This is a genomic window from Kitasatospora sp. MAP12-44 (assembly GCF_029892095.1).
GTDB lineage: Bacteria > Actinomycetota > Actinomycetes > Streptomycetales > Streptomycetaceae > Kitasatospora.
In genome coordinates this window covers 2,574,999-3,036,371 of record NZ_JARZAE010000004.1, presented here as the reverse complement: position 1 = coordinate 3,036,371, position 461,373 = coordinate 2,574,999, and the positions used below count along the sequence as shown (strand labels likewise).

389 protein-coding genes, 12 tRNA genes, 3 rRNA genes, 1 other RNA gene and 12 pseudogenes (1 of these 417 cut by a window edge) are annotated in these 461,373 nt (G+C 71.3%); 225 read left to right on the top strand and 192 right to left on the bottom strand.

The genetic code is table 11. The annotated features are described in order from the left end of the window. From P3T34_RS14150 to P3T34_RS14135, 4 genes are all read right to left on the bottom strand, one after another. A protein-coding gene (locus tag P3T34_RS14150) for an MFS transporter (RefSeq protein WP_280666392.1) crosses the window boundary here: on the bottom strand, window positions 1-650 show its beginning. The gene continues 715 nt to the left of window position 1, outside the view; only the first 650 of its 1,365 coding nucleotides appear in the window; the start codon lies at window positions 648-650; its stop codon lies off the left edge, out of view. 127 nt (window positions 651-777) lie between these two features. Further along, a complete protein-coding gene (locus P3T34_RS14145) occupies window positions 778-1,920 on the bottom strand; it encodes an acyl-CoA desaturase (protein WP_280666391.1) in 1,143 nt (380 codons plus the stop codon). A gap of 250 nt (window positions 1,921-2,170) precedes the next feature. Then, window positions 2,171-2,347: a hypothetical protein gene (locus P3T34_RS14140; protein ID WP_280666390.1), complete on the bottom strand. Its 177-nt coding sequence runs from the start codon at window positions 2,345-2,347 to the stop codon at window positions 2,171-2,173. A gap of 48 nt (window positions 2,348-2,395) precedes the next feature. Then, a complete protein-coding gene (locus P3T34_RS14135) occupies window positions 2,396-3,400 on the bottom strand; it encodes a DUF2156 domain-containing protein (RefSeq protein WP_280666389.1) in 1,005 nt (334 codons plus the stop codon). 226 nt (window positions 3,401-3,626) lie between these two features. Between P3T34_RS14135 and P3T34_RS14130 the strand changes: the two genes are divergently transcribed. The 14 genes from P3T34_RS14130 to serS all read left to right on the top strand — a co-directional run bounded on the left by P3T34_RS14130 (window position 3,627) and on the right by serS (window position 18,716). Then, window positions 3,627-4,625 carry a diacylglycerol kinase family protein gene (locus P3T34_RS14130; RefSeq protein WP_280666388.1) on the top strand — a complete coding sequence of 333 codons (999 nt, stop codon included), beginning with the start codon at window positions 3,627-3,629 and terminating at the stop codon, window positions 4,623-4,625. Between the two features lie 67 nt (window positions 4,626-4,692). Beyond that, window positions 4,693-6,162: an MmgE/PrpD family protein gene (locus P3T34_RS14125; RefSeq protein ID WP_280666387.1), complete on the top strand. Its 1,470-nt coding sequence runs from the start codon at window positions 4,693-4,695 to the stop codon at window positions 6,160-6,162. Between the two features lie 146 nt (window positions 6,163-6,308). After that, a complete protein-coding gene (locus tag P3T34_RS14120) occupies window positions 6,309-7,931 on the top strand; it encodes an aldehyde dehydrogenase (protein WP_280666386.1) in 1,623 nt (540 codons plus the stop codon). Window positions 7,932-7,956: 25 nt separating this feature from the next. Then, window positions 7,957-9,096 (top strand): acyl-CoA dehydrogenase family protein, encoded by a 1,140-nt coding sequence (locus P3T34_RS14115; protein ID WP_280666385.1) that lies wholly within the window; start codon window positions 7,957-7,959, stop codon window positions 9,094-9,096. 46 nt (window positions 9,097-9,142) lie between these two features. Further along, window positions 9,143-10,441 (top strand): aminotransferase class III-fold pyridoxal phosphate-dependent enzyme, encoded by a 1,299-nt coding sequence (locus P3T34_RS14110; RefSeq protein ID WP_280666384.1) that lies wholly within the window; start codon window positions 9,143-9,145, stop codon window positions 10,439-10,441. 2 nt (window positions 10,442-10,443) lie between these two features. Beyond that, a complete protein-coding gene (locus P3T34_RS14105) occupies window positions 10,444-10,932 on the top strand; it encodes an SRPBCC family protein (protein ID WP_280666383.1) in 489 nt (162 codons plus the stop codon). Between the two features lie 89 nt (window positions 10,933-11,021). Continuing rightward, on the top strand, window positions 11,022-11,579 hold the full coding sequence (locus P3T34_RS14100) for a hypothetical protein (protein ID WP_280666382.1): 558 nt from the start codon (window positions 11,022-11,024) through the stop codon (window positions 11,577-11,579). Beyond that, entirely contained in the window at window positions 11,576-12,163 is a 588-nt protein-coding gene (locus P3T34_RS14095) for a flavin reductase family protein (RefSeq protein ID WP_280666381.1), read from the top strand. Before P3T34_RS14100 ends, P3T34_RS14095 begins: the two co-directional genes overlap by 4 nt. After that, window positions 12,160-13,146 (top strand): VlmB-like protein, encoded by a 987-nt coding sequence (locus P3T34_RS14090; RefSeq protein ID WP_280666380.1) that lies wholly within the window; start codon window positions 12,160-12,162, stop codon window positions 13,144-13,146. The genes P3T34_RS14095 and P3T34_RS14090 overlap by 4 nt, the downstream gene beginning before the upstream one ends. Next, complete coding sequence (locus tag P3T34_RS14085; RefSeq protein ID WP_280666379.1) at window positions 13,143-14,186, top strand: beta-ketoacyl-ACP synthase III; 1,044 nt, start codon at window positions 13,143-13,145, stop codon at window positions 14,184-14,186. The genes P3T34_RS14090 and P3T34_RS14085 overlap by 4 nt, the downstream gene beginning before the upstream one ends. Window positions 14,187-14,254: 68 nt before the next feature. Then, entirely contained in the window at window positions 14,255-14,485 is a 231-nt protein-coding gene (locus tag P3T34_RS14080) for a phosphopantetheine-binding protein (RefSeq protein ID WP_280666378.1), read from the top strand. Continuing rightward, a complete protein-coding gene (locus P3T34_RS14075; protein ID WP_280666377.1) occupies window positions 14,485-15,705 on the top strand; it encodes a beta-ketoacyl-ACP synthase II in 1,221 nt (406 codons plus the stop codon). Before P3T34_RS14080 ends, P3T34_RS14075 begins: the two co-directional genes overlap by 1 nt. 111 nt (window positions 15,706-15,816) lie before the next feature. Then, window positions 15,817-17,316 carry an APC family permease gene (locus P3T34_RS14070; protein WP_280666376.1) on the top strand — a complete coding sequence of 500 codons (1,500 nt, stop codon included), beginning with the start codon at window positions 15,817-15,819 and terminating at the stop codon, window positions 17,314-17,316. Window positions 17,317-17,429: 113 nt separating this feature from the next. Beyond that, complete coding sequence (gene serS, locus P3T34_RS14065) at window positions 17,430-18,716, top strand: serine--tRNA ligase (protein ID WP_280666375.1); 1,287 nt, start codon at window positions 17,430-17,432, stop codon at window positions 18,714-18,716. Window positions 18,717-18,770: 54 nt separating this feature from the next. Here serS and P3T34_RS14060 read toward each other — a convergent pair whose 3' ends face one another. From P3T34_RS14060 to P3T34_RS14015, 10 genes are all read right to left on the bottom strand, one after another. Then, a complete protein-coding gene (locus P3T34_RS14060; protein ID WP_280666374.1) occupies window positions 18,771-19,526 on the bottom strand; it encodes an AfsR/SARP family transcriptional regulator in 756 nt (251 codons plus the stop codon). Window positions 19,527-19,758: 232 nt separating this feature from the next. Further along, complete coding sequence (locus P3T34_RS14055) at window positions 19,759-20,952, bottom strand: cytochrome P450 (RefSeq protein WP_280666373.1); 1,194 nt, start codon at window positions 20,950-20,952, stop codon at window positions 19,759-19,761. A gap of 51 nt (window positions 20,953-21,003) precedes the next feature. After that, the gene (locus P3T34_RS14050) at window positions 21,004-22,026 is read right to left on the bottom strand and encodes a ketoacyl-ACP synthase III family protein (RefSeq protein ID WP_280666372.1); all 1,023 of its coding nucleotides are present in this window, start codon (window positions 22,024-22,026) and stop codon (window positions 21,004-21,006) included. Window positions 22,027-22,061: 35 nt separating this feature from the next. After that, window positions 22,062-23,084 (bottom strand): ketoacyl-ACP synthase III family protein, encoded by a 1,023-nt coding sequence (locus tag P3T34_RS14045; RefSeq protein WP_280666371.1) that lies wholly within the window; start codon window positions 23,082-23,084, stop codon window positions 22,062-22,064. Window positions 23,085-23,240: 156 nt separating this feature from the next. Continuing rightward, window positions 23,241-24,701 (bottom strand): DHA2 family efflux MFS transporter permease subunit, encoded by a 1,461-nt coding sequence (locus P3T34_RS14040; protein ID WP_280666370.1) that lies wholly within the window; start codon window positions 24,699-24,701, stop codon window positions 23,241-23,243. 225 nt (window positions 24,702-24,926) lie between these two features. Further along, window positions 24,927-25,709: a thioesterase domain-containing protein gene (locus P3T34_RS14035; RefSeq protein WP_280666369.1), complete on the bottom strand. Its 783-nt coding sequence runs from the start codon at window positions 25,707-25,709 to the stop codon at window positions 24,927-24,929. Next, window positions 25,706-26,731: an LLM class flavin-dependent oxidoreductase gene (locus P3T34_RS14030; RefSeq protein ID WP_280666368.1), complete on the bottom strand. Its 1,026-nt coding sequence runs from the start codon at window positions 26,729-26,731 to the stop codon at window positions 25,706-25,708. Before P3T34_RS14030 ends, P3T34_RS14035 begins: the two co-directional genes overlap by 4 nt. A 20-nt stretch (window positions 26,732-26,751) precedes the next feature. Further along, a complete protein-coding gene (locus P3T34_RS14025; protein ID WP_280666367.1) occupies window positions 26,752-28,326 on the bottom strand; it encodes a fatty acid--CoA ligase in 1,575 nt (524 codons plus the stop codon). A gap of 105 nt (window positions 28,327-28,431) precedes the next feature. After that, the gene (locus P3T34_RS14020) at window positions 28,432-32,925 is read right to left on the bottom strand and encodes a type I polyketide synthase (RefSeq protein ID WP_280666366.1); all 4,494 of its coding nucleotides are present in this window, start codon (window positions 32,923-32,925) and stop codon (window positions 28,432-28,434) included. Window positions 32,926-33,126: 201 nt separating this feature from the next. Then, window positions 33,127-33,528, bottom strand: a complete 402-nt coding sequence (locus P3T34_RS14015; RefSeq protein ID WP_280666365.1) for an acyl carrier protein — start codon at window positions 33,526-33,528, stop codon at window positions 33,127-33,129. A gap of 119 nt (window positions 33,529-33,647) precedes the next feature. Here P3T34_RS14015 and P3T34_RS14010 point away from each other — a divergent pair, with 119 nt between their 5' ends. Then, a complete protein-coding gene (locus P3T34_RS14010) occupies window positions 33,648-34,178 on the top strand; it encodes a nuclear transport factor 2 family protein (RefSeq protein WP_348534658.1) in 531 nt (176 codons plus the stop codon). A gap of 133 nt (window positions 34,179-34,311) precedes the next feature. Here the strand turns inward: P3T34_RS14010 and P3T34_RS14005 are convergent, their stop codons facing one another. Beyond that, entirely contained in the window at window positions 34,312-35,169 is an 858-nt protein-coding gene (locus tag P3T34_RS14005) for a maleylpyruvate isomerase N-terminal domain-containing protein (RefSeq protein WP_280666364.1), read from the bottom strand. 465 nt (window positions 35,170-35,634) lie between these two features. Between P3T34_RS14005 and P3T34_RS14000 the strand changes: the two genes are divergently transcribed. Continuing rightward, window positions 35,635-35,823 (top strand): RICIN domain-containing protein, encoded by a 189-nt coding sequence (locus P3T34_RS14000; protein ID WP_280666363.1) that lies wholly within the window; start codon window positions 35,635-35,637, stop codon window positions 35,821-35,823. Window positions 35,824-36,008: 185 nt separating this feature from the next. Here P3T34_RS14000 and P3T34_RS13995 read toward each other — a convergent pair. Beyond that, window positions 36,009-36,082, bottom strand: a tRNA-Lys gene (locus P3T34_RS13995). A 139-nt stretch (window positions 36,083-36,221) separates the two neighbouring features. On the opposite strand from P3T34_RS13995, the gene P3T34_RS13990 reads away from it, so the two are divergent. Continuing rightward, window positions 36,222-37,799 (top strand): Na+/H+ antiporter, encoded by a 1,578-nt coding sequence (locus P3T34_RS13990; RefSeq protein ID WP_280666362.1) that lies wholly within the window; start codon window positions 36,222-36,224, stop codon window positions 37,797-37,799. Window positions 37,800-37,958: 159 nt separating this feature from the next. Continuing rightward, a complete protein-coding gene (gene pgi / locus P3T34_RS13985; RefSeq protein WP_280666361.1) occupies window positions 37,959-39,620 on the top strand; it encodes a glucose-6-phosphate isomerase in 1,662 nt (553 codons plus the stop codon). Between the two features lie 98 nt (window positions 39,621-39,718). On the opposite strand, the gene P3T34_RS13980 is transcribed toward pgi, so the two are convergent. From P3T34_RS13980 to P3T34_RS13945, 8 genes are all read right to left on the bottom strand, one after another. Further along, window positions 39,719-39,792 (bottom strand) — tRNA-Lys (locus P3T34_RS13980). A 94-nt stretch (window positions 39,793-39,886) separates the two neighbouring features. Beyond that, a complete protein-coding gene (locus tag P3T34_RS13975) occupies window positions 39,887-40,546 on the bottom strand; it encodes a bifunctional DNA primase/polymerase (protein WP_280666360.1) in 660 nt (219 codons plus the stop codon). A 60-nt stretch (window positions 40,547-40,606) separates the two neighbouring features. After that, entirely contained in the window at window positions 40,607-40,954 is a 348-nt protein-coding gene (locus tag P3T34_RS13970) for a hypothetical protein (RefSeq protein WP_280666359.1), read from the bottom strand. A gap of 145 nt (window positions 40,955-41,099) precedes the next feature. Continuing rightward, window positions 41,100-42,095: a CHAP domain-containing protein gene (locus P3T34_RS13965; protein WP_280666358.1), complete on the bottom strand. Its 996-nt coding sequence runs from the start codon at window positions 42,093-42,095 to the stop codon at window positions 41,100-41,102. A 158-nt stretch (window positions 42,096-42,253) separates the two neighbouring features. Further along, entirely contained in the window at window positions 42,254-42,814 is a 561-nt protein-coding gene (locus P3T34_RS13960; protein ID WP_280666357.1) for an MgtC/SapB family protein, read from the bottom strand. A gap of 55 nt (window positions 42,815-42,869) precedes the next feature. After that, entirely contained in the window at window positions 42,870-44,246 is a 1,377-nt protein-coding gene (locus P3T34_RS13955) for an AAA family ATPase (protein ID WP_280666356.1), read from the bottom strand. After that, window positions 44,243-45,844: a hypothetical protein gene (locus P3T34_RS13950; RefSeq protein WP_280666355.1), complete on the bottom strand. Its 1,602-nt coding sequence runs from the start codon at window positions 45,842-45,844 to the stop codon at window positions 44,243-44,245. The genes P3T34_RS13955 and P3T34_RS13950 overlap by 4 nt, the downstream gene beginning before the upstream one ends. Continuing rightward, window positions 45,841-47,067: a hypothetical protein gene (locus P3T34_RS13945; RefSeq protein WP_280666354.1), complete on the bottom strand. Its 1,227-nt coding sequence runs from the start codon at window positions 47,065-47,067 to the stop codon at window positions 45,841-45,843. The genes P3T34_RS13950 and P3T34_RS13945 overlap by 4 nt, the downstream gene beginning before the upstream one ends. 128 nt (window positions 47,068-47,195) lie before the next feature. Between P3T34_RS13945 and P3T34_RS13940 the strand changes: the two genes are divergently transcribed. Further along, a complete protein-coding gene (locus tag P3T34_RS13940; protein WP_280666353.1) occupies window positions 47,196-47,843 on the top strand; it encodes a histidine phosphatase family protein in 648 nt (215 codons plus the stop codon). On the opposite strand, the gene P3T34_RS13935 is transcribed toward P3T34_RS13940, so the two are convergent. Then, the gene (locus P3T34_RS13935) at window positions 47,840-49,201 is read right to left on the bottom strand and encodes a tetratricopeptide repeat protein (RefSeq protein WP_280666352.1); all 1,362 of its coding nucleotides are present in this window, start codon (window positions 49,199-49,201) and stop codon (window positions 47,840-47,842) included. The two genes, P3T34_RS13940 and P3T34_RS13935, sit on opposite strands and share 4 nt — an antisense overlap. Window positions 49,202-49,568: 367 nt before the next feature. On the opposite strand from P3T34_RS13935, the gene P3T34_RS13930 reads away from it, so the two are divergent. Further along, complete coding sequence (locus P3T34_RS13930; RefSeq protein WP_280666351.1) at window positions 49,569-50,012, top strand: hypothetical protein; 444 nt, start codon at window positions 49,569-49,571, stop codon at window positions 50,010-50,012. 72 nt (window positions 50,013-50,084) lie between these two features. Further along, on the top strand, window positions 50,085-51,029 hold the full coding sequence (locus P3T34_RS13925; RefSeq protein WP_280666350.1) for a fused MFS/spermidine synthase: 945 nt from the start codon (window positions 50,085-50,087) through the stop codon (window positions 51,027-51,029). 36 nt (window positions 51,030-51,065) lie between these two features. Here the strand turns inward: P3T34_RS13925 and P3T34_RS13920 are convergent, their stop codons facing one another. From P3T34_RS13920 to P3T34_RS13895, 6 genes and pseudogenes are all read right to left on the bottom strand, one after another. Then, window positions 51,066-51,920 (bottom strand): hypothetical protein, encoded by an 855-nt coding sequence (locus P3T34_RS13920; protein ID WP_280666349.1) that lies wholly within the window; start codon window positions 51,918-51,920, stop codon window positions 51,066-51,068. A 240-nt stretch (window positions 51,921-52,160) separates the two neighbouring features. Beyond that, on the bottom strand, window positions 52,161-52,616 hold the full coding sequence (locus tag P3T34_RS13915) for a DUF4442 domain-containing protein (RefSeq protein ID WP_280666348.1): 456 nt from the start codon (window positions 52,614-52,616) through the stop codon (window positions 52,161-52,163). 127 nt (window positions 52,617-52,743) lie between these two features. Then, a tRNA-His gene (locus P3T34_RS13910) sits at window positions 52,744-52,819 on the bottom strand. A 147-nt stretch (window positions 52,820-52,966) separates the two neighbouring features. Continuing rightward, window positions 52,967-53,569 (bottom strand): oligoribonuclease, encoded by a 603-nt coding sequence (gene orn / locus P3T34_RS13905; protein ID WP_280666347.1) that lies wholly within the window; start codon window positions 53,567-53,569, stop codon window positions 52,967-52,969. A gap of 953 nt (window positions 53,570-54,522) precedes the next feature. After that, window positions 54,523-55,530: pseudogene (locus P3T34_RS13900) on the bottom strand (helix-turn-helix domain-containing protein); the annotation flags it as partial. A 1,009-nt stretch (window positions 55,531-56,539) separates the two neighbouring features. Further along, a complete protein-coding gene (locus P3T34_RS13895; RefSeq protein WP_280666346.1) occupies window positions 56,540-57,409 on the bottom strand; it encodes an HAD family hydrolase in 870 nt (289 codons plus the stop codon). Window positions 57,410-58,318: 909 nt separating this feature from the next. On the opposite strand from P3T34_RS13895, the pseudogene P3T34_RS13890 reads away from it, so the two are divergent. Further along, window positions 58,319-58,753 (top strand): annotated as a pseudogene (locus tag P3T34_RS13890) (universal stress protein); the annotation flags it as partial. A 179-nt stretch (window positions 58,754-58,932) separates the two neighbouring features. Here the strand turns inward: P3T34_RS13890 and P3T34_RS13885 are convergent. From P3T34_RS13885 to P3T34_RS13870, 4 genes and pseudogenes are all read right to left on the bottom strand, one after another. Further along, entirely contained in the window at window positions 58,933-60,114 is a 1,182-nt protein-coding gene (locus tag P3T34_RS13885) for an acyl-CoA dehydrogenase family protein (RefSeq protein WP_280672080.1), read from the bottom strand. A 177-nt stretch (window positions 60,115-60,291) separates the two neighbouring features. Continuing rightward, a pseudogene (locus tag P3T34_RS13880) lies at window positions 60,292-61,228 on the bottom strand (hydroxymethylglutaryl-CoA lyase). A 47-nt stretch (window positions 61,229-61,275) separates the two neighbouring features. Further along, the gene (locus tag P3T34_RS13875; RefSeq protein WP_280666344.1) at window positions 61,276-63,495 is read right to left on the bottom strand and encodes a biotin carboxylase N-terminal domain-containing protein; all 2,220 of its coding nucleotides are present in this window, start codon (window positions 63,493-63,495) and stop codon (window positions 61,276-61,278) included. A gap of 65 nt (window positions 63,496-63,560) precedes the next feature. Then, entirely contained in the window at window positions 63,561-65,261 is a 1,701-nt protein-coding gene (locus P3T34_RS13870) for a carboxyl transferase domain-containing protein (protein ID WP_280666343.1), read from the bottom strand. A 130-nt stretch (window positions 65,262-65,391) separates the two neighbouring features. Here P3T34_RS13870 and P3T34_RS13865 point away from each other — a divergent pair, with 130 nt between their 5' ends. Both P3T34_RS13865 and P3T34_RS13860 read left to right on the top strand, forming a co-directional pair. Further along, window positions 65,392-66,078: a TetR/AcrR family transcriptional regulator gene (locus P3T34_RS13865; protein ID WP_280666342.1), complete on the top strand. Its 687-nt coding sequence runs from the start codon at window positions 65,392-65,394 to the stop codon at window positions 66,076-66,078. A gap of 206 nt (window positions 66,079-66,284) precedes the next feature. Further along, window positions 66,285-70,121 (top strand): ABC transporter ATP-binding protein, encoded by a 3,837-nt coding sequence (locus P3T34_RS13860; protein WP_280666341.1) that lies wholly within the window; start codon window positions 66,285-66,287, stop codon window positions 70,119-70,121. Window positions 70,122-70,208: 87 nt separating this feature from the next. On the opposite strand, the gene P3T34_RS13855 is transcribed toward P3T34_RS13860, so the two are convergent. Continuing rightward, window positions 70,209-71,129 (bottom strand): hypothetical protein, encoded by a 921-nt coding sequence (locus P3T34_RS13855; protein WP_280666340.1) that lies wholly within the window; start codon window positions 71,127-71,129, stop codon window positions 70,209-70,211. A 202-nt stretch (window positions 71,130-71,331) separates the two neighbouring features. Between P3T34_RS13855 and P3T34_RS13850 the strand changes: the two genes are divergently transcribed. The 10 genes from P3T34_RS13850 to P3T34_RS13805 all read left to right on the top strand — a co-directional run bounded on the left by P3T34_RS13850 (window position 71,332) and on the right by P3T34_RS13805 (window position 84,368). After that, the gene (locus P3T34_RS13850) at window positions 71,332-72,318 is read left to right on the top strand and encodes an LD-carboxypeptidase (RefSeq protein ID WP_280666339.1); all 987 of its coding nucleotides are present in this window, start codon (window positions 71,332-71,334) and stop codon (window positions 72,316-72,318) included. 26 nt (window positions 72,319-72,344) lie between these two features. After that, entirely contained in the window at window positions 72,345-73,031 is a 687-nt protein-coding gene (locus P3T34_RS13845; protein WP_280666338.1) for a nucleoside/nucleotide kinase family protein, read from the top strand. Between the two features lie 621 nt (window positions 73,032-73,652). Beyond that, window positions 73,653-75,174 (top strand): 16S ribosomal RNA (locus P3T34_RS13840). A gap of 284 nt (window positions 75,175-75,458) precedes the next feature. Continuing rightward, window positions 75,459-78,579: ribosomal RNA gene (locus tag P3T34_RS13835) — 23S ribosomal RNA — on the top strand. 90 nt (window positions 78,580-78,669) lie between these two features. Further along, a 5S ribosomal RNA gene (rrf, locus tag P3T34_RS13830) occupies window positions 78,670-78,786 on the top strand. Together the 16S, 23S and 5S rRNA genes form the textbook arrangement of a ribosomal RNA operon. Before the next feature lie 166 nt (window positions 78,787-78,952). Next, a complete protein-coding gene (locus P3T34_RS13825) occupies window positions 78,953-79,657 on the top strand; it encodes an ABC transporter ATP-binding protein (protein ID WP_280666336.1) in 705 nt (234 codons plus the stop codon). Between the two features lie 222 nt (window positions 79,658-79,879). Further along, window positions 79,880-82,480, top strand: a complete 2,601-nt coding sequence (locus P3T34_RS13820) for a sensor histidine kinase KdpD (protein ID WP_280666335.1) — start codon at window positions 79,880-79,882, stop codon at window positions 82,478-82,480. Continuing rightward, on the top strand, window positions 82,477-83,157 hold the full coding sequence (locus P3T34_RS13815) for a response regulator (protein ID WP_035806260.1): 681 nt from the start codon (window positions 82,477-82,479) through the stop codon (window positions 83,155-83,157). The genes P3T34_RS13820 and P3T34_RS13815 overlap by 4 nt, the downstream gene beginning before the upstream one ends. 54 nt (window positions 83,158-83,211) lie before the next feature. After that, on the top strand, window positions 83,212-83,619 hold the full coding sequence (locus P3T34_RS13810; RefSeq protein ID WP_280666334.1) for an OB-fold nucleic acid binding domain-containing protein: 408 nt from the start codon (window positions 83,212-83,214) through the stop codon (window positions 83,617-83,619). Next, entirely contained in the window at window positions 83,616-84,368 is a 753-nt protein-coding gene (locus P3T34_RS13805) for a DUF3159 domain-containing protein (protein ID WP_280666333.1), read from the top strand. Before P3T34_RS13810 ends, P3T34_RS13805 begins: the two co-directional genes overlap by 4 nt. Window positions 84,369-84,423: 55 nt before the next feature. Here the strand turns inward: P3T34_RS13805 and P3T34_RS13800 are convergent, their stop codons facing one another. Beyond that, a complete protein-coding gene (locus P3T34_RS13800) occupies window positions 84,424-85,095 on the bottom strand; it encodes a TrkA family potassium uptake protein (RefSeq protein WP_280666332.1) in 672 nt (223 codons plus the stop codon). After that, window positions 85,095-85,760: a TrkA family potassium uptake protein gene (locus tag P3T34_RS13795; protein WP_280666331.1), complete on the bottom strand. Its 666-nt coding sequence runs from the start codon at window positions 85,758-85,760 to the stop codon at window positions 85,095-85,097. The genes P3T34_RS13800 and P3T34_RS13795 overlap by 1 nt, the downstream gene beginning before the upstream one ends. 646 nt (window positions 85,761-86,406) lie before the next feature. On the opposite strand from P3T34_RS13795, the gene P3T34_RS13790 reads away from it, so the two are divergent. The 7 genes and pseudogenes from P3T34_RS13790 to P3T34_RS13760 form a co-directional block, all read left to right on the top strand. Continuing rightward, window positions 86,407-87,705, top strand: coding sequence for a class I SAM-dependent RNA methyltransferase (locus tag P3T34_RS13790; RefSeq protein ID WP_280672068.1), 1,299 nt, complete (start codon window positions 86,407-86,409; stop codon window positions 87,703-87,705). Between the two features lie 101 nt (window positions 87,706-87,806). Continuing rightward, window positions 87,807-88,055 carry a toxin-antitoxin system HicB family antitoxin gene (locus tag P3T34_RS13785; RefSeq protein WP_280666330.1) on the top strand — a complete coding sequence of 83 codons (249 nt, stop codon included), beginning with the start codon at window positions 87,807-87,809 and terminating at the stop codon, window positions 88,053-88,055. Next, window positions 88,052-88,483 (top strand): fic family toxin-antitoxin system, toxin component, encoded by a 432-nt coding sequence (locus P3T34_RS13780; protein WP_280666329.1) that lies wholly within the window; start codon window positions 88,052-88,054, stop codon window positions 88,481-88,483. The genes P3T34_RS13785 and P3T34_RS13780 overlap by 4 nt, the downstream gene beginning before the upstream one ends. A gap of 14 nt (window positions 88,484-88,497) precedes the next feature. Then, complete coding sequence (locus tag P3T34_RS13775) at window positions 88,498-89,340, top strand: putative RNA methyltransferase (RefSeq protein WP_280666328.1); 843 nt, start codon at window positions 88,498-88,500, stop codon at window positions 89,338-89,340. A 145-nt stretch (window positions 89,341-89,485) separates the two neighbouring features. After that, window positions 89,486-90,811: an ATP-binding protein gene (locus tag P3T34_RS13770; protein ID WP_280666327.1), complete on the top strand. Its 1,326-nt coding sequence runs from the start codon at window positions 89,486-89,488 to the stop codon at window positions 90,809-90,811. A 170-nt stretch (window positions 90,812-90,981) separates the two neighbouring features. Then, complete coding sequence (locus P3T34_RS13765) at window positions 90,982-91,293, top strand: nucleotide pyrophosphohydrolase (RefSeq protein WP_280672057.1); 312 nt, start codon at window positions 90,982-90,984, stop codon at window positions 91,291-91,293. Window positions 91,294-91,463: 170 nt separating this feature from the next. Then, window positions 91,464-91,892: pseudogene (locus P3T34_RS13760) on the top strand (DUF6099 family protein); the annotation flags it as partial. 311 nt (window positions 91,893-92,203) lie between these two features. On the opposite strand, the gene dapD reads toward P3T34_RS13760, so the two are convergent. Next, complete coding sequence (dapD, locus tag P3T34_RS13755; RefSeq protein ID WP_280666326.1) at window positions 92,204-93,193, bottom strand: 2,3,4,5-tetrahydropyridine-2,6-dicarboxylate N-succinyltransferase; 990 nt, start codon at window positions 93,191-93,193, stop codon at window positions 92,204-92,206. Between the two features lie 114 nt (window positions 93,194-93,307). Here dapD and P3T34_RS13750 point away from each other — a divergent pair, with 114 nt between their 5' ends. From P3T34_RS13750 to P3T34_RS13720, 7 genes are all read left to right on the top strand, one after another. Further along, window positions 93,308-94,888, top strand: coding sequence for a 3' terminal RNA ribose 2'-O-methyltransferase Hen1 (locus tag P3T34_RS13750; RefSeq protein ID WP_280666325.1), 1,581 nt, complete (start codon window positions 93,308-93,310; stop codon window positions 94,886-94,888). Next, complete coding sequence (locus tag P3T34_RS13745; RefSeq protein WP_280666324.1) at window positions 94,885-97,575, top strand: polynucleotide kinase-phosphatase; 2,691 nt, start codon at window positions 94,885-94,887, stop codon at window positions 97,573-97,575. Before P3T34_RS13750 ends, P3T34_RS13745 begins: the two co-directional genes overlap by 4 nt. Window positions 97,576-97,765: 190 nt before the next feature. Next, on the top strand, window positions 97,766-98,767 hold the full coding sequence (argF, locus tag P3T34_RS13740) for an ornithine carbamoyltransferase (protein ID WP_280666323.1): 1,002 nt from the start codon (window positions 97,766-97,768) through the stop codon (window positions 98,765-98,767). 296 nt (window positions 98,768-99,063) lie between these two features. Beyond that, window positions 99,064-101,712, top strand: coding sequence for an aconitate hydratase AcnA (acnA, locus tag P3T34_RS13735; protein WP_280666322.1), 2,649 nt, complete (start codon window positions 99,064-99,066; stop codon window positions 101,710-101,712). A gap of 505 nt (window positions 101,713-102,217) precedes the next feature. After that, the gene (gene ngcE, locus P3T34_RS13730; RefSeq protein ID WP_280666321.1) at window positions 102,218-103,618 is read left to right on the top strand and encodes an N-acetylglucosamine/diacetylchitobiose ABC transporter substrate-binding protein; all 1,401 of its coding nucleotides are present in this window, start codon (window positions 102,218-102,220) and stop codon (window positions 103,616-103,618) included. A 100-nt stretch (window positions 103,619-103,718) separates the two neighbouring features. Then, entirely contained in the window at window positions 103,719-104,654 is a 936-nt protein-coding gene (locus P3T34_RS13725; protein ID WP_280666320.1) for a sugar ABC transporter permease, read from the top strand. A 13-nt stretch (window positions 104,655-104,667) separates the two neighbouring features. Further along, entirely contained in the window at window positions 104,668-105,621 is a 954-nt protein-coding gene (locus P3T34_RS13720; RefSeq protein ID WP_280666319.1) for a carbohydrate ABC transporter permease, read from the top strand. A gap of 74 nt (window positions 105,622-105,695) precedes the next feature. Here P3T34_RS13720 and pepN read toward each other — a convergent pair whose 3' ends face one another. Both pepN and P3T34_RS13710 read right to left on the bottom strand, forming a co-directional pair. Beyond that, window positions 105,696-108,278, bottom strand: a complete 2,583-nt coding sequence (gene pepN / locus P3T34_RS13715; protein WP_280666318.1) for an aminopeptidase N — start codon at window positions 108,276-108,278, stop codon at window positions 105,696-105,698. 102 nt (window positions 108,279-108,380) lie between these two features. Beyond that, entirely contained in the window at window positions 108,381-109,796 is a 1,416-nt protein-coding gene (locus P3T34_RS13710; protein ID WP_280666317.1) for an amino acid permease, read from the bottom strand. 264 nt (window positions 109,797-110,060) lie between these two features. Between P3T34_RS13710 and P3T34_RS13705 the strand changes: the two genes are divergently transcribed. Continuing rightward, entirely contained in the window at window positions 110,061-110,660 is a 600-nt protein-coding gene (locus tag P3T34_RS13705; protein ID WP_280666316.1) for a biotin transporter BioY, read from the top strand. Window positions 110,661-110,704: 44 nt separating this feature from the next. After that, a complete protein-coding gene (locus tag P3T34_RS13700) occupies window positions 110,705-111,190 on the top strand; it encodes a ribose-5-phosphate isomerase (protein ID WP_280666315.1) in 486 nt (161 codons plus the stop codon). 34 nt (window positions 111,191-111,224) lie between these two features. Here the strand turns inward: P3T34_RS13700 and P3T34_RS13695 are convergent, their stop codons facing one another. Next, the gene (locus P3T34_RS13695) at window positions 111,225-112,487 is read right to left on the bottom strand and encodes a GNAT family N-acetyltransferase (protein ID WP_280666314.1); all 1,263 of its coding nucleotides are present in this window, start codon (window positions 112,485-112,487) and stop codon (window positions 111,225-111,227) included. Between the two features lie 222 nt (window positions 112,488-112,709). On the opposite strand from P3T34_RS13695, the gene P3T34_RS13690 reads away from it, so the two are divergent. Beyond that, window positions 112,710-113,933 carry a PP2C family protein-serine/threonine phosphatase gene (locus tag P3T34_RS13690; RefSeq protein ID WP_280666313.1) on the top strand — a complete coding sequence of 408 codons (1,224 nt, stop codon included), beginning with the start codon at window positions 112,710-112,712 and terminating at the stop codon, window positions 113,931-113,933. Between the two features lie 409 nt (window positions 113,934-114,342). Beyond that, a complete protein-coding gene (locus tag P3T34_RS13685; protein WP_280666312.1) occupies window positions 114,343-114,537 on the top strand; it encodes a hypothetical protein in 195 nt (64 codons plus the stop codon). 24 nt (window positions 114,538-114,561) lie between these two features. Here P3T34_RS13685 and P3T34_RS13680 read toward each other — a convergent pair whose 3' ends face one another. Together P3T34_RS13680 and P3T34_RS13675 are read right to left on the bottom strand one after the other, a co-directional pair. Further along, on the bottom strand, window positions 114,562-115,362 hold the full coding sequence (locus tag P3T34_RS13680; RefSeq protein WP_280666311.1) for a DUF6348 family protein: 801 nt from the start codon (window positions 115,360-115,362) through the stop codon (window positions 114,562-114,564). Window positions 115,363-115,504: 142 nt separating this feature from the next. Further along, a tRNA-Gly gene (locus tag P3T34_RS13675) sits at window positions 115,505-115,575 on the bottom strand. A gap of 153 nt (window positions 115,576-115,728) precedes the next feature. On the opposite strand from P3T34_RS13675, the gene P3T34_RS13670 reads away from it, so the two are divergent. From P3T34_RS13670 to clpX, 5 genes are all read left to right on the top strand, one after another. Next, window positions 115,729-115,805: transfer RNA gene (locus P3T34_RS13670), tRNA-Pro, on the top strand. 357 nt (window positions 115,806-116,162) lie between these two features. Continuing rightward, window positions 116,163-117,581 carry a trigger factor gene (tig, locus tag P3T34_RS13665; protein ID WP_280666310.1) on the top strand — a complete coding sequence of 473 codons (1,419 nt, stop codon included), beginning with the start codon at window positions 116,163-116,165 and terminating at the stop codon, window positions 117,579-117,581. Between the two features lie 297 nt (window positions 117,582-117,878). Then, window positions 117,879-118,505, top strand: a complete 627-nt coding sequence (locus tag P3T34_RS13660; protein WP_280672051.1) for an ATP-dependent Clp protease proteolytic subunit — start codon at window positions 117,879-117,881, stop codon at window positions 118,503-118,505. A gap of 56 nt (window positions 118,506-118,561) precedes the next feature. Next, on the top strand, window positions 118,562-119,218 hold the full coding sequence (locus P3T34_RS13655) for an ATP-dependent Clp protease proteolytic subunit (protein WP_280666309.1): 657 nt from the start codon (window positions 118,562-118,564) through the stop codon (window positions 119,216-119,218). Window positions 119,219-119,488: 270 nt separating this feature from the next. Then, window positions 119,489-120,778, top strand: coding sequence for an ATP-dependent Clp protease ATP-binding subunit ClpX (clpX, locus tag P3T34_RS13650; protein WP_280666308.1), 1,290 nt, complete (start codon window positions 119,489-119,491; stop codon window positions 120,776-120,778). A gap of 72 nt (window positions 120,779-120,850) precedes the next feature. Here the strand turns inward: clpX and P3T34_RS13645 are convergent, their stop codons facing one another. Next, complete coding sequence (locus tag P3T34_RS13645) at window positions 120,851-121,759, bottom strand: hypothetical protein (RefSeq protein ID WP_280666307.1); 909 nt, start codon at window positions 121,757-121,759, stop codon at window positions 120,851-120,853. Window positions 121,760-121,943: 184 nt separating this feature from the next. Between P3T34_RS13645 and P3T34_RS13640 the strand changes: the two genes are divergently transcribed. Next, window positions 121,944-124,586: a valine--tRNA ligase gene (locus P3T34_RS13640; RefSeq protein ID WP_280666306.1), complete on the top strand. Its 2,643-nt coding sequence runs from the start codon at window positions 121,944-121,946 to the stop codon at window positions 124,584-124,586. Between the two features lie 31 nt (window positions 124,587-124,617). Here the strand turns inward: P3T34_RS13640 and P3T34_RS13635 are convergent, their stop codons facing one another. Genes P3T34_RS13635 through P3T34_RS13625 form a run of 3 tightly spaced genes read right to left on the bottom strand, consistent with a single transcriptional unit; the run spans window position 124,618 to window position 131,092 of the window. Continuing rightward, the gene (locus P3T34_RS13635; protein ID WP_280666305.1) at window positions 124,618-127,596 is read right to left on the bottom strand and encodes a LuxR family transcriptional regulator; all 2,979 of its coding nucleotides are present in this window, start codon (window positions 127,594-127,596) and stop codon (window positions 124,618-124,620) included. 54 nt (window positions 127,597-127,650) lie between these two features. Continuing rightward, window positions 127,651-127,857 carry a hypothetical protein gene (locus tag P3T34_RS13630; protein WP_280666304.1) on the bottom strand — a complete coding sequence of 69 codons (207 nt, stop codon included), beginning with the start codon at window positions 127,855-127,857 and terminating at the stop codon, window positions 127,651-127,653. Window positions 127,858-127,909: 52 nt separating this feature from the next. Beyond that, a complete protein-coding gene (locus tag P3T34_RS13625; RefSeq protein ID WP_280666303.1) occupies window positions 127,910-131,092 on the bottom strand; it encodes a type 2 lanthipeptide synthetase LanM family protein in 3,183 nt (1,060 codons plus the stop codon). Between the two features lie 122 nt (window positions 131,093-131,214). Between P3T34_RS13625 and P3T34_RS13620 the strand changes: the two genes are divergently transcribed. Further along, window positions 131,215-132,009 (top strand): AfsR/SARP family transcriptional regulator, encoded by a 795-nt coding sequence (locus P3T34_RS13620; RefSeq protein ID WP_280666302.1) that lies wholly within the window; start codon window positions 131,215-131,217, stop codon window positions 132,007-132,009. Between the two features lie 7 nt (window positions 132,010-132,016). Here P3T34_RS13620 and lanKC read toward each other — a convergent pair whose 3' ends face one another. Further along, a complete protein-coding gene (lanKC, locus tag P3T34_RS13615) occupies window positions 132,017-134,608 on the bottom strand; it encodes a class III lanthionine synthetase LanKC (protein WP_280666301.1) in 2,592 nt (863 codons plus the stop codon). Between the two features lie 275 nt (window positions 134,609-134,883). On the opposite strand from lanKC, the gene P3T34_RS13610 reads away from it, so the two are divergent. The 20 genes from P3T34_RS13610 (at window position 134,884) to P3T34_RS13515 (ending at window position 158,369) form a co-directional block, all read left to right on the top strand. Next, the gene (locus tag P3T34_RS13610; RefSeq protein ID WP_280666300.1) at window positions 134,884-135,402 is read left to right on the top strand and encodes a hypothetical protein; all 519 of its coding nucleotides are present in this window, start codon (window positions 134,884-134,886) and stop codon (window positions 135,400-135,402) included. A 96-nt stretch (window positions 135,403-135,498) separates the two neighbouring features. After that, window positions 135,499-136,962, top strand: coding sequence for a folylpolyglutamate synthase/dihydrofolate synthase family protein (locus P3T34_RS13605; RefSeq protein WP_280672049.1), 1,464 nt, complete (start codon window positions 135,499-135,501; stop codon window positions 136,960-136,962). Between the two features lie 3 nt (window positions 136,963-136,965). Next, a complete protein-coding gene (locus P3T34_RS13600; protein WP_280666299.1) occupies window positions 136,966-137,301 on the top strand; it encodes a DUF4233 domain-containing protein in 336 nt (111 codons plus the stop codon). Between the two features lie 53 nt (window positions 137,302-137,354). After that, window positions 137,355-137,768 (top strand): nucleoside-diphosphate kinase, encoded by a 414-nt coding sequence (gene ndk, locus P3T34_RS13595; RefSeq protein ID WP_280666298.1) that lies wholly within the window; start codon window positions 137,355-137,357, stop codon window positions 137,766-137,768. Window positions 137,769-138,031: 263 nt separating this feature from the next. After that, complete coding sequence (locus P3T34_RS13590) at window positions 138,032-139,057, top strand: rod shape-determining protein (protein WP_035807056.1); 1,026 nt, start codon at window positions 138,032-138,034, stop codon at window positions 139,055-139,057. A gap of 51 nt (window positions 139,058-139,108) precedes the next feature. After that, a complete protein-coding gene (mreC, locus tag P3T34_RS13585) occupies window positions 139,109-140,077 on the top strand; it encodes a rod shape-determining protein MreC (RefSeq protein ID WP_280666297.1) in 969 nt (322 codons plus the stop codon). 3 nt (window positions 140,078-140,080) lie between these two features. Then, window positions 140,081-140,701: a rod shape-determining protein MreD gene (mreD, locus tag P3T34_RS13580; protein WP_280666296.1), complete on the top strand. Its 621-nt coding sequence runs from the start codon at window positions 140,081-140,083 to the stop codon at window positions 140,699-140,701. Window positions 140,702-140,741: 40 nt separating this feature from the next. Continuing rightward, window positions 140,742-142,958, top strand: a complete 2,217-nt coding sequence (gene mrdA, locus P3T34_RS13575) for a penicillin-binding protein 2 (protein ID WP_280666295.1) — start codon at window positions 140,742-140,744, stop codon at window positions 142,956-142,958. Beyond that, a complete protein-coding gene (rodA, locus tag P3T34_RS13570; RefSeq protein ID WP_280666294.1) occupies window positions 142,955-144,157 on the top strand; it encodes a rod shape-determining protein RodA in 1,203 nt (400 codons plus the stop codon). Before mrdA ends, rodA begins: the two co-directional genes overlap by 4 nt. A gap of 124 nt (window positions 144,158-144,281) precedes the next feature. Continuing rightward, the gene (locus tag P3T34_RS13565) at window positions 144,282-146,207 is read left to right on the top strand and encodes a TIGR03960 family B12-binding radical SAM protein (protein WP_280666293.1); all 1,926 of its coding nucleotides are present in this window, start codon (window positions 144,282-144,284) and stop codon (window positions 146,205-146,207) included. 175 nt (window positions 146,208-146,382) lie between these two features. Next, window positions 146,383-147,183, top strand: coding sequence for a TIGR03936 family radical SAM-associated protein (locus P3T34_RS13560; RefSeq protein WP_280666292.1), 801 nt, complete (start codon window positions 146,383-146,385; stop codon window positions 147,181-147,183). A 426-nt stretch (window positions 147,184-147,609) separates the two neighbouring features. Further along, window positions 147,610-151,068: an Rne/Rng family ribonuclease gene (locus P3T34_RS13555; protein ID WP_280666291.1), complete on the top strand. Its 3,459-nt coding sequence runs from the start codon at window positions 147,610-147,612 to the stop codon at window positions 151,066-151,068. Between the two features lie 226 nt (window positions 151,069-151,294). Then, window positions 151,295-151,609: a 50S ribosomal protein L21 gene (gene rplU / locus P3T34_RS13550; protein ID WP_280666290.1), complete on the top strand. Its 315-nt coding sequence runs from the start codon at window positions 151,295-151,297 to the stop codon at window positions 151,607-151,609. Window positions 151,610-151,625: 16 nt separating this feature from the next. After that, the gene (gene rpmA, locus P3T34_RS13545) at window positions 151,626-151,883 is read left to right on the top strand and encodes a 50S ribosomal protein L27 (protein WP_280666289.1); all 258 of its coding nucleotides are present in this window, start codon (window positions 151,626-151,628) and stop codon (window positions 151,881-151,883) included. Window positions 151,884-152,000: 117 nt separating this feature from the next. After that, a complete protein-coding gene (gene obgE / locus P3T34_RS13540) occupies window positions 152,001-153,476 on the top strand; it encodes a GTPase ObgE (protein ID WP_280666288.1) in 1,476 nt (491 codons plus the stop codon). 101 nt (window positions 153,477-153,577) lie between these two features. After that, on the top strand, window positions 153,578-154,714 hold the full coding sequence (gene proB / locus P3T34_RS13535) for a glutamate 5-kinase (RefSeq protein WP_280666287.1): 1,137 nt from the start codon (window positions 153,578-153,580) through the stop codon (window positions 154,712-154,714). Window positions 154,715-154,815: 101 nt separating this feature from the next. Then, window positions 154,816-155,202 carry a hypothetical protein gene (locus P3T34_RS13530; RefSeq protein WP_280672046.1) on the top strand — a complete coding sequence of 129 codons (387 nt, stop codon included), beginning with the start codon at window positions 154,816-154,818 and terminating at the stop codon, window positions 155,200-155,202. 68 nt (window positions 155,203-155,270) lie between these two features. Continuing rightward, window positions 155,271-156,539: a glutamate-5-semialdehyde dehydrogenase gene (locus P3T34_RS13525; protein WP_280666286.1), complete on the top strand. Its 1,269-nt coding sequence runs from the start codon at window positions 155,271-155,273 to the stop codon at window positions 156,537-156,539. 78 nt (window positions 156,540-156,617) lie between these two features. Next, window positions 156,618-157,211, top strand: coding sequence for a hypothetical protein (locus tag P3T34_RS13520; RefSeq protein ID WP_280666285.1), 594 nt, complete (start codon window positions 156,618-156,620; stop codon window positions 157,209-157,211). An 81-nt stretch (window positions 157,212-157,292) separates the two neighbouring features. Beyond that, entirely contained in the window at window positions 157,293-158,369 is a 1,077-nt protein-coding gene (locus P3T34_RS13515; protein ID WP_280666284.1) for a hypothetical protein, read from the top strand. Here the strand turns inward: P3T34_RS13515 and P3T34_RS13510 are convergent. The 3 genes from P3T34_RS13510 to P3T34_RS13500 form a co-directional block, all read right to left on the bottom strand. Beyond that, the gene (locus P3T34_RS13510) at window positions 158,350-159,858 is read right to left on the bottom strand and encodes an ATP-binding protein (RefSeq protein ID WP_280666283.1); all 1,509 of its coding nucleotides are present in this window, start codon (window positions 159,856-159,858) and stop codon (window positions 158,350-158,352) included. The genes P3T34_RS13515 and P3T34_RS13510 overlap by 20 nt on opposite strands. Beyond that, complete coding sequence (locus tag P3T34_RS13505; protein WP_280666282.1) at window positions 159,848-160,525, bottom strand: response regulator transcription factor; 678 nt, start codon at window positions 160,523-160,525, stop codon at window positions 159,848-159,850. Before P3T34_RS13505 ends, P3T34_RS13510 begins: the two co-directional genes overlap by 11 nt. Before the next feature lie 260 nt (window positions 160,526-160,785). Next, on the bottom strand, window positions 160,786-161,841 hold the full coding sequence (locus P3T34_RS13500; RefSeq protein WP_280666281.1) for a M48 family metallopeptidase: 1,056 nt from the start codon (window positions 161,839-161,841) through the stop codon (window positions 160,786-160,788). A gap of 209 nt (window positions 161,842-162,050) precedes the next feature. On the opposite strand from P3T34_RS13500, the gene P3T34_RS13495 reads away from it, so the two are divergent. From P3T34_RS13495 to P3T34_RS13460, 8 genes are all read left to right on the top strand, one after another. Then, entirely contained in the window at window positions 162,051-162,194 is a 144-nt protein-coding gene (locus P3T34_RS13495) for a hypothetical protein (RefSeq protein ID WP_280666280.1), read from the top strand. 143 nt (window positions 162,195-162,337) lie between these two features. Then, window positions 162,338-162,484, top strand: coding sequence for a hypothetical protein (locus P3T34_RS13490; protein WP_280666279.1), 147 nt, complete (start codon window positions 162,338-162,340; stop codon window positions 162,482-162,484). 105 nt (window positions 162,485-162,589) lie between these two features. Next, window positions 162,590-163,213: a nicotinate-nucleotide adenylyltransferase gene (gene nadD, locus P3T34_RS13485; protein WP_280666278.1), complete on the top strand. Its 624-nt coding sequence runs from the start codon at window positions 162,590-162,592 to the stop codon at window positions 163,211-163,213. A 68-nt stretch (window positions 163,214-163,281) separates the two neighbouring features. Then, complete coding sequence (locus P3T34_RS13480) at window positions 163,282-165,165, top strand: LCP family protein (protein WP_280666277.1); 1,884 nt, start codon at window positions 163,282-163,284, stop codon at window positions 165,163-165,165. Between the two features lie 84 nt (window positions 165,166-165,249). Beyond that, the gene (gene rsfS, locus P3T34_RS13475; protein ID WP_280666276.1) at window positions 165,250-165,693 is read left to right on the top strand and encodes a ribosome silencing factor; all 444 of its coding nucleotides are present in this window, start codon (window positions 165,250-165,252) and stop codon (window positions 165,691-165,693) included. Beyond that, window positions 165,690-166,337, top strand: coding sequence for a histidine phosphatase family protein (locus P3T34_RS13470; protein WP_280672044.1), 648 nt, complete (start codon window positions 165,690-165,692; stop codon window positions 166,335-166,337). Before rsfS ends, P3T34_RS13470 begins: the two co-directional genes overlap by 4 nt. 113 nt (window positions 166,338-166,450) lie before the next feature. Next, a tRNA-Ala gene (locus P3T34_RS13465) sits at window positions 166,451-166,523 on the top strand. Between the two features lie 37 nt (window positions 166,524-166,560). Then, window positions 166,561-166,633 (top strand) — tRNA-Ala (locus tag P3T34_RS13460). Window positions 166,634-166,698: 65 nt separating this feature from the next. On the opposite strand, the gene P3T34_RS13455 is transcribed toward P3T34_RS13460, so the two are convergent. After that, window positions 166,699-167,631: a helix-turn-helix transcriptional regulator gene (locus P3T34_RS13455; RefSeq protein WP_280666275.1), complete on the bottom strand. Its 933-nt coding sequence runs from the start codon at window positions 167,629-167,631 to the stop codon at window positions 166,699-166,701. Between the two features lie 101 nt (window positions 167,632-167,732). On the opposite strand from P3T34_RS13455, the gene P3T34_RS13450 reads away from it, so the two are divergent. Then, window positions 167,733-169,178: an MFS transporter gene (locus tag P3T34_RS13450; protein WP_280666274.1), complete on the top strand. Its 1,446-nt coding sequence runs from the start codon at window positions 167,733-167,735 to the stop codon at window positions 169,176-169,178. Window positions 169,179-169,313: 135 nt separating this feature from the next. Further along, window positions 169,314-169,386 (top strand) — tRNA-Ala (locus tag P3T34_RS13445). A 54-nt stretch (window positions 169,387-169,440) separates the two neighbouring features. Here P3T34_RS13445 and P3T34_RS13440 read toward each other — a convergent pair. Beyond that, the gene (locus P3T34_RS13440; protein ID WP_280666273.1) at window positions 169,441-170,739 is read right to left on the bottom strand and encodes an MFS transporter; all 1,299 of its coding nucleotides are present in this window, start codon (window positions 170,737-170,739) and stop codon (window positions 169,441-169,443) included. A 194-nt stretch (window positions 170,740-170,933) separates the two neighbouring features. Between P3T34_RS13440 and P3T34_RS13435 the strand changes: the two genes are divergently transcribed. From P3T34_RS13435 to P3T34_RS13405, 7 genes and pseudogenes are all read left to right on the top strand, one after another. Continuing rightward, complete coding sequence (locus P3T34_RS13435; RefSeq protein ID WP_280666272.1) at window positions 170,934-172,244, top strand: tetratricopeptide repeat protein; 1,311 nt, start codon at window positions 170,934-170,936, stop codon at window positions 172,242-172,244. A 54-nt stretch (window positions 172,245-172,298) separates the two neighbouring features. Next, entirely contained in the window at window positions 172,299-173,306 is a 1,008-nt protein-coding gene (galE, locus tag P3T34_RS13430) for a UDP-glucose 4-epimerase GalE (RefSeq protein ID WP_280666271.1), read from the top strand. A gap of 279 nt (window positions 173,307-173,585) precedes the next feature. Next, window positions 173,586-176,468, top strand: coding sequence for a leucine--tRNA ligase (gene leuS / locus P3T34_RS13425; RefSeq protein WP_280666270.1), 2,883 nt, complete (start codon window positions 173,586-173,588; stop codon window positions 176,466-176,468). A 275-nt stretch (window positions 176,469-176,743) separates the two neighbouring features. Further along, window positions 176,744-177,463 (top strand): hypothetical protein, encoded by a 720-nt coding sequence (locus tag P3T34_RS13420; RefSeq protein WP_280666269.1) that lies wholly within the window; start codon window positions 176,744-176,746, stop codon window positions 177,461-177,463. Between the two features lie 87 nt (window positions 177,464-177,550). Beyond that, complete coding sequence (locus P3T34_RS13415; protein WP_280666268.1) at window positions 177,551-178,396, top strand: DegV family protein; 846 nt, start codon at window positions 177,551-177,553, stop codon at window positions 178,394-178,396. 97 nt (window positions 178,397-178,493) lie between these two features. Continuing rightward, on the top strand, window positions 178,494-179,642 hold the full coding sequence (locus tag P3T34_RS13410) for a ComEA family DNA-binding protein (protein ID WP_280666267.1): 1,149 nt from the start codon (window positions 178,494-178,496) through the stop codon (window positions 179,640-179,642). A 40-nt stretch (window positions 179,643-179,682) separates the two neighbouring features. Next, window positions 179,683-182,151: pseudogene (locus tag P3T34_RS13405) on the top strand (ComEC/Rec2 family competence protein); the annotation flags it as partial. A 367-nt stretch (window positions 182,152-182,518) separates the two neighbouring features. Here P3T34_RS13405 and P3T34_RS13400 read toward each other — a convergent pair. Beyond that, window positions 182,519-182,779 carry a hypothetical protein gene (locus tag P3T34_RS13400; RefSeq protein WP_280672042.1) on the bottom strand — a complete coding sequence of 87 codons (261 nt, stop codon included), beginning with the start codon at window positions 182,777-182,779 and terminating at the stop codon, window positions 182,519-182,521. A gap of 111 nt (window positions 182,780-182,890) precedes the next feature. Here P3T34_RS13400 and holA point away from each other — a divergent pair, with 111 nt between their 5' ends. Next, entirely contained in the window at window positions 182,891-183,886 is a 996-nt protein-coding gene (gene holA / locus P3T34_RS13395; protein WP_280666266.1) for a DNA polymerase III subunit delta, read from the top strand. Between the two features lie 50 nt (window positions 183,887-183,936). On the opposite strand, the gene P3T34_RS13390 is transcribed toward holA, so the two are convergent. From P3T34_RS13390 to P3T34_RS13380, 3 genes are all read right to left on the bottom strand, one after another. Then, complete coding sequence (locus P3T34_RS13390) at window positions 183,937-184,551, bottom strand: hypothetical protein (RefSeq protein ID WP_280666265.1); 615 nt, start codon at window positions 184,549-184,551, stop codon at window positions 183,937-183,939. 398 nt (window positions 184,552-184,949) lie between these two features. Beyond that, window positions 184,950-185,213 carry a 30S ribosomal protein S20 gene (rpsT, locus tag P3T34_RS13385; protein ID WP_280666264.1) on the bottom strand — a complete coding sequence of 88 codons (264 nt, stop codon included), beginning with the start codon at window positions 185,211-185,213 and terminating at the stop codon, window positions 184,950-184,952. A gap of 131 nt (window positions 185,214-185,344) precedes the next feature. Beyond that, window positions 185,345-185,650: an antibiotic biosynthesis monooxygenase gene (locus P3T34_RS13380; protein WP_280666263.1), complete on the bottom strand. Its 306-nt coding sequence runs from the start codon at window positions 185,648-185,650 to the stop codon at window positions 185,345-185,347. Between the two features lie 186 nt (window positions 185,651-185,836). Between P3T34_RS13380 and lepA the strand changes: the two genes are divergently transcribed. After that, window positions 185,837-187,708 carry a translation elongation factor 4 gene (gene lepA / locus P3T34_RS13375; protein WP_280666262.1) on the top strand — a complete coding sequence of 624 codons (1,872 nt, stop codon included), beginning with the start codon at window positions 185,837-185,839 and terminating at the stop codon, window positions 187,706-187,708. Between the two features lie 63 nt (window positions 187,709-187,771). Here lepA and P3T34_RS13370 read toward each other — a convergent pair whose 3' ends face one another. Both P3T34_RS13370 and P3T34_RS13365 read right to left on the bottom strand, forming a co-directional pair. Then, window positions 187,772-189,670, bottom strand: a complete 1,899-nt coding sequence (locus P3T34_RS13370) for an ABC transporter ATP-binding protein (protein WP_280672040.1) — start codon at window positions 189,668-189,670, stop codon at window positions 187,772-187,774. A gap of 98 nt (window positions 189,671-189,768) precedes the next feature. Further along, window positions 189,769-191,502, bottom strand: coding sequence for an ABC transporter ATP-binding protein (locus P3T34_RS13365; protein ID WP_280666261.1), 1,734 nt, complete (start codon window positions 191,500-191,502; stop codon window positions 189,769-189,771). A gap of 279 nt (window positions 191,503-191,781) precedes the next feature. Between P3T34_RS13365 and P3T34_RS13360 the strand changes: the two genes are divergently transcribed. Together P3T34_RS13360 and hemW are read left to right on the top strand one after the other, a co-directional pair. Then, window positions 191,782-193,695, top strand: coding sequence for a long-chain fatty acid--CoA ligase (locus tag P3T34_RS13360; RefSeq protein ID WP_280666260.1), 1,914 nt, complete (start codon window positions 191,782-191,784; stop codon window positions 193,693-193,695). 49 nt (window positions 193,696-193,744) lie between these two features. Next, window positions 193,745-194,974, top strand: a complete 1,230-nt coding sequence (gene hemW / locus P3T34_RS13355) for a radical SAM family heme chaperone HemW (RefSeq protein ID WP_280666259.1) — start codon at window positions 193,745-193,747, stop codon at window positions 194,972-194,974. Here the strand turns inward: hemW and P3T34_RS13350 are convergent, their stop codons facing one another. Genes P3T34_RS13350 through htpX form a run of 3 tightly spaced genes read right to left on the bottom strand, consistent with a single transcriptional unit; the run spans window position 194,975 to window position 197,388 of the window. After that, the gene (locus P3T34_RS13350; protein WP_280666258.1) at window positions 194,975-195,805 is read right to left on the bottom strand and encodes a DUF3097 domain-containing protein; all 831 of its coding nucleotides are present in this window, start codon (window positions 195,803-195,805) and stop codon (window positions 194,975-194,977) included. A gap of 22 nt (window positions 195,806-195,827) precedes the next feature. After that, entirely contained in the window at window positions 195,828-196,412 is a 585-nt protein-coding gene (locus tag P3T34_RS13345) for a hypothetical protein (RefSeq protein WP_280666257.1), read from the bottom strand. A gap of 49 nt (window positions 196,413-196,461) precedes the next feature. Next, on the bottom strand, window positions 196,462-197,388 hold the full coding sequence (gene htpX, locus P3T34_RS13340) for a zinc metalloprotease HtpX (protein WP_280666256.1): 927 nt from the start codon (window positions 197,386-197,388) through the stop codon (window positions 196,462-196,464). A gap of 243 nt (window positions 197,389-197,631) precedes the next feature. Here htpX and hrcA point away from each other — a divergent pair, with 243 nt between their 5' ends. The 12 genes from hrcA (at window position 197,632) to P3T34_RS13280 (ending at window position 207,957) form a co-directional block, all read left to right on the top strand. Then, on the top strand, window positions 197,632-198,792 hold the full coding sequence (gene hrcA, locus P3T34_RS13335; RefSeq protein WP_280666255.1) for a heat-inducible transcriptional repressor HrcA: 1,161 nt from the start codon (window positions 197,632-197,634) through the stop codon (window positions 198,790-198,792). 91 nt (window positions 198,793-198,883) lie between these two features. Then, window positions 198,884-200,020: a molecular chaperone DnaJ gene (gene dnaJ, locus P3T34_RS13330; RefSeq protein ID WP_280666254.1), complete on the top strand. Its 1,137-nt coding sequence runs from the start codon at window positions 198,884-198,886 to the stop codon at window positions 200,018-200,020. A gap of 91 nt (window positions 200,021-200,111) precedes the next feature. Next, window positions 200,112-200,861 carry a 16S rRNA (uracil(1498)-N(3))-methyltransferase gene (locus P3T34_RS13325; RefSeq protein ID WP_280666253.1) on the top strand — a complete coding sequence of 250 codons (750 nt, stop codon included), beginning with the start codon at window positions 200,112-200,114 and terminating at the stop codon, window positions 200,859-200,861. A 92-nt stretch (window positions 200,862-200,953) separates the two neighbouring features. Further along, complete coding sequence (locus P3T34_RS13320; RefSeq protein WP_280666252.1) at window positions 200,954-201,313, top strand: histidine triad nucleotide-binding protein; 360 nt, start codon at window positions 200,954-200,956, stop codon at window positions 201,311-201,313. Window positions 201,314-201,317: 4 nt separating this feature from the next. Further along, window positions 201,318-202,235: a ribonuclease Z gene (locus P3T34_RS13315; protein ID WP_280666251.1), complete on the top strand. Its 918-nt coding sequence runs from the start codon at window positions 201,318-201,320 to the stop codon at window positions 202,233-202,235. A 168-nt stretch (window positions 202,236-202,403) separates the two neighbouring features. Then, complete coding sequence (locus P3T34_RS13310; RefSeq protein ID WP_280666250.1) at window positions 202,404-203,513, top strand: PhoH family protein; 1,110 nt, start codon at window positions 202,404-202,406, stop codon at window positions 203,511-203,513. Window positions 203,514-203,527: 14 nt separating this feature from the next. Then, the gene (ybeY, locus tag P3T34_RS13305; protein ID WP_280666249.1) at window positions 203,528-204,022 is read left to right on the top strand and encodes an rRNA maturation RNase YbeY; all 495 of its coding nucleotides are present in this window, start codon (window positions 203,528-203,530) and stop codon (window positions 204,020-204,022) included. Between the two features lie 6 nt (window positions 204,023-204,028). Continuing rightward, a complete protein-coding gene (locus tag P3T34_RS13300) occupies window positions 204,029-205,351 on the top strand; it encodes a hemolysin family protein (protein WP_280666248.1) in 1,323 nt (440 codons plus the stop codon). 7 nt (window positions 205,352-205,358) lie between these two features. Beyond that, on the top strand, window positions 205,359-205,727 hold the full coding sequence (locus P3T34_RS13295; RefSeq protein WP_280666247.1) for a cytidine deaminase: 369 nt from the start codon (window positions 205,359-205,361) through the stop codon (window positions 205,725-205,727). Between the two features lie 56 nt (window positions 205,728-205,783). Further along, window positions 205,784-205,933, top strand: coding sequence for a hypothetical protein (locus tag P3T34_RS13290; RefSeq protein WP_280666246.1), 150 nt, complete (start codon window positions 205,784-205,786; stop codon window positions 205,931-205,933). 87 nt (window positions 205,934-206,020) lie between these two features. Then, a complete protein-coding gene (gene era, locus P3T34_RS13285; RefSeq protein WP_280666245.1) occupies window positions 206,021-206,962 on the top strand; it encodes a GTPase Era in 942 nt (313 codons plus the stop codon). 149 nt (window positions 206,963-207,111) lie between these two features. Next, window positions 207,112-207,957 (top strand): DUF1906 domain-containing protein, encoded by an 846-nt coding sequence (locus P3T34_RS13280; RefSeq protein WP_280666244.1) that lies wholly within the window; start codon window positions 207,112-207,114, stop codon window positions 207,955-207,957. A gap of 9 nt (window positions 207,958-207,966) precedes the next feature. Here P3T34_RS13280 and P3T34_RS13275 read toward each other — a convergent pair whose 3' ends face one another. Then, window positions 207,967-208,242, bottom strand: coding sequence for a protealysin inhibitor emfourin (locus P3T34_RS13275; RefSeq protein WP_280666243.1), 276 nt, complete (start codon window positions 208,240-208,242; stop codon window positions 207,967-207,969). A gap of 336 nt (window positions 208,243-208,578) precedes the next feature. Between P3T34_RS13275 and leuA the strand changes: the two genes are divergently transcribed. From leuA to P3T34_RS13255, 4 genes are all read left to right on the top strand, one after another. Beyond that, window positions 208,579-210,360, top strand: a complete 1,782-nt coding sequence (gene leuA, locus P3T34_RS13270; protein WP_280666242.1) for a 2-isopropylmalate synthase — start codon at window positions 208,579-208,581, stop codon at window positions 210,358-210,360. Between the two features lie 203 nt (window positions 210,361-210,563). Beyond that, window positions 210,564-211,229: a TerB family tellurite resistance protein gene (locus tag P3T34_RS13265; protein ID WP_280666241.1), complete on the top strand. Its 666-nt coding sequence runs from the start codon at window positions 210,564-210,566 to the stop codon at window positions 211,227-211,229. Between the two features lie 98 nt (window positions 211,230-211,327). Beyond that, window positions 211,328-212,074, top strand: coding sequence for a DNA repair protein RecO (gene recO, locus P3T34_RS13260; RefSeq protein WP_280666240.1), 747 nt, complete (start codon window positions 211,328-211,330; stop codon window positions 212,072-212,074). 2 nt (window positions 212,075-212,076) lie between these two features. Then, window positions 212,077-212,913 carry an isoprenyl transferase gene (locus tag P3T34_RS13255; RefSeq protein ID WP_280666239.1) on the top strand — a complete coding sequence of 279 codons (837 nt, stop codon included), beginning with the start codon at window positions 212,077-212,079 and terminating at the stop codon, window positions 212,911-212,913. Window positions 212,914-212,983: 70 nt separating this feature from the next. Here the strand turns inward: P3T34_RS13255 and P3T34_RS13250 are convergent, their stop codons facing one another. Next, window positions 212,984-213,403, bottom strand: a complete 420-nt coding sequence (locus P3T34_RS13250; protein ID WP_280666238.1) for a Fur family transcriptional regulator — start codon at window positions 213,401-213,403, stop codon at window positions 212,984-212,986. Window positions 213,404-213,755: 352 nt separating this feature from the next. Here P3T34_RS13250 and P3T34_RS13245 point away from each other — a divergent pair, with 352 nt between their 5' ends. After that, a complete protein-coding gene (locus tag P3T34_RS13245; protein WP_280666237.1) occupies window positions 213,756-215,138 on the top strand; it encodes a glycine--tRNA ligase in 1,383 nt (460 codons plus the stop codon). Window positions 215,139-215,194: 56 nt separating this feature from the next. Here the strand turns inward: P3T34_RS13245 and P3T34_RS13240 are convergent, their stop codons facing one another. Continuing rightward, on the bottom strand, window positions 215,195-215,773 hold the full coding sequence (locus P3T34_RS13240) for an NADAR family protein (protein WP_280666236.1): 579 nt from the start codon (window positions 215,771-215,773) through the stop codon (window positions 215,195-215,197). 42 nt (window positions 215,774-215,815) lie between these two features. Next, window positions 215,816-216,232, bottom strand: a complete 417-nt coding sequence (locus tag P3T34_RS13235) for a hypothetical protein (RefSeq protein ID WP_280666235.1) — start codon at window positions 216,230-216,232, stop codon at window positions 215,816-215,818. A 134-nt stretch (window positions 216,233-216,366) separates the two neighbouring features. Here P3T34_RS13235 and P3T34_RS13230 point away from each other — a divergent pair, with 134 nt between their 5' ends. The 5 genes from P3T34_RS13230 to ppdK all read left to right on the top strand — a co-directional run bounded on the left by P3T34_RS13230 (window position 216,367) and on the right by ppdK (window position 223,674). Then, on the top strand, window positions 216,367-217,644 hold the full coding sequence (locus tag P3T34_RS13230; protein ID WP_280666234.1) for a sensor histidine kinase: 1,278 nt from the start codon (window positions 216,367-216,369) through the stop codon (window positions 217,642-217,644). Further along, window positions 217,632-218,276, top strand: a complete 645-nt coding sequence (locus tag P3T34_RS13225; RefSeq protein WP_280666233.1) for a response regulator transcription factor — start codon at window positions 217,632-217,634, stop codon at window positions 218,274-218,276. Before P3T34_RS13230 ends, P3T34_RS13225 begins: the two co-directional genes overlap by 13 nt. A gap of 3 nt (window positions 218,277-218,279) precedes the next feature. Beyond that, window positions 218,280-219,092: a DUF4097 family beta strand repeat-containing protein gene (locus tag P3T34_RS13220; RefSeq protein WP_280666232.1), complete on the top strand. Its 813-nt coding sequence runs from the start codon at window positions 218,280-218,282 to the stop codon at window positions 219,090-219,092. Window positions 219,093-219,166: 74 nt separating this feature from the next. Continuing rightward, window positions 219,167-220,402 carry a tRNA dihydrouridine synthase DusB gene (gene dusB / locus P3T34_RS13215; protein ID WP_280666231.1) on the top strand — a complete coding sequence of 412 codons (1,236 nt, stop codon included), beginning with the start codon at window positions 219,167-219,169 and terminating at the stop codon, window positions 220,400-220,402. Between the two features lie 563 nt (window positions 220,403-220,965). Continuing rightward, on the top strand, window positions 220,966-223,674 hold the full coding sequence (gene ppdK, locus P3T34_RS13210; protein ID WP_280666230.1) for a pyruvate, phosphate dikinase: 2,709 nt from the start codon (window positions 220,966-220,968) through the stop codon (window positions 223,672-223,674). Between the two features lie 135 nt (window positions 223,675-223,809). On the opposite strand, the gene P3T34_RS13205 is transcribed toward ppdK, so the two are convergent. Then, window positions 223,810-224,796, bottom strand: a complete 987-nt coding sequence (locus tag P3T34_RS13205) for a hypothetical protein (protein WP_280666229.1) — start codon at window positions 224,794-224,796, stop codon at window positions 223,810-223,812. 116 nt (window positions 224,797-224,912) lie between these two features. Between P3T34_RS13205 and P3T34_RS13200 the strand changes: the two genes are divergently transcribed. Continuing rightward, window positions 224,913-225,062, top strand: coding sequence for a hypothetical protein (locus P3T34_RS13200; RefSeq protein ID WP_280666228.1), 150 nt, complete (start codon window positions 224,913-224,915; stop codon window positions 225,060-225,062). 3 nt (window positions 225,063-225,065) lie between these two features. On the opposite strand, the gene P3T34_RS13195 is transcribed toward P3T34_RS13200, so the two are convergent. Next, the gene (locus tag P3T34_RS13195; protein WP_280666227.1) at window positions 225,066-225,809 is read right to left on the bottom strand and encodes a GNAT family N-acetyltransferase; all 744 of its coding nucleotides are present in this window, start codon (window positions 225,807-225,809) and stop codon (window positions 225,066-225,068) included. A 652-nt stretch (window positions 225,810-226,461) separates the two neighbouring features. Between P3T34_RS13195 and P3T34_RS13190 the strand changes: the two genes are divergently transcribed. Beyond that, window positions 226,462-227,418: a PAC2 family protein gene (locus tag P3T34_RS13190; RefSeq protein ID WP_280666226.1), complete on the top strand. Its 957-nt coding sequence runs from the start codon at window positions 226,462-226,464 to the stop codon at window positions 227,416-227,418. 66 nt (window positions 227,419-227,484) lie between these two features. Here P3T34_RS13190 and P3T34_RS13185 read toward each other — a convergent pair whose 3' ends face one another. Then, window positions 227,485-228,786, bottom strand: a complete 1,302-nt coding sequence (locus P3T34_RS13185; protein ID WP_280666225.1) for an MFS transporter — start codon at window positions 228,784-228,786, stop codon at window positions 227,485-227,487. Further along, a complete protein-coding gene (locus P3T34_RS13180) occupies window positions 228,783-229,388 on the bottom strand; it encodes a helix-turn-helix domain-containing protein (RefSeq protein WP_280666224.1) in 606 nt (201 codons plus the stop codon). Before P3T34_RS13180 ends, P3T34_RS13185 begins: the two co-directional genes overlap by 4 nt. A 117-nt stretch (window positions 229,389-229,505) precedes the next feature. Here P3T34_RS13180 and P3T34_RS13175 point away from each other — a divergent pair, with 117 nt between their 5' ends. From P3T34_RS13175 to P3T34_RS13165, 3 genes are all read left to right on the top strand, one after another. Further along, window positions 229,506-230,813, top strand: a complete 1,308-nt coding sequence (locus P3T34_RS13175; protein ID WP_280666223.1) for a deoxyguanosinetriphosphate triphosphohydrolase — start codon at window positions 229,506-229,508, stop codon at window positions 230,811-230,813. A 9-nt stretch (window positions 230,814-230,822) separates the two neighbouring features. Then, complete coding sequence (dnaG, locus tag P3T34_RS13170) at window positions 230,823-232,727, top strand: DNA primase (RefSeq protein WP_280666222.1); 1,905 nt, start codon at window positions 230,823-230,825, stop codon at window positions 232,725-232,727. A gap of 197 nt (window positions 232,728-232,924) precedes the next feature. Then, window positions 232,925-233,941 (top strand): RNA polymerase sigma factor, encoded by a 1,017-nt coding sequence (locus tag P3T34_RS13165; protein WP_348534753.1) that lies wholly within the window; start codon window positions 232,925-232,927, stop codon window positions 233,939-233,941. A 3-nt stretch (window positions 233,942-233,944) separates the two neighbouring features. On the opposite strand, the gene P3T34_RS13160 is transcribed toward P3T34_RS13165, so the two are convergent. From P3T34_RS13160 to P3T34_RS13140, 5 genes are all read right to left on the bottom strand, one after another. Beyond that, window positions 233,945-234,580 carry a hypothetical protein gene (locus tag P3T34_RS13160; RefSeq protein WP_280666221.1) on the bottom strand — a complete coding sequence of 212 codons (636 nt, stop codon included), beginning with the start codon at window positions 234,578-234,580 and terminating at the stop codon, window positions 233,945-233,947. Then, window positions 234,577-235,179: a sigma-70 family RNA polymerase sigma factor gene (locus tag P3T34_RS13155; protein WP_280666220.1), complete on the bottom strand. Its 603-nt coding sequence runs from the start codon at window positions 235,177-235,179 to the stop codon at window positions 234,577-234,579. Before P3T34_RS13155 ends, P3T34_RS13160 begins: the two co-directional genes overlap by 4 nt. A gap of 179 nt (window positions 235,180-235,358) precedes the next feature. After that, window positions 235,359-236,765, bottom strand: a complete 1,407-nt coding sequence (locus P3T34_RS13150) for a glutamate decarboxylase (protein WP_280666219.1) — start codon at window positions 236,763-236,765, stop codon at window positions 235,359-235,361. A gap of 50 nt (window positions 236,766-236,815) precedes the next feature. Next, the gene (locus P3T34_RS13145) at window positions 236,816-238,252 is read right to left on the bottom strand and encodes an FGGY family carbohydrate kinase (RefSeq protein ID WP_280666218.1); all 1,437 of its coding nucleotides are present in this window, start codon (window positions 238,250-238,252) and stop codon (window positions 236,816-236,818) included. Window positions 238,253-238,333: 81 nt separating this feature from the next. Beyond that, a complete protein-coding gene (locus P3T34_RS13140; RefSeq protein ID WP_280666217.1) occupies window positions 238,334-238,627 on the bottom strand; it encodes a hypothetical protein in 294 nt (97 codons plus the stop codon). Between the two features lie 271 nt (window positions 238,628-238,898). Between P3T34_RS13140 and P3T34_RS13135 the strand changes: the two genes are divergently transcribed. Beyond that, window positions 238,899-238,971, top strand: a tRNA-Asn gene (locus P3T34_RS13135). Window positions 238,972-239,021: 50 nt separating this feature from the next. Then, window positions 239,022-239,097: transfer RNA gene (locus P3T34_RS13130), tRNA-Asn, on the top strand. 80 nt (window positions 239,098-239,177) lie between these two features. Here the strand turns inward: P3T34_RS13130 and P3T34_RS13125 are convergent. Both P3T34_RS13125 and P3T34_RS13120 read right to left on the bottom strand, forming a co-directional pair. Then, complete coding sequence (locus tag P3T34_RS13125) at window positions 239,178-239,957, bottom strand: trypsin-like peptidase domain-containing protein (protein WP_280666216.1); 780 nt, start codon at window positions 239,955-239,957, stop codon at window positions 239,178-239,180. 90 nt (window positions 239,958-240,047) lie between these two features. After that, window positions 240,048-240,962, bottom strand: coding sequence for a hypothetical protein (locus tag P3T34_RS13120; RefSeq protein ID WP_280666215.1), 915 nt, complete (start codon window positions 240,960-240,962; stop codon window positions 240,048-240,050). 254 nt (window positions 240,963-241,216) lie between these two features. On the opposite strand from P3T34_RS13120, the gene P3T34_RS13115 reads away from it, so the two are divergent. Then, window positions 241,217-241,290: transfer RNA gene (locus tag P3T34_RS13115), tRNA-Ile, on the top strand. Window positions 241,291-241,413: 123 nt separating this feature from the next. Here P3T34_RS13115 and crcB (P3T34_RS13110) read toward each other — a convergent pair. The 6 genes from crcB (P3T34_RS13110) to P3T34_RS13085 form a co-directional block, all read right to left on the bottom strand. After that, window positions 241,414-241,788: a fluoride efflux transporter CrcB gene (gene crcB / locus P3T34_RS13110; RefSeq protein ID WP_280666214.1), complete on the bottom strand. Its 375-nt coding sequence runs from the start codon at window positions 241,786-241,788 to the stop codon at window positions 241,414-241,416. Next, on the bottom strand, window positions 241,785-242,126 hold the full coding sequence (locus tag P3T34_RS13105; protein WP_280666213.1) for a DUF190 domain-containing protein: 342 nt from the start codon (window positions 242,124-242,126) through the stop codon (window positions 241,785-241,787). Before P3T34_RS13105 ends, crcB (P3T34_RS13110) begins: the two co-directional genes overlap by 4 nt. After that, entirely contained in the window at window positions 242,123-242,593 is a 471-nt protein-coding gene (gene crcB / locus P3T34_RS13100) for a fluoride efflux transporter CrcB (protein WP_280666212.1), read from the bottom strand. Before crcB (P3T34_RS13100) ends, P3T34_RS13105 begins: the two co-directional genes overlap by 4 nt. A 67-nt stretch (window positions 242,594-242,660) precedes the next feature. After that, complete coding sequence (locus P3T34_RS13095) at window positions 242,661-242,954, bottom strand: hypothetical protein (RefSeq protein ID WP_280666211.1); 294 nt, start codon at window positions 242,952-242,954, stop codon at window positions 242,661-242,663. A gap of 17 nt (window positions 242,955-242,971) precedes the next feature. After that, the gene (locus P3T34_RS13090) at window positions 242,972-244,540 is read right to left on the bottom strand and encodes an LCP family protein (protein ID WP_280666210.1); all 1,569 of its coding nucleotides are present in this window, start codon (window positions 244,538-244,540) and stop codon (window positions 242,972-242,974) included. A gap of 159 nt (window positions 244,541-244,699) precedes the next feature. Next, the gene (locus tag P3T34_RS13085) at window positions 244,700-246,109 is read right to left on the bottom strand and encodes an FtsW/RodA/SpoVE family cell cycle protein (RefSeq protein WP_280666209.1); all 1,410 of its coding nucleotides are present in this window, start codon (window positions 246,107-246,109) and stop codon (window positions 244,700-244,702) included. 210 nt (window positions 246,110-246,319) lie between these two features. Here P3T34_RS13085 and P3T34_RS13080 point away from each other — a divergent pair, with 210 nt between their 5' ends. Continuing rightward, the gene (locus P3T34_RS13080) at window positions 246,320-246,673 is read left to right on the top strand and encodes a metalloregulator ArsR/SmtB family transcription factor (RefSeq protein WP_280666208.1); all 354 of its coding nucleotides are present in this window, start codon (window positions 246,320-246,322) and stop codon (window positions 246,671-246,673) included. Further along, the gene (locus P3T34_RS13075; protein WP_280666207.1) at window positions 246,666-249,368 is read left to right on the top strand and encodes an HAD-IC family P-type ATPase; all 2,703 of its coding nucleotides are present in this window, start codon (window positions 246,666-246,668) and stop codon (window positions 249,366-249,368) included. Before P3T34_RS13080 ends, P3T34_RS13075 begins: the two co-directional genes overlap by 8 nt. A 7-nt stretch (window positions 249,369-249,375) precedes the next feature. Here P3T34_RS13075 and P3T34_RS13070 read toward each other — a convergent pair whose 3' ends face one another. Beyond that, window positions 249,376-249,825, bottom strand: coding sequence for a MarR family transcriptional regulator (locus P3T34_RS13070; RefSeq protein ID WP_280666206.1), 450 nt, complete (start codon window positions 249,823-249,825; stop codon window positions 249,376-249,378). A 117-nt stretch (window positions 249,826-249,942) separates the two neighbouring features. Between P3T34_RS13070 and P3T34_RS13065 the strand changes: the two genes are divergently transcribed. Beyond that, entirely contained in the window at window positions 249,943-250,968 is a 1,026-nt protein-coding gene (locus P3T34_RS13065) for an NADP-dependent oxidoreductase (RefSeq protein WP_280666205.1), read from the top strand. 365 nt (window positions 250,969-251,333) lie between these two features. Beyond that, a complete protein-coding gene (locus P3T34_RS13060) occupies window positions 251,334-251,828 on the top strand; it encodes a DUF3145 domain-containing protein (protein WP_280666204.1) in 495 nt (164 codons plus the stop codon). Window positions 251,829-251,891: 63 nt separating this feature from the next. On the opposite strand, the gene fabF is transcribed toward P3T34_RS13060, so the two are convergent. The 5 genes from fabF to P3T34_RS13035 all read right to left on the bottom strand — a co-directional run bounded on the left by fabF (window position 251,892) and on the right by P3T34_RS13035 (window position 256,804). After that, window positions 251,892-253,157, bottom strand: coding sequence for a beta-ketoacyl-ACP synthase II (gene fabF / locus P3T34_RS13055; protein WP_280666203.1), 1,266 nt, complete (start codon window positions 253,155-253,157; stop codon window positions 251,892-251,894). A gap of 90 nt (window positions 253,158-253,247) precedes the next feature. Then, complete coding sequence (locus P3T34_RS13050) at window positions 253,248-253,490, bottom strand: acyl carrier protein (RefSeq protein WP_280666202.1); 243 nt, start codon at window positions 253,488-253,490, stop codon at window positions 253,248-253,250. Between the two features lie 82 nt (window positions 253,491-253,572). Next, a complete protein-coding gene (locus tag P3T34_RS13045; protein ID WP_280666201.1) occupies window positions 253,573-254,604 on the bottom strand; it encodes a beta-ketoacyl-ACP synthase III in 1,032 nt (343 codons plus the stop codon). After that, window positions 254,601-255,539 (bottom strand): ACP S-malonyltransferase, encoded by a 939-nt coding sequence (locus P3T34_RS13040; protein ID WP_280666200.1) that lies wholly within the window; start codon window positions 255,537-255,539, stop codon window positions 254,601-254,603. The genes P3T34_RS13045 and P3T34_RS13040 overlap by 4 nt, the downstream gene beginning before the upstream one ends. Before the next feature lie 89 nt (window positions 255,540-255,628). Then, the gene (locus P3T34_RS13035; protein ID WP_280672036.1) at window positions 255,629-256,804 is read right to left on the bottom strand and encodes a helix-turn-helix domain-containing protein; all 1,176 of its coding nucleotides are present in this window, start codon (window positions 256,802-256,804) and stop codon (window positions 255,629-255,631) included. 196 nt (window positions 256,805-257,000) lie between these two features. Between P3T34_RS13035 and P3T34_RS13030 the strand changes: the two genes are divergently transcribed. Then, window positions 257,001-257,786, top strand: coding sequence for a pirin family protein (locus P3T34_RS13030; RefSeq protein ID WP_280666199.1), 786 nt, complete (start codon window positions 257,001-257,003; stop codon window positions 257,784-257,786). A 13-nt stretch (window positions 257,787-257,799) separates the two neighbouring features. On the opposite strand, the gene P3T34_RS13025 is transcribed toward P3T34_RS13030, so the two are convergent. Continuing rightward, window positions 257,800-258,633: a serine hydrolase domain-containing protein gene (locus P3T34_RS13025; RefSeq protein ID WP_280666198.1), complete on the bottom strand. Its 834-nt coding sequence runs from the start codon at window positions 258,631-258,633 to the stop codon at window positions 257,800-257,802. Between the two features lie 112 nt (window positions 258,634-258,745). Here P3T34_RS13025 and P3T34_RS13020 point away from each other — a divergent pair, with 112 nt between their 5' ends. Further along, window positions 258,746-259,144, top strand: a complete 399-nt coding sequence (locus P3T34_RS13020; RefSeq protein ID WP_280666197.1) for a MerR family transcriptional regulator — start codon at window positions 258,746-258,748, stop codon at window positions 259,142-259,144. Further along, a complete protein-coding gene (locus tag P3T34_RS13015; RefSeq protein WP_280666196.1) occupies window positions 259,141-260,157 on the top strand; it encodes an aldo/keto reductase in 1,017 nt (338 codons plus the stop codon). Before P3T34_RS13020 ends, P3T34_RS13015 begins: the two co-directional genes overlap by 4 nt. Before the next feature lie 15 nt (window positions 260,158-260,172). Here the strand turns inward: P3T34_RS13015 and P3T34_RS39915 are convergent, their stop codons facing one another. Then, window positions 260,173-260,841: an alpha/beta hydrolase gene (locus tag P3T34_RS39915; RefSeq protein ID WP_348534752.1), complete on the bottom strand. Its 669-nt coding sequence runs from the start codon at window positions 260,839-260,841 to the stop codon at window positions 260,173-260,175. A gap of 689 nt (window positions 260,842-261,530) precedes the next feature. Then, window positions 261,531-262,235 carry a TetR family transcriptional regulator gene (locus tag P3T34_RS13005; RefSeq protein WP_280666195.1) on the bottom strand — a complete coding sequence of 235 codons (705 nt, stop codon included), beginning with the start codon at window positions 262,233-262,235 and terminating at the stop codon, window positions 261,531-261,533. 121 nt (window positions 262,236-262,356) lie between these two features. Here P3T34_RS13005 and P3T34_RS13000 point away from each other — a divergent pair, with 121 nt between their 5' ends. After that, a complete protein-coding gene (locus P3T34_RS13000; RefSeq protein WP_280666194.1) occupies window positions 262,357-263,967 on the top strand; it encodes an MFS transporter in 1,611 nt (536 codons plus the stop codon). Between the two features lie 19 nt (window positions 263,968-263,986). Here P3T34_RS13000 and P3T34_RS12995 read toward each other — a convergent pair whose 3' ends face one another. After that, window positions 263,987-264,157 carry a hypothetical protein gene (locus P3T34_RS12995; protein WP_280666193.1) on the bottom strand — a complete coding sequence of 57 codons (171 nt, stop codon included), beginning with the start codon at window positions 264,155-264,157 and terminating at the stop codon, window positions 263,987-263,989. Window positions 264,158-264,288: 131 nt separating this feature from the next. Then, window positions 264,289-267,039: a pyruvate dehydrogenase (acetyl-transferring), homodimeric type gene (aceE, locus tag P3T34_RS12990; RefSeq protein WP_280666192.1), complete on the bottom strand. Its 2,751-nt coding sequence runs from the start codon at window positions 267,037-267,039 to the stop codon at window positions 264,289-264,291. Between the two features lie 573 nt (window positions 267,040-267,612). On the opposite strand from aceE, the gene P3T34_RS12985 reads away from it, so the two are divergent. The 3 genes from P3T34_RS12985 to P3T34_RS12975 all read left to right on the top strand — a co-directional run bounded on the left by P3T34_RS12985 (window position 267,613) and on the right by P3T34_RS12975 (window position 269,536). Further along, entirely contained in the window at window positions 267,613-268,050 is a 438-nt protein-coding gene (locus P3T34_RS12985; protein WP_280666191.1) for a DUF3052 domain-containing protein, read from the top strand. Window positions 268,051-268,302: 252 nt separating this feature from the next. Next, on the top strand, window positions 268,303-268,761 hold the full coding sequence (locus P3T34_RS12980; protein WP_280666190.1) for a peroxiredoxin: 459 nt from the start codon (window positions 268,303-268,305) through the stop codon (window positions 268,759-268,761). 199 nt (window positions 268,762-268,960) lie between these two features. After that, window positions 268,961-269,536, top strand: coding sequence for a TerD family protein (locus tag P3T34_RS12975; protein WP_280666189.1), 576 nt, complete (start codon window positions 268,961-268,963; stop codon window positions 269,534-269,536). A gap of 93 nt (window positions 269,537-269,629) precedes the next feature. Here the strand turns inward: P3T34_RS12975 and P3T34_RS12970 are convergent, their stop codons facing one another. Next, window positions 269,630-271,945, bottom strand: coding sequence for a serine/threonine-protein kinase (locus P3T34_RS12970; RefSeq protein WP_280666188.1), 2,316 nt, complete (start codon window positions 271,943-271,945; stop codon window positions 269,630-269,632). Between the two features lie 355 nt (window positions 271,946-272,300). Here P3T34_RS12970 and P3T34_RS12965 point away from each other — a divergent pair, with 355 nt between their 5' ends. Both P3T34_RS12965 and P3T34_RS12960 read left to right on the top strand, forming a co-directional pair. Further along, complete coding sequence (locus P3T34_RS12965; RefSeq protein ID WP_280666187.1) at window positions 272,301-272,885, top strand: TerD family protein; 585 nt, start codon at window positions 272,301-272,303, stop codon at window positions 272,883-272,885. A gap of 120 nt (window positions 272,886-273,005) precedes the next feature. After that, window positions 273,006-274,121, top strand: a complete 1,116-nt coding sequence (locus tag P3T34_RS12960; protein WP_280666186.1) for a DUF475 domain-containing protein — start codon at window positions 273,006-273,008, stop codon at window positions 274,119-274,121. Between the two features lie 77 nt (window positions 274,122-274,198). Here P3T34_RS12960 and P3T34_RS12955 read toward each other — a convergent pair whose 3' ends face one another. Then, the gene (locus tag P3T34_RS12955) at window positions 274,199-275,266 is read right to left on the bottom strand and encodes a DUF2637 domain-containing protein (RefSeq protein WP_280666185.1); all 1,068 of its coding nucleotides are present in this window, start codon (window positions 275,264-275,266) and stop codon (window positions 274,199-274,201) included. Between the two features lie 310 nt (window positions 275,267-275,576). Here P3T34_RS12955 and P3T34_RS12950 point away from each other — a divergent pair, with 310 nt between their 5' ends. Beyond that, window positions 275,577-276,335 carry a Tellurium resistance gene (locus P3T34_RS12950; protein ID WP_280666184.1) on the top strand — a complete coding sequence of 253 codons (759 nt, stop codon included), beginning with the start codon at window positions 275,577-275,579 and terminating at the stop codon, window positions 276,333-276,335. Window positions 276,336-276,379: 44 nt separating this feature from the next. Here the strand turns inward: P3T34_RS12950 and P3T34_RS12945 are convergent, their stop codons facing one another. Continuing rightward, a complete protein-coding gene (locus P3T34_RS12945) occupies window positions 276,380-277,378 on the bottom strand; it encodes a TerD family protein (RefSeq protein WP_280666183.1) in 999 nt (332 codons plus the stop codon). A gap of 257 nt (window positions 277,379-277,635) precedes the next feature. Here P3T34_RS12945 and P3T34_RS12940 point away from each other — a divergent pair, with 257 nt between their 5' ends. The 3 genes and pseudogenes from P3T34_RS12940 (at window position 277,636) to P3T34_RS12930 (ending at window position 282,200) form a co-directional block, all read left to right on the top strand. Continuing rightward, a complete protein-coding gene (locus tag P3T34_RS12940; protein WP_280666182.1) occupies window positions 277,636-278,754 on the top strand; it encodes an HpcH/HpaI aldolase/citrate lyase family protein in 1,119 nt (372 codons plus the stop codon). A gap of 46 nt (window positions 278,755-278,800) precedes the next feature. Then, window positions 278,801-281,343 (top strand): annotated as a pseudogene (locus P3T34_RS12935) (phosphoribosyltransferase). Next, a complete protein-coding gene (locus tag P3T34_RS12930; RefSeq protein WP_280666181.1) occupies window positions 281,343-282,200 on the top strand; it encodes an HAD family hydrolase in 858 nt (285 codons plus the stop codon). The pseudogene P3T34_RS12935 and the gene P3T34_RS12930 overlap by 1 nt, the downstream one beginning before the upstream one ends. Before the next feature lie 39 nt (window positions 282,201-282,239). Here P3T34_RS12930 and P3T34_RS12925 read toward each other — a convergent pair whose 3' ends face one another. Both P3T34_RS12925 and P3T34_RS12920 read right to left on the bottom strand, forming a co-directional pair. Further along, entirely contained in the window at window positions 282,240-282,455 is a 216-nt protein-coding gene (locus P3T34_RS12925; protein ID WP_280666180.1) for a zinc ribbon domain-containing protein, read from the bottom strand. Between the two features lie 36 nt (window positions 282,456-282,491). Next, the gene (locus tag P3T34_RS12920; protein WP_280666179.1) at window positions 282,492-283,988 is read right to left on the bottom strand and encodes a hypothetical protein; all 1,497 of its coding nucleotides are present in this window, start codon (window positions 283,986-283,988) and stop codon (window positions 282,492-282,494) included. 109 nt (window positions 283,989-284,097) lie between these two features. Between P3T34_RS12920 and P3T34_RS12915 the strand changes: the two genes are divergently transcribed. Together P3T34_RS12915 and P3T34_RS12910 are read left to right on the top strand one after the other, a co-directional pair. Next, window positions 284,098-284,172: transfer RNA gene (locus tag P3T34_RS12915), tRNA-Val, on the top strand. A 121-nt stretch (window positions 284,173-284,293) separates the two neighbouring features. Further along, entirely contained in the window at window positions 284,294-284,650 is a 357-nt protein-coding gene (locus tag P3T34_RS12910; RefSeq protein WP_280666178.1) for an NUDIX domain-containing protein, read from the top strand. On the opposite strand, the pseudogene P3T34_RS12905 reads toward P3T34_RS12910, so the two are convergent. The 4 genes and pseudogenes from P3T34_RS12905 to P3T34_RS12890 all read right to left on the bottom strand — a co-directional run bounded on the left by P3T34_RS12905 (window position 284,647) and on the right by P3T34_RS12890 (window position 285,993). Next, a pseudogene (locus P3T34_RS12905) lies at window positions 284,647-285,196 on the bottom strand (HD domain-containing protein). The gene P3T34_RS12910 and the pseudogene P3T34_RS12905 sit on opposite strands and share 4 nt — an antisense overlap. Before the next feature lie 12 nt (window positions 285,197-285,208). Further along, entirely contained in the window at window positions 285,209-285,430 is a 222-nt protein-coding gene (locus P3T34_RS12900) for a winged helix-turn-helix domain-containing protein (RefSeq protein WP_280666177.1), read from the bottom strand. A gap of 15 nt (window positions 285,431-285,445) precedes the next feature. Further along, a complete protein-coding gene (locus P3T34_RS12895) occupies window positions 285,446-285,664 on the bottom strand; it encodes a GntR family transcriptional regulator (protein ID WP_280666176.1) in 219 nt (72 codons plus the stop codon). A gap of 71 nt (window positions 285,665-285,735) precedes the next feature. Next, window positions 285,736-285,993 (bottom strand): hypothetical protein, encoded by a 258-nt coding sequence (locus P3T34_RS12890; RefSeq protein WP_280666175.1) that lies wholly within the window; start codon window positions 285,991-285,993, stop codon window positions 285,736-285,738. Window positions 285,994-286,227: 234 nt separating this feature from the next. On the opposite strand from P3T34_RS12890, the gene P3T34_RS12885 reads away from it, so the two are divergent. Continuing rightward, the gene (locus P3T34_RS12885) at window positions 286,228-287,367 is read left to right on the top strand and encodes a YaaC family protein (protein ID WP_280666174.1); all 1,140 of its coding nucleotides are present in this window, start codon (window positions 286,228-286,230) and stop codon (window positions 287,365-287,367) included. A gap of 330 nt (window positions 287,368-287,697) precedes the next feature. Here the strand turns inward: P3T34_RS12885 and P3T34_RS12880 are convergent, their stop codons facing one another. After that, the gene (locus P3T34_RS12880) at window positions 287,698-288,183 is read right to left on the bottom strand and encodes a hypothetical protein (protein ID WP_348534657.1); all 486 of its coding nucleotides are present in this window, start codon (window positions 288,181-288,183) and stop codon (window positions 287,698-287,700) included. A gap of 462 nt (window positions 288,184-288,645) precedes the next feature. Here P3T34_RS12880 and P3T34_RS12875 point away from each other — a divergent pair, with 462 nt between their 5' ends. The 4 genes from P3T34_RS12875 (at window position 288,646) to P3T34_RS12860 (ending at window position 294,701) form a co-directional block, all read left to right on the top strand. Continuing rightward, complete coding sequence (locus P3T34_RS12875) at window positions 288,646-290,325, top strand: histidine kinase (RefSeq protein WP_280666172.1); 1,680 nt, start codon at window positions 288,646-288,648, stop codon at window positions 290,323-290,325. Continuing rightward, window positions 290,322-291,074, top strand: coding sequence for a response regulator transcription factor (locus P3T34_RS12870; RefSeq protein ID WP_280666171.1), 753 nt, complete (start codon window positions 290,322-290,324; stop codon window positions 291,072-291,074). Before P3T34_RS12875 ends, P3T34_RS12870 begins: the two co-directional genes overlap by 4 nt. 198 nt (window positions 291,075-291,272) lie before the next feature. Further along, complete coding sequence (locus P3T34_RS12865; protein WP_280666170.1) at window positions 291,273-292,067, top strand: ABC transporter ATP-binding protein; 795 nt, start codon at window positions 291,273-291,275, stop codon at window positions 292,065-292,067. A gap of 54 nt (window positions 292,068-292,121) precedes the next feature. Then, window positions 292,122-294,701, top strand: coding sequence for an ABC transporter permease (locus P3T34_RS12860; protein ID WP_280666169.1), 2,580 nt, complete (start codon window positions 292,122-292,124; stop codon window positions 294,699-294,701). Between the two features lie 6 nt (window positions 294,702-294,707). Here P3T34_RS12860 and P3T34_RS12855 read toward each other — a convergent pair whose 3' ends face one another. After that, window positions 294,708-295,697, bottom strand: coding sequence for a DUF5937 family protein (locus tag P3T34_RS12855; RefSeq protein ID WP_280666168.1), 990 nt, complete (start codon window positions 295,695-295,697; stop codon window positions 294,708-294,710). A 122-nt stretch (window positions 295,698-295,819) separates the two neighbouring features. Here P3T34_RS12855 and P3T34_RS12850 point away from each other — a divergent pair, with 122 nt between their 5' ends. Next, on the top strand, window positions 295,820-297,124 hold the full coding sequence (locus P3T34_RS12850; protein WP_280666167.1) for an MFS transporter: 1,305 nt from the start codon (window positions 295,820-295,822) through the stop codon (window positions 297,122-297,124). A gap of 238 nt (window positions 297,125-297,362) precedes the next feature. On the opposite strand, the gene P3T34_RS12845 is transcribed toward P3T34_RS12850, so the two are convergent. Next, window positions 297,363-298,343, bottom strand: a complete 981-nt coding sequence (locus P3T34_RS12845) for a terpene synthase family protein (protein WP_280666166.1) — start codon at window positions 298,341-298,343, stop codon at window positions 297,363-297,365. Window positions 298,344-298,693: 350 nt separating this feature from the next. Here P3T34_RS12845 and P3T34_RS12840 point away from each other — a divergent pair, with 350 nt between their 5' ends. From P3T34_RS12840 to P3T34_RS12830, 3 genes are all read left to right on the top strand, one after another. Then, on the top strand, window positions 298,694-299,539 hold the full coding sequence (locus P3T34_RS12840) for a helix-turn-helix domain-containing protein (RefSeq protein WP_280666165.1): 846 nt from the start codon (window positions 298,694-298,696) through the stop codon (window positions 299,537-299,539). A 16-nt stretch (window positions 299,540-299,555) separates the two neighbouring features. Beyond that, window positions 299,556-300,113 carry a class IV adenylate cyclase gene (cyaB, locus tag P3T34_RS12835; RefSeq protein ID WP_280666164.1) on the top strand — a complete coding sequence of 186 codons (558 nt, stop codon included), beginning with the start codon at window positions 299,556-299,558 and terminating at the stop codon, window positions 300,111-300,113. Between the two features lie 215 nt (window positions 300,114-300,328). After that, window positions 300,329-300,793 (top strand): GNAT family N-acetyltransferase, encoded by a 465-nt coding sequence (locus tag P3T34_RS12830; protein ID WP_280666163.1) that lies wholly within the window; start codon window positions 300,329-300,331, stop codon window positions 300,791-300,793. Window positions 300,794-300,935: 142 nt separating this feature from the next. Here P3T34_RS12830 and P3T34_RS12825 read toward each other — a convergent pair whose 3' ends face one another. Both P3T34_RS12825 and P3T34_RS12820 read right to left on the bottom strand, forming a co-directional pair. After that, complete coding sequence (locus P3T34_RS12825) at window positions 300,936-301,466, bottom strand: NUDIX domain-containing protein (RefSeq protein ID WP_280666162.1); 531 nt, start codon at window positions 301,464-301,466, stop codon at window positions 300,936-300,938. 174 nt (window positions 301,467-301,640) lie between these two features. Continuing rightward, entirely contained in the window at window positions 301,641-302,420 is a 780-nt protein-coding gene (locus P3T34_RS12820; RefSeq protein WP_280666161.1) for an aminotransferase class IV family protein, read from the bottom strand. A gap of 222 nt (window positions 302,421-302,642) precedes the next feature. Between P3T34_RS12820 and P3T34_RS12815 the strand changes: the two genes are divergently transcribed. Beyond that, window positions 302,643-303,860 carry a transposase gene (locus P3T34_RS12815; RefSeq protein ID WP_280666160.1) on the top strand — a complete coding sequence of 406 codons (1,218 nt, stop codon included), beginning with the start codon at window positions 302,643-302,645 and terminating at the stop codon, window positions 303,858-303,860. 596 nt (window positions 303,861-304,456) lie between these two features. Next, a complete protein-coding gene (locus P3T34_RS12810; RefSeq protein WP_280663882.1) occupies window positions 304,457-305,287 on the top strand; it encodes an IS5 family transposase in 831 nt (276 codons plus the stop codon). Here P3T34_RS12810 and P3T34_RS12805 read toward each other — a convergent pair. From P3T34_RS12805 to P3T34_RS12700, 22 genes and pseudogenes are all read right to left on the bottom strand, one after another. Continuing rightward, window positions 305,205-305,786, bottom strand: a complete 582-nt coding sequence (locus tag P3T34_RS12805; protein ID WP_280663881.1) for a hypothetical protein — start codon at window positions 305,784-305,786, stop codon at window positions 305,205-305,207. The genes P3T34_RS12810 and P3T34_RS12805 overlap by 83 nt on opposite strands. 160 nt (window positions 305,787-305,946) lie before the next feature. Further along, window positions 305,947-306,342, bottom strand: coding sequence for a peptidase M23 (locus tag P3T34_RS12800; RefSeq protein ID WP_280666159.1), 396 nt, complete (start codon window positions 306,340-306,342; stop codon window positions 305,947-305,949). Window positions 306,343-306,400: 58 nt separating this feature from the next. Then, window positions 306,401-306,922 (bottom strand): hypothetical protein, encoded by a 522-nt coding sequence (locus P3T34_RS12795; protein WP_280666158.1) that lies wholly within the window; start codon window positions 306,920-306,922, stop codon window positions 306,401-306,403. Window positions 306,923-306,994: 72 nt separating this feature from the next. Next, window positions 306,995-307,702, bottom strand: coding sequence for a 4'-phosphopantetheinyl transferase superfamily protein (locus tag P3T34_RS12790; RefSeq protein WP_280666157.1), 708 nt, complete (start codon window positions 307,700-307,702; stop codon window positions 306,995-306,997). Then, entirely contained in the window at window positions 307,699-309,384 is a 1,686-nt protein-coding gene (locus P3T34_RS12785) for a C45 family autoproteolytic acyltransferase/hydolase (RefSeq protein WP_280666156.1), read from the bottom strand. The genes P3T34_RS12790 and P3T34_RS12785 overlap by 4 nt, the downstream gene beginning before the upstream one ends. 2 nt (window positions 309,385-309,386) lie before the next feature. Continuing rightward, window positions 309,387-309,662, bottom strand: a complete 276-nt coding sequence (locus P3T34_RS12780; protein WP_348534656.1) for an acyl carrier protein — start codon at window positions 309,660-309,662, stop codon at window positions 309,387-309,389. Next, window positions 309,640-311,172: an AMP-binding protein gene (locus tag P3T34_RS12775; protein ID WP_280666155.1), complete on the bottom strand. Its 1,533-nt coding sequence runs from the start codon at window positions 311,170-311,172 to the stop codon at window positions 309,640-309,642. The genes P3T34_RS12780 and P3T34_RS12775 overlap by 23 nt, the downstream gene beginning before the upstream one ends. Continuing rightward, a complete protein-coding gene (locus P3T34_RS12770) occupies window positions 311,169-314,516 on the bottom strand; it encodes an amino acid adenylation domain-containing protein (RefSeq protein ID WP_280666154.1) in 3,348 nt (1,115 codons plus the stop codon). The genes P3T34_RS12775 and P3T34_RS12770 overlap by 4 nt, the downstream gene beginning before the upstream one ends. Then, window positions 314,513-316,807 (bottom strand): class I tRNA ligase family protein, encoded by a 2,295-nt coding sequence (locus P3T34_RS12765; RefSeq protein WP_280666153.1) that lies wholly within the window; start codon window positions 316,805-316,807, stop codon window positions 314,513-314,515. Before P3T34_RS12765 ends, P3T34_RS12770 begins: the two co-directional genes overlap by 4 nt. After that, window positions 316,804-317,889 carry an FAD-dependent oxidoreductase gene (locus tag P3T34_RS12760; RefSeq protein ID WP_280666152.1) on the bottom strand — a complete coding sequence of 362 codons (1,086 nt, stop codon included), beginning with the start codon at window positions 317,887-317,889 and terminating at the stop codon, window positions 316,804-316,806. Before P3T34_RS12760 ends, P3T34_RS12765 begins: the two co-directional genes overlap by 4 nt. Next, a complete protein-coding gene (locus P3T34_RS12755; protein ID WP_280666151.1) occupies window positions 317,886-319,211 on the bottom strand; it encodes a SidA/IucD/PvdA family monooxygenase in 1,326 nt (441 codons plus the stop codon). Before P3T34_RS12755 ends, P3T34_RS12760 begins: the two co-directional genes overlap by 4 nt. A 117-nt stretch (window positions 319,212-319,328) precedes the next feature. Continuing rightward, entirely contained in the window at window positions 319,329-320,663 is a 1,335-nt protein-coding gene (locus P3T34_RS12750) for an MFS transporter (protein ID WP_280666150.1), read from the bottom strand. Continuing rightward, complete coding sequence (locus P3T34_RS12745; RefSeq protein WP_280666149.1) at window positions 320,653-322,053, bottom strand: ATP-grasp domain-containing protein; 1,401 nt, start codon at window positions 322,051-322,053, stop codon at window positions 320,653-320,655. The genes P3T34_RS12750 and P3T34_RS12745 overlap by 11 nt, the downstream gene beginning before the upstream one ends. Next, window positions 322,050-323,268 (bottom strand): annotated as a pseudogene (locus P3T34_RS12740) (saccharopine dehydrogenase family protein). The gene P3T34_RS12745 and the pseudogene P3T34_RS12740 overlap by 4 nt, the downstream one beginning before the upstream one ends. Beyond that, window positions 323,261-324,328, bottom strand: a complete 1,068-nt coding sequence (locus P3T34_RS12735; protein WP_280666148.1) for a saccharopine dehydrogenase — start codon at window positions 324,326-324,328, stop codon at window positions 323,261-323,263. The pseudogene P3T34_RS12740 and the gene P3T34_RS12735 overlap by 8 nt, the downstream one beginning before the upstream one ends. Window positions 324,329-324,371: 43 nt before the next feature. After that, the gene (locus P3T34_RS12730; RefSeq protein ID WP_280666147.1) at window positions 324,372-325,550 is read right to left on the bottom strand and encodes a cytochrome P450; all 1,179 of its coding nucleotides are present in this window, start codon (window positions 325,548-325,550) and stop codon (window positions 324,372-324,374) included. 17 nt (window positions 325,551-325,567) lie between these two features. Further along, a complete protein-coding gene (locus P3T34_RS12725; RefSeq protein ID WP_280666146.1) occupies window positions 325,568-326,764 on the bottom strand; it encodes an acyl-CoA dehydrogenase family protein in 1,197 nt (398 codons plus the stop codon). Between the two features lie 33 nt (window positions 326,765-326,797). After that, entirely contained in the window at window positions 326,798-329,026 is a 2,229-nt protein-coding gene (locus tag P3T34_RS12720; protein WP_280666145.1) for an iron-containing redox enzyme family protein, read from the bottom strand. A 72-nt stretch (window positions 329,027-329,098) separates the two neighbouring features. Then, window positions 329,099-330,049, bottom strand: a complete 951-nt coding sequence (locus P3T34_RS12715; RefSeq protein ID WP_280666144.1) for a 3-oxoacyl-ACP synthase — start codon at window positions 330,047-330,049, stop codon at window positions 329,099-329,101. Continuing rightward, a complete protein-coding gene (locus P3T34_RS12710; protein ID WP_280666143.1) occupies window positions 330,046-330,963 on the bottom strand; it encodes an isocitrate lyase/phosphoenolpyruvate mutase family protein in 918 nt (305 codons plus the stop codon). The genes P3T34_RS12715 and P3T34_RS12710 overlap by 4 nt, the downstream gene beginning before the upstream one ends. 56 nt (window positions 330,964-331,019) lie before the next feature. After that, complete coding sequence (locus P3T34_RS12705; RefSeq protein WP_280666142.1) at window positions 331,020-331,808, bottom strand: alpha/beta fold hydrolase; 789 nt, start codon at window positions 331,806-331,808, stop codon at window positions 331,020-331,022. A 66-nt stretch (window positions 331,809-331,874) separates the two neighbouring features. Continuing rightward, window positions 331,875-332,099: a hypothetical protein gene (locus P3T34_RS12700; RefSeq protein ID WP_280666141.1), complete on the bottom strand. Its 225-nt coding sequence runs from the start codon at window positions 332,097-332,099 to the stop codon at window positions 331,875-331,877. A 204-nt stretch (window positions 332,100-332,303) separates the two neighbouring features. Here P3T34_RS12700 and P3T34_RS12695 point away from each other — a divergent pair, with 204 nt between their 5' ends. Continuing rightward, complete coding sequence (locus tag P3T34_RS12695; RefSeq protein WP_280666140.1) at window positions 332,304-333,185, top strand: LuxR C-terminal-related transcriptional regulator; 882 nt, start codon at window positions 332,304-332,306, stop codon at window positions 333,183-333,185. A gap of 25 nt (window positions 333,186-333,210) precedes the next feature. Here P3T34_RS12695 and P3T34_RS12690 read toward each other — a convergent pair whose 3' ends face one another. Further along, window positions 333,211-334,050: a DMT family transporter gene (locus tag P3T34_RS12690; protein WP_280672032.1), complete on the bottom strand. Its 840-nt coding sequence runs from the start codon at window positions 334,048-334,050 to the stop codon at window positions 333,211-333,213. 255 nt (window positions 334,051-334,305) lie between these two features. On the opposite strand from P3T34_RS12690, the gene P3T34_RS12685 reads away from it, so the two are divergent. Together P3T34_RS12685 and P3T34_RS12680 are read left to right on the top strand one after the other, a co-directional pair. Beyond that, the gene (locus P3T34_RS12685) at window positions 334,306-334,743 is read left to right on the top strand and encodes a MarR family transcriptional regulator (RefSeq protein WP_280666139.1); all 438 of its coding nucleotides are present in this window, start codon (window positions 334,306-334,308) and stop codon (window positions 334,741-334,743) included. Window positions 334,744-334,855: 112 nt separating this feature from the next. After that, window positions 334,856-336,487, top strand: coding sequence for an MFS transporter (locus P3T34_RS12680; protein ID WP_348534751.1), 1,632 nt, complete (start codon window positions 334,856-334,858; stop codon window positions 336,485-336,487). 53 nt (window positions 336,488-336,540) lie between these two features. On the opposite strand, the gene P3T34_RS12675 is transcribed toward P3T34_RS12680, so the two are convergent. The 4 genes from P3T34_RS12675 to P3T34_RS12660 all read right to left on the bottom strand — a co-directional run bounded on the left by P3T34_RS12675 (window position 336,541) and on the right by P3T34_RS12660 (window position 340,072). After that, window positions 336,541-337,254, bottom strand: a complete 714-nt coding sequence (locus tag P3T34_RS12675) for a DUF899 family protein (RefSeq protein ID WP_280666138.1) — start codon at window positions 337,252-337,254, stop codon at window positions 336,541-336,543. A 77-nt stretch (window positions 337,255-337,331) separates the two neighbouring features. Further along, window positions 337,332-338,357, bottom strand: a complete 1,026-nt coding sequence (locus P3T34_RS12670; protein ID WP_280666137.1) for a TetR/AcrR family transcriptional regulator C-terminal domain-containing protein — start codon at window positions 338,355-338,357, stop codon at window positions 337,332-337,334. Between the two features lie 288 nt (window positions 338,358-338,645). Continuing rightward, window positions 338,646-339,761, bottom strand: coding sequence for a methyltransferase domain-containing protein (locus tag P3T34_RS12665; RefSeq protein WP_280666136.1), 1,116 nt, complete (start codon window positions 339,759-339,761; stop codon window positions 338,646-338,648). Further along, on the bottom strand, window positions 339,758-340,072 hold the full coding sequence (locus tag P3T34_RS12660) for a hypothetical protein (protein WP_280666135.1): 315 nt from the start codon (window positions 340,070-340,072) through the stop codon (window positions 339,758-339,760). Before P3T34_RS12660 ends, P3T34_RS12665 begins: the two co-directional genes overlap by 4 nt. 74 nt (window positions 340,073-340,146) lie before the next feature. On the opposite strand from P3T34_RS12660, the pseudogene P3T34_RS12655 reads away from it, so the two are divergent. Then, window positions 340,147-340,467 (top strand): annotated as a pseudogene (locus P3T34_RS12655) (tetratricopeptide repeat protein); the annotation flags it as partial. A gap of 28 nt (window positions 340,468-340,495) precedes the next feature. Then, window positions 340,496-340,993, top strand: coding sequence for an NUDIX domain-containing protein (locus tag P3T34_RS12650; protein ID WP_280666134.1), 498 nt, complete (start codon window positions 340,496-340,498; stop codon window positions 340,991-340,993). Window positions 340,994-341,068: 75 nt separating this feature from the next. Here P3T34_RS12650 and P3T34_RS12645 read toward each other — a convergent pair whose 3' ends face one another. Beyond that, window positions 341,069-343,813, bottom strand: coding sequence for a penicillin acylase family protein (locus P3T34_RS12645; RefSeq protein ID WP_280672029.1), 2,745 nt, complete (start codon window positions 343,811-343,813; stop codon window positions 341,069-341,071). 299 nt (window positions 343,814-344,112) lie between these two features. On the opposite strand from P3T34_RS12645, the gene P3T34_RS12640 reads away from it, so the two are divergent. From P3T34_RS12640 to P3T34_RS39910, 9 genes are all read left to right on the top strand, one after another. Then, window positions 344,113-345,435 (top strand): glycosyltransferase family 1 protein, encoded by a 1,323-nt coding sequence (locus tag P3T34_RS12640; protein ID WP_280666133.1) that lies wholly within the window; start codon window positions 344,113-344,115, stop codon window positions 345,433-345,435. After that, window positions 345,432-346,583, top strand: a complete 1,152-nt coding sequence (locus P3T34_RS12635) for a glycosyltransferase (RefSeq protein ID WP_280666132.1) — start codon at window positions 345,432-345,434, stop codon at window positions 346,581-346,583. Before P3T34_RS12640 ends, P3T34_RS12635 begins: the two co-directional genes overlap by 4 nt. Continuing rightward, on the top strand, window positions 346,580-347,515 hold the full coding sequence (locus tag P3T34_RS12630) for an SGNH/GDSL hydrolase family protein (RefSeq protein WP_280666131.1): 936 nt from the start codon (window positions 346,580-346,582) through the stop codon (window positions 347,513-347,515). The genes P3T34_RS12635 and P3T34_RS12630 overlap by 4 nt, the downstream gene beginning before the upstream one ends. A 61-nt stretch (window positions 347,516-347,576) precedes the next feature. Then, window positions 347,577-347,762, top strand: coding sequence for a hypothetical protein (locus P3T34_RS12625; protein WP_280666130.1), 186 nt, complete (start codon window positions 347,577-347,579; stop codon window positions 347,760-347,762). Next, on the top strand, window positions 347,759-348,106 hold the full coding sequence (locus tag P3T34_RS12620; RefSeq protein WP_280666129.1) for a zinc-binding dehydrogenase: 348 nt from the start codon (window positions 347,759-347,761) through the stop codon (window positions 348,104-348,106). The genes P3T34_RS12625 and P3T34_RS12620 overlap by 4 nt, the downstream gene beginning before the upstream one ends. Window positions 348,107-348,114: 8 nt before the next feature. Next, entirely contained in the window at window positions 348,115-348,750 is a 636-nt protein-coding gene (locus tag P3T34_RS12615) for a uridine kinase (protein ID WP_280666128.1), read from the top strand. Window positions 348,751-349,090: 340 nt separating this feature from the next. Next, window positions 349,091-349,294 (top strand): hypothetical protein, encoded by a 204-nt coding sequence (locus P3T34_RS12610; RefSeq protein WP_280666127.1) that lies wholly within the window; start codon window positions 349,091-349,093, stop codon window positions 349,292-349,294. Between the two features lie 80 nt (window positions 349,295-349,374). After that, window positions 349,375-350,616 (top strand): hypothetical protein, encoded by a 1,242-nt coding sequence (locus P3T34_RS12605; protein ID WP_280666126.1) that lies wholly within the window; start codon window positions 349,375-349,377, stop codon window positions 350,614-350,616. 556 nt (window positions 350,617-351,172) lie between these two features. Then, the gene (locus P3T34_RS39910) at window positions 351,173-351,331 is read left to right on the top strand and encodes a hypothetical protein (protein WP_348534655.1); all 159 of its coding nucleotides are present in this window, start codon (window positions 351,173-351,175) and stop codon (window positions 351,329-351,331) included. Here P3T34_RS39910 and P3T34_RS12595 read toward each other — a convergent pair whose 3' ends face one another. Then, window positions 351,332-352,132, bottom strand: a complete 801-nt coding sequence (locus P3T34_RS12595) for an inositol monophosphatase family protein (RefSeq protein WP_280666125.1) — start codon at window positions 352,130-352,132, stop codon at window positions 351,332-351,334. A 94-nt stretch (window positions 352,133-352,226) separates the two neighbouring features. Between P3T34_RS12595 and P3T34_RS12590 the strand changes: the two genes are divergently transcribed. After that, on the top strand, window positions 352,227-353,222 hold the full coding sequence (locus P3T34_RS12590; RefSeq protein WP_280666124.1) for an Lrp/AsnC family transcriptional regulator: 996 nt from the start codon (window positions 352,227-352,229) through the stop codon (window positions 353,220-353,222). 225 nt (window positions 353,223-353,447) lie between these two features. On the opposite strand, the gene P3T34_RS12585 is transcribed toward P3T34_RS12590, so the two are convergent. Together P3T34_RS12585 and kynU are read right to left on the bottom strand one after the other, a co-directional pair. Continuing rightward, window positions 353,448-353,921 (bottom strand): hypothetical protein, encoded by a 474-nt coding sequence (locus tag P3T34_RS12585; protein ID WP_280666123.1) that lies wholly within the window; start codon window positions 353,919-353,921, stop codon window positions 353,448-353,450. 245 nt (window positions 353,922-354,166) lie between these two features. Further along, window positions 354,167-355,393 carry a kynureninase gene (kynU, locus tag P3T34_RS12580; protein WP_348534654.1) on the bottom strand — a complete coding sequence of 409 codons (1,227 nt, stop codon included), beginning with the start codon at window positions 355,391-355,393 and terminating at the stop codon, window positions 354,167-354,169. A gap of 155 nt (window positions 355,394-355,548) precedes the next feature. Here kynU and P3T34_RS12575 point away from each other — a divergent pair, with 155 nt between their 5' ends. After that, on the top strand, window positions 355,549-356,826 hold the full coding sequence (locus tag P3T34_RS12575; RefSeq protein WP_348534653.1) for an RNA-guided endonuclease TnpB family protein: 1,278 nt from the start codon (window positions 355,549-355,551) through the stop codon (window positions 356,824-356,826). A gap of 32 nt (window positions 356,827-356,858) precedes the next feature. Here P3T34_RS12575 and P3T34_RS12570 read toward each other — a convergent pair whose 3' ends face one another. Then, entirely contained in the window at window positions 356,859-357,710 is an 852-nt protein-coding gene (locus tag P3T34_RS12570; protein WP_280666122.1) for a tryptophan 2,3-dioxygenase family protein, read from the bottom strand. A 195-nt stretch (window positions 357,711-357,905) separates the two neighbouring features. On the opposite strand from P3T34_RS12570, the gene P3T34_RS12565 reads away from it, so the two are divergent. Next, window positions 357,906-358,340, top strand: coding sequence for an Lrp/AsnC family transcriptional regulator (locus P3T34_RS12565; RefSeq protein ID WP_280666121.1), 435 nt, complete (start codon window positions 357,906-357,908; stop codon window positions 358,338-358,340). Between the two features lie 21 nt (window positions 358,341-358,361). Here P3T34_RS12565 and P3T34_RS12560 read toward each other — a convergent pair whose 3' ends face one another. Continuing rightward, entirely contained in the window at window positions 358,362-359,003 is a 642-nt protein-coding gene (locus P3T34_RS12560; protein WP_280666120.1) for a MarC family protein, read from the bottom strand. 160 nt (window positions 359,004-359,163) lie between these two features. On the opposite strand from P3T34_RS12560, the gene P3T34_RS12555 reads away from it, so the two are divergent. The 3 genes from P3T34_RS12555 (at window position 359,164) to P3T34_RS12545 (ending at window position 361,525) form a co-directional block, all read left to right on the top strand. Further along, window positions 359,164-359,718, top strand: a complete 555-nt coding sequence (locus P3T34_RS12555) for a DoxX family protein (protein WP_280666119.1) — start codon at window positions 359,164-359,166, stop codon at window positions 359,716-359,718. Between the two features lie 188 nt (window positions 359,719-359,906). After that, window positions 359,907-360,818 carry an undecaprenyl-diphosphate phosphatase gene (locus P3T34_RS12550; RefSeq protein ID WP_280666118.1) on the top strand — a complete coding sequence of 304 codons (912 nt, stop codon included), beginning with the start codon at window positions 359,907-359,909 and terminating at the stop codon, window positions 360,816-360,818. Between the two features lie 101 nt (window positions 360,819-360,919). Beyond that, entirely contained in the window at window positions 360,920-361,525 is a 606-nt protein-coding gene (locus tag P3T34_RS12545; protein ID WP_280666117.1) for a hypothetical protein, read from the top strand. Window positions 361,526-361,582: 57 nt separating this feature from the next. On the opposite strand, the gene P3T34_RS12540 is transcribed toward P3T34_RS12545, so the two are convergent. The 5 genes from P3T34_RS12540 to P3T34_RS12520 all read right to left on the bottom strand — a co-directional run bounded on the left by P3T34_RS12540 (window position 361,583) and on the right by P3T34_RS12520 (window position 366,548). Beyond that, on the bottom strand, window positions 361,583-362,692 hold the full coding sequence (locus P3T34_RS12540) for a beta-eliminating lyase-related protein (protein WP_280666116.1): 1,110 nt from the start codon (window positions 362,690-362,692) through the stop codon (window positions 361,583-361,585). 50 nt (window positions 362,693-362,742) lie between these two features. Continuing rightward, on the bottom strand, window positions 362,743-363,411 hold the full coding sequence (locus tag P3T34_RS12535) for a response regulator transcription factor (RefSeq protein ID WP_280666115.1): 669 nt from the start codon (window positions 363,409-363,411) through the stop codon (window positions 362,743-362,745). Next, window positions 363,408-364,718, bottom strand: coding sequence for a histidine kinase (locus tag P3T34_RS12530; RefSeq protein WP_280666114.1), 1,311 nt, complete (start codon window positions 364,716-364,718; stop codon window positions 363,408-363,410). Before P3T34_RS12530 ends, P3T34_RS12535 begins: the two co-directional genes overlap by 4 nt. A 61-nt stretch (window positions 364,719-364,779) precedes the next feature. After that, window positions 364,780-365,607 carry an ABC transporter permease subunit gene (locus tag P3T34_RS12525; RefSeq protein WP_280666113.1) on the bottom strand — a complete coding sequence of 276 codons (828 nt, stop codon included), beginning with the start codon at window positions 365,605-365,607 and terminating at the stop codon, window positions 364,780-364,782. Next, window positions 365,604-366,548 (bottom strand): ATP-binding cassette domain-containing protein, encoded by a 945-nt coding sequence (locus tag P3T34_RS12520; RefSeq protein WP_280666112.1) that lies wholly within the window; start codon window positions 366,546-366,548, stop codon window positions 365,604-365,606. Before P3T34_RS12520 ends, P3T34_RS12525 begins: the two co-directional genes overlap by 4 nt. A gap of 467 nt (window positions 366,549-367,015) precedes the next feature. On the opposite strand from P3T34_RS12520, the gene P3T34_RS12515 reads away from it, so the two are divergent. Further along, window positions 367,016-368,893, top strand: coding sequence for a glycosyl hydrolase family 18 protein (locus tag P3T34_RS12515; protein ID WP_280666111.1), 1,878 nt, complete (start codon window positions 367,016-367,018; stop codon window positions 368,891-368,893). 103 nt (window positions 368,894-368,996) lie between these two features. Here the strand turns inward: P3T34_RS12515 and P3T34_RS12510 are convergent, their stop codons facing one another. After that, entirely contained in the window at window positions 368,997-369,785 is a 789-nt protein-coding gene (locus tag P3T34_RS12510; RefSeq protein WP_280666110.1) for a VOC family protein, read from the bottom strand. 88 nt (window positions 369,786-369,873) lie between these two features. Beyond that, window positions 369,874-370,404, bottom strand: a complete 531-nt coding sequence (locus P3T34_RS12505) for a MarR family transcriptional regulator (RefSeq protein WP_280666109.1) — start codon at window positions 370,402-370,404, stop codon at window positions 369,874-369,876. Window positions 370,405-370,519: 115 nt separating this feature from the next. Between P3T34_RS12505 and P3T34_RS12500 the strand changes: the two genes are divergently transcribed. From P3T34_RS12500 to P3T34_RS12485, 4 genes are all read left to right on the top strand, one after another. Beyond that, window positions 370,520-371,872 (top strand): MFS transporter, encoded by a 1,353-nt coding sequence (locus tag P3T34_RS12500; protein ID WP_280666108.1) that lies wholly within the window; start codon window positions 370,520-370,522, stop codon window positions 371,870-371,872. Between the two features lie 71 nt (window positions 371,873-371,943). Next, on the top strand, window positions 371,944-373,533 hold the full coding sequence (locus P3T34_RS12495) for a phospholipid carrier-dependent glycosyltransferase (RefSeq protein WP_280666107.1): 1,590 nt from the start codon (window positions 371,944-371,946) through the stop codon (window positions 373,531-373,533). Window positions 373,534-373,607: 74 nt separating this feature from the next. After that, window positions 373,608-374,327 (top strand): ABC transporter permease, encoded by a 720-nt coding sequence (locus tag P3T34_RS12490; protein ID WP_280672024.1) that lies wholly within the window; start codon window positions 373,608-373,610, stop codon window positions 374,325-374,327. Window positions 374,328-374,522: 195 nt separating this feature from the next. Beyond that, window positions 374,523-375,104, top strand: a complete 582-nt coding sequence (locus P3T34_RS12485) for a TMEM165/GDT1 family protein (protein ID WP_280672022.1) — start codon at window positions 374,523-374,525, stop codon at window positions 375,102-375,104. An 8-nt stretch (window positions 375,105-375,112) separates the two neighbouring features. On the opposite strand, the gene P3T34_RS12480 is transcribed toward P3T34_RS12485, so the two are convergent. Beyond that, complete coding sequence (locus P3T34_RS12480; RefSeq protein WP_280666106.1) at window positions 375,113-376,042, bottom strand: peptidoglycan-binding domain-containing protein; 930 nt, start codon at window positions 376,040-376,042, stop codon at window positions 375,113-375,115. A gap of 225 nt (window positions 376,043-376,267) precedes the next feature. Between P3T34_RS12480 and P3T34_RS12475 the strand changes: the two genes are divergently transcribed. Beyond that, window positions 376,268-378,343 (top strand): MFS transporter, encoded by a 2,076-nt coding sequence (locus P3T34_RS12475; RefSeq protein WP_280666105.1) that lies wholly within the window; start codon window positions 376,268-376,270, stop codon window positions 378,341-378,343. A gap of 7 nt (window positions 378,344-378,350) precedes the next feature. Here the strand turns inward: P3T34_RS12475 and P3T34_RS12470 are convergent, their stop codons facing one another. Continuing rightward, complete coding sequence (locus P3T34_RS12470) at window positions 378,351-379,910, bottom strand: DUF2207 domain-containing protein (RefSeq protein ID WP_280666104.1); 1,560 nt, start codon at window positions 379,908-379,910, stop codon at window positions 378,351-378,353. Continuing rightward, complete coding sequence (locus tag P3T34_RS12465; RefSeq protein WP_280666103.1) at window positions 379,907-380,479, bottom strand: LemA family protein; 573 nt, start codon at window positions 380,477-380,479, stop codon at window positions 379,907-379,909. The genes P3T34_RS12470 and P3T34_RS12465 overlap by 4 nt, the downstream gene beginning before the upstream one ends. Before the next feature lie 229 nt (window positions 380,480-380,708). Here P3T34_RS12465 and sigJ point away from each other — a divergent pair, with 229 nt between their 5' ends. The 4 genes from sigJ to P3T34_RS12445 all read left to right on the top strand — a co-directional run bounded on the left by sigJ (window position 380,709) and on the right by P3T34_RS12445 (window position 384,040). Then, window positions 380,709-381,644, top strand: a complete 936-nt coding sequence (gene sigJ / locus P3T34_RS12460; protein ID WP_280672019.1) for an RNA polymerase sigma factor SigJ — start codon at window positions 380,709-380,711, stop codon at window positions 381,642-381,644. Between the two features lie 117 nt (window positions 381,645-381,761). Next, window positions 381,762-382,370 (top strand): RICIN domain-containing protein, encoded by a 609-nt coding sequence (locus tag P3T34_RS12455; protein ID WP_280666102.1) that lies wholly within the window; start codon window positions 381,762-381,764, stop codon window positions 382,368-382,370. A gap of 186 nt (window positions 382,371-382,556) precedes the next feature. Continuing rightward, window positions 382,557-383,417 (top strand): SURF1 family protein, encoded by an 861-nt coding sequence (locus P3T34_RS12450; protein WP_280666101.1) that lies wholly within the window; start codon window positions 382,557-382,559, stop codon window positions 383,415-383,417. 32 nt (window positions 383,418-383,449) lie between these two features. Beyond that, on the top strand, window positions 383,450-384,040 hold the full coding sequence (locus P3T34_RS12445) for a TlpA disulfide reductase family protein (protein WP_280666100.1): 591 nt from the start codon (window positions 383,450-383,452) through the stop codon (window positions 384,038-384,040). Between the two features lie 59 nt (window positions 384,041-384,099). Here the strand turns inward: P3T34_RS12445 and P3T34_RS12440 are convergent, their stop codons facing one another. Beyond that, window positions 384,100-384,582: a helix-turn-helix domain-containing protein gene (locus tag P3T34_RS12440; RefSeq protein WP_348534652.1), complete on the bottom strand. Its 483-nt coding sequence runs from the start codon at window positions 384,580-384,582 to the stop codon at window positions 384,100-384,102. Window positions 384,583-384,697: 115 nt separating this feature from the next. On the opposite strand from P3T34_RS12440, the gene P3T34_RS12435 reads away from it, so the two are divergent. After that, the gene (locus tag P3T34_RS12435) at window positions 384,698-386,029 is read left to right on the top strand and encodes an erythromycin esterase family protein (RefSeq protein ID WP_280666098.1); all 1,332 of its coding nucleotides are present in this window, start codon (window positions 384,698-384,700) and stop codon (window positions 386,027-386,029) included. Between the two features lie 72 nt (window positions 386,030-386,101). On the opposite strand, the gene P3T34_RS12430 is transcribed toward P3T34_RS12435, so the two are convergent. The 4 genes from P3T34_RS12430 to P3T34_RS12415 all read right to left on the bottom strand — a co-directional run bounded on the left by P3T34_RS12430 (window position 386,102) and on the right by P3T34_RS12415 (window position 387,448). Then, entirely contained in the window at window positions 386,102-386,536 is a 435-nt protein-coding gene (locus tag P3T34_RS12430; RefSeq protein WP_280666097.1) for a GNAT family N-acetyltransferase, read from the bottom strand. 135 nt (window positions 386,537-386,671) lie between these two features. Continuing rightward, window positions 386,672-386,911, bottom strand: a complete 240-nt coding sequence (locus tag P3T34_RS12425; RefSeq protein WP_280666096.1) for a hypothetical protein — start codon at window positions 386,909-386,911, stop codon at window positions 386,672-386,674. Then, a complete protein-coding gene (locus tag P3T34_RS12420; protein ID WP_280666095.1) occupies window positions 386,908-387,225 on the bottom strand; it encodes a hypothetical protein in 318 nt (105 codons plus the stop codon). The genes P3T34_RS12425 and P3T34_RS12420 overlap by 4 nt, the downstream gene beginning before the upstream one ends. Next, a complete protein-coding gene (locus tag P3T34_RS12415; protein WP_280666094.1) occupies window positions 387,209-387,448 on the bottom strand; it encodes a hypothetical protein in 240 nt (79 codons plus the stop codon). Before P3T34_RS12415 ends, P3T34_RS12420 begins: the two co-directional genes overlap by 17 nt. A gap of 138 nt (window positions 387,449-387,586) precedes the next feature. On the opposite strand from P3T34_RS12415, the gene P3T34_RS12410 reads away from it, so the two are divergent. The 3 genes from P3T34_RS12410 (at window position 387,587) to P3T34_RS12400 (ending at window position 389,105) form a co-directional block, all read left to right on the top strand. Further along, a complete protein-coding gene (locus tag P3T34_RS12410; protein ID WP_280666093.1) occupies window positions 387,587-388,414 on the top strand; it encodes a helix-turn-helix transcriptional regulator in 828 nt (275 codons plus the stop codon). Continuing rightward, entirely contained in the window at window positions 388,411-388,620 is a 210-nt protein-coding gene (locus P3T34_RS12405; RefSeq protein WP_280666092.1) for a DUF397 domain-containing protein, read from the top strand. Before P3T34_RS12410 ends, P3T34_RS12405 begins: the two co-directional genes overlap by 4 nt. A gap of 170 nt (window positions 388,621-388,790) precedes the next feature. Continuing rightward, entirely contained in the window at window positions 388,791-389,105 is a 315-nt protein-coding gene (locus P3T34_RS12400; protein WP_280666091.1) for a DUF397 domain-containing protein, read from the top strand. Window positions 389,106-389,389: 284 nt separating this feature from the next. On the opposite strand, the gene P3T34_RS12395 is transcribed toward P3T34_RS12400, so the two are convergent. The 8 genes and pseudogenes from P3T34_RS12395 to P3T34_RS12365 all read right to left on the bottom strand — a co-directional run bounded on the left by P3T34_RS12395 (window position 389,390) and on the right by P3T34_RS12365 (window position 395,323). Then, complete coding sequence (locus P3T34_RS12395; RefSeq protein WP_280666090.1) at window positions 389,390-390,337, bottom strand: helix-turn-helix domain-containing protein; 948 nt, start codon at window positions 390,335-390,337, stop codon at window positions 389,390-389,392. A 149-nt stretch (window positions 390,338-390,486) separates the two neighbouring features. Continuing rightward, window positions 390,487-391,029: a hypothetical protein gene (locus P3T34_RS12390; protein WP_280666089.1), complete on the bottom strand. Its 543-nt coding sequence runs from the start codon at window positions 391,027-391,029 to the stop codon at window positions 390,487-390,489. A 195-nt stretch (window positions 391,030-391,224) separates the two neighbouring features. Further along, window positions 391,225-392,226, bottom strand: a complete 1,002-nt coding sequence (locus P3T34_RS12385; protein WP_280666088.1) for a peptidase — start codon at window positions 392,224-392,226, stop codon at window positions 391,225-391,227. 19 nt (window positions 392,227-392,245) lie between these two features. Then, window positions 392,246-392,788, bottom strand: a complete 543-nt coding sequence (locus P3T34_RS12380) for a hypothetical protein (RefSeq protein ID WP_280666087.1) — start codon at window positions 392,786-392,788, stop codon at window positions 392,246-392,248. Between the two features lie 361 nt (window positions 392,789-393,149). Next, window positions 393,150-393,863 (bottom strand): hypothetical protein, encoded by a 714-nt coding sequence (locus P3T34_RS12375; RefSeq protein WP_280666086.1) that lies wholly within the window; start codon window positions 393,861-393,863, stop codon window positions 393,150-393,152. A 235-nt stretch (window positions 393,864-394,098) separates the two neighbouring features. Next, window positions 394,099-394,200: pseudogene (locus P3T34_RS12370) on the bottom strand (transcriptional regulator); the annotation flags it as partial. A gap of 32 nt (window positions 394,201-394,232) precedes the next feature. Continuing rightward, window positions 394,233-394,772 (bottom strand): annotated as a pseudogene (locus P3T34_RS39905) (DUF6879 family protein); the annotation flags it as partial. A gap of 323 nt (window positions 394,773-395,095) precedes the next feature. Beyond that, complete coding sequence (locus P3T34_RS12365; RefSeq protein ID WP_280666085.1) at window positions 395,096-395,323, bottom strand: hypothetical protein; 228 nt, start codon at window positions 395,321-395,323, stop codon at window positions 395,096-395,098. 488 nt (window positions 395,324-395,811) lie between these two features. Here P3T34_RS12365 and P3T34_RS12360 point away from each other — a divergent pair. Next, window positions 395,812-396,562 (top strand): annotated as a pseudogene (locus P3T34_RS12360) (XRE family transcriptional regulator). A gap of 100 nt (window positions 396,563-396,662) precedes the next feature. Then, window positions 396,663-396,983, top strand: coding sequence for an antibiotic biosynthesis monooxygenase (locus P3T34_RS12355; RefSeq protein ID WP_280666084.1), 321 nt, complete (start codon window positions 396,663-396,665; stop codon window positions 396,981-396,983). Between the two features lie 124 nt (window positions 396,984-397,107). On the opposite strand, the gene P3T34_RS12350 is transcribed toward P3T34_RS12355, so the two are convergent. Further along, window positions 397,108-399,150 (bottom strand): ice-binding family protein, encoded by a 2,043-nt coding sequence (locus P3T34_RS12350; RefSeq protein ID WP_280666083.1) that lies wholly within the window; start codon window positions 399,148-399,150, stop codon window positions 397,108-397,110. A 306-nt stretch (window positions 399,151-399,456) separates the two neighbouring features. Here P3T34_RS12350 and P3T34_RS12345 point away from each other — a divergent pair, with 306 nt between their 5' ends. Further along, window positions 399,457-399,930, top strand: coding sequence for a hypothetical protein (locus P3T34_RS12345; RefSeq protein WP_280666082.1), 474 nt, complete (start codon window positions 399,457-399,459; stop codon window positions 399,928-399,930). A 45-nt stretch (window positions 399,931-399,975) separates the two neighbouring features. On the opposite strand, the gene P3T34_RS12340 is transcribed toward P3T34_RS12345, so the two are convergent. From P3T34_RS12340 to P3T34_RS12300, 9 genes are all read right to left on the bottom strand, one after another. After that, window positions 399,976-400,815, bottom strand: a complete 840-nt coding sequence (locus P3T34_RS12340; protein ID WP_280666081.1) for an ECF transporter S component — start codon at window positions 400,813-400,815, stop codon at window positions 399,976-399,978. Then, window positions 400,812-402,503 (bottom strand): ABC transporter ATP-binding protein, encoded by a 1,692-nt coding sequence (locus tag P3T34_RS12335; RefSeq protein WP_280666080.1) that lies wholly within the window; start codon window positions 402,501-402,503, stop codon window positions 400,812-400,814. Before P3T34_RS12335 ends, P3T34_RS12340 begins: the two co-directional genes overlap by 4 nt. Then, the gene (locus P3T34_RS12330) at window positions 402,500-403,633 is read right to left on the bottom strand and encodes a CbiQ family ECF transporter T component (RefSeq protein ID WP_280666079.1); all 1,134 of its coding nucleotides are present in this window, start codon (window positions 403,631-403,633) and stop codon (window positions 402,500-402,502) included. The genes P3T34_RS12335 and P3T34_RS12330 overlap by 4 nt, the downstream gene beginning before the upstream one ends. Then, complete coding sequence (locus tag P3T34_RS12325) at window positions 403,630-404,301, bottom strand: SCO2322 family protein (protein WP_280666078.1); 672 nt, start codon at window positions 404,299-404,301, stop codon at window positions 403,630-403,632. Before P3T34_RS12325 ends, P3T34_RS12330 begins: the two co-directional genes overlap by 4 nt. After that, window positions 404,298-405,566 (bottom strand): terpene cyclase/mutase family protein, encoded by a 1,269-nt coding sequence (locus P3T34_RS12320; protein WP_280666077.1) that lies wholly within the window; start codon window positions 405,564-405,566, stop codon window positions 404,298-404,300. Before P3T34_RS12320 ends, P3T34_RS12325 begins: the two co-directional genes overlap by 4 nt. Before the next feature lie 54 nt (window positions 405,567-405,620). Then, window positions 405,621-406,013 carry a cytochrome c oxidase subunit 4 gene (locus P3T34_RS12315; RefSeq protein ID WP_280666076.1) on the bottom strand — a complete coding sequence of 131 codons (393 nt, stop codon included), beginning with the start codon at window positions 406,011-406,013 and terminating at the stop codon, window positions 405,621-405,623. Beyond that, on the bottom strand, window positions 406,010-407,563 hold the full coding sequence (gene ctaD, locus P3T34_RS12310; protein WP_280672014.1) for a cytochrome c oxidase subunit I: 1,554 nt from the start codon (window positions 407,561-407,563) through the stop codon (window positions 406,010-406,012). The genes P3T34_RS12315 and ctaD overlap by 4 nt, the downstream gene beginning before the upstream one ends. A gap of 92 nt (window positions 407,564-407,655) precedes the next feature. Beyond that, complete coding sequence (locus P3T34_RS12305) at window positions 407,656-409,275, bottom strand: ubiquinol-cytochrome c reductase cytochrome b subunit (RefSeq protein WP_280672012.1); 1,620 nt, start codon at window positions 409,273-409,275, stop codon at window positions 407,656-407,658. A gap of 186 nt (window positions 409,276-409,461) precedes the next feature. Beyond that, window positions 409,462-410,067 (bottom strand): TetR family transcriptional regulator, encoded by a 606-nt coding sequence (locus P3T34_RS12300; RefSeq protein WP_280666075.1) that lies wholly within the window; start codon window positions 410,065-410,067, stop codon window positions 409,462-409,464. Between the two features lie 219 nt (window positions 410,068-410,286). Here P3T34_RS12300 and P3T34_RS12295 point away from each other — a divergent pair, with 219 nt between their 5' ends. The 3 genes from P3T34_RS12295 (at window position 410,287) to P3T34_RS12285 (ending at window position 413,507) form a co-directional block, all read left to right on the top strand. Continuing rightward, on the top strand, window positions 410,287-411,618 hold the full coding sequence (locus P3T34_RS12295) for a glycosyltransferase family 4 protein (protein WP_280666074.1): 1,332 nt from the start codon (window positions 410,287-410,289) through the stop codon (window positions 411,616-411,618). A gap of 78 nt (window positions 411,619-411,696) precedes the next feature. After that, complete coding sequence (locus P3T34_RS12290; RefSeq protein WP_280666073.1) at window positions 411,697-412,431, top strand: class I SAM-dependent methyltransferase; 735 nt, start codon at window positions 411,697-411,699, stop codon at window positions 412,429-412,431. A gap of 14 nt (window positions 412,432-412,445) precedes the next feature. Further along, entirely contained in the window at window positions 412,446-413,507 is a 1,062-nt protein-coding gene (locus tag P3T34_RS12285) for a prenyltransferase/squalene oxidase repeat-containing protein (RefSeq protein WP_280672006.1), read from the top strand. Window positions 413,508-413,590: 83 nt separating this feature from the next. Here P3T34_RS12285 and P3T34_RS12280 read toward each other — a convergent pair whose 3' ends face one another. From P3T34_RS12280 to P3T34_RS12265, 4 genes are all read right to left on the bottom strand, one after another. Then, on the bottom strand, window positions 413,591-414,595 hold the full coding sequence (locus P3T34_RS12280; RefSeq protein WP_280666072.1) for a hypothetical protein: 1,005 nt from the start codon (window positions 414,593-414,595) through the stop codon (window positions 413,591-413,593). Between the two features lie 206 nt (window positions 414,596-414,801). Then, on the bottom strand, window positions 414,802-415,665 hold the full coding sequence (locus P3T34_RS12275; RefSeq protein ID WP_280666071.1) for an N-acetylmuramoyl-L-alanine amidase: 864 nt from the start codon (window positions 415,663-415,665) through the stop codon (window positions 414,802-414,804). A gap of 8 nt (window positions 415,666-415,673) precedes the next feature. Further along, window positions 415,674-416,690 carry a hypothetical protein gene (locus P3T34_RS12270; protein ID WP_280666070.1) on the bottom strand — a complete coding sequence of 339 codons (1,017 nt, stop codon included), beginning with the start codon at window positions 416,688-416,690 and terminating at the stop codon, window positions 415,674-415,676. 120 nt (window positions 416,691-416,810) lie between these two features. Then, complete coding sequence (locus tag P3T34_RS12265) at window positions 416,811-417,461, bottom strand: class I SAM-dependent methyltransferase (protein ID WP_280666069.1); 651 nt, start codon at window positions 417,459-417,461, stop codon at window positions 416,811-416,813. A gap of 195 nt (window positions 417,462-417,656) precedes the next feature. On the opposite strand from P3T34_RS12265, the gene P3T34_RS12260 reads away from it, so the two are divergent. Beyond that, the gene (locus P3T34_RS12260) at window positions 417,657-418,733 is read left to right on the top strand and encodes an alcohol dehydrogenase catalytic domain-containing protein (RefSeq protein WP_280666068.1); all 1,077 of its coding nucleotides are present in this window, start codon (window positions 417,657-417,659) and stop codon (window positions 418,731-418,733) included. A 57-nt stretch (window positions 418,734-418,790) separates the two neighbouring features. Here P3T34_RS12260 and P3T34_RS12255 read toward each other — a convergent pair whose 3' ends face one another. The 3 genes from P3T34_RS12255 to P3T34_RS12245 all read right to left on the bottom strand — a co-directional run bounded on the left by P3T34_RS12255 (window position 418,791) and on the right by P3T34_RS12245 (window position 422,719). After that, window positions 418,791-418,943 carry a hypothetical protein gene (locus tag P3T34_RS12255; RefSeq protein ID WP_280666067.1) on the bottom strand — a complete coding sequence of 51 codons (153 nt, stop codon included), beginning with the start codon at window positions 418,941-418,943 and terminating at the stop codon, window positions 418,791-418,793. Window positions 418,944-419,114: 171 nt separating this feature from the next. Beyond that, window positions 419,115-421,082: a prolyl oligopeptidase family serine peptidase gene (locus P3T34_RS12250; protein WP_280666066.1), complete on the bottom strand. Its 1,968-nt coding sequence runs from the start codon at window positions 421,080-421,082 to the stop codon at window positions 419,115-419,117. After that, window positions 421,079-422,719, bottom strand: a complete 1,641-nt coding sequence (locus P3T34_RS12245; RefSeq protein ID WP_280666065.1) for a lanthionine synthetase LanC family protein — start codon at window positions 422,717-422,719, stop codon at window positions 421,079-421,081. The genes P3T34_RS12250 and P3T34_RS12245 overlap by 4 nt, the downstream gene beginning before the upstream one ends. Window positions 422,720-423,268: 549 nt before the next feature. Between P3T34_RS12245 and P3T34_RS12240 the strand changes: the two genes are divergently transcribed. The 3 genes from P3T34_RS12240 (at window position 423,269) to P3T34_RS12230 (ending at window position 426,057) form a co-directional block, all read left to right on the top strand. After that, window positions 423,269-424,105: a Nif3-like dinuclear metal center hexameric protein gene (locus P3T34_RS12240; protein ID WP_280666064.1), complete on the top strand. Its 837-nt coding sequence runs from the start codon at window positions 423,269-423,271 to the stop codon at window positions 424,103-424,105. A 61-nt stretch (window positions 424,106-424,166) separates the two neighbouring features. Then, on the top strand, window positions 424,167-424,910 hold the full coding sequence (locus tag P3T34_RS12235) for a C4-type zinc ribbon domain-containing protein (protein WP_280666063.1): 744 nt from the start codon (window positions 424,167-424,169) through the stop codon (window positions 424,908-424,910). A gap of 4 nt (window positions 424,911-424,914) precedes the next feature. Continuing rightward, window positions 424,915-426,057 (top strand): bifunctional RNase H/acid phosphatase, encoded by a 1,143-nt coding sequence (locus P3T34_RS12230; protein WP_280666062.1) that lies wholly within the window; start codon window positions 424,915-424,917, stop codon window positions 426,055-426,057. Window positions 426,058-426,070: 13 nt separating this feature from the next. Here the strand turns inward: P3T34_RS12230 and yaaA are convergent, their stop codons facing one another. Beyond that, window positions 426,071-426,862 (bottom strand): peroxide stress protein YaaA, encoded by a 792-nt coding sequence (gene yaaA / locus P3T34_RS12225; protein ID WP_280666061.1) that lies wholly within the window; start codon window positions 426,860-426,862, stop codon window positions 426,071-426,073. 130 nt (window positions 426,863-426,992) lie between these two features. On the opposite strand from yaaA, the gene P3T34_RS12220 reads away from it, so the two are divergent. After that, the gene (locus P3T34_RS12220; protein ID WP_280666060.1) at window positions 426,993-428,471 is read left to right on the top strand and encodes an MFS transporter; all 1,479 of its coding nucleotides are present in this window, start codon (window positions 426,993-426,995) and stop codon (window positions 428,469-428,471) included. A gap of 13 nt (window positions 428,472-428,484) precedes the next feature. Continuing rightward, an RNA gene (gene rnpB / locus P3T34_RS12215) (RNase P RNA component class A) lies at window positions 428,485-428,885 on the top strand. A gap of 183 nt (window positions 428,886-429,068) precedes the next feature. Here rnpB and P3T34_RS12210 read toward each other — a convergent pair. Beyond that, the gene (locus P3T34_RS12210; RefSeq protein WP_280666059.1) at window positions 429,069-430,091 is read right to left on the bottom strand and encodes a site-specific integrase; all 1,023 of its coding nucleotides are present in this window, start codon (window positions 430,089-430,091) and stop codon (window positions 429,069-429,071) included. An 898-nt stretch (window positions 430,092-430,989) separates the two neighbouring features. On the opposite strand from P3T34_RS12210, the gene P3T34_RS12205 reads away from it, so the two are divergent. The 6 genes from P3T34_RS12205 to istB all read left to right on the top strand — a co-directional run bounded on the left by P3T34_RS12205 (window position 430,990) and on the right by istB (window position 436,043). Beyond that, the gene (locus P3T34_RS12205; protein ID WP_280666058.1) at window positions 430,990-432,075 is read left to right on the top strand and encodes a hypothetical protein; all 1,086 of its coding nucleotides are present in this window, start codon (window positions 430,990-430,992) and stop codon (window positions 432,073-432,075) included. Window positions 432,076-432,122: 47 nt separating this feature from the next. Then, complete coding sequence (locus P3T34_RS12200) at window positions 432,123-432,872, top strand: hypothetical protein (RefSeq protein ID WP_280666057.1); 750 nt, start codon at window positions 432,123-432,125, stop codon at window positions 432,870-432,872. Continuing rightward, the gene (locus tag P3T34_RS12195; RefSeq protein WP_280666056.1) at window positions 432,869-433,423 is read left to right on the top strand and encodes a hypothetical protein; all 555 of its coding nucleotides are present in this window, start codon (window positions 432,869-432,871) and stop codon (window positions 433,421-433,423) included. The genes P3T34_RS12200 and P3T34_RS12195 overlap by 4 nt, the downstream gene beginning before the upstream one ends. Beyond that, entirely contained in the window at window positions 433,420-433,671 is a 252-nt protein-coding gene (locus tag P3T34_RS12190) for a hypothetical protein (protein ID WP_280666055.1), read from the top strand. Before P3T34_RS12195 ends, P3T34_RS12190 begins: the two co-directional genes overlap by 4 nt. 258 nt (window positions 433,672-433,929) lie before the next feature. After that, window positions 433,930-435,198, top strand: coding sequence for an IS21 family transposase (gene istA / locus P3T34_RS12185; protein WP_280666054.1), 1,269 nt, complete (start codon window positions 433,930-433,932; stop codon window positions 435,196-435,198). Beyond that, entirely contained in the window at window positions 435,198-436,043 is an 846-nt protein-coding gene (istB, locus tag P3T34_RS12180; RefSeq protein WP_280666053.1) for an IS21-like element helper ATPase IstB, read from the top strand. Before istA ends, istB begins: the two co-directional genes overlap by 1 nt. A gap of 148 nt (window positions 436,044-436,191) precedes the next feature. On the opposite strand, the gene P3T34_RS12175 is transcribed toward istB, so the two are convergent. The 3 genes from P3T34_RS12175 to P3T34_RS12165 all read right to left on the bottom strand — a co-directional run bounded on the left by P3T34_RS12175 (window position 436,192) and on the right by P3T34_RS12165 (window position 440,229). Further along, window positions 436,192-437,124 (bottom strand): exonuclease domain-containing protein, encoded by a 933-nt coding sequence (locus tag P3T34_RS12175; RefSeq protein WP_280666052.1) that lies wholly within the window; start codon window positions 437,122-437,124, stop codon window positions 436,192-436,194. Window positions 437,125-437,519: 395 nt separating this feature from the next. Further along, complete coding sequence (locus P3T34_RS12170; RefSeq protein ID WP_280666051.1) at window positions 437,520-439,739, bottom strand: hypothetical protein; 2,220 nt, start codon at window positions 439,737-439,739, stop codon at window positions 437,520-437,522. 133 nt (window positions 439,740-439,872) lie between these two features. Then, a complete protein-coding gene (locus P3T34_RS12165; RefSeq protein ID WP_280666050.1) occupies window positions 439,873-440,229 on the bottom strand; it encodes a hypothetical protein in 357 nt (118 codons plus the stop codon). A gap of 991 nt (window positions 440,230-441,220) precedes the next feature. On the opposite strand from P3T34_RS12165, the gene P3T34_RS12160 reads away from it, so the two are divergent. The 7 genes from P3T34_RS12160 to P3T34_RS12130 all read left to right on the top strand — a co-directional run bounded on the left by P3T34_RS12160 (window position 441,221) and on the right by P3T34_RS12130 (window position 454,547). Continuing rightward, window positions 441,221-449,218, top strand: a complete 7,998-nt coding sequence (locus tag P3T34_RS12160; protein ID WP_280666049.1) for a hypothetical protein — start codon at window positions 441,221-441,223, stop codon at window positions 449,216-449,218. Between the two features lie 209 nt (window positions 449,219-449,427). Continuing rightward, complete coding sequence (locus P3T34_RS12155) at window positions 449,428-449,940, top strand: hypothetical protein (protein WP_280666048.1); 513 nt, start codon at window positions 449,428-449,430, stop codon at window positions 449,938-449,940. 13 nt (window positions 449,941-449,953) lie between these two features. Continuing rightward, window positions 449,954-450,274 (top strand): hypothetical protein, encoded by a 321-nt coding sequence (locus P3T34_RS12150; protein WP_280666047.1) that lies wholly within the window; start codon window positions 449,954-449,956, stop codon window positions 450,272-450,274. A 68-nt stretch (window positions 450,275-450,342) separates the two neighbouring features. Then, on the top strand, window positions 450,343-450,537 hold the full coding sequence (locus P3T34_RS12145) for a hypothetical protein (protein ID WP_280666046.1): 195 nt from the start codon (window positions 450,343-450,345) through the stop codon (window positions 450,535-450,537). A 227-nt stretch (window positions 450,538-450,764) separates the two neighbouring features. Next, window positions 450,765-451,820: a hypothetical protein gene (locus P3T34_RS12140; protein ID WP_280666045.1), complete on the top strand. Its 1,056-nt coding sequence runs from the start codon at window positions 450,765-450,767 to the stop codon at window positions 451,818-451,820. 453 nt (window positions 451,821-452,273) lie between these two features. After that, a complete protein-coding gene (locus P3T34_RS12135) occupies window positions 452,274-453,560 on the top strand; it encodes a hypothetical protein (protein WP_280666044.1) in 1,287 nt (428 codons plus the stop codon). A gap of 417 nt (window positions 453,561-453,977) precedes the next feature. Further along, window positions 453,978-454,547 carry a hypothetical protein gene (locus P3T34_RS12130; protein ID WP_280666043.1) on the top strand — a complete coding sequence of 190 codons (570 nt, stop codon included), beginning with the start codon at window positions 453,978-453,980 and terminating at the stop codon, window positions 454,545-454,547. 29 nt (window positions 454,548-454,576) lie between these two features. Here P3T34_RS12130 and P3T34_RS12125 read toward each other — a convergent pair whose 3' ends face one another. From P3T34_RS12125 to P3T34_RS12105, 5 genes are all read right to left on the bottom strand, one after another. After that, window positions 454,577-455,017 carry a hypothetical protein gene (locus tag P3T34_RS12125; protein ID WP_280666042.1) on the bottom strand — a complete coding sequence of 147 codons (441 nt, stop codon included), beginning with the start codon at window positions 455,015-455,017 and terminating at the stop codon, window positions 454,577-454,579. A gap of 14 nt (window positions 455,018-455,031) precedes the next feature. Continuing rightward, window positions 455,032-455,367 carry a hypothetical protein gene (locus tag P3T34_RS12120; protein ID WP_280666041.1) on the bottom strand — a complete coding sequence of 112 codons (336 nt, stop codon included), beginning with the start codon at window positions 455,365-455,367 and terminating at the stop codon, window positions 455,032-455,034. A gap of 295 nt (window positions 455,368-455,662) precedes the next feature. Continuing rightward, window positions 455,663-456,751: an AAA family ATPase gene (locus P3T34_RS12115; RefSeq protein ID WP_280666040.1), complete on the bottom strand. Its 1,089-nt coding sequence runs from the start codon at window positions 456,749-456,751 to the stop codon at window positions 455,663-455,665. An 8-nt stretch (window positions 456,752-456,759) separates the two neighbouring features. Beyond that, window positions 456,760-457,521, bottom strand: coding sequence for an ATP-binding protein (locus tag P3T34_RS12110; RefSeq protein ID WP_280666039.1), 762 nt, complete (start codon window positions 457,519-457,521; stop codon window positions 456,760-456,762). A 78-nt stretch (window positions 457,522-457,599) separates the two neighbouring features. Beyond that, the gene (locus P3T34_RS12105) at window positions 457,600-457,884 is read right to left on the bottom strand and encodes a helix-turn-helix transcriptional regulator (RefSeq protein WP_280666038.1); all 285 of its coding nucleotides are present in this window, start codon (window positions 457,882-457,884) and stop codon (window positions 457,600-457,602) included. Window positions 457,885-458,082: 198 nt separating this feature from the next. On the opposite strand from P3T34_RS12105, the gene P3T34_RS12100 reads away from it, so the two are divergent. The 6 genes from P3T34_RS12100 to P3T34_RS12075 are packed head-to-tail and all read left to right on the top strand — an operon-like array spanning window position 458,083 to window position 460,816. Further along, window positions 458,083-458,514: a helix-turn-helix transcriptional regulator gene (locus P3T34_RS12100; protein ID WP_280666037.1), complete on the top strand. Its 432-nt coding sequence runs from the start codon at window positions 458,083-458,085 to the stop codon at window positions 458,512-458,514. Next, window positions 458,511-458,912 (top strand): hypothetical protein, encoded by a 402-nt coding sequence (locus P3T34_RS12095; protein WP_280666036.1) that lies wholly within the window; start codon window positions 458,511-458,513, stop codon window positions 458,910-458,912. Before P3T34_RS12100 ends, P3T34_RS12095 begins: the two co-directional genes overlap by 4 nt. Before the next feature lie 2 nt (window positions 458,913-458,914). Next, entirely contained in the window at window positions 458,915-459,337 is a 423-nt protein-coding gene (locus P3T34_RS12090; RefSeq protein WP_280666035.1) for a hypothetical protein, read from the top strand. Then, the gene (locus P3T34_RS12085; RefSeq protein WP_280666034.1) at window positions 459,337-459,726 is read left to right on the top strand and encodes a hypothetical protein; all 390 of its coding nucleotides are present in this window, start codon (window positions 459,337-459,339) and stop codon (window positions 459,724-459,726) included. Before P3T34_RS12090 ends, P3T34_RS12085 begins: the two co-directional genes overlap by 1 nt. Window positions 459,727-459,735: 9 nt before the next feature. Next, complete coding sequence (locus P3T34_RS12080; RefSeq protein WP_280666033.1) at window positions 459,736-460,353, top strand: helix-turn-helix domain-containing protein; 618 nt, start codon at window positions 459,736-459,738, stop codon at window positions 460,351-460,353. After that, a complete protein-coding gene (locus tag P3T34_RS12075) occupies window positions 460,346-460,816 on the top strand; it encodes a hypothetical protein (RefSeq protein ID WP_280666032.1) in 471 nt (156 codons plus the stop codon). Before P3T34_RS12080 ends, P3T34_RS12075 begins: the two co-directional genes overlap by 8 nt. Window positions 460,817-461,373: the final 557 nt, after the last annotated feature.

Below are 461,373 nucleotides of genomic sequence, written 5' to 3'. Positions count from 1 at the left end.
CAGCGCGGCGACTCGATGAGCCGGCGGCGCACCACCCAGACCACGGCCGAGCCGAGCGCCCCGAGGACGAACAGCCAGCGCCAGCCGGCGATGCCCAGCGGGGTCAGCGGCACCAGCCAGAGTGCGGCGAAGCCCACCGCGGGCACGCCGCAGAAGGCGATCGTGTAGGCCCAGGCGGTGAACCGCCCGCGCTTGCCGGCCGGCAGCACATCGGCCAGGTAGGTGTCCGACAGCGCCTGCTCGGCGCCGATGCCGACGCCGGCCAGGAACCGGGTGGCGATCAGCCAGTCGGCGTTCGGGGAGAACGCCCCGAGCAGCGAGAAGAGCGAGTAGATGCCCAGGTTGATCAGGAAGGCGTTGCGCCGGCCGATCCGGTCGGCGACCCGGCCCAGCACCAGGGCGCCGATGAACTGCCCGACGAACGCCGAGGCCAGCACCAGCTTGAGGGTGTTGCCACCGAAGGCGAACTGGTGCTGGAGGACCTTGGAGATGGTCCCGGAGAGGTTGTTCTCGAAGGTGTCGAAGAGCAGGCCCACGCCGACGATGGCCGTGAGCCTGCGATGGACCGGGGTGATCGGAAGGCTGTCCAGCCTGGCCCCGATCGACGGGCGGGGCGCGGGTCTGGCGGTCCGCACGGATTGGTCGAGCATGACGTGCACCGGCTCCTCTGCTGGACCGCCCCGGCACCAGGCCGGGGCGGTGGGTGGCGATATGGGGTCAGCTGATGGTTCTGCTGGTTGTCCTGGTCCTGCTCGTTCTGCTGGGGGAGTTGAGCGCTCAGGCCGCCTGACGACCGGCGGCCAGCCGGGCGGCGGCCATGGCATCGCCCTCGCCCCGCCGGACCGGCGCGCTGACCTCGTGCAGGAAGCTGGCGACCTCGCGGTAGGAGGCCCAGAAGCCCACCTCGCGATACGGCACGCCGCGCTCCGCGCAGTACTCCATGGTCAGCTCCCGGGCGCGGGCGAGGTTCTTCTGGGCCATCGCCGGGAACAGGTGGTGCTCGACCTGGTAGTTGAGACCGCCGTAGAGGAAGTCGATCAGCGGCGAGGGGTTGATGTTGCGCGAGGTCAGCACCTGGCGCTCCAGCCAGTCGAGGGTCTCCTCCTCGCCGTCGCGGGTCTCCATGCCCTTGTGGTTGGGCGCGAAGAGCAGCCCGAAGTACACGCCGAGCACGGCCTGCTGGACGACGATGAAGGCGACGGCCTGCAGCGGCGACAGCAGCCAGAACACCGAGCCCAGGTAGAGCACGGCCCGGGCCAGGATCAGCGCGGACTCCAGGGCCGGGTGCTTGGTGTCGCCCTTCGCGATCGCCTTGACGGCGGTGCGCTGCATCTTGAAGCCCTCAAGCGTCAGCAGCACGAAGAAGAGCACGCTCTGGTAGCGCACGATGAAGCGCTGCACGCCGGACCGGGTGGCGTACTGCTTGATGTCGAAGATCGCGGTGCGTCGACCGATGTCGGGGTCGAGCTCCAGGTGGTTGGGGTGGCTGTGGTGCCGGTTGTGGTGGTTGACCCACCAGCCGTAGCTGACCCCGTTGACGAAGTTGGCGTGCAGGTAACCGACCACGGTGGCGGCGTTCTTGCTGCGGAACATCGCCTTGTGGCCGGCGTCATGCCACATGAACGAGCTCTGTGCACCGCACAGGCCCATCCAGGCGGCGACCAGCAACTGCCACCAGGAGGAGCCGAGTTCGAAGAAGGCGGCGAGTCCTGCCACAATCATCGTGGTGTTGAGAACGAGCCTGCCCACGTAGTAGCGCGGGTCGAAGTCCAGTAGGCCCTCGGACTTCACCCGCTTCAGGAGTTCGGAGAAGGTGGCCGAGGCTCCGACTTCCGCTGCCCCTGACCCCTTCGGGACACGGCGTGCGTCGAGAGTGTCGACGACGCCCGGTTCGGCCTGGCTGACGTGCGGAGACTGCATACCGTGAGCTCCTAGAAGCAGGGCGCCCGGTCCTGGCTGACGGCACGACGGCTGTCAGGCTCGGGGCGCGGCGGTGGTGGGTACGGTCCGCTGGCGGCGTCCGGAGGCGACCGATGGAACGGGTCGACCGGCGCTGGGAGCGCGGTGCCGGACGCCGGACACGGGCACAGCGTCCGACACCGCTCTGACGTGGTCCTGATCCCGGACTGACTGCCGGGCCGGGCCGCTCCCGCTGGGTGACCGCGGCCGATCAGACCGTGCTCAGCGGGTTCGCGGCCGCCTCGGCGATCAGCAGGGCGTCGAGGGTGCGAACCACCTGGTCGGCGTCGCGGGCGGTCTGCGCGTCGTCCGGCGCGCCGATGATGGCCATGAAGGACTCCACCATGGACTGCTTCAGCTCGTCGATGGTGGGTGCGGGCTGGGACATCGAGCTCTCCTCGGAGATCGGTGGTGACGAGATCGTGGTGATGGTGGGTCAGAAGGCGTTGCAGGCACGGAAGATGTGCGCGAAGGAGGCCAGCGAGGCGGGCCCGTCGAAGGCCACGTACTCGGGCAGCAGGGTGTCGGGGGCCCACTTGTCCTTGTAGGCGAGCTGCGTCTGGGCGGGGTAGACCGCCTCGCCCTCGGCCCACAGGAAGTGCATCAGCCACTGGAACGAGAGGCTGTAGCCGGGCAGTTCGGCCTCCTGGGAGAGGCCGGTGAACGGCGTGAAGCCGAAGTGCAGCCACTCCACGCCCTCGCTGCGGAAGACGTCGATGGCGGTGGAGTTGATGGCCTCCATCAGGCCGGGGGAGCCGCCCGGGATGCGCCGGCTCAGGTCGTGCATCCAGCCGGCCCGGCTGCCGTACACGGGGGAGTAGGAGATGTAGCTGACCGGCTGCCCGTCGATGGTGCCGACGAAGAGCCGGCGGTGCTCCTGGGCCGGTCCGCCGATCTGGCCGACCAGGAACTCCAACTGCCGGGCGTGGTCGCCCTTGGAGCCCAGCCAGGCGCCGTCGATCACGCTCAGCGCCTCCTCGACCTGGTCGGCCGGCACCTCGGCGACCTGCAGGCCGTTGCGGAACGCGCGGGAGATCTTGTTGCGCAGCTGCATGAAGCGGCTGCCCTTCAGGGTGAACTCCGGCAGGTGCACCGCCCAGGAGGCGCCGAGCTGGTTGACGGTGAAGTCGTGCCGGGCGTAGCGCTCGGCGTCGGCCCGCTGCAACTGCACGGCGACCAGCTGGAGCTGCTCCTCGCGCGCGAAGGTCACGAAGTGGTCGAGCAGGCTGTCGGACGCCTCGGGCGAGGCGAACGGGCCGCCAAACTGCACCAGGTGCCGGCCGGTGCGGCGGTAGACGATGACGCCCTCGGTGCCGGGCACGGTGAAGACGCTGTTGCCGCTGTTGAGGGCCAGGAACGAGCTGGGGTTCTCGGAGGCGGTGTGGTTGCGGATGGCCGCAAGGACCGGATTATCGGTGCCGGTCAGGGTGGTGGGTGACATCAGAATGCCATTCCCTTCTGCTCTCGGGCGAATAGGCGGTGGGGAAAGTAGAGCATCCGGAAATGGTGGTGGGATAGTGCCTCCGATACACCGTGCGGCGCCGTCAGTCCAGTGTCAGTCGGATGTCAGGACAGACTGACAGCGTGCTCCTTGTAGAACAGCCCGGGAGACCGGTCGCACGCATTGGGTCGTGGCTGTCGCACGCATCGTCTGGAGACTTCTGACCATGGCATCCGCAGCTGTTCAGCCCCCCCGAGGGGCCCTGATCATTGCCAACCCCACCGCGGGGACCACGCATGCGGCCCTGCTCGACGAGGTCGTCCGGCTGTGCACGGCACGGCTGGACGACGTGGTCCTGCACCGCACCGCCTTCCGCGGCGACGCCACCGCCACCGTCCGGGCCGCCCTGAGCGGCCACGGCGAGGGGGCGGTCCCCGACCTGGTGGTCGCGGTCGGCGGCGACGGCACGGTGCGCGAGGTGGTCGAGGGGCTGGCCGGCGAGGGCCGTCAGCCGTCGGCCGCCCTGGCGATCATCCCGGCCGGCACCGGCAACTCCGGCTACAAGATGCTCTGGGGCGAGCAGCCCTGGCAGCAGTCGCTGGCCGCGCTGCTGGCCGGCCCCGGGCCGCAGGCCCAGCTGCGCAGGCTGGACCTGGCCAGGCTCGCCGAGACCGACGAGCTGGTGCTGCTCGGCGCCTGCTCGGGCGTGATCGCCGAGGCGCTGGTCACCGCCCGCGCCATCCCGGTGGCCGGCCGCGAGCGCTACGCGCAGGCCTTCGCCGACACCGCCGCCGCCTTCACGCCGTACCCCGGCCGGGTCACCGTGGACGGCGTCGTGCTGCACGAGGGCGACACCGTGCTCGCCAACGTCGGCGGCGGCCGCTACCGCGGCGGCCAGTACCTGGTGCTGCCGCACTCCGAGCTGGACGACGGCCTGCTCGACGTCTGCGTCATCGGCGCCGAGGTGCACCCGGCCAATGTGCCCGAGCTGACCCGCGAGGCGCGCCACCTCAACCTGCCCGGCGTCGCCTACGGCCGCGGCCGGCGGATCGTCGTCGAGCGCCTGGACGGCCGGCCGCTCTGCTTCGAGCACGACGGCGAGCTGCAGGAGCCCCGCTGGGGCTCGATGACGCTCGAGGTGCTGCCCGGGGCGCTGCCGGTGTGGGGCGCCCCGGTCCGCGCGGCCCGCCCCGGCCAGCCGCTGCAAGCCCAGTTCTCGGCCTGACCACTACTCACGACACCGGCGGCCGGGCGCCGCCGCGTGCCGGGCCGCCCGAACCAGGGAGCCCGACATGGCCGTTCTCAAGGAACTCGCGAACTGGGCGGCGTGGCTGCGCCCCGAAGACATCCCCGACCGGGTCCGCGCGCTGGCGGCCAGCCAGGTGCTCTCCCAGATCGCCTCGATCCGGGCCGGCTCCGTGCACACGCTGGGCCGGCGGCTGACCGAGGCCTTCGGCCCGCCGCTGCAGCACGACGCCCGGCTCTCCGCCTGCGTGCTGGCCGGGCTCGGCTCGTTCCTCAACCTGGACGACACCGCCTACGCCGGCCACCTCTCCAACTCCACCGTCGCCGTCCCGCTCGCCTACGCCTACGACCGGCGGCTCGGCGGCGCGGACCTGCTCACCGCGGTGGTGGCGGCCAACGAGTGCGCGGCGCGGATCACCGCCGCGGCGACCCTGGGCCCGCTGCGCGGACACAGCGCGGTGCACACCCACCTGGCCGGCGCGGTGAGCGGCCGGCTGCACTGCGAGGGCGCCGACGACGCGGTGTGGACCAGTGCGCTCGGCCTGGCCTTCGCGATGCCCAACTGGCCGCTGATGCGGGCCTTCCTGGCCAGTGACGCGCGGATCTTCAACACCTTCACGCCGGTGCGCACCGCGATGGACGCGTGCGACGGCGCCCGGGTGGGCCTGCGCGGCGCGGTGGACATCATCGAGCACCCGGACGGCTTCCTGGACCGCTTCTCCGCCGTCCCGCTGCCGGACGCGGTCAACGCGGGCCTGGGCGAGCGCTGGCACACCGAGACGCTCTCCTTCAAGCTGCACCCCGGCGGCCCGGGGGTCGACGCGGCCGTGGACTGCGCCGCCGAGCTGCGCAAGGAGCTGGGCCCGCTGCACCCGGACGAGATCGCCGAGGTGGTCGTCGAAGCCTCGCTCTACACCCTCTTCGCCGGCCGTAAGGCCGCTGCCTACGTGACCGGTCCTGACTCACCGCTGGGCGCGCTGGTACTGCACACGCCGTACCCGGTGGCCACCGCGCTGCTCAACGGCGAGCTGACGGTCGACGACTTCACCGCGCCGATGATCAACGACCGGGGCCGCTGGCAGGTCGCCGACCGGGTCCGGCTGGTCCACGACCCCGAGCTGACCAGAGCGCTGTTCGCCTCCGAGGCGCCGTTCGGCGAGGCGCTGCGCCAGGCGGGTGACGCGGCCGAGCCCTGGCTGCGCGAGTTCGCCGGCGAGCACGAGGCCAAGCTCGCGGTCGACGCGGCCAACAGCCGGGTCCTGGGCGACTTCAGCGCCTCGACCAAGGCCACCGGCGCCCGGGTGACGGTCCGGCTCACCGACGGGCGCACGGTGACCCGGGAGCGGCTGGTCCCGCTGGCGGCGGCCGGCCCGCACACCCGGGCCCACCACGCCGAGCTGATGCGCGAGAAGTTCCTCGAATTCGGCGGCAGCCTGGCGGTGGCGGACGCCGCCGGGGAGCTGGACGGTATGTCGGCCGACGATCTCCAGAAGTGGATCAGCGCGGCGTTGGGTTGATCGTCCAATAGCGGATCAGCTCCGCGTCAGTGGGGAGTCAGACGGCTCTGTCACCATCATCGGGCTTCGGATGAAAATACGGTTTCGAATTCATCTGTCGGGATACCTGAGGCGCCCGGTCGGAATTCTGGGGAAAGGCCCTGAGCATGCTTCTTGACGATTCGGTGGACGGGCGGGAAAAGCCGCTCCGAAGCTATCCGCTGTATATCGCGGGAAAGGACATCGAAGGCGACGGCTGGGTCTACACGGTCAGTGCCAGGTCCTTGCTGGAGGACGTCTTCACCAGCGTCAGCCTGAAACGAGCACTGGAACAGGACCCGGATTCCGAGGCCAGCCAGCACCCGTACGTGGTGGGCCGGTGCGCCATCGCCGGCGACGCGGCCATCGACCTCGCCAGTGAGGCGGCGGCCGCCGCCGCCCCCGGCTGGGCAGCCGTCCCGCTGGAGCGCCGGATGCGCCTGGGCAGCCTGTTCCGCGAGGAACTGCTGCGCCGCAAGGACGAGTTCGTGGACATGCTGGTCTCCGAGGCGCACCCGGTGAAGCTGGCCCGCTGGGAGCTCAGCTGCCTGCTCCAGGTGTACAGCGAGGAGAGCATCCAGTGGTACCGCCAGCGGATGCACACCGAGTTCGAGCACAACGGCCGGCGCCTGATCGTCCGCCGCCAGCCGGACGGTGTGGTCGGCTTCAACCCGCCGCAGAACGCCCCGGCGCCCAGCGCGGCCCTCGCCGTGCTCGCCCTGATGGCCGGCAACGCGGTCGTGGTGCGCGCCCCGCGCAGCATCGCGCTGAGCACCCTGTGGGTGCTGCGTGACGTGGTGGCCCCGCTGCTCGACGAGGTCGGCGCGCCTCCCGGCGTGCTCAACGTGGTCTGCAGCAACCCCAAGCAGACCCTGGACCGCTGGGTGGAGAGCCCGCTGGTCAACGACATCTTCTACATCGGCGGCTCGCAGGAGGGCCTGCGCTTCCAGGAGCAGTGCGTCGCCAACGGCACCAAGCCGATCCTGGAGCTGGCCGGCAACGACGGGATCATCGTCTGGGAGGGCGCGAACATCAAGTACGCGGCCGAGGCGATCACCGAGTCCTTCTACGGCTCCGGCCAGATCTGCATGGTGCCCAACTACGTGCTGGTGCACCCCTCCATCGCCGAGGAGCTGATCGAGGAGGTCAAGCGCCAGGTGGCGACGGTCCGCCCGGGCTACCCGGAGGACGAGGACGTGCTGCTGTCGCCGGTGCGCCGCAGCGAGAAGTTCTTCGGCCTGCTGAAGGACGCGCTGGACCAGGGCGCCGAGCTGGTGACCGGCGGCAAGCGCACCGAGGTGGACGGCACCCCCTCGGAGACCGGCGTCTTCCTGCAGCCCACCGTGCTGCGGGTGAACGGCCTGGCGCAGGCCCGCGACTTCCACGTGGTGCGGCACGAGACCTTCTTCCCGCTGCTGCCGATCGTGGTCCCCGAGCCGGGCGACAACGACGAACTGCTCGACAGCTTCATCGAGTTCGTCAACTCCAACGAGTACGGCCTGCGCAACTCGCTGTGGGCGAGGTCCGCGAAGGTGATCAACGCCTTCGTCCAGCGGGTGACCAACGGCGGTCTGCTGAAGGTCAACGACTCGCACATCGGCTTCCTGCCCTACCTGCCCAGCCACGGCGGCACCGGGCTCACCGGCGGCGTCTACGGCGAGGCCAACTACCCGATGCTCAAGACCTCGCACATCCAGGGCGTCAGCATCGCCCACGACGTCAGCCCGCGCGAAGCGGTCTTCGGCTCCTGACCACACCTATCGGAGGTGTTCTTCCGTGCGCTCCCTCGACACCGCTCGCGATGCCTGCGAGCGGTACCATCCCGGGCTGGTCAAGGCCCTGTCCGACATCCCGTACGCCGAGCGTGAGGCCCCCGGCAGCCCGGTGATCGACCTGTTCCGGGCCAACGGCGGAGTCGCGCTGCTGGTCCCCGCCGAGTACGGCGGGCACGGGGCCGACCCGGTGGAGGCGGTGCGGGTGCAGCGGGCCGTCGGCGCGCTGTCGCCCTCGCTGGCCGCCGCGGTGACGATGCACCACTTCACCGCCGCGATGCTCTACTCGCTCGCCGACGGCACCGGCCGGCTGACCCAGGCCCAGCTCGACCTGCTGCACGGCGTGGTGCCCCAGCAGCGGGTGCTGGCCTCCGGCTGGGCCGAGGGCCGCACCCAGCAGAACATCCTCACCCCGGCGGTCACCGCCGTCCCGGTGGCGGGCGGCTACCGGCTCGGCGGCTCCAAGAAGCCCTGCAGCCTGGCCCGTTCGATGGACACGCTGACCGCCAGCATCGCCGTGCCCGGCGCCGACGGGAACCCGGAGATGGCGCTGGCGCTGGTCCCCGCGACCTCGCCCGGCCTGACCGTGCACCCCTTCTGGGGCAACGACGTGCTGGCAGCCGCGGAGAGCGACGAGGTCCAGCTGGCCGATGTCTTCGTCCCCGAGGACCTGGTCATCCGCACCTCCGAGGAGGACCCGCACCGGATCGACGACCTGCAGACCGCCGGCTTCGTCTGGTTCGAGATGCTGATCTCGGCCGGCTACGCGGGCGCCGCCTCGGCGCTGATCGAGCATGTGCTGGACCGCGGCCGGGGCAGCGCGAGCGAACGGGCCGCCGCGGCGATCCGGGTCGAGGCGTCCTTCGCCCTGCTGGAGGGCGCCGCCCGCGCGGTGCGCGACGGCGCGACCGGCGAGGAGGCGGTGGCGCAGGTGCTGGTCGCCCGCTTCGCCGCCCAGGAGTCGCTGGCCAGGGCGGCCGACCAGGCGCTCGAACTGCTCGGCGGCCTGGACTTCATCCGCTCCTCGGACCACGCCCGACTCGCCACCGCGGTACGGCCGTTGGCCTTCCACCCGCCGTCCCGGGGCAGCGCGGCCGAGCCGCTGCTGGCCTACTTCAACGGCGCCCCGCTCGAACTCTCCTAAGACCGCGCCTGCCGGTATCGATCCTCGTACCTGAAATGGAGTTTCCGTGACCGACCTGCAGACCGCCCCGCTGGGCACCGGCCCGGTGGACACCGAGGAGGAGATCCTCGGCCTCTACCGCGCCCACCTCAGCAAGGGCCGGGCCACCCTCGCCGAGCTGTTCGGCAGCCACATGGAGGTGGAGTCCACCGGCGCCTGGCTGACCACCAGTGACGGCGAGCGGTTCCTGAACGCCGGCGGCTACGGCGTCTTCATCATGGGCGCCCGCCACCCGATCGTCATGGAGGCGGTGCTCCGCCAGCTCAACACCCACCCGACCGCCACCCGCATCCTGCTGGAGCCGACGGTGGCCCGCGCCGCCGAGGCGCTGGTCTCGGTCACCCCCGAGGGCCTGGACCGGGTGCACTTCTCGCTCTCCGGCGCCGAGGCGGTGGAGACCGGCCTCAAGCTGGCCCGCGCCAACGGGTACAAGCGCACCGTCTCGATGCGCGGCGGCTACCACGGCAAGACCCTCGGTGCCCTGTCGGCCACCGCCAAGGAGGTCTACCAGGCGCCGTTCCGCCCGCTGCTGCCGGACTGCACGCACATCCCGTTCGGCGACGCCGACGTGCTGCGCGACGAGCTGAAGGCGCACCCGGGCGAGGTCTGCGTGATCCTGGAGCCGGTCCAGGGTGAGGGCGGCGTGATCATCCCGCCCAAGGGCTACCTCAAGCAGGTCGAGGAGCTGGTCCGCGAGTTCGACGGCTTCCTGATCCTCGACGAGGTGCAGACCGGCTTCGGCCGGCTCGGCGAGTGGTGGGGCCTGGACACCGAGGGCGTGCGCCCCGACGTGCTGCTGGCCGGCAAGGCGCTGGGCGGCGGCGTGGTGCCGGTCTCGGCCGCCATCGCCACCCGGAAGGCCTTCAAGCCCTTCGACAAGGACCCGTACGTGCACACCGCCACCTTCTCCGGGCAGCCGCTGCTGATGGCGGCCGTCCAGGGCGCCATCCAGGCGATCCAGGAGGAGCGGCTGGTCTCCAAGGCGATGGAGCTCGGCTCGCGCCTGCTCCCGCGGATCAAGGAGATCGCCTACCGCAACATCCCCGACCTGGTCGTCGACGTCCGCGGCCAGGGTCTGCTGATCGGCATCGAGCTGGTCGAGGCAGGCCTGGCCGGGGAGTTGCTGATCGAGCTCTTCAACCACGGTGTCGTGGCCAACCACTCGATGAACGGCAGCTCGGTGGTGCGGTTCACCCCGCCGGCGATCCTGACCGACACCGACGTGGAGTTCCTCCTCGACTCTTTCGACAAGGCCACCCGCGACCTGGTCTCGGGTTCGGCCAAGATGCCAGAAGGCGGTAACTGACCGTGCGACACGTTGAACTGAACGCCCTGGTGCGCTCCGACCGCGCGGAGGACGTCTTCGCGGCCGTCCTGCGCTGGGAGCGCTACCCCGAGCTGGCCCCGCACGTGCGGGCCACCACCGTGCACTCCACCCTGCCCGAGCCGGTGGGCAGTTCCAGCTGGGAGCTGCACTTCCGCAGCGGCCTGCTGCGCTGGACGGAGGCGGACCACTTCTTCACCGACCTGCTGCAGATCCGCTTCGAGCAGACCGACGGCGACTTCGACAGCTTCGTCGGTCGCTGGGAGGTGCGCCAGGACGGCGACGACGTCGAGGTGCACTTCGAGGCCGACTTCGACTTCGGCATCCCCAGCCTGGAGGGCATCCTCGACCCGATCGCCGAGCGCGTCATCCGGGAGACCGTGGCCTGGGCGGTGACCGGGCTCTTCGCCGACACCGCCATCCTCGGCGACGTCGAGATCGGTCCCAAGGACGTCGCGGCAGCAGCCCACTGACCGTCGGCCGCGCCGGGACCCCCTGCCCGGCGCGGCCGACTCCCCGCTCCCGAACCTTGAATCCGCCACGCCGCTCCAGGAGTTGAACCGTGGACCAGGCCAATCCCTTCGAGACCCCGAGAACCTACTCCCTGCATCGCGCCGAGTATTTGGTCGGCCTCGCGGTGACCACCGGGTTCATCATCGCGCACGTCGGCGACATCCGCTGGCTGCCGGCGATCGGGTTGTTCCTCTACATCGACCTGATCGGCTACATCCCGGGCGCGATCGCCTTCAAGAAGGCCGGCGGCCGACCGATCTCCAAGACGTACTACGTGATGTACAACGTGATGCACAGCCTGATCACCCAGGGCGCGGTGGCCGCACTCTGGTGCTGGCTGGTCAAGCCCGAGTGGGCGCTGCTGGTGCTGCCGTTCCATCTCTTCGGCGACCGCGGCCTGTTCGGCAACTTCATGAAGTCCTTCGCGCTGCCCTTCGAGCCGGTGCGCCAGCCCGGCTACCTGCGCCTGCTCGACGAGCTCGGCCTGCCGCACCCCAAGCCGGTCGGCCACGGCGGCGACCCGGTGCCGGTGGGCCACATCCCGGCCGTCCGGCCCGTGGCGGCCACGCCGAAGCGGGAGCCCGCCACGCACGGAGCGCGGCGATGAGCACCGCCGCCGCGCCGCGCACCGCAGCAGCCGGGCGGTACACCGCCGACGGGCCGCAGCGGCGCGAGGCGATGCAACAACTGGCCTGCCCCGTTTCCGTGCTGACTGTCAGTCATGGTGAGCGACTGCACGGCAGCACGATCAGCTCGGTGACCCTGATCTCCAACAGCCCGCTGATCCTCGGGGCCGCCCTGAAGGCCGGCTCGGTGATGGCGGAACTCGCCCTCGCCGAGGGCCGGTTCGCGATCAACGTGCTGGCCGGCGGGCAGGACTCCACCGCCCTCTGGTTCGCCAACAGCTCGCGCCCCGACGGCGCCCGCCAGTTCGACGGCCTCGGCTGGCAGCCCTCCCGCTACGCGGCCGCGCCGCTGCTCGACGGCGCGCTCGCCCACTACGACTGCCGGGTCACCGGCTGCTACCGGGTCGGGGACCACGAGGTGCTGCTCGGCACCGTCGTGTACGCCGACACGGTGGACGGCGCCCCGCTGCTCAGCTACGCCGGCGGCCTGTTCGCAGGTCCGCTCCCGGTCCCCGCGGCGGGGTCCGGGATCAGTCGCACCAGGAAGGAGAACGCGGAGCTATGACCAACCCCGTTGCACACGAGGCAGGGTGGGACACCGCCCCGGGGCTGTTGGACGGCGCCAAGGAGCTCACCCTCGGCCCCGAGGACTGCAATCTCGCCTACTGGTTCACCGAGGTCGCCCAGGGCACCCTGCGCGACCGCGGCGCCACCGGCCACCACAAGGACGCCGGGATCCCCGAGTTCCTGAAGCGCCCCGGTCCGCTGCGCGAGGCGCTGGTCCTGGAGTTCGGTTTCCGCGGGCTCTCCGAGGAGATCGCCACCCGGCTGCTGGCCCACTATGTCGCCGCCGCGCCCGGCATGCCCGAGCTGGAGTTCTACACCACCCAGCTGGTCGACGAGGCCCGGCACGCCCGGGTCTTCCGCAACCACCTGGTCGAGCTCGGCATGCCCGAGGCGACGCTGCTCAAGGACATCGACGCGATGGCCGCCGACTACCGGCGCCAGATCCTCCAGCCGGTGGAGGACTTCACCCTGGAGATCGTCCGCGACCAGGGCGACTTCGCGGGCGGCGTGGCGGTGTTCGCCATCGTCATCGAGGGCGTGCTCGCCCCGGCCGCCGAGCTCAGCGAGCGCAAGTGGACCCCGCTCTCGCCGGCCACCGGGGAGATCTCCCGCGGCACCGCGATCGACGAGATCCGCCACCTCACGGTGGCCAGCACGATCCTGCGCGACCACCTGGTGAAGCACCCGGAGTACCGCCCGCGGCTGATGGAGATCCTCAAGGCCGGCGTCAAGCTCTGGGACGAGCTGCCGGACCGGCAGTTCGTCATCCACCGCGAGGAGCTCTTCCAGCAGGGCATGGCCGAGCACGCCGACAAGATCGGCGACTACGAGGTCTGGCCCGGCGTCCGGCTCCTGGACACCACCCCGGACCAGCGCTACGACATGGCCGAGCAGTGGACCGACGAGATGGCCGAGAGCCGGATGGCCTACATGGGCCTGCCGGTGGAAGTTCTCAGCAGCAGCGGAGGCGACACGGTATGACCATCGGACTGCCGGACCCCTTGCGCCGCCCGGGCCCGCCGCCCGGACGCTCCGCCGTCATCGTCGGCGTCGGCGCGTACGTGCCGCCGGACCTGGTCACCAACGCCGACCTGGTCGAGCGCCTGGACACCTCCGACGAGTGGATCCGCACCCGCACCGGCATCGCCACCCGGCACTACGTCGCCCCCGGCGTCGCCACCTCCGACCTGGCGGTGGAGGCCGGCCGGCGCGCCCTCAAGTCCGCCGACGACTCGCAGGTCGACGCGGTGGTGCTGGCCACCACCACACCCGACCACCCCTGCCCGGCCACCGCACCCGCGGTGGCCTCCCGCCTCGGCCTCGGCGGGGTGGCGGCCTTCGACGTCTCGGCGGTCTGCACCGGCTTCCTCTACGGGCTGGCCACCGCGTCCGGCCTGATCGCCTCCGGGGTGGCTCAGCGGGTCCTGCTGATCGCCGCCGACGCCTTCACCTCGATCATCGACCCGGACGACCGCACCACCGCCGTGATCTTCGCGGACGGCGCCGGCGCGGTGGTGCTGCGGGCCGGCCAGGCGGACGAGCCCGGCGCGGTCGGCCCGATCGTGCTCGGCAGCGACGGTGAACTCAGCGAGCTGATCACCGTCCCGGCCGGCGGCTCGCGCCAGCGCTCGTCCACCGAGGCGCCCCAGCCGGGCGACCAGTACTTCAAGATGGCCGGCCGGGCCACCTACCGCCACGCGGTGGAGCGGATGACCGAGACCTCGCTCCAGGCGGTCGGCGCGGCCGGCTGGTTCCCCGGCCAGATCGACAAGTTCGCCGCGCACCAGGCCAACGGCCGGATCCTGGAGGCGGTCGCCGAGCGGCTGGGCATCGAGCCCGAGCGGCGGCTGTCCAACATCGAGCGGGTCGGCAACACCGGCGCCGCCTCCATCCCGCTGCTGCTCTCGCAGGCCGACGAGAACGGCGAACTCAAGGCCGGCGACCGGGTGCTGCTCACCGCCTTCGGCGGCGGGCTGGCCTGGGGCGCCGCCACGGTGACCTGGCCCGACCTGGCCGGCTGAGCCCACCCCGTACCTGAAACACCCCCGTACCTGAAACACCCGGTACCACCTTTCGGAAGGACTGCCCGATGTTCGAAACGCTCAAGGAAATCCTGGTCAACAAGCTCAAGGTGACGCCGGAGCAGGTCACTCCCGAGTCCACCAAGGAGGACATCGAACTGGACTCGCTGGCCGTCGTCGAGCTCTCGCTGGTCCTGGAGACCGAGCTCGGCATCACCATCTCGGACGACGAGCTGCTGGACGCCGAGACCATCGGTGACATGGCCCGCCTGATCGAGGAACGGAGCGCACGGGTCTGATGGCCGGCATCGACGTCGTCGTGACCGGGCTCGGCCTGGTCACCCCGGCCGGGATCGGGGTCGGGCCGAGCTGGGCGGGGGTCTGCGCAGGCCGGCCGACCGCCGCCCTGGACCCGGTCCTGGAGCAGAACCCGGTGCGGATCTCCTGCCGGGTCCCGGACTGGGATCCCGGCGCACTGCTGGGCGCCCGCCGGGCCCACCGGTTGGACCGCTTCACCCAGTTCGCCCTGGTCGCGGCCAGGGAGGCGATCGCCGATGCCGGGCTCGACCCGCTGACCTGGGACGGTGCCCGGGTCGGCGTGGTGCTCGGCTGCGCCGACGGCGGGCCGGGCACCGTGGAGGAGCAGCACCGGATCCTGGTCGAGCAGTCGCCGGCCCGGGTCTCCCCGCTGCTGCTGCCGATGCAGTTGCCCAATATGCTCGCCGGCCAGGCCGCCATCGAGTTCGGCGCCACCGGCCCCAACCTGGTGGTCGCCACCGCCTGCGCCTCCGGCGCCACCGCCATCGGGGTGGCCCGCGACCTGCTGCTGCTGGACCGCTGCGACCTGGTGGTGGCCGGCGGCAGCGAGGCGATGATCACCCCGCTGGTGATGGCCGGCTTCGCCAAGATGGGCGCGCTCTCCCAGCGGGAGGACGACCCGCTGGGCGCCTCCCGGCCCTTCGACATCGCCCGCGACGGCTTCGTGGCGGGCGAGGGGGCCGGGGTGGTGGTGCTGGAGCGGGCCGCCGACGCCCGCGCCCGCGGGGCCAGGATCCGCGCCCGGATCGCCGGGTACGGGGCCTCCGCCGATGCCCACCACATGACCTCCCCGCACCCCGACGGCCGCGGCGTCGAGAGCGCGGTACGCACCGCACTCGCCGACGCGGGCGCCGGCCCGGGCGACGTCCAGCACGTCAACGCCCACGGCACCTCCACCCCGCAGAACGACCTCTCCGAGGCACGGATGATCCGCCGGGTGCTCACCGGCGATCCGCTGGTGACCTCGACCAAGGGCGTCACCGGCCACCTGCTCGGCGCGGCCGGCGCGGTGGAGGCGGTGTTCAGCGTGCTCGCCGTGGAACAGGGACTGGTCCCGCCCACTGCCAACCTGCACACCCTCGACCCCGAGCTGGAGATCAAGGTCGCCGGCTCGGTGACCGAAACCCGGATCCACCTGGCACTGAGCAACTCGCTGGGTTTCGGCGGACAGAACGCGGTCCTCGCCATCGCCGCGGTCTAAGACCGACCTGCACACGCGACGGGCTCGCGCCCGGGGCCCCACACCCGGACGCGGGCCCGTCGGTCTTCCGCTTCCCACCGATCCTCCCCTCGCACCCGACTTGGAGCCACGATGTCCGTCAGCAGTCCCCCGGCGGAGGCCGGCAACCAGACCTCCAGACATCTGACCACCCGCCACATCGTCTTTCTGATCGTCGCCGCCGCCGCACCGCTCTCCGCGATGGTCGGCACCGTCCCGCTGGCCTTCGCCATCGGCAACGGCGCCGGCGTGCCCGCGGCGTTCGCCTTCGCGGGGGTGACCCTGCTCTGCTTCTCGGTCGGCTACGCGGTGAGCGCCCGCCGCACCGGCGGGTCCGGCGGGTTCTACGCCTCGATCGCCGACGGGCTCGGCCGCCCGCCGGCCGTCGGCGGCGGCTATGTCGCGATCGTCGCGTACAACACCGCCACGATCGGCCTGGCCGGCGCGCTCGGCTACTTCACCCAACTGGTGCTCGCCGACCACGGGGTGCACGTCTCCTGGGAGTTGTGCGCCGCCGTCGGGCTGGCGGCGGTCGCGGTGCTCGGCTACCGCGACATCGCGGTCAGCGCCCGGGTGCTCGCCGTCCTGATGACGGGCGAGATCGGCGTGCTGGCGGCGCTGGACCTCGCCGAGATCGGCCGGCACGGCGTGCACGCGCTGCCCGCCGCCTCCTTCTCGCCGCACATCGCCGCCGGGCCCGGGCTCGGGGTGTCGCTGATGTTCGCCTTCGTCTCGTTCATCGGCTTCGAGTCGGCGGCGCTGTACGGCAAGGAGGCCAAGGACCCGCAGCGCAGCGTCCCGCGCGCCACCTACCTGGCCGTGCTGCTGATCGCCGGCTTCTACGCGCTGAGCAGCTGGACGGCGGTCGGCGCGATCGGGGCCGACCACGTGCGGCAGACCGCGACCGACCAGATGGGCAACCTGTTCTTCTCGCTGGGCGACGACTACCTCGGCAAGGCCGGCGGCACGCTGCTCCAGGTGATGCTCTGCACCAGCCTGTTCGCCGCCACACTGGCCCTGCACAGCGCCTCCAACCGGTACGCCCAGGTGCTCGCCGACGACGGCCTGCTGCCGCGCGCGCTGGGCGCCGTGCACCCCAGGCACAACTCCCCGCACCGGGCCAGCGTGGTGCAGAGCGTGCTCAGCACCGTGGTGGTCGCCGCCTTCGCCATCGCGGGCCTCGACCCGTACGCGGACCTCACCACCAGCATGCTGGGCCTGGGCACGCTGGGCATCGTGGTGCTCCAGGCGCTCGCCGCGCTGTCGGTGCTCGGCCTGCGCCGCAAGGGGCTGCGGCTGGGCTGGTGGCAGGGCACGGTGGCGCCGCTGCTCGGCTTCGCCGGCCTGGTGGCCACCGTCTGCCTGGTGGTCGGCAACTTCGATCTGCTGACCGGCACCAAGAACCCCGTGGTGGCCGCCATGCCGTGGGTGATCCCGGTGGTGGCCGCGCTCGGCATGCTCTACGCCTGGCGGCTGCGGACCAGTGACCCGGCCCGCTACCAGCGGCTGGCGCAGTCCCACACCGCCGAAACGCCCGCCGCCGCCCCCGCGCCGACTGCCACTCCCCGTCAGGTGCCCACCCCGGTCGCCTGACACCCCCTGGGGGCCCGGCCCGCCTCCCCCCGGGCGGGGCCGGGCCCCCGCCCTCGTCTGCCACCCCGCCGGCCTCGGCTGCCCTGACGCCGGCCGCCTCGAAGGAGAACGCCGTGCACGACGTACGTGAGCTGATCGAGCTGGGCCCGGAGGCCGTCCGTCGGCTGGCCCGGCGCAAATACCAGCTGGACCTGACGGCCCTGTGGACCGCGCACCGGCGGCGGGCCGCGGCCCTGGACGCGGTGGCGCAGCTGCGCTCGGAGATCAAGCGCGCCTCGCGCGGCCCGCGCCCGGCCGAGGGGGCGGCCGAGCAGGCCCGCGAGGAGGCCCGGGTGCTGCGCGAGGGAGCGCAGCAGGCCGAGGCCGAACTCCGCTCTGCGGAAGCCGAATTGGAGGAGATCCTGCTGGCGGTGCCGAACCTCCCGCTGGACGAGGTACCGGACGGCGACAGTGAGAAGCAGGCGGTCGAGGTCCGCCGCGGCGGCCCCGCGCTGCGCCCGGCCGCCGGCCAGGCCCGCCACCACGCGGACATCGGCGAGTCGCTCGGCATCCTGGACAGCGCCCGGGCGGCCAAGCTCTCCGGCTCCCGGTTCGCCGTCAGCCGCGGCGCGGGCGCCCGGCTGGAGCGCGCGCTGACCTCGTTCCTGCTGGACCTGCACACCTCCGAGCACGGCTACACCGAGTACGCGGTGCCGCACCTGGTGAACCGCGAGACCATGACCGGCACCGGCCAACTCCCCAAGTTCGAGGAGGACTTGTTCGCCACCTCGGTGGGCGGCCGGGAGCTCTTCCTGATTCCGACGGCCGAGGTGCCGCTGACCAACATGGTGGCCCGCGAGCTGCTGGACGGCGGTTCGCTGCCGCTCGCGCTGACCGCGCGGACCCCCTGCTACCGGGCCGAGGCGGGCTCCTACGGCCGCGACACCCGCGGGATCCTGCGCCTGCACCAGTTCGAGAAGGTCGAGCTGGTGCGCATCTGCGCCCTCGAAGAGGCCCAGCAGCAGCTGATGCTGATGGTCGGTCAGGTCGAGGAGTGCCTGCGCAGGCTCGAACTCTCCTACCGGGTGGTGCTGCTGCCGGCCGGCGACATGGGCTTCTCGGCCCGGATGACCTACGACATCGAGGTCTGGCTGCCGGGTAGCGACTCCTACCGGGAGATCTCCTCGGTCTCCGACTGCGGCACCTTCCAGGGCCGCCGGGCCGGCATCCGCTACCGCTCCTCGGAGGGCCGCAAGCTGCCCGCCGCCACGCTGAACGGCTCGGCGCTGCCGGTCGGCCGGACCGTGGCCGCGCTGCTGGAGCAGGGCCTGCAGGCGGACGGTTCGGTGCTGCTGCCCGAGGCGCTGGTCCCGTACACCGGCTTCCGCCGGATCCTGCCCGGCGGCGGCACCAGCCGCTGAACGACACAGGAAAGCGCCGCACCCCGGGGAGGGGAGCGGCGCTTTCCTGTGTCCTCAGGCCGAGCGCAGCAGCTGCTGCGTGGGGCGGTACAGCCCGGGGGCCTGGTTGAGGACCTCCCGGAAGAGCCGCTTGAGCTGCGGGGACGGCTCCATGCCCAACTCGTCGATCAGCCGCCCGCGGGCGGTGTTGTAGACCGCGACGGCCTCAGCCTGCCGGCCGGAGCGGTAGAGCGCCAGCATCAGCATCTCGGTGATCCGCTCGCGCCACGGGTGGGCCACGCTCATCCGCTTCAACTCGCCGATCACCAGCGTTGGTTCGTCGCAAACGGTGCCGAGCCAGAGCTTGTCCTCCAGGGCCGCGAGGTACTCCTCCTCCAGCTGGAGGCTGACGCTCTGGCAGAGCGGCCCCGGTGCGACATCCTGCAGCGGCGACCCCTGCCAGAGCGCCAGGGCCTCCTCCAGCAGCGCGCCGGCGGCCTCCGGGGCGTCGGCCATGGCATTGCGGGAGAGGGCGATCCGCTCCCGGAAGAGCGTCAGGTCGACGTCCTCCGGGGCGATGTCCAGGACGTACCCGGAGGCGTGGGTGATCAGCGGCGGGACGTCGTGCGAGGGGCCGCCGAGCTTGCGCAGGGTGCGCCGCAGGCGGCAGACGTGGGCCTGCAGCGAGTTCTCGACGGTGGCGGGCGGACGGTCGCCCCACAGCTCGGTGTAGAGGTGCTCGGTCGGCACCAGGCGGCCGGCCCGGATCAGCAGCGTGGCCAGCAGAGTGCGCTGCCTGGCGCCGGGGATGCTACAGAACCTTCCGTCCACAACTGCCCCGACTGAACCCAGAATCCTGAACTGCATGGCTGCTTCTCCCTGTGGTGAGGAACTGAGGATCCGAACGGTCGCGCGATGGACCGCTCCCTTCTGGAGTGCGTGTTCGGATTGTCGAACCGCCACCTTGAGGGCAACTTGAAGCTTTTCGGACCCGGCCCGCACGCGCACGGCCTGCTGCCCCCGGACCCGTGTCGGATCCGGGGGCAGCAGGCCGTGCCGCGGGCTACCAGGTGACGAGCAGCTTGTGGGCGCCGTACAGCAGCATGTCGTCGCGGTAGGGGATGTCCTTCACCTCGGTGCTCAGCTGGAGGTCGGGGAACCGGTCCAGCAGCGCGCCGATCGCGGTCTCCAGCTCCAGGGTGGCCAGCGGTGCGCCGACGCACTTGTGGATGCCGTGCCCGAAGGCCATGTGGTGGTGGGCGTCGCGGGTGATGTCGAGTCGGCCGGGGTCGGGGAAGACCGTCTCGTCGTGGTTGGCGGAGGGCAGCGCGAAGATGATCCCCTCGCCCTTGGCGATGGTCACCCCGGCGATCTCCAGGTCCTCGGACGCGGTCCGGATGAAGTCGTGCTGCTTGATCGAGGCGATCCGCAGCAACTCCTCGACGGCGGACGGGATCAGGCTGCGGTCGCTGCGCAGCAGGGCCAGCTGGTCCGGGTTGTCCAGCAGGTAGAGCACGCTCATCGCGATCTGGTTGGCCGTGGTGTCGTGTCCGGCGAAGAGCAGGAAGCGGGCCATCGCGAGCAGGTCGTCGAAGCTGATCTCGCCGGGCTCCAGGTACTTGACGCAGAGTCGGCTGATCAGGTCGTCCTGCGGGTCCTTGCGCTTGGTCTCGATCAGCCGGCCCATGAACTCCGTCAGCACCACGAAGGCCTGGCCGGCCTCCTCGGGTGTGGCGTCGGGCGAGGTGACGATCCGGCCGTTCTCCTGGAAGAGCTCGTGGTCCTCGTACGGGACGCCGAGCAGCCGGGCGATCACCAGGGTGGGCAGCGGATCGGCGAAGGAGGCCATCAGGTCGGCCGGCTTGGGGCCGGCCACCAGCGCGTCCAGCAGCTCGTTGGTGATCCGCTCGACGTCGGGCTGCAGGGCGCGGGTGGCCCGGGCGGTGAACTCGGGGATCACCATCCTGCGCAGCGAGGCGTGGTCGGGGTTGTCCAGCCGGAACATCGACAGGGCGCGCGGTGTGGGCGGCAGCGGTATCAGGGCCGGGAAGTTCGGCGCCATGTCGTCCGAGCTCACCCGCGGGTCGGCGATCGCCGAGCGGACGTCCTCGTAGCGGCTGACCAGCCAGGCACGGCGGCCGCCGGCCAGCCGGACCAGGCGGGGCGGTCCGTTGCGCAGCTCGGTGTAGGCGGGCGGCGGGAGCAGCGGATCCACGCGCGGAAGCGGGTAGTCGAGCAGCGACTGGGTGTCGGTCATAACACTTCCTGGGTGAGGTGGAGGGCTTTGGGCCGGACGGGAGTGGGACACTCAGAGCTGCGGAGCGGTGATGCGCAGCACAGCCGCGCTGAAGGTGAAGCCGACCCCGACGGTGTAGAGCAGGACGTGGTCGCCGGGCTTCAGGGTGCCGTCGGCGAGCAGCTTGTCCAGACCCGCGAACGGGTCGCCGGCGCCGAGGTGTCCTACCTGGCTGCCGAGCTCCTGCCAGAGCGTCAGCTCCTCGGGGATCCCCAGCAGGTCGTGCAACTCGGCCTGGCCGCCGCCCCGGTGGACGAACGGCAGGACCGCCCGGGTGATCTCGTGCTGGCCGATGCCGGCCTCGGCGAGCACCAGGTCGCGGGTGCGCAGCACGCCGGCGGCCCACTGGTCGACCTCCGCGGCGACGTCCGGCGTGGCGGCGTGCTGCGCGAAACGCTTGTGGATGGCGGCCGGGCGCTCGAGCAGCGGACCGGCGGCGAACTCGGTGGCGCCGCGGTCCCAGCGCTCCAGGCTGTTGTCACTGACGATCACGCTGGAGAGCAGCTCGGCGAAGCCGCCCTGGGTGGAGAGCACCACCGCGGTGCCGCCGTCGCCCCAGATCGCCTGGACGTAGGAGTTGTAGCGGTCGATGGACTCGTCGGTGAACCGGTCGCCGGTGGTGACGAGGGCGTTGGCCACCGTGCCGGCGTCGAGGTACGCGGCGGCGAGGTGCATCGCGCCCATGCCGCCGGCGGACCGCTGGTCGATGCTGAAGGCGATCGCCTGCGCCCCGACCGTCGCGTTCGCCACGTAGGCCGCCGGCGCCCAGCAGTCCAGGCCCTGGAACCAGACGCTGGCGTGCAGGTGCAGGCCGAAGTCGGCCGGCTCGACACCGGATCTGCTGATCGCCTGCCGGGCGGCCGAGATCGCCATGTCGACCGGCGCGGTGCCGCTCTCATCGATGGCGATCGCCTGGTATCCGAGGTCGCGATGGTCCTCGCCGACCAGGCCGGCCTCGATGGCCTGGGCCATCGGCTGGGTGCCGGGCAGCCAGGTGCCGGTGCCCGCCAGGTAGATGTTCTTGGTGTAGCGCATGCGCGAACTCCGTCTTCAGTCGGCGAGGTGGGGTGTCACCAGGCGGGGGTGTCGGTGATCTCCAGCACGGCGGCGGCGAAGTTGAAGCCGACCCCGCAGCCGTAGACCAGGACGTGGTCGCCCGCGACGACCTGCTTGTTCTCCAGCAGGTAGTTGATGCCGGCGAACGGGTCGCCGGCGCCGATGTGGCCGGTGTACTGGCCGAGTTCGCGCCAGACGGTCTGCTCCTCGGTGAGGCCGAGCATGTCGTGCATCTCGGCCTGGCCGTCGCCGCGGTGCTGGAACGGCATGGCCGCGCGGGTGATGTCGCCGATCCCGATGCCCGCCTCGGCCAGCACCTCGTCCTTGAGCCGGACCATGCTGTCGGTCCACAGCTTCCAGTCGTTGGCGGCCTCCGGCTTGGTCATCCGGGACTCCGAACGGCGCCAGACCGGGACCGGGGTCTGCTGCCCGGGAGCCTCCCCGAACGGCTCGTCGCCGCGGGTCCAGGTCTCCATGTGGTTCACCCCGAACGCGGCGGTGGAGACCAGCTTGGCGACGCCGCCGCGGGTGGACAGCGCGGCGGCGGTGGCGCCGTCGCCGAAGATCAGCTGGCGCTGGATGTTCCACCGGTCGATCATCGGGGCGGCGAACCGGTCCGCGGTGGTGATCAGCGCGCTGGTGGCGGCGCCGGACGTCAGGTAGGCGGCGCCGAGGTGCAGGCCGCCGATCGCGGTGAGCGAGCGCTGGTCGATGGCGAAGGAGAAGGCCTGGGAGCCCGAGGTGCGAGCGGCGACGTAGTTGGCGGCCGACCACCAGTCCAGGCCCTGGTACCAGAGGTGGGCGTGCAGGTGCAGCCCGTACTCCTCGGTCGGGATGCCGGCCCGCTCGACGGCCTGCCGGCCGGCGTGGACGGCCATGTCGGGAGCGGCGGTTCCACTGCGGTCCACGAGGATGGACTCGTAGCCGAGATTCTGGTTGGCCTCGCCGATCAAGTCCTGCGCGATCGCCTCGGCGATCGGAAAGCGCTCCGGCAGAAATGTGCCGGTGCCCGCGATGTAGATGTCCTGCCAGCGCATCGGATCCTCCTTGCTCCTGCCCCTTCCCGGGGTGGGCCAAGTTTGGGACCGATGGGTGACGTGCGGCTGACGTTTGGCTGACGCATCGTCAGTCCGGACGGCACTGAGCGCCTGCGGCAGGTGTGCCGCAGGCGCTCAGGTGGCTTCGAAGCCGGATCAGGCCTTCTTGGCCGGCTTGGGAAGCAGCTGCACCGAAGCCGCCACGGCCAGCGCGAGCACCGCGAGCACCTCGGTGCTCAGGATGAAGGCGTGGGTGAAGGAGCTCCGCTGGATGTGCGTGCCGAGCGCGTTGTAGAACAGGTTGCCGATGATCGCGATGCCCAGGGCGGTGCCGACCTGGACGGCGGTGGACAGCACGCCGGAGGCGGCTGCGGCAAACTGCGGGGGAATGCCGGCCAGCACGGTGGCGGACAGCGGAGCCATCACCATGCCCATGCCGTAGCCGGCCACCAGCAGGGCCGGGGTGATCCAGCCGATCGCACCGTTGGTGCCCAGGTGGTTGACGATCAGCTCCAGGATGCCCAGGCCGACCGCGAGCACCACGGCGCCCACGGCCAGTGTCTGCCGCCCGAGCTTGGCACCGAGCTGCTTGGCCATCATCGAGGCGACGAAGAAGCCCGAGCCCAGCGGGATGAAGATCAGGCCCGAGTCGAGCGCGGACAGGCCGTGGCCCTGCTGGAGGTAGAGCGCGAAGATCAGGAAGAAGGTCGACATCACCGCGTAGAAGAGCAGCGTGGTGATCAGACCCACCGAGAAGGCGCGCTGCTTGAACAGCGACATGTTGACCAGCGGGGCACCGCCCTTGTTGCCGAGGCTGTTCTGGTAGACGGCGAAGATCGCGAGCAGCACGGCGGCGCCGGCCAGGCAGATCCAGGTCCAGGCGGGCCAGCCCTCCTCACGGCCCTTGATCAGCGGGTAGATGACGCCGACCAGGCCGACAGTCACCAGGGCGGTGCCGACCAGGTCCAGCTTGGCGCTGCCGGTGCCCTTGGACTCGGGCACATGGCGGGGCGTCAGCAGCAGGACGACGATCCCGATCGGAACGTTGATCAGGAAGATCGCGCGCCAGCCCAGACCGAAGACGTCGGCCTTGATCAGCACGCCGCCGATCAGCTGCCCGAACACGCCGGCGAAGCCCATGGCGATGCCGTACGCGTTGAAGGCCTTGAGCCGGTTGGCGCCGGTGAACGCGACGCTGAGGATGGCCAGTACCTGGGGCATCATCATGCCGGCCGAGATGCCCTGGGCCACCCGGCCCACGATCAGCTCGCCCACGTTCGGGGCCACCCCGCACAGTGCGGAGGCGGCGGTGAACAGGGCCAGACCGACGGTGAACATGCGGCGACGGCCGTAGATGTCGCCCAGCCGGCCCGCCATCACCAGGACGGCGGCGACGGCGAGGCTGATCCCGGCCACGACGAACTGGATCGCGCCCGAACCCGCGTGCAGCTTCGCCTGGATGGACGGGATGGCCACGTTAACGATGAACATGTCAAGCGTGACCATGAATGTGGGTGCAAGAACCACGGGAAGTGTGGACCACTTCGGTGAATCGGCCTCGGCCACGGGGGCCGAGGGTGCAGCTGTTCGGCTGCGGGCATCGGCTGTGTCGGTCATCGGTAGAAACTCCTTGTCACTTCTTCGGTGCCGTGCGCGGGAGAACGGGAGACGGCGCCGTGCTGAGCTGGGCCTTCCGGCGGCTGTTTCCGCACGTCCGCGCTCGGTCGGCGACGGTCTGTGATCGCCTGCGTACGACGCCGTTCTTGCATGGTCCCGGGGGCACCTAGAAGGCGGCTAGAGCCCCACTCGGCCCCGAAAAGCCCCGAAAACCTCGAACTCCGCTCACTCCGCGGCCTGCTGCGCCAGGCCCCGGCGCAGGTGGCGGATCAGGTCCGAGGTGACCGCGAGCGCGTTGTCGCGGTGGTCGATGTAGAAGTGGTCGCCGATGAACTCGCTGTTGCCGAGGTAGGCCGGCGAGCGGGTGTCCCAGGAGACCATCGCGCCCGGGTCCATCAGCGGGTCGGACTTGCCGCTGTACGCGACGATCGGGCAGTTGGTCGGGGCCGCGTCGTCGACGTAGGTGGAGACCACCGCGAGGTCGGCCCGCAGCGCCGGGATGATCATGCCCAGCAGGTCCTGGTTGCCGTAGACCTCCTCGGGGAACGAGCCGAGCGTCTTCATCCAGCGCACCAGCTCTGCCTCCGGCATCCGGCTCTGCTCGTAGGTCACCTGCGAGAAGCCCTCCGGCGCCCAGCCCGAGACGCCCAGCAGGATCGGCGCCGGCATCCCGTCGCGGGCCATCAGCAGCGAGACCCGGTAGGCGAGTTGGGCGCCCAGGCAGTGGCCGAAGAAGGCGTACGGACGGTCGTCCAGGTCGTCCGCGATGGCCTCGTACATGGCGTCGACCAGCGGCTCGATCTCGGTGAACGCGGTCTCCGCCAGGCGCTTCTCGCGGCCGGGGAGCTGGACGATCTGGTGCGAGAAGTCGCCGGGCAGGTACTCGTGCCAGTTGCGGTAGATGGTCCCGCCGCTGCCCGCGTGCGGGAAGAGGAAGAGCCGCAGCGCCGCGTCCGGGTGGACCTCGGCCGGCTGCAGCCACTGGCCGGTGGTGGTGGGGGTGGTCATGCTGTCTCCTTCGAGGAGTCGGTGTCCTGGGCGAGCCGGGCGCGCACCGCCGGCAGCACGTGCTCGGCGATCTCCTTGAGCTGCGGCCCCGCGTCCAGCGAGCCCAGCCGGAGCACCACGTGCCGCGCGCCGGCCCGGACGTAGCCCGAGAGCCAGTCGGCGCACTCCTGCGCGCTGCCGTAGCCGTACGCCTGGATGCCCGTCATGACGTCCAGCGGACGGCCGTAGTAGCCGCGGACGTACGCGTCCAGGTCCTGCTCGGCGCGGGCCCGGTCGGGGTTGACGTTGAGCGTCGCGTACAGCCCGGGGACCACCGCGTCGGCGGGCCGGCCGTTCTCGGCCAGCAGCTCGCCGATCCGGCGGTACGCGGCGTCGTACGCCTCGACGGTGGGCAGGAACGGCAGCCAGCCGTCGTACAGCCGGGCGACCCGGGCGAGCACCCGGGGCGTGTCGCTGCCGGCCAGCCAGACCCGCGGCCCGCCCGGGGTGGCCGGCGGCGGCAGGTGGTGCAGCAGGTCGGCGGACAGGTGCTTGCCGCGGAAGCTGCCGGCGGCCGGGTCCTGGTCGCTGCTCCACGCCTGCTTCCAGAGCCGGACCGTCTCGTCCAGCCGGCCCGCCCGGCCCTCGAAGGGCACGCCGACGGCGGCGAACTCCGCCTCGCTCTCCGGCATCGGGAAGCCGGCGCCGACGCCGAGCTCCAACCGTGAGCCGGAGGCCTGGTCCAGGCTCGCCACCATGTTGGCGCCGAGCAGCGGGTGGCGCAGCGCGGCGGTCAGCGCCGCGGTGCCCACCGAGATACGGGAGGTGGCGCCGGCCACCGTGGCCAGCACCACCAGCGGGTCCAGCCGCGGGCGGGCGGTCAGCGAGTCGCCGGTCCACACCGCGTCCAGGCCCAGATCCTCGGCCTCGCGGGCGAGGTCGAGCAGCGGGCCGATGTCGTAGCTCCCGGTCATCGCCATTTCCCTGGTGGGCAACAGCAGGCCGAACCGGAGCGGCTGGGTCGAAGTGGTCGGTGTGCTCATGCGGGGGCTCCTCGTGGGTGTCAGGCCTCGGCGCCGGCGGCGCGGACCGCCAGGTGGCGCTCGCGCAGCACCCGGCGCAGGATCTTGCCGGTGGGGTTGCGCGGGATGCTGTCGACGAACTCCCAGCGGCTGGGGGCCTTGTAGTCCGCGATCCGGCCGGACAGGAAGCCGCGCAGGTCGCGCGCCCGCAGCTGCTCGCCCGGGCGCAGCACCACGCAGGCGAGCACGGCGTCGCCCCACAGCTCGTCCGGCACGCCCAGCACCGCGACGTCGGCCACCGCCGGGTGGTCGCCGAGCGCCTTCTCGATCTCCACCGGGTAGATGTTCTGACCGGCCGCGATGATGGTGTCGTTGATCCGGTCGCAGAGGAAGAGATAGCCGTCCTCGGTGAGGTAGCCGGCGTCGCCCAGGTGCAGCCACTCGCCGACCAGGGTCTCGGCGGTGGCCTCCGGCAGGCCCCAGTAGCCCAGCATCCGGGCCGGGGTCAGCACGCAGACCTGGCCGATCTGCCCGACCGGCAGGGTCCGGCCCTCCGGGTCGACGATCTTCAACTCGTGCCCGGGGCAGGCCTTTCCGGCCGCCGTGAGCACCGGGCTGCCGGGGAAGTGGTCCTTCGGCGGCAGGCAGACCGCGACCGTGCCGGTCTCGGTGGCGGCGTAGATCTGCGCGAACTCGCAGCCCAGCATGGCCAGGCAGCGCTTGAGCAGGGACTCCGAGATGGGCGCGGCGCCGTACGCCACCTTGCGCAGCGAGCGGAAGGTCTCCGGGGTCACCCCGGGCTCCTCGATCATCATCTGCAGCATCGCGGGGGCCGCGAAGGTGGTGGTGACCCCGTGCGCCGCGATCAGCCGTACGGCCTCCTCGCTGACGAACATCCGCATCACCACATTGGTGCCGCCGGCCACGAAGCCGTGCATGAACCAGCCCATCCCGGCGATGCTGAAGCCCGGCAGGGAGATCAGGTTGCGGTCCTCGGGCAGCCAGTCGATCCAGTTCGCCCCGCTGTCGCGCATCGCCGCGGGCAGCGTGAAGAAGCTGCGGTGCGCCAGCACCACGCCCTTGGGCTTGCCGGTGGTGCCGCTGGTGTAGATCTGCAGGACGGCGTCGTCGGCGCCGGTGCCCGGGTTCAGGTCGGTGTCCGGCTGCCCGGCCTGCCAGGCCCGCTGCCCGCCGCCGATCGGCCCCGGCGGAGCCAGCGCCACCAGTGTGCGCAGCTGCGTCAGCTCCTCCTTGACCCGCTCGGCGAGTGGCCGGAACGCCTCCTCGACGAAGAGCAGTTCGGCTCCCGAGTCGCGCAGGATGTGCTCGGCCTCGCTCCCGGTCAGCCGCCAGTTGACCGGGACCAGGACGGTGCCGGCCTTGGCGCAGGCCAGCGCGATCTCGTAGTAGTGCTCGGACTCCTTGCCGAGGTAGCCGACCCGCGAGCCGGGCCGCAGGCCGGCGGCCAGCAGGCCGTGCGCGGTGCGGTTGCTCTCCTTGTGCAGCTGCGCGTACGTGGTGACCCGGTCCTCGCAGATCACCGCGGGGTGGTCGGGCCGCCGGTGGCTGTGCTGGGCACAGGCGGCGGTGAGCGTCTGTGGTGCGTCCTGGGTCATGGCCCTGTGTGGCCCTTTCGCTCGATGCGGGTCTCGATGCGGGTGGGGAACGACCTGCGCGGCCGGCCGGGGTGTCAGCTCCCCGGCCGGCCGCGGTCTGCCGGATCAGCTCGCGGCCACCAACTGGTCGGCGGGCGCCAGTTGCTGGTCGATGTGATCGGCGAGCAGCGCCGCACTCGGGAAGTCGAAGGCCATCGACGGCGGCAGCGGCACCCGGAACGCCGCCTCCAGCGCGTTCTTGAGGTCGATCGCCACCAGCGAGTCCAGTCCCACCTGGACGAACTCGGTGTACGGGCCCACGTCGTCGGCGTCCTCGATGTGCAGCACCGCCGCCACCCGGTGCCGGATGAAGTCGGTGATCGCGGTGGTCCGCTCGGCGGCCGGCAGGCCGCGCAGCTTCTCCACGTCGATGGTCTGCGCGCTCGCGCCGCTGCTGCGGACCAGCTCGGCGTAGAAGGCGTTCACCACCGGCTTGGCCGCCGAGAAGCGGTCCCAGTCGCACTCGCCGGCCACCAGCTGGACCGGCGCCACCGGGTCGGTGCAGCCCATCCGGGCCAGCAGGGTGTCCAGCGCGCGGGTCGGGGTGAAGAAGGTGATGCCCTCCCGCTCCAGCGCCTTGACGTGCTGGGCGCTGAGCCGGGCCGACATGCCGACCTCCGACCACGGACCCCAGTTGACGCCCAGCGCGGGCAGCCCCTGGCCGGCCCGCCAGTGCACCAGCTGGTCGAGGAAGGCGTTGGCCGCCGCGTAGTTGGACTGCGAGGCGCCGCCGACCACCGAGGCGGCCGAGGAGAAGGCGACGAAGAAGTCCAGCTCGGGGAAGTCGGCGGTGAGCTCGTGCAGCAGCCAACTCCCGTACACCTTGGCGCCGAAGAGACTGTCGATGCTCTCCCAGGTCTGCGCGGAGACCGGCGCGTCGGCCAGACCGCCGGCCGCGTGCATGATGCCGCCCAGCGGGTGCTCGGCCGACTTGAGCTGCTCGGCGACCCGGCGCAGGTCGGCGGCGTCGCCGACGTCGCCCCGCAGGAACAGCACCTCGGCGGCCGTGCCGAGCTGCTCGCGGATCCGGCCGGCCTCCTCCTCGCCCACCGCGCGGCGCCCGAGCAGGGCGATCCGCCGGGCGCCCTCGGCCACCAGCCGCTTGGCGGTGACCAGGCCGAGCGCGCCCAGACCGCCGGTGACCAGGTACGTACGGTCGGCCCGGACCGGCACCGGGCCGGTGGAGTCCGCGATGGACGCGGCGGGCCGCAGCCGGAGCACCTGGCGCACGCCGGCGCGGTAGCCGACCTGGAACTCCCCGGTGTCCTTGGCCTGCCACTCCTGCACCAGCTCGGCCAGTGAGCCGTCCGCCGCCAGGTCCACCAGGGTGGTGCGCAGCATCGGCCGCTCGTTCAGCAGCACCTTGCCGAAGCCCCACAGGGTGGCCGCCGCCAGCCGGGTCGGGTCGCCGGCCGGGTCGCCGGCCAGCTGCTGGGCCTGCCGGGTGACCAGCCAGACCCGCAGGCCCAGGCCCGAGCCCTGCTGCTCCAGGCCGTCCAACAGGCCCAGCAGCTCACGGTAGTTGGCCTCGCACTCGGCCCGCAGCCGCTCGACACCGGCCGGGCCCTGACCCGCTCGCCAGTGCCACGCCAGGTCGGTGGCGCCCTCGGTGCGCAGCAGGCGCAGCGCGTCCTCGGGGGAGTCGGCGAACGACACCCGCAGGGCGCCCGGCTCGGCCGGCAGCTCGGCGCCGTCCGCGTTCAGCACCACCACATGGCGCTCGACCGGCTCACCGGGCTCGGCGCTCTGCTCGACCCAGACCGGTACGTGCAGGAACTCCCGCTCGCCGGCCTCCTCCTCGGTGCCGGGGCCGCTGCCGTTGGGCAACCAGTACCGCTTGCGGTCGAAGGCGTAGAGCGGCAGCTCGATCCGCCGCGCCTCCTGGCCGCGGTGGAAGCCCTCCCAGGAGACCGGCTGGCCGGCCGCGTACATCTGCCCCAGCGAGCGGACGATGGTCAGCCCCTCGGTCTCCTTGGGGTGCAGGCTGCTGAGCCAGCGGTGGTCCTCGGCGGTCACGCACTTCTTGGCCAGCGTGGTCAGCGCGGTGGACGGCCCGATCTCGACGATCACGTGCTTGCCGCGCCGCTCGACCGCGTGCATCCCGGCCTCGAAGGCCACCGGCTCGCCGATGTGCCGCACCCAGTACTCGGGGGTGGAGATCTGGGCCGGCCGGGCGACCTTGCCGGTCAGGTTGGAGATCAGCGTCAACTTCGGCTGCTGGAAGGTGATTCCGGCCAGCGCCCGGCGGAACTCGTCGAACACCTCGGTCATCAGCGGGGAGTGGAAGGCGTGCGAGACCTGCAGCTGCTTGACCGACAGGCCGCGCTCGCGCAGCAGCGCGCTGACCTCGGCCAGCGAGTCGCTGCCGCCCGAAATGACGCACTGGTCGGGCGCGTTGACGGCGGCCAGCGCGAGATCCGGGTACGCCTCGAGCAGCGGGGCGATCTCGGCCGCCGGGGCCGGCACGGCGGCCATCCCGCCCGGCGCGGTCACCGACTGCATCAGCCGGGAGCGGGCCGCCACCAGGGTGACCGCGTCCTCCAGGCTGAACAGCCCGGCCACGGCCGCCGCGACCACCTCGCCGATGCTGTGCCCGATCAGCGCGCTCGGCTTGGCGCCCCAGGAGAGCCAGAGCTGGGCCAGCGCGAACTCCAGGGTGAACAGCGCCGGTTGGGTGAACCGGGTCTGGTGGATCGCCTCCTGGTCCTCGCCGAGACCGAGCAGCAGGTCGCGGATCGAGCGGCCGAGCATCGGGGCGAACAGCTGGTCGCAGGCGTCCACCTGCTCACGGAAGACCGGGTAGCGCTCGTACAGCGGCTTGCCCATTCCGGGGTACTGCGAGCCCTGCCCGGCGAACAGGAAGGCGGTCTTGCGCGCCTCCGGCGCCTCGATCGCGCGCCGCTCCAGCTGGGCCAGGCCCTTGGTCAACAGGCCCTGCAGATCGGCGAGTTCGGAGACCGGACCGGCGATCCGCAGCGGGTGGTGCGAGCGGCCGACGTTCGAGGTGTAGCAGAGGTCGGCGAGCGACACCCCGGGCTCGCGCTCCAACTGCTGCTGGTAGCGCTCGATCAGGGCGCGCAGCGAGCGACGGTTCTTGGCCGACAGCGTGAACACCTGCCGGTCGCCGGGCCGGCCGGTCTCCTTCGGTGCGAAGACCGGCGGCTGCTCCAGCACCACGGCGGCGATCGTGCCGCCGAAGCCGAAGCTGTTCACCACGGCCCGCTTCACGTCGGCCTTCCACGGCCGGTTCTCGGTCGGGATCGTCACCGGGTAGCGGTCCCACGGGATCCGGCCCGAGGGGGTGTGGAAGTTGAGGTGCGGGAAGACGGTGTCCTCGCGCATCTGCAGCAGCGTCTTGAGCACGCCCACCAGCCCGGCCACCGGCTCCATGTGGCCCAGGTTGGTCTTCACCGAGCCGACGGTCAGCGGGTTCTCGTGGGAGTGCGACTGCGCGAACACGTCGCTGATCGCACCCATCTCGATCGGGTCGCCCAGCGGGGTGCCGGTGCCGTGCGCCTCGACGTACTGGATGTCCTCGGGGCGCAGCGCGGCCCGCTTGATCGCGGCCTTCATCACCTGCTCCTGCGCGGGACCGTTGGGCACGGTCAGGCCCGCGCTGTCGCCGTCCTGGCCGACCGCGGTGCCGCGGATCAGGCCGAGGATCGCGTCGCCGTCCCGCTTGGCGTCCGAGAGCCGCTTCAGCACCACGACCGCGCAGCCCTCGGCCCGCACATAGCCGTCGGCCGACTCGTCGAAGGTCTTGCACTGGGCGTCGGGGGCGAGCATGTTCGCGTTGGAGAAGATCACCGGGATCCGCGGGTGGTGCAGCGCGTTGACCGCGCCGGCCAGCGCGATGTCGCACTCCCGGTGGCGCAGGCCCTCGACCGCGGTGTGCAGCGCGGTGAGCGAGGAGGCGCACGCGGCGTCCAGGCTCATGCACGGGCCGCGCCAACCCAGGAAGTAGGAGAGCCGGCCGGACAGCGGGAAGAAGGTGATGCCCGAGGCCAGGTGGCCGTCCAGCTCCTCGTACGGCAGCGAGTCCAGCTCCAGCGCGTAGTCGATCGAGCTGGCGCCGATGTAGACCCCGCCGTTGCCCCGGCGCAGCGGGGCCGGGTCGATGTTGGCCTGCTCCAGGGCCTCCCAGGCGGTCTCCAGCAGCAGCCGCTGCTGGGGGTCCATGTACTGGGCCTCCTTGGGCGAGATGTTGAAGAAGCCCGCGTCGAACAGGTCCACCCGGTCCAGGAACCCGCCGCCGGCGGCCTTGATCCGACCCTGCTGGTCCGCGTCCTGCTCCTGGGCGGGGTCGTCGTTCGCCGTGGTGAACCTGTCCACGTCGAAACGGTCCGCCGGGAACGGGCCGATCCCGGACCGGCCCTCGCGCAGGAAGCCGGCGAACTCGTCGAGGGTGTTGCTGCCGCCCGGGAAACGCAGCCCGGCGCCGACGATGGCGATGGGTTCGTACTTCTCCAACATCAGGTCCTTGATGGCCTGCTGCTGCTTGCGTACGGTTTCCAGGGCGGTGCGAAGCTGCTCTTCCACGGGCGCGGCAGAGTCCGGCATGGGTTCCCTTCCTTCGACGGCGGCAGAGGTCCGCCGGTACTCAGACCGACCGGCAATTGGTGGGCGGCGTCGCGACGCCCGGGCTGTCGCCTGGACGGCTTCTCCTCAGTCGCCAATGCTCCGCAGTGGCTCCCTCGTCGGCACCGCCCAGACTCGGCCCGGACGCCGCTCCTTCCTCCACCCACCAATTGCCGGTCGGTCTTAGGACTCGTAGAGGTCTTTGAGGATGTCGTCGACCAGTGCGCGGTCGTCGGCCTGGGCGGGGGCCGGCGCGGGCGCTGCCTCGGCTGCCGCGGCCGACTCGGCCGGGCCGAGCAGAGCCGCCCCGAGGTGGCCCACCAGCTGCTCCACGGTCGGCTCGTTGAACATGGTGTTGGCGCTGATCGCGACCGAGAGGCGCTGCTCGAGGCGCCGCTTGATCTCGGTCAGCCGCAGCGAGGTCAGGCCGAGGTCGAAGTAGCTGCGGTCCAGCGGCAGTTCCTCGTCCGAGTCGAGCAGCAGCGTGGTGCGGAACTCGGCCGCCACCAACTCCCGCAGGGCGTCCAGGCGTTCGGACTCGGGGAGGGCGAGCAGCGCTTGCGCCTGCGAGGCCGGCGCCGTCATCGCGCGACCCGCGCCGGGTGCGGTGGTCGGATGTTCATGGTGAGGGCCTCCTGGTGCTGTCAGACCTGCCTTCGCGCGTCGGGCATCATGCGAACACGCCCGGCTGACCCCGTCCTGACGTGCGGCTGATCCACCCGCGCGGGCCTGCGGCGGGGGCCCGCGAGTGGTTTCAAGTCGGCTTCGACCACGGGTCCACCGACAAGTCGCACGCTTACTGTGTCGCCGCCCGCCGGTGGGTGGCGGGGCTAGAGCTGTCGTATGACCAAGGGAGATCAGCTGTGAGTGACCTCAACGACGTGGTGGCGCGTTACCTCGACATCTGGAACGAGGCCGACGCGGGCAAGCGCACTGCCGCGATTGCCGACCTGTTCGCGCAGGGCGCCACTTACACCGACCCGCTGGCTGCCGTCGAGGGCCTCGAGGGCATCGCGGCCGTCATCACCGGTGCCCGCGAGCAGTTCCAGGGCTTCGCTTTCAACCAGTACGGCACGGTCGACGCGCACCACAACATCGTCCGCTTCGGCTGGGAGCTCGTGCCGGCCGCCGGTGGCGAGAACATCGTCATCGGTTTCGATGTCGCGGCTGTCGATGACAGCGGCAAGATCAAGAGCGTCAGCGGCTTCCTGGACAAGGTTCCCGCCGGCTTCTGAACCACCTGCACAACGGCTCCACCGCCCCGGTCCGACGTTCTCGGACCGGGGTTTCGTGCGTCCTGCGCAGCCCGCGCGTAAGGGGTGGTGCCCGATCCTGCGGCACCACCCCTCTGCTTTGTACGCGGGCCGGTCAGGTCAGCGCGTTCTCCACCCAGTGCCGCAGCAGCGCCGCCTCGCCCGTCACCGCGACCTCGCTGTCGTCGATCGGCGCCCGCCGCTTGAGCAGCAGGAGCAGCTGGGCGGCGGGGCCGGTCACCGTGACGTCGGCGGCCGTGCCGGCCGGCGGCGCGACCACGGTCTGCGGCCCGTCCGGGGTGCGGGTGATCAGCCAGCTGTCGGCGGTGTCCCGGACCGGGTCGGTCACCCGGAAGAGCAGCGTCTGGCCCGTTCCCGCCAGGTTGGCCACCCGCGGGTCGAAGAACGGCGCGGTCGCCGGGTCGGCCAGCGACCGCAGCCAGTAGTCGATGCTGTCCTGCGACAGCGCAGCGTCCAGCACGAAGTCACGCCCGGCCAGCAGCTCGGCGTCCGCCCGGTGCACCGCGGTCTCCATCACGGCCCAGCTGGCCCAGAAGTCGGCCAGGTGCGGCCCGAAGGGCGTCCAGACCGGGCCCTGCGGGCCGGCCGCGCGCAGGGCGGCGACCAGCCGATCGGCCTGGTCGAGCAGCCAGTCGTAGACCTGCTCGCCGTCCTCGTCCATTCTGCCGGGTGAATCCTTGGCCAGCTCGGCCACCGCCGCCGTCCAGTCGGTGGCGCCGGTGCCCGCGCCCTCGACCGCGCCGGCGGGCGGCCTGAAGGCCGGCGCCTGGGTCTCCACCAACTCGGCGGCCCAGCCCAGGGCCTGGTGCAGATGGACGATCAACTGGCCGGCGGTCCACTCCGGGCAGGTGGGAGACATCCGGTCGAGCTCGACGAAGCTCAGCGCCTTGGCGAACGCGCCGGCCTCGGCCGCGATGCCCTCGCAGAGACGCTCATGGTTGAGCAGAGACATAGGGGTGCCCTCTCGTGGGGGTGGTTGGATCTGCCGGCCCGCGCGACCCGGGGGTGCTTCGTGTGGTGTCGGTTCGTCGACGGTGCATTAGAGGGCTGATATCGCACCGATATTCGACTGACGCGGGCCGAAGGGCCTCTTGATCCCGATTCGCTAAGGTGGGCGCCTACGCGGCGGGGGCGATCATGCTCGCCGGCGACGCGCCCATTCATCCCCCCTCTACCGGGTGAGGATCACCTCCTTGGCCCTCAAGACCCGCATAGCCGCTGCCGCCCTCGGCGCCGGCCTCGCGATCACCCTCGGCGCGCCCAGCGCCAGCGCCGACGCCTACCACCCGTCCGGGATCCCGAGCGTCGTCACCCTGGGCAGCGCCATCAGCCCGCACTGCCTGGAGATCGGCGGCTGGCGCACCGACAACGGCGCCCCGGCCCAGCAGTGGGACTGCAACGGCGGCGCCAACCAGAAGTGGATCTGGACCCACATCCCGGCGGCGGCTACACCTTGCGCAACGCCTGGAGCGGCAAGTGCCTGGACGTCCCCGGCGGCCGCAACGCCAACGGCGTCCGCATCCAGCAGTGGGACCGCTGGAACGGCAACAACCAGATCTGGCTTCCCTTCGCGCCCGGTCAGGGCTGGCCCCCCGTCAACTACTAGCGCCGCACCCCACGCCGTCCGGCCGATACCCCGGACGGCCCGGGTCCCGCAGGCGGGCGGCAGACCGTGCCTGGGCGAGATCCACATGCCGGTGCCCGTGAAGCCGCAGTGGGGCTGTGCCCGGAAACGACACTGGGTCTCCCCGCCGAAGCGGGGAGACCCAGTGTCGTACAAACCATCTGCTGTGCGCCGCCAGGGACTCGAACCCCGGACCCGCTGATTAAGAGTCAGCTGCTCTAACCAACTGAGCTAGCGGCGCCTGCTGACCTGGAAGACATTACCTGGTCAGCGGCGGGAAACTCCAATCGGCCGACGGCCCGGGCGGTCCGGCGCGTCCGATCGGTGGCCGTTCTTGTCATGCCTATGCTGACGTCGAGCCCGACGGAGAGGAACCACGCGTGGGTCAGCTGTCGCTGTTCTTCCTGGTGCTGCTGGCCTCGGTGGTGACCATGCCGCTGGCCCGCCGGACCGGGGTCCCGCAACCGGTGCTGATGACCCTGCTGGGGCTGGCGATGGCGGTGGTCCCGTGGATCCCCGACATCTCGGTGGAGCCGGACCTGATCCTTCCGCTGGTGCTGCCGCCGTTGATCTTCGCGGTCGCCCGGCGTGCCTCCTTGCACTACTTCCGGGCGAATCTGCGCTCGATCCTGCTGCTCGCGGTGGCGCTGGTGGTCATCACCACCACGCTGGTCGCGGTGGCCTTCCACGCGATCGCGCCGGCCACCCCGATCGCGGCTGCTGTCGCGCTCGGCGCGCTGGTCTCGCCGCCCGATCCGGTGGCGGCCGTGGCGGTGGCGGGCAGCGTGGGGCTGCCCCGGCGGCTGGTCGCCGTGCTGGAGAGCGAGGGGCTCTTCAATGATGTGACGGCGATCGTGATCTACTCGCTGGCCGTCGACGCGGTGGTCAGCGGGGACTTCTCCATCCCGCACGCGCTGCTGCGCTTCGTGCTCTCCGCGGTGCTCGCGGTGGTGGTCGGCATCGCGCTGGGCTGGCTGAACGCCCGGCTCGCCGGGCTCCTGGAGGACCCGACCCAGCAGGTCGCCCTCAACCTGCTGGTCCCGTTCGCCGCCTACACGCTGGCCGAGGAGATCGAGGGCTCGGGCGTCCTGGCGGTGGTGGTCTGCGGGCTCTACCTGGCCGATCGCGCCGCGGACGCCGACGACGTCGGCTACCGGCTGGTCGGCGCCGCCTTCTGGGAGATCGTCGAGATCCTGATCACCGGGGTCGCCTTCGGCCTGATCGGCCTGGAACTGGCCACCGTGCTCAAGGACACCGGCGCGGGCTGGCGCGACATGATCGGGGACGCCGCCGTGGTGATCGCCGTCGTGGTGGTGGTCCGGCTGATCTGGCTGCTGCCGGCCGCCTGGATCTCCAAGCGGCTGAGCCGCGGCGAGGACGACATCCCGATCAGCTGGCGGGAGACCGTGGTGCTCTGGTGGTCGGGCATGCGCGGGGTGGCGACGGTCGCGCTGGCGCTGGCCGTCCCGCTCACCACGCACCGCGCCGCGGTCTTCCCCGGCCGCGGCCGGATCGTCTTCATCGCCTTCTGCGTCGTCCTGTTCACCCTGCTGGTGCAGGGGCTCTCGCTGCCCTGGCTGGTGAAGCAGCTCGGCATCGACGCCCGGCTCGACCTGCGCGAGCAGCAGGAGCGGCGGCTCTGGTGGCGGGCGGCCAGGGCCGGCCTGGACCGGCTCGCCGAACTGGAGGAGGAGGACCGGCTGCCGATCGAGGTGGTGGAGAAGCTGCGCGCGCGCCAGCACGACCGGCTGGCCAGGCTCTGCCCCGAGCAGTACGAGGAGGAGGAAGCTGCCGAGGCCCGCGAACGGGTCGCCCAGCTGCGCCGGCTGCGCGAGGTGGAGCAGGAGCTGCTGGCCGCCTCGCGCCGCGAGATGCTGGCGGTCCGGGCCGAGCCGGGCACCGACCCCGAGCTCGTCGACCAGGTGCTGCGCAGCCTGGACCTGCGCTCGCATCGGTAGCACCCGAACCGACATCGCGGCGTCAGCTCGGGTTGGCACGACGGGCCCTGACTGTTCCGTAGGCTGGGAGCGGTCGACCCCGCCAAAAGCGTCGGTGTCCACCTGGGTCCGTCCCTCCGGACCGAGCACTGAACCCCAGACCTGTCGAGGAGAGAACCGATGCCGGAGAACCCCGCCAACGGCCGTACCCCCCTGGACCGCAGCCCGCAGTGGGCCGCTCTCGGGAAGCACCGGGCGGAGCTCGGCGAGCTGCACCTGCGTGAGCTGTTCGCCGCCGATCCGCAGCGCGGCAGCCGCCTCACCCTGCAGGTCGGTGACCTGCACCTGGACTACTCCAAGCAGTTGGTCACCGACGAGACGCTGGAGCTGCTGCGTCTCCTGGCCCAGGCGCGCGGCGTGGCCGAGCTGCGGGACGCGATGTTCCGCGGCGAGAAGATCAACATCACCGAGGACCGCGCCGTCCTGCACACCGCCCTGCGCGCCCCGCGCGGTGCGGTGGTCGAGGTGGACGGCGAGAACGTGGTGCCGGCCGTCCACGCGGTGCTGGACAAGATGGCCGCCTTCGCCGACCGGGTGCGCAGCGGCGAGTGGAAGGGCCACACCGGCAAGCGGATCAAGACGGTCGTCAACATCGGCATCGGCGGCTCGGACCTCGGCCCCGCAATGGCCTACGAGGCTCTGCGCGCCTTCTCCGCCCGCGAGTTGGACTTCCGCTTCGTCTCCAACGTGGACGGCGCCGACCTGCACGAGGCGGTCCGCGGCCTGGACGCGGCCGAGACGCTGTTCATCGTCGCCTCCAAGACCTTCACCACCATCGAGACCATCACCAACGCCACCTCGGCGCGCGACTGGCTGCTCACCGAACTGCGCGCCGACAGCGCCGCGGTGGCCAAGCACTTCGTCGCGCTGTCGACCAACGCCGAGGGCGTCGCCGACTTCGGCATCGACGTGGCGAACATGTTCGAGTTCTGGGACTGGGTGGGCGGCCGCTACTCCTACGACTCGGCGATCGGCCTCTCGCTGATGATCGCGATCGGCCCGGAGCGCTTCCAGGAGATGCTGGCCGGCTTCCACCTGGTCGACGAGCACTTCCGGACGGCCCCGCCCGAGCAGAACGTGCCGCTGCTGCTCGGCCTGCTCGGCGTCTGGTACGGCGCGTTCTTCGACGCCCAGTCGCACGCGGTGCTGCCGTACTCGCACTACCTCTCGAAGTTCACCGCCTACCTGCAGCAGCTGGACATGGAGTCCAACGGCAAGTCGGTCCAGCGCGACGGCACCCCGGTCGACTGGCAGACCGGCCCGGTGGTCTGGGGCACCCCCGGCACCAACGGCCAGCACGCCTACTACCAGCTGCTGCACCAGGGCACCAAGGTCATCCCGGCGGACCTGATCGGCTTCGCCAAGCCGGTCGAGGACCTGCTGCCGGGCCTGAAGGTGCAGCACGACCTGCTGATGGCCAACTTCTTCGCCCAGGCGCAGGCCCTCGCGTTCGGCAAGACGGCCGAGGAGGTGCGGGCCGAGGGCGTGCCGGAGTTCCAGGTCCCGCACCGCACCTTCCGGGGCAACCACCCGACCTCGGTGATCCTGGCCTCCGAGCTGACGCCCTCGGTGCTCGGCCAGCTGATCGCGCTGTACGAGCACAAGGTGTTCGTGCAGGGGGCGATCTGGAACATCGACTCCTTCGACCAGTGGGGCGTCGAGCTGGGCAAGGTGCTGGCCAAGCGGATCGAGCCGGTGCTGCTGACCGGCGAGGGCGCGGACCACCTGGACAGCTCCAGTGCCGCGCTGGTGGCCCGCTACCGCGAGCTGCGCGGCCGCTGACCGTCAGGGGGGCGCTGCTCCGGCGGCGCCCCCGCTCTGCCGCTCTCTGTGGAAACGCCGAAGGCCCCTCGCTTGCGCGAGGGGCCTTCGGTTGTCTGTGCGCCGCCAGGGACTCGAACCCCGGACCCGCTGATTAAGAGTCAGCTGCTCTAACCAACTGAGCTAGCGGCGCCTGCTGACAGAGCAGACTCTAGCAGCGGGCCGATCCGGAGCCAAAATCGAATACCGCCAGGCGGGAGTCGACGGGGGAGCGGCCCGGGGCAGTCTCAGCTGCCGGGGCCGGGGAGCGGGCGCAGCCGGCTGGGCTCGTGCTGCCGCGGCCGGGCCGCGGGCGCCGGGTCGGACTCGGCGGCCCCGCCGCGGGCGGCGCGTACGCACGCCCAGAGCAGCACGGCCGCGCCGGGCAGCCACGGCTCCCGGGTGTCCGGCGCCACGATCCAGCGCCCGACCCCCGCGCCCGCCGGGTCGACGGGGTCAGCCGAGCGCTGCACGGGTGGTACGGTCACGGCGTCGCCGAGCCCGTGGCAGAGCAGCGGCGGCACGTCCCGGGCCCACTCCTCCCAGGCCAGCAGGGTGCGCAGCCGGGGCGCGGCCCCCGGCTGGACCAGCAGCAGGGTGCGACCCCGGTAGGAGGCCACCGGCCCGCAGCCCGGGCCCGAGGCCCACAGCTCGTCGAGCACCTTGCGGCCGAACAGCGCCGGCATGCTGATCACGTCGAAGACGCGGCCGCAGGGCAGCACGGTCGGGGCCCACGGGCGCGCCTCCCACAGGGCGCGCATGCTGCGCGGGTACTCGCTCGCCGAGGCCAGCCAGGTCTCGCCCGCCACCGTCAGGTACTCCACGGATTGAAATGTCCAGATGTCCACGCCCAGCAGCGTCCTCCGGTCGGACAGCTGGACGCAGCGGAAATGCTGTTCGCCGGACATGGCACGCCTGGGCGGCGTAGGCTTTCCGGCCGCATATGCCAACGGACCGCGAGCAGGTGCTCAGCTCTCGCCCGCGCGGCGCTGTCCCTGCAGGCTGCGGCCGTATTCGACCATCTTGGCCGCGTAGTCCGGCGTCCAGTCGACGCGGGCGGCGATCTCGGCGGGGGAGAGCGCGTCGAAGCGGTGCGGGTCGGCCAGCTGGGCCGCCGCTATCGCCTGGAAGTCGGTGGCCCGGTCGGCGGCGACCCGGAAGGCGAGTGCCAACTCCGTGGATCGGCGCAGCAGTTCCGCCGGGTCCTCGATGCTCTCCAGCTGGAAGAACCGTTCGGGTTCGGCCACCAGGGCATCGGGCTCGAAGAGCAGCGGAGCCGGACGCAGTCGGCGCGGCGGGTCTTGGCGATCGGGCATGCGGGAACACCTTCGGTACGAGGAGCGGAACTCGGCCGTCGTCCATTCTCTCAAGCGGGCACCCTCGGGGGGAACGGTGCACGGCGGCCAGTACCGGTGATCCCCGCCGGGGGCGTGCGCCCCCGCCGGGGATCACCGTGCGGGATCAGCCGCAATGGCTCCAGTCGCTGGTCCAGGACGTGCCCTGGTAGCTGCCGCCCCACTGGACGCAGGCGGTGGGCGCCGCCAGGGTCACCGGCCCCGCGTAGTAGGTGAAGCTCCCCGGATTGCTCGCCGAGGACCCGCCCTGGACGCTGAGCGTCGCGTTCAGGGACACCGGGCCGGTCGGGGCGTTCACCATGGTCGCCACGCAGTTCTGCTGGGTGGCGGCGTCGTAGAGCAGGTAGACCTCAGCGCCGCCACCCAGGCTGTGCGCGTCGATCACGCCGAAGCCGCTGCCGCAGACCGCGCCCGGGGTGTAGGGGTTGCTGCTCACGACCACCGGCGTGGTGTAGCCCACGATGTAGTAGCCGTCGGCCGGGTCGACCGTGCTGGGCGCGTCCCCGACGGCCTTCTCGCTCGCCGCGATGGTCAGCGAGACCACGCTGGAGCTCACCGCATAGGTCGCCATCGGGACGTTGTCACCCGGTGTGCCGTTCCAGTCGCCGTTGGCCGTCGTGATCGAGCCGTCCGGGTTCACCGCCGTGACCAGGCCCACGTGGTGGATCGCGGAGTCCTTGGTGCTGGCGTACTCGACCGCGTCACCGGGCTGCGGGCTGTACGAAGTCGCGGTGTGCTGGGTGCCGTTGCGCTGTCCGTAGGTCTGGAAGCTCGCGGAGTCGGCACTCAGTCCCGTGGTCGAGAACCCCGCGTTCTGCCACACCCACTGGGCGAAGTCCGCGCACCAGTACTCGGGCCCGCCCGAGTACCCGCCGCTGCAGCTGGTCTCGAACTGCGAGCCGCCCAGGCTGTTGGCGGTCGGGGTGTTGGCGCAGCTGCCGGCGGTCTTGGACACGTTGGCGGCGGCCAGGGCGGCCGCGGCGGCGCCGGTGGGGGCCGAAGCCGCCGCGGCGCTGGGAAGGTTGACGAAGGTCGGCAGGGCGAGGGCCAGCAGCATGGCCGCGGCGGCGGATATTCGGCGGACGAGCAGGGCTGGCTTCACGGGTCTCCTCGGTAGGTCGGGGCTGCACGGCAGCACGTCAATGACCTTGCCAGAAGAGGGAGGTGACGTCACTGCTGCACCTTCTGCAACAGGCTGCCTGGCAGCAAGCGGACAGCCCCGCCGACCCGGAGCCCGGCCGGCCCACCCCGTCGACCGGCTCAGACTCGCGACCGGTCCGCCTCCTCGCTGGACCTGGCGGCGTCCAGCAGGTCCTCGTCCGCGGGGTCGAGCCGGGTGGGGGAGCCGGGGGCGCTGGGGGTGGGCTCCCCTTCGCAGTGGTCGTCCTCGGCGAAGTCGCGCGCCCAGCGGCGGCCGTCGAGCAGCCGCAGCCCCGGGATGTGCCGGATCTCCAGGGTCAGCAGCGCCAGCCCCGTACCGATGGCGGCGAGCAGCAGCAGGCCCTGGCCGGCCGCGGCGCCGACGGCGGCGGCCGCGAAGATCGTGGCGGCCGTGGTGATGCCGCGCACCACGTCCCCGGTCGCCCGGGTCTCGCGGAACACCAGCCCGCCGCCGATGAAGCCGACGCCGGTGATCACCCCGGTCAGCACGTTGGGCGCGCCGTGCTGCGCCAGCGCCGCGACGACGGCCGCGCCCACCCCGATCAGCGAGAAGGTCCGATCGCCGGCGGCCGCGCCGCGCAGACTGCGCTCGAAGCCAAGGGCGTAGGTCAGCGCGAAGGCGACCAGCAGGTGTCCGGCCATCGGGAGCTCGTGGTTCATGTCGACATTGAACAGCAGCCGCACCGAGCCACCGACCGCGGGAGGCCGCCGGCGGCTACAACCGCACGCGGTGCTCGCCGAGGTGCTGCAGCACCGCGTGGTTCGCCTCCCAGCCGTCCGGGAACTTCACCGTCACCCCCAGCTGCACCGGTTCGGTGGACGGGTGCTCGTCCAGCAGGGCGGCGATGCCGGCCCGGGCGACCACGATGCAGGCGTGCCGGTGCCGGGAGGCCAGTACGCAGAGCCGGCCGGTCTCCAGGTGGAAGGCGGTCGCGTCCGGGCGGCCGGAGAGCGGGTGCAGCACCACCGTGACGTCGTACTCGCGCCCCTGCAAGCGGTTCGCGGTGTCGACGGTGACGGCGGGGCCCGCGGTGGTGTCCACCGGGATGCCCAGCGCGGCGAGCGCCGCGCGGACGGCGGCGGCCTGGTCCCGGTGGGCCGTGCCGACCGCGATCCGATCCGGGGTGAGCGGGCTGCCGCCCTGCTCGGAGCGGGTGTCCAGGCCGCGCTCCAGCAGCCGGCAGACCACCGCGGCGACGGCTGCCACCGCCTGCGGGTCGGTCCGCACGGTGTGCCGGGCGGGCAGCTCCAGCAGCGCCCAGCCATGCTCGGCGGCCTCGTCGATCGCCGCGTCCAGCGCGGAGCCGTCCGGCCGGCCGCGCGGGATCAGCAGCCGGTCACCCGGACCGGTGCCGGAGCGGAACGGCGTGTAGGGGTAGAACGCCGCCGAGATCAGCGGCGCGGCCGAGGCCGGCAGCCGCCAGGAGACCGGCAGCCGGTGCGGCACGATCGCCGGGTTGTGCGCCAGCAGGGTCACCACCGCGCTGCTCGACGGGTCGTAGCTGAGCCCCGCCCACTGCTCGGTGCCGACCACCGTGAACGGGTCCAACTGGCCCGGGTCGCCGACGAAGAGCGCCCGCTCGAAGAGCCGGGCGACGGCCAGCAGCGCGTCCGAGCGCATCTGGTACGCCTCGTCGACGATCGCGTGCCGCCACGGGTCGACGTCCTTGACCCACTGCCACTTGGCCGCGGTGGAGATCACCACATCCTGCTCCAGCAGGTCGGCGGCCTTGCTGGAGGCGGTCACGTTCGGGTGCCGCAGCGCCTGCGGGGCGGGCCGGGCGTCGCTGCTGTGCAGCCGGCCGATGCCCAGGTCGGGGGCCTTGGCCGCCAACCGGTCGACCAGGTCGTCGACCTGGCTGTTGGTCTGCGCGACGATCATCAACCGCTCGCCGGCGCCCACCAGTTCGCGTGCTGCCTTGACCACCAGGGTCGACTTCCCAGCGCCGGGCGGGGAGTCCACCACCACACCGCGCGGAGCGCGCGGCGACGGGCGCACGGTGGCGTCCAGGATCGCGGCCACCGCGGCATCGGCCGCCGCGCCGGGACCGAGGCCGTGCGGTGCTTGAAGAGGGCTCACAGTGCTGGTCATTCCCACTCTTCGGCAGAGGTAGGCGAATCCTGGACGTCGGTCGGGGGACCACCGTGCGTCCACGGGGTGTCGTCGGGCTCGGGCAGCGGGGCGGACTGACGGGCCGTCAACTCGAAGAGCGTGAAGGTGACCTGCTCTCCCACGGCGGGCAGCGAGCCGGGCTCGGGCTCCTTCTTGCGGCCCATCCCCGAGGTGATCCGGACGGTGATCAGGCCCGCCTCGGGCTCGACCGCCGTGATCACCGCCTTCTGGGCGGCCTGCCCGGTGGGCCGGTGCACCTCGCGGCCGAGGTCGGCGTGCGGGTGGTCGCCGGTGCGCACGGTCAGCAGCGGGCGGGGCTTGGGGGAGCGGCCCGAGGTGTCCCAGTCGGGCACCAGCTCGGTCACCACGCCGCTGAACGCCTCGCCGGACAGCCGCCGTTCGGCCATGGCGAGCGGGTCGTCCAGGGCCTCCTGGACGTCGGTGCGCACCTGCTCGCGCTCGCGCTGGGCGAGCTTGCGGGCGGCGGTGACGGCGTCGTCCCGGCGGGGCTGCGGCGGCTCGCCGGCGCTCACCCGGTCGCGGTGGCCGGTGAAGGACCAACGGTCGCTCTCCCAGCGCTCGGGCAGGTGCGCGGCCGGCGGCAGCGTGCGCAGCAGGTCAACGCCGCGCCACACGTCGTGCCAGGTGGGCAGCAGGACGCCGGTCAGCAGGGTGCGCAGCTGCGCCACCGCCCGGTCGATGGCGGCCTGCGCGCTCTGGGCGCGCGGGCTCTGCGGACCGTCCTCGTCCTGTGCGTGGCGCAGCGCGGCGAGGGCGGCGTCGTAGCGGGCGATCGCCGGGGCGAGCAGCTTCTCGTCGAAGCGCGGATCGGTGGTCGGCCCGGCGGGCGGGTGCAGCAGCTGCCCGCGCTCGTCCCTGGCGCTCTCCACCAGCCGGGCGGCCTCGGCGCCCGGCGGCCCGTCCGGCCCCCGGTGCCAGGCGAGTTGGGCACCCAGGTGCTGGTCCTCCAGGTGGCTCTGGCCGGTCGCCCAGTGCCGCGAGAGCAGACTGGTCATCGCCAGCAGCAGGCTGGAGCCCGGCACCGCGGCGCGGTCCGTGAGGTGGGTCAACCAGCGCCCGAGCAATGGCACTTGGGCCGGAGCCGGGTACTGCCCCGGGTCGGGGTCCTCGGCGGTGCGGCGGAACCTGGTGGCCCGGCCGAGCAGTGCCAGGTGCTGCACCGCTCCGGGGTTCGGCACGATCAGCTGCGGTGCGTCGGTGCACAGTTCGCGGACGGTCGGGGTCTTCTCGCCGGTCTGCGGGTCCTTCTCGGAGCCCTCGATCTGCTCCACCGCGGCGGCGTACGACTCCAGATAAGGGAGCAGGTCGGCCGCGACATCGGCCAGGAAGGCGTAGCGGCGGCCGCGGTTGAGCGGCTGCGGCACGATGTGCAGCTGCGGCGCCTGCCGGTCGGTGCCGAGCAGGACGGCCAGCGGCGCGCCGTCCTCGGCGGCGGCCGCGAGCGGGACCAGGACGAGCGGCCGCTCGGACAGGTGCCGGTGGCGGACGGTGGCCAGCGGCTCGGCGCGGCCGCTGCGCACCGCCTCCAGCCGGGCCAGGGTGGAGAGCAGGCTCATCCGGCCACCGTGCCGACCGCGCCCAGGGCTTCGGCTCGCAGCGCCGCGGCGTAGGCGAGCCGGGCCGCTGCCTCGTCGTGCGCCGCCTCGCCGTCTGTCGCCTCGTCCTCCGCCGCCTTGCCGGGTGCGGGCTCGCCGTCCGCCGCCTTGCTGCCGTGTGCCGCGGCCAGCGCCGCGCCGACCGTGCGGAGGCTGCCCAGCTCGCCGCGCACCCCGCGGCCCAGCTGCTCCACCGCGTCCGAGCAGCGCGCCTGCGAGCGGCAGTGGAAGCCCAACTCGCAGGCGGACAGGCACTCCGGGCTGTACGCCGCCGGAACCGACTCCACCGCTGCCGCCAACTCGCCGACCGGGCGCGTCGGTTGACCGGCCGGATCCGGCCCGAGGTCGAAGCTGGTGCCTGGCGGCAGTGCGTCGAGCAGCTCGTCGATCCGGGTCAGCCGGGCCAACTGCCGCCGAGTGGTCGCCAGTTCACGGCGGATGTCGATCAGCTGGGCGGTCGGGCGGTTGCCGAAGTCCTTCGGGCAGACCAGCAGCACGGTCAGCTCGGGACTGCCTGGCAACTGCGGGGCGGCGTAAGGGCCGTGCTCGGCCGAGTGGCCCGCGGCCTCCTGCAGCGCGAGCACGTACACCGCGGCCTGCCGGGCGGCCGCGCCGACCTTGGCCGGGTCGGCCGATCCGTCGAGCACCGGGAAGGACTTGATCTCGACCACCGTGCAGCGCCCGTCGCGCACCACCACCGCGTCCGGCTCCAGGTAGGCCGGACTGCCGGCCACGGTCAGCCGCAGCATCGGGTGGTCGAGCAGCGTCCAGGACGCCGGCTCGGCCACCGCCTCGGCGAGCGCCTGCGCGGTGCGGGCCGCGCGCACGGCGGGGCCCGAGCGCGGCAGCAGGTCGGGCACCAGCAGCGGGGAGTCCTCCTCGGCCGGCAGGCCGAGCCGCCGGCGCAGCGGCGCCAGGAGGGCTGCGCAGCCGTCGGCCTTCAGCCGGGCCTCGAAGGCGTTGCCGCGGGCGATCGCGAACGGCGAGCGGCCGAACGGTGCCGGCTGGCCGAGCCGGTCGGCCAGCGCGGTCTTGTCCACCCCGGCGGCGTCGAGCAGCGCTCGGCGGTGGCAGCCGGGGTTGGCCGCCAGAGCGGCCAGGGCACGGGCATCGAGGCCGCGCTGCTCGGCCCCGCCGCGCAGCACGGCCAGTCGTCGGGCCGGCTCGGTCTGTGTGACGTTCATGGTGCTCGCCAGTGTTGCACCCGGGTCGGACAATCGGCACCGAACCGTCCCAGTAAGGGCGTCCGGGCCGAATGGGGGATCATGGGAGGGAGCCGACCGACCATGCCAAGGCACCCAGGAGTCGCCCGATGCCCGCACGTCTGATCCTCGTCCGCCACGGCGAGACCGCCTGGTCCGCGAGCGGCCAGCACACCGGCCGCACCGACATCCCGCTCACCGACGAAGGCCGCGCGATGGCCCGCGCGCTCGGCGCCCGGCTGCAGGCCGCGCCCTGGAACGGCCTGCCCGGCGCCCTGGTGCTCACCAGCCCGCTCTCCCGCGCCAAGGAGACCTGCGAGCTGGCCGGCTTCGGCGACCGCGCCATCGAGCGGCCCGAACTGATGGAGTGGGACTACGGCGCCTACGAGGGCCGCACCGGTACGGAGATCCGGGAGACCGACAAGTCCGACTGGCTGATCTGGCGCGACGGGGTGCCCGGCGGCGAGAAGCTCTCCGAGGTGGCCGCGCGGGTGGACAGCCTGCTCGCCGACATCAACGAGGAGCACGGCACCCCGCACCCCGAGACCACCACCATGCACTGCGCCGACCGCGACGTGATGGTCTTCGCCCACGGCCACCTGCTGCGCGTACTGGCCTCCCGCTGGCTCGGCCAGGCACCCGAGTTCGCCCAGCGCCTCAAACTGGGCACGGCCGCACTCTCGGTGCTCTCCTGGGAGTACGGACTGCCCGCGGTGGAGGTCTGGAACGACCTCAGCCACCTGGACACCCTGAGCTAGGCCACCAGCGCAGCGTCGTAGCCGGCCAGGAAGACCCGCACCTCGCTGACCGACGCGTGCTCGCGCAGCCTCACCGCGGTGCCGGCCAGCATGCCGCGGATCCGGGCCGACCGGACGCCGTTGAGCAGGCCGACCGCGGCCGAGCCGTACTCGGCGGCTCCGGCCAGGTCGCCGCGGCCGAGCCGGTCGTGCGCCAACTCGGCGGTGTAGAGCGCGCGGTTGCGGACGAAGTGCGGTTCCTGCAGCGCCATGGCCAGCCCCGCCTGCTCGCTGGCCCGGTCCCACTCGCCCAGCGAGGACCAGCACTGCGCCTCCAGGCCGGCGAGCTCGGCCTCGCCGTAGAAGGACATCCACTCCGGGTCGGCCTCGCAGTCGCCGCGCTCGAAGAGGACGCGGGCGCGGACCAGGGCGCGCTCGAAGGCGGGGCGGTCCTGGAGCACCGCCCAGGCGCCGGCCTCGCGCATCGCGAGCAGCGAGAGCAGGCGGTCGGAGTCCAGCCGGCGGGCCGCGCTCTGGCCGGCCTGGGCGGCTCGCAGCGCCTCGCGGGGCCGGCCGGCGTCCCGGGCCAGGAAGGCGCTGTTGCAGAAGACGTGCGCCTCCAGCGCGGTGTCGTCGGCCATCCGGGCGGTGGCCAGCGCCTCGGCGTAGAACGAGCGGGCGTCCGCCAGCCGGTTCGAGTCGTGCGCCAGCCAGCCGACCGAGATGGCCAGCTCGCCGGCCGTGGACTGCAGGCGGCGCTCGGTGCCGGGCGAGTAGTCGCCCTCGTTGAGCAGCAGGTAGGCCCTGCGCAGCGACTCCCCGGCCTGCTCGAACAGGGTGTCGGCGCCGTGCAGGTCGTCGGCCAACCGGATGTCCCGGACAGCCTGCTCGACGACCCGGACGTCGGCCGAGCCGACTTTTCCGGCGCCCGCGCCGCGCTGGCGTGGGAAGACGGGGTAGCCGGTCGCGGCTCGGGCCGGCGTGTCGAGACCGAGCACGGCGGCCAGGGCGGTGGGACCGCCGTTCAGGAACGTACGGCGACGCACGTCGTCGTTCTCCTCGTCGAGGTGGTGCGGCTCGGGCGGCGCGGGACGTCGGCTGGGCGGCTGCCGCCGGACGGCCGTCCGGGGCACGAAGCCGAGGTCCTCCAGCGACCGGTCCGGCCACATGTGGCGGAATACCCGCTCGTAGGCGTAGTTGGGGCAGCGGATCTCGCCGGCCTCCACCCGCCCGACGTACCGGGCGTCGCAGGACACGTGCTCGCCGATACCCCGGGCGGCCCGGCGGATCGCCATGGCGAACTCCGCGGGGGAGAGGTTGCCGCGTAGCTCGCGCATGGCGGCGTTGGGGGTCGGCGCGGCGGGGGCGGTGGCTGCCATGGTGCGCTCCGAGGTGGTGCGGGGCGGTGCCTGGTGATGCGGGAGTTGCTTGATGCGGGCTCGACAGTACCGGCTGTCATGAGGGGCTCACAGTGAGTTCGCCGGAAAATAGGGGATATTTGCCGCCAAATCCGACATCTCCATGGCTTTCTGCCATGAAATGCCATGGCTTGCTGTAAGACGCCCCGTGGCCATCTGTGCTTCTGCGCCGTTGTGTTGACAACGGAGTATCGGGCAGCGTCCGAAGCTCCGGTCACTTTCATAGCACCAGTTCATTTGTCTCACTGACGCACCCTCAGATTGCCTGAGCAAGTCGAGGGGCGGGCAGCGGGAAAGGGAACACGAGGGAAACAGGAGGGCTCGCATCATGGCCACCTCAACGCCGCCGTTCCGCAGTCCGGTCCCCGGGGGTGCGCCGGGGGGCCTCCTCGGGGGCGCCGTGCACGAGGCCCCGCTCTCGCCGCCCGCCGCCCAGGGCATCCCGCCGACGTGCGACACCGTCACGGTCCCCCTGCGGCACGGGCTGGAGACGGTGGACATCCTGCGGCTGCGCAGGGCCTGCGGGTCGGCGCTGCAGGGTGCCGGGGCGACCGTCAGCTTCCTGGTGCCGGCCGGCACCGCCGAGCGCTGGCACCTGCCCGGCACCTCCTGTACGGCCGGCGCCGCGATGCTGCCGGCCACCGATCCACGCTGGCTGGTGCCTCCCGCCGGAGCTGGCTGCGCGCCGGCCGCCACGGACCCGTGGGTGCTGCGGTCGGTCCTCTGCGAGGCCGCCTGCACCCTGACCGCAGGCGGCCTCGGCCCGTTCTGAGCCCGGCCCGGTCCTCGCGCCCACGGCCGCCACCTGCGCGTTCTCCCGTTCCCCCGGGGGATACTTCGCTCCATGGGACGAGACCGACGAGCCTCCCGCGGGCCGCGCAGCACCAGCACCGACGACGCTTCCGCCGCTCCTGGCAGCGGCGACACCACGGCCGCCGGCCCGGTCGGCGGCGTCCGTACCCGCCGCACCGACACCGGCCTCGCCGAGCTCGTCCCCGACCGTGATCGGCCGCAGGCCTGGTCACTGCTGCTCGACGGCGCTCCGCAGTCACATGTCGATCTGGCCGATCCCACCCGTCTCGACTTCGAGTACCAGCGCCGCCTGGGCCATGTCGCGGATCTCGCCGGACCGCCCGGCAAGCCGATCCGCGCCCTCCACCTCGGTGGCGGCGCGCTCACACTCGCCCGCTACGTCGCCGCCACTCGCCCGCGCTCGCGCCAGCAGGTGGCCGAGCTGGACGCCGCGCTGACGGAGTGGGTCCGCGCCGAACTCCCCTTGCAGCAGGGCTGGCAGATCAAGGTCCGCGGCGCCGACGCCCGCGCGGTGCTCGACCGTGCCCCCGAGGGGGCGGCGGAGCTGGTCATCGCGGACGTCTTCTCCGGCGCCAGGGTCCCCGCGCACTGCACGACCGCGGAGTTCGCCACCCTGGCCGCCCGCGCGCTCGCCCCCGGCGGGCTCTACGCCGTCAACATCGCGGACGGCGGCGCGCTGCCCTTCGCCCGGTCCCAGGTGGCCACACTGCTGTCGGTCTTCCCCGAGGTGCTGCTGATTGCCGATCCGGCCGTGCTGCGCGGCAAGCGGTTCGGCAACCTGATCCTGGTGGCCGGACAGGAGCCGCTGCCGGTGGCTGAGTTGACCCGCCGAACGGCCTCGGACGCGGCGCTCGGCCGAGTCGAGTCCGGGCGCGCGCTGGCCGACTTCACGGGTGGCGCGGCGGTGGCCACGGATGCCGTCGCGGCGCCCTCGCCCACCCCGCCGGCCGGCGTCTTCCGCACTGCCGGGAGGTGAGTCGGGCGGTGAGTCGGGAGGTGAGGGTGCGGCCGGTCAGTGTCCGCGCGGGAGGCCGCGGTGCTTGTACATCGCCGCTCCGGTCAGCAGCAGGCCCGCCGCGATCGGGATGAGGACGGCGTACTCCGAGCCGGTCGCGGCGAGCGGGCCGGAGGCCGTGGTGTGCCGGGGCGCCGCCGGCTGGGTGCCGTCCAGGGCGGCGGGCGTCCCTGCTCCGTCGCCGTCGGTGCTGCCGGCGACGTCCGCGCCGAGCCCGCCCGCCCGCACCCTCGGCAGGCCGGTGCGCGCGCTGTCCCGGAAGGCGGCGAGCTCGGCCGTCCGCGCCGCGACCACCGCAGCTGACACCGCGTCGGCCGCGCTCACCGGACGTACGGCGACCCCGGCCGGCTGCCCTGGCTGCTGGTCCGCTCCGCTCCAGCCGTCGCCGGCCAGGTCACCCGTCCGCGCGGCGGGGATGGTGTTCGCGCCGGTGCGGCCCGCCAAGCCGCCCGAACCGGTGGACAGTTCAGGGCGTCCGCCGTCGGAGCCGGCGGACGGCGGACGCCCCTGCCCCTGCGGGGGTACGGCGGGCAGCAGGACGGCGGCGATGGCGAAGGCGTCCGGTACGGCCGTCGCCTGCCCGGGCAGCGGGAGCCCGCCGCCCCGGATCTGGCTGTGCAGCAACTGGTCCACGGTGCCGTCCGACCCGCCTGTGCCGCCGTTTGTGCCTGTGCCTGTGCTGCCGCTGCTTCCGCCCGCCGAGCCGGACGCCTCGCCCGGGCCGGCGGCCGCGGGCCGGGTCGCCGGCGACTCAGCCGGTCGCAGCGCGATCGCCCGGTCGAGCGGGACGGCCGCGTCCACCGAGCGAACGGTGTCGACGATCGGCTCGTCGGCGGCGTAGGCACTGCTCACGCCCAGTCCGAGTCCCCAGACGTGAGCCAGAACCGCCCCGCCGGCGGCCAGGGTTCGGGGCCGCGGGCGGGGCAGCCGACCGGCTGCCGGAGAGGCCTGGGTCGGGCCCGGGGCGACAGCTTGCGGTTCCCACGCTTGATTGGCTCGCACGTGAGGGGAGAACGAGCCGAAGCCCCTCAAGGTCACGCCGGTGCGAAGCCGGCGCAGGTCCTGGAGGGGCGGTTTTCGGCCTTTGTACGATCAGGAGTTGGGGCGGAGCGTCCAGAGCACCGTCATGATCCCGGTGACCGCGCCGTCCTCACGGGTGATCTCCACGGTGACCGGGAACTCCGGGCGCTGGCCCGCGTCCAGCTCCGCGATGATGTCGGCGGCCGGACGGTCCAGCACCGCGGTCGCGGTGACGACGCCCTTCGCCAGCTTCTTGTAGGCGATCTCCGCCTTGACCGCGAGCGGAACGGCCCGCGAGAGCAGGTCGCTGAAGGCCGCGAGCACGATGCAGCCGCTGGCCGACTCGGCCAGCGTGAACATCGCGCCGGCGTGCGGTCCGCCCACGTGGTTGTGGTACTCCGGCTGGTCGGGGAGCTGCAGCACGGCGCGCTCGGGGGTCGTCTCCAGGTAGACGAGCTTGAGGGTGCGGGCCATCGGGACGGTGGCGTCCAGCAGCTGGCCGATCGTGGGTGTGGTCATGCGAGACATGTTACTTGCCGGTAGCTTATTCGGGCAGGGGGGTGCCCCAAGAAGTCTGCTGGGGGAGGGTGGAGGCGGCGCAGGGGCCGGAAACGACTTGAGGGTCTGATCTCCAGGAGATCAGACCCTCAAGCGATGGGGTGAGTAACGGGACTCGAACCCGCGGCCACCTGGACCACAACCAGGTGCTCTACCAACTGAGCTATACCCACCATCTGTCCGGGGCGTTCCCGCTCCGACAGAAAGAACTCTACAGGATCCGGGCGAGTGCTCGCGCCAGGGTTTCGGCCTGAGAGGGAGTGGCCGTGGTCACGTCCGGGACCACGGCGCACGACCGCGCACGACCGCGCACGGGCCGGTCAGGCCGAGGGGAGCTGGTGCTTGGCGGCGATGGCCCGCGCGGTCTCGGTGTCCGGCCCTGGGGCCGGGACGAACACCGCCTCGCGGTAGTAGCGCAGTTCGGCGATGCTCTCGCGGATATCCGCCAACGCCCGGTGGCTGCCGCCCTTCTGGGGGCTGTTGTAGTAGGCCCGCGGATACCAGCGGCGGGCCAGTTCCTTGATCGAGGAGACGTCCACGATCCGGTAGTGCAGGTGCTTCTCCAGGGACGGCATGTCACGGGAGAGGAATCCGCGGTCGGTGGCGACGGAGTTGCCGCACAGCGGGGTCTTGCCGGGTTCCGGGGCGTACTCCCGGATGTAATCGAGCACCAGCTTCTCGGCCTCGGCCAGCGTGACCCCGCCGGCGAGCTCGGTGAGCAGGCCGGAGGAGGTGTGCATGGTGCGCACCACCTCCGGCATCGTCACCAGGGCCTCGTCCGGCGGGCGGATCACGATGTCCACACCCTCGCCGAGGATGTTGAGCTCGGAGTCGGTAACCAGCGCGGCGACCTCGATCAGGGCATCCCGATCGAGGTCCAGGCCGGTCATTTCACAGTCGATCCACACCAAACGGTCATTCACACCCGTCACCCTACGGCGCGATCCCGCGATGCGGGCAGCGGGAGGTCGTCGGCGGCCTCCCGAGGTGCGTTCGGGTGAGGCCCGGGGCGGTCGGCCTCGGGTGCCGGAGCACCTGACGTCGAGTCGACGGCCGGCACCTGTCCGGCCGTCAGCCGACCACCCGTCGTCGCCCCGTCTGTTGCCGGCCCGTCCGCTGCCGGCCTGTCCGCGGCCGACCCGCCCATGCCCGGCCCGTCTCCTGCCGACCCGTGACCTGATACCCGCCCGGAGTCGGCCCCGGCCTCGCCGCGCTGAGGCACTGCCACGTCACCCGACCGCGTCCCGCCCTGCCGATCCGCAGTCAACCGATCCGCAGCCAGCCGCTCTGCGCTAAGTCGGTCTGCGGTAAGTCGGCCCGCAGCCGGTCGATCCGTCCCAGGACGGGGCGGCGGGCTGCCGGCCGGCGCCAGGCGCCCGTCCGACGACGGACCGCCGCCGAGACTGCTCGCCGCCTCGGGAGACGGACGCTCCGCCCGAGCGCCAGGGCTCTTGCCCCGGGCGCTCGGCTGGGAGTGGCCGTCCTCCGCGACGGCGTGCTCCACCGGCCGGGCCGGGCCGCGGCGGGTGGCCGGGCCGGGCTGCGGCGGCACAAGGGGCCGGATGCGGTTCTTGGCCGACGTGGGCAGGGCCGGCTGAGCGGGGGCGGGCCTGCCCACGCCCGACTGCCCGGGCTGCCCCGGTGAGCCGTACTGGCCCACCGACCCCTGCCCGTGCCCCTGCGTACCCGACTGCCCCTGATACCCGCCCTGCGCGGTGCCCGCAGCACCTGAGGCCGGACCGGAGGTCGTCGGCCCGCCGCCGGGACCCGCCGCGCCCGGACCGGCGTACGGCGATGCCGCAGCCCCTGCGGGCACGCCGAGCGGCCGTTCCGCCGACCCGCCCTGAGCGGGCACGCCGACGTTCGGGATCGGTCCGGGGCGCCGGGCGCGATAGCTCGTCCGGTAGGCAGCCGGCGAGACCCCCAGCTGCCGCCGGAAGTGACCGCGCAGCGCCACCGGCGAGCGGAACCCGCAGCGTCGCGCCACGTCGTCGACCGAGAGCTCCGAGGTCTCCAGCAGCCGCTGGGCCTGGAGCACCCGCTGGGTGATCAGCCACTGCAGCGGCGCGCTGCCGGTGAGCGTGCGGAACCGTCGGTCGAAGGTCCGCCGACTCATGTACGCGCGTGCTGCCAGGACCTCCACGTCGAACTGCTGGTTGAGGTTCTCCAGTGCCCAGGTGACGACCTCGGCCAGCGGGTCGTTCCCGATCTCTTCAGGTAAAGACTGATCGATGTACTGGGCCTGCCCGCCGCCGCTGCGACGGTTGGGCACCACCAGGCGCCGGGCCAGCGCATTGGCGGCCTCGGCTCCATGGTCGCTGCGCACCACGTGCAGGCAGAGGTCGATGCCCGCTGCGGTCCCGGCGGAGGTGAGGACATCGCCGTCGTCCACGAAGAGCTCGCGCGGGTCGACATGCACCCGGGGGTAGCGCTTGGCGAGCGTGGGCGCGTACATCCAGTGGGTGGTGGCGGGCCGTCCGTCCAGCAGGCCCGCGGCCGCCAGGACGAACGCTCCGGTGCAGAGGCCGATGATGCGGGCACCCTCGTGGTGCGCCTTGCGCAGTGCGGCGATGGCCTCAGCGGGCGGCGGCTGCGAGATCGACCGCCAGGCCGGGACGACGATGGTGCCGGCCCGGGCCAGCGCCTCCAGGCCGAACGGTGCGGTGAGCGTCATGCCGCCGGTGGTGGTGAGAGGGCCGTCCTCGCCCGCGCAGACCAGCAGCCGATAGCGCGGGACGCCGGCGTCCTGGCGGTCCACACCGAAGACCGAGAGCGGGATCGAGCTCTCGAAGATGGGTGCGCCACTGAAGATCAACACGGCGACGGTCTCCCGTCGGCGCCGACCGGAGAGCTTGCGGGGAGCGGATCCGCTCGATGTCGCGATGCCGGCGCCGCCGGAGTTGGCGCCGCTGACGGTGTGTCCGCTGCCGCTGAGGGTTCCGACGCCGCCGGCAGGCGCCCCGGAACCGAGCGACGCACTGGGGCTGCCGGGGCCGCCGGGGTGCGCGGGAGTCGTGTGTGCGGAGGGGTAGGCCGCCGCGCCGCGCTGGCCCTGAGCCACGGCTTCCTGAGGGACCGTCCGCTCGAAGGCGCTACCGGCCGGTGCTCCGGCCGCGGGCCCGGCGCCCGGGCCTGCGCCGTACCCGAGGGTGGACGCGAGATGGGAACGGAGGGGCAGCGCCTGCGGTGCGAGCGGGGCGGTACTTCTCGGGACGTGGCCCGTGCGACCGGCGGGGGAGTGGCCGCCGTCAGGACCTGTCTCGCTCCTGCTCACCCTGTTCAAGGCGCTCAAGCCCCCTCGGTGGTGTGGTGTGGTGGTGCGGCGCTGCTCACAAGATCGAATCTACTGGGTGGACCGTTGCGTTGTGACAAGTTCACCATCCGACGCTATGTCGACATGGCAATTTGGCGTGATGCATTCGATCACGAAGCGTGGCACCCGTCGACCCCCCTGGGAAGGGGGCAATCGGATCGGTGGCTGGTTGCCGCACCGTGGATGCTCGAGTCTCGAGGACGGTTGTCCTCGTCCGACGTTCTGGACTGCGGTTATGTCCAACCGCTGCTGGCCGACTTGAAATTGACTGAAAATCGGTGTTGCGGAGAAGGGGCGCGCAGTGTTCGCGCGCGCCGGGGGCGTGTTGACCTTAGCGCCCTCAGCGGGTCGGCGGAGGGCGATGACGGAGCTTCAGGTGGCGAGGGAGACGGCCGCGATGGGTCGGTGACGGGGGGATCGGGCCCGACCGGCCAGGCTCTGACGGGAAGTCGGCGCACGCGCCCGGGCTGACGCACCATGAGAGCCTGGCCGGCTCGAACAGGCCAACGGCGGTACTGCCTGATTCCGCTTTCTCCCACCCTCCTGTTCCCGGTTGCAGGAGAGCGGCGGACGGAGTCGGTCAGCCGACCGCGACAGGTGTGGCGGTAGCGGCCGGGCCAGTCCACGGCGTACTCGGCGTACCGAGCGGTGCGGACGGTGCGGACGGTGCGCTGAACGGGCCCAGCGGTGCCGCTCCCCGTGCGGCCGCGGTACGCCCGGCCGGCGGCGTCCGTCGCGCTTCGTTGCTGTCCGGTCCGAGCGCCTGGTGATCGGTGGGCTCCTGTGCGCTGCTCGCCGCCAGGATCATGCGCACTGCCTCCGGGACGTCGCGGGCGCTCAGGGTCGGCCGGTAGCCCAGCTCCGGCCAGGGGCGGCCGTGGTGCAGCCATACGTTCCGGATCCCGGCGGCTGCGGCACCGGCGATGTCGGCGGGGGCGTGGTCGCCGACCATCCAGGTTTGTGCCGTCCAGTCGGTCGACAGTGAGATCCCGCAGCGCTGGGCCGCGATCTCGAAGATCAGCGGGTCCGGCTTGGCGCAGCCCGCCTCCTCGGAGACCACCCACGCGTCGACCAGCGCGGCGAGTCCGGTGCGTCGGATCTTCTCCAGCTGGGGGCCGGTGCCCCCGTTGCTGACGATGGCCAGCATCCACCCGGCGGTCCGGGCCGAACTGAGCGCCTCGATGTGGGAACTCGGGCAGGCGATATGGGAGTTGATGCCTCGTCGATAGTGGGCGAGGAGGAATTCCATGGACAGGTCCAGGCCGTATCTGCGCTTTGCGGCGCCCAGCACCGTGCTGCGGGGTACGTATCCGCCGCCGTCGATGGTCGAGAGCCAGTCGACTTCGGTCGGCGGGAGCTTGTATTCGCTCAGGAAGCCCTTGGCCCAGGCCTGGAAAGCGGAATCGCGTGGGAGCAGGGTGTTGTCGAGATCGAGCAGCAGCAACGGCATGGCGTGCATGCTGCCAGCGGTGGGAGCCCGGAGGAAGCGCCGGACTGCGATCGGTGCGCAGGTGGGCCCGTCTGGTCGAAGCCCCGTGCTGTGTGCGCCGCGTGCGCCCGGTCGGTTGCGCCCTGTGCGCCCTGCTGGTCGTCTCGCTCCGCTCCGCTGCGGAGCTTGCTCACGGTCGGTATCCGATCCGTTCCATCGGCCTCTGATCAGCTGTATACCGTGTGTGGTCGGCCTGTTGCATCGGCAGGCTCCGTCAGGCAAGCTCCAGGGAACCTTGGGAAGCCGAGGGGACCGGTCCCGTCGGAGGGGGCGCGCGTCGGCAAGCTCGCGCCGCGGCCATTCGCGGGATCGTTGCCGTACTTGGCCTCAACGGCTGGGCGGCGTCCCCCGGTCGTCGTACGCTGAAAGGAACAGGTCACCGACGGTGCTGATCGGCCTCCACCGACTACGTGCCAATGACATGGCCTGCCGCCCCGGCAGCGCTGTCCCCGCTGCCCTCCCTGTCGGCCCATCTCACTCGAAGAGTCTCGATTCATGGCCGGTTTTGAGCCTCCCCGATCCGTCGGCTCGCCCAGTTCCCCCGAGGCGGCGGACTCCCGTGCGGAGCCCCCGGACTCCCGGATCGGACAGTCGCAGTCTTCGCCCAGCCAGTCTTCACCCAGCCAGTCTTCTCCCAGCGCGGGTGGTGGATCAGTCGTGGGCGGTGGATCAGTACGACGTGGTGGATTGGCACGGCTTGGTTGGCCGAAGCCTCGCCAGCGTCGCGAGGAATCCGTGAGCGCGCCGGCCGGTGGTCCGGACGGAGTGGACGGGTCCGGAGCGGTCGGCGGAGCCGGGATGAAATTTCGGCATGCGGCATCGGCAGCCGCCCGTGACGGCCGGTCCTCGGAGCTCCAGCCCGAGGTTGTCCGGCCCTGTGACCCGGCCTTCCAGCACGGCGTGGTGGTCGGGTTCGACGGCTCGCTCTCCAGTGAGCGGGCCCTGGCCTACGCAGTCGGGATGGCGCGGCGCTCCAACTGCGGCCTGGTGATCGTTCATGTGGCCAACCGGCTTCCGGCGACCGTCTGGGCAGGGTGCGAACCGCCCGTTTTCGTGGATCTGCCGGATCACCGCACCGAGGTGCTGGGGCTTGAGTTGGCCTGTGCCGACTTCCTCGCCGGCGTCCCGTGGATTCTGGTCGAACGCGGCGGCGACATCTGCCACGAGATCGAGGAGGTCGGCAAGGAGTACGCGGCCGACGCGATCGTGGTGGGCACCACCCACGGACTGCTCGGCAAGATCTTCGGTTCGGTGTCGGGTCGGCTGGCCAGGCGTGCCAACCGCCCGGTGATCGTCATCCCCTGAAGGGTGTACGGCGCTTGACCCGTCTCCCCGCGCAGCACCACCCGTGCAATATCCAGGAGTCAAGGTGCGGTGCGGAGTTCGCCGCTGGGTTCGAGGCGGTACGGCCCGCCCGGGCCGGAGTCCGGGTGAGCCGTACCGCACGTTGATGACTGGTCAGTCATCGCTCGTGTCGGTCAGGGCTACATGCCCAAGTCGCGGGCGATGAGCATCCGCTGGACCTCGGAGGTGCCCTCTCCGATCTCCAGGATCTTCGAGTCGCGCCAGAAGCGGGCGACCGGGTACTCGTTCATGAAGCCGTACCCGCCGTGGATCTGGGTGGCTTCGCGGGCGTTGTCGACGGCCGCCTCGGAGGAGTAGAGCTTCGCGATGGCTGCCTCCCTCTTGAAGGGTTCGGCGAGCAGCAACCGGGAGGCTGCGTCCCGCCAGGCGAGGCGTGACATGTGGGCACGCGTCTCCATGTCGGCAATCTTGAACTGGATGACCTGGTTGGCCCCGATCGGCCGCCCGAAGGCGCGCCGGGTCGCGGCGTAGCTGAGGGACTGGTCGACGCAGCCCTGGGCCAGACCCGTGGACAGTGCTGCGATCGCGATGCGGCCCTCGTCGAGGATCCGCAGGAACTGGGCGTAACCCCGGCCCTGTTGGCCGAGGAGGTTGGCTTCGGGGACTCGGCAGTCGGTGAAGGACAGTTCACGGGTGTCGGATGCGTTCCACCCGACCTTGGAGTACTTCTTCGACACCTGGAACCCGGGGGTGCCGACAGGCACGATGATGGAGGAGATCTCCCGCTTTGACGAGGGCTCGGAGCCGCCTTCACTCGAACGAGCGGTCGGTTCGGTCAGTGCGGTGACGGTCACCAGGCCGGTGATGTCGGTGCCGGAGTTGGTGATGAAGCACTTCGTCCCGTTGATCACCCACTCCCGGGTGGCCTCGTCGAAGCGTGCCGTGGTGCGGGTGGCGCCCGCGTCCGAGCCGCCCTCCGGCTCGGTCAGGCCGAAGGCGCCCAGGATCTCGCCCGACGCGAGCCGGGGCAGCCACTCGCGCTTCTGCTCCTCCGTGCCGTAGCGGAAGATCGGCATGGCGCCAAGCGAGACGCCGGCCTCCAGGGTGATGGCCACCGACGAGTCGACGCGCGCGAGTTCCTCCAGCGCGAGGCAGAGCGCGAAGTAGTCCCCGCCCATGCCGCCGTACTCCTCGGGGAAGGGCAGGCCGAAGAGGCCCATCCGTCCCATCTCCTTGACGATCTCGTACGGGAACTCCTCGCGCTCGTAGTACTCGCCGATCGTCGGGGCGACCACATCGTTGGCGAACTCGGCGACCGTGCGCCGCAGTTCCTCGTACTCGGAATCAAGTCGGTGGTCGATCACGGTGATCCTCCAGGGGTTCGGCCGGTCGCCGGTGGGGCCGTACGGGCCGACGCGGGACGGGTCTGGGTGTGCCGGACCCGACCGTCGGCGGCAGATCGGGATCAGGCCGACGGTCGGGGATGATTACTTCGTTCAGGTGACAAGGGTGCGGTGGGCTGACGTCCGCGCGCCGCGCTAGGGCCCGGTCAGCGCCTGGACGGCGCGGGACGGGCTGGGGCGGCCGAGCTGCCGGGCCATCCAGGCGCTGGTGGCGGCGAGCCGGGGGCAGGTCGACGCCGGTCTCGATGCCGAGGCCGTGCAGCATCCACACCAGGTCCTCGGTGGCGAGATTGCCGGTGGCACTCTTCGCGTACGGGCAGCCGCCGAGGCCGCCCGCCGAGGAGTCGACCACGGTGACGCCGCAGCGCAGCGCGGACAGCGTGTTGGCCAGGGCCTGGCCGTAGGTGTCGTGGAAGTGCACGGCGAGCCGCCCGACCGGCACACCGGCCCGGTCGAACCCGTCGAGCAGCGCGGCCACCTGGCCCGGCGTGGCCACGCCGATGGTGTCGCCCAGGCTCAGTTCGGTGCAGCCCAGCTCGATCAGCCGCAGCCCGGCCGTCACCACCTGCTCGAGCGCGACCGGGCCCTCCCACGGGTCGCCGAAGCACATCGAGAGGTAGCCGCGGACCGGGACGCCCGCCCCGACGGCCCGCTCCACCACCGGGCGGAACATCTCCAGCACCTCGGCCATCGACCGGTTGAGATTGCGGCGCGCGAAGGTCTCGGTGGCACTGGCGAAGACCGCGATCTCCGCCGCTCCCTGGGCGAGCGCTCGGTCCAGGCCGCGCTCATTGGGGACCAGGACGGGCAGCCGCAGTCCCTCGTACTGCTCGCGCAGGCCGGCCAGTCGGGGCAGCAGCTCCTCGGCGTCGGCCAGCTGCGGCACCCACTTGGGGTGGACGAAGCTGGTCGCCTCGATGGTGCGCAGCCCGGCGTCGGCGAGCCGGGTGATGAACTCGGCCTTCACCTCGACCGGTACCAGGGAGCTCTCGTTCTGCAGGCCGTCGCGTGCCCCGACCTCGTGGATGCGTACGCGGGCGGGCAGTCCGGGCTCGCGGACGACGCTCGGCAGGCCGAGGTCGAGTGCGCCGGGCTCGGCGGCCGACTCCTGGGCGGTGGTCACGCCGCCACCTCCTCGGCCTCGGCGTCCTCCACCGGGAGGACGACGGCGAGCAGCTGCTCCATGGCGACGGTGGCGCCGGCGCCGACGGGCAGTTCACTGACCGTGCCGTCGTGCGGAGCGGTGATCACGTGTTCCATCTTCATGGCCTCCAGGACCAGCAGCGGCTGGCCGCGCCGGACCTGGTCGCCGACCGCGGCCTTGACCACGGTGACGGTGCCCGGCATCGGCGCGGTGAGTGCCCCGTGGTGGGCGTCGGCGGTGGTGCTGCGGTCGGCCACCGGGTCGTAGGGGTGTACCGCCCAGCTGTCGCCGTCGATGCCGAGCCAGATCACCGGACCGGCGGCGGTCGGCGAGGGGGAGTTGTCAGTGGCGTGTGCGAGCGTGATTCGCAGGCCGTCGATGGTGAGTGACAGATCCGTGGCGCCGAGTGTGGCGCGGGCCCGGCGGATCGGTCCGTCAGCCAGGCGAACCTGCAGTTCGGAGAAGGTTTCTGAGGAATTGTCAGTGCCCTCGATTACGGTGGCGGCACTGACAGGTCGTACGAGAACCGACACCGGGTCGTGCCCGGAGATCCGGAGTCGGTGCGTGGTCCAGGCCGGCTCGCCGGCCAACCGCCAACCCGAGGGGAGTGCGAAGGGATCGGCCCAGCCGTCGCTGGTGGCGGCGGGGGCGAGCCGCAGGTGCTGCGCGAGTGCCGCAGCGAAGTAGACGGCGTCCGGTGCCTCAGCTCGGACCGGCGCGGCCTCCGTACCGCTGTCGGCGCGGTCGTGGTGGTCGGTCAGGAGCGCGGGGTTCTCCTGGGCGGCCCGTTCGACCAGACCGGTGTCGAGTCGGCCGGCGACCACCTCGGGGTGGGCGAGCAGCCTGCGCAGGAAGCCGGCGTTGGTGGTCAGTCCGAGGATCCGGGTGTCCGCGAGGGCGGCGCGCAGCCGCAGCAGTGCCGTCGCGCGGTCCGGTCCGTAGGCGATGACCTTCGCCAGCATCGGGTCGTAGGCGCTGGTGATGGAGGTGCCCGCGGTGAGGCCGGAGTCGACCCGGATGCCCTCGCCGTGCGGCTCGTCGAGCAGCAGGATCCGGCCACCGGTCGGCAGGAAGTCGCGAGCGGGGTCCTCGGCGCAGATCCGGGCCTCGATGGCGTGACCAAGGAAGGAGATATCCGACTGGGCGAACGACAACGACTCACCCGCGGCCACCCGCAACTGCCACTCGACGAGGTCGAGGCGCTCCGGGCCCGGTGCACCCGGCCCGGCCGCCGACCCGATCGCGATGGCCAGTTCGGTGACCGGGTGCTCCACCTGCAGGCGGGTGTTCATCTCCATGAAGAAGAAGTCCCGGACCTCGCCGGGCGCGGTCTCGCCGCCGCCGGGCACGATGAACTCCACCGTGCCTGCACCGGTGTAGCCGCAGGCCTCCGCCGCACGGACGGCGGCGGCCCCCATCGCGGCCCGCGTCTGCGGGTCGAGCAGAACGGAGGGTGCCTCTTCGATGAGCTTCTGATGACGGCGCTGGAGACTGCACTCCCGCTCGCCGAGGTGCACGGTCGTCCCGTGGACGTCCGCCAGTACCTGTACCTCGATGTGCCGGGGCCGGTCGATCCAGCGCTCCAGCAGCAGGGTGTCGTCGCCGAACGCGGTCCGGGCGAGCCGGCGGGCTCCCGCGAGCTCGGTAGGCAGCTCGGCCGGGTCGTGGACCAGGCGCATGCCCTTGCCGCCGCCGCCGGCCGACGGCTTGATCAGCACCGGGTAGCCGATCTCGTCGGCGGCCAGGGCGAGTTCCTCGTCGCTCGCCGCGCCGGCGCGGCTGCCGGGTACCACCGGGACGCCGACCGCGCGGACGGCCTCCTTGGCGTTGATCTTGTCGCCCATCAGCTCGACCGCCTCGGCGGGCGGGCCGATGAAGACCAGTCCGGCTTCGGCGCAGGCGCGGGCGAAGCCGGGGTTCTCGGCAAGGAAGCCGTACCCGGGGTGGACGGCCTGCGCGCCGGTGCGCAGGGCGGCGGCGATGATCTGATCGCCTCGCAGGTAGGTCTCGGCGGCGCTGCTGTCGCTGCGGTCGGCCGGCCCCAGCCGGACGGCGACGTCCGCCTCGCGGACGTGCCGGGCATCGGCGTCGGCGTCGCTGTACACGGCGACCGACCGGACGCTGAGCCGTCGCAGGGTGCGGATCACCCGGACGGCGATCTCGCCGCGATTGGCGACCAGAACGGTGTCGAACATGGGAGGCGTTCCTCCGGAGCGAGGGAGAGCGGTGCGAAGACAGGGGGACGGGTGACCGGAGGTCGTCACATCCGGAACACGCCGTACGGCGCGGGTGCGGGCAGCGGAGCGTTGGAACAGGCGGTCAGGGCGAGGCCGAGCACCGTCCGGGTGTCCATCGGGTCGATCACGCCGTCGTCCCAGAGCCGGGCGGTGGCGTAGTACGCGTTGCCCTGCCGCTCGTACTGCTCGCGGACGGGGCGCTTGAACTCCTCCTCGGCCTCGGCGGGCCAGTCCTCGCCACGCGCTTCGAACTGGTCGCGGCGCACGGTGGCCAGCACGGAGGAGGCCTGCTCACCGCCCATCACCGAGATCTTCGCGCCCGGCCACATCCACAGGAAGCGCGGCGAGTAGGCCCGGCCGCACATCGAGTAGTTGCCGGCCCCGTACGAGCCTCCGATCACCACGGTCAGCTTCGGCACCCGGGTACAGGCGACAGCGGTGACCATCTTGGCGCCGTGCTTGGCGATGCCGCCTGCCTCGTACTGGCGGCCGACCATGAAGCCGGTGATGTTCTGCAGGAAGACCAGCGGGATACCGCGCTGGTCGCAGAGCTCGATGAAGTGGGCACCCTTGAGCGCGGACTCCGCGAACAGCACGCCGTTGTTGGCGACGATCCCGACCGGGTGGCCGTGGATCCGGGCGAAGCCGGTCACCAGGGTGGCGCCGTACTCGGCCTTGAACTCGGCGAACCTGCTGCCGTCCACCAGCCGGGAGATCACCTCGCGGACGTCGTACGGCGTGCGCGGGTCCACCGGCACGGCACCGTACAGTCCCGCCGGATCGACCGCGGGCGGCTCGACCGGCGTCACCGGCCACGGCCGGGCGGCGCGCGGGCCGAGCCCGTCCACGATGGTGCGCACGATGGACAGCGCGTGCGCGTCGTCCTCGGCCAGGTGGTCGGTCACCCCCGAGGTGCGGGAGTGCAGTTCGCCGCCACCGAGCTCCTCGGCCGTGACGATCTCGCCGGTGGCCGCCTTCACCAGCGGCGGGCCGCCGAGGAAGATGGTGCCCTGGTTGCGGACGATCACCGCCTGGTCGCTCATCGCCGGGACGTACGCGCCGCCCGCGGTGCACGAGCCGAGCACGGCCGCGATCTGCGGGATGCCGGCCGCCGAGAGCCGGGCCTGGTTGTAGAAGATCCGGCCGAAGTGGTCGCGGTCGGGGAACACCTCGTCCTGCATCGGCAGGAAGGCGCCGCCGGAGTCCACCAGGTAGACGCAGGGCAGCCGGTTCTCCAGCGCCACCTCCTGCGCCCGCAGGTGCTTCTTCACGGTCATCGGGTAGTAGGTGCCGCCCTTGACCGTGGCGTCGTTGGCGACCACCATCACCTCGCGGCCGGCCACCCGCCCGATCCCGGCGATCACGCCGGCCGCCGGCGCGGCGCCGTCGTACAGACCGTCGGCGGCCAGTGCGCTGATCTCCAGGAACGGCGAGCCCGGGTCGAGCAGCGTGTCCACCCGGTCGCGGGGCAGCAGCTTGCCGCGCGCGGTGTGCCGGTCGCGGGCCTTGGCACCGCCGCCGAGCGCCGCGGCCGCCAGCTTGCTCCGCAGCTCGGTGACCAGCGCCTGGTGCGCCTCGGTGTTCGCCTGGAAAGCGGCCGAACCGGGGTCCGCGGCGGACCGCAACCGGGGCGCGGGCGCGGCCGAGGTCGGCTGCGCGCCGGACCCAGTGGTGTGGCCGGCCTCCAGCGGATGAGTGGCGAAGCCGGGTGTCGACAGGGCCATCCCAAGAGCTCCCTTGCTCCCGGAAACCAGGCGAACGGTGAGGTCGGTGGACCACCGCCGCCAAGTTAATGGTGGTTAACTCCTGCCGCCAGGTTAACCACGGATAACCGCGCTGTCTACGATGGACCCTATGTCGAATGTCCCCGCCGCTCCCGCGACCCCGCGCCGTGACCAGATCCGCCGGGAGGCCGCCCGCCTCTTCGCCGCCCGCGGCTTCCTCGGCGTGGGTGTCGACGAGATCGGCAAGGCGGTGGGCATCAGCGGCCCGGGCCTCTACCGGCACTTCGCGGGCAAGGACGCGATGCTCGCCGACCTGCTGGTCGGCATCAGCGAGCGGCTACTGGAGGAGGGTCGTCGGCGGGCCGGAGCCACGCCGGACCCCGAGGCCGCCCTGGACGCGCTGATCAGCGGGCATGTCGAGTTCGCGCTCGATGACCCCGACCTCATCACGCTGCACGACCGTGAGCTGCTCCACCTCAAGGAGGAGGACCGCCGGCGGGTGCGGCGCACCCAGCGCGGCTATCTGGAGCTCTGGGTCGAGGCGGTCCGGGAGGCGTTCCCGGAGCTGGCCGGTCCGACGGCCGAGCCGGTCGCCCGGGCGGCCGTGCACGCGGTGTTCGGGCTGCTGAACTCCACCCCGCACAGCATCGGCCTGCGCCCGGCCCACGCCGACGGCCAGTCGGACCGGGGCGGCCTGCCCCGGGCGGAGATGGCCGTGCTGCTGCACCGCCTGGCGCAGGGCGCGTTCACCGCCGCGGCCACGGCCGCGGCCGCTGCCCCCGCTCCGTCCGGGGCTGACCGGTCCGAGCCCGCCTGACCGGCCGACTGGGTCCCCGGCCCTAGGTCGACCGGCCCTCGCGGCGTCGACCCTGCGACCGGTGCGCCGCGGGTGGTCGACGTCGCAGTCTTGGGGGGAAGGAAAACCGGCCACCAGCCGTTGGCTTCGTCAGGTCCGCAGCGGCATCGTTCGGTCAGTGCACGTACGTGGACGGCCGCCTCACGAAATGGTTAGTATCCCTAAATATGTCTGAGACTCACGTCTCCACCAGGGAGATATCGCCCGCCCGCGAGGTGTCCGATCGGCGACCCCCCGACCAGGTCGCCCCCGGCCAAGCCCCCACCCGAGCGCCCGTCGGCGCCGAAGCGGGCTGGCTGCGCCGCCTGGTCGGCTACTGCTGGCACTACCGGGGCAATGTCCTGCTGTCGTTCGGCGCCTCACTCGCGGGGATGGCGGTCACCGCGATCGTCCCGCTGATCACCAAGACGATCATCGACGACGTCATCACCTCCCACACCAGCTCGCTCACCCCTTGGGCGATCGCCATGGTGGTCGCAGCCGTCGTGGTCTTCGGCTGCACGCTGGTCCGCCGCTACTACGGCGGCAAACTGGCTCTCGACGTCCAGCACGACATGCGCCGGGACCTCTTCCGCTCGCTCACCCGGCTGGACGGCGACCGCCAGGACCGCCTCGACATCGGCCAGGTGGTCGGCCGGGCCACCTCCGACCTTCAGTTGATCAACGGCCTGCTCTCGATGCTGCCGATGATGACCGGCAACCTGCTGCTCTTCGTGATGTCGGTCCTGGTGATGCTCTGGCTCTCGCCGACGCTGACCCTGATCGCCCTGGTGATGGGCCCGGCCCTGTGGTGGTTCGCGGTGCTCAGCCGCAAGCGCCTGTTCCCCGCGACCTGGGCCGCCCAGGAGGAGGCGGCCGCGGTGGCCGGCGTGGTGGAGGCCGCGGTCGGCGGCGTCCGGGTGGTCAAGGGCTTCGGCCAGGAGGCGCAGGAGCTCGGAAAGCTGGAGTCCGCCTCGCGCAACCTCTACGGCGCGCGGCTGCGGGCGATCCGGCTGAACAGCCGCTACACCCCGGCCATGCAGGCGATCCCGGCGCTCGGCCAGGTCGCCGTGCTCGCGCTCGGCGGCTGGCTGGCCGTGGACGGCCAGGTCACGCTCGGTACCTTTGTGGCCTTCTCCACCTACGTGGCGCAGATGACCGGCCCGGTCCGGATGCTCACCATGCTCCTGACGGTCGGCCAGCAGGCCCGGGCCGGCGTCGAGCGAGTCCTCGAACTGATCGACGAGCGGCCGCTGGTCCAGGACAAGCCCGACGCCCGCGCGCTGGACACCGTCGAGCCGGCGCCGGGCACTCCCGCGCTGGAGTTCGACCAGGTCGACTTCCGGTACGGGCCAGCGGACAGCCGCCCCGTGCTGCACCGGCTCAGCCTGCGGATCGAGCCGGGCGAGACCCTCGCCCTGGTCGGGGCCTCGGGCTCCGGCAAGTCCACCGTCGCCCAGCTGATCCCGCGCTTCTACGACCCGACCGCCGGCGCCGTCCGGCTCTACGGCCAGGACCTGCGCGACCTCACCCTCGACTCGGTCCGCAGCGTGGTCGGCGTGGTGCCCGAGGACAGCTTCCTCTTCTCCGACACCGTCAGCGCCAACATCGCGTACGGCCGCTCCGACGCGAGCGAGGACGAGATCACGGCCGCCGCCCGGGCAGCCCAGGCGGACGGGTTCATCCGCGAGCTGCCGGACGGCTACCAGACCACGGTCGGCGAGCAGGGCCTCACCCTCTCCGGCGGCCAGCGCCAGCGGATCGCGCTGGCCCGCGCGATCCTCGCCGACCCCCGGGTGCTGCTGCTGGACGACTCGACCTCCGCCGTCGACCCGCGGATCGAGGCCGAGATCCACGAGGCGCTGCGCACCGTGATGGCCGGCCGCACCACGCTGCTAATCGCACACCGCCGCTCCACCCTCCAGCTGGCCGACCGGATCGGCGTCCTGGAGGGCGGCCGACTGGTCGACCTCGGCACCCACGAGGAGCTGGAGCGCCGCTGTCCGCAGTACCGCGCACTGATCACCGACCCCGAGGCCGGCACCGCCCCCGCCGAGCCGCCCGCCGAGACCGAAACCCAGCCGGCAGCCCCGGCTCCGGCCGCCGCGCCCGGCGGCATGGGCGCCGTTCGTACGATGATGGGCCGACCCAACGACCCCGAGCTGCTGGCCAAGGTCGCGGCACTGCGCCCGGCCGACGACACTCCCGCCATCGCGCTCGAAGCGGCCGCCGCCGCAGACCCGGGCTTCACGCTGGGTCGGCTGCTCAAGCCGTTCCGGGCCTCGCTGGCCCTCGCCTTCCTGCTGCTGGCACTGGACGCCGCCGCCGGCCTGGTGGTGCCGATCCTGATCAGGCACGGCATCGACAACGGTGTCACCAAGGCCGCGCTGGGCGGGGTGGCCGCCGCCTCGCTGGCCGCACTGGTGGTCGTCCTGCTGGACTGGCTGGTGCAGGCCGCCGAGAACCAGGTCAGCGGGCGGACCGGCGAGCGTGTCCTCTACACCCTGCGCCTGAAGATCTTCTCGCACCTCAACCGGCTGGGCCTGGACTACTACGAGCGTGAGCTCTCCGGCCGGATCATGACCCGGATGACCACCGACGTCGACGCCCTCTCCAGCTTCCTGCAGACCGGCGTGGTGACCGCCGTGGTCAGCCTGCTGACCTTCTTCGGCATCTTCGGCGCGCTGCTGGTGATCGACGCCGGCCTGGCGCTGATCGTCTTCGCCGTCCTGCCGGTGCTGGTGGTCGCGACCCTGGTCTTCCGCAAGAAGTCCTCGAAGCAGTACCAGATCTCCCGTGACCTGATCGGCACGGTCAACGCGGACCTCCAGGAGAACGTGGCCGGGATGCGGATCGTCCAGGCCTTCCGCCGGGAGGACGACAACACCGCGCGGTTCGTCGAGCGCGGCCTGGCCTACCGGCACGCCCGGGTGCGCGCGCAGCTGTACATCGCGCTGTACTTCCCGTTCGTGCAGTTCCTCTCCAATATCGCCGCAGCGTTGGTGCTGATCGCCGGCGCCTCGCGGGTGGACTCCGGCACCCTGACGGTCGGCGCGCTGGTCGCCTACCTCCTCTACATCGACCTGTTCTTCGCCCCGGTCAACCAGCTCTCGCAGATCTTCGACGGGTACCAGCAGGCGGCGGTCGGCCTCGGCCGGATCCGCGACCTGCTCCGCTCGCCCACCAGCACCCCGGCCGTGGCCGAACCCGTGCCGGTGCGGCGGCTGCGCGGCGAGATCCACTTCGACGACGTCAGCTTCGCCTACAACGGCGGTGGCGAGGGCAAGCCGCAGGTGCTCAACGGCATCGACCTGCGGATCCCGGCCGGCCAGACGGTCGCCCTGGTCGGCGAGACCGGCGCGGGCAAGTCGACGCTGGTCAAGCTGGTCGCCCGGTTCTACGACGCGACCGGCGGCACGGTCCGGATCGACGGCACCGATGTCTCGCAGTACGCGCTCGCGGACTACCGGCACCGGCTGGGCGTGGTCCCCCAGGAGGCGTACCTGTTCGCCGGCACCGTGCGCGAGGCCATCGCGTACGGGCGGCCCGAGGCCACCGACGCCGAGGTGGAGGCGGCCGCCCGGGCGGTGGGCGCGCACGACATGATCACCGGCCTCACCGACGGCTACCGCCACGAGGTGTCCGGCCGCGGCCGCAACCTTTCCGCCGGGCAGCGCCAGTTGATCGCCCTGGCCCGCGCCGAGCTGGTGGACCCGGACATCCTGCTGCTCGACGAGGCGACCGCCGCGCTGGACCTGGCCAGCGAGGCGGCGGTCAACCAGGCGGCGGTCCGGCTCAGCGACGGACGCCCCGGGCGGCCGGGCGGCCGGACCACGCTGGTGATCGCGCACCGCCTGACCACCGCCGAGCGGGCCGACCGGGTGATCGTGCTGGACCAGGGCCGGGTGGTCGAGGACGGCACCCACGAGGAGCTGGTCGCCGCAGGCGGCACCTACAGCAGGCTCTGGGAGGCGTTCATCGGGGACGGCCATCCGATCGTGGAGCCCGCGCCGGTCGGCAACTGACCGACCGGGCCGGGACGTCCCGTCCGCCGGTGCCGTCCCGAGCACCGGCGGACGGTCCGCCGGAGTGGAAGCGGCGCGGCAGGGAGGTCAGTCGCGGGACCGGCGCGGGCCGTCTGCCGTCCGGCCGACCTGCCAGTCGCGCATCCGCAACTCCCGGTCGTGCAGCGCGTCGGAGTTGATCAGGACGCTCAAGTCGGCCTCGAGCAGCTCCTCGCGGCTCAACCCGGTCGCCTCCAGCAGCAGTTCGGTCGGAACCGAGACGGCGATGGCGGTCCGCCAGGACGGCAGGACGGCGAGCGTGGTCCCCGTGCCGACCTTGATCACCTGTGCGGCGACCCGCCGCCGACGCTGGTCGCCGACCCGGATCGGCGGCTCGGGCGCGCGTTGGGCGCTGCCGAGCAGGATCCCCAGTCGGGCCTCCGCGCCGGCGGGCGGGGCCACGGGCGCCTCGGGCCCCGGGGTGGTCGTGGACCCTTCGGCCGGGCCGTCCGACGCCGGGCCCTCCGACTCCGCATCGACAGCGGACTGGTCGGCGTCGTCCGGCAGTTCACGGACGGAACGGGCGGTCCGCCGGGGCGGCGCAGGCCGCCTGACCCGCGGGCGAGGCCGAACGGTTGCCCCGTCCACGCCATCCAGGAGGTCCAACGCGTCCGCCGCGCCGTCTCGTTGGGCCGGCACCAGGCCGCCGTCCGACAGGTCGGCCGCAGCGGGGGGCTGGTCCGGGTCAGCGCCGGCCAACGTCAGCAACTCGCGTACCTCGGCGACCGGTCGATGGCAGGCGGCGGCCAGGTCGTCGAGCCGGGCACCCTGTTCGTAGGCCGAACGCAGCCGGGACGCCAACCCCGCCCGCAGGCGCGCGGTGGTGACGGCCCCAGGGTCCACCCGCACGGGCGGCTGCTCGGTCGTGGCGGCGGGCGGGCAGACGTGGGGAAGACCGGACGCGCCATGGTCGCCCGGCGCGTCCGGCGGCGGGTTCGGCGTGTCCATGGGTATGAACGGCGAGGTCATCGGTGGGGGTCCTCCGGGATACAGTCCGCACGATCCTGCCGTACCGGGGAGTGAACGTCCATGGGGAGCCTGCCCGCTCCTTGGGACGGCTCCGGGTCTTAGCCTCAACTCCCAACGGGTAGAAGAGAAGTGACGCATCCGGAGGCGACCGAATACGCTCGGATCGATTCCCTGTTCCCCTCCTTTCGAAGGAGCGACGGCCATGGCCGCGCCGCCAAGTCCCGTGTCCAGCCCCCTGTCCGGCTTGCCCGGGCCCGCCGTCGGCGGCCTGACCCGGGCCAGACGCCTGGTCCCCGGCGACCGGGTGGCCCTGGTCGCCCCCAGTGGCCGGATCGACCCGGGGCGCCTGCAGGACGGCTGCGCGATCCTGCGTTCCTGGGGCCTGGAGCCCGTGGTCGGAGAGCACGTCCTCGACACCCATCCGACGTTCGGCTACCTCGCCGGCACCGACGCGGACCGGGCCGCAGACTTCCAGGCCGCCTGGCTGGACCCCACCATTGCCGCCGTCCTCTGCGCACGCGGCGGCTACGGCACTCAGCGCGTGGTCGACCTGCTGGACTGGGACGCGCTGCGCGCAGCTCCGCCGAAGGTCCTGATCGGCTTCAGCGACGCCACCGTGCTGCACGAGCTGATGGCCCAGCGACTGGGCCTGGCCACGCTGTACGGCCCGATGGGCGCGGGAGCCTCGTTCGTCGGCGACGGTCCGACCGCCGAGCACCTGCGGCGCACACTCTTCGACCCTGCCTCCGTCATGACGCTGACCGGACCGGACGCGGCACCCCTGCTGCCCGGTCGGGCGCATGGCATCACGGCGGGCGGCTGCGCCTCGTTGCTGGCGGTGGAGCGCGGCACACCCGGCGCCCGCCCCTCCTTCGACGGCGCGATCCTCCTCCTGGAGGACGTCAACGAACACCCCTACCAGCTCGACCGGATCCTGACCCAGTTGCTGCGCTCGGGCGCCCTCGAAGGGGTGCGCGGCGTGGCGCTGGGCTCCTGGGAGGGCTGCGGGCGGCCGGAGCAGGTCCGCGAGATCATGCTCGCCCGCCTGGAGCCGCTCGGCGTGCCGGTGCTCTGGGAGCTGGGCTTCGGCCATGGTCCGTCCACTCTGACCGTCCCGCTCGGCGTGCCCGCCGTCCTGGACGCGGACGCCGGCACGCTCACCCTCGAACTGCCCGCCCTTGCGGAGTGAAATAGGTCAGTGAGTAGGGTGCGCGGATGACTGCGCACCCGGATGACCTGGCCGAGCAGCAGCCGGCCGCGCTGGCGGCCGAGCTCCTGGACCTGCTGCGCACGGCGCGCCCCGGTGGCCGGACGATGCTGGGGATCACCGGGCCGCCCGGCGCGGGCAAGTCGTCGCTGGCCCGCTACCTGGTGCGCGCGGTGGAGCAGGCAGCGGGCGCCGGCACCGCCGCCTATGTGCCGATGGACGGCTTCCACCTCTCCAACCAGCAGCTCGACCGCCTCGGCCTGCGAGCACGCAAGGGCTCACCGCCGAGCTTCGACGCCCTCGGGTACGCGGCGCTGCTCGCGCGGATCGCGGCCGACCGCTTCCACGACATCTATGTCCCCGACTTCGACCGCGATCTCGACGAGCCGGTGGCCGCCCGTCATGTCGTGCCGCCGAGCACTCGGCTGATCGTGACCGAGGGCAACTACCTCGCCGCTGACGCGCCCGGCTGGTCCGAGGCCCGAGCACTGCTCCGGGAGCTCTGGTACCTGGAGGCTGACGACAGCATCCGGGCGGACCGCCTGGTCCGCCGGCAGCTGGCCGGAGGCCGCGACAATCCGGGCGCGCAGGCGTGGGTGGACTCCAACGACCAGCCGAACGGTGAGTACGTGAAGCTCAGCCGCTCGCGGTGCACCCGGGTCATCCGGCTGGCCGAGTTGCAGCAGATCCTCTGAGGGCGTAGTGTTCTCTAGTCGCTCGGCTGGGAGCACCGGACACGCATCTGCGCGGACGGTCCCGGGGCGGCCACTCCCTTGAAACACCATTCCTGGTAACACAATCAGCTTTCTGCGGCCTTTTCGCAGGGGGTTCTGTTTTGCTGTGTCTGCATTTCGGCGAGTGGGGTCGGATTCGCTTTTCGGGGCGGAGCCGGGCTAGAGTTTGAGGCGTCGGACAGGCCGTCAGGTCGGTTACGACGAAGGCCACTTGAGGGCCGAGGCGGTGCGGAAGACCTGGTAAGGTCGGAGGCACTGCGGCGGGAAACCGCGAAGCAGGAAAGCGAGTGAGAAACGCCGAACGGCGGGTCTGATAAGCTGAGTGAAGAACGAAACGAAGTACTGAACGAAGCGCCCGGAGATACTGCGAAGGCAGTTCGAAGGAAGTGTCCGTTCCTTGAGAACTCAACAGCGTGCCAAAAGTCAACGCCAGATATGTTGACATCCCCGGCCTTCACCTTCTGGTGGGGGTTGGAGATTCCTTTTGAAGTAATACACAGCGAGGACGCAGTGCACGTTGCCACCCTATTCCGGTGGTTGTCGTGCCGCTCAACGCGGGTGTCACCCGATTACGGGTATACATTCACGGAGAGTTTGATCCTGGCTCAGGACGAACGCTGGCGGCGTGCTTAACACATGCAAGTCGAACGATGAAGCCTTCGGGTGGATTAGTGGCGAACGGGTGAGTAACACGTGGGAAATCTGCCCTGCACTCTGGGACAAGCCTTGGAAACGAGGTCTAATACCGGATATGACCTGTCCTCGCATGGGGATGGGTGGAAAGCTCCGGCGGTGCAGGATGATCCCGCGGCCTATCAGCTTGTTGGTGGGGTAATGGCCTACCAAGGCGACGACGGGTAGCCGGCCTGAGAGGGCGACCGGCCACACTGGGACTGAGACACGGCCCAGACTCCTACGGGAGGCAGCAGTGGGGAATATTGCACAATGGGCGAAAGCCTGATGCAGCGACGCCGCGTGAGGGATGAAGGCCTTCGGGTCGTAAACCTCTTTCAGCAGGGAAGAAGCGCAAGTGACGGTACCTGCAGAAGAAGCACCGGCTAACTACGTGCCAGCAGCCGCGGTAATACGTAGGGTGCGAGCGTTGTCCGGAATTATTGGGCGTAAAGAGCTCGTAGGCGGCTTGTCGCGTCGGATGTGAAAGCCCGGGGCTTAACCCCGGGTCTGCATTCGATACGGGCAGGCTAGAGTGTGGTAGGGGAGATCGGAATTCCTGGTGTAGCGGTGAAATGCGCAGATATCAGGAGGAACACCGGTGGCGAAGGCGGATCTCTGGGCCATTACTGACGCTGAGGAGCGAAAGCGTGGGGAGCGAACAGGATTAGATACCCTGGTAGTCCACGCCGTAAACGGTGGGAACTAGGTGTTGGCGACATTCCACGTCGTCGGTGCCGCAGCTAACGCATTAAGTTCCCCGCCTGGGGAGTACGGCCGCAAGGCTAAAACTCAAAGGAATTGACGGGGGCCCGCACAAGCAGCGGAGCATGTGGCTTAATTCGACGCAACGCGAAGAACCTTACCAAGGCTTGACATATGCCGGAAACGGCCAGAGATGGTCGCCCCCTTGTGGTCGGTATACAGGTGGTGCATGGTTGTCGTCAGCTCGTGTCGTGAGATGTTGGGTTAAGTCCCGCAACGAGCGCAACCCTTGTTCTGTGTTGCCAGCATGCCTTTCGGGGTGATGGGGACTCACAGGAGACTGCCGGGGTCAACTCGGAGGAAGGTGGGGACGACGTCAAATCATCATGCCCCTTATGTCTTGGGCTGCACACGTGCTACAATGGTCGGTACAAAGGGCTGCGATGCCGCGAGGCGGAGCGAATCCCAAAAAGCCGGCCTCAGTTCGGATTGGGGTCTGCAACTCGACCCCATGAAGTTGGAGTTGCTAGTAATCGCAGATCAGCATGCTGCGGTGAATACGTTCCCGGGCCTTGTACACACCGCCCGTCACGTCACGAAAGTCGGTAACACCCGAAGCCGGTGGCCTAACCCGTAAGGGGAGGAGCCGTCGAAGGTGGGACCAGCGATTGGGACGAAGTCGTAACAAGGTAGCCGTACCGGAAGGTGCGGCTGGATCACCTCCTTTCTAAGGAGCACATAGCCAGACTCGGGCGAATGTCCTGGGTTGGTTGCTCATGGGTGGAACGTTGACTATTCGGCACACACGGTTGGTTGATACCAGTACTGCACTTCGGTGCGTGGAACGTATCGGCGGGTCGGGTGTGTCGGGCACGTTGTTGGGTCCTGAGGGAACGGCCGGTTATGGTCGTTGCTTCAGTGCCGGTCCCACGGACACTGCTCTGTCAAGGGGTTGTGTAGGTGGGTGTCTGGTCGTTGTTTGAGAACTGCACAGTGGACGCGAGCATCTGTGGCCAAGTTTTTAAGGGCGCACGGTGGATGCCTTGGCACTAGGAACCGATGAAGGACGTGGGAGGCCACGATAGTCCCCGGGGAGCCGTCAACCAGGCTTTGATCCGGGGGTTTCCGAATGGGGAAACCCGGCAGTCGTCATGGGCTGTCACCCGTACCTGAATATATAGGGTATGTGGAGGGAACGAGGGGAAGTGAAACATCTCAGTACCCTCAGGAAGAGAAAACAACCGTGATTCCGGGAGTAGTGGCGAGCGAAACCGGATGAGGCTAAACCGTATTGGTGTGATACCCGGCAGGGGTTGCCAATGCGGGGTCGTGGGAAAGTTCTTCAGTCGTCTGCCGGCGGCTGGGTGAGTCAGAAACCGTATGGATAGTCGAAGGACATGCGAAAGGTCCGGCGTAGAGGGTAAGACCCCCGTAGACGAAATCTGTGCGGCTCACTTGAGCTTCTCCCAAGTAGCACGGAGCCCGAGAAATTCCGTGTGAATCTGGCGGGACCACCCGCTAAGCCTAAATATTCCCTAGTGACCGATAGCGGATAGTACCGTGAGGGAATGGTGAAAAGTACCGCGGGAGCGGAGTGAAATAGTACCTGAAACCGTGTGCCTACAAGCCGTGGGAGCGTCGGACACCAGCTTGCTGTGTGTCTCGTGACTGCGTGCCTTTTGAAGAATGAGCCTGCGAGTTTGCGGTGTGTAGCGAGGTTAACCCGTGTGGGGTAGCCGTAGCGAAAGCGAGTCCGAATAGGGCGTTTGAGTTGCACGCCCAAGACCCGAAGCGGAGTGATCTAGCCATGGGCAGGTTGAAGCGGAGGTAAGACTTCGTGGAGGACCGAACCCACCAGGGTTGAAAACCTGGGGGATGACCTGTGGTTAGGGGTGAAAGGCCAATCAAACTCCGTGATAGCTGGTTCTCCCCGAAATGCATTTAGGTGCAGCGTCACGTGTTTCTTGCCGGAGGTAGAGCACTGGATAGGCGATGGGCCTCACCGGGTTACTGACCTTAGCCAAACTCCGAATGCCGGTAAGTGAGAGCGTGGCAGTGAGACTGTGGGGGATAAGCTCCATGGTCGAGAGGGAAACAGCCCAGAACACCGACTAAGGTCCCTAAGCGTGTGCTAAGTGGGAAAGGATGTGGAGTCGCACAGACAACCAGGAGGTTGGCTTAGAAGCAGCCATCCTTGAAAGAGTGCGTAATAGCTCACTGGTCAAGTGATTCCGCGCCGACAATGTAGCGGGGCTCAAGCACACCACCGAAGTCGTGTCATTGCAGCAATACCCCCAACGGGGGCTGTGATGGGTAGGGGAGCGTCGTGTGCCGGGTGAAGCAGCGGAGGAATCCAGTTGTGGACGGTTCACGAGTGAGAATGCAGGCATGAGTAGCGATACAAGAGTGGGAAACTCTTGCGCCGATTGACCAAGGGTTCCTGGGTCAAGCTGATCTGCCCAGGGTAAGTCGGGACCTAAGGCGAGGCCGACAGGCGTAGTCGATGGACAACGGGTTGATATTCCCGTACCCGCTTTGAAGCGCCAACGTCGAACCAGATGATGCTAAGCCCGCGAAGCCGGCCTGGAGTCTTCGGACAAAGGGACGTGGTGGAGCCGGTGACCCAAGTCTGTAGTAGGTGAGCGATGGGGTGACGCAGGAAGGTAGTCCAGCCCGGGCGGTGGTTGTCCCGGGGTAAGGGTGTAGGCCGAGTGATAGGCAAATCCGTCACTCATTAAGGCTGAGACCTGATGCCGAGCCGATTGTGGTGAAGTGGATGATCCTATGCTGTCGAGAAAAGCCTCTAGCGAGTTTCATGGCGGCCCGTACCCCAAACCGACTCAGGTGGTCAGGTAGAGAATACCGAGGCGTTCGGGTGAACTATGGTTAAGGAACTCGGCAAAATGCCCCCGTAACTTCGGGAGAAGGGGGGCCATTCCTGGTGATGAGTCTTGCACTCTGAGCTGGGGGTGGCCGCAGAGACCAGCGAGAAGCGACTGTTTACTAAAAACACAGGTCCGTGCGAAGCCGTAAGGCGATGTATACGGACTGACGCCTGCCCGGTGCTGGAACGTTAAGGGGACCGGTTAGTCTAGTTTCGACTAGGCGAAGCTGAGAACTTAAGCGCCAGTAAACGGCGGTGGTAACTATAACCATCCTAAGGTAGCGAAATTCCTTGTCGGGTAAGTTCCGACCTGCACGAATGGCGTAACGACTTCTCGACTGTCTCAACCATAGGCCCGGTGAAATTGCATTACGAGTAAAGATGCTCGTTTCGCGCAGCAGGACGGAAAGACCCCGGGACCTTTACTATAGCTTGATATTGGTGTTCGGTTCGGCTTGTGTAGGATAGGTGGGAGACTTTGAAGCGGCAACGCCAGTTGTCGTGGAGTCGACGTTGAAATACCACTCTGGTCGTGCTGGATGTCTAACCTGGGTCCGTGATCCGGATCAGGGACAGTGTCTGGTGGGTAGTTTAACTGGGGCGGTTGCCTCCTAAAGAGTAACGGAGGCGCCCAAAGGTTCCCTCAGCCTGGTTGGCAATCAGGTGTTGAGTGTAAGTGCACAAGGGAGCTTGACTGTGAGACCGACGGGTCGAGCAGGTGCGAAAGCAGGGACTAGTGATCCGGCGGTGGCTTGTGGAAGCGCCGTCGCTCAACGGATAAAAGGTACCCCGGGGATAACAGGCTGATCTTCCCCAAGAGTCCATATCGACGGGATGGTTTGGCACCTCGATGTCGGCTCGTCGCATCCTGGGGCTGGAGTAGGTCCCAAGGGTTGGGCTGTTCGCCCATTAAAGCGGTACGCGAGCTGGGTTTAGAACGTCGTGAGACAGTTCGGTCCCTATCCGCTGTGCGCGTAGGAATATTGAGAAGGGCTGTCCCTAGTACGAGAGGACCGGGACGGACGAACCTCTGGTGTGCCAGTTGTCCTGCCAAGGGCATGGCTGGTTGGCTACGTTCGGGAGGGATAACCGCTGAAAGCATCTAAGCGGGAAGCCTGCTTCGAGATGAGTATTCCCACCTCCTTGAGAGGGTAAGGCTCCCAGTAGACGACTGGGTTGATAGGCCGGATGTGGAAGCCCAGTAATGGGTGGAGCTGACCGGTACTAATAGGCCGAGGGCTTGTCCTCAGTTGCTCGCGTCCACTGTGTTGTTCTGAAACAACGACCCCATATCCCCACTTGGTCGGGGGTGTGGTGCGGTTGACAGTTTCATAGTGTTTCGGTGGTCATAGCGTGAGGGAAACGCCCGGTTACATTCCGAACCCGGAAGCTAAGCCTCACAGCGCCGATGGTACTGCAGGGGGGACCCTGTGGGAGAGTAGGACGCCGCCGAACAATCATTCCAGATAACCCCCATCCGATTCGTCGGATGGGGGTTATCTGCCTTTCTGGACCTGTTTAACCCTGGGCCCGAGGACTACGGTGTTGATCGTCACGCGCTGCGCGGGTACCCGAACCGGTCGCGGGCGGACGACGTTCGCAGCCTGAGGGGGAGAGCAGCATGACGCAGCAGGGGACCAGCACGGCACTGGCGCCGATGATCGAGGTCGAGGACGTCTGGCGCAGCTTCGGCAGTGGCAGCACTGCCGTGCACGCGCTGCGCGGGGTCTCGTTCTCCGCACGGCGAGGTGAACTGACCGCGTTGCGAGGGCGATCGGGGTCGGGCAAGACCACGCTGCTCAATCTGGTCGGCGGACTGGACGCGCCGACCTCGGGGCGGATCACGCTGGACGGCGCGGACCTGGCCGGCCTGGACGAGTCCGGGCGGCTGGCCATCCGGCGGGAACGGATCGGGTTCGTCTTCCAGTCCTTCGGCCTCATCCCGATCCTCACCGCCGCCGAGAACGTCGGTGTGCCGATGCGCCTGCGCAAGGTCGGCGCGGCCAAACGCGAGGAGCGGGTGCGGAACCTGCTCGCACTGGTGGGCCTCGCGGACCACGCCGAGCAGCGCCCGTCCGAGCTGTCCGGTGGCCAGCAGCAGCGCGTCGCCATCGCTCGGGCGCTGGCCAACGAGCCCGCGCTGATCATCGCGGACGAACCGACCGGCCAGCTGGACTCGGAGACCGGCCGCTCGGTGATGCAGCTGCTCCGCGCGGTGGTGCGCAGCGAAGGCGTGACGGCGCTGGTGGCCACCCACGACCCGCAGCTGATGGAACTCGCCGACCGGGTCATCGAGTTGCGCGACGGTCACATCGTCGAGGAGTAGACAAGGAGTAGCCACGTAGCAGACAAGGAGTACGCCGCGCGCGCCCGCCCGCTCCCCTCGCCGACCCATCGCCGAAGACCCGCGCAGCCGTCAAGATGCTGCTAAATCTGCCGTCTGACCAGCCGGATCGAAGGCAGGCCGGTCGTTACCCCGTAGTCTCGACAGCGCCGAACAGGCGTCCGGGGGTGGCCCTCGGGCTGGGTTCGATCAAGAATGGGTCGCATGGCACGCGGAAGGCTGCGCATCTACCTCGGGGCAGCCCCCGGGGTCGGAAAGACGTACGCCATGCTCTGCGAGGCGCACCGGCGGCTGTCCCGCGGCACGGACGTGGTGATCGGCTTTGTCGAGCACCACGACCGGGAGCGGACCGCCGAGCTGCTGAACGGCCTGGAGGCCGTCCCGCGCCGCACCCTGGAGTACCGCGGCGCCGAGTTCACCGAGCTGGACCTGGACGCGCTGCTGGCCCGGCGCCCCGAGGTCGCCCTGGTCGACGAGCTGGCGCACACCAACATCCCCGGCTCGCGCAACGCCAAGCGCTGGCAGGACGTCGACGAGCTGCTCGCGGCCGGTATCGACGTGATCTCCGCCGTCAACATCCAGCACCTGGAGTCACTCGGCGACGTGGTCGAGGGGATCACGGGCGTGCGCCAGCTGGAGACCGTGCCGGACGACGTGGTCCGCCGGGCCGACCAGATCGAGCTGGTCGACATGTCCCCGCAGGCGCTGCGCCGCCGCCTGGCGCACGGCAACATCTACGCGCCGGAGAAGATCGACGCGGCGCTCTCCAACTACTTCCGCCCCGGCAACCTCACCGCGCTGCGCGAGCTGGCGCTGCTCTGGACGGCCGACCGGGTCGACGAGTACCTGCAGACCTACCGGGCCGAGCAGGGCATAGCCGACACCTGGCAGGCCCGCGAGCGGATCGTGGTGGGCCTGACCGGCGGCCCCGAGGGCGCCACCCTGATCCGCCGGGCGGCCCGGATCGCTGCCAAGGGCTCGGGCAGCGAGCTGCTCGCGGTGCACATCTCGCGCTCCGACGGCCTGGCGACCAGCGGTTCCCCGCAGGTGCTGATCGAGCAGCGGGCGCTGGTCGAGAGCCTGGGCGGCAGCTTCCACACCGTGCTCGGCGACGATCCCTCCCAGGCGCTGCTGGACTTCGCCCGCGGGGTCAACGCGACCCAGATCGTGCTCGGCTCCAGCCGCCGCAAGGCCTGGCAGTACATCTACGGCCCCGGCGTGGGCAGCACGGTGGCGCGCGACTCGGGCGACATCGACGTCCACATCGTCACCCACGAGCACGTCGCGCACGGACGCGGGCGGATCCCGATCCGCCGGGTCACCGACCTGGGCCGACCGCGCACCATCGCCGGCTGGCTGATCGGCGTGGTCGGACCGCTGCTGCTCAGCGCGCTGCTCACCCAGCTGCGCGGCCCGGGCCTGCCCACCGACATGCTGCTCTTCCTGTCGGTCACCGTCTGCGCGGCGCTGGTCGGCGGGCTGTTCCCGGCGATCGCCTCGGCGCTGGTGGGCTCCACCGTGCTCAACTACTACTTCACCCCGCCGATCCACACCTTCACCATCTCCGATCCGGAGAACATCCTGGCGGTGGGCATCTTCACGGGCGTCGGTGTCTCGGTGGCCACCGTGGTGGACCTGGCGGCCCGGCGCAGCCACGAGGCGGCCCGCAGCCAGGCCGAGGCGCAGGCACTGAGCGCCCTGGCGGGCACCGTGCTGCGTGGCGCGCCCGGCGGGGAGGGCGTCCTCACCGCGCTCCTGGACCAGGTGCGGGAGACCTTCCAGCAGGACTCCGTCGCCCTGTTGGAGCGCGCGGACGAGCACGCGCCCTGGCAGTGCGCCGCCGCGAGCGGCCCGCGCCCGCCGGCCCGTCCCGATGAGGCGGACGTGGACGTCCCGGTGGGCGACAACCTCGCGCTGGTGCTCGCCGGCCGGGTGCTGCCCGCCGAGGACCGCCGGCTGCTGGGCGCCTTCGCTGCCCAGGCCGCCGTGGTGCTGGAACGCCGCCGGCTGGCCAAGGAGGCCGCCGCGGCCCGCCGGCAGGCCGAGGGCAACCGGATCCGTACCGCTCTGCTCGCCGCTGTCTCGCACGACCTGCGCACCCCGCTGGCCGGCATCAAGGCGGCGGTCTCCTCGCTGCGCGCCCAGGACGTCGAGTGGGACGAGGCCGACGAGGCCGAGCTGCTGGCGGGCATCGAGGCCGGCGCCGACCGACTGGACCACCTGATCAACAACCTGCTCGACATGAGCCGCCTGCAGACCGGCACGGTCACCCCGCTGATCCACGAGGTGGACCTGGACGAGGTGGTGCCGTTCGCGCTCGGCGGGGTGCCGCTGGAGTCGGTGCGGTTGGAGGTGCCGGAGACGCTGCCGATGATCCCGGCCGACGCCGGGCTGCTGGAGCGCGCACTGGCCAACCTGATCGAGAACGCCGTGAAGTACAGCCCGCCGGGCGTGCGGGTGCTGGTCAAGGCCGATGCGCTGGAGCCGCCGAGCGGCCCCGGCCGGGTCGAGCTGCGGGTGGTCGACCGGGGGCCCGGCGTGCCGGAGGCGGCCAAGGAGAAGATCTTCGCGCCCTTCCAGCGCTACGGCGATGCGCCCCGCGGCGCCGGTGTCGGGCTCGGCCTGGCGGTGGCCCGCGGCTTCGTCGAGGCGATGGGCGGCACGCTCACCGCCGAGGACACCCCGGGCGGCGGCCTGACCATGGTGGTCAGCCTGCCCGCAGTCGAGAGACCGCCCGAACCGGTCGCGCCCGACCAGCCCCCGCTCACTCCCTCCCTCGCCCCCCGAAAGGCGGAGCACGCATGACCCGGGTCCTCGTGGTGGACGACGAACCGCAGATCGTCCGCGCGCTGGTGATCAACCTGAAGGCCCGCAAATACGAGGTGGACGCCGCGCACGACGGCGCGAGCGCTCTGGAGCTGGCCGCCGCCCGCCACCCCGACGTGGTGGTCCTCGACCTCGGCCTGCCCGACATGGACGGCGTGGAGGTGATCAAGGGTCTGCGCGGCTGGACCAGAGTGCCGATCATCGTGCTCTCCGCCCGGCACGCCTCGGACGAGAAGGTCGAGGCGCTGGACGCAGGCGCCGACGACTACGTCACCAAGCCGTTCGGCATGGACGAGCTGCTGGCCCGGATGCGCGCCGCGGTGCGGCGGGCCGAGCCGGTGGTCGGCGAGGACGACTCGCTGGTGGTCACCGAGGGCTTCACGGTCGACCTCGCCGCCAAGAAGGTCAACCGGGACGGCACCGACGTCCGGCTCACCCCGACCGAGTGGCACCTGCTGGAGGTGCTGGTGCGCAACGCCGGGCGGCTGGTCAGCCAGACCCAGCTGCTCCAGGAGGTCTGGGGTCCGGCCTACCGGACCGAGACCAACTACCTACGGGTCTACCTCGCCCAGCTGCGCCGCAAGCTGGAGGCGGACCCCTCGCACCCGCGCCACTTCATCACCGAACCGGGCATGGGATACCGCTTCGAAGCCTGAACCGGGCTTGTTCGACCACGACATCGGGAGGCTCCCAACCGGTACCCTTCCGACATGAGTGGTATCAGCAGCGAGCAGCCGCAGGGCCGCCTGCGCCGGATGTTCAGCCGGCTCACCTCCAGCCAGGAGGAACTCCAGGCCGAGGAGCTGCGCCAGACCTGCGCGGAGTCGGGTTGCACCCCGATCGCCAGCTGCGGGGACCGCGACCTGGTCACGGTGGCGGGCACCCTGCGGACCGTGACGCTCCGGCCCAGGGCCGGGGTGCCGGCCCTGGAGGCCGAGCTGTTCGACGGGACCGAGGCACTGGACGTGGTCTGGCTCGGCCGTCGCTCGATCGCGGGCATAGAGCCCGGGCGCCGCATGATCGCCAGCGGTCGCCTCAGCCACGCACGCGGGCGCCGCGTGCTGTTCAACCCTCGCTACGAACTGCGTCCGGTGGGACATGGGAGCGATCACCAGTGACCAATCCGTCCGGCGGCGATCCCGCCGCCGCTCCGCTCAGCCCTGTGCTCGTTTCGACGGACGAGCCGACCGTGGAGACCGCCGAGGAGGCCTCGGCCAGGGAGGCGGCCGCCTCCCGTGAGGCGGCCGACACGGTCATCAAGGCCTTCGGCGGCGTCCGCGGCATGATCGACATGACCCTCCCGGGTCTGGTCTTCATCCTCACCTTCAACATCACCCACCAGGTGGCCATGGCCGCCTGGGCCGCGCTGGGCCTCAGCGCGGTCTTCGTGGTGCTGCGGCTGCTGCGCCGGGAGACCGTCCAGCACGCCTTCGGCGGCGTCTTCGGCGTGGCGATCGGCGCCTACATCGCCATGAAGACCGGCAAGGCGCAGGACTTCTACCTCCCCGGCCTGCTCTACAACGTCGGCTACTGCATCGTGCTGGCGGTCTCCGCGCTGGTGCGCTGGCCGGTGATCGGGGTGACGCTCGGCCCGGTGACCGGTGAGATGTTCACCTGGCGCACCCAGAACCCGGGTCGGCTCGCCGCGTACACCAAGGCCACCTGGGCCTGGGTGGTGATCATGGGCATCAAGCCGGTGATCCTCTTCCCGCTGTACTTCACCGGCAATGTCAACCTGCTGGGCTGGTTGAAGGTCGCGCTGGGCATCCCGCCGATGCTGCTGGCGATGTACGTGACCTGGCGGATCCTGCTCACCGCACCGCCGCCGATCAAGGCGGAGGAGCCCGCGGAGGACTCCGCGTCGTAACACCGCAGGGCCCGTACCCCAACCGGGGGGTACGGGCCCTGCGCCGTTGCCGGGGCTACTGGGCGCCGGAGCCTGCCGAGAGCAGGTCCTCCAGCTCCTCCTCGCGCTCCTGGGCGGCGACGAAGAGCAGCTCGTCGCCGCCCTCCAGGGTGTCGTCCTTGCCCGGCACCAGCACGCGGCCGCCCCGGATGATGGACACCAGCGCCGTGTCGGTCGGCCAGTCGACGTCGCCGACCCGGGTACCGACCAGCTCGGTGTCCGAGGTGAGCGTCAGCTCGACGAGGTTGGCGTTGCCCTGGCTGAAGCGCATCAGCCGGACCAGGTCGCCGACACTGACCGCCTCCTCCACCAGCGCGGACATCAGCCGCGGGGTGGAGACCGCCACGTCGACGCCCCAGGACTCATTGAAGAGCCACTCGTTCTTCGGGTTGTTCACCCGGGCGACCACCCGCGGCACGCCGTACTCGGTCTTCGCCAGCAGCGAGACCACCAGGTTGACCTTGTCGTCACCGGTGGCCGCGATCACCACGTGGCAGCGCTGCAGCGCCGCCTCGTCCAGCGAGGTGATCTCGCAGGCGTCGGCCAGCAGCCACTCCGCCATCGGGACCCGCTCCACCGAGATGGAGTTCGGGTTCTTGTCCACGAGCAGCACCTCGTGGCCGTTCTCCAGCAGCTCGGCGGCGATCGACCGGCCGACCGCCCCTGCTCCCGCAATTGCCACGCGCATCAGTGACCCTCCTCCGGGCCCTTGGCGAACGCGGTCTCGACCGTCGCCAGATCCGCCCGGCGCAGCATCACCTGCACCAGATCGCCTTCCTGCAGCACCATCTGCGGTGTCGGCAGCACACCCTCGCCCAGCCGGGTGACGAAGGCCACCCTCGCCCCGGAGGCCTCTTCCAGCTCGGCGATCCGGTGGCCGGTCCACGACGCGGCGAACGGCACCTCGGCGAGCTGGACACTCCCGGTCGGATCCTGCCAGAGCGGCTCCGTGCCGCTGGGCAGCAGCCGGCGCAGCATCTGGTCGGCCGTCCAGCGGACGGTGGCCACCGTGGGGATGCCCAGACGCTGGTAGACCTCGGCGCGGCGCGGGTCGTAGATCCGGGCCGCGACGTGCTCGACGCCGAAGTTCTCCCTGGCCACCCGGGCCGCGATGATGTTCGAGTTGTCGCCGCTGCTGACGGCGGCGAAGGCGCCGGCCTGCTCGATGCCGGCCTCCCGCAGGGTGTCCTGGTCGAAACCGACCCCGGTCACCCGCCGGCCGTTGAAACCCGCGCCGAGTCGGCGGAAGGCGGTCGGGTCCTGATCCACTACGGCCACCGAGTGGCCCTGCTTCTCCAGTGCTCTGGCGAGGGCGGAACCCACCCGGCCGCAGCCCATGATGACGATGTGCATGGGGTCGCTACCTCACCCGATCCGTTGGGGCCTTGACCTGCACAGACACCGTTCATCATCCTTCCGTGCCCCCGCGGGGTGGGGGTCCTTCGCACCGCCACTGGCCGGCGGCGACTCGGCAACTGGAGTGTTGCCCGCAAGCCCATCATCCGACACGCTGGCGGGACTTTCGAACGCGGGCCCGATCGCGTGCCCGGTCGGTCGTTGAGCTGTCCGACGCAGCGATCCCCGGCCCGGCACGGTACCGTCGGGGTTCTGTCGAGAATGCCGCCGAAGCCAGCAAGGACGCCACTTCGTGAGTCGCAACACCCCGCCCCGCCCGTCAGGCAAGTCCGGACAGCCCCGTAAGGGGGGCGGCAAGGGAGCGTCGACCGGCAAGGTCGGGCAGGTCGCCCGGCCGCGCTGGTCGAACAAGCCCGCCCGCCCGGCCGCCACCGACCGGGACGGCCTGACCGCCGAGACCGCCCCGGTGGTCCCCGCCGAGCCGACGCCCGCCGCGCGGCCCGCGGCCCAGCCGCGCACCCCGCGCGAGCCCCGTACGCCGCGCGAGCCGCGCGCCCCGCGCACGCCCCGCAACCAGGGCGACGCGCCGCGCACCGCGCGTCCCACCCGCGCCGCCGCGCCCAAGGGACCGGGCGGCGAGCCGCTGGTCGGCGAGCGGTACGAGATCGAGGTCGGCGCCGTCGCGCACGGCGGCGGGCACTGCGTGGCGCGGCACGAGGGCCGGGTGCTCTTCGTCCGCCACGCGCTGCCGGGCGAGCGGGTGATCGCCCAGGTCACCGAGGGCACCACCAAGTCCCGCTTCCTGCGCGCGGACGCCGTGGAGATCCTGGAGGCGGCCAAGGACCGGATCGAGCCGCCCTGCCCCTTCTCCGGCCCGGGCAAGTGCGGCGGCTGCGACTGGCAGCACGTCAGCCCCGGCGGGCAGCGCAAGCTCAAGGTGGCGGTGCTCACCGAGCAGCTGGCCAAGCTGGGCGGCCTCACCCCCGCCGAGGCGGGCTGGGACGGCACCGTCGAGCCGGTCGGCGGCAAGCTGCCGCCCGGCGAGGTGCCCGCCTGGCGCACCCGGGTGCAGTACACGGTGGATGCCGAGAGCGGCGAGGTCGGCCTGCGCAAGCACCGCTCGCACGACGTCCAGATCATCGACCGCTGCCTGATCGCCGCCCCCGGCGTGACCGAGCTCGGCATCGAGTCGCGCGACTGGACCGGCCTCGGCTCGGTCGAGGTGATCGCCGCCAGCGGCTCCTCGGACCGCCAGCTGGTGCTGCGCCCGCTGCCGGGTGAGCAGCTGCCGCTGGTCGAGCTGGACAAGCCGGTCTCGATCTCCCGGGTCGACGAGCAGGACCTCTTCCACCGGGTGCACGGCCGCAACTTCGTGCGGGAGCGGGCGGCCGGGCGCACCTGGCGGGTCAGCAACGGCGGCTTCTGGCAGATCCACCCCGAGGCCCCGGACACCCTGGTGAACGCGGTGCTCGACGGGCTCGACCCGCAGTACGGCGAGAACGCGCTCGACCTGTACTGCGGCGTCGGCCTGTTCGCCGGCGCGCTGGCCGACCGGGTGGGGGAGGAGGGCGCGGTGCTCGGCATCGAGTCCTCCAAGCAGGCCGTCCAGGACGCCAAGCACAACCTGGCGGAGCTGGAGAACGTACAGATCGAGTGCGACCGGGTGGAGTCCCTGCTGCCGCGCACCGGCATCACCTCCACCGACCTGGTCGTCCTGGACCCGCCGCGTGCGGGCGCCGGGCGCGAGACGGTGGCCCACCTGGCAGCGCTCTCGGCGCGCCGGATCGCCTACGTCGCCTGCGACCCGGCCGCGCTCGCCCGTGACCTGGCCTTCTTCCGCGAGGGCGGCTACCGTCCGGTCTCGCTGCGGGCCTTCGACCTGTTCCCGATGACCCACCACTTCGAGTGCGTGGCCATCCTGGAGCCGATCGCGGCAAGCTGATCCTCGGCGGTCGATGGGGCGTGCGGACCTGGTTCGCGCGCCCCATTTGCATGCTGCGCGCGCTCTTGTCGTGCTAGCACATCGGCGCTAGCTTCGAGTGCATGGGTAAGAAGCAGCTCAACGTGCGGGTGGACGCCACCACCGCTGAGATGGCCCGTGAACGGGCGGAGCAGCAGGGGATCAGCATGAACCAGTACATCGAGAGACTCGTACAACAGGACATGGGTGAGGCCGGGCTGCGCTTCGTCGACGCGGCGGCCCAGTTCATGAAGGAGTTCGAGGGCGAGTTCCTCGCGGAGTTCGGCGAGGGCGCCGCCGCGGCCGACAGCCGGCAGGGCGGGCGTCGTTGAAGCTGGAGGTCGACCTCTCCTGGCTGCTCATGACCGCTGAGCAGTACACCCCGGGTGACCCGCAGGTCGTCGACTACGGCTCGCTGCTCGCCGCGGTGGCACGTCATCAGGCGGAGATCTTCGACATCGCGGTCTACCCCGAGCCGCAGGACCGGGCCGCCGCCCTGATCCACCAGCTGATCCGGGTGCCGGCCCTGGAGCGGACCAACGAGCTCTTCGCCACCGCCGTCGCGTACGCCTACCTGGTGGCCAGCGGCTGCAGCATCGCCACCACCGCCCGCGAGGTGCGCAGCCTCGCGCGGGCCATCCGGGAGGGGAAGCTCGGCGTCGACGGTGTCGCCGAGCGGCTGAACGGGTGGGTGGTGGACGAGGCGGCGGAGGAGGGCGTCACCGGCGAGGACGGCGAGGACGACTCCGAGGCGGAGTGACTTAGGGTAGGGCGGTGCTCCGGGACATCGAGCGGTACCTGACCTGCCCCCACTGCGGCCTGGGCCTCGCCCTCGACGTGGACGGGCGCGGCCTGCGCTGCGCCGGGGGGCACGTCTTCGACGTCGCCAAGCAGGGGTACGTGAGCCTGCTGCCCGGGGACGCGCACACCGGTACCGGTGACACCGCCGACATGGTGACGGCCCGCGCGGAGTTCCTCGCGGCGGGCCACTACCGGCCGATCGCGGACGCGCTCGCCGCCGCTGCCGCTCTTGCTGCCGGTACTGGTACGGACGGACTGGTCGCCGACCTCGGGGCCGGCACCGGCTACTACCTCGCGCACGTCCTCGACGCGCTGCCGCAGGCCTGCGGGGCGGCCCTGGACATCTCCAAGTTCGCGCTGCGCCGCGCGGCCCGGCTGCATGAGCGGCTCGGCGCGGTGGTGTGCGACGCCTGGCGCCCGCTGCCGCTCGCGGACGGCTGCGCGGACCTGGTGCTGAATGTCTTCGCGCCTCGCAACGGACCGGAGATCCGGCGGGTGCTGCGTCCCGGCGGCAGTCTGCTGCTGGTCTCGCCCACCTCACGCCACCTGCGCGAGCTGGTCGGCGCGCTCGGGCTGCTGTCGGTGGACGAGGACAAGGAGCGGCGGATCGACGAGAAGCTCAGCCCCTGGCTGGAGCTGGTGGAGCGGACCGAGCTGGAGTTCCCGCTGCGGCTCTCGCACGCGGACGCCGCCGCGGTGGTGGGCATGGGGCCGAACGCCTGGCACACCGATGCGGCGCGGATCGCCGCCGGGCTGGCGGCGCTGCCCGAACCGGTGGCGGTGACGGGGTCGGTGCAGCTCGCGGTCTACCGCTGAGCTCTGAGGCCGCGTCGGTGCGTCGGTACGTTGCCGCGTCGGAAGTCGCTCTGCCCGACTTCTGCGGTGATCGGAGCTCCTCGTTGGGATGAATCGCCGCCGCAGGCACGTTTCTGCAGGTCGGAGCGTCAGTAGCGTCGTAGCGGTGACCAGTGAAGTCGTCCCAGCCTCCGTCCTCGCCTCCGTGCCCGCCGCAGCGCCGGTGCCCGTGCTCCGGCCGACGGCCCGTCCCACCGTCGAGGAGGTGCGGCTCACCTCGTTCAAGTCCTATCGCCGCGCCACCCTCCCGCTCTCGCCGCTGACCGTGCTGCACGGGCCGTCCGGCGTCGGCAAGTCGAACGCCCTGGACGCCGTCGCCGTGCTCTCCCGGCTGGCCCTCGGCGAGGAGATCGGGCCGTCCCTGGACGGCATCGGCGGAGCGTCCGGCCCGCTGGCGGCGGCGGTCCGCGGCGGCCTGCTGGGCTGCGTACCGCACGGCCGCAACGCGATCATCCTGGGCTGCAGCGTGCGCTCCAGCGCCGGGCCGATCCGGCTGGAACTGGTGATCCGCACCGACGGACGGGTGCGGGTGGCCCGTGAGTGCCTGACCCTGGACGGCCGGACCCTGGTGGAGACCGGGGAGCAGGACGTCGGCAACGGGCGGATCAACGTCACCTGGCACAACGACACACGGCAGGGCGATATCCGGGCACCGTTTCCCAGCAGCAGTCTGATCGTCACTCAGATCCCGCTCCGGGTGGCCGGTTCCTCGCCCGGCGAGCGGATGGTCCTGTCCGCCAGCGAACACCTGCTCACCGCACTGCGCGAGATCTTCCCGGTGCACCCCGTGCCCGCGCTGATGCGCGGCTGGGTCCGGCCGGACGCCGAGGCCCGGCTGCTGCCCTCGGCGGCGAACATCTCGGCCGTGCTGGCCCGGCTGCAGGGCGAGTGCACCCGCCGGTACGGGCGGCTGCTCAAGGCGGTGCAGGCGGCCGCCCCGCACCCGCTGCTGGGGCTGGACGTGGCCCGGCGCGGTACGGCGGCGCAGGAACGGCTGCTCGCGGTCTTCGACGAGGGCGTCCTCGGCCGGACCGGGGCCGACCAGGCCTCGGACGGGATGCTGCGGCTGCTCGCCTTCGCGGCCGTGCTGCTGACCGGCGCTGCGGTGCTGGACCTCGACGCCGCGGTGGAGGTGCCGTGGGCCCACCGCCAGCTCACGGTGCTCGCGGAGGACCTCGGCGCCGGGCTGGCGGCCGAGCAGACGGCCTCGGTGCTGCGACTGGCGCTGGAGATGTGCGACAAGGAGCACGTCCGGCTGCTGGCGGCGCTGCAGGACGCCGCGGCGGCCCGGCAACTCGCCGGAGTGGAGCTGGTGGAGTGCCGGCGCGACCCGCGCAGCGGGCACAGCGTGCTGCGCCCGGAGAGTGCGTGTGTGCCGGCTCAGGGGACTCGCGGCTCCGCGGCGGTAGATGCGGTAGACCTGGAACGGTGACCGAGCACTTCATTCACCAGCCCGTCCAGCAGCCCGACTGCCAGCCCGTCCAACAAGCCGGTGATCAACAAGTCCATCAACCGGCCGACCGGCCTGTCGACCAGCCCACCCGGCACTCCGAGCCGGTTGCGGGGTCGGTCGCCGAGCCGACCGCCGAGCCGACTGCCGATCTGGGCGCGCTCAGCCGGCGGCTGGCGGAGTTCGCCGCGGTCCGGCGCTGGGAGCCGTTCCACACCCCGAAGAACCTGGCCGCGGCGCTCAGCGTGGAGGCCGGTGAGCTGCTGGAGATCTTCCAGTGGCTTACCCCGGAGCAGGCCGCCGCGGTGATGGACGAGCCGGGCAGCGCGCACCGGGTCCGCGACGAGGTGGCCGACGTGCTGGCGTATCTGCTGCAGTTCTGCACCGCGGTCGGGGTGGATCCGCTGGCGGCGCTCTCGGAGAAGATCGACCGCAATGAGCTGCGTTTTCCGCCGCCGAACTGATAAGCCCGCTGGCTTATCGGCCGTGTGGGGGACGGTGGTTGTCCACAGTGGGCTGGTTGTCCACAGCTTTTTGAACGGGGGCTGTGCGAAGCGGGATCCGCGCGCACTCTCGTCTCCTGACGGACCGATCGTCGGTCGGTCAGGGGACGAGAGCGAAGGGGGCGCGGATCATGGACGCGCTGCGATTGATCAAGACTTCCCGCCATGCGCTGGCCGAGACCAGGAGCATCCCGGACGTCCTGCAAGAGGCCTGGCAGGCCGCCATGCTCACCGAGGCGCTGGCCGGGCGACTCGATGAGCATCCGGTGGCGGAGGTGGCCGCGATCGCCCACCTGCTGGCCGAGGCCGGCGCGCACGCGGCCGGCTGCCTGGAGGTGCCGACCGACCACCCCGGGCCGGAGGACTGGGCACCGGCCGGTCGGGCCGCCCGGCTGAGCGAGGTCGGCGAGTTCGGGCCGGCCTTGCAGGAGCTCCGGCAGCTGGTCAACGAGGCGTCCGAGGCGCTGATCGTCGTCGCCTGCGGGGCCGAGACGGAGAGCGTCTACTGGCAGTGCATCGACGGGGTGGACGCCAACGTGGAATGCCGGGACTTGCTGGTCGAGCTGCTCCGGGTGCTGGGCCGACTCGATCTGGGGCAGGAGCCGCCGGCTACCGCTGATCAGCCGCAGCCGGGGCCCGAGGAGTCGCCGCTCAAGCGGGCTCCGATGCTCCTGCTCCCGCTGGATCCGCCGCCACCGGTACGGCGCTACCAGGAGCCGGAGTTGGAGTTCGAGTCGGAGCTCGAGCCGCAATCGGAGCCCGAACGGGCGCCCGAGGCGGCGCCCGACCCCACGGCGAACCCCGACCGCGCGAGGTGCACGACCGGGGTTCGGGGAGACAGCCGGAGCGGCTGTCAGGAGTTCATCGGAGGTCAGTTGTGTGCGTGCAGCTCCGCATTCAGTCCGCCCCAGGAGCCGGACCGGGCGATCACCTCGACCGCGCCGGACTGCGAGTTCCGACGGAACAGCAGGTTGTCCTGGCCGGAGAGCTCGACCGCCTTGGCGATCTTGCCGTCCGGCAGCGTCACCCGGGTGCCCGCGGTGACGTAGAGGCCGGCCTCGACGACGCAGTCGCTGCCCAGCGAGATGCCGATGCCCGCGTTGGCGCCCAGCAGGCAGCGCTCACCGACCGACACGACCTGCTTGCCGCCACCGGACAGCGTCCCCATGATCGAGGATCCGCCGCCGATGTCGCTGTGGTCGCCGACCACGACGCCCGCACTGATCCGGCCCTCCACCATGGAGGTGCCCAGCGTGCCGGCGTTGAAGTTGACGAAGCCCTCGTGCATCACGGTGGTGCCCACGGCGAGGTGGGCACCCAGGCGCACCCGGTCGGCGTGCGCGATGCGCACACCCGACGGCGCGACGTAGTCGGTCATCCGCGGGAACTTGTCGATCCCGTAGACGGCCAGCTGGCCGCCTTCGGCGCGGACGGCCAGTCGGGCCTGCTCGACCAGGTCCACCGGCACCGGGCCGATGCTGGTCCAGGCGACGTTGGCCAGCAGGCCGAACAGGCCGTCCAGGCTCTGGCCGTGCGGCTTGACCAGCCGGTGGCTCAGCAGGTGCAGGCGCAGGTAGGCGTCATGGGCGTCGAGCGGCTTGTCGTCGAGCGAGGCGATGGTGGTGCGCACCGCCACCACCTCGACGCCGCGGCGGGCGTCGGAGCGCAGGGCGCCGGTGGCGCCCGCGCCGAGCTCGGCCTCGGCCTGCTCGGCGGTCAGCCGGACGGTGCCGGCCGGGCCCGGTTCGGCGACCAGGGCGGGAGCGGGGTACCAGGTGTCGAGGACAGTGCCGTCGGCAGCGATGGTCGCCAGACCTGCGGCGACGGCGCCACGTGCGAGGGTGGTGGATTCAGCAGTCACATCGAGCACGGTAACGAATTCTCGCCGCGGCTGCCGAACCCGCCCAGCGGGCGGACTGCCGTGCCCCGACAAAACCATGTGCCCTGGTGGCGGGCCGCGACGATACTCAGCAGGGTGTTCATCTCGATCTCCACCACCGGCACGGCCGAACGTCCGGCCACAGACCTGGGCTACTTGCTGCACAAGCACCCGGGTAAGGCGCAGTGCTTCAGTACCTCGCACGGTACGGCGCACGTCTTCTACCCCGAGGCGAGCGACGGCGTCTGCACGGCTGCGCTGCTGCTGGACATCGACCCCATCGCTCTGGTCCGGCGCGGCCAGGGCAAGGGGCGCGGCTCCTCCACCGCGCCGTCCGGCGCGGCAGCGCTCGGCCAGTACGTCAACGACCGCCCCTACGCCGCCTCCTCGCTGCTCGCGGTGGCACTGCGGACGGTCTTCCGGACGGCCATGAAGGGCGTCTGCGAGCTGCGGCCCGGCCTGGCTGAGCAGGCCCGGCCGCTGCGCATCGCGCTGCCGGCCGTCGCGACCGGTGGCGACGGGCGCGGGTCGGACGAGCGGTCGCTGGTCAACCGGCTGTTCGAGCCGCTCGGTTGGGCCGTCGTGGCCCAGCCCGTCGCGCTGGACGAGGCCTTTCCGGCCTGGGGCGACTCGCGGTACGTCCGCCTCGAACTGGCCGGCACCCTGCGGTTGGCCGACGCGCTGCAGCAGCTCTATGTGCTGCTCCCGGTGCTGGACGGGTCCAAGCACTACTGGGTCGCACCCGACGAGGTCGACAAGCTGCTCGACGCGGGGGAGGGCTGGCTGGCGGACCACCCGGAGCGCACGCTGATCATCCGTCGTTACCTGCACCGGCGCTGGTCGCTGGCGAACGAGGCGGTGCGCCGTCTGGAGCTGGCCCGCCTCGCCGAGACGGACGGTCAGGAGCCGGAGGAGCTCGACAACGCGGTGCAGGAGCCCGCGGCGGTCGGTCCGGAGGAGTCCGGTCCTGCCCCGGACGCCTCAGCCGAAGCCTCTCCCGAAGGCTCTGCCGAAACCAAGCCGAGGTCGCTCGCCCTCCAGCGGCGCGAGGCGATCCTCGACGCCCTGCGCGAGGCCGGCGCCACTCGGGTGCTCGATCTCGGCTGCGGGCAGGGCGAGTTGGTCGGATCCCTGCTGAAGGATCCGCGCTTCACCGACATCCTCGGGGTGGACGTCTCCTCCAGCGCGCTCTCGACCGCGGCCCGCAAGCTGCGGCTGGACCGGCTCTCCGAGCGGCAGGCGGCCCGGGTGAAGCTCGTCCAGGGCGCGCTGACGTACACCGACGCACGACTCAAGGGCTATGACGCCGCGGTGCTCTGCGAGGTAATCGAGCACCTGGACCTGCCCAGACTCCCGGCGCTCGAACACGCCGTGCTGGGCGCGGCCCGGCCCTCGACGGTGATCGTCACCACGCCCAACGCCGAGTACAACGTCCGCTGGGAGAGCCTCCCGGCGGGTCATGTCCGGCATGCCGACCACCGCTTCGAGTGGGACCGCTCGCAGTTCCGCGCGTGGGCGCAGCGGGTGGCCGCGCAGTACGGATACACCGTCAGCCTCCGGCCCGTGGGTCCGGAGGATCCGGAGGTCGGCCCGCCCACCCAGCTCGCCCTGTTCCAGCTCGGCGTTCCCGCCGAGACCGCCCCGACCACCACTCCCGAAGGGAGCGTGACCCGATGACCGACGAGACCCTGGCCACCCCGCCCGCTCCCACCCCGACCGCTTCAGTACCGCCCGCCTCGGCCGCCGCGCCGCGCCGGCTCCCGGTCACCGACCTGTCGCTGGTCGTCCTGATCGGCACCAGCGGTTCGGGCAAGTCCAGCTTCGCCCGCAAGCACTTCGCTCCGACCCAGGTCATCTCCTCCGACTACTGCCGAGGCCTGGTCTCGGACGACGAGAACGACCAGTCCGCGTCCGCCGCCGCCTTCGAGCTGCTCCACTACATCGTCGGCAAGCGGCTCGCTGCCGGCCGGCTCACCGTGGTGGACGCCACCAACGTCCAGCCCGAGTCGCGCAAGCAGCTGGTCAAGATCGCCCGGGAGCACGACGTGCTGCCGATCGCGATCGTCCTGGACGTGCCGCCGGGCGTCTGCGCCGAGCGCAACCGCTCGCGTCCCGACCGGGACATGGGCGCGCATGTGATCCCCCGCCAGCACCGCGAGCTGCGCCGCTCGCTGGGCAGCCTGGAGCGCGAGGGCTTCCGCAAGGTGCACCACCTGCGCGGCGAGCAGGAGGTGGAGAGCGCCGAGATCGTCACCGAGAAGCGTTGGAACGACCTGCGCCATCTCACCGGTCCGTTCGACATCATCGGCGACATCCACGGCTGCCGCTCCGAGCTGGAGACCCTGCTGCTGCGCCTGGGCTACACGCTCACCCGGGACGAGCAGCGCCGCCCGGTGGACGCCGTCCACCCCGCGGGCCGCACGGCCGTCTTCGTCGGCGACCTGGTCGACCGCGGCCCGGACACCCCGGGCGTGCTGCGCCTGGTGATGGGCATGGTGGCGGCGGGCCACGCGATCTGCGTCCCGGGCAACCACGAGAACAAGCTCGGCCGGGCCATGGGCGGTCGACAGGTCACCGTCTCGCACGGGCTCAAGGAGTCCCTTGAGCAGCTGGCCGACGAGCCGGAGGAGTTCCGTGTCGCGGTCCGCGCCTTTATGCGCGACCTGGTCAGCCACTACCTGCTCGACGGCGGCAACCTGGTGGTCTGCCACGCCGGCCTGCCGGAGAAGTACCACGGCCGCAACTCCGGCCGGGTCCGCTCGCACGCGCTCTACGGCGACACCACCGGCGAGACCGACGAGTACGGCCTCCCGGTGCGCTACCCGTGGGCCGAGGAGTACCGGGGCAAGGCGCTGGTGGTCTACGGCCACACCCCCGTCCCGACGGCCAGCTTCCTCAACAACACCATCTGCCTGGACACCGGCTGCGTCTTCGGCGGCTCGCTCACCGCGCTGCGCTACCCGGAGCGCGAGCTGGTCGGCGTCCCGGCCGAGCAGGAGTGGTACACGCCGGTACGCCCGATGGCCTCCGATGCCCCGGGCGCGCGGGAGGGTCGTCCGCTGGACCTCGCCGACGTGGCGGGACGCCGGGTGGTCGAGACGTCCCTGCACGGACGGGTCTCCATCCGCGAGGAGAACGCGGCGGCCGCGCTGGAGGTGATGAGCCGCTTCGCGCTGGATCCGCGGCTGCTCCCGTACCTGCCGCCGACCATGGCCCCGAGCGCCACCTCCCGTCGCGAGGGCTACCTCGAACACCCGGAGGAGGCCTTCTTCGCCTACCGCGCGGACGGTGTCCGCGAGGTGGTCTGCGAGGAGAAGCACATGGGCTCGCGCGCCGTGGTGCTGGTGGCCAGGCAGCCGGGTGGGCTGGAGCGGCGCTTCGGCATCGAGTCCTCCGGCGCGATCTGGACCAGGACGGGCCGCGCCTTCCTCGGCGACCAGGAGCTGACCGACGCGATCCTCGACCGCCTGCGCACGGCGGCCGAGCAGGCCGGCCTCTTCGAGGAGCTGGCCACCGACTGGCTGCTGCTGGACGCCGAGTTGCTGCCCTGGTCGCTCAAGGCGATGGATCTGCTGCGGCGCCAGTACGCCTCGGTCGGCGCCGCCGCTCGTACGGCGCTGCCCGAGGTGCTGTCGGCGCTCGGTCGCGCGATGGAGCGCGGGATCGACGGGCTGGCCGAGCTGACGGAGCGCCACCGCCTGCGGGCGGCGGACGCGACGGCGTTCACCGAGGCCTACCGGCGGTACTGCTGGCCCACCGAGGGGCTCACCGGGATCCGGCTGGCGCCGTTCCAGGTGCTGGCCGCCGAGGGAGCCAACCTGGCGGGGCGTCCGCACGGCGAGCACCTCGCGTGGATCGACCGGCTGGTCGCCGCCGACGCGAGCCCCGCTGCGGGCTCCAAGGCCGGCACTGACGCCGGCGCCACCGGCCCCGCCCAGGAGCCGCTGCTGCGCTCCACCGGGCGGCTGCTGGTCGACACCGAGGACGAGGCCTCCATCGCCGAGGGCATCGCCTGGTGGGAGCGGCTGACCGAGGCCGGCGGCGAGGGCATGGTGGTCAAGCCGCTGGCCTCGCTGGTCCGCGGCACCGCGGGCCAGGGCCGCCCGGGCGGCCTGATCCAGCCGGGGCTGAAGGTGCGCGGTCGCGAGTACCTGCGGATCATCTACGGCCCCGACTACACCCGCCACCTCGACCAGTTGCGGCAGCGTTCGCTGGGCCACAAGCGCTCGCTCGCCCTGCGCGAGTACGCGCTCGGCCTGGAGGCGCTGGACCGCCTGGCGGCCGGCGAGCCGCTCTGGCGGGTGCACGAGCCGGTCTTCGCCGTCCTGGCGCTGGAGTCCGAGCCGGTGGATCCACGGCTGTAGCGGGGAGGACGGGCCTCTGGCGGGCAGGTCGGTCGCCAGAGGCCCGTCCTATCCCACTCCTGCATACAAATTCGGAGTATCGTATACACTTCCCTCGCATGGCGTACTCCGTGGCGCCGTGTCCAGCGTCCCTGCCCCGGGCGCAGCCGTCCGCGTCCGGCCCGACGCGCCGTCACCCCAGGAGCCCGGCATGGCCTCGAACCTCCGGAACAGGCACTTCCTCAAGGAGCTCGATTTCACGGCGCAGGAGTTCCACCTCCTGCTCGACCTCGCCGCCCAGCTGAAGGCCGCCAAGTTCGCGGGCACCGAGCAGCCCCGACTGCGCGGCAAGAACATCGCCCTGATCTTCGAGAAGACCTCGACCCGCACGCGCTGCGCCTTCGAGGTGGCCGCCCACGACCAGGGCGCCTTCACCACCTACCTGGACCCGGCCGGCTCGCAGATCGGCCACAAGGAGTCGATCAAGGACTCGGCCCGGGTGCTCGGGCGGATGTTCGACGGCATCCAGTACCGGGGGCACGGTCAGGAGCTGATCGAGGAGCTGGCCGAGTTCGCGGGCGTTCCGGTCTGGAACGGCCTGACCGACGAGTGGCACCCGACCCAGATGCTGGCCGACCTGCTCACCGTCCGCGAGCACTCGACCAAGCCGCTGGCCGAGATCTCGCTCGCCTACCTGGGCGACGCCCGCAACAACATGGGCAACTCCCTGCTGGTCACCGGCGCCCTGCTCGGCCTGGACATCCGGATCGTGGCCCCCGAGCAGCTCTGGCCGGCCGCCGAGGTCCGGGCCGCCGCCGAGCAGCTGGCCAAGGCGAGCGGCGCGCGGATCACCCTCACCGAGGACGTCGCCGCGGGCGTGGCGGGTGCGGACTTCCTCTACACCGATGTCTGGGTCTCGATGGGGGAGCCCAAGGAGGTCTGGGTCGAGCGCATCGAGCTGCTCAAGGCCTATCAGGTCTCGATGGACACCGTCCGGGCCACCGGCAACCCGGCCGTCAAGTTCCTGCACTGCCTGCCGGCCTTCCACGACCTGGGCACCGTGCTCGGCCGCCAGCTCTTCGAGATGACCGGGATGTCCGAGCTGGAGTGCACCGACGAGCTCTTCGAGTCGGCGCACTCGATCGTCTTCGACCAGGCGGAGAACCGCCTGCACACCATCAAGGCGGTCCTGGTCGCGACCCTGGGCTCCTGACCACTTACCCTTCAACCCGCCCGGGCCCCCGCGTGAATCCCCGCGGGGCCCGGGCGGTTTCGTATGTGCGGGGGCCCTTTCGCGCGGCTGCCGACCAGGGGGTGGAATGGGTGGGGAGCACGGACGCGCCAGGGGGTGCCTGAGGTCACCCTGGGGCGACCCATGCACTATGGTTTATCTCGACATCGAGATAACTCCACGCTATGATTTATCTCGATATCAAGATACTTCCGTGTGGTCCCCCAGCGAACCCCACGTCCAGCCGTACCGCACGAAGCACCTAGAAGGAGTCAGTCGTGTCCGCGAACAGCTTCGACGCCCGCAGCTCGCTGCAGGTGGGCGACGAGTCGTACGAGATCTTCAAGCTCTCCGCCGTCGAGGGTTCCGAGCGGCTGCCGTACAGCCTCAAGGTGCTTCTGGAGAACCTGCTCCGCACCGAGGACGGCGCGAACATCACCGCCGACCACATCCGTGCCCTGGGCAACTGGGACCAGAACGCCGAGCCGAGCCAGGAGATCCAGTTCACGCCGGCCCGCGTGATCATGCAGGACTTCACCGGCGTGCCCTGCGTCGTCGACCTCGCCACCATGCGTGAGGCCGTCAAGGAGCTGGGCGGCGACCCGGCGAAGATCAACCCGCTGGCCCCGGCCGAGCTGGTCATCGACCACTCGGTCATCGCCGACAAGTTCGGCACCAAGGACGCGTTCACCCAGAACGTCGAGATCGAGTACGGCCGCAACAAGGAGCGCTACCAGTTCCTGCGCTGGGGCCAGACCGCGTTCGACGAGTTCAAGGTCGTCCCCCCGGGCACCGGCATCGTCCACCAGGTGAACATCGAGCACCTGGCCCGCACCATCATGGTCCGCGGCGGCCAGGCGTACCCCGACACCTGCGTCGGCACCGACTCGCACACCACCATGGTCAACGGCCTTGGCGTGCTGGGCTGGGGCGTCGGCGGCATCGAGGCCGAGGCGGCCATGCTCGGCCAGCCGGTCTCCATGCTGATCCCGCGCGTGGTCGGCTTCAAGCTCAACGGCCAGCTCCCGGCCGGCGCCACCGCCACCGACCTGGTGCTCACCATCACCGAGATGCTGCGCAAGCACGGTGTGGTCGGCAAGTTCGTCGAGTTCTACGGCGCCGGCGTCACCGCCATCCCGCTGGCCAACCGCGCCACCATCGGCAACATGTCGCCGGAGTTCGGCTCGACCTGTGCGATCTTCCCGATCGACGACGAGACCCTGCACTACCTCCGGCTCACCGGCCGCAGCGAGGCCCAGCTCGCGCTGGTCGAGGCGTACGCCAAGGAGCAGGGCCTGTGGCACGACCCGTCGGTCGAGCCGGTCTACTCCGAGTACCTGGAGCTGGACCTCTCCACCGTCGTGCCGTCCATCGCCGGCCCGAAGCGCCCGCAGGACCGCGTGATCCTGGCCGAGGCCGCTGCGAAGTTCGCCGAGGTGCTGCCCTCGTACGCCGCCCAGGCGTCGAAGCCGACCGCGGTCACCGCGCCTGACGGCACGTCGTACGAGATCGACAACGGCGCGGTCGTGATCGCCTCGATCACCTCCTGCACCAACACCTCCAACCCCTCCGTCATGCTGGGCGCCGCCCTGCTGGCGAAGAAGGCCGTGGAGAAGGGCCTGCACGTCAAGCCCTGGGTCAAGACCACCCTGGCCCCCGGGTCCAAGGTCGTCATGGGCTACTACGAGAAGGCCGGCCTCGTCCCCTACATGGAGAAGCTCGGCTTCAACCTGGTGGGCTACGGCTGCGTGACCTGCATCGGCAACTCGGGCCCGCTGCCCGAGGAGGTCTCCGCCGCGGTCAACGAGGCCGACCTCGCCGTGGTCTCGGTGCTCTCCGGCAACCGCAACTTCGAGGGCCGGATCAACCCGGACGTCAAGATGAACTACCTGGCCTCCCCGCCGCTGGTGGTCGCCTACGCCCTGGCCGGCAACATGAACATCGACATCACCCGGGACGCCCTGGGCACCGACACCGAGGGCAAGCCGGTCTACCTCGCGGACATCTGGCCGTCCGAGCAGGAGGTCGCCGAGGTCGTCGCGAGCTCGATCGACCAGGAGATGTTCACCAAGGACTACGCGGACGTCTTCGCCGGTGACCACCGCTGGCAGTCGCTGCCGATCCCGACCGGCAACACCTTCGAGTGGGACGCCGAGTCCACCTACGTCCGCAAGCCCCCGTACTTCGAGGGCATGACGATGGAGACCACCCCGGTCACCGACATCGCCGGCGCCCGCGTGCTGGCCAAGCTCGGCGACTCGGTCACCACCGACCACATCTCCCCGGCCGGCAACATCAAGGCCGGTACGCCCGCCGCTCAGTACCTCACCGAGCACGGCGTGGAGAAGCGCGACTTCAACTCGTACGGCTCGCGCCGTGGCAACCACGAGGTGATGATCCGCGGCACCTTCGCCAACATCCGCCTGCGCAACCAGATCGCGCCGGGCACCGAGGGCGGCTACACCCGCGACTTCACCCAGCCGGACGCGCCGGTGTCGTTCATCTACGACGCCGCGCAGAACTACCAGGCCGCCGGCACCCCGCTGGTGATCCTGGCCGGCAAGGAGTACGGCTCGGGCTCGTCCCGCGACTGGGCTGCCAAGGGCACCGCGCTGCTGGGCGTCAAGGCCGTCATCGCCGAGTCCTACGAGCGCATCCACCGCTCGAACCTGATCGGCATGGGCGTTCTGCCGCTGCAGTTCCCCGAGGGCCAGACGGCCGACTCGCTGGGCCTGACCGGCGAGGAGACCTTCGCGATCTCCGGCGTCGTCGCGCTCAACGACGGTGGCATCCCGCAGACCGTCAAGGTCACCGCCGGCGGCGTGGAGTTCGACGCCAAGGTGCGCATCGACACCCCCGGCGAGGCGGACTACTACCGCAACGGCGGCATCCTGCAGTACGTGCTGCGCAGCCTGATCAACGGCTGACCCCACGAAGCACCGCGACGGGCCGTACCCCTCACTGAGGGGTGCGGCCCGTCCGCATGTCCGCCCGATGTCGGCCCTCGCTCCGATTGCGCGAAGGTGCACATTTCTATGGCCAACCGTGCAACGCGGCGTTAGATTCTGGTGGCCGACGCGCAGAGCCCTGAAACAGGCAGGCTTCCTGCGCATTGCACATGCTGCACCGCCGACAACGCTTTGACCCCTGCGAGGCGTTACCGACGGGGAGACTATTGCCGCCGGATGAACAAAGGACTATACCTTTGCCCATCGACGAAACCGCCTCTGACCGGCACCTTCGCCGCGAGGCACGGTGAAGGCACGGTCGAGGCAGGACAGTTGACGGACCGTCGACCCACGGCGGCGGCCGTCGCCGACCCAGCACTTGCACACCGCGCGAGCCCTCCGCAGGGCTCTGCGCGGAGTTCGGCAGCACCTGCGCAGCACGGAAAACCGATCCATACATTGAGGGCGAGGGGTTAGGGCACTCATGGGCTCTGCAATCGAGTACAACCGCCGCGACATCTTCAAGCGCGCGGCCGCGATCACCGTCCTGGCGGCCGGCGGCGGTTCGCTGCTCGCGGCCTGCGCCGGCGGCACCGGCAGCAGCAGCGGCGGCGGGAGCGCGAGCCCGGGCGGCGGCAGCGCGAGCAACCCCTTCGGCGTCAAGGCGAGCGACCCGCTCGACGTGGTGATCTTCAAGGGCGGCTACGGCGACGACTACGCCAAGGCCTTCGAGGCGATCTACACCAAGGACTACCCCGGGGCCAAGATCAGCCACCTGGGCACCACCGACATCGCCGGCAAGCTCCAGCCGCGCTTCAACGCCGGCAGCCCGCCCGATGTCGTCGACAACTCCGGTGCCTCGCAGCTCAAGCTGGACGTGCTGGCGAAGAACGGCCAGCTCACCGAGCTGACCCCGCTGCTGGACGCGCCCTACCTGGACGACCCGACCAAGAAGGTCCGCGACGTCCTGCTCCCGGGCACCCTGGACGCCGGCACCATCGACGGCAAGGTCTGGTCGCTCAACTACGTCTACACCGTCTTCGGTCTCTGGTACTCCAACAAGCTCTTCCAGGAGAAGGGTTGGACGCCGCCCAAGACCTGGGACGACTTCATGACCCTGAGCGCCACGATCAAGGCGTCGGGCATCGCCCCCTTCGCGCACCAGGGCAAGTACCCGTACTACGCCAACTACACGCTGATGGACCTGATCGCCAAGCAGGGCGGGATGGACCTGTTCAAGCGCCTGGACGCGTGCGACCCGACGGCGTACGACGACCCGGCGGTCAAGGCGGGCGTCTCGGCCTTCTACGAGATCATGGACAAGGACTACCTGCTCCCCGGCACCAACGGCATGACGCACACCGAGTCGCAGACCGCCTGGTGCCAGGGCAAGGCCGCCTTCATCCCGTGCGGCTCCTGGCTCGAGAACGAGATGATCAAGATCACGCCGGCCGACTTCGACATGGCCTTCCTGCCGGTCCCGTCGCTGGCGGGCGACAAGATGCCGCCGAACACGCTGCGGGCCGGCGCGGGCGAGCCGTTCATCGTCCCCAAGCAGGCCAAGAACAACGCCGGCGGCCTGGAGTTCCTGCGGATCATGCTCACCAAGGGCGCCTCCGGCCAGTTCGCCTCGGCGGCCAACTCGCTGACCGTCCTCAAGGACGGCGTGGGCGCCGACGTGGTGCTCAAGCCGGGCACCAAGTCCTCCTCGGCGGCGCTGACCGCCGCGGGCACCAACACCTTCTACTACACCTACCCGGACATCCAGACCGAGTTCGACACCGCGCTGCAGGCGGCCACCGCCGACCTCTGCGCCAAGCGGATCGGCCCGGACCAGTGGATCGCCCAGGCCAAGGCGGCGGCCGCCAAGGTCAAGCCCGCCTGACGACAGGTCACACCCCAGTGACAACTGGCACCGGAGACCGCCCCGCGGTCTCCGGTGCGCCCGCGCCCGCGGCAGGCTGTGGCGGACAGGAGCAACCTTCATGCGTCATCGTAAGTACCCATTCATCGTGGGCTTTCTCTTCCTCCCGGTGCTGCTCTACACAGTGCTGGTGATCTGGCCCTACATCCAGACCTTCGGCTACTCGCTGACGGACTGGTCGGGCGTCTCACCGACGATGAACTTCGTCGGCTTCAAGAACTACACCGCGCTGCTGCACGACGACGTCTTCATGACGGCGCTGGGCCACAACCTGCTGCTCATCATCCTGCTGCCGCTGGTCACCATCGTGCTGGCGCTGTTCTTCGCCTTCATGCTCAACGTCGGCGGACGCGGCGGGACCGGCGGCATCCAGGGGGTGCGCGGGGCCGGCTTCTACAAGGTGGTCTTCTTCTTCCCGCAGGTGCTGTCCGTGGCGATCCTGGCGGTGCTGTTCGAGGCGGTCTACCGCACCGACGGCGGCGGCCTGCTCAACGGCATCCTGATCAAACTGGGCCTGGAGAACGCGCAGCAGCCGATCCTCTGGCTCTCCGACCCCGACCTGGTCTTCTGGTGCATCCTCGCGGTGCTGATCTGGTCCGGCGTCGGCTTCTACCTGGTGATGTTCTCGGCCGCGATGCAGTCGATTCCCAAGGACATCTACGAGGCAGCGCTGCTGGACGGCTCGGGCCGTTCGCAGACCTTCTTCAAGATCACCATTCCGCTGCTCTGGGACACCATCCAGACCGCGTGGGTGTATCTGGCGATCGCCGCGATGGACGCCTTCGCGCTCGTCTCCACGATGACCCCGCCCGCGGGCATCTACGGCGGCGGCCCCAACCACCGCAGTGAGGTGCTGGCCACCTACCTGATGCGCAACTTCCTGCCGTTCGGCAAGGCCGGCTACGCCTGTGCCATGGGTGTTGTGATCTTCTTCATCACCCTCATCCTGTCCGTCGTCTCGCTGCGGGTCACCCGGCGCGAGCGGATCGAGTACTGAGCGGGGCCGAGGCATGAGTACCAAGCTTGACAAGAAGAGCACCGTCCCGGAGCAGCGCTCGCCGAGCAGCGCGGCGCGACGGCCGGCCAAGGAGCAGCGCTTCGCCGACGGCGGCGGCGTCATCAACGTGTTCTCGCACGGCTTCCTCGCCATCTGGGCGATCATGATCATCCTGCCGCTCGCCTGGGTGGTGCTGGGCTCGTTCAAGAACAACGCCGAGATCGGCGGCAGCGCCTGGTCCTGGCCCTCGCACTGGGGCTTCAGCGCGTTCGGCCGGGCCTGGGAGAAGGGCGGCATCGGCGGCTACTTCACCAACACGCTGATCGTGCTGGCCGGTTCGCTGACCCTGACGATGCTGCTCGGCGCGATGGCGGCCTATGTGCTGGCCCGCTATGAGTTCCGCGGCAACCGGGTGATCTTCTACATGTTCGTCGCGGGTGCGATGTTCCCGGTGTACCTCGCGCTGGTCCCGCTCTTCTTCATGGTGAAGAACCTCGGTCAGATCTCCCCGCTGCTCGGGTTGAACAGCTATGTGGGCCTGATCCTGGTGTACGTCGCGTACTCGCTGCCGTTCACCGTCTTCTTCCTGCACTCGTTCTTCCGCACGCTGCCCACCGCGGTGCACGAGGCGGCGATGATGGACGGCTGCTCGCACGCCCGGGCGTTCTTCCAGGTGATGCTGCCGATGGCGAAGTCCGGCCTGATCAGCGTCGGCATCTTCAATGTGCTGGGGCAGTGGAACCAGTACCTGCTGCCGGTCACCCTGATGCAGCAGCAGGGCTCCGGCGACCCGGACCGCTCGATGCTGGCCCAGGGCCTGGTCAACCTGGCCTCCACCTCGGGCTACGCGAGCGACTTCCCCGGCCTCTTCGCGGGCATGACGATCGCGATGCTGCCGGTGCTGGTGGTCTACCTCTCGTTCCAGAAGCAGGTGCAGTCCGGCTTGACCTCGGCCACCCTCAAGTAGCACCGGGACCGCCCGGCCTAAACGGCGAGCGGCCCGCCCCCGCACTGCGCGGGGGCGGGCCGTTCGCCGTTGGCTCAGGCGCGGTCGGCGGCCTGGGCCCGCAGGGCGCGGGCCAGGTCGTCGCGGCGCTCCAGGATCAGCCGGCGCAGCGCGGGCGCCGCGTCGGGGTGGCCGGTCAGCCAGGCGTCGGTGGCGTCCAGCGTCGCCTGGTCGGTGTGCAGCCCCGGGAAGAAGCCGCTGACGAAGCGCATCGCGATCTCGATGCTGCGCTCCGCCCAGATCTGCTCCAGCAGCGCGAAGTAGCGCGGCGTGTACGGCGCGGTGAGCTCGCGCTGACCGGCCTGGGCGAAGCCCGCCGTCTGCGCGCTGACCAGCGCGTTGGGCAGCGCGTCGGAGTCGACCACCGCCGACCAGGCGGCCGCCTTGGCCTCGGCGGTGGGCCGGGCGGCCAGCGCCTGGACGGCCTGCTGGTTGCCGCCCGCGGTGTTGTCCCGCTTCAGCTCGGCGTCGATCTGCTGGACGGTGGCGCGACCCTCGGCGGAGAGCGCGAGCCAGAACGACCAGCGCAGGTCCTGGTCGATCTCCAGGCCGTCGATCTTGGCGTGCCCGGCCAGCAGGCCCTCGATCAGCTGGAGCTGCTCGTCGGTACCGGCGGTGTGGGCCAGGAAGCGGGCCCAGGCGAGCTGGTGGTCGCTGCCGGGAGTGGCGAGTCGCAGCTCGCGCAGCGCGCCCTCGGCCAGCAGCCGCTCGCCCTCCGCTCGCCAGGCCGGGTCGGCGTACAACTGCACGGCGCCCAGCGCCTGCTGGTGCAGGCTCTGCAGCACGCCGATCTCGGACTCGGTGCCGGCGAAGCGCAGCACCAGGGCCACGTAGTCGCGGGCCGGCATCAGCCCGTCCCGGGTGAGGTTCCAGCAGGCCGACCAGGCCAGCGCCCGGGCCAGCGGCTCGCTGATCTCGCCCAGCGAACTGCGCACGGTGGCAAGGGAGTCGGGGTCGAAGCGGATCTTGCAGTAGGTCAGGTCGTCGTCGTTGACCAGGATCAGGGCCGGACGCGGGCGGCCGGTCAGCTCCTCGACGACGGTGCGCGCGCCGGTCACGTCCAGCTCGACCCGGGCGGTGCGCAGCAGCGAACCGTCGTCCCCGTGGTCGTAGAGGCCGACCGCGATCCGGTGCGTACGCAGCGTCGGGTGCTCGGCCGCCGCGTCCTGCAGGATGGCGAGTTCGGTGATCCGGCCCTCGCTGTCCACGGTCAGCTGCGGGGTGAGCGAGTTGACCCCGGCGGTCTGCAGCCAGGCCGCCGACCAGTCGGCCATCGCCTGCTCGCCGCGACCGGAGGTCACCGCGAGCACCTCCAGCAGGTCGCCGAGCACGGTGTTCCCGAAGGCGTGCCGCTTGAAGTACTGCCGGGCGCCCTCGAAGAAGGCGTCCCGTCCGGCGTAGGCGACCAGCTGCTTGAGCACCGCCGCGCCCTTGGCGTAGGTGATGCCGTCGAAGTTGAGCTTGGCGTCCTCGACGTCGCGGATGTCGGCGGTGATCGGGTGCGTGGTCGGGTACTGGTCCTGCTTGTAGGCCCAGGCCTTGCGCTGGTTGGCGAAGGTCACCCAGGCCGACTGGAACCCGGTGGCGGCCTGCTGGGAGAAGGCGCCCATGAAGTCCGCGAAGGACTCCTTCAGCCACAGGTCGTCCCACCAGCGCATGGTGACCAGGTCGCCGAACCACATGTGCGCCATCTCGTGCAGGATGACGTTGGCCCGGCCCTCGTAGGCGGCCTCGGTGACCCGGGAGCGGAAGACGTACTCCTCGCGGAAGGTCACACAGCCCGGGTTCTCCATCGCGCCGATGTTGTACTCGGGCACGAAGCACTGGTCGTACTTGCCGAACGGGTACGGGTAGTCGAACTCGTCGTGGAAGAAGTCCAGGCCCTGCTTGGTGACGGCGAAGATCTCCGCCGCGTCGAAGTGCGGGGCCAGCGACTTGCGGCAGGTGGCCGCCAGCGGGATCTCCAGCCGGGTGCCGTCCGGGAGTTCACGGCTCCAGTGGTCGCGCTCCACGTGGTACGGACCGGCCACCACGGCGGTCAGGTAGGTGGAGATCGGCTGGGTCTCCAGGAAGTGCCAGACCCTGGCGCCGTCCTGCTCCTCGACGGCCCGCTCGGCCGAGTTGGCGTAGACATCCCAGGCGGCCGGCGCCGTCACGGTGAAGACGTACGGCGCCTTGAGGTCGGGCTGCTCGAAGTTGGCGAACACCCGGCGGGCCTCGGCCGGCTCGTAGTGCGTGTAGAGGTACGTCTCGCCGTCGGCCGGGTCGGTGAACCGGTGCAGGCCCTCTCCGGTGCGGCTGTACGCGCAGTCGGCGTCCACCACCAGCTCGTTGACGGCCGCCAGGCCCTTGATCGCGACCCGGGCGCCGTCGAAGGCGGTGGCCGGATCGATCGGCTGCCCGTTCAGCGTGATGGATCGGACACCCGAGGCGAGCAGGTCCACGAAGGTGGAGCCGCCCGTCTCGGTGGCCCGGAAGCGGATGGTGGTGGTGGAGCGGAAGGTCGCGGCGGAGGCGTCGGGCGCGCTGGTGACGTCGAGGTGTACCTCGTAGCCGTCCACGCTCAGGATCCCGGCGCGCTGCTGTGCTTCGTCCCGGCTGAGGTTCTTCCCCGGCACTGCGGTACTCCTTTGTCCGGCTCGCACGGTGCTGTGCAGATCTCAGGGGCAGGTCTTGCCCCTAAGGCCGCATCTTTTCACGTGCTACCGACAGCGCCCGCCTTACTTTCGACGGGCGTCCCGGCGCTGCTTGGCATAGCCGGCCGCGCTCAGCAGCGCCACCAGGACGCCGGCCGCGTAGAGCTGCGCCCGGTCGCCGGCGGTGGTGGTCATCAGCGCCAGGATCCCGACCACCCCGGCCAGCGCGACCCAGGTCAGATAGGGGAAGCACCACATCCGCACGGTCAGCAGCTCGGGCGCCTCGCGCTCCAGGCGGCGGCGCATCCGCAGCTGGGAGAGCGCGATGAAGACCCAGACCACCAGGACGGCGACGCCGGTGGTGTTCATCAGCCAGCTGAAGACGGTGTCCGGCCACCAGTAGCCGGCCAGCACCGCGCCGAAGCCGAACGCGCAGGAGGCCAGCACCGCAAGGCGCGGCACCCCGCCGCCGACCCGTGCCAGCGCCTTGGGCCCCTGGCCGCGGCCGACCAGCGAGAAGGCCATCCGGGAGGCGCCGTAGATATTGGCGTTCATCGCCGACAGCAGAGCGATCAGCACCACCGCCTGCATCACCGTGGCCGCCCCCGGCACCTGCAGCAAGCGCAGCACGGTGACGTACGGGCCCTCCTTGACCACGGCCGGGTCGTTCCACGGCACCAGCGTGACGATCAGGGCCATCGAGCCGATGTAGAAGACGGCGATCCGCCAGACCGCCGTGCGCACCGCGTTGGCGACGTTGCGCCGCGGGTCGGCGGACTCGGCGGCGGCGATGGTGACCGTCTCCAGGCCGCCGTAGGCGAAGACCGAGGCGAGCAGGCCGGTGATCAGTCCGCTGGTGCCGTTCGGCAGGAAGCCGCCGTGGCCGGTGAGGTTGCGGGCGCCGGGCGCGCCGCCCGAGCCCAGCACGCCGCAGACGCCCAGCACGCCGAGGACCAGGAAGGCCACGATCGCGGTGATCTTGATGGCGGCGAACCAGAACTCGAACTCGCCGAAGTTCTTCACCGAGGTCAGGTTGCTGGCGCAGAAGAAGGCCATGAACACGGCGACCCAGGCCCAGCCAGGCACACCCGGCAGCCAGGAGTTCATGATGCCGCCGGCCGCAGTCGCCTCGGCGGCCACGCCGCAGCAGAGCATCACCCAGTACATCCAGCCGGCCGTCACCCCGGCCCACGGACCGATCTCCTTCTCCGCGTGCACCGAGAAGGAGCCGGAGGCCGGCCGGGCGGCCGACATCTCGCCGAGCATCCGCATGATCAGCATGACCAGCAGCCCGGAGAGCGTGAACGCCAGGATGATCGCCGGTCCGGCGGCGGCGATGCCGGCCCCGGAGCCGACGAAGAGGCCGGCGCCGATGACCCCGCCGAGCGCGATCATCGACAGATGGCGCGGCTTGAGACCGTGGGTGAGCTGCGGTTCTTCGGTCCCGGTCGGAGCGAGCGTCGGCGCGCTGGGCGCCGGCGGGGCGGAGGTGGGGGCCATGAAGCGGATCCAGACGTTCGACAATCGGACTTGCCGTCTCACTATCCGGTGCATTGGCTGAGACGCCAAGGGCATCGCCAGGCGGCCCAGTATCCGGAATGTCCGCTGACTCACTGTGACGAACCGGGTACTCAAGGGTGGCAATCGGGGTGGAATCCCACAACGGAAGGCGTCGGCGCTTTGTCGGACCATCAGTCGAAGGAAACGGTTCGGACGCGTAGGTTCACAGATGATCACTGACCCCGCCCCGAGTGGAGACCTCCGATGGCCATCGCCGCGCCGATACCGTCCCGCACCGTCCTGGCCGATCTGCTGCCCGCCGCCTCCGGCCGGTTCGCGGCCCAGGCCCGCGAGTTGGCCCTGGTGGCCGGCGGCGCCGCACTGACCGGCCTGGCCGCCCAGCTCTCGGTGAACGTGCCCGGCTCGCCCGTCCCGGTCACCGGCCAGACCTTCGCCGCCCTGCTGGTCGGCACGGCGCTGGGCGCCCGGCGCGGCGCGGCCGCGCTGACCCTCTACCTGCTGGCCGGGATGGCCGGACTGCCCTGGTTCGCGGCCGGCAGCTCCGGCTGGGCGGCGCCGAGCCTGGGCTATGTGCTGGGCTTTGTGCTGGCCGGCAGCCTGACCGGCCTGCTGGCCCGGCGCGGTGCGGACCGCAGCCCGCTGCGGACCGCCGTCGCGATGGTGCTCGGCAACCTGGCGATCTACGCGGTCGGCGTCCCGTACCTGGCCGCCGCGCTGCACGTGCCGCTGGCCCGGGCCGCCCAACTCGGGCTCTACCCCTACCTGGTCGGCGACGGCCTCAAGGTGCTGCTGGCGACCGGGGCGCTGCCGCTGGCCTGGCGGCTGGTCGGCCGCCGCGCCTGACCCGTGCGGGGATTCGGGCACACGCGCATGCCACACTCATACGCATGCGCGTGTACCTGGGTTCCGACCATGCCGGATATGAACTGAAGAACCACCTCGTGGAGTGGCTCACGAAGGCCGGCCACGAGCCGATCGACTGCGGCCCGCACATCTACGACGCCGAGGACGACTACCCGCCGTTCTGCCTGCGCGCCGCCGAGCGCACCGCCGCCGACCCCGAGGCGCTGGGCATCGTGATCGGCGGCTCGGGCAACGGCGAGCAGATCGCCGCGAACAAGGTCAAGGGCGTTCGCGCCGCGCTGGCCTGGAGCGAGCAGACCGCCGCGCTCGGCCGCGAGCACAACAACGCCAACGTGATCAGCGTCGGCGGCCGGATGCACACCCAGGAGGAGGCGACGAAGTTCGTCGAGATCTTCCTGGCCACCCCGTACAGCGGCGAGCCGCGGCACACCCGCCGGATCGAGATGCTGTCGCAGTACGAGATCACCGGCGAGCTCCCCGCGATCCCGGCCCACCACCCGCAGGGCTGACCCACCGTCGACCGGCCTGGCTGCCGTTGACGGATCAGAATCCGTGCGGCAGCCAGGGCGCGACGTCCCAGCCGAAGGCCCGCGAGGCCTCGGCCAGCGCGCCGTCGCGCAGCTCCTGTACCAGGCCGGCCCCGGCCAGCGCCGACAGCGACCGGCCGCCGAGGTAGGCCGAGCCCAACTCGCGTGCGGACAGCGCCAGCTCGGCCCGGTCCGTGGTCGGCTCGCAGTTCGCCCCCTTGCCCGGCCCCGCGCTGTGCAGCCGCCAGCGGCCGGTGTTCCACGGGCAGAAGTCGTCCGTCACCTCCAGCACCACGTCCAGCGGGGCCTGGTAGTCGCGTGAGCAGAGCGCGTCGCCGACGTCGACCAGTCGCAGGAAGAGCGCGTCCGACAGCTTGGGCCGCAGTCGGCGCGGGTCGGAGACCAGGTGCAGCAGCGGGTCGTCCACCGGCAGGTTGTCGGCGCTGACGGTGTCGGTGAGGTCCAGGTCCAGCAGGAAGCCCCAGAGTGCCGCGTACGCCCGCGGGTTGGCCGCCGTGATGTCGCGCACCCGCACCGCGCCGGCCGGACCGCCGTGCAGCCACTCGCCCTTGGCGCTGTACCGGGCGTAGCCGAGCAGTTCGCCGTCGTCCCGCTCCTCGGCCAGCACGCACAGCAGCGCGGAGGCGCCCCGGCGCTCGGCGGGGGAGTCCAGCAGCGGCAGCCGTTCCCAGCCGGGCAGCCGGACCAGCATGCCCGGACGCTTGGCCACCTGGTCCGCGTACAGCCGCTCGCAGGCCGCCGAGGCCTCGGCCGGGTCGGCCAGTCGCAGCCGGATGCCCTCGTCGGCGCCCTGGCGCACCCGCACCCGGGTGCGGTCGATCTCCACCCCCATCTTCCAGGTGGCCAGTCCGTAGCCGTACCGCCCGTAGATGGCGGGCTCGGAGGCGGTCAGCACCGCCAGCGTCTCGCCGCGCTCGTGGAACTCGTCCAGCTGGTGGCGCATCAGCGCGGTGAGCACTCCGCGCCGCCGGTGGGTGGGCAGCACACCGACGTTGGCCACGCCGGCGGTGGCCAGCACGGCGCCGCCGGGCACCGCCATCCGGAACGAGTAGGCGGCCGCCGCGCCGACCGGGGTGGCGCCGTCCCAGACGCCCAGTGACCGCTCGAACTCGGTCAGTCCCCGCCACAGCGCCCGCCGCTCGTCCGACTCCGACTCACCGCCGAAGGCGATCTCCACACAGCGGTACCAGGCGTCCCAGTCGGACGCGGACAGGGTGCGCAGGGCCAGGGCGTCGGAATGATCGGCAAGTGGCGTCATATGACACAGGTATCACGCAGGCGTGCGGCGCGGTGGAAACCCGGCGGCGCGCGGTCGGCCCGGACCGGCGCGCACAGCCGCCGTGCGCCTCAACTGGCTTCCGGTGGCTGCCCGGTGAGCCCCGGCCGAGCTCCTCGGCCCGGCTGAAATCAGGTAGCCATTCGACAGTTGCGCGACCTCGCCGTCGACGCGGGCCGCCTGTGGTGGATAGGGTCAGCCCCCATGGCTGGCAGCACGCCGGGCACACCGCCCCGGCCGACCGCGACGGGGGACGCCGCCGCGGACCCTCTGAAGGCCCGGTTGCGCAAGCGGCTCTACCGGGCCCGCCGAACGCTGCGCCGAACCGGGGTGGACTACTTCCGCGGTGACGCGGCGGACTGGCTCGCCTTCGCGGTCCTGCTGCTGATGGTGCCGCTGCTGGTGGCGCTGAACGTCTGGATCCCGGCCTGGGTCCCGCCCACCGCGCTGGTGCTGCCGATCCTGGCCGGCGCCCTGCTGCTGCGCCCGGGCTCACTGGTGCTGCTCTACGCGGCGGCGGCGCTGGGCCTCTCCACCGAGTCAGTGATCCACACCGGCGAGCGGGTGGCCAGCGCGCGCCCCGACGCGTACGTCTTCGGGGTCACCCCCGGCGCGGCCCTGGTGGTCGGCGCGGTCGGGGTGGCCGGGCTGCTGGTCGCGCAGTTCCGCAGCCGGGTCGGGGTGCCGTGGCGCGGCGGCGGCTCGATGCTCTTCGACCTGCGCGAGCGCCTGCGGGTGCAGAGCCGGGTGCCCGCGCTGCCGCAGGGCTGGCACGCCGATATGGCACTGCGCCCGGCCGGCGGGCAGTCCTTCTCGGGCGACTTCGTGGTGGCCGCCCGCACCGGCCCGGGCCGCCGGGTGCTGGAGGCGGTGCTCGCCGACGTCTCGGGCAAGGGGATGGACGCTGGATCGCGCGCGCTGCTGCTCTCCGGGGCCTTCGGCGGCCTGCTCGGCTCGCTGCCCGCGCACGACTTCCTGCCCGCCGCCAACGGCTATCTGCTGCGCCAGGAGTGGGAGGAGGGCTTCGCCACCGCTGTGCACCTCGCGCTCGACCTGGACACCGGGGAGTACGAGCTGCTCTCGGCCGGCCACCTGCCGGGCATGCAGCGGCTGGCGGGCGCGGGCCGCTGGGAGGTCAAGGAGTCCCAGGAGGGCCCGCTGCTCGGCATCTACGACGGCGCCAAGTTCGAGGGCGTCCGCGGGCGGCTGGGCCCGGGCGACGTGCTGATGCTCTGCACCGACGGCATGGTCGAGGCACCGGGCCGGGACCTCTCCGAGGGGATGGACCGGCTGATGGGCGAGGCCGACCGCCTGGTGGCCGGCGCCCACCTGGGCGCGGGCAGCCACGGCGCCGCGGGGCGGCTGATCGAGACGGTCGCCAAGGACATCAACGACGACCGTGCCGTCCTGCTGCTCTGGCGCGACTGATCTTCGGCCGGCCGGCGGCTTGTCAAGTGCCAGCGGTGATCTTCGGCCAATCCCGGACCGCCCTGCGGACGCCACGTCAGCACCCGGGCGGCGCTGGTGATCGCCCCGCCGACGGGTCGTCAGCCGCGCTCGGCTATTGTCTCGGACGGCGGAAAATCGTCTCACATCGCAGAATCCTTGGCACAGGTCAGCGGCAAGTCCTTTACGCAGTCGGCACGGTCGACCACACTGAGTCCGGGCGGGACTGACCGGGACGCGGGGGAGCGGGGGCATCAGGTGCGGCGTAGTCGGACTCCCAGGAGTCAGCCGTACGACTCCCGGACTACGGGTGTGGTCGGCGGTTTCCGCTTCGGGACCGTCGGAACGGCCGGGGTCCTCGTCGCCATGACATGAGGAAGTGAGTCTCCGGGTGGCACTCTCCGTCTCCTTGCTGTTCCTGTTCGGTGTCGTCCTGCTGATCTTCATCCGCAATAAGCAAATGAAGGTGCCGCACGCGATCCTGGCCGCGCTCTTCGGCTTCATGCTCAACCAGTCCACGGCCGCCAAGCCGATCCAGGACTTCCTCACCCAACTGGCCCAGGCGATCGGCCACATCGGCAGCTGACCCGGTCGTGCGGGCGGTCGACCCCTACTGACCGGCCCGCCGGGCCTGCCACCAGCGGCTGAGCGGGCCGCGCCGGGCCGGCGCGGGAGTCGCGGCGGTCGGCGGCGGCTGCGTCGCGGGCAGCGGACGCTCGGCGGCCCGGGCGAGCTCCAGCACGCCCTGGTCGGCCGTCAGCAGCACGAACAGCCGCGCCCAGCAGAACCGTTCGCCGCGCGGCCAGTCCAGCGCGCCCAGCGCCCGGGAGGCGCCGTGGGCCAGTTCGCCGTTCACCCGGACCTCGGCCACCTCGTCGCCCACCCGGCCGCCGAAGAACACCTTGACGCCGGTCAGCCGGCGATCCGCCAGCTCGGGCGCCAGGGTGTCGGCCAGCGCCGGCAGCAGCTCGCGCTCGCCGAGCCAGCCGGAGAGGTCGGCGCGGCCGAAGCCGAAGACGGTGGCCGGGCTCTGCACCGCGTGCCAGCCGGGCAGCCGCTCGGGGCGCAGGTGGTCGCCGTACTGGCCCTGGCCGTCGAGGAGTTCGACCACGGTGGCCGCGGTGGTGGCCGCCCACATCCGCACCGCGCTGTCGAGCTTCTCCTCCTCGGTGGTGCCCAGGCCCGCCGCGCAGTCCCAGAGCACGGGGGTGTCGGCGCTGCCCAGGCGCAGCACGAAGCCGAGGTCGGCGTGCCCGGCGGCGCCGTCCGCCGCGGGGTGCTCGCGGACCGCCACGGCGGTCGTGCCGGGGCCGCGCAGCAGGGCGCCGTCGACGGTGAACTCCCGTCCGTAGCCCGCCATCTCCCGGATCACCGCGCGCTGGATCACTGCCAGCCGCTGCTCGGGGCCCATGTCGCTCTCCCTCCGAGCCGGCCAGTCAGTCGAGTTGGTCGAGTCCCGGTCGAGTCCTGGTCGAGGACGGGCCGAGGTCCGGCGGCCAACGGTCCGGACATGCGAACGGCCCCGACTCGGGGAGCCGGGGCCGAAGCATCGGAGCGGGCGACGAGAATCGAACTCGCGTGGCTAGTTTGGAAGACTAGGGCTCTACCATTGAGCTACGCCCGCATGCCGCCGTCCCGGTCGTCACCGGTCAGGAGGACGGGCACAGCTTACCTGGTCGGGCCGCCCGCTCGCACACCGCTTTGCGCTCCGCTGCGGAGCCGGGAAATATCGGCGAGCCGCCGATGCCCGGCGTGTACGCTTCCTCTCGCGACAGTGCGGGGTGTGGCGCAGTTTGGTAGCGCGTCCGCTTTGGGAGCGGAAGGCCGTCGGTTCGAATCCGGTCACCCCGACCACGATCGTTGCAGGGTCTCGTCCAGCCGGGCGGGGCCCTGTCGTTGCTTTCCAGGGGCGGTTACCAGGGGCCGGTTACCAGGGGTGCTGGAGAGCAGCACGGTGGTGCCCTGGCGTGCGCCTTTCGTGGTACCGGTAGGATGGGCCGCTGGCGGTAGTCCCTGTGGCATACAGGCCGACCGCCCGGGTGACAGAGCCACGGCCCCTCCTCGCACCGTCGGGGGTGAGCCGCTCGCCGTCCACCCCGATACGGGAGATGCCGCACCAGGTGGCTCATCACCCGTCTGCCCGGTCCGCGACCCTTCGGGGGGCGGCTCGGACCAGACAAGCCGACCGCAAGCCCCATAGGAGACCCCACCGTGAAGAGCGCCGTCGAGACTCTGAACCCGACTCGGGTTCGACTCACCGTCGAGGTGCCCTTCGAGGAGCTCAAGCCCAGCCTCGACGCGGCGTACAAGAAGATCAACCAGCAGGTCTCGGTCCCGGGCTTCCGTAAGGGCAAGATCCCGAACCGCGTCATCGACCAGCGCTTCGGCCGTGCCGCCGTGCTGGAAGAGGCGGTCAACGACGCCCTGCCGCGCTTCTACACGCAGGCCGTCGACGAGGGCAAGATCGAGGTCCTCGGCCAGCCCGACATCACCGACATCGAGGGTGTCGAGCGCCTCGCCGACGGCGGTGACCTCAAGTTCACCGCCGAGGTCGACGTCCGTCCGGAGATCACCCTGCCGGAGTTCGGCGAGATCGAGGTGACCGTCGACCCGATCGTGGTCGAGGACGCCGACATCGACAAGTCCCTGGAGCAGCTGCGCGAGCGCTTCTCCTCGGTCAAGGACGTCGAGCGCGCCGCGGCCGAGGGCGACATCGTCGTCGTCGACCTGGAGGCCAAGGTCGACGGTGAGGTGCCGGAGGACGGCACCGCCACCGGCGTGAGCTACGAGATCGGCTCCGGCCGGCTGCTCGACGGCATCGACGAGGCCGTCATCGGCCTGGAGGCCGGCGGCTCGAAGACCTTCACCACCGAGCTCAAGGGCGGCACCCAGGCCGGCCAGAGCTCCGAGGTGACCGTCACCGTCACCGCCGTCCAGGAGAAGGAGCTCCCCGAGCTCGACGACGAGTTCGCCCAGCTGGCGAGCGAGTTCGACACTCTGGACGAGCTGCGCGAGGACTCCCGCAAGCGCCTTGAGCGCATGAAGGAGTTCGACCAGGCCACCCAGGCCCAGGAGCGCGTGCTGGACGCCCTGCTGGCGAAGATCGAGATCGAGTACCCGGAGAAGCTTCTCAAGGACGAGGTCGAGACCCGCAAGCACAACCTGACGCACCACCAGCTCGAGCCGATGGGGATGACCCTGGAGGCCTACCTGGCCACCCAGGACAAGACCGTCGAGGACTTCGAGACGGAGACCGCGGACCAGGCGAAGAAGGGCATCAAGACCCAGTTCGTGCTGGACGAGATCGTCGCCAAGCACGAGGTCGGCGTCAACCAGGAGGAGCTCACCGAGCACCTCATCCGCCGCGCCGCGGGCTCGGGCATGACCCCGGACCAGTTCGCCCAGCAGATCGTGCAGGGTGGCCAGGTGCCGCTGCTGGTGGGCGAGGTCGCCCGCGGCAAGGCGCTGGCCCTGGTCGTCGAGGACGCCACGGTGCGTGACACCAACGGCGAGGAGATCAACTTCGACGAGGACGAGACGGAGGAGCCGGCCGAGGCCGCCACCACCGCTGAGACCGCCGTCGAGGCCGCTGCCGACGAGGCCGCCGAGACCCCCGCCGACGAGGCCTGAGCAGTCAGCTCGTAGCACCCCTCAGGGCCCGGACGCCGTTGCGGCGCCCGGGCCCTGCGTGCTCTCCCGACCCGCGGGCACCTGCGCTCACAGCGAACAGTTCTGCGTGGGGGATGGTGGCGCCCTGCCTGCGCGTTAGGGTCAACGAAAGCAAGCTTTCAACAGCGCGGGCAGGGCGGCCCGACGCGGCTCCGCGCCCGGGATGCCCGCCCCAGTCCCCGTATATGACGTAGTGACGGTCGAACAAGACGGACCGTCCGAATCGACTGAGCAGGTGGCTAAGTGACGTTCCCGCAGATGCAGATGCCTGGCCTGATGACGCCGCGCGCCGCCGGTGGTGACGTGCTCGGCGGCCTGGGTGACCAGGTCTACAACCGGCTGCTCAACGAGCGGATCATCTTCCTCGGCCAGCAGGTCGACGACGACATCGCCAACAAGATCACCGCGCAGCTGCTGCTCCTGGCCGCCGAGCCGGACCGGGACATCTTCCTCTACATCAACTCCCCCGGCGGCTCGATCACGGCCGGCATGGCGATCTACGACACCATGCAGTACATCAAGAACGACGTGGTCACCATCGCGATGGGCATGGCGGCCTCGATGGGCCAGTTCCTGCTCACCGCCGGCACCCCGGGCAAGCGCTTCGCCCTGCCGAACGCCGAGATCCTGATGCACCAGCCGTCCGCCGGCCTCGGCGGCTCGGCCACCGACATCCGGATCCAGGCCGAGCAGCTGCTGCGCACCAAGCGCCGGATGTCGGAGCTCATCGCGCAGCACACCGGCCAGACCTTCGAGCAGATCACCAAGGACTCCGACCGGGACCGCTGGTTCAGTGCCGAGCAGGCCAAGGAGTACGGCCTGATCGACGCCATCATGCACAGCGCCGCGGACGTCCCCGGCGGCGGCGGCACCGGCGCCGTCTGAGCGCCCGCACCCCGCACCCCAGACACGTCGGAACGCATCCGGAGGACAGACCCGCAATGAACTCTCCCCTCACCCCCAGCGGCGAGTACCTCGGCGCCCGTGCCGAGGGTCGCTACATCGTCCCGCGCTTCGTCGAGCGCACCTCGCAGGGCGTCCGCGAGTACGACCCGTACGCCAAGCTGTTCGAGGAGCGCATCATCTTCCTCGGCTCCCAGGTGGACGACGTCTCGGCGAACGACATCATGGCCCAGCTGCTCTGCCTGGAGTCGATGGACCCGGACCGCGAGATCCAGATGTACATCAACTCGCCTGGTGGCTCCTTCACCGCGCTGACGGCGATCTACGACACCATGCAGTTCGTCAAGCCCGACATCCAGACGGTCTGCATGGGCCAGGCCGCCTCGGCCGCCGCCGTGCTGCTCGCCGCCGGCACCCCCGGCAAGCGGATGGCGCTGCCGAACGCCCGGATCCTGATCCACCAGCCCTACACCGAGACCGGCCGCGGCCAGGTCTCCGACCTGGAGATCCAGGCCAAGGAGATCTTCCGGATGCGCGAGCAGCTGGAGGAGATGCTCTCCAAGCACTCCAACCGCGACCTGGCCACGGTCCGTGACGACATCGAGCGCGACAAGATCCTCACGGCCGAGGAGGCGCTGGAGTACGGCCTGATCGACCAGATCGTCTCCACCCGCAAGACCTCGCTCCTCGGCTGAGACCGACTGCGACCGGTAGCGACCGGGCCCGGGCGGGGCGTACCACGGTGCGCCCCGCCCTCTGAGGCTCTACCGCCCGGTACACCTCTCGGCGGCATCTGTTCGGTATCAATTCGCCCAGGGCGTACGGCAGAGCTGCCGAAGACAGCGGATTCACCGGCTGGGCAGAGTACCGTCGGATACCGGGACCGAACCGCCTAGTTGGCGGCGCCGGTCCACAGCACCAGGCCCCGGACCCCCGCGGGGCCCCTGGCGAAGGGGAAGCACCTCGTGGCACGCATCGGAGACGGTGGCGACCTGCTCAAGTGCTCGTTCTGCGGCAAGTCGCAGAAGCAGGTGAAGAAGCTGATCGCCGGTCCAGGCGTGTACATCTGCGACGAGTGCATCGACCTGTGCAACGAGATCATCGAGGAGGAGCTCGCAGAGACCTCCGAGGTGCGTTTCGAGGAACTCCCGAAGCCGCGCGAGATCTACGAGTTCCTGGACCAGTACGTGGTCGGCCAGGACCTCGCCAAGAAGGCGCTGGCCGTGGCGGTCTACAACCACTACAAGCGGGTCCAGGCGGGCGAGGCGGGGCGCAGCGGCGGCAACGGCCGCGAGGACGCCATCGAGCTGGCCAAGTCCAACATCCTGCTGCTCGGCCCGACCGGTTCGGGCAAGACGCTGCTGGCGCAGACCCTGGCCCGGATGCTGAACGTGCCGTTCGCCATCGCGGACGCCACGGCGCTGACCGAGGCCGGCTACGTCGGCGAGGACGTCGAGAACATCCTGCTCAAGCTGATCCAGGCGGCGGACTACGACGTCAAGAAGGCCGAGACCGGGATCATCTACATCGATGAGATCGACAAGGTCGCTCGTAAGAGTGAGAACCCGTCGATCACCCGGGACGTCTCCGGCGAGGGCGTGCAGCAGGCCCTGCTGAAGATCCTGGAGGGGACCACCGCCTCGGTCCCGCCGCAGGGCGGCCGCAAGCACCCGCACCAGGAGTTCATCCAGATCGACACCACCAACGTGCTGTTCATCGTGGGTGGCGCGTTCTCGGGTCTGGAGCGGATCATCGAGGGCCGGGCCGGCGCCAAGGGCATCGGATTCGCCGCGACCATCCGCTCCAAGCGGGAGACCGAGGCCGCCGACCAGTTCCGCAGCGTGATGCCGGAGGACCTGGTCAAGTTCGGCATGATCCCCGAGTTCATCGGCCGGCTGCCGGTGATCACCAGCGTGCACAACCTCGACCGCGAGGCGCTGCTGCAGATCCTCACCGAGCCGAAGAACGCGCTGATCAAGCAGTACCGCAAGCTCTTCGAACTCGACGGCGTGGAGCTGGAGTTCAGCCAGGACGCGCTGGAGGCGATCGCCGACCAGGCGATCCTGCGGGGCACCGGCGCCCGTGGCCTGCGGGCCATCATGGAGGAGGTGCTGATGTCCGTGATGTACGAGGTCCCCTCGCGTCAGGACGTCGCCCGCGTGGTGGTCACCGAGGACGTGGTCTCCAAGCACGCGATCCCGACCCTGGTCCCGCGCGACATGATCAAGCGCGAGCGCCGCGACAAGAGCGCCTGAGCATCGATCACCGACGACTGAGGGGGCCCGCGCCAAGTGCGCGGGCCCCCTCAGTCGTTGCTGCGGCCGGGACTACTTCGCGACCACCGCGGCGTCCCGGATGGCGCGGCTCTGGGTCGCCGCCTGGTCGACCGAGATCGCGCTGCTGCCGCCGGTGATCGAGATCTTGGCGAAGGTGACCGAGCCGGCCGTCGAGTGGTTGGCCCAGACGCAGACCGGCAGGTTCATCCCGGCGTCGCCGGCCACGCCGCACTGCATCAGACCGCTCGCGTCGTGCGGGTCGTTGGCGTCGACCGTGGCCAGCGGCGTCGACCAGGTCAGGCCGCCGGACTTCGAGAGGCCCGCCTTGAAGGCGGTCATCACGGCGTTCGGGTCCGCGATGGTGCCCCACGAGCCGCCGAGGGTGATGGTGTCGGTCGCGTCGCCGCCCTTGTCGTAGGTGGCGTCGACGCTGCCGTCGATCGCGTTGAACCCGGTGATCTTGTTGGACGGGTCGGCCGGCTTGGTCGACGCGGACTTCTGGGTGTAGCCGCCGGCGAGCGAGGCCGGGGCGGCCAGCTTGTACTGGCCCGCGCTCGCGCTGCCGCTGGCCTTGCCCACCGCCTGGTAGGCCACGAAGCCGCCGCCACCGAGCACCACGGCGCCGATCAGCAGGCCGACGACCAGGCCGCCCTTGCCCTTCTTGGCCGGCGGCGGCTGGTAGCCACCGAACTGCGGCTGCTGGGGGGCGCCGTACTGCGGCGGCTGCTGTCCGTACGCGGGCTGTCCGTAACCCGGCGGGGGCGGCGGCTGCTGCCCGTACGCCGGCTGGCCGTAGCCCTGCTGCGGCGCGCCGTACTGCGGGGGCGGCGGCTGCTGCCCGTAGGTCGGCTGGCCGTAGCCCTGCTGCGGCGGTGCGCCGAACGCCGGCGGCTGCTGGCCGTAGGGCGGCTGTCCGTAGCCCTGCTGCGGATTCTGCGGCTGCTGATCCTGGCCGTACATCTGCTCTGCTGCTCCCCCGCCGCGTCGCGCGGCCTGTGACGTGACTTCACTTGCCCGTTCGACCATGCGCACGAGTACCGGGCACGCTACCGCACGTCCCTGACGGCTGTCCCGGACGGAAGAGAGGAGTCTGTGGGGAGTAAATGGGGAAGAGGGCCGTCCGCGGTTACGTAAACTGTGTGTCGTGACCGACAAGACGAACCAGCGCCCCGCCGACCACGAGTCCGGGGACAACGCGGCAGCACTCCCTACCACCTACGCCCCGGCGGAGGTAGAGGGCGAGCTGTACGAGCGCTGGGTCGAGCGCGGCTACTTCACCGCCGACGCGAAGAGCGACAAGCCTCCGTACACCATCGTCATCCCGCCGCCGAACGTGACCGGTGCGCTGCACCTGGGTCACGCCTTCCAGCACACCCTGATGGACGCCCTGACGCGCCGTAAGCGGATGCAGGGTTACGAGGTGCTCTGGCTGCCGGGCATGGACCACGCCGGCATCGCCACCCAGAACCGCGTCGAGCAGCAGCTCGCCGAGTCCGGCCTCTCCCGCCACGACCTGGGCCGCGAGGCCTTCGTCGAGAAGGTCTGGGAGTGGAAGGAGAACTACGGTGGCCAGATCCTCGGCCAGATGCGCCGCCTGGGCGACGGCGTCGACTGGTCGCGCGAGCGGTTCACCATGGACGAGGGCCTGTCGCAGGCCGTCCAGACCATCTTCAAGAAGCTCTTCGACGACGGCCTGATCTACCGCGCCGAGCGCATCATCAACTGGTGCCCGCGCTGCCTCACCGCGCTCTCGGACATCGAGGTCGAGCACGAGGACGAGGCCGGTGAGCTGGTCTCGATCCGCTACGGCGACGGCGACGAGTCGATCGTGGTGGCCACCACCCGGGCCGAGACGCTGCTCGGCGACACCGCCGTGGCCGTCCACCCCGACGACGAGCGCTACGCCCACCTGGTCGGCCGCACCATCGCGCTGCCGCTGACGGACCGCCGCATCCCGGTGGTCGCCGACACCCACGTCGACCCGGAGTTCGGCACCGGCGCGGTCAAGGTGACACCCGCGCACGACCCCAACGACTTCGCGATCGGCCAGCGCCACGGCCTGCCCAACCTGACCGTGATGGACGAGCGCGGTGTGATCACCGTGCACGGCCCGTTCCTCGGCCTGGACCGGCACGACGCCCGCGCGGCCGTCGTCGGCGCGCTGCGCGAGCAGGGCCGGATCGTCGCCGAGAAGCGCCCGTACATGCACGCGGTGGGCCACTGCTCGCGCTGCCACACCATCGTCGAGCCGCGGCTCTCGCTGCAGTGGTGGGTCAACGTCGCGCCGCTGGCGCAGGCGGCCGGCGAGGCGGTGCGCGACGGCCGGGTGCAGATCCACCCGAAGGAGCTGGAGGGCCGCTACTTCAGCTGGGTCGACAACATGCACGACTGGTGCATCTCGCGCCAGCTCTGGTGGGGCCACCGGATCCCGGTCTGGTACGGCCCGGACGGCGAGGTCATCTGCGTCGGCCCCGACGAGCAGCCGCCCACCGGCGAGGGCTGGCACCAGGACCCGGACGTGCTGGACACCTGGTTCTCCAGCGGCCTGTGGCCGTTCTCCACGCTGGGCTGGCCGGAGCAGACCCCGGATCTGGCGAAGTTCTACCCGACCGACGTGCTGCTCACCGGCCACGACATCATCTTCTTCTGGGTCGCCCGGATGATGATGTTCGGCCTCTACGCGATGGACGGCCAGGCGCCGTTCCACACCATCGCGCTGACCGGCCTGGTCCGCGACCAGTTCGGCAAGAAGATGTCCAAGTCCTCGGGCACCGCGGTGGACCCGCTGGACTGGATGAACGAGTACGGCGCCGACGCCGTCCGCTTCACGCTGGCCCGCGGCGCCAACCCGGGCGCCGACGTGCCGATCGGCGAGGACTGGGTCCAGGGCTCGCGCAACTTCTGCAACAAGATCTGGAACGCCACCCGCTTCGCCCTGATGAACGGCGCCACGGTGGAGGGCCCGCTGCCGGCGCCCGAGGAGATGACGGCGGTCGACCGCTGGATCCTCTCCCGCCTGCAGGCGACCATCACCGAGGTCGACGCGCTCTACGACGACTACCAGTTCGCCAAGCTGTCGGACACCCTGTTCCACTACGCCTGGGACGAGGTCTTCGACTGGTACGTCGAGCTCTCCAAGACCACCCTGGCCAAGGGCGGCCCGCAGGCCGACGCCGCTCGCCGGGTGCTCGGCGAGGTCCTGGAGGTCACGCTGCGGCTGCTGCACCCGGTGGTCCCGTTCGTCACCGACACGCTGTGGACCACGCTCACCGGCGCCGAGTCGCTGGTCGTCACCGATTGGCCGGTGGCCGACGACACCCGTCGGGACGCCGCCGCCGAGGCCGAGATCGCCACGCTCCAGCAGGTGGTCACCGAGGTCCGCCGGTTCCGCTCCGACCAGGGCCTCAAGCCGGGCCAGAAGGTGCCGGCCACCCTGGAGTTGGCGGGCACCGTGCTGGTCGCGCACGAGGACGCGATCCGCTCGCTGCTGCGGCTGACCGCTCCCGAGGACGGCTTCGCGGCCACCGCCTCGCTGCCGGTCGCCGGTGCCACGGTCGCGCTCGACCTCTCCGGCACCATCGACGTGCCGGCCGAGCGCAAGCGCCTGCAGAAGGACCTCGCGGTCGCCGAGAAGGAGAAGGCCCAGACGGCCGCCAAGCTCGGCAACGAGGGCTTCCTGGCCAAGGCCCCGGACGACGTGGTCGTGAAGATCCGCGCCCGCCAGGCCGCCGCCGAGGCCGACATCGAGCGGATCACCGCCCAGCTGGCCGCGCTGCCGCAGGGCTGAGCCGTCCGGTACCCCGCGGGCCGGTCCTGTTTCAGGGCCGGTCCGCCGCGGTCACCTCGACCGCGTAGTCGCACAGGGCACCGCGGTTGGCCCGGCCGGTCTTCGCCAGCAGGCTCGCCACGTGCTTCTCCACGGTCCGCGGCGAGATGTAGAGGCGCCCGGCGATCTCCTGGTTGCCCAGCCGGGAGGCGATCAGCAGGAACACCTCGTACTCCCGGACGGTCAGACCCTGCCGGCGCAGGCCGGCCGGCACCCCGTCGGAGCCGCTGCGCCGCTGCGGCACGGTGGCCCCGGCCCGGCGCAGCAGGTCCCGGCAGGCGCTGGCGACGGCGGGTACGGCGGCGCCGTGGAAGTACTCCTCGGCGGTGCGCAGCCATGGCACCGGTTCGCCCCAGCCGTCGGCCAACGCGGCCTCGGCCACCAGGCGCAGGCCCAGATGGCGGGCCATCAGGAACGGCGCCGCCGCCTCCCGGGCCTCGGCGACGGCCCGCAGAGCCTGCTCGGGGCGTCCGGCCCTGCCCTCGTGCACGGCGTGTGCCAGCCGCTCGAACTGCCGGTTCCAGAGCAGCCCGGCGCCGGGGTCGGCGGCGATCGCGGCATGCTCGGCCGGCTCGGCCAGGCCCTCGATCGCGCGCAGCAGCGGGCGCAGCCCGTAGTGGCCGTTGAGGTAGAAGACGGTCGGGTGGTCCCGCTCCCAGGCGAGCGCGCTGTCCAGTTCGGCGAGCGCGCGGGTCCGATCCTCCTCGAGCACCGCGCAGATCGCCCGGCAGGTGCCCAGCGCCAGCGGGAGTTGGAGCGAGTGCTCGCCGTCCCAGCGCTGGAACTCGGCCAGCTCCTGCTCCATCTCCCGGCGGCGGCCCTGATGGGCGGCGAGCGCGGCCCGGGTGAGCAGCACGAACTGGTGGTTGTCGACGTTGCGCAGCCGGGCGGTGGCCGGCGCGGTGCGGTCGGTCAGCTCGCGGGCCGTCCCGTAGGCGCCGCGCAGCACGGCCTGCATGGCCATCGTCGCCTCGGCGGTGTGCATCAGGGCGAGCGCGCCCAGGTCCAGCGCGGCGCGGTGCGCGCGCTCCAGCTGGGTCGAGGAGCCGCTGCGCATGAACTCGTTGGCGCCCAGCCGCAGCAGGGCGTCCACCTGCCAGGTGGTCAGCTGGTGCCGGCCGGCCAGCGCGAGGATCCGCTCCAGGTGTGCGTCGGCCCGGTCGAAGCCGTGCCTGCGCTCCAGTAGGGCCAGCAACTGCCATGCCTGGCAGGCGACTTCGGGCAGGTCGGCGGCCTCGGCGGCGAGCGCGGCGCGGCGCGCCAGTGCCGCGGCCTGCTCGGTGCGCTGCTCGCCGTCCGCGCCGGCCCGGCCGCTCTCCGGCCGCGCGACCAGCAGCAGATGCGCCTCGACGACATCGATCGCCGGGGTGTGCGCCGCGCTGTCGAAGCGCCCGAGCAGGCCACGGACGAACGCCACCCGGGCCGCCGCCTCCTCGGGCCGCAGGGCGGTGACCGCGGCCCAGGCCAGCCTGGTGTGCAGGGCGGCGGACCGGGCGTCGTCCAGCGCGCCGGGGCCGGTCAGCGGGAGCGTCTCGACCAGCGCGAGGGCACGGTCCAGTCGGCCGGTCTCGATCAGCGTGTAGACCAGCCGCTCCAGCACCGAGGCGGCGTCCTCGGTGGCCGTCGACCCGGCCATCAGCTCATGGGCGCGCTCCAGCAGGGCGACCGCGGAGTTGACCGCACCGCCGTCCAGCGCGGCCCGGCCGGCCTCGGCGAAGAGCAGCCCGGCCGTCGGGGCGTCGCCGGCGGCCAGCCGCAGCACCGCGACCCGCTGGCACCAGTCGCCGGGCAGTCCGGGGTGGGCGCGTTCGATCGCGTCGGCCGCCCGCTGGGCGATCGCGGCCCGCTCCATCGGCAGCAGCCCGGCCAGCAGCGCCTCGGTGGTCAGCGCGTGCCGGAACTCGTAGGAGTCGGCCACCGGCCCGCTGGGCGAGATCAGCTGGGCGTCGATGCCGGCCCGCAGGTGGACCAGCAGGCTGCGGTCATCCAGGCCGGTCACCAGCTGCAGGACGGGCAGCGCGAAGCGTCGGCCCAGCACGGCTGCGGCGTACAGGAGTTCACGATCGGCCGGGCCGAGCCGGGCGACCCGCTGGGCGACGCTGTGCACCACCGTGGTCGGCACGTCGATGGCGAGGTCGCCGCAGACCCGCCAGCCGCCGGCGTCGCCGCGCAGCACGTTCGCGGTGACCATCCCGGCGAGCAGCTCCTCGACGACAAACGGGTTGCCCTCGGAGTCCTTGAGCAGCTGATCGGTGACCTGCCGGGGGAGTTGGCCGTCCTCCGCGCTGAGACAGGACTCGGCCAGCAACCGCACCTCGTCGGGGCCCAGCGGGTGCAGCTCGGTCAGGGTGGCGGACCGGCGCCGGCCGGCCTCCCGGGCCAGGTCGCCGGCCGGCCCGCTCTGCGAGCGCAGCGTGGCCAGCAGGAAGACCGGCAGCCCGGTCAGATTGTCGACCAGGTACTCGACCACGGCGAGCGTCTCGGCGTCCGCGTCGTGCAGGTCCTCGACGACCAGCAGGCAGCCCGGCTCCCCGCCGCCGCTACCGCCGCCGGCCCGGCCGACCGAGGCCAGCAGCCGCAGCACGGCCTCGGCCGTCTCGACCAGCGAGATGCCGGCCGGGGACGGCGCGGCGCCCCGCCACTCCGGCACCAGCTCCGCCAACGCGGGCCGGTAGGGCGCGAGTTCCGGATCCTGCGGCAGGCCGCCGATCCGGAAGAGCGAGAGCAGGGCCTCCGCGACCGGGCGGAACGGCATGGTGGCGCCCGTGGTGCTACCGCGACCGCGGAGCACCGCCATGCCGTCAGCGAACGCCCGGAACGCGCAGGCGGAAGCCAGCCGCGACTTCCCGATGCCCGCGTCGCCGAGCAGGAAGACCGCCCGGCCCTCGCCCAGCCGGGCGCCGGCCAGGCCCGCATCGAGGAGCGCGAGCTCATCGTCGCGCCCGACCAGCACCGGCGATGTGATGAGCATGGCCGGAGGCTATCGTCCGGAAACCGGATACGCCATGGGCCGGGAGCCGGGCGTTCAGTGGGACGTGACGCTCGTCACGGTCATGTGTCCCACCGGCACGGCCATCGCGATGGCCGCCCCGTAGAGGCCGGCCAGCAGGACGGCTCGCCGCACCGATCGCGGCCTGCCGCCGGTGCTGATCTCGCCCGCGGGGTGGTCGGTGACCGAGCCCTCCCGGGCCTCGGGGTCCTTCCAGGACCTGACCAGCTCGTCGTTGTCCATGCACGTCCTCCATTCGATGGGATCGCGGGCGGGGTCGTGCCGCGATTCCGGGTCAAGACCGACTGGCGTTCGGTGGCTGCAGAAGCAGCACCGAAGGTATCCGGGAGCCGAAACCGAGCCGGAGCAGTCCGTGCCCGATGCCGGCCAGGCCATTGAGCAGCCCGGGGTTGCTCACCCCGCCAGGGGTGCCGCAGCGCGGGCCGAACCGGTCGAGCGAGGCCAGCAGTGCGCCGGCCCGCGCGACCGCGGGCCCGGCCAGGACGCCACCCGAGGCGGTCAACAGCAGTTCAAGACTGCCCAGTTCTCCGTGGCACAAGCTGTGATTGGGCAGCGGACCCTGGCCGGCAACTCTGGCCACCGCCCACGCAAGCCGGTCGGCGAGCGCCGGGTCCGCCGCAGCCGCGCCGCTGTCGGCCAGCGCCAGCGCGGTGCCGGTCAGCCCGCGGCACCAACTGGTGTCCGCCGTCAGGTCGTTCAGCGGTCGGCGGGTGCTCGGCCGGCTCAGCCGGCGCAGACCGGCCTCGGCGTACGACGCTCCGCCGCCGGCGGCCGCGAAGCGCAGCAGCGCCCAGCCGATCCCGGCCGCGCCGTCGGCGAAGCCGCCCGCCGCCGGCTCCTCGGCCGACCGGGCGACCAGCTGCCGGGCGCAGCGGGCGGCGGCGTCGGCGGCCTGCGCGAGCCCGGTCGCCCGGTGCACCGCGAGCATGGCCGCCAGGCAGCCGGCCAGGCCGGTCAGCACGCCCGCGTCCGGCTGCTCGCCCGTCACCTGCTCGGCGCTCAACGCGAGGCCGGTCAGCCGGACGGCCTCGGCGGCCCAGTCGGCGAGCTCCCGGTCGGCCAGCAGGACGGACAGGTGGCTGAGCGCGTAGGCGATGCCGCCAAGGCCCTCGAAGCCGCCGCAGCCGACCGCCGCCAGGGGCTCCGGGTGCGCGGCGAGCATGGCCAGCACCTCGGGGACCGGCCGCAGCGCCCGGCGGGCCACCGCCGCGTAGCGCTCGGTGCCGGTGAGGTCGGCGAGTTGGGCCAGGAACAGCGCCGTCCCGCAGTAGCCGCCGGCCAGCCCGGCGCCCTGCGGCAGGATCGCCCAGTGCTGCTCCTCGACGGCTTCCAGGGTCAGCCAGTTGGCCCGTCGGCGGTCGTCGTGGGCGCCGGCCAGGATCTGGTCGGCGATGCCGCACGCGGCGGCCAGCAGATGATCGGGGTCGGGGACGACCGTCTCCCGGCGGCCCGGCAGCGGCGTCCCGGTCCGGTGGCCCGCGTCGGTGGTGCGGGTGGCCAGTGCGGCCCGGATGATCCACTCCTGGTCGTAGCGGTCGGTGCGGCCCATCTCGCCCAGCCGGCGGTGCACCCGGTCCAGGCCGTTCTCGGCGTAGGCGGCCTCGACGGGCCGGCCACCGATGCTCGGGGTGCGCGCGGCCGGGTGGCCGGCCAGCAGCGGGATGTCGCCCGCCCACAGCTCGTCCAGCTCGGCGGGGACCAGCGGCCAGCGGGCCGGATCGCCGGCCGACTCGCGCCACAGCAGGTCGAGCAGCCGGTCCCGGTCGAGCGCGTCGCGCAGCACGTCGGGGTGGGTCGACTCGTCGAGCAGCATCGCGTAGAGCTGGGTGTTGCGGGCCACCACCCGGGTGCGGTCGGTTGTGAAGCGGCTCAGCAGCCCGTCCGGGCCGGTCAGTTCGGCGCGGTGGGTGGTGATCGTGTCGTAGCCGGCCCGGAACCCGGCGAGCAGCGACTCGGTGTGGGCGGCCGGGTCCGCGTCCTGCCCGCCGAGGCGCGGGCGGTTGTCGGATCCGCTGAAGACCGCGGGCCGGCGCACCAGCAGCATCTCGTCGGTGGCCGGCGCCGCCCAGCCCACGGCGTCCACCGGCAGCGGCGCGCCCTTGTCCCCGCCGAGTGCGGAGACGTCCCAGCTGCCGCGGTCGCCGATCAGCAGGTGCGGCAGCAGCGAGATCCGGTACACCGAGGAGTCCAACGCCCGCAGGGCCGGGTCGCCGACCAGCCGGCCGGGCAGCGCGAGAGCCGGGTGGAAGAGGGTCTCCAGGTCCACCAGGACCGGCTGGTCGGCGCAGGCCACCAGGTTCTCGAAGTGGATGTCGGTGCCGCCCAGTGTGTGCAGCAGGGCGAGCAGCGCGCCCAGCCGGTGGTAGAAGCGGTCGACCTCGGCGAGCTGTCCGCAGGGCCCGGCCGTGACGAACTCCACCCAGCCGTAGCCGGGGCGCTCCAGCACCGCCAGGGTTCGCAGGCCCAGCTCGGGCAGCCTGGCGTTGAGCCATCGGACGGTGTCGTTGAAGTGCTGGTGCACGTCCAGCGGCCGCGGCTTGTAGACCAGCCGGGCGCCGGACTCGAAGCCGAGCAGCGCCACCGCCCGGCCGCGCTGGTGGCTGTCCCCGGCGCCGGGGTCGACCACGGTCAGCCGCCCGGGGTCACCGCCGCCGCCCGCGCCGAGCAGCTGCGCGACGCTGCCCCGGTCCGCGCCCAGCCGGGTCAGCAGCTCGGCCCAGGCGTCCACCGCGTCCTGGCAGGACTGCGCCAGCAGCCGGGCCAGGACGGCGTACTCGGTGAGCAGCGCGGTCAGCCCGGAGCGCTCCGAGCTCTGCCGGACGAAGTCGGCGAAGCGCTCCTCGGAGGTCTCCCCGGCCAGCCGCCCGGTCACCCGCATGACGTTGAGTTCGAGCACCAGGGTGCGCCGGGCGAGGCGCACCAGTGCCTGGGCCAGCCGCCGGGTGAAGCAGGCCCGGATCGCGGCGAGGTCGGCGAAGCGCTCGGCCCCGGCGCCGCGGGCGGCGGCGAGCAGCCGGTCGGCGGCCTCCTCGGTGAACGGCGCCAGGATCGCGGCGAAGCCCTGGTCCCAGCTCTGGTGAGGCGTCGGGGCGGGCACCCGGGTCGGTGCCGCGGCCAGCACCCGGTCGGCCGCGCGCGCCCAGTCGGGCGCCTCGATCCGCGCCGCCAGCGCCGCCGGCTCCTCGTCGAGCAGGGCGCGCAGCCCGTCCTCGACCAGGCCGGCCTCGGCCAACCGGGCCTCGAACAGGCCGTCGACGGCGGCGAAGTCCGCCCGCCAGCGCTCCAGCCGGCGGTCCGCCCGGCGGTCCCCGGCCGGCAGGTCGGCCGGCGGTTGGCCGAGGCGTTCGGTCAGCGTCACGCCCTGGATCCACCAGGGCAGCTCCTGCTCCCGGTCACTGGTGGCCGCCCCCGCGTAGTTCATGGTCGAGAGGATGCCACCGATGGGACGCGCGGACATGGGGGTCGGCCCCCATGTTCCGTCCGCCGCGCGGCCGGTGTGCGGCCGGTGAACATGCGGTGCACAGAATCTGGGGGCCGCACCCCATGGGAAGGCCGTCGTCGGGGATCCAAGCTCGACCTATGAATCCAAACGTGGCAGCGGTGGGGATCAACGTGCTGGGGCCGGTCGAGGCGAGGGTCCGCGGCACCCGGGCGGCACTCGGCGGTCGGCGGCCCAAGGCCGTGCTGGTGGCTCTGCTGCTGGCGCACGGCGGCCTGGTCGGCGAGGACCAGATCATCGACGCGGTCTGGGAGGACCAGCCGCCGGACAAGCCGCGCCAGACCCTGCACACCTATGTCGCCGATCTGCGGCGCGCCCTGGAGCCGCAGCGCCGGGCCCGCGAGCAGTCCACCGTCCTGGTGCGGCACGCCGCGGGCTACGCGCTGGCCGTCGAGCCCGAGGCGGTGGACACCCACCGCTTCACCGCGCTGGTCGGGCAGGCCGCCGCCGCGGCCGGCGCCGAGCGGCCGGCCGAGGCGCTGGCCTGCGCGGACCGAGCGCTCGCGCTGTGGGCGGGACCGCCGTTCGCCGAGCTGGCCGACGCCCGCTTCGTGCGCGCCGAGATCTCCCGGTTGGAGGAGTGGCGCTCGCTGGCCCGCGAGCTGCGGGTCGCCGCCTGCCTGGCGCTCGGCGACCACCGGCTCACCCTGGTGGAGACCGAGGCACTGACCACCGACTACCCGCTGCGCGAGTCGGGGTGGGCGCTGCGGACGCTGGCGCTGTACCGCTGCGGCCGCCAGGCCGAGGCGCTCGCCACGCTGCGGGCCGCCCGCCGGGTGCTGCGCGAGGAGCTCGGGGTGGATCCCGGGCCGGACCTGGCGACCCTCACCGGTCGGGTCCTCGCGCACGACCCCGCCTTGCGCTGGCAGGCCTGACGGTCGCTCAGCACGGCAGCAGCCCGTCGACAACGAAGTCGAAGTTGGTCCGCAGCCCCGGGCGGGCCTTGCGCAGCCGGTCCAGGAAGAGCGCGACGCCGATCGAGCCGGTGGCGTAGTCGGTGCTCTCGCGCAGCGCCTGCTCGCCGGGGAACACCACGCCCTCGGCCCGGTCGATCCGGCTCAGCAGCACGCCCTGGGCCACCCGCCGCGCCTCGGCGAACCAGCGCTCCTCGCCGAGGAGTTCACCGGCGTCGAGCAGCACGTTCCCGAGGCCGGAGAGGCCGTGGAAGAGCTGCGGGGAGAGGCTGTACTTGCGCGCCGAGTCGGCCAGCAGCTCCGGGATCAGCGCGGCCAACTCCGGCTCCGGGCGCACCGCGTGGTAGCGCAGCACGGTGGTGCTGACGCCGGCGGTGCCCTCGTCCCGGTAACTCTCCAACCGGGTGCCCTGGCGCAGGTCGAACGCGAGTGCGGCTCGGCCCAGTTCGTACCAGCGCTCCTCGCCGGTGGCCAGCTGCAGGTAGAGCAGGAAGAGCGCGATCCCGGCGGCGCCGTGTCCGTAGCCGACCCGGATCAGCGGCTCCGAGCCCGGCCCGCCCGGCTCGGCCCAGTGGGCGCCGAACGCGTCGCGCACGCAGCCGGCCGCGAGCGCCTCGCCGGCCGCACGCGCGTCCTCCAGCAGCCGCTGCGCGCCCTGGCGGTGCCACAGTCGCAGGCAGGCCATCCCGTAGCCGGCCGTGCCGTGCAGGATGCCCGGCACGGCGAACCGCAGCGGGTGCTCGCGGGTGCGCTCCAGCAGGCCCAACGCGGCCTCGGGGTGGCCGAGCTCGTCCAGCGCCCAGGCGATGCCGGCCTGTCCGAGGTAGAGCCCGGCGGGGTAGTCGGCGGGGTTGACGTCGCGGGCCATCGCCCAGCCGAGCTGGGTCGGCGGGACGCTGCCGCGCAGCCGGTGCAGGCCGTAGAGCACGCCCATCGCGCCGTGGGCGATCGAGAGCGGGTTGGTCTCGAACACCAGCGCGTCGGCCGGGTAGAGCCGGTCCTCGCGCTGCGGGTCGGCGACCGCCACCGCGTACTCGGCCACCTTCCCGGTGACCTCCGCCAGGTCGGCGTCCCGCAGGCCCGGCACCTTCCGCGGGTCGCCGTAGTGCTCCTCGGCCGGCAGCGCGAGCGGCACCGGTACGGACCACGACGGGTGGTCCTCGAACGGCAGGCTGTCGATCCGCTTGAGCACCTCCGCACCGCTCATGGGGGTGTCCTCGGTGGTCAGGTCCTCGATCAGGTCGACCAGTTCGGCGGGCAGCGCCAGGTCGTGCGCCAGTTCGGCCAGGAAGCGGGAGAACGCGGGCCGGTAGAAGCCGGTGGTGTTGTTGACCGCCAGTACCGAGCTGAAGATCAGCGCGCCGAGCGCGTGCCAGTCGCCCGCCCGGTCGTACTGCCCGGTCGCCACCAGACGCGGGCTGGCCACGCCCACCGTGTACACGCCCAAGTGCTCGTCCACGCCCTCGCGTACGCCGCTCTCCAGGTCGATGATCCTGGCCGTGCCGGTCTGCGGGTCGACGAGGACATCGGTGGAGGACAGGTCGCCCAGCAGGATGCCGCGCTCGTGTGCCGCCGCCACCGCCTGCGCGAGCTGCCGCCACAGTCCGCGCAGGCGCAGGTAGTGGGCGCGCAGCGACTCGGGTGCCAGGTCGAGCGTGCCGACCGGGTTGCTCTCGCCGCAGTACCGGCTGAAGTGCGGCCCCGCCAGCTTCTCCTGGACCAGGAACGCATGGTCCCGCTCGCGGAAGAAGTCGACCGGGCGCACGAAGTGCCCGGTGCCGGCGAGCTCGCCGAGCAGCCGGTACTCCTTCTCCAGGACGTCGATCGCCGGCCGGCCGGGGTTTCCCACCGTCACCCCCGGGCGGGCCTCCTTGACCACCACGTCCTGACCGGTGAGCGCGTCGGTGGCCAGGTACACCCCGCCGCGGTTGCCGAGGCTCAGCGTGGTGTGCGGGCTGTAGCGGCCGTTCAGCGGCGCGTCCGGCTCCGAAGTCTGCGGCGGGAACGGGTCGGTGGCCCCACTCGGCGTGATCATCGGACTGCGCATGCCGTCCGGCTCGAGCTGCGAGAGCGCGGCGCAGCCGCCGTAGCGGTAGGAGACCGCGGTCGAGCCGGGCCAGCGCCGGTCGGAGCGGACGGCCGGACCGGTCCGGCCCTCCAGCGCGGTGGCGAGCGCGGCGCCGACGGCGTGGAACTGCCCCTCGTCGACCGGGTGGACGGTGATGAACTCGCCGTTGCTGCGGGTCAGCCGCACCGAGAACGGGTCGATCAGGAACCCGAACGGCGTCCGGGCGCCGAGCAGCACGGGCAGCGCCAGCCGCAGCACTTCGGTGCTCTCCTCGCCCAGCGCGGTGACGTTCAACGTCCAGCCCTGGGCCGGGGTGTCGACCCCGGGCGGCTGGGCCATGAGCCACAGCCCGCGCCGCCGGGTGCTCCACCCGTCCGGCACCGCGGACCGGAACACCGCGAGGTGGTCGTCGCAGGGCAGGTAGCGGCTGGACGTCTCGTACCAGCGCCGGTCGACGTGCGTGTAGGACTGGCGGGACTCCCAGGAGAGCATCGGCGGATCCGTTCAGGTCGGCGAGCCGGACGCGTGGTTGCCGGGGAGCAGTAGCGAAACACCGGCCACTGGGTAACCACTGAGAAGCCACTGAGTGGCCATCTCGCCGATAGGGAACGGAATTCGGTGATGTTCGTGCCAAACCGACTGACCGGGTGAATCCCGCTTTCCATTCTTTGCTTCCCGCGACCGGCCCGGTCCGGTGACCTGGGAAGGTAGGCCGTATACGGTGTCCTGAGTTTCGGGTGCAGGCAGCGGTGATGGGAAGGCAGGGCATGGTGACAGTGCACAAGTTGGCCGGCGAACTTCCTGCGCAGCGAGTGGAGGAGGCCAAGGGGCAGGCCGCGACATTGTTGCTGGCCTTCCGGCACGGCAATCAACTCGCCTTCGACGACGCCTTGGAGCGGATCCTGGGGGATCGCTCCGAGCGTGAAGTCGTCACGCTGCTGGTCTGGGTCGCGGCCGAGGCAGTGCGCAAGGCCTACGCGCCGGAGGTCGGCGACAAGGTGCTGCGCACGCTCGCCCGGCGCGCCCCGGCCGGGCCGATCGGGGTGGCGGTGGACGAGGAGTCCGCCGACGCGGCCCGGTTGATCGAGGCGGTCCAGTGCGGAGAAGTCGCCACGGTAAGGGAGTTGGTGGCCGCCACCGCCGACACCACCTTCCTGCTGGGCGGACTGCTGCAGGGTGTGGCGATGATGCTGCCACTCCTTCCCGAGGAGGATGTCCAGGATGTGGTGGCCGAGTTGAGAGCGCGCCAGTCGGGTCTTCCGGTCGAGCTGGCGGCCGGCTACTGAGCGCTCGGCGCTTTTGGATCCGCCGATAAGGGCCGGATATCCGCCTTTCATAAGTCTTTGCCAGTTCGTTACCGCGATGCTGTCTTTGCCGGGCGGCTGACCCACCCGGCCGCCCGGTCGCCTGCCGGACCCCGGCCACTCCGTAGACTGGTGCGCGTGAGCAGCAGCGCCGGGCAGAACCCGTACACCGTCCGCCCCAACAGCGAGGACCCCGCCGAACAGCCGGTGGGCCTTGGCGACATCGAGGCCGAGCTGGCCAAGCGCTGGCCCGAGAACAAACTCGAACCCTCGCTCGACCGGATCGCCGCGCTGATGGATCTCCTGGGCCAGCCCCAGCGGGCCTACCCCGCGATCCACATCACCGGCACCAACGGCAAGACCTCCACGGCCCGGATGGTGGAGCAGCTGCTGAACGCCTTCGAGCTGCGCACCGGCCGCTACACCAGCCCGCACGTCGAGTCGGTGACCGAGCGGATCAGCCTGGACGGCCAGCCGATCAGCGTCGAGCGCTTCGTGGAGACCTACCGCGACATCGAGCCCTACATCCGGATGGTCGACGAGACCCAGCCGATCCCGCTCTCCTTCTTCGAGGTGCTGACCGGCATGGCGTACGCGGCCTTCGCCGACGCCCCGGTGGACGTCGCGGTGGTCGAGGTCGGGATGGGCGGCAGCTGGGACGCCACCAACGTGCTGGACGGCTCGGTCGCGGTGATCACCCCGATCTCGCTGGACCACACCGACAAGCTCGGCAACACCACCGGCGAGATCGCCGTGGAGAAGGCCGGCATCATCAAGCAGGGCGCCATCGCGGTGGTCTCCCAGCAGCCGCTGGACGCCGCGAAGACGATCCTCGCGCACGCCGTACGCGTGGACGCCACGGTGGCCCGCGAGGGCATGGAGTTCGGCGTGCTGAACCGCGAGGTCGCGGTCGGCGGGCAGCTGGTGACGCTGCGCGGCCTCGGTGGCACCGAGTACTCGGACATCTTCCTTCCGCTGCACGGCGAGCACCAGGCGCACAACGCGGCGCTGGCGCTGGCCGCGGTCGAGGCCTTCTTCGGCATCGGCGCGGCCCGCCAGGGCGGCCTGGACCTCGACAAGGTGCGCGGCGCGCTCTCCACGGTGAGCTCCCCGGGCCGCCTGGAGGTCGTCCGGCGCAGCCCCACCATCGTGCTGGACGCCGCGCACAACCCGGCCGGCGCCCAGGTGACGGCGGCCGCGATCACCGAGGCCTTCGCCTTCACCCGGCTGGTCGGCGTGATCGGCACCAGCGGCGACAAGGACGTCACCGGCCTGCTGGAGGCCTTCGAGCCGATCCTGAACGAGATCGTGGTCACCCAGAACTCCACCCACCGCGCGATGCCGGTGGACGCGCTGGCCGCCCAGGCGGTGGAGGTCTTCGGTGAGGACCGGGTCCAGGTCGAGACCAACCTGGACGACGCGATCGAGGCGGCCGTCACCCTGGCCGAGGAGAGCGGCGACCTGATCGGCGCCGGAGTCCTGATCACCGGCTCGGTGATCACCGTCGGTGAGGCCCGTCTGCTGCTCGGCCGGAGGCGATGACCGATGCGTATCCTCTGCTCCTCCACCCTGATCGGCGAGGTCCTGCTGATCATGTTCGCGGCCCTGGTCGCGATGCAGCTCTCCAGCGTCCCCGCCGCCACCATCTGGACGGTCAGCGGCATCGCGATGCTGCTCTGCGTCCTGCTCTGCGGCATGATCACCCGCCCGGGTGCGGTCGCGGTGGGCTGGGCGCTGCAGCTCGGCCTGATCGCCAGCGGCATCGTGCTGCCGACCATGTACGGCCTCGGCCTGGTCTTCGCGGGCCTGTGGTGGTGCTCGGTGCACTACGGCCGCCGGATCGACGTCCTCAAGGCCGAGCGCGCCGCTCACGCAAGGTAGCCTTCGCGCAAGTGGCATACACCATGCCGACCCGAAACCACTGGAGCCGTACCGTGTCCCAGCGCACTCTCGTCCTGCTCAAGCCCGACGCCGTCCAGCGCGGCCTGGCCGGCGAGATCATCAGCCGGATCGAGCGCAAGGCCGGCTGGCGGCTGACCGCCGTCGAGCTGCGCACCTTCGACCGCGCGACGCTGGAGACCCACTACGCCGAGCACCTGGGCCGGCCGTTCTACGAGCCGCTGCTCGAGTTCATGACCTCCGGCCCGTCGATCGCGCTGATCGTCGAGGGCGAGAACGTGATCCCGGGCATCCGCGCGCTGGCCGGAGCCACCGACCCGCTGGTCGCCGGCGCCGGCACGATCCGCGGCGACTACGCGACGATCACCCGCGAGAACCTGATCCACGCCTCCGACTCCGAGGCGTCCGCCGAGCGCGAGATCAAGATCTTCTTCCCCTCGCACGCCTGATCACCGCCTGACGGAGGGTGAGCCGGGGCGCCGAGCGCGCCTCGGCTCAGCCAACCGTGGGAATTTGATCCTCAAATATGGAACTCGGTGCGCCGACACGGCGTCCCAATCCCGGAAGAACCCTGGCCGCCGCGCAGAATGGACCGCAGTCCTTGCGCGGGTCGGCATGCCGGACCCCACCACCGCGAGCCCAGCCCGCGAGGCGCACTCCCCGCCCATGACATCCAGTTCGGGAAGGCATTCCACACTCCATGGCCAACAATCTGTCGTTCATGGGCCGTGACCTGGCGATCGACCTGGGCACTGCCAACACGCTGGTGTACGTCAGGGGCAAGGGGATCGTCCTGAACGAACCGTCGGTCGTCGCGGTCAACACCAACACCGGCGGGATCCTCGCGGTCGGCTCCGAGGCGAAGAAGATGATCGGGCGCACGCCCGGCAACATCATCGCGATCCGGCCCCTCAAGGACGGCGTGATCGCCGACTTCGAGATCACCCAGCGGATGCTGCGCTACTTCATCCAGAAGATCCACCGCCGCCGCTACCTCGCGCGTCCGCGGGTCGTGGTCTGTGTGCCCAGCGGCATCACCGGGGTCGAGCGCCGGGCCGTGGTCGAGGCCAGCCACCTGGCCGGCGCCCGCCAGGTGCACATCATCGAGGAGCCGATGGCCGCCGCGATCGGCGCCGGCCTGCCGGTCCACGAGCCCACCGGCAACATGGTGGTGGACATCGGCGGCGGCACCACCGAGGTCGCGGTCATCTCGCTCGGCGGCATCGTCACCGCGCAGTCCATCCGAGTGGCCGGCGACGAGCTCGACAACGCGATCGTCCAGCACATCAAGAAGGAGTACTCGCTGCTGCTCGGCGAGCGCAGTGCCGAGCAGATCAAGATGAGCATCGGCTCCGCCTACGGGTCGGAGAACGAGAAGGACGAGCACGCCGAGATCCGCGGCCGCGACCTGGTCAGCGGTCTGCCCAAGACCGTGGTGATCTCCGCCGCCGAGGTCCGCGAGGCCATCGACGAGCCGGTCAACTCCATCATCGACGCCGTCAAGACCACGCTGGACCAGTGCCCGCCGGAGCTGGCGGGCGATGTGATGGACCGTGGGGTGGTGCTCACCGGCGGTGGCGCGCTGCTGCGCGGCCTGGACGAGCGGCTGCGCCGCGAGACCGGCATGCCGATCCACATCGCGGAGAACCCGCTGGACTCGGTGGCGCTCGGCGCGGGCCGCTGCGTCGAGGAGTTCGAGGCCCTGCAGCAGGTCCTGGACGCGCAGCCGCGCCGCTAGCAGCACGTCCGCACCCGTCAGCACAATCCCAGAAGGGGCAGCTCCAGCGTCGTGAGGGACACCCGAGAGAGCCGACTGCTTCTCATCCTGCTGGTGGCCGTGGCCTTCGCGCTGATCACCGTGGATATCAAGGGCGGCGAGAGCTCCCCGCTCAATGGTGCCCGCAGGACCGCGGCCGGGCTGTTCGGCCCGGTCGAGCGCGCCGCCGCGGGGGCCGTCGATCCGATGGCCCGGACGATCCGGGCGATCCGTGACTCCGGCACCGAGCAGCAGCGGCTGGACCAGATCGGTGCGGAGAACACCGAACTGCGCCAGAAGCTGGCCTCCTCCGACACCGCCACCGGCCGCACCAAGCAGCTGGACGACATGCTGCGCACGGCCGGCACCGGCGGCTACACCATCAAGGCCGCCCAGGTGATCGCGATCGGCGCCGCCCAGGCCTTCTCCTGGACCATCACCATCGACGCCGGCAGCGACGACGGGCTGACCCGGGACATGACGGTGATCGACGGCGAGGGCCTGGTCGGCCGGATCACCATGGTCGCCCCGACCACCTCCACCGTGCTGCTCGCCACCGACCCGGGCTTCACCGCCGGGACCCGGATGGAGGGCAGCGGCGAGATCGGCTTCGCCTCCGGCCAGGGCGCCGGGCCGATGAAGGTGCAGCTGCTCAACGGCAAGGCCCAGGTCAAGCCGGGGGACCGGCTGGTCACCTTCGGCTCGCAGAACGGGCGCCCGTTCGTGCCCGGGGTGCCGGTCGGCAAGGTGCTTCAAGTGCAGGCCACGCCGGGCGAGTTGACCAAGACCGTGCTGGTGCAGCCGTTCGTCTCGTTCACCCGGCTCGACCTGGTGGGCGTGGTCGTGGTGCCGCCGCGGACCGATCCGCGCGACGCCGTGCTGCCGCCCGTGCCGAGCCCGCCCGCCCCGCCGGTCGCGGCCGCCCCCGCGGCGCCGGCCTCCGTCGCACCAGCCGCATCCGGATCCGCATCCGCGTCCGCCAGCCCGCAAGGGGGGAACTGACCGATGGCCGTCAAGCGCATCCTGCTCTCCGCCGTCCTGGTCCTGCTCGCCCTGGTGATCCAGGTGAGCGTGCTCGGCCGGCTGCAGCTGCCGGGGGCCACCCCGGACCTGCTGCTGCTCGTGGTCGTCGGCCTGGGCCTGGTCTTCGGGCCGAGCGGCGGCTGCCTGACCGGGTTCGGCGCTGGCCTGCTGGCCGACCTGGCCCCGCCCTCGGACCACGCGATCGGCCGCTACGCGCTGGTGCTCTGCGTGATGGGCTACGCGGCCGGGATGTTCCGCGCCGACTCGGGGCGCCGACGCACCGTCATGGGCCCGCTGCTGGTGGTGGCCGGCGCGGCCGTCGTCTCCACCGTGCTGTACGCGGCGGTGGGCGCGCTGGTCGGCGACACCGCCGCCCGGCACGTCGGCCTGCCGGGCCTGGCCGCCAGCGCGCTGCTGTACGACCTGCTGCTGGCGCCCTTCGTGGTGCCCGCGGTGATGCTGCTGGCCCGCTGGGCCGACCCGGGGGCGGCGGGCGGCGAGGTCACCGGCTCGGGTCTGGGCACGCTGGCCCGCTACCGCACCACCCGTGAGGTCTCGGCCGGTCCGAGCAGCGCTCGCAAGGCCCGCGGCCTCAAGTTCTGACCACCTTCGGCATCACCTTCTGCATCGGGGAGCCCCAGACGTGAGCAACATCCCGGAGACCGGCCGGACCCGCCGGGTGACGATCCGTCTGGTGGTGCTGCAGATCCTGGTGCTCTCGCTGCTCGCCACCCTCGGCGGCCGGCTCTGGTTCCTGCAGATCCGCAACGGCAGCGAGTACACCGCCCAGGCGTCCAGCAACCACATCCGCGACGTGATCGACCCGGCTGTGCGCGGCGAGATCCTGGACGCCGACGGCCGGGTGCTGGCCGGCAACCAGACCCAGCTGGTGGTCTCGGTCAGCCGTACCTCGCTGCTGGAGCAGAAGGACCACGGCAAGGCGGCGCTGACCCGGCTGGCCCAGGTGCTCGGGCTGAGCCCCACCGACGTGGAGAACAAGGTCCGGCTCTGCGACGCCAAGACCCCGCAGCCCTGCTGGAACGGCTCTCCCTACCAGCCGATCCCGGTGACCAGCCAGGCCACCACCCAGCAGGCGATGCAGATAATGGAACGCCGCGAGGACTTCCCCGGCATCACCGCCCAGCCCACCGCGGTGCGCCAGTACCCCGCCCCGGACGGCGCCAACGCCGCGCAGCTGGTCGGCTACCTCTCCCCGGTGACCGACGACGAGGTCACCAAGTCCCAGGACAAGACCGGCAAGGCCAAGTACCTGGCCTCCGACCAGATCGGCCGGGCCGGCCTCGAATCGGTCTACGACAGCGACCTGCGCGGCACCAGCGGCGTCACCCAGCTGGAGGTGGACAACCTCGGCCGGGTGATCGGCAGCGCCGGGGGCACCCCCGCTCAGCCCGGCAACAACGTGGTGACCAGCATCGACGCGCGGGTGCAGAAGAACGTCGAGGACAACCTGGTGCAGGCGATGGCCGACGCCCGCAAGACCTTCGACACGGTGACCAACCAGAACTTCGTGGCGGACTCCGGTGCGGCGGTCGTGATGGACGTGCACACCGGTCGGATCATCGCGATGGCCAGCGCGCCGACCTACGACCCCAACCTCTGGGTCGGCGGCATCTCGGCCAAGGACTACCAGAACCTGACCAGCAAGGACACCAACTACCCGCTGCTCAACCGGGCCATCCAGGGCCAGTCCGCGCCCGGCTCTACCTTCAAGGTGGTCTCCACCAGCGCCGCCGTGCAGGCCGGCTACTCGCTGGACGGGCACTACCCCTGCCCGTCGAGCCTGACCATCGGCGGGCGCGAGTTCAAGAACTTCGAGGGCGAGTCGGCGGGTGACATCTCGCTGGAGCAGGCGCTGGAGATCTCCTGCGACACCGTCTTCTACGGTCTGGCCTACGACCAGTGGCAGAAGGACGGCGGCATCAAGCCCAAGGCCAACCCCGCCGACTGGTTCTACAAGACGGCCCACCAGTTCGGCCTCGGCGCCAAGACCGGCGTCGACCTGCCCGGCGAGGTGCCCGGCCGGGTCCCCGACCGGCAGTGGAAGACCGACTTCTTCAACGCCAACCAGGCCGCCTGGTGCAAGCAGGCGGCCGGCGGCGGCACCGACTACGCCACCGAGATCGCCCGCGAGAACTGCGTGGACGGCGCCGTGATGCGCGCCGGTGACTCCGTCAACTACGCCATCGGCCAGGGCGACACGCTGGTCACCCCGATCCAGATGGCGCGGATCTACTCGGCGCTCGCCAACGGCGGCACGCTCTACACCCCGACCGTCGCCAAGGCCGTCGTCACCCCCAGCGGCCAGCTGGTGCGCAACATCGCCCCGCATGTGGACGGCAAGCTGCCCGACGACCAGAAGACCCTGCAGTACATCGACCAGGCCACCGCGGGCGTCATCACCAGCGGCACCGCGGCGTGGAAGTTCGCCGGCGCCGGCTGGCCGCAGGACAAGATCCAGCTGCACGCCAAGACCGGCACCGCCGAGGTCTACGGCAAGCAGACCACCTCCTGGCTGACGACGTACAGCAAGGACTACGCCGTCATCATGACGATCAGCCAGGGCGGCACCGGCTCCGGCGGCTCGGGTGACGCGGTCCGCAGGATCTACCAGGCGCTGTACGGCGTGGACGACAAGGGCAACATCGACCCGACCAAGGCCCTGCTGCCCACCCCGCAGACGGCGCTGCCGAAGTTCAACCCGGACGGCACCGCCGTCCTCCAGCCGGTGGCCCTCACCGCGCCGGCCCCCGCGCCGGCCCCCGCGCCGGCCACCGCGGCGATCTACGCCGACCTGGTGGCCGTCGAACCGACCCGCGGTCCTGGAAGGAGCCGGGCATGACCTCCGGTTACGGCTCGTACCGCCAGCTGCGGTTCTCCCCGCAGCGCGGTCCCATCGCCCGGGCGATGGCCCGCGACGCTCCGCTGCGGCGGCTCGACTGGGTGATAGTGCTGGCCGCGCTTGCCCTGTCGCTGGGCAGTTCAATGCTGGTCTGGTCGGCCACCCGGGGGCGGGACTCGCTGACCCACGGCGACCCGCAGTACTTCCTCTACCGCCACCTCACCAACCTGGTGATCGGTCTTGCGCTGTTCGGCGCGGTCGTCGCGATAGGGCATCACCGGATAAGAGCCGCCGTGCCGGTGCTGTACGCGCTGGCGATGCTGATGCTGGTCGCGGTGCTCAGCCCGCTGGGCTCGACCGTCAACGGCGCGCACTCCTGGATCCAGTTCGGCGGCGGCTTCTCGGTGCAGCCGGCCGAGTTCGCCAAGCTCGCGATCGTGCTCAGCATGGCGATGGCGCTCTCCTCCCGGGTGGACTCCGGCGAGCGGGCCATACCGACCGACCGCAGTGTGCTGCACGGGCTGGTGATGGCCGGGCTGCCGATCTGCATCGTGCTGCTGATGCCCGACCTCGGCTCGGTCATGGTGATGGCCGTCACGGTCCTGGGCATCCTGCTGGCCTCGGGTGCGCCCAACCGCTGGGTGATCGGCCTGATGGTGGCCGGCGGCGCCGGAGCCGCGGCGATCTGGAAGCTCGGGGTGCTGAGCAAGTACCAGATCGACCGCTTCGCCGCGTTCGCGGATCCGGCGCTGGACCCGGCGGGTGTCGGCTACAACACCGCGCAGGCCCGGATCGCGATCGGCTCGGGCGGGCTCACCGGCAAGGGGCTCTTCCACGGCACCCAGACCATGGGCCAGTTCGTCCCCGAGCAGCAGACCGACTTCGTCTTCAGCGTGGCGGGGGAGGAGCTGGGGTTCGTCGGCGGGCTGGCGATCATCCTGCTGGTCGGCGTGATCCTCTGGCGTGCCTGCCGGATCGCCCGGCAGGCCACCGACCTGTACGGCACGATCGTGGCGGCCGGGGTGATCACCTGGTTCGCCTTCCAGTCCTTCGAGAACATCGGCATGACGCTCGGCATCATGCCGGTCGCGGGCATCCCGCTGCCGTTCGTCAGTTACGGCGGTTCGTCGATGTTCGCCGGCTGGATCGCCATCGGGCTGCTCCAGTCGGTGCGCACCCAGCGCCACCTCAAGGCCTGAGCGGTGGTGCCGATACGGCCCGGGCGGTCATCGCGACCGTCCGGGCCGTGCTGTGCACCGCGTTATCCTTGAGGGTCACCCGGCCGTTGTCGTCGGCATCCCCTCTCCGCAAAGGTCCTTTTGCATGACTGTCGAATCGGTCTTCCCACGCCTGGAGGCCCTCCTCCCGCACGTCCAGAAGCCGATCCAGTACGTCGGTGGCGAGCTCAACTCGACCGTCAAGGACTGGGACGCCTGCGACGTCCGCTGGGCGCTGATGTACCCCGACGCCTACGAGGTCGGGCTGCCCAACCAGGGCGTCATGATCCTCTACGAGGTGCTCAACGAGCGTGAGGGCGTGCTGGCCGAGCGCACGTACAGCGTCTGGCCGGACCTGGAGGCGCTGATGCGCGAGCACCAGGTGCCGCAGTTCACGGTGGACGCGCACCGCCCGGTCAAGGCGTTCGACGTGTTCGGGCTCTCCTTCTCCACCGAGCTCGGCTACACCAACATGCTCACCGCGCTCGACCTGGCGGGCATCCCGCTGGAGGCCGCGGACCGCACCCTGGACGACCCGATCGTGCTGGCCGGCGGCCACGCCGCGTTCAACCCCGAGCCGATCGCGGACTTCATCGACTGCGCGGTGGTCGGTGACGGCGAACAGGCCGTGCTGGACATCACCGAGATCATCCGGGCCTGGAAGGCCGAGGGCCGCCCGGGCGGCCGCGACGAGCTGCTGCTGCGCCTCGCGCGCACCGGCGGGGTGTACGTCCCGAAGTTCTACGACGTCGAGTACCTGCCGGACGGCCGGATCGGCCGTGTGGTGCCGAACGCGCCCGGCGTGCCGTGGCGGGTCTCCAAGCACACCGTGATGGACCTGGACGAGTGGCCCTACCCCAAGCAGCCGCTGGTCCCGCTCGCCGAGACCGTGCACGAGCGGATGTCCGTGGAGATCTTCCGCGGCTGCACCCGCGGCTGCCGTTTCTGCCAGGCCGGCATGATCACGCGCCCCGTGCGGGAGCGAAGCATCACCGGTATCGGCGAGATGGTGGAGCGCGGGCTGAAGGCGACCGGCTTCGAGGAGGTCGGCCTGCTCTCGCTGTCCAGCGCCGACCACACCGAGATCGCCGACATCGCCAAGGGCCTGGCCGACCGCTACACCGAGGACAAGATCGGCCTCTCGCTGCCCTCCACCCGGGTCGACGCCTTCAACATCGACCTCGCCAACGAGCTGACCCGCAACGGCCGCCGCTCGGGCCTCACCTTCGCCCCCGAGGGCGGCAGTGAGCGGATCCGCAAGGTGATCAACAAGATGGTGTCGGAGGAGGACCTGATCCGCACCGTCGCCGCCGCCTATGGCAACGGCTGGCGCCAGGTGAAGCTGTACTTCATGGTCGGCCTCCCGACGGAGACCGACGAGGACGTGCTGCAGATCGCCGAGATGGCGAAGAACGTCATCCAGAAGGGCCGCGAGGTCACCGGCCAGAACGACATCCGCTGCACGGTGTCGATCGGCGGCTTCGTGCCCAAGCCGCACACGCCGTTCCAGTGGTCCCCGCAGCTGAGCGCCGAAGCCACCGACGCCCGGCTCGGCAAGCTGCGCGACGCGATCCGCAACGACCGCAAGTACGGCAAGAACATCGGCTTCCGCTACCACGACGGCAAGCCCGGCATCGTCGAGGGCCTGCTCTCCCGCGGCGACCGCCGGACCGGCAAGATCATCCGCGCGGTCTACGAGGACGGCGGCCGCTTCGACGGCTGGCGCGAGCACTTCTCCTACGACCGCTGGATGAAGGCCGCCGAGAAGGGCCTGGCCGGCACCGGCATCGACGTCGAGTGGTACACCACCCGCGAGCGCGCCTACGAGGAGGTGCTGCCCTGGGACCACCTGGACAGCGGCCTCGACAAGGACTGGCTCTGGGAGGACTGGCAGGACGCCCTGGAGGAGGTCGAGGTCGACGACTGCCGCTGGACGCCGTGCTTCGACTGCGGCGTGTGCCCGCAGATGGATACCCAGATCCAGATCGGCCCGACCGGCGTGAAGCTGCTGCCGCTGACGGTCGTCAAGTAGTCCCTCCGCACCACTCGCGCTGCCGGGGGCGGCGCGAGTGGTGCGGGTGGGCGCGTACCCTTGTCCTGACAGAGTCCGGCCAGAGCCAGTACGCGCCGGCCGGGCGCGGCCACTGACGAAGGACTGAGCGACCCTGGCACGCCGCACGCCCGACGGCCCGCCTCCCGCACCGACGGTGCAGCGCATTCGGTTGCGCTACACCAAGCGCGGCCGTCTGCGCTTCACCAGCCACCGCGACTTCCAGCGCGCGTTCGAGCGGGCCCTGCGCCGTTCCGCCGTCCCCATGGCGTACTCGGCCGGCTTCACCCCGCACCCCAAGGTGTCCTACGCCAACGCCGCCCCTACCGGGGTGGCCAGCGAGGCCGAGTACCTGGAGATCGGCCTGGCCGACTTCCGCGACCCAGAGGCGCTGCGCGCCCAGCTCGACGAGTCACTGCCCGACGGTCTGGACATCATCGACGCCGTCGAGGTCCGTACGCCGAACTTCGTGGAACGGTTGGAGGCCTCCCTCTGGGAGGTCCGGCTGGTCGGCGTGAGTGAGCAGGAGGCGGCTCGCGCGATCGAGCTCTTCCTCGCGGCCGAGAACGTCGAGGTCGAACGTCAGACCAAGAACGGCCTGCGTGTCTTCGACGCGCGCGGGGCCGTGGCGAGTCTCGACCTGGTCTCCGCGCAGGTCGGCATTGCTCCGCTCGGGGAATCCCCAGCGACCTCCGATGTTCGTACCGGTGGTGCCTGTGCGATACTGCGCCTGGTAGTACGACACGCCACACCCGCCGTACGACCAGACGACGTTTTGTCCGGTCTCCGTTCGACGGCCGACCTGGCGCCGCCGGTCCCCGCTGAGGTGACCAGGCTGGCGCAGGGGCCGCTCGACGAGGAGACCGGCACGGTGACCGACCCGCTGGCGCTCGACCGCGCTGCGGCCCAGGCCGTCCCTTCCGAGACCGCCGAGCCGCAGGCCGTAGCGTCCGCCTAGCGGGCGGAGGCGAGGACCGGAGTAACCGCCCGGTTCTGCGTACTCCTGGCCCCCGCGGCTCCCCAGGGGAGCGAGCGTCGTCGCGCACAGGCCATTCCTCCGGTGGCCCACTGGCCCCATGGCCGGTGGGCCCCAGGAAATTCTCGCCGCCCACTGGGCCGGCGGGGCCCGCCCAGGGAGCCACCCGGGGTTGTGGGGCGGCGCAGCTTGGGAAAATCTGAGAAGACTGGTCAGACCAGAAGACTTTCGACACCCCGCACCGTGCGGGGAGCCGAGTGAGACTACGAGCCCCTGTGCGGCCTCGCGTCCGCGCGGCGACACTGTGGAGAGTCGGCCCGGACGCCGAAGCGTGTCCATTGGCCGGCCACCGGTGGCGCGCCGTGCCCGGAATGCGGAGCCCGGGGGCCTGACGGGAGATCCACCCGCATGCCTGAGAACACCGAAGCACAGCACACCGCAGATTCGGGCGACTCGGCCGAGGGCACCGCTGCCCCGGTCCGCCGCCGCCGTCGTGCGGTGTCCCGCCCGGCCGGCGCCCCGCAGGGCGCGGCCGAACTGAGCGCGGAGACCGTGATTCCGGCGGAGACCGCGCCGGCCGCCGCCGCTGCGGTCGAGGAGCCGGCCGCCGAGCCGGAGAAGCCGGTGCGCGCTCGCCGCACCGCCCGTAAGCGCGCCGAGGCTCCGGCCGGCGCCCCCGCGGCGGTCGAGGAGACCGCTGCCGTGGTGGAGGAGCCGGCTGTCGAGCCGGAGAAGCCGGTGCGCGCTCGCCGCACCGCCCGTAAGCGTGCCGAGGCTCCGGCCGGTGCCCCCGCGGCGGTCGAGGAGACCGTTGCGGCGCCGGTGGTCGAGGAGCCGGTCGTCGAGCCGGAGAAGCCGGTGCGTGCGCGTCGTACCGCCCGTAAGCGCGCCGAGGCTCCGGCCGGCGCCCCTGTGGTGGCTGTCGAGGAACCCGCCGCTGTCGAGGAGCCGGCGGCCGTGGCCGAGGAGCCGGTGGCCGAGCCCGAGCCCGAGGTGGCGCCGGAGTCCGCTCCGCGCGCCCGCCGCCGTGCGGTGCGACCGTCCACCGCGATCTTCCAGGCCCCGGTCTTCCAGGAGCCGACCGCCTATGTCGCCCCGGTGGCGCCCGCCGCTCCCGCTCCGGTCGCGGCCCCGGCGCCGGCCGCTCCCGCGGTGAGCAGCGCCCCGATCGGCCTGCCGCCGGAGGCGGAGGCCGAGGAGGAGTACGAGTACAGCGGCGTCGGCCGCCGCCGCCGCGGTGGTCGTACCCCCGTCCGGGTGACGCCGCAGACCCGCAAGGGCGCCGGCGGCCGCACGGCCCGCCAGGCAGCGGCCCGCCAGGCCGCCGTCGAGGCCCCGGCCGAGCCGGTCGCGCCCGCCGCGCCGGTCGCGCCGCCCGTGGAGCCCGCCGAGGTTCCGGTGCAGGTCGCCGCGCAGGGCCCCGAGCAGGAGTCCGACTGGGAGGAGGACGGCCGGCCGTCCTCGCGCCGTCGTCGCCGGGGCGGCCGTCGCCGCCGTCGTGGCGAGTCGGAGGAGTTCGAGGCGGAGGTCCAGGAGACCGAGCAGTCCGTGGACGAGCCGGTGGAGTCGCAGACCGAGGATTCCGGTGAGGAGTCCGTCGACGATGAGGACGAGGACGACCTGGCCGGCGGCCTGGCCTCCTCGCGTCGTCGTCGCCGTCGTCGCCGCCGCAGCGGTGAGCCGGTCGAGCAGGCCGAGAACGGCCAGCCGGACGAGAACGTCCGTACGGTCGTGAAGATCCGCGAGCCGCGCCGCCGTTCCACCGAGCCGTCCTTCGACCCGGACGAGGTGCAGTCCATCAAGGGCTCGACCCGGCTTGAGGCCAAGAAGCAGCGCCGCCGCGAGGGCCGCGAGCTGGGCCGCCGCCGGGTGCCGATCATCACCGAGGCCGAGTTCCTGGCCCGCCGCGAGTCGGTCGAGCGCGTCATGGTGGTCCGCCAGAACGGCGAGCGCACCCAGATCGGCGTCCTGGAGGACGGCGTCCTGGTCGAGCACTACGTCAACAAGGAGCAGGCCACCAGCTACGTCGGCAACGTCTACCTGGGCAAGGTCCAGAACGTGCTGCCGTCCATGGAGGCCGCCTTCGTCGACATCGGCAAGGGCCGCAACGCGGTGCTGTACGCCGGTGAGGTGAACTTCGGCCAGCTCGGCCACAGCGGCCCGCGCCGCATCGAGTCGGTGCTGAAGTCCGGCCAGTCCGTGCTGGTGCAGGTCTCCAAGGACCCGATCGGCCACAAGGGCGCCCGGCTGACCAGCCAGATCTCGCTGCCCGGCCGCTACCTGGTCTACGTGCCCGAGGGCTCGATGACCGGCATCAGCCGCAAGCTGCCCGAGAACGAGCGGGCCCGCCTCAAGCAGATCCTCAAGAAGATCGTCCCGGACGACGCCGGCGTCATCGTGCGCACCGCGGCCGAGGGCGCCAGCGAGGACGAGCTGACGCGTGACGTGCAGCGCCTGCAGGGGCAGTGGGAGGAGATCCAGAAGAAGGTGGCGAGCGGCAACGCGCCGACCCTTCTCTACGGCGAGCCGGACATGACCGTCCGGGTGGTCCGGGACATCTTCAACGAGGACTTCACCAAGGTCATCGTCTCCGGCAACGACGCCTGGAACACCATCCACGAGTACGTCGGCGGGGTGGCCCCCGACCTGGTGGACCGGCTGCAGAAGTGGACGTCCAACGTCGACGTCTTCGCCACCTACCGGATCGACGAGCAGCTGATGAAGGCGCTGGACCGCAAGGTCTGGCTGCCGAGCGGCGGTTCGCTGGTGATCGACCGGACCGAGGCGATGATCGTCGTCGACGTCAACACCGGCAAGTTCGTCGGCCAGGGCGGCAACCTCGAGGAGACCGTCACCCGCAACAACATCGAGGCGGCCGAGGAGATCGTCCGCCAGCTGCGGCTGCGCGACCTCGGCGGCATCATCGTGATCGACTTCATCGACATGGTGCTCGAGTCCAACCGGGACCTGGTGCTGCGCCGCCTGCTGGAGTGCCTGGGCCGGGACCGGACCAAGCACCAGGTGGCCGAGGTCACCTCGCTCGGCCTGGTGCAGATGACCCGCAAGCGGGTCGGCCAGGGCCTGCTGGAGTCCTTCTCCGAGAGCTGCGTGCACTGCAACGGGCGCGGCGTGATCGTCCACATGGAGCAGCCCACCTCGGTGGGCGGCGGCGGTGGCCCGGTCGGCACCGCCGGCGAGGCGGCCGCGCCGGGCGGCAAGCGCCGCCGTCGGGGCAAGGGCGGCGTCGCGGCGGAGGAGCCGCAGCCGCACCTGATCGAGGACGAGAGCGAGCTCGACGAGGTCGAGGAGCACGAGCACGAGGAGTTCGAGTTCGTCTCCGGCGACGAGCAGTTGGAGATCGAGGTGCCGTCCGCGCCTGTCGAGGCCGTCGTCGAGGTCGAGCCCGTGGTCGAGGCCGAGCCGGTGGTGGAGGCCACGGCCGAGCCCGCCGAGCAGCCGAGCCTGGTCGAGATCGCGCCCGCCGCGCCGGCCGGTGGCCGCACCCGCCGCCGTGCGGTGCGCAAGGCCACCGCTTCGGCCGGTTCGCCGGGCGAGGCCGAGATCGTGGTCCTGCAGTCGCGCGCCGAGGCCGTGGTGGAGGCCGCGCTGGCCGCCGCCGCGCAGGCGCCGGTCGAGGAGCCGGCTCCGGCCGTCGTCGAGGCCGCTGAGAGCGCCGAGGAGCCGGTGGCCGAGGAGGCCCCCGCGCCGAAGAAGCGGGCGCCGCGCAAGGCCGCTGCCAAGAAGACCGCCGCCGCCAAGACCACGGCGACGGCCAAGAAGACCACCGCCCGCAAGACCGCTACCAAGCGGACCAGCGCGGCGGCCAAGAAGGCAGCTGCCGCCGAGGGTGATTCGGCGGCTGAGTAAGCCCTTGGCCGGGGAGTCGGTCGTGATCGACTCCCCGGCCCGGACGGCCCGGTTTGCCCTGGTGGCGGCCGATCCGTATTCTTGACCTCTGGCGTGTCTACGCCACGCTCCCGAGCAGATCACCTCTCGCACTCCGCTTCGCGGCGGGGAGCGAGGGAGGCCCCTGTGTCCGTACCCAGGTGGCTGGCATCGAGAGTTCCGATCGAGTTAGGAAAGCAGGTACCGCATGTACGCGATCGTTCGCGCCGGCGGCCGCCAGCACAAGGTCGCCGTCGGCGACGTGCTGGAGATTGACCGCGTTGACGTCAAGCCGGGTGACTCGGTGGAGCTCTCGACCATCCTGGTCGTCGACGGCGAAGCCGTCACCTCCGACCCGTGGGTCCTGGCCGGCATCAAGGTTCACGCCGAGGTCGTCGACCACACCAAGGGTGAGAAGATCGTCATCCTTCGCTACAAGAACAAGACCGGCTACCGTCGGCGCCAGGGTCACCGCCAGCGCCACACCGCCATCCGCGTCACCAGCATCGACACCGCGAAGTAAGTAAGGGGATAGCGAGATGGCACACAAGAAGGGCGCAAGCTCTACCCGGAACGGCCGTGACTCGAACGCCCAGCGCCTCGGCGTGAAGCGTTTCGGCGGCCAGGTCGTCAGCGCCGGCGAGATCCTGGTCCGCCAGCGCGGCACCCACTTCCACCCGGGTGCGGGCGTCGGTCGCGGTGGCGACGACACCCTGTTCGCGCTGACCGCCGGTGCGGTCCAGTTCGGCACGCACCGCGGCCGCAAGGTCGTCAACATCGTGGCCGTCGCGGCCTGATTCTCCTGACGCCGCATCATGCGGCGTTCGGTAGAATTCTCGGAGGGTGGACCGGAACATTCCGGTCCACCCTCTGTGTTTCACCCTGTTATTTCCCCTGTCTTGGAGGCACCCGTCATGACCACCTTCGTGGACCGCGTCGAACTGCACGTCGCCGCGGGTAACGGGGGCCACGGCTGCGCCTCCGTGCACCGGGAGAAGTTCAAGCCGCTCGGCGGCCCCGACGGCGGCAACGGCGGCGACGGCGGCACCGTGACCCTGGTGGTCGACACCAGCATCACCACGCTGCTCGAGTACCACCACTCGCCCAAGCGCAAGGCGCAGAACGGCAAGCCCGGCGCCGGCGGCCACCGCACCGGCTCCACCGGCGACGACCTGGTGCTGCCCGTGCCGGACGGCACCGTGGTGCTCGACAAGCAGGGCAACATCCTCGGCGACCTGGTCGGCCATGGCACCACCTTCGTCGCAGCCCAGGGCGGCCGCGGCGGTCTGGGCAACTCGGCGCTCGCCTCGTCCCGCCGCAAGGCCCCCGGGTTCGCGCTGCTCGGCGAGCCCGGCGAGGCCCGCGACATCGTGATGGAGCTCAAGTCCGTCGCCGATGTCGCGCTGGTCGGCTACCCGAGCGCGGGCAAGTCCTCGCTGATCTCGGTGATCTCGGCCGCCAAGCCGAAGATCGCGGACTACCCGTTCACCACCCTGATCCCCAACCTCGGCGTGGTCACCGCGGGCGACACCATCTACACCGTGGCCGACGTCCCCGGTCTGATCCCGGGCGCCAGCCAGGGCCGCGGCCTGGGCCTGGAGTTCCTGCGCCACGTCGAGCGCTGCACCGTGCTGGTGCACGTGCTGGACTGCGCGACGCTGGAGCCCGGCCGCGACCCGCTCACCGACCTGGAGACCATCGAGGAGGAGCTCGCCCAGTACGGCGGTCTGGACGACCGTCCGCGCCTGGTCGCGCTCAACAAGGTGGACGTCCCGGACGGCCAGGACATCGCCGACCTGACCCGCGCCTCGCTGGAGGAGCGCGGCTACCGCGTCTTCGAGGTCTCCGCCGCCTCCCGCTCGGGCCTGCGCGAGCTGAACTTCGCGATGGCGCAGATCGTCGCCGAGGCGCGCGCGGCCAAGCCGGTCGAGGAGTCCACCCGCATCGTGCTGCGTCCGACCGCGGTGGACGACGCCGGCTTCACGGTCGTCGAGGAGGACGGCGCGTACCGCGTGCGCGGCCTCAAGCCGGAGCGCTGGGTCCGCCAGACCGACTTCTCCAACGACGAGGCCGTCGGCTACCTCGCGGACCGGCTGGCCCGGCTCGGCGTCGAGGACAAGCTGTGGAAGGTCGGGGCCAAGGAGGGTGACACCGTCATCATCGGCTCGGACGACAACGCGGTCGTCTTCGACTGGGAGCCGACCATGGCCGCCGGCGCCGAGATGCTCGGCCGCCGCGGCGAGGACCACCGCTTCGAGACCCCGCGCCCGGCGGTCGACCGCCGTCGCGACAAGGCGAAGAACCGGGACGCCGCCGAGGACGAGTTCCGCGCCTTCGAGGCGCTCTCCTCCGGCCGCGCGCCGGTCGAGGTCGACGAGGCCGACGAGTAGGACCTTCCCCCGGTCCACCGGGTGATATGAGGTACGGAACGGTCCGGCTCTTCGCGTAGATTGCGCGTGGAGCCGGACCGTACTGCGTGAGGGACTTGTTGATGAACGATCAGACACTGCGGCAGGACGTCCTCACCGCCCGGCGGGTCGTGGTCAAGGTCGGGTCCTCCTCGCTCACCACGGCGGCCGGCGGGCTGGACGCCGACCGGGTGGACGCCCTGGTGGACGCGCTGGCGACGGCGCTCGCGCGGCCGCAGGCACCGGAGATCGTGCTGGTCTCCTCCGGTGCGATCGCGGCTGGTCTCGCACCGCTCGGCCTGGACCGGCGTCCGCACGACCTGGCCCGCCAGCAGGCCGCCGCCAGCGTCGGCCAGGGCCTGCTGGTGGCCCGCTACACGGCCTCCTTCGCGCGCTACGGCCGCCGGGTCGGCCAGGTGCTGCTGACCGCCGAGGACGCCAGCCGCCGGGCGCACTACCGCAACGCCTACCGCACGCTGGACCAGCTGCTGGCGATGGGCGCGGTGCCGATCGTCAACGAGAACGACACCGTCGCCACCGCCGAGATCAAGTTCGGCGACAACGACCGGCTCGCCGCGCTGGTCGCCCACCTGGTCCGGGCCGACCTGCTGGTGCTGCTCTCCGACGTGGACGGCCTCTACGACGGCGACCCCAGCCGCCCGGGCAGCAACCGGATCGCCGAGGTGCGCGGCCCGCAGGACCTCCAGGGCATCGAGATCGGCAGCGCCGGCAAGGCGGGCGTCGGCACCGGCGGGATGGTCACCAAGGTCGAGGCGGCCCGGATCGCCACCGGTGCCGGCATCCCGGTGGTGCTCACCGCCGCCCGGCACGCCGCCGACGCGCTGGCCGGCCGGCAGACCGGCACACTCTTCACCCGCACCGGCGCGCGCACCGCCGACCGGCTGCTCTGGCTGGCCCACGCCAGCAGCCCGCGCGGCTCGCTGCACCTGGACGCCGGCGCGGTCGCCGCGGTGGTGGAGGGCGGCAAGTCGCTGCTGCCGGCCGGGGTCACCCGGGTCGACGGCGACTTCGCCGCGGGCGATCCGGTGGACCTTCTTGCCGAAAACGGTCACATCGTGGCGCGTGGGCTGGTCAACTTTGATGCGAGGGAGCTGCCGCGCCTGCTCGGCCGGTCGACGCGGGAACTGGCCCAGGAGCTCGGTGCCGCGTACGAGCGTGAGGTCATCCACCGGGACGACCTGGTGGTGCTGCGCGGCTGACGGCCCGCCGGGCCGCGAACGCTCGGGGTCCGGACAGTCCAGCGTCGAACAGGAGGCCGCCGGTGGCACGCAGGCACGAGGGAGCGACGGCCGGAGCCACCGTGCGGGAGCTGCGCCCGGCCGCCGGGCCGCCGCCCGAGCCGGAGCAGGGCCGGCTGTGGCACGTGGTGCTCAGCGTGGCCGGCGAGGTGACCCCGCTGGCCGCCCTGCGGTCCGGCCTGGAGCGCCTCGCGCACGACCACTCGTTCTTCCTGACGGCCCGCTACGCCGCCGACCACGCCGAGATCCGCTACTGGGAGCAGGCCCGCGACCTGCACGACGCGGCCGCCATCGCGCTGCGGCTGTGGGGCGAGCACAAGGGCAGCGCCAAGCTGCCGCCCTGGGAGATCGTCGGCCTCGAGGTGGTCGACCGGGCGACCTACCACCAGCGGCTGGCCGAGGGCTTCGGCGACCCGCCCCCGCAGCTCGGCGGCGTCCACCCGTACTGAGACGACCAGCGTCTCAGCGGGCGGAATCGCGGCGTCCGCTCGGCGGGGGAGTCGATACCCTTCGGGGCATGACTACCGACAGCCCCGTCCTCGCCACCGCGCGCCGAGCCCGTACGGCCGCCGCCGCACTCGCGCCGTTGCCGCGCTCGGCCAAGGACGCCGCGCTGCTGGCGATCGCCGACGCGCTGGTGGCCCGCAGCGCCGAGATCACCGCGGCCAACGCCGAGGACGTCGAGCGCGCCCGGGCCGCCGGCACCGCCGAGTCGGTGGTGGACCGGCTCACCCTGACGGCGGAGCGGATCGCCGCGATCGCCGCCGACGTGCGGGACGTGGTGGGCCTGCCCGACCCGGTCGGCGAGGTGGTGCGCGGCTACACGCTGCCCAACGGCCTGGACGTCCGCCAGGTCCGGGTCCCGCTCGGCGTGGTCGGGATCATCTACGAGGCCCGCCCCAATGTCACCGTGGACGCCGCCGCCCTCTGCCTGAAGTCCGGCAACGCGGTACTGCTGCGCGGCTCGGCCTCCGCCTACCGCTCCAACACCGCGCTGATCGCGGTGCTGCGCGACGCGGTCGCCTCGGCCGGCCTGCCCGCCGACGCGATCCAGCTGGTCCCGGGCGAGAGCCGGGAGTCGGTCACCGAGCTGATGCGCGCCCGCGGCCTGGTGGACGTGCTGATCCCGCGCGGCGGCGCCTCGCTGATCCGTACCGTGGTCGAGGGCTCGACCGTCCCGGTGATCGAGACCGGCACCGGCAACTGCCACGTCTACGTGGACGCGCAGACCGACCTGGCGATGGCGGTCGCCATCCTGCTGAACTCCAAGGCCCAGCGGGTCAGCGTCTGCAACTCCGCGGAGACCCTGCTGGTCCACCAGGACGTCGCGGAGGCCTTCCTGCCGCTCGCGCTGGCCGCGCTGGCCGAGGCGGGGGTCACGGTGCACGGCGACGAAGCGGTGCTCAAGGCCGCCGTGGGCGGGCCGGCCACGGTGGTCCCGGCCACCGAGGAGGACTGGGAGACCGAGTACCTCTCCTACGACCTGGCCGCCGCCGTGGTGCCCTCGCTGGACGCCGCCGTCGAGCACATCCGCCGCTGGTCCTCCGGCCACACCGAGGCGATCGTGACCACCTCGCAGGCCGCCGCCCGCCGCTTCACCCAGTTGGTGGACGCCGCCACGGTGGCCGTCAACGCCTCGACCCGGTTCACCGACGGAGGTGAGTTCGGCTTCGGCGCCGAGATCGGCATCTCCACCCAGAAGCTGCACGCCCGCGGCCCGATGGGCCTGCCCGAGCTGACCTCCACCAAGTACATCGTCACCGGCGACGGGCATGTGCGCGGATAGACCTGCCTCCCCACCCGTACGGAGGCCAAGTGCCGTGAGGCACAGACAAATCGCTCCCTCGGTAATACGCTGAATCCCGTGGCTGAGGATGTGGGGGGCTCGCCGTACTCCGACGGCGCCGACCACGGTGGAGCGGACGACGAGTTCGCCACCGTGGTCTTTGACGAGGCTTTCGTCCGCTGCGCTGCCGTGCACGAGCCGAGTGCGCGCGAGCGCCAGCTCGCCGCGGCCGAGGCCCGGCTGGAGCCGGACACCGTGCCCGGGTGGTCGCTGGAACCGGCGGGGCCCGACGGGTACGACGGGCTGCCGCTGGAGCTGCGCCCGCACCCCTCGGGTCTGGACGACGACCGGATCTACACCGACCCCTGGGTGGGCCCGGCCCGTCCGGCGGGCCGCCGTCGTGCGACGCGCTGGCCCGGTTACGGCACGCGCGGAGCGCTGGGCCGCCGGCAGATCGCCCAGCAGCGCTGGCACCGGCCGGTGGCCTGGGTGCTGGTGATCCTGATGGGCGCCAGCCTGGTGGCCGTCGCGGTGGCCGCCGTCTACCGGGGCGCGGGGGCGAGCGCTCCGGGGCATGCGCCCGGGGTGGGTGGCACCACCAGCAGCTCGGTCCCGGTGCAGCCGCATGTCTCGGTCGGTTCCGCCGCCGCCGTACCGCAGCCGACGGGGTGAGCCCGACCGCCACCGCACGCCGGTTCGGAACGTGTGCCGCGGGCCTCGTTCAGGACCCCGTTCGCGCTCTACTCTTGATGCATGGGTGACCCGGGTGTTCCTCCGGATGGTGCGCCCGAGGGCGGCTCCGGAAGCGATGACGAATACCGATCCGTCGTCTTCGACGAATCCTTCGTCCGGGCTGCCCGGATCCAGGAACTGTCCGCCAACGAGCGCCTCGGCGGCGGCTTCGCCCACCCCGTCCGCCGCCGGATCGGCCTCGGCGCGCTGGCGTCGCTGCCGCGGCAGGCGCTGACCCTGCTGCTGCTGATCGTGCTGGCCTTCAGCGCCGCCGTCTACTTCGGGGTGAGCGCGCCGCGCGAGGGCAGCCTCGGTGGCGGTACCCAGCTGACCGCCGACCTCACGGCGCTCGCCCCGGCCGGCGGCTCGGTGGCGGCCGTCGACGCGGCGGCGCCGTTCGCCTCGCTGCCGGCGTCCGCCGGCTACGCGGACGGCGACGCGGGGCTCGGGCTGCCCACCAAAGCCTCCACCGCGCACTTCACCCAGAGCGACGTCAGCCAGGCGCTGCAGACCGTGCAGCGCTACCTGGACGTCTCCGAGCTGAACCCGCAGACCCTGATCGACGGCTCGACCACCGCGGTCCGCTCGCTGCTGGCGCCGTCCGAGCAGGGCCAGTTCGACGCCGGCGTGGCGAGCCCGACCGACGACCAGCACCACGCGCTGACCGGGTGGATGGTCCGCTTCGACCCGACCAAGGTCGCGTTGGCCTCGAACACCGTCAAGGCGGCCGGCACGGTCAAGATCACCGAGCTGAACTCCTCGGTGCTGGAGATCACCAGTGACGACTCCCTGGTGTACGCGCTGCACCCGGCCGGTACGGCGGCCAGCGGACCGGTCAGCCTGTACAGCGTGCGCCGCGAGGTGCGGATCGACATGGACCGCGCGGACATCGGGGCCGGGCAGCTGCAGCTGATCGACTCGGTGCTGCAGGCCGGGCCGACCGCGTGCGGCGCGGCCCAGGCCACCTACCTGCAGCCGCTGATGGCCGGCAGCACCGGACCGGTGGCCGGGACCCCCGGCGCCGTCAACCCGGCCGACCGCTCGCAGCCGGCCTGGCAGCAGTGCGGCGTGCTGGCGCCTACGACGACGGCCGGCTGAGCGGCAGCCGGACGACCAGCCGGGCACCGTGCCCGTCGAGCGGTTCGACGGCCTGCGCGGTGCCGCCGAGGCCCTCGGCGATGGTGCGGACCAGGGCCAGGCCGAGGCCGGCGCCGCCGCTGGCGCGGGTGCGGGCGCTGTCCAGGCGGACGAAGCGTTCGAAGACCCGCTCGCGGTCCGCCTCCGGTATGCCCGGGCCGTCGTCGCTGACCGTCAGCACGACCGAGTGGGAGGCGCTGATCAGCGCGCCGTCCTCCCGGACCAGCGTGACGGTGACCTCCTCGACCGCGTGCTGCGCGGCGTTGTCCAGCAGGTTGCGGACCAGCCGGCCGACCAGCAGCTCCTTGCCGGGCACGGTGGCGCTGTCCAGCGTGCTCGTCCAGCGCGGCGGGCCGGGGGCGTGGGTCCGCTCGGCGATCTGCTCGCCGACCAGGTCGTGCAGCTCGACCTGTTGCGGGCTGTCGGCGTTCTGCGCGGGGCAGGCCAGCAGCAGCAGGTCGTCGGTGAGGTCCTGCAGGCGGCCGGTGTCGCTGAGCGCGCCCTCGACCACCACCGGCCAGTCGACGCCGTCCGGGTGGGCGAGCGGGACCTCCAGCGAGTTGCGCAGCGCGGCCAGCGGGCTGCGCAGCTCGTGCGAGGTGTCCGCGACCAGTTGGCGCTGCTGGGCGAGCGCCTGCTCCAGCCGGTCCAGGGTGGTGTTGGTGGTCCGGGCCAGCTTGGCGATGCCGTCGCGGGCGTGCGGCACCGGGACGCGTTCGTGGAAGGCGCCCTCGCCGATCTCGGCCATCCGGCGCCGGATCTGCTCGACCGGCCGCAGCGCGAGGCCGGTCACCAGCCAGGCGATCAGGGCGACGAACAGGGTGCCCCCGGGGATCAGGTACCAGGCCAGCACATGGGTGACGTTGGCGGCGGTCGCCTCGGCGTCCAGCGGGTTGACCAGGACGTAGATGCGCAGGGTCTGCGGCGGGAGGTTGGGCTGGCCGGTGTACTTCAGCAGGTCGGCGGTGGTCACAGGATCGGACCAGAAGGTCACGAGGGTGACGGTCCGCCCGGCGATCGAGTGCTTGGTGTAGGACGTGCCGGGGAAGTGGAACTGGACCTTCTGACCCGGCAGGAACGCGTTCAGGTTGAAGGCGGGGAGCGGCAGCGGATCGACGCCGGGGCGCCCGTAGCCGGTCTCGTCGGTGTACTCGTTGAACAGGTTGGTGCTGCGCAGCCACGTCCCGTTCTGGTCGGTCACCACGTACGAGGGGTCGGCGTACGGTTCCCGCGGGGCGTTCGGTATGCCGACGGAGACGCTCGTCGCGGTGCGGTAGGCGTGGTCCTCCTCCTGGCTCATCATGGTGCTGTGCACCGCGTTGCCCGCCAGCACGGTGGCCAGGGCGAAGACCAGCGCCGCGGCCGCCGCAGCGGCGAGCGCGGCCCGGGTGCGGACCGCGAGCTTGCGCCAGCGCGGGACCCAGCGCAGCACGGGGTGCTCAGCAGGCATCGGACACCACCCGGTAGCCGATGCCGCGGACGGTCTCGATCACGCAGTCGGCCGCGGCCGTGTGCAACTTGCGGCGCAGCGCGGCGATATAGACCTCGACGATGTTCACGTCGCCGCGGAAGGCGGAGTCCCAGACGGCGTCCAGGATCTCGGACTTGGGCACCGCCTGGTCAGGTCGTCGCAGTAGGCATTCCAGCACGCCGAACTCCTTGTTGGTGAGTTTGATGACGGTCTCGCCCGCGACGCACCGGCGGGCCGCCGGGTCGATCCGCAGGTTGCCGGCGGTCAGCACGGCAGGCCGGGCCGCGCCGCCGCGGCGCAGCAGCGCGCGCAGTCGGGCGGTCAGCACGACGTACGAGAACGGCTTGCTGAGGAAGTCGTCGGCGCCGCAGTCCAGCGCCTCGGCCTCGTCGTACTCGCCGTTCTTGGCGGTGAGCATCAGGATCGGCACGGGGTTCTCGTCGCGGCGCAGTTCCTCGCAGACCCGGAAGCCGTTCATGCCGGGCAGCATCAGGTCGAGCACGATGGCCGCGTACGACCCGGAGCGGGCGAGTTCCAGCCCGCTGAGGCCGTCGCCCGTCACGTCCACGGCGTAGCCCTCGGCCCGCAGTCCTTGGCTGAGCGACTGCGCCAGCCGTTCCTCGTCCTCGACCATCAAGAGATGCATTGCGTCAGCATAGATTGATAAATCGCTGCCGCAAGGCCGTTGTCCGGTGTGCCTGTAAATTCCGTTCTGAAGAATTCCTCAGCTTCGTCCAGTGGTTCGCGGGGTGAATTCCCCCGGCGCCTCGAGCGTCAATTCGCGAAGCGGCTTTCGCGGTGCCGCCGGCGGACCGAAGCCTGGTGGCAGGGGATTGGCCGTGGCCGGAAAATGCCGGACCCGGCATTCCGAAGATTTCTTCAGAATGCCGGGTCCGGTGGGTCCTGTCAGTCCGTGCTGCGCGATCCGGTGAAGGTGTCGCGGAGCTTTCCGCCGACCGATCCGGCGCCGTCCGCGATATCGCGGATCAGGCCGAAGAGCGGGTCCTTGGTCTCCTTGACGGACTTGCCGTAGGACTCGTACGCGGCCTTCCACTGGTCGGAGACCGTGGCGTCCTGGTCGTCGCTGCGGCGCGGGTAGGCGCCCGCCATGATCGAGCGGTACTCCTCGCTCTCCGACCACTTCTTCAGCTTGGCGACCCGGACCACCGCGAACGGGTGGGTCTGCGGCAGCACCTGAAGCAGCTTCAGCACGCCGTCCCGCAGGTCGCCCGCCTTGTCGTACTCCTCGGCCTGCTCCAGGAAGGCGTCCACGTTCATCTCGGCGAGGTTGTGCCCGCCGGCCAGCTTCATCAGGCCGCGCATCGAGGCCTGCGGGTCCTGGCCCGCCAGCAGACCGGCCCGGTCGCAGGAGAGTTCGGCCTTGCGGAACCACTCCTTGAGCGCGGTGACCAGCGCCATGATCGCCAGGTTGCCCAGCGGTATCCAGCCCACCCGGGTGGCCAGGTTGGTGAGGATCAGCAGCATCGTGCGGTAGACCGCGTGCCCGGACATCGCGTGCCCGACCTCGTGGCCGATCACCGCCCGCAGCTCCTCCTCGTCGAGCAGCTCGACCAGGCCGCTGGTGACCACGATCACCGGGTTGTCCATGCCGATGCACATGGCGTTGACCTGCGGGTCCTGCGTCATGTAGAGGTCCGGGACCTTGTCCAGGTCCAGGATGTAGGCGGCGTCGCGGACCATGTCGAACAGCTCGGGGAACTGGCGCTCGGACGTCTTCACGGCGGTGGCCAGGAACATCAGCCGGACGCTGCGCTCGGAGACCAGCCCGGCCAGCTTCTTGAGGATGTCGTCGAAGCCCGAGAGCTTGCGCAGTGCGACCAGCGCGGAGCGGTCGGCCGGGTGCTCCCACGCGCGGCTGGAGATGTCCGGGAAGCGCTTGCGGCGCCTGCTCGGGGTGCCGCCCTTGGCGAGCGGGTCGGTGTCCCGGGTGGAATCGGTCATAGTGCTGAGTACCTCCTGCTCGACGCCGGTCCCGGCCTGTCGCCGGCCCCCGCTGTTCGACTTGTTTCAACGCCTGCATCCGCGTACTCGTCCCCGCGCGTCAGCGTACGCCGTACGGGCGTTCGCGGCGGGGGTGGTGGCGGGTGTCCGGTAAGGGCGGGTCTAGGCTGACTTCCCGAGCTGAAGACCACCCCCCGAGGAGCCCGACGATGTCCCCCGCCCACCTGGTGCAGCTGGCAGCGATTTCGAACGAGAGCGGCCCGGGGATCTTCCTGCGCCTTGTGGTGGCGGGGTCGTTCGTGGGCGTCCTGCTGCTGGCCTGGATTCTGGTCCGGGCCGGCCGCGACAACTGAGCGCACGCACCTCTCACCCGGAGTCAGACGCGGGGAGCCGCCGAGCGGTTGCGTGCAGTGGCCCCGTACGATGAGCGCGCGGCCGCCCAGGTCGCCGGACCCCCGTCCTGGCCCGCCACCGAGTCGAGAAGGCCCTGCCGATCATGACCTCCACCGTTCTGCCCCGCCTGGCCACGCTTGCCGAGGGTGGCAACCACCCCAGCCTCCAGCCGCTGCTCACCGGCGGCTCCGCGCTGTTCATCCTGCTGCTCCTGCTCTTCATCACCACCCGGTTCAACCGGGACCGCTGAACCGGGGAGCCCGTCCGTGCCGGGAGCGCTCCGAGGACCGGGGACGCTCCCGTCGGCATGCACCCGCCAGGGCCTGTTCAGGCGGGTCGCGTAAGGTGTGGCGGCATGGGAGAGAGCAGGCCGACGGCGAGGCCGCGCGGACGCAAGCGGATCGGCGTGATGGGTGGCACCTTCGACCCCATCCACCACGGTCACCTGGTGGCCGCCAGCGAGGTCGCGAGTGCCTTCCACCTCGACGAGGTGATCTTCGTCCCGACCGGTGAGCCCTGGCAGAAGACCGGCCGGACGGTCTCGGCCCCCGAGGACCGCTACCTGATGACGGTGATCGCGACCGCGGAGAACCCGCAGTTCTCGGTCAGCCGGATCGACATCGACCGCACCGGCCCCACCTACACCGTGGACACCCTGCGTGATCTGCGGGCGCTGCACCCCGATGCCGATCTCTTCTTCATCACCGGCGCCGACGCACTCGCGCAGATCCTCTCCTGGCGGGACGCCGAGGAACTCTTCTCGCTCGCGCACTTCATCGGGTGCACGCGGCCGGGGCACACTTTGACGGATGCCGGGCTGCCGGCCGGCGGGGTCTCGCTGGTCGAGGTGCCGGCGCTGGCCATCTCCTCCACGGACTGCCGGCTCCGGGTCGCCAAGGGCGAGCCGGTCTGGTACCTGGTCCCGGACGGGGTGGTGCGCTACATCGACAAGCGCGCGCTCTACTTGGACGCCGGCTGAGCCGGCGGTCGCAGGACGTACGACGGCTGGGCGAGAGCCCGGCCCACACGGAAGACCTGAGGGACGGCGTGACCGGAACGGCAGACCGCAGGGGCCCCGAGGACGGCGACTGGTCCACCGGGCAGCACCCGCAGGCCCAGCAGCCCCAGGGCTACGTCCCCTACGAGCAGCAGCAGCAGGCCTACGACGCGCACGGGCAACAGCACGGGCAGCAGCACGGGCAGCAGTACGGGCAGCAGTACGGGCAGCAGCAGGAGTACCCGCCCGCGCCGCAGTACGGGCAGTACGGGCAGCAGCAGTACGAGCAGCCGTACGTCCCCTACCAGCAGCCGTACGGGCAGCAGCAGCCGCAGCCGCAGCCGTACGAGCAGCAGGGCTACGAGCAGCAGGGCTACGAGCAGCAGGGGTACAACGGCTACCAGCAGCAGCACCCGCAGGGCTACCCCGGGTACGAGCAGCAGCCCTACGACCCGTACGCCCAGCAGCCGCAGGCCTACGCCGAGCCGGTCGCCCCGCCCGCCGCCCCGCCGGTGGCGCCCCCGCCGCAGGCCGCACCGCAGGCCGTACCGCAGGCCGCGCCCCGACCGCCGCGTCCGCGCAGCGCGCCGCCCGCCGCCGCGCCGCCGGTGGCCGCCGCGGCCGTGCCCTCCGAGCAGGTCGGTGGCCGTCGGAGCGCCGCCGCCAAGCCGGGCCAGGGCCGCGACCAGGACCCGTACCAGACCGGTGAGTTCACCTTCGTCGAGGAGGAGGCCGAGGAGGCCGAGGACGTCATCGACTGGCTGAAGTTCGCCGAGTCGCGCTCCGAGCGCCGCGACGAGCGCCGCCGCAAGCTGCGCGGCCGGGCGATCGGCGCGGTGGTCGCGCTGGCCCTGGTGGCCGGCGGCACCACCGGCTACCTCTACTTCAGCGGCGCCCTCACCAACCAGTCGGCGGCCGCGGCGGCCGGACCGCGCAGCGTCGTGGTGGTCCACCTGCGCGACCTGCAGGGCAATGTGAGCACCGCGCTGCTGATCAACGACGCCTCCGGGCACAAGGGTTCGGCGCTGCTGCTGCCGGGCGACCTGCTGCTGCCGGCCTCCGCCGACTCGGCCGCCACCACGCTGGACAAGGCGATGGACGGGATCGGCACGGCGCCCACCCGGGACGCCCTGACCAACCTGCTGGGCGCCCCGGTGGCCGGCACCTGGCGGCTGGACACCCCCTACCTGCAGCTGCTGGTCTCCCAGCTGGGCGGCATCAAGGTGGACACCAATGCGCAGCTGCTCGACCCGACCGGCAAGCTGCTGGTCGAGAAGGGCCCGCAGCGCACCCTGACCGGCGCGGCCGCGGTGGCGTACGCCACGTACCAGGCCCCGGGGGAGACCAAGGACGCCCAGCTGGCCCGGTTCGGCCAGGTGCTGGACGCGCTGGTCCACGCGATGCCCACCGACCTGCCGGACGCCACCGACGACGTGCACCGGATGAACGCGGTGCTCGACCCCTCGCTCCCCGAGAAGGCGCTGGCGGGCCTGCTCGCCGAGCTCTCCCAGCAGGCCCAGGCCGGCCATTTCAGCACCAGCGCGCTGACCGTCCAGCCGGACGGCACGTTGGACCAGGCCGTCGCCGGTCCGCAGGTCAAGGACGTGCTCGGCGGCACCGTGCACACCGCGGCCGCCAACAGCGCGCCGGCCCGGGTGAGCATCGTGGACGCCTCCGGGAACAGCCAGGCCGCAGCCGCAGCGCAGATCCAGGTGGTCAACGCGGGCCTCAACTTCGTGCCCGGCGGCGGCACGGCGCCGAGCCCGCAGGCCAGTACCGAGATCCGCTACACCGACGACAGCCGGGCGGCTGCCGCGCAGTCCCTGGCGACCAGCCTCGGCCTGCCCCCGACGGCCGTGAAGAAGGTCACCGACGCGCAGATCGCGGACCTGGTGGTCGTGCTGGGCAAGGACTACCAGGTGCCCAAGCAGTAGCAGGGCCGGGAAATCCGGCCGGACGACCGGCGAGGGCGTGAGATCCTGGAAGGCATACCCACGTCATCGAGCCGGAAGAACACCGTGACCGCAACAGACCGCTCGCAGGAAATGATCACCGTCGCCGCGCAGGCGGCGGCCGACAAGCTTGCGCACAACCTGATCGCCTTCGACGTCAGCGACGTGCTGTCGATCACCGACGCCTTCCTGATCGCCTCGGCGGCCAACGACCGCCAGGTCAAGGCGATCGCCGAGGAGATCGAGGACCAGCTCCGCGAGCAGCTGGACATCAAGCCGGTGCGCCGCGAGGGCGAGCGCGAGGGCCGCTGGATCCTGCTCGACTACCTGGACATCGTGGTGCACGTCCAGCACTCCGAGGAGCGCTCCTTCTACTCCCTGGACCGGCTCTGGAAGGACTGCCCCGAGCTGCCGCTGCCCGCGGACGCGATGGCCACCCGCAACCGTCCCGAGGACGCCGCGACCGACGAGGCGGGCAACGCCGTGGGCTTCGTCCAGGACCTCAGCTGAACAGCCGGGAGGGGGGCCGGCGGATCGTCTTCTGGCGGCACGGGCAGACCTCCTGGAATCTGGAGTCGCGCTTCCAGGGCAGCACCGACATCCCGCTGACCGAGACCGGTCTCGGTCAGGCCAAGCGCGCCGCCAGGCTGCTCGCCGGGCTGAGCCCCGACCTGCTGATCTCCTCCGACCTGCAGCGCGCGGCCGGCACGGCGGCCGAGCTGTCCCGGCTCACCGGCCTGGACGTGCAGCACCACGAGGGCCTGCGGGAGACCTACGCGGGTGAGTGGCAGGGTCTGACCAACGACGAGATCCGCGCCCGGTTCCCCGAGCAGTACGACGCCTGGGGCCGCGGCGAGGCGGTCCGGCGCGGCGGCGGCGAGCTGAGCACCGAGGTCGCGGACCGCTCGGTCCCGGTGGTGCTGGAGGCGGCCGACAAGCTGCCCGAGCAGGGCACCCTGGTCGTGGTCAGCCACGGCGGCACCATCCGCACCATGCTCGGACGGCTGCTGGGCCTGGAGCCGGTGCAGTGGGAGTGCTTCGGCGGGCTCTCCAACTGCTGCTGGTCGGTCCTCGGTCTCGGGGCGCGCGGCTGGCGCCTGCTGGAGCACAACGCGGGGACGCTGCCGCAGCCGGTGATCGGTGACGACACCTGATCGGTGCGGGGTGCGTGCCGGGATTTCGTAGTTCCGGGCCTGACCAGCTAGAGTCTTCCTCGTTCGCAGGAAAGCGCGCCGCCCACCGGGCGGCGGGAGATCCTGAGAAGTGCGGGGCTGTAGCTCAGTTGGTAGAGCGCTTGCATGGCATGCAAGAGGTCCGGGGTTCAATTCCCCGTAGCTCCACTCCGCACCAGGGGTCCGCGAGGACGCCGCGTGTCGCGGGGCTGTAGCTCAGTTGGTAGAGCGCTTGCATGGCATGCAAGAGGTCCGGGGTTCAATTCCCCGTAGCTCCACAGCAAACCGAAGGCCGGTATCCGAAAACGGGTACCGGCCTTCGGCGTTGACCGCCGGGCGGTGGTCAGCAGCGGTGCGTCCGCTGCTCGGCCAGGGCGTTCGGGTGGGCGGTGATCCACTCCAGCCGTTCGCGGTCCTGCGGCCCCTCGGGGGTGTAGACCACCAGGTAGAGCTCCGGGGCGCCGGGGATGGTCAGGTACGAGGCCAGCACCCGCAGTTCGCCCGCCACCGCGTGCCGGAAGACCTTGAGCACGGTGGACGCCGGCGACACCTCCTGGCGCGACCACAGCTCGCGGAAGTCCGTGCTGGCCGCCGCCAGGTCGCGGATGTACTGCTCCCAGACCGGCTCGCCGACGTGCCGCCCGTACGAGGCGCGCAGCACCCCGACCATCCGCGGGAGTTCCTCCGCGCGGTTCAGGAACGGGTTGCAGCAGTCCGGCACGGTGATGGCGCACCACAGGGCGTTGCGGCGGCCGTTGGGCGCGGTGTTGCGGGTGGCGCCGGGGAAGAGCGCGTCATAGGTGGTGTTGAAGGCCAGCACGTCGTAGCGGGTGTTGGAGACCGCGGCGGCGAGCGGGGTGAGGCCGTCCAGGATCACCTGCAGCGTCGGATCGACCGCCGGGCAGGCCAGCTTGCCCGGCGGCTGCTCCGCCGAGAGGCCGGCCAGCTGGAAGAGATGGGCCCGCTCCACCTCGTCCAGCAGCAGGGTGCGGGCCACCGCCTCCATCACCTGCTCGCTGGCGTTGATCGGCCGCCCCTGCTCCAGCCACGTGTACCAGGTGATCCCGACGCCGGCGAGCTGCGCGACCTCCTCGCGGCGCAGCCCGGGGGTGCGGCGGCGGATGCCCGGCGGCAGGCCGACGTCCTGCGGGCCGACCCGGGCCCGGCAGGCCTTCAGGAAGGCGGCCAGCTCGGTGCGGCGCCGGTTGGCCGCGGTGGGCGGTGGGGATACCGGGGGAGGCTCGGCGGGTGCGGGGCGGGTGTCCATCACGGTCATCGCCCCATCGTCGCGCATCCGCGACCGCGGTGGCAGGTACTGCCAGTACCAGGATCAGCAGGCTCTAACCACCAGTATCAGGACGGCGGGAGAGTAGCCGCATGACGGACCTTCAGACCCGGCCGACCGCGGCCGCGACACCCCGCTCCAGCGCGGACGGCCGACCACGGCTGCTGCTCGCCCTCATCCTCTGCGGCCAGTTCATGGCCATCCTGGACGTCTCCATCGTGAACGTCGCCGTCCCCACCATCCGCACCGACCTGCACGCCTCGGGCGCCGCGCTGCAGCTGATCGTCGCGGGCTACACCATCTCGTACGCGGTGCTGCTGATCACCGGCGCCCGGCTCGGCGCCCGGTTCGGTCACCGCCGGCTCTTCCAGCTGGGTCTGGCGGTCTTCACAGCGGCCTCGCTGGCCTGCGGGCTGGCGCCGGACGCGGCCGGGCTGATCGGCTTCCGGCTGGTCCAGGGCCTGGGCGCGGCGCTGATGGTCCCGCAGGTGATGAGCATGATCCAGCGGACCTACACCGGCCCGGCCAGGACCAGGGCGCTGGGCATCTACACGGCCGCCGTCGCGGGCGGCAGCGTGGTCGGACAGGTGGTCGGCGGCGTGCTGGTCAGCGCCGACCTGTTCGGCTCGGGCTGGCGGGCGGTCTTCCTGGTCAACGTGCCACTCGGGCTGGTGCTGCTGGTGCTCGGCCACCGGATGCTGCCGCGGCTGTCCGTCGACCGCGAGCGCCGCTTCGACATCCCCGGTCTGCTGATCCTGGCCGCGGCGATCGGCCTGCTGGTGGTCCCGCTGGTGCTCGGCCACGAGCTGAACTGGCCGCTCTGGGGCTGGCTGATGCTGGCCGGCTCGGTGCTGGCGTTCGCGCTCTTCGTGGTGGTCGAGCGGCGGATCGCGGCCGGCGGCGGCCAGCCGCTGATCCACGGCCGGGTGCTGCGCTCGCCCGGTCTTGCCGCCGCGGCGGTGGCGATGTTCCTGGTGATGTTCAACTTCTCCGGCTTCATGCTCGCCTTCGCCCTGCACCTGCAGGCCGGTCTCGGCGACGGCGCGCTGCGGGCCGGTCTGGTGGTCGTACCTGCGGCGGTCGGCTTCGGCATCGGGGGCCTGCACTGGCAGCGCCTGCCGCAGCGGTTGCACCTGCCGCTGCCGGTGGTCGCCCTGCTGCTGACGGCGGCGTCGTACTTCTCGGTGGCCTGGGGGCTGCGGGACGGCGGCAGCCCGGGCGTCGGGACGGCGGCGCTGCTGGTCCTGCTGGGACTGGCGGCCGGCTGCTCCTACAGTCCGCTCTTCGCCCGCGCGCTGAACCGGGTGCACCCTAAGGACGCGGCGGATGCCAGCGGGGTGATGGTGACCGTGGTCCAGCTCGGCCAGGTGGTCGGGGTGGCACTGCTCGGCACGGTGTTCCTGAGCGGGGTGAGCTACCCGGCGCCCGCGGCCACCTCCGGGCACGCGCTGGTGGTGACGGCGCTGGTCATCGCGGTCTCGGCGGTGCTGGGCTCCGTCGTCGCCGTGCGGACGCGGCAGGCGGTGCTGCCCGAGTAGCCGTACCGCGGGTCCGTAGCGACCGGTGCCGCTCCGCCTGGGGCGGCACCGGAAACGGATTGGTTGAGCACGCCGGTGAACGTGTAAAGTAAGACGTGTCGCCAGGGGAAACCGCTGGTGACAAGCAGTGTGTATGGGGCTGTAGCTCAGTTGGTAGAGCGCTTGCATGGCATGCAAGAGGTCCGGAGTTCAATTCTCCGTAGCTCCACAGCAGTCGAGGGCCGTCTTCCGTTCCGGGAGGCGGCCCTCGGTGGTTTCCGGGTCAGATGGCCTTCGGCCGGCGGGTCAGGCAGGGCAGCACCGCGGCGGCCACGGTGATCGTGCCCAGCACCAGGAACGCCGTGCCGTACGAGGCGTCGGCCGCCAGCCGGGAGACCAGCAGCGGGCCGAAGATTCCGGCCAGGCTCCAGCCGATCAGCATCAGCCCGTAGATCGCGCCGACGTGCGCGAGGCCGAAGAACTCCGAGGCCACCGCCGGCATGGTGGCGAAGCCGCCGCCGAAGGAGAGGCAGACCAGAGCGGCCAGCGGGAAGAACATCGCAGCCGAGGCGACCTGGGAGAGGGCGATCAGGCACAGCCCCTGCGAGCCGAGCATCAGCACGAAGGCGGGCATCAGCCCGGTCCGGCCCGAGAGCCAGCCCCAGAGCGGGCGTCCGACGGTGTTGAACACGCCCAGTGCGCCGGTCAGCGCGGCGGCGGCGGTCGGGCTCAGCCCGGTCAGGCTGCCGGCCGCGGGGGCCACCACCGAGAGCATGCTGATGCCCGCAGCGGTGTTGAAGAGCAGGATGACGGTCAGCAGGTACCACTGCGGGGTGCGCAGCGCCTGCGTCGTCCGGTGGCCGCGCAGCGCGCCCTGCGCGGGGACGGCGGCGCTCTGCGGCGGGTTGCGGAAGAACGCCGCGCCGGTCAGCGTGGTCACCAGGAAGACCGCGCCGAGCACCAGCAGCGCGCGGGCCGGGTCGGCCTCGAAGTGCGCCACCAGGGCCCGCATCAGCGGCGCGCCGAGCACCGAGCCGAGGCCGAAGCCGCCGGTCGCGACGCCCGCCGCCAGCGCCCGGTGCGAGGGGAACCACTTCTGCAGCATGGTGGTCGGCACGATGTAGCCAAGGCCGAGGCCGACCCCGCTGATCACGCCGTAGCCGAGCAGCACCAGCCAGAAGTCGCCGCGGCCGTCCGCGCAGCCGGCCAGCAGGAAGCCGCCCGCGTAGAGGACGCCGGCCAGCAGCGCGATGCCGCGCGGGGGCCGGCGGCCCATCAGCAGGCCGCCGAGCACGGTGCCGACGAAGACCAGCGCGTGCGCGGTGGCGAAGGGCAGTCCTGCCTCGTCCCGGCCGAGGGCGAAGGCGCTGTGCGGCGACTGGAGGCCGGCGGACAGGATGCTCCAGGAGTACACCGACCCGTAGGCGAGCTGGTTGAGCACGACGGCGGCGGCGACCAGGCCGCGGCGGCGGCCGATCCGTCGGCCGATCCGTCGGCCGATCCGTCGGCCGATCCGTCGGCTCCGCCGGGGGGCCGCGGGGGGCGCGGCGGGGGGACGGGTCAGGGTGGCAGAGCGAAGCAACGGGTCACCGCTTCCGGGGGAGGTCCAGCAGGATTTCGCCCTGCTCTACGGTGGGTGACCGGTGCGGGTTACGCCTCTTGGCCGGGAACGGCCCAATCCCGGTGATTTTACTGGACCGTTCGGCGGCGCTGGCTACGCAGGGTGACTATGGAAGTCCTTGCGCTTCTGCCTGCCGGGCGCGTTACCGTCGAGCCATGTCCGATCTGGCGCGCACCCGCAACGAGGAGCTGGCGCGGATCCTGCACCAGCTCGGCTGGAACCCCGAACGCCTGGCGCGGGAGGTCAACCTCGTGCTGCCGTCGGCACTGTCGATCAGCTCCACCGCGCCCTACAAGTGGCGCGACCGGGGCATGGTGCCGCGCGCGCCGCACGACCAGGCGGTCTGCGAGGTGCTCAGCCACGCGGTCGGCATCGCGGTGACCTACCAGCAGCTGTGGGGGCGGATGGGCCGTCGCCGGGGCGCCAAGGCGTTGTCGCCCCGGCTGCTCACCGACCCGTGGACCGCCGACACCGCCCAGACCGCGCTGGCCGAGGCCGCGGCCGAGGTCGCGCCGGTCCGGCTGACCGACCTGTTCCGCGGCGACGAACTCGAACTGGCGGCCCGGCACTGGGCCTCGCCGCCGCCGCCCGTCACCGGTGGCGAGGGTGCGCTGCGGATCGCCCCCGAGCAGCTGACCGACCTGCGGATCAGCCATGACAGCAAGTGGCGTCTTGAGCAGTCCTGCGGCGGCGGCCTGGTGCTGAACCCGGCCAAGGCCGAACTCTCCATGGTGGGCAAGCTGCTGGAGCTCGGCTCGTACGCCTGGGACGAGCAGCTTGGTCGCGAACTGTACGGCGCGGCGAGCCGGTTGGCCCGGCTGGTGGGCTGGGCCGACTTCGACATGGGCAACGAGGCCGCCGCGCAGCGCGCCTTCGTCGCCGCGCTGCGCGCCGCCCATGTGTCGGGCGATCCGCGGCTGGGGGTGAGCGTGGTCGGCTGCCTCGCCGTCCAGGCCACCGACAACCCGGGCGCGCGGGGCCTGGACACCGTCGCCATGCTCGACACCGCGCTGCGGGCCGCCGAGGGGACGCTCACCGCGCGCGAGCGGGCGCTCCAACTGGGCCGTATCGCCCGGGCGTACGGCCGCCGGGGCGAGCCCGAGGGCGCCCGGCGGGCGGCCGAGGAGGCCTTCGCGGCGCTCGGGGCCGAGCCGGGCCGGCTGCAGGAACGGGCCGACCTGGACGGCATGGTGGGCGAGGCGTACCTCTTCCTCGGCGACCATGAGCGGGCCCGGGCGCTGCTGGCCTCGGCCGTCCGCGAGTTGGCGCCCGAGCGGGCCCGGGCGAAGGCCCTGCTGATGGTCCGGCTGGCCGACTCCTACCGCCGCACCGGCGACCACGAGCGGGCCGCGCCGATCGCCGACCGGGCCCGGCGGTTGGCCGCCGGCATGCAGTCCGCGCGGGTGGCCCGCGCGTTGCGGGACTTCGACACCGCCTCGCGGCTGTCGTCCGGAGGCGCGCATTAGGCTCGCGGTAATGAAGCCTGATCATCGGGCGGACACGAAAGGCTGATCTTCACCATGAAGGTACTGATCTCCGGCGGCGCCGGCTACATCGGCAGCACCATCGGCTCGGCCTGCCTGGACGCGGGCATCACCCCGGTCGTGCTGGACAACCTGGTAACCGGCCGCCGTGAGTTCACCGAGGGACGGGCGTTCTACGAGGGCGACATCGCCGACGGCGCGCTCGTCGACCGGATCTTCGCCGAGCACCCCGACATCGAGGCCGTCGTGCACTGCGCGGCCCTGATGGTGGTCCCGGACTCGGTCGGCGACCCGATCGGCTACTACCGCGCCAACGTCGCCAAGAGCCTGGACTTCGTCGACCACCTGCTGCGCAACGGCTGCGGCCGGATGGTCTTCAGCTCCTCCGCCTCGATCTACCTGGCCGGCGAGGACTTCAGCGTCGACGAGTCCTCCGGTCTCGACCCGCAGAGCCCGTACGCGCGCACCAAGGCCGTCTGCGAGGCGATGTTCGCCGACATCGCCGCCACCCAGCCGATCCGGGTCCTCTCGCTGCGCTACTTCAACCCGATCGGCGCCGACCCCAAGATGCGCACCGGCCTGCAGACCCGCCGGCCCACCCACGCGCTCGGCAAGCTGATCGAGGCGCACGACGAGGGCCGGCCCTTCCAGATCACCGGCACCGACTACCCGACCCGGGACGGCTCGGGCATCCGCGACTACGTCCACGTCTGGGACCTGGCGGCCGCGCACGTCGCCGCGCTCGGCCGCTTCGACGAGGTGCTGGTGGGGGAGACCCGCTCGACCGTGATCAACCTCGGCACCGGGACCGGGACCACGGTGAACGAGCTGGTCGCCGCCTTCAACAGCGTGGTCGGCACCCCGGTCGAGACCACCGTGACCGGTCCGCGCCCGGGCGACGTGGCCGGCGCCTACCCCCGCAGCGACCGCGCGCTGAAGCTGCTCGACTGGACGCCGCAGCACTCCCTGGCCGAGGGCATCCGGGACTCGCTGCACTGGGCCGAGCTGCGCGACGAGCGGCTCGGCCTCGCCGGGCAGGCCTGACGACGCCCCGGGGGCGGCGAGCGGTCCGGCGTCCGGACTGCTCGCCACCTCCCGGGCGCGCCTGCGGTACCCTGACCCCATGCGAACTGTGCGCCTGCTCCTTAGCCGGCCGCGCTGACCAGGACCGGCCGCCCGCGAGGGCACTGCCGGAGTCGGCGTGGCGTCCCCTCCTGCGAGGGGCTTTTTTATTTCCCCCGCCCCCGCCCCGCCCTCGCAGCTTCCCGGCAGACCAGCCCGGCTGACGGTTCGCTATCTGACATCGATGGAGCCTGAAGGACCATGAGCGAGACGACACCTGCCTCCGGCGCGGCCGAGGCCGCCACCGAGCCGTTCCGATACTCCTCCACCCTGGCCGCTGACATCGAGTCACGCTGGCAGGACGTCTGGGAGAAGGAGGGCACGTTCAACGCCCCCAACCCGGCGGGCCCGCTGGCCGACCCCGCGGCGGGCGAGGTCTCCTCGAAGCCGCACAGCTTCATCATGGACATGTTCCCGTACCCCTCCGGCGCCGGCCTGCACGTCGGCCACCCGCTGGGCTACATCGCCACCGACGTCTACGCCCGCTACCAGCGGATGACCGGCCACAACGTGCTGCACACGCTGGGCTACGACGCGTTCGGCCTGCCCGCCGAGCAGCACGCGGTCGCCACCGGTGAGCACCCGCGGATCTCCACCGAGGCCGCCATCGCCAACATGCGCTCGCAGCTGCGCCGGCTGGGACTGGGCCACGACTCGCGCCGGTCGATCTCCACCATCGACCCCGAGTACTACCGCTGGACCCAGTGGATCTTCCTGCAGATCTTCAACTCCTGGTACGACACCGAGGCCGCCACCGCGCGCCCGATCGCCGAGCTGATCGCCCAGTTCGCGAGCGGCGAGCGGGCCACCCCGGACGGCCGCGGCTGGGCCGAGCTGTCCGGCGCGGAGCGGGAGGAGCTGCTGGGCGAGTACCGCCTGGCGTACTCCAAGGAGGTTCCGGTCAACTGGTGCCCCGGGCTGGGCACCGTGCTGGCCAACGAGGAGGTCACCGCCGACGGCCGTTCCGAGCGCGGCAACTTCCCGGTCTTCAAGTCCAAGCTGCGCCAGTGGATGATGCGGATCACCGCCTACGGTGACCGGCTGATCGCCGACCTGGACCCGCTGGACTGGCCCGAGGCCATCAAGCTGCAGCAGCGCAACTGGATCGGCCGCTCCGAGGGCGCGCGGGTCGACTTCGCGGTCTCCGCCGACGCCGCCATCACCGTCTTCACCACCCGGCCCGACACGCTGTTCGGCGCCACCTACATGGTGCTGGCCCCCGAGCACGAGCTGGTCGACTCGATCGTCCCGGCCGCCTGGCCGGCCGAGACGCACGAGGACTGGAAGGGCGGCGCCGCGACGCCCGCCGAGGCGGTCGCCGTCTACCGCGCGGCCGCCGCCGCCAAGTCGGACGTCGAGCGCCAGGTCGAGGCCAAGGTCAAGACCGGCGTCTTCACCGGCGCCTACGCGACCAACCCGGTCAGCGGCGAGCGCGTGCCGGTCTTCATCGCCGACTACGTGCTGATGGGCTACGGCACCGGCGCCATCATGGCCGTCCCCGCGCACGACCACCGCGACTTCGCGATGGCCCGCGCCTTCGCGCTGCCGATGCGCTGCGTCGTCCAGCCGACCGACGGGCGCGGCACCGACCCGCACGCGTGGGACGACGCCTTCGACACCTATGACTCGGTCATCGTCAACTCGGCCAACGCGGACATCTCGCTGGACGGTCTGAGCGTCGTCGAGGCCAAGGCCGCGGTCACCACCTGGCTGACCGAGCGCGGGATCGGCGAGGGAACGGTCAACTTCCGGCTGCGCGACTGGCTGTTCAGCCGCCAGCGGTACTGGGGCGAGCCGTTCCCGATCGTCTACGACGAGGACGGCGTGATGCACGCGCTGCCCGAGTCGATGCTGCCGGTCGAGGTCCCCGAGGTGGAGGACTACTCGCCGCACACCTACGACCCGTACGACGCGACCAGCTCGCCGAAGACGCCGCTGTCGCGCAACGAGGCCTGGGTCACCGTCGAGCTGGACCTGGGCGACGGCCCGAAGACCTACCGCCGCGAGACCAACACCATGCCCAACTGGGCGGGTTCGTGCTGGTACGAGCTGCGCTACATCGACCCGGTGAACGCCTCGCGGGTGGTCGACCCGGCCAACGAGCAGTACTGGCTGGGCCCGACCGCGCAGAAGCCGCTGGGCGGCGTCGACCTGTACGTCGGCGGCGCCGAGCACGCGGTGCTGCACCTGCTGTACGCGCGCTTCTGGCACAAGGTGCTGCACGACCTGGGCCATGTGAGCTCGGTCGAGCCGTTCCACAAGCTGTTCAACCAGGGCATGATCACCGCCGACGTCTACCGCGACGAGCGCGGCTTCCCGGTGCCCGCCGCCGAGATCGAGGAGCGCGACGGCGGCTACTTCTGGCAGGGCGAGCCGGTCCGGCGCGAGGCCGGCAAGATGGGCAAGTCGCTGAAGAACGCGGTCGCCCCCGACCAGATCTGCGAGGAGTACGGCGCCGACACGCTGCGCCTGTACGAGATGGCGATGGGCCCGCTGGACGTCTCGCGCCCCTGGGACACCCGCGCGGTGGTGGGCTCCTACCGCTTCCTGCAGCGGCTGTGGCGCAACGTCGTCTCGGAGGCCACCGGCGAGCTGGTCGTCACCGACGAGCCGGCCGACGAGCCGACCCTGCGCGCGCTGCACAAGGCGATCGACGGCATCCGCTGCGACATGGCCGGGCTGCGCTTCAACACGGCGGTCGCCAAGGCCATCGAGCTGAACAACTACCTGGTCAAGCGCGGCAGTACGCCGCGCGAGGTGGCCGAGCAGGTGGTCCTGCTGGTCGCGCCGCTGGCCCCGCACATCGCCGAGGAGCTGTGGCGCAAGCTGGGCCACACCGAGTCGCTGGCGTTCGCCGACTTCCCCGTCGCGGACCCGGTGTACGTGGTCGACGAGTCGGTCACCTGCGTCGTCCAGATCAAGGGCAAGGTCAAGGCCCGCCTGGAGGTGGCTCCCTCCATCTCGGACGCCGAGCTGGAGGCGCTGGCGCTGGCCGACCCGGCCGTCGTCGCCGCCATCGGCGACGCGCCGGTCCGCAAGGTGATCGCCCGCGCGCCGAAGCTGGTGAACATCGTCACCGGCTGACGAGGCGTCAACTGCGGTGGCCGGCCCCTGACTTGCGGGGGCCGGCCATCGGCGTTCGGGTGTGCACCGACGGCGGCCGGCGACCGGCACGGCCCTCTGGGGGACACCCTCTCGAGGACACCCTCTCGGGGACATCCCTGAGCTCTCCCTGAGCTTTGCCCTGATCTCCCCTGATCTCCTGCCGAGGGCCCGCTTTACCCCCTCCCAGCGGTGCTCCGGGAGGCTACCGTGGGGAACGCAGGCAGCACCGGCGCGCGCGGAAGGCGGCAACCCCCATGGAAGCGATCGGCGCAGTGATCGCACTGCTCGTGCTGTTCGGGATCGGCATTGTCACCCTGCTGATCGTCGCGGCGGTGAAGGCCGGCAAGGCCGTGGTCGACACGGTCGGGCGGACCGAGGCCAATGCCCGCCGAGCTGTCGAGAACGTCACGCTGAAGGCCAAGACCTTCAGCAAACCGGGCGCCGCCGGGCGGATCGCCGGTTTGCGGCTCTCGGTGCGCACCGCGCTGAGCGGCACCCGGGAGGTGCTGGAGGCCGGCGTCGGGGCGGACAGCCAGCTCACCGAGGCCCTGCAGCTGCTCTCACGGCTGGACGAGCACGCCGCCGAGCTGGACGCCGAGCTGCGCATGCTGGAGCGCGAGCCCGAGTCCGGGCGGGTGGCGGCGAAGCTGCCGGAGCTGGGGGAGCGGGCGGAGCGGATCATCCGGTCCGCGGAGTCGATGCGGTGGGCGGCGCAGGACCGGATGCACCGGTTCGCGGACGATGAGCTGACCAGGCTCAGCCAGGACTGCGAGAGCGAGGCGGGGGCGCTGCGGCACTGGGACACGGGTGCCGCGTCCGGTGCCGCGACTGGTGCCGCCACTGGCGCCGCTGCTCCGGGGATAGCCGCGGCGGGCGGGCGGTTGAGCGCCGAGGAGATGCTCGGGTTGGCGGAGCCGCTGACCCGGTTCGCGCAGCGCCTGCGCAAGCCCAACCCGGGTTCCTCCGCGAGCTGATGCCCGTGCGTGGGCCTGTTCCCCCCGGCTCGTGGAGGGCTCGACCTCCGCTGTCCTCCGTGGCGTTCGGGGAGTAACCTCCGGCTCATGCCCGCCCACCTCGCACTTGTCACCGACTCCACGGCCTACCTGCCCCAGGACGCCGTCGACCGGCACCGGATCACGGTGGTCCCGCTGAGCGTGGTGGTCGGGGACGAGGTGCTGACCGAGGGCGTGGAGATCTCCCCGAAGGACGTCGCCGAGGCGCTGCGGTCCAAGCGCCGGGTGACCACCTCGCGCCCGGGCCCCGAGACCTTCGCCGCCGCCTACCGTGCTGCGGCGGAGTCGGGTGCGGCGGGGGTCGTCTCGCTGCACCTCTCCGCGGAGCTCTCCGGCACCTGCGAGGCCGCCCGTCTCGCGGCGGCCGAGGCCGAGCTGCCGGTCCGCGTGGTGGACAGCCGGATGGTCGGCATGGCCCTGGGGTACGCCGTCCTGGCCGCCGCTGAGGCGATCGCGGACGGCCAGGACCTGGCGGGGGTCGCCGCCGCGGCGGAGCGCCGGGCGGCCGCCACGCATGGTTTCTTCTACGTCGACACCCTTGAGTACCTGCGGCGCGGCGGCCGGATCGGGGCGGCGCGCGCGTTGCTCGGCTCGGCTCTCGCGGTGAAGCCGCTCCTGCACCTCTCCGGCGGCCGGATCGAGCCGCTGGAGAAGGTCCGGACCGCCTCGCGGGCGATCGCCAGGCTGGAGGAGATCGCGGTCGAGCAGGCGGGGGAGGCCGAGGTGGACATCACGGTCCATCACCTCGCCGCCGAGGACCGCGCGGAGCCGCTCGCCGAGCGCCTGCGGGAGCGGGTGCCGGGGTTGCGCGAGCTCTACGTGGGGGAGGTCGGCGCGGTGATCGGCGCGCACGCCGGTCCCGGGCTGCTGGCCGTGGTCGTCTCGCCGCGCTGAGCCATGTGGGGGACGGTGGTTGTCCACAGGCGCGGGGTTGTCCACAGGAATTTTCCTGTTTCCGCCGGGGACTCCGTTCGTCCTTACCTTCGTGTCCATGGGAACCACACGAAGCAGCCTGAACCCGGCGCTGGCGCGCCGCCGGGAGACCACCGAGGTCTTCCGGCACCGGATGACCCACCTCTTCGCGGTGGCGGACCAGGACCACCTGGTCGCCGCCGCTCCCGCTCCCGCTTCCGCCGAGACGCACCCTGCTGCGCCGTCCTCGCGGGTCCTCCCTGAGGACTGGCCCAATGGTTACGGGCGGCGCCGCGACCGCCGACGATCCGCGCAGGCCCCCGTTCCTCCCGACCCCGCCGCTCCCGACCCCGTTCCTCCCGGCCCCGTCACGGCCGCCCCGGTCGACGTCGGCCCGGACGATGTCGCGGCGCTCCCACGGCTCCCGCCGCCGTCCTCGCCGCTCGCTGACACGCGCGCCGCTGACGGCCTTTCACCTCCCTCCGATCCCTCCAGTCCTCCGGGTGCCCACCGCTCCTTCCGGCCCCGGCTGCCCGCGGCTCTCCACTCCCTCCGCTGGGTGGACCGAAAGGCCGTCCTCGGTCTCAGCGTGCTTCTGCTGATCGCCGTGGCGTACGCGGTCCAGCACTTCTGGTTCGGCCGGCCGCAGGCCGTCGCCGTGCCAGTCGCCTCCATCACCGCCGCCGGCTCACCCGGACCGGCGGGTGGCCCGGCAGCGGCGGCAGCAGCCGTCGCGCGGGGCGCGGGCGCCGTGCCGGCCTCTGCACCGGGCGCCGCGGTCGAGGGCGCGGCGGACGCGGTGGGGGCGCCCGTCGCCGCCGTGGTGGTCGACGTCGCGGGGAGGGTGGCCGACCCCGGGGTCCGCTCACTGCCGGGCGGATCGCGGGTGGCCGATGCGATCCGGGCCGCCGGCGGTGCCCAGTCCGGGGTGAACACCGACGAGCTCAACCTGGCCCGGGTCCTGGTCGACGGTGAGCAGATCCTGGTGGGGGCACCGTCTCCGCCACCGGGTCAGGCCGCCACGCCCGCTCGGCGTGCGCCGATCAGTCTGAACCGGGCAACGGTGGAGCAGCTTGACGCCCTGCCAGGGGTCGGGCCGGTCCTCGCCCAACACATCATCGACTTCCGCGGCTCCCACGCGGGCTTCCGCTCACTCGACCAGCTCCGCCAGATCAGCGGCATCGGTGAGCGCAAGCTAGCCGAACTCAAACCGCTGCTCACTCTCTGACCGACCGCCACGTCCAGTGGATGCGCTCCCGAACGAAGGGATGGTTCCGGTGCCTCACGCGGCCCGAGAAGTCGATGGCCTGTCAGCACATCGCCCGGACGGCATGGATCTCCGCCTGCTGCCGCCGGCCCTGGCGGCCTGGCTGTCGGCGGCTCTGCTGGTCGACGCCGACGCCCGGTACGCACCGCTGCTGCTGATCGGGGCCGGACTCGCTGCCGTGGTCGCCGTCGTGCTGCTGTTCGGCAGTCGGCGCATCTGGCGCATCCGGCGCCAGCGGCGGGTAGCCGGCACGGCAGCGCTGGCCGTGACCGCGGCGGTACTGCTGAGCGCCGCGGCCTCCACGGTCTGCACCGTTCTGCAGACGGCGGACCTGCACCGCGGCCCGCTACCGGCGCTGGCCCGCGCCGTCCCGGCCGACCAGCCCGTGCGCGCCGTCGAGGTCGAGCTGACGATCACGGGTGACCCGCACACCCACACCTCTCGGACGAAGGGCTCCGCCCCTGGTCAGGATCTGCTCACCGTCGAAGCCACCGCCGACCAGGTCACCGCGCCGTCGACGGCCTCCAGCACCCGCCCCGCCACTACTCCTTCTTCCACCCCTCCTCCCGCTCCTCCCGCTCCCCCCACCAGGACGCGAACCAGGACCCCCGTCACCGTCGTGGTCCGCGCGCGCGACGTGCAGGCATGGCAGGGCCTGCTGCCGTCCACCCGGCTCGCCGCCGAGGTGCGGGTGCTGCCGTCCTCCGGGCAGCGGGTGGACTCGGGCATCTCCCTGCTCGCCGAGGGGCATCCCCGGCTGCTGGCTCAGGCCAGCGCCGTGCAGCAGCTCGCGGGGCGGCTGCGGAGCGGATTGCGCCAAGCGTGCGAGGAGTTGTCCCCGGACGCCCGGGCGCTCCTCCCGGGCCTGGTCATCGGTGACACCTCCGGCTTTCCGGACGAGCTGCAGGAGGCCTTCCACGTCACCGACCTGGTCCATCTGATCGCGGTCAGCGGCGCCAACCTCTCGATCGTGCTGGCGGTCCTGCTCGGTGCCCCGGGCCGCGCCGGCACAGCCGAACGCGGCGGCCTGGCAGCCCTGTTGGGGCTCCCGCTGCGGATCGCCGCGCTGCTGGGAGCCGCGCTGACGCTGGCCTTCGTGACGCTCTGCCGCCCCGACCCGAGCGTGCTGCGGGCAGCGGCGACCGGCCTGGTCGGCCTTCTCGCCCTGGCCATGGGCAGACCGCGGCAGGCCGTTCCGGCGCTGGCCGGTGCGGTCCTCGTGCTGGTCCTGGTGGATCCCTATCTGAGCCGCTCGTACGGCTTTCTGCTCTCCGTGCTCGCCACGGCGGGTCTGCTGACCCTCGGGCGACGTTGGGCGGCGGCGCTGCGGGAGCGCGGCTGGCCGCACCATCTCGCCGACGGGCTTGCGGCAGCCGCCGCCGCTCAGGCGCTCTGCGCGCCGGCGACAGTCCTGCTGGCGCCCCGGGTGAGTGTGGTGGGGATCCCCTGCAACCTCCTCGCCGAGCTGGCCGTCGCGCCGGCGACGCTCCTGGGATTCGGCGCGCTGGTGACCTCCCCGTTCTCGATGGGCGTCGCCCAGTTCCTGGCCGGCCTCGCCGCCGTGCCGACCGAATGGCTGGTCGCCGTGGCGCGTTACGGAGCCGCCCTGCCCGGAGCCGAGTTCGCCTGGACCCCGGGCTGGCCAGGTGCTGCGCTGTTGGCCGTCGCCATCGCTGCCGCCGTCAGCGCCGCCCCGCTGTTCTTCCGCACGCCACCGGACTCCGAGGTGGTGCCGTTCGACTCCGACGCCAAGTCGACAGCGGCCGCACCCGGCGTCCCCGCCCCCCGGCAGCCCTCCTCCCTGCTGATGCCCACACCCAGGCCACCTGCGCCGAGCCGACGCCGCAGGCTGCTCATCCCGGTGCTCCTCGTGACCGCGCTGTTCCTGCTTCTGCTGCGCCCGCCGTCACTGGTCCGGATCGCGACCGGTTGGCCGCCGGTCGGCTGGCGGCTCGTCATGTGCTCGATCGGACAGGGCGACCTGCTCGTCCTGCCGGTGCCGCGCGGCGAGGAGGCCCCGGACACGGCGGTCGTGGTCGACACCGGCCCCGACCCAGCGGCCGCCGACGCCTGTCTGCGGGATCTGGGCATCACCCGGATCCCGCTCGTCATCCTCTCCCACTACCACGCCGACCACAGCGAGGGCCTGCCCGGTGTGCTGCACCAGCGCGCGGTGGGGGCCATCGAGACGACCACCCTGGACACACCGCCGGGGGAGGCGGCCAAGGTGGTCCGCTGGGCCGCGACCGCACATGTCCCGCTGGTCCGCGCCGCACCGGGGGAGCACCGGGACGCGGGTCCGGGGCTGTCCTGGGACGTGATCTGGCCGGCCGGTCCGCTCGGGTTGGACACGCCGGGTCCGAACAACGCCAGCGTGGCCCTGCTGGTGACGGCCGGCCGGCTGCGCTTCGCGTTGCTCGGCGATCTGGAGCCGGCCGCCCAGGCCGAGTTGCTGACCCGCGCGCGCCCGGGACCGGTGGACGTCCTGAAGGTGGCCCACCACGGCTCGGCGCACCAGGACTGGGAGTTGGCGGCGGCCCTGCGCCCCCGGCTGGCCCTCATCTCCTCGGGCCGGGACAACCCCTATGGACACCCGGCAGCGGGCACGGTGCAGCGCCTGCGCGCGCTGGGCGCCACCGTGCTGCGTACCGACCGCCTGGGCGATATCGCCGTCCTGGGCGACGACCCCGCAGGCCTACGGGCACTCGTGCACCCCCACCCCGACACCCCGGACACCTCCGACGCCGGCAGTCCCGACACCGGCAACCCGGATACCGGTACACCCGACATCGGCAACCCCGGCGGGCTGGATCCTGCCCTGGTCGCCCTGGGCGGGCTCAGCCGTCCTCGCGCCATCCGTCGTGCTCGGCCAACACCGCGTCGACCACTGCCAGCAGCTCGTGGTCCCAGACCCCGGTCACGGCCGGGGCCTCCAGGACCACCAGCCACTGGGCGTCCTCGGCGTCGTCCTCGCCTGCCAGCGCGTCGCGTACGAGCTCCAACGGGCCCAACTCCGGCCGCCGCGCGGTGAGCTCCCCGGCGACCTCCTCGGCGGAGTCGCGGTCGGCGAGGACGAGCAGCTGGCGCCCGGTGGTCACGGGCCGGTCATCGATGTCATGGTCGGTCACCCGTCCATTGTGGCTGCTGCGGTCGTCCCGCCCGCCCGCGCGGCCCGGAGCTGTCGGCCCCCCGTGGGATGCTGGTAGGCGATGGCCAGGAAGAGTGCACCCGACGACCTGCTCGCCCCGCTGACCCTCGCGGTCGGCCAGGAGGAGCTGCTGCTCGACCGCGCGGTCGCCCAGGTGGTGGCTGCGGCGAGAGCGGCGGATCCCGACACCGACGTCCGCGACATCGCCCCCGGCGGCCTCCAGCCCGGCAGCCTCGCCCAGCTCACCACCCCGTCGCTCTTCGCCGAGCGCAAGGTCATCGTGATCCGTGCCGCCCAGGACCTCGGTGCCGACTCGGTCAAAGAGGTCAAGGCCTACCTCGACTCCCCGATCGAGGAAGTGATCATGATCTTGGTGCACGCGGGAGGCGTCAAGGGCAAGGGTTTGCTGGACGCCGGCCGCAAGGCGGGCGGCCGCGAGGTCGTCTGCCCCAAGCTGACCAAGGCCGGCGAGCGGATCGCCTTCGTCCGCGGCGAGTTCAAGACGCTCGGCCGCTCCGCCAGCCCCGAGGCCTGCCAGGCCCTGCTGGACGCGCTCGGCAGTGACCTGCGCGAGCTGGCGGCGGCCTGCAGCCAGCTCACCTCCGACGTCGAGGGGACGATCGACGAGCGCGTGGTCGCCCGTTACTACAGCGGTCGTGCCGAGGCCACCGGCTTCGAGGTGGCCGACTTCGCGGTGACCGGCCGGGCCGCCGAGGCCCTGGAACGGCTGCGCTGGGCGCTGGCCGTGGGCCAGCCGCCGACCGGCATCACCTACGCCCTGGCCGCCGGGGTCCGCGGCATCGGCCGGCTGGCCTCCGCCGACCGCTCGATGCGCCCGGCCGACCTCGCCCGCGAGCTGGGCATGCCGCCCTGGAAGGTGGACCGGGTCCGCCAGCAGATGCGCGGCTGGACCGGCGATGGCGTCGCCACCGCGCTGATCGCGATCGCCGAGGCGGACGCCGCGGTCAAGGGCGGCTCCGACGACCCGGCCTTCGCCCTGGAGCGCGCCGTCGTCACCGTGGCCCGCGCCGCCCGTGCGGGCGCCCGCCAGTACTGAGACCGACCGGACCCGACCGGTCTGAGCCCGTCCGGCCGCCCGCGGCGCGTTCAGCGCCCGCCGATGGCCCGCAGCGCGTCCCGGGTGTCCATCACCAGCGCCTCCCGGACGCTCTCGCGGTCCGGTGCGCTCTCCTTCCCCGCCTGGTAGGAGCCCGACCAGGTCAGATAGCAGGTCAGCGCCCCGTCCCGGACAAACAGGCTCTGGGTCAGGTAGTGCCGGGTCGGGTCCGACCCGCTGTGGTCGTCGAGGAAGGCCACGAAGGCCCGATCCCCCAGGCCCGGGACATCGCCGACCTCGAAGTCGCGCTGCTCGAAGCCGCCGCGCTGGGCGTCGAACTCGGGCGCCGCGCTCACCGCCCGATGCAGCTGCACCTCCATGGAGAGGGTGATGTAGCCGCTGTCGTCGGCCACCCGCTTGAGGTACTGGCTGCAGTACATGTCGTCGAGCGCCGGGGTGCGGGTCGTGTAGTGGTACGGCGCCCCGGAGGCGACCGGGTAGAGCCGGTCGAAGCTGACGAACCGCACCGCGGCGCACAGGTCGTCGGGGGTCCGGTAGCCGCCCACCGGCAGCGGGGAGGAGGCTGTCACGACCATCGACGGCACCGACCACACCACGGCCGTCCAGACCGCCGAGGCGAGCAGCGCGCCCGTGAAGCCCCACACCGCCCGCCGCAGGACCCGCCTGCTGCGACTCGGCTCACCCGAAGGCCCTGGCCCAGTAAAAGCCCCCGGCCCAGGGAAAGCCCCCGGCGCCGGCGGCACGGCGTAGCCGCGGGTGGTCTGCTGTGGTGTCGACATGGGCGTCCCCAGGGCGCAGCGGAGCGTGACGAGGCAGAACGACGAGGCAGAACTGAGCGCGGCTCAGAGGATAGCCGCAAGCCGCAAACGCCGACAGGCGCCGCAGCCGTCCCCCGAAGGGAAGGGCCGCGGCGCCTGCCGCTCTGCTGTGTGCACCGCACCCGCGTGGCGAACGCAGGCCGCGTGCGGTACGCTGTCGTGCGCCTCAGGGCTCCGGGTAGAGGGCCGGTATCACCCGAGGGGGGTAAGGCTTAAAGCTGAAATCAGGCCGAAACGGTGACGCGCTTGGTGATCGCCGACTTCTTGTTGGCGGCCTGGTTCTTGTGGATGACACCCTTGCTGACGGCCTTGTCGAGGGCCTTGGAGGCCGCGCGGGCCAGCACGGTGGCCTTCTCGACGTCACCGGCGGCAGCGGCCTCACGGGCCTTGCGCACAGCGGTCTTCAGCGAGGACTTGACGGCCTTGTTGCGCAGGCGCGCCTTCTCGTTGGTCTTGTTGCGCTTGATCTGGGACTTGATGTTCGCCACGAAGGAGCCTCAGTCTTGTCTATTCGGTCTGAACTCGGATGCACCCGCCACCCCGGTCAGGCTGAGAGGGCATGCCGAGGTGAGGTGCAGCGACCTACGGTACCAGGGGCGTCCCACCCACCCCAAACCGGTCAGGCGCGGTGGACCGGCTCCCCGTAGTGCTCGACCGAGGGGAACGGCGCGTAGAAGTGGTGCAGCAGCTCGCGCCACCGCTCGTACTCCGCCGAGCGGCGGAAGCCCTCGGTGTGGTCGCTCAGCTGCTCCCACCGCACCTGGAGCAGGAAGCGCGAGCCGAGCCCCTCGTCCAGGCAGCGCCGCAGCTCCAGTCCGCGGAACCCGGGCCGGCCCGCGATCAGCGGCTTGGCCTGCGCGAAGGCGGCGAGGAACTCGTCCTCGCGGCCGGGCAGCACATTCAGCGTTGCGCTTTCCAAGATCATGCCCGGCAGCGTACGGGCGCCGCCGCCCGGCGGGGAAGAGCTGGACGCGGTGGCGGAGCGGGCTCGTGGGAGGATGGTGGTAGCCATGTCGATCGGACGAGACCGTCCGGTCCCCGGGAAGCGGCTCCTTCTGTTGAAAGACGGGGCGAGCACCCGGCCCCCGGAGCAACGGAGAATCGGACCAAGGTGCCCGCGACCCCTACGAACGTGCCACAGCCCAGCCGTACCGACCCGGCGCTGATCCGCAACTTCTGCATCATCGCCCACATCGACCACGGCAAGTCCACCCTCGCCGACCGCATGCTGCAGATCACCGGCGTCGTCGACCCGCGGCAGATGCGTGCCCAGTACCTCGACCGGATGGACATCGAGCGCGAGCGCGGAATCACCATCAAGTCGCAGGCGGTCCGCCTCCCGTGGGCGCCGAAGACCGGCGACAACGTGGGCACGACCCACATCCTCAACATGATCGACACGCCCGGCCACGTCGACTTCACCTACGAGGTGTCCCGTTCGCTGGCCGCCTGTGAGGGCACCATCCTGGTGGTGGACGCCGCGCAGGGCATCGAGGCGCAGACCCTCGCCAACCTGTACCTGGCGCTGGAGAACAACCTCACGATCATCCCGGTCCTCAACAAGATCGACCTGCCGGCCGCCCAGCCGGAGAAGTACGCCGCCGAGATCGCGCACATCATCGGCTGCGACCCGGAGGACGTCCTGAAGGTCAGCGCCAAGAGCGGCCTGGGCGTCGAGGACCTGCTGGACCACGTGGTCGCCAAGGTCCCGGCCCCGGTCGGCGTCAAGGACGCCCCGGCCCGCGCGATGATCTTCGACTCGGTCTACGACACCTACCGCGGCGTGGTGACCTACGTCCGGGTGGTCGACGGTGAGCTCACCAAGCGCGAGCGCATCCAGATGATGTCCACCGGCGCGACGCACGAGTTGCTGGAGATCGGTGTCATCTCGCCCGAGCCGCGGGTCTCCGACGGCCTTGGCGTCGGCGAGGTGGGCTACATCATCACCGGTGTGAAGGACGTCCGGCAGTCCAAGGTCGGTGACACCATCACCTCGATGCACAAGGGTGCGACCGAGGCGCTGGGCGGCTACAAGGACCCGCGTCCGATGGTCTTCTCCGGCCTCTACCCGCTGGACGGCAGCGACTACCCGCTGCTGCGCGACGCCCTCGACAAGCTCCAGCTCAACGACGCCGCCCTGGTGTTCGAGCCGGAGACCTCGGTCGCGCTGGGCTTCGGCTACCGCTGCGGATTCCTCGGGCTGCTGCACCTGGAGATCGTCCGGGAGCGGCTGGAGCGCGAGTTCAACCTCGACCTGATCTCCACCGCCCCCAACGTGGTCTACCGGGTGGTGATGGAGGACGGCAGCGAGCACACCGTCACCAACCCGAGCGAGTTCCCCACCGGCAAGATCTCCGAGGTCCACGAGCCGGTGGTCCGCGGTTCCATCCTGGTGCCCAACGAGTTCGTCGGCGCCGTCATGGAGCTCTGCCAGGGCCGCCGCGGCAACATGCAGGGCATGGACTACCTCTCCGAGGAGCGGGTGGAGCTGCGCTACACCCTCCCGTTGGCCGAGATCGTCTTCGACTTCTTCGACATCCTGAAGTCCAAGACCCGCGGCTACGGCTCCTTCGACTACGAGCCGATCGGCGAGCAGACCGCCGACCTGGTCAAGGTCGACATCCTGCTGCACGGTGACGCGGTGGACGCCTTCTCCGCCATCGTGCACAAGGACAAGGCCTACAACTACGGCGTCATGATGGCCGGCAAGCTGCAGAAGCTGATCCCGCGCCAGCAGTTCGAGGTGCCGATCCAGGCCGCCATCGGCTCGCGGGTGATCGCCCGTGAGACGGTCCGCGCGATCCGCAAGGACGTCCTCGCCAAGTGCTACGGCGGTGACATCTCCCGGAAGCGGAAGCTGCTGGAGAAGCAGAAGGAGGGCAAGAAGCGGATGAAGATGGTCGGCCGCGTGGAGGTCCCGCAGGAGGCCTTCATCGCCGCGCTGTCGACGGACGCGGACAGCCCCAAGGACGCCAAGAAGTAGACGTACCTGGCACACCGAAGGCCACCACCCGCTGCGGGTGGTGGCCTTCGGCATGTGTGAGGGTCAGGCCGTCTCGGCGACGGCCTGGGCGAACTGCGCCTGGTAGAGCTTGGCGTACGCGCCGCCGGAGGCGATCAGGTCGTCGTGCGAGCCCTGTTCGACGATCGAGCCGTTCTCCATCACCAGGATCACGTCGGCGTCCCGGATGGTGGAGAGCCGGTGGGCGATGACGAAGCTGGTGCGGCCGGTGCGCAGGGTGGCCATGGCCCGCTGGATCAGCACCTCGGTACGGGTGTCCACCGAGCTGGTGGCCTCGTCCAGCACCAGGATGCTGGGCTGGGCGAGGAACGCCCGGGCGATGGTGATCAGCTGCTTCTCGCCCGCGCTGACCCCGGTGCCCTCGTCGTCGATCACGGTGTCGTAGCCGTCCGGCAGGGTGCGGACGAAGCGGTCGACGTGCGCGGCCTTCGCCGCCTCGATCACCTGCTCGCGGGTGGCCGCCACCGAGCCGTACGCGATGTTGTCGGCGATCGTGCCGCCGAACAGCCAGGTGTCCTGGAGCACCATGCCGATCCCGGAGCGCAGGTCCTCGCGGGACATCGCGGCGATGTCCACCCCGTCCAGGGTGATCCGCCCGCCGCTGACCTCGTAGAACCGCATCAGCAGGTTGACCATGGTGGTCTTGCCGGCCCCGGTCGGGCCGACGATCGCCACCGTGTGGCCGGGCTCGACCTTGAGCGAGAGGTCCTCGATCAGCGGCTTGTCGGCCTCGTAGCGGAAGGCCACGTCCTCGAAGGAGACCAGGCCGCGCAGTTCGGCCGGCCGCTCGGGGTGCAGCGGCTCGGCGGACTGCTCCTCGGCGTCCAGCAGCTCGAAGACCCGCTCCGCCGAGGCGACGCCGGACTGCACCAGGTTGGCCATCGAGGCGACCTGGGTGAGCGGCTGGCTGAACTGCCGCGAGTACTGGATGAATGCCTGCACGTCACCGATCGACAGCGCGCCGCTGGCCACCCGCAGACCGCCGACCACCGCGACCAGCACGTAGTTGAGGTTGCTGATCAGCATCATCGCGGGCTGGATGGTCCCGGAGATGAACTGCGCCTTGAAGCTGGCCCCGTAGAGCGCGTCGTTCTCCTGGCGGAAGATCTCGGCGGCCTCCTTCTGCCGGCCGAAGACCTTCACCAGCGAGTGGCCGGTGTACATCTCCTCGATGTGGCCGTTGAGCTTGCCGGTGGTCTTCCACTGGGAGACGAACTGCGGCTGGGCCCGCTTGCCGACCCGAGCCGCGACGACCACCGAGAGCGGCACCGAGATCAGCGCGATGAGCGCGAGTATCCAGGAGATCCAGAACATCATCGCCAGCACGCCGACGATGGTGAGCAGCGAGTTCACCACCTGGCCCATGGTCTGCTGCATGGACTGGCCGATGTTGTCGATGTCGTTGGTGACCCGGCTGAGCACCTCGCCGCGCGACTGCTTGTCGAAGTAGCTCAGCGGCAGCCGGGAGAGCTTGGTGTCCACATCCGTGCGCAGCCGGTTGACCGTGCGGTTGATCGCGCCGGCCGCCAGCCGGCCCTGCAGTATGCCGAAGAGGCCGGAGGCGACGTAGATGGCCAGCACCCAGAGCAGCACGGTGCCGATGGCGCCGAAGTCGATGCCCTGGCCGGGGGTGAAGTCGATCGCGTTGAGCACACTGGCGAGGTGGTCGCCGCTCTGCTGACGGACCAGTGCGACCGCCTGGGCGTGCGTCAGGCCGGCCCGGAACCTCCCGCCGGTCGCCCCCTTGACGATCAGGTCGGTGGCCTGACCGAGGATCTTGGGCCCGATCACCGCGCAGCCGACGCTGAGCGTGCCCAGCGCGACGACGCCGCTGAGCGCGGCCCGTTCGCGCTTGAGCATCCCCAGCATCCGCTTGCCGGAGCCCTTGAAGTCCATCGACTTCTCGGCCGCCTGACCGCCCATGAAGCGGCCTGCGCCGCCCGGCCCGCGCCGTGCGGCCGCCTCTGCGGAGGCGTTGACCACGGCGGGTTTCGTGGTGGTGGTCGGGGTCTTCGCGGTGGTCACGCCGCCTCCTGCTCGGTGAGCTGGGAGAGCACGATCTCCCGGTATGTCGGGTTGTCGGCCATCAGCTCGTGGTGCGTTCCGCTGCCGACGACCACGCCCTCGTCCAGGACGATGATCCGGTCGGCGTCGCGGATGGTGCTCACGCGCTGAGCCACGATCAGCACCGTGGCGTCGGCGGTCTCCCGGGCCAGCGCCTTGCGCAGCCGGGCGTCGGTCGCGTAGTCGAGCGCGGAGAAGGAGTCGTCGAAGAGGTAGACCTGCGGGCGGCGGACCAGCGCGCGGGCGATGGCGAGCCGCTGGCGCTGACCGCCCGAGACGTTGCTGCCGCCCTGGGCGATCGAGGCCTCCAGGCCGCCGTCCAGCTTTTCGACGAAGTCCTTGGCCTGCGCGGTCTCCAGCGCCTGCCAGAGCTCCTCGTCGGTGGCGTCCGGACGTCCGTAGCGCAGGTTGCTGGCCACCGTGCCGGTGAACAGGTACGGCTTCTGCGGCACCAGGCCGACGGTCTCGGCGAGCAGCGCGGGGTCGAGTTCGCGGACGTTCACGCCGTTCACCAGCACCTCGCCGCCGGTCGCGTCGAAGAGCCGCGGGATCAGGCCGAGCAGAGTGCTCTTGCCGCTGCCGGTGCTGCCGATCACGGCGGTGGTCTGGCCGGGCCGGGCGTCGACGTCGATGCCGCGCAGCACGGGCGACTCGGCGCCCGGGAAGCGGAACTCGACGCCGCGCAGCTCCAACTGGCCGTGGTCGCGCATCTCGGTGACCGGAGCGGACGGCGGGACCACGCTGGAGTCGGTGGAGAGCACCTCCATGATCCGCTCGGCGCAGACCTCGGCGCGCGGCACCATCATGAACATGAAGGTGGCCATCATGACGCTCATCAGGATCTGCATCAGGTAGGAGAGGAACGCCGTCAGGGCGCCGATCTGCATCCCGCCGTCGGCGATCCGGTGCGCGCCGAACCAGAGCACGGCGACGCTGGAGATGTTCACGACCATCATCACGGACGGGAACATCAGGGCCAGCAGGCGGCCGACCCGCAGCGAGGCGTCGGTCAGCTCGTCGTTGGCCCCGCCGAAGCGGGCCTGCTCGTGGCCGTCCTTGACGAAGGCCCGGATCACCCGGATACCGGTGATCTGCTCGCGCAGGATCCGGTTCACCTTGTCGATCCGCTCCTGCATGCTGCGGAACTGCGGGCGCAGCCGGCGGACCAGCAGCGTCACGATGACACCGAGGAGCGGTACCACCACGATCAGCAGGCCGGAGAGCGGGACGTCCTGGTTGAGCGCCATGACGATGCCGCCGACGCACATGATCGGCGCGGCCACCATCAGGGTGAACGTCATCAGCGTCAGCATCTGGACCTGCTGGACGTCGTTGGTGGTGCGGGTGATCAGCGAAGGGGCGCCGAACTGGCCCAGCTCGCGGGCGGAGAAGCTCTGCACCCGGTCGAAGACCGTGGCGCGGATGTCCCGGCCGATCGCCATCGCGGTGCGGGCGCCGAAGTAGACCGCGCCGATCGAGCAGAGGGCCTGCGCGATGGTGACGCCGATCATCACCCCGCCGGTCCGCATGATGTAGCCGGTGTTGCCGGTGAGCACGCCCTTGTCGATGATGTCGGCATTGAGTGTCGGCAGGTAGAGGTTGCCGATGGTCGAGATGAGCTGGAGGAGGACCAGCAGGACGATCGGTTTGGTGTAGGGCCGGAGATGGGCCCTGAGAAGTCGGATCAGCACTCGGACACTCTCATGGTCGGCAGGGGGATTCGCATCCCCATTTTGGGTCTTCCATCCGGCCGCCGGACGGGATTACCGTGTCCGGGCTGCCGGTTTTGCGCTGTCCACTGCACTGGGGCCGGCGTGTCGTGCCAGACTCCGCACCCCTCTTACGTAACGGCCTCTTAGCCCCTAGGCTGGCGCCTGTCTAGTTACCAGCCAGTTAACAAGCCCGTCGGGCGGCCCCCCTCACCTCCGCTCGATGTCCGCCCTCGGCCACCTGGTCCCCCGGAGGTCTCGTTGAGTTCAGCGCAATCCGTGATCGGCTCCGACAAGGTTGCCGGGCGCCCAGCGTCGGTCGCACACCTTTTCCTCAGCAGGGTAGAGGCCACACCTGACGCCGAGGCCTACCGGTTCCCGGTCCCGGTGGACGAGCACGCGGCCGACAGCACGCCCGGGGCAGAGCAGTGGCGCTCGCTGACCTGGGCGCAGACCGCCGTACGGGTCAAGAACGTGGCCGCCGGCCTGATGTCCCTAGGCGTCCGCGCCGAGGACCGGGTCGCGATCGCCTCCTCCACCAGGCTCGAATGGATCATCGCAGACCTCGGCAACATGTGTGCCGGTTCCGCGACCACAACTGTTTACCCGAGCACCAACGCGGATGAGACGGCGTTCATTCTCGCAAATTCCGCGAGCAAGGCGATGTTCGCCGAGAATTCCGCCCAGCTCGACAAGGTGGTCGCCCAGCGTGAGGTGCTGCCCGCACTCGCCCAGGTGATCCTTTTCGACGCGCCCGCCGAGCCGGTCGAGGTGGCCGGCCTTGAGGTGCTCACCCTCGCGGAGCTGGAGGAGCGCGGCGCCGGCTACCTCAAGGAGCACCCGGACGCCGTCGAGCAGGCCGTCGCCGCGCTGGACCGCGAGCAGCTGGCCACCCTCATCTACACCTCCGGCACCACCGGCCGGCCCAAGGGCGTCCGCCTGGTGCACGACTGCTGGGCGTACGAGGGGGCGGCCCAGCACGAGAGCGGGCTGCTGCGTCCGGAGGACGTGCAGTTCATGTGGCTGCCGCTGTCGCATGTCTTCGGCAAGACGCTGATCTCGGGCCAGATCTCCACCGGCCATGTGATGGCGGTGGACGGCCGGGTGGACCGGATCATCCACAACCTGCCGGTCATCCGGCCCACCCTGATGGCCTCGGCGCCGCGGATCTTCGAGAAGGTCTACAACGGCATCGCGGGCCGGGCCAGGGCCGAGGGCGGCGCCAAGTACAAGATCTTCCTGTGGGCCGCCAAGGTCGCCCGCGACTACGCCCGGACCGCCCAGGCCAGCCGCATCGCCACCGGTCGGGAGAGCGTGCCGCTCGGCCTGAAGCTGCAGCACGCGGTCGCCGACAAGCTGGTGTACGCCAAGATCCGCGCCGCGTTCGGCGGCCGGCTGCGCGGCTCCGTCTCCGGCAGCGCCGCGCTGGCCCCCGAGCTCGGCTACTTCTTCCTGGGCGCCGGCGTGCCGATCCTGGAGGGCTACGGACTCACCGAGACCAGCGCCGGCTCCACGGTCAACCGCGCCGAGGACATCCGGGTGGGGACCTGCGGCCGGCCGCTGCCGGGCACCGAGGTCCGGATCGCCGAGGATGGCGAGATCCTGCTGCGCGGCCCCGGTGTGATGCGCGGCTACCACGAGCTGCCCGAGCAGACCGCCGAGGTGCTGGAGCCGGACGGCTGGTTCCACACCGGCGACATCGGCGAGCTGGACAAGGACGGCTACGTCCGGATCACCGACCGCAAGAAGGACATGTTCAAGACCTCGGGCGGCAAGTACGTCGCGCCCAGCGAGGTCGAGGGCAAGTTCAAGGCGATCTGCCCGTTCGTCAGCAACATCCTGGTGATCGGCAACGGGCGCAACTTCTGCACCGCGCTGATCTCGCTCGACGAGACGGTGATCATGCCGTGGGCGGTGGAGAAGGGCCTGGCGGCCAGGACGTACGCCGAGGTGTGCGCCTCGCCGGAGGCGCACACGCTGGTCGAGGGCTTCGTGAAGAAGCTCAACGCCGAGCTGCAGCGCTGGCAGACGATCAAGAAGTTCACCCTCCTCCCGCGCGACCTGGACATCGAGCACGGCGAGCTGACCCCGAGCCTCAAGATCAAGCGCCCGGTGGTCGAGCGGACCTACGCGGACGCGGTCACCGAGATGTACGCGGGGGCCAACGAAGCGTGAGCCATCCGGTCCGGTACGGCCCGCCCCGGCCGTACCGGACAATGGACGCATGCCCTCCGCACTTCCCGACGGCGAACCCGTGCCGTCCGACGGTTCCCTGCCCGCCCACGCCCTGACGGGGCTGGGCGAGCGGCCGTTCGGCTTCTACCTGCACGTGCCGTACTGCGCGACCCGCTGCGGGTACTGCGACTTCAACACCTACACCGCCACCGAGCTGCGCTCCTCGGGGGCGGTGGCCTCGCAGGAGACCTACGCCGAGAACCTGGTCGGCGAGATCCGCCTCGCCCGCCGGGTGCTGGGCGAGACCGACCTGCCGGTGCGTACGGTCTTCCTCGGCGGCGGCACGCCGACCCTGCTGCCGGCCCGCGACCTGGTGGCGATGCTGGCCGCGATCCGCTCGGAGTTCGGGCTCGCCGACGGCGCCGAGATCACCACCGAGGCCAACCCGGAGTCGGTCGACCCGGCCTACCTGGCCGAGCTGCGCGAGGGCGGCTTCAACAGGATCTCCTTCGGCATGCAGAGCGCCCGCCCGCATGTGCTGCAGCTGCTGGACCGCCACCACACGCCGGGGCGGCCGGAGGCCTGCGTCGCCGAGGCCCGCGCGGCCGGCTTCGAGCACGTCAACCTGGACCTGATCTACGGCACGCCGGGCGAGACCGACGACGACTGGCGGGCCTCGCTGGAGGCCGCCATCGGCGCCGGGCCCGACCATGTCTCCGCCTACTCGCTGATCGTCGAGGACGGCACCAAGCTGGCCGCCCGGATCAAGCGCGGCGAGCTGCCGATGGTCGACGACGACGTGCACGCCGACCGCTACCTGATCGCCGAGGAGGCGCTGGCCGCCGCCGGGTACTCCTGGTACGAGGTCTCCAACTGGGCCACCAGCGAGGCCGGTCGCTGCCGGCACAACGAGCTGTACTGGACCGGAGCCGACTGGTGGGGCGCCGGCCCGGGCGCGCACAGCCACGTCGGCGGGGTGCGGTGGTGGAACGCCAAGCACCCGGCGGCGTACGCCCAGGCGCTCGCGGAGGGGCGCACTCCCGCGCTCGGGCGCGAGGTCCTGCCGGACGAGGACCGCCGGGTCGAGCGCATCCTGCTCGAACTGCGGCTGGTCGACGGCTGCCCGCTCACCCTGCTGGCCCCGCAGGGCCTGCGGGCCGCCGAGCGCGCCCTGGCAGACGGGCTGCTCGCGGCGCGGGCCTACGCCGAGGGCCGCGCGGTGCTGACGCTGCGCGGGCGGCTGCTGGCCGACGCGGTGGTCCGCGACCTGGTCGACTGACTACAGCCCCGGCTCGCTGACGAAGTCGATCAGCTCCTCGACCCGGCCGAGCAGCGCCGGGTCGAGGTCCCGGTAGGAGTTGACCGAGGCGAGGATCCGCTTCCAGGCGGCCGGGGTGTCCACCGGCCAGCCAAGACGGCGGCAGACCCCCTCCTTCCACTCCTCGCCGCGCGGGACGTCCGGCCAGCCCGCGATGCCCACGCTGGACGGCTTCACCGCCGCCCAGACGTCGATGTACGGATGCCCCACCACCAGCACCGCGTCCCCCGTCACCTGGGAGGCGATCCGCTGCTCCTTGGTGCCGGGCAGCAGGTGGTCCACCAGGACGCCCAGCCGCCGCCCCTGGCCGGGGGCGAACTCCGCGACGATCGCCGGGAGGTCGTCGATCCCCTCCAGGTACTCGACCACGACGCCCTCGATCCGCAGGTCGTCGCCCCAGACCCGCTCCACCAGCTCGGCGTCGTGCCGGCCCTCGACGTAGATCCGTGACTCCCGCGCGACCCGGGCCCGGGCGCCGGGGACCGCCAGCGAGCCGGAGGCCGTCCGGGCCGGGCCCCGCGCGGTGGCCGGGCCGGACGGCCGCACGAGGGTCACGACCTTGCCCTCCAGCAGGAACCCGCGCGGGACCAGCGGGAAGACCCGCTGCTTGCCGAACCGGTCCTCCAGCGTGACGGTGAATCCCTCCGCCGTCTTCTCGCAGCGCAGCACCGCCCCGCAGAAGCCGGTGGCGGCGTCCTCCACCACCAGGTCGCGCTCGGCCGCCACCTCCGGCGCGGGCTGCTGCCGCTTCCAGGGCGGGGTGAGGTCAGGTCCGTAGTGAGTGCTCCGCATAGTCAGCGACTTTAGACCGGTGTTACAGCCCCGGAGCGCCCCAGACCGGGAACCAGCGGCTGAGGTCGGACTCCACCCGCAGGTCGTTGCCCAGCATCGCCTTCACCTGGAGCTCCAGCGGGCTGTTGCGACGCTCCCCGCCACCCCGCATCGGGGCGAACGGGAAGAACGTCCCGCGCTTGTAGAGGTACACCAGGGCCAGCGACTGCCCGGCCTCGTTGCGGAAGCCCACCAGCGAGCAGAGCAGCTGCGGGCCGAAGCCGTTCGCCTCCAGCTCGCTGTTGACCGCGTGCAGGTCGTTGACCAGCTCCGGGAGCTCCTCGGGGGTGTGCCGGGCGAGCAGCCAGGAGTAGCCGTACTCGTCCTGGCTGGCCTCCACCGGCACGCCGCCGTTGGGCGTGTCGGCGTCCAGCAGGGCGCGGATCTGGCGCTCCACCTCGCCGAACGCCCCGCCCTCGACGGCGGCGAAGCAGACCGAGCCGAGGCCGGTGGGCCGGAACCCGGCGGCCGCCTCCAGGGTCAGCGCGGCCGAGGGCACGCCGAAGAGCTGGTCGAGGTCGGGCCGCACCGGCTTGCTGCGGCCGAGCAGGGCGTCCAGGAATCCCACGGGTCGTTCCTTCCAGACAGGTGACGAGTCGGGCTTGTACCGACCGGGCTCAGCGTCCCAGTTCGGCGGAGATCTTGCCCAGCTGCTCCAGCCGCTGCTCCAGCGAGGGGTGCGTGGACAGCAGCTGGGAGGCAGCGTCGCGCGCGCTGAGCGCGGGGGCGAAGTAGAAGGCGTTGTACGGCTGCGCCTTGCGCAGGTCCTTGGTCGGGATGGCGGCGATCTGCCCGGTCACCTTGGTCAGCGCCGAGGCCAGTGCGCTGGGACGCCCGGTGAGTTGGGCGGCGGCCCGGTCGGCGGCCAGCTCGCGGTAGCGCGAGAGCATCCGGGTGAGCAGGAAGCTGAGCGCGTAGACCACCACGCTGACCGCGGTGACCACGAGGATCATCAGGGCGGCGTTGTCGTTGTTGTTGTTATTGCGGTTGCCGCCGCCCATCATCCCGCTGTAGAGCGCGATCCGGGTGATCGCTCCGGCCAGCACGCCGAGGAACCCGGCGATGGTCATCACCGCGACGTCCCGGTGGGCGATGTGCGAGAGCTCGTGGGCGAGCACGCCCTCCAGCTCCTCCGGGTCGAGACGGCGCATCAGTCCGGTGGTCACGCAGATCACCGAGTTGTTCTGGTTGCGCCCGGTGGCGAAGGCGTTGGGCATGTCGTTGTCGGCCACCGCGACCCGCGGCTTCGGCATGTCGGCCAGCGCGCAGAGGCGGTCAATGGTGCCGTGCAGCTGCGGGTACTGCTCGGGGGTGACCGGCCGGGCGCCCATCGCCCGCTCGGTGATCTTGTCGCTGAACCAGAACTGGGCGATGAACAGGCCGCCGGACAGCAGCACGATCAGCGGCCAGGCTCCCTTCAGCAGGACGATCAGCACACCGGTGAAGCCCACGTAGAGCAGACCGATCAGGAACATGGTGGTGACCATCCGCCCCGTCAGCCCGCGGTCGGGGGCGAAGCGGGTGTGGGGACCTGATGCCGACATGGCTGCTCCTCTGGAAATCACTCTCGGTTGCTGTCGATGCTGCCACTTAGTTCCCCCGCAGGCACCACCCGTGCCCGGAAGTGATCCGCGCGGCATCCAGGGACAGGGCGTTCCTGCTGACGGACCCGGGCCTTACACTGGCAGGTACGGTTCTGGCACTCGGCTCGCCCGAGTGCCAAACCCGTCACAGGACACCACAAGACCTGGGTACCAGGACAACGTGCGAAGAGGGAGGTGCGTGCCATGTTCGATGAAGCAGAGTCCGACCCCCGCCCGCCCGGCCGGTCGTCCACATCCGACGGACCTTCGGGCCCCCGTGTCACGCCCGCCCGCACCAGTCGCCTGGACACCAGCCACCTGCTCGACGCCGGCCGCCTGGAGGTCCGCCAACTCGACGAGCGCAAGCTCGCCGTGCTGCGCGCCATCGTGCAGGACTACGTCGGGACCGAGGAGCCGGTCGGCTCCAAGGCCCTGGTCGAGCGCCACAACCTGGGTGTCTCGCCGGCCACGGTCCGCAATGACATGGCCACCCTCGAAGAGGACGGCTACATCCACCAGCCGCACACCAGTGCGGGCCGGATCCCCACCGACAAGGGCTACCGGCTCTTCGTCGACCGGCTGGCCGAGGTGAAACCGATGAGCGCGCCGGAGCGGCGCGCCATCCGCCACTTCCTGGACGGCGCGGTCGACCTGGACGACGTGGTGGCCCGTACGGTCCGGCTGCTCGCGCAGCTGACCCGGCAGGTCGCGGTCGTCCAGTACCCGTCGCTGACCAGGTCCACCGTCCGGCACGTCGAGCTGCTGGCGCTGGCGCCGAGCAAGGTCATGCTGGTGCTGATCACCAACACCGGCCGGGTCGAGCAGCGGATCGTCGACTGCCCGGGTCCGGTGGGCGAGACCACCCTGGCTGACCTGCGGGCCCGGCTCAACGCCCAGGCCGGCGGCCGGCGCTTCCCGGACGTCCCGGCCCTGGTGGAGGACCTCCCGTCCTCCTTCGAGGCGGTCGACCGTCCGATCGTCACCACGATCCTCTCCACCCTCTTCGAATCGCTGGTGGAGCAGAACGAGGAACGGATCATGCTGGCCGGCACCGCCAACCTGACCAGATTCGGCCATGACTTCCCGCTCACCATCCAGCCGGTGCTCGAGGCGCTGGAGGAGCAGGTGGTGCTGCTGCGCCTGCTGGGTGAGACCGCCGACGCCGGGATGACCGTCCGGATCGGCCGGGAGAACGAGTACGAGGGCCTGAATTCCACCTCGGTCGTCTCCGTCGGTTACGGTTCGGGCGATGAGAGCGTGGCAAAACTGGGTGTGATCGGCCCCACCCGGATGGACTATCCGGGCACAATGGGGGCGGTGCGAGCGGTGGCACGGTACGTGGGCCAGATCCTGGCCGAATCGTAGAGGCAGTAGAGATAGTGATGCGGGCGGGCTCACCTGGGCGCGTCCGGACCAGTCGCAGCACCTTCTAGAGGCGGAACAAGCGGAGCATTTGGTGGCCACGGACTACTACGCGGTACTCGGCGTCCGACGGGATGCGGGGCAGGACGAGATCAAGAAGGCGTTCCGGCGCCTCGCGCGTGAACTGCACCCGGACGTCAACCCGGACCCGAAGACTCAGGAGCGGTTCAAGGAGATCAACGCCGCCTACGAGGTGCTCTCCGACCCCGCGAAGCGGCAGGTCTACGACCTCGGCGGCGACCCGCTGTCGCCCAACGGCGGCGGTGGCGGCTTCGGCGCGGGCGCGGCCGGCTTCGGCTTCTCCGACATCATGGACGCCTTCTTCGGCGCCGCCTCAGGCCAGCGCGGCCCCCGGTCGCGCACCCGGCGCGGCCAGGACGCCATGATCCGCCTGGAGATCACCCTGGACGAGGCCACCTTCGGCACGACCAAGGAACTCCAGGTCGACACGGCCGTCACCTGCACCACCTGCAGCGGTGAGGGTGCCGCCCCCGGCACCTCCGCGCAGACCTGTGACATGTGCCGCGGCAAGGGCGAGGTCTCCCAGGTCACCCGGTCCTTCCTGGGCCAGGTCATGACCTCGCGCCCCTGCCCGCAGTGCCAGGGCTTCGGCACCGTCGTGCCGACCCCGTGCCCCGAGTGCGCCGGCGACGGCCGGGTGCGCGCCCGCCGCACGCTGACCGTCAAGATCCCGGCCGGTGTCGACAACGGCACCCGGATCCAGCTGGCCGGTGAGGGCGAGGTCGGCCCCGGCGGCGGCCCGGCCGGCGACCTCTACGTCGAGATCGCCGAGACCGCCCACCCGACCTTCCAGCGCCGCGGCGACGACCTGCACTGCACGGTCACCATCCCGATGACGGCGGCCTCGCTCGGCACCCAGGTGCCGCTGCAGACCCTGGACGGCCTGGAGGAGGTCGACATCCGGCCCGGCACCCAGTCCGGCCAGTCGATCCCGCTGCACGGCCGGGGCGTCACGCACCTTCGCGGGGGCGGCCGAGGCGACCTGATAGTGCATGTCGAGGTGCAGACGCCCACCAAGCTCGACCCCGAGCAGGAGGACCTGCTGCGCCGCCTGGCGGTGCTGCGTGGCGAGGAGCGGCCCTCGGGCACCTTCGCACCCGGTCAGCAGGGTCTGTTCTCCCGCCTGAAGGACGCCTTCAACGGCCGCTGAGCGGTCACGAACGCTGAGCTGTCAGAACCAACTGGCCGGTCCCTGCCCGCTGTGCGGCGGGGGCCGGCCATCATTCTGTGAGGAACGCCCCATGACCGCGCCCGTCTTCGTCGTCGACACCGACCGCCTCGCCGCCGCCTCGCCGGGCGCCGTGGTCAGGCTGGACGGAGCCGAGGGGCGGCACGCCGCAGCCGTGAAGCGGCTTGAGGTGGGCGAGGCGATCACCCTCACCGACGGGCTCGGCCTCGGCGGCCACGGCACGGTGACGGCCGTGCTCGGCAAGGACGCCCTGGACGTGACCCTCGCCGACACGGTCGCCGAGCCCGCGCCGAGCCCGCGGATCGTGGTCGTCCAGGCGCTGCCCAAGGGCGACCGCGGCGAGCTGGCGGTCGAGACGATGACCGAGGTCGGTGTCGACGTGGTGATCCCCTGGGCCGCCTCGCGCTGCATCACCCAGTGGAAGGGCGAGCGCGGTGCCAAGGCGCTGGCCAAGTGGCGGAGCACCGCGCGCGAGGCGGGCAAGCAGTCGCGCCGGCTGCGCTTCCCCGAGGTGCGCGAGGTGATGACGACCCGCCAGCTGGCCCCGCTGCTGGCCGCGGCGGCGCTGGCGGCCGTCCTGCACGAGGAGGGCGCCGAGCCGCTGGCGGCGGCGCCGCTGCCGACGGCCGGGGACATCATGCTGATCGTCGGGCCCGAGGGCGGGGTCAGCCCGGAGGAGCTGACGGCCTTCGCCGCGGCCGGCGCGAAGCCGTACCGGCTGGGCCCGTCGGTGCTGCGCACCTCGACGGCGGGCGTCGCGGCCGGCGCGCTGCTGCTGGGCCGCGCGGGCCGCTGGTCCTGAGCTCCGGGGGCCCGTCCCTGCGCCACTGCCTGTCCGGTAGTTTGACGGCACGTCCGACGAGCCGCCCGACCACGTTCCCCGGAGAGTGACCCATGGCCGAACCGACCGACCCCGACTGCCTCTTCTGCAAGATCGTGGCGGGCGACATCCCGGCCACCGTGGTCCGCGAGTCGGAGCGCACCCTCGCCTTCCGCGACATCCACCCGCAGGCCCCCACGCACATCCTGGTCATCCCCAAGGCGCACTACCCGAACGCCGGCGCGCTGGCCGCCGCCGAGCCCGCGCTGGCCGGCGCGCTGCTCTCCGAGGCGGCCGAGGTGGCCGCCGACGAGAAGCTCGACGGCTCCGGCTACCGGTTGATCTTCAACACCGGTGCGGGCGCCGGGCAGACCGTGTTCCACGCGCACGTCCACCTGCTGGGCGGCCGGGGCTTCTCCGAGGGCCTGGTCTGATCCGGTGTCCATGCGCGAACTCGTCGTCCTCGGCACGGCCAGCCAGGTGCCCACCCGGCACCGCAACCACAACGGCTACCTGCTGCGGTGGGACGGCGAGGGACTGCTCTTCGACCCGGGGGAGGGCACCCAGCGGCAGATGCTGTACGCGGGCGTCTCGGCCACCGACCTGACCCGGATCTGCGTGACGCACTTCCACGGCGACCACAGCCTGGGTCTGGCCGGGGTGATCCAGCGGATCAACCTGGACCGGGTCCCGCACCCGGTGCACGCCTACTACCCGGCCTCCGGCCAGGTCTTCTTCGACCGGCTGCGGCAGGCCACCGCCTTCCACGAGACGGCCGAGCTGCGCCCGCACCCGATCGCCGCCGCCGGCCCGCTGGACGGCGCCGGCGCGCCCTTCGAGCTGTCGGCCGTCCAGCTCTCGCACCCGGTGGACTCCTTCGGCTACCGGCTCACCGAGCCGGACGGCCGCCGCCTGGTGCCCGAGCGGCTGGCCGCCCTCGGGGTCCGCGGACCGGATGTCGGCCGGCTCCAGCGCGAGGGCCGGATCCAGCTGGACGACCGTACGGTCACCCTGGCCGAGGTCAGCGAGGCCCGGCCCGGCCAGCGCTTCGCCTTCGTGATGGACACCCGGCTCTGCGACGGCGTCCACGCGCTGGCCGAGGGGGCCGACCTGCTGGTGATCGAGGCGACCTTCCTGGCCGCCGACGCCCGTCTCGCCAAGGAGCACGGCCACCTCACCGCCGCCCAGGCGGCCCAGGTCGCCGCCGCGGCCGGCGTCCGGACCCTGGTGCTGACCCACTTCTCGCAGCGCTACCCGGACCTGGACGGACATCTCGCCGAGGCCCGCGCGCACTTCGACGGCGAGCTGGTGGTCGCCGAGGACCTGGCCCGGATTCCGGTGCCGTCCCGCCGATGAGGGCCGAAAAGGGGTGGCATCACCGCCGGAACTGCCCGACCATCGATCAGGCCGCAGCACGGCTGACGACCGCGCGGCGTACCCTGGTGACCCCGGAACCGACCGAGCGGCACCCCGAGACCACGGATGGGAAGAGGCAGGCCTCAGCGCCGACCCATGAGTGACCCTATGAGTGACACCGCACAGCACCGCCCGCAGGCCACGAACGGCGCCAGCGCCCGGATCGTGATCCCCGAGAAGCACCCGATGGTCACCCTGCTCGGTGCCACCGATTCCCTCCTGCGAGTGATCGAGCGCTCCTTCCCCGAGACCGACATCCACGTCCGGGGCAACGAGGTCACCGCAACCGGCGAACGTGCCGACATCGTCCTGGTCCAGCAGCTCTTCAACGAGATGATGCTGGTGCTGCGCACCGGCCAACCCCTGACGGAGGACGCCGTGGAGCGGTCCATTGCGATGCTCAGGAACGCCGCCGCCGACCCCGCCGGGGCCGGCGAGAGCCCGTCCCAGGTCTTCACGGCGAGCATCCTGTCGAACCGGGGCCGCACGATCCGTCCCAAGACGGAGAACCAGAAGAACTACGTCGACGCGATCGACCGGCACACCATCACCTTCGGCATCGGTCCGGCCGGTACCGGCAAGACCTACCTGGCGATGGCCAAGGCCGTCCAGGCCCTGCAGGCCAAGGAGGTCAACCGGATCATCCTGACCCGGCCCGCCGTCGAGGCCGGTGAGCGGCTCGGCTTCCTGCCCGGCACGCTCTTCGAGAAGATCGACCCCTACCTGCGGCCGCTCTACGACGCGCTGCACGACATGATGGACCCCGACTCCATCCCCCGGCTGATGGCCGCGGGCACCATCGAGGTCGCCCCGCTCGCCTATATGCGCGGCCGCACCCTCAACGACGCCTTCATCATCCTGGACGAGGCCCAGAACACCTCGCCCGAGCAGATGAAGATGTTCCTCACCCGGCTCGGTTTCAACTCCCGGGTGGTGGTCACCGGCGACACCAGCCAGATCGACCTCCCGGGCAGCACCCGCAGCGGCCTCAAGGTGGTCCAGGAGATCCTCGCGGACGTCCCGGACATCCACTTCTCGATCCTGACCAGCACCGACGTGGTCCGCCACAAGCTGGTCGGCCGGATCGTGGACGCCTACGAGCGCTGGGACGCCCTGGAGAACGCCGAGGACGACACCCCGGCGGGCGCCAAGGCGAAGAAGCCCGCGCCCCGTCGCAACACCCGCACGCCCCGACAGCCCCATCGCACCGAAAGCTGAGCGCAGACCTCTTCATGTCCATCGACATCGCCAACGAGTCCGGCTGGGACGCCGACGAGGATGCCATCCTCGACGTCGCCCGCTTCGCCCTCGACAAGATGCGGATCCACCCGCAGTCCGAACTGTCCGTGATCCTCATCGACAGCGAGGCGATGGAGCAGCTGCACATCCAGTGGATGGACCTGCCCGGTCCCACCGACGTGATGTCCTTCCCGATGGACGAGCTGCGTCCGGGCAAGGAGGGCGAGGAGCTGCCGCAGGGCCTGCTCGGCGACATCGTGCTCTGCCCGGAGGTGGCCAAGGCCCAGGGTCTTGCGGCTCCCTCGCAGCACTCGATGGACGAGGAGCTGCAACTGCTCACCGTCCACGGGGTGCTGCACGTGCTCGGCTACGACCACGAGGAGCCGGAGGAGGAGCGCACCATGTTCGCCCTCCAGAAGCGCATCCTGGACGACTGGCGTACCGGTCGCGGGTTGTCGGGGCTCTCCCCGGCGCCCACCACGCACTGATCCGCGATGAGCGGTGACAGTACGAGTTTTCTGGTCGGGGCGTGTCTGCTGGTCATGGTCGGCTGGCTGGCCGCCTGCGCCGAGGCGGGGATCTCCCGGGTCTCCCGGTTCCGCGCCGAGGAGGCCGTCCGGGCCGGTCGGCGCGGCTCGGACCGGCTGCTGACGCTGGCGAGCGACCCGATCCGCTACCTCAACCTGGCCACCCTGATCCGGGTGGCCAGCGAGGTGGCTGCCGCCGTCCTGGTGACGGTGGTCTGCGTCCGGTCCTTCCAGCAGACCTGGCAGGCCGTGCTGGTGGCGTTCGGTGTGATGGTGCTGGTCTCGTTCGTCGCGGTCGGCGTCTCGCCGCGCACGATCGGGCGCCAGCACCCGCTCACCTCGGCCACCACAGCCTCGTTCGTGCTGCTGCCGCTGGCCCGGATCCTCGGCCCGATCCCGCGGCTGCTGATCCTGCTGGGCAACGCGCTGACGCCCGGCAAGGGCTACCGCGAGGGGCCGTTCGCCTCGGAGGCCGAGCTGCGCGCGCTGGTCGACCTCGCCGAGAAGGACGACCTGATCGAGGACGACGAGCGCCGGATGGTGCACTCGGTCTTCGAACTGGGCGACACCATCGTGCGCGAGGTGATGGTGCCGCGTACCGACCTGGTGATGATCGAGCGGCACAAGACGGTCCGTCAGGCGCTCACCCTGGCACTGCGCTCGGGCTTCTCGCGGATCCCGGTGGTCGGCGAGAACGAGGACGACGTGGTCGGCATCGTCTACCTCAAGGACCTGGTCCGGCTGACCCACATCAGCCGGGACGCCGAGTCCGAGCAGGTGGACACCATGATGCGGCCGGCTGTCTTCATCCCGGACAGCAAGCCGGCCGGCGACCTGCTGCGCGAGATGCAGCAGATGCGCTCGCACGTCGCGATCGTGATCGACGAGTACGGCGGCACGGCCGGCCTGGTCACCATCGAGGACATCCTGGAGGAGATCGTCGGCGAGATCACCGACGAGTACGACCGGGAGATCGCCCCGATCGAGGACCTCGGTGACGGCTCGTTCCGGATCACCGCCCGGCTGCTGGTCGAGGACCTCGGCGAGCTCTTCGGCATCGAGCTGGAGGACGAGGACATCGAGACGGTCGGCGGCCTGCTCGCCAAGCACCTGGGACGGGTGCCGATCCCCGGCTCCGCCTGCGAGGTGCCGGTGCCGCTGGACGAGTCGACCGGGCTCAGCGCGATCAGGCTGACCGCGGAGAGCTCGGCCGGGCGCCGCAACCGCATCGGCACCGTGGTGGCCACGCCGGTCCGCCGGCTCCAGGACAGCCCCGAGCAGACCGACTAATTGTTTTATGCTCAGCGGCATGACTGACCTTGATCGCGCCCTCGACGCCGAAGACCAGAAGCTCGTCACCCTGGCCCGCTCCGCCCGGGCCCGCAACCAGGTGGCGGAGGGAGCGGCGGTGCGCGACGAGACCGGCCGCACCTACGTCGCGGGGACGGTCGCGCTGCCGTCGCTGGCGCTGAGCGCCGTGCAGACGGCGGTGGCGATGGCGGTGGCGAGCGGCGCCAAGGGCCTGGAGGCGGCGGTGGTCGTGACGGCGCAGCAGGCTCCCACCGAGGCTGACCTGGCCGTCGTCCGGGAGCTGGGCGGAGCCGGCACGCCGCTGCTGCTGGCCGGACCGGACGGTGTGCTGCGGACGCGGGTCGACGCAAGCTGACACCACGCTAAGTAGTCCGATAATCTCACCTGTGACTCGGGGGGATGGGACTCGGCATGGGTGTACTCGCGTTCTTCGCCGCGCTGCTGGCCGTCCTGATGGGGCTCGGACGCTGGCACGAGACGCAGTCGCCCTACTGGCTGGCGGGCTCGCTGGTCCTGCTGCTGCTCACCCTGATCGGGGCGCTGCAGTCGCGCCGCAAGTGAGCACGGAACGTGACCGGCGGGCCCGCAGCGGGCCGTCGTACGCGGGCCTGTCCGGTCCGGTCCGGGTGATCAGGGAGAATGGGTCCCATGAGCGACACTCCTTCTTCCCCGGCTGCCCCGTACCGCTCGGGTTTCGCGTGCTTCGTAGGCCGTCCCAACGCGGGTAAGTCGACCCTGACCAACGCCCTGGTGGGGACGAAGGTCGCGATCACCTCCGACCGTCCGCAGACCACCCGGCACACCGTGCGCGGCATCGTGCACCGCCCCGAGGCCCAACTCGTCCTGGTGGACACCCCCGGTCTGCACAAGCCGCGCACGCTGCTCGGCGAGCGCCTCAACGACCTGGTCCGCTCCACCTGGGCCGAGGTCGACGTGATCGGCTTCTGCCTGCCCGCCGACCAGAAGCTCGGCCCCGGCGACAAGTTCATCGCCAAGGAGCTGGCCGAGGTCAAGAAGACCCCCAAGGTGGCGATTGTCACCAAGACCGACCTGGTCGACTCCAAGAAGCTCGCCGAGCAGCTGATCGCCATCCACCAGCTCGGCCTGGAGCTGGGCATCGAGTGGGCCGAGATCATCCCGGTCTCGGCCGTCGGCGACAAGCAGGTGGACCTGCTGGCCGACCTGCTCACCCCGCTGCTGCCGCTGGGTCCGCCGCTCTACCCGGACGGCGACCTGACCGACGAGCCCGAGGTGATCATGGTCGCCGAGCTGATCCGCGAGGCCGCCCTGGAGGGCGTGCGCGACGAGCTGCCGCACTCGCTGGCCGTGGTGGTCGAGGAGATGATCCCGCGCGAGGGGCGCCCGGCCGACCGTCCGCTGCTGGACATCCACGCGAACGTCTACATCGAGCGGCAGAGCCAGAAGGCCATCGTCATCGGCGCCAAGGGCGCCCGCCTCAAGCACGTGGGCACCACGGCCCGCAAGCACATCGAGGCGCTGCTCGGCACTCCGGTCTACCTGGACCTGCACGTCAAGGTCGCCAAGGACTGGCAGCGCGACCCCAAGCAGCTGCGCAAGCTCGGTTTCTGACGGCGAATCGGCCCGCTGCGGGCGAACGGGCGCGGAAAGTCGGACCCACCGACTTCCCGCGCCCGTCCTGGCCTCCGCCGGAGGGGTGAAGTCCGTCGCCGCGCGGCGCTGCTACGCAGATGAAATGATGGATCGTCACATGCTGGATTGTGCGATCTCTCCGCGCCACGGCGCTCACCACGCTCTGTCTCGTCCTGTCGTTCGCGCTGGACGCGGCCCCCGCGGGGGCCTTCGTCCCACCGGGGGTCACCCGCACCGTGCTGACCGGTCTTGGGCGTGACGTCCAGCCCACCTACACCGGCGCCGGGTTCGACACCTGCGAGGCCCCACCGGTGGACACCATGCAGGCCTGGTGGGACTCCTCGCCCTACAGCGCGGCCGGCATCTACATCAGCGGCGAGCAGCGGGCCTGCCACCAGGCGGAGCTGAGCGCCGACTGGGTGCGCCAGGTCCACGCGATGGGCTGGCAGCTGCTGCCGATCGACGTCGGACCGCAGGCGCCCTGCAGCGGCTCCGGGAGCAAGCCGCACCGGATCGACCCGGCCAACGCCGCCGACCAGGGCTCGGCGGAGGCCGACGGCGCGGCGAACGCGCTGCAGGCGCTCGGCCTGGGCGCGGGCAGCCCGGTCTACCTCGACGTCGAGGCGTACTCGGGGTCCGACGCGTCCTGCGGGCAGGCCGTGGTCGACTTCACCGTCGCCTGGACCCAGGAGCTGCACCGGCTCGGCTACCGCTCCGGCTTCTACTCCAGCCTCGGCTCCGGCATCTCGGACCTCGCCGCCGCCGCCGAGGCCGGCACCTCGCCGCTCCCGGACGCCGTCTGGTACGCCCGCTGGGACGGGCGGGCCACCACGGACGGCAGCGGCGGGCTCGACGACAGCCTCTGGTCCGCCCACGGCCGCCTCCACCAGTACCGGGGCAACGTCACTGAGTCCTACGGCGGCCAGACCCTGACCATCGACCGCGACTGGATCGACGGCCCGGTCGCGCCCTGACCCCCGGTCTCAGCCGCGCGGGACCCCCTGGCGCAGCACCAGGGAGACCAACTCGTGCTGGGAGTCGGTCAGTTTCGGGTCCGCGCAGTGGACCGCCCGGCCGTCCACGACGATCTCGTAGTGATAGCCGTCCGGCACGCCGTAGGACGCGATGCGGGCGGCGCCGGCGACGGCCTCGCGGGCGAGCGCGTGCACATGCGGGGCGTCGAGCCGCTCGGCGGTGTCCAGCTCGGCTCGTGTGGTGTGCCTCGCGAGGCCGCCGGTCCTGGTCACCTGTATACGCATGGTCGCCAGTCTGCTACCCAGCGCTGGGAATTGCGCGCTTTTTTCGACACCGGGATCCGGCGACCGGTGCGGGCGGCCGTCTCAAGGCGTGGAAAGGTCGTGGACTTCACTTCGGCCCCGACAGTCGCTCGGCTACGCTGGTCCGCATCATGCGTAACGGGCTGCTTCTTCTTAGCTGCCGCGTCGAGGGCCTGTAGATCGATTCAAGGCCGGCCCCCTCGCCGCGGAGTCTTTGGTGTGCGCACCCATCTCCTGCTCTGCGCAGCGCCAGTCGGCCCGTCGGGTGAACGCCGCCCCGACCCCGCCCGCACCCGAAGAGAAGCCGAGAGCCTCACCATGACTGAGCAGTCCTCCATCGCTCGCGCGTTCGTCGACCGGCCCACTCCGATCACCGCGGCCGGCGTCCGCCAGCAGCCGTCCGGGATGCCGTTCGAGCGCTACGTGCCGTTCGGCACCGTCGACCTGCCGGACCGCACGTGGCCGAGCCAGGTGATCACCAAGGCGCCGCGCTGGCTGTCCACCGACCTGCGGGACGGCAACCAGGCGCTGATCGACCCGATGTCGCCGGCCCGCAAGCGCAAGATGTTCGACCTGCTGGTCCGGCTGGGCTACAAGGAGATCGAGGTCGGCTTCCCGTCCTCCGGCGCCACCGACTTCGACTTCGTCCGCTCGCTGATCACCGAGGGCGCGATCCCCGAGGACGTCACCATCTCGGTGCTGACGCAGGCCCGTGAGGACCTGATCGAGCGCACCGTGGAGTCCCTGGTCGGCGCCCCGCGCGCCACCGTGCACCTGTACAACGCCACCTCGCCGCTGTTCCGCCGGGTGGTCTTCCGGGGCAGCCGGGAGGACATCAAGGCGATCGCGGTGGACGGCACCCGGCTGGTCATGGAGTACGCCGAGAAGATCCTGCGCGACGACACCGTCTTCGGCTACCAGTACTCGCCGGAGATCTTCATCGACACCGAGCTGGACTTCGCCCTGGAGGTCTGCGAGGGCGTGATGGACGTCTGGCAGCCCGGCGAGGGCCGCGAGATCATCCTGAACCTGCCCACCACGGTGGAGCGTTCGACCCCCAACGTGTACGCCGACAAGATCGAGTGGATGTCGCGCAACCTGTCGCGCCGCGAGTTCATCGCGCTGTCCACCCACCCGCACAACGACCGCGGCACCGGCGTCGCCTCCGCCGAGCTGGCCGTGATGGCCGGCGCCGACCGGGTCGAGGGCTGCCTGTTCGGTCAGGGTGAGCGAACCGGCAATCTGGATCTGGTCAACGTGGGGATGAACCTGTTCTCGCAGGGCGTCGACCCGATGATCGATTTCTCGGACATCGACGAGATCCGCCGCACGTACGAGTACTGCAACCAGATGGTCGTACCGGAGCGCCACCCGTACGCCGGCGACCTGGTCTACACGTCCTTCTCCGGCTCGCACCAGGACGCCATCAAGAAGGGCTTCGACGCCCTGGAGGCCGACGCGGCCGCGGCGGGCGTGCCGGTCGGCTCCTACACCTGGGGCGTGCCGTACCTGCCGATCGACCCGAAGGACGTCGGCCGCAGCTACGAGGCCGTCATCCGGGTCAACAGCCAGTCCGGCAAGGGCGGGATCGCCTACGTCCTGAAGAACGACCACAAGCTGGACCTGCCGCGCCGGATGCAGATCGAGTTCTCGAGGATCATCCAGGCCAAGACCGACGCCGAGGGCGGCGAGGTCACCCCGGCCGACATCTGGGCGGTCTTCCAGGACGAGTACCTGCCCACCCCGCAGAACCCGTGGGGCCGGATCGCGCTGCGCGGCGAGCAGAGCCTGACCACCGCGGACGGCCGCGACACGCTGTCCACCGCCGCCGTGCTGGACGGCGTCGAGACCACGCTGGCGGGCACCGGCAACGGCCCGGTCTCCGCGTTCGCCGACGCGCTGGCCCGGATCGGCGTCGACGTCCGGGTCCTGGACTACGCCGAGCACGCGCTGAGCCAGGGCGGCGACGCCCAGGCGGCCGCCTACGTCGAGTGCGCGGTGGGCGACCAGGTGCTGTGGGGCGTCGGGATCGACGCCAACACCGTGCGCGCCTCGCTGAAGGCGATCATCAGCGCCGTCAACCGGGCCAGCCGCCGCTGACCCGAACGTGTGGACCTGCTGGGGCAGATGTGGTCTGGGACACATTTTTTCCCGTCGACGGGTGTTGGAGGTGCTGACACATGTCGGTAACCGTGGCAACATCGACGCACCGGAGCGGGGGTCGGTGGGACGACCTCCAGCTCCGGTCGCGTGACCTGCCCGTCGACGTGCAGGCCGCCTGCCATGTCTGGGGAGTTGGCGCCGTGACACGGTTGTGGGGTGTTCGCCCGAGGTGGCGGACGGATGTGCTCGGCGACTTCTTCTGCCCAGGCTGCGGTGGAGACCGCAACTACCGCCGGCAGCACGGCCGGCGGTGGCTGCGGTTGTTCGGCTCACCGCTGCTGCCGCTGGGCCCGGTGATCGGCAGCGTCCAGTGCACCTCCTGTCAGGGCCGCTACGGCCTGGAGAGCCTGGAGCAGCCCACCAGCGTGCGGCTCACCGCCATGCTCCGCGACGCGCAGTACACGGTCGCGCTGGCCGTGCTCGCGGCCGGCGGCACCGGCACCGCCGCCGCGCGCAGCGAGGCCTGCGCCGTGATCAAGGCGGCCGGCTTCGAGGACTGCGGCGAGGCCCAGGTGCTGGCCGCACTCGCCGCGCTCTCCGGCTGCGACGACGGCGAGCCGGTCGACGTGCCCGGCCTCGGCGGCGGGCTGGCCGTCGAACTGCACGCGGCGCTCGAACCGTTGGCCCCGCACCTGGCCCAGCAGGGCCTGGAGCGCCTGCTGTTGCAGGGTGCCTGGATCGCGCTGGCCGACGGCCGCTACCTCCCGCAGGAGCGCGAGGTGCTGGCCACCGTCGGCGGGTGCCTGCGGCTCGGCGAGGACACCATCCGCCGACTGCTGGAAGCCGCCACCCGCACCCCGAGGTAGCGCGGCTGCCGGGTGCGGGAGAATGGGGGGATGGCCTCCCCGTCCTGCCGTCCGCAAGCCCGTGCCGCCCGCCCGCCGCTCCGTCGTGAGGTGCGGCGATGAGCCTGGTGCGCGATGACGGTGTCGTGCTGCGGGCCCAGAAGCTCGGCGAGGCCGACCGGATCATCACCCTGCTCACCCGCCAGCACGGCAAGGTCCGGGCGGTCGCCCGCGGGGTGCGCAAGACCAAGTCGAAGTTCGGCGCCCGGCTGGAGCCGTTCTCCCACGTCGACGTGCAGTTCTTCAGCCGCGGCAGCGAGTTGGTGGGCCGCTCGCTGCCGCTCTGCACCCAGGTCGAGACCATCGCGCCGTACGGCGGCAGCATCGTCACCGACTACGGCCGCTACACCGCCGGGACGGCCATGCTGGAGACGGCGGAACGTTTCGCCGAGAACGAGGGCGAGCCCGCCGTCCAGCAGTACCTGCTGCTGGTCGGCGGACTGCGGACGCTCGCGGCCGGAGCGCACGAGGCGCATCTCGTCCTGGACGCCTTCCTGCTGCGCTCGCTGGCCGTCAACGGCTACGGCGCCAGCTTCACCAACTGCGCCAAGTGCGGCCTGGACGGCCCCAACCGGTTCTTCTCGCTGCAGGCCGGCGGTGTGCTGTGCGCGGACTGCCGTGTGCCTGGCTGTGCCGTACCCTCCCCTGAGACACTGGTCCTGCTCGGCGCGCTGCTGTCCGGCGACTGGCAGACGGCCGACACCTGTGAACCGAGGTACTGGCGGGAGGGCAGCGGCCTGGTCGCCGCCTACCTGCAGTGGCACCTCGAGCGGGGCATCCGCTCGATGAGATACGTGGAGAAGTGAGCATGGCAGCGCGACGGCTCTTCGGCGGCAGCAAGCAGCGGGAGTACCTCCCCCCGACCCCGCACCCGAGCGGCGCCCGGCCGCCGAAGCTCCCCGGGGAACTGGTGCCCGGCCACGTGGCGATCGTGATGGACGGCAACGGCCGGTGGGCCAAGGAGCGCGGCCTGCCCCGCACCGAGGGCCACAAGGTCGGCGAGAGCGTGGTGCTCGACGTGCTCAGGGGCGCGATCGAGATCGGCGTGAAGAACGTCTCGCTCTTCGCGTTCTCCACCGAGAACTGGAAGCGCTCGCCGGACGAGGTGAAGTTCCTGATGAACTTCAACCGGGACGTCATCCGCCGCCGCCGCGACGAGCTGGGCGCGATGGGCGTGCGGATCCGCTGGGCCGGCCGGATGCCCAAGCTCTGGAAGAGCGTGGTCCAGGAGCTCCAGGTGGCCGAGGAGCAGACCAAGGGCAACGACGCCGTCACGCTCTACATGTGCGTCAACTACGGCGGCCGGGCCGAGATCGCGGACGCCGCGGCGGCGATGGCGGCCGACGTGGCAGCCGGCCGGCTCGACCCCAAGAAGGTCAACGAGAAGACCTTCGCCCGCTACATGTACCACCCCGACATGCCCGACGTGGACCTGCTGCTGCGCCCCAGCGGTGAGCAGCGCACCTCCAACTTCCTGCTCTGGCAGTCCGCCTACGCGGAGTTCGTGTTCCAGGACGTGCTCTGGCCGGACTTCGACCGGCGCGATCTGTGGAACGCCTGCGAGCAGTTCGCGATGCGGGACCGCCGCTTCGGCGGGGCGCTGCCGAACGACGCGACCACCGCCGAGGTGCCGCCGCAGCGCTGAGCCCGCCCGGACAGCATGGAGGGCCGGCCCGAAACTCGGGCCGGCCCTCCGTCGCGTCTGTCGGCTGTGCTCAGGCCGACTGCTGCTTGGCGGCGCAGTCGCCGCAGGTGCCGAAGATCTCCAGCGTGTGCGCGATATCGCTGAACCCGTGCTCGGCCGCGATGGCGTTGGCCCAGCGCTCGACGGCCGGGCCCTCCACCTCCACCGTGCTGCCGCAGCTGCGGCAGACCAGGTGGTGGTGGTGTCCGCTGCTGCACCGGCGGTAGACCGCCTCGCCGTCCGAGGTGCGCAGCACGTCCACCTCGCCGGCGTCGGCGAGCGACTGCAGCGTGCGGTAGACGGTGGTCAAGCCGACCGAGTCGCCCCGGTGCTTGAGCATGTCGTGCAGTTCCTGCGCGCTGCGGAAGTCCTCGATCTCATCCAGCGCAGCGGAGACGGCGGCGCGCTGCCGGGTGGATCGGGCGCGTGGCGACGGGCCTGCGGTGGTCACCGGGGATCCTCCTGGGGGTGGGGTCGAGTCACTGCTCATTGTGCCAGCCCCGCACTCCCGGCAGGGGCCTCGCGGGCGTCGACTGTGATCGGTTCCGGTCCGGGGCCGACCGTCGCCGTCGCCGGTGGCGGCAGAGCATGATGAAAATCATTATCATCTTAATTGGAAATGATTGTCAACATTCCTGGATGTCGCCCGATCTTTGCCCATCGATTTGAAACTCCCACCCACCGGGCCGGTAACCTGGGGTATTCGGGTGCGCGGTTAAGGTCGCGCCGCCCACCTCTCGGCGCGGGCCCTGTCTGCGCCCCGCCCTGGTCCTTGACCGCGTCGTCGTACTGAAGAGAGCACTGTGGCCGCCGACAAGATCGACACGATCGTCAGCCTGAGCAAGCGCCGTGGCTTCGTCTACCCCTGCAGCGAGATCTACGGCGGTACGCGCGCCGCGTGGGACTACGGACCGCTCGGCGTGGAGCTCAAGGAGAACATCAAGCGCCAGTGGTGGCGTTCGGTGGTCACCGCTCGGGAGGACGTCGTCGGGATCGACTCGTCGGTGATCCTGGCCCGCGAGGTCTGGGAGGCCTCCGGCCACGTCGCGACCTTCAACGACCCGCTGACCGAGTGCACCTCCTGCCACAAGCGCTACCGCGCCGACCACCTGGAGGAGGCGTACGAGGCCAAGCACGGCAAGCCGCCGGTCAACGGCCTCGCCGACCTCAACTGCCCGCACTGCGGCACCAAGGGCGCCTTCACCGAGCCCAAGGAGTTCTCGGGCATGCTGAAGACGCACCTCGGGGTCACCGAGGATGCCTCCGGCCTGGCCTACCTGCGCCCCGAGACGGCACAGGGCATCTTCACCAACTTCAAGGCCGTGCAGACCACTTCGCGCAAGAAGCCGCCGTTCGGCATCGCCCAGACCGGCAAGAGCTTCCGCAACGAGATCACGCCCGGCAACTTCATCTTCCGCACCCGCGAGTTCGAGCAGATGGAGATGGAGTTCTTCGTCAAGCCGGGCGAGGACGAGCAGTGGCACGACTACTGGCTCCAGCAGCGCTGGGACTGGTACGTCGACCTCGGCCTGCGGACCGAGAACATGCGCTTCTTCGAGCACCCGAAGGAGAAGCTCTCGCACTACGCCAAGCGCACGGTGGACATCGAGTACCGCTTCAACTTCGGCGGCAGCGAGTTCTCCGAGCTGGAGGGCGTGGCCAACCGCACCGACTACGACCTGACCGTGCACAGCGAGCACTCCGGCCAGGACCTCAAGTACTTCGACCAGGAGTCCGGCGAGCGGTACTTCCCGTACGTCATCGAGCCGGCAGCGGGCCTCAACCGCGCGATGCTGGCCTTCCTGATCGACGCCTACTTCGAGGACGAGGCGCCCAACGCCAAGGGCGTCATGGAGAAGCGCGTCGGCATGCGGCTGGACCCGCGGCTCGCGCCGGTCAAGGTCGCGGTGCTGCCGCTGTCGCGCAACGCCGACCTCTCGCCGAAGGCCCGCGGCCTGGCCGCCGACCTGCGCACCGCCTGGAACGTCGAGTTCGACGACGCCGGCGCGATCGGCAAGCGCTACCGCCGCCAGGACGAGATCGGCACGCCGTTCTGCGTCACGGTCGACTTCGACACCCTCGAGGACAACGCGGTCACCATCCGCGACCGCGACACCATGGCGCAGGAGCGGGTCTCGCTCGACCAGGTCAAGTCCTACCTGGGCGCCCGCCTGATCGGCTGCTGAACCGACGCTGAACCGCAAGGACCCCCACTGCGCCCGCCGCGGTGGGGGTCCTTGCGTCACTCGGCGAGCTGCTTGCGGGCCTCCATCAGCGCGAAGCCCAGCAGGTTCAACCCGCGCCAGCGCGCCGGATCGATGGCGAGCTCGCTGTCGGCCGCAAGACCGATGCCCCAGATCCGGTCCACCGGGCTGGCCTCCACCAGGACGCGCTGGCCGGTGCCCAGCAGATAGCCGAGCAGCGCCTCGTCCTGCCCGAACTTGGCGACGTTGCCCGCCACCACCAGCTCGAAGCGCGCCTCGTCCCAGCGCCGGTCGTCGAAGCCGCGCACCAGGCGGCCGAGCTTCTTGGCCTCGGCGGGCGTGCGCGCGGCCAGGATCCGCGGCACGAGCTCCGCGTCACCGAACAGCCGGGCCTTGCCCGCCATCATCCAGTGCTCGGCGGTGGCGTAGCGCACCCCGTCGACCACGAAGGCGGCCGGCCACCACTGGCTCAGCGACCCGGGCCCGATCCCGCCGTCCCGCTCCGGCCGATGCCCCCAGAACAGCAGGTACTTGGGGCGCGCCCCCGCCGCGACCAGCGCGGCGAGCTCCTCGCGTGAGCGCGTCTCGGGCGGTGTCAGCGGCGTGGTCGTCGTCATGGCCCCATCGTGGCACCCGGGTCCGACAAGCCGCGAACGAATTCAGACCGCTCGGGCGCAGTGCCCGCCCGAGCGGTGCGGACGCAGGTGCTCGGTGCTGCCGTCCGGGTGCCGCAGCAGCACGCCCGCCACGCCGTCGACGGACCGGGCGACCCAGAACTCCCGCGCCACCACGGCCAACTGGACCGGTCGCCAGCGCGGCCGCAGCCGCCCGGCGCTGAACGCCACCTGCGGCAGCGAGTGGTCGGCGGCCAGCCGCCCCCACGCGAGACCCGCACTGCGCCCGCCGCCCGAGCACCGCCGGGCTCCGCGCAGCAGCTCGCCGGTGAACGAGGAGGCGACCACGACGTCCAGCAACTCGCCGTGCTCGTAGATCTCCAGGACCGGACGTCCGTCCCGGCGTGCGCTGGTGCGGACCGACCACGGGGTGCCGGCCGAGTGGCTAGTGCTCCTCTTCATGGTGTCCAGAATCGCGCTGAAGCCGGGTCATGTCATTGGCGCCCACTGCCGTTTCGGGGATGTACCCAGCACCACCCCGCCCCGGGTGCCAGGGCCAGTGCCGCGCCATGATCACAACCCCTAAGCTGATCCGCATGCCCACCGTCAGCAGGCTGCGCGACTGGTTCGCGAGGCAGCCCGGATTCGCCGCGCGCTCCCGGCCCTGGACGCGCCTCGGTCCCGCGCCCTGGTCGGCGGCCGCGGGGCGGGAGTGCCTGCTGCTGGCCGCCGGGGTGCCGTTCGCGCTGCCGGTGCTGGCGATCCTGACGACGCCGGTGCTGAGTGTGCCGCTCCTCGTGCTGCTGATGCTCTGCCTGGGAGCGCTGACGGCGGTTCAGCGCAGCCGGTTCCGGGTGCTCGCCGGCCTGGACATCCCCGCCCGCCGGTCCGTACCGACCGGCGGCCTGCTGCGCAGTCCGCTGGGGTGGCTGCGCACCGAGTCGACCTGGCGCCAGGCGTTCTACCACTTCGTGGTCGGGCCGCTGCTGGCCGCCGCCGGGGTGTGCGTGCTGCTCCTCTGGGGAGCGGGCGGGCTGCTGGCCACGGTGCTGGGCTGGGCCTGGATGACGCCGTTCGGCAACTCCGTCCACGGGATCGGCTGGGAAACCTACGACAGCTGGCTCACCCTGATCGGCCTGGCCCTGCTGACCGCCGCGCCCTGGCTGGCCGGCCAGGTCAACCAGGTGGACCGGACGGCCGCCGCCGCGCTGCTCGGCCCCAACCGCGCCCGCGAGCTGGAGCGCCGGGTGGAGGACCTCGCCGAGAGCCGGGCCGGCGTGGTCGACGCCGCCGACGCCGAGCGCCGCCGGATCGAGCGGGATCTGCACGATGGCGCCCAGCAGCGGCTGGTCTCGCTGGCGATGAACCTGGGCCTGGCCCGCAAGACGCTCAAGGACGTGCCGCCGGAGGTGATGCGGGTGATCGTCGAGGCGCACGAGGAGGCGCAGGCCGCCATCGTCGAGCTGCGCGACCTGGTCCGCGGGCTGCACCCGGTGGTGCTGGAGGACCGCGGCCTGGACGCCGCGCTCTCCGGCATCGCCGCCCGCGCGCCGGTGCCGGTGCGGCTGGACGTCCACCTGCCCGAGCGCGTCTCGCCGACCGTCGAGGCGGTGGCGTACTTCGTGGTCTCCGAGGCGCTGGCCAACGTCGCCAAGCACGCCCGGGCCTCCCGGGTGGACCTGGCGGTCCGCCGCTCCGGCCCGCTGCTGCGGATCGTCATCACCGACGACGGGGTGGGCGGCGCCGACCCCGCCAAGGGCACCGGGCTGACCGGGCTGCGCAAGCGCGCCGCCTCGGTCGACGGCGTCCTCTCCATAACCAGCCCCCTCGGGGGTCCCACCACCATCACCGTGGAGTTGCCGTGCGAGCTGTGATCGCCGAGGACTCGGTCCTCCTGAGGGTCGGCCTGGTCAAGGTCCTCGAGGCGGTGGGCTACGAGGTGGTGGCCGCGGTCGGCGACGCGCAGGCGCTGCTCGTCGCGGTGGAGGAGCACGCGCCGCAGGTCGTGGTGGTGGACGTCCGGATGCCGCCGGACTACACCGACGAGGGGGTCAGGGCCGCCCTGATGATCCGCCGGCAGTGGCCGGAGGTGGCCGTACTGCTGCTCTCGCAGTATGTGGAGGAGCGCTACGCGGCCGACCTGCTCTCCACCAACACCAGCGGGGTGGGCTACCTGCTCAAGGAGCGGGTCGCCAATGTGGACGACTTCGTGGACGCCCTGCAGCGCGTCGCGGCCGGCGGCACGGCGCTGGACCCGGAGGTCGTCGCCCAACTGCTGGTCCGCCGGCACCGGGACCCGTTGGAGCGGCTGACACCGCGCGAGCGCGAGGTGCTGGGCCTGATGGCCGAGGGGCACTCCAACGCGGCGATCGCCCGCTCGCTGGTGGTGAGCGACAGCGCGGTGGCCAAACACATCAACAGCATCTTCGGCAAGCTCGACCTGCCCGCCGCGGACGACACCCACCGCCGGGTGCTGGCCGTGCTGCGCTTCCTGGGCGAGGGCTAGCCGATGGCGGACGGGCAGCCGGCCGCGGACGGTGGCGGCACGATGCAGCGCAGGCTCTGGCGGACCCTCGGCGTGCTGGTGGCCGCGGTCGTGATGGTGATCGGCGCCGGCGAGGCCGGCGGCCTGCTCGCCGGGCAGAGCAGCACCGTGTCCAGCCGCTACACCTCGGTCACCGCGGTGGTGCTGGACCTCCAGGAGGGCTCGGCCGATGTCATCGCCGGCTCCGACGACGCGGTGGTGCTGACCCCGCAGCTCAACTGGACACTGCGCCGCCCCAGGGTCGAGCAGACCCTGGACGGGCACACGCTGCGGATCAGCGTGAGCTGCACGCGGATCCTCGGGATCGGCGAACCGGGCTGCAGCGTCGCGCTGGATCTCCAGGTGCCCGCGGCGACGGCGGTGACGGTGCGGATGACCTCGGGCTACGGCCGGATCGCCGGGCTGAGCGGCGCGCTCGACCTGCGGGGCACCTCGGGGGAGCTGGACCTGGACCGGGACTCCGGCCCGATCGACGCGCGGCTCACCAGCGGCCGGATCAGCGGGATGCGGCTGGCCTCGGCCGGCGTCCGGGCCTCGACGGACTCGGGGCAGACGGACCTCGCCTTCGCGCAGCCGCCGGACCAGCTCACCCTGGCGTGCGACTCCGGCTCGGTGCGGGCCACCGTCCCGCCCGGCTCGACATACCGGGTCAGCGCCCGCAGCGCCGGGGACGCCCCGCGGATCGCCCCACTGCTGGCGGACTCGGGCTCGCCGCGCACGATCACGGCGAGCGCCGGTTCCGGCACCGTGACCCTCGGCTTCACCCCGGGCGACTGACCACCCGCACGTACTAAGGGACAATGGAGAGTCCCGTCCCGCTCGCCCCCGCTTCTGCCGAGGATCCGCCGCGCATGACCACCACGTCCGACCGAGCCCAGACCGCCGCCGCCGAGCCCGCCACCGAGCCCGCCCCGAAGACGCCGCCGACGCCGCCCGCGCCGCCGGCCGCCGGTGAGTTCGCGCCGCTCGCGATCGGCCCGCTGGAGGTCTGGCCCCCGGTCGTGCTGGCCCCGATGGCCGGGATCACCAACGCGCCGTTCCGGACCCTGTGCCGCGAGCAGAGCGGCGGCAAGGGCCTGTACGTCTCCGAGATGATCACCACCCGGGCCCTGGTCGAGCGCAACGCCAAGACCATGCAGCTGATCCACTTCGACCCGAGCGAGAAGCCCCGCTCGATCCAGCTCTACGGCGTGGACCCGGCCACCGTCGGCCGGGCCGCCCGCATGATCGCGGACGAGAACCTGGCCGACCACATCGACCTCAACTTCGGCTGCCCGGTCCCCAAGGTGACCCGCAAGGGCGGCGGCTCGGCCCTCCCCTACAAGCGCAACCTGCTGGCCCGGCTGCTGCGCGAGGCGGTGGCCGGCGCCGGCGGGCTGCCGGTGACGATGAAGATGCGCAAGGGCATCGACGACGACCACCTGACCTACCTGGACGCCGGCCGGATCGGCGCCGAGGAGGGCGTCTCGGCCATCGCGCTGCACGGCCGCACGGCGGCCCAGCACTACGGTGGCACCGCCGACTGGTCGGCGATCGCCCGGCTGCGCGAGGCAGTGCCCTCGCACGTGCCGGTGCTGGGAAACGGCGACATCTGGTCGGCCGGCGACGCGCTGCGGATGATGCGGGAGACCGGCTGCGACGGCGTGGTGGTCGGTCGCGGCTGCCTGGGCCGGCCGTGGATCTTCAAGGACCTGGTCGCGGTCTTCGAGGGCGAGACCGACACGGCGCGCCCGAGCTTCGCCGACGTCGCCCGTGCGATGCTGCGCCACGCCGAACTGCTGGGGGCGTGGATGGGCGACGAGGCGCGCGGGGTCGTGGACTTCCGCAAGCACGTCGCCTGGTACACCAAGGGCTTCTCGGTCGGCTCCGAGCTGCGGGTCAGGCTGGCGATGGCCGGTTCGCTGGCCGAGCTGGCCGAGCTGCTGGCGCAGGTCGGCCAGGAGCAGCTCTGGCCGGCCTCCGCCGACGGCCCGCGCGGGCGCACCAGCGGCAACGGCCGGGTAGTGCTGCCCGAGGGGTGGTTGGACGATCCGTACGACTGCGCCCTGCCGAGCATTGACGCCGAACTGGACACCTCCGGCGGCTGATTACTGCGAACTGTCACAATAGGCCGATTCGGCTGCTCCGACAGCCTGGCCCAGTCCCCTTGTCCGATCCGGCCAGGGGGACTCCTTTTTGGCAGATCGTGATCACTAAACGTCGCCAACTGAGCGCGTTGGGCGACGGAGTGATGAGTTCCGATACGTACGATGGGCGAGCGGCGTCCGTGACTCTTGCCACACCGAGGTGCGATTGACGCTGTGTCAGGGGTAGTCAATGTGCCATGGTGTCCAAAACGCTTCCCGAACGGGAGGCGGGGTGGATCCGGCCCTTGGGTGCAGGAAATCAAGCCGGGGCCACGCGCCGGGGCGCCTACCGCTACCCTCTGTCGGCCAGACGCGATCTTCGAGGGCTTTTGTATTCAAGACTTGAAGGCAAGCTAGCGTCAGGCGGACGATTTCGGCAACAAAGGTGAACGCCTTCACAAGCATTTGATCTCGTGGGTTACCCCTCGGTATCGGCCCCGGACGGCCTATCTGGGGCGCAAAAGCGCCTTCGAAATGGGTATGTTCTCCGGCGTCAGGGCAACCCCGTGCGAGGAGACCGACCCATGCCGGCGACGCAGAAGTTTGTTTACTCCTTCACCGAAGGAAACAGAGACCTCAAGGATCTTCTCGGCGGCAAGGGTGCCAACCTCGCCGAGATGACCAACCTGGGGCTCCCCGTCCCTCCGGGGTTCACTCTCACCACCGAGGCCTGCAAGGTCTACCTGGAGACCGGCAGCGAGCCGGCCTCGCTGCACGCCGAGGTGAGCGAGCACCTCGCCGCCCTGGAGCAGGAGATGGGCAAGCAGCTCGGCCAGGCCGACAACCCGCTGCTGGTCTCGGTCCGCTCCGGCGCCAAGTTCTCGATGCCCGGCATGATGGACACCGTCCTGAACATCGGCCTCTCCGACGCCTCGGTGCTCGGCCTGGCCGCGCAGTCCGGCAACGAGCGCTTCGCCTGGGACTCCTACCGCCGCCTGGTCCAGATGTTCGGCAAGACCGTGCTGGGCGTCGAGGGCGAGCTCTTCGAGGACGCGCTGGACGAGCTGAAGACCGCCAAGGGCACCACCAACGACCTCGACCTGGATGCTTCCGACCTCCAGGTCCTGGTTGAGACCTTCAAGGCGATCGTGCAGCGCGAGACCGGCCGGGCCTTCCCGCAGGACCCGCGCGAGCAGATGGACCTGGCGATCCACGCCGTCTTCCACTCCTGGAACGGCGACCGGGCGCGCCTGTACCGCCGCCAGGAGCGCATCCCGAACGACCTGGGCACCGCGGTCAATATCTGCAGCATGGTCTTCGGCAACCTCGGCGAGGACTCCGGCACCGGCGTCGCCTTCACCCGCGACCCCTCCACCGGCGCGGTCGGCGTCTACGGCGACTACCTCTCCAACGCCCAGGGCGAGGACGTGGTCGCGGGCATCCGCAACACCCTCCAGCTGGCCGACCTGGAGCAGCTCGACAAGAAGTCGTACGACGAGCTGATGGCGATCATGCACAAGCTCGAGCTGCACTACCGCGACCTGTGCGACATCGAGTTCACCATCGAGCGCGGCAAGCTCTGGATGCTGCAGACCCGGATCGGCAAGCGCACCGCCGCCGCCGCCTTCCGGATCGCCGTCCAGCTGGTCGACCAGGGCCTGATCGACCTGGACGAGGCGCTGCACCGGGTGACCGGCAGCCAGCTCGCCATGCTGATGTTCCCGCGCTTCGCCCCCGACGCCGCCTCCAAGCAGATCGGCTGGGGCATCGCCGCCTCGCCGGGCGCCGCGGTCGGCAAGGTGGTCTTCGACTCCTACACCGCCGTCAAGTGGTCCCGCTCCGGCGAGAAGGTCATCCTGGTCCGCCGGGAGACCAACCCGGACGACCTGGACGGCATGATCGCCGCCGAGGGCATCCTCACCTCGCGCGGCGGCAAGACCTCGCACGCGGCCGTGGTCGCCCGCGGCATGGGCAAGACCTGTGTCTGCGGCGCCGAGGAGCTCGAGGTCGACACCAAGCGCCGCCGGATGACCACCTCCGACGGCCAGGTGATCGAGGAGGGCGACGTGGTCTCCATCGACGGCGCCAGCGGCAAGGTCTACCTGGGCGAGGTCCCGGTGCTGCCGTCCCCGGTGGTGGAGTACTTCGAGGGCACCCTGCACGCCGGCGCCGACGTCCAGGGCGGCCTGGTGCAGGCCGTGCACCGGATCATGTCGCACGCCGACGTCCGCCGCCGCCTGGCGGTGCGCGCCAACGCCGACAACGCCGACGACGCCAACCGCGCCCGCCGCTACGGCGGCCAGGGCATCGGCCTGTGCCGCACCGAGCACATGTTCCTCGGTGAGGAGCGCCGCAAGGAGGTCGAGCACCTGATCCTGGCGGACAACGACAAGGACCGCGAGCTGGCCCTGTCCACCCTGCTGCCGCTGCAGAAGGGCGACTTCGTCGAGCTCTTCCAGGCGATGGACGGGCTGCCGGTGACGGTGCGCCTGCTCGACCCGCCGCTGCACGAGTTCCTGCCGGACATCACCGAGCTCTCGGTCCGGGTCGCGCTCGCCGAGGCCCGCAAGGACCCGAACGAGAACGACCTGCGCCTGCTGCAGGCGGTGCACAAGCTGCACGAGCAGAACCCGATGCTGGGTCTGCGCGGCGTGCGCCTCGGGCTGGTCATTCCGGGCCTGTTCGGCATGCAGGTCCGGGCGATCGCGGAGGCCGCGGCCGAGCGCCGGCTGGCCGGCGGCGACCCGCGCCCCGAGGTGATGATCCCGCTGGTCGGCACGATCCAGGAGCTGGAGATCGTCCGCGACGAGTGCGAGCGCGTGCTGGCCGAGGTCGCCGTCTCCACCGGTGTCAAGCTGGACATCAAGCTCGGCACGATGATCGAGCTGCCGCGCGCCGCGCTGACGGCCGGCCAGATCGCCGAGGCGGCCGAGTTCTTCTCCTTCGGGACGAACGACCTGACCCAGACGGTGTGGGGCTTCTCCCGCGACGACGTGGAGGCGAGCTTCTTCACCGCGTACCTGGAGAAGGGCATCTTCGGGGTCTCGCCGTTCGAGACCATCGACCGCGACGGCGTCGGCGCCCTCGTCAAGCACGCCGTGAAGGAGGGTCGGGCCACCCGTCCCGACCTCAAGCTCGGCGTCTGCGGCGAGCACGGCGGTGACCCGGAGTCGGTGCACTTCTTCCACGAGGTGGGCCTGGACTACGTGTCCTGCTCGCCGTTCCGGATCCCGGTGGCGCGCCTGGAGGCAGGCCGCGCCGCCCTTGAGACCGCGGGCAGCGACTCTCGCTGACCGCATCCCCTCCGTCGGGGAGGGGCGTACGGCGGTGCTCGGCGCAGGAGAACCGCCTACGTACAGCAGCCGGGGCGGGAACGGACAATGGCGTCCGCTCCCGCCCCGGCGGCATGTCCGGGCCCGGCAGAGCCGTCAGGCGGCCCGCTGCCAGCTGATCCGCCGGTGCGGGCCGTGCGGACCGGTGGCGAGCAGGCTGCGCAGCTCGCGCAGCACCGGGCCCGGGTCGCTGCGCAGCTGGGTGGGGGTGGCCCGGACCACCGGCAGCCGGGCGGCCTGCAGCCGATTGCCCCGGCTCAGCGTCCGCTCGTAGTCGGCCGGTCGCAGGTGCCAGGCCCGCGAGTCGACCTCCAGTGCCACGCAGGCGTCCGGCCAGTACGCGTCCGGGATCGCCAGGAACCCGCCGTCCAGCATCAGCACCGGGTTCCACAGTGGCTCGGGCAGCCCGCCGGCCCGCAGCACCTCACGCGCCTCGCTCTCGGCGATCGAGTACGTCCCGGCCGTCAGCTCGTCCGCGACCTGCTGGACGTGCGGCAGCGTGGCGGTGGCCGACGGGCCGCCGAGCAGCTTGCCGAGCAGATCGGCGCGCTCGCAGTGCCGCCCCTGCATCGCCTCCGCGCAGAGTGCCCGAAAGCGCCGACCGCTCGTCAGATGCGGCGCCAGGTCGGCCAGTGCGCGGCTCACCCCGACGCTCCACAGCCCGTCGTCCCGCTCGAACCCGGCCGGCATGCCGGGCGCGCGGTGCACCCGCACGAAGTCCCGGCTGGCCACCCGCCGCGCGCCCGGGATCAGCACGTCGATCACCTCCAGGTCGGCCGGATGCCCGGCGCTGGGGAGCCCGGCCTCGGCCAGCACGGCCAGCCCGGTGAGCAGCACGGCCCCCGGGAGCGGCAGCTGCCCCTTCGCCGCCGCGTAGCTGAGCGCGGCCCGCAGCCGCTGATGGGCGGTCAACCGGCCGTTCTGCAGGCAGATCACCCGCGGCAGCACCCGCTGCCAGGGGCCGCCGGGCCGCAGTCGATGCGCGATGGTGCCGGACGGCACCCCGTGCTCGATCAGTTGGGCGCGGGTGACGATGTGCTGCTGGTCGGCGCCGAGCAGCCGGACGGAGTCGATGGCGGTCATGGGGGAGAAGTGCCCGAAGAAACGGTAGGTATGCGAAAGATCCCTCGGATGTGGCTATTCCCAGCGGGTGTTGACCAGGCGCTGAGGGCCAGGGCTCGTACGGCAACGGCGCCGCGGTGCGGGTGGCCCCGGTCCGCGGCGGGGGCTGGCGGCCGGTCGAGGTGCTGGTCGAGGCCCATCCGGCGCGCTTCACCGGCGCCGAGGACGGCGATCTGCTCGCCCGGGTGCTCCGCCACCTGCCGCGCGGGCGGCGGGAGCACCGGTAGCGGCTAGGCCGGGATCAGCGAACCGGCGTGTCTGACGCACTCCTGGTCGAGTTCGCGCCCCATGCCCCGGGGCAGGCGCCGCTCGGGCGCGCTCGGGGCGATGGCGGCGGCGATCCGCAGCTCGATGATGTCCCGGACGGCGGGCCACTCCTCGTCCAGGATCGAGTAGAACGCGGTGCTGCGGACCACTCCGTCCAGGCCCCGGCTGTGCGCCCGGCGGACGCCCTCGCTGGTGGCGCCGAGCCGCTCGATCGCCGCGCGGGAGCGCAGGTTGCGGGCGTCGGCGCGCAGCGAGATCCGCTGCACCCCCCAGGTCTCGAAAGCGTGCCGCAGCATCAGCAGCTTGGCCTCGGTATTGATGCCGGTGCCCTGGGCGAGCGGGGAGAGCCAGGTGCGGCCGATCTCGGCGGCGTCCGGGGTGGCGGTCGCCGGGTCGCCGCTGGGGCCCTGCGGCAGTGGCGGCCAGACCACCGGCCCCTGCCAGTAGTCGAGTTCCAGGAACCGGGTGGAGCCGACCACCAGGCCGTCCGAGGCCCGCACGGTGGCGAAGACCAGGGAGCGTCCGGCGGCCATGTCGGCCTGCGCGGTGGCGATGAACTCCCGCGCGCCGTCCAGGCCCTGGGGGACGGCGGTGAAGGCATACGTCGTGCGGTCCTCGGCGGCGGCCTGGGCCAGGGCCTCGGCGTGCTGCTCGGTGAGGGGCTCCAGCCGAACGGTACGGCCGGTGAGGGTAACGGGAACTGGCACGGAACCTTCGCTCCTTCGGCGGTCGGAGGGTCCCTCGCGCCTGGGGTGTCCGGCGGTCGGGAAGGACAGGTCGCCCCGCTCCGAGGTGTTCCGCCCGTTCCCGCGTACGCCGGAGCATCGGCTGTACGACGGGAGGGGGCGGCCCGGAGACGGGCAGCACGGTGCCGGAGCGGACACGGTTCGCATGGACCGGTCCGGCGGGAAGTGCGGGGGGACAGTGTGTGTCCGCGAAATGGCCGAGGAAGGAACGAGAGCGCGAAGGGAAGCAGGCGGCCAGGTGAAGGCAAGGTGCGGGAATCGTGACTGGCCGTACACGGTTCGGGTCGTGGCCCACGGCGTTACGGACGACGTGGCGACGACGCGACGATGCGAGGCAGCGAGAGGACGATACCTGCCTTGGACGCGTGCGTCACTTCGCGGCGCGCCATTGGGGGCGCGAGTGGGCCGCCGGCACGCCACTTCGTTCGACAGGGGTCCTCTGACCAGGGGTTATCCAGCGGCCGGGGTGATCGAGATGAGATGATTTCTTTCCCGGCGGGAATGTCGGCGCTCTGCGGCACGCTGCAGATGGCGGGGCCGTTGGCGTAGCAGTAGCGTCGCGGGTCCGCAGACCGGCTGACGATGGACCGACGAGAAACGGGTTGGGTGCGCGGTGCGCGACTTCGAAGCGCTGTACGAGCTTGAGCCGCAGGGTGTTGCGGCGGTGACCGCCGCGAACTCGGCCGTGTCCCAGGACCACGGCGGACCGGACGGCGGCCTGGTGCTGCTCTACCACTTCGACGGCTTCATGGACGCCGGCGAGGCCGGCGGCCAGGTGATGGCCCACCTGCTGGAGGAGGGCAGCCCCGTGGTGGTCGCCCGCTTCGACCACGACCGCCTGGTGGACTACCGCGCCCGCCGCCCCGCGATGACCTTCGACCGCGAGAGCTGGACGTCCTACGAGCCGCCCGAGATCCTGCTGCAGCTGGTCCAGGACGCCACCGGAGCGCCGTTCCTGCTGCTCACCGGCCCGGAGCCGGACGTCGAGTGGGAGGCCTTCGCCGGCGCCGTCCGCCAGCTGGTGGAGCGTTTCGGGGTGCGGCTGACGCTGGACTTCCACGGCATCCCGATGGGCGTCCCGCACACCCGCCCGGTGGGCCTCACCCCGCACGGCAACCGGCTCGACCTGGCCGCCGGCTACCCGCAGTGGTTCGAGCAGGCCCAGGTGCCCGGCAGCGCGCAGGCGCTGGTGGAGTACCGGCTCGGCGAGGCGGGCCACGACGTGCTCGGTTTCGCCGTGCATGTGCCGCACTACGTCGCCCGCTCCGCCTACCCGGCGGCGGCCGTGCTGATCCTGGAGGCCACCCAGTCGGCCACCGGCCTGGTGCTGCCCGGCCACGAGCTGCGCGAGCGGGTCGGCGAGGTCTACGCGGACATCGAGGAGCAGCTGGCCCAGGGCGACGGCGAGCTGCGCTCGGCGATCCGCGGCATGGAGGGCCAGTACGACGCGGTGGCGGGCGCGGAGAGCCGCGAGAGCCTGCTCGCCGACTCCACCGAGCTGCCCTCGGCCGACGAGTTGGGCCGCCGCTTCGAGGAGTTCCTCGCCGAGCACGAGCGCGGCGCGGAGTAGCGGTAGCGGGGTAGCGGGGTAGCGGGGTAGCGGGGTAGCGGGGTAGCGGAGGAGCGGAGCAGGGGGTCAGCGGGCCGTCGCGCAGGCGGTGCGGTCCGCGACCGCGGGGGTGAGGGTCAGGGTGAGCCCGGTCGGCAGGTCGCGCAGCCCGCGCAGCGGGGAGAACCAGAGGATTCCGGCGGCCAGCGGCACGGCGGCGGTGGCCACCCACATCGCCGCGCGCAGCCCCAGCAGAGCCGCCAGCGAGCCGCCCGCCAGCGCGCCCAGCGGGATCGTCCCGTAGTTCAGGAAGGCGCTGCCGGCGGTCACCCGGCCGAGCAGTTCGGCGGGGCAGTAGCGCTGCTGGAAGGTCGAGCGCAGCACGTTCCCGGCCACCACTCCCGCCGACACCGCGAAGCCGCCGACCAGGTAGCAGAGCACCCCGGCGCCGCCGGTGGTGAGCGGGATGAGCAGCACCAGCACGGGCAGCCCGAGCAGGAAGAAGAGCGTCGCGCGAGCCGTGCCGATCGCCGCGCCGACCCGGCGGGCCAGCAGCGCGCCGACCACCCCGCCGACGCTCGCCAGGCCGATCACGGCGCCGATCGCGCTCTGCGGCAGGCCGGCCTGCTGGATCAGGAAGACCACCAGGATCGACTGGTAGGCCGTCAGCGCGAGGTTGGAGCTCGCGCCGTACAGGACGAAGCTGCGCAGCCAGCGGTCCCGGGCCACCCAGCTCAGGCCCTCGCCGACCTCTTTCAGCAGGGTCCGGCCGCGGCGCTGGGCGGGGTCGGCGAGGGGCTCGCGGTGGCTGATCCGGGCGGTGCAGAGCAGCGAGACCAGGAAGGTCACGGTGTTGGCCAGCAGGCTGTCGACCGCGCCGAACGCCTGGGCGATGGAGCCGCCGGTGCCCAGGCCCACGATCTGCGCGGCCGAGGCGCTGCCCTGCAGTTTGGCGTTGCCCTCGGCGCGGTCGGGCTCGGCCACCAGGCCCGGCAGGTAGGCGGTGTAGGCGGTCTGGAAGAAGACCGCGCAGGCGCCGGCCAGCAGGGCGACGACCAGCAGTTGGGCGAAGGAGAGCCGGCCGAGGGCGGCGGCGACCGGGACGGTCAGGAAGAGCAGCAGCGAGCCCGCGGAGGCCGCCATCATGACCGTGCGACGGCGCATCCGGTCCACCCAGGCGCCGACCGGCAGGCCGATCAGCAGCCAGGGCAGCCAGCTCGCCATGGTCAGCAGGCTGACTCGGAAGGCTCCGGCGTGCAGGGTGGTGGCGGCGATCAGGGGTAACGCGAGGCCGGTCACGGAGGAGCCGAACTTGCCGGCCACCTCGCCGGTCCAGAGCAGGCGGAAGTCGCGGTTGCGGTGCAGCAGGCTGCGGCGGTCGGCGGTCATCGGGTCTCGGTGTCCTTCGGCTTGGCGGGCATCGACTGGAGCTGGATGAAGACGGGCCGGGCGTCCGGGTCGGCGGGCGCGTCGGCGGCGGGTACGTGGCGCTCGATCACGGCGAGCAGTTCGGCGTTGAGCGCCTTGAGCTGGTCGGCGGTCATCCGCACGTCGGACCAGTCGGCGAGGGTGCCGGAGCCGGCCCAGGTGCCCTCCGGGTGGACCGTGAGGGCCTCGGCGACGCGTCGGAACTGCTGCTCCAGGTACTGCTGGTGGTAGAGCGAGAGGGCCTGCGCGGTCTGCGGATCGGCGCGCAGCAGGGCGCTGTCGACCACCCGCTTCTCGCGCACCGCGCGCCACCAGCGCTCGCGCTTGGTACCGCGGCCCTGCTCCTCCTCGATGTAGCCGTGCTCGGCGAGGTGGCGCAGGTGCCAGCTGATCGTGCCGGTGCTCTCACCGAGGCGGTCGGAGAGCCGGGCGGAGGTCGCCGGTCCTTCGTCGGTGAGCTGCTCCAGGATCCGCATCCGTAGGGGGTGGGCCAGTGCGCGCAGGCTGCGGGCGTCGACCGTTCGGGCCGGGCGGGCGGCGGGCTGCTCGGTGCTGTCGTCCATGGGAAGACCGTAGCGTGCAGAGAGTTCTCTGCATAGATGTCTCTGCAGAGAACTCTCTGCATCTTCTTCCGTGCCGCGCCCCCGGGCTGTCGCACGGGCGGCGTACGGTGGCGCTATATGGACGACACCGCGTATCCGATCGACCCCGACCCGACCGACGTGCGGCACGCCGAGGCCCGCTGGGTGCCAGAGCCCGACAAGCGGCCGGGCCGCACGGCCTTCCAGCGCGACCGCGCACGCGTCCTGCACTCCGCGGCCCTGCGCCGGCTCGCCGGGACCACCCAGGTGGTCGCCCCGATGCGCAGCGACTTCCCCCGCACCCGGCTCACCCACTCGCTCGAATGCGCCCAGGTCGGGCGGGAGTTGGGAGCGGCCCTGGGGTGCGACCCGGACCTCGTGGAGACCGCCTGCCTGGCCCACGACATCGGCCACCCGCCGTTCGGCCACACCGGCGAGCAGGCGCTCGACCAGGCCGCCGAGGGCTGCGGCGGCTTCGAGGGCAACGCCCAGTCGCTGCGCATCCTGACCAGGCTGGAGCCCAAGCGCTTCGCCCCGCTCGACGGCAGCCCCGCCGGGCTCGCCCCCTGGCCCGGGCGCAGCGTCGGCCTCAACCTGACCCGGGCCGCGCTGGACGCCGCCACCAAGTACCCGTGGGCCCGCGGCGGCCACCCGGTCGACCCGGCCTCCTCCAAGTTCGGCGTCTACACGGACGACCTGCCGGTCTTCCACTGGCTGCGCTCGGGTACGCCGCAGGACCGCAAGTGCTTCGAGGCGACCGTGATGGACTGGTCGGACGATGTCGCGTACTCCACCCACGACGTCGAGGACGGGCTGCAGGCGGGCCATATCGACCCGGCGGCGCTGCGCAGCGGTGGCGAGCGCGCCGAACTCTTCAAGGTCGCCGAGCGGTACGCACCGGACGCCGAGCCGGAGGAGTTCGGCGAGGCGCTGGACCGGCTGCAGGCCGAGGAGTGGTGGCCGGGCGGCTACGACGGCTCGGCGCGGGCCCGGGCCGGCCTGAAGGACCTCACCAGCCAGCTGATCGGCCGCTTCTGCCTGGCCGCCGAGCAGGCCACCCGGGAGCGCTACGGCCCGGACCGGCTCACCCGCTACGAGGCCGAGCTGGTGGTCCCGCGCGGCGTCCGGGTGGAGTGCGCGGTGCTCAAGGCGGTGGCCGTGCGCTACGTCATGCAGCGCGACGAGCAGGCGCAGCTGCGTTCGCGCCAGCGGATCGTGATCGCCGAGCTGGCCGAGCAGCTCACCCGGCGGGCCCCCGAGGGCCTGGACCCGGTCTTCGCGGCGCTCTACCAGGAGGCCGAGGACGACCGCGCCGCACTGCGCGCGGTGATCGACCAGATCGCCACCCTGACCGACGCCTCCGCGCTGGCCCTGCACGCCCGGTTGACCGGTGCGGCGAAGCCGTAGACTTCCGAGGTGGCCGGGCGGATCAGGGACGAAGATGTACAGGCAGTGCGAGACGCGCTGCCCATTGACGTGGTGGTCGGCGACTACGTCCAGTTGACCGGCGGTGGCGGGGGAGAGCTCAAGGGCGTCTGCCCGTTCCACGACGAGAAGTCGGCGTCCTTCTACGTCAACCCGAGCAAGGGCTTCTTCCACTGCTTCGGCTGCCAGGAGAGCGGTGACACGATCACCTTCCTGATGAAGATCGAGCACTTCTCGTTCGCCGAGGCCGTCGAGCGGATGGCGACCAGCGCCAACATCACGCTGCGCTACGAGGAGGGCGGCTACAGCCAGCGCCACCAGCCGGGCGAGCGGACCCGGCTGGTCGAGGCGCACAAGGTCGCCTCGGCCTGGTACCAGGAGCAGCTGACCACGCCGGAGGCCGAGCTCGGCCGCACCTTCCTTGCCGAGCGGGGCTTCGACGAGGCGGCCGCCGCGCACTTCGGCGTCGGCTACGCGCCGGCCGGCTGGGAGCACCTGGTGCGCTACCTGCGCGGCAAGGGCTTCAGCGACAAGGAGATCCTGCTCGGCGGCCTGGCCTCGCAGGGGCAGCGCGGCGGGCTGATCGACCGCTTCCGCGGGCGGCTGGTCTGGCCGATCCGGGACACCGCCGGCGAGGTGGTCGGCTTCGGCGCGCGCCGGCTGCGCGAGGACGACAACGGCCCCAAGTACCTGAACACCCCCGAGACGCCGATCTACAAGAAGTCGCAGGTCCTCTACGGGATCGACCTGGCCAAGAAGGAGATCGCCAAGAGCGGCCGGGCCGTGGTGGTCGAGGGCTACACCGATGTGATGGCCTGCCATCTGGCCGGCGTGACCAGCGCGGTGGCCACCTGCGGCACGGCCTTCGCCGAGGACCACATCAAGATCATCCGTCGGCTGCTGATGGACACCTCGCAGTACCGCGGTGAGACGGTCTTCACCTTCGACGGCGACGCGGCCGGCCAGAAGGCCGCGCTGCGCGCCTTCGAGGACGACCAGAAGTTCGCAGGGCGCACCTCCATCGCGATCACCCCCGGCGGCATGGACCCGTGCGAACTGCGGCTCGCGCAGGGCGACGAGGCGGTCCGCGAGCTGATCGCCAACCCCGTCCCGCTCTTCGAGTTCGCGCTGCGCTCGGCCGTCGCGCGCCACCGGGTGGATGCCGCGGAGGGCCGCGCGGCGGCGCTCGAGGAGGCCGCTCCGATCGTCGCCAAGATCAAGGACCCGTCCATCCGGCACGAGTACGCCGTCCAACTCGCCGGTCTGCTGGGCATCCTGGACGAGCAGTTCGTGGTGCGCCGGATCGGCCAGATCGCCCGCTGGCAGCGCGAGGCCCCCGCGAACGGCCGCGGCCAGAGCCTGCGGCGGCCCGAGCCGCAGCAGCCGGCGCCCGCTCAGCGCCCGGCCTACCGGCTCGACCCGCGCGACAAGAGCCAGTTCGTGGAGCGCGAGCTGCTCAAACTCGCCATCCAGTACCCGGACTTGGTGAGCCCGGCCTTCGACCAGTACGGCGAGGACGAGTTCCCCACCCCGCCGTACGCGGCGGTCCGGCGGGCGGTCGGCAAGGCGGGTGGCACGGTCCACGGCGCCGGCCTGCAGGACTTCGTCGCGACCATCCTGGACGTCGCCGACAATGACCATGTCCGGGCCCTGGTGACCGAGTTGACCGTGGAGCCGATCCGCACCCGGCGCAAGCCGGACGAGGTCTACGCGGGCGAGTTCCTGGTCAACCTGCGCCGGGCCTCCGTGCAGCGCCGGATCGACGAGGTCCGTGCCCAGCTCCAGCGGCTCGGAAACCGGCCGGACGCCGGGCAGTTGACAGCCGTGCAGCAGGAGCTCTGGGCGCTCCAGCAGTACGACGCGGGCCTGCGGACCCGGGGCGCGGCCGGGCTCTGAGCCGGTCGCTGAGCCCGTCGCTGAACCGAACTCCGGCCGGCGGGTGGCAGAAAATCACCGCACGACTCTCGGCTCGCGCGTGTGGCGTACCCCACACTGAGGGTGTCTCAGTCCGTACAGGTCGGGCCCGCGCGGCCCGCGGAGGGGTGGGTCCCTTGGAGATCGCCGCCACCCAGGACGCCGAAGCCGAGGAGGAGGTGGCCGAGAGACCGGACGGCGAGCCCGCGCCCGCCGCCCTCGTCGAGTTCGAGGCCGAGTCGGTCGACCCCGACGACGACGGCCCGCTGCTGAGCGAACCACCGGGCCCGGCAGCCGACTTGTTCCGCCAGTACCTGCGAGAGATCGGCCGGATCCGGCTGCTCACCGCGGCCGAGGAGGTCGAACTGGCCCGCCAGGTCGAGGCCGGGCTCTTCGCCGAGGAGTATCTGCACGACCACGGAGTGCCCGAGGGCCGACTGGCCGACGACCTGGACCACCTGGTGGTGCTCGGCCGGATCGCCAAACGCCGTCTGATCGAGGCGAATCTGCGCCTGGTGGTCTCGGTGGCCAAACGCTACGTCGGCCGCGGGCTGACCATGCTCGACCTGGTCCAGGAGGGAAACCTCGGCCTGATCAGGGCAGTTGAGAAGTTCGACTACGCCCGCGGTTACAAGTTCTCCACCTACGCGACCTGGTGGATCCGGCAGGCGATGAGCCGCGCGCTGGCCGACCAGGCCCGCACCATCCGGGTGCCGGTGCATGTGGTCGAGCTGATCAACCGGGTGCTGCGGGTGCAGCGCCGGATGCTCCAGGACCACGGCACCGAGCCCACCGCCGCCGAGGTCGGCCAAGCGCTGGAGCTCACCGAGACCAGGGTCCGGGAGATCCTGCGGCTCGCCCAGGAGCCCGTCTCCCTGCACACCCCGATCGGCGAGGAGGACGACGTCGCCCTCGGTGACCTGATCGAGGACGCCGACGCCGCCTCCCCGGTGGAGAGCGCCGCCTTCCTGCTGCTGCGCGAGCACCTGGAGGCCGTCCTGTCCACCCTCGGCGAGCGCGAGCGCAAGGTGGTCGAGCTGCGCTACGGCCTGACCGACGGCCGCCCGCGCACCCTGGAGGAGATCGGCGCGCTGTTCGGCGTGACCCGCGAGCGGATCCGCCAGATCGAGTCCAAAACCCTCGGCAAACTACGCGGTCACGCCTTCGCCCAGCAACTGCGCGGCTACCTGGACTAGGGCTCAGGGGTTCGCGCTGTGGTCAGGTACGCAGGTCGGGACCGTCCAGTAGACCGCCATCCCGAAGGGGCCCGACCTGGACCGCCCCGGGGGGACCTCCAGCACCAGCGTCGACCCGGGCGGCATGGTCTGCGGGGTGAGCCGCACCGCGAAGCTGCCGTCGGAGGAGGTCACCAGGCTCTGCCGCAGGATCTCGGGTGGCACCGCACCGCCGTCGGCCGCGCCGTGCGCCTTCAGGTAGGCCAGCACCGGATCCGGCACCGGCACGCCGTCGGCCCGCGGGCAGCTGCTGGGCGAACTCTCCTGCAGCACCACGAACGGGATCCCCCGGGAGGCCAGGTCCTTCTGCAACCTGGGGATCCCGTCCCGGTTGAAGAGCTTGACCAGGATCTCGCCGTCGGCCCCCCTGGTGACCGCATAGGCCGCCGACCCCGGCGAGGTGTCGTGCCCCAGCACCGGGTAGGCGACCAGACCCGCCGTCAGCACCGCCAGGGCGCCCGCGGCCGGCAGCATCCGGGGCCGCCGGGCCCGGGTCGTCCGGAAGCGGGCGGGCGCGGCGGTTGGTGTGGGCCGAGCCGCCGCGAGAAGGGCGAGCTGCTCCCCGAGCCGCTCCTGGAATGCGCCGGGCCTGTCGTTCATCGTGCAACCTCCAACTGCGGTACGGGGACAGGGCCGGGGTCGGTCTGCGGAGCCCCCAGCAGCCGGCGCGCCCGGTGCAGCCGGACCCGGACGGTGGTGTGGGTGATGCCCAGCGCCTGGGCGGTCTCCGCCGTGCTCAGACCGTCCAGCGCCACCAGGTCGAGGACGGCGCGCAGCGGCTCGGAGAGCGCGGCATGGCGGTCGGCGAGCGCGCGGACGGCCTGCTGGGCGTCGATCCGCTCCTCCAGGGCGGCGATGTCCTCGTCGTCCAGCAGCCGGCGCCCGCTGAGCCGCGCGACGGCGCCCTGTTCGCGGGTCCGTCCTCGGGCGTGGCCGGCGATGACGTTGCGGGCGATCCCGTACAGCCAGGCGATCGGCGCGCCCCGGTCCGGGCGGTAGCCGTCGGCGGCCTCCAGCGCGGCGACGAAGATGTCCGCCGTCAGATCGGCGGCCAGCTGCGGGTCGGCGACCCGGCGGGTGACGAAGCCGAGGACGGCGTCGACATGGTCCCGGTAGAACGCCCCGAACTCCTCAGGGCCGGTGATCCCGGCCGGGGGATGCCCGCGCTCACGTCCATTGCTGCGCTCTCGTCCGAGCACGGCGGCCTCCTGTCCGAGGGACCCTGGCTGGGTCCCCTCACTCGTACTTGGCCGCAGGACGGAAAACCGTTTCATCCGATCAGTCAGCCTTCGATCAGTCGACCAGGTCGACTGATCGAAGGCTGACCGCCAGCCAGAGCGCCGGCCCCACCCCCTGCAAGGTCAGCCGCGGGGAGTGGCTAGTGGTGGAAGCCGGTCCGCGGGGCGATTCCGATGTCCTTCAACGGCTTGGACTGGAGCTGGAGTTCGGGCAGCAGCCGGGCCAGGTCGTCGAGCAGCAGGTCGGCCAGGTCGGTGGTGAAGCCGTTGCGGCAGACCACCCGCAGCACCGAGAGGTCCGTCCGGTTCTCCGGGAAGCTGTACGCGGGCACCTGCCAGCCGCGCTCACGCAGCCGCCGGGACACGTCGAAGACGTCGAAGGCGGTCACGTCGTCCGTCACCGTGAAGGCGAAGACCGGGAGTTCGTCGCCACGGGTGATCAGCCGGAAGGAGCCGAGCGCCTCGATGCGGGCCGCCAGGTACTGGGCCACCTCGCGGCAGGACTGGTGCACCGCGCGGAAGCCGTCGTAGCCCAGCCGCAGGAAGGTGTAGTACTGCGCGACCACCTCGGCGCCGGGGCGGGAGAAGTTCAGCGCGAAGGTCGGCATGTCGCCGCCCAGGTAGTTGACCTTGAAGACCAGCTCCTCGGGCAGTGCCTTCTCGTCCCGCCACAGTGCCCAGCCCACGCCCGGGTAGACCAGGCCGTACTTGTGCCCGGAGGTGTTGATCGAGGCGACCCGCGGCAGCCGGAAGTCCCAGACCAGATCGGGGTCGAGGAACGGCGCGACCATGGCCCCGGAGGCGCCGTCCACATGCACCGGGATGTCCAGGCCGGTGCGCTGCTGCAGGTCGTCCAGCGCGGCGCAGATCGCCTGGACCGGTTCGTACGAGCCGTCGAAGGTGGAGCCCAGGATGCCCACCACCCCGATGGTGTTCTCGTCGCAGAGCGCCGCCGCCTGCTCGGCGCCCAGGTGGAACCGCTCGCCCTCCATCGGCGCGGTGCGCGCCTCGACCTCCCAGAAGTTGCAGAACTTCTCCCAGCAGACCTGCACGTTGACGCCCATCACCAGGTTCGGCCGGGCGCCGGCGTCGTAGCGGGCCTGGTTGGCGCGCATCCAGCGGCGCTTGAGGGCCAGGCCGGCCAGCATGCAGGCCTCGCTGGAGCCGGTGGTGGAGCAGCCGACGGCCGCCTCCGGGTCGGGCGCGTGCCACAGGTGGGCCAGGATCGCCACGCAGCGCCGCTCCAACTCGGCGGTCTGCGGGTACTCGTCCTTGTCGATCATGTTCTTGTCGAGGCACTCCGCCATCAGCGCCTGCGCCTGGACCTCCATCGAGGTGGTGACGAAGGTGGCCAGGTTCAGCTTGGCGTTGCCGTCCAACATGAGTTCGTCGTGGATCAGCTGGTACGCGGTGTGCGGGGGGATCGGCCCGGTCGGCAGCTGGTGTTTGGCCGGGGCCAGGTTCATCGCGCCCAGCGGATCGGCCTCCCCCAGGAACGCGTTGACGGCCAACCGGTGGTCCCCGCTCTTGCCTCGGTGCAGCGCCATGCCAGGATCGCCCTTCGTCGGGGGAGTGCCTTCAAGTGACGCTGGTCACGCTAATCGCGCTCGGCGAGCTCCGGGTGGACCTGGTCGCGGACCACGCCGTATTGCTGGCGCACAGCCTTGCCGAAGGGCTGGCCCGGGTCCGGCTCGATGACCGTGACCTCCGGCAGCTCCCAGTGCGGCGGCTCGGCGGTGCCGGCCAGCGCCCAGGCGGCCTGCCGGGCCGCGCCGCGCGCCGCGTAGTCGCCCGGTGGCGGTATCACCACGGGGGTGTCGAAGACCAGCGGCGCGATCACCCGCACCGCGGGCAGCCGGCCGACCGCGCCCAGCAGGATCACCCGGCGCACCGCGACGCCCTTGGCGCGCAGCGTGTCCAGCGCGTCCGCGACATTGCAGAGCATCCCCTCGACGGCGGCCCGGGCCAGGTGCTCGGGCGTCATCGACTCGCGCCGAAGGCCGCTCACGCTGCCCGCCGCGTGCGGCAGCTTCGGGGTCCGCTCGCCGTCCAGGTACGGCAGCAGCACCACCCCGTACGCGCCGGGCGAGGAGCGCAGCGCGAGCTCGCTCAGGCCCTCCAAGTCCCGTCCGAGCAGGTGCGCGGTGGCCCGCAGGACGCCGGCGGCGTTCAGCGTGCCGACCATCGGCAGGTGGTGGCCGGTCGCGTCGGCGAAGGAGGAGACCGTGCCGCTCGGGTCCACCACCGGCTGGTCGTGCAGGGCGAAGATGGTGCCGGACGAGCCGAGCGAGACGACCGCGTCGCCCGGACCGAGGCCGAGGCCCAGCGCGGCGGCCATGTTGTCGCCCGTCCCGGCCGAGATCAGCAGGCCCTCGGGGGTGTGTCCGGCGGGCTCGGCGGGGCCGAGCACCTCGGGCAGCCGCATCAGCTCGTGGCCCAGCGCCAGCTTGATCAGGTCCTGCCGGTACTCGCCGGTGATCGGGGACCAGTAGCCGGTGCCGGAGGCGTCGCCGCGGTCGGTGGTGCGTCGCTGGGGGTGGCCCAGCAGCTGCCAGACCAGCCAGTCGTGCGGCAGCAGCACCTCGGCGATCCGGCGGGCGTGGGCGGGCTCGAACTCGGCCAGCCAGCGCAGCTTGGCGATGGTGTAGGTGGCGGCCGGAACAGCGCCGATCGCCTCCGTCCAGGCCGCCGGGCCGCCGAGCGCGTCCACCAGCGCGGCGGCCGCGCCCGAGGAGCGCGGGTCGGTCCACAGCAGCGCCGGGCGGACCAGCACGCCGCCCGCGTCCAGGCCGATCATGCTGTGCTGCTGTGCGGAGACGCCGATCGCGCGGACGCCCTCCAGCAGGCCGCCGGCCGCCGCGTCGCCCAGCGAGTGCAGCCAGGCCTGCGGGTCGGCCTCGGTGGATCTCGCCTCGGGCGCCTCGGACACCGGGTGCGGGGCCTTGCCGGAGCGGAGGACGGCACCGGTGTCCGCGTCACACGCGACGATCCGGGTGCGAAGGGTCGAGCTGTCGATGCCCGCAACGATGGCCATGTTAGAGATCATGCCTCAGTCGGGGGTGCCGCCGGAGCCGCTCGGGGCAAGTGTTGCCCAGTCGGTACCGGGTCTGTTGGTCTAGGGGCGTACGGTGCCCCAGCTGTCGTCCTCGTCCTGCCTGCGGTTGAAGCAGGACACCCGGTCGGTGAGCGCGTTCGGCAGCCGGTCGCCGACCCGGTCGGTCACCGCGCAGGCCGCCTTTCCGGCCGCCGAGCCGGCCGTCCGCTTGGCCCGCTCGGTGGCCTCCTGGACCTTGGGATGCTCCGCGATCCGGTGCGCTGTCGTGGCGATCTGCTCGTAGCGTTGACGACCGGCCCTGGCCCCCAGGACGTAGCCCGCCGTGACCCCCACGATGAACGTCAGCTTCCACATACTCGGCCTCCACCCTCTCGCGCGGCCCTTGCCGCGATGCCCTACCCGTCCCGGCGCCCGGCGAACCGCCCGCCGCTCGGCGCGTCCTTCCAGCATCCCCGGCGGGCGACCGGGCCGCCCGCCGGGCGCGCCGAGCGGAGCAGGTCAGGCGCCCTGCGGTGGCCGGCCCGCGAAAGCGATTGGCGGACCACCCCCCTGAGTGCGCTAATGTATGTCCCGCAGCGAACGCCGAGGCCCGGGAGACCGGGGACCACCGAGGCAGCCAGCTCAATCCCGCATAGCTCAATTGGCAGAGCAGCCGACTGTTAATCGGCAGGTTATTGGTTCGAGTCCAATTGCGGGAGCCCAGAGAGGTGTCCCGGCCTTCCCGGCCGGTACCACCCTGGATGAGCGGTCCCGCATAGCTCAATTGGCAGAGCAGCCGACTGTTAATCGGCAGGTTATTGGTTCGAGTCCAATTGCGGGAGCCAGCACTGAACGCCCCTCGGTCCGCCGGGGGGCGTTCTGCGTTCCCCGCGCCTGCGACGCCGGGGGAAGCCGAGGAAGCCGGTCAGCTGATCGCCTCGCGGTAGAGGGCGGAGACCCGGTCGTCGAAGCTGACGCTGTACGAGACGTCCGGGGTGTCCCCGCCCGCCTGGTAGCCGCCGATCACGCCGACCACGGTGCCCAGGCCGGTGGCCGGGTCCACGTCGGTCAGCCAGGGGCTGCCGCTGGTCCCGTCCGAGAAGGCGCCGCAGTCGAAGCGCTCCTGGGTGGAGCTCTGCGCCGTGGTGCGGGTGCTGCAGGTGATCGGCTCCTCGCGGGTGAACGGGTAGCCGGTGACGGTCACCGGCAGGTCGAAGCCGAGGTTGAGGCCCAGGCTGTTGCCGCCGAGGACGTCCTCGATCTGCTCGCCGTCCAGCGGCCGCACGTGCAGGAACGCGACGTCGTACTCCGGATCCTCGCTCTCCTCCCAGTGCGGGTCGGTGGTGATCCGGTCGACCGTCCAGCTGCCGTGCGGGGACGTGCCGTTGCGGTAGCCGGGCACGAACGTCAGGCCCTCCGCCGGGCCGGAGATCTTGCTGAAGACGCAGTGCGCCGCCGTCACCAGCAGATCGCGCCCGGGACTGTCGATGACGCTCGCCGTGCAGGCCCGGGTCGGGCTCTGCGAGCCGTTCTGCGGGGGCAGCGTGAGGACGCCGATCCGGTTGCTGGCCGCGCCGAGCGGTGCGGTGACCGCGGTCAGGCCGGCCGGCTCGGGATCCGGCTTCTGCGTGCTGCAGCCCGCCGCCGCCAACACGGCGGCCAGCGCGGCCACGAGCTTCAGGCCCCCGTACCCCCGCAGGAGCATCCGCTGCCCGCCTCTCGGTCCTCGCTGTGTGCGTCCGGAGCAATGATCTACCAGCTTCGGGGTGTCCGGCGCCAGACGCTCACCCCGGTCCTACTGCGTCGCCCGGTCGTAGAGCGCCTGCACCCCGCTGCCGAAGTAGCTGGTGTACGAGATGTCCGGGGTGTTCCCGCCCTGCTGGTAGCCGCCGATCACGCCGACCACCGTGCCCGTGTGGGTGCTCGGGTCGAACCCGGTCACCCACGGGCTGCCGCTGGTGCCGCCGGTGTAGTCCGGGCAGCTGATCCGCAGCTGGGTGGGGCTCTGCTCGACGGTCTGGTTGACGCAGGTGATCGGCTCGTCGCTGCTGCTCGGATAGCCCGTCACCCGCACGTCCAGTTGGTAGCCCTTGCCGATGCCCAGCTTGTTCGCCCCGAGCACCTGCTGCACCTGCCTGCCGTCCTGCGGCTGGACGATGGCGAAGGCGACGTCCAGGTCGGGGTTGCCGTGGTCGGCCCAGCTCTGGTCGACGGTGATCGCGGCCAGCGGCCAGACCCCGTTGGGCGTCTCGCCGGCGCGGTAGCCCGGTACGAAGACCAGGTTGTTGCGCTGGCCCACGCCGGGGTCGTAGACGCAGTGCGCGGCCGTGATGATCAGGTTCTGCCCGGCGCTGTCGACCACGCTGGCGGTGCAGAAGTGGTCGCCGGAGGCGTTGCTCGTGAAGACCGCGCCGACCAGGCCGTTCAGCACGGTGGGGGAGGCCGTGTGGGTGGTGCCCTTGTGCTTGCCGAAGGCCTTCAGGAAGCGCTGCCTGGACCATCCGGAGGGGAGCGGGGACGACGTCGCCTCGGTCGTGGCCTCGCTGGTCGCCGTGGGCGACGTACCGGCCCCGCTCGGAGTCGCGCCGCTCGGCGGGGTCAGCCACATCGCGCCGCTCGGCCGCGCGGGGGAGGACGCGCACCCCGCCGCGGTGAGCGAGAGTCCCAGCAGTACGGCCGCACCGCCCAGTGCCCGGCTACGCACCGTCATCCGACTCCCTCCAGCGCCTGTTGTTCAGCCCAGCGTCACCCGGACCTCGGCGCCCTGCCACCGCTGCACCCGCCCCTGAGCCCACCCGGGCCCCACCCCGGCCCCACCCCAGCAGCCCCGGGGAACGCACTCGTGGTCCGCCCCCGGCGCGCACCACGGCTGATCGACCGGATATGCTGCCCGAGGCGGTCCCCCGGGGCCGTCTCCGCTGCGATGGACAGCCACTGTGGTGGCCGGTACCCACGCGGTGAGTCGGGGCGGTAGCTCAGCCGGTTAGAGCAGGGGACTCATAATCCCTGGGTCGTGGGTTCGAGTCCCACCCGCCCTACACAGCAGTCCTGTGCCTCACCTGGGAGAACCCTAGGGCACCCCTGGCAAGTTGAAGCCCCGACAGGCCGAAGTTCACCCAATGGGAACCCCCTGCCGCAGGCATTGACGGTGCGTACTCCCGTCAGCCCCAGAGGGCTTGGGCCAGGGCCGAGCCGGTCCAGACCGCGCCGAGGCCGGCCACCACGCTCGCGGTGACGTTGGCGGCGGCGTAGAAGGTGGCGCCGTCCTCGGCGAGGCGCAGGGTCTCGTAGGAGAACGTCGAGTAGGTGGTCAGAGCTCCGCAGAGGCCGGTGCCGATGAGGAGTTGGAGCTGGGAGGAGGCGACCCCGGCGGTGGCGGCGCCGGCCAGCGTGCCGAGGATGAGGCAGCCGGCGATGTTGGCGGTGAAGGTGCCCCAGGGGAAGACGGTGTCGTGGCGGGACTGCACGGCGCGGTCGGTGAGATAGCGCAGCGGGGCACCGATGATCGCGCCGGCGATGACCAGCAGCCAGTTCACGAGGTCTCCCGGTGGGGGAGCAGCAGCTCGCAGGTGTCCAGGGTGATCAGGCCGCCGTCCGGCAGGAGCTCGTCGAGTTGGGGGAGGAAGCCGCGGACGCGCTCGTCGGTGTCGACGAGGATCACGGCCACCGGCAGGTCCTCACTGAGCGAGAGCAGCCGGGTGGTGTGGACGACCCGGGAGGCGCCGAAGCCCTCGATGCCGCGGAAGACCGAGGCGCCGGCCAGCCCGGCGGCGTGGGCGCGGTGGACGATCTCGGCGAACAGCGGCTTGTGGTGCCAGGTGTCGTTCTCCCCGAGCAGGATCGTCGCGCGCAGTGCGGGAGCGGTGGGCCTCATGGCTGCCTCCAGCCGATCACGCGGCGGGTCAGCGCCGCGGCGGTCCAGACCGCGGCCAGCGCGGCCAGCAGGGTCGATGCGAGGTAGGCCAGCCCGGTCGCGGCGTGCTGGCCGTCGATCAGGCGCTTGATGTCCACCTCGTAGGTGGAGAAGGTGGTGAAGCCGCCGAGCACGCCGGTGCCGAAGAACGGCCGCACCAGGCGGTGCGCCGACCAGACGTCGGTGATCAGCACCATGAAGACGCCGATCACCGCGCAGCCGACCACGTTGATCGCCAGCGTGGTGGTCGGGAAGGTGCCGGGAGCGGCGGGCCAGAGCAGTCCGGCGCCGTAGCGGGCGCAGGCGCCGATCGCGCCGCCCAGGGCGATCACCGCGAGGATGTCGCCCTGGCCGGCCCAGGGGCTGCGAGGCGCGGCGGGCGGGGCCGGGTCGGCGTCGGGGTCGACGGCTCCGGTCTGCGGTCGCATCTGCTGCACCTGTGTCTCCCGGGGCCGTCGCTGCGCGTCCATTCTAGGACCGGCCGGCAGCAGGCCTTCACCGGTCGCGGGTGGCGCGCAGCAGCCAGTTGGCGCCGCGGGTGATGGCGGCTCGGCGGCGCTGGCGGCGTGAGATGCCCCGGGCCTGAGCCGGGATCAGGCCCGGGGCGGTGCCGGCCAGGTCGGCCAGTCGGCGCGCGGCGGCGGCGAGCTGGCCCAGCAGCCGGCGACGGCGGGCCGGGTCGGCACTGCGCAGCAGGGCGGTGTGCAGCCCCTCGATCTCGGCAACGGCGGCCGCCAGCCGCAGTTCGGCGGCGTTGCTGGTGTCCCGGTCCCCCCAGGGCATCTGCATGGTGTTCCTTTCCGGCGTCAGCCGTAGGTCAGGCCGGCGCAGACGTCGGTGTCGGCCGGTCGGGTGTTGTCCGCGATGCCGTCCGGGACGGTGGTGGCGGGGCGGGTGCTCGGCGCGGGGCTGGGCGCCGACGGGTCGGTGGACCAGGACGGTCCTGCCGCGACCAGGTAGTCGTGGCCGAGCTCGACGCTCACGCCCGCCGTGCCGGGAGCGGCGGTGGCGGGGTCGGCGCTGAGCTCCGCGCCGGGGAAGAGCCGGGCCAGCTGCTCGGCGTCCCCCTGGTGCCCGGCGGCGTAGACCACCACGGTGACGGCCCGTGAGATGCCGGGGCCGCCCGCGACGACCTGCCGGTACCCCTGGGCCGCGAGATCCTGGACGGCCCGGTCGGCCAGCCCGACCGTCCCGGTGCCGTTGTGCACGACGACCGGGATGGTGAGGTCGGCGCTCGACGAGGCGCCGGCCGCGGGCGCGGTGGGGGCGACCCGGCCGGTGTAGTGCCCGTCCAGCGTCCGGTCCTGGCGCAGCAGCGCCCAGAGCTCGTCCACATCCGGGTGCACCAGCGCCACCCGGTCCCCGGCGTAGCGCCACGGCGCGGTGACGAAGGTGAAGTCGGCGAGCTTGATCGAGCGGATCGACTGGACGAAGCCGGCCAGTTTCAGCGCGCTGCCCAGGCCCTGGTCGACGGTGAGCGAGCGGGTCGCCGCGTCGGCCAGCGGCAGCAGGGTGGTGAGGTTGAAACCCTGGTCCTGGACCTTCTTGAGCAGCGAGGAGAGGAAGGCCTGCTGGCGCTTGACCCGGCCGATGTCCGAGCCGTCCCCGAAGCCGTGCCGGGCCCGGACGTAGTCCAGCGCGAGCTGTCCGGTGACCGTCTGCCGGCCCTTGCCGAGGTGGATGCCGTAGGCGTTCACCTCGTTCGGCACGCAGACCGGTACGCCGCCGATCGCGCTGGTCATCGCGGCGAAGCCCTTGAAGTCGATCACGATGGTGTGGTCGACCCGCAGCCCGGTCATCGTCTCCACGGTGTTCTGCGAGCAGGCCGGGTTGCCGGTGGGGGAGCCGCCGACGGCGAAGGCGGAGTTGAACATCTGGCCGTGCTGCGGGGCGGTCCACTTGCCACTGGGCAGTTTGCAGGGCGGGATGTCCACCAGCGAGTCGCGGGGGATGGAGACCGTGACGGCGTGCCGGTGGTCGGCGTAGACGTGCACCAGCAGGGCGGTGTCCGAGTTGCCCGCGCCGACCGTGCCGCCGGCCAGGTCCTCGTTGCCGTTCGCCCGGGTGTCGGAGCCGAGCAGCAGGACGTTGACGGGGCTGGTGCCGTTGGCGTCGGCGGGGCCGGCGCCGGGGCGGTTGGCGGAGAGGCCGCCGCTGTCGAAGACGTTGAGGTTGCCGGTGAGGTGCTGGTAGAACCAGGCGCCGGCGCCGACGGTGGCCAGCAGCAGTCCGGCCGCCGAGAGGCAGGCGATCCGTAAGAGCCGGCGGCGGCGCGGATGCCCGTCGGCCTCGGGCCGTCGTACGCTCAGCTCGTCTGCGGTGCTCTGCGGGTGCAGGGGGTACGGGTCGCCGGGGCCGGTCTCGGGATCGGTCATCTGTACGCTCCGCGCGGTCGCCGGCGAGCCGGTCGCTCAGGTGGACGGCCTGGACCGACCGTGTGCACAGTTGCGCAATTTAGCAAGTATTGGGCGGATGGCAAACTCCGCCACCGCGGCCAACCGGGTGTCGGTCGGCCGCGGGATCGTCGGTGGAGGTCAGACGGCGGCCGGCGCCAGGGCGCCGCTCGGCTCGGGATCCGGGTCCAGGGTGCTGCGGCCCGCGGCGTCGCTGAGTTTGATCATCAGGGCGGTGAGCAGCCAGTTCGCGACGGTGGACGAGCCACCGGCGGCCAGGAACGGCAGGGCCTTGCCGGTCAGCGGGATCAGCCCGGTGACGCCGCCCACCACGACGAAGACCTGCAGCGCGAGGGCCGCTGCCAGACCGGTGGCCATCAGCTTGCCGAACGGGTCGGTCAGCGAGATCGCGGTGCGCAGGCCGCGCTGGATGAAGAGCGTGTAGACCAGCACGACGGCGGTCACCCCGGCCAGGCCGAGCTCCTCGCCGACGGTGGTGAAGATGAAGTCGCTGCGCCCGGCGAAGCCGATCATCCAGGGCCGTCCCTGGCCGAGGCCGGTGCCCAGCAGATGGCCACTGCCGAAGCTGAACAGCGCCTGCGCCGACTGCGGCGAGCTCAGTGAGGCGTCGTGCACCGGCTTGTAGTAGTCCAGCGGGTGCAGCCAGGCCTCCACTCGGCCGTGCACATGCGGCTCCAGGCTGCCGACCACCACGGCTCCGCCGACCGCCATCAGCACGCCGAGGATCATCCAGCTGGTGCGCTCGGTGGCGACGTAGAGCATCACCACGAAGACGCCGAAGAAGATCAGCGAGGTGCCCAGGTCGCGCTCGAAGATCAGCACCAGCAGGCTGACCGCCCAGATCGCCAGCACCGGGCCGAGGTTGCGCCCGCGCGGCAGGCTCATGCCCCAGACCTTGCGGCCCACCAGCGCCAGCGCGTCGCGGCTGACCGTCAGATAGCCGGCGAAGAAGATCACGATGGCGAGCTTGACGAACTCGTCCGGCTCCAGCGAGACGCCGGGCAGCTTGATCCACCGCTTGGCGCCGAAGGTGTCACCGGGGAAGAAGGCGGGCGCGGCCAGCAGGACCAGTGAGCCGACCATCAGGATGTAGACATATTGCTGGAAGAACCGGTGGTGCTTGACCAGCGCGAGCAGCCCGATCGCCGCGAAGGACGCGATGAAGAGCCACATCACCTGGGACGGCGCCGAGGGAATCTTCTGGAAGTCGCCGGAGTCCACGATCGCGTACGACTCGTCGAGCCGGTGCTGGAGCACCAGGCCGAGGCCGCTGAGCAGCACCGCGCACGGCAGGATCAGCGGGTCCGCGTAGCGCGCGAACTGCCGTACCGCGAGGTGCAGGACGAGCGCGAGCAGCGAGAAGCTGACCCCGTAGACCAGCAGGCCCGGGGGGAGCTTGTTGTTCAGCGCGAGGTCGGCGTCGATGTAGCCGAACAGCGAGACCACGACGGCGAACGCCACCAGGGCCAGTTCGAGGTTGCGGCGGCGGTCGGCGCCGCGCCGCCCCTCGGCCCGCAGGCTGCCTATCACGGTGATCTCCCCACAGCGCGTCATCGTGGACCGGCGAATTCTCGCACGTTTGCGATGCCCCGCATTCCACGGGCCCCTTCGCGGCCGAAGACCGCGCGGCTACACTGAGCCCCCTCATGAGCTGGTTCGCAGATCAGTTCGTCCAACGGCTCCACGGCTGGTTCACAGCACCGGGGACCTCCGGGAACAGCTAGGGAGAGGGCGGTACGGATGACGGGCTGGGCCGGTCACGACGACCCCTCCCCGCAGATTCTGCAGCAGGCGGCGGCCTCCTTCGGCTTGCTGGCCTCCACCATGCGGCTGCACATCGTCTGGGTGCTCAGCCAGGGCGAGGCGGACGTCGGCACGCTCGCCGAACGGGTCGGCGGCACCCTGCAGGCCGTCAGCCAGCACCTCGCCAAGCTCAAGCTGGCGGGCATGGTCTCCAACCGCCGCGAGGGCCGTCGCCAGGTCTACGGCGTGGACGATCCGCAGGTGGCGACGCTGGTACGGCTGATGGTGGAGAAGTTGGACGATCCCGGGTTCGGCGCCGAGCCGCACCGGTTGCGGGGCAGCGGTGCCTGAGAACGGGGCACGCCTCGCAGCGCTCCCGGGATCCCGGCGAACCGAGCCCGCCGACCTCCCGGCGCGGGCCGAGCCCGCCGGGTGGGAGCGCTCCGCCCGGCTGAGCCGCCTCCAGGTGCTGCGCGCGGTCGACTCCTCCCCGCGCGGTCTGACCGAGGCGCAGGCCGAAGCCCGCCTCGCCCTGCACGGTGAGAACATCGTGCTGCCGCGCCGCGAGCCGCCGGTGGCCCGCCGCGTGCTGAACGCGCTGCGCGACCCGTTCACCGTGCTGCTCGCCTGCCTGGCGCTGGTCTGCGCGGTGATCGGCTCGCTGGGCAGCAGCGCGATACTGGGCTCCCTGGTGCTGGCCGCGGGCCTGCTGCGGTTCCTCGGTGAGCGGCGCTCGGTACTGGCCATGCGCGCGCTGCGCGAGCTGCTGCCCGGCACGGCCACCGTGCTGCGCCGCGCCGAACTGCAGGACCTGCCGCTCGCCCGCGAGATCCCGACCGACCAGCTGGTCCCGGGCGACATGGTCCGGCTGACCTGCGGGGACGCCGTCCCGGCCGACCTGCGGCTGCTGCGCAGTGAGGGGCTGGTCATCGACCAGTCGGCGCTCACCGGCGAGAGCGAGCCGGTCGGGCGGCTGGCCCCGGACGCGCCGTCGGCCGCCGCGCCCGGAGGGCCCTTCGACGAGCCGCACCTCTGCTTCACCGGCAGCCGGGTGGTCGCGGGCAGCGCCACCGCGGTGGTGCTGGCCACCGGTGAGGCGACCTGCTTCGGCGCCGCGCACCTGTGGGCTCCGGAGGTCGGCGCCGGGCGCTCCGCCGTCGAGCGCGGGGTGCGGCGGGCGGTCTGGGCGCTGATCGCCTTCATGCTCGCCGCGGTGCCGCTGACGGTGGGCGCGGACACCCTGCTGCACGGCTGGAGCGCGGGGCTGCTGCCGTTCGCGGTGGCGGCGGCCGTCGGGCTCACCCCGGAGCTGCTGCCGCTGGTGCTGAGCACCGTCCTGGCACGCGGCAGCCAGCGGCTGGCGGGCGGGAACCTGCTGGTCAGGCGGCTTCCGGCGGTCTCCGAGCTGGGCGCGATGGACGTGCTGTGCGTGGACAAGACCGGCACCCTGACCACGGCGACGCTCGCCGTGGCGGTCTCGCTCGACCCTGCCGACCACCCCGATCCGCTGGCCCTGCGCTGGGCCGCGATCGCCGCCGACGCCGCGCTCGACCAGGCGGACCCGAGCGCCTTCGATCCGGCGGACGAAGCGCTGCTGGACGCCGCCGAGCTGTCCGGACTGCTCGACGGCCCGGCGCCCGCGGTGCTGGACACCATCGCGTTCGACGCGTCCCGGCGCTGCGCCTCGGTGCTGCTGCGCGAGGCGGGCCGGCACGTCCTGGTGCTCAAGGGCGCCCCGGAGGCCGTGCTGGCCCGCTGCACCGAGGTGCGCACCGGGCCGGGCGCCACCCGGCCGCTGGACGCGGACAGGCGGGCCGCGCTGGAGCAGCTGGTGGCGCGCCGGGCCGGGGAGGGGCTGCGGCTGCTCGCGGTCGCCCGCGGCGAGCTCGCGCCCCGGCTGGGCGGCTACGGTCCGGCGGACGAACACGAGCTGACGCTGCTGGGCTTCGTAGGCCTGCAGGACGAGCCGGTCGACTCGGCGGCCGACGCGATGGCGCTGCTGACGTCGGCCGGCGTCGCGGTCAAGGTGGTGACCGGGGACCATCCGCGCACCGCCGTGCGACTCTGCGGGCGGCTCGGGCTGGCGCCGGGACCGGTGCTGCTCGGCAGTGACCTGGACGCGCTCGCCGCCCGGGAGGTCGCCGAGGGCACGGTCGGCCTGCTGGCGCAGGCGGTGCGCGGCGCCTCGGTGCTGGCCCGCTGCACCCCGGAGCAGAAGGCCAGGGCGGTGCAGGCGCTGCGCCAGGACGGCCGTACGGTCGGCTTCCTGGGCGACGGCGTCAACGACATCGCCGCGCTGCGCGCCGCCGACGTCGGGATCAGCGCCGGCACGGCGGTCGGCGCGGCCCGCGAGTGGGCCGACGTGGTGCTGCGCGAGGGCGATCTGACCTCGCTCGGCCGGGCGCTGACGATCGGCCGCTCCGCCGTCGCCAACGTGGCCGCCTACCTGCGGATCGCACTCTCCTGCAACCTGGGCAACGCGGTCTCGATGCTGGCGGGCGGCGTGCTGCTGCCCTTCCTGCCGATGCTGCCGGTGCAGGTGCTGGTGCAGAACCTGTGCTTCGACGCGGCCCAGCTCTCGTTCGCGGTCAGCAGCAGGGACGCCCGCGCCGGGAGCTCGCCGGTGCGGCTGCGCTGGGGCTCGCTGGCGCTCTTCGCCGTCCTCTTCGGGCTGCTCAACTCCGCCGGCGACATCGTGATGTTCGAGGCGATGAACCGGGTGACCAGGGGGTTCTCGGTGCCGGACGCGGCGGGGATGTTCCACACCGCCTGGTTCGGCGAGAACCTGGTGACCCAGGCGCTGGCGCTGCCGCTGCTCTACGGGCTGGGCAGTGCGGGTATCCGGCCGCCGCGCACGGTGTGGGCCGCGGCCGGGGCCCTCGCGGTGGGCGGCCTGCTGCTGCCGGCGACCTGGCTGGGCGAGTGGCTCGGCTTCGAGAGCCTGCCGTCGGCCGCGTACGGGGCGATGGTCGGGGTCGCGGCCGGTTACGGCGGGCTGCTCTGGGCCGGGCGGCTCTGCTGGCAGCGCTGCGCCGGGCAGACCTGAGGATCGCTCAGCCCTGAGCGGCGCCGGTGAGCATGCGGCGGAGCAGGTCGCGCAGCGTGGCGCGCTCGGCCTCGTCCAGGGTGGCCAGTGGCTCGCGGGCGAAGTTCAGGGACTTCCGCAGCTCGTCGGAGGCCGCCTCGCCGGCCTCGGTGGCGGCGACCAGCTTGACCCGGCGGTCCTGCGGATCGGCCTCCCGGGTGACGAATCCGCGGTTCTCCAGCCGGTCCACGATGCCGGTGATGTTCGACGGCTCACAGCCCAGCGTCTGCGCGATGTGCCGCATCGGCATCGGCCCGCGCCGCAGCAGCGCGAGCACCTTGGCCTGCGCCCCGGTGAGTGAGCGGGCGGCCGCGGCCTCCTCGTACTCCCGGTGGAAGAGCGCGACCAGGCCCGCCATCAGGTCGACGACCTCCCGCGTCAGGTCGTCGGCTGTCGCGGGAACGGGTGGGTTCGACATGCCGCAGAGCCTACCTGAATATTTGACAAGCTGAACCTTTCATGTCCATGGTTGCTTCAGTAAGTCAACCTTCCAGGTTGACCAGAGAACGTGGATCAGAGAACAGGGAGCACACCGATGGCAGAGCAGTCCGTGCCGACCACCGCCCGCGAGTGGCACCTCAGGGCCCGGCCCGACGGCTGGCCGGTACCGACCGACTTCGAGCTCGTCGAGGCGCCGGTGCGACGCCCCGAGCCGGGCGAGATCCTGGTCCGCAACGCCTTCCTCTCGGTCGACCCGTACATGCGCGGCCGGATGAACGACATCAAGTCCTACGCCCCGCCGTTCCAGCTCGGCGCACCGATGGACGGCGGCGCCGTGGGCTATGTGGTCGCCTCGAACGCCGAGGGCATCGCGGTCGGCGACGCCGTGCTGCACGGCGCCGGCTGGCGCGAGTACGCCACCGTGCCGGCCAAGGCCGCCGTCAAGGTCGACCCGGAGCTGGCCCCGCTCTCCTACTACCTGGGCGTCCTCGGGATGCCCGGACTGACCGCCTACGCCGGGCTGTTGGAGGTGGCGGGCCTGAAGAAGGGCGACGTCGTCTTCGTCTCCGGCGCGGCCGGCGCGGTCGGTTCGCTGGTCGGCCAGATCGCCCGGCTCAAGGGCGCCTCCCGGGTGGTCGGTTCGGCCGGTTCGGCGGCGAAGGTCGCCAAGCTGGTCGACGACTACGGCTTCGACGCCGCCTTCAACTACAAGGACGGACCGGTCCGCGAGCAGCTGGCCGAGATCGCCCCCGACGGCATCGACGTCTACTTCGACAACGTCGGCGGTGAGCACCTGGAGGCCGCGATCGGCGCGCTGAACGTGCACGGCCGGGCCACCCTGTGCGGCGCCATCGCGCAGTACAACGACACCGCGCCGCCCGCCGGTCCGCGCAACCTCGCGCTGGCCATCGGCAAGCGGCTGCGCCTGCAGGGCATGCTGGTCGGCGACCACGCCGCGCTGCAGCCGCAGTTCGTCGCCGAGATGGCCGGCTGGCTGAAGGACGGCAGCCTCAGCTACGACGAGACCGTGGTGGACGGCGTCGAGAACACCCCCGAGGCCTTCATCGGCCTGCTGCGCGGTGACAACACCGGCAAGATGGTGGTCCAGCTCGCTTTCTGAGTGATCGTCAAGCTCAAGGCCCCCAGGGGCGCGCGGCGTTGCTCCGCGCGACCCTGGGGGCGCGTTTTTGCGCCTGTTCCGACCGACCGTCAGACAGGCTCCGGCTCGGCGCGATAGCGTGGCCGCACCGCCACACCGGCAGTGGATGGGGCCGTTCGGGGGAGAGATCCCGATCAGGGGTAGACCTCCCTGCGGAACTGACTACCATGGTTGAAGCCTGTCCGTTTTGAGCAAGTTAGTTACCTAATGTCGATTGACCAGAGTGACAAACGGGCAGCAAACCGCCATGTGACGCTCAGGACCAACCGGCCACGGGCACGAGGCAGCTGGGGAAGGCGACCCTCGTCCACAGCCTGGAGGTCCCGGTGACGACACGTGGAGTCCTGTACATCCACTCCGCGCCCCGCGCGCTGTGCCCGCACGTCGAATGGGCGATGGCGGGCGTTCTCGGCGTGCGGGTCAGCCTCGACTGGATCCGCCAGCCGGCCGCGCCCGGCCACTGGCGCTCCGAGTTCTCCTGGCAGGGGGAGCCGGGCACCGCGTCCCGGCTGGCCTCGGCCCTGCGCGGCTGGCAGTTGATGCGCTACGAGGTGACCAGCGAGCCCTGTGCCACGGCCGAGGGCGAGCGGTACAGCAGCACCCCGAGCCTGGGCATCTTCCACGCCGTCACCGGTATGCACGGGGACATCCTGATCCCGGAGGACCGGCTGCGCGCGGTGCTGCTGCGCGCCCGCAACGAGGGCGGGAACCTGGAGGCCGAGATCTCCCGGCTGCTCGGCAAGCCGTGGGACGACGAGTTGGAGCCGTTCCGCTACGCGGGGGAGGGCGCGCCGGTGCGCTGGCTGCACCAGGTGGTGTGACGCCGTGACGCGAAAGCGGGCAGCTCCCCCGGCCCGGGGGAGCTGCCCGCTTCGTACGGTGCGTCAGATGCTGCGGAAGGCCAGCACCACGTTGTGGCCGCCGAAGCCGAACGAGTTGTTCAGCGCGGCGATCCGGCCCTGCGGCAGCTCGCGGGCCTCGATCCGGACGATGTCCGCGTCCACCTCGTCGTCGACGTCGTCGAGGTTGATGGTCGGCGGCGCCAGCCGGTGGTAGAGCGCCTGCACGGTGGCCACGGTCTCGATGCCGCCCGCGCCGCCCAGCAGGTGGCCGGTCATCGACTTGGTGGCGGAGACGGCGACGTGGTCCAGGTGCTCGCCGAGCTCCTTGCGCAGCGCCTTGATCTCCGCGATGTCGCCCTGCGGGGTCGAGGTGGCGTGCGCGTTGACGTGCACCACCTCGGCCTTGTCCAGGTCGGTGGACTCGAACAGGTGGGCCAGCGCGCGGGCCACGCCCGAGCCGGTGGGCTCCGGCTGCGCGATGTGGTGGGCGTCCGAGGAGAGGCCCTGGCCGACCGCCTCGCAGTAGACCCGGGCGCCGCGCGCGGCGGCGTGCTCGGCGGACTCCAGGATCACCACGCCGGCGCCCTCGCCCAGCACGAAGCCGTCGCGGGCCTTGTCGTACGGGCGCGAGGCGTGCTGCGGGGCGTCGTTGTTCTTGGACATCGCCATCATGTTGGCGAAGGCGACGATCGGCAGCGGGTGGATCGCCGCCTCGGTGCCGCCGGCCACCACGACGTCGGCGCGGCCGGTACGGATCATCTCGATCGCGTAGCCGATCGCCTCGGCGCCGGAGGCACAGGCGGAGACGGGGGTGTGCACGCCGGCCCGGGCGCCGACCTCGATACCCACGTTGGCGGAGGGGCTGTTGGGCATGAGCATCGGCACGGTGTGCGGAGACACCTTGCGGACGCCCTTCTCCTTCAGCACGTCGTACTGGTCGAGCAGGGTGGTGACGCCGCCGATGCCGGAGGCGATCACGGAGCCCAGGCGCTCGGGGAGGATCTTGGAGGACTCGTCGGTGGCCGGGACGTCGAAGCCGGCGTCGGCCCAGGCCTCGCGGGCGGCGATCAGCGCGAACTGCGCCGAGCGGTCCAGCTTGCGGCAGAGCGGGCGGGGCAGGATCTCGCTCGGCTCCACGGCGGTGCGTGCGGCGATCCGGACCGGCAGGTCGGCAGCCCACTCTTCGGTCAGCGCGGCCACGCCGGAACGGCCGGCGATCAGGCCCTCCCAGCTGGAGGCGGCGTCGCCGCCCAGCGGCGTGAAGGCGCCGATACCCGTGACGACCACGGTGCGGTTTTCAGCGGTCACTGGTTCTTCTTCTCTCACGTGAGCAGGCGGTGGCCGGCCGGGAAGGGGCCCGGTGGGGGCGGCGGATCGGCCGCCCCCACCGGAAGGTGATCAGGCCTGGGCGAGGATGTAGTCCACCGCGTCGCCGACCGTCTTGAGGTTCTTGACCTCGTCGTCCGGGATCTTCACGTCGAAGCGCTCCTCAGCGGCGACGACAACCTCGACCATGGACAGCGAGTCGACGTCCAGGTCATCGGTGAACGACTTGTCGAGCTCAACGTCCTCGGCCGGGATACCGGCGATCTCGTTGACGATCTCGGCGAGACCTTCCAGGACCTCGTCCTTGGTAGCCATAGTGGCTGCTCCTCATTCAGTGGTGATGACGTCCTGCGGGTGCATGACGCCGAGTAATGGTCCGTAAGGCGTGTAACGGTGCCTATGGGAGGGTAACGACTGCCGCGGCGTAGACCAGACCCGCCCCGAAGCCGATGATCAGGGCGAGGTCTCCGCTCTTTGCCTCGCCGCTCTCCAACATGCGTTCCATGGCGAGCGGGATCGAGGCGGCGGAGGTGTTCCCGGTCTCGGCGATGTCGCGGGCGACCGGCACCGAGTCGGGCAGTTTGAGGGCCTTGATCATGGCATCGGTGATGCGCATGTTGGCCTGGTGGGGGATGAAGGCACCGAGCTGGTCGGCCGTCACGCCGGCGGCGTCCAGCGCCTGCTGGGCCACCTTGGCCATCTCCCAGACCGCCCAGCGGAAGACCGTCTGGCCCTCCATCCGCAGCGCGGGCCACTTCTGCTCCGCGCCGACGCCGTTGATGGCGTCCGGCTTGGCGAAGGCGGTGTCCCATGCCTCGGTCTGGGTGATGACGTCCTTCTGCGACCCGTCCGAGCCCCAGATGATCTTGCCGATCCCCGGCTCGTCGGAGGGGCCGACCACGGCCGCGCCGGCGCCGTCGCCGAAGATGAAGGCGGTGGAGCGGTCGTGCGGGTCGGTCAGGTCGCTCAGCCGCTCGACGCCGATGACCAGCACGTACTCGGCGCTGCCGCCGCGGATCATGCCGTCGGCCAGCGAGAGGCCGTAGCCGAAGCCGGCGCAGGCCGCCGAGATGTCGAAGGCGGGTGCGGTGCCGCAGCCGAGCCGCTCGGCGATCTCGGTGGCGATGGCCGGCGTCTGCTTGAAGTGCGAGACGGTGGCCACGATGACGCCGCCGATCCGGGCCGCGTCGATGCCGGCCTGGGCGATCGCCTTGCCGGCGGCCTGCACCGACATCTCGGCGACGGTCTCACTCGGGCCCGCCCAGCGCCGTTCGGCGATGCCGCTGCGGGTCCGGATCCACTCGTCCGAGGACTCGATCCACTCAAGCACCTCGGAGTTCGGGATCACCCGGACCGGCCGGTAGCCGCCCACACCGTGGATCCGCGCGTACGCGGCACCGGTGGTCGGCTGGATCCGGACGTTGCTCATGCGCCCACCTCGGCGTGCTCGGCCACCAGGGCTCGGGCCTTGTCGAGGTCGGCGGGGGTCTTCAGGGCCAGCGTGGCGACGCCCTTGAGGTTGCGCTTGAGCAGGCCGGTCAGCGTGCCGGCCGGAGCCATCTCGATCACGCAGGTCGCGCCGAGCTGCCCCAGGGTCTCCATGCACAGGTCCCAGCGGACCGGGTTGGAGACCTGGGCGACCAGGCGGCTCAGCACCTCGGCGCCGGACTGGACGACCTCGCCGTCCCGGTTGGAGACGTAGCTGACCAGCGGGTCGGCCACCGTCAGGCTGGGGGCGAGCTCGGCCAGGCGCTGCACGCCGGGGGCCATGTGCTCGGTGTGGAACGCGCCGGCCACCTTGAGGGCGATCAGCTTGGAGCCGGCCGGCGGGTCGGCCCGCAGGGCCTCCAGCTGCTCCAGGGTGCCGGCTGCCACGAGTTGGCCGCCGCCGTTGTTGTTGGCGGCGGTCAGGCCGTGTTCGGCCAGCTTGGCCGCCACCAGCTCGGGGTCGCCGCCGAGCACGGCGATCATGCCGGTGGCGGTGACCGCGGCGGCCTCGGCCATCGCGCGGCCACGCTCGCGGACGAAGGTGAGCGCGTCGGTGGCGCTCAGCACGCCGCCGATGCTCGCGGCGGTGATCTCACCGACGCTGTGTCCGGCGAGCGCGCCGATCCGCTTGACGGCCTCGTCCTGGCCGGGGAAGAGCGCCCCGGCGGTGATCAGACCGGCGGCGACCAGCAGCGGCTGGGCGACGGCGGTGTCCTTGATCTCCTCGGCCGAGGCCTCGGTCCCGTAGTGCGCCAGGTCGAGGCCGGCCGCCTCGGTCCACTCGGCCAGCTGGGCGGCTACGCCGTCCAGCTCGAGCCAGGGGTTGAGGAAGCCGGGAGTCTGGGCACCCTGTCCAGGGGCGACGATTACGAGCACGGTTCAACCCTCTCTCGCCAGGCGCCCGTGGGCGGGTAGGCGACGGTAACGAAGATAAGTACGTCGGATTGTGGAATCCCTACAGGCCGTCAACCCTGCTCGGCGCCGGACTCCAGTCGGCCCAAGGCGAGCGCGATGCGCAGAGTGAACGCCGAACGCACGTCCGAAGGGGCGTAGCCAGTGACGTCAGTCACACGACGAAGCCGGTAGCGCACGGTGTTGGGGTGGACGAAGAGCATTCTGGCGGCGCCCTCCAAGGAGGAGGCCTGCTCCAGGAAGACACTCAGCGTCTCCAGCAGTGCCGAACCTGCCTCGTCCAACGGTGTGTAGATCTCCTCCACCAGCTGACGTCGCGCCACCAGGTCTCCGGCCAGCGCGCGCTCGGGCAGCAGATCGTCCGCCAGGACCGGGCGCGGAGCGTCCGGCCAGGCCGCACAGGCCTTCAGCCCGGCTGCCGCCGCGTGGGCGGAGCGGGTGGCCGAGAGCAGGTCGTTGACGGTCGGGCCGACCACCACCGGGCCGGGGGCGAACTGGCCGATCAGCGCGCGGGCGGCGTGCACCGGCTCCTTCTCGCCGCCGACCACCACCACAAGTCGCTTGCCCAGCACGCCGGTCAGCACATGCAGCCGGGCGTAGCGGGCGGCCCGCCGGATCGCCTCGACCACCGCCTCGCTGTCGCCGTCCGGGGCGCTGCCCATCACCACCCGGACCTGGCTCGGCTGTCCCCAGCCGAGGGCGGCGGCGCGCGACAGCACTCCCTCGTCCGCGTCCCCGGAGAGCAGCGAGTTGACGACCAGTGCCTCCAGACGGGCGTCCCAGGCGCCGCGGGCCTCGGCGGCCTGGGCGTAGACCTGGGCGGTGGCGAAGGCGATCTCGCGGGCGTAGACCAGGACCGACTCGCGCATGCCCTCCTCGTCGCCGGGCGCCGCGACCTCGGGGATCGCCTCCTCCATCACCTCGATGGTGGTGCGGATCAGCTCGACGGTCTGGCGCAATGTGATCGCCCGGGTCAGCTCGCGCGGCGCGGTGCCGAAGACGTCGGTGCTGATCGCCTGCGGGGCGTCGGGGTGGCGGTACCACTCGGTGAAGGCCGCGATGCCGGCCTGGGCGACCAGGCCGATCCAGGAGCGGTGCTCGGGCGGCATCCGGCGGTACCAGCCGAGTTGGTCGTCCATCCGCGAGATCGCCGCGGTGGCCAGCTTGCCCGCCGACTTCTCCAACCGCTTGAGGGTGGCGGCCCGCAACTCGGCGCGTTCGGCCGCCAGCCGTCGTTCCACGGCGGTCGGGCCGGCGGCGGGTCTCTTGGCGGGCCGCTTCGCGCGGGGCGGGTTCTGGTCGTTCGATGCTGGGGCTGAGGGGGCTGGCACAGGGACAAGACTGCCTCACGGCGCCGGGTCTTTGCTGCACACCCCCCGCGGATGGGCTCGGTGGTGCCGGTCACACCCGATACGGTGAGTGGCTGTGACCGACCTTGAGACCGAGCGCGGACGCCCCCGGGCGGACCTGCGCCGCACCGCCGAGCGCTACCGCTCCACCCCCGCCGAGGGGATCGAGACCCGCCACGCCTTCTCCTTCTCGGGCCACTACGACCCGAAGAACACGCACTTCGGAGCCCTGCTGGCCTGCAACGAGGAGAGCCTGGCCGTCGGCGCGGGCTTCGAGGCGCACCGCCACCGGGACGTGGAGATCCTCACCTGGGTGCTGGAGGGCGCGCTCGCCCACCGGGACGGTGACGGGCACGCGGGGGTGGTCCGCCCCGGCATGGTCCAGCACCTGAGCGCGGGCAGCGGGGTGACGCATACGGAGCGCAACGTCGGCGGGGCCGACGTTCCGGTCAGATTCATCCAGATGTGGCTGCAACCCGACATCTTCGACACGCCGCCGTCCTACGGGCTGCGCCGGGTGGCGCCGGGCCCGGACGACTGCGTGCTGCTCGCCTCCGGGCTCGCCCGGGACGCCGGTACGCCCGCCCTGCGGCTGCGCCGCTCGGACGCCGCGCTGCACCTGGTCACCGCCGGGCCCTGGCAGCCGCTGCCCGAGCTGCCGCAGGCGCCGTACCGCTACGCGCACCTGACCGCCGGCGCGCTCGGCTACCGCACGGTCCCCGGCCCGCAGGGCGCCGGGCGCTCGCTGGAGCCGGGGGACAGCGTGCGGATCACCGGCTCGGCCTTCGCCGACCCGACCGCCGGGCCGGACGGCGCCGAGCTGCTGCTCTGGGAGATGCACTCACCGCTGCGCTACGGCTGAACGGCTCAGCGGCTCAGCCGCGCAGCTCGTCGAGCACCGCGTCGGTGAACTCCGGCCAGGACTCGGCCGCCCAGGGCCCGAAGTCACGGTCCGTCAGCGCGACGCAGGCCGCGCCGGCGACCGGGTCCACCCACAGGAAGGTGCCGGACTGGCCGAAGTGCCCGAAGGTCTCCGGCGAGCTGGTCAGGCCCGTCCAGTGCGGCGACTTCTGGCCGCGGATCTCGAAGCCGAGGCCCCAGTCGTTCGGCTTGCAGTGCCCGAAGCCCGGCAGCACGCCGTTCAGGCCGGGGAAGGCCACCTCGCGGGTCGCGCCGGCCACCGTCGAGGCGTCCAGCAGCCGCGGCGCCTGCAGCTCGGCCGCGAAGCGCACCAGGTCGGCCACGGTGGAGACGCCGCCCGCGCCGGCCGGCGTGCGGTGCGTGGTGTCGATCAAGGTCGACGCCATGCCCAGCGGCTGGAAGACCGCCTCGGCGGCGTACTGCGCGAACGGGATGCCGGACGCCTTGGCCAGCGTCTCGGCGAGCACGTCGAAGCCGGCGTTGGAGTAGAGCCGCCGGGTGCCGGGTTCGGCCATCGTGCGGTGCTCGTCGAAGGCCAGCCCCGAGGTGTGGGCCAGCAGGTGGCGCACGGTCGAGCCCTGCGGTCCTGCCGGGTCGTCGAGCTCGAAGACGCCCTCCTCGACGGCGACCAGCGCCGCGTAGGCGCTGAGCAGCTTGGTCACCGACGCCAGCGGGAACGGGTGCTCCTGGGGCCCGTTCTCGCCCAGCAGCGCGCCGTCCGCGCCGCGCACCACCGCCGTGGCCGCCGTCGGTACCGGCCAGTCCTCGATCATCCGCAAGCTCTGCATGGGGGAACTCTAGTGCGGTGCGCCGGGGCGGCCGAGTGGCAGGCTTGCTTGGAGTGCACTCCAACTCAGTAGCGTCGTTCTCACGTCGCCAGGACCTCAGGGGGTTAGCGGGATGATCACCGCCGTTCAGTCGCTGGACCACACGCCACGGCACTCGATCAGCGAGGTCGCCGCGGTCAGCGGGCTCACCGCGCACACCCTGCGCTGGTACGAGCGGATCGGCCTGCTCGACCCGGTGGACCGCTCGCACTCCGGCCAGCGCCGCTACTGCGACGCCGACCTGTCCCGGCTGGAGTTCCTCGGCAAGCTGCGGCTGACCGGTATGTCGGTGGCCGACATGCTCCGCTACGTGGAACTGGCCAGGGCCGGCGACCAGACGATGGAAGCGCGGCGCGAACTGCTGCTAGCGCACCGCGAGGAGGTCCGGCAGAAGATCTCCGACCTGCACGCGACGCTCGCCGTCCTCGACTACAAGATCGACCTCTACTCAGGGAAGAAGCACTCCGCATGAGCAACACCGGCAAGCTCCCCACCGTCCGGCTCGGCGCCCAGGGTCCGCTGGTCGGCGCCCAGGGCCTCGGCTGCATGGGTATGAGCGAGTTCTACGGTCCCACCGACACCAGTGAGGCGCTGGCCACCCTGGAGGCCGCGCTGGAGGCCGGGGTCACCCTCTTCGACACCGCCGACGTCTACGGCTCGGGCGCCAACGAGGAGTTGATCGGCCCCTTCGTCCGCGCCCACCGGGACCAGGTGGTGCTCGCCACCAAGTTCTCCATCGAGCGCAAGGCCGACGACCCGCACTACCGGGGCATCCGCAACGACCCGGCGTACATCCGCTCCGCCGTGGACGCCTCGCTGCGCCGGCTGGGCATCGACGTGATCGACCTGTACTACATGCACCGCCGCGACCCCGCCGTCCCGCTGGCCGAGTCGGTCGGCGCGATGGCCGAGCTGGTCCAGGCGGGCAAGGTGCGCCACCTCGGGCTCTCCGAGGTCACCGGCGCCGAGCTGCGCGAGGCGCACGCGGTGCACCCGATCGCGGCGCTGCAGTCCGAGTGGTCGCTCTTCTCGCGGGACGTGGAGGCCAGCGCGGTGGGCGCGGCGGCCGAGCTCGGCGTCGCCTTCGTGCCGTACTCGCCGCTCGGCCGGGGCTTCCTGACCGGTGCCTTCGCGAATGCGGGCGAGCTGGCCGCGGACGACTTCCGCCGCCACCAGCCGCGCTTCACCGGCGACGCCGCGGCCGCCAACGCCGCGCTGATCGCGCCGGTGCAGAAGATCGCCGCCGCGCGCGGGGTCAGCACCGCCCAGGTCGCGCTCGCCTGGGTGCACCAGCGCGCGGACGTGCACGGGTTGACCGTGGTGCCGATCCCCGGCACCCGCAAGCGCACCCGGTTGGCCGAGAACACCGCGGCCGCCACGCTGCGGCTGACCGAGGCCGAGCTCGCCGCGCTGGAGCCGATCGCCGCCGAGGTCGAGGGCGCCCGCTACCCCGACATGAGCAGCACCTCGGCCGCTCGCGAGTAGCCGGGCGCTCGGGGCTCAGTTGGTCCGGTAGGTGACCGACTGGTAGCCGCCGAGCGCGATGGCGGCGAAGTTGTGCAGGCTGGCCGTCCCGTCGGTGAAGTAGCCGACGTGGCCGGCCGCGCCGGCCGAGGAGATCTCCTCGGCGCCGAAGTCGGCGCTGGTCGGGTCGGCGCCGTGGCCGAGCCCGCCGACCTCCAGGTACGGGACGTCGCCGATCCAGTCGGTGGGGTTGCGGGTGGCCCAGACGTGCACGCCGGTGCCCAGCTCCGCCGCGCTCTGCACGCCCATCCCGGGGCTGCCCAGCACCACCATGTCGGTGGTCGGGCCGCGCAGTTCGGGCGCGATGGTCCCGCAGACCACCGAGCCGTAGGAGTGGCAGAGCAGGGCCGGCGGGGCGACCGGGCTGCTGGTCAGCTTCAGGCCGTCCAGCAGGCGCAGCAGCCGGGGGGCGGCGGCGTTGGCCAGCCGGGAGGTGACCGCGTCGGGGCCGAGGCCGACCGGCGTGACGTAGCCGGTCCAGGCGATCACAGCGGTCCGGGTGCCGGGCGACTGGCGCTGCTCCTCGGCTCGCAGCGCGCGGGCCATCCCGGCGGGGGAGCGCAGCGGGTCGACGCTGCGGTCGAAGTGCCCGAGGTCGGTGTCCGAGCCGGGGACGATCACCGAGACGCGCTGGGCGCTCGCCAGGTCGCCGAAGACCTCGCTGACCAGCCCGCGGCCGCGCGGGGTCGAAGGCGAGGATCTGCCGGCCGGGGGAGAGCAGGTTCTGGGTGTCGTTGGCGCGTGAGACGGCCAGCGCGCGGGTGGTGGAGTCCAGCTTGGTGTCCGCGGCCTGTGCCCGGGCGCGGTCGCGCTCCTGGCCCAGCGCCTCGGCGTTGGCGCGGTAGCGCAGCGCGAGCGGCGCGCCGTCCAGGTTGCCGACGACCAGCGGGTACTCCGTGGCCAGCCGGTCCTGCTGGGCGGGGCTGAGTGCGGCGAAGAAGGCCGCCACGGTGGCCGGGTCGGCGGTGGCGGGATCGGGCAGGGTCCGTCCGAGCGAGTGGTCCGCGACCCAGGCCGCGCTGCCGGCCGGCGGTGTGGTGATCGCGACCTGCTCGTTGGACGCGGCGGCCTGCGCGGCGGCCGCGCCGGCGTCCGCCAGGACCGCGCACGTCGCGAAAACGCCTATCAGCACACGCTTCAGCCGCCTGCGCTGCATCGCGTCAACTCCCTCGGAAACCCATGACCTTGAAGCGGGCCGGGCCCGATGGTCGTGCGAATGCCAACTACAGACGGCCAGCGTATTCGGTCCGAACGGGGGATGTAGACGGTCCAAACTGTGGCTTCACTCACAGGCCCTCGGGGTTGACGGCCGGCCTGCCCTCGTGCAGTTCGCTCTAGTGCCAGTCGCCGGCCAGGGCCGGGCCGAGCTGGTCGAAATGACGTTCGATGATGGCGATCATCGCTTCCGGGCCGCTGTCGTCGGTGGGCAGCGGGCTCGATCCCCAGGCGAGGTGGGAGACCCGCAGGATCGCGCCGAAGACCGCGGCGAGCAGGCGCGGGCGCAGGTCGGTGGCGACGTCCAGGCCCTCGCGCTCGGCGAGGACGGCGGCGACCACGCACTCCTGCTCGGTGGTGCGCCGCAGGTGGGCGGCGAGCAGGGTGGGGGTGCTCTCGATCAGCTGGATCAGCTCCAGGGCGGCGGTCACGCTGCGGTGGCCGTCGGCGGGCTCGCAGCCCAGATCGCGCCAGGACTCGGTGATCGCGGCGCGCATCGCCTGCAGCGGGTTCTCCTCGGCGGGGCGCCGGCGCAGGCACGCGATGAAGTAGTCCTCGGCGTCCGCCAGGACGGCGAGCGCGACCTCGTCCTTGTTGGCGAAGTAGCGGAAGAAGGTGCGCTGCGAGACGTCCACCGCGGCGGCGATCTCGTCGATGGTGGTGCGCGCGTAGCCCTGGCTGAGGAAGAGGCCGTGCGCGGCGTCCACCAGGGCGTCCCGGGTGCGCTGCTTCTTGCGCTCGCGCAGGCCGAGTGCCTGCCGGCTGGGGGCTTCGGCGGCGGGTGCCATCGGGGGCGCCGTGGGCGCCGTGGGGGTCGGGGCCATGGGTCAACGATAGCGCTCTGTCAGATGGCAGCTGCCAGCAGAAGACAGTGTTTGCCGATTGTCAGCTGCTGACATAATCTGCCTGGGTCCTCGTACGCCAGACCGCTGGAAGGCCCTGTCGATGAGCCAGTCCGACGTTTCCACTCCGCGGGCGGACACCGCCCCACCGCGCAGCGCGCCGCCCACCGGCCGCCGCAGCCTCCAGGGGCACCCCTGGCTGACCCTGCTGACGGTGGCGGTCGGCGTCATGATGGTGGCGCTGGACGGCACCGTGGTCGCCATCGCCAACCCCGTCATCCAGGCCGACCTGCACGCCTCGCCGGCCGACATCCAGTGGGTGACCAGCGGCTACCTGCTGGCGCTGGCGGTCTTCCTGATCACCGCGGGCAAGATCGGCGACCGGTTCGGCCACAAGGCGACCTTCCTGGTCGGCGCGGCCGGGTTCGCCGCCACCTCGGCCGCCATCGGCTTCGCCGGCAGCATCCAGACGGTGATCGCCTTCCGGGTGCTCCAGGGGCTCTTCGGCGCGCTGCTCCAGCCGGCCGCGCTCGGCCTGCTGCGCGGCGCCTTCCCGGTCGAGAAGCTCAACATGGCCATCGGCATCTGGGCCGGCGTGATCGGCGCCTCGACGGCGGCCGGTCCGATCGTCGGCGGGCTGCTGGTCGAGCACGTCAGCTGGGAGTCGGTCTTCTTCATCAACGTGCCGGTCGGGCTGATCGCGGTGGCGCTGGGCCTGTGGATCCTGCGGGACGTCAAGGCCGAGAACGCCGCCAAGTCCTTCGACATCCCCGGCATCGTGCTGCTCTCGGCCGCGATGTTCATGCTGGTCTTCGGCATCATCAAGGCGCCGGCCTGGGGCTGGGGAGACGCCCGGACGCTGGCCTTCCTGCTGGGCGCGGTGCTCGCCATGGCGGCCTTCGCGTTCTGGCAGACCAAGGCGAAGGAGCCGCTGGTCCCGCTCAGCCTGTTCCGCTCGCTGCCGCTCTCCGCGGGCGCGCTGCTGATGGTGCTGATGGCCTTCGCGTTCTTCGGCGCGATCTTCTTCGTCACCTTCTACCTGCAGAACGTGCACGGGATGACGCCGGTGCAGGCCGGCGTCCACCTGCTGCCGATGACCGGCATGATGATCGTCGGCGCGCCGGCGGCGGGCGCGGCGATCGGCAAGGTCGGCCCGCGGATCCCGATCGTGGTCGGGATGCTGCTCACCACCGTGGCGATGTACGGGATGTCCACGCTGACCACCGGCTCGGGCAGCGGGCCGATGTCGCTCTGGTTCGTGCTGATGGGCCTGGGCATCAGCCCGGTCATGGTCGGCGCCACCGAGGTGATCGTCGGCAACGCCCCGCTGGAGCTGTCGGGGGTGGCGGGCGGCCTCCAGCAGGCCGCCATGCAGGTCGGCGGCAGCCTGGGGACGGCGGTGCTGGGCGCGCTGATGGCCGCCAAGGTCGGCGACGTGCTGCCGGGCACCTGGGCGAAGGCCGGGCTGCCGCCGCTGGAGGGCGCGCAGGCCGGCGGGGTCAAGCAGCTCGCGCAGCTGGGCATCACCCCGCCGTCCGCCCCCGGCACACCCGAGCAGGCGGTGCACGCGATGGCCGGAGCGGTGCACACGTCCTTCGTCAGCGGGATGTCGCTGGCCTTCTCGGTGGCCGCCGTGGTGGCCCTCGCCGCCGCCGGGCTCGGCCTGCTGACCAAGCGCGGCACCACCGCCGCGGGCCCGGCCGTCCACATCTGAGGTCTGACGAGCTGACGTCCTACGGCGTCGTGGCCTCCGGGAGCGGTTCGCGGGCTTCGCGGAGGTAGCGGGCGCGCTCCTCCAGCTCCAGCTCGGGGAAGTAGTCCTTGAGGCGGGTGTTGGCCTCGACGGGCGGGAGGTGGAGGTCGGTGAGGAGGAACCGGGCTCTGGCGATGATCTCGTCCTTCATGGGCCGATCATCGCGCCCATCGGCCGCCACTGCCCGGGCAGTTGGGCCGACCGGAGGCCGACGAGACGCCCGAGTGAACGCCCGAGGGCCGGACTCCCCGAAAGGGGTCCGGCCCTCGGTCATGCGTTGACTCAGGCGTCGCCGCCCGCGGCACCCGGGTGGGCGGCCGACACGTCAAGGAGCTGGTAGCGGTCGATCGCCTCCTTCAGGGCGCTGCGGTCGACCTTGCCCTGCTTGGCGAGCTCGGTGAGCACGCTCAGCACCACCGACTGCGGGTCGATGTGGAAGAAGCGGCGGGCCGCGCCACGGGTGTCGGCGAAGCCGAAACCGTCCGCGCCCAGCGACTGCCACTGGCCCGGCACCCAGCGCGAGATCTGGTCCGGCACCGCGCGCATCCAGTCGGAGACGGCGACGAACGGGCCCTCGGCGCCCTGGAGCTTGGCCGTCACGTACGGGACGCGCTGCGGCTCCTCGGGGTGCAGCAGGTTGAACTCCTCGACCTCCACCGCGTCGCGGCGCAGCTCGTTCCAGGAGGTCGCCGACCACACGTCGGCCGCCACGTTCCACTCCTCGGCGAGGATGCGCTGGGCCTCCAGGGCCCACGGCACCGCCACGCCGGAGGCGAGGATCTGGGCCGGGATCTGGCCCGCGGTCGCCGGAGCGTAGCGGTGCAGACCCTTGAGGATGCCGTCCACGTCGACGTTCTCGGGCTCGGCCGGCATCTTGATCGGCTCGTTGTAGACCGTCATGTAGTAGAAGACGTCCTCGCCGTGCGGGTGTTCGGCGGTGGAGCCGTACATCCGGCGGATGCCGTCCTGCATGATGTGCGCGATCTCGAAGCCGTACGCGGGGTCGTACGCGACGACGCCCGGGTTGGTCGAGGCGAGCAGCTGCGAGTGGCCGTCGGCGTGCTGCAGGCCCTCACCCGTGAGGGTGGTGCGGCCGGCGGTGGCGCCGATCACGAAGCCGCGCGCCAACTGGTCGGCCATCTGCCAGAACTGGTCGCCGGTGCGCTGGAACCCGAACATCGAGTAGAAGACGTAGACCGGGATCAGCGGCTCGCCGTGCGTGGCGTACGACGAACCGGCGGCGATCAGCGAGGCGGTGCAGCCGGCCTCCGAGATGCCGTCGTGCAGCATCTGGCCGCTCGGCGACTCCTTGTAGGCGAGCAGCAGGTCGCGGTCGACCGACTCGTAGGTCTGGCCGAGCGGGTTGTAGATCTTCGCCGACGGGAAGAGCGAGTCCATACCGAAGGTGCGGTACTCGTCCGGCGCGATCGGCACGAAGCGGTTGCCGATGCCCTTGTCCCGCATCAGGTCCTTGAGCACCCGGACGAACGCCATGGTGGTGGCGATGGTCTGGTTGCCCGAGCCCTTCTTGACGGCCTTGTACGCGTCGTCGCCCGGGAGTTCCAGCTGGCGCGGGCGCACCTTGCGGGTCGGCATGTAGCCGCCCAGCTCCTCGCGCCGGTCGTGCATGTACTGGATCTCTTCGGAGTCCTTGCCCGGGTGGTAGTAGGGCGGGTAGCCCTCGTCGAGCTGCTTGTCCGTGATCGGCAGGTGCAGGCGGTCGCGGAAGCGCTTCAGGTCCTCGACCGTCAGCTTCTTCATCTGGTGCGTCGCGTTGCGGCCCTCGAAGTTCGGGCCCAGCGTCCAGCCCTTGACGGTCTGGGCGAGGATCACGGTCGGCTGGCCCTTGTGCTCGCGAGCCGCCTTGTACGCCGCGTAGACCTTGGCGTGGTCGTGACCGCCGCGGCCCAGGTGCTGGATCTGCTGGTCGGTCATGTTCTCGACCATCGCCCGCAGCCGCAGGTCGCCACCGAAGAAGTGGTCGCGGATGTAGGCGCCGGACTCGGTGGCGTAGGTCTGGAACTGGCCGTCCGGGGTCGAGTTGAGCTTGTTGACCAGGATGCCGTCGCGGTCCTGCGCCAGCAGCGGGTCCCAGCTGCGGTCCCAGATCAGCTTGATGACGTTCCAGCCGGCGCCGCGGAACTGCGACTCCAGCTCCTGGATGATCTTGCCGTTGCCGCGGACCGGGCCGTCGAGGCGCTGCAGGTTGCAGTTGACCACGAAGGTGAGGTTGTCCAGGCCCTCGCGGGCCGCCAGCGAGAGCTGGCCGAGCGACTCGGGCTCGTCCATCTCGCCGTCGCCGAGGAAGGCGTAGACGTGGCTGGCCGAGGTGTCCTTGATGCCGCGGTGCTCCAGGTACCGGTTCATCCGCGCCTGGTAGATCGCGCCGAGCGGGCCGAGGCCCATCGAGACGGTCGGGAACTCCCAGAAGTCCGGCATCAGCCGCGGGTGCGGGTAGCTGGAGAGGCCGTACGGCGCCTTGGACTTCTCCTGGCGGAACGCGTCGAGCTGCTGCTCGCTGAGCCGGTCCAGCAGGAAGGCGCGGGCGTAGATGCCGGGGGAGGCGTGGCCCTGGAAGAAGATCTGGTCGCCGGACTCGCCGTCGGCGTCCTTGCCCCGGAAGAAGTAGTTGAAGCCCACGTCGTAGAGCGACGCGGAGGAGGCGAAGGTGGCGATGTGGCCACCGACGCCGATACCCGGGCGCTGCGCCCGGGAGACCATCACGGCCGCGTTCCAGCGGGTCGCGTTCAGGACCTTGCGCTCGATCTCCTCGTTGCCGGGGAAGAACGGCTCGTCCTTGGTGGCGATGGTGTTGACGTAGTCCGTGCTGCGCATCTCGGGCACGGCGACACGCTTCTCGCGGGCGCGCTCGATCAGGCGGAGCATCAGGTAGCGGGCACGCTCACGGCCCCGCTCGTCGATGGCCGCATCGAGCGACTCCAGCCATTCCGCGGTCTCCTCGGGATCGAAGTCCGGGACCTGACTCGGAAGGCCGCCAATGATGATCGGGTTGCGATCGGATCCGGAAGCCACGCTGTTCCTTCACTGTCGGTCGAAACTAGAGGTGTGTCGCGCCGCCTCCATCGTGTACCGCAACTCGGAGATCCGTCATCTCTACCGATGGGTAACCGTTTCACCCAGGGGGTGAATCGGTCAGGAGGCGTGCGTTGGGGCATCGTTGCCCGCCCGCGCACCACCGGGTGATACGAAGAGGTGGTCCGACCTGTACCTGCTCTGCCTGCGGTACCTGGATGTCCAGGTGCTCCAGGCCTTCAGGCTCCCCGTCCGCCCGATGGCGGGTGGCCGGGGTGAGGGCCAACAGGAGACTCTACGCCCGTGATCGCGTTGCACTCGAATGCCGTTCGTATCGCGGGCAGAGCGGCCTGGGGGGAGGCCGCCGGGCCAAGGTCATCCGCAGCATGGGCGAACGGTCAGCAAAAGGGCAAATCGGTGTGATTCCCACCACAGGAATCGGCGTGTCTTGCCACGACACGTCAACCTTTGGGTGGGATCGGGGGTCGGGTACTTGCGCGAACCGCCGCTCCCGTGTGGACTACGGCCACAGCCTTGGCGCCGATGCCAGGCCGAATACTGGAGGTTATTCCCGTGAGCGCGACCGCGGACCCCGCGGACAAGTCCAACCCGGCTTACCGACTGGGCTTCGAGCCCGGCCAGATTGTGCAGGAGCTCGGGTACGACGAAGACAGTGACCAGGATCTCCGCGAGGGCATCGAGGAGATCACCGGTGCGGAGCTCGTCGACGAGGACTACGACGATGTCGCCGACGCCGTCGTGCTGTGGCACCGCGAGGAGGACGGGGATCTCACCGATGCCCTCGTCGACGCCCAGGAGTACCTGGCCGATGGTGGGTTGATCTGGCTTCTCACGCCCAAGACGGGCCGTGACGGGCACGTCGAGGCCCATGAGATCAATGATGCCGCGCAGACCGCCGGGCTCTCCCAGACCAGCTCGGTCACGGTTGCCAAGGACTGGGCCGGCACCCGCCTTGCCACCCCGAAGGCGGCCAAGTCGGGGAAGCGCTGAGACTCTCCGGGAATGTACGGCCGGGCCCCGTTGGAGCTTCCTCCAGCGGGGCCCTGCCGCGTCCGGCGGGCGACTGGAGGACCCGCCGGGGAACGTGTTCGCCCGGGGCGAAACTTCCCCGAATGGCTCCGGTCTGCTCACTCGTTCGGCGGAACCGACCCGAACGAATGCGAGGATGTGGCCGCGGTCGGCCGCTGCGCCCGCCGTAACGATGCGATCGCCCCGCGATCACCGCTGAGAAAGGTCCTCACCATGGCCATCGAGATCGACACCCTGGCTCCGGACTTCGAGCTCAAGAACCAGCACGGCGAGTCGGTCAAGCTCTCCGACTTCCGGGGCGAGAAGAACGTCGTCCTGGTGTTCTATCCGTTCGCCTTCACCGGCGTCTGCACCGGCGAGGTCTGCGCGATCCAGCGCGAGCTGCCGCGTCTGCAGAACGACGACGTGCAGGTCCTGGCGGTCTCCAACGACTCGCCGTTCACGCTGCGCGTCTTCGCCGAGCAGGAGGGCCTGGAGTACCCGCTGCTCTCCGACTTCTGGCCGCACGGCGAGGTCTCCAAGGCCTATGGCGTCTTCCAGGAGGAGAAGGGCTGCGCGGTGCGCGGCACCTTCGTGATCGACAAGGCCGGCGTGGTGCGCTGGTCGATCGTCAACGGCCTGCCGGACGCCCGGGACGAGCAGGAGTACCTGAAGGCACTCGGCGCGCTCTGACGCCTGCGTGTTGGACCGCCCGGCGTGTCCTACGGCCCGGTGTGGCGGTCTTTCCGCGGCCACACCGGGCCGTCGCGCTGCTCCGGGCGGGAACCCGGCACTACGATCGGCCCGTTGGCTCGAATGAGGGCCCGTCGCACGTGCGCTCGGACCGCACTACGGGGTGCCGCGAGGTGCCTCCCGATTCTTGGAGGATCCTGTGGGTGTCAGCCTCAGCAAGGGCGGCAATGTCTCGCTCACGAAGGAAGCCCCCGGCCTGACCGGTGTTCTCGTCGCGCTGGGCTGGGACGCGCGCACCACCACCGGCGCCGAGTTCGACCTCGATGCCAGCGCGCTGCTGTGCAACGAGGGCGGAAAGGTCTCCTCGGACGCGAACTTCGTCTTCTTCAACAACCTCAAGAGCCCCGACGGCTCGGTCGAGCACACCGGCGACAACCTCACCGGTGAGGGCGAGGGCGACGACGAGACGATCAAGGTCAACCTGGCCGCCGTCCCGGCCGATGTCGCGAAGATCGTCTTCCCGGTGTCGATCTACGACGCGGAGACCCGGCTGCAGAGCTTCGGCCAGGTCCGCAACGCCTACATCCGGGTGGTCAACCAGGTCGGCGGTCAGGAGATCGCCCGCTACGACCTCTCCGAGGACGCCTCGACCGAGACGGCGATGGTCTTCGGCGAGCTCTACCGCAACGGCGCCGAGTGGAAGTTCCGCGCGATCGGCCAGGGCTACGCCTCCGGTCTGCGCGGGATCGCCCAGGACTTCGGCGTCAACGTCTGAGGCATCCTTCGACGTTCGGCCCGCGCTCTCCGTCTCCGGCTCCGTCTCTGGCTCCGGAGGGAGGGCGCGGGCCGTCGCTCTTCCAGAGCGGTCTCAGACCAGCGGGAGGGCGTAGACCCGGTTGTCCTGGACGGCGATCAACTGCTTGCCGTCGGTGCCGAACTGCCACTCGACGTCGGTGGTGACCCCGTTCTGGAAGATCCAGCGGATCGTGTGGGCCTTGATGTCGACGGCGTAGATCCCCTTGCTGTCGGTCGGGACGAAGAGGGTGTCCTGCACGACGATCGAGGGCGTGTTCATCGAGCACTCGCTGGGCAGCGCCAGCCGCCACAACTCGGCGCCGTCGGTGGCCCGGTAGGCGATCAGCACCGGACCGGCAGGGGGTGTGTACAGGGTGCCGTCGAGGGTCACCGTCATGCCGCCAAGCACTGTGTAGACCACGCCGCCGGCCACCGTCGGCGGGGCGTACCAGAGGCGCTTCTGCGGCGCGGCCTTCGTCCAGACCTGCTTGCCGCCGGAGACCGCCACCGCCTGGACGCCAAGACCGGGGGCCGAGCAGTAGACCCGGTCGCCGTCGGTGGCCGGCGGGTAGAGCGCCTGCGCTTCGGTGTCGGCGAACCACAGCTGCTGGCCGGTGCTAGTGCTGCGGGCCACCAAGTTGGTCTTGGAGTCCGTGTAGAGCAGGGTGTCCCCGGCCAGCACGGCCATCACATCGGTGTCGGCGTTCGCGGCGCGGTGCTGGCTCCAGAGCACCGAGCCGTCCTTGCGGGAGAGCGCGAGGATCCCGGGGGCCAGCGGATCGCTGGTTGGCAGGCCTTCGCCGTCCAGCAGGAGGTAGCTGCACAGGGCGTAGACGGCGCGGTCGTCGGCGGCCAGGATCGTCGAGCTCTCCAGCAGCTGCGAGGGGTTGGCCAGTTTCTGCGGCGTGTACTTCCACAGCAGCGCGCCGCTGGCCGGGTCGGCCGTGACGATGTCGGCCGCGGCGTACGAGATGGTCCCGCCGGCCGCCACCACGATGCCGCCGGCCGCCTGCGGGTCGGTCCAGCGCTGCTTGCCGTCGGTCCTGCCCAGGGCGAACAGGCCGTCCGAGTCGAGCAGCACCACGTCGCCCACGCAGATCGGCAGGCTGTTGCCGCCGGCGCTCTGCGGCAACGTGAAGTTCCACAGGGCCACCGGCGGCATGCCGGGCGCGCGGACGGCGGTCGGGGTGGGGGCGGGGGCGGTCAGCAGCCCGGTCGGGGTCGGGACGGGCTGCAGGGGCTTGGTGCGGTCCGTCAGGGCCCAGGCGGCCCCGCCGAGGGCCGCAAGCAGGGCGGCGCCGCCACCGGCCAGCAGCAGGCGCCGGGAGGGGCCCGCGGGGGCCTGGGCCGGCGGCTCGGGCGGGGTGGCGCTGCCGGTGAGCTTGACGGTGTGCTCGGCCGGCGCCGCCGCGTCCAGCCGGGTGGGCGGGTGGTCGGCCGTCAGCCGGGGGTCGGCGGGCGGCGCGGAGCTGCCGCGGGCCGGGGTCTCCAGGTCCATCACCGCGGCCGCGTGGGTGGCGATGTCCGAGGAGAGCTCGGAGGGCAGCCAGCCGCTGCGCAGCTGCGTCCGCCCGCCGCTGAGCAGGTCGACCAGTTCGGCGGGCGTCGGCCGGTCGGCCGGGTTCTTGGCCAGGCAGGCCGTGACGGCGGGCCGCAGCTCGGCGGGCAGGGCGTCCAGCGCGGGCTCGTCGTGGATCACCCGGTAGAGCAGCGCGGCGGCGGAGCCCGCGCTCTCGGTGTCCTGGCTGAACGGGCCGGCGCCGGTCGCCGCGTACACCAGCACGGAACCCAGCGAGAAGACGTCGCCGGACGGGCCCATCGGTGCGCCGGCGGCCTGCTCCGGGCACATGAAGCCGGGCGAGCCGACCACCACGCCGGTGCTGGTCAGCCGGTCGCCGTCGAGCGCCCGGGCGATCCCGAAGTCGATCACGCGCGGTCCGTCGGCGGCCAGCAGGACGTTGGAGGGTTTGAGGTCGCGGTGGACCAGGCCCGCGGCGTGGACGGCGCTCAGCGCCTGGGCCAGGCCCGCGCCCAGCGCTCGGACCGCCGCGACGGGCAGCGGCCCGTGGGCGGCGACGGCCTCGGTGAGCGAGGGGCCCAGGACGTACGCGGTGGCCAGCCAGGGGTTGGGCCCGTCGCGGTCGGCGTCCACCACCGGCGCGGTGTACACCCCGCTGACGGCCTGCGCGGCGGCGACCTCGCGGCGGAAGCGCTCCCGGAACTCCTGGTCCTCGGCGAGCTCGGAGCGCACCACCTTGACCGCGACGGTGCGCCCGCCGGCCGAGCGGGCGAGGTAGACGCGCCCCATCCCGCCGGCCCCGAGTCTGGCCAGGAGCAGATACGGGCCGACGGCCGGCGGATCGGTGGGTTCCAGTGGCTGGAACGGCATGGTGGTTCTCCCCCGTTGCTGCGGTGCGGCCGCCCGCGCCGTCGGGGTGACGGGCCGACAGGGCACCTGCTGATCGGGAGGATCGTACGGCCTGTGCCGAAGGCGATCGAGGGCGGTGGCAGCCGGAGCGACGGGCGGCAGAGGACGGTGGCCCGCTTGATAGGTTCGGCTGGTTCAGCGTGTGTACCGCATGTTGACCGCATGTTCAGGAAGTTCAGCGGCCGACCGGTGGCCGGATGGGCGCGCGTGGGCTTACACCTGTGGGTGAGCCTCTCCGTGCCGCCGTACGGCACGGGCCCCGGTCAGCTGACGGCGCCCCAGGTCGGGGCGCCAGGGAGTGGGAGGAAGAGCCACCATGAGTGTCACGCTCGCCAAGGGCGGCAACGTCTCGTTGAGCAAGGCGGCGCCGAACCTGACGCAGGTGCAGATCGGCCTCGGCTGGGCCGCCAGGTCCACCACCGGCGCGCCCTTCGACCTCGACGCCAGCGCCCTGCTCTGCTCGGGCGGCCGGGTGCTCGGCGACGAGTACTTCGTCTTCTACAACAACCTCAAGAGCCCCGAGGGGTCCGTCGAGCACCTCGGCGACAACCTGGTCGGCGGCGAGGAGGGCGTGGAGGGCGACGAGGAGGTGGTCGTGGTCAACCTCGACCTGGTCCCCGCGCAGGTGGACAAGGTGGTCTTCCCGGTGTCGATCTACGACGCGGAGGCCCGGGTGCAGAGCTTCGGCCAGGTTCGCAACGCCTATATCCGGGTGGTGGACCAGACGGGCGGCCAGGAGATCGCCCGCTACGACCTCTCCGAGGACGCCTCCAGCGAGACTGCCATGATCTTTGGTGAGCTCTACCGGTACCAGGGTGAATGGAAGTTCCGTGCGGTCGGCCAGGGTTATGCCTCGGGCTTGCGTGGCATCGCGCTTGATTTCGGGGTAAACGTACAATAAAGGCGGCGCTCAGCGCCCTTCTTGATGATTCAGCGGCAGTGTGGGGGGCTGGTCGGATGTCAGATTCCGACCGGTCGGGGCGACCCCGGCGCGCCTCGACACCGAAAGGTATCCATTCCCGTGTTCCTCCGCACTTTCGGATGGTCTCTCGCGACCACGATCGCCGGGCTGGTCGCAGCCGGGCTGATCTGGGGCGCCGAGGGCTTCGGCGTGGTCCTGGTCCTGGCGATCCTGGAAATCTCGTTGTCCTTCGACAACGCGGTGGTCAATGCCACGGTCCTGAAGCGGATGAACCCGTTCTGGCAGAAGATCTTTCTGACGGTCGGCGTGCTGATCGCGGTCTTCGGGATGCGGCTGCTCTTCCCGCTGCTGGTGGTGGGCCTGACCGCGCACATCGGTCCGAGCACGGTGATCGACCTCGCGCTCAACTCCGGCCACACGTACCAGGGCCTGACCTACGCCCAGCACCTGGAGGCGGCCAACCCGGCGATCGCCGCGTTCGGCGGGATCTTCCTGCTGATGATCTTCCTGGACTTCGTCTTCGGGGAGAAGGACTTCCACTGGCTGCGCTGGCTGGAGAAGCCGCTGGAGCGGATCGGCCGGCTGGAGGCGCTGTCCTCGGTGGTCGCGCTGGTCACGCTCGCGCTGGCCTCGCGCTTCTTCGCCGGCGCGCACGCGGAGACCGTGCTGCTGGCCGGCCTGCTGGGGCTGGGCACCTACCTGGCGGTGAGCGGCCTCTCCGGCGTCTTCGAGTCCAGCCTGGAGGACGAGGAGGAGGACGAGGAGAACGCGGCGGCCGCGGCCTCCGGGCAGTCGCTGGTGCAGGTGGCCGGCAAGGCGGCCTTCTTCCTCTTCCTGTACCTGGAGGTGCTGGACGCCTCGTTCTCCTTCGACGGCGTGGTCGGCGCGTTCGCGATCTCCAGCGACATCTTCCAGATCACCCTGGGCCTGGGCATCGGCGCGATGTACATCCGCTCGCTGACCGTCTTCCTGGTCCGCAAGGGCACCCTGGACGACTACGTCTACCTGGAGCACGGCGCGCACTACGCGATCGGCGCGCTGGCCGCGATCCTGCTGATCTCCATTGAGCACAAGATCCCGGAGATCGTCACCGGCCTGATCGGGGTGGCCTTCATCGGCGCGGCGCTGGCCTCCTCGCTGGTCCGCAACAAGCGGGCGGCGGCGCTGGATTCGGCGCTCGACCCGGACCGGGTGGCGGCGAGCGGCAAGAGCTGAGCCGGGACGGCCCCAGCACGCAGGATGGCCCGCACACCTGAGAGGTGTGCGGGCCATCCTGTTGAGGCGAGGAGTGCTCAGCCGAGCTGCTTCTCGATCGCGCGGAGCTTGCGCTCCAGCGAGTCGAGGGAGTCCAGCTTCGGCATCGAGAGGGTGTCGTCGTCCGCGGTCAGGTCGATGCTGGACGACCGGCGTGAGGAGTCCGACGCGGTGGCGGAGAAGTGGGACGCAGCAGTGGAGCGGCCGGTGGAGCTCGTCAGGTCGTCAGAGGCGGCTAGGGCAGGCTCCGTAGCGGGCTGTCCGTCGCCGGAGCCGCCCGCGGTCAGCGCGGGCACCTGGCGGCCGCCGCGGGTCCGGGCCAGCATGCCGCCCTGCCGGGAGATCGCCTTGAGTTCGGCCCGCTCGCGGCGGTCGGCGTTGCGGGCGCGCTGCTTGGCGTCCAGCTTGGCCTGCCGGTCCTCGCGGACCTCGTCGACGGCCTCGTCCAGGCTGCGCACGTTCTCCAGCAGCATCAGCGACCAGGCCGCGTAGGTCTCGCGCGGGGCGCGCAGCCAGCGGACGATCCGGATCTGCGGCAGCGGGCGCGGTATCAGGCCCTGCTCGCGCAGTGCGGCCCGGCGGGTCTGCTTGAGCGCGCGGTCGAAGAGCACGGCCGCCGAGATCGACATGCCGGAGAAGAACTGCGGCGCACCGGCGTGGTCGCCGCCGCGCGGCGCGTGCACCCAGTTGAACCAGGCGGAGGCGAAGGCGAAGAGCCAGACCAGCAGGCGCGAGCCGAGCGCGGCGTCACCGTGGCTGGCCTCGCGGACGGCCAGGACGGAGCAGAACATCGCCGCGCCGTCCAGCCCGAACGGCACCAGGAACTCCCAGCCGCCGCTGAGGCCGAGGTTCTCCGTACCGAAACCGACCAGGCCGTGGAAGGAGAGCGCGGCTGCGACGCCGGCGCAGCAGAAGAGCAGGACGTAGGAGGAGATCCCGTAGATCATCTCCTTGCGCCGGCGGCGCTCCTCGGTGCGCTCCCAGGAGTCCCCGCTCTCCTCGGACTTGGTGTTCTTGAAGCGCAGCGTGGCGACCAGGATCGCCGTGAAGAGCAGCGCCGCGCCGCCGACGACGGCCCAGACCAGCTGTATGGAGGTGAGTGTCATTGGGGCGTGTGCCTCTGCTTTCCGCAGGTCAGGGCAGGGTTTGGTGCGCAGTACCGTGTCGGCACCGCTCGGCGCCAACCCTCGTCAGTTCCCATCGCGGACACTGCCTCTGACGGCTCGTAGTGCGAGCCGGAGTCGGCGGTGCATACCCGCGCAGGACGGAGGGGACACCTGTGCGGCTAGACGATATCGCGTCCGAAGGGGCGACATGTTACGGGAGTCGGGTAACGCCCCGTTCCGGGTCGCGGACCGACGGTGGCTCAAGCCCGTTGGCGGGTAGGGGGAGCAGGGCACAATGGTGCCGCGGGTGGTGGGCGACGAGAACTTGGGGGCAGTCGGGATGGCCACGGTCTGGGAGTACCTGCGCGGCGAGCGCAGCACGATCGACGGCGGGGTGCACGGCAAGGTCACCCTGACCAAGTCGCAGCCCCAGTACGCGATCACCGGCGCCGGGCCGACCACCGGAAACCTCTACGTCAACCTGCACTGGACGGCGCGCACGACCCAGCGCTCGAGCAGCCAGCTGCGCCGCCGGCTGCTCCAGCCACGGCTGGTGATGCCGGTGGAGCCGCAGACCTACCAGTCCGAGCAGACGAACGTGGACCTCGACCTCGCCTGCATGTACGAACTCGCCGACGGCACCACGGGCGTGGTCCAGCCGCTCGGGCAGCTCTTCGGCGACCTCCAGCACCCGCCGTACATCAAGCTGAGCGGCGACGACCAGTACGGGTCGACGTCCGGCGAGACGATGTACATCAACCTGGAGAAGAAGGACCAGTTCAAGCGGCTGCTGATCTTCGTCTACATCTACGACGGCACGCCCGCCTTCCACCAGACGCACGCGCAGATCCAGATCGTGCCGCCGAGCGGTCCGCGCCTGGAGATCAACCTGGAGGCGCGGGAGGCGGCGGCCCGTTCGTGTGCGGTGATGCTGATCGAGAACAAGGGCGGGCAGCTGATGGTGCGCCGCGAGGTCCGGTACGTGCACGGGTTCCAGTCGGACCTGGACCGGTTGTACGGCTTCGGGATGCAGTGGCAGCGCGGGTACAAGGAGCAGCCGGGCAGCTGAGATCGGGGCAGCTGATCAGCGGCGTCTGACGTGGTGGGGCGGGGTCAGGACTGCTGGCGAGGCTGGAACTGGGGGCCCTGCGGGGGGAGGACGAAGCCGGCCGGGTCGGGCTGCGCGGGGTTCGCGGGGTTCGCGGGCTGGACCGGCGGGGGCTGCTGCGGGTAGCCGTAGGCCGGCGGCTGGGGCTGGGGCTGGGGGTGCTGTTGGGGCTGCTGGTGGGGCTGCGGCTGTTGCGGGTAGCCGTAGGTGGGTTGCGGCTGCTGCTGGGCTGACGGGTAGCCGTACGCCGGCGGGTAGCCGTAGGTCGCCACCGGGAGCTGGCCGGGGACCTGGGTCGGTGGGGCGGGGACCACGGGCGGCGCCGTCGGGGGCGTCATCGGTGGCGGGGGAGTGCTCGGGGCGCTCGGGGAGAGCGTGTAGGTCGAGGGCTCGGGTGCGGCGGAGGGGGCGGACGCCACGGGCGCGAGGGGCGCCTGCCGGCCCGGCTCCGGCGGCACGTCGTCGACGGTGATACCGAAGTCGGTCGCGAGGCCGCCGAGGCCGGAGGCGTACCCCTGCCCGACCGCGCGGAACTTCCAACTCCCCGAGCGCCGGTAGAGCTCGCCGCAGACCAGGGCGGAGACGTCCTCGACGTCGGTCACCGGGAACTCCGCGAGCGGGGCCGCCCCCGCCGGCGACGCCGCGTCGTACAGCAGCACGCGCAGCCCGGCGACGCTGCGGAACGAGCCCTCCTCGGTGGACCCGGCGAGCACCACCCGATCGATCTCGGCCGGCAGCTTGCCGAGGTCCACCTCGACCGTGTCGGCGATGTCCTCGGCGCCGGGCACCCGGTGCTTCGGCAGGTGGCGGACCACGCCGGAGGGGTGCCGGGGCTGGTTGTAGAAGACGAAGTCGGCGTCCGAGCGGACCCGGCCGTTGGTGCCGAGCAGCAGCGCGGAGGCGTCCACGTCCGGCGCGCCCGGCACGGCGGCCCAGCGCAGTACGGCGCGGACCGCGGCCACGGCCAGCGAGATATTGGCGCCCTTCGCCATCACGTGCGTCATAACCACCCATCCTGCCCGCTGCCTGCCCCTGCGGACAACGTGGGGGAGGGACCGGACGTGCCGGGAGCGCGGCGTCCGAGGGGAGGGGGTGACCGGGAAAGGGGATTTCGGTGAGCAGGGGGTCACGGTGGGAAAGCAGCGGCCTTGAGATAGCGATGACGTGGGCCGGGAAACTTGCGCGATATCGCAAGTGCTTTGCCAATGCTGAAGTGGGCGGTAATCTTCCGAGAATTCTGACGCGTTTTCCGGGAGTGAACTTGCGCCATTTCGGCCACCTCGGCGCGGAAATCCGCCGTCAGCTCTTCCTGGTGGAGCCCGCGCCGTTCGACCGCGACAGTGCGGCCGGCACGCTCTCCGTCGCCCTGGGGGCCACGCTCTACAGCCCCGCCACCCGGTTGTCGCTGGCCGACGACATCCGACAGCAGGCCGCGCGCGGGGTGGTCTCCATGGCGCTCTGCCTGGAGGACGCCATCGGGGACCATGAGGTCGAGGCGGCCGAGCGGAACCTGGTCGGGCAACTCCGCGGCCTGGCGCAGTCGATCGACCACGCGGCGCTCCCGCTGCTCTTCGTGCGGGTCCGCACCCCCGGGCAGATCACCGAGCTGGTGCAGCGGTTGGGCCCGGCTGTCGCCCTGCTGAGCGGCTTCGTCCTGCCCAAGTTCACCGAGGACAACGGCGGGGAGTATCTGGAGCAGCTCACCGTGGCCGAAGTCGCCTGCGGGCGGCGGCTGTTCGCGATGCCCGTACTGGAATCCCCCGAGCTCGCCCACCTGGAGACCCGGCGCGGCCAGCTGCTCGGCATCGCCGCCCTGCTCGCCAAGTACCGCGAGCGGATCCTGGCCGTCCGGCTCGGCGTCACCGACCTCTGCTCGGCGTACGGGCTGCGCCGTTCGGCTGCTCTGACCGCGTACGACCTGGCGTTGGTGGCGGCGGTGATAGGGGATGTGGTCAATGTCCTGGGCCGGGCGGACGGCACCGGATTCACCGTCACCGGGCCGGTCTGGGAGTACTTCCCGGTCCGGGAGGGGGTGTTCAAGCCGCAGGTGGCTGAGAGCGATCTGGGCGGCCTGATCCGGGAGGTCGAACTCGACCGGGCCAACGGGCTGTTGGGCAAGACCTGCATCCACCCCAGCCATGTCCCCGCGGTGCACGCGCTCTCCGTCGTCACGCACGAGGAGTACTGCGACGCGGCCGACATCCTGCGTCCGGAGCGGGCCGGCGGCGGGGTGCTGCGCTCTGCGTACACCAACAAGATGAACGAGACCAAGCCGCACCGGCCTTGGGCGGAGCGGGTGATGCTCCGGGCGGAGGTGTTCGGGGTGGCCCGTGCGGACGTGACGTTCGCGGATCTGCTCGCGGCGGGGGTCTGCGGGTAGCCGTGCGTGATCGTGACCGTCGACGTGTTCAGGTGATCTTCAAGTGATCGAGGCAGTGGAAGGCAGCAGCGTGGAAGAGACCGTCTGGAGCGGCCGGTGGGTCGCCGATCGGCTGGGCATCGGGCTGACCGGTTCGCCCGAACTGCCCCAGCTGCTCGGGATGGCCGTCCGGGAGAACCCGAAGCGGGCGCACCTGCTGGTCTCCCAGGTACTGGGCAAGCATGTGCCGCAGCGGCCCGGCGCGGTGTACGGCGCGGGCCTGCGGCTGGGTGCGGCGGTCCGGGCGGTGCTCGGGGACGGGGGCGCGGACGCCGGGCCGGTGGTGGTGCTCGGCTACGCGGAGACGGCCACCGGGCTCGGCCACTGTGTCGCCGACGCGCTGGGGGCCCACTATCTGCACTCCACCCGGCGGCCGGTGGCCGGGGTGGTGCCGGCGGGCGGCTTCGCCGAGGAGCACTCGCACGCCACCGAGCACCTGCTGCTGCCGGAAGACCCCGAACTCCTCGACGGCGACGGCCCGTTGGTCCTGGTCGACGACGAACTGTCCACCGGGCGGACGGTGTTGAACACCATCGCCGCGCTGCACCGGCGGTGGCCGCGTGAACGGTACGTGATCGCAGCGCTGGTGGACCTGCGTGAGGAGGAGGACCGGGTGCGGCTGGCGGAGTTCGCCGCCTCGCTGGGGGCGCGGGTGGAGGCCGTCGCGCTGGCGCAGGGGCGGGTCCGGTTGCCGCCGGGCACCTTGGAGCGGGCGCAGGCGCTGGTCGCGTCGACGCGGTCGGCTGAGCTTGGCGAGTGCGGCGAGGTCGGTGAGCTGGTTCGTGCCGAGCTGCCCTGGCCGGTCGGGTTGCCGGACGGCGGGCGGCACGGGTTCACGCCCGGCCACGCCGCCGAGCTGGAGTCCGTGCTGCCCGAGCTCGCCGCCCGGTTGGCCGGCGCGCTGGGCGGTGCCGAGCGGCGAGTGCTGGTGCTCGGCTTCGAGGAGCTGATGTACGTCCCGCTGCGGCTGGCCGGCGCGCTGGCCGACGCCCTGCCGGCCGTCGACGTCCGGTACTCGACCACCACCCGCTCGCCGGTGCTGGCCGTGGACGACCCCGGCTACGCGATCCGTACCCGCCTGGTCTTCCCCGCCCACGACAGCCCGGCGGACGGACCGGGCGAGCGGTACGCCTACAACGTCGCGCCCGGTGTCGAGCGCGGGCGGCGGTTCGACGCGATAGTCCTCGTGCTGGACACGCCGGCCGACACGCCGGAGCTCGCCGGGCTGACCGCGCTGCTGCGCGAGGTGACCGACCGGGTGGTGCTGGCGGTCGTACCGTCATACCTTCCGGCGGAATCACGATCCGCGGAGCACGATCAGCGTCGGAACCTCGTCAGCGGGTTGAACGTTTGATCACCCGAGCCCCCTCGAAGGCGAGCCTGCCGATGCCCACGACCGACCGCCCGATCCTGCCCCGGCCGCTCTACGGGCCGTCCTTCTCCTCGTACGCCTCGCAGGAGGTCGGCTGGCTGCTGACCGACCTCTCGGAGGTGGCCCTGGAGGCGCCCACCGAGGAGCGCGAGGAGGCCGTCCAGTCCGGCGGCGCGCACTACGCGGAGTCGCTGCCGGTCGAGTACCAGCCGAGCCCCGAGTACCAGGAGCTCTTCCACCAGGCCCTGCGCGGCTCGGCCCGGCGGATCGCGCTGGCCGTCGGCACGGTCGCCGAGACGCTGGTGCGCGAGCGGGGCGCGGGCGCCGGGCGCGAGCTGGTGCTCGCCTCGCTGGCCCGGGCCGGCACGCCGGTCGGCATCCTGCTGCGTCGCTGGCTCGCCGCCACGCACCGGATCGAGGTGCCGCACTACGCGGTCTCGATCGTCCGCGGCCGCGGCATCGACCAGGTCGCGCTGCGCTACCTGGCCGCCCGGCACGATCCGGCCGGTGTGGTCTTCGTGGACGGCTGGACGGGCAAGGGTGCGATCACCCGGGAGCTGGCGGCCGCGCTGGAGGGCACGCCGTTCGATCCCGAGCTGGCCGTCCTCTCCGACCCGGGCCGCTGCGTGCGCACATACGGCACCCGCGACGACTTCCTGATCCCGTCGGCCTGCCTCAACTCCACGGTCTCGGGCCTGATTTCGCGCACCGTGCTGCGCGACGACCTGATCGGCCCCGACGACTTCCACGGCGCCAAGCACTACGGCGAGCTGGCCGGCGCCGATGTCTCGAACGCCTTTCTGGACACCGTCGCGGACCATTTCGCGCCCGTGCGGGAGGAGGCGGCCGCCGCCGCCCTGCTGCTGGCCGCCGAGGACCGGGAGCCCACCTGGGAGGGCTGGGCCGCGGTGCAGCGGATCAGCGCCGAGTACGGCATCGACAACGTCAACCTGGTCAAGCCCGGGGTCGGCGAGACCACCCGGGTGATGCTGCGCCGGGTGCCCTGGCGGGTGCTGGCCCGGCGCGGCGCGGGCAGCGACCTGGACCACGTCCGACTGCTGGCCGCCCAGCGCGGCGTGCCGGTGGAGGAGGTGGACGACCTGCCGTACTCCTGCGTGGGCCTGATCCACCCGCGCTACAACCGCGGTTCCGTCGGCGAGCACGGGCGAGCCCTCTGATGACTGATCGTCATGGCACCTTGGTGGCAAGCGACTTGGACCGTACACTGATCTACTCCGGGCGGGCGCTGGGGCTGGCGTCGGCGCTGTCCGGGGCCGACGGGCTCGCCCCGCGGCTGCTCTGCGTCGAGGTGCACGACGCCAAGCCGCTCTCGTTCATGACCGAACAAGCCGCCCGGCTGCTGGTGGAGTTGGCGCGGGAGGCGGTCTTCGTCCCGGCCACCACCCGTACCCGGGCGCAGTACGGGCGCGTCAACCTCCCCGGCCCGCAGGACGGTTGGCGACCGCCGTACGCGATCTGCGCCAACGGCGGACGGCTGCTGGTGGCGGGCGAGGCCGATCGTGACTGGGACGCCGAGGTCACCGCACGGCTCGCCGCGGGCGGTGTCCCGCTCGCCGAGGTCGTCGACCGACTGGCCCGCTGCGCTGACCCGCAGTGGACGCTGAAGCGCCGGATCGCCGAGGACCTCTTCGCCTATCTGGTCGTTGAGCGCGGGCAGGTGCCGACCGGCTGGCTGTCGGAGTTCACCGCCTGGTGCGCCGAGCGCGGCTGGACCGTCTCGCTGCAGGGCCGCAAGGTCTACGCCGTGCCCGCCGCGCTGACCAAGAGCGCCGCTCTGGCGGAGGTGGTCCGGCGGGTGGGCGCGACCTCGGTGCTCGCCGCCGGCGACTCGCTGCTCGACGCCGACCTGCTGCTCGCCGCCGACGAGGGCTGGCGGCCCGGCCACGGCGAGCTCGCCGACAGCGGGTGGACGGCGCCGAAGGTCACCGCGCTGGAGCAGGCCGGGGTGCTGGCGGGCGAGGAGATCGTGCGCGCGTTCCTCGCCCGCGTCCGCGACAGTGCGGCGGGGGCCTGAGCCCGCTTCGCCGAGCAGTTGTTCGACTGTGGCCGGGGTTCAGCTGCAGCAGCCGCCGCCGCAGCAGCCCCCGCCCGAGGGGGCCTGCGGCGCGGCGCCGGCGCCGGCAGCACCCGTCACGGCGACCGTCGAGAGCAGCTTGACGGTGTCCGGGTGCCCCTCGGGGCAGACGGCGGGGTCGTTGGCCTGGGCCATCGTGCGGCGCAGTTCGAACGTGGCACCGCAGGAGCGGCAGCGGAAATCGTATCGAGGCATACCCGCAGGGTACCCAGTCCGGGCACGGGGGAGGCGTCAGCGGGCTCCCGGACCGCTGTAACCGCCGCGCTCGCTGTGGCCGGTGTGGCCGGTGTGGTCGCCGTGGTCGCCGCGGATCATCGCCACGACCTGCGCCGCCGTCCCGCGCGCCGCGTCCAGCTCGGTCAGGAAGTGCCAGTAGTCCGGATGCCGTCCCGCCACCTCCAGCGAGGCGACCGCGCGGTCCAGCCGTCCCACCGCGGCGTCCAGCGGCTCCGCGTGCCGCGGGTCCGGGGTCTGGCGTCCCGCCATCGCCAGCCGCTGCGCGTCGCGCACCGCGAACCGGGCCTGCTGGATCTCCTGCTGCGGATCGCGCTCCACCGCCGTCAGCCGGCGCAGCCGGTCGCCCACCGCCGCCACCGAGCCGTCCGCGGTCTCCAGCAGCGCCCGCACCGAGCCGATCGCCGCGGTGGCGTCGGCCCAGCGCTGCTCGTCCCGCGAGCGGGCAGCCTCGGTGAGCCGGGCCTGCGCCGTCCGCACCGCCTCCGCGGCCTGCTGCGGCACCCGCTGCAGATCCTGCCAGCAGGCCGCGGAGAACCGGCGGCGAAGCTCGCTCAGCGTCGGCTCCACCGCGCCGGCCTTGGTCTCCAGCGCCTGGATCCTGGTCCGCAGACTGGCCACCCGCCGGTCGATCTCCCGTGCCTTCTCCGGGAGTTGCTCGCTCTCGGCGCGCAGGGCGTCGGCCTTGCCGGCCACCAGCTCGGCGCGGGCCAGCGTGGCGGCCACGCCGTGCCGTGCCGCGCCCTCGTTAAGCCTGGTCAACTCCGGTGCGAGCTCGGCCAGTCGAGCCGCCAGCTCGTCCGCCCGCAGGCCGGCCGCGCGGACCGCGTCCAGCGCTCCGCTCGCCCCGAGCAGCGCCTGCCTGGCCTTGGCCACCGCCGGCGTGACCCGGATCAGCTGGGCCTCCGCGTGGTCGAGCAGCGGCTGCAGGCGGCGAAGAAAATTGTCCAACTCGGTCTGCTTGGCGGCCAGCTCATTGCGCGCCTGGTCCAGCCGCAGACGGGCCTGGGCCACCGCGCCGGGCGCGAGCTCCGGCGCGTCCAGGTCGCAGGCGTCCAGTGCGGCCAGGTAGCCCACGTTCACCTGGTCGATGCGGGCCGACAGCCCCTGGAAGTCGGCGAGCGCCTGCCGTCCCGCCGCGCCCTCCTCGGCCGCGCGGACCGTCTCGACGGCGATCTCCACCTCGCGCTGCGCGGAGTCCAGCTCGTAGAACGCCTGCTGCGCCGCGTCCCGCGCCGCCAGCGCCTCCGCCCGCTGCCCGTCCTGCCGCCGCCACCACGACCGCCCGCCGCCCGACCCCGGCCCCGAGGACGCCGCCAGCGCCACCGCCGCCAGCGCGCCGCCCACCGCCAGCGGCGTCAGCACCACCTCCACCACGAGCGCCACGGCGACCCGCGCCCGATACCCTCGTGTGCTTCCCGCCTGCACTCCGCGCTCCCTGCTCCGCAGCCGACCCGACCGATCCGACGCGACCTTCGGTGGTCCGCCCCTCATTCTCCCCGATCGCCCCCCACCTTCCCCCGCCGCCCTGCACCACGCCCCCGGCGGAACCAGGTATTCTTACCTCTCACCGCCTGGCCACCCCCGGGTCACCACGCGGCTGGGGCGCATAGCTCAGTGGTAGAGCGCTGCTCTTACAAAGCAGATGTCGGCGGTTCGAAACCGTCTGTGCCCACCAGCAGGAACGCCCCGCACCGATCATGGTGCGGGGCGTTCTGCATCAGTGAGTGTCATCAGTAGCGGCGCTTGAGCAGCCGATCCATGTTCCCGAGGGCCTCGCGCTGGGTGTCCTGGGCGACATGGGTGTAGACGCTCATCGGCCTGGCGGCGGGCACGACATCGGGGAATCGGTCGGCGACACGGTGGTTCGCGAGGTGCGGGAGGAGACTGGCATCGATGTTGAGGTGCTCGCGGCGACCGGGCTCTACACGGACCCCGCGCACGTCATGGCCTACGACGACGGCGAGGTCCGCCAGCAGTTCTCGATCTGCTTCTGGGCCCGCCCGGTCGGCGGGGTGCTCCGCACCAGCGAGGAATCGAAAGAGGTCCGCTGGGTGGACCCAGCGGACCTCGACACCTTGACGATCCATCTGTCGATGCGGCTCCGGATCAAGCACGGTCTTGAGACCGGGCGGGTCCAGCCGTACATCGGTTAACGCTCCACGCCGAGCTGGGACATCCGGCCCTCCACGCGCTCCGCGGCAGCGTGGATCTCGGGCTCGGCACGGCGGATGAACCGTCCGACGATGCTGTCCGGCCCGTACCGGCCTACGATCTCGGAGATCCGGGCCGGCGTCGTGGTCGACGTACCGTCTGGCGTGGTGGTCATGTCGCAGTAGATCAGCGCGTCGACCAGGTGAGGTTCCTCCAGCGGGAACTCGGACGCGAGTTCCTCGCGGAGCCCGCGCTCCTTGGCCTCCAGCAGCGGCGCAGGAGTGGTGCGCAACGAGGCGGACGATCCGCTCATCAACGTGCTCGGTGTTGCGGAGGAAGCGTGCTCCGTCCAGCGGGTGGAACCCGGTGTCTGTGATTCGGGGCGAGTAGCCGATGTCATGCAGGACCGCGGCGGCTTCGAGCAACCCAGCGTCCTCGCCGAGGATCAGCCTGAGTGAACGGGCCCGGCCGGCCACCCCTTGACTGTGCGCCCAGCGCCGGGGGAGGTCGTCCGAGAGGAGCGATTCAGCGAGGTCATAGGCCCACACTTGCGTTCCTTCCTAGGAGGATTGAGACGTTTCGTGCCTTGCCGGCAGGGCCCGGACGAATCGGCCTTTGCCGTGCTGTGCTTCGAGGATCCCGGCACCTTCCAACTGGGCCAGGGCCTGCCGGACGGTCCCGCGTGCGGCTCCCGTCGCCTCGCACAGCTTCTTCTCGGACGGGAACGGATCGCCGATGTTGAAGTGCTCCCGTGCGATCATGCTCGTCAGCTGGCTGAGCACAGTGGGCTTGGCCGCTCACCCCGTGACCAGCCAGCCGACTCCAGGCTGAGACTTGATCAGCCCCTCGGCTTCGAGGACGTCCAGGGCACGCTTGACCATGGTCCGCGCCGCCCTGTACGACTCCATCAGCGCAGCCTCGGACGGAAGCCTCTCGATCTCGGAGCCGTCACCGATCCGGCCCCGCCGCGCGTCAGCAATCCGAAGGTACGTGCCACGCGGGTTCCGCTCGGGCATTGGCCACTCCCTCCCTGGTGTCTTCGTCCTAACCAGCATGAAGGACTACCGCCCTGCTCCCGGGGACTCAGTCAGTATGGCCGAGCGCCCAGGGGCGAACGGCTCCCGCCAACAAGCACTGCAGCATCAGAGTCGACCAGAAGCCGAAAGCTGGACCGATTGACGAACAGTGACAGCCGATCGATCGTCCGGACCACCTGCGTGTACCGATCGAACCGCCCACCGCGCGCCAGCAGCGGCCGCACGCCCTCCGCCTCCGGCTCACTGCCGATCACCTGAGGCGGCAACGTCTGGGTCAGCCAGGACAGTTCGATGTCGGCGAAGTCCACCGGCTGCGGCTACACCCACGCCTCTCGGGTCAGCACCGGGCTGTTTCGGGACGGGAGGCCTCCGGGTACAGGCGAGCCGCAGCGTGGGTGAGGCAAGCCTCGACCGCCGCCACGGCCGGAACAAGTGCACCCGACTGAGAAATGACACGTATCGCATGCACGGAGGAGTGCCAGGGTCTATCGTCTAGCCACGCCTCCCAGGAGACTCTGCCGCCGCAGAAGGGAACTAGCCGAATGACGCTCCCTCCCCATCGCCCGTATATGTCGTGGATTCCAATGCCACCAGTTGACCCTGGCACTGGATATCAAATATGGAGCGAGTCGGCTTCATTTCCACTGCTCCTAGAAAACCTGAGGCGCCACGCGGAAATCGCCGCAGTTGGACGAGCTAGATTCCCAGGAACCCTCGCCCAAAAGAACTCTTCATGGAGGGAATACAGGAACTTTTTGCGCCAAGGCCTGAGCAACTACGAGGCGGCGCTCGGAGTTCCCAATAGGTCCGCCTGCCTGCTCTACTACTACGCCATGCTAAATTTCGCGAAGGCTGAACTCCTCAGCAGTCACGCAGCCAAAATAAGTGGACAGTTTGTAGGGCATGGATTGAGCTTCAGCCCCAAGCAGGCGCAAACCGTATCCGGAGACTCCCTTGTCGTCAAGGAAGGGGTTTTCCGATGGCTTTATGAGCAGCGCACAGGAACCACCCTACCCGTGGGTATGCGCATCCCCGTAAAGCGCCTGCTAGTGCAGATTCCCGAGATCGGAACGCAGGTCGCCGACGCCGGGATGGGCGACACGCAGGTGCTCCAGGCCCAGCATATGGTGGCCGCCGACCACTCTCAATCATGGCCTCTCATACTTCTTCTGGGCGGCACCCGGATAGATGCTTCGAGTGTCACTGGCAAGCTATTCTTTAGGCACTTTCGCGAAACTCAAATAATGTCGGAATGGCGCGACCACTTTGGGATCAGTCGACGTCTAATGACTACAATGGCCCTATATGAGTCTCGACTTACAGCCCCATCGGACCCGCCTGGCACCCTAGACATCTCAGGCGCACACAAACTCACTATGCAGATCCGCGGCATTCTAAGCATGCGGATCAACGAGACTGCAGATGTCACAATATCTCCGAGTCTCTACAAGACCAAGATGATCCCCATGCCGTCCTCGCTTGCCAGGTACGCGATTGCATACTATGCATCCTCGCTCGTTAGATATAAGCCATCGGTCTTTGATTCGCAAATTCATCCAGAGCAAGCCTACATGTTCGACGCAGTTGCCCGCGAGTGCGCTCTCCCGATGCTGATCGACACTCTCACTGGACTTGAAGGCAAGGAGCAATACTTCTTTGCTGGCGACTCATTTAGAGTCTAATTAAGCAATTCCACTGCGACGCCTGATGAGATAGCGATGGCAATCATTATCCCCTCGATCGCAGGCTCAGGGCATCGGTCAACCTGTTGCAGGACTCCGTCGCGGTGCCAAGTTCTCACAATGCTCACGCAGCACACCTCCAACAAGCCCCCATCGCTGCTCTGCGGCGTCGCATTCGCGTCGCGGCCAGGTTGCGGCACCTCGACTGAGAAGCTACTGCGCAGGTCAGGGGCCTGATCCCCCCGGAGCGACAGGGGCCCTTCTAAGCGCCCTTCCGCTCAGACGGCGATTACGACGATGGCGCCAGCGGAAGGTGTGGTGCCCGGGTGGTCAGACAGCGGTCGGTTGCGGGGGCACTGGCAGCGCTTCGTGGTGGTGCCAGATCAGTGATCTGTCCTCGCTGCGGAGTTCTGCCGAGCCCCACTCCAGGCGGACGACGCCGCTGTGCTGGGCGCAGGCGTAGGCGACGAGGACGAGCTTGGTCTCGGGGGCGAGCCGGGCGAGGTCGTTGTGCAGTTCGTCCGGCTCGTGGTGGTCGAGGCCCAGGTCCAGTTCGCCCTGCATCGGATCTGGTCCGTGGCGCCGGATGAGGTCGGCTCGCAGGCCGGAGGCGCGGCGGAGTTTGGCGCTGCTGACGGGTACGTCCTTCTTTGAGTAGCGGAGCGGATAGAGCACGTGGCCGGCCACGACCATGACGGTGCGCGCCTGAAGCCGGACCGGCTCAGCGCCAGGGAGCTCCGCCAGGCCGGTGGCCAGCTCTTCGTACTGTGCGGCGTAGAGCCCGTGCCCGTAAGCCTCCAGGGTCTGAGTGTGCACGCTCTGGTGAGCATCCCTGGCCCGCTCGTGAGCTCGGACGAGGCAAGCCGGGACGATCCGGCTCAGGCTGGGAGCGAGTGGGCCAAAGACCTTCCGGGCCCACGGCGAAGCCGTATCTTCATCGGTCATGAATTCCCCCGGGTCCGGATTCGCTCTGAACGATCGTCAACTCTGACGGTCTGGTGATCAGCGCAGCGCGACAAGGGCGCGTAGGGGGATCACTTGGAGCACAAGGGAGATCGGGCTTGCAGCCGGGGCTGGGTAGTCGGAGTCGGTACATCACCATCTGACATCAACGGCGCCGGACGCATGCGCATCGGGTCGCTCGGTGAGGGAGATCGATGGGTCGTCAGGGATGGCCGACGAGGACGGTGGCTCCGGGGGGCCTCTGGCTTTTGGGGGAGCAGTAGGTCATCCGCAGGTCGCATACGGGCGCGCTGTACTGCCCCGGACAATTGGCCGATGGTCACCATCTCCCGATATCCGTCCATGGCCGCCGGCAGGCAGAGCCGGGGGCTGTGGCGCGCGCTGGCGGAAGTGAGCGGCGGGGGGTTGCTGATGCTTCTCACCGAGGTGACCCTGCGGGGCCCCGGCCCGTCCGATGGGATCAGGCTCCTCCTCGGCGTCCTCGCGCTTCCTCTGATCGCCGTGCGCCGTCGCTTTCCCACGATGAGTCTGCTGGGCATCTCCGTCGTGCTGGGCCTGTTGCCGGCCGCCGGGCTGCCTGCGGCCATCACGGCGTACACCACGGTCAAGCACCTGACGGCACCCCGGCGCCGGAACGCCGTGCTGCTCGCCTCGGCCGCGCTGGCGACGCTGGCCTGCGCCGCCTTCGCCCCGGGCATCGGGTTCGGCAGCCACTCGTACGGGCTTGCGGTCGGCGCCGTACTCGCCGCCACCACGCTGCTGGTGCCGGGACTCATCGGCAGCTCGGGCGGGCAGGAGGATCGGCTGCTGCGGGCGCTTCGGGAACGGGCCGCCGCCGCGGAGGCGGCCCGTCGGCTGGCGGAGAGCGAGTCGCGGATCCATGAACGGTCCCGGATCGCCGCGGAGATGCACGACCTGATCGGTCACCGGCTCAGCGTGATCTCGCTGCACACCGGCGGGCTGGAGATGGCGCTGCAGCAGGAGTCGCCCGAACTGCGCGACGAGGCGGCCCTGGTGCGCTGGGCTGTCGTGGAGGCGATGCGGGAGCTGCGCGAAGTGCTGGGTGTGCTGGGCCCGTTGGGGCGGGACACCGGGACGGACGCGCTGACCGATACGACGGGTACCCGGTCCGACGTCGAGGCGCTGGCCGAGGAGTCGCGCAGCGGCGGCATACCCGTCGAGCTCACCTGGGAGGGCCCCGACCTGAACGACCGCGCGGCGCAGGTGCGGCGTGCGGTGCACCGGGTGGTGCGCGAGTCGCTGACCAACGTGCACCGGTACGCCGCCGGAGCGCACGTCACCGTGGCGGTCACCCACACCGACGACCGGGTGGTGGTGCTGGTACGCAACGGCACCCCGCCGGTGGCTCCGGAGGCGGAGACCGGTCTGGGTTCGGGGCGTGGCCATGTCGGGCTGCGGGAACGGGTGGCGCTGCTCGGCGGCACCCTGGAGGTGGGCCCGACGACGGCCGGCGGCTTCGCGGTGACGGCCCGGATCCCGGCGCGGCCGGACCCGGGAGCGAGCCTGGCCACGACGGCCACGACGGCCACGACGGCAACGACGACCGCCCCGCCGCCTGAGCCCGCTGGTGTCCAACGCCGTGCCGTGAATGCGCTCAGCGGGCTCCTCGGCCTCATCGGCGTGGGCGTGATGATGATGTGCGGCCTCGTTCTGGTCACCCAGGCGTTCCCGCAACCCGACCCCAGCGTTCCCGAGCCGCCCCGGATCGGGATGTCCCGCACGATGGTGGAGCAGGCCGTGTACGGGGGCAGCTCACTGGCGCGCGCGGCGGCGACGGGCCGGGAGCCGGCCCACCCGCAGTCCGTGACGAGCTGCCTGTACTCGACGATGTCGTTCGACGACTCCACGCCGCCGGCCGAGGGCCCCGATCAGCTCGGGATCACCCGGTACTGCTTCCGTGGCGATACGTTGGCCACGATCGACCGCTTCACCGTGTCCATGGTGTCGCTTACACCACCGTGGGAGTCCCGATGACCGACGTTCCCGCTGCCGACCACCGCCCGATCCGGGTCCTGCTCGCCGACGACGAGGAGCTGATCCGGCACGGCGTGCGGCTGATCCTGCGCCATGCCGAAGGCATCGAGGTGGTCGGCGAGGCGAGGAACGGCGAGGAGGCCGTGCGGGTCGCCGCCGAGACCCGTCCCGACGTGGCCCTGATCGACATCCGGATGCCCGTGCTCGACGGGCTCGCCACGATCGAGCGGCTGCTGGCGCTGCGCCCCCGGCCGCAGGTCGTCATGCTCACCACCTTCGGCGACGAGAAGAGCGTGACGCGCGCGCTGCGGTCCGGCGCCACCGGCTTCCTGCTCAAGGACGAGGGCCCGCAGGAGCTGATCAGAGCGGTACGGGCCGCCGCCGCGGGCGACGCGGTGCTCTCGCCCAAGGTTACCCGCAGCGTCATCGAGCGCATGCTCGACGGCGGTGCCAGCGGTGCCAGCGGTGCCGGCGGTGTCGGCAGGCCGGGAGCCGAGGGGGCGTCAGCGCCGGTCACCGGTTCCGTCCCCGCCCCCGTCCCCGGACAGCGGCTGGCGACGCTCACCGGCCGGGAGCGCGACGTCCTCGCGCTGCTGGGCCAGGGCCTCGCCAACGCGGAGATCGGCCGTCAACTGGGCATCGGCGTAGGCACGGTGAAGACCCACGTCAGCGCCGTCCTGGTGAAGACGGGCACGGACAGCCGGGTCCAGGCGGCGGTACTCGCCTACCGGACGGGCCTGCTGGCCTGACCAACGACGCCGCACACCGTCTCTGCCTCTGCCGAAGGACAGAGACGGGCCGTCCGCCCCGAGGACTACGCGCGCCCCCGGGCCCGACCTTCGGCAGACGCCTTGTTCACACCCTGAGGCTGACGGTTCGCCAGCACGGCGCATCGAGGATGAGAGGCAGGCACAGAGCCTCTTCCCCCCGTAACTTCCGGAGCTGACATGTCGATACAGGCAGCCGCCGCCGTGCCCGCCCAATCCTCCGCATCCCCCGCGGGTCCTGTCGCCGCCCGGGCCACCGGGCTGTCCAAGGTCTACGGCCAGGGCGAGACCCGGGTCGTCGCCCTGGACTCGGTCTCGTTGGCGTTCGGGCGTGGCCGGTTCACCGCGATCATGGGGCCGTCCGGCTCCGGCAAGTCGACGCTGATGCACTGCATGGCGGGGCTCGACTCGGTCTCGGCCGGCTCCGCACAGATCGGCGACACCGAACTGTCCAGCCTCAACGACCGGCAGCTCACCCGGCTGCGCCGGGACAGCGTCGGTTTCGTCTTCCAGGCGTTCAACCTGCTCCCCACGCTGACGGCGCTGGAGAACATCACGCTGCCGATGGCCATCGCGGGCCGCAGGCCGGACCAGGAGTGGCTGGACACGGTCGTGGCAACCGTCGGACTCTCCGGACGGCTGAGCCACCGCCCCGCTCAGCTGTCCGGCGGCCAGCAGCAGCGGGTCGCCGTGGCCCGCGCCCTCGCGTCCCGCCCGGAGATCATCTTCGCGGACGAGCCGACCGGCAATCTGGACTCCCGCGCCGGCTCCGAGATCCTGGGCTTCCTGCGGGACTCCGTACGGGAGTTGGGCCAGACCATCGTCATGGTCACCCACGACCCGGCGGCCGCCGGCTACGCCGACCGCGTGGTCTTCCTCGCCGACGGCCGCCTCACCGACGAGCTGCTCGCGCCGACCGCCGAGGGCGTCCTGGACCGGATGAGGCAGTTCGACGCCGAGGCCCGCACGAGCTGACCCGGCCGTCCGCTCCCCGCCATTCACGCACGTCAGAAGTGGGACCACACCGCCATGCTGCGTACAGCCCTGCGCAACGTCTTCGCGCACAAAGCCCGACTGGTCATGACTGCCCTCGCGATCACGCTCGGCGTCGCCTTCGTCTGCGGCACGCTCGTCTTCGGCGACTCTGTCGCCCAGGCCCTTCGCGGCGCCTCCGCCAAGAGCTTCAAGGGCGTCGCCGTCTCCGTACAGGCCACCTCCGAGCAGAACCCCGACAGCCAGGCGGACGACGCCCGCTCCACGGCGCTCACCGGTGCTCTCGTCGACAAGGTCCGTGCCGTACCCGGGGTCACCTCCGTGCACGCCATCGTCGACGGCGCCGCCACGCTGGCAGCCAAGGACGGCCAACCGCTGAACGCCGACAGCAGCTGGCAGAACCTGGCGATCAACTACGCACCGGACAGCCCGAACACGGACCGGGACAGCCGTTTCCCCCTCAGCGCCGGACGCGCCCCCACCGCGAGCGACGAGATCGCGCTGGACCGGCGTACCGCCGCCAAGGCCGGCTACGCCATCGGTGACACGGTCCGCTTCGCCGTCCAGGGCCCCACCCTCACCAAGAAGTTGGTCGGCATTGTCAGCACCGACGACCCGCGCGTGACCGCGGGCGGCAGCCTCGCGCTCTTCGACACCGGCACCGCACAGCAACTCTTCCTGCAGGCGGGCCAGTTCGACGAGTTGGCCGTCGGCTCCGCGCCAGGCACCGACAACCAGGAGCTCACCAGCAGGATCCGCGCGCTGCTGCCCTCCGCCGGCATCACGGTCACCAGCGGAGCCCAGCTCGCGGACGAGCAGGCGCAGCAGATCGCCGACGGCACCAAGGCGCTCACCCGGATGCTGCTGGCCTTCGCCGGGATCGCGCTGTTCGTCGGCGTCTTCGTCATCGCCAACACCTTCACCATGCTGATCACTCAGCGCAGCCGTGAGACCGCGCTGCTGCGCGCCGTAGGGGCCTCGCGCCGCCAGGTGGTCCGCGCGGTCCTCGCCGAGGCCGGGCTGCTCGGACTCGGCGCCTCCGTAGCCGGAATCGCGCTCGGCATCGGTATTGCGACCGCAATGCGGCCGATGCTCAACGCGGGCGGTGCGGGCCTGCCGGACGGCCCCCTGGTCGTCTCCACGGCTGCGCTCGTCCAGTCCCTGCTGGTCGGTGTCGGCGTCACCGTGCTCGCCGCCTGGCTGCCGGCCCGCAAGGCCGCGAAGATCGCGCCGGTCGAGGCACTGACCACGGTCGACCTGATGCCGCCCAGGCGCAGCCTGGTGCTCCGCAACAGCCTCGGCGGGGTGCTCACCGGCGCCGGTGTCCTCCTCATGCTGTACGTCGCGATGAAGAAGAACGGAGCCGACAGCAACCTCGAAGCCGCCGCACTCGGCTCAGTCCTCACACTGACCGGCATGATCGTGATAGCACCGCTGCTCTCCCAGCCGCTGATCCGGCTCGCGGGCGCGGTCACCACCCGGCTCTTCGGCGTCAGCGGCAAGCTCGCCCAGGAGAACGCGCTGCGCAACCCGCGCCGCACCGCCGCGACCGCCTCCGCCCTGATGATCGGGCTCACCCTGATCACCAGCCTGAGCGTGATCGGCAGCTCCATGGACGCCGCGCTCAAGGCGGCGGCCGTAGCGGGCCTGACTGCGGACTACAAGGTGTCCGTCAGCGGCTCCGCCACCATCGACCCCGCACTCGGCGCGAAGGTCGCCCAACTCCCGGGCGTCGCGGAGTCGGTGCCCGTCGCCTCCGCGGCCCTGGTCGCGCGCGGCGAGGGCGCCACGCTCACCGGCGCGGACCCGCAGCAGCTCGCCAAGGTCTCCGACCTGACGTTCAGCAGCGGCTCGCTCGCCGACCTCGGCCCCGGCAGGATCCTGCTCTCCGACAGGCTGGCCAAGGACACCGGCCTGTCGAAGGGCGACACTTTCCAAGGCAGGGTGGGTAACAGCAGCAACAACGAGAAGGTGCTGACCGTGGTGGGTGTCTACCGGCAGACCCGCGCCTTCGGCGGCGCCATCGGCACCTTGGGCGATGTCCTGCCGAACGCGTTCGTCGCAGGGAAGCTCGACAGCATTCTGGTCAAGGCCGCGTCCGACCGGAACACCAGCGGCCTCGACCAGGACATCCGCGAGGCCCTCGGCAACAGTCCGCTCCTGCGGGTGCAGAACCAGGAGCAGTTGACGAAGGAGCAGTCCGGCGGGAGCGACGTCATGCTCAACATGATGTACGGCCTGCTCGGCATGACCGTCGTCATCGCGGTGTTCGGCGTCATCAACACCCTGGCCATGTCGGTCGTCGAGCGGACCCGGGAGATCGGGCTGCTGCGAGCGATCGGCCTCGACCGCAGGGGCATCAAGCAGATGGTGCGCCTGGAGTCGGTGGCGATCTCGCTGTTCGGTGCGGCCCTGGGCATCGGCGCGGGGATCTTCCTGGCCTGGGCGTGCGGCAGCCTCAGCAGGTCCACGCTTCCGCAGTACGAGATCGTGCTGCCCTGGGCGCGGCTCGGCCTGTTCCTGCTGCTCGGCCTGGCGATCGGGGTGCTCGCGGCGCTCTGGCCGGCGCGGCGGGCGGCCCGCCTGAACATGCTGCGGGCGATCAGCGCGCAGTAGTGCGGGTCACCTCGGGTCGCGGTCGGCCGCGGTGAGCAGGACCTCGGCCGCCTCGGTGCGCCTGTACAGCACCTGGCGGCCGGCCCGGGTGGCGGCGACCAGTCCTGCGGCGCGCAGCGCGCCGAGGTGCTGGGAGATGCCGCCTGCCGTGACCCCGGTCCGACTGGCCAACTCCTCGGTGGCCGCCGGGGCATCCAGCTCGGCCAGCAGCCGGGCCCGGGTGCGCCCCAGCACCGCTGCCAGCGCCCGCGCGGGCTCGCGGTCGCGCCGCTCCCAGAGGGCGGCCACCCCGCGCGGCGGGTAGCGCAGGGTCGGCTGGCGGCCGGGGACGGTCACCGAGAACAGCTGCGGCCAGACGAACGCCGAGGGGATCAGCAGCAGTCCCCGCCCGCCCAGCCGACGCCCGCCGCCCCCGTAGCGGTGCTCGACCGAGAGTCGCTCACCGGCCCAACTCACCCTTGGGTCCAGGTCGGTGAAGAGCTGCTGGATGCCGCCCTGGGCGAGCAGCCGGGCCCGGTGCAGCACGTCCCCCTCCAGCAGGGCGCGCAGCCGCGGCCAGTACGGCGCCAGCGCGATTTCCCAGTACGCCGCCACGATGTCGGCCAGGTGGGCCAGTTCGGCCTCCGGGTCTTGGCGCAGTGCCTCGACCCGCTCGGTGCGCGGCGCCCGCGGCCCGGCCAGCTCGGCCCGGACCTGCTCGGGCGGGGTGGCCCGCAGCGCCGCCAGCTCCACTCCGAGATCCGGCACCGAGGAGGTCGGCGGCGGCGCCACGAACACCGGGATCGCCAACGGCCCCTCCGGCACCAGGTCGGCAAGCAACTGCCAGTCCAGCCGGGCGGCGGCCAGCCTGGGGCGGACCGCCGCCAGCCAGGGTCGGTGCAGCGGATGCTCGTCCGGCCGCCGCAGCACCCGGACGCTGGCCACCACCTCCCACAGCGGAGAGACGGCGAACCGGGTGTGGGCCAGGTCGCGGGCGGTGAACTCCAACTCCAGCACGGGGCAGGCCCTCCTCGGTGGATGGCGGGCGGCGGATGGCGGATGGCGGGCGGCGGCCCGTCGATTGAGCTCAGCCTAAATCCATGGCCGGGGGACGGCGGCAGCGGCCAGGCTTCTGCCCCATGACCACCGACCTGCGGGCCAGCCGGCCCGTCCTCCCTGCCTCCCCTGCCTCCCCTGATTCGGCCGCTTCCCCCGATTCGGACTTCCGGCTGCTCCTCGCCGCCGCCACGGTCAGCAAGCTCGGCACCGCCGTCAGCTCGCTCGCGCTGCCCCTGGTGGCCGTTCTCGCGCTGCACTGCTCGGCCGGCCAGGTGGGCCTGCTGGCGATGCTGAGCACGGTCGCCTTCCTGCTGATCGGGCTGCCGGTCGGCGCCTGGGTGGACCGGCTGCCGAAGCGCCCGGTGATGATAGCCGCCGACCTGGTGCGGGCCGTGCTCTTCGGCTCGGTCCCGGTGGCCTGGCTGCTCGGCTGCCTGACCTTCACCCAACTCGCCCTGGTGGTGGTGCTCGCGGGGGCGGCGACAGTCTTCTTCGACGTGGCCGCGCTGAGCAACCTGCCCGCGCTGGTGGGCCGGGCCGGCCTCAGCCGGGCCAACGTGCACCTGGTCACGGCGGACGCGGTGACCCAGGTCGGCGGGCGCGGGGCCGGCGGCTTCCTGGTGGCGCTGGTGTCGGCGCCCATGGCGGTGCTGGTGGACGCGGTCAGCTACCTGGGCTCGGCCGTGCTGCTGCTGCGGATCCGCCGTCCGGAACCGGTGCTCTCCCCCCGACCGGCCGGCGGCAGTGCTCGGGGGCTGGCGGGCGAGGTGCGGGACGGGCTGCGCTTCGTACTGCGCGACCCGCTGCTGCGCCCGATCGCGCTGGCCGGTTCCTGCACCAACCTCTCCATCCAGCTCTGCCAGACCGTGCTCCCGGTACTCTTCGCCCGCACCCTGCACCTGGCGGACGGCGTGCTCGGCCTCTTCTTCGCACTCGGCGGGGTGGGTGTCTTCCTCGGCTCGCTGCTCGCCCGCCCGCTGGCCCGCCGGCTCGGCGCGGGGCGGGTCCTGTGGCTGATGGGCCTGGCGGTCGCGCCACTGGGAGTGCTGGTCGCACTGGCCGACCGTGGCCCGCTGCTCTGGTGCGCCGGCGGGGCCTGGCTACTGATCACGCTCAAGGTGGGCATCGACAACGTGATCAACGTGAGCTTCCGTCAGCACGCCACCCCCGACCACCTGCTCGGCCGCATGAACGCCACCATGCGCTTCCTGCTGACCGGCGCGCTCACCATCGGCGCCGCCCTGGCCGGCTTGCTGGCCACCGTCGCCTCCCTCCGCGCCGCCCTCTGGGCCGGTGCGCTGGGGCTGGCCGTGGTGTGGGTCCCGATCTACCACTCACCGCTGCGCGGCATGCGGGACCTACCGGGGACGGCGGACGGGCGCTAGATCCAGCGCAACGCCACGGACATCCGCCTCCTCGACCTCCTCGACCTCCAGCCCTGGCCGGTCGTGACGCGGCCGAGCATCGCTGGTCGGGGGGTGGCTGAGCGCTGTGGACGCGGGTGACGCGGGGGACGCGGGTATCGCGCGGGCGGTCTCGCTGCCAGGCCCCGTGCGATCAGTTCGTCGCGGAACTCGTCGACCGGTAGCGGCTGTTGTTGGTCTGGCAGCTTATCCACGCATCTTATCCACTGTCGCCTTCGTCCTGGTGAAGAGGCGCGGGCTCTGGGCGGGAGTCTACGGGGAGCCAGCTGTGGCGGCCGATGACGGTGCGGCGCAGGCGGTGCGCGGCCGCGTCCGGGCCCTCCGGTGCGGCCGGCGCGTACCGGGTGCTGGCGGAGGTCCATTCGCGCAGCGCGTGGCGGAACGAGTCGAGGTGCAGCGCGAAGCGGGCGGTGTCCTCGGTCAGGCCGTCGTGGGCGGTGGACGGGCGTGCCGCGTCGGAGTACTCCCGCAGGGCGGAGCGCAGCCACCAGAACCGGCGCTCCTCGGCGTGCAGTTGGGCCAGTACCTCGTGGCGTGCGGTGTCGGGTGGCAGGCCCTCGGTGCGGGCCAGTGCGTCCAGGGCGGTGAACGTGTCGCCGGCGCCTGCCGCCAGGTCGTTGGCGAGGTACCCGCACGCGGAGAACGCGGCCAACAGGCTTTGGACCAGCGGGCTGTTCCAGTCCGGCGTGACCACCTGCTGCGCCAACTCCGTCCACATCGCGGCCAGTACCATCCCGCCGTCCGGCGGCCGGATGGTCAGGTACTGGCGCAGCGTCGGCACCCGGCCGGGCTGCACAAAGCCGACCAACTTCTCGTGAGCTGCCTCGACCCAGGCGACCAGGTGCTTTCGATACCGGCCCCACCAGTACCCCGGCATGGCCTGCCGCGTCCGCTCGACCAGGTCGGCGAGCGCGCGAACGGTGGGGTGGTCGTCGGGGGTGACCGGCTCGCTCTCCTCCACCGTGTCGACCAGCCGCCCAACGAACCCGCCCACGTCCAGCGGCGCCGCCTCACGCAACTCCACGTCGAGCACATCGTCCAGGCGCCACGTCAACAACGCCCACTGAACCGCCAGTTGCAGCGGCGCACCCGAAGCGCCCGGCCACGCCCGCAGGCAAAGTCCGACGTAGCCGTGCGCGAGATAGATGTCCGGCTCCGAATGAAGCCCGTGCTTCACCATCCAAGTCCGGGCCCCCACATATACATCCGTGTGCCGCCGATCCGACACGGGCGCCATCAAGACCCCTCCCCGGCGCGGGCGCTGCGACGGACCTTCACGCACGGAGTGCATCGGACAACGGTGGTGTCCTGCACGACACCGGAGTTCACCCGGGTCGTGATGGTCTCGCCACAGTGCAGGGGCTTCTCTTCGGTGCCGCAGCTGATGCACTCGGTGCCGTTCAGCTGGGCCTGGGTAAACTGCGGGGTCTGTGTATCCACACCGTAAGAATCGTGTGACTGGCAGTCAGGATCGATACCCGACAGGTAATCTCACCGTGAGATACGTTGCCGTGCCCGACGGGAGCCATCATGACCACAGTCATCATGCCGCTTGTTCTCCCCGACTCCGCGTGGCAAAGCCCCGACGTCCGGAGGGCACTGCGCGCTCGTGACATCGGCACCCTCTTCCGCTTCATCCAGCACCACAGCGGCGCCAGCCAGGCTCGCATCGGCACCGCTACCGGCATGAACCAAGGCCGCGTCAATGAAGTCCTCAACGGGCGCCGCCAAGTGAGCCGCCTGGACGTCTTCGAGCGGATCGCCGACGGCCTCTCCATGCCCGACGACGCCCGGCGGGTTCTCGGCCTCGCCCCGCAACGCGAGACCCGCGCCGGCGGACAGGCATTCGACCTCGCCGCATTCCCCGAGATCGTCCGCGTCTACTCCCAACAAGCCAGCGCCGCAGCCGAGATCCAACGCCAGGCAGGCACGGCCCTGGAGGTCGATATCCTCGCGGTCCGCGGCCTGGGACTGCTCGGCCTGCGCGACTCCCTGCTGCGACCGGCCGTCACCCGGGACGACACGGCCCCCCAGGTACGGGTGCTCCTCCTCCACCCCGACTCGGCTGCCGCCGCGCAGCGTGCCAGCGAGATCGGAGAGTCCCCAGAGTCACTCGCCAGCGGGATCCGGCTCGCCGAGGTGCGGCTGCGCGAACTCGCCACCATCGGAGACGTGCAGGTCTACCAGTACAGGACGCTGCCGACATGGCGGATCATCAGACTGGACGGCACCCTGTTCGTCAGCTCGTTCGACACCGAATGGGAAGGGCACGAGTCGGCCACCTACAAGATCCTGTCCACGCCTCACGGGCCCTTGTACCGGGGCCTCCGCAGGATATTTGATGCCATGGTCGATGAGAGCGAACGCGTCATCTGACGAGAGAGGAGATGCAGTGGCGATCGAGGCCGAGCTCAAGGCCCGGGTGCAGAACCCCGAAGACGTGATGGCCCGACTGGAGGAGGCCTACGGCCCCGGGCGCCCCGAGGTCTACCAGGACACCTACTACGACCTCCCGGTCGGCGCTCTCACCAGCGCTGACCGCGAGCTGCGGATCCGCACCGTCCACGGCGCGACCGATACCCGCACCGTCCTGACGTACAAGGGCGCCCGGGTCGATGAGGCCTCCGGGTCCAAGCCGGAGCACGAGACGCGGGTCGAGGACGCCAGCGCCGCGCACGCCATCCTCCGAGGCCTCGGATACGCGCCGACCATCGCCTTCGAGAAGCGGTGCCGCAACTACTCGTTCCAGCTGGACGGACGCGATTTCCTCGCCACGCTCGTCCGGGTACCGCAGATCCAAGGCACCTTCATCGAATTGGAGACCCAGGCAGAGCATGACGGTCTGGCAGAGGCACTCGGCGCGGTCCGGGCCATCCTGGCAACGCTCGGGATCGGCGAGAGTGACCTGACAACCGAGCAGTACACCGACGCGGTCGCTGCGGCTCACTGAGCCGGGCCGTCTGCTCTCGTCAGCGTCACCTCCTGCGATCGCGGCGTGGACGCGGCTGTCAGCGCCCCCAGGGCCGTTGCGGATGTGTTCGGGGGTGACGTTCAGGGCGGTTGCGATGGCGTGGAGGACATCGTCGCTGGGTTGGTGCCGGAGGCTGAACGACGACCGCACGAGGTGCGGGTGCTGCACGACCTGCTGGCACGCCCCTGGGCTGGATGAGAGGCACCCCGATGGGACTGGACATCGCGTCCGCAACCGACGCCGACGCCGAGACGATCGCTGTCATCCTCGGCGAGATCGAGGAGTACTACGGCGGGACGAACACGCCGCCGCCGGTCGAACGGGTGCGGTCCGCGCTGTTCGGTTCGCGGCCGGCCGCGACGGTGCTACTCGCCCGCGACGGCGAGGTGGTCGTCGGCCTGGCGTCCGTCAGCTTCCTATGGCCTGCGGCCGGCGCCGATGCCAGCCTGTACCTCAAGGAGCTGTATGTACGCGATGGCCATCGCCGCCATGGCGTGGCCCGCCAGCTGATGGAGGCGGTCCACGCGGAGGCCCGGGCGGCAGGATGCTCGCGGGTGGAGTGGACGGCTGACCGGGAGAACCCGCCAGCGCTGGAACTGTACGAGGCACTCGGCGTGCGGCCCCACCCAGGGAAGATCTTCTACCGGTCGGCGGTGTGAGCCGGGACTGCCAACTCGCCACCTCGTACCATCGCGGCCCGCCTGACTTCCCCGAGTTCCCCGCCGCATCGTCTGCAGGAATGCCGCTGGTCCGTGACCTGCGCGAGGTGATCTCCACCAGTAGGCCACCGGCGCTGTCTGCTCAGGGGTGCCGAGCGAGGAGCTGAAGGAGACCGGTGACGGCAACGCCCGCGACGATCTCACGGCGGTCGATCATGTCTTGGATCCGGTCCAGAGGGATCCATTCGATGCGATCGGCCTCGTGGGTGTCGACAGGTGGTGCGATGAACTGGGCGCCGCGGGCAAGGAAGATGTGGTGTTCGGCGTTGGACATGCCGCCGACTGGCTGGTTGTACGCCAGCGGCTCCACACCCGCCACCCGCCAACCGGTTTCCTCCTCGACCTCCCGGGCTGCCGCTGCTTCCAGAGCCTCGCCCGACTCGACGATGCCCGAGGGGATTTCCCAGTTCCAGGTATCGGTGGCGAACCGGTGACGCCACATCATGAGTACCTCGTCGTTGGCGTTGAGGACGACGGTGGCCGCGACGGGTGCCCACTTGACGAGGTGGTGTTCGTAGCGCGGATGCCCGGGCGGTTCGACATCGACAAGGTCGAGTTCAACCCAGGGGCTCGTGTAAATCGTGCGGCTGCCGTGGACTGTCCACTCGCTCAAGGTGAGGCCTTCCGGGTAGGGCTGTGGTTGCCGCGATCTTGAACTGTGCCCGTCGCTCCGGGTCCGTGAGCTTCCGGGACTGCACGAAACAGGGTTCCCACGCATTGTCGTACTGCGGTCGTGCCGCGACGGGGGACCGGCCCGTTGACTGATCTCCGGTCGGCCGGGCGGCTGTTAGAGGGGGTCGGCGGGGATTGCGGTGTATTCGGTGGCTAGTTGGGTGAGGATCGGGTGGGTTGGGAGGAATGTGGTGGGGCCGATGGCGGTGATCGGGCGGATGCCGATGGCTGCGTTGGTGGCGAAGGCAGCTTGGAGTGTGGGGAGTTGGGGGAGGGAGATGGGTTCGATTCGGTGGTCGGGGTGGGCCTGGTGGAGTAGGGCCATGGTGACGCCGGGGAGTTGGTCGGCGTGCGGCCAGATGACCTGGGTGCCGTCGAAGAAGCCGAGGTTCCAGGTGGCGCCCTCGGAGAGTTGGCCGTGGGCGTCGGTGAAGACGGCGTCGTCGTAGCCGGCCAGTTGGGCGGCGCGGCGTAGTCGGAGCAGGTCGAAGAGGCCGACGTGCTTCACGGCGTGCGCCTCGCGACGGTACGGGACGGGCCGCACGCGGATCGGGGGCAGCGGTCCGGACGGCGCGGGGCGCAGGGTGACCAGGACGCGTGGCTGTGCCTTGGCGGCCGGGTGGCCGAGGTCGAGGTCCGGGTCGAACACCGTCACGCGGGCGACCACCGGGCCGGGGGTCCCGGCGAGCGCCCGGCGCAGCAGGTGGCGGACCAGGTCCGGATCCAAGGGCGCGTCGAAGAGTTCCCGGCAGTCGCGGGTGAGGCGTTCGAGGTGCAGCGACAGTCCGCGGACCGCGCCGTTCTCGACTCGCATCGTCGTGAAATGGCCGTAGTTGACCAGGGCCAGCGCCTTGAGTTCGTCGAGGGTGACCGGTCGGCCGTCGAGTTCTGCCACCTGCCCAGTGTTCCAGAACGGCGAGCGGGGAGGGGGAGGGGGCGCGGTCAGTAGTGCCAGTGCGGCTTGCCGGACTCTATCCCGTGGTCTTCGCAGGGAATCCCGGCCTTCAGCTGGGCGGGAATGTGATCCCTGACCCGGTGGTGCGGAGCGCCGGAGGGCGCTGCGTTGTCAGTGGCCTCGGTTACGTTGATCGCGTGGACCGAAAGGGGGGTGGGCTGGGTGATCCGTGCGTACAAGTTCCTCATACGGCCCACCGTGGGGCAGGCCCAGGCCCTCGGCGAGATGTTGCAGGATCACTGCTGGCTCTACAACGGGGCACTGCAGGAACGCCGGGACGCCTACCGGCACGCCTCGAAGACCAGCGTCAGGTACGGGCAGCAGTCGGCGCAGCTCAAGGACATCCGGGCGTTCGACCCGCTGGGGCAGGGTCGGTGGTCGTTCTCCTCGCAGCAGGCGACGTTGCGGCGCTTGGACAAGGCGATGCAGGCGTTCTTCCGCCGGGTCAAGTCCGCTGACACTCCCGGCTACCCGCGCTTTCGCGGGGTGGGCTGGTTCGACACGGTGGAGTTCCCCAGGGACGGGGACGGGTGCCGGTGGGACTCCGCCCCGCACGACCCGGTCACTCGCGTCCGGTTCCAGGGTGTGGGGCACGTCAAGGTGCATCGGCATCGCCCGGTGGTCGGCAGGGTCAAGACCGTCTCGGTGAAGCGTGAGGGACGCAAGTGGTTCGTCGTAGTGACCGCCGAGCGGGAGCCCGAGCCGCTGCCGGCGACCGGCGGCGTGGTCGGGATCGACCTTGGCATCGTCAACTTCCTGGCCGACTCGGCCGGCGGCTTCGTTCCCAACCCCCGCCACGCACGGGTAGCGGCCGCGAAGCTCGAAGCCGCGCAGCAGGCGCTGTCCCGGTTTGGGCGCGTGCGCCGGGACAAGCGCACCCGCAACCACCAGCGCGCGGTGGAGAGGGTCGCCACGCTCCACGGCAAGGTCCGCCGTCAGCGGCTCGATCACGCGCACAAGACCGCCCTTAAACTGGTGCGTGAGTATGACTTCATCGCGCACGAGGACCTGCGAATCCGCAACATGAGCCGGACCGTCGCGCCGAAGCCCGACCCCGAACGGGCGGGCGTGTTCCTGCCCAACGGGGCGGCTGCGAAGAGCGGCCTCAACCGTTCGATCATGGATGCCGGTTGGGGGGTGTTCCTGACGATCCTGCACGCCAAGGCTGAAAGCGCCGGGCGGGACGTGGTCGCCGTGGACCCCCGCAACACCTCCCGCACCTGTCCGCGCCCCGAGTGCGGACACGTCGCCAAGGAGAACCGGCCCACGCAGGAGAAGTTCCACTGTCGGTCCTGCGGCCACATCGCGCACGCGGACACCGTGGCGGCGATCAACGTTCTACGGGCCGGGCTGGTCCGTCGTCAGGCCAACGCGGCCTAGCGAGAAGCCCCTGGATTCGTCTGGGGGAGGAGTCACGATGCAGGTGATCGGGCGGCCGGCGGCGTTGGGTCGGCGTCGCGGCAGAACTGGCTGCCTGGTAGCAGGTGCCAGCGTCGGAGAGGATGCTGCACGTTCCCGAGGCGGGTATCGCGGGGGCGGTGGTGTGGGCTGGTGTGGGGTGCGGGGTCGTCCTGGTGGGGGTCGGTGCGGGTGCGGGCGGGGTGCTGGCCTCGGTGCTGGGGGCCGACGGGCCGGGCACAGCCACGGAGGCCACCGGGGTTGCGGCTGCCGGGTGTTGGTCGGGGGCGGGGTCTGGGGACTGAGAGCGTGGTGGTGAACCGGGTGGTGTTCGGTGGGGTCGGGTCGGGGCTGCCTCGAACGTTGATGCTGGCCGTTGGGCGGGTGTAGACGAACGGGCCTCTTGGTAGGAGTGCGGTTGTCGAGACCAACCCTCCGGCCCAGGAGGCCCGTTGCCGTACCAGTTGACCATTCCCGTGCCGGGCGATGCCACTTCGGTCACTCTGGCGTGTGACTGCTTCGTTCACCAGTACGGGGCGATCGCGGCGGGGCGGCGTGCGCCGCACTACCCGTCCGACATGACGGATGCGGAATGGGCCCAGATCAAGGCCTCGATGCCGGTGCCGGCCTGGTTGGAGGGCCGGGGCGGACGCCCCGAGGCCCACTGCCACCGTGAGATGGTCGACGCAGTGCGCTACCTCGTCGACAACGGCGCGAAGTGGCGGGCGATGCCCGTCGACCTGCCGGCCCCGCGCAAGGTCTACGACTTCTTCCGCCGCTGGTCGCGCCACGGATACGTGCGCGAGCTCTACCAGCGGCTACGTCGCCTGCAGCGCGAGCGGGAGGGCCGGGCGGCCGAGCCGAGCGCGGGCATCATGGACGCCCAGTCGGTGGACGGCTCGGAGACCTGCCCGGCCGCCACGCGCGGGACCGACGGCAACAAGCTCCGCGACGGACGCAAGCGCCACATCCTGACCGACACGGGCGGCCTGCTGCTGGAGGTCACCGTCACCCCCGCCAACGTGCACGACTCGGTGGCCGCCCCGGAACTCATCGACGCGTTCATGGCCGAGCCCGGACGCCTGCTGAAACTGGTCTGGGCGGACACCGCCTACCAGGGCCCGGCGCTGGCGGAGGCGTTCGCGGCGCACGGAGTCAGGGTCGAGGTCGTCAAACGCCCCGACGGGACCAGGGGATTCGTGGTGCTCGCCCGCAGGTGGGCGGTCGAGCGCACACTGGGCTGGCTCTCACGGGCCCGGCGCCTGAACCGCGACCACGAGCGCCGGCCCGACCACCACACGCAGATGGTGTGGTGGGCCGCCCTGATCACCCTGACGCGGCGACTGGCGAAAGAACGTCTTCACTGGCCCGAGTTCCGGCCAGAGCGCCTGGACCCGCGGCAGGCCTGAACAGGCCCCGCTCACGCAGGAGCCAGCCGCGCGCCTGGAGTGCATAGGCACGGTGGCGCACCTTCTCCACCTCGTTCAACCGCGCCGCGTCCCGCCCCAGGGCCCGGGTCAGCTCCTGCACCGTGACCGGCCCCGGCGCGGCCAGGGCCGTCTCGAAGACCTGCCGGTAGGCCCCGCACAGCGCATCGGCTCCCAGCCCCGGCTGCCAGGCCGGCGGCCGGGCATCGTAGCCCTCCCGCAGCACCGGACCCGTCGGCGGTGTCCCGGCCACACCCACGGGCTTCTCCACCACGGTCGGCGCTGGTGACGCCCCGTCACCCTCCCGTCCCGCACCCGGCCCTTCGGCGAACATGAGCGCCACCTCCTCGCGGGCGATCCGCGCATGCTCCAGCCGCTGGCGAGCCGCCTCCGCCTGCACCTCGGCCTCCCGCAGCATCTCCAGCCAGGACTCCAGATCCTCCCGGGCCCGCGCCTCCCGGACTTCCAGCAATGCGATCACCGACGGCACTCCGCACCTCCACAACCAGACGAACCCTCCGCTGGCTGCCCCCAGCCGGCCACCCCGACACCGCCACCACCCGAAAGCTGCCGGTCATCGAGCTACAGACCGGTTCACCACCACGCTCTGAGCCGAAGCGTGATCAGCAGGGCAGGGCGTATCAGGAGGCGCAGTCGGGGACTCCGGCGATCTTGATGCCGCCCTGGAGGTTGGTGTTGCTGATCCAGGCCGAGTCGCTGCCGCTGGTGAGGGTGACCTCGCTCCACCAGGGGTTCTTGCCACCGGGGGCGCCGGGGTCGACGACGGGGGTGGTCCCCACGTCGGTCTGGCACCAGTCGTCGAGGTAGATGTGGGAGACGGTGTCCACGATGGTGCAGCTGGTCGTCGGGCACGCACGGATGTGGGCGCCCGTCTGGAAGACGTAGACGGTCTTGTAGGAGAGCGCGGGGGAGGCGGGGGAGGCGGGCGCGGCGCTGGCGGCCTGGGCCGCCGGGGCGGCGAGGAGGCCGGCCGCGAGCAGGGTGGCGGTGGCGAGGACGGTGAGCAGACGGCGCATCGGGACTCCGATCTGAGGCGGAGCGAGACCTGTCAACACTTCGTCAAGTCTGCTCCTGCTAGAGCGCGTTCGTCCAGTCGGCCAGGAGGTCGGTCAGTTCCTGCGGGGTCGCCAGGCCCGGGGACTCCAGGTGCAGGCGGTGGGCGGCGACGCCGGGGCGGGGCGGGCGGATGGTGCACTGCACCCGGCCGGCCAGCGGGTTGGACCAGGAGCGCAGCAGCCAGCCGGCCGGCAGGACCGGGGGGCCGACGGGGTCGAGGACGAAGGCGGGGCCGCGGCTGCCGATCGTGCGCTGCCAGGCGAGGGCCGCGTCCTGCGCACTGCTGGAGGAGGGGAGCCGGCTGGAGAGGGTGATCCGGGGGGTCGGCGCGGGGGAGCGGAAGGTTGGGGTCAACTCCCCGCCGGAGAGCAGGAGTTCGACCGAGCGCGCGGCGTCCGGGCCGGCCGGGAGGCTGAGCCGCAGGTGCGGGCCGTCCCAGGAGTCCTGGACCAGGGCCGCGCAGGCCTCGCCGCCCAGCAGGTGGCGCAGGCTCGCGAGGTCCAGGTGCGGGGCGATGGCGTGCAGGTGTGCGCAGTGCACAAGGGCTCCCTCTGTGAGTACGGGGTGGGCGGGGGTGGGCAGCGGGCCGCCCACCCCCGGGCCTGGCGGGACTCAGGCCGGCCAGCGGTGCAGTCGCACCCCCGGGCGGGTGGTCCGGGAGACGAACGAGGCCATCAGCCGGTCGTCCGGGCTCCGGCCGGTCAGCAGGTCGGTGCTGGCGGACCAGGGCTCGGCCCCGCTGCCGGCGATGCCCAGCAGCGCCGCGCCCCCGGCGGCCGGGAAGGTCAGCGTGACGTCGCCGGCCCCCTCGGCCAGGCCCCGCCCGGTGGCCTTGACCGCGGCCTCCAGCAGGGTCCAGGCGTAGAAGAACAGGTCGGGCCCGGACTGCTCGGCGCTCGGCGGCACCGCCGGGTAGACCGAGGCGAGTACGTGCGCGGCCGAGGGGATCACCCGCAGGCGCTCCAGGTCCACCCCGATCGGCCCCTCCTCGGTGATCCCGAGCAGCAGCAGGTCCTCCGAGCGGGACCAGCTGACCCGGACGTCCGGGTGGTCCGGCAGGTACGGCTTGCCGCTTGCGGTGGTGGCCAGGTGCACGGCCCCGGGGGCCTCGCCGAGCCGGTCGGCGAGCAGGGCGCGCACCGCCAGCCGGGAGCGCAGGAAGAGCCGGGCGTCCTGGTCGTCGAGGTAGCCGGCGGCGCGTCGGCGCTCGGCCTCGGTGAGGTCGTCGGCGTAGCGGGCCGGGGAGAGCGACCGCACGTCGGCCCCCAGATCCGCCAGCCAGGCGTCCACCCCGCGGCCGGCCGCGCCCAGGCCCCTCATGTCGGACGCAGGCTGAAGACCTGCGTACCGGAGTGGGACGGATCGCCGGGTCGCAGGTGCAGTTCCCCGCGCTCGGGGAGCAGGACCACGGCGGCCACCGTACGTTCGCGCCGGATGTCGCCCTCGTCCGGGACGCAGATCGGTGGCTGGGAGAGCAGGGCGAAGTGCTCCTCGGGGGTGGCGCGCGGGTCGAGGTCGGCCAGGCCGGCCTCGGCCGTCTTCAGCCGGCGCAGTGAGGAGTTGCGGGCGAAGATGTTCAGTTCGTCGCGCGGGGCGAAGTCGGGGTGCAGGAAGTGGTTGGTGTGCCGGCTCTCCTGGGCGTCGGGGAGCAACCGCAGCTCGTCGCCCAGGAGTTCCACGCAGACCGTCCGCTCGTGGTCACACAGGGTCAGCGAGCGCGAGCTGGCCAGTCGCAGGCCGCGCAGGGCTTCCAGTGCCTCGTCCACGCTGCCGGTGGTGTCCAGCAGATGGCGGATCGCCAGGTACGGCGGCAGGCCGGGACGCCAGTCGCCGCCGAGCACCAGGTTCAGCCCGATCGCCAGGCCGTCGCTGTTGAGGCCGAGGTAGCCGAGCAGCCCGGCGAAGCTCAGCACCAGCGAGCGGCGGGAGCCGGCGGCCCGGCCGAAGTCCAGCACGCTGATCCGGTCGTCCAGGTCGCCGTTGAGGTCGACGGTCTGGGCGAGGACGGCGTCCCCCGCGAAGGCCGAGCCGGCCCGGGCGTAGGTGGTGCAGTCGCCCGCCGTAGGCACCTTGTGGTAGCCCATCACCTCCCGGCGCAGTTGCAGCAGCCAGGCCTGCGGCTCGCTCAGCCCGGCGCCGTCGGCCAGTCCCCTTACCTCGTCGGCCAGTTCGGGTGTCGCGGCCTCGACCGCCGCCCGGTAGGCGGCGATCGTCGGCTGCAGTGCGGTCATCGACAGCGGCGGCTGCACCAGGTGGTTGAGCCGGGCGAGCGAGTCGTCCAGGAAGCTGTGCAGCGGTGCGGCCAGGGCCGCGCCGTGCGCCAGCCCCAGCGCGTACGGGTCGCCGGTCGCCCGCACCAGCGGGACGGCGCCGCCGCTCATCCGACCGGCTCCGCGTGCAGGGCCCGGGCGATCTTCGGGCTGGTCGCCAACTGGGCCTTCACCTCGGGCCATTCGGCCCGCAGCACGCTGTAGAAGATGGCGTCCCGGCGCCGCCCCGTCGGGCATCGGGTTGAAGCTGCGCAGCACGCCGTCCTCGCTGGCCCCGATGTTCAGCAGGCCGCGGCGCGCCTGCTGGTTGAGCACGTCGGTCTTGAACTCGACGCGCTCGGCGCCCAGTTGCTCGAAGGCGTGGCCCATCAGCAGGTACTTGGCCCAGCGGTTGATGCCCTGGCCCTGGAACTCCAGGCCGAGCCAGGACCAGCCGATCTCCAACCGGCCGTCCGCCTCGGCCAGGTTGCCGAAGCTCATGCTGCCGGCCGCGCGACCGGTGCGCTTGTCGGTGATGTGGAAGACCGCGCGCCGACCGGCCAGTTGGTCGGCAAGGGTGGCGTCGAAGTACTTCTCGTAGTCCGCCTCGCTGTCGATCCGGGTCACGAAGTAGCGCCAGATCGCCGCGTCCAGCGCGATGGTGCGCAGCGAGGGGCGGTCCTCGGCGGTGATCGGCCGCAGCAGGACGTGCTCGTTCTCCAGGACGACTGCCGACTTCTCTACCCAGCTCATGTTCAGACCGCCTTCGTCATGGTGTTGGTGACGGCCTCGACGACCTCGCGCAGCGTGGTCATCCGGGCCAGGTCGTGCTCGGTGAAGTGGAACAGCTCGGTGCCGGTCTCGTCGCAGAGCGAGGTGAGGAAGAGCACCTTGTTGAGCGAGGTCAGCCCGTAGGCGGCGACCAGGTCGGCGTCCGGGTCGATCTCCTCCGGCTCGACGCCGGTGGTGAGAACCAGGGCGAGGTTCTCGCGGGCGGCGTTCTCGGTCTCAGCGTGCATCGGTGCGGACACGGATACCCTCCAGGGTGTTGTCGAGCTCGGTGGCGTAGGCGTCCCGGATCTGCGGGCGCCGGGGTTTGAACTGCGAGGTGAGCAGGCCGTTCTCGATGCTGAACCGCTCGCGGGCCGGCACCACCCGGCTGATCTGCTCGTCCGGCCCGAGGGCGGCGTTGGCGGCGGCCAGCTGCTGCTCGATGGCCGACTCGTCGGCGGGCAGCAGCGGCAGCGACGGCGGTGACACGACGGCGACGAGGTCGGTCTGCGCGGGGCAGAACACCACGCACTCCTCGATCGCCGACCCGGCGGCCTTGAGCTGCTCCTCGATCGGCCGGACGATGATCTTCTTGCCGTTCTCCAGCACGATCACGTCGTCGGCCCGGCCCCGGATGAAGAGGAAGCCGTCCTCGTCCAGATGGCCGAGGTCGCCGGTGCGGACGATCCCGCCGGGCTGGAAGACCTGCTCCGAGACGCCGGGCGCGGCGTACTCGTAGCGGACGTTGACGGGGTGGTCGCTGCGCACGCTGATCACGCCGTCCTCGTCGAGCAGCACCTGCTTTCCGGGCACCACCCGCCCGACGCTGCCCTCGCGGTGGGCGCCGGGGTGGTTCTTGGCCACGATGCAGGTCTCGTTGAGGCCGTAGCCCTCGTGGATCGGCAGTCCGGCCTCGGTGAAGAAGCGCAGCAGGGCCGCGCTCGCCGGGGCCGAGCCGGTCCACAGGTACCGGATCCGGTCGCCGAAGAGCTGCCGGGCCTGCACCGCGACCGGTTGGCCGGAGCGCCGCGCCCGGCCCTCGATGTGCCGGCGGGCGCTCTCGAAGAACGCGGGCACGCCCATCACCACGGTGGGCCGCGCCCGGCGCAGCGCCGCGAAGGCCGCCTCGTAGCTGCAGACGGTCAGGTCGTGGCCGTGCCGCAGCGCCGAGTAGACCCAGTAGCGCTGCTGGAGCAGCGAGAGCGGCAGGAAGACGAACAGGCTGTCGTCCGGGCCGTGCTGGAACAGCTCCTGGACGGCGTGCAGTGAGCTGTCGATGCTCCCCGCGGTCGCGCCCAGGCCCTTGGGCTCGCCGGTGCTGCCGGAGGTGAACTTGATGGTGGTCACCTCGAGCGGGGAGTACGGCTCGGCGGCCGGCGTCGGCGCGTCCTCGGTGGCGAGCCGCAGCGCCTCCTCCATCGGGAGGGCGCCCGCGGCCTCGCAGGGGCGGTCGGTGAAGAGCAGCGTGAGCCCGTACTTGGCGATCAACGCCGCGTCCGGCTCGAACTTGCCCGGTTCGAAGCCCGCCGTGACCGCCTTGAGCCGCAGCGCCGCCAGGTCGAGCAGCACCCACTCGAGCCGGTTGGCGCTCAGGATGCCGATCCGGTCGCCGGGGCCGATCCCCAGCCTGCTCAGGCCGGCGGCCAACTGCCCTGCCAGCTCGTGGAGTCGGGTCAGCTCGAAGGTCTCGGTGCCGTCCAGCCGGGCGAAGGTGATCCGGCCGCCGACCGGCGGGTGGGCGAGGATGTGGTCGAGGACGGAGTCCTTCATCGGGCGTTCCCCTCGCTCGCCGCAGTGATGGTCGCCGCGGTGATGTGGGCGGCCATCAGGCGGACGGTCTCCAGGGCGGGCAGCAGGTCCAGCGCGATGCCCACCTTGAAGCGCTTGCGCACCGCGGTCAGGATGCGCGCGGCGCTGATCGAATCGCCGCCCAGCGCATAGAGGTTGTCGTTCGGCCCGACCACCGCGCCGCGCAGGATCTCCGACCAGATACCGCTGAGCAGCAGCTCGGTCTCGGTGGCCGGCGCGTCGTCCACGACTCCCGGCGCGGCCGGCGCGGCCGACTCCGCCTCGGGGGCCCGGCGCAGCAGCTCGCCGCGGTCCACCTTGCCATTGCGGGTGAGCGGCAGCTCGTCGTGCCAGACCACGGCGGACGGGATCATGTAGTCGGGCAGCTCGGCCCGCAGCTCCTGGCGCAGCTCCGCGACGCTCGGACGGTCCGTTCCGGTCGGCACCAGGTGCGCGACCAGGCGGTCCCCGCGGGCGCCCGCCTGGCGGACCACCACGGCCTGGTGCACCGCCGCGCGGGCGGCCAGCCGGGTCTCCACCTCGCCGGCCTCGATCCGGTAGCCGTTCACCTTGATCTGGAAGTCGCTGCGGCCCAGGATCGCGATCTCGCCGCTGGGCAGGTAGCGGCCGAGGTCGCCGGTGCGGTAGAGCCGCTCGCCGCGCGCCTCGTCCAGGAAGAACCGCTCGGCGGTGCGCTGCTCGTCGCCCCAGTAGCCGCGGGCCAGCCCGGTGCCCGCCGCGACGATCTCGCCGGTCACCCAGTCCGGCGCGTCCTGGCCGTCCTGGTCGAGGACGTAGGCGCGGTTGTTGGTGTTCGGCCGCCCGTACGGGATGCTCTCGCTGCCGTCCTCCTCTTCGCCGACGGGGTGCAGGATGTTCCAGATGGTGGTCTCGGTTGGTCCGCCCAGCGAGACGACCTCCAGGTCGGGCCGCAGCCGGCGCAGCGCGGCGGGCAGCGCGGGCGGCAGCCGGTCGCCGCTCATCATCACCAGGCGCAGCGCGGGCGGCGCGGTCCGCTCGGCGACGGCCTGGTCGTGCATCAGTGCGACGATCGCCGGCACCGAGTTCCACACCGTCACCCCGGCGCTCTCGCACAGCCGCAGCCAGTGCGCCGGGTCCACCGCCTTGTCGCGGTCCGGCATCACCAGCGCGGCGCCGGCCGACAGGGCGCCGAAGACGTCCCAGACGGAGAGGTCGAAGTTGAAGGCGCTGATCGCGAAGAACCGGTCGGCGGGGCTGATGCCGAAGCGGGTGTGGCAGTCGGCGACCACGTTGGCCACGTTGCGCTGGGTCACCATGACGCCCTTGGGCGCGCCGGTGGTGCCGGAGGTGTAGAGCACATAGGCGAGGTCGTCCGGGTGGGCGCCGGGCAGCGGCTCCAGCGCGATCGGCGGGCCGGCGGGCGGCTCGTCGGTGGCGTCCAGGGCCAGCACCTCGCGGCCGTCCGCGTCCTGCCAGCCGGCGTTGCTGAGCACGCAGCGCACCCGTCCGTCGCGCAGCATGTACTGCCGGCGCTCGGCCGGCAGCGCCGCGTCCACCGGCAGGTAGGCCGCGCCGGCCAGCACGGTGGCCAGGATGCCGATCAGCTGCTCCGGGCCGCGGTGCATCACCAGGCCGACCAGCTCGTCCCGGCCGACGCCCCGCTCACGCAGCCAGGCGGCGGTGTGCGAGGCCCGCCGGTGCAGCTCGCCGTAGCTCATCGAGAGCTGCGAGGTGAGGATCGCGACGGCCTGCGGATCGGCCAGCGCCCGTGCGGTGAAGGCGTTCTGGAGCAGCACCTCGGGCAGCTCCAGGGCGGTGTCATTGGCCGTGCGCCGGCGCCGGCGCTGCTCCTCGGGCAGCAGCTCGAAGGTGGTCCGCGACCAGGCGTCCTCCTCGGTCAGGGTCTCGAGCAGGGTCTGGTAGCCGCGGGCCAGCGCGTCCGGCAGGCCCTGCGGGAAGAGCTCGTCGACGGCGTCCAACTGGACCACCAGGCCGCCGTGCTGCTCCATCGCGAAGGCGTTCAGCCACACCTGCGGGGTCTGGCTGACGCTGTACACCTCGGGCCCGAACAGCTCCAGGGCGGAGCCGTCCACGTCCTCACGGGCGTAGCCGATCGCGCTGTTGAAGGTGAACGGCATCCGCGCCTCGGCCGCCCCGCCACGGCGGCGGCCCAGCTCGCGCAGCACCTCGATGCCGGAGTGGTGGCGGTGGTCCAGCGCGGTGCGCAGTCGGGCCTGCAGGGCCTGCGCCCGCTCCTCGAAGGCGAGTCGGCGGTCGATCTCGACCTCGACGAGCATGGTGTCGGAGAACGGTCCGATCGCCTCGAAGACCCGGTGGTGCAGCGGCGGCCGGTTGGCCACCGTGGTGTTGAGGGTGAAGCGGGAGCCCGCGCCCCAGCGTGAGAGCACCTCCGCGTAGGCGGCGATCAGCAGCCCGGAGGGGGTCAGCCCGGCCCGCTTGGCGCGGTCCTTCAGGGCGGACCAGCGCGCGGGGTCCAGCTGGACCAGGCGCTGGGTGAAGCGGGTGCGGGTGATCGCGGACGGGCTGGTGGCCAGCGGCAGGTCCGGGTGCGGGGCCAGGTCGTCCAACCGCCCCGCCCAGTACGCCCGGGAGCGCTCGGCCGGGGCCTTGGCGCGGGCGCTCTCCAGCGCGGCCACGTAGTCCTCGAACGGCAACTCCCGGCCGGCCGGGGCCGGGTGGCCCTGGTACTCCTCCCACCAGGCGCGGAAGAAGAGGAAGCTGCTGATGCCGTCCATCACCAGGCCGTCGTGGCTGATGTGCAGCACCGTCAGGTCCTCGCGCAGGACGGTCGCCTCGACGGCGATCAGCGGCGCCCGGTCGGCGGGCAGCACCCGGTGCGAGCGCTCCTCGCGCAGGGCCAGGCGCCGGGCGTCCTGCTCGGCGGCGGACAGGCCGCGCAGGTCGAGCCGCTCGATCCGCAGGCCGTCCGCGTCCGGCTCGACCAGCTGGCGGCCGTCCTCGCTGAAGCGCGAGCGCAGCACGTCGTGCCGCTGGACGACGGCGCGCAGCGCGGCCTCCAGCCGGTCCAGGTCCCAGCTGCCCTCGATCTCGTGGTAGACGTGGCTGGCGATGTCGCCGATCTCGAAGATGCCGCCGCGGCCCAGCAGGTAGCTGTGCTGCAACGGGGTCAGCGCGAAGCTGCCGGGCTCGTGGGCGGTCAGGGTGCTCAGGTGGGCGATCAGCTGCGGCTTGCAGGCCTTGATCCGGGCGACCAGCTCGGCGTCGATCCGCTCGCGGCTGCCCTGCAGGCGCAGGTCCCCGCCGGTGACGCCGACCGAGAGCCCGCGGGCCTCGATCTCCCGCAGGACGTCGAGGTGACTCATGCCGCCACCCCGATCGCTACCGAAGAGGCGGCGGAGAGGACGGCCGAGACGGCGGCCGGCTCGGCCCGCTGCTCCAGCAGGGCGGCGAGCGCGGCGAGGTCGTGCTCGCCGAGCAGTTCGTCGACCAGGATGTCGACGTCCAGCTGCTCCAGGAGCTGGTACTGCAGCAGCACGCTCTGCAGCGAACTGGCCCCCAGCTCCAGCAGGGTGGCGTCGGCCGGGGCCGGCGGCGCCTGCAGGGTGCTGGCGACCAGGTCGGTGAGCCAGCCGAGCAGCGCGGGGGCTTCGGGGGATTCGGCCTGAGCGGGGGCGCCGAAGAACACCTGGTCGGCCAGGTCGACCCGGCTGCCCGGGGTGAGCAGCTCCGGCGTGCTCGGCCAGCGGGCGGGGGCGGGCAGCCCGAGCGCGGCGGCCAGCTTGGCGGCGAAGCGCGGCATCACCGGCGCCGCGCCGTGCGCCAGCAGCCGGGCGGCGGCCAGCTCCAGCGCGGTCGCCGTGCGCGCCTCGTCGCGCCAGCCCTCGGCCTCGGCGAGCGGGCTCTCGGCGGCGGCGAAGCGCACGGTGTCCTCGACGATGCCGTTCAGCTCGGCGGCGGCCCGGTTCAGCGAGAAGCCGTCGCGGCCCAGGCTGTTGGTCAACGCGTCGAGCCTGGAGCCGAGTCGGGCCAGGAAGGCGGTGTGCTCGGCGGTCCAGTTGCCGGCGTCGGGTGCCTGCCCGGCGTAGTTCTTGGCAACCCGGGCGCCGAGGTCGTTCAGCCAGCCCTGCCAGCCGCCGACCAGGGTCTGCTCCAGCACCTCGCGGTACTCCGCGCGGCCGAAGTTGGTGCGCCGGCCCTCGGGGCGGGTCAGCGAGAGGAAGTAGCGCACCGAGTCGACGCTCTGCGGGTTGAGGATCTCCTTGCCCCAGACGGCGTGCCGCCGGCTGGTGGAGAACTTGGAGCCCTCGAGCAGGTAGAACTCGTTGACGTGGTAGTCGATGTCCGGCGCCCAGTCAGGGAAGGCGAGTTGGTACAGCGCGGGGTAGAGGATCGCGTGGTAGAAGCTGTTGTCGTAGCCGAAGAAGTGCACGATCTTCCAGTCCGGCTGCGGCGCGGCGGCCCGCCAGTCCTGCCCGGTGCGGCGGCCCAGCGCCTCGATGCCGTGCAGGAACCCGTAGGACATCTCGGGCCAGACCCAGATCACCTGGCCCTCGCCCGCGTCCTCGGCGGGCCGCACGCCCCACCCGGAGGGGTGGCTGACGCTGATGTCCAGGCTCGGGCGGCGGAACAGCCGCATCGCGAGCTCGCGCAGCCGGGCGGGGACCCGGCCGAGCCGGTGGTGGGCGGCGATCGCCGGCGCGAACTCGTGCAGCGGGAGGGTGTAGCGCTCGGCGCTGCCGGTTCGCGGCTCGGCGTCGGAGCGGTTGGAGCGCGGCTGGACCAGGTCGACCACGGAGTTCGGCTCGCCGCACTCCTCGCAGATGTTGCCGGAGGTGGCGTGCGAGCAGGTCGGGCAGCCGCCCTTGACGTCGACCTCGTAGAGGTAGTCGCCGCTCTCGCCGTCGAAGAGCGCGGCGCCCTCCTGGAGAGCGACTCGTCCGGACTCCACCAGGCGGGAGAAGAAGGCCTGCAGGCCGGCCGGGTAGGAGGCGTCCTCGTTGGTGACGGTGTACTGGTCGAGCGGGATGTCCATCAGCTGCAGGGTGGCGGCGATCTCGGCGCTGTAGTGCGCGGCGGTCTCGGCCGGGGTGCGGCCGTCGCGGTCGGCGGCGCCGACCACGTAGCTCTGGAAGTCGTCGCTGCCGGTGAGGTGCCAGGCCTGCGTACCGTTCATCCGCTGGTAGCGGACGAAGGCGTCGGCGCCCAGGTACGGGCCGGAGAGGTGGCCCAGGTGCAGATCGCCGTTGGGGGTCGGCGGGGTGGAGAAGACGAAGACCGGACGGTCCGCGAAGCCGCCGCGCTCGGCCCGCCGGGAGGCCTCCAGGGCCCGCTCGGCGTCGCGCCAGTACTGGGTGACGAAGAGCAGGTCGCTCTCGCCGGTGTTGTGCAGCACATGGGTCTCGAAGGGCTCGAAGAGCGCCACCGTGCCGGGCGTTGCCGGGTGGTGCTGATCGCCGACGATGAACTCGCCCGAGCCCGCGACGATCACGAAGAACTCGGTCTCGTCATGGCGGTGCAGCTGCGAGCTGACGCCGGGCGCCACCCGTCCCCAGCCGGCTCCGGAGCCCTGGAGGCCCTCGATGCCGTCGATGCCGCTCATCTCGATGCCGAAGGCGTCGTGCAGCACCGACGGGTCGTAGGTATTGATGATCATTGCTGGCTTCCTGACATGGCAAGGCTTCCTGACGTGGGAAGAAGGTGGAGGAGGTCGGCGGCCTGCGCGGCGATGGCCGGGGCGAGGCGGTAGCCGGAGCCGTTGGCGGCGCCGGCGAAGATCAGCCGGGAGTCGGCGGGCAGCGCGCGCACCAGCGGTTCGCCGGTGCCGCTGTAGGCGTCGCAGAACACCCGGCCCGAGGTGCAGTGCTCGGCGAGCCCGGGGGCCAGCGCGCGCAGCGCGGCCAGCGCGTCGCGCAGGTCGGCGGGGCGCAGCCCGTCGGTGAGCTCGTCCGGGTCGACGTCCCACTCCTGGCAGGTGTAGCTGAAGAGCCAGTGGCCGCGGTCGTGCAGCGGCAGCAGGAAGGCGTCCTCGTCCTGCAGCACGATCGCGTGGTCGCCAGGGGCGGGCCGGCGCTCGATGTGCAGGGCGACGACCTTCTTGACCCGCACGCCGAGCGGCGCGAGCAGCTCCTGCCAGGCGGGGGCGGCGATCCACGGGCCGGGCGCCAGGACGACCTGACGGGCCGTCAACTCCTCGCCGGTGCCCAGCCACAGGGTGACGTGGTCGGATCCTGGGAGCAGCGCGCGGACGGCGACGCCCTCGCGCACCTCGACCTGCCCGCGCAGCGAGCCGAACAGCTCGCGGGTCAGCCCGTGCACGTCCGCGTACTGGCCGCCGGTGACCTCCCAGACGCCCGCGCCCTCGGGCACCCTGACCAGCTCGCCGGGAACGCGGTCGGTGCGCAGCGGCTCGGCGCTCGCCAGGTACTGCTCGCGCAGCCGGCTCTCGTCGGCGCTGACCACCGACATCGCCAGCGGGTGGATCGGCAGGCCGGGCAGCAGGTCGGTCAACTCGGCGTAGTAGTCCTGGCTGTAGGCCGTCATCCGGCGGACCTGCCCGGTGCCGCCGCGCGGGAAGTGCAGCCCGGCCGAGCGGCGGCTGGCACCCGAGCCGACGGCGTCCCGGTCCAGCACGGTGACCGTCGAGCCGGGCGCGCGGGCGAGGATCTCGCGGGCCGTCAGGCAGCCGATGATCCCCGCCCCCACGACGGCCACGTCGACGGGCGGCCGCGCGGTCATGCCGCCCACCGGGCTGCGACATCGGACTTGGCGGACCAGTCGATGAAGGAGTCCAGCTGCTCGTTGCTCCGCACCCCGCGCAGCCGGTCGACGATCCGGCGGCTGCGCCAGGCGTTCAGGCTGAGGTTGGGGTCGGCCAGGCCGCGCTGCTGCTTGGCGCCGTTCTGCACGAAGATGTTCCGGTCGGCGGGGCCGTCCCAGCGGACCGCGAAGTCCTGGTCGATCCGCAGCTCGTCGCCCTCGCGCTCCAGCCGGTCCTCGATCGGGGCCAGGAAGTCGGTGCGGGCCGGGCGGTAGCCGGTGGCCCAGACGATCACGTCGGCCTCGTAGCGCTCGGTGCCGTACCGCTGGTCGTTGTGCTGGACCTCGACCGTCCAGCCGCCCGCGACGCCCGGGGTGACCCGGGTGACCTCGCGGTTGGGCTCCAGCGCGACCAGGTCCTCGGACTGCTCGATGAAGCGGTGCACGTAGACGCGCTGGTAGATCTCGCGCAGGGTGGCCTCCGACACCCCGTCGCTGGTGAGGGTGTGCGCGCTGTTGAAGCGGGCCCGGGTCTCCCGGTCCAGGCCGTAGAAGTAGTCCGAGTGGTCCGGCATGTAGAAGTCGTTGGTGAACGGCGAGTCGTCGATCGGGAAGTAGTTGCGGCGCCGGGAGACCCAGGAGACCCGGCGGGGCAGCTCGGCGCCCGCGCGGGAGATCAGGTCGAGGAACGCCTCGGCGCCCGACTGGCCGCCGCCGACCACCACGATCCGCTTGCCGCCCAGCGAGCGCGCCCGCTCCACGAAGTCGCTGACGTGGAACTGGGTTTCGCCGAGCCGGCCGAGCGCCTGCGGCGGCACCCAGGGCTGGTTGCCGACGCCGAGCACCAGGTTGTCGGCCGTCACCGTGCGGCGGCTGGTGCGGACGGTGAAGTGCCGGTCGAACTCGACCGTGCGGACCTCCTCGCCGAACACCACGTTGGGGTTGCGCCGGCTCGCCCACTCCAGGTAGTTGCGGAACTCCAGCCGCGGCACGTCGGCGAACTGGGCGTTCAGGAAGTGGTAGATCCGGCCCTGCTCGTGCAGGTAGGACAGGAAGGAGAACGGGTTGGTCGGGTCGGTCAGGCTGACCAGGTCCTTGAAGAGCGAGACCTGGAGGGTGGCGCCGGGTATCTGCTGGCCGTCGTGCCAGCCGAACGAGTCCCGGCGGTCGACGAAGAGGTTCGACACCTCGGGGTGGCCGTGCAGCAGCGACGCCAGGCTGAGGTTGGCCGGGCCGGCGCCGATGCCCACGCAGCTGTAGTGCGCGTGTTCCGGCTGGGTGTGGGCGGATTCCTTGGGCATTTCTGAGCCTCTCTTACTCGGGTGGCGATGCGGGAGAAGCGGCTGCGCGGGCATGGTCGAGGAACCGCGGGCGCAGCGGGGAGGGTGTCCAGGGGATGTCGTGCGAGGGGCTTGTGCTCAGACCGGTGCGGGCTCGGTACGGACGGCCAGCAGGCCGAGCACCGTGGCGAGCAGGGAGCCGGCGGCCAGCACCGGCCAGACCAGCGCGCCGAGTTGGAGGAAGAGCCAGCCACCGACCAGCGGACCGAGTGCGGTGCCCAGGCTGAAGCTGAACTGGAAGCTGCCGATGTAGCGGCTGCGCAGGTGGGCCGGGCCGGCCGTGGCCGGGTAGGCGAAGACCGTCGGGCCGCCGATGATCTCGCCGACCGACCAGATCAGGGTGCCGACCACCAGCGCGGCCGGTCCGATCGGCAGGCCGTAGAACGCGACCCCCGCGCCCACCAGGGCGAAGCCGAGGCCGATGGTGACCTTCAGCGGCCAGCTCTGGGCGAGCCGGGTGACCAGCAGTTCGAAGGCGATCACGATGAAGCCGTTGAGCGAGACCGCGACGGTGTACCAGACCAGGTCCATCCGCTGGTGCTGCACGAACAGCGGCAGCGTCGACAGGTACTGGACGTACACCACGGCGTGGCAGAAGGCGGCGGCCACGTAGAGCACGAACCGGCGGTCGCGCAGCACCGCGAGGTAGCCGCCGCCGGTGCTCGGCTGCGTCCCTGCCTGCGTTCCTGCCTGCGGCCGGCGCGCTGCGGTGGACTTGCCGGGCAGGGTGGCCAGCGCCAGGACGGCGTAGGCCAGCGCGATCAGCGCCTCGCCCCAGAAGAGCATCAGGTAGCTGCGATGCCCGGCGTTGTAGAGCCAGAAGCCGAGCAGCGGTGCGGCGGTGGCGCCCAGGTTGAGGCCGAAGCGGTACATCGCGAAGATCATCACCTGCCGCTCGTCGGAGGTCAGTTCCGACAGCAGGGTCGCCGAGGCGGGCCGGAAGACCTGCGCACCCAGACCGGCCAGCGCGATGGCCGCCAGCAGCGGCACGAACCCGGGCAGGTAGAGCAGCGAGGCGGTCAGCACCGCCGTGCCGGCCAGACTGAGCACGGTGGCGTTGCGGACGCCCAGCCGGTCCGCCAGCGTCCCGCCGACCAGCACGCCGAGCACGGCCCCGGTGCCGTAGACGCCCAGCGCGATCACCGCCTGACCCGCCGAGTAGCCCTTGGAGGTCAGGAAGAGCACCAGGAAGATGTTGAGGAAACCGCTGAGCCGGTTCACCAGCACCCCGGCCAGCACCGTCTTCACCGCGAGCGGGGACTCCCGGAAGGTGGCCCAGACGGTCGCCCGCTGCGCAGCCGGCGCCCCCGCTGCCGGCTGCTGCGTCTGCTCCGCGGTGTCAGTCTGGTGCGCGGCGTCCGTCCCGAGTGCGGCGTCCGTCTCGAGCGCGGGGCCGGCGGTGTCAGTCGACATCGGGCACCGCCCGCGCCTCGCCCACCTGCACGCTGAGGGCCGCGCGGACCCGCTGCTCCAGCGCGTCCAGCTCCGCCGCCGACGGCGCGTCGATCAGGAAGGTGACCGCCCGGTCGTCCGAGCTGGTCAGCGGGCCGAGCAGGCTGCCGCGCTCCTTGAGCACCAGGACGGCGCGCAGCGCTGCCGGATCGCCGGCGGCGCCGGGTGCGAGCTCGGGCCAGATGCCGCCCTCGCCGACCCAGACCGGCTCGACGCCGGGCCAGTCGAGCAGCACGTCCGCCAGCACGCCGCTGCGGTGCTCCAGATAGACCTGACGGGTCCAGCGGCGCGGCTCGGGGTAGTGGGCCGGCTCGCCGAGCGCGATCCTGACGATCTCCGGCTCCAGCGGCGAGCCGGTGGCGAGGTGGTAGAGCGCCAGCAGGCCGTCTCCCGGGGTCCGGGCCGCGACCTCCATCAGCACCGCCTGCCCGGCCGCGTCCACCCGCCACTCCGCGTGGGCGATGCCGCTGCCGAAGGCCAGCCGCTCCAGCAGCTGGGCATTCGCGGCCAGCAGCACCGCGTCCGGACCGTCAGGGCCGCTCGGCACCGAATGTGCGAGCTCGACGAAGGAGCGGGCATGCGACTCGGTGGTCTCCTTGCGGGTGACCGAGGCGAACAGCACCTTGCCCTCCTGCACCAGGCTCTCCACCGAGTACTCCTGGCCGATCACCTGCTGCTCGACCAGGACGGTCTCGTGCGCCGGGTAGCCGGCCAGTTGCTCGCGCAGCGCGGCCGGTCCCTCGACCGTGGCGACGCCCGAACTGGAGTGCCGCGCCGTGGGTTTGACGACTACCGGGAACGGAACCCGGGCCGGATCGAAGCCCGCCCGCTCGCTCGGCGGCACGACGGCCGCCACCGGGCTGAACTCCGGCAGGTACCAGCGCTGCAGGTACTTGCTGCGGCAGGCCCGGGTCGCCCGCAGGCCCGGAGTCGGCAGGCCGAGCGCGTCGCTGAGCAGTCCGGTGGGCTCCACCAGGGTCTCGCCGACCGCGTAGGCGCCGACGATCCGGTAGCTCTGGCGCCAGGCGGCGGCGCGGGCGATCAGCCCGGCGGTGAACGAGCCCTCCTGGTTCAACTCGCCCTCGACGAAGCCGATCTCGTCGATCAGCGCCGCCGGGTGGTCGGGGTCGTTGCGCGCCGCGAGTGCCTGCTCCCGGGCGCTCTCCGGGGTGATCAGCAGGATCCGCAGGCCCCGGGCGGCCAGCTCCCGAAGGTAGCGGTGGTTGCGGCAGACCACCCGGAAGGCGCCGGTCAGGACGAAGGCCGCGGGGCGGCTCGCCCGCTCGGCCTCGGTCGGTGGTGTCTCGGTCGGTGGTGCCTCGGCCGGTGGCGTCTCGGTCGGTGGTATCACGTCGGTTCTCCTTCTGGGGACGGTGGGTACTGCTGGAAGCTGCTGGTGATGCCCTGCTCGGCGAGGAAGGACAGCCAGCGCTCGACCTCCTCGGGGCTTCTCGCCGCGCGGTGCAGGCCGGCCGGCAGGGCGCCGTCGAGGATCCTGGTGATCCCGTACGCGAGCGGCAGCGAGACGCAGCGGGCCATCGCGCTCTCGTGCTCGTCACCGAGCAGGTCGAGCAGGTACTCGCCGGACCAGCTGCTCCCGTCCGCGGCCCGCAGGCGCAGGGCGACGGTGAGCACCACCCGGTCGCGGTCGGCCTCGGTCATCGGGTGGCTGGCGGCCAACTCCTGGGCGAGGGCGGCGATTCGGTTGTCGTCGCCGGAGCGGACGGTGTCGAAGACCTCCGCCCAGGCCGCCTGCCAGCCCTCCAGTCGCAGCGTGCCGCGGACGAAGGTCTGCAGCTGCCAGTCGGCCGGGATCGCGTACTGGGTGACGAACGGCAGGCTGTCCCTGTTCGGGTAGACCTCGAAGAGTTCGCCGTCCACCCGGTGGTCGACGGTCGCCTCCCAGGGTCGCTCGGCGGTCAGCTCCTCGCCGCCAGCCACGTAGCGGGCCGGGTTGCGCAGTGCGGAGAGCACCCCGAGCGGGGCCCAACTGAACCGGTAGCGGAAGGCGTTGGGCACCGCCGGGAGGCCGCCGCAGTAGGAGGTGAAGTCCGCCGAGACGGCCCCGGGCAGTGCCGCCCGGCCGATCTCCACCAGTCGGTGGGCCATCAGGTGGTCGATCCCGGGGTCGAGGCCGGCCTCGGTCAGCACGACCGTTCCGCTCGACTCGGCCTTGGCGGGCGGCCTCCTGGAGCTCGGGGGAGACATAGCTGGAGCAGGCGAAGTGCGCGCCGCGGTCGGTGCAGAGCCGCAGCAGCTCCGGGTGTTGACCGGCCGGCAGCATCGAGACCAGCACGTCCCCGGGCGCCAACTCGGCTGCCAGCACGGCCGGATCGAGCGTGCGGGGCTCGGCCCGGCCGGTCAGGCCGAGCTCCGCCAGGCGCTGGGCGGCGCGCTCCCGGGTGCGCCCCCACAGCACCACCCGGGAGGCGCGGTCGCAGACCAGGCCGAGGCCGCTGCGGCCGGTGGAGAGCCCGGTGCCGATCCAGTGCACGGTCCCGGTGGCGCGGGTGGGTATCGCGGTGGGTGTCGGGGCGGATGTCGGGGCGGGTATGGAATCAGGCATCGGGGGCCTCCAGGTCGTTCGCCCGGCATGCGGTGCGGAAGTCGGACAGGCAGCGCTGCCAGGCCGGGGCGGCGGCCTCGCCGAGGGCGAGTGGCAGCAGCTGGGGCAGCAGCTCGGCGGAGAACGCCCGGCTGGCCTCGGCGGGCAGCAGTGAGGGCAGGTTGTCGATGGCGATCAGGTCCAGCGGCTTGCCCTCGCGCAGCCGGCGGACCGGCTGCTGCCAGCTGGTCACCGTGTCGTAGACCGGCAGCACATTGAAGGCCGAGGTGACGTCGCAGGTGACGTCGCAGATGACGGAGAGCCGGCGCAGTGGCTCGTCCAGGTCGGCCGGGCGCAGGAACGGCTCCACCGCGCGGGTGGTGAGCACGGTGTTGAGCAGCAGGTCGTGGTCCAGCAGGGCGGACCGGTCGAGCTGACGGGTCTCGGCGACGTCCCAGCCGGTCGCGGCCAGCCCGGCGGTGGCGAGGGCGTCCAGTGCGCCGCGTCCGCAGCGCCCGAGCGCCCCGACGACCAGCACGGACGGCTGCTCGCCGTCGTGCGGCTCGGCCAGCCGGCGGTCCAACTCGGCCTTGGCCAGCGGCTCCAGCGGTGCGCGCAGGGCGCCCCGGCTGTGCAGCACGGCGAGCGCCGCGCCGACGTACCCGGCCCAGTAGCCGAACGCGGCCAGCCGCCGGCCCATGTCGTCGACCAGGTACTCCAGATCGAGCAGGGCGCCGCCGCCCGCGTTGAACCGGCCGAGCAGCTCGCGGCTGCCCTGCTGTCCCTTGTAGGCGTGTCCGAAGAAGATATGACGGTGCGTCAGTGCGCTGCCGTCCTCGGGGAGTTCCTTGAGGCCCAGGACGTACGCCTGCTGCGGTGCGCCGCTCCAGCCGCCGGCCGGCGCGGTCTCGCAGCCGGCCGCGGTGTACTCCTCCAGCGGGAACACTCGCTGGGGGGACTCCTCGACGGTGACCTGGAACCCGTGCTCGACCAGCCGGCGGGCATCGGCCGGCACGATCGGGGCGCGGCGCTCGGTCGAGCGCGCCTCATGCCGGATCCACAGCCGTGGCATGTCTGCCATCGGTTTCTTCCTTTCGGAGGTTGTTCCTGGTGGGTTGGGCTGGTCAGAGGACCGGGATGCGGGCGTTGGCCAAGGGCCGGTAGGCGACCTGGGTGGGCAGCGACGCCGGGTCGAAGCCGGCCGCCAGCAGCTCCGCGAGGACGCCGGTGGTGATCGCCACCGCCAGCTCCTCGCCGGGGCAGCGGTGCGCGGCGGCGCCGAAGGTGAAGACGGCGGGTGCCGGGCGGCCGGGCCGGAACGCGTGCGGGTCGGGGTTGACCGCCGGGTCGCGGTTGGCGGCGGCCAGCAGCAGCAGGACCGCCTGCCCGGGCTCGACCACCGCGTCGCCGTACCGCAGCGGCTCGGCGTGCGCGGGTGGCCCGCCGTGCTGGGGTGGCGCGGCGGCGAACCGCCGGGTGTTCTGGATCGGAGCGTCATGGCGGGCCGTCTCGCGGACCACCGCCGCCAACTCCTCGGCGGAGTGCGGCACCGCCGCGAGATCGCGAAGCGCCAGCAGGCTGTTGCCGATCAGCCCGGCGGTGGCGTCGTACGTCTGCGAGAGGAACCCGACGGCGTTCGCCAGCAGCGGTGCCGTCTCGGACCAGTCCTCGCGCCGGGCCGCCCGGACCAGCGCGCCGAGCAGGCCCTCCGACTGGCCCTCCGGTCGGCCCGCCGTGAGCCCGGGGCCGAGCAGCGCCTGCAGCCGCTGGGCGGCCAGCGCGGCCGCCTGCTGCTGCTCCAGGGTGGCCGAGGCCGGGATGCACTGCACGAAGTCGCCGATCAGCCGGGCGGCCTCCTCGTCCGCGCCGTCGTCGAGGCCGCACAGCGCCGCCACCACCTGGGCCGGGACGCCGAACATCAGCTCCTCGAACCGGGGTTCGCCGCCGCGGGCCAGGCTGGCCCGGGTCCGCTCGGCCGCCGTCTTGCCGACCGCCGGCCCGTCCGCCTCCCGCAGCGCCCCGGTCACCACCTGCTTCAGCCGCTGCTGGACGGGCCCGTCGGTCATCCGGACCAGGTCGCCGAAGACGTCCCCGGCGGCGGTGCCGAGCAGGCCGGTCGGCACGGGTTCGGCCGTCGGGCGCACCCGGTACCCGGCGGAGCCGAGCACGGCGGTCACCGACCGGGCGTCGGCGGCCACCCAGGCCTGCACCGACTCGTGGTAGGCGAAGGGCAGTTCGGCGGTCAGCGTGGCGTAGTAGGGGTAGGGGTCCGGGTGCCGGACGGCGTCGACCGGTGTCAGCATGAGCTCGTACTCCTGTGTCAGCGGGCCCGGCGCGCGTCGAGTGCGCCGGCGATCGTCTGCTGTTGAACCTCGGAAGCGCCCTCGTAGACACGCAGCGAGCGGATCTGGCGGTAGAGCCGCTCGGGGAGGCTGTCCCGTACCAGCCCCGCCGCGCCGAACACCTGCACGCAGCGGTCGACGATCCGCTGCGCCGCCTCGGTGGCGTGCAGCTTGGCGATCCCGGAGTGCTTGGCGTAGCCGCGGCTGCCTCGGTCCAGCTCCCAGGCGGCCCGCGCCACCAGCATCGCGGAGGCGTTCAAGTCGACCTCGATGGCGGCCAGTTCGGCCTTGACGGTGGGCAGGTCGAAGAGCGTTCCGCCGTAGATCCGGCGCTGCCTGGCCCGGCCCTGGGCCGCGTCCGCCGCCCGCCGCGCGAACCCGGTGGCCGCAGCGCCGACCGTCATCCGGAAGCGTTCGAGCAGGTCCATCGCGACCACGAAGCCCCGGCCCGGACGGCCCAGCACGCTCTCCGCGGGCACCCGGCAGTCGGTGAAGGACAGGTGGGCGAAGGAGCGCGGCGCGATCATCTCCACCGGCTCGCCGACCCGCAGACCGGGTGTGCCGGCCGGGACCAGGAAGGCCGTCAGACCGAGCGGTCCCGGCCCCTCGCCGGTCCGGGCGATCACGCAGAACACGTCCGCCACCGTGGCGTTGGCGATCCAGGCCTTCTCGCCGTTCAGGACGTAGTCGTCGCCGTCCCGTACCGCCGCCAGCGCCAGGGCGGCGACATCGGAGCCGGCCTGCTCCTCGGAGACCGCGAAGGCCCCGGCCAGCGTCCCGGCGGCCATCCCCGGCAGATAGCGCCGCTGCTGCTGCTCGCTGCCGTAGCGCAGGATCGGCGTTGCGGCCAGGGCCTGGATCGAGAAGGCGAAGTCGGCCAGGTCCTCCGCGTAGGCGAGGGCCTCCCGGGCCAGGCAGATCGAGCGGTAGTCGCCGTCACCGGGGCTCCCGGAGGCGGCCGCCGGGTCGAGGAAGGCCAGCCAGCCGGCCTCGCCGAGCGCCTGCAGAATGCGCCGGCCGGCCTTCTCCGGGCTCTCCCGGCGGCTCTGCTCCCAGAGTTCGGCCTGCTCCTCGCACCACTGGCCGAGCGCCTGGGCGCGGGTGCGGTGGTGGTCCTCGTAGAAGGGGAGGGCCAGGATCTCCCGGTCGAAGGCGGTCGGTGGGGTGAGCTTCACGGTCGGATCTCCTCAACGTGTCCGGCGGGGGCGTCAGATCAGCAGGTCGGCACTCTGCGCCGGTCGCGCGGTCAGCGACCTGACCAGCGGGTGTTCCACGAACCAGGCGAACGAGGCGTAGCCGCGCCAGATCCGCCGCCACTCCTGCTGCACGGCCGCCTCACCGGAGCTGCGCCGCACGCCGTCCAGGTAGGAGACGACGATCTCGGCGGACTGCCGGGCGTGGCCGGCCGAGGCGTTGTCGATCGACAGGTGCGCCTCCTCGTAGGAGACGTCCAGGCGGTGGCGGCGCAGCTTCTCGATCTCGTGCAGCCGCATCTCGCCCAGGCCGAACATCTCGATACCGAGGTTGTAGCCGAGGATCTCGTTGTAGAGGGTGTCGGGAAACAGCGCCAGGCAGAGCTGGTGGATCGAGAACCCGTAGAGCTCGTCCGGGAGTTCGCCCTGGTCGAGGAAGTCCGCCGAGCGGATGTGCGGCAGCTGGACGTCCATCGAGGCGAGCACCCGGCGGATCAGCGTGATGTGGTTCTTGGCGAGGTCGCCGCGCCCCATCTCGTCCGCGTAGATCGAGAAGAGCATCGCGTCGCTCTGCCGGTGGTAGCGGCCGAGGTTGCCGATCCGGTACGCCCAGGTGCCGTCGATCAGGCTGCCGAGCGCGAAGGTCTTCTGGTGGAAGACCACCTCGTCGCGCTCGGGGATCTCCTGGAGCGGACGGTAGGGCTCGACCAGCTTGTCCCAGTAGATCCGGTCGACCCGCTCCAGCAGGGCCTGCGGGCTGTACTCGAACCAGCCCGCGTCGGTGTAGCGGCCGCCGCCGCCGTGCTCGAAGAGCAGCTCGGCGCGGTCCAGGCCGGCCACCGCCAGACTCCTGGCCAGCGGAAGGGTGTTGGGGTGGCTCTCGATGTTGACCAGCCGGTGGAACAGCTCCCGGTCGTCGGCGGGGGCCGGCTCGGCGAACCGGACGTCCGCCGGTCGTGCGTCGGCGACGGCCCGCTGCCAGTGGGCGGCCTGCTCCTCGCCGGTGCGGTCGGGCGTGTACGGCGCGCCCGCCGGCTCGCCCGCGGCCACGGCCGCCGCCCAGGCGGTGAAGACGGCGGCCTCACGCTCGTCGAAGATGCCGAACATCGGACCGCCGAACTTGATGCCCCGGGTGAACGGGCAGCCGCCGGTGCTCAGCGGGCGCAGATGGCGCGAGGCCCGGAAGTCCTGGACGAAGCCCGCCGGATCGAAGTCCTGGTCCGCCAGCGTCTCGGAGAGCAGCCGCCCGGCGACCTTGACGCTGCGGTGCTGGCGCCCGGCGAACGGGCGGTGCCGTTCGACGATCTCGGCCACCCGCGCGTCCAGCGACAGGCCGCGCCGGCGTTCCACCAGCTCGCCCAGCAGCGCCAGTTGCTCGCGCTCCAGCCGCAGGACCAGACGGACCGCCCGGGCCAGCCGGATCCGATCCCGCCGCCCGCTCGGTGAGTTGGCGGTCAGCTCGATGAACTCCGCCAGCACGCCGTCCAGTTCATTCGCCGGGAGGGCCGGCTGGGCGCCGGTCAGCAGCTCGTCGACGCCGAGAGCGTGGAACGCGTAGTGCACGCCGACCAGTTCGGGCAGAAAGCTGGCGGGCAGCCGGGAGAGCGCGAGGTAGAACGCACCGTGCAGCGCGGTGAGCGGACGGGCTTCGGCCCGGCGCAGGAAGTCCTCCTCCTCGATCTCCGGCAGCAGCACCCCGGCGTCCGCCAGGCCCCGGCGCCGCAGCTCGGCGAGCGAACGCTGCGGCCGGCCGGCTCCCTTGAGCTCGAAGTGGTGGGCGAACAGGCGGTTGACGATGACGGCCGGCTGGGTGGCGGGCTGCGAGAGGGTGTCCAGCCAGCAGCCGGCGAGCAGCGCGATCGGTGCGCGCCGGCGCAGCACGTCCTGCCGCAGCTCGCTGTCGGTCTCGCTCTCCGCGTCTCCCTGGGACCAGAACGCGCTGGCCCGGGCGGCGAGTTCGGCCCGCTCGGTGGCGACCAGCCGGGCCAGCGAGTCGGCCGTCGGGTCGGCCGGCGGGTCTGCCTCCGGTTCACCCTCGCTCTCCAGGAAGGCGGCCAGCACCCGGCGGGCGACCAGTAGGACCGTCTCCGACTCCTGGTCGTCCAGCAGCCGTTGGTACAGGCTCGCCGGTGAGCCGCCGAGCACCTGGTCCGCCGCGGCGGCCGCGGCCGGGCCGAACAGATACGGCAACTCCGGTAGCGAGGTGGTGAGATCGTCGAGCGGATGGCTCTGGGGCACGTTCACGGAGGCTCCATCAAGGGTGTCAGGGCATGGCGAAGCACGGCGGGGCGGGGGTGGGATGGACTGGTGTTGGAGTCAGCGGGCCAGTCGGCGCAGCAGCACGGTGACCCGGGAGCCGGGGACGCTCACGGCCAGCACGTAGTGCCCGCCCTCGCGGATCCGGCCGGCCTCCTCCTGGTCCACCAGGTTGACCAGCGGGTCCGCGGCGAAGCAGTGGCCGACTCGGGTGACGTTCGCCGTGTAGAGCTGCTTGGCGCTGAAACCGGCCTGCCGCTCCTTCATCGTCACCAGCGGCAGGAAGAGGTTGGCGTGCAGCAGACCGTCGATGTCGCCGACCGTGAGGCCGACCGGCTCCAGCAGGCGGGCGTTGGCCTCGCGGGCCAGGTCGGCGCTGATCTCGTGCGACCAGTCCAGCGCGGCGGCCTCCTGGGCGCTCGCGGTGGAGAGGATCTCGTACCGCAGACCGTCCGCCGGCTCGCCGTCGGCCGGCTCACTGTCGCCAGCCGTCACCAGGCAGCTGGCGGCGCTGTCGCTGAAGAGTGCGAAGCTCTCCATCCGCTCGACCTCGTCCTCGATCAGGTCGGTGGTGACCACCAGCACCCTGCGGTGGCGCCCGGAGACGACCAGGGCCCGCGCCGTCTCCAGCGCCACCAGCAGGTTGGTGCAGCGGTTGAGGGTCACCCCCAGGTAGGCGGCCCGGTCCAGGCCGAGCCCGGACATGATCCGCTCCACGAACTGCCCGTGCGTCCGCGGCCCGCCGGGGAACCGGGTCGAGCAGAGCACCAGCGCGTCCACTGACTCCGCCGCCACCCCCGCGAGGCGCAGGGTCGCGGTGCCGCTCTCGACGGCGAGCTCCTCGAGGGTCCGCTTGGTGCGCCGGACGGTGCCCCAGCCCCAGAGCTTGGCCTGGGGCACCATCTTCAGCTCGGCGGCCCGCTCGGCCAGACCCTCGATCTCGCGGTGGTCCGTCTCGATCTCGCCGAGCACGTAGTGCGGCGCCTGCAGCAGGGCGGCCGGGCGGTTCATGGAGTCCTCCGGGTTTCGCCGGGATCGTCGTCCCGGTCCGTCAGGTGGCTGATCACTGGCCGGTCGGCCGTCGGTTCGTCGGCCATCAGCTGGTTGGCGTCGCCGTAGGGCAGTGCGTCGGCGCCGAAGCCGAAGGTCCCGTCCTGCCCGATCTCCCGCACGGCTCGCAGCACGGCCCCCAGCGCGGCTCGGGCGAGCGCCGATCCCAGGCTGATCCGGCGGACGCCCAGCTCGCTCAACTCGTCCACGGTCAGCCGCGGTCCGGCGCCGCCCGCCAGCACGTTGACCGGCCGGCCGACCGACTCGCAGACCGCGCGGATCGCCTCCGCGTCGGGCAGCCCCGGTGCGTACAGCACGTCCGCGCCGGCCGCCTCGAAGGCCTGCAGCCTGCGGATGGTGTCCTTGAGGTCCGGGCGGCCGTACAGGTAGTTCTCGCAGCGGGCCGTCAGCGTGAACGGGAAGCCCAGCCCGCGCGCCGCCTCGGCGGCCGCGGTGACCCGTTCGACCGCCGCCTCGAAGGAGTGGATCGGACGGTCGGGGTCGCCGGTGGCGTCCTCGATGGAGCCGCCGACCAGACCGGCCTCGGCGGCCAGCCGGATGGTCTCGGCCACGTCCAGCGGCGTCGGCCCGAACCCGCTCTCCAGATCCGCGGAGACCGGCAGCGGCGTCGCCGCCACGATCGCCCGGGCGTTGGCCAGCGTGTCGGCCCGGTCGACCAGGTTGGCGCCGTCCGACCGGCCGAGCGCGAAGGCGAGGCCGGCGCTGGTGGTGGCCAGTGCGGGGTGGCCAAGACCGGCCAGCAGCTTGGCCGTTCCGGCGTCCCAGGGGTTGGGGATCACGAACGCCCGGGGGCCGTGGTGCAGTTCACGGAAGGCGATGCCTCGCCGATTCTGGTCCGCTGCGGCCAGTTGCATCGGGGGTTCCTCTCTGGTGTGCCGGTGCCGTCGGATGGCGGCACTGTGGACAACACCTAGATAAGTTCAATGTGTTCGTCGAGGTGGCGGGCCGCGCCGGAGTCACTGCGAATGAGTGAGCGCACCAGGTCGACGATCGGGGCGGGGTCCGGCTCGAAGTAGAAGTGGCCGCCGTCGGCCCAGTGGTAGCGCGGCAGGCCCTCGCATTCGCGCTCCCACAGCCGCAGTTCGGCCGCGCCGATGTGCGGATCGTCGCGGCCGTTGATCAGGGCGACCTCGATCGGCAGCGGGGCGGCGGGACGGTAGCGGTAGCCGGCCACCAGGCGGAAGTCGGCGCGCAGGCCGGGCAGCAGCAGGTCCTGCAGCTCCTCGTCGGCGACCACCTCGGGCGGCAGCCCGCCGAAGAAGCCGACGGCCTCGGTGAAGGCCTGGCCGGTCAGCCTGGCGGTGCGCACCACGCGGTCGGTGGGCAGCAGGACCGGCGCGGAGCAGCCGGAGGCGATCAGCCGGCGCAGCCCCGGCAGGTCGCGCAGCCGGCGGGCGACCTCGAAGGCGAGGATGGCGCCGAAGCTGTGGCCGAGCAGGTAGAAGGGCCGGTGGTCCACCGCCGCGGCGATCGCCTCGGCTGCCCGGTCGGCCAGCTCGGCGACGCTCGCAGGGGCCGGCTCGGCGTGCCGCAGGCCGCGTCCGGGCATGGTCACCCCGACGAGTTGGGCCTCGGTGGCGAGGTGCTGCTGCCAGCCCAGGAAGGTCCGGGCGTTGCCGCCGGCGTGCGGGAAGCAGAAGACGGTGAGTTCCCGGGGGCCACCTGCGGCGCGGGAGACGAACCACGGCGAGTCGAGCATGGTTGGCAGTCGCTTCCTGCTAGGGGGTGGTCTGGGGTGCCGTTCGCCCGCGGGACCGGGATACGGTCAGGGGGCAGAAGTCGGAGCGGGCGTGGTCGGATCGGCGGGCGTGGAGTTCCAGCCGACGTCGGCCAGCGGGCGGGTCACCGAGGCGGAGGGGCTGAGCGCACCACCGAGGGATCCGGTACCGGCCAGCAGGGCCGCGACGGCGAACAGCGCGATCAGCAGCGGGACGAGAACGCGAGCGGCAGGGGTGGTGTTGACGGGGGAGACCGAGCTGTTCTGACGCATGGCAGTCCTGTCCTGTCGAAGGCATGTCGAAGGTGTCCGGAACGCGTTCGGCGAATTTCGCGTACGTCTTGCCGGTGCGTTCCGTGGGGCCCTGCGATCTTCCGCGGCCCCTTGCCCGCAGCTCCAACTCTCCCTCGCTCGCGCCTGCGCAGACAGATCTACGACGGTTCGGGTCTCCGCATTGCCATAAGTCGAGGGGTCTTTATGGGTACACAAGCAGGCAAAACGGATGGCTCGACTCAGCTGCCGGGAAGCCTTCCTGACGTACCGGCGGGTGTACCGGCGGGCCTCCTGGCAGGCGCTCGGCCGGCCGACTACCCGGACCCGCTGAAGGTGGTCGCGGAGGCGCTGGCCCAGCTCTCCCGGCAGGCCCTGGAACAGGCCGTCCATGCTGCCGCCGCCGCTCCGGTCGAGTCCCCTCCCGGGGCCGCGGTGGTCTACCTCTACAGCCTTCCGGAGATCAACCGCACCATCCAGTCGACGCTGGACGGCGCCGAGCGGGAGATCCTCACCGCCCAGCCCGACGGGCCGCGCCCCAGGGCCGTGCTGGACGACGCCCTGGAGTCGGTCCGCCGCCAGATCGCCGGCGGCGTCGCGATGCGCACGCTCTACCAGCACACCACCAGGTTCGACGAGGCCACCAAGGACTACGTCCGCACGGTCACCGACTACGGCGTGCAGGTGCGTACGCTGGCCGAGTTCTTCGACCGGCTGATCGTCATCGACCGTGCCACCGCCTTCATCTCGGCCAACGACGACCGCACGGTGGCCGTGATGATCAAGGAGCCGTCGGTCGTCCGCTTCCTCAGCGACGTCTTCGAGCGCTCCTGGGACCGGGCCGAGCCGTTCCCCTTCGTGCCGATCCACGCGGCGGGCGCGGCACCCGAGGTCGTCCCCTCGATCCGTGACGCCGTCCGCCGGCTACTGGTGGAGGGCCACTCCGACAAGGTCATCGCGCGGCGTCTCGGCATCAGCGAGCGCTCGCTCCAGGCCCACGTCGCGCACCTCAAGGACGGTGTGGGAGCGAAGAACCGGCTGCACCTGGGCTTCCTGCTCGGCCGCAGCGAGACCGTCCTCGTGCTCTGACGGCGGCCCCGCTGCGGCCCTGTGCTCAGCGCCGCCGGCTGACCGCGACGCCGCCCAGGCAGAGCGCCCCGCCCGCCAGGGTCAGCCAGCCGGGCACCTCGCCCAGCGTCATCCAGGCCATCACGACCACCAGGGCCGGCACCGCGTAGGTGGTGGCGCCCATCTTGCCCGCGGTGGTGCGCGACAGCGCGTAGGCCCAGGTGGTGAAGCCCAACGCGGTGGGAAACAGGCCCAGATAGACGATGTTGAGCGAGGCGGAGGCCGGCGCCTTGGCGACCTGCGACACCAGTTGACCGGCGAACGGCAGGCAGAGCACTGCCCCGACCAGACATCCGAAGGTGGTGGCCTGCAACGCGGAGGCATGCCGCAGCGCGGGCTTCTGGCTCACCACGCCGCTGGCGTAGGTCGCCGCCGCGAGCAGGCAGAGCACGATGCCGAGCACCGAACTGCCGCCCCCGCTCGACATCGAGATGCCCACCACGACGGCGCCGGCGAACGACACCGCCATGCCGGCCATCAGCTTGGGCGGGAACCCCTCCTTGAGCAGCCACCCGCCGAGCAGGGCGATCAGCACCGGCCCGATGTTCACCACCATCGCGGAGGTCCCCGCGTCGACCTTCTGCTCACCCCAGTTCAGCGCCACCATGTACAGCCCGAACCACAGCACGCCCGAAGCCGCGATCCCCGGCCAGGCCGCCCGCGGCGGCAACCCCTCGCCGCGTACCGCCCACAGCACCAGCAGGGCCAGCGCCCCCACCGACAGCCGTCCGAGCGCCAGCGCCCCCGGGCTGAAGTGGCCGCCGGCCTCACGGATGGCCACGAACGCCGAGGCCCACAGCACCACCGTCACCGACGCCGCGGCTATCGCCTTGCCATCCAACCTGGACTTCTCTGCCTCTGTCACGGTGAGATCCATGCTGGCAAGCTACGGCATCGGCGCTGTGTCATGAATACGATCGGCGGTCCGTGCCCCGAATTACTCACCCCTAAAACCGAGTTGCAGCCAGCGCGTGAAGTAGGGGCTGAACTGGGGTCGGCATCTCCGCCGTCGCCTCCCGCTCCTATAGGTCGCCTCTCGCTCCTATAGTCAGTCTGGACTGAGCAGTCTATGCTGAGAAGTGTGACGACCACCAGTACGACCGCACGCCTCGCGGCCGACCTGCGCGCCTGCCTCGGCCCCCTGGTCCGCCGGCTGCGCCAGGTCCGGCCGGACGGCGAGCTCACCCTCTCGCAGACCTCGGCGCTGGTCCGGCTGGACCGCGAGGGCCCGGCCACCACCACCGAGCTCGCGGCCGGGGAGGGGATCCGCGTGCAGTCCATGAGCACCATCGTCGGCGTGCTCCAGGAGCGCGGCCTGGTCTCCCGGGCGCCCGACCCGACCGACGGGCGTCGGATCGTCCTCTCGCTCACCGAGACCGGACGCGAGGGCATCGCAGGCGCCCGCGAGGAGCGCGCGCGACGCCTCACCGAGGCCATCTCCGCCGAGCTGACCGCCGCCGAGCAGGACCAACTGGCCGCCGCCATCCCCCTGCTGGAGAGGATCACCCGTCGTGTCTGAGCCCGACACATCCCAGCCCGACACATCCCGGGCCACCGCAGCCGCCGGCCGCCCCGCCGGCAACGGCAGTACGGCGGCCGGCCCGGCGGGGCGGCCGGACCGCTACAAGTGGGTGGCGCTGTCCAACACCACGCTGGGGATGTTCATGGCCACCGTGGACGCCTCGATCGTGATCATCTCCATGCCCGCGATCTTCCGCGGAATCCACCTGGACCCCTTCGCGCCGGGCAACATCAGCTACCTGCTGTGGATGATGATGGGCTACCTGCTGGTCACCGCCGTGCTGGTGGTCACCCTCGGTCGCCTCGGCGACCTGGTCGGCCGGGTGCGCATCTACAACCTCGGCTTCGTCGTCTTCACGCTGGCCTCGGTCGCGCTCTCCTTCGACCCGATGTACGGCGGCGCCGGCGCGCTCTGGCTGATCGGCTGGCGGATCGTCCAGGCGCTGGGCGGCTCGATGCTGATGGCCAACTCCGCCGCGATCATCACCGACGCCTTCCCCGTCCACCAGCGCGGCACGGCGCTCGGCATCAACCAGATCGCCGGCCTGGCCGGCCAGTTCATCGGCCTGGTGCTGGGCGGCCTGCTCTCCGCCTGGGACTGGCGGGCGGTGTTCTGGATCAACGTACCCGTCGGCATCGTGGGCACCATCTGGGCCTACCGCTCGCTGCGCGAGACCTCCACCCGCCAGAGCGCCCGGATCGACTGGTGGGGCAACCTCACCTTCGCCGCCGGCGCCGGCCTGCTGCTGATCTCCATCACGTACGGCATCCAGCCCTACGCGGGCCACACCATGGGCTGGACCAGCCCCAAGGTGCTCGGCGGCCTCGGCGGCGGCGTGCTCCTGCTGGTGGCCTTCGTGCTGGTCGAACGGCGGGTGGCCCAGCCGATGTTCAACCTCGCGCTCTTCAGGATCCGCTCCTTCGCCGCCGGCAACGCCGCCGCGCTGCTCGCGTCGATCGCCCGCGGCGGCCTGCAGTTCATGCTGATCATCTGGCTGCAGGGCATCTGGCTGCCGCTGCACGGCTACGACTACGCCGACGCGCCGCTGTGGGCCGGCATCTTCCTGCTGCCGCTCACGGCCGGCTTTCTGGCGGCGGGCCCGCTCTGCGGATACCTCTCCGACCGGCTGGGCGTGCGCTGGTTCACCACCGGCGGACTGCTGGTCTTCTCCGCCAGCTTCGTCGGCCTGATGCTGCTGCCGATCGCCTTCCCCTACTGGGCGTTCGCGCTGCTGATCGCGCTCAACGGAGTCGGCTCGGGCATGTTCTCGGCGCCCAACACCTCGGCGATCATGAGCAGCGTCCCGCCGATCCACCGCGGCGCGGCCTCCGGCATGCGCTCCACCTTCCAGAACTCCGGTGTCTCGCTGTCGATCGGCGTCTTCTTCTCGCTGCTGATCGCCGGCCTGGCCGCCCGACTGCCGCACACCCTCAGCGCCGGACTCCAGGCCCAGGGCGTCCCCGCCGCGGTCGCCCAGCACGCCGCCTCGCTGCCGCCGGTCTCGACCGTCTTCTCGGCCTTCCTCGGCATCAACCCGGTGCAGACGCTGCTCGGACCCACCGGCGTGCTGCACACCCTGCCCGCGTCCAACGTCGCCGTGCTGACCGGCCGGGACTTCTTCCCCAACCTGATCTCCGCGCCCTTCCACCACGGCCTGATCGTGGTCTTCGCGACGGCGACCGCGATGTCCCTGCTGGCCGCCGGAGCCTCCCTGCTGCGCGGCGACCAGACCCGCCCCTAGCGCAGCTCGGCGATCAGCTCGAACCGCAAGGTCCATCCGGCGACTCTAGGAGGTCAGTAGTCCAGCCCGCCAGACCATTCCCCGCGGCCCTGCGGGGTGAGGTCCAGCAGGTGCCAGACGGGGGAGAGCAGGTCGATGCCGCGCTGGTCGATGTCCTCGGACATCCGGGGGTGGGCCGAGTAGTGCAGCCGGATGGTGCCGTCCTGGTCGCGGGTGAAGACCGAGACGGTGGAGTCCTGGTTGCCCTGCTCGTCCTCGCTGCGCAGGTCGTACTTGAAGGTGTTGGCCGCGCAGCTCAGCAGCCGCAGCTGGTCCCAGCCACGCCGGCGGGCGTGGGCGCGCAGCGGGCCGGGGTCGGCGGCGGCCGCCACGGCGAAGTCGATGTTCTGGGCGAGGTGTCGGGCGACGCCGTTGAAGCCGTCGATCCAGAGCGTGCACATCGGGCAGGGGCTGGTCTGCCGCTTGCCGTACATGAACTGGTAGACCACCAGGGCCCGCCCCGGCGCGGTGAAGAGCTCGCTCAGCGCGACGGACCGCACCGGCTCGTCGCCGCCGTCCAGCTGGGCCGGCCCCTCCAGGAAGTTGTAGTCCTGCAGCGCGGGGCCCGGCGGGAGGGCGCGGCGCCGGCCGGCGACGCGTTCGCGCTGACGCATCAACTCGACCTCGGCCAGCCGCAGTTCCTCGCGGGCGGTGCGGTAGGCGGCCGACTCGCCGGGCAGCCGGGTGTCGTGCGGGCGGGGGCCGGGGCCGGGGCCGGGGTCTGTCATGGCAACCAGCCTTGACGCGGCCGGTGCCCCGGGCAAGCCGGGGGCCGCCGCGCGGGTGGCGCGTACCTCGCGCGCCGTCAGTCCACCTCGCCCTCGCGAGCCTCGATCAGCACTTCGATGCCGTCCAGCGTCCGGGCCAGGCCGAACTCGAAGAGCCGGTCGAGGCTGAAGTCGAAGTCCACGGATCCCTCCAACGTCCGCATGTCCAGCAGGAGTCGGGAGAAGGCGGGGTACGCGCCGGAGGTCATCAGCGACTCCAACGAGCTCTGCTGGGAGTCCATCCACTCCGCCTCGGTGGCGCCGCTCTCGTGCTCGGCCTGGGCGGTGAGCTCGAAGTTGAAGGCGATGCCGCGCACGAAGCTGAACAGCAGCAGGTGGACGTAGAGCTTGGTGGGCGGGTCGAACGGGAGCCCGTCCAGCGACCCGACGGCCCGCTCGGCGTGGCGCAGCACGTTGGGGGAGGGGACCGGCCGGGTGACCGAGACGGCTGGGGCCAGCCAGGGGTGCCGTCGGAAGATCTCCCACTGGGTGCGGGCGAGGAGTTCCAGGCGGGGCCGCCAGCCCAGCGGCGGTTCGGCGGGGAACGGGTCCTCGACGAGCACGCTCTCCGACATCAGTATCACCAGCTCGTCCTTGCTGGGCACGTGCCGGTACAACGCCATGGTGGCGACGCCGAGTTCGGCGGCGACCCGGCGCATCGAGACGCTGGCGATGCCCTCCGCGTCGGCGAGCGCGACGGCCGCGTCGACGATCCGCTCCCGAGTGAGCCCGCCCTCACCCACCTCGCGCCGTACGGGGGGTGCGTCCGCCTTTGCCTCTGCTGCTGCCTTCGCCGCGACGACCGTGCCGACCCCCGTCCGGGCCTGCACCAGGCCCTGCCGGCGCAGCGCGGCGAGCACCTTGGTGGCGGTCGCCATCGCGACCCCCCACTCCTGGGTGATCTGCCGGGTGGAGGGCACCCGGTCGCCCGCCCGCAGCTCGCCGCGCTCGATCCTGGCACGGATCTCCGCCGCGATCCGCAGGTAGGGCGCCTCCTCCTCATCGCCTAGTGCACTAGTGCTCTCCGCCGAGTTCGCCGCACTATCCGAAGGCTTCTTGCTCAACTCTTCGCTCACCCCAACGTTTTTCGGAGCGCTTGCGCGTTCCGACATCCGTGCGTACCTTGTACGCAGTAGTGCACCGCGTACGGTGTACGCTTCGAGGATGCTACCCGGGGAGGCGGGGATGAGCGCCATGGACACACCGACGGCGGGCCGCCGCAAGTGGATGACATCCAGGATCTGAAGTTCCCACCGCCGCCCTCACCGGGGAGGGGCGACGGTTGGGTGCCGACTCCCGAGCGGGTCAGGGGAGTTGGCAAAGGGGGGCGCCGTCGCCGGCGCCCCCCTGGGTCAGCCTAGCGGCCACCCCGGTCCGGTTGCCTTGTCGAGCCACACCCGTTGTTCGGTGCCGGTGATGGTGATCCCGTACCGGTCGCGGGCCGGGCGGTTGTGCTTCTCGTAGACGTGGTGCAGGGCTTCAAGCTCCGACCAGAGGCGGCGCGGGCCGCCTTCGGTCACGGTGCCGTCGTCCCGCAGGTCGGCGATCGATCCGTCCGACGTCCAGACACGGGCGCTGGTCGGCCTGCCGTCGTCCGACAGGTCGTACTGCCAGCCCAGCGCGGGAAGCGCGACGCTGGCCAGGAACCGGAATCCCTCGTCCACGATCACGTCAGGGCCCATCGCGGACGGCCGGGCATCGCCGCCCGGCACCTGCGGACGGTGGATCACTCCGCTGTCGCCGGCCGCCCGAAGCGGCATGAAGTACGCCGGGGTAGCGAGGAACCGCCCCTGCGCCTCGCCCTCGCCGGTCTGCTGGACGCGGACGACGCCGAAGCCGAGCGGGGCGACGATCAGACCCCCAGGAGTGAGTTCGCGCAGGAGCACAGGCGGGATGCTCCGTAGGCCGCAGGTGGCGATGATGCCGCCGTAGGGGCGCGGGCGCCCGGGCTCCGGTTGGGAGCCGTCGCCGGTGAGAACGGTCGGCCGGTACCCGGCACGGTCCAAGCGCTCGCGGGCGGCGTCCGTGATGTCTTGGTCGACATCGACGGACACCACGTTCTCGTCGCCCAGCCGGTGACTCAGCAACGCGGCGTTGTAGCCGGTCCCCGTACCGATCTCCTTGACGCGCGTGCCCTCGGTAACGTCGAGCGCTTCGAGCATCACGGCCATGAGGGACGGCTGACTGGACGACGACGCGGTGTTCCCGTCGATCAGGTGGGTGACGAGCGCCTGGTTCTGGTAGACGGCTTGCAGCCACTCGGCACGCTGGCCCTGGTCGTCGTCGCCGACCCGTTGGTGGGAGCCGTCGAGGCCTTGTCGGTAGAAGAACGGGACGAAGGCGTGCCGGGGCACGTTGACGAACGCCTCGCGCCACCTGTCGTCGGTCAGACTGCCGTCGGCGCCGAGCGCGTCGACCATGGCATGTCGCAAAGCCTCGGCGGTCGGGTCGGTGGTGCTGGTGGTCACTGGGTGCCCTTCTGGAGAAGGTTCGCAAGCGCGCGGGTGATCGCGTCGCGGGTGGTGTCGATCCACGCCCACTGGCCGCCAGGGTTTACGTCCACCAGCCAGTGGGTGCCGGCCTGATCGACGATCAGATCAACGGCGGCGTAGACGAGTCCGAGGCGATACAGCATGTCCAGGATGCCGGTGTGGACGTGCCCGGGGAGCTGAACGGGGGAGTAGGTGAGGTTCTTGGAGTCGGTGCGCCAGTCGAGCCGGCCAGGACCGTCAGGGGCGTCGATCCGGACTGGGAAGAGTTCACCGGCGACGCATGTCACGCGGATCTCGTACGCCTTGTCGGTGATCTCCTGCTCCCAGGACGCCGGAGATCGCGCGCTTGGCCTGCGACGCCGCGAACTCTCTGACGGACCTTGCCGATCACGTCGGGACCGAACGACAGCTCCGAGCTGCACTCGTCTGGTGGGACGCCGAGAAATACAAACGCGTCCACGTGCTCACCTACGCCGACCTTGGCGACAGCCTCGCTGCCCAGGCCCGGGCCGACGAGGCCGTTGCGACGTGGCGCCAAGCCATGGCGCTCATGGAGGGCATGTCTTCGGACCGCACCAGAAAGGCCATCTCCTCGATCAGGCCCAGCCTGGCGATCTACCGTAGACGCGGAGTGCCGGGGGCCGCCGAGCTGGAGCAGCGAGCCCGAGACGCCCTGATCTAGCACCATTCCCGCCGACGAAGGGACCGCCGTGGCCGAGCAGCAGATCGCCGACGCAGGTCAAGCTCTAAAGCCTGCTACCGACTCCATGACGCTGCTGGTCGCGGCGGTGATCGTGCACGACCGCGAGACGGGCCGGGTCGTCCTCCTCCAGCGCGGTCCCCGGGCCAAGTTCGCCCAGGGCATGTGGGACCTCCCCGTCGGCAAGAGCGAGCCAGGCGAGCCCATCACCGAAACCGCGGTCCGAGAGCTCAAGGAGGAGACCGGCCTGGTCGTCGACCCCGAAGCCCTCCAGCTGGCCCATGTCATCCACGGTGCACGGGGAGTTGAGGCGCCCAACGGCTTCCTGACGGTGGTCTTCGCTGCCCACAGCTGGTCAGGTGACCCGGTCAATGTCGAGCCGGAGAAGCACGCGCAAGTCGGTTGGATCTCCGTCGATGCCATCCCTGAGAACTTCGTGCCCACCACGGCGAGTGCGCTCACCCGCTACCTGGCAGGAGGCCCCGGCGTTTCACTTGGCGGCTGGTAGTACCCGAGGACCGATCGCTCGCCGGGGAGGGGGTGCCGATTCGGCACCCCCTCCTACTGCTCAGCTCAGCTCAGCTCAGCGGTGTGAGGTGAACTGCACCACCTGCTGGTAGGTGGGCCGGTTCTGCCAGGTGATCTTGGCGTCGGTGATCCCGCCCAGCGGCCGCTGGATGATGGTGTCGGCGCACCACTGGTCGCCGGCCGCGCAGGAGCTGTCGCCGGGGTAGACCTGGGCCGGGGTCTCGGCGGCGGCCTGCTCCAGCGAGTTGATCACCACGGTGCGGCAGGCCGCCAGGTTCCCGCCGCCGCAGAACGGTACGGCGAGCGGGCCGGCCACCGGCTCACCGAGAACGGACCGCAGGTCCTTGTCGACGTAGCTCCACCAGCCGTACTGGAAGGACGAACCCTTGTGCGGGATCGACTCGTTGGCGCTCACGCCGCCGCTGACCGGGCCGGTCTGCCCGCCCGAGGGCGACTCGTTGATCTGCAGCGCGCCGGTCAGCGCGTTGAACAGCGTGCTGCCCATGCCCGGTTGGAACTCCGCCTGGGCCAGCAGCGGCCACCAGGCGTCCATCACCTGGATGGCGTTCGCGTCGCGGTAGGTCTGGCTGCCCGCCGAGGTCTCGGTGCGCTTGGTCCCGTCCGCCTGCCAGTTCTGCAACTCCTGGACCAGGGTGGTGAGTTTGGGATCGGTCACCGGTGCGCTGCCGATCACCTGGAGCAGGTCGGGCAGCACGTCCTCGCCGCGCAGGTCGGTCAGCGCCGCGCTCTCCATCGCCTGGGTGAGTGAACTGCGGCTCACCTTACCGCCGTTGGCGAGCAGCGCCTTGACCCGGCTGTCCAGCAGGTTGGCCCGGTGCACCGATCCGTCGCCGAAGGCGGCCGAACCGTACGCGGGGGCCTGCTTGTTGTTCCAGGATACGTAGTAGTCCTGGTCGACGGACTGCGGATGCTGGGCCGGCGGGGTGTACTGGGCGGTGTTGGTCACCGGGTCGAAGCCGACCCACTCGTACGCGGGGTCGGCGACCACCGGCAGACCGGGGTCGACGTTCGGCGCCCGGACCGGGTTGCTGCCCGAGTTGTAGTACGCCGTGTGGCTGTCGTCCGCGTAGAACCAGTTGAAGGTGTAGTTGATGTTCTGCGCGGCCTGCTGAAAGCTCACCGGATCGCGCACCGCGCCCGGATCGTTGAACATCTGGAAGCCGATGATCGAGTCCGCCTCGTGTTTGTAGCTGGAGCGCAGCGAGGTGAAGGCGACCGGCTTGCCGCCGACCGTGCCGCGCGCCGTCACCAGACCGTAGTTCGACCGGTACATGGTCAGCGTGTAGGAGCCGGCGGGCGTCGAGTCGGCGGTGGTCGGGGACCAGGAGTCCTGGCGGTCGAGCTTGTCGAAGGGCAGGCACTGCCCGTGGTAGAGGTAGGACTGGGCGGCCAGGGTGACCGGCGAGCCGTCGGTGGTGCACAGCGGCACCGCGTAGGTGTCGGTGATGTCCTGGCCGGCCGAGGTGGCGCTCCAGGCGTAGTCCTGGCCGCGGCCGAGCTCGACGTAGAAGCTCAGCCCGGCGAACGCGGCGCCGCGGGCGCTGATCCCGGGGCCCTGCAACTCCTCCAGCATCAGCAGCTGCGGGGCGAAGTAGCCGGTCTGCGGCCCGAAGACGGCCACCGGGTGCCCGTCGTCGGTGTGCTGCCCGGAGACCACCAGGGCGTTGGACATCCCGTGCTTGGCGGTGATCAGGTTGCCGGGGAGCACCCCGGCCGCCTTGGTGGTGGGGCTGGTCGCCGAGCCGGTGGCGTTGTAGATCAGCTGCTCGGGGACGACCGAGCCCGGGTCCGGCATCGCCACGCCCTGCGGGTTCGCGGGCGGCAGCGCGTACGGGAAGGACTGCCCGTCGTGCACGGTGGAGACCGCCTCGGGGTCGTCGGCCTCCCGCAGCGAGCTCCAGAGCTGATCGCCCTGGACCTGCCCGTACTGCGCGTCGGCGGCCTCCTTGACCTGCGCGGACTGGAGTTCACCGCCGCCACCGGAGCCGAACAGCGCGCCGATCACCGAGGCCAGCGCGACCAGGTCGGTCAGCTTGAACGGCGCGATCGAGCCGGCGTTGGTGATCGCGTTGATCTGCCCGGTCAGGTCGTACTCGCCGGGGAAGGTCCGGCTGTTGTAGGCCTGGGTGATGTACTGGTTGATCCCGTCCAGGTACGCCTGCGCGTCGGCCAGCGCCTGCTGGCCGCGGGCGCCGCCGGTGCTCGCTATCGTGTTGATCTGCTGCTGCAGCTCGTCCTCGGTGTACGGGGCGACCTGCCAGAAGCTCTGCTCCAGCTGCCGGTTGGCGGCGGCGCCGCCCGCGAAGCTGGAGAGCTCGCCGCGCCCGACGTGTCGGAACAGGTCCATCACCCAGAGCCGGTCCTGGGCGGCCGCGTAGCCGGCGCCGTACTCGGTGCCGTAGCGGGTGGTGCCGGTGACGTGCGGGACGCCGGTGGCCTTGTCGCGCACGATCGTGACGTCCGGGCGCGGACTGATGCTGCTGGCCACCTGGTCGGCCGGCACGCCGAACGAGGCGTCGTTGAAGAAGTTGCCCAACTGGCTGTCGGTGAGCCCGGGGTAGGCCGCCGCGAGGTTGGTGTAGGGGGCGAGCTGGTTGTTGGTGTTGGCGGGGCTGGTGCCGAAGAGCTTGTTGCCGAGGATGTCGGCGAGAGTGGCGTTGCCGTTCTCGCCGGGCGGCAGGATGTCGTTGCACTGGCCGCCGCAGTAGTCGGCAGCGGCGGCGTGGGGGGTGGCGGCGACGGCGGTGCTGCTGGTGACGGCCGGCGCGGCGGCCAGCAGGACGAGCGCGAGGGCGGCGGCGGGCCAACTGCGGGCGGACCGCCGTCCCCGGGTGGGGGCGCGTCTGGGCAAAGCCTGCTCCTCACTCAGAAGGGTGGGGAGTTGACGGTAAGTTGGTTACTGGTCGGTTGGCTAGCGGTTGTGCGCGGATTTGTCATGATCCTTTGTCATGTCTTGATCGGACATGGGGGAGTCGACCGCCGGCGCGCGGTCGACCTGCGGGAAAGCGCTGGCCACCGTTCGCCTGTTCGACAGATCCCTTTGGCCCGAAGCTCGTCCGGCCAGGCAACAACCAAGGCATGCGTGTCGCCATCGTCACCGAGTCCTTCCCGCCCGAAGTCAACGGCGTTGCCCACAGCGTGCTGCGCACAGCCGAGCACCTGGTCCGGCGCGGCCACCAACCCCTGGTCATCACTCCCGCTCCGGCCCGCGGCGCGAGCTGCCCGGCGCACTCCTTCGGCCCGGACGCCACCGAGCTGCCCGTCGTCCGGATCCCCTCGATCCCGCTCCCCGGCTACCCGCAGGTCAGGCTCGCGCTGCCCAGCTCCCGGCTGCGCGCGGCGATCGCCGGCTTTCGGCCCGACCTGGTCCACCTGGCCAGCCCGTTCGTCCTCGGCGCCCGGGGCGCGGTCGAGGCCGCCCGGCTCGGTCTGCCCACCCTGGCCGTCTACCAGACCGACCTGGCCGGCTACGCCCAGGCCTACCGGGTCGGCGGCGGCCTCGGCGCCGGCGCCGCCTGGCACCGGATCCGCACGGTGCACGGCGCCGCCGCCCGCACCCTGGCCCCCTCCACCCCCGCCGCCCAGGACCTCACCGCCCACGGTGTGCCGCGGGTGCACCTGTGGCCGCGCGGCGTCGACTCGCTGCGCTTCCACCCCCGCCGCCGCGACGAGGCACTGCACCGCGCACTCGCCCCCGGCGGCGAGGTGCTGGTCGGCTACGTCGGACGGCTGGCGCCCGAGAAGCGGGTCGACCTGCTCGCCGGGGTCTGCTCGCTGCCGGGCGTACGGCTGGTGGTGATCGGCGACGGGCCGAGCGCCCCGGCGCTGAAGGCCGCGCTGCCCGGCGCGGTCTTCCTGGGCCGGCGCACCGGCGAGGAACTGGCGCGCTGCTACGCCACGTTCGACCTCTTCGTGCACACCGGACCGCTGGAGACCTTCTGCCAGACCATCCAGGAGGCGATGGCCAGCGGGGTGCCGGTGGTGGCCCCGGCGGCCGGCGGTCCGCTCGACCTGGTCGGCCACCGGCGCACCGGCCTGCTGATCGCCCCCCGGGACGCCCGGGCCGTCGCCGAGGCGGTCGCCGAGCTGGCTGCCGACCGGGCCCGCCGGGTGGCCTACGGACGCGCGGGACGGGCCGACGTCACCGCGCGGACCTGGGAGGCGGTGGGCGACCTGCTGCTGCGCCACTACGCGGAGGTGCTCGCCGAGCACCGCGGCGAACCACTGCCGGACGTGCCGGACGTGCCGGACCTGCCCGGCGTGCCCGATCTGCCCAGCCACCCCGATCTGCCCGGGATCCCGCACCTGCCCGACCTGCCCGACCTGCCGGATCTTCCGGACCTCCCCGACCTCCCCGCGATCCACGACTTCCCGTCCCCCGTAGAGGAGTTGCCGGCATGAGCGGCCCGCTGCGGATCGTCCGGCTGGCCAACTTCGTCACGCCCGTCTCCGGCGGCCTGCGTACCGCGCTGCGCCACCTCGGGGCGGGCTACCTCGCGGCGGGCCACCAGCCGGTCCTGATCGTCCCCGGCCCGGTGCACCGCGACGAGCAGACCGCGCAGGGCCGGGTGATCACGGTGCCCGGCCCGGTCCTGCCGGCCAGCGGCGGCTACCGGGTGCTCACCGACCGGCGCGCGGTGGCCGCGGTGCTGGCCGGGCTGGCCCCCGACCGTCTGGAGGTCTCCGACCGCACCACCCTGCGCTGGACCGGTGGTTGGGCACGCGAGCACGGCGTGCGGGCGGTCATGGTCTCGCACGAGAACGCCACCGGCCTGCTGCGCACCCGCGGACTGCCGCAGCCGGTCGCCGAGTTGCTCGCCGACCGGCTCAACTCCCGTACCGCGCAGGCGTACGACTCGGTGGTCTGCACGACGGCCTGGGCCGCCGCGGAGTTCCGCCGGATCGGCGCGCGCAACCTGCTGGAGGCGCCGCTCGGGGTGGATCTCGACCGGCTGCACCCCGGCCTGCGCGACCCGGCGGTCCGGGCCCGGTACGCCGCCCCCGGGCAGCCGCTGCTGGTGCTCTGCTCGCGGCTCTCCGCCGAGAAGCGGCCCGGGCGCGCCCTGGACGCGCTTGCTGAGCTGATCGGCCGCGCGGTGCCCGCCACCCTGGTGGTGGCGGGCGCCGGCCCGCTGCGCGAGCGCCTCCAGGAGCGCGCCCGGCGCTCCGGCCTGCCCGTCCACTTCCTCGGCCATGTCGCCGAACGGGCCGAGCTGGCAGCACTGTTGGCCTCCGCCGACGTGGTGCTCGCACCCGGTCCGGTGGAGACCTTCGGGCTGGCCGCGCTGGAGGCGCTGGCCTGCGGTACGCCGGTCGCGGTGAGCCGCTCGTCCGCCCTGCCGGCCGTCGTCGGCCCGGCGGGGGTCGCGGCGGCGGACACCGGGGCGGGCTTCGCGGACGCCGTCGCCGCGCTGCTCGCCCGTCCCGAGCGGGCCCGCCGGGCGGCCGCCCGCAGCCGGGCGCGGGACTTCGGCTGGCAGGCCTCGGTCGCGGCGTTCCTGGGCGTGCACGAGGCCCCGGCCCAGCCGGTGCTGGGGCGGGCCCGATGACCGCCCCCGCCCGTCCGGCGCCGTCCGCCTCCGCTCCCGCTGCTCCCATCCCCGCTCGTCCGGCGCCGTCCGTCCCCGCTCCCGTCCCCGCCACCCGGATCACCGACTTCGTCGCCCTCGGCGACTCGCTCACCGAGGGCGTCGGCGCCCCGGTACCGGACGGCTGGCGGGGCTGGGCCGCGCTGCTCGCCCCGTCGCTGGCCGCCCGCCCCTCGGCCGTCCGCTTCCACAACCTGGCCACCAGCGGCGCCCGCGCCGCCGACCTGCCGGACGGCCAACTCGGCCGCGCCCTGGCCCTGCACCCCCAGCTGGCCGCCGTCCTGGTGGGCGGCAACGACACCCTGCGCGCCGACTTCGACCTGCGGCGCACCGCGGCCGCGCTGGACCGGGTGCTCGGCGAACTGGGCTCCGGCGGAGCGGTGCTGCTCACCGCCTGCCTGCCCGACCCGGGCGTCCTGCTCGGCCTGCCCGCCCCACTGGCCCGCCCGCTGGCCCGCCGGATGGCGGCCGTCAACACCGTGGTGCACGAGCTGTCCAAGCGCCACCGGGCGGTCCATCTGCACCTCGCCCGGCTGCCCTGGCTGGCGGACCGCGCCCTGCTCAGCGCCGACCGCCTGCACCCCAGCCCGGCCGGCCACCTGCTGATCGCCCGGCACTTCCACGCCCTGCTCGCCGAGGCCGGCCACCCGCTGGGCCCGCCGCCCACGGCCGTCCTGGCACCCCCGCCGCCCAGCCGCGCCGCCGACCTCTGGTGGCTGGCCACCCGCGGCACCGCGTGGCTGGCCCGGCGCAGCGTCGACCTGCTCCCCGGCCTGCTCGCACTGGCCGCCGTCGAGACCGCCCACCGCCTGCGAGGCACCGCCGCCGACCTGGACGCCGCCTCCCGCGCGGCGACCGAGCAGGCGCTGGCGGCACTGTTGACCTCACATTGACCTCAAGGGCACTTGAAGAGTGAGGATGGTCAGGTCGTCGCAACCTGACCGAGGAGTCCTCGTGCGTGCAGTGTGGTTGAAGGAGTTCGGCGCCCAGCAGGTGCTGGTCGCGGGGGACGCCGACGAGCCGGTGCCCGGGCCTGGGCAGGTGCTGGTCGAGGTCGCCTACGCCAACGTCACCTTCGTGGAGACCCAGTTCCGGGCCACCGGCGCCGGTCCGTTCCGCGCCGAGCCGAGCCGCCGATGATCCCGGGCAACGGCGTCGGCGGCGCGATCGGCCGGGAGGCCTTCGAACTCCTCGGCCCGGGCGGCCGGATGGTGAGCTACGGCCTGTCCAGCGGCGCGTGGGCGGCGATCCCCGAGGAGCTGGCCGCAGCCCGCGAGGTCCGCCTCGCCCGGGCCCTGATCACCCCCGACCTGGTGCGCGCCGGCACCGCGTGGGCCCTCGCCGAGGCCGCCGCCGGCCGGCTGCGTCCGGTGATCGGCCAGCGGTTCCCACTGGAGCGGGCCGCCGACGCGCACGCCGCGATGGAGTCCAGGGCCGCGATCGGCAAGACCCTGCTGGAGACGGCCGCCGCTGCCCGGGCATGATGGAGATCATGCGGCTGCATCCGATCACCTGGCCCCGACTGACGGACGAACTCGCCAACCGCATCGAGCGGATCGAGCCGGCCGACGGCAGCGCCTGGCCACGGGTAGCCCTGGACGGCGCCCCCGCCGCCCAACCCGAGCGGCTGGCAGCCGAGTTGGCCGAGGAGCTGCGGCTGCGCGGCCGGGCCGTCCAACGCGTACGCAGCACCGGCTTCCTGCGCCCCGCCTCACTGCGCCTGGAGTACGGGCACCAGGACGCCGACGCCTACTACAGCCTCTGGCTGGACGCCGACGCGCTCTTCCGCGAGGTCTTCACGCCGCTGGACCCGGGCGGCACCGGCCGCATCCTGCCCGACCTCCGCGACCCCGCCACCGACCGCGCCACCCGCAGCCCGTACGTCCAACTCGCGCCGGGGACCGTCCTGTTGCTGGACGGCCCGCTGCTCCAGGGCCGCTGGTTCCCGTTCGACCTGACCGTCCACCTGCGGATGTCCCCGGCCGCGCTACGCCGCCGCACCCCACCCGCCGACCACTGGACCCTCCCCGCCTTCGCCCGTTACGAAGCCGAGGTCACCCCCGCTGAATCCGCCGACATCCTGATCCAGACAGACGACCCCAACCGCCCAGCCGCCAACCTCACCTAGCTGCAATGCCGTGTAGACAGGGCGTGGGGCCTGTGGGTCAAGGGTCTGGCGCGGTCAGGATGTCGGGTCGCCCCGAGGCAGTGCATGACCTCCCCGCTTTCCGGGCACGGCAGTGTGAAGGTCGCGATCTACGGCTACGCGGGTGGTCACAGCCGACCGGCGCGTACGGCCCGCACCCGCCTACGGTGGCGGCGCCATGACCTTCCGTCATGATCTGACGATCTCGCAGGAGCCAGGACCCCCAGGATCGTTCAGTCGGGCATCCCGATGATCGTTGACACTGATGTGCTGCTACGGTCTCACCGCATCAAGAGTTCTGCCCAATCAAAGGAACACGCACATGCTCAACGGTCTTCCTGAAATCCCGGTCGTGCGCGTCGCCGTTCTGGCAGCGATCAGCGCCGGACTGATAGTCGTGCCGGCGGCGGCGACCGCTTCGGCCGGTCCGACGACGACCGAAGCCCGAGGCTGCCCGATCGCCGCCGCGGCGACGCCCGAGCACCTCCATGGCGTGGAGCTCTTCCGGCCGGCCGGGTGCTTCTGACCTTCCGGCGAGGGGTGGTGTGACGATCGGATCCACCTGACGGCCCCGGCCCGGCGGTCCCGGTCCCAAGGAGACAGCTCATGCACACCACCCTGACCGAGCAGCGCCTGATCGGCCTGGCCCGGACGCTGACCCGCCTGCGTGCGGACAGCCCGTTCTACCGGCAGCTGATACCCGCCGGGGACATCGGGCCCGCCAACGCCCCCACCCTGCTGCGACAGCTGCCCTGGCTCGACCCGGCCGGTTGGGCCGCGGTCCGCGAGCAGCTGCGCACCTCGACGTTCGACGGGATCACCACCGGGTTCACGAACGGCACCTCCGGTGTCCCCAAGGCTTTCTACTCGACCGAGGCCGAGCGCGCGGCCCTGAGGGCCGGCCGGGTCGCCGACGGTCGGCGACGGCTGCAGCTGGTCGGCTTCAACCACGGGGCCGTGGTGGGACTGGACCTCGCCGGGGAAGGGGACTTCGTCCCGCTGCTGTCGATGCGCTACTTCGACCTGGCGGCCGACCTCATCGTGAACGGTTCGGCCGACGGGAGCCGCGTTCGTGTCCTGGCGGGCACGGCGCGGCAGATCAAGGACCTGACGCTGCATATGCAGCAGCGTTTCGGCGACCTCGCCGGGTTCGGCCTCGAAACGCTGGAGGTCGGACGTGAATTCCTTTCCCCGGGTTGGGAGTTCCGGCTGCGGGAGTGGTGGGGCGCGGAGATCGACACGGTCTACGGCTTCTCCGAACTGCGGATGTGCAACGCGCTCAAGTGCCGGGTCTGCGCGCACCACCACTTCCCCCCTTCCTGCGTCGCGGAGGTCGTCGATCCGGCCGATCCCGACCGCTACGTTCCGCTGGGCGGACGCGGCAGCCTGCTGGTGACGGCGCTCCACCCCTACGTCGAGTTCGAGCCCCGCATCCGGTACCGGCCCGGCGACCTCGTCGAACTCGCCGCGCAGCCCTGCCCGAAGTGGGGGGAGCCGGGGTTCCGCCCGTTGGGGCGGGAGGAGCACTGCCTGGCGGTCGGCGAGCGCGGGGTGTTCGTCACCACCGCCGACTGTGTGGCCGCCCTCGCCGACCTGCCGCAGGTCGCGGTCAGTCCCCGCCATCTGTACCCCGATGCCGACCAACGGCACTACGAGGCCGGCAGCCCTCGTTTCAAGCTCGTGGACGACGCCGCGGGGCCCGCCGTCCACGTGGAACTCCGTTTCGACCCGCGGGTCTGGCCGCAGGAGGCGCGGGCCGTCGCCGACCTGGCCCGGGCGTCCCTGCCGGCAGAGCTTCAGGTGGTCCTGCACGGTCCTGGAACGCTCGACGACGTGACCCTCGTCTAGACCCAATGCCGTGTAGACGGGGCGTGGGGCCTGTGGGTCAAGTCGCCTGAAACGGACGTCACCACGCACTGAGTTCGTCCACCTCCACTCGCACGGTCCGCACCTCCGTCAGATACTCGGGGGTGCTCATCAACCGTGCGGCGTCGGCTCGCAGGTCAGCTTGGCGCTGCTCGCGGGCGGCGAGTGCAAGCGCGTACCGGATGGCCAGATTTGCGGCATCCTCGCTTGTTGGGCGAAATGTCATCGGATCTGCTACACGGACAGTATTCGCGAGAGTGTGACCGGCGGACCGGCGGACCGGCGGACCGGCGGAGCGCACCGGGAGCGCAAAGTCGATCAGTCCGACTTTGGGTGAGGGTGGGGCTAAGGGCGGAGCGCGCTGCTCTGCGGCCCTTGACGGTTGATCACCCGAACGGAGCGAGTCGTCCGTTGACAGCGCGGCTGCGACGATCCGCCCGAAGGCGCCGGCGTATGTCTTGACGCCGTCGACATCCTCAACGCACGACGATCCGAGCAGGTTCTCCAAGAGTGCGGCGCCTACTGCCAGTTGGACGGTGTGACCTGCGACCGACCTGACGGGCTCACCGTCGACCTCGGCGACGGCCGGTGGTTCAACCTCCGGCCGTCCAACACCGAACCGCTGCTACGGCTGGGAGCGCCGACGTCCTGGTCCCGCGCCTACGACCCCGAGCACCCAGCCGCTAACCTCAACTGATCACCTCACCTGGCCCAGCAGCGCCAGCAGTTGGGCCCGTTGCCCCGGTGCCGCCGCGAGGAAGCCGTCCGCCGCCGGGGTCCACGGGGCGCCGGCCGTGTCGGTGACGGAGGCGCCCGCTTCGGTGGCGATCAGGGCGCCGGGGAGGAGGTTGACGGGGTCGGGGCCGTACTCCCAGAAGGCGTCCAGGTGGCCGGAGCCGACCTGGGCGACCTGCAGGGCGGTCGGGCCGAGGTTGCGGACGGCAAGGACGGCGGGCAGGACCAGGGGGAGCGAACGGCCGGCGCGGCGCAGCGCCTCGGGGTGGGAAGCCGCCGTCGGGGGCTGGCTGGTGCCGACCACGGCGGCCGCCAACTCCCGTGCGGAGGGCCGGATCGGGCGTCCGTTCAGCTCTGCGCCGGCGCCTCGCAGGGCGGTGTAGGTCTGGCCCAGCAGCGGTGCGTGCACCACCGACAGCACGGCCTCGCCGTCCCGCAGCAGGGTCGCGGTGACCGCCCACTGCGGCAGGCCCAGCAGGTACTGCACCGCGCCGTCGGTGGCGTCGCACATCCACCACTCGCCGCCGGCCGGCACCGCGCTCTCCAGCTCGTCCTCGAGCTCGTCGTCCAGCCACCCGGCCGTCGGCCGCAGCGCGCCCAGCCGCTCGCGAAGGAGCGCCGAGGCCGGCCCGTCCACCGCCGCGAACGCCGCGAAGGCGGCCTCCCGCGTGGTGGCCGCGATCGGTGCGTCGCCCTGCTGTTCGGCCAGCCGGGCGCCGACCTCGCGCACCGCCGCCTCGACCTGTTCCCGCAGCTTCCGCATGGTTCCGTCCTCTCTCCGTCGGGACACCAGGAGTACCGTCGGTGCGGCAGAAGACGACGTCGAAGGCCGCCGCTGTGGCGGAGATCGGACAGGCATGCGCACCGAAACGGCGGATCCGGCCACCCTGCTCGACCAGCTGGACCGCCGGCTGGTCTGCGCCCTGCAACTCGACGGTCGCGCCGAGCCGGGCCGGATCGCCGAGGTGCTCGGTGTCTCGGTGCGCACCGTCACCCGCCGGCTGAGTCGGCTGCGCGAGACGGGGGTGCTGCGGGTGGTGCTGATGAACGGGGTCGCGGACGAGACGGTGGGCGCGCTGCTGCTCCGGGTCCGGGTGCTGCGCGGCCGGGTGGAGGCCATCGCGGACGCCCTCGCGGCCCGCCCGGACATCCCGTTCGTCGACATCATGCTCGGCGGCGAGGAGGTCAGCGCCGTCGCGCTCACCGACCGCGCCGGCCGCGACCGCCTGCTGCACAGCCAGCTGCCCGGCACCGCCGCGGTCACCGAGACCACCGTGCACGCGGTGCTGCACGTCTTCGCGGACGCCGGTCACTGGCAGGCCGGTTGGCTCACCCCGGACGAGGTCGCCGCGCTCACTCCCGAACCACCAGTGGCCGACGGCCAGCCCGTCCAGCCCGTCCAGCCCGACGAACTCGACCGCCTGCTGCTGCGCCGCCTGGCCGACGACGCCCGGCTCTCCGCCGCCGCGCTGGCAGCCGCCGTCGCCGCGCCCGAGTCGACCGTCCGGCGCCGCCTGCACCGGCTGGCCGCGGCGGGGCTGCTGCGCACGCACGCCACCATCGACCCGCGGTTGCTGGGCATGGCGGTCGACGCCAACCTGTGGTTGGAGGTGCCCCCGGCCCGGCTCGCCGAGGCCGGGCGCGCGCTGGCCGCCCACCCGCAGGTGCACGGTGTGCTGGCCACCAGCGGCCCGGCCAACCTGATGGCCACGCTCTTCTGCGCCGACTACGGCCAGCTCTACCGCTTCAGCACCGAGGTGCTCGGCCCGCTGGGAGTGCAGCGGGTGGAGACCGCGATCGTCGGCCGCGCGGTCAAGCGGGCCGGCGTCCGGCTCACCCTCCCGAAGGCGTAATCAAGGCGTATTCCGGGCCTGGTTCATGTCGTGGAGGTGGCCCGCGGCCAGATCCTGGAGCTCAGCGCGGCGGTCAGGCCGGTGTATCCGGCGCCGAGGATCACTGTCTCGTTCATCGTCGTCTCTCCCTGTCCAACCTTCGTTGACAGGCCCAAGACGTATCCGGCCCCCGCCGGTGTGACATCCGGCGATGGTGACCGCCGACACACCACTCGCCGACCGGCCTCAGACGTGGGTGGTCGACCCCGGCCGGATCACCATCATCACCGTCACCGCGGCCCAGAGCAGCGAGAAGACGCCGGTGCTCATGGTGAGCAGCTTCAGCCCGCCGAGCGCCGACGCGCTGTCCGCGCCCTCCTCGCCCGCCAGCGCGGCGACCACGGCCTCCTGCCGGGGCAGCACCAGGATCAGCAGCACCAGAGCGGCCAGCGCGGTGAGCGCGATCGAGACGATCAGCCAGGCCTGGCCCATGATCCCCATCACCTGCGCCAGGCCCACGCCCAGCACCGGGACGGCGATCCCGAGCAGGGCGTACACCTGGGTGATCCGGTGCAGCAGCCGCACCGACGCGACCGCTTCGGCCCCGCCGTCCGCGAGTGCGGCCTCGGCCTTGCGCGGGAACATGCTCGCGGCGACCGTCACCGGTCCGATGGCCAGGATGGCGACCAGGACGTGCAGGCTCAGCAGAAACTTGGCCATGAGGAGCAACAGCCTTCTCGGGGGGTGAGGGGGAGGGGGGAGTTCGCGGGAGATCACGGGGCGGGAATCACCCGTCAGGCACGCTAACACTCGGCTGTTCGGCCCCGACCGCTGGCCCTGGCGACGGGCGCGGCAGGCGTGTTGCTGCTCGGCGGCGCGGCCGCCCTGCTGCTCAGCCGCCGCCGCCACCACTAACAGAGCCCCACTAACAGAGCCCCCGCTCACAGGGTCCCGGCCCGGTGGCCTCAGGTCACCGGGCCGCGCTGTGCGAAGCGCTCGGCCTGCCACTCGCCGCTCGCCAGCACCTCGCGCAGCGCCTGCGCGGCGTCCCAGACGTCGGTGTAGGAGAGGTAGAGCGGGGTGAAGCCGAAGCGCATCAGGTCCGGCGAGCGGAAGTCGCCGATCACGCCGCGCTCGATCAGCGCCTGCACCACCGCGAAGCCGTCCTCATGGCGGATCGCCACCTGGCTTCCCCGCCGATCACCCTGACGAGGCGTCACCATATCCAGCTCGCCCAGCTGTTGGATGAAGAGCTCGGACATCAGCAGGCTCTTGGCGCGGACCGCGTGCAGGTCCACCTGCTCCCAGATCTCCAGCGAGGCCCGCAGCCCGGCCAGTGCCAGCAGCGAGGGGAAGCTGGTGAGGAACTGCCCGATGCCCTGGGCGGGTTGGTAGCCGCTCTGGAAGGCGAACGGCGCGGCGTGCCCGAACCAGCCGGTCAACGGCTGGTCGGCGGCGGCGTGGTGGCGCGGCGCGGCATAGAGGAAGGCCGGCGCGCACGGGCCGCCGTTCAGGTACTTGTAGGTGCAGCCGACCGCGAAGTCCACGTCGCAGGCGGTGAGTTCGATCGGCAGCGCGCCCACCGAGTGGCAGACGTCCCAGATCATCAGGGCGCCGGCCCGGTGCACCCGCTCGGTGATCTCCGCCATGTCGAGCAGCACGCCGGTGCGGTAGTCGACATGCGACAGGACGACCGCCGCGACGCTGTCGTCCAGGTGCGCGTCCAGGTCGTCCACCGAGGGCAGCAGCACGCTGCGCCCGCCCTCGAAGAGCCCGGTGACGCCCTCCGCGATGTAGAGGTCGGTGGGGAACGAGGCCTCCTCGCCGAGCACCGTGCGCCGGCCCGGGCGCAGCCGCAGTGCGGCGGTGAGCACCTTGAACAGGTTGACCGAGGTGGTGTCGCAGACCACCACCTCGCCGGGACCGGCGCCGACCAGCGGCGCGATCCGGTCGCCCAGGGTGTGCGGCAACTCGGTCCAGCCGGCCGCGTTCCAGCTGCGGATCAGGCCCTGGCCCCACTCGTCCTCGACGGTGCGCCGGACGATCTCGGGAGTGCGCGCGGGCAGCGCGCCGAGCGAGTTGCCGTCCAGGTAGATCTCGCCCTCGGGGAGCGTGAACTCCTTGCGGAAGGCCGCCAGTGGGTCCACGGCGTCCAGGGCCGCACACTGCTCGCGGGTGGTGGGTATGTTCACCTGATCCTCCAAAGGGTGCCCCGGTCATCAGGTCGGGGAGGAGTTTGGCCCCCTTCAGGGGTGGCCCAGTGGGGTGGGACAGCCCGAGAACTGGGGTTCGCTGAGATCGGTCCAGCAGTTTTACACGAGCCGTCAGCTGACGTAACGTCAGTGCAGTGAGAGTGGCGTACAAGTGTCGGGCATACCCGACCACCGAGCAGGCGGCAGTGTTCAGCCGCACGTTCGGCTGCGTGCGCCTGGTGTGGAACAAGACCCTCGCCGAGCGGCACACCCGCTACCACGGCGAGGGGAAGTCCACCTCCTACAAGGACACCGACGCGGCGCTGACCGGGTGGAAGAAGACCGAGGACCTGGCGTTCCTGTCGGAGGTGTCGTCGGTGCCGTTGCAGCAGACGCTCAGACACCAGCACACCGCGTTCGCTAACTTCTTCGCTGGTCGGGCGAAGTACCCCCGGTACAAGTCCCGCAACGGAAGACAGTCCGCGCACTACACGCGCTCGGCGTTCTCCTTGCGCGAGGGCAGACTGAAGCTCGCGAAGACCGCGACTCCGCTGGAGCTCGTGTGGTCGTGGGCCGATGCGGACCTGGCCGAGCTGAACCCGACGATGGTGGTGGTCTCGCGGGAGCCGGACGGCCGCTGGTACGTGACCTTCGCCATCGACACCGACGACCCCGAACCCCTGTCGGCCACCGGCGCGGAGGTCGGGATCGACCTCGGGGTGAAGGACTTCGCCGTGACCAGCGACGGCGAGAGGATCGCCAACCCCAAGCACCTGCAGTCCAAGGCCAAGCAGCTCGCCCGCTACCAGCGGCGCATGGCGCGCTGCGAGCGGGGCAGCATGAACCGGCGCAAGGCCAAGGCGAAGATCGCCCGCGCCTACCGCAAGGCGGGCAACGCCCGCCGGGACTTCCTCCACCGCGTCAGCACGAACATCGTCCGCGACCATGACCTGATCGCCATCGAAGACCTCAACGTCAAGGGCATGATGGCGTCCGCGTCCGGCACCATCGAGAAGCCGGGCCGCAACGTCGCGCAAAAGCGCGGCCTGAACCGGTCCGTCGCCGACACCGGCATGGGCGAGTTCTGCTCGATGCTGGAGTACAAGGCCGCCAAGTGGGGCCGCACACTCGTGGTGATCAACCGCTGGCACCCCAGCTCCAAGACCTGCTCCCACTGCGGACACCTCCTCAAGGAGCTGTCCCTGAGCACCCGGCACTGGACGTGCCCCACCTGCCGCACCCGGCACGACCGGGACGTGAACGCGGCGAAGAACATCCTTGCGGCTGGTCGAGCCGCAGCCAGGGGAAACCCCGGCGATGCCTGCGGAGGTGACGTAAACCACTCAGGGTCCTCCCTGGTGTTGTCGCCGATGAAACAGGAACACCCACGCCGTGAGGCGTCGCCGCGCAAGCGGCGCTCAACCCAAGGTTGAGGGGAATCCTCCTCGCTTACGAGGGGGAGAAGTCAAAATGCTCCTCGCACGGACCACAGTTCGGGAAAGATGTCCTGGTCGGCGGCGGCCTTCAGCCAACTCAGGCCGCTGGAACCGCCGGTGCCGGGCTTGGCGCCCATCGAGCGCTTCACCGAGGCGTAGTGGCGCTGGCGCCAGCGGCTGACGCGCTCGGCGGTGTCCAGCAGCACCTCGGCCAGCGCCGCCAGGTCGGCCAGCGCGGGATCGGTGTAGACCGCCCGCCAGGCCTCCTCGACGGCCGGGTCCGCCCGGTAGCGCGCGGTGCTCGGCGTGCCGTCCACCGCCAGACCGCGCCGGGCCAGCAGCATCAGCACGTCGTCGTACAGGCTCGCGCCGCGCAGCGCGGCGGCCAGCTCCTGGTGGGTGGCGGCGCTGCCCTGGTACATCTCCAGCAGCCGCTCGGCCTTGTTGCCCAGCAGGAACTCCAGCTGCAGGAAGGCTGAGGACTGGAAGCCGGAGGCCTCGCCGAGCACCGGCCGGAAGGCGCTGAACTCCACCGGGGTGAGCGTGGCCAGCAGGTCCCAGGAGTTGTTCAGCACGTCCTGGACGTGCGTGCCGCGCCGCAGCGCGGCCAGCGCGGCGGTCAGGTCGTCCTCGCGCAGGGCGTGCTGGGCACGGGTCCACTCGTGCCGCAGCAGGTCGAAGAGCAGCTCCATCACCTGGGTGGTGATGATGAACGACAGCTCGGCGTCGACCTTGCTGCGCGGCTGCTGCAGGGTGTGCAGGACGTCGAGCCGGGCGTAGCGCTCGTACGGCGTGGCGCCGGTGTCCTCGGGGCCGGGGCCGGAGCCGGGGCCCTCCAGGTCGAACGCCAGCTTGGGTGTGCTGACGGTGTGCTGACCCATGGCCTTGTTCCTCCTGGTGGCTGATGCGGACTATTGTGCGGCGGGTCGTCCTTCCTGCTGAAGGGGCGGCGGCCACCCGATCAGAGGCATCGCCTTCCATTCAAAAGGTCTTTCCCCGATCCGGCCTGCCATGCGATTACCGTGCGACCAGAACCAGAACCAGAACCAGAACCACCCTGAACCACCGGAGCAGCCATGGACGCCGTCGACCGCCGCCTGCTGGCCGAGCTCCAGCAGGACGCCCGGCTCTCCTACAACGAGCTGTCCCGCCGGGTCAGCCTCTCGCCGCCCGCCGTCGCCGAGCGCGTGCGCCGACTGGAGGCGGACGGCGTGATCAGCGGCTACCACGCCCATGTCGACCTGGCCCGCAGCGGCCTGCCGGTCACCGCCCTGGTGCAGATCCAGTGCTACGGCCCGCGCTGCGTGCTGCGCGACCCCGCCGTGGCCCAGTGGCCCGAGGTGCTCCAGCTGCACCGGGTCACCGGCGGCGCCTGCTGCGCGCTGCTGGTCGCGGTGCCGACGATGGCCGACTTCGAGGCCCTGATCGACCGGCTGGCCGGCTACGGCCAGCCCGCCAGCTCGATGATCCTCTCCAGCCCGGTGCCCTGGCGCCCGGTGACGCCGCCCTGACCATCGGCCCTGACCAGCGGCTCAGTGCGTGTAGCCGCCGGGGACCGGGACGCCGAGGCCGGCCAGGCCGTTCAGGAAGAGCTCCACGCCGACCGCCGCCAGCAGCAGGCCGAGCAGCCGCGACAGCACCTCCAACGAGGTCTGATGGGTCCGGCGCAGCAGCGGGGCGAGCACCAGCACGCAGAGCGCGTTGATCACCACCACCGCGAGGTAGGCGCTGGCGATCGTGGTGCGCCAGCCCCAGGTGTCCTTGGCGAGCGACTCCACCAGCACCGCCGTCATCGCCAGCGGGCTGGCCACGTACGGCAGCAGCAGCTCGCGCACGCCCTCCGCCAGCGGGCTGGACAGCCGGTCGGTGTCGTCCTCGCCGCTCCCGCCCAGGTGCAGGCCCAGCACCAGGGCGATGGCGTAGATGGAGAAGATCACACCGCCGGCCAGCTGCAGCGCCTCGTCGCTGACGTGGAAGAACGAGGTCACCGCGTCGGCGCTGAAGGCCATCATCGTGCCGACCAGCGCCGCCAGCAGTGAGCTGATCACGGTCAGCCGGCGCATCGCGTTGAGGCTGCGGTCCCGGCTGAGCTGGGCGTAGGCCAGCAGCACCTTCGGCGGACCGACCACGGCGAAGAAGGTGACGAACGCGCTGCTCAGGTTGAAGACGGACATCCCCTCAGCATGGGCGAGCCCCCCGGTCGCGCCCCGCTCGCCCGCTCGGCTCGCCCGCCGTTGTCCCTCGGATGTCCCTCGGATGGCCTGCCCCGGTCGAGGACCGGGGAGCGGTCGGCTGGGATGGAGGCGCACGGGGGTCAGGAGAGAAGAGGACATCATGGGCTGCGTCAACCGCAAGGACCTGGGACTGCTCGCCCTGCGCGCCGCCGTCGGCGGGGTGCTCTTCGCGCACGGCACGCAGAAGCTCTTCGGCTGGTTCGGCGGCGGTGGTCTGGAGGGCACCGCGCAGGCCATGGAGAAGATGGGGTTCAAGCCCGGGGGGCAGAGCGCGCTGGCGGCCGGCCTCGGCGAGGCGGGCGGCGGCGCGCTGCTGATCGCCGGCCTGGCGACCCCCGCCGCCGGCGCGATCGTGGCCGGCACGATGGCCGGCGCGATCGCGGTGCACTTCCCGCACGGCTTCTTCGTCACCAAGGGCGGCTACGAGTACCCGGCGGTGCTCGGCGCCTGCGGGCTGGCGCTCGGCCTGGCCGGCGCCGGCTGCTACTCGCTGGACGCGGTCACCGGCTACCGGCTCGACCGGCCCTGGCTCGACCTGGCCGCCTTCGCCCTCAGCGCGGGCGGCGCCGTCCAGGTGGTGTGCAAGCGCCAGCAGGCCGTCAAGGAGGCGGCGAGGCAGGCGGCGGCGGCCTCGATGACCGACGAGCCCGAGTGACGAGAATCCGCGGGACCGACCGGTCTGAGTGACCGGTAGATGAATTCCCGGAATTCCGGCCCCTGACCAACGAGCGTCTACAGATCTGTAGTACGTTCTCGCTGGCAGGGGCCTGAGGTTTGCGTCGACACACCTCGGTACGCTGTGACCTTCCGTCGAGACCCGTACCGCAGAGCTGAAGGTGTGCGATGTCCCTGACCTACCCGGAATCCATCGGCGTGGGACTGCTGCAAGGTGTCACCGAGCTCTTCCCGGTCTCCAGCCTGGGGCACAGCATCCTGATACCCGCCCTGATAGGCGGCGGGGTCCACCACGACCTCGACATGACGGTCCCCAACTCCCCGTACCTCGCCGTGCTGGTGGGCCTGCACCTGGCGACCGCGCTGGCGCTGGTGGTCTTCTTCCGCAAGGACTGGGTCCGGGTGGTCAACGGGCTCTACACCTCCATACGCGAGCGCCGGATCGAGACGGTCAACCAGAAGCTCGCCTGGCTGCTGATCGTCGGCACCATCCCGGTCGGCATCGCCGGCCTGGTCGCTGAGAAGGCCCTGACGGCCGCGCTCGGCAAGCCGCTTCCGGCCGCGATCTTCCTGGCCCTCAACGGCTTCGTGTTGCTGGGCGCCGACCGACTGCGCCGCGGCGGCGGCGGGCGCCGGCGGGCCGGCCAGCACGTTGAGCACACCCCGGGCCTGGACCCGGCCATCGAGTCCGACCAGCGGCTCGCGCAGCTGAGCCTGCGCCAGGGCATGTGGATCGGGTCCGCGCAGATCCTGGCCCTGCTCCCGGGCATCAGCCGCTCCGGCGTCACCATGAGCACCGGCATCCTGCGCGGGCTCAACCACGAGGACGCCGCGCGCTTCTCGTTCCTGCTGGCCACGCCCGTCATCCTGGCTGCCTCGGTGCTCAAGGCGCCCGAGCTGCTCAAGCCCGAGAACGCCGGCATCCGCGGCCCGCTGGCCGCCGGCTGCCTGGCGGCCTTCGTCGCCGGCTATGTGTCGGTGCGCTTCCTCACCAAGTACTTCGAGACCCGCAGCCTGACGCCGTTCGCGATCTACTGCATGGTCATGGGCATCGGCAGCGCGGTCTACCTCAGCATGTAGTGCGTAGTGCGTACCTCGGATGCCCGGCCGGGCTGGCGGCGCCCCCGCACCTGACGAAGGGTGAGGGGGATCTCCGCCGCATCCCAGGGAAGAGGCCGCTCATGGTCCGCCAGTCGCCCCGCGCCGCTCACCGCCGCGCCGCTCGCCGTCCCCGTACCTCCGCCGCACTGCTGGCCGGGGTGACGCTGCTGGGGGCGGCGGGCGCGGCCGGTTGCTCCTCCAGCGCCAGCAGCACGGCGTCCTCGGCAGCGTCCTCGGCCGGTGCCGTGGCCCAGTCGCTGGCCTCCGCCGCGCAGTCCGCCGCCCAGTCGCTGGCCTCGCAGGCCGCCTCCGCCGGGGCCTCAGCGGCGAGCGGGCTCAGCTCCGAGGCGGCCGCGGCGGCGGCCTCCGCGCAGGCGGCCGCCTCCTCGGCGGTGGCGGGCATCCAGGGCGGCTTCGACGCCTCCGGCGACGTCACCCTCGGCTCGGTGCTCACCGCCTCCGACGGCCGCAGCGAGGTCCCGGTGGCCGTCACCAACCACCAGACCGACTCCAACCGCTACACGGTCGAGATCACCTTCAAGGACTCCTCCGACTCCGTGGTCGACGCCGTGGTGGTCAACATCCCCACCCTCGCCGCCGGCCAGACCGCCCACGCCACCGCCCGCAGCAACCGCTCCCTCACCGGTCCGGTGACCGCCTCGGTGGACGTCGCCCTGCGGTACTGAGCCGGTCGGTCCAAGCAGGCCGGTCGGTCCAAGCAGGCGGGTCGGTCCAAGCACGGCTCAGGACTTGCGGGCCAGCGCGAGGAAGTGCTCGCCGATGTCGGTGACCTCCTCGGGAGTCCACTCCAGGGCGGCCGCGGCGACGGTCACCTCGGCCATCGCCTGGCCGGGGGTGGCGGTGTCCTGCCAGCGGTCCACGAAACCGACCCGGTCCTCCTCGGCGAGGGTGAGCGCGGCCTGGTTCAGGGACTTGGCCGGGTGCGGGAGCCAGAGTTGGAACCGGTGGGTGTGCGGCGGCAGCGGGTTGATCCGGGCGCCGGGGAGGGCGGCCAGCGCCTTGGCGACCACCCGGGCCTGGCGCACATAGCCGGGGATGCGCGGGAGTTCGGCGTCCAGGCCGCTGAGCGCGGCCAGCGCGGCGGGCCACTGCTGGTAGAGGTTGCCGCCGTAGCGGTGGCGCCAGCGGCGGGCGTAGGCGACCAGCTCGGCGGTGCCGGCCAGAGCAGCCCCGCTGATGCCGCCGAGGGTCTTGTAGAACGACACATAGGTGCTGTCCGCAAGGGCGGCGATCTGCTCAAGTGGGCGGTCGAAGTGGACCGTTGCGTCCCAGATCCGCGCGCCGTCGAAGTGCACCCGGGCGCCGGCGGAGCGCGCGGCGGCGGTCAGCTCGACCAGCTCCTCCCAGCTGGGCAGCAGGAACCCGGCGTCGCGTAGCGGGAGTTCGACGGTGAGGGTGCCGAACGGCTCGCCCAGGGAGGCGAGTTCGGCGGCCGTCGGCTGGCGCGAGGCGGTCGTGGGCCAGAGTGCGCGCAGGCCGGTGAGCTGGGTGTACGCGTGCCGCTCGTGGCGCTCCAGGTGGCTGAGCGGGTGCAGGGCGACGGCGCTGCGGCCGGTCAGCTCGGCGCCGTAGCGCAGCGCCACCTGCTGGGCCATCGTGCCGGTGGGGAAGAAGACGCAGTCCTCGGTGCCGAGCAGGCCGGCCACCCGTTCCTCCAGCCGGCGTACCGGGCCGCCCTCGCCGTAGAAGTCGCCCGGCGCGTCCAGACCGTCGAGGGCGGCGAGCGCGGCCAGGCGCTCGCGCATCGTCACCGGCCGCCCGTCGGAGAGGATCCGTTCGCAGGCCCGCAGGGCGGCCGTACGACGCTGCTGGGTGGTGAGTTGGTCGCTCATCGCCCGATTCTCGCACTCGGGACGCTCGGACCGACCGGCAGCGAGCCGTTTCAGGCCGGTCGGACGAGCCGGTTCTCGTAGGCGAAGACGACGGCCTGCACCCGGTCGCGCAGCCCCAGCTTCAGCAGGATCCGGCTGACGTGCGTCTTGACGGTGGCTTCGGCGAGGTAGAGCTCGGCGGCGACCTCGGAGTTGGAGAGCCCGCGGGCGACCTGGACCAGCACGCTGCGCTCGCGCGTGGTGAGCGCCTCGATGGCCTGCTCGCCGCGGGCCAGGCCGCCGCCGTCGGTGGGCAGGTGCGAGGCGAAGGTGTCGAGCAGCAGCCGGGTGATCCGCGGGGCGACCACGGCGTCGCCGGCGGCCACGCAGCGGATCGCGCTCAGCAGCTCGTCCGGCTGGGCGTTCTTCAGCAGGAAGCCGGAGGCCCCGGCGCGCAGCCCGGCGAAGGCGTACTCGTCCAGGTCGAAGGTGGTCAGGATGAGCACCTTGGTGTCCGGGCACTGCTCGACGATCTGCCGGGTGGCCTCGATGCCGTCCATGCCGGGCATCCGGACGTCCATCAGCACCACGTCGGGCCGGTGCTCGGCGGCCAGCCGGACGGCCTCCGCGCCGTCGCCCGCCTCGCCGGCCACGGCGAGGTCCGGCTGCGAGTCCAGCACCAGGGTGAAGGCGACCCGGAGCAGTGGCTGGTCGTCCACCAGCAGCACGCGGATGGTCATGAGGGCGGTACCTCCTGGGGGTCCGGTCCGAGGTCGAGGGTGACAGCCACCCGCCAGCCGCCACCGGGCAGCGGTCCGGCGCTCAGCTCGCCACCGTACGCTGCCGCGCGCTCGCGCATGCCGCCCAGGCCGTGGCCGACGTGGCCGACCTGGCCCGCCGCGCTCGTGCCCGCGTTCGCGCTCACCGATCCGCTGCCGATCGACACGGCCCGCCCGTCGTCGCGGATCTCCAGCTGTACGGCGGCGGCCGAGCACTCCACCACGACCACCGCGCGGGCGCCGGGGGCGGTGTGCTTGAGCGTGTTGGTCAACGACTCCTGCACCAGCCGGTAGACGGTCAGCTGGGCGCCGGGCGAGATCCCGTCCGTCTCCCCGCTCAGGCGCAGCTCGGTGGGCAGACCGGCCGCCCTGACCTGGGCGGCCAGCGCCGCCAGCTGGCCGATGCCGGGCTGCGGGTGGCGCAGCGCGTCCGGTTCGTCGGCGCGCAGCACCCCGAGGAAGCGCCGCATGTCGGTGAGCGCCTGGCGCCCGGTCTCGGCGGACTGGCGCATCGCGGCGGTGGCCTTGGCGGGGGCGTGCGGGTTGGCGTAGACCGCGCCGTCGGCGAGCGCGACCATCACCGAGAGGTTGTGCGTGACGATGTCGTGCATCTCCCGGGCGATCCGCGAGCGCTCCTCGGCCACCGCCAGGGCGGCCTGCTGGTCGCGCTGGAGTTCCAGCTCGCGGGCCCGCTCGCGCAGCGCGCCGAGCTGGGCCCGCCGGGCCCGGACGTTGAGGCCGAGCACGGCGGCGGCCGTGCTGGCGCCGGAGAGCATGAAGGCGGCCTTGAACCAGATCTCCAGCGGGCCGTCAAAGGCGTTGCGCGGCACCGCCCAGCGGCTCACCGCGAGCACCACGCCCAGTTCGGCCACCCCGTAGGCCACCAGGGTCCGCCGCCGGGGGCAGTGCGCGGCCACCGTGTAGAGCGCCAGCAGGACGGCGATGTCGGCCGGCATCGCCTCGCTGGTCAGCCACTGGACGAAGGCGACGCCGGCGGTCACCCCGAAGACGGCGAAGGGCGCGCGGCGGCGGAAGGTCAGCGGCAGCACCAGGGCGACCTGCAGCACCCAGACCCACGGGTGGTCCCGCAGATGCAGGTGCCGGCCGTGGGCCGCGGCGGTCAGCGCCAGCACGGCCAGCGCGAAGCCGAAGTCGACGGTGGTGGGGTAGCGCTGGGTGAGCAGCCGTACGCGCAGGCCAGCCAGCCCTCGGGCGGCGCGAGGAAAGCGCCGCCCGAGGGCTGCCGGGAGGAGTTCGGCGGTGGTCATCGGACCATTGTCCTATGCCCGCCGTTTGTCCTGTACCTGTCGGCTGTGGTGGGCCGACGGATCATGCATCACGCCGCTTCAGCACCGTGGCCGCACCGGCCAGCGCCACCACGACGTAGACGCACATCACGGCGAAGCCCGTCCAGGGGGCGAGCGTGCCGGGGTCGGGGTTCAGCGTGGCCACCGCCTGGCCGGCCGCGCCGGGCAGGTACGGGCTGATGTGGGTGCCCCACGAGGCCGGCAGCACCTCGACCAGGGTGGGCAGCACCAGCAGCAGGCCGAACACCGCGGCGATGCCGCCGGCGGTGTTGCGGATCAGCGCGCCGATGGCGACCGCGAGCAGCCCGACCAGGGTCAGGTAGAGCGCGGTGCCCAGCACCGTGCGCAGGACACCGGTGGCGGACAGCGTGGTCTGCACGTGGTTGGCCGAGAGGATGGCCTGGCCGCCGAAGAAGGCGACGAACGCCGTCACGCCGGTCAGCACCAGGGTGACCGCGCCGAACACGGCCGCCTTCGCCCAGAGCACCGGCAGCCGGCGCGGGACGGCGGACATCGAGGCACGGATCATGCCGGTGCTGTACTCGCCGCTGACGACCAGCACGCCGAGCACGCCGATGGCCAGCTGGGCGGCCAGGTAGCCGCGCAGGCTGCGGTCGGCCGCGTCGACCTGGAACGGGCCGCCGTGGTCGTGGATGTCGGGGTGGTTCAGGTGGTCGATCGCGCCGTAGCAGGCCAGCAGGCCGAAGCCGATCATGAAGACGACCGCGGCGAGCAGCGTGAAGTAGCTCGACCGCAGGGTGCGGAACTTGATCCACTCGGAGTTGACCACCCGGGGCAGGGTGACCTTGCCGGCGCCGGCCTTGGTCGAGATCACGGTGACGGTGCTCATGCTGCGGGCTCCTTGACCAGGGCGGGGGTGGCCACGACGGCCTCGTACTCCACGGCGTCCCTGGTGAGTTCCATGAACGCCTCCTCCAGCGAGGCCTGCTGCGGCGTGAGCTCGAACAGCACCAGCGCGTGCTCGGCGGCCAGTCGGCCGATCTGCTCGCTGTCGGCGCCCTGCACCCGGAGGACCTGGACGTCGTCAGCGGTCTCCACGCTCACGCCCGGCAGCACGGTCAGCAGCTCGGCCAGGCGCACCGAGTCGGGAGTGCGCACCAGCACGCCGCCGTTGGAGGCGCTGCGGGTGAACTCGGCGACCGAGGTGTCGGCGATCAGCTTGCCGCGGCCGATCACGATCAGGTGCTCGGCGGTCAGCGCCATCTCGCTCATCAGGTGCGAGGAGACCAGGACCGTACGGCCCTCGCTCGCCAGCGACTTGAGCAGGTTGCGGATCCACAGGATGCCCTCGGGGTCGAGCCCGTTGACCGGCTCGTCGAGGATCAGCGTGGCCGGGTCGCCGAGCAGCGCGGAGGCGATGCCCAGGCGCTGGCCCATGCCGAGCGAGAAGCCGCCGGCCCGTCGCTTGGCCACCTCGCGCAGGCCGACCACGTCGATGACCTCGTCCACCCGCGAGCGCGGGATGCCGTGCGTGGCGGCCAGCGCGAGCAGGTGGTTGTAGGCGCTGCGGCCGGTGTGGATGGCGCGCGCCTCCAGCATGGCGCCGACCTCGCGCAGCGGGGCGGCGTGCTCGGCGTAGCGGCGGCCGTTGACGGTGGCGTGGCCGGCGCTGGGGGCGTCCAGGCCGAGCAGCATCCGCATGGTGGTGGACTTGCCGGCCCCGTTGGGGCCGAGGAATCCGGTGACGATGCCGGGTCGGACGCTGAAACTCAGGTCCTCGACGGCGGTTTTCGGGCCGTAGCGCTTGGTGAGGCCGACGGCTTCGATCATGGTGTGGTCCTCGGGCGGAGGGAAGCGGACTGTCGGCTCCCACGCTAGGCAGCGGGACCAGCCCCGGGCGAGCCGCGTGAGAGGGACCCGGACGGGCCGCGGGGTGGGTCGCAGGATGCACCCGGCCTACATCTCAAGAATGACCCGGATCTGTGACGAGGGTTTAACCGCTGGTCAGGGCAACCATGTCGATCACTCGAACCTTAACGGCGGCTCAAGGTCCGAGGTCGGCCCTTGACGCCGGTGTTGGTCTAGTCCATTTTAATGCCCAGGGTGCAGGGAGCCCCTGAGCCGGTGTCAGTGGTCTCGACCACTGACACCGGTCCTGGTGCTCTCCGGCGTCCGCCAGCAGGTCCTCGCACAGACTTCACGCCTTTCCCCTGTCATGCCCATGGCTGAGTGGCCCCACCCCGCTCGGCTCCACCCACTGGGCGCGGCGGGCCCCCACAACCAGGAGTGACGCACGCATGTTTACTCGCTCTGTCCCCTCGGGACCGGCCTCACGGGAGCTGGCCCCGGCTCCCGCCCGGCCGCGCCGTTCGAAGGGCCTGGTCGCCCTCGCCCTCGGCACCAGCGTCTCGCTGCTGCTCGGCGCCGGCCTCGCGCTGAACTCGGCCGGCACCGCCCAGGCCGCCGGCACCGCTGCCGCGGCCACCGCGCCGGGCAACACCACCGGCGCCCCGGCCACCAGCGGCGGCCTCAAGGTCGCCTACTTCGACCAGTGGTCGGTGTACGCCAACGCGTACTACCCGAAGACCGTCCAGGACACCGGCGTGGCCGGCAAGTTGGACTACCTGATCTACGACTTCGCCAATATCGACCCGACCAGCGGCAAGTGCTTCGAGGCCACCAAGGCCGCCTCGCAGGACGACAGCAACCCGAACGCCGGTGACGGCGCAGCGGACGCCTTCGCCGACTACGAGAAGTCCTACGACGCCACCACCAGCGTCAGCGGCACGGCCGACACCTGGAACCAGCCGATCGCGGGCAACTTCAACCAGCTCAAGGAGCTGAAGGCGAAGAACCCCAACCTCAAGATCCTGCTGTCGATCGGCGGTTGGACCTACTCGAAGTACTTCTCGGACGTCGCCGCCACCGACGCCTCGCGCAAGGCCTTCGCCTCGTCCTGCATCGACATGTTCATCAAGGGCAATCTGCCGACCGACGCCGGCTACGGCGGCCCGGGCTCGGGCGCCGGCATCTTCGACGGCTTCGACATCGACTGGGAGTACCCGGGCGGCGGCGGCCACACCGGCAACCACTCCAGTCCCAACGACAAGCAGAACTACACCGCGCTGCTCGCCGAGCTCCGCTCGGAGCTGGACGCCCAGGGCAAGGCGGACGGCAAGACCTACGCGCTGAGCGCGGCGGTCGGCGCCGGCCAGGACAAGATCCAGAACGTCGAGACCAACAAGATCGGCCAGTACCTGACCTTCCTGGACGTCATGTCCTACGACATGCACGGCGGTTGGGAGGGCACCGGCCCGGCCAACCACCAGGCGCCGCTCTACTCGGACCCGAACGACCCGAGCACGGCGATCGCACCGGGCAACGAGAAGTACTCGATCGACGAGGCCGTCAAGGCCTGGACCGTCGGTGATCCGCAGTACGGCATCGTCGGCGGCTTCCCCGCCAACAAGATCAATATGGGGGTGCCGTTCTACTACCGCGGCTGGACCGGTGTGCCGGCCGGCGCCAACCACGGTCTGTTCCAGCCCGCCACCGCCCCCGCCGCGGGTGCCGCGGACTCCGGGAACGTCGCCGGCATCCGGATGTACAAGGAACTGAACGGCGTCGTCGACAACCCGGCGGACACCTACTGGGACGACACCGCCAAGGCCGCGTACTTCTACGACGGCACCAACTTCTGGAGCGGTGAGGACGCCCAGTCCATCCAGGCCAAGGCCGACTACCTGCACTGCAACGGGCTCGGCGGCTCGTTCGCCTTCTCGCTGTACGACCTGGGCACCCAGACCGGCCTGTTCGACACGATGGTCAACGCCACCAACGGCTCGGCGGCCGGCTGCCCGGCCCCGCCGACGGCCTCGCCGAGCAGCAGCCCGACCTCCTCGCCGACGTCTTCGCCGACGAGCAGCCCGACCTCGTCGCCGACCGGCAGTCCGTCCGGCAGCCCGACCGGCGTTCCCACCCAGCCGACCAGCCCGACCCCGACCCTCCCGGCCGGCACCTGCAGCGCGCCGAGCTGGTCGGCCTCCGCGGTGTACGCCACGCCCACCCAGGTCTCCTGGAAGGGCCACAACTACACCAACAAGTGGTGGACCACCAACGAGGACCCCTCGCTGAGCGGCCAGTGGGGCGTCTGGACCGACAACGGCCCCTGCTGACCCGCTGACCCGCTGACCCGCTGACCCGCTGACCCGCTGACCCCGTGAGGCCCGGACCGACACTCCTCGGTCCGGGCCTCACGGGGTCAGCGCCGCGAACCGGTCAGGCCTGCCCCGGCCCGGTGGCCGCGATCACCCAGAAGATCCCGCCCTGCGGGTCCTTGATCGGCGCCATCCGCCCCACCGGCGTGTCGAAGGCCGCCGCCAGCAGCGTGGCGCCCGCGCGCACCGCGGCGTCCACAGTGCTGTCGGTGTCGTCCACCGCGAAGTAGGTGGCCCAGTGCGAGGGCGTGCCAGGCGGCTGGTTGGCCAGGCCCTGCATGCCGCCGACCGTCCGGCCGTCGACGGAGAGGGAGAAGTAGCTCTCCATGCCCTCCATCGGGCCGACCCCGACGCCCAGCGCGGCGGGGTAGAAGGCCGCGGCGCCGGCCGGGTCGGCGGTGTTGAGCTCGTTCCAGATCACCGCGCCGGGCTCGTTGACGATCTGCGCGCCGAAGAAGTCCACCGGCTGCCAGACGCCGAAGACCGCGCCGGCGGGGTCGGCGGCGACCAGCATCCGGCCGACCGTGCCGACGTCCATCACCGGGGTGAACAGGGTGCCGCCGGCGTCCGCGATGCGGGTGGCGGCGCCGTCCGCGTCGGACGCGGACAGGTAGGTGGTCCAGGCGGTGGGGGGCGGCGGCTGGTCGTTCATCGACACGGCCGAGCCGATGCCGGCCACCGCCTTGTCTTTGAGGGTGAGGACCGAGTATCCGCCGAACTCGTCGGAGCCGATCGCGCCCTGCCAGCCGAAGAGGTCGCGGTAGAAGTCGATGGCCGCCTGCTGGTCGGGGGCCATCAGGTCGACCCAGCAGGGGGTGCCGGGCGGGTACGGGGTGGTGACCACGGACATGGTGTCGCCTCCAGGGGCTGCAAGTGGTCCGGACAGGGTTCTCGCCCCCCTCGCCTCAACCCTTCCGCAGCCGCCCCGCCCCCGCCACTCAGCGGTTGCCGTCCTCGATCCGCCGCAGCATCCGCGCCAGCATCCCCGAGAGCACCGCTCTCTCCTCGCCGACGATGTCCTGCAGCAGCTCCTCCTCGAAGACCGCCGCCATCCGCATCGACTCCAGCCACTTGTCCCGGCCGTTGGCGGTCAGCTCGATGATCACCCGGACCCGGTTGCTCTCGTCGCGCTCGCGGGTGACCAGGTCCTCGGCGACCATCCGGTCGATCCGGTGGGTCATCGCCGCCGGGGTGAGGCCCAGCCGCTTGGCCAGCTCGCCCGGTCCCAGCTGGTACGGGCTGCCCGCGACCACCAGGGCTTTGAGCACCTCCCACTCCGCGCTGGTGATTCCGAGCACAGTCAGTTGCCGCCCATAGGCCGTCCCCATCCGGCGGGCGACCCGCGACAGGGTGGACACGATGGTCTCCACCTGGGGGTCCACGGTGGGGAATTCCCGCTGGTAGATGGCCACTTGCTCGTCGATGGCCAGTTCTTGGCCGATCGCCGGCGCGGGTCTGGGGGAGCTCATGCCGCCAGTCTCCCACGATCGGTGCATCTCTTAAGCCTTTGACACCACACTCTTACGCTTTGTATATTTTAGCTCTGAAATCTTGCAGCCTAAAACCTTGAAGGGGTGTCCACCCATGAAGCAGCACACGTACGGAGCGGGTGGCCCCCTGCGCCGGGTCCAGGTCGGCAACGCGCTGAGCGCGTTCGGCAGCGGGTTCACGATGCCGTACATGTTCGTGTACGTGAACGAGGTGCGCGGGCTCGGTTCGTTCGCCGCGGGCATGGTCTTCACCGTCTTCGCGCTGGCCGCGCTCTTCGTGCTGCCCTTCGCGGGCCGCGGCATCGACCGGTACGGGCCGCGCCCGGTGCTGCTGGCCGGCGCCGCGCTGGCCGCCACCGGCGCGTTCAGCTTCGGGCACGCCACCGGGACGGCTGGGCTGCTGGTCTCCTCCTTCCTCTTCGGCGGCGGTGTGACCACCTGCCAGCCGGCACTGGCCACGATGATCGTGCGCTGCTCGACCCCCACGACCCGCTCGCACGCCTTCGCCCTGCAGTTCACCCTGGTCAACCTGGGCATGGGCTTCGGCGCGCTGGTCGGCGGGCAGATCGTCAACGTCGCCGACCCGGCCAGCCTGACCAGGCTCTTCACCATCGAGGCGCTGGCCTTCCTGGCACTGGGAGCGGTCACCGGCACCGCCAAGCTCGCCAAGGGCCCCGCCCTGACCGCCGCCGCGGTGGCGGAGCCGGCCGGCGCCCAGGCCCCGAGCGGGCTGCGCGCGCTGCGGGCCGACAAGGCGATGCTGCGGCTGTGCCTGCTGGCCGGGCTGATCTTCTTCACCTGCTACGGACAGTTCGAGTCCGGTGTCGCGGCCTTCGCCACTGACACCGTCCGGACCCCGCCCGCCACCCTGGGCATGGCGCTGGGCGCCAACGCGCTGACCATCGTGCTGCTGCAGATGTTCATGGTGCGGATCACCGCCCGCCACCGGCGGACCACGGCGATGGCGGCCACCGGCGTGATCTGGCTGGGCGCCTGGGCCGCCGCGCTGCTGGCCGGCCTGATCCGCGGCGAGGCGATGGCCGCGACGATCGCGATCGTCTCCATCTACGTGCTGTTCGGCGTCGGCGAGTCGATGCTCGCCCCGACCCTGGGCCCGATCGTCGCCGACCTGGCGCCGACCCGGCTGCTCGGCACGTACAACTCGGCCTTCGCACTGGTCAAGCAGCTGGCCATTGCGGTCGGCCCGGCGGTCGGCGTGCTGCTGGTCGGCACCGGGATGTGGCCGCTCTACCTGGCGGCGATGACCGGCTGCACCCTGCTGATCGTGCTGCTGGCGCTGAGCCTGCGGCGCCACCTCACGCCGGCCCAGGACAACGTGCGCGAGGACGACGTACGCGGGGACGACGTACGCGGGGACGGCAGGTACGACGACGACGCACGCGAGTTGGCGCCCGTGCCGGTCCGTGAGCTCCGACCGGTGGCATGAGAGGGTGACGGAGCTGGCCACCGGGACATAGGGTCAGCCCGGTTGGTCAGCGCGTCGACATCGGTGGGGTCATGGCAGAAACGGCAGTCACCGAGCGGCCCGATGTAGTGGCCCCCGAAGCCGGCGGCTCGGCCGGCACCCGCCCGCCCGTGCTGGCGGCGCTGACCCGGCGGGTGCCCTGGCTGACCCGGTACGCCGACTGGATCGGCCCGATCGCGGTGGCGGTCTTCGCCGGGGTGCTGCGGTTCTGGAACCTCGCGCTGCCCAACGCCTTCGTCTTCGACGAGACGTACTACCCCAAGGACGCCTGGTCGCTGCTCCACCAGGGCTACGAGGGCACCTGGCCGCTCATCGCCAACGACCAGATCCTCGCCGTGCCGCAGATCATCCCGCTCTCCTCCGAGCCGGCCTTCGTCGCCCACCCGCCGCTGGGCAAGTGGGTGATCGCGCTGGGGGAGTGGGGTTTCGGCCTGCACCCCTTCGGCTGGCGGGTGATGGTCGCGCTGCTCGGCACCCTCTCGGTGCTGATGCTGGCCCGGATCGGGCGCCGGCTCTTCGGCTCCACGCTGATCGGCTGCACGGCCGCGCTGCTGATGTCGGTGGACGGCCTGCAGTTCGTGATGAGCCGGGTCGGGCTGCTCGACGGCATCCTGATGTTCTTCGTCCTGGCCGCCTTCGGCTGCCTGCTGATCGACCGCGATCGCACCAGGGCCCGGATCGCCCGCATGACCGGCGTCGACGGCGTCGACGGTGACCGGGTGCGGCTGGGGCTGCGGCCCTGGCGGTTGGCGGCCGGGCTGCTGCTCGGCGCGGCCTGCTCGGTGAAGTGGAACGGCCTCCAGATCACGGCCGCCTTCGGCCTGCTGGCGGTCCTGTGGGACCAGGCCGCCCGCCGCAAGGCCGGCGCCCGCCACCCGCTGGGCAGCATGCTGCGGCGCGACGCGGCGCCGGCCTTCTTCTCGCTGGTCGGTGTGGCCGCCCTGACGTATCTCAGCGCCTGGTCCGGCTGGTTCGCCACCAGCGGCGGCTACGACCGGCACTGGGCCGACGGCCGCCCCGGCCTGCTCCCGGCGGCGCTGCGCAGCTGGTGGCACTACCAGGCGGAGATGTACACCTTCAACACCACGCTCACCTCGCCGCACCAGTACCAGTCCAACCCGTGGAGCTGGCTGGTCCAGGGCCGCCCGGTCTCCATGTATGTAGAGAACTCCAACGTCGGCGAGCACGGCTGCAAGGCCGTCGGCGGCTGCACGGCGCAGATCCTGGCGCTCGGCACCCCGCTGCTCTGGTGGACGGCCTGCTTCGCACTGGTCTACCTGCTGTGGCGCTGGTTCTTCCGGCGCGACTGGCGCTCGGGCGCCGTGCTGTGCGCGGTGGCGGCGATCTACCTGCCCTGGTTCGGCTTCCAGGAGCGGACCATCTTCTCCTTCTACATGGTGGTGCTGGTCCCCTTCCTCTGCCTGGCGGTGGCCCAGATGCTGGGCGCGATGCTCGGGCCGGCCGGCTGCTCCGCGCGCCGGCGCGCGATCGGCGGTGCGGCGGCGGGGGCGATCGTGCTGGCCGTGGTGGTCTGCTTCGCCTACTTCCTGCCGCTGTACACCGGCCAGGTCGTCCCCACGAGTGTCTGGCGTGACCACATGTGGTTCGTCAGTTGGATCTGAGCGCCGTGCCGCCGCTCGCCGCCGCCTCCGTCGGCAACCAGCTGTTCCCGGTCACCCCGGTACTCGGGGTCGCGATGGTGCTCTTCCTGGTCATAGCCGTGGCGGTGGCCGGGTGGGGGATGCTCGGGCAGGGCCACGCGGTGGCGCGGGCCGGGCTGCGGGCGGTGGTGCAGCTGGCGGCGGTCGCCTTTGTGATCACCTGGGTGGTGCACGCGCTCTGGTCGACGTCGCTCTTCGTCCTGGTGATGTTCACGGTGGCGGTGCGCACGGCCGGGCGGCGGATGACCGACGCGCCGGGCTGGAGCTGGGCCTGGGCGGCCGCCCCAATCGGCGCCGGAGTGCTGCCGGTGCTCGCGCTGCTGATAGGCGCGGGGCTGCTGCCGCTCAAGGGACTGTCGATCGTCCCGGTGGCGGGCATCCTGATCGGCGGCGGGCTGACCGCGACCTCGCTGGCCGGGCGTCGGGCGCTGGACGAGCTGACCCAGCGGCACGGCGAGGTGGAGGCCGCGCTGGCACTCGGTCTCGAGGACCGGGACGCCCGTCTGGAGATCTGCCGCCCGGCCGCCGCCACCTCACTGGTGCCCGCCCTGGACCAGACCCGGACGGTCGGCCTGGTGACCCTCCCAGGCGCGTTCGTCGGCATGCTGCTGGGCGGCTCCTCGCCGGTGGCGGCGGGGGCGGTGCAACTCTTCGTCCTGGTCGCGCTGCTGGCGGTGGAGGCGGTGGCGATCGTGGTGGTGCTCGAGCTGGTGGGGCGGGGCCTGGTACGGCGTCCGGTAGAGTGGGGGCGTTGAAGGGGAGTAGCCCTCCACCGGACCGTCGACATACTGGCCGCCTTGCTGGGGCCCGGCGCCCGGGACACCCGTTATCCGTGGGTGTCGGCGAGACCTTCGGCCGCAGTGCTGTGATCATGACCAGTGCTGTCGGGCCGAGGTCTCTTTTTTTATGAGGCCGACCGGTCGGGCAGCCCGACCATAGGGACACCGACTCTGATGGACCTGACCGTATTCGCCGTCACCTTCGGCATCATCTTCCTGGCCGAGTTGCCGGACAAGACCGCGCTGGCCGCGCTGATGCTCGGCACCCGCTACCGGGCCGCGTACGTCTTCGCCGGAGTGGCGGCGGCGATGGCGGTCCAGGTCGGCCTGGCGCTGGCGGCCGGCAGCCTGCTGGCCCTGCTGCCGCACCGCTGGGTCGAGGGCGTCAGCGGGCTGCTCTTCCTGGCCGGCGCCGTGATGCTACTGCTCCACAAGGACGAGGAGGCGCACGAGGCCAAGGAGCCGTCCTCCAGCGGCTTCTGGAAGGTCGCCGGGACCAGCTTCGTGGTGGTGGCGGTGGCCGAGTTCGGCGACCTGACCCAGATCATGACCGCCAACCTGGCCGCCAAGTACGCCGATCCGCTCTCGGTCGGCCTGGGGGCCTGGCTGGCGCTGTGCGCGGTGGGCGGTCTGGCGATCCTGGGCGGGCAGAAGCTGCTGAAGCACGTGCCGATGAAGGTGATCATCCGGGTCGCGGCGGCGGCGATGCTGGTGCTGGCGGGGATCAGCCTCGTCGAGGCCGTCGCGGGCTGACCTACCTGCTACTGCATGCAGTTGGCGCCGCTCTCCAGGGCCTGGCGGGTCTCCGGGCCGTAGACACCGGATTGGTCCTGGTTGAGGCCGTTCGTCTGCTGGAGGTTGATCACCGCCTGTGTGGTCGCGTCGTCGTAGACCCCGCTGTGCAGGTGCCGGCCGCAGCCGGCGGCCGCCAACTGCTGCTGCAGGCTCGACACCTGCGGCCCGCTCATCCCGTAGCTGAGCGTCTGCGGCGAGTCGGTCGGGCTGTCCGTGGGGCTGGGTGGGGCGCTGGTGACCGGCGGGGCGCTGGTGGGCGCGGGGGCGCTGGTGACCGAGATCGGGGTCTGGGTGCTGGGACGTGCGCTGGCTCTGGTGCGGGACGGCGACGGTCTGGCCGAGCTCGCGGGCGGGGTGCTGGGCGCCAGGGTGGGCGCCGCGCTGGTGGGCGCGACGCTCGCGGTGGCGCTCGGGGCGAGGTCCGGGACGCTGCTCGGCAGCGGCTCCAGCGAGTCCTGGTGCGGCGTCGGCGTTGAGGAGAAGGCGAAGGCCAGGCCGACGCCGAGCGCGACCACGCCGGCCCCCGCGCCGACCATGGTCAGCGTGCGGCTGCGCCGCCGTCCCGCGCGGCGCGAGCCGCCCCGCCTGGGCGCGGTCTCGGGCGCTGCGGCGATCGGGAAGAGCCCCAGCTCGCGCGGTGCGCCGTGGGACGGCGGTGACGGCGGCAACGGCGGTGACGCCATGGGCATCGGCGGGAGCGGGGGGAGGACCGCGGTGCCGTACGGGTCGTCAGCCTGATCGCCGGTCATGGCGACCTCCGGGACGTACGGCCGGACCAGCGGCGGGCCCTCGATCAGCGGCAGCACCGCCGTGTCGGTGACGTCCGAATCAGCGAGGCAGCCGCAGCCGTAGCCGGTCTGTGCGGCGCCGCATGCGGGGCAATGCTGTCCCGGCATGGGCCGTTCCTCCTCGAATCGCTGACTGGGGTCGAACGCGCCCGATTATGCAGGACGCCGCCGGAGCCGAACAGAGCCGATTTCCCTTGCAGCACTTACGGATGGCCCAGTCCAGTACTGCAAACCGGGGCAAACCTGACACGATGGGGAATCGGATTAATAGTCAGATCATCGGTTTGTCGACTCGCCCGGATCTGGGCGATCCCGCACAGCAAGGAGACCCCGATGGCGGACCCGGCTGCCGATCCCGGACGTACCGACGCGCCGCCCGGACCGCTGGTCTCCCCCGAGGCGGGTGTCCACAACCTCTGGGTGCCGATCGGGGCGCTGCTGCTGGCCCTGCTGATCGCCGCGCTCGACCAGACCATCGTCTCCACCGCGCTGCCCACCATCGTCAGCGACCTGGGCGGCCTCGAACACCTCTCCTGGGTGGTCACCGCCTATCTGCTGGCCTCCACCGCCGCCACCCCGCTCTGGGGCAAGCTCGGCGACATGTACGGCCGCAAGCGCTTCTTCCAGGCCTCGATCGTGATCTTCCTGATCGGCTCGGTGCTCTGCGGAGTCGCCCAGAACATGGGCGAGTTGATCGCCTTCCGGGCCTTGCAGGGCCTGGGTGGCGGCGGCCTCATTGTTCTTACCCAGGCGATCGTGGGCGACCTGGTACCGCCCCGGGACCGCGGCAAGTACCAGGGCCTGTTCGGCGCCGTCTTCGGCGCCACCAGCGTGCTCGGCCCGCTGCTCGGCGGGCTCTTCGTGGACAACCTCTCCTGGCGCTGGGTCTTCTACATCAACCTGCCGATCGGCATCGTCGCGCTGGCCGTCATCGCCGCGGTGCTGCACACCACCGAGACCAAGCGGCAGCACCGGATCGACTACCTGGGCACCTTCCTGATCGCCTCGGTGGCCACCTGCCTGGTCCTGATGGCCTCGCTGGGCGGGGTGACCTGGCCGTGGGCGTCCTGGCAGGTGATCGGCCTGGGGGTGCTGGGCCTCGTGCTGCTGGCGGCCTTCGTCCTCGTCGAGCGCCAGGCCGAGGAGCCGGTGCTGCCGCCCCGGCTCTTCGCCTCGCGCACCTTCAGCCTGGTCGCGGTGATCTCCTTCGTGGTCGGCTTCGCGATGTTCGGCGCGCTGACCTTCCTGCCGACCTTCCTTCAGGTGGTGCAGGGCGTCTCGCCGACCCTGTCCGGCATCCACATGCTGCCGATGGTGCTGGGCATGCTGTTCACCTCGATCGGCTCCGGCCAGATCGTCGCCCGCACCGGCCACTACCGGATCTTCCCGATCGCCGGGACGGCGGTGGTGACGGTCGGTCTGCTGCTGCTCTCCCGGCTCACCGAGAACAGCAGCACGCTGGAGATGAGCCTGTACTTCCTGGTCTTCGGCCTGGGCCTCGGCCTGGTCCTCCAGGTGCTGGTGCTGATCGTGCAGAACTCCGTCGGCTACCAGGACCTCGGGGTGGCCACCGCCGGCGCCACCTTCTTCCGCTCGATCGGCGCCTCCTTCGGCGTCTCGATCTTCGGCGCGATCTTCACCAGCGGCCTCAACCGGCGGCTGCGCGACGCGTTGGCGGGCGTGCACCTCCCGGCGGGCTTCTCGGCGAGCGGGATCACCTCCGACCCGCACCTGGTGCACAGCCTGCCGCCGCAGGTCGCACACGGGGTGCTGCACGCCTATGCCGCGTCGATCACCGAGGTCTTCCTCTACGCCGTGCCGGTGGCGGCCGTCGCCTTCGTGCTGGCGCTCTTCATCCGCGAGCAGCCGCTGCGGGCCACCGTCACCGCCCCGGACCTCGGCGAGGGGATCGGCTTCAACCCGGTGGAGCGCTCCTCGGTGGACGAGATCGCCCGGGCGCTGACCGTACTGAACACCCGCGAGGCGCGCCGCGACCTCTACCGGCGGATCACCGCCGAGGCCGGCCTCGACCTGCAACCCGCCTCCAGCTGGCTGCTGTTGCAGATGCACCGGCAGGGCGCCGTCGAGCCGGCCGAGCTGGCCGAGCACAGGATCGTGCCGCCGCAGGTGGTCGAGGCGGCGGCCCGCGAGGTCGAGGGGCGCGGCCTGGCCCACCGCAACGGCCTGCCGATGCGGCTCACCGAGGAGGGCGAGGCGGTGGCCGTACGGCTGCTCGCGGCCCGGCGCTCGCAGCTCTCCCAGCTGTGCGGCGACTGGGACGAGAAGCAGTTCGCCGACCTCGCCGAGCTGCTCACCCGGCTCAGCAACAACCTCTGCGGCGACCCGCACGACCGGCCCGACCCCACGCCCCACGAACACGTGCCGCACAACGAGGGCCGCACGCTCTGAACTCCTTTTACGGGATGGGGCTGGGCTCGCGCTGCTGCGCCTGGTAGTCCGCGCCGAGGGCCAGCACCTGGACGACCCGGACCCGGTGCGTGACCTGGGACACCGTCACCCGCACGGTGCTGCCGGTCGCGAAGCCCGCCGCCGGGCCCGGCAGCGCCCAGGCGACCGTACGGTCGGTCGAACCGTCGTCCAGCGCAAGGAAGTTCGGCCACTTCGGATTGTGCCGCGACTCGATCCGCAGCACCTCGCCGGTGAGCGTGGCGCTGCTGCGCCCGTCGAGCGCGGCCAGCACGAGGAAGTAGCCGGCCAGCGCCGCGAAGACGCCGATCACCACCCACTCGCCCACCAGCGGGCCCTCCATCGCGTGCCGCGCACCGTTGCGCAGGACGGCGCTGGCGAGCATCCCGGCGAGCACGCAGGCGGTGAGCGTCGGGCGGTTGAAGCGGCCGACCACCGCGAGCGCGAGCGCGGCGATCAGCATCCAGCCGATGACCAGCAGCAGCCCGGGGCGGCGCAGCGAGTCCGCCGAGAGCGGCCCGTCGGCCACCGCCCAACTCGGCTGGCGGAGCAGCGAGAAGAGCAGCCCGCCGACCGCGACGGTGGCCGCGGCCAGCGCCCGCCGCCGCAGGCCGCTCGGCGCGGCGCCGTAGCCGGGGCGCAGTCGCGGGTAGCGGATCCGCACCTCGCGCCAGCTGCCGCCGTAGCCGGACCAGACCCGGTGGCGGTCGCCGTTGCCGAAGTCCAGCAGCCGGGCGGCCCGGGTGGTGACGCCCAGCGCCGTCCCGTACGCCAGATAGCGCTCCCACACCGTGACGGCGGCGGGCGGCAGTTCGGCGAAACTCTCGTGCGCCCGCAGCCAGGACCGCACGCCCTGCCAGTGCCCGGCCCGGGCCAGCCCAGCCGGCGTGGCGCGCTCGCCGATCGCCCGCTGCCCCAGCCAGCCGAGGACCAGCACGGTCAGCGCGCCGACGGCGAACGCCGGCCGGACACTGTGCGCATGCCCGAGGGCCAGCACCGCCAGGCCGAGCAGCACGGCCGGCACGAAGGTGCCGGTGAACAGCGCCAGGATCAGCGCCTTGCTGAAGCGCGGGCGGGACAGCCCGCGCAGCCGGGCCTCGGCGATGATCTCCTGGCGCAACCGCAGGTGCCAGCCGACGGCCTGCTTGGCGTCGCGGAAGGCGATCGCGCCGATCGGCGCGCCGGCGGCCCCCGCCTGGGCGGTCACCCGGGCCAGCACGCGGTGCTCGTACGGGCGCAGCACGGTGGGGGAGTGGCTGGTGAGGTGCACGGTGGTGTCGGCCGGGTCGTCGCCGGCCTGGCGCAGTTCGAGGTGCCCGCGCGCGACGAGGTCGAGCAGCGTCGACTCGGCCGCGTGGGCGGTCGAGCGCCAGTCGGCGGCGAGCAGGCTCACCACGGCGGGTGGCTCCGGCTGGTCGCCGAGCTCCTGGGTGGCGGGGGCGGGCACCACGGTGCCGTTGCGGGTGGCGAGCAGGGCCAGCGCGAAGGCCAGCAGCCAACCGAGCAGGGCGGCAGCGCCGGCGGCGGCGAACTCCTCCGGTGCGCTCACCGGAAGCTGACCTGGACGGCCTCGCGGGTGGCGGCCTCGGCCTCGAAGTACTCCTTCGGCGCGTGGCTGGCGAGCCCCGCCACCAGGTTGCTCGGGAAGGTCTCCAGTGCGGTGTTGTAGGACTGCACGGCGGCGTTGTAGAACTGCCGCGCGTAGGCGATCCGGTCCTCGGCGCCGGTCAGCTCGCTCTGCAGGCGCAGGAAGTTCCGGTCGGCCTTGAGCTGCGGGTAGGCCTCGGCGGTGGCGAGCAACTTGGCCAGCGTGGCCGTGAGTTGGCCCTCCGCCTGGGCCCGCTGCGCCGTCCCGAGCCCGCCGGAGGCGGCGGCGCCGCGGGCGGCGGTGACCGCCTCGAAGGTGCCGCGCTCGTGGTCGGCGTACTCGGTGACGGTCTCGACCAGGTTGGGGATCAGGTCGTGGCGCCGCTTCAGCTGCACGTCGATCTGCGCCCACGACGCCTGCGTCTGATTGCGCAGCCTGATCAGCCGGTTGTACGCCCGGACGACCCCCCAGCCCAGTGCGAGCGCGAGTACCGCTGTACCCACGATCACGATGACACTCATCGCGTCCATCCCCCGTACCACCTTGTGCAGAGCTACCGCTTGGGATGATCAGACTCAAGGCTGATCATCGCGATCGTAAACCCCTAGTCAAGGCATCGCGCCAGGGGGTTTTCTGCGGTGGCCCGGTTCTCGGAGGCGTGTGAGGTACCGTCGGGCGGTGATCGATGGATCGGACGAGCCCGCCGCCGCAGCGCACTTGGACCATTCCGACCACTCCGAGCGCTCCGACCGCTCGGAGGTGGAGGCGCGGGCCGCCGCCTTCGCCGAGCACCGGCGGATGCTGTTCGGCATCGCCTACCGGATGCTGGGCAGCGTCGCCGATGCCGAGGACCTGGTGCAGGACGCCTGGATCAGTTGGAGCCAGGTCACCGCGACGGTCGCCAACCCGGCCGGCTACCTGGCCCGGACGATCACCAACCTCTCGCTGAACCGGCTGACTTCGGCGGCCGTCCGGCGGGAGTCGTATGTCGGCAGCTGGCTGCCCGAGCCGCTGGTGACCGCGCTGCCGGGCCTGAGCGGTGGGCCGGCGGCGGGGGCGTCGGTCGGGGCGTCGGTCTCGGCAGCTGCCTTGGCGGACGTCTCGGCGAGCGTCGAGTTGGCCGAGTCGGTGTCGCTGGCGATGCTGGTGGTGCTGGAGAGCCTGTCGCCGTTGGAGCGCGCGGTCTTTGTGCTCAAGGAGGTCTTCAGCTTCTCCTACAAGGAGATCGCCGAGGCCCTGGACCGCAGCGAGGCCGCCGTCCGCCAGGTCGGCAGCCGCGCCCGCGCGCACGTCCAGGAGCGCAACGTCCGCTACGACGCCTCGGCCGCCACCCAGCGCCAGGTCACCGACGAGTTCCTGTCCGCCTGCCTGGGTGGCGACTTGAACCGCATGCTGGAACTGCTGGCCCCCGACGTCACCGCCTGGTCGGACGGCGGTGGCAAGGTCCGCGCCGCGCTGCGCCCGGTCCACGGAGCCGACAAGGTCGCCCGCTTCATTCTCGGCGTCCTCTCCACCCCGCTCCCCGACATGGGCGTCCACCCCGTGCTGGTCAACGGCAGCCCGGGGCTGCTGATCAGCAGTGGCGGCCGCGCCGACTCGGTCTCCTGCCTGGACGTCTCGCAGGGCCGCGTCGCGGCGATCCGGATCGTCCGCAACCCCGACAAGCTGACGCACGTCCAACTGACTTCTGAGTAGGGCTATTTTACGTCTATTTAGGAACCTATTGCCTTGGCCTGGGCTGACTCTCTACCGTTCTAACCAGTCGTACACGGAGAACATCCACCTCGGTCCCGCGACGAAATGAGAGCAGCCATGCGCACGAACCGGTTCGGATTCGCCCTCACCATCGGCATGAGCGTCCTGACGCTCGGCATCGCGCAGGGAGCGACCGCCCAGGCCGCCCAGAGCACCCACCTGACCACGCACCAGACCACGCCGCGTTCGGCCATGCCGCCCGCCGTCGGCAGCATCACCGCCGACGCCATCGCGGCGAACGCGAGCTACCGCACGACGGCCTTCACCAACAACGACCAGGGGCAGTGCCTGGACGGGGACACCAACACGATCGGCAACAACGGTGCCAAGGTGCAGCTCTGGGCCTGCAACGGCTGGAGCAACCAGAGCTGGGTGTGGACCCCGGCACCCAACCTGCCGGTCGGCTACTACGTCATCCAGAACTACGACCAGGGGCAGTGTCTGGACGGGGACACCAACACGATCGGCAACAACGGTGCGAAGGTGCAGCTGTGGGGCTGCAACGGCTGGAGCAACCAGGTCTGGATCTGGAACGGCAGCACGCTGAAAAACTACGACCAGGGGCAGTGTCTGGACGGGGACACCAACACGATCGGCAACAACGGCGCGAAGGTGCAGCTCTGGGCCTGCAATGGCTGGACCAACCAGAGCTGGACGTGGCACTGACCCGGTGCTCGCCGACCACGAACCCGACCGCTGACCCTCGGAGGGGCCGTCTCCGTCGGACGACCCCTCCGAACGCGCCGCCGCGCCTGGTTCGAGGTCGCGTTCCCACCGGCGGCGGTTCCCATCGGGGCGGTTCGTGGCGAGGGCGGTTCGTGGCGGAAAGGTAAAGGGGGATAGCGTCACCTGATGCTGCTCCGCACCCTCCTGACCCGGCGTTGGCTGGTCCTGACCCTCGTCTTCTTCGCGATCATCCCGGCGATGGTCCTGCTCGGACGCTGGCAGTACCACCGCTACGAGCAGACCAACCGGCAGAACGTCGTGACCGCCGCCGCGATGGACGCGCCGCCGGTCGCGATGGACGTCGTCTCGCACCCCGGCGGGACCGTGCCCACCGCGCTGACGTACCGCCCGGTCACCGCGACCGGGCACTACGACCTGGCGCACGAGTTCGTGATCCGCCATCGCACCGCGGCCGACGGCGCGACGGTCGGCTACTACGTGATCACCTCGCTGGTCACTGACGCGGGCGACCTGGTGCTGGTCAACCGCGGCTGGGTCGCCTCGGAAGCGGGTGACGGCAGCTACCCGACGGTGCCGCCGGCTCCCACCGGCGAGCTGACCGTGACCGGCCGGCTGCGGCCCGACGAGACCACCAAGGGCACCGGCATCCCCGACCACGGCGGCCTGCCGGACCGGATGTTCATGCTGATCAACAGCAGCGCACAGGCCGCGCGTCTGAAGCAGCCGGTCGTCGCGGGCTACCTGGAACTGGTCTCCACCAGCCCGACCCCGCCGGCCGCCGACGAGGCCGAGCTCGTGCCGGCCCCCAATGCCTCCTCCACCAGCGACGACGCGGTGGTCGGCCAGGGCGTCCACCTGCCCTACGCGATCCAGTGGTGGCTGTTCGCCGCGCTGATCCCGGCCGGTTGGGTCGTCCTGCTCCGCCGCGACCTCCGCGAGGCCCGCGAGAAGCAGGCCGCCGACGAAGCCGCCGCCCCGGCCGGCCCCACCCCGGACCGCCCGGAGCAGGAACTCACCCCCCGCTGAAGTACCGGCAGGTCTTGTGCGAAGCTCCTGGCATGTCTGGTCAGAAGCGCCTCCCCGTCGCGGCCGTGCTCATGCTGGCGGGAGCCCTCACATTCACCGGGTGCTCCCCCTCGGGGTCCGGCTCCAGCAGTGACGCGGGCTTCATCAAGGGCAGTGCCGGGGTCGACACCGTGCCGCTGGCGGCTCGCAAGGCCGCCCCGGCGATCGCCGGGAACGACCTGAACGGCAAACCGATCGCGCTCTCCGACTACCAGGGCAAGATCGTCGTGATCAACCTGTGGGGCTCCTGGTGCTCCGGCTGCCGGGCGGAGGCGGACGGCCTGGAGCAGGCCTACGAGAAGTACCAGGGCCAGGGCGTCCAGTTCCTCGGCATCAACACCCGGGACACCGATCCGACCAACGCCCTGCGATTCGAGCAGACACACGGCATCACCTACCCGAGCCTGTACGACCCGGACGGCACCCAGATCCTCAGGTTCCCCAAGGGCAGCTTCGACCCGCAGTTCCTCCCGACCACCCTGGTGGTCGACCGTCACGGCCGGCTCGCCGCCCGGGCCCTGCAGGCGGTGTCCACCGACCAGATCGAAGCCCTGGTGACGCCGATCCTGGCCGAACGGAACTGACGGACCGCGCTTCTGAGGTCTCGCACGTGCCGCAGCAGGGTGTTGAACTGCCCCTGTCCTTAGACCGCTGACTCCTCGCTCGGGAAGAAGATCGCGCTCACCAGATGGGGGCTGCGGCCCGGCGCGGGCTTGTTGGCCGCCCTCGACGTGAAGACCTCGCGCAACGCGCCGACCATCTCGGCGAGTTCGTCGGGGCTGAGCCAGAGGGTGCCCTGCCGATAACCCACGGAGTCGGCGCCCGGGTCGGCTCCGTCCCGTTCGAGGTACGCGTTGAACTCGGTGAGCAGGGCGGCCATGGCGGCGGCGAACCCGCGGCGGTGGTCGTCCAGCGACATCGACACGGCCGCGTCGGCGTCTATCACCGCTCGATCCCGGCGCAGCCGGTAGTGGCGTTCGACGGCGCCGCGCACGCGCTGCTCCTCGGCGACCTCCAGCACTCCGCCCTCGACCAGTAGGCCGACATGTCGATACACGGTGGTCTTGGGGATGTCGGGCAGGCGAGCGCACAGCTCGGACGTGGTGCGGGCGCGTGCGCCGGACATGGCGTGCACGATGCGCAGTCGCACGGGATGCAGGAGGAGGTCTCGCGTGTCCACACCTGACAATCCCATATTTGATACCGTTCCCAAAGTTGGGAACAATCGAGAGGGGCTGGCAGTGACCACGGACACCTCGACGGCGGCGGCTCGGCTGAGTGGCGAGGCGGTGATGCCGCTGCGCACGCTGGATCCGACCGAGCCGCTGGACGACCTGGAATGGCTGGATGAGGCGATCGGCCAGGCGCGGGTCGTGGCGATCGGCGAGAGCGCGCACTACAACCGCGAGTGCTACCAGCTCCGCCACCGCCTGCTTCGCTACCTGGTCGAACGGCACGGCTTCAGCGCCTACGCGATGGAGACCGGATTCGTGGAAGGACAGCTGGTCGACAGCTGGGTCCGAGGCGGCGGCGAGCAGCTCGGCCAGGTCATGGCAACCGGCACGACGTCCCTGATGGGGCTGTGGACGCAGCTGCGCGCCCAGCTGGAGTGGATGCGGGAGCACAATCGCCATGCCGCGCACCCGATCGGCTTCTACGGGATCGACCTTCCCGGTTCGATGGTGTCCCTGCTGCCCGGCCTGGACGCCGTGCTCGCCTACCTTGCGCAGGTCGATCCCGAGTTCCAGGTCGACCCGAGCGTTCGGGAGACGGCCTGCGCCCATGCTGCTGCATCGGCGTTCTCCGCGCCCGCGGCCATCACCGCCTACGGGAAGCTCGCGCCCGAACGCAGGGACGCGCTGACGGCGAGCCTTGCCGAGCTGACGGCACGCATGACGGGCCGGCGCCTCACCTACCTTCGACGGACCACGCTCGACGCCTACGAGCGCGCGCTGGTTTCGCTGCGCGTCACGGTCGCCCTCGACACGTTCAACCGTGAGATGGTGCGCGGCGACCGGCAGGGGATGATGTTCAACCGCGATGCCACGATCGCGGACACGGTCGACTGGATCCTGCGCAGGGAGGACCGGATTGTCCTCGCCGCCCACAACGGCCATATCCAGCGCTGGCCCGGCGCGACTCCCGGCATGGCTCCGATGACGCCGATGGGCATGCACCTCGCCGACCGGCTCGGCGCGGACTACCTGGTCATCGGTACGACCTCGGGGACCGGCGACATCCTCAACACCGGGGCTGACTTCTATACCGGCACACTCTTCACGGACATGGAGAATCCCCAGCCCGGCAGCCTCGACGCGCTCATGGCCGCCAGCCACGACGGACCCTTCGCGACCGACCTGCGGCGGCTGTCACCGGCCGACACCAAAGCCGTTCGGGCTGCCTCCCAACAGCGCGCGGGCATTGGCACCTTCTACTCCGACGTGAGCCCGCTGGACGCCTACGACGTCATCGTGCACCTCCCTCACGTCACGGCGGCCGAACCCGATCCTGCCGCGCTTGCCCATTCCCCTCACGACGTCCAGGAGGTGTTTGCCCACTGGAAGCCGCAGTGACGGACAGCCAGGGACGCTTCATGTCCCTCCGTCGCACGAAGAGAAGGTCCGTGGAGAGACCTCAGTGACCCATCAACGGTAGGTGTATCGGATCTTGGCGGTGCCGTGGGCGCCGAGGCGGTCGTAGAAGCGCTGCGCCCCGGTGTTCCAGTCGGGTGTCTGCCACTGCAGCGGGCCGGCGTCGGTCTCGGCGATGACGGCTTCGATCAGCCGTCGGCCGTGACCGCCGCTGCGGTGTGCCGCGTCGACGTAGAGGCAGTCCAGGTGCGTGTACTCGGCGCCGGTCCAGGTGGAGAACTCCCGGCTCCAGGTGGCGTATCCGGCCAACTCGCCGTCCGGTGCGACCAGTACCAGGGCGGCGAGTCGCGGGGCCGCGCCGAAGAGCGCCGGGTGCAGCCGCTCGGCGAGGTCCGCTGCGACGGGCCCAGAGCGCTCGTAGCGGGCGTGGTCGGCGCAGAGGGCGGCCAGCGCGGGCAGGTCGGCGGGCGTGGCGGGGCGGATCAGCATGCGTCCATGGTCATCCGCGCGGCCCCTGCGCCGACAGGGCGGCGACCGCCAGCGACCGGGCATTTCCTGCCAGCAGGCAGGCCCCCGCCGGCCGGGGTAAGGGTCGGGGTCGGCGGGGGCGGGGGGTGGGGCCGGTCAGCCGGCGCAGCCGTGTTCGGCGTCCAGGTTGGCCTTGGCGACGCGGCCGCGCAGGGTCTCGGTGCGGTCGGCGGGCCGGATCTGGTCGGGCTTGCGGGTGATCTCGATGCCGCCGCCGGGTGGGCGGAGGTAGAGCTCGCCGGCGCGGTTGTCCATGACGACCAGAATGCGCAGCGACTTGCGGTCGACGACGTAGGCGCCGGTGGGCGGGAGGTCGTCGGGGGTGGGGTGGTTCATGGGTTCAGTTCCGTTCGCACAGGGGGCAGTTCGGCCACCCGAGTGGGCATGAGCTCGCCCGGGATGATGCGGCCGGTGCAGTGGGCGTGGGTGAGGAGGAAGTCGGCCAGTGCCTGAACGACGCGCGCGTTCGCTCCGCCGAGCTGGACGTGTCCGCCGTACGGCGTTCCGGTCGCCATCTCGCCTTCCAGCGTGATGAGTTGAGGAAGTCCGGCCAGGTCCAGGCCTTGGACGAGGGAGCGGATGGCGCGCACCGCCTGTTCCTTGTGGTGGCGGATGAGTTGCTGGTCGGGGTCCTCAACACGCGGAAGCACGTAGCACCTCCGCGCCTACCCGGATGACCTTCGCCAGCAGCGTGATCACATCCGGTCGGGCCCTGCCGAGTTCGACCAGGACCTCGCCGGTGATCGCCGACTGCCAGTCGACGCCGGCCGAGGGCAGCACGATGTCGGCGAGTGTGAGCGCGGCGATCAACTCGGCGAGCGCATCGGTGGCTTGCTTGCGCTTCTTTGCTCGGATTCTGCTCAGTTGTGACACCTGGACTCCTGTCGCATGGCGAATACCCCACGGCCGACTCCTCTGTGTAGTCGTTCCGCTACAAGAATCGGCGATCCGAGTTACGCTCGCTAGAGAGTCAACGTTGACCGATCCGTGCGGTGAAAGGTTCGGGAGATCATGGAACACACGGAAGTTGATCCAACGTCATCTCCGCGCCTGAGGTTCGGCGGGGAACTTGCCAGGCTGCGGCGGGCGAGGGGCTGGTCGCAGGTCGGGCTGGGGAAGCGGATGGGGTACTCCAACACCCTGATCTCGTACATCGAACGAGGGAAGCGACCTCCAACAAGCCACTTCGCTGTTAAAGCCGATGAGGTGTTCGATACCGGGGGGACGCTCTACGAGCTGTGGCAGCGCTGTGCGCGGGCTGCGCTGCTTGAGGGGTTCCCGGAGTTCGCGGAGGCGGAGGCGCGTTGCCGCAGGCTGCGTACCTACGAACTGGGTCTGATCCCTGGCCTATTCCAGACCACGGCCTACGCAACAGCGATGGCCTCGGCGGCCGTGCAGCGCGGCAGCATCACTCAAGCCCAGGCTGACGAACGGATCGCGTTCCTGGCCACTCGCCAACGCCTGCTCGAGCAGAAGTCGCCGCCCATCATCCATGCGGTCATGGACCAAAGCTGTCTGGTCCGTCCGGTTGGTGGGCGCAAGGTGATGCTCCCGCAGCTGGACTACCTTGAGGAACTGGCGCATCGTCCGAACGTCACGATCCAGGTTGCTCCGTTCAGCCTTGCCGAGCACGCTCCCTTCGCGTTGCCCGTCGTCCTGCTGACGCTGCCTGATCGTACGGTGGTGGGATACGCCGAGTCCCACCCCAAAGGTCATCTTGAGCGCGGGCGTGAAGCCGTCGCAGACTGGGAGAAGGACTACGATCAGCTGCAAGTGGAGTCGCTCTCGAAGGTGGCTTCGCTCGCCGTGATCCGCGCTGTTCGGAAGGAACTTGAATGACGATCATCGACTTGCACGGTGCTCGCTGGGTTAAGTCACGACACAGCCAGAGCGGCGGTAACTGCGTCGAGGTCGCGCCCGACTTCGTCGCTGTCGTCCCCGTCCGTGACTCCAAGGACCCGCAGGGCCCAGCGCTAGTGTTCGGCGCCGAGGCGTTCGCCGCGTTCGTTGCCGGGGTCAAGGCGGGCGAGTTCGGGACCGTCTGATCTCCCCGGTTCACCACGACGCCCCTGTGCGGCCCAGTCCCGGGCCCCAGGGGCTTTGTGTTGCCTCATTGCCGCTTGGGGTGGCGCGGCTACCATCGGCTATGGGTGGAGTCGCTGTCGAAGGTGGCCTCGCTCGTCGCGATCCCCGTTGTTCGGAAGGAAGTTGACTGATGACCATCGACTTGTCCGGCGCTCATTGGGTGAAGTCCAAGCACAGCAACAACGGCGGTATCTGCGTGGAGGTCGCGCTTGATTTCCCGGCCGTCGCCCTGAACCGCGACTCCACGGACCTGGCCGGCGCTCGCTGGGTGAAGTCCACGCGCAGCAACAATGGCGGCGAGTGCGTGGAGGTCGCGCCCGACTTCCACGCCGTCGTCCCCATCCGTGACTCCAAGGACCCGCACGGCCCCGCGCTGGTGTTCGGCGCCGAGGCGTTCGCCGCGTTCGTTGCCGGGATCAAGGCGGGCGAGTTCGGGGCCGTCTGACTCCCGGGTTCACCACAGAGCCCCTGCGCCCCAGTTCGGGCGTCAGGGGCTCTGTGCTGTGCGGCCGCCCCCCCGTGGTGATCGTCTTCGAAGCTGGTCGAATCATTCGATTGCCTGCCCGTCCCGCCGCTTCACTGGTCATGTCCGGCCGGGAACAAGCTCCCTGGCGGCGGATCAGGGGCGTTCGCCAGTACTGCTCGGGCCGGGTTGCGGCCGCTCCGACGGTACGAGCGCACGGGCCGTGGCTGGTGGACGGGGGTCTCCAGCCACGGCCGTCGCCCGTCCTACAACACCTGGTAGAAGACATGGCGTGAGCGCTGGAAGCGCCGTAACAGGCCGGCGCGGTGGAGCACTTGGAGATGGTATGAGACCGTGCTGGGGCTCAGGTGGACGTGTCGGGCGACCTCGGCGGTGGTGCGCGGGGTCGCCAGGGCCTTCAGGATCGTGGCCCGGGATCCGCCGATGAGCTCTCCGAGGTCGTGGGGGACGTCCGGCCGGGCGCCGATGGGGTAGGTGATCACGGGCGTGCGCGGCGTATCCGCGTAGGTCGGGTCGATGGAGAACGTGGGGGAGTGGAGGAAGGCTCCGGGGATCAGGATGACCCCCGGAGCCTCGATCTCGACGCGGTACTCGCTCCTGACCGACAGCGCGCCGTCGGCCCAGCCGAACACCGGGTCCAGGCCGTCGATCATGCCACCGAGGCCGGATCGTGCGGTCATGGCGGCACGCTGGTCGACGTCGCGCTCCAAGCGTTCGGAGAGGTCCTCCCAGGACTGTGACATCACCTCGGCCCAGAACACGTCCAGCTGGCACGCGAGTTGCTCCGCGAACCGGTCCTCGCCCGCGTCCAGCGCTTCCAGCACGATGCGCTGAGCAGCGCGCGCCGGCAGCGCGGCGACGTCGAGACCGTTGCACACCACCGCCATCTCGTCGCGCACTCGGTCTGCTGCGACGCCCGCGATGCGGTGCAGTTCATCGTCCACTGGTGAGCGGTAGGCGACGGGCTCCGGAGTCAGGAAGTCCGGCGTGTAGCCCTTCTCGCTCACCGTCAGTGCGGAGAGCAGCCAGAGCCCGCGATTCTGGATGACCGTCCGGCTGCGCAGGCGTAACTCGCGGGGCACCAGCTGCGGGCGCCGGCCGAGCTCGAAGAGCAAGCCCATGGTCTGGTAGACCGGCGAGATCGCGAAGCGCGTGCGTGCCGTCGCGTCCGCCGTCAGCTTGATCTGGATCACCGGTGCCCCCGCTTCGTGACCGCCGCCGAACTCCCGGCCCTGATTTTCGCAGGGAATACCGGAGTTGACGCCGAGAGGGAACGCGATTCCGGCGGCGCGGGCCTCCGTTCGCTTGGCCGGGGTGCGCCGCCGCGCGGCCTTGCCGCCGACTATGCAACCGAGTGCGTCACGGTTCCGGTGTACGCACCCCCTACAGCGGAGGCCGGCACCGAAACGATCAGGGTCGGATTCCAGGTCACGGAGGTGATCAGGAGGCCTGACTGCAGGGTGAAGGCTGTGCGGGAGGCGCTCAGGCTCTGCGCCTGCGCCGCGGTGGCCTGCCCCGGGGTGGCAGTACCGCTGCCGGTCTTCGCGGTGACCGGCCCCGACCAGTAGGAGAGCCTGCCATTCGCGATGGTCTGGGCGGGTGCGCCGGCGCCCGTGGTGAAGTTCGTCGCGGTGACGGTGGCCGTCCAGCTGGACACGACGCCGGTGTCGTCGACTGTCACTGAGCCGAGGTGCGCGGTGATCGTTCCGCCAGGCGCCGTACTCCCGAGATTCACCGAGGTCGGTACCGTGATGGACAGGCCGAGCAACCGGGGTTCAGGCGGGGTTTCCGACCACGCCGGCGAGGCTGTGGGCAGCACGACCGCGATTGCGCAGGACAGCGCCACTGTCGTTCGGGCGGCGAGCACGGCCGCCGGTTCGTTCACTGGTTCTTCCTCCAGCGGCGGCGTCGCGAGGCGACACGTCGCGGTTCGTCTCAGTCGGTGGGGTCGTCCGATACTCCGTCATTCAGTTCCGCGCACCGCCGACCCAGCCCGGCGGTGCGTGTGGTTCACCCACACTAGTTCCGGCCTCCGCCGCTGGGGGGCGCGGCGCGTCGCGCGGACCGCTTCGAGTTCTCTTCATCGCCTCCCGGTACGGCGTCGTGCGGCGAGGAGCAGCAGGCCCAGGCTTCCGGCAGCCGCGATCACCGCGACGACCGGGCCGAGGGTGGGCCATCCCGTCTGGGGCAGGACGCCCTGGCTGGTACTCCCGGGCGAGGCAGCGAAGGTGAGGGTTGCGGTTGCGGTCCGCTTGACGAGGCCGCTGACGAGCGTCAGGTGTGCCGTCCAGGGGCCGTCGGCGAGTCTGGGATCCAGCAGCACGGTGACCGGTGCGGTGTCCCCCGGCGCCAGGGTGGTGCCGTGTGTGACCTGGAACGGCCCGGCGTTCGTGGAGCCCGGGCCGTCCGTCAGCGACAGTGTTCCGCCGAGGTCCAGGGCGCGTTGGCCGGTGTTGTGCACCTGGGCGAGGACCTCGGGTTGTCCGTCCTTGGTACGTGTGGCGGTCAGTTCCCCGATCTGGAAGTCCGACGGCGGTTCACCACCGGGCCCGACATCGATATAGAGGCGAAGCCCTACGCGGTTGACGGTGGTCACGGTGTGCGAAGGGTCGGGCCGGGAGGCGACCTGGGCCCAGATGACGGCGTAGCGCTCCCCGGAGGACGCTGCGGGCCGCACGTTGATGGTTGCCCGTACCTCTGCTGTGCCGTGCGGGGGAAGGTCGAGGCTGGTGTGGTCGAGCGTGACCCAGTCCGTCAGCTCGTTCGCCGTGCGGTCAGGGGCGAAGACCATGCTGCCGTGCTCGATGGCCACGGCACTGGGGTAGACCTCGACGTGCTGGGGTGCGGATGACGTGCTGGAGATCTCCAGCCGTCGATTGATCACGGCGCCGGGGGCGAGGTGGTCGACGATGGAAGTGAGCGCACGAGGGTCGTCGTGCCGGTTGAGCGGGGCTTCGAGCAGGCGGATGCCGACGCTGCCGTCCGGGCTTGGATCCGCGTTCGCGGACCGGCCCGTCGTGGTCGTCGCACCGACCGCGCTGGCCGCGCTGATGCACAGCGCGGCCAGCAGCAGTGTCAGCAATGCCAGGCGAAGCGCCGGACTATGCGACCGAATGTGTCACCGTCCCCGTGTAGAGCCCACCTACCGCTGAGGCGGGTACCGCGACCACCAGCGTCGGATTCCACGTCGCGGAGTTGTCTCCGCTACCGCCGGTCATGCTGAAAGCGGTGATCGCCGTGGTCAGGGCCTGCTTCTGGGTGGACGTGGCTTGTCCGGGGGTGAAGGTCCCGTTGCCGGTTGTGGCGGTGGCGGGTCCCGACCAGTAGGACACGTTGCTCTTCGTGATCGTCTCCGGGGCCGTTCCCCCACCCGTGGTGTAGTCCGTCGAGGAGACCGTCGACGTCCAGAACGCGTTGAGCAGGGCGCGGTTGTCGGTGACCGTCACCGCCCCGAGCTGCCCGCTGGTCGTGCCACCGGGGACCCCGGCCGGGAGGCCGGCCGAGCTGGGGACCGTGATCGAGATGGCGCCGACCGTCACGGTGAAGGTCACGGTGGTGTCCCCCGAACCGGCGGCGCTTGCCGGACCCGCGATGGCCACGAGAGCTATGGCAATAGCCCCGGTCAGTACATGCTTCGCGCGCAAGAACTTCTCCTATCTGCTGGAGTCATGGGCGGAGCCTGCTGCACAGGGCGAGCCGACCCGACCACTTGTCATATGAATGTCGGCATCGGCGAGCCGCTCCTTGATGGGCCTCGATCCCGGTTCACTGGTTCGGCTGCAAACTATCTGCGCCGTCCGGCTCCGCGCGGGTACTGGGTGTTGCGCGACGTTCGATCTGGTAATGAGGGCGACGGCTTCTGGTGGTGTCGGGCGGCAACGACAAAGTCCCGCCGGATCTTGGTCCGGCGGGACTTCGTGTTCGCGGTGTCGCGGTGGTGGTGACGGCGTCGCCACCATGACGGTGGCCTGCCGAGGGCGGGGCAGCTGTACGTGCTGACGCCGGCTAGGAAGCGACGTTCTGCAGCTGGGCCTGTGCTGCGGCGAGGCTGGTCTGCGGGACGCCGATCAGCACCTGCGGGGAGCCGGTGGCCTTGTCGGGGCAGAAGCGGGCGTTCTTCACGGGGACGGACACCGTCAGGACCTCGTCGTTGCGGACCACGATGAGCTGCGAGCCGGTCGTGCAGGTCGCGTTGGGGGCGATCGGCGGGGAGGAGAGCCAGGTGACGGGCTGGTAGACCGACTCTCCCGCCGTCAGGACCGTTCCGTGTGCCCGGTCGGTGGCGAACGCTCCGCTGCCGAGGACTCCGGTGGCCAGCTTGGTGAACACGGGCGAGCCGTCGGTCCGCAGGTCGGCGGCTCCGTAGATCACGCAGGCCTTACCGGAGGTGTTGGTGAGCTTGATGACGCCGGTCCACCGGGGATCGGCCTTGCCATCCAGGCCGATCATCTGGCCGGTGACGTCGCTCTCCTTCTCCGAGCTGCCGCAGATCGGGGCGTCCGTACCGGCCGGCCGGCTCGCCGTCCCGCCCGGCTTCGCAGTGGACTTGCCCGCGCCCGTTGCTCCCGACGCGCCCGATGCGGCCGAGCCGGGGGCTGTGCCGGCGGGGGTTCCTGCCACGGGCGCGGAGGCCGACGGGGTCGCATCGGGTCCACACGCGGTCAGCGTGAGTGCGGCAAAGCCCAGAACGGCGGCAGCGGTCAGGTGACGGGTCTTCAAGAAAAGCTCCAAGGTTTGATAAAGCCACCTGCACAAGGTGGGCCAATCCCCTACACGCAACCCGACACCGACCGGTTCTGCCTGAAAGGGCAGCGTTTCGCAGGGGTATCGGACGCCAATACCGATTCGAGCGGTGGCCCGGCTGCGTGTGGATTCTCAGATGTCTCCGAGCGCCCTGCGGCACCGCGTGATGACCCGCTGGGCATCCGGCCCGTATACCGCCGCACTGGCCAGCGAGGCGGTCGGCCAGTTGCCGACCCGTAAAACCGCCCTCGGCACGCAGCTCACGCAGCCGCATACCGAGGGCGATTCGGGCCTGCTGGAAGTCTGTGCCCACGCGCCGGACGGTACCTCAGCGCTGAACGTGCGGTGGGGCTTGGCGAAGTGCCATGCAGCATCCCGGACCTGGCAGGCGCGAGCCACCTGCACCGGGTCTGTGATCAGCTCCACCCCAGTCAGATCGTCGTCGGCGTCGAAGTGCAACAGTGCGATCACGCGCGAGTCGAACAACCACGCGTCTTCATCCGGAAGGCTCAGGCGATCGGCGTCGGTGCGCCAGAGGTACCGGATGACTTCGCCCGCGGCGCTGTTCCGCTCGGCATTGTCGAGGAGGTACAGCTGCCCGACCGTCGGCGGGTTGTCCATGATCCTCACGCGCTCGAATCGCTTGCCCATGGCCACCTGTTCACGGCGCGATCGGCACCATGGGTCATCGAGGTCCCATCCGGCCGACTGTCCTGCGGAGAACCGGCCGGATGTCTCCGTCTGCTCGTCGGAGCGGTAGCGGCGACGCGTCTCCAGTCGGAAGGCCGTGTGCTCAAAGGTCTCAAACATGCCGTCGAACTCTTCGAAGCTGATGAGCAGCGGCTCTCGATCAACGTCGCGCGGCGAGAAGTCCGCCAGCAGCACGCGCGGTACGATCACGAACGCTTCGCCGGGCTTGACGTTGCGGAGCTGGGCCACCTCGCCGGAGTCGGTCACGGCGTTCCCCTCGTCGTCGGGCTGGACGGAGCCAGGATGCCCCGGAAGCCATCCCGCGGAAGGCTTGATTCTCGAATATTCGCCTGAGGCAGGCGAAAGCTTGGTGTGTCGCGCAGTGGAGGAAGCCTGCGAGCCGCCCTCGCGCTTCTTGGACTGGCGGATGTAGGAGACTGCTTGAGCATGGTCAAGGTCAGGCCCCGCCCGGCCAGCGCTTGGGTCACTGGTCGAACGGGGCCGTTATGAGGTGCTGTTCAGCGGGTGACGGGGACGACGAATCCACGCGTCGGGCCGGTTCGGCTGGACACGTCCTTGATGGCCGCGAGTGCTTCGTCGGTGATGTCCCGCCGGGTGTCGGGGTCGGCGCTGTCGTACACCCGCCATTGCCCGTCCGGGTTGTCCAGGTCTTCCGGGGAGACGATCCCCCGCAGACCTAGGCGGCGGAGTGTGCCGGCTACCCGCTGGGCTTCGTCCTTGTCCATGTTCCCGCCCTCTCCGTGTTCGGTGGGGCTCAGGCTAGCTGCCTTCGCAGCCTCCACCCCCGCCATTGCAGTGCGAGGCGCAGTTTCCGGGGTGTTGACCCTTCCGACGGCAGGCACGGGCGCTTGTGGGACCGCTCGTTACGGCAGTGCTCGAGAGAGCTTGTCCGGGCACTTGTCGCTGCCGCACTGGCAGAACGGCCAGTCCTGACCCCGCGACGGCCCCAGCTTGACGTTCGGGTCGTAGTCCAGAGCGGTGGAGCGGGTTGGACGGCGATCCCCGTTGTGGTCCGTGACGATCCCTTGGTATGCCCCGGCGGTCGGCCCTGCTGGTACGGACATTCGTTCCTCCCTCGTCCCCCCAGGTCGGTTGACCAACCTTCCCGGGAGGGCGGGGGGCAGCGCGGCGTCGCGTCAGGCGTCGGTCTGGTGTCACTCGGGGGCGTCATTTCGGTGTCATTGAGGGCCCGTTGAGTCGTACCGTGTCCCTCATGACGACACCGAACGACACCTCGCGGGCCGTGCGGCTCGGCATGCGTCTCAGTCAGGACGAGCTGGCGAAGCGCCTACGGGATGCCGGGGAGCGCATAGGGGAACCGAACGACGCGAACAAGCGGCTTGTGCAGCGCTGGGAATCGGGTACCAGCCGTCAGCCCCGGCCGGTCTACGCGCGCCTTGGAAGCCGTTACAGGCATGCCGGTTGAGGCTATGGGCTTCGACATGCCGGAACCCGGCGAGAGGGTCCAACCCGACGGGCACGGTGGGCATGATCTGGCGGCCGGCGGGGGTGGTATCGAGAGTCCGGACGCAGAGCCGGCAACCGCCACCGGTCAGAACTACTCAGGGATTTGGCTCAGCCGATACGAGTTCTTCTCCTCCAGCCGGGGAGACACGTTCGTCGGTAAGCACCACGTCCTGCTCCTTCAGCGCGGGAACCGCCTCACGGGTCGATCGCTGTCGTCTTCCCACTCGGGGTCCTCGCTGATGCTCGACCTACAGGCCGACCGGAATGTGGTCACGGGTACGTGGATAGAGCAGACGGCTAGCGAGGGTTACTACCGGGGCGCGCGCTACCACGGCGCACTCCAGCTACTCGCCGAGCCGACCGGCCGGAGGCTGGCCGGGAAGTGGCTGGGCTTCGGGAAGGACTTCGATGTGAACACCGGTCCGTGGGAACTCGTCTTCCGAGACGGCAGCACGAGCCGGAGCGCCGTGGAACGGTACAGCGCACCCCCGGAGTGAGCCCGAATGTCCGGAGTTGGACTGGCGGATGTAGGAGACTGCTTGCACGTGGTCAAGGTGAGGTGCCCCTGGTCGGGCGCCTTGTGATGAGAGGTTTCCTGTGCCGAGCATTGTCAAGATCAACGTGCTGACCGTCCCCGCTGAGCAGCGGGAGGTGCTGGAGAAGCGGTTCGCCTCGCGGGCCGGTGCGGTGGAGAGCTCGGACGGGTTCGAGTGGTTCGAGCTGCTACGTCCGGTGGAGGGCACCGACCAGTACCTCGTGTACACCCGCTGGGCGTCGGAGGAGGCGTTCCAGGCGTGGATGTCGGGCCCGATGCAGTCGGCGCACCGGCCCAGTGGTGACGCTCAGCAGAAGCCGGCGGCCTCGGGTTCGACGCTGTGGTCGTTCGAGGTCGTGCAGTCCACCGGCCCCAAGGGCTGAGACTCGCGGACCGACCTGGTCCCGGAACGGGACGGGCTCCGGGTCTGCGGGAACAAGTCCCGCAGACCCGGAGCCACTTGCCGACAGCTGCGGTGCAGCTCGGCGGTTCAGACCTACCGAACGGCTAGTGCCGACGGGTCGCTGTGCCTCGTCGGCTTCGCCTGACGAGGATGAGGATCGAGCCTCCCAGCAGCAGCGCGACCGCAGAGCCGGCCATCACGATTGATCCGCCTGCACCGGTCTGGGCGAGAGTTTCGTGCTTCGACTCTTTCGGGTGCTGAGCGGGTCCACCCTGTTGCTGGGCGCCCTGACCGCTGCCGTAGTTGTCCTGACCCTGCCCGTAGCCACCCTGCTGATGATTGCCTTGCCCAGGGCCGCCGTGTTCTCCCGGATACTCGGGAGGTCCTGCGGGTCCTGCGGGTCCTGCGGGTCCTGCCGGTCCTGCGGGGCCAGGCGCACCAGGCGATCCGTTGGCGCCGGGCAGGCCGTTGGCACCAGGTGAACCGGGAGCACCGGGTGCGCCAGGCGATCCGTTGGCACCGGGTGATCCGTTGGCTCCGGGCAGGCCGTTTGCCCCCGGTAGGCCGTTGGCTCCGGGCAGGCCGTTGGCACCAGGCGAACCGTTAGCACCAGGTGCGCCCGGTGATCCGTTGGCACCAGGCGATCCGTTGGCGCCAGGCAGGCCGTTGGCGCCAGGCAGGCCGTTGGCACCAGGCGAACCGTTAGCACCAGGTGCGCCTGTCGGGCCAGGGGCTCCGGCTGATCCGTTGGCGCCGGGCAGGCCGTTGGCGCCGGGTGATCCGTTCGCGCCGGGCAGGCCGTTGGCCCCTGGCAGGCCGTTGGCTCCGGGTGATCCGTTGGCGCCAGGCAGGCCGTTGGCTCCGGGTAGGCCGTTGGTGCCAGGTACACCAGGTGCGCCTGTCGGCCCGGGGGCCCCGGGTGCGCCGTTGGCTCCGGGCGATCCGTTGGCGCCGGGCAGGCCGTTGGCTCCGGGTAGGCCGTTGGTGCCAGGTACACCAGGTGCGCCTGTCGGCCCAGGGGCTCCGGGTGCGCCGTTGGCTCCGGGTGATCCGTTGGCGCCGGGCAGGCCGTTGGCTCCGGGTAGGCCGTTGGTGCCAGGCGAACCGTTAGCGCCAGGTGCACCAGGTGCGCCTGTCGGGCCAGGGGCTCCGGGTGCTCCGGGTGAACCGTTAGCGCCAGGTGCTCCGTTGGGGCCGGGCGCGCCAGGGGCCCCAGGTACACCGGGTGCGCCGGGAGCACCAGGTGCACCAGGTGCCCCAGGCGCTCCGGGTGCGCCGGGAGCTCCGGGCGCACCGGCGGCACCCGGGGAACCCGTCGGGCCGGCGGGCCCGCTCGGACCGGCAGGCCCGCTCGGGCCGCTCGGGCCGGGCGCGCCAGGGGGGCCGACGGTGCAGGCCGCCCGCGTAATGACGTTGTCGTCCAGCGTGACCGCGCCGTTGCGTGCCAGGGCCCGGCCTTCGATCGCTGCGGCGTGGTTCACCGAGATGGACGTCAGGGCCAGGATGTTGCCCTTGAAGAAGGAGTTGACGTCGATGGTGGCCGAGCTGCCCACCTGCCAGAACACGTTGCAGGGCTGGGCACCGTTGACGAGGCTGACGACGCTCGACGGAGCCGTGATCAGGGTCGAGCCGATCTGGAAGATGAAGACGGCGCTGGGATCACCCAGGGCATCGAGGGTGAGCGTCCCGGTGAGGTTCTGCGACGACGTGGCCTTGTAGACGCCGGGCGTCAGCGTCAGTCCGCCGAGATCGCCGGGGGAGGTCAGCAGGGCCGTCGGCGCCCGACCGGCAGCGTCGTTGTACGCGATGACCAGGTCGGACTGCGCCTGGAGAGCCTCGGCGTCGGCTACTTGCTGGAATCCGTTGACTGTCCCGGGCGGGAATCCGGTCACCGAGGAGCCTGGGCTGAGCCCCAGATCGCCGTTGATGACGCTGGGGTTCGTATTGGTGACCGTTGAACCGGCCAGGACGGCGTAGCTGGTGTCGGTCCCCAGGTTCACTGGTGCGTCTGCGGCATGCGCGGGGCTCTGGACCAGGGTGGCTGTCGCCAGTAGCGCCAGTCCGGGCAGTATGACGAAGGCCTCCTTGAGTCGGGAGCGTCTGCGCCCTCGTCCTGGGGGTGCGGGGGGAGTGGCATCGACTGCCATAGGACGAGACCTTTCTTGTCGCCGTTGAGCCCGGCCCCCTCGGTGAAGAGGGATTCCGGGCACTGGTGGTGAGTTCTGGTCAGACCACAAGCCCTGCACTCGCGCTCACGACGTACCGTCACCAACTCAATACAGTGTGCGATGACACGTTAAGTAGTAATGAGTAATAAAGGTGCAAAAGGGTGATGAAGTGGCGCACTCGGGGGTAATTCGGCCTGTCGTCACCTGCGTCCGCACGCGGTGCGGCTCCTCAGCTCGGTGCTAAGGAGGACCGTTTCTCCTGTTGCCCTCGTCCACACTGGTGAGATGACGCATCGCCAGGCCAGCCGAGTCGTTGGCCAGGGCATGAGGGATTTAACGCATCCGCAGGGCGACTCGCTGGGGGCGGCAGAGGACGGTTGGGCCGGTACGGTAGCCGAGCGCTGTCGCGCCGCAGGTGGGCTGCTCAAGGCGACGCTTGGCGAGCTGCGGGAGGAGCTCGGCTATCGGCGGCTCGGCAGGTACGTCCTGGACGAGGTGGCCGAGGGCCTGGCCGAGGCGGGACTCGGCTGGTTCCCGTCCTCGCGACTGTCGGCGAGGGAGAACAGCGAGCCGCGCAAGGAGCAGGAGCTGTGGGTGTTCGTCCGAGACGGTGGCCTGCGGTGTCAGGTCATCGATGCCATCCAGGCCCCCGATGGCTCCGATGTGTCCGCCGTCCTGAACGGCCTGCTCGCCGACCGCCCTCGGGAGCTGTCCCCGGAGCGCAAGCTCGGCCTCATTCGCGAGATCCTCGGTCTCTGACGAGGGCTCGGGGTCGCCTCGCAGAAACGTTTCGCAGCCCGGAACCTAGCTGGGAGCCGATTGGGTCGAGTCCTGCTCCGGCGGGACGAAGCTGACCGGTGCGGCGAAGGCGGCACGGCGGGTGGCTCGGCGCAGGGTGCGCAGGACGGGGGTGCCGAGGGTGAGGCAGAGGACGACGGTGAGGGCGGCGCGGGGGAGGTCCCAGCCGAGCGAGGTGGTGAGGCAGTAGACCAGGAAGCGCGGCAGGTTGGCGCTGAGCGGGTCGCCGGGGACGAACGCCACCGAGCTGCTGAGGCCGCCGATGTAGGGCCAGCCCTGCAGGTTCATGATCGTGCCGTAGAGGACTGCGGACACCGCGCCGTACGCCGCGAGCAGCACCAACTCGCCCCGCCCGCGCAGGGTTCCAGCGCCCGGGAGCAGGCCGGCACCGAGGCAGACCCAGCCCATGCTGAGCATCTGGAACGGCAGCCAGGGCCCGACGCCGCCGGTCAGCAGCGCGGAGGCGAACATCGCGACCGAGCCGAGCACGAAGCCGAAGCCCGGTCCGAGCGCCCGCCCGGACAGCACCATCAGGAAGAACATGGGCTCCAGGCCGGCCGTCCCCGCCCCGAGGGGCCGCAGCGCGGCGCCGGTGGCGGCGAGGACGCCGAGCAGCGCGACAGCCTTCGGGTCGAGCCCGGACTCGGAGATCTGCGCGACCAGCACGGCCAGCAGCAGCGGCATCAGCAGGGCGAACAGCCAGGGCGCGTCGGCGGAGTGGCCGACCACGGCGGAGGAGGTGGACGCGAGCAGCGGCCAGCCGAAGGCGGCGAGGCCGATCAGCGAGGTCAGGGTGAGGACGGCGATCGAGCGCCGGCCGAGCGGGACCGGACGGGCCAGGCTCATCGGGCCGGCTCCTCGGGGAGCGAGGGGAGCGAGGGGAGCGAGGGGGGAGAGGCGACCGAGGGGACCGAGGAGAGCGCGGCGGCGACCTGGCGGACGGTCAGCCACGGCTGCGGCTGCAGCACCTTGGCGACCTGCGGCGCGAACGCGGGCGAGCCCAGCACCACGTCCGCCGACGGCCCGTCCGCGACGATCTCGCCGTCCGCCAGCACCACCGTGCGGTGCGCGAGTTCGGCGGCCAGCTCGACGTCATGGGTGGCCAGCAGGATCGCGTGTCCGTCGGCCGCCAGCGCTTCGAGGATCTCCACCAGCCGTGCCTTGGCCGCGTAGTCAAGACCGCGGGTCGGCTCGTCGAGCAGCAGCAGGGCCGGCCGGGCCGTCAGTACGACGCCCAGCGCCAGGCTGAGCCGCTGGCCCTCGGAGAGGTCGCGCGGGTGGGTGGCGTCGGCGATGCCGGGGATCAGGCGTTCGACCAGTGCGCGGCAGGTGCCGGGCGCCGCGTCGGCGTCCTGGTCGGCGGCGGCGCACTCGGCGGCGACCGTCTCGCCGTAGAGCAGGTCGCGCGGGTCCTGCGGGACCAGGGCGACCTGGCGGATCAGCTCCTTGGGCCGGGCCTTGTGCGGGGTGAGCGGTCCGACCCGGACGGTGCCGGAGGCGGGGGCGTGCAGCCCGGCCAGTGCGCCGAGCAGGGTGGACTTGCCCGCGCCGTTGCGTCCCATCAGTGCGGTGATCTCGCCCGGCCGCAGCGCGAGGTCGACGCCGCGCAGCGCGGGGACCGGGCCGCGCCGCACCGTCAGCCGATCCGCTGAAGCCATCGGCGGGCCGGCCGAAGCGGCGGCCGAAGGGGTGGCCGTGCTGGTGGTGGCGGGAAGCAGCTCGGAAAGGCGGGCGCGCAGTGGCGCGGCCCGCCGGCGGGCGTCGCGAACGGTGAGCGGCAGCGGCGACCAGCCCGCCACCCGGCCCAGGCCCACCACCGGCGGGAAGACCGGCGAGTGCGCCAGCACCTCGGCCGGCTCGCCGAGCACCGGGGGCTGCCCGCCGCCGGGCAGCAGCAGCACCTGGTCGGCGTACTGGACGACCCGCTCCAGGCGGTGCTCGGCCATCAGCACGGTGGTGCCCAGGTCGTGCACCAGCCGCTGCAGTACGGCGAGCACCTCCTCGGCCGCGCCGGGGTCCAGCGCGGAGGTGGGCTCGTCCAGCACCAGCACCTGGGGGTGGACGGTGAGCACCGAGCCGATCGCGACCCGCTGCTGCTGGCCGCCGGAGAGCGAGCCGAGGGCCCGGTCGCGCAGCTCGGCCAGGCCCAGCAGGTCGAGCGTCTCCTCCACCCGGCGGCGCATCACCTCGGGTGCGATGCCCAGCGACTCCATGCCGTAGGCGAGTTCGTCCTCGACCGTGTCGGTGACGAAGTGGGCGCGCGGGTCCTGGCCCACCGTGCCCACCACGTCCGCGAGTTCACGCGGACGGTGGCTGCGGGTGTCGCGCCCGGCGACCGTGACCCGGCCGTGCAGCACGCCGCCGGTGAAGTGCGGGACGAGTCCGCTGACCGCTCCCAGCAGCGTCGACTTGCCCGCGCCGGAGGGGCCGACCAGCAGGCAGAGTTCGCCCTCGGGGATGGTCAGGTCGACGCCGGTCAGCGCTGGTTCGGCGGCGTCGGCGTAGTGCACCGAGACCTGCTCGAAGGTGATCACGGGTGCTCGGCCTCTCTTGCAGGTGCGGGCGTGGGTGCGGCGACGGCGGGCAGCAGCGCGAGCAGCACGGCGGCCGCGGCGGCCAGCGGCAGGGTGGGCGCGGTCGGTGGGACCACCGAGGGCGCGAAGGCGCCCGGGTTGCGCCCGGAGAGCCAGATCAGCGCGCCGGCCGCCAGCACCCCGGAACCGGCTACCAGCCACTCGGCCAGGGCCCAAGGGTCGGGCCGGTAGCTGGTTCTGACGGTACGTCGGCTACCGAGCAGCAGGCCGCCGCCGGTGGCCGCGAGGCCGCCCAGCAGGACCGGCAGGGGCCAGCCGCCGGTGCCGGCGGTGAGCAGGCCGTACGTGGCGGCGCACAGGGCGAGCAGTCCGCCGCCGGTCAGCGCGGCGGTGGCTCGGGCGACCGGGCGCGGGACGGGCACGGTGCGGCCGAAGCCGCGGGTGTCCATCGCGGCGGCCAGTGCCACCGAGCGCTCCAGCGCGCTCTCCAGCACCGGCAGCCCGACACTGAGCACCGAGCGCACGCCCCGGTCCGCCCGTCCGCGCAACCGCCGTGCGGCGCGCAGCCGTTGGACGTCCGCGACCAGGTTGGGCGCGAACGAGGTGGCCACCACCACGGCCACGCCCACCTCGTAGAGCGCGCCGGGCAGCATCCGCAGCAGTCGGGCCGGCGAGGCGAGCGCGTTGGCGGCGCCGACGCAGACCAGCAGGGTGGCCAGCCGCAGGCCGTCGTAGAGCGCGAAGAGCAGCGCCTCCAGGGTGACCCGGCCGCCGATCCGCACGCCCTGGGCCCAGCCGGGCAGCGGCAGTTGGGGCAGCGACAGCAGCACGTGCGAGCCCGGGACCGGTGAGCCGAGCAGCACCGCGAAGAGCAGTCGGGCGACCAGCACGGCCAGCCCGATCCGCAGGAAGGCGCCGTACGAGCGGGACCAGGGTGCCTGCGTGCGGCGGGCGGCGACCACATAGCCGGCCACCCCGACGATCAGCAGGAGCAGCAGCGGGTCGGTGGTCCTGGAGGCCGCCGCCGCCAGCCCGAGCGCCCACAACCACCAGGCGCCCGGGTGCAGTTGGCGCGGTCCGATGGTGGACCGGGTGCCCCGCGACCGGGTGCCCCGCGACCGGGTGGTCATCGCCGCCGGGCCTGCCACCAGGCCCCCGCGCCGAGCAGCAGGACCAGCGCGCCGCCGGCCAGCAGGCCGAGGTTCGGGCCGTTGCCGGCCGGCTTCGCCGGGGCCGGCGCAGCGGCGACCTCTCCGCAACCGGCGGACGGATAGCCCGCGATGGCGCAGATCAGCCCGCTGGTGTCGTAGCGCAGCGGCGGCGCGACGGCGGCCAGCGCGTCGGCCGAGCTGGCGGTGGGATCCAGCACCGCGCAGGCGCTGCGAGCCGCCGGCGGGGTCGCGGCGGAGGACGAGTCGGCGGGCGTGCCGAAGTCCAGCAGCACCGCGACCCGCTTCTTCCCCCGCTGGGCAGGCGTGTTGGCGCAGCTCGCGGCGAAGTCGGGCGCGCTGCGCGGGCGTTCGGTGTCCTTGCCGCCGTCGGTGCTGAGCGTGAAGCGCCAGCCGTCCACCGAGCCGTCCGCCGGGATGTGCACCGCGGCGCCCTGCTGCTGGTAGCTCCAACTCCCGCTGGACTGCTGCCAGAAGGACCAGTAGCGGTAGCTGGAGGCGGCGCCGGCCGGGGCGGCGGCCAGCAGGCACAGCAGGACAGCGGTCAGGACAGTGGTCAGGGCAGCGGTCAGGGCAGCCGGCAGGATGGCCGTCAGGGCCGCCGCCGACCGCCGAAACGCCGCCGTCACTTGCGGGTGGCGGCGGCGCGCCTGCGGTTCATGCTGATGACGAGCCCGGCGCCGATGCCGCCGATCAGCCCGAGCCCGGCGATCCAGACCGGCGAGCGGCCGGTCTGCCCGCCGGCCGTCGAGGCCTTGGGGGTGGGACCGGCCGCGACGAGCTGGGCGACCAGGTCCGTCCCGCCGAAGGCGTGCTGGTTGTGGCCGGTGGCCTGGGCGGCCAGCAGCAGGGTGGCGGTGGCCGAGGCGTCGGTGCCGGCCGGGCCCTTGGCCCAGTTGCCCGCCGTGCCGGCCAGCCAGGCGACGGCGTCGGCCGCCTGCTGCGGGTGCCCGGCGCGGACCAGGCTGAGCGCGGCCCAGGCGGTGGCGTTGTAGTCGGGAGCCGGCGTGGCGCCGGGCATCGCGAGCATCAAGTGGTTGCCGCCGGTGGCGAGTTGCGTGGCGAGGTAGGCCGAGGCGGATTCGGCCTGCTGGGCCGGGGACAGCTTGGTCGCCGCGTCCGCGCAGGCCGGCGCGGTGGGGGCGGGGCCCGAGAGCGCGCCGGCGGCCACCGGCAGCGAGCCGCCGGCGGTGGCGAGGGTGGCCTGCGAGGTGGCCAGCGCGTTGGCGGCGAGTGCGCCCTTGGCGTCCGGCTGGTAGGCGTAGGCGCCGCGCTGGTCGGCGGGGGCGGCGCAGCCGAGCTGGAAGGCGGCCAGTCCGTCCAGGGCGCTCTTGCCGGCCTTGGCCACCGTCGACGGGTCGGTCTTCGCGGCCCGCAGCGCGCTCACCACCAGGCCGGTGGAGTTGGCGTCCCCGGGGGTGCCGGGGTTGTAGGACCAGGTGCCGTCCGCGTTCTGGTTGGCCTTGATCCACTGGACGCCCTTGTCCACGGCGCCCTGGTGCCCGCCGAGGGCGGTCAGCGCCTGGATCGCCACCGAGGTCGCGTTGCTGTCCTCGGTCGCGGCGGTGCAGGGCACGGCGGTGTCGGCCCGGAACGAGGGCCAGCCGCCGTCCGCGCACTGCTGCCCGCTCAGCCAGGCGACCGCGGAGTCGGCCGGGGTGATCTTCGCGCCCGCCAGCGCGGTGAGCGCCAGCGACTGGCGCCAGACGCCGTCATACGTCGGGTCGCTCTTGCCGTACAGCGCGGCGGGCGCGGCCACCGGGGAGGGCGAGGGCGAGGCGGCGGCGGTGTCGGCCAGGGCGGGCGCGGCGGCCAGACCCGCCAGCAGGGCGGCGGTCAGGACGGTGGCGCCGGTGCGGGCGGGGGAGAGCATGATCGGCCTTTCGAGGGACACAGCGGAACCACCGACTGTACCCGGGCCCGTTCAGCGCCCCTCACGGCCCAGGTACTAGCGCCCCTCGCGGCCCACGTACTGGAAGACGAATCCGACCACCGCCCCGCCCACCAGCGCGAAGCCGATCAGCGCCAGCCACACCCCGAACACCACACCCAGCGCCAGCACGGTCAGCCCGACCGCGAGCGCCGCCGGCCAGCTGCTGCGCGGCGGGAAGAAGCCCAGCGGGCCCGCGGTGTCGACGATCTCGCCGTCGGCGCGGTCCTGCGGGCGGGCCCCGCCGCGCCGGTACTGCACGTAGTAGAAGAACCCGACCAGCGAGGACATCAGGAAGCCGACGGTCAGCACGGTGGTGCCGGTCGGCTCGTTGGAGAGCAGCCAGTAGACCAGCGCGACGACGCCCAGGAACAGCGCCATCCCGGCGAACAGCCACCCCTCCAGCTTCACAGGGCACCGTCGCGGAACTCGGGGTGGTGCAGGTCGAACGCCGGGGATTCGGAGCGGATCCGGGGCAGCGCAAGGAAGTTGTGCTTGGGCGGCGGGCAGGAGGTGGCCCACTCCAGCGACCGCCCGTACCCCCACGGGTCGTCCTCGGTCACCTTCGGGGCGTGCCGCGCGGTCCACCAGACGTTGTAGAGGAAGACCAGCGTGGAGGCCCCCAGCACGAAGGAGCCGATCGAGGAGATGGTGTTCAGCACGGTGAAGCCGTCGCTGGGCAGGTAGTCGGCGTAGCGGCGCGGCATGCCGATCGCGCCCAGCCAGTGCTGGACCAGGAAGGTGGTCTGGAAGCCGACGAAGAGCAGTCCGAAGTGCAGTCGGCCCAGCCGCTCGTCCAGCATCCGGCCGGTCAGCTTGGGCCACCAGAAGTAGAAGCCGCCGAAGGTGGCGAACACCACCGTGCCGAACAGCACGTAGTGCATGTGGGCCACCACGAAGTAGCTGTCCGTGACATGGAAGTCGATCGGCGGGGCGGCCAGCAGCACGCCGGTCAGGCCGCCGAACAGGAAGGTCACCAGGAAGCCGATCGACCAGAGCATCGGCGTCTCGAAGGAGAGCGAGCCCTGCCACATGGTGCCGATCCAGTTGAAGAACTTCACCCCGGTGGGCACCGCGATCAGGAACGACATCAGCGAGAAGAACGGCAGCAGCACCTGGCCGGTGGCGAACATGTGGTGCGCCCAGACCGTCATCGACAGCGCGGTGATCGCGATCGTCGCGCCGACCAGGCTGGCGTAGCCGAAGATCGGCTTGCGGCTGAAGACCGGCAGGATCTCGCTGATGATGCCGAAGAACGGCAGCGCGACGATGTACACCTCCGGGTGGCCGAAGAACCAGAACAGGTGCTGCCACAGCAGCGCGCCGCCGCTGGCCGCGTCGAAGATGTGCGCGCCGAACTTGCGGTCGGCCTCCAGCGCGAGCAGCGCCGCGGTCAGCACCGGGAAGGCCATCAGCACCATGATCGAGGTGAAGAGCACGTTCCAGCTGAAGATCGGCATCCGGAACAGCGTCATCCCGGGGGCCCGCAGGCAGGTGATGGTGGTGATGAAGTTGACCGCGCCCAGGATCGTGCCGACGCCGGCCACCACCAGGCCCATCGTCCACAGGTCCGCGCCGGTGCCGGGCGAGAAGACCGCGCTGTTGAGCGGCGCGTAGGCGAACCAGCCGAAGGCGGCGGCGCCCTGGGGGGTCAGGAAGCCGCTGAGCACCATCAGGGCGCCGAGCAGGAACGCCCAGTAGGTGAAGGCGTTCAGCCGCGGGAAGGCGACGTCGGGAGCGCCGATCTGCAGCGGCATGACCGCGTTGGCGAAGCCGACGAAGGTGGGGGTCGCGAAGAGCAGCAGCATGATCGTGCCGTGCATGGTGAAGAGCTGGTTGTACTGCTCGTTGGTGAAGAACTGCAGCCCAGGGCGCATCAGTTCGGCCCGCATCAGCATCGCCAGCAGGCCGCCGACCAGGAAGAACCCGAAGGAGGTGGCCAGGTAGAGGTTGCCGATCATCTTGTGGTCGGTCGAGGTCACCCAGCGCAGTACGGCGCGCCCGCGCCGGATCCGCTCCGCCGCCCCCGCCTGCTGTTCGGTGGCCACGGTTGTCACTGTTCGTCCTCCTGGTGCTCGTACTCGTACTCGTACTCGTACTCGTACTCGGCGGCGCTGCGGGCTGGGGGTGCGACCAGGGCGGCGATCCGCCGGTACTGCTCCTCGGTGGCGGGCAGTTCCACCCGGTCGCGGTGGAACCAGCGGCTGAGCGCCGTACGCACCCGCGCCAGCCGGCGCAGCAGCGCGGGGCCGGCCGGCGCCGGCTCGTCCAGTGGCTCGGGTACGTCCCGTACCAGCAGGTCGTAGCGCTGGTCGGCGGTCAGCGGCCGGTGGCGCTCGGAGTAGCCGCCCTGGACCGACTGGACGACGTCCCCGCTCTCGTCGCCGGCCAGCAGGCGTTCGCGGTCGTGCGCCTGCAGGGCCAGGCAGACCCGCTTGGTGATGACGAAGCAGAGCGGCGGCAGCAGCACCAGCAGGGCCCGGAAGGTCCAGACGAAGCCGTTCACGGTGAGGCCGAACGAGTAGACGATCACGTCGTCGCCGCCGGCCACCAGCAGCACGGCGTAGAACGCGATGGCGCCCACCCCGAGGCCGGTGCGGGTCGGCTGGTTGCGCGGGCGGTCGCACAGGTGGTGCTCGCCGCGCCCCCGGGTGAGCCACCGCTCGGCGAAGGGGTACACGTACAGCGTTGTGAAGATCACCCCGGGCAGCAGCACCGCCGGGACCAGCGCCCCCCAGGAGACACTGTGGCCGAGCAGCCGGGTCTCGGTGGCCGGCATCAGGCGCAGCGATCCCTCCAGGAAGCCCATGTACCAGTCGGGTTGGGAGCCGGTCGAGGCCTGGTCGGGACGGTAGGGGCCGAACAGCCAGATCGGGTTGACCTGGGCGAGCGCGCCGAGTGCCGTCAGCACGGCGGCCACCGCGAAGAAGAGCCCGACGGTGCGGGCCAGGAACTGCGGGAAGAACGGCAGCCCGACCACATTGCGGTTGGTCCGCCCGCGACCGCCCCAGTGGGTGTGCTTGAGGGTGACGATCAGCTGGAGGTGCGCGCCGACCAGCGCGACCAGCAGGCCGGGGATCAGCAGGATGTGCAGCGAGTAGAGCCGCGGGATGATGTCGTTGCCGGGGTACGGGCCGCCGAAGACGAAGAACGTCAGGTAGCTGCCCACCAGCGGCAGCGAGAGCATCACGCCCTCGGCGATCCGCAGGCCCTCGCCGGAGATCAGGTCGTCGGGCAGCGAGTAGCCCGAGAAGCCCTCCAGCAGCGCGAGCACGAAGAGCGTCACGCCGAGCAGCCAGTTCAGCTCGCGCGGGCGGCGGAAGGCGCCGGTGAAGAAGACCCGCAGCATGTGCACGCTGAGCGCGGCGGTGAACACCACCGCGCCCCAGTGGTGGATCTGACGGATCAGCAGGCCGCCGCGGACGTCGAAGCTGATGCCCAGCGCGGAGGAGTACGCCTCGGTCATCCGCACGCCGCTCAGCGGTTGGTAGGAGCCCTGGTAGACGATCTCGCCCATGCTCGGGCGGAAGAAGAAGGTCAGATAGACGCCGGTCAGCAGCAGCACGACGAGGCTGTAGAGGGCGAGTTCACCCAGCAGGAACGACCAGTGGTCCGGGAACACCTTGCGGACCGCGCCCCGGGCGACGTCGAACAGCGGCAGCCGCGCGTCCAGCGCGCGGGCGGCGGACTCCGACCTCGGCGTGCCCCGGGCCCAGGCGAATGCCGTCTGCCGGCCCGGGGAGCTCTGCTTCGTCACACGGGGTGACGCTAGTGGGGTGGTTCACCCGAAGGGCCGGGGCTCGCCGAGGCCGTCCGGGGCCTTCGCCGGGACGGAGCAGAGACGTCGGACCAGGAGACGTCAGATCGAGAGCAGCCGGGCGGCGGTGGCCAGGTCGGCGCGGACCTGGTCCAGCGAGGAGCGCCCGGAGAGCCAGCTGACCAGCGCCGAGTGCCAGGTGTGCTCGATCACCCGGACCGCCGCGCGGTCCCGCTCGTCCAGGGAGTCGGGCGGACCGGGCCGGCCGATCGCGTCCAGGATGATCGCGGTGGTGAGCTTGCTGACCTCGTCCACCTCCATGCTGACCGAGCGGTCGGCGAAGGACAGCGCCCGCACCATCGCCTCGGCCAACTGCGGCTCGCGCTGCAGGGCGTGGAAGGCCCGGGTGAGCGTCTCGGCCACCCGGGCCGCCGGGTCCTCGCCGGTCGGCGGGTGGCGGCGGACCTGGTCGAGCAGTCGGCCCAGCTGATCCTGCATCACCGCCACCAGCAGGTGGACCTTGGACGGGAAGTACCGGTAGAGCGTGCCCAGCGCGACGGAGGCCGCCTCGGCCACCTCGCGCATCTGCACCGCCTCGTACCCGCCCCGGGCGGCCAGCGCGGTGGCGGCGGCCAGGATCCGGCGGCGCCGTTCGGCCTGGCGCGGCGTCAGCGCCAGGTTCACTGGCGAAGCGGCGGTGGTACTCAACGGGACCCCTGACGTCGCTCGGCGGCAGCATGGCGGCGGCCCGGCCGCAGCGTGTCGCGAATCACCAGCCCTGCCTCCGATGCGGAAGCTACGGGCCGGTATCTTCGAGGTCTCTCATTGTTCACATGTCCAATGACGAATTCCACACCACCATGAAACTTGATCTACTTTTCCGCTGAGGCCGCCGCGGCCGAGGGGAAGTGGGCAGAAGGGGCGACCATGACGGGGCAGCCACCCTCCACTGCCGACCGGCGGCCGCTGCGGATCGCACTCCTGTCCTATCGGGGCGACCCGTTCTGCGGCGGGCAGGGCGTGTACGTCCGCCACCTGTCGCGCGAGCTCGCCCGGCTCGGCCACCACGTGGACGTCATCGGCGCCCAGCCGTTCCCGGTGCTGGACGAGGTCGAGGGCCCCGGCTCGGTCCGCCTGGTGGAGCTGCCCAGCCTGGACCTCTACCGCGCGGACGACCCCTTCCGCACCCCGCGCCGCGAGGAGTACCGCGGCCCGGTGGACCTGCTGGAGGTCGCCACCATGTGGACCGGCGGGTTCCCCGAACCGCTGACCTTCTCGCTGCGCGCCCGCCACCACCTCGCCCTGCACAAGGGCCGCTACGACGTGGTGCACGACAACCAGACGCTCGGCTACGGCCTGCTGGGCCTGGCCCGGCACGGCTTCCCGCTGGTCACCACGATCCACCACCCGATCACCGTGGACCGCCGCCTCGAACTGGAGGCCGCCCCCACCCGGCTGAAGCGGCTCTCGCTGCGCCGCTGGTACGCCTTCACCCGGATGCAGCGCCGGGTGGCCGCGCGCCTGGAGCACATCATCACCGTCTCCGGCAGCTCTAAGGCCGAGATCACCGAGCAGCTGGGCGCCGCGCCCGGCGCCGTCTCGGTGGTGCCGATCGGCGCGGACACCCGGCTCTGGTCGCCGTCCGAGTCGGTCGCGGTGGTGCCGGGGCGGATCGTGGCGACCTCCAGCGCGGACGTGCCGCTCAAGGGCCTGGTGCACCTGGTCGAGGCGCTCGCCAAGGTGCGCACCGAGCGGGACGCGCACCTGGTCGTGGTCTGCAAGAAGCAGGGCGCCGGGCCGGTGGCGGACGCGGTGCGGCGCTTCGGCCTGGAGCCGTACATCGAGTTCCGCACCGGCCTGACCGACCAGGAGCTGGTGGACCTCTACCGCTCCGCCGAGGTGGCCTGCGTCCCCTCGCTCTACGAGGGCTTCTCGCTGCCCGCCGCCGAGGCGATGGCCACAGGCACGCCGCTGGTCGCCACCACCGGCGGGGCGATCCCCGAGGTGGCCGGGCCGGACGGCGAGAGCTGCCTGGCGGTGGCGCCGGGCGACGCCGGGGCGCTGGCGCTGGCACTGGGACGGCTGCTGGACGACCCCGAGCTGCGTGCCCGGCTCGGCGCGGCCGGGCGCGAGCGGGTGCTGGCCCGCTTCACCTGGGAACGGGCCGCCGAGCTGACCGCCGAGCGCTACCGCGCGGCCATCGCCACCGGTGCCGGGCAGCGCGCCCGGTCCGGTGCCGGCTGGCGCTACGTCGCCTGATCACGTCGCCTGATTTCGTACCAACCCGGCCCGACCTCACACCACTTGCCCGACTTCACCCCCTCAGGGAGCCCCGCAGTGCTGACCGTCGACTTCTCCCGCTTCCCGATCGCCCCCGGCGACCGGGTGCTCGACCTGGGCTGCGGCGGGGGCCGGCACGCGTTCGAGTGCTACCGCCGTGGCGCCAACGTGGTGGCCCTGGACCAGAACGCCGAGGAGATCGCCGAGGTCAAGAAGTGGTTCGACGCGATGGCCGCGGCCGGCGAGGCCCCGGCCGGCTCCTCGGCCGTCGCCATGGAGGGCAACGCGCTGGCGCTGCCGTTCGAGGACGAGAGCTTTGACAAGATCATCATCTCCGAGGTGATGGAGCACATCCCCGACGACAAGGGCGTGCTGGCCGAGATGGCCCGGGTGCTCAAGCCCGGCGGGCTGCTCGCGGTGACCGTGCCGCGCTGGCTGCCCGAGAAGATCTGCTGGGCGCTCTCCGACGAGTACCACGCCAACGAGGGCGGCCACATCCGGATCTACCGCGGTGACGAGCTGCTGGAAAAGCTGGGCGGCGCCGGCCTCACCCCGTACGGCACCCACCACGCGCACGCGCTGCACTCGCCGTACTGGTGGATCAAGTGCGCGGTGGGCGTCGGCAACGACAAGGCGCTGCCGGTGAAGGCCTACCACCAGCTGCTGGTCTGGGACATCGTCGGGACGCCGGTGATCAGCAAGCTCACCCGGGCCGCCGAGGCCGCGCTCAACCCGGTGATCGGCAAGAGCTTCGTCGCGTACGCCAGCAAGCCGAACCGGCCGGGCGCGTGAGCACGGGGGAGGGGCTGACGGCCTCCGAGGCACTGCTCCTGCCGGGCGTGCTCGACGCGGCGCAGGCCGTCGCCACGGTGCGCAGCATCCTGGCCGAGCAGCGGGCGGACGGCGCGATCCCGTGGTTCACCGGCGGCCACCTGGACCCGTGGGACCACACCGAGGCCGCGATGGCGCTGGACACGGCCGGCGAGCACGCCGCCGCCGAACGCGCCTACCGCTGGCTGGCGGACCGGCAGAACCCGGACGGCTCCTGGTATGCCGGCTACTTCGGCGACGGCGCCGAGGGGGTCTCGAACCCGGCGGTGGAAACCAACTTCTGCGCCTACCCGGCCGTCGGCGTCTGGCACCACCACCTGAGCACCGGGGACGACACCTTCCTCGACCAGATGTGGCCGATGGTGCGCCGCGCGCTCGACTTCACCGTCGGCCTGCAGCTGTCCGGCGGCCAGATCGCCTGGCGGCTCGACGAGCACGGCACGGCGGTCCAGGAGGCGCTGCTCACCGGCTCCAGCAGCATCCTGCACGCCCTGCGGTGCGGGCTCGCCATCGCCGAGTACCGCGAAGAACCGCAGCCGGACTGGGAGTTGGCGGCCGGACGGCTGCAGCACGCGGTGGCCGAGCACCCCGAGCGGTTCCTCGACAAGGACCGCTACTCGATGGACTGGTACTACCCCGTGCTCGGCACCGCACTGCGCGGACCGGCGGCCCAGCAGCGGATCGAACGGGACTGGGAACGCTTCGTCGTCCCCGGCCTCGGCGTGCGCTGCGTCAGCGACCGGCCCTGGGTGACCGGCGGCGAGAGCGCCGAACTCGCGCTCGCGCTCTGGGCGGTGGGCCAGTCCGACCGCGCGGTGGAGATCCTGCAGTGGATCCGCCACCTGCGGCACGAGGACGGCTCGTACTGGACCGGCTACGTGTTCGAGGACGACGCCATCTGGCCCGAGGAGCGCACCACCTGGACGGCCGGCGCGCTGCTGCTCGCGGTCGCGGCGCTCGGCGGGGACCCGGCAACGGTGGCCGTCTTCGGCGCCGAGCAGCTGCCGAGCGGGCTCGCCGTGGTGGGCTGCTGCTGAGGCGCTGCCGCTGAGGCACGGACACGCGCAAGGACCCGGCGGGATTCCGCCGGGTCCTTGCGCGTGCGTGCGTGGTGCGCGGGTCAGCCGCGCTGGATGCCCGAGACGTCGTTCAGCACGCCCTGGGTGCCGTCCTGCAGCTGCGCGACCAGGGCCGCGCCGCGCTGCTCGACGGCCAGGTACCAGGTGCCGGGCACCAGGTCGCCGACGAACGGGCCGGGGGCGCCGTCCTTCGGGCTGAGCTGGCGGGGCGCCGGGACGGCGAACCAGAACGGCGCGAACTCGACGGCCGGGGCGGGCGCGGGCGTCGGGTCGGGCAGCGGGGTGGTCGCCTTGAGGACGTCCTGCGGCTGGGCCTGCTGGGCCTGCTGCGGCTGCGGGACCTGCTGAGCCTGCGGGGCCTGGTGCCCAAAGGGCTGGGCCTGGGCCTGGCCGAAGCCGGCGTCGGGCTGGCCGGCCTGCGGAACCTGCTGAGCCTGCGGGGCCTGCTGGCCGAACGGGGACGGCTGGCCGAAGCCGGCGTCCTGCGGCTGCCCGGTGCCCGGCGCGGGGAAGCCGTAGCCGCCGACCTGCGGCTGCTGCTGGCCGCCGAAGCTCTGACCGGCCGCGGGGTAGCCGTAGCCGCCCTGCTGCGGCTGGCCGCCGCCGAAGGTCTGGCCGGGGGCGGGGTAGCCGCCGACACCCGGGTAGCTCTGCTGCGCCGGCACGGCGGGCTTGTCGCTGAGCAGCGGGGCCTGCAGCGCGGGCACCAGCGGTCCGGCCAGCGCGGCGCCGGTCAGCACGAGCAGCGAGAGGAGGGCGAGGTAGGCGCCGATCGAGTGACCGGTGCCCGCGCCGAGCGCCCACACCGAGGTCCACAGCGCCGCCACGGCGAACGCGCTGCCCCACTGGTCGAGGCGCAGCCCCAGGACCTGGCGGGTCTTGGCCGCCTCGCCCTGGAACTTCTGGAGCAGGATCAGCGCCGCGGCGGCGATGCCCAGCAGGTAGATCGAGGGCAGCACCGGCAGCAGGTCGGTGGCCCACGCGCTCGACGAGCAGGCGTCGGCCGAGCAGCCCAGGGAGAAGTACGGCAGGAAGGATGAGATCAACAGGAGGACGGCCGCACCTGCGATGGCGGCATCTCCCCTGGTGAGAGCGCGCAGATTCACTAACGTTCCCCTCGCTGGTGTGTCGTGGACGGCGTGACGGGGAGTGATTGTACTGACTGCCCGCGCATCCGGTCGGGACAAAAGCCTAGGGCCCTTCTACTGAGCCCCATACGGCGGGTTCTGCGCACGTCCGGCGAAGGACGCGGTCAGGACCCGCTCGGGACGCCGGTCAGGTAGGCCAGGAACCCGTCGGCGATGCCCTGCGCGGCCTTCTGGCGCCACTGGGGATCCGTCATCCGCTGGGCGTCGCCGGCGTTGCGCATATTGCCGCACTCGATGAAGACCTTCGGCACCGTGGAGAGGTTGAGCCCGCCGAGATCACTGCGGGTGTCCAGGCCCTGCTGGGCGGTGTAGTCCGCGTACGGCTCCCCGGTCTGGGCCTGGAACGTGTCGCGCAGCAGCAGCCCGAACCGGTGCGAGGGCGCGACGATCGGGGTGGTGTCGGCCGCCCCCGCCTTGACCTCGGCGGGCATGATCACGTGGAAGCCGCTGCCCGAGTCCGGTCCGCCGTCGCCGTGGATCGAGAGGGCGGCGTCCGCGTGCGCGGCGTTGCCGATCGCGGCGCGCTGGGTGACGCACGGGCCCCACGGCGTGTCGCCGTCCTGGGTCAGCACCACGGTCGCGCCGAGCCCCTTGAGCAGATCGCGCACCCGGTGCGAGACGTCCAGGGTGAAGGCCGCCTCGGTGTAGCCGGCGTAGGTCTCGGTCCCGGTGGTGTCGCACTCCTTGTGACCGTTGCCGACGTCCACCTGCTGGTTGATCTCGGCGGCGTGCTGGAAGTTGCCGGGGTTGTGGCCGGGGTCGATGACAATCGTGCGGCCGGCCAGCGACTTGGCCCCCGGTGCGGGCGCGGCGCTGGAGCTGGAGCCGGCGCTCGGGACGGCGGACCGCTGCGGGGGAGCGGCGGCCGGGGCGCCGGTGGCGGTGCCACAGCCGAGCAGGCCGGTGAGCAGCAGCGGCGCGGCCGCCAGCAGCCGCAGGTACGGGGAGCGAGGAGTGGAGCGGTTCATAGCGCTGTTCAGAGTCCGTCCGCGTGGAGGGGGTCCAGGCCGTATGACGCCGTCAGCTCGTTCCAGGTGCTGACGAAGCTCTGCAGGGACTGCGTCGCCAGCGGGTAGAGGTTGTCGGCGTTCTGCTTGTCGGGTGTGCTGGGGGCGCTGTGGGCGCCGCTGCAGCCCGTGGCGCTGATCGCCCGGGCCCACGCGCCGTAGGACTGGTCGAGGGCTTCGGACTGCTGCCAGGCGGTCTGCAGGGTCTGCGCGGCGTCGGCGCCGCCGGGCAGGTCGCTGAAGCTGAGCTTGGCGAGGCCGGTGAGCAGCGTGGCGCGCTGGGCGGCGTCGGCGGTGAACACCTGCGCCGCGGCGTCGACGGTGGCCTTGTCCGGGCAGCTGGAGACGATCGCCACCTCGCTGCCGATCTTTGCCGCCTGGTAGCCGGTCAGCAGCTTGTCCAGCGCCTGGGCCTGGGCCTTGGCGTTCGGCCCGGGGGTGGCGCCCGCGCTCGGGCCGCCGATCGGGGTGGCGCTGGGGCTGCTGCTGGGGCTGCTGCTGGGACTACTGCTGGGGCTGCTGCTCGGGGCGGCTGAGCCGCTGGGGGTGGCGGTCGGCGGCTGGGCGGGGGCGCTGGTCGGCGGGGCCGGCTGGGCCTGCGGATGGCCGCTGCCGTCGGCGGCCTGCAGCGCCAGCACGGCGCCACCGCCGACGGCGAGCAGCAGGAGCACGCCGACGGCGAGCAGCAGCGGGGAGCGCTTGGCGCGGGCGTCCGGCTGCTGCGGGGGCAGGGCGGGCGGCGGCGGGAAGCCCTGGGCTGCGGGCGGCGCGGCGGGCGGCGCGGTCGGCGGTGCGGCCGGGGGCGGTGTCGCGGGCCGCGCGGGCGTGGCGGACGCTGCGGGCGCTGCGGGTGCTGCGGACGGCGTGGACGTTGCGGGCTCCGCGGGCGTCGTCGGCGCGGCGGCCGGACGCCGTACCCAGCCGCCGGCGCCGTCGCGCGCGGTCGGGTCCCAGACCGCCGGTGTCGGCTCGCTCTGGTCCGTCATGGTGTGGCCCCCGCCTTCGTGCCTCGCCTGCGGCGTGCTGCTCGCCGCCCTGGACCGACACCGTACCGGCCGATCGGGCCTGGACGGCGGCGGCTCCCGGGCGGCGCGGGGATCAGCGGTTCAGCGCGCCCGGCGCAGTACGCGCAGCGAACCGGTCACCGAGAGCTCCTCGAAGCCCTCGGCGAGCGCCCGCAGATAGACCCGGTAGGGCGCCTGCCCACCGTCGGCCGGGTCGGGGAAGACGTCGTGCACCACCAGCAGGCCGTCCTCGGCCAGGTGGCGTACCCACCCCTCGTAGTCGCCGGTGGCGTGCTCGTCCGTGTGGCCACCGTCGATGAAGACCAGGCCGAGCCGGCCGCCCCAGAGGGCCGCGATCTGCGGCGAGCGTCCGACCAGTGCGACGACGTGGTCCTCCAGGCCGGCCGCGTGCAGGGTCCGGCGGAAGGTCGGCAGGGTGTCCATCAGGCCGACCGCCGGGTCGACCAGGCCCGGGTCGTGGTACTCCCAGCCCGGCTGCTGTTCCTCGGAGCCGCGGTGGTGGTCCACGGTCAGCGCCACCGTGCCGGTCTCCCGGGCGGCGGCGGCCAGCAGGATCGCCGAGCGTCCGCAGTAGGTGCCGATCTCCAGCACCGGCAGCCCGGTCGTGCGGGCGGCCTCGACGGCGGCCGCGTAGAGCGCCAGGCCCTCGTCGGCGGGCATGAAGCCGGTCGCCGACTCGAACGCTGCGAGCACCTCGGGTGCGGGAAGGGACTGCGCCCGGGGGTCGGTCATCTGGCTGCTCCGTAGGCTGGTGGGCGGCGCCCGGTGCGGCGGCACGCCTCGCCCGGGACCCTACTCGATCGTCCGTCCGAGCCGGTTACCGGCCGGTAGGCGGTCTTTCCGGGCGCCGGATGATGCGGTATACAGGAGAATTCCGCCTGGTAGAACAGGTTCTACCTTTGGCCGGCGGCGACCGGGAGGGCCAGCATGCGCGCAGCGGTTCTGCACACGATCGGAGACGACGATCTTGAGGTCCGCGAGGACGTCGAGGCGGTCGGCTTCGGGCCCGGCCGGATCAGGGTCCGGCTGCGCGCGGCCAGCCTCTGCCACTCGGACCTCTCGGCGATGAGCGGCGTGCTGCCGCAACCCGCGCCGTTCGTCCCCGGGCACGAGGGCGCGGGCGACGTGCTGGCCGTCGGCGAAGGCGTGCGCGGCGTGGCGGTGGGCGACCGGGTGGTCCTGTGCTGGATGGCGCCCTGCGGCCACTGCCCGCACTGCCGGCGCGGGCAGGGCCACCTGTGCGTGGACAGCCTCGGCCGGCTGCGCGAGCCGAGCTTCCGGATCGGCTCCGAGACCGACGCCTTCGGCTTCTACAGCACCGGCACCTTCGCCGAGGAGGTGGTGGTCGCGGCCGAGAGCGTCATCAAGGTGCCCGACGACATGCCGTACGAGCTGGCCGCGCTGGTCGGCTGCGGGGCCACCACCGGGCTCGGCGCGGCCGTCAACACCGCGCGGGTCGAGCCGGGCGCCTCGGTCGCGGTGATCGGCGCGGGCGGGGTGGGCGTCGCCGCCGTCCAGGGCGCCCGGGTCTGCGGCGCGGCCCGGATCACCGTGGTCGACCCGGTCGCCTCGCGGCGCGAGCGGGCGCTCGGCCTGGGCGCCACCGACGCGATCGCCCCCGAGGAGCTGAAGGGCGCGGCCCGGAGCCTGCCGTCCGGCGGCTACGACTACGTCTTCGAGGCGGTGGGCCGCGGCGCCACCGTGCGCGCGGCCTACGACGCGGCGCGGCGCGGCGGCGCGGTGGTGGTGATCGGCGCGGGCGCCCGGGACGACCTGGCGCAGTTCAGCATGGCCGAGCTGTTCTTCAACGAGAAGCGGCTGCTGCCCTCGATGTACGGCGGCGGCGAGGTGGCCCGGACGATCGAGCTGGCGATCGAGCTGTGGCGCAGCGGGCGGCTCGATCTGGCGGGCATGATCACGCACCGGGTCGAGCTGGCTGAGGTGAACACGGCGCTGGCCCAGATGCGCAGCGGCGAGGCCCTGCGGACCGTGATCACGCTGTAGGAAACGGTGGGGCCCGGCGCGCATCGCGCCGGGCCCCAAAACGTGCCGAGAGCCTGATCAGGCGGCGGTGACGCCCCGGTGGCGACCGTGCGGGTCGGCCTCGGGGGTGTCGTCGGCGGCGGTGACGCCGCGGTGGCGGCCGTGCATCTGGTCCTCGGAGGTGGCCTCGTCGGCGCCGTGCTCGGTGGTGTCGGTGAGGGTTTCGGACATCTGAATCGTCTTCTCCGTGCGAGGGTGCGGGTCTGTCGTGCCGCGGGAAGTGTTCCCCCGGAGCGCCGCGGTACCCCACGCCACGCCGGGACTCTCACGTCCCATTTCCGTCCGTCACCTTAACCGCCGGGACCGACACCGGGATCATCGAGGGGGTCCGGCGGCCTGCCGTCAGCAGGGTCGGCCGGTGCGCAGGAAGCCGGCCAGCAGCTCGTGCAGCACCGGCGCGCCCTCCTCGGCGAGCACCTCGTGTCCGGCGCCGGCCGCCTCCACGTAACGGAAGTCGGTGCCCTCGCCGCGGCCCAGGCGCAGCAGTTCGAGCCGCAGCGCCCGGGACTGGCCCACCGGTACGACCTCGTCCCGGTCGCCGTGGACGATCAGCAGCGGCGCGGTCAACCGGTGCGCGAGCCGGAGCACGTCGCGCGGGCCGCGCGCGTCGACGATCGGTTCGGCGCCGCCCAGCCGGGCGGTCAGCGCCCGGACCGGCGCCGTGGCCTCGGCCAGCAGCCGCGCCCCGGAGAGGAAGGGGGCCACCACCGCGCAGCGCGAGATCCGCCCGGCGGGCGCGTGGGCGGCGGTCAGCAGGGCCAGGAACGCGCCGTAGCTGACCCCGAAGAGCGCCGGGGCCTCCAGGCCGAGTGCGGCCCGCTGGCCGGCCAGCCCCTCCAGCAGGGTCAGCACGTCCTCCAGGTCCGGGCCGCCCCAGGCGCCGTGCACGGCCATCGCGTGCGGCAGGCCGTAGCCGGTGCTGCCGCGCTGGTTGGGGGCGAGCACCGCCAGGCCCGCGGCGGCCATCCGCTGCAGGACCGGGTCGAACTCGAGCAGCCAGGCGTCGGCCGGGCCGCCGTGCAGCGCGAGCACCAGGTGCGGGCTGCTCAGCCAGGCCTCGCCGCCGTAGCGGACGGCCTCGATCGGTCCGGCCGGACCGGGCAGCCGCACGCTCTGCGCCGGGTGCCAGCGGCCGCCGTCGGCCGGGGCGGCGCTGCCGTCCAGCCGCCAGCCGGGTGGCGGCGGGGTCGGTGGGGTCGGTCGGGGCCCGGGCGCGCTGCGGGGTGCGCCGAGCGGGGCCAGTCGCAGCGGCAGCGGGATGCCGGCCGGCGGGGTGGCGGCCTCGGCGAGCAGGGCGTCCACCTCCAGGGTGGCGAGGGCGGCCGGGCGGTCCGGCGCGGAGTACGGCATCCGCAGCCCGGCCGCCGACCAGTGGCCCACCGCGCCCAGCCGCCCGGGCGGCACCGGCAGCGTGGCGAGCCGGCCGTCGGCGGGTCGCCAGAGGGCGAGTTCGCAGGCGGCGCCGCGGTCGATCTGGACGGCCACCCGGCTGCGCTCGGGCGTGGCGGCCCCCGGCTCCAGCGCCACCGGGCGCAGGAAGAGCCCCGGCAGGTGCAGGCAGTCCGGGAAGCGCACCGGCTCCGGACCGCCCAGCACACCCCAGCCGAGCCGGTCGCCGCCCGGGGCATCGCTGCGCAGCATCAGGAAACCGGTGTCCGGGTCGAACAGCACGAGCCGGTCGTTGCTGCTCTCGCCGATCTCCAACAGCGGTGTTGTGGTGCCGAGTTCGAGGTCGAGCCGGACGCTCTTGACGGCTCCCGCGTGCACCCGGTCCAGCGCCAGCAGGCGACCGGTGCGGTCCAGCCAGACGCCGCCGCCATGCAGGCCGGGGAGCTCGGCGACCTGGCGCGGCGGATCGCCGTGCGCGTCGATCAGCCACCCGGTGGTCAGCGGTCGGCCGTCGGATCCGTGGTCGGTGCTCAGGGCGAGTACGCAGCTGCCGCCGGCCGGTGGCGGCAGCAGGCGCAGCCCGGGCAGGCGCAGGGCGCCGAGCGGCACTTCGAGCGCGGCGGGGGCTTCCGGGGCGGGGGAGAGCAGCACCAGTTCGTGCCGGTTGCCCTCGGGTCTGGCGACCAGCACCCGGCCGTCCGGCAGCGAGATCAGCTGCGACCGCAGGTTCTCCACCCGCCCGGCGGGCAGCCGCAGGGCGGTCGGCCAGGCAGGCGCGGCGCCGTCCAGCCGCCAGCTTTCGACGTACCAGCCGCCGTCGGCCCCGGCGGCCAGGCAGGCGGCGTGCGAGCCGTCGGCCGCGAAGGTGAAGTTCAGCCGGCGCAGCGAGCGGGTCGCCGCGGCGCGTACGGCGGCGGTCACCGGACGGCTGCCCGGGGGAGGTCGAAGCGCAGCAACTCCCCGCCGTAGCGCAGCCGGAGCAGCAGGGCCAGCGCGCCGGCCACGCCCGTCCCGTACGCGGCCGGGCAGCCGGTGCCGGTCTCCTCGGGCAGCACCAGCAGGCCGTCGCGCAGCGTGGAGTGGGCGACCAGCAGAAAGGCCGACTCCAGGGCCGCGCGGTGGAAGGCGTCGTCCCCGGTGGCCTCGGCCAGGTCGAGCAGGAACGCGCCGTCGCCGGCCGGCCCGTGGCAGCCGCGGGTGACGCCGCCGTGGCGGTCCACCGGCACGGCCCGGCCGGCCGCGACGGCGAGGTCGAGCGCCCGCTGCTCGCCGGTGCGCTGCCAGCGCCGCAGCTGGCGGCGGCCGGCTCCCGCCGCGCCCCGGCAGGCGCTCGGGTGGGGCCGGCACCACGGCTCGTGCTCGGCCAGCCGCTGGGCGCGGGCGCTCAGCGCGGGGTCGCCCAGCGCGTCGGCGGCGTCGAGCAGCGCCCGGACGGGTGCGGAGCGGGCGTGGTGCGGGTCGGGGCGCGGCGCCGGGCCGGCCGCGCAGCGCCGTTCGATCCAGGCGGCCGCGGTGGCGGCCGTCCGGGCGGCGCGTTCGCGCACCTCGGGCGGCAGGCCGGTGGTGGCCGAGGCCCGGGCCAGCACGCTGAGCAGGTCGGCCGCCTCGCGCTGCTCGGTGCACGGGTCGTGGGACCGCCCGGTGGGGACGGCCGGCCAGAGCCGGTCGGGCCGGTGCGGGGTGACGGTCTCGGCGAGGTGGCGCAGTCCGTCGCGGACGGCGCGCTCCAGCGGCTGCGTGGTCACCTCCGGCGGCGCCGACGGCTCGGGGGTGGCGCCGAGCGCCTCGCGCACCTCGGGCAGCTGCCAGCGGCGCGCCGGGTCCTCGGCGCGCAGGCCCAGCACGGCGGGCGCGAGCCGGCGGGCGGTCAGCCCGTCGCGGGTGGCCAGGGCCAGCCAGCGGCCGAGGCCCGGCCCGGTCGATCTGGCCGGACGCGGCTGCTCCGGGACGGGTCGGGCCTGCGGTGGCTGCTGCGCGAGCAGCGGGTCGTGCCCGGTGGCGAGCAGCAGGAGCAGGCCGCCCAGCGCGTAGCGGTCGGCGGCCATGGCGGCCCGGGCGGCCTGGCTGTCGGCGGCCCGCCCGCCCGGGTCGGCGCCGCCGGTGTCCGTCGAGCAGGCCGCGGCGAGGTCCTGCAGGCGTGGCAGCCCGTCCGGCGCGACCACCACGGCGCCGGGCGCCAGGCCGCACAGCAGCACCCCGGCCGCGTGCGCCTGCTCGACCAGGTCCACCAGCGCCAGCGCCAGCGGCCGCGCCGCCGCCCACGGCACCTGCGGCGTGCCGTCCCCCGCGAGCCGGGCGGCGACCCAGCTGTCCAGCGCCTGACCGGGGACGCACTCCTGGACGAGCAGCAGCGAGTCGCCCTGCTCGATCAGCCGCAGAGGCTGCGGGGCGATCCCCCGGGAATCCAGCTGCGCCAGCAGTCGGGCCTCCTCGCGCAGCGCCGACCTCGGGTCGGCGCCCGAGCCGCGCGGCGTCCTGGCCTGCTTGACCACGACGTCCTCGCCGGTGCGGGTGTCGACGGCGAGGAACACGCCACCGAGGTCGTCCTGGCGCAGCACCGCGGTCAGCGCGTACCGGCCACCGATCAGGCCCCCGTCACCGCCGGTGCCGGCCGACCCCCTCCCCTCGACGGGGTCGGCCCAGCGGGCGTCGGCGCCGCCTGTCGGCGTCCTGTCGACCGGTTCCGGCCCCCCGGCCGGCCGCAGCGGTGTGACCGCCCCCCATCTGCTTCACACCCCTATGTGTCATGCGGCTGCCCCGGAACCGGTCGACGGCCGTGGCGGGATCAGCCCGGCCACGTGCGGCGGAGCGCCCCGCAAATCCCGAGGGCAACTCCCGTTCGCATCAGTGAAGTTACTTTCCGTGCCGGGGTGGCTCAACGCCTACGCGGTCACTTCACTCGTACGGGTGATCCAGCTCCGGTTCTGCTTCGCCGCCCCTGCCCCGCTCTGGCTTGCGGCCACCGCCGGGGCGGGGCGGCGACCCGCGTGCCCTGCCCGGCAGCGCGTCGGCCCGCCGGTTGACGGGCAGCTGTGCGGTGTGCGGCCCCAGGTCCTCGGCGCGGGCCGCCGCCCCGGCCGGGTGGCTGCGCGCGGTAGTCTCAACGGGTGCCGAAACTGTCCGACGTCATCAGCGTGCTCGAAGAGCGTTACCCACCGCAGTGGGCCGAGTCCTGGGATGCCGTCGGCCTGGTCTGCGGCGACCCCGAGGACCAGGTGAGCCGCGTGCTCTTCGCCGTCGACCCTGTCTCGACGGTGGTCGAGGAGGCCGTGGAGTGGGGCGCCGACCTGGTCGTCACCCATCACCCCCTCTATCTGCGCGGCACCACCAGCGTCGCCGCGACCGGCTTCAAGGGCCGCGTGGTGCACACCCTGATCCGCGCCGGGATCGCCCTGCACGTCGCCCACACCAACGCCGACCACGCCGATCCGGGTGTCTCCGACGCCCTGGCCGAGGCGGTCGGCCTGCGGATCACCGGCCCGCTCGTGCCGGACCCGACCGACCCGGCGGGCCGCCGCGGCGGCGGCCGGATCGGCGAGCTGCCCGAGCCGCTGACGCTGGCCGCCTTCGCCGCCCAGGTGGCGGCCGGACTGCCGGCCACCGCGACCGGCGTGCGGGTGGCCGGCGACCCGGAGCGGCTGATCCACCGGGTCGCGGTCTGCGGCGGCTCCGGCGACAGCATGCTCGGCGCCGTCCACGCCGCCGGCGTGGACGCCTACGTCACCGCCGACCTGCGCCACCACCCGGCCTCGGAGGCCGCCGAGGCCTCCTCGCTGGCCCTGGTCGACGCGGCGCACTGGGCCACCGAGTGGCCCTGGCTGGAGCGCGCGGCCGGCGAACTGCGGGCCGTCGCAGCCGACCGCGGCTGGCCGCTGGAGACCAGGGTCTCCACCCGGGTCACCGACCCGTGGACGGCCCATGCGCCGATGCCCCGCACCCCCTGATCCGCCGGGATCACCCCTACTTCTGCCCCGCTCGACCATCTTCACTTCAGGAGCCCCCCGCTTGAACGCCGCGCCCGCCGACCAGATCCGCCTCCTCGACCTGCAGGCCATCGACGCCAAGCTCGACCAGCTGGCCCACCGGCGCCGCACCCTGCCCGAGCACGCCGAGATCGACAAGGCCTCCGCCGACCACGCCGCGCTGACGTCCCTCGTCGTCGCCGCCGAGGCCCAGCAGGGGGACACCGCCCGCGAGCTGGTCAAGGCCGAGCAGGACGTCGAGCAGGTCGTCTCCCGTGCCACCCGCAACCAGCAGCGGATGGACTCCGGCGCCGTCACCTCCGCCAAGGACCTGGAGAACCTCCAGCACGAGACCGGCTCGCTGGCCAAGCGCCAGGGCGACCTGGAGGACGTCGTCCTGGAGGTGATGGAGCGCCTGGAGTCCGCGCAGACCCGGGTGACCGAGCTGACGGCCCGTCTGGAGCACTCCACCGTCGTCCTGGAGGAGGCGGTGGCCCGTCGCGACGCCAAGTTCGCCGAGATCGACGCCGAGGTCGCCAAGGTCGCCCGCGAGCGCGAGACCGTCGAGGTGGTCATCCCGGCCGACCTGCTCAAGCTCTACACCCGGCTGCGCGAGCAGCAGGGCGGCGTCGGCGCCGCGCGCCTGTTCCAGCGCCGCTGCGAGGGCTGCCGGGTGGAGTTCTCCACGGCCGACCTGAACGCCATCAAGGCCGAGCCGAAGGACGCCGTGGTCCGCTGCGACAACTGCGGCCGGATCCTGGTGCGCACGGCCGACTCGGGCATCTGATCAGATGACGGCCCGCAGGTTCATCATCGAGGCGGACGGCGGCTCCCGGGGCAACCCGGGTCCGGCCGGCTACGGCGCGGTGGTCCGCGACGGCGACACCGGCATGATCATCGCCGAGACGGCCGAGTACATCGGCCGGGCGACCAACAACGTCGCCGAGTACAAGGGCCTGATCGCCGGCCTGCGGGCCGCGTACGAGCTGGACCCGTCGGCCGCCGTCGACGTCCGGATGGACTCCAAGCTGGTCGTCGAGCAGATGTCCGGGCGCTGGAAGATCAAGCACCCGGACATGCAGCCGCTGGCCGCCGAGGCCCGCACCGTCTTCCCGCGCTCGCAGGTCGGGTACTCCTGGATCCCGCGCGAGCGGAACAAGGACGCCGACCGGCTGGCCAACGAGGCGATGGACGCGGGCCAGGCCGGCCGGCAGTGGGCACCGAAGTCCCGGCCCGCCGCCGGACCGGCGGAGGAGATCGAGGCCGCGCCGGCCGCGCCCAGGGCGGGCTGGTCCACGGCCGGCGACCTCGCGACCGCCACCACCTTCGTCCTGCTGCGGCACGGCGAGACCGCGCTGACGCCGCAGAAGCGCTTCTCCGGCAGCGGCGGCAGCGACCCGGAGCTCTCCGCGACGGGCCTGTGGCAGGCCGAGCGGGCCGCCGAGGCGTTCGCCGCGCGCGGCACCGTGCAGGCCGTGGTCAGCTCCCCGATGCGGCGCACCCGGCAGACCGCCGGCGCCGTCGCGGCCCGGCTGGGCCTGGAGGTGCGGATCGACGAGGGCCTGCGCGAGCTGGACTTCGGCGACTGGGAGGGCCTGACCTTCGCCGAGGTGCAGCAGCGCCACCCCGAGGACCTCAACGCCTGGCTCGGCTCCAGCAAGGCCAAGCCGACCGGCAGCAGCGAGAGTTTCGCCACGCTGGCCCAGCGGATCGGCGTCACCCGGGACCGGCTGCTGGCCCGCTACGCCGGCAAGACCGTGCTGGTCGTCTCGCACGTCAGCCCGATCAAGACGCTGGTCCGGCTGGCGCTGGGCGCCCCGCCGGACGCGATGTACCGGATGGAGCTCGCGGCGGCCTCGGTCAGCGCGGTGCAGTACTACTCCGACGGCAACGCCTCGCTGCGCCTGCTGAACGACACCAGCCACCTGCGCTGAGCCGTTCTGTCGCTCAGTGGACGTCGGTCACCACGACGTCCAGCTGAAACGGCTTGCGCGCGGTGCCCTGGGCGGCGACCTCGACGGTGTAGCCCAGCGCGTGCAGCGCCTCCAGCAGCTCGCCCGGCGTGGTCGGCTCGGCGCCGGAGACCAGCAGGTCGCGGACCAGCCGGCCCTTGGTGGCCTTGTTGAAGTGGCTGACCACCGACCGTTTGCCGTCCCGCTCCTGCAGCACCCGGACGGTCGCCGTGCGGGCCACCACGTCGCCGTCCGGCTTCCAGGACGCCGCGTACGCCGCGCTGCGCAGGTCCAGCACCAGACCGTTCGCCTCCGCCGGGAGCACGTCCGCCATCGCGCGCCGCCAGTATCCGCCGAGCGCCCCCAGCGGCGGCAGTTTCACCCCGCCCGAGCAGCGGTATGACGGGATCCGGTCGCTCACCCGGACCGCGCCCCAGAGCCCGGAGAAGACCAGCAGCGAGCGCTCGGCCCGCGCGTAGGCCGCCTCGTCCAGCTTGGCCAGTCCGAGCGCGTCGAACAGCACCCCCGTGTACACCTCGCCGGCCGGCAGCGTGCCCGCCGTCCGCAGCCCCGCGTTGCGGGCGATCTCGCCGCGCAGGCCCTGGCTCAGCCCGAGCACCTCGGCCGCGGTGTCCTCGCCGCCCCGGCACAGCTCCACCAGCGCGTCCAGCACCCGCCCGCGCGCCTCGGTCAGCCCCGGCAGCGACAGCTCGCCGAGCTCCAGCGGCGCGCCCTCCAGGGTCGGGGCCTTGCCCTCCGACGGCGGCAACAGGACCAGGAACGGCATCGGTGGATCCCCTCAGAAACGTGCGGCTACATGCAGCAATCTACCGGGCCGGCACCCGGCCCCGGCGGCTCCGTGTCACGTACTGAGACCCGACTGCCGTGATTCATCCCATGAATGCGACACTGCATAGGTGACCGAAGCCACCGCCAACCTCACCCGCCGCAGACGGCTGCTGATCCTGGCCATCTGCTGCATGAGCCTGCTGATCGTCGGCCTGGACAACACGATCGTCAATCTGGCACTGCCCTCGATCCAACGCGACCTGCACGCGCCCGCCTCCGGCCTGCAGTGGATCATCGACGCCTACACCCTGGTGCTGGCCTCGCTGCTGATCCTCTCCGGGTCGGTCGCCGACCGGATCGGCCGGCGCCGGATCTTCCAGACCGGCCTGGTGCTCTTCGTGCTCGGCTCGCTGCTCTGCAGCATCGCCCCGAGCCTGGGCTGGCTGATCGCCTTCCGGGCGCTGCAGGCCGTCGGCGGCTCGATGCTCAACCCGGTCGCGATGTCGATCATCACCAACGTCTTCACCGACCCGCGCGAACGGGCCCAGGCGATCGGCGTCTGGGGCGGCGTGGTCGGCATCAGCATGGCGCTGGGCCCGATCGTCGGCGGGGTGCTGGTGGAGAGCGCCGGCTGGCCGTCGATCTTCCTGATCAACGTGCCGATCGGCCTGCTCGCCTGGCTGCTGGCCGCGCGCTACATACCCGAGTCGCGGGCCGCGCGGCCACGCCGGCTCGACCCGGTCGGCCAGCTGCTGGCGGTGGCGGCGCTGGCCGCCGGGACGGCCGTGATCATCGAGGGCCCCGGCCACGGCTGGACCTCGCCGCTCATCCTGGCCCTGGCCGCGCTGGCGCTGGCCGCCCTGATCGCGTTCCCGCTCTGGGAGCACCACACCCCCGAACCGCTGCTCGACCTGCGGTTCTTCCGCAGCGCGCCGTTCAGTGGTGCGACGGTGATCGCCGTCTGCTCGTTCGCCTCGCTCAGCGGCTTCCTCTTCCTCAACACCCTCTACCTGCAGGAGGTCCGGCACTACAGCCCGGTCGAGGCAGGCCTCTGGACGCTCCCGATGGCCGGGCTCACCCTGGTCTGCGCCCCGATCTCCGGACGCATCGTCGGCGCACGCGGCCCCCGCGTCCCGCTGCTGATCGCCGGCACCGCGCTGGCCGGCAGCGGCCTGCTGCTCACCGGCCTGACCGCCACCACCTCGGCCGCCCTGCTGCTCGCCGCGTACGCGCTCTTCGGACTCGGCTTCGGCCTGGTCAACGCCCCGATCACCAACGCCGCCGTCTCCGGCATGCCGCGCTCGCAGGCCGGGGTCGCCGCGGCGGTCGCCTCGACGAGCCGTCAGGTCGGGCAGTCGCTGGGCGTCGCGGTGATCGGCACCGTGGTCACCTCGGCGGTGGTCGGCCCGCTGGCCGGCGGCCTCGCCCAGGCCAGCCACGCGGGCTGGTGGATCATCACCGGCCTGGGCCTGGTCGTCCTGGTGCTGGGCGCGGTCACCACCACTCCCTGGGCCCGCGCCACCGCCGCCGACGTGGCCGCCCGCCTCGACCCCGAAGCCGTCCCCGCGGCCGCTGTCCGACCGGCCCGATCCGACCGGCTACGATGACCAGTACGGCGGACGAGCCGGCCGGGCGGTCGCGTCGGGTCCCGTAAGGGTCCCGCCGAGGAACGTCCGGGCTCCACAGAGCAGGGTGGTGGGTAACGCCCACCCGGGGTGACCCGCGGGACAGTGCCACAGAAAACAGACCGCCTGCCGCTTCGGCAGCAGGTAAGGGTGAAACGGTGGTGTAAGAGACCACCAGCGACCGAGGTGACTCGGCCGGCTAGGTAAACCCCACCCGGAGCAAGGTCAAGATCGGTACCCCCGGGTACCGTGCGCGGATGATCGAGGGCTGCTCGCCCGAGTCCGCGGGTAGACCGCACGAGGCTGTCGGCAACGGCAGCCCTAGATGGATGACCGCCTCCCCAAAGGCCGCAAGGCCGCGGGAGACAGAACCCGGCGTACAGGCCGACTCGTCCGCTGTAACCACCTCTGACCTGGGGAAACCCGGGTCAGAGGCACCTTTCGGGGTGCCACTTGGGAAGATCCTGGGAAAATCAGGTGCCGGGCAGCTTCACCCGGCGTGCACGGTAGGACACCGCGAGGTGGAGTTTGCCACACCTGCCGGTGACCGCGCTGCCCCTCCTGTGATGTGAGCTGTGATCAGCGCGCGAGCCCCCGGCGGCGGTTGGCCTCCCGTCGCCCCGAACCTGGGTCGAACAATGCGCCGAACGCCTTGATCTTCAAGCCCTCCACCGCCTCCGGCGGATGGGCGTACCGGTCGGTCATGGACGGATCGCTGTGGCGGCTCAGTGCCTGGACGGTCTTGCGGTCGTGCCCCGCCGCGCCAAGGCGCGTCGTGTAGAAGTGCTTCAGATCGTGGAAGCGGGTGCCCTTCGGCAGGCCGGCCTTCTCGACCGCCACTTGCCAGATCTTGTTGAAGCCCTGCCGCTGTACCGGCCGCCCATCGCTGTTGACGATCACCAGCCCGGAGTTGGCCGGGGGCTGGTAGCCGCTGTACCGGCGCTTGCGGACCGCGTCGTCACCCACAGGGTCGGCCCCGGGAAAACGGACCATGTGCTGAGCGATGTTGCGGATCAGGAAGTGGTCCACTGGCAGCGTCGCGTAGGAGGCATTCGTCTTGAGCTTGACCTCCTTGCCGCCCTGGCCCTGCTTCTCCACGTAGAGCTTGCACTCGGTGAAGTTCACGCGCGCACGGGTCAGTCCGACACATTCTCCCAAGCGCAGCCCGGCGCAGGCCGCCAGCCAGACCATGATCTCGTACCGGGGATCGATGCAGTCCGCGAGCCGCGTCACCTCCTCCGGCGTGAGCACCACCTCGACCCGGTCGGGCACCGGAGGGAGCTTGATCCCGGCGACGATGTTGCCCGGAAGCGGCACCTCCTGCTCCCTCGTCAGCCAGTTGACGAAGATCTTGAACGTCTTGAAGATCCCCTCGACGTACGACGCCGCCAACCCCTTGCCCGCCAGGTGTTCCACGAAGGCGTTGGACGTCGGCCGGCGCAGCTCCTTCGCGGGCACATGCCCGATGAACGGCACGATGTGCACCCGCATGTGGGTCTTGTAGGTCTTCACTGTGCTCTCCCGCTCGTGGACGCGGTCGAGGTAGGCGAACCACTGCTCGGCGAAGACCCGCAGCGTCTCCTTGCCGTGGTCGGGGTCCATGTACGTACCCCGCTGGAGATCAGCGAGCACCTTGATCAGCTCTCGCTCGGCGTCCGGCTTCTCCTTGAACCCGGCCTTCCGGGGCTTCCCCGACGGGGCGGTCCAACGGATCTGCCACCGGCCGCTGACCCCGTGCTCCGCCGAGGCGACCATCCCGCGCCCGCAACCGCACCGCTTGTCGCCGGGCTTCGGATACCGCTTGTGCCACCTGTCGAACGGCTCGATCATCCCGCTCATGCTGCGGCTCCCTTCGGCGCGGACCTTCCGCGCAGACCAGCAGCTTTAGCAGCTCCGTCGGACACCGCCGTCGGCCGGGTGGCCTTCAACTCCTCGATGTAGGACAGAGTTTCGAGCAGGCTGTACCGCACTCGGTTCTTCGGCCCCGCATCGCCGAGGGGGATGGGCTGCGGACCTCGCTTCCCCTTCCAGTTCCGAAGCGTGCCCACCGTGATGCCCAGCAGCCCCGCCGCCGCCTCCGCCTGTATCAGCTGGTCGGGTACTACGGCCGGGGGCTGGTCGGAGGGATCGACAGCGGGCTTACGGGCGCGAGACATTGAGGGCTCCCGGGTCACTGGAGGCGGTGACGGATCACCTGGGCACACCCAGCCTCACCCACGACGGCCAACTGATCATGTAGTCGCGGGAGTTGTCTTCGGGTGCGATTTTCCTGCAACTTTTTGACCAGCGAGAACGCGGTGAGAATCACCCGCGTGGTTGCGTGTTGTGCCAGAAATTAGCCACTGCGCCCATGGTGCTGACGAGGGCCCTCGCGAAGACCAAGCCGATGATCGCACTATGAGTCTGACAATCCGACAAAGTCAACGGTCTGTTGGGCCATTGTCGGTGGCGACAGTTACGCTACGCATCGTCAGAACTACTACGGCGAACGGACGTTGCGGTGACCGATGTCGAGTACTGGGTCGAAGCCGAGATCGTGGAGGACGACGGGGACTCCTTGTTGGCCGGGCCTGACGGGGGCGACGGCCGCGACTTTACCGACGACGACGTGGAGTACGTCCGCGCCCTGGTCGGCCGCAGCGACCGGGCCACGGTCGAGCAGCGCGATGCACGGTTGAAGATGGGCGAGCGGTTCGAGGAGATCGCCCCCAAGAACCCGGAGACGGGAGCGAGGGCGCACGCTGGTGCTACGCGTCTCAAAGACCTGGGGGCGCGGGTCGGGATGGCGTACGACCAGATCCGGGAGTGCCAGGACGCGTACGTGCAAAAACTGGCCTCGTGCCCACATTTTGTGTGGGATCGCGCGATGGCAACGGGGGTCTCCTTCTCCTGGTCCGTCCTCCGCGAGGCCGCGCTGAACACCTCGGGCTCTCCGCTGTCCGATGAGGATCGCTGGTTGAAGCTGGCCGAGTGCTGTGAGGAGGCGAAGAAGGCCAAGCTCACCCGGCTGACCGCCACGGAGTACCGTACGGCAAACGGCGCCAAGCAGATCCCGAACTCGGCTAACGCTATGACCGTGGAGAAGCTGGCCGAGCGCATCCGTAAGGAGCCGGAGTTCCGGGCCGACGTGCTCAAGGTCGCTCAGGTCGAGACGAAGAAGGCCAGCCAGATCGAGGGCCTCCGGAAGATCGCCGAAGAGGGCACGGTTACCACCCCGGCCGGCCAGGTCATCGAGGTTCCCGAGGCGGTGAAGCAGGAGGTCACGCAGCATCTCGCCGTGGTGGACTGGCGGACTGAGGAGCAGACGGCCGAGGAATGGGCAGAGCAGGCGTTCGAGAAGGTCCAAGAAGTGATCGCAAAGGCGATCGAGGACGACCCGGAGATCAAGGCGTGCGAGCAGCGCGCCAAGGCGTACGGCGTGCTCTCCAAGACGCACAAGAGCCTGCAGGCGATCTACGACCTTCCCCTTGAGGACATCGCGGACGACGATCTGCGGAAGAGCGTGGCTGACCTGGTCGATTCCGCGAAGCGGCTGTCCCAGATGGTGAAGAAGTCGCACCTGCGGGCCGTGACGGCGACCGGCTGATGGGGCGCGACCCGAACCGGCTCGACTTCACCGGAGCCTCGTGGTCGGTGGTCAAGCCGCTGATGGAGGGCATCTATGCGGACACCAAGGGCGACGACCGCGAGACCGTCGCCCGGTTCAGCAGGGAGTACACCAAGGCCCTCGAAGCCGGAGAGGCGTGGGCGTTCGAGGCGGCGATCCTCGGGGCGAAGCGCGAATCGAAGAAGATCTTCGACCACTTGAAGGCCGTCTGGAGCCGGGAAGCCCCCGAGGTGACAACAGGCAGCGGTGGTACTGCCCCCGGAGGAAACCACGGAACTAACGCCGTCGACGCCACCGCCGACACGGCCCCGACCAGCACATCGGTCGCCACCATTGAGGACGCCCCGGTTGGCGGTATCCCGCCCCAGGGCGATGGAGCCCACGACCATGACACCGCTGGCACCTCGGACAACCTCCCCACTACGGGGAACGATTCGGTGTCGACTGGGCCCGAGCAGCTTCCCCTGTTCGTCGTGGAACGGCTGAGCACGTTCTGGCGAATGGTGGAGAACGACCTCCAGCGTGCCAAGGCGGAGGACACGCGGATCGGACGGAGCCAGCAGAAGGATCGCTTGGCGAAGAAGGCGAACGGTCACCGCTGGGATGTCTACAAGGAAGTGGCCAAGGCCAAGAAGGAGATCGAGCGCCGTTGGCTGCTGGTCCCCGCCGCCGGAGGTGACTTCGACCGGATGCTTGAGCTGACGGGTACAACGACGCAGGAACTGGGCCTCTCGGAGGAGTCGGCCGACTATGTGCGACGAGGGATGAGGGGATGAGCATTACCTACCTGACCAGCGAACCGCGCCCGGCCAACGTTTCGGAGTGGCACTGGTGGTGGCAGGAAGCGGTTGAGTCGGACCGTCGTCACCGTCGATACGGCGACCACGTGCCTGACGCGGTCACCTTCGACGGGATCGTGGTGGAGTTCCAACGCAGCTCGATCAGCGCTGGGGACATCAAGGAGCGGGAACTCCATTACAACGGCATGGCATGGCTGTTCGATGCCCGTCAAGCCCATGCGGAGGGTCGGCTCAGGGTCGCGTTGCCGGACTCCGAGGCCCCAGTGCCGTACCGATGGAGGCAAGCCCCTAACTACCTGAAGCAGTGCCGGCGGCCGGTTTTCCTTGACCTGGGCGAATCCTCGACGTTCGGCGGGGTGCACCTGCTCTACCGCCTCCCGGAGCTGTACGCCCGGGGTAGCGGCCTCGGGCATCTCTACACCGCCGAGAACGTGCGGAACTGGATGGCCTACGGGGTCGAACTCACTCCATGGGTTCCAACTACCTCACAGAAAAGGCAAATTGGTATCCAGCGGCAGCCGGCATGACCGGCCACGAAGCACTGGCCGCCCAGGTGACGTTCGGCAAGATCTTCGCCGCGCTGACGGATGCCGACCAGATCGTCTTCGCCCACCACACCGGGAACGCGCTGATCGAAGACTTCGGACCGGTCCTCCGTTCCTGGGCCCGGTACGCGGAGTGCCACCACCGGCCCGGACATGACGACCTCACGGCCGAGGTGGCACCCGACAGCATGAACGGGTATTGGAGTCTGCTGGACGTCGAGAGGGTGTAGCTCGACCAACCGCCCACGCCTCGAACTCGGGGGTCGTGGGCGGTGTCAGCTCCGCCTGAGAATGCCCCCACGTGAGACTTCAGCGTGACGAGCAAGCGCGACGGTGTCAGCGCCAGCGTGCACTTCACCAACCTGGCTGGCGCCCGATTGAGGTTCCTCTCGGCGTCGGGTGAAATCTGACCGCTGAACGGCGGATCAACGGTGACCCACCTCGCGATCGTCTGATCATCCTGATCTTCCAAGGGTCAGGAGGAGAGGGTGATTACTGTGGAGGACTGGGCTGAGATCCGGCGGCTGCACCGGGCCGAGCACCTGCCGATCCGGGCGATCGCCCGCCATCTGGGCATCTCGAAGAACACGGTGAAACGGGCCCTGGCCACCGACCGGCCGCCGGTCTACCAGCGCCCGCTGAAGGGCTCGGCGGTGGACCCGTTCGAGCCCGCCATCCGCGAGCTGCTCAAGCAGACCCCGACCATGCCCGCCACGGTCATCGCCGAGCGGATCGGCTGGGAGCGCGGCATCACGATCCTCAAGGAACGCGTGCGCGAGCTGCGCCCGGCCTACCTGCCGGTCGACCCGGTCTCGCGGACGGTCTATCAGCCGGGCGAGCTCACCCAGTGCGACCTCTGGTTCCCGCCCGTCGACATCCCACTCGGCTACGGCCAGTCGGGCCGCCCGCCGGTCCTGGTCATCGTCTCGGGCTACTCTCGGGTGATCACCGCCCGGATGCTGCCTTCCCGGCAGACCGGCGATCTGATCGACGGCCACTGGCGCCTGCTGGCTGACGGCTGGGGAGCGGTCCCCAAGATGCTGGTCTGGGACAACGAGGCCGGCGTCGGCCGGGGCAAGCTCACCTCCGAGTTCGCCGCGTTCGCGGGCCTGCTCGCGGTCAAGGTGCACCTCTGCCGCCCCCGCGATCCGGAGGCGAAGGGCCTGGTCGAGCGGGCGAACGGCTACCTGGAGACCAGCTTCCTGCCTGGCCGCACCTTCACCGGCCCCGACGACTTCAACAACCAGCTGACCGCCTGGCTGCAGATCGCCAACCGGCGAACCCACCGCAGCATCGACGCCCGGCCGGTCGACCGCTGGGAAGCCGACCGCGCCGCGATGCTCACCGTCCCGCCGGTCACCCCGCCGCACTGGTGGCGTTTCCACACCCGCATCGGCCGCGACCACTACATCCGCGTCGACACCAACGACTACTCCGTCCACCCCAGAGCGATCGGACACACCGCCATGGTCCGCGCGGACAATGAGGAGGTCACCGTCCTCGCCGGCAACGACCTGGTCGCCCGTCATACCCGCTGCTGGGCCAAGCACCAGTCGATCACCGACCCTGACCACGCGGCCGCGGCCAGCGTCCTGCGCGGCGAGGTGATCCACCAGCAGGCCGCCCAGGCGGCCACCGCCCGAGCCGCCCTCCTGGCCCCCGACAGCCTCGGCATCGAGGTCGAGCAACGCGAACTGGGCACCTACGACCGCATGTTCACCCTCATCGAGGGCGGCGCCGGGAAGGAGGACACCTGATGGCCCGCACCACACCCGCGGCATCGAACCCCACGACCGACGCGTCGGCGAAGGCGGACGGCAAGACGGCCCGAACCGGTCGGCAGACCGCCGCCGACCTGGCTTTCCTCGCCCGGGCCATGAAGGCCCCCGCGCTGCTGGACGCCGCCGAACGCCTGGCGGACCGCGCCCAGGCCGAAGCCTGGACCCACACCGAGTACCTGGTCGCCTGCCTGCAACGGGAGGTCTCCGCCCGCGACTCCCACGGCGGTGAGGGCCGCATCCGCGCCGCCCGCTTCCCCGCCATCAAGACCATCGAGGAGCTCGATCTCACCCACCTGCGCGGTCTGACGCGACAACAACTCGCACACCTGGGAACACTGGACTTCATAGCGGCCAAGGAGAACGCTGTTTTCCTGGGACCGCCGGGCACAGGCAAGACGCACCTGGCCACCGGACTCGCGGTTCGGGCCTGCCAGGCCGGCCACCGGGTCGCGTTCGCCACCGCCGCCCAGTGGGTCGACCGCCTCGCCGCCGCCCATCAGGCCGGTCGCCTCCAGGACGAACTGGTCAAGCTCGGCCGCTACCCGCTGATCGTGATCGACGAGGTCGGCTATATCCCCTTCGAGGCCGAGGCCGCGAACCTGTTCTTCCAACTGGTCTCGAACAGATACGAGAGGGCCAGCGTGATCGTCACCTCGAACAAGCCCTTCGGACGCTGGGGAGAGACCTTCGGCGACGAGACCGTCGCCGCCGCCATGATCGACCGACTCGTCCACCACGCCGAGGTCCACTCCCTCAAAGGCGAGTCCTACCGCATGCGCGGCCGCGAACTCGGCCGCGTCCCTACGACCGACAACGACTAACCAAGATCAACCAACGACGCGAGGGTCAGAACTCAACCGGCCAAAGTGGGTCACGGTTCAACCGCCGCCGACAGTTCCCCGCAGAGCCAGCTCTCACGCATGTTGATGCTGATAGTGGGAGGCACCCTGCCCTGGACTGCTCGATAACTCAGCTCGCCAACCGGGCCAGGAACTCCGCCTCGTCGAGCATCTCGATGTCCTGGCCGGCCGCGCGGTACTTCGCGGCTGCCTTGACCTTGCTGCTGTTTGGTCGGCCGTCGAGCATCTCCGTCGACCGCAGGTCACCGACGACGAGGATGTTCGTCTGCTTGCTCAGGCCCTTGGCGCCGGGGAAGCCGCCCGCGTGCGCTATCCGCTGCTGCGCCTCGATGCGGGTCATGCTCGACAGCGTGCCGGTCAGGAAGACGGTCATGCCGTACAGCGCGCCATTGGGGTCTGCGTCCGGGTTGGTTTCCGGCAGTGGTGTCTTCGACCCGCTGACGTACGGACTCTTGAAGACGGAGCCCGTCCATTGACCGTCGGGGCGGACGTGCCCGTAGCCGACGTTCAGAGCGCCGAGCAGGTCGTGGAGCAAGGGTGCGTCGTGGCGGTCCATCGCGGCGAGCATGACGCGAGCGGACATCTCGGCATCCCACAGCGCGGTGTGATGCCGGTCCGTGTTCAGGTCGAGTCCGAGGTCTTCGACCAGGTAACCCAGCTTGTAGGACAGCCGCTCTGGCCATGCGCGCCGTGCTGTGACGAGCGAGCAGGCGTAGCGCAGTTCGGGCCAGGCGGTTCCGTCGGCATCGCAGGCATCCCGGAGCGCGCCCAGGTCGAAGGCCGCGTTGTGGGCGACGACCACCCGGCCAGCCGCGCGGCCCACGATCTCGGGGAGCGTCGCCCGCCATGTAGGAGCGTTCTTCACGTCGCCGGCGGTGATGCCGTGGATGCTGGTGTTGAATGGGGAGAAGCCGCTGATGGACTCGGGCGGCTGGATGAACGTCTCCCAACGGTCGATGACCTGACCGTCTTGAACGGTCACCATGCCGACTGCGCAGACACTGCCCCGGTTCTCATTGGCAGTCTCGAAGTCCAGCGCCACCCACGGATCCGTCACTGTACTACTCCTGTCGTCTCGCCACTGTCTCTGCTCATGATCTTTCTGGTGAAGGGTCGTGAGGGACGACCTTGGATTGCGTTACTCATCCGTGACCGTGACGGAGCGTCCGAGGCTGCTTGGATCTCCTCGAAGGCATGAAGTGATGTCGCAGCGTCGGCACATATTCGGCGCTGGCGACCGAGGACATCAACTGGTCCGGTAGCCCAGGGTGGCTGACCGGTCAGGAGGGGCATCCTGGAGGCCACTCCGTGGCATTGATACAGCTCGGGACGTTCGCCAAGTGCCTAGCTGGTGTGGCTGATCGCGACACTCAGCGCACTTTGCGACGCGCAGGATACCTGATCGACCTCATCCGGCACCCGTTTCTCATGTAGCGACTATTCCAGCAGGCGCCCAAAAAGTGAGTCCATTCGACTTTTGCTTCTGATCTTATCTATGGCACCTGAAAGAGTATTGGAAACGTGGCCGGGCCTCTCGCTGGCCTGCCATTCCCATTCCTCTTGGTCAATCTTTTCTTCAATGCTTAGCGATAGGTCATGAAGCTCGAATTGGTCGGAAATTTCACGCATGGCGACCCAATCTACATGAGAGGCGCTTCTTTCATTCAGCACCTCTTCGATAAACCAATTGAACCGCTCTGCCAAGTCAGTTAAAAGTTGGGTATCTGCAACATGGTCTCGTGCTAGATGAGAAGTGAATGCTGTCCAATCCGAGCCATCTTCCAGGCTCTCCTCGAGCCAGTCGTCAAGCGCAACGTGCACACTGTCATATAGATCCTTAAGCTCGGCAAGCTCGATTTCATGGAGAGCGTCAATTGCGGCTTCCTTGTCGCCCAATCCATCCTCCCATCGTGCCATCAAAAACTCAGCCTTTCGCTCAAGCCATTCGCTCGCGAAAGGGATCCAAGATGACTCGCGTACGCTAAAGGCCAGCCGGCTTTCCATTGTATTCAAGCGCAGGGAGGCACCGAACAGATGCCAGTCACGTTCAGGCGAGGGATCCCCAAATGTCCTGGAAAGCGCACCTGCAACGAGTGGAGAATCGACAAGAAGGGCGGCGTTTAGCTGAGCGTTTCCAGCGCGATTTAGAGACCCCTGAGCATGGCGCACTAGAGCTACAATCTGCTCAAAGAACGGCGCGGACGAGATGATCTCGCGCGCAACCATGCGATCCCCGCAAAGCTGGCCGAGTGCAAACTCGCGCAGCGAAGGGTTCGCGAAAGTGAGGCTCGCTACAGGATCTTTCCGGATCTCTATGAAGGTTCCTTCCAAAACCTCAAGACATTCTCGAAAAATGGCATCAGTGGCGACGATCAAAAACCGCCGACAAAGCGCAGCATGAGCCTCTTGGGCATCTTCGAGGACGACCCGTGCGGGCAGGGTGGTCATAACCAGCAGGAGCAACCTCTGAGCCTCAGTCAGATGCTTCTGAAAGGCAGTCTGCCAGATCTTCTGGGGATTGCGCAGAAAACTGATAACGCGATCTGGGTAGCCGGGGCTAGATAGATCGAAGGCACTACTGGTGCAGTACTCGATCAGTCGTGGCGTGTATGCACTGTGATCGATAATTTTCTCGTAGCCACCTGCAGCCACCTCCCGAAGGCAGTCGACGGAAAGTCCAGAATGCCAAAGATGATTATAGAGAATGCTTGCTTTGTCTTCGCGGCTATAGTCGTTCAATGCTAGGACGAAGTGATATCGACGATCGAGGTCCGCTAGGCGCTCGTAGGATAGGCGAGCATCTCGGAGGATGTACTCGCGAGTGGTGAGAATAAGTTTCTTTGTCTGACTTCCTGCTATTCTTTCTATGATATCCGCAAGTCGCCTGTCTTCATTCTTCCCGAGTCGTTCGTCAAGGCTTATTTGGCCAAGAAAATCGTCATAGAAGAAAATCTGGCGTCGTCCGGCCTCCATGGCCACCCATGCCTCATTTATATCGCCAGATACCTCGATGGGCTCAAAGTCGCGAGAGATGTACTCAGCTAGCAGCATTTGCGATAGGGCGGTTTTTCCAATTCCTGGCACCCCTGAGAGGATGCAAATATTGTGGTCATCCAGCAGTTTGCGGGCTTTGGGGTATGCCTCGCTTACTACATACCGAGGGACGGATCGCTCGATCTGTGCCCTTAGTGCGCCAGCCCTATTTGCAATCCCGGAGTTCGTTGCCCAGAAAAGCTGCATCCCAGTCGTTACCCACAGCTTTGGGTGGCGCCGCTCGACGTCTGGATGGTTCGTTAGAAGCCCATCAATATCCCGGCCGCCCCAAACATCGTCGGGTCCAGTCATCCAGTCTTTGAAAATTCCGTAAATCTTTTCCTTTTGTCCAACGGTGAGATCGAAGGAGGTGATGAAAACGTATGAAATTGGGGCTATCTTCTCTACCTTCGATAGCTCCTTCTCTGCTGCTGCCAGCAGCTTGGGGAAGGAAGAGCGCTGGTAGTGCTTGCATTGGCCAATGGCGGTACCGCGCCATCGAAGATCCACTCCACCGTCTGGGCCGGCAGCGAACCGCTCCACTGGAGTGCCTAGCTCTGCCGAGAGAAGGTCAGCAGCTAGCTCCTCGAACTCGACGTCTGACAAAACAGAGAGGTTACGCATCTCAGCATGATGCCGCGTCCTGGTCCTGGCGGGCAGGTGTTATGTGAAAATCAGCCCGCTGCCTTCGGGGGACAGAGGGCGGCCCCCGTGCGAGGCGTTCTGATGGGAGGTCACCCGAAGCTGCAAGGTCCCTCTACGAGGTTGCCTTGGGTGTCGCCTCGGAGCACGACGCGTCGTCCTCGCGCCTGCGGTCGCATCCGAGCATGCTGTTGAACTCCTCCGTGGCCTTCCTTCTCTCGTCCTCGCGCCAGGCGCTCCAGCTTCCAGCGGCCTCGATCGCGATCATCACCTCGGGGTCCGGCTGCGGACTCTGCTGACGGATCGCCAGGGCCTCCGGAGACTCCCAGGTTTGCCGAATCCCTTCGATCCAGTCCGGGCTCGGACTGGGGTCCAGCGCCAGCCATGCCTCCCAGCCGCCCACCGGATCGATCATCTCCACCACGTACCGGGCGCCTTCCTCGGCCTCGGCCTTTCGCTGGAGTTGGGCCATCCGGCGGCCATAGGCGGCGGTCCCCTCCACGGTGGCCGGGTCGATACCAGCCGCGCGGAGACGCTTAACATGGGTGCCGCCAGCCGGGTAGCTGTAGTTCGTCGGTCGGCACGGCCTGCCGTCCGGTGCGGAGCACGTGAGGCAGACGCCTTGGCAGTGCTCGGCCGGCGGGGTGACGTGAAGCTGCTGCGACGGGTTACTGCTGCGGGTACGCGTAGGCCATGACTGCAGTCTGGCAGTCGTGAAGGCGGAGAGGCAGTGGCTGGTAGGTCAGTCCAGCGCGGGGAGGGAGAGTTGGGTGAGGGGCCCGGCGTGGTGCCCAGGCCCCTCTTGCGCCCTCCGTCCGGCAAGCCGGTTCGACTCGGGTCAGGCGCGGTGTCCCAGCGATCAAACGAGGACGTGGCCAGCGTACTGCATCGAAGGCCGACGGAGGAAGCCGGAGAATGACACTGCCCCGATTGCTGATACTGCCTCCCGTGCTATTCTGAATTTGTATTCGCGGGGCCAGGGGGCCGTATTCGGACATTTTGGATTAATGGTGGGTGGTCCCCATTTTATCCCAATTTCCGCGATTTATGGCAAGTGTCGCATCCTTCGCCAAGTATTGCAATCCAAGCGAAGTCGGCATTCCGGGCGTGTTGAAAATTTCAAGCGCCTTTGCTAATTCGTTGCCGCAATCTCCTGTAATTCTCGTCACGCCAGAAAGTGGCTTAACGAGGAACGGAGGCGGGCATGTATCCGTTGGAAGTAGTGACGGCCGGATTCGACTCCCGGCCACCAGCGATCAGATGACCGAGGGGGCAAAATCCCAGTGAGCACGGACGCACGGTCCGCTATTCAGCATGCCCAAAAGGTTCCCGCGTCTGCGGGGCCACTCTCGAAGCTGGCCACGGAACGGGGGTGGAATGTCTCCCCCGGCGAATGGTCCGTAACGGAGAAGGGGGAACCCTCCTACACGCTCACCCTCTCCGCCGATTTGGAGGGAGAGGGGGTGATCACGTCTGAGTTCACCCTTGTGTGGATTAACGGCCGTTTCAGTGCCAAGGAATCGACCGGCACTCTCAAGGCTGCAACCGAGTGGATTTCCGAGAATGAAATTCCGGAAATCGACTATTCGGAATGCGGGTGTGAATTTGAGGAGGATGTGCCCTTTGGTGAGCCGGTGCGGGTGTGTCTCAAGCATGCCGGACCGAACACCCGTAACTACGAACTGGTTTCGTGGAACGGGGGTGAGCCGGAAGGCGACTACATCACGTTCGGTGCGCGCGACTTCCCCCATCTGCGCACCCCCGTAAAGGCGCCTAAGGCACGCAAGCCCCGTAAGGCCGCGCCGGTACCGGTTGAGCCCGCACCGGCCGTTGTGACCCCCGTAGAGCCCGTGGCATCCGTGGTTGAGCCTGTGGACTGGGATAACGTACCGGTAACCGTCATCTCGAATTGGTCGAACGCTGGTCTGTTCGACCCGTCCGCGCGCGCGATGACTGCCTCATGTGAGGGGGTGTTCTACCGGCTCGGTCAGTCAATTCCCGGTTATGCCTACAACCTGTCGGTAAAGGGCGGACGGCATTTCCACATGGCGGACGACTGGGATGACGCCGTTGTGAAGATCCGGGCGCACCGGTCGCGGATGTTCTCCGACCCTGCGCCGGGTGAGTCGGGTCACAAGATTCTGACCTCCCGTAATGGGGGCCCGGTGCTCGCGTGGGACACCGGCCGTATGGAGGTGTGCCGTACGCACTGTACCGACGTGTGTGACCACGGGTGCAAGTGTGAGCCGCGCCCGGAAATTGGTCTGGAATCCGGCTACAACGAGCGTGAGTGCTCATACGTGATGTGCCCGGAGTGTGCCATTTCAGAGCACGGTTTCCGTGAGGAGTCCTTGCCGGTCGAATGGGCTCAGCGGCCCGTGACGCTGGCTCGGGTGCGTCTGTGGGCGCAGCGCATCGCGCAGGCTTTCGAGGGTCCGGCGCAGGATTTCGCTGCCTGGTATGAGGCGTCCGGGCGCGCTGCGGATATGCGTGATGACCTCTGGGAGGCATTCGACGTCTACCGGGAGTCCATCGGCCTTAAGTCCGTCGCCGACACCGAGCGCGAGATTGCCGAGTGCGAGACGCGCACGGCTGCCATTAAGGCCGCTCCGTCGGCACAGGGGGCATTGGATGCCGCTACGTGCTCCGGTCGGTATGTCGGTATCGAATTGGCGCAGTTCCCCACCCATGGCGTTAAGGCGCGGATGGTCTGCCCCTGTCGTGTGCACTCCGGACCGTTCGCCGACGTGGAGAAGCCCGGTACCGGCCTGCCGTACCTGAATATCCCGTCGGTCGCGGACACGGACGTTACGAAGTGGCTCGACCGCGTGGGATACCGGCTGGCTGCCGGTCGTGAGGTGTGGCGCAGCGGCATGACGACGTACCACGGGAAGAACTACACGACGCTTACCCCGCCCGTGGTGCGTCTGCCGGGGACGGACCTGCAGCCCCGGGCACAGGTGGGAATTTCCGACCCGCAGGACACCGAGGGGGAGAGCGTGGCCGTGGTGCCGGTCAAGGGGCTGTGCGAGTCGGGCCGGTGCCGTGAGGTGGTCGGGGGACGGTGTGACGGGTGCGGCCACGTGCCGGGCGCCGTGGAGCAGGCCGCGCCGGTCGCCGAGCCGTCCGAATATGGCTGGGAGATCTACGGGCAACGGTTCGCCGTCGGTGACGTGGTGCGCAGCGGTCACCCGCGCAACGACTCCGGCAGCGTGGGAGAGGTCATCTCGATTCGTGACCGGTCCGACGGTGAGCAGATGGCCGGGGTGCAGTGGGACGGGGCAACGTACGTCTCGTATGAGCAGTGGTCCGGAACCCTCGTTCACGCCGAGGTGGTCACGGCGCGGCGGGCCGAGCCGGTGCCGGTGGTCGAGCGGCTCGCGCTTCCGGCGGCCCCGGTGCGCCTGGCGCTGACGATGGCCCAGAACGCCCCTGTGGAGCCCGTGGCGACCCCGGCGAATGGCCTGGAGGCTGCGGAGCGCCGTACGCGGGCGGCGGCGGCCATTCCCGCGCGCCGGGGCAAGCCCTCGGGGGCGACGGTGGCCAAGGGTGGTGAGGCGGGGGAGTGGCTCTGTGTCGGCCGCGTCTTCACCGTTCGCAACGAGGGCAGCCGGTACGCGGCCCGGCTGGCCGGTGAGGTGGTCGGCTACGGCACCACCGAGGCTCAGGCGAAGGCGGTAATTCGCCTGTACGCGGCCGAGTTGGGGGAGCAGTCCCCGGCCGAGGCGAAGCCCAAGCCGGTGAAGGCGGCCAAGGCTCCGGCGCAGCGCAAGGCGCAGGCGCCGGGGGCGCCGGTGGTTGAGGAGCCGGAGGACCAGGCCGACGACGAGGTGATCGGCACCCGCGACTACGGAAAGGCGGAGCTGTCCGGGTACAACCCGCACGGTCACAAGGTGGCCTTTCACGAGTCCGAGACGACCCGGCCGGGGCACTTCTACCTGACGTGCTGGGAGGGGTGCGGCACCGGTTCCCGGCGTGTGCACTCCGACGGCGATTATGGGAACTGGGAGTCGAGTTGGTTCCCCACCCGCGAGGCGGCAGAGGCAGAGTTCGCCCGGCACGGTGCTCCTGCTCTGGTGGTGACGCACGCTGACCTGTTCGCGGTGGACGGCGCCGACCTGGTGGCGCTGCTGGACTCCCTCACCGAGGAGCAGCGGGAGGAGTTGGCCGAGCCGTGGCCGGTGCGGTGGCTGTACCCGGAGCAGGAAGGCGACCGGCCGCGCGGCCTCAACTTCTGCGCGGGGTGCGGCGGTGGCTGCAAGGGCAAGCGGCTCGTCAGCGACACCGACATGGTCTGTGTCGATCTGGCCGGGGATGCGGTGGCGACGGCGCAGGCTGCCGGGTGCACGGTCGTCCTGGCGGACGTGCGCACGCTCGACCCGGAGCACCCCGGCCTTCGGTGGAACCGTGACGCCACGTTCACGATGCCCTGCCCGGACTTCTCTCCCGCTGGCACGGGGGCGGGGCGTGCTCGGGAGAACGTGGCGATCATCCGCGATGCGATCGACCAGGTTGGTTCCATCTACGGCAACTATGAGATGGACGGGGCGGATTGCGCGTGCACGCAGGCCGGGGAGGACTGCACCGACGAGGGTGGTTGCTTCGAGACGTACGGCTCGCGCACTGACACGACCGTCGGGGAGATGTGGGCGCTGGTCGATGGCATGACCGGCAAGACGGCGGGGCTCATGCTGGCCCCGGTGATCTGGGTCTTGGGGCTGCGGTACATCGGTGCCCCCCTCACGCGGGTGGTGATCGAGCAGTCCAGCGCGTTGCCCGTAGAGGTGCGAGAGGACATCTGGCTTGAGCTGGTGACGGCCGGGTGCGAGTCGGCGGAGTGGGATGTTCTGGACGCCGGGGACTTCGGTTCCCCTAGCACCCGCAAGCGGGCCGTCATGGGGGCGCATTGGTACCGGCGCGCTGCTCTGCCTGCGGCCCCGGGGCTGACCACGCCTGCGGCGTTGGCGATCGGGTGGGAGCCGGGTACGCCGGTCAACACCAGGGGCGAGCGGAAGACCAGCGGCGGCAACGTCACGCGGGTGCACGGTGACCGGCCGATGACCACGATCACGAGCAAGATTCGGTCCTGGTACAACGCCGAGACGGGGCGCCGGTTCACGATCGAGGAGGTGTGCAAGTTGGTGGGCCTGCCGGGTGACTACCCGGTGACCGGCTCGCACACCTCGCAGTGCCAGCAGCTCGGAGACATCTTCAGCCCCCTGGTGTCGCTGGCGGTGTGGGGTCAGCTGCTCGGGGTGCCGTGGCGGGAGACGCTGGATCGCTACCTCGCTGAGCTGTACCCCGACGTCCACGGCGACGAGGACGACGACAACCAGGGCGACGGGGGCGAGCCCACCGACGCGGGCACCCCCGATATTCCGGCCGGCCGCGAGGTGCCCGGGAGCGACGCGGCCGACCTGGTGGCCTGCTTCCTCGTCTCGGAGGGGCACACCCCGAGCAAGGCGCGAGTCATGTACTGGCTGCCGGAGGGTGACGCGGTGCGGCTGTGCACCGACCCCCGGGCGGCTGGGGAGTCGTGGGGGCTGCACTGGACGGCGGCCGAGCACATCGGCGACGAAGGCGCGGACTGGCAGTACGTCACGGACAAGGGCGGCACCGTCGAAGCGGTCATGTCCGAGCTGGGGATCACCCCGGTTGCCCGGGGCGCGGTGCGGGAGTGGCTGGAGTACCGGGCAGCGATGGCCCACCCCATCCCGTCGCGGCGGCCCGACTGGGTGACGCCGAGCGGCTGGGAGCCTGCGAAGGCGTGGGACTGCACCGTTCAGGGGTGGAAGGCGTACCGGATCGAGTACGACGCCCAGGGAGCCGACTTCGTGGCGATCTACGGCCGTGGGTACGGCCGGGGTGACGACGCCCGGGTGATCGGGCGGGCCCCGACGCGGGACGGTGCAAGCGCGCTGAACACGGAGCACCGGGAGCGCAAGGCGCAGGCCCTGAAGGCTCGCGCCGCTCGGGAGGACCAGGAGCGGGCGGCAGCCGTGAATATGGCTGAGGAATCCACCGGGGAGCAGCCGGCCGAGGGGGCGACCTTTACCCCGGCCCCGCGCGGACTCGCCTGGTACCTGCGCAAGGCCAAGGCCGCACTCACGGCGGCTGGGCTGGGCGACCTCGACCGCAACGCCGTACGGGTGACCGGGTTCCGCGTGCGCCACGGTAAGCAGGTCGTCAGCGGGAGCGTAGAGGTCTTCTACAAGCAGGACGACACCCTCAAGCGGCCCCGGAAGAACACCGACGCCGAACGCCGCTGGGATGCCGCCCTGAACCTCATGGTGGCCACGCTGAAGGCGAACGGCTTCAAGGGCGTTGAGCGCAACCGCAGCAGCGTGACCGGCTACACCCCCACCCCCACCGAGGCGCAGACCACGGCGACGCTGCGCCCCCTCGACTCCCGCCGCTGGGCCGTGACGCTCCCGAGCCTGGACGGCGAGTGCATCGTGAACCACGTCACCGGCTACGCGGGGCACTCGTACTACGCCACCCAGGACGCCGAGGGCACCGACGCGGGCCACGCCAACTCGGAGCAGAAGGCGGCCGAGCTGCTCGCCGACTGGTACGGCTACCCCCTCCCCGTCGCCGTGGTCTTCGAGGACCAGGCCCCCGCCGTGAATATCCCCGCCGAATCGGAGCCGGAGCAGCCGGCCGGGCCCAAGGCCCACCGGGCGAAGGGCGAGAAGGTCAGCGAGGGCGGCCGGGGTTGGCTGCTCACCAGCGCCGAGGGCTACGCGTACGAGGCGCTCCCGGACTTTGACGAGTCCCTCGTTCTGCTGGGCGGCGGTTCCCGCGTGGTGACGATGGGCGGCGACGACTGGGCGGCGGTGTTCGAGGCGATGCGGGCCGACTCGATCGAGCTGCTTCGGGAGGACCAGGCCGAGGAGGAGGAGCAGCCCGAGCCGTGCGACCACGTCATCAGGTACGCCGAGGTTGCGGCCGTGGGTCTGCGCGAGCTGCTTCACGAGCGGCTCACCTGCGAGTGCGGCGAGAACCTCATCGAGGAGAACCCCGACCGAGAGCGGCGGTTCGGCCTGGACCACGGCAACACCCGCCGCAAGCTCGGGATTGAGAACGTCGTGGCCGTCGAGCTGGACGCCTTGGCTGAGCGCAACGGGTACGGCTTCGTCCCCGGATTCCAGAAGGTGAGCGGCACCGCCAAGCGCGCCGAGCTGTACAGCCTCACCCAGGTAGAGCCGCCCGCCGTGGCGGACCCGGGGCGCGAGCGTGCGTTGAGGGAGCGCCAGGCGCAGGCCGAGGCCGAGCGCGCGCGCCGCTCCCCCTACATGACCATCGGTTCGGTGTCGCTGTCGCAGCTTGAGCAGGAGAACGGACGGCGCGCGCTGCTGGCCGCGCTCCCGGGGTGGCTCAAGGTCTCGGAGGGCCTAGCGGACTCGTGGTTCGTGGAGTGCCAGCGGCACGGGGGAAGTTGGGAGCAGGTCGGCACGGCGGACGCCTTCGAGGACGCGTTCCGGATCGCCGAGGACCACGCCACCACGCACCCCCGCGAGGAAGAGCCGCTGACCGAGCACCAGATCAGCAGGGCGCAGGGCTTCGCGTGGTCGGCTGCCCAGATCGAGATCCTGTCCGCCGCTTCGGGTGTCGGTGGGGGTGACGGCCTGGTGGAGGACGTGAGCGGCTTCTATCCCTGCGACGGCTGGAACCAGAGCCCGAAGAACTTCAACTCCAAGCGGGTCATCTCGTTGTGGGCGGCCGGGTTCATCACCCAGTGGGCGGAGCAGAAGGCGCGGCGGTACTTCAAGCTCTCCCCTGCTGGTCGGGAGGCGCGGACGCTGTGGCACGCGGCGAAGCGGCAGGGCTGGGTGTCGGTGGCAGAGAAGGACAACGACCACCAGCTGACCGCCAAGCAGCGGGCCGCCTACGTGATGATCAAGAACACCGACCAGGGCAAGGAGATCCTGGCAAGGGTCGCGGCAGAGAAGGCGGCGAAGAATTCTGCACCGGCGGCCGGCCGACCCTCGGAGGCCCGAGAAGCTGACCTGATCGAGGTTTTCGAGAACGAGGGCGGGGCCTCGGTCACCCCACCGCGCCCGGTGCTCACCCCGGCGCCCGTGGTCGAGCAGCCGTTGACCGTGCAGAAGTTGCAGCAGCAGATAGCGAACCAGCAGGCGTACGGCATCAGCGCGAAGGCGCGGCGGGCTGCCTACCGGCTCTACGGGGACCACGTCCAGGCGACGCGTCGTCGAGAGCGCGGGGAGGACCTGCCGTTCCCCGGGGTGCTGCTGGACGGTGAGGCGTCCGAGGTGACCAACCCTGCTTGGGGGAACGACTGGTGGATCTTCCGCGACCGGCACGGTTTTGGCTATGAGGTTCAGGAGCGCGGCGGCCGGTGGCATGGCATGGCTCGCCTGGCGGAGTGGCGCGGGATCACCGGGGTACTGATCCCCGGCAACCTGGTGAGCGTCGGCACGGCGGATTCCTGTGCCGAGCTGCTGGAGCAGTGCCGCGAGCACGGCCGGAAGCGGGCAGCGGCCGAAGCCGGATCGCTGCTCTTGCAGCGGCTCAAGGTGCAGCCGGTTTTTCCCACCCCTCCTGCCGGCCTCGACCTGGAGCCTGAGCCCGTGGCCGTACTGGTGGCCCGGTCGGAGGTGCTGGCCGACGATGGGCAGTGCTGGGGGACATGGGGGCCGTTCGAGCAGCCCCGGATCTGTGAGCGTGGCCCGATCGGTCACGACCACGGGGGGCCGTGCGGCCCGACAGGAGATCTTGCGGTGAGCTCCCTCTTGGTCGAGAGTCTGACGGCGGAGCTCACGGGAGATCCTGCGGTGACCGTTCGTCCAGCGCGGGGGCGGGTGCACCATCGCGCCCTGCGCGGCACGTTCGGCAGGGGCGCCCGCATGACGGTGGTGGACCACCAGGCGCTGGACGCGCGGGCAGCGGAGCAGCAGGCCCGGGAGTCCGACCGCATCACGAACATCTTCCTTCTAGCTGCGCAGGTCAACGCGCAGTGGGTCACCGTGCCGGACGACGTGGCGTCCCTGCTCGGGGATATGGCCGAGCAGATCGCCGACGATGCGCCAAGCATGGGCTGGGTGCAGTGGCAGGCGGAGATGAGCGGTCTGTGGCGGGAGCTGGAAGACGTCCGGTACGACGTGGACGTGGCGCAGCGGGATGACGGCCCGGTGGACGTGGTGGAGACCCTCCTAGAGGTCGGCGGGGATCAGCTCTGGGCCGAGTCCGTGCCGGACGTGGTGCCCGCTGAGTGGGTGGCTGAGCACAGGGCCGACGCATGGCACGCGACCACGTTCTACAAGGGGGAACGCGTTCTCTGGGTGCACGAGGACGGACGCGAGGAGTTCGGGGAGGTCGTGGGTTTCGACGGCCCGAACCCGCTCGTTGACTTCGACCGTGGGGAGCACGGTGTGCCGTGTTCGGCCGAAGACCTGCTGGTGACCGTTGGGCACTTCCCGGCGAGCTGGTCCAAGGACTGACCGGCGGGGGCGGTCACCTTCTCCCACAGCGGGGAGCATCCGGGGCGGTCCCGGGGGTGAGCGCCGGTCGGGCCGGGCGGGCGCAGTCGACGCGCAGCGCAAGGGCGCGACAGCAACGGCACTGCTATTCAAGCGAGTTGACCGTGCGAAGTGCCCCGTAGTGACAGCACTGTGGGATAGGATCATGGGCAGTAAGAAGGCCCGCGCTGGTGGTCAAGACCGGCGCGGGCCTGTTTGAGAACCCCAACCGCGAAGAAGAGGACTCAATGCACATCGTAGCCAGACTCCGCGATCTGTTCCGCAGGCCACAGGCCCCCGCCGTCCTCAGTGACGACGCGTTCGAGCAGATCATGAATCGGACCGCAGGTCTCGCGGCCCGCCTCGAATTGATCAAGGCCGAGGTCGAGGCGCAGAAGACCGCCGTGGTGGTCGAGGAGTCGCCGACGGTCGAGGAGATCGAGCACGCGGCCGGCCAGCTGATCCGGGCCCGAAAGCTTGCGTCCGAGGCCCGTGCGCTGGAGGGCCAGGCCAAGCGGACGCTCGATCGGGCGCCGTCCGGGCTGCACGGAGCCACGCTGATCGAGCGCACGAAGAACAGCGACATCGTCAGCAAGAGCAAGATGGTGAAGATCCTTGAAGTGCGCGGGATCGCGCTGCCGATGGACAGTCGGAGCGACACCATCAACGTCAAGTTCGTCACCGCCACCGCGCTCGCAGCCTGAGAAGGAGTTCGGCATGCCCAAGAAGGGTGCAGTGCTTCCCTGGAGGCTCTCGTACGAGTGGGAGAACGGGGTGAAGTCCACCACCGCCTGCTACACCCAGGATGAGGCCGAGCGGGAACGCGGGAAGCTGTTCGACACCGACGTGAGCCGGGACCTCGACGTCACCGTCACCATCGTCAACCGGCTCACCGGAGAAGAGGTTCCGCTGCCGCCGCTGTGCGCGCGGACCTGCGGTCGGTACGCCACCCGCGAGACCGCACTGATCGAGCCTGGCGACGTGCGCGAGCCGGTGTGCTCCGAGCACTACCAGGAGTGGCTCGACTCGCGGGACTGACCCGAACTTCGTCACCGCGTCCGCCGGCCTCGAATCGCTGGCGGGCGCGCTCTCCCCAGGAGCCCAGCATGACCTCACCGAAGAACCCCGAGGACCGCGTCCGGCACGAGAAGGGGACGCCACTGAAGAAGGTGACCCTTCGCATCCCCGAGAAGCTCGCCGAGGACGCCGCAGCGCTCGACAGTCGCTCGATGTCCCTCATTGCGACAGAAGCACTTGAACAGTGGATTGCAAGACGAAAGCGGCGAGCCAGGCAAACATGAATTTGTCTGACTAAACCCTCAAGTCAGACAAGCTGTCCCCGACGCACCGTCAAGGCTCGGTGAGGCATGGCTCAGTAGTGACAATACTCCTTGTCGCTAGAGACGGAATGGAACAAATGGGCGAGTCGGAAATCGTCAATGCAGAGCTACTTCCCGTCGCGGAAGGTAGTCGAGAAGGTGGGTTGGACAGTCGGGTTATTTATGGATCAGATAACCCGGACCGTCAGTTGAGCCCCGAAACGGTTGCCGCACTCGCCGAGTCCATCCCCGAGAACACCCGGCGCGAGTACGAGCGCTGGTGGGCCCGCTGCGCGCAGTGGTGCGAGGAGAACAACCGGACCTTTCTGCCCATGACCCCCGAAACACTCACGGAGTGGGTCAGGGTCATGACCGAGACCGTCAGCGAGAAGACCGGAGAGGTGTACGGCGGCACCTACATCTCCGGCGGCGTCGCCGCGATCCGCTCCCTGCACACCCTCAAGGGCTACGACGGGCAGCCCGGCACCAAGACGGCCCGGATGCTGCTCAAGGCCCACATCAAGCGACTCCGCGACGCCGGCCGCAGAGTGAAGAAGTCCGCAGTGGTCGAGCTGGACGAACTCGCCGCCATGGTCGAGCAGTGCGACCCGGCCACCCTCACCGGCCTGCGGGACCGCCTGATCCTCATCTGGTCCGTCTGGGCGTTCACCCGCCGCTCCGAACTCACCGCCCGCACCCTCCCCGACGCCACCGTGACGAAGGAGGGGCTCGACCTCTACTTCTCCAGCAGCAAGACCGACCAGGCCGCCAAAGGAGAGACCGTCACCATGCCCCGGCGCGGCGACCTCCTGGACCCCGTCACCGCCTGGAGGGACTACCGGGACGCCTTTGCCCTCCACGGCGTCACCAGCGGCCGTATCCTGCGGAAAATCGACCGCTGGGGCAATATCTCCGACGAGCTGTCCCCCCAGTCCGTGAACCTGATCGTTCAGAAGATCGCCGCTGCGGCCGGCGTGGACTACGACGAGAACGGGCTAAGGCTTACCGCCCACGGACTGCGTGCGACCGGCGCCGGCCTCGCCGACGAGAACGGCGCCACCCCAGGGGAGATTCGCAAGCAAGGACGCTGGAGGGAGAAGTCCATCGTCGCCGACGGCTACATTCGCCGCAAGGGCGCCAACGCCCTGACGAACGTCCCCCTGGTGGCTCCCAGGGCCGCGCCCGACATTCCCACCGAGGGCGGCCTGGTAGAGGTTCGAATCCCGACGCAGAGCGCCGGGCGGCTCGCGGTTCCGATGCAGTGAAAAAGGGTCACTGGCTGGTAGTGGCTCTGGGGCCCGCTCTCCCCGGAGGGCGGGCTTTGCCGTTTCCCCGCCGGAGAATATTTAAGGAGCGGAGGGCCGGTGAAGAACTTGGGGAGGAGCCGATGCTGATACTGCTTGTCCAAATAAAAAGGCCACACGGGGCCGAGCCCTGACTCTCGCTGTCGCAAGCGATGCAGCGGACTCCGGCTCGGGTGACGCGAAGGCCCTGCCTTGTGCCTCAGCACCAGCTGTGAGGCACAAGGCAGGGCAAGTGCAGCTCCCGCGTTGTGCGGGCGCAAAAATGGCAAGGGCGATGATCTGCGTCGTGCTGGCCCATGACCTGCACGGAGAGGCAGTGGCTCCTTCGCCAGAGCGGCGGCGCCAAGCCAGCTCTCGCAGATGTTATGGGATCAACGTACACTTGTAGATAGCGACTCGCATGTGAGGCTTCCTATGCCAGATCGTACTGACCATCCCCTTTTCACCATCACCGACGGGCTTGACACCACGTACGAGGCGTTCTCGACACGCCTTGTGCACGGGCTTCTCTTGGAACCCAAACTCGTCATGCCCGATACGTATTTCTTCTCCTCGCCTCATTTGAAAGAGCACGTTCTGAAGGAGCGCGCCTCCGACCGTGACGCCAGGAGCCTTTTTGCAGTCGCCTTGCATGAAAAATTGATAACGCCAATGTTGCGAAAGCCTGCCGGGACCTTCCGGGAAGTCCTGGGGTATCTGAGAGGTCAGCAGCTGCAGGGAAAATATGATGAAGAGGATACTGAGTACTATGCTGCTCTGCTCTCTCAAGCGCGTGACCTTGAAGACGTGCAAAGTACCTTGCCTGCCCACTCCGGGGTCGGCTATGACGAATTGATACGGCGCTGTTTGCTGGAGCAGCAACCCCAGGGAATTGATCCAAAGATTTGGAAATTGACAGAACCGCTTCGTGAAGGCATCTCTGAGGCGGAGGAGATGACGAATTCGCGCCCGGAGGGTGAAGGGCTAAGGCGCGGCGAATTGACACGGGTGGCTGGAAAGATTCTTGGCGTGGTTGACCCGCATGGCTCGCAAGTTGTAGGCCGTGGCGAGATCTTAAAGCTCTACGCTTATAAGGTGAATGGCGAGTCGATTCGGTATCGCGCAGCAAAGGAGTTCTTCGATTGGATCTACGAGATGCATCGAATAAACATGGCTGCTCAGCTAGGTGTTTCTCTGAGCATGTACGCGACCAGTCAAAACACTCTCGCCGTACTGCAGAGTGCAGTGCCATCGATTTTGGGATATGGGCCTCAGGGTCCCCCTCGAGATGAGATCGTCCGCACTATTAAGATCCCGAGGGTGAAGCGCCTTCTTCAATGGTCTCCGTCGAAATTTATTGACGCTCGAGATCATGGGGATGATTGGCGTATAAAAGTCCGATTTTTCATTGAAAATCCGAACGATGAAACCCGGGATCGGGCAGAGCGGGCCCTGGAGGAATACGCAAAGAAATTGTGCAAGCTTTCACCAAAATCTGATTTGAGAGATCTGTCCGTGAAGGCATTCGCAATGCAAGCGGCACCCAATATTTCGGCAGTTCTCTTGGGTGCCTTCGTTCCTGGTGGAGTGTTTATCGCGACCGGCGCTGCCACCGGCTGCCTGGCTTACCAATACTTCGTTAAGAATCAACCGGAAAAGGTTCGCTATTCTCTCGGGCCGAATATAATCGAGCCAAGTGGTGCTTCGTCAAAGCAGACGTGACGGCCGTCGATGAACCGTCTAATTCCCCTGGATCTGAGGCGTGATCGTTCTGCTGGAGTTGGAGTCGACCCACGAGGCATTGGTTCGACGCGGGCGGCGTCGACGCCCAGGTAGTCCGGCTGGTGCACGCCGCGCCGGCCGACCCGGATGTTCCCGATGACCCAGGTCCCCGGACCTTCTGCGGGATCGACACTGACCCCCTCGTTCATTCCCACTACCGGCTGTCCGGACCAGGGCAGTCGTGGTACCCCGAGGATCTCGCGGACCGGCGGTGCAGAGGGTGCGAGGCGGTGCTGCGGAGCGTCTGAGCTGGGCTGCTCAGTGATGCTTGCTGGGTGTTCGGTGGTGGGGTGGCGGCGGTTGGTAGCCTCCGCCATGACCTTTCCTTGGGCTACCACCTTGAGTACAACCGCAGCCGTGTTCAGCGCTATCGCGGCCGGCGCCGCGCTGCGAACCTCTGGCCGGGCGAACCGGACTGCTGAGACGGTCGCCGCAATCGAGCGTGACCGGTGGCATGTCGATCTCACCCCAGACCTGGGCATCATGTTCGAGCCCCAAGGCGACTCGTATGCCCTGCTGAAGGTGGAACTGCGGGGACCGGCTGGCCTTGATCGACTGGATCAGGTTGTCGTCACGGTCCGAGACGAGGGCGGTGTCGATCACGAGGGTCATGCTGGACTCGGCGGGTCGATTCCGGTTGAGGAACTCCGGTCCGTCGTTTGGAGCCAGTACCGCTTTCGTCCGAGTGTCGATGGGGCCGATCGGCTCGGCCGTGGTGTCGCGCCGTTCGCACTGGAGCGTGGGGAATGGCGGCCGTTCGCTATGGAGTGCACCCTCAAGCCGCACTGGTTCACGGACCTCGAATCCTGGCAGCGCCGTTTCAAGGGTAAGCCGCTCCGCCTCACGCTGGAGTGCCGCCGCCAAGGGCACAAGCCATGGATCGTCTCACACGAGCTGAGCGTGCCTGATCCCGGATCAGTTACCTGAAGCTCTCCCCCGCTCGCCGCCGGTAGCTGCTACGGGCGCAGGGCATCGAGGTGCTTTCGTGCGGCGAGAATGAACGAGTCGCGGGCCTCGTTGTAGGCCATCCGCTCACGCTCGCGCTTCGTCGGATCGGGTTGGACGCGATACAGCGGGCCAACAGCCTTCGTCAGTGCGTCTGCTGAAGCCTCGACCTCGGCCGGGCATTCCAACCGGACGAGGGCCTGGGCGCGGAAGCGGGGGAGAAACAGCTCGGCAGCTTCCAGGTTTTGAGCTGATCCAGTGTCCGTGCCGCTTTCCTGCTGCCAGAGAAGAGCAAGCTCGGCGTCAGTCGCCGCGATCAGGTCCGCACAGATGGCGCGCTGGTCGTCGTACCGCCGTTGATCACGCGTGGCGGTGGCAACCAGTTGAGCCGCTTCCCTGCCCCCGGCCCGGCCGATGCGGGCGCCGGCCAGCGCCGAGATGGCGGCGATCATGGCGACTGCGACAGCTATGACTGCGTCCACAGCGGAACTCCCCCTTCGTCTACGGCAGTATCTTCCCTTCTCTCGGCGGTGGTGAGGCCGTCCAGGTGAACCGGGCCGCGCGCGATGGTGAAGAGCGCGGACTGGTTGGCCTCCTGCTGGCTCTCCAGTACTTCCTTCAGGTCGAGCTGGTCCTGGAAGGCCAGGGCATCGGTCAGCGGCAGCTGAGTCATGCTGCCGGGGCACAGCACCAGTTCGTGGCTGTGCACCTTGTGGTCGTGGACAGTTCCGTAGCCCGCGCGGCCGGTGAGTGGCATCAGCGCGACCGGGCGCGAGCAGGACGGGCAGCTGATGCGAGGCATCTTCACCGCTCCATGATGCGGCAGGGGTAGGACAGTTGGTGTCGGGTTGAGTCTCTCGGCGAGATCCTCGGTCAGGTTCACGAAGGACCTCATGAGGTTGTGACGCTGATCCGGGTCTCGGGCGTCTGCTTCATCCTGGGCTCCTCTGCGGTGAGTAGATGGATCTTGATCTGCTCCCGCCGATTGTCGGAGGCTGGCGCTTCCCCCTTAAGGGTGGGGGAGTCGCGCCCGACAGTGCCTGAGCTGTCGGAAATGAATTGAATCCGACAAAACCCGACAGCCCGACAGGGCCGGTTCAAGCTGCCTCTTCGACGTCACCGGGAGAGCTCTCGACGGCCTGGACGTAGGGCGTGGCCCGCTCAGCAAAACCCTGCTTGACCAGTGCTTTCACGGCATCGTTGATGGTGTCGCGGTGCTTCTTGAGGTGCTCGGCAAGCTCCTTGACCGTGTGCCGGCCCTGCCGTTGGAGCAGCGTGAGGATGTCGGCCTGGAGACCCGACAGGTGAACGGTCTTCCATGTCGGGTTCGACCCGACGGCGGCCCCGCCACCCGACAGCGAATCCGGCAGCTGAGGATCTTGGTTGGCGATGACCAGGCTTCCGTCGACCTGTATCACGGGCAGGGCTATCGTCCCGAACGGTGCGTCGTCCTTCTGAGCGGTACAGGTCAGCTTGATCGGACTCTTCGGGCTCCGCTGGTCGCGGGTGACCTTGATCGTGGTGTCGGCCGCGCCGTCCACGACGGAGGAGCCGCGCATGTTCCTGGATGTGCGCTCACCGTGATGCAGCGTCAGGACGCAGGCCCCGCCGGCTGCAACCCGGATTTGGTCGAGCGCGGCCACCAGGCCGCTCATCGTGTCGGCGTCGTTTTCCTTCTTGCCGACCGTGCACCGGGACTGCGTGTCGATGACGACCAGCGCCGGACGCAGCTCTTCGATCAGAACCAGAAAGGCCGAGTGCTGAGCGTGGTCGAGCAGCTGGAGGGGGTGATTGAAGAACGTCACCCCGGTCATCGGGTACTCGTGGTAGTTCTCCCAGGCCGGAATGCGCTTGCGGTACCCGGCGGCCCCCTCAGCGACTACATATAGCACCCGCCCCTTCGTCACTTCCCTTCCCTGCCAAGGCATTCCGGCTCCGACGTGGCCAGCCCAGTCGTGCGCGATGAAGGTCTTGCCCTGCTTGGGAGGACCCCACAGCCAGACCAAGGAGTTGGCGGCGAGGATGCCCTGGATCAGTTCCGGGGCCGACGGGAGCCGGAGCATCTGGGCGGGGGCCAGGAGGTGCTCGCGGAAGGTGTCGAGCATCTTCGAGGTGGCCGCCTGGCCGGCCACCTCGGCCTTCCTTCCCGACCAGGCGGCCAGTTCCCTGGCCTTGAGCTGGTCCACGGGCTCCTTCACCGCGTGCTCCGAAGGTCGGGGCCACCGAAGAAGAGGAAGTGCGCGAACGCCTCATGGATGAACGAGGCGAGCGCGTCCCCGTATCGCGCTCGCCACCGATCAAGCGTGAGGTTCGTGCTGACCATGGTCGGGAGACCGGCGTTGAACCTGCTTCGCAGGGTGCTGGTCAGGATGTCCTCGGCGAACTCGGAGCCCTTGATCTCGCGCTCCTGGCCCACATCGTCAATCAGCAGTACGCCCGCCTCGCGGGCGAGCTTCTTCCACCCCTGGAGTTGTCCGGCCTCCTCCTTGCGCTCCAGGTCGTCCTCCAGGCGGCGCTCGTTGCCGGGCGCCGGTCTGTGGGCGGCCAGAAGGTCCGTGAAGCGGATGAACCCCACGGAGTTCCCGGCTCGGTAGACGGAGACCAGCGCGGCGGCGGCAATGGTGGTCTTCCCGGTGCCGTACGGGCCGCTGAGGTAGAGGCCCTGTCCGTAGCCCTCGGTATCGGCCGGGGAGAGCCCATCGCGGTGTTGCTGGTCCGAAAGGTTCTCCACCCAGGCGGCCACGGTCTTGTACTCGTCGGGGTTGTACTCGGTTGGCGTCAACTGGTCGATGCCGAAGGCTCGGTGTTTCGCTGGGAGGCTCAGCAAGCTGGGAACGTCATCGATCGACTTCCACGAATCGCGGAAGAGTGTGGTGGCGTCGTTGGCGTTGAGACGGTCCCACCTTGCCGAGGGGTGGATCCGCCCGTTCGGCCGTGGTGAATCAAACTCGTTCATGGGTAACATGTCCTTGGCGAATTGAATGATTGGCGTGAGGCCCGGAACTTGTCCACCGGGCCTTTCGCATGTCTCAGGTCAGACGGATTCGGCGAGCACATCGAGGGCTTGGCGTCGGACCTGCTCCGGGACACTCTGGATCTCGATCTCCGAGAGCTCACGGAGTTGGGCCACTGTCACATCCAGCAAGTCCAGCAGGGCAAGGAAGACCGGCACGGACGGCAGAGTTACGCCGCGCTCCATGGAGTAGTAGGTGCCGCGTGCGATGCCTGCCCCTTTGGCAACCTTCACGGCGCGGTGTCCTTTGGCGATTCGGGCGGCGCGGAGTCCCGGGCCGATCCATCGTGCGGTGTCAGTGCTCATGCAAGGTATGAGAGCACATCAAAAAATATTCGTACAGGCAGCAGTAAATCCGTGTGGCTAGTGGAGTTACTCCTTCGAGGGCCGCCGTCCAAACGTCACCCGGATGGGTGCATGGAGGTGCCCTGGCGAATTATGGACTGCTATTTCCCGGGATCGACAATGCGTTGAAGAGCAGCTTCAGCGTGAAGGGAATTTGCCATGACGGATGATCGAACGTTCTCTGGAGCCCGACTCAGGTACATCGCCGAGGCTGCCCGGTGCAACAGCACGGTGGTAGCGGCTCGCGTCGGTCTCACCGCCGAGACCGTAGAGAAGTACTTCAAGGGTGCGACCGTCCCGCGCCCGGCGATGGTCGAGCGACTTGCCGTCGCCCTCGATGTCACGCCGGCCGACTTCTTCGAGGCGGACTCCGGCGACGACTTCGACCGCGAGGTGGTCGAGTTCCTCGCCCCGTTGACGATCGCGCGGCGTGCCCGTGTCTTGGCCCGCCTCGACACCGCGACCGCAGAACTTATCGCCGAGGCTGAGCCGCCCGCCTCCCGCAGCGTGATCCCACGGCGGGCCGTCGCGCCGCCCACCACTGAACCCAGCACGTCACACTTCGTCCCCACCTATCGGAGGACTTCATGAACCCCACCATCTTCGTGGACGCTTCCAGCGCCCACCTGCCGGCGCTCCTCCGGCTGCCTGAAAACGCGGACGGCCCGGCCATCGCTCAGGCGCTGGCCCACCTGACGCCGCTCTGGAACGACGCCGTGCAGGCCGTCGAGATACCGCGCACGGCGGTCAACGAGGTGGTGACCGTCCTTCACTTCTGGTTCTCGGAGGTCGAGCTGTCGCGTGGGGTGAGGGGTGAGGCGCATCCCGAGTACCGAAGTGCAGTGCCGCGACCGAAGAGCGGTCACTATGCGCTGCCCGCCGAAGTTATCGATTACACCGCCGGTTCGGCTCGCCTGCTCCGCCACGAGGAGAGCCCTGCCGAGGCGCTGGTGGCGGCCGGTCAGTCTTCCGACTTCGCAGAGGAGTGACCATGCATGAGAACGCGTCACCGACCGTCGACCAGATCCGAGCCCGCGCCAGTGCGCTCTATGCCGAGCAGCGTGCCGACCGTATGGCCTCCGGGAACATCTACGCAGCAGCGGCAGCTGACCAGCAGGCCGAAGCGGACGCCTGGTTCGATCGCACTCGGGTGATCCAGTCAGCAGGGCCCGAGGCGTTCGGCCGCCGCTCGCTGCCCGGTCGGCACCTTGAGCCCGGCACTACCGCCGGGCCGACCGTGGCCGACGCGCGCAACGAGGTGTCGCGGTGGAGGGCGGAGGTCCAGCGACGAAACGTGGTGGCCGAACAGCCGCAGCACAACGTCCCGGCCGACGGCGGATTCTGGGGTCAGCTTCTGGCGACTCCACCCCCGGCCGTTCGGAACCGCTTGCTCGGTGGAGATGTGGTCGACTGATGGCCGGCGATGCGTACGACTCGGAAAACCCGGAGTGGTCCCGGCCACCGGAAGGGCGGATCGCAGCGGCCAGCTCGTGGGATGACGTGCTGGCCGGCCGCACGCCTTTCCTGCGGCGTCTCGGCGCGGCAGTTGAAGCCCACATGACCAAGCGCACCGGCAACGTCCCCCCAATTCGCGGGAGGGACGGCAAGATCGTCGGCGACGGTACCGTGACCGACTACACCAGCGGGGTGCCGGTCGTGCGGCCGTTTGTCGATCCACTGAGGATCCTGCCGTGGCAGCGCACCGAGGCCCAGCGGAGAGAGGCAGAAGCAGCGGTGGCGTGGTTGTCGGAGGCCGTACACGGCCCTGACCCTGACGCCGGGGCGAACTACATCCCGCTGTAGGAGGTTCACATGAACCAGCAGAGCATTGCGGCGGAGTTCGACGGTGCCGAGTTGAAGGCGGCCCGCAAGGCGGCTGCACTCAGCTCGGCAGAGGTTGCTCAGCAGCTGGGCATCTCGCGGCGCTACGAGCTGCAACTGGAATCCGGACACCGGAGCCCGTCCACGGGGCTGCTCATGTTGATCAGGCAGTTCATTCGGCTCGGCTCGGGGCTGCCCGCCACGATCTCCCTAACACTCCCGGCGGGCAGCCCTGAGTCGGACCTGGCCGCCATGGCCTGTGAGGCTGCCCAGGTTTTCGCGCCCGGCCAACGCCCGCTCGAATCCGGGAACCACGGCGGCCACATGGTCTCCGTCATCGCTGAGCGAAACCGTGCGAAGAGGGCCTTCGCCGACGCCCAGGAGCAGGAACGGCAGCGCAAGGCCCGAGAGCAGGCTGGCGGTAACTTCTGGGGTCCGGCCATGGGTCTGCCGGAGATCCAGAGCACCGACAATCCGATCTATCGCAGTCGGCCGCGCTGGTGGGCGACGGACCATGCCGAGCGACACACCCCGCCGCGCACCTTCCGCTCGGCCAACGACCCCATGCCGAAGCCCAACAATCCCTTGCGATGCGCAATCTATGACTAGCTACGCGCAGTTGAGGCCCTGGGAACGCGTCTACCCCGACCCGTTGCCGGGATGCCAATGGCGAGCAGGGAGACAGTGGTGGTACATCCGGCAGGGCTGGGCGGTCCTGCGGACTCGGCAGATCGAATGGGTTGAGCAGCCGCTGAACCGCCACCCCGGCCTCCACGCGAACATCGACCTGGTGCTGAGCGATCACCACGCCAAGGACGGCGGCTACCGCATCTTGGAGGATGTCTGGCTGCCCAGCTCGAAGCTATCGGTCGTGGTGGCGGAATGGGACGAGTGGGTGCCGGTCTTCATCCGGTCGGCTGGCGTCCGGTCCTGGCGCATCAGCGGGTTGTACGGGCGGCCGTGGATGGCCGGATCCTGGATCGCCGACATGCTCAACGGTCGCGTGATTCAGCACGAACGTCTACGAGGGCGCGAACGGCAGCTTGGAGTTACTGCGTCAGCTGGCGCTTGATCAGCTCGCTACCTGGTCAGAGTAGTGAGCACGGCCAGGCCCGCGTGTCCGCCAAACGGGTGACGCAAGTGGGCCGCCCAAGGGTCCAGCTCACTACGTGCACCCGAGGTGCATCCGGCAAAGCAGCTTGCCCCGCCGCTTGCTCACCACAAGCTGCTCGCCAGTCCTGGACATGTCGAAGGCCCCCAGCGCGAGCACCACAAGCGCTGGAGACCTGTTCATGGGTCACTGCCGCTGGCCCGGGGAGGCCCGCCACACCTCATCCTCGAACGTGCCCCGGGTTCCCTGCGTCTCGGTCGGGATGTAGGCCCGGTTGCGTCCGTGCCCGACCACTTGGCCCGGCTGAGTCGGTCCCGTCCCTGGTGTCCCCGGCGCCAGCAGTGGGTTCGAGCCCGGCGTCAAGCCGTTGTCCGAACCGTTGGAGGCGAGGCACGGAAACGGGTTCACGCCCTGGTGGTGCGGTCCATCGGAGAAGTGGGGCATGACGCTCCCCGGTCGGGGAGTTGTGCCCCGGCCGAACTGCCTGGCGTTGAGATTCTGTGCGGCCACTCCGGGGG

Bases quoted from the DNA above. Each gene is read 5' to 3' on its own strand.
- P3T34_RS12715 (WP_280666144.1), bottom strand. From the start codon at position 330,049: ATGAACCGCCCGGCCGCCCTGCTGCAGGCGCCGCACTACGTGCTCGGC.
- P3T34_RS13415 (WP_280666268.1), top strand. From the start codon at position 177,551: ATGCCCGCCCACCTCGCACTTGTCACCGACTCCACGGCCTACCTGCCC.
- P3T34_RS13725 (WP_280666320.1), top strand. From the start codon at position 103,719: ATGCGTCATCGTAAGTACCCATTCATCGTGGGCTTTCTCTTCCTCCCG.
- pgi (WP_280666361.1), top strand. From the start codon at position 37,959: ATGCCGGAGAACCCCGCCAACGGCCGTACCCCCCTGGACCGCAGCCCG.
- P3T34_RS12075 (WP_280666032.1), top strand. From the start codon at position 460,346: ATGACTAGCTACGCGCAGTTGAGGCCCTGGGAACGCGTCTACCCCGAC.
- P3T34_RS13955 (WP_280666356.1), bottom strand. From the start codon at position 44,246: ATGACCAGCACTGTGAGCCCTCTTCAAGCACCGCACGGCCTCGGTCCC.
- P3T34_RS12530 (WP_280666114.1), bottom strand. From the start codon at position 364,718: ATGACCACCGCCGAACTCCTCCCGGCAGCCCTCGGGCGGCGCTTTCCT.
- P3T34_RS12870 (WP_280666171.1), top strand. From the start codon at position 290,322: ATGACCGACGTTCCCGCTGCCGACCACCGCCCGATCCGGGTCCTGCTC.
- P3T34_RS12895 (WP_280666176.1), bottom strand. From the start codon at position 285,664: ATGCCCGAGCGGAACCCGCGTGGCACGTACCTTCGGATTGCTGACGCG.
- P3T34_RS12810 (WP_280663882.1), top strand. From the start codon at position 304,457: ATGACGGATGCGGAATGGGCCCAGATCAAGGCCTCGATGCCGGTGCCG.
- P3T34_RS14090 (WP_280666380.1), top strand. From the start codon at position 12,160: ATGACCAACCCCGTTGCACACGAGGCAGGGTGGGACACCGCCCCGGGG.
- P3T34_RS13610 (WP_280666300.1), top strand. From the start codon at position 134,884: ATGGTGACAGTGCACAAGTTGGCCGGCGAACTTCCTGCGCAGCGAGTG.
- P3T34_RS12085 (WP_280666034.1), top strand. From the start codon at position 459,337: ATGGCCGGCGATGCGTACGACTCGGAAAACCCGGAGTGGTCCCGGCCA.
- P3T34_RS12885 (WP_280666174.1), top strand. From the start codon at position 286,228: ATGACGCTCCCTCCCCATCGCCCGTATATGTCGTGGATTCCAATGCCA.
- P3T34_RS13865 (WP_280666342.1), top strand. From the start codon at position 65,392: ATGTCGAATGTCCCCGCCGCTCCCGCGACCCCGCGCCGTGACCAGATC.
- P3T34_RS13710 (WP_280666317.1), bottom strand. From the start codon at position 109,796: ATGGCCCCCACCTCCGCCCCGCCGGCGCCCAGCGCGCCGACGCTCGCT.
- P3T34_RS12585 (WP_280666123.1), bottom strand. From the start codon at position 353,921: ATGGCCAAGTTTCTGCTGAGCCTGCACGTCCTGGTCGCCATCCTGGCC.
- P3T34_RS12105 (WP_280666038.1), bottom strand. From the start codon at position 457,884: ATGAGCACTGACACCGCACGATGGATCGGCCCGGGACTCCGCGCCGCC.
- P3T34_RS12640 (WP_280666133.1), top strand. From the start codon at position 344,113: ATGCGTGTCGCCATCGTCACCGAGTCCTTCCCGCCCGAAGTCAACGGC.
- P3T34_RS12845 (WP_280666166.1), bottom strand. From the start codon at position 298,343: ATGGTGAAGCACGGGCTTCATTCGGAGCCGGACATCTATCTCGCGCAC.
- P3T34_RS13495 (WP_280666280.1), top strand. From the start codon at position 162,051: ATGTCCCCCGCCCACCTGGTGCAGCTGGCAGCGATTTCGAACGAGAGC.
- P3T34_RS13510 (WP_280666283.1), bottom strand. From the start codon at position 159,858: ATGCCTGCTGAGCACCCCGTGCTGCGCTGGGTCCCGCGCTGGCGCAAG.
- P3T34_RS12255 (WP_280666067.1), bottom strand. From the start codon at position 418,943: ATGTCCGAAACCCTCACCGACACCACCGAGCACGGCGCCGACGAGGCC.
- P3T34_RS12565 (WP_280666121.1), top strand. From the start codon at position 357,906: ATGGACGCCGTCGACCGCCGCCTGCTGGCCGAGCTCCAGCAGGACGCC.
- ppdK (WP_280666230.1), top strand. From the start codon at position 220,966: ATGCCGGCGACGCAGAAGTTTGTTTACTCCTTCACCGAAGGAAACAGA.
- ngcE (WP_280666321.1), top strand. From the start codon at position 102,218: ATGGGCTCTGCAATCGAGTACAACCGCCGCGACATCTTCAAGCGCGCG.
- P3T34_RS13655 (WP_280666309.1), top strand. From the start codon at position 118,562: ATGAACTCTCCCCTCACCCCCAGCGGCGAGTACCTCGGCGCCCGTGCC.
- P3T34_RS13950 (WP_280666355.1), bottom strand. From the start codon at position 45,844: ATGAGCCTGCTCTCCACCCTGGCCCGGCTGGAGGCGGTGCGCAGCGGC.
- P3T34_RS12135 (WP_280666044.1), top strand. From the start codon at position 452,274: ATGCCAGATCGTACTGACCATCCCCTTTTCACCATCACCGACGGGCTT.
- P3T34_RS13005 (WP_280666195.1), bottom strand. From the start codon at position 262,235: ATGGCCCCGACCCCCACGGCGCCCACGGCGCCCCCGATGGCACCCGCC.
- P3T34_RS13300 (WP_280666248.1), top strand. From the start codon at position 204,029: ATGAGCGGTGACAGTACGAGTTTTCTGGTCGGGGCGTGTCTGCTGGTC.
- P3T34_RS12265 (WP_280666069.1), bottom strand. From the start codon at position 417,461: ATGACCGACCCCCGGGCGCAGTCCCTTCCCGCACCCGAGGTGCTCGCA.
- P3T34_RS14055 (WP_280666373.1), bottom strand. From the start codon at position 20,952: ATGACCGACACCCAGTCGCTGCTCGACTACCCGCTTCCGCGCGTGGAT.
- P3T34_RS12555 (WP_280666119.1), top strand. From the start codon at position 359,164: ATGGGCTGCGTCAACCGCAAGGACCTGGGACTGCTCGCCCTGCGCGCC.
- P3T34_RS12295 (WP_280666074.1), top strand. From the start codon at position 410,287: ATGACGGGGCAGCCACCCTCCACTGCCGACCGGCGGCCGCTGCGGATC.
- P3T34_RS14045 (WP_280666371.1), bottom strand. From the start codon at position 23,084: ATGCGCTGGCAGGACATCTACATCGCGGGCACCGGCACATTTCTGCCG.
- P3T34_RS12275 (WP_280666071.1), bottom strand. From the start codon at position 415,665: ATGAACCGCTCCACTCCTCGCTCCCCGTACCTGCGGCTGCTGGCGGCC.
- P3T34_RS13120 (WP_280666215.1), bottom strand. From the start codon at position 240,962: ATGACGGTGCGTAGCCGGGCACTGGGCGGTGCGGCCGTACTGCTGGGA.
- P3T34_RS12545 (WP_280666117.1), top strand. From the start codon at position 360,920: ATGGTCCGCCAGTCGCCCCGCGCCGCTCACCGCCGCGCCGCTCGCCGT.
- P3T34_RS13875 (WP_280666344.1), bottom strand. From the start codon at position 63,495: ATGTTCGACACCGTTCTGGTCGCCAATCGCGGCGAGATCGCCGTCCGG.
- P3T34_RS12410 (WP_280666093.1), top strand. From the start codon at position 387,587: ATGGAACACACGGAAGTTGATCCAACGTCATCTCCGCGCCTGAGGTTC.
- ybeY (WP_280666249.1), top strand. From the start codon at position 203,528: ATGTCCATCGACATCGCCAACGAGTCCGGCTGGGACGCCGACGAGGAT.
- P3T34_RS13205 (WP_280666229.1), bottom strand. From the start codon at position 224,796: ATGACCGCCATCGACTCCGTCCGGCTGCTCGGCGCCGACCAGCAGCAC.
- P3T34_RS13380 (WP_280666263.1), bottom strand. From the start codon at position 185,650: ATGATCTTGGAAAGCGCAACGCTGAATGTGCTGCCCGGCCGCGAGGAC.
- P3T34_RS13065 (WP_280666205.1), top strand. From the start codon at position 249,943: ATGGCAGAGCAGTCCGTGCCGACCACCGCCCGCGAGTGGCACCTCAGG.
- P3T34_RS13620 (WP_280666302.1), top strand. From the start codon at position 131,215: ATGAATCCAAACGTGGCAGCGGTGGGGATCAACGTGCTGGGGCCGGTC.
- P3T34_RS12490 (WP_280672024.1), top strand. From the start codon at position 373,608: ATGGTGCTCTTCCTGGTCATAGCCGTGGCGGTGGCCGGGTGGGGGATG.
- P3T34_RS12505 (WP_280666109.1), bottom strand. From the start codon at position 370,404: ATGAGCTCCCCCAGACCCGCGCCGGCGATCGGCCAAGAACTGGCCATC.
- P3T34_RS14120 (WP_280666386.1), top strand. From the start codon at position 6,309: ATGCTTCTTGACGATTCGGTGGACGGGCGGGAAAAGCCGCTCCGAAGC.
- P3T34_RS13090 (WP_280666210.1), bottom strand. From the start codon at position 244,540: ATGACCGATCCCGAGACCGGCCCCGGCGACCCGTACCCCCTGCACCCG.
- P3T34_RS12465 (WP_280666103.1), bottom strand. From the start codon at position 380,479: ATGGACGCGATGAGTGTCATCGTGATCGTGGGTACAGCGGTACTCGCG.
- P3T34_RS13490 (WP_280666279.1), top strand. From the start codon at position 162,338: ATGACCTCCACCGTTCTGCCCCGCCTGGCCACGCTTGCCGAGGGTGGC.
- P3T34_RS12450 (WP_280666101.1), top strand. From the start codon at position 382,557: ATGCTGCTCCGCACCCTCCTGACCCGGCGTTGGCTGGTCCTGACCCTC.
- P3T34_RS12535 (WP_280666115.1), bottom strand. From the start codon at position 363,411: ATGACCATCCGCGTGCTGCTGGTGGACGACCAGCCACTGCTCCGGGTC.
- P3T34_RS13050 (WP_280666202.1), bottom strand. From the start codon at position 253,490: ATGGCTACCAAGGACGAGGTCCTGGAAGGTCTCGCCGAGATCGTCAAC.
- P3T34_RS13825 (WP_280666336.1), top strand. From the start codon at position 78,953: ATGACGCAGCAGGGGACCAGCACGGCACTGGCGCCGATGATCGAGGTC.
- P3T34_RS12980 (WP_280666190.1), top strand. From the start codon at position 268,303: ATGGCCATCGAGATCGACACCCTGGCTCCGGACTTCGAGCTCAAGAAC.
- P3T34_RS12500 (WP_280666108.1), top strand. From the start codon at position 370,520: ATGAAGCAGCACACGTACGGAGCGGGTGGCCCCCTGCGCCGGGTCCAG.
- P3T34_RS14025 (WP_280666367.1), bottom strand. From the start codon at position 28,326: ATGACCCAGGACGCACCACAGACGCTCACCGCCGCCTGTGCCCAGCAC.
- P3T34_RS12365 (WP_280666085.1), bottom strand. From the start codon at position 395,323: ATGGACAAGGACGAAGCCCAGCGGGTAGCCGGCACACTCCGCCGCCTA.
- P3T34_RS14140 (WP_280666390.1), bottom strand. From the start codon at position 2,347: ATGTCCCAGCCCGCACCCACCATCGACGAGCTGAAGCAGTCCATGGTG.
- P3T34_RS12860 (WP_280666169.1), top strand. From the start codon at position 292,122: ATGCTGCGTACAGCCCTGCGCAACGTCTTCGCGCACAAAGCCCGACTG.
- P3T34_RS14015 (WP_280666365.1), bottom strand. From the start codon at position 33,528: ATGACGGCGCCGGCCTCGCAGGCGCAAGCGCTGCTCGCCCTCCCCGAG.
- P3T34_RS12610 (WP_280666127.1), top strand. From the start codon at position 349,091: ATGCTCAACGGTCTTCCTGAAATCCCGGTCGTGCGCGTCGCCGTTCTG.
- P3T34_RS13255 (WP_280666239.1), top strand. From the start codon at position 212,077: ATGGCAGCGCGACGGCTCTTCGGCGGCAGCAAGCAGCGGGAGTACCTC.
- P3T34_RS12635 (WP_280666132.1), top strand. From the start codon at position 345,432: ATGAGCGGCCCGCTGCGGATCGTCCGGCTGGCCAACTTCGTCACGCCC.
- P3T34_RS13925 (WP_280666350.1), top strand. From the start codon at position 50,085: ATGGGACGAGACCGACGAGCCTCCCGCGGGCCGCGCAGCACCAGCACC.
- P3T34_RS12400 (WP_280666091.1), top strand. From the start codon at position 388,791: ATGACCATCGACTTGTCCGGCGCTCATTGGGTGAAGTCCAAGCACAGC.
- recO (WP_280666240.1), top strand. From the start codon at position 211,328: ATGAGCCTGGTGCGCGATGACGGTGTCGTGCTGCGGGCCCAGAAGCTC.
- P3T34_RS13695 (WP_280666314.1), bottom strand. From the start codon at position 112,487: ATGACGCCACTTGCCGATCATTCCGACGCCCTGGCCCTGCGCACCCTG.
- P3T34_RS13555 (WP_280666291.1), top strand. From the start codon at position 147,610: ATGCCTGAGAACACCGAAGCACAGCACACCGCAGATTCGGGCGACTCG.
- crcB (WP_280666212.1), bottom strand. From the start codon at position 242,593: ATGCGACCGCAGACCGGAGCCGTCGACCCCGACGCCGACCCGGCCCCG.
- argF (WP_280666323.1), top strand. From the start codon at position 97,766: ATGGCCTCGAACCTCCGGAACAGGCACTTCCTCAAGGAGCTCGATTTC.
- P3T34_RS12700 (WP_280666141.1), bottom strand. From the start codon at position 332,099: ATGCGTCAGAACAGCTCGGTCTCCCCCGTCAACACCACCCCTGCCGCT.
- P3T34_RS12620 (WP_280666129.1), top strand. From the start codon at position 347,759: ATGATCCCGGGCAACGGCGTCGGCGGCGCGATCGGCCGGGAGGCCTTC.
- P3T34_RS13020 (WP_280666197.1), top strand. From the start codon at position 258,746: ATGATCACCGCCGTTCAGTCGCTGGACCACACGCCACGGCACTCGATC.
- P3T34_RS13940 (WP_280666353.1), top strand. From the start codon at position 47,196: ATGCCCGCACGTCTGATCCTCGTCCGCCACGGCGAGACCGCCTGGTCC.
- P3T34_RS13370 (WP_280672040.1), bottom strand. From the start codon at position 189,670: ATGGGCGGTCAGGCGGCCGAGAAGTCGATGGACTTCAAGGGCTCCGGC.
- P3T34_RS13515 (WP_280666284.1), top strand. From the start codon at position 157,293: ATGGGTGACCCGGGTGTTCCTCCGGATGGTGCGCCCGAGGGCGGCTCC.
- P3T34_RS13720 (WP_280666319.1), top strand. From the start codon at position 104,668: ATGAGTACCAAGCTTGACAAGAAGAGCACCGTCCCGGAGCAGCGCTCG.
- P3T34_RS12595 (WP_280666125.1), bottom strand. From the start codon at position 352,132: ATGCGGAAGCTGCGGGAACAGGTCGAGGCGGCGGTGCGCGAGGTCGGC.
- P3T34_RS13180 (WP_280666224.1), bottom strand. From the start codon at position 229,388: ATGGACGACAGCACCGAGCAGCCCGCCGCCCGCCCGGCCCGAACGGTC.
- P3T34_RS12270 (WP_280666070.1), bottom strand. From the start codon at position 416,690: ATGACGGACCAGAGCGAGCCGACACCGGCGGTCTGGGACCCGACCGCG.
- P3T34_RS13690 (WP_280666313.1), top strand. From the start codon at position 112,710: ATGGCTGGCAGCACGCCGGGCACACCGCCCCGGCCGACCGCGACGGGG.
- P3T34_RS12730 (WP_280666147.1), bottom strand. From the start codon at position 325,550: ATGCTGACACCGGTCGACGCCGTCCGGCACCCGGACCCCTACCCCTAC.
- P3T34_RS13785 (WP_280666330.1), top strand. From the start codon at position 87,807: ATGGGTAAGAAGCAGCTCAACGTGCGGGTGGACGCCACCACCGCTGAG.
- P3T34_RS12755 (WP_280666151.1), bottom strand. From the start codon at position 319,211: ATGCCCAAGGAATCCGCCCACACCCAGCCGGAACACGCGCACTACAGC.
- P3T34_RS12165 (WP_280666050.1), bottom strand. From the start codon at position 440,229: ATGGCCCAACTCCAGCGAAAGGCCGAGGCCGAGGAAGGCGCCCGGTAC.
- rplU (WP_280666290.1), top strand. From the start codon at position 151,295: ATGTACGCGATCGTTCGCGCCGGCGGCCGCCAGCACAAGGTCGCCGTC.
- P3T34_RS13240 (WP_280666236.1), bottom strand. From the start codon at position 215,773: ATGACGACGACCACGCCGCTGACACCGCCCGAGACGCGCTCACGCGAG.
- P3T34_RS14020 (WP_280666366.1), bottom strand. From the start codon at position 32,925: ATGCCGGACTCTGCCGCGCCCGTGGAAGAGCAGCTTCGCACCGCCCTG.
- P3T34_RS13630 (WP_280666304.1), bottom strand. From the start codon at position 127,857: ATGGACAACGACGAGCTGGTCAGGTCCTGGAAGGACCCCGAGGCCCGG.
- P3T34_RS13145 (WP_280666218.1), bottom strand. From the start codon at position 238,252: ATGGCCATCGTTGCGGGCATCGACAGCTCGACCCTTCGCACCCGGATC.
- P3T34_RS12230 (WP_280666062.1), top strand. From the start codon at position 424,915: ATGACGGCCCGCAGGTTCATCATCGAGGCGGACGGCGGCTCCCGGGGC.
- hrcA (WP_280666255.1), top strand. From the start codon at position 197,632: ATGTTCGATGAAGCAGAGTCCGACCCCCGCCCGCCCGGCCGGTCGTCC.
- P3T34_RS12590 (WP_280666124.1), top strand. From the start codon at position 352,227: ATGCGCACCGAAACGGCGGATCCGGCCACCCTGCTCGACCAGCTGGAC.
- P3T34_RS13320 (WP_280666252.1), top strand. From the start codon at position 200,954: ATGGCCGAACCGACCGACCCCGACTGCCTCTTCTGCAAGATCGTGGCG.
- P3T34_RS13860 (WP_280666341.1), top strand. From the start codon at position 66,285: ATGTCTGAGACTCACGTCTCCACCAGGGAGATATCGCCCGCCCGCGAG.
- P3T34_RS12345 (WP_280666082.1), top strand. From the start codon at position 399,457: ATGACGCATCGCCAGGCCAGCCGAGTCGTTGGCCAGGGCATGAGGGAT.
- P3T34_RS13350 (WP_280666258.1), bottom strand. From the start codon at position 195,805: ATGCGGAGCACTCACTACGGACCTGACCTCACCCCGCCCTGGAAGCGG.
- P3T34_RS13275 (WP_280666243.1), bottom strand. From the start codon at position 208,242: ATGCGTATACAGGTGACCAGGACCGGCGGCCTCGCGAGGCACACCACA.
- P3T34_RS12455 (WP_280666102.1), top strand. From the start codon at position 381,762: ATGCGCACGAACCGGTTCGGATTCGCCCTCACCATCGGCATGAGCGTC.
- P3T34_RS12110 (WP_280666039.1), bottom strand. From the start codon at position 457,521: ATGAACGAGTTTGATTCACCACGGCCGAACGGGCGGATCCACCCCTCG.
- P3T34_RS14040 (WP_280666370.1), bottom strand. From the start codon at position 24,701: ATGACCGACACAGCCGATGCCCGCAGCCGAACAGCTGCACCCTCGGCC.
- P3T34_RS13565 (WP_280666293.1), top strand. From the start codon at position 144,282: ATGACTGTCGAATCGGTCTTCCCACGCCTGGAGGCCCTCCTCCCGCAC.
- P3T34_RS13945 (WP_280666354.1), bottom strand. From the start codon at position 47,067: ATGAACGTCACACAGACCGAGCCGGCCCGACGACTGGCCGTGCTGCGC.
- P3T34_RS12560 (WP_280666120.1), bottom strand. From the start codon at position 359,003: ATGTCCGTCTTCAACCTGAGCAGCGCGTTCGTCACCTTCTTCGCCGTG.
- P3T34_RS12100 (WP_280666037.1), top strand. From the start codon at position 458,083: ATGACGGATGATCGAACGTTCTCTGGAGCCCGACTCAGGTACATCGCC.
- P3T34_RS12765 (WP_280666153.1), bottom strand. From the start codon at position 316,807: ATGATCATCAATACCTACGACCCGTCGGTGCTGCACGACGCCTTCGGC.
- P3T34_RS14035 (WP_280666369.1), bottom strand. From the start codon at position 25,709: ATGACCACCCCCACCACCACCGGCCAGTGGCTGCAGCCGGCCGAGGTC.
- P3T34_RS12475 (WP_280666105.1), top strand. From the start codon at position 376,268: ATGGCGGACCCGGCTGCCGATCCCGGACGTACCGACGCGCCGCCCGGA.
- P3T34_RS13295 (WP_280666247.1), top strand. From the start codon at position 205,359: ATGCTCAGCGGCATGACTGACCTTGATCGCGCCCTCGACGCCGAAGAC.
- istB (WP_280666053.1), top strand. From the start codon at position 435,198: ATGGCCCGCACCACACCCGCGGCATCGAACCCCACGACCGACGCGTCG.
- P3T34_RS13635 (WP_280666305.1), bottom strand. From the start codon at position 127,596: ATGCTCATCACATCGCCGGTGCTGGTCGGGCGCGACGATGAGCTCGCG.
- P3T34_RS14005 (WP_280666364.1), bottom strand. From the start codon at position 35,169: ATGTCTCTGCTCAACCATGAGCGTCTCTGCGAGGGCATCGCGGCCGAG.
- P3T34_RS12770 (WP_280666154.1), bottom strand. From the start codon at position 314,516: ATGAGTCACCTCGACGTCCTGCGGGAGATCGAGGCCCGCGGGCTCTCG.
- P3T34_RS13855 (WP_280666340.1), bottom strand. From the start codon at position 71,129: ATGACCTCGCCGTTCATACCCATGGACACGCCGAACCCGCCGCCGGAC.
- P3T34_RS13450 (WP_280666274.1), top strand. From the start codon at position 167,733: ATGACGGACCTTCAGACCCGGCCGACCGCGGCCGCGACACCCCGCTCC.
- P3T34_RS13970 (WP_280666359.1), bottom strand. From the start codon at position 40,954: ATGCCCGATCGCCAAGACCCGCCGCGCCGACTGCGTCCGGCTCCGCTG.
- P3T34_RS14075 (WP_280666377.1), top strand. From the start codon at position 14,485: ATGGCCGGCATCGACGTCGTCGTGACCGGGCTCGGCCTGGTCACCCCG.
- P3T34_RS13310 (WP_280666250.1), top strand. From the start codon at position 202,404: ATGAGTGACACCGCACAGCACCGCCCGCAGGCCACGAACGGCGCCAGC.
- rpmA (WP_280666289.1), top strand. From the start codon at position 151,626: ATGGCACACAAGAAGGGCGCAAGCTCTACCCGGAACGGCCGTGACTCG.
- P3T34_RS12930 (WP_280666181.1), top strand. From the start codon at position 281,343: ATGACTGATCGTCATGGCACCTTGGTGGCAAGCGACTTGGACCGTACA.
- P3T34_RS14050 (WP_280666372.1), bottom strand. From the start codon at position 22,026: ATGCGCTACACCAAGAACATCTACCTGGCGGGCACCGGCACCTGGCTG.
- galE (WP_280666271.1), top strand. From the start codon at position 172,299: ATGAAGGTACTGATCTCCGGCGGCGCCGGCTACATCGGCAGCACCATC.
- P3T34_RS12510 (WP_280666110.1), bottom strand. From the start codon at position 369,785: ATGTCCGTGGTCACCACCCCGTACCCGCCCGGCACCCCCTGCTGGGTC.
- P3T34_RS13150 (WP_280666219.1), bottom strand. From the start codon at position 236,765: ATGGCGCTGCACCGAGGCAAGAGCGGGGACCACCGGTTGGCCGTCAAC.
- P3T34_RS13080 (WP_280666208.1), top strand. From the start codon at position 246,320: ATGACGGGCTGGGCCGGTCACGACGACCCCTCCCCGCAGATTCTGCAG.
- P3T34_RS12515 (WP_280666111.1), top strand. From the start codon at position 367,016: ATGTTTACTCGCTCTGTCCCCTCGGGACCGGCCTCACGGGAGCTGGCC.
- P3T34_RS12785 (WP_280666156.1), bottom strand. From the start codon at position 309,384: ATGAGCTGGGTAGAGAAGTCGGCAGTCGTCCTGGAGAACGAGCACGTC.
- P3T34_RS13125 (WP_280666216.1), bottom strand. From the start codon at position 239,957: ATGCTCCTGCGGGGGTACGGGGGCCTGAAGCTCGTGGCCGCGCTGGCC.
- P3T34_RS12605 (WP_280666126.1), top strand. From the start codon at position 349,375: ATGCACACCACCCTGACCGAGCAGCGCCTGATCGGCCTGGCCCGGACG.
- mreD (WP_280666296.1), top strand. From the start codon at position 140,081: ATGGCCGTCAAGCGCATCCTGCTCTCCGCCGTCCTGGTCCTGCTCGCC.
- P3T34_RS12750 (WP_280666150.1), bottom strand. From the start codon at position 320,663: ATGTCGACTGACACCGCCGGCCCCGCGCTCGAGACGGACGCCGCACTC.
- P3T34_RS12210 (WP_280666059.1), bottom strand. From the start codon at position 430,091: ATGGACCCCGACCACGGCAAGGAGACGCTGCGGGTCTTCGCCGAGCAG.
- P3T34_RS12760 (WP_280666152.1), bottom strand. From the start codon at position 317,889: ATGACCGCGCGGCCGCCCGTCGACGTGGCCGTCGTGGGGGCGGGGATC.
- P3T34_RS13935 (WP_280666352.1), bottom strand. From the start codon at position 49,201: ATGGCAGCCACCGCCCCCGCCGCGCCGACCCCCAACGCCGCCATGCGC.
- P3T34_RS14145 (WP_280666391.1), bottom strand. From the start codon at position 1,920: ATGCAGTCTCCGCACGTCAGCCAGGCCGAACCGGGCGTCGTCGACACT.
- leuS (WP_280666270.1), top strand. From the start codon at position 173,586: ATGAGCGAGACGACACCTGCCTCCGGCGCGGCCGAGGCCGCCACCGAG.
- P3T34_RS12955 (WP_280666185.1), bottom strand. From the start codon at position 275,266: ATGACACTCACCTCCATACAGCTGGTCTGGGCCGTCGTCGGCGGCGCG.
- P3T34_RS12710 (WP_280666143.1), bottom strand. From the start codon at position 330,963: ATGCAACTGGCCGCAGCGGACCAGAATCGGCGAGGCATCGCCTTCCGT.
- P3T34_RS13700 (WP_280666315.1), top strand. From the start codon at position 110,705: ATGCGCGTGTACCTGGGTTCCGACCATGCCGGATATGAACTGAAGAAC.
- P3T34_RS12480 (WP_280666106.1), bottom strand. From the start codon at position 376,042: ATGCCGGGACAGCATTGCCCCGCATGCGGCGCCGCACAGACCGGCTAC.
- P3T34_RS12615 (WP_280666128.1), top strand. From the start codon at position 348,115: ATGCGGCTGCATCCGATCACCTGGCCCCGACTGACGGACGAACTCGCC.
- P3T34_RS13175 (WP_280666223.1), top strand. From the start codon at position 229,506: ATGGACGACACCGCGTATCCGATCGACCCCGACCCGACCGACGTGCGG.
- P3T34_RS12970 (WP_280666188.1), bottom strand. From the start codon at position 271,945: ATGCCGTTCCAGCCACTGGAACCCACCGATCCGCCGGCCGTCGGCCCG.
- P3T34_RS14080 (WP_280666378.1), top strand. From the start codon at position 14,255: ATGTTCGAAACGCTCAAGGAAATCCTGGTCAACAAGCTCAAGGTGACG.
- P3T34_RS12190 (WP_280666055.1), top strand. From the start codon at position 433,420: ATGACCGGCCACGAAGCACTGGCCGCCCAGGTGACGTTCGGCAAGATC.
- P3T34_RS12800 (WP_280666159.1), bottom strand. From the start codon at position 306,342: ATGCGCCGTCTGCTCACCGTCCTCGCCACCGCCACCCTGCTCGCGGCC.
- P3T34_RS12965 (WP_280666187.1), top strand. From the start codon at position 272,301: ATGAGTGTCACGCTCGCCAAGGGCGGCAACGTCTCGTTGAGCAAGGCG.
- P3T34_RS13000 (WP_280666194.1), top strand. From the start codon at position 262,357: ATGAGCCAGTCCGACGTTTCCACTCCGCGGGCGGACACCGCCCCACCG.
- P3T34_RS13660 (WP_280672051.1), top strand. From the start codon at position 117,879: ATGCAGATGCCTGGCCTGATGACGCCGCGCGCCGCCGGTGGTGACGTG.
- P3T34_RS13505 (WP_280666282.1), bottom strand. From the start codon at position 160,525: ATGCATCTCTTGATGGTCGAGGACGAGGAACGGCTGGCGCAGTCGCTC.
- lanKC (WP_280666301.1), bottom strand. From the start codon at position 134,608: ATGCTCTCCTGGGAGTCCCGCCAGTCCTACACGCACGTCGACCGGCGC.
- nadD (WP_280666278.1), top strand. From the start codon at position 162,590: ATGGGAGAGAGCAGGCCGACGGCGAGGCCGCGCGGACGCAAGCGGATC.
- P3T34_RS13600 (WP_280666299.1), top strand. From the start codon at position 136,966: ATGCGTATCCTCTGCTCCTCCACCCTGATCGGCGAGGTCCTGCTGATC.
- P3T34_RS13105 (WP_280666213.1), bottom strand. From the start codon at position 242,126: ATGAGGCCCACCGCTCCCGCACTGCGCGCGACGATCCTGCTCGGGGAG.
- yaaA (WP_280666061.1), bottom strand. From the start codon at position 426,862: ATGCCGTTCCTGGTCCTGTTGCCGCCGTCGGAGGGCAAGGCCCCGACC.
- P3T34_RS13015 (WP_280666196.1), top strand. From the start codon at position 259,141: ATGAGCAACACCGGCAAGCTCCCCACCGTCCGGCTCGGCGCCCAGGGT.
- P3T34_RS12875 (WP_280666172.1), top strand. From the start codon at position 288,646: ATGGTCACCATCTCCCGATATCCGTCCATGGCCGCCGGCAGGCAGAGC.
- P3T34_RS12865 (WP_280666170.1), top strand. From the start codon at position 291,273: ATGTCGATACAGGCAGCCGCCGCCGTGCCCGCCCAATCCTCCGCATCC.
- P3T34_RS12495 (WP_280666107.1), top strand. From the start codon at position 371,944: ATGGCAGAAACGGCAGTCACCGAGCGGCCCGATGTAGTGGCCCCCGAA.
- P3T34_RS12705 (WP_280666142.1), bottom strand. From the start codon at position 331,808: ATGCTCGACTCGCCGTGGTTCGTCTCCCGCGCCGCAGGTGGCCCCCGG.
- P3T34_RS12095 (WP_280666036.1), top strand. From the start codon at position 458,511: ATGAACCCCACCATCTTCGTGGACGCTTCCAGCGCCCACCTGCCGGCG.
- P3T34_RS13810 (WP_280666334.1), top strand. From the start codon at position 83,212: ATGAGTGGTATCAGCAGCGAGCAGCCGCAGGGCCGCCTGCGCCGGATG.
- P3T34_RS14030 (WP_280666368.1), bottom strand. From the start codon at position 26,731: ATGAGCACACCGACCACTTCGACCCAGCCGCTCCGGTTCGGCCTGCTG.
- P3T34_RS12775 (WP_280666155.1), bottom strand. From the start codon at position 311,172: ATGAAGGACTCCGTCCTCGACCACATCCTCGCCCACCCGCCGGTCGGC.
- leuA (WP_280666242.1), top strand. From the start codon at position 208,579: ATGACTGAGCAGTCCTCCATCGCTCGCGCGTTCGTCGACCGGCCCACT.
- P3T34_RS12570 (WP_280666122.1), bottom strand. From the start codon at position 357,710: ATGGGTCAGCACACCGTCAGCACACCCAAGCTGGCGTTCGACCTGGAG.
- ctaD (WP_280672014.1), bottom strand. From the start codon at position 407,563: ATGATCGGCAACCTCTACCTGGCCACCTCCTTCGGGTTCTTCCTGGTC.
- hemW (WP_280666259.1), top strand. From the start codon at position 193,745: ATGCCCTCCGCACTTCCCGACGGCGAACCCGTGCCGTCCGACGGTTCC.
- P3T34_RS12735 (WP_280666148.1), bottom strand. From the start codon at position 324,328: ATGGCAGACATGCCACGGCTGTGGATCCGGCATGAGGCGCGCTCGACC.
- P3T34_RS13845 (WP_280666338.1), top strand. From the start codon at position 72,345: ATGACTGCGCACCCGGATGACCTGGCCGAGCAGCAGCCGGCCGCGCTG.
- P3T34_RS14085 (WP_280666379.1), top strand. From the start codon at position 13,143: ATGACCATCGGACTGCCGGACCCCTTGCGCCGCCCGGGCCCGCCGCCC.
- holA (WP_280666266.1), top strand. From the start codon at position 182,891: ATGGCCAGGAAGAGTGCACCCGACGACCTGCTCGCCCCGCTGACCCTC.
- P3T34_RS14125 (WP_280666387.1), top strand. From the start codon at position 4,693: ATGGCCGTTCTCAAGGAACTCGCGAACTGGGCGGCGTGGCTGCGCCCC.
- P3T34_RS12850 (WP_280666167.1), top strand. From the start codon at position 295,820: ATGACCACCGACCTGCGGGCCAGCCGGCCCGTCCTCCCTGCCTCCCCT.
- P3T34_RS12520 (WP_280666112.1), bottom strand. From the start codon at position 366,548: ATGATCGAAGCCGTCGGCCTCACCAAGCGCTACGGCCCGAAAACCGCC.
- rodA (WP_280666294.1), top strand. From the start codon at position 142,955: ATGACCTCCGGTTACGGCTCGTACCGCCAGCTGCGGTTCTCCCCGCAG.
- obgE (WP_280666288.1), top strand. From the start codon at position 152,001: ATGACCACCTTCGTGGACCGCGTCGAACTGCACGTCGCCGCGGGTAAC.
- P3T34_RS12790 (WP_280666157.1), bottom strand. From the start codon at position 307,702: ATGAGGGGCCTGGGCGCGGCCGGCCGCGGGGTGGACGCCTGGCTGGCG.
- P3T34_RS13455 (WP_280666275.1), bottom strand. From the start codon at position 167,631: ATGACCGTGATGGACACCCGCCCCGCACCCGCCGAGCCTCCCCCGGTA.
- P3T34_RS13500 (WP_280666281.1), bottom strand. From the start codon at position 161,841: ATGACCGATTCCACCCGGGACACCGACCCGCTCGCCAAGGGCGGCACC.
- P3T34_RS13915 (WP_280666348.1), bottom strand. From the start codon at position 52,616: ATGTCTCGCATGACCACACCCACGATCGGCCAGCTGCTGGACGCCACC.
- P3T34_RS13820 (WP_280666335.1), top strand. From the start codon at position 79,880: ATGGCACGCGGAAGGCTGCGCATCTACCTCGGGGCAGCCCCCGGGGTC.
- proB (WP_280666287.1), top strand. From the start codon at position 153,578: ATGAACGATCAGACACTGCGGCAGGACGTCCTCACCGCCCGGCGGGTC.
- P3T34_RS12440 (WP_348534652.1), bottom strand. From the start codon at position 384,582: ATGTCCGGCGCACGCGCCCGCACCACGTCCGAGCTGTGCGCTCGCCTG.
- P3T34_RS12120 (WP_280666041.1), bottom strand. From the start codon at position 455,367: ATGCCTCGCATCAGCTGCCCGTCCTGCTCGCGCCCGGTCGCGCTGATG.
- P3T34_RS12995 (WP_280666193.1), bottom strand. From the start codon at position 264,157: ATGAAGGACGAGATCATCGCCAGAGCCCGGTTCCTCCTCACCGACCTC.
- P3T34_RS13625 (WP_280666303.1), bottom strand. From the start codon at position 131,092: ATGTCCGCGCGTCCCATCGGTGGCATCCTCTCGACCATGAACTACGCG.
- P3T34_RS12080 (WP_280666033.1), top strand. From the start codon at position 459,736: ATGAACCAGCAGAGCATTGCGGCGGAGTTCGACGGTGCCGAGTTGAAG.
- P3T34_RS12195 (WP_280666056.1), top strand. From the start codon at position 432,869: ATGAGCATTACCTACCTGACCAGCGAACCGCGCCCGGCCAACGTTTCG.
- P3T34_RS13025 (WP_280666198.1), bottom strand. From the start codon at position 258,633: ATGCAGAGCTTGCGGATGATCGAGGACTGGCCGGTACCGACGGCGGCC.
- P3T34_RS12350 (WP_280666083.1), bottom strand. From the start codon at position 399,150: ATGGCAGTCGATGCCACTCCCCCCGCACCCCCAGGACGAGGGCGCAGA.
- P3T34_RS13850 (WP_280666339.1), top strand. From the start codon at position 71,332: ATGGCCGCGCCGCCAAGTCCCGTGTCCAGCCCCCTGTCCGGCTTGCCC.
- P3T34_RS12340 (WP_280666081.1), bottom strand. From the start codon at position 400,815: ATGAGCCTGGCCCGTCCGGTCCCGCTCGGCCGGCGCTCGATCGCCGTC.
- P3T34_RS13290 (WP_280666246.1), top strand. From the start codon at position 205,784: ATGGGTGTACTCGCGTTCTTCGCCGCGCTGCTGGCCGTCCTGATGGGG.
- P3T34_RS13745 (WP_280666324.1), top strand. From the start codon at position 94,885: ATGACCGACGAGACCCTGGCCACCCCGCCCGCTCCCACCCCGACCGCT.
- P3T34_RS13140 (WP_280666217.1), bottom strand. From the start codon at position 238,627: ATGTGGAAGCTGACGTTCATCGTGGGGGTCACGGCGGGCTACGTCCTG.
- P3T34_RS13435 (WP_280666272.1), top strand. From the start codon at position 170,934: ATGTCCGATCTGGCGCGCACCCGCAACGAGGAGCTGGCGCGGATCCTG.
- P3T34_RS13895 (WP_280666346.1), bottom strand. From the start codon at position 57,409: ATGCCGTTGCTGCTGCTCGATCTCGACAACACCCTGCTCCCACGCGAT.
- era (WP_280666245.1), top strand. From the start codon at position 206,021: ATGAGCGACACTCCTTCTTCCCCGGCTGCCCCGTACCGCTCGGGTTTC.
- P3T34_RS12910 (WP_280666178.1), top strand. From the start codon at position 284,294: ATGGGTGTAGACGCTCATCGGCCTGGCGGCGGGCACGACATCGGGGAA.
- P3T34_RS12630 (WP_280666131.1), top strand. From the start codon at position 346,580: ATGACCGCCCCCGCCCGTCCGGCGCCGTCCGCCTCCGCTCCCGCTGCT.
- P3T34_RS12445 (WP_280666100.1), top strand. From the start codon at position 383,450: ATGTCTGGTCAGAAGCGCCTCCCCGTCGCGGCCGTGCTCATGCTGGCG.
- P3T34_RS13230 (WP_280666234.1), top strand. From the start codon at position 216,367: ATGCCCACCGTCAGCAGGCTGCGCGACTGGTTCGCGAGGCAGCCCGGA.
- P3T34_RS13420 (WP_280666269.1), top strand. From the start codon at position 176,744: ATGGAAGCGATCGGCGCAGTGATCGCACTGCTCGTGCTGTTCGGGATC.
- P3T34_RS12145 (WP_280666046.1), top strand. From the start codon at position 450,343: ATGACCTCACCGAAGAACCCCGAGGACCGCGTCCGGCACGAGAAGGGG.
- P3T34_RS12425 (WP_280666096.1), bottom strand. From the start codon at position 386,911: ATGAACCACCCCACCCCCGACGACCTCCCGCCCACCGGCGCCTACGTC.
- P3T34_RS13960 (WP_280666357.1), bottom strand. From the start codon at position 42,814: ATGAACCACGAGCTCCCGATGGCCGGACACCTGCTGGTCGCCTTCGCG.
- P3T34_RS12150 (WP_280666047.1), top strand. From the start codon at position 449,954: ATGCCCAAGAAGGGTGCAGTGCTTCCCTGGAGGCTCTCGTACGAGTGG.
- P3T34_RS12405 (WP_280666092.1), top strand. From the start codon at position 388,411: ATGACGATCATCGACTTGCACGGTGCTCGCTGGGTTAAGTCACGACAC.
- P3T34_RS14130 (WP_280666388.1), top strand. From the start codon at position 3,627: ATGGCATCCGCAGCTGTTCAGCCCCCCCGAGGGGCCCTGATCATTGCC.
- P3T34_RS13070 (WP_280666206.1), bottom strand. From the start codon at position 249,825: ATGTCGAACCCACCCGTTCCCGCGACAGCCGACGACCTGACGCGGGAG.
- P3T34_RS12260 (WP_280666068.1), top strand. From the start codon at position 417,657: ATGCGCGCAGCGGTTCTGCACACGATCGGAGACGACGATCTTGAGGTC.
- P3T34_RS12125 (WP_280666042.1), bottom strand. From the start codon at position 455,017: ATGATCGCCGCCATCTCGGCGCTGGCCGGCGCCCGCATCGGCCGGGCC.
- P3T34_RS14070 (WP_280666376.1), top strand. From the start codon at position 15,817: ATGTCCGTCAGCAGTCCCCCGGCGGAGGCCGGCAACCAGACCTCCAGA.
- P3T34_RS14095 (WP_280666381.1), top strand. From the start codon at position 11,576: ATGAGCACCGCCGCCGCGCCGCGCACCGCAGCAGCCGGGCGGTACACC.
- P3T34_RS12540 (WP_280666116.1), bottom strand. From the start codon at position 362,692: ATGAGCGACCAACTCACCACCCAGCAGCGTCGTACGGCCGCCCTGCGG.
- P3T34_RS13930 (WP_280666351.1), top strand. From the start codon at position 49,569: ATGGCCACCTCAACGCCGCCGTTCCGCAGTCCGGTCCCCGGGGGTGCG.
- P3T34_RS13800 (WP_280666332.1), bottom strand. From the start codon at position 85,095: ATGCGCGTGGCAATTGCGGGAGCAGGGGCGGTCGGCCGGTCGATCGCC.
- P3T34_RS13645 (WP_280666307.1), bottom strand. From the start codon at position 121,759: ATGTACGGCCAGGATCAGCAGCCGCAGAATCCGCAGCAGGGCTACGGA.
- htpX (WP_280666256.1), bottom strand. From the start codon at position 197,388: ATGTCGGCATCAGGTCCCCACACCCGCTTCGCCCCCGACCGCGGGCTG.
- P3T34_RS13795 (WP_280666331.1), bottom strand. From the start codon at position 85,760: ATGCACATCGTCATCATGGGCTGCGGCCGGGTGGGTTCCGCCCTCGCC.
- P3T34_RS12695 (WP_280666140.1), top strand. From the start codon at position 332,304: ATGGGTACACAAGCAGGCAAAACGGATGGCTCGACTCAGCTGCCGGGA.
- P3T34_RS13410 (WP_280666267.1), top strand. From the start codon at position 178,494: ATGGGAACCACACGAAGCAGCCTGAACCCGGCGCTGGCGCGCCGCCGG.
- P3T34_RS13095 (WP_280666211.1), bottom strand. From the start codon at position 242,954: ATGCAGATGCCCTGGGGGGACCGGGACACCAGCAACGCCGCCGAACTG.
- P3T34_RS13870 (WP_280666343.1), bottom strand. From the start codon at position 65,261: ATGGCCCTGTCGACACCCGGCTTCGCCACTCATCCGCTGGAGGCCGGC.
- P3T34_RS13705 (WP_280666316.1), top strand. From the start codon at position 110,061: ATGGCCATCGCCGCGCCGATACCGTCCCGCACCGTCCTGGCCGATCTG.
- P3T34_RS12525 (WP_280666113.1), bottom strand. From the start codon at position 365,607: ATGAGCACCGTCACCGTGATCTCGACCAAGGCCGGCGCCGGCAAGGTC.
- P3T34_RS13525 (WP_280666286.1), top strand. From the start codon at position 155,271: ATGACTACCGACAGCCCCGTCCTCGCCACCGCGCGCCGAGCCCGTACG.
- P3T34_RS13235 (WP_280666235.1), bottom strand. From the start codon at position 216,232: ATGAAGAGGAGCACTAGCCACTCGGCCGGCACCCCGTGGTCGGTCCGC.
- P3T34_RS13815 (WP_035806260.1), top strand. From the start codon at position 82,477: ATGACCCGGGTCCTCGTGGTGGACGACGAACCGCAGATCGTCCGCGCG.
- P3T34_RS14135 (WP_280666389.1), bottom strand. From the start codon at position 3,400: ATGTCACCCACCACCCTGACCGGCACCGATAATCCGGTCCTTGCGGCC.
- P3T34_RS13185 (WP_280666225.1), bottom strand. From the start codon at position 228,786: ATGACCGCCGACCGCCGCAGCCTGCTGCACCGCAACCGCGACTTCCGC.
- dusB (WP_280666231.1), top strand. From the start codon at position 219,167: ATGACCACCACGTCCGACCGAGCCCAGACCGCCGCCGCCGAGCCCGCC.
- P3T34_RS12675 (WP_280666138.1), bottom strand. From the start codon at position 337,254: ATGACAGACCCCGGCCCCGGCCCCGGCCCCCGCCCGCACGACACCCGG.
- P3T34_RS13975 (WP_280666360.1), bottom strand. From the start codon at position 40,546: ATGTCCGGCGAACAGCATTTCCGCTGCGTCCAGCTGTCCGACCGGAGG.
- P3T34_RS12550 (WP_280666118.1), top strand. From the start codon at position 359,907: ATGTCCCTGACCTACCCGGAATCCATCGGCGTGGGACTGCTGCAAGGT.
- P3T34_RS13045 (WP_280666201.1), bottom strand. From the start codon at position 254,604: ATGAGCAACGTCCGGATCCAGCCGACCACCGGTGCCGCGTACGCGCGG.
- P3T34_RS12830 (WP_280666163.1), top strand. From the start codon at position 300,329: ATGAGAGGCACCCCGATGGGACTGGACATCGCGTCCGCAACCGACGCC.
- P3T34_RS13325 (WP_280666253.1), top strand. From the start codon at position 200,112: ATGACCGCGCCCGTCTTCGTCGTCGACACCGACCGCCTCGCCGCCGCC.
- P3T34_RS12090 (WP_280666035.1), top strand. From the start codon at position 458,915: ATGCATGAGAACGCGTCACCGACCGTCGACCAGATCCGAGCCCGCGCC.
- P3T34_RS12925 (WP_280666180.1), bottom strand. From the start codon at position 282,455: ATGCCTCGATACGATTTCCGCTGCCGCTCCTGCGGTGCCACGTTCGAA.
- P3T34_RS13220 (WP_280666232.1), top strand. From the start codon at position 218,280: ATGGCGGACGGGCAGCCGGCCGCGGACGGTGGCGGCACGATGCAGCGC.
- P3T34_RS12920 (WP_280666179.1), bottom strand. From the start codon at position 283,988: ATGAGGGGCGGACCACCGAAGGTCGCGTCGGATCGGTCGGGTCGGCTG.
- P3T34_RS12330 (WP_280666079.1), bottom strand. From the start codon at position 403,633: ATGACCACCCGGTCGCGGGGCACCCGGTCGCGGGGCACCCGGTCCACC.
- P3T34_RS13160 (WP_280666221.1), bottom strand. From the start codon at position 234,580: ATGAACGACAGGCCCGGCGCATTCCAGGAGCGGCTCGGGGAGCAGCTC.
- P3T34_RS13680 (WP_280666311.1), bottom strand. From the start codon at position 115,362: ATGGGCCCCGAGCAGCGGCTGGCAGTGATCCAGCGCGCGGTGATCCGG.
- P3T34_RS12945 (WP_280666183.1), bottom strand. From the start codon at position 277,378: ATGACGCACGTGATGGCGAAGGGCGCCAATATCTCGCTGGCCGTGGCC.
- P3T34_RS12430 (WP_280666097.1), bottom strand. From the start codon at position 386,536: ATGCTGATCCGCCCCGCCACGCCCGCCGACCTGCCCGCGCTGGCCGCC.
- P3T34_RS12170 (WP_280666051.1), bottom strand. From the start codon at position 439,739: ATGCGTAACCTCTCTGTTTTGTCAGACGTCGAGTTCGAGGAGCTAGCT.
- P3T34_RS12840 (WP_280666165.1), top strand. From the start codon at position 298,694: ATGACCACAGTCATCATGCCGCTTGTTCTCCCCGACTCCGCGTGGCAA.